Annotated in this window: 366 protein-coding genes and 1 other RNA gene (2 of these 367 only partly in view); 160 read left to right on the forward strand and 207 right to left on the reverse strand. The window is 47.3% G+C overall.

Translation table 11 applies throughout. The annotated features are described in order from the left end of the window. From urtA to BMZ54_RS14060, 3 genes are all read right to left on the reverse strand, one after another. On the reverse strand, positions 1–455 hold the 5' end (the start) of the coding sequence (gene urtA, locus BMZ54_RS14050; protein WP_238386578.1) for an urea ABC transporter substrate-binding protein. It extends 817 nt beyond the left edge of the window; only the first 455 of its 1,272 coding nucleotides appear in the window; it begins with the start codon at positions 453–455; the stop codon falls past the left edge of the window. Positions 456–503: 48 nt separating this feature from the next. Then, complete coding sequence (locus BMZ54_RS14055; RefSeq protein ID WP_089912507.1) at positions 504–1,841, reverse strand: porin family protein; 1,338 nt, start codon at positions 1,839–1,841, stop codon at positions 504–506. Positions 1,842–2,479: 638 nt separating this feature from the next. Beyond that, positions 2,480–3,412 carry an AraC family transcriptional regulator gene (locus BMZ54_RS14060; protein WP_089912510.1) on the reverse strand — a complete coding sequence of 311 codons (933 nt, stop codon included), beginning with the start codon at positions 3,410–3,412 and terminating at the stop codon, positions 2,480–2,482. Positions 3,413–3,582: 170 nt separating this feature from the next. Here BMZ54_RS14060 and BMZ54_RS14065 point away from each other — a divergent pair, with 170 nt between their 5' ends. From BMZ54_RS14065 to BMZ54_RS14080, 4 genes are all read left to right on the forward strand, one after another. Then, positions 3,583–5,109, forward strand: coding sequence for an aldehyde dehydrogenase family protein (locus BMZ54_RS14065; protein WP_089912514.1), 1,527 nt, complete (start codon positions 3,583–3,585; stop codon positions 5,107–5,109). 10 nt (positions 5,110–5,119) lie between these two features. Beyond that, a complete protein-coding gene (locus tag BMZ54_RS14070; protein ID WP_089912517.1) occupies positions 5,120–5,482 on the forward strand; it encodes a DUF779 domain-containing protein in 363 nt (120 codons plus the stop codon). A gap of 57 nt (positions 5,483–5,539) precedes the next feature. Then, on the forward strand, positions 5,540–6,427 hold the full coding sequence (locus BMZ54_RS14075; protein ID WP_089912520.1) for an NmrA family NAD(P)-binding protein: 888 nt from the start codon (positions 5,540–5,542) through the stop codon (positions 6,425–6,427). A gap of 80 nt (positions 6,428–6,507) precedes the next feature. Further along, positions 6,508–6,903, forward strand: a complete 396-nt coding sequence (locus tag BMZ54_RS14080; protein ID WP_089912523.1) for a VOC family protein — start codon at positions 6,508–6,510, stop codon at positions 6,901–6,903. 35 nt (positions 6,904–6,938) lie between these two features. On the opposite strand, the gene BMZ54_RS14085 is transcribed toward BMZ54_RS14080, so the two are convergent. Next, complete coding sequence (locus BMZ54_RS14085; RefSeq protein ID WP_238386579.1) at positions 6,939–7,943, reverse strand: PorP/SprF family type IX secretion system membrane protein; 1,005 nt, start codon at positions 7,941–7,943, stop codon at positions 6,939–6,941. 143 nt (positions 7,944–8,086) lie between these two features. Between BMZ54_RS14085 and BMZ54_RS14090 the strand changes: the two genes are divergently transcribed. Beyond that, a complete protein-coding gene (locus BMZ54_RS14090; RefSeq protein ID WP_089912528.1) occupies positions 8,087–9,178 on the forward strand; it encodes a hypothetical protein in 1,092 nt (363 codons plus the stop codon). Positions 9,179–9,280: 102 nt separating this feature from the next. On the opposite strand, the gene BMZ54_RS14095 is transcribed toward BMZ54_RS14090, so the two are convergent. Beyond that, on the reverse strand, positions 9,281–10,210 hold the full coding sequence (locus tag BMZ54_RS14095) for a nuclear transport factor 2 family protein (RefSeq protein ID WP_089912531.1): 930 nt from the start codon (positions 10,208–10,210) through the stop codon (positions 9,281–9,283). Positions 10,211–10,427: 217 nt separating this feature from the next. Beyond that, entirely contained in the window at positions 10,428–11,177 is a 750-nt protein-coding gene (locus tag BMZ54_RS14100) for an MBL fold metallo-hydrolase (RefSeq protein WP_089912534.1), read from the reverse strand. A gap of 404 nt (positions 11,178–11,581) precedes the next feature. Here BMZ54_RS14100 and BMZ54_RS14105 point away from each other — a divergent pair, with 404 nt between their 5' ends. Continuing rightward, a complete protein-coding gene (locus tag BMZ54_RS14105; protein WP_089912537.1) occupies positions 11,582–12,682 on the forward strand; it encodes a hypothetical protein in 1,101 nt (366 codons plus the stop codon). A gap of 64 nt (positions 12,683–12,746) precedes the next feature. Here BMZ54_RS14105 and BMZ54_RS14110 read toward each other — a convergent pair whose 3' ends face one another. Further along, the gene (locus tag BMZ54_RS14110) at positions 12,747–13,727 is read right to left on the reverse strand and encodes a GlxA family transcriptional regulator (protein ID WP_089912540.1); all 981 of its coding nucleotides are present in this window, start codon (positions 13,725–13,727) and stop codon (positions 12,747–12,749) included. Positions 13,728–13,970: 243 nt separating this feature from the next. Between BMZ54_RS14110 and BMZ54_RS14115 the strand changes: the two genes are divergently transcribed. Continuing rightward, positions 13,971–14,579, forward strand: a complete 609-nt coding sequence (locus BMZ54_RS14115) for a dihydrofolate reductase family protein (protein ID WP_089912543.1) — start codon at positions 13,971–13,973, stop codon at positions 14,577–14,579. A gap of 35 nt (positions 14,580–14,614) precedes the next feature. Here the strand turns inward: BMZ54_RS14115 and BMZ54_RS14120 are convergent, their stop codons facing one another. Then, on the reverse strand, positions 14,615–15,505 hold the full coding sequence (locus BMZ54_RS14120) for a MerR family transcriptional regulator (RefSeq protein WP_238386580.1): 891 nt from the start codon (positions 15,503–15,505) through the stop codon (positions 14,615–14,617). A gap of 134 nt (positions 15,506–15,639) precedes the next feature. On the opposite strand from BMZ54_RS14120, the gene BMZ54_RS14125 reads away from it, so the two are divergent. The 5 genes from BMZ54_RS14125 to BMZ54_RS14145 all read left to right on the forward strand — a co-directional run bounded on the left by BMZ54_RS14125 (position 15,640) and on the right by BMZ54_RS14145 (position 20,256). After that, positions 15,640–17,151 carry a phytoene desaturase family protein gene (locus tag BMZ54_RS14125; protein ID WP_089914150.1) on the forward strand — a complete coding sequence of 504 codons (1,512 nt, stop codon included), beginning with the start codon at positions 15,640–15,642 and terminating at the stop codon, positions 17,149–17,151. Continuing rightward, a complete protein-coding gene (locus BMZ54_RS14130; protein ID WP_089912546.1) occupies positions 17,135–17,965 on the forward strand; it encodes a phytoene/squalene synthase family protein in 831 nt (276 codons plus the stop codon). The genes BMZ54_RS14125 and BMZ54_RS14130 overlap by 17 nt, the downstream gene beginning before the upstream one ends. 10 nt (positions 17,966–17,975) lie before the next feature. After that, the gene (locus tag BMZ54_RS14135) at positions 17,976–18,446 is read left to right on the forward strand and encodes a sterol desaturase family protein (RefSeq protein ID WP_089914153.1); all 471 of its coding nucleotides are present in this window, start codon (positions 17,976–17,978) and stop codon (positions 18,444–18,446) included. Continuing rightward, positions 18,443–19,177 (forward strand): lycopene cyclase domain-containing protein, encoded by a 735-nt coding sequence (locus BMZ54_RS14140; RefSeq protein WP_162277540.1) that lies wholly within the window; start codon positions 18,443–18,445, stop codon positions 19,175–19,177. The genes BMZ54_RS14135 and BMZ54_RS14140 overlap by 4 nt, the downstream gene beginning before the upstream one ends. 113 nt (positions 19,178–19,290) lie before the next feature. Further along, positions 19,291–20,256, forward strand: coding sequence for an MBL fold metallo-hydrolase (locus BMZ54_RS14145; RefSeq protein ID WP_089912552.1), 966 nt, complete (start codon positions 19,291–19,293; stop codon positions 20,254–20,256). Positions 20,257–20,299: 43 nt separating this feature from the next. Here the strand turns inward: BMZ54_RS14145 and BMZ54_RS14150 are convergent, their stop codons facing one another. The 6 genes from BMZ54_RS14150 to BMZ54_RS14175 form a co-directional block, all read right to left on the reverse strand. Then, a complete protein-coding gene (locus BMZ54_RS14150) occupies positions 20,300–21,418 on the reverse strand; it encodes a glycoside hydrolase family 76 protein (RefSeq protein ID WP_089912555.1) in 1,119 nt (372 codons plus the stop codon). 195 nt (positions 21,419–21,613) lie between these two features. Beyond that, positions 21,614–23,410 carry a RagB/SusD family nutrient uptake outer membrane protein gene (locus BMZ54_RS14155; protein ID WP_089912558.1) on the reverse strand — a complete coding sequence of 599 codons (1,797 nt, stop codon included), beginning with the start codon at positions 23,408–23,410 and terminating at the stop codon, positions 21,614–21,616. 22 nt (positions 23,411–23,432) lie between these two features. After that, positions 23,433–26,825, reverse strand: a complete 3,393-nt coding sequence (locus BMZ54_RS14160; protein ID WP_089912561.1) for a SusC/RagA family TonB-linked outer membrane protein — start codon at positions 26,823–26,825, stop codon at positions 23,433–23,435. 107 nt (positions 26,826–26,932) lie between these two features. Further along, positions 26,933–27,859, reverse strand: a complete 927-nt coding sequence (locus BMZ54_RS14165; RefSeq protein WP_143081015.1) for a FecR family protein — start codon at positions 27,857–27,859, stop codon at positions 26,933–26,935. Positions 27,860–28,064: 205 nt separating this feature from the next. Then, positions 28,065–28,655, reverse strand: coding sequence for an RNA polymerase sigma factor (locus BMZ54_RS14170; protein WP_089912568.1), 591 nt, complete (start codon positions 28,653–28,655; stop codon positions 28,065–28,067). A 366-nt stretch (positions 28,656–29,021) separates the two neighbouring features. After that, positions 29,022–30,230, reverse strand: a complete 1,209-nt coding sequence (locus BMZ54_RS14175; RefSeq protein ID WP_089912571.1) for a serine hydrolase domain-containing protein — start codon at positions 30,228–30,230, stop codon at positions 29,022–29,024. 84 nt (positions 30,231–30,314) lie between these two features. Between BMZ54_RS14175 and BMZ54_RS14180 the strand changes: the two genes are divergently transcribed. Beyond that, a complete protein-coding gene (locus BMZ54_RS14180) occupies positions 30,315–31,037 on the forward strand; it encodes a DUF4197 domain-containing protein (RefSeq protein ID WP_089912574.1) in 723 nt (240 codons plus the stop codon). A gap of 90 nt (positions 31,038–31,127) precedes the next feature. On the opposite strand, the gene BMZ54_RS14185 is transcribed toward BMZ54_RS14180, so the two are convergent. From BMZ54_RS14185 to BMZ54_RS14195, 3 genes are all read right to left on the reverse strand, one after another. Further along, the gene (locus BMZ54_RS14185; protein WP_089912576.1) at positions 31,128–31,913 is read right to left on the reverse strand and encodes an SDR family NAD(P)-dependent oxidoreductase; all 786 of its coding nucleotides are present in this window, start codon (positions 31,911–31,913) and stop codon (positions 31,128–31,130) included. A 72-nt stretch (positions 31,914–31,985) separates the two neighbouring features. Beyond that, the gene (locus tag BMZ54_RS14190) at positions 31,986–32,888 is read right to left on the reverse strand and encodes a helix-turn-helix domain-containing protein (protein ID WP_089912579.1); all 903 of its coding nucleotides are present in this window, start codon (positions 32,886–32,888) and stop codon (positions 31,986–31,988) included. Between the two features lie 28 nt (positions 32,889–32,916). Beyond that, complete coding sequence (locus BMZ54_RS14195; protein WP_089914156.1) at positions 32,917–33,315, reverse strand: ACT domain-containing protein; 399 nt, start codon at positions 33,313–33,315, stop codon at positions 32,917–32,919. Between the two features lie 269 nt (positions 33,316–33,584). Here BMZ54_RS14195 and BMZ54_RS14200 point away from each other — a divergent pair, with 269 nt between their 5' ends. Continuing rightward, a complete protein-coding gene (locus tag BMZ54_RS14200) occupies positions 33,585–35,471 on the forward strand; it encodes a T9SS type A sorting domain-containing protein (protein ID WP_089912582.1) in 1,887 nt (628 codons plus the stop codon). A 174-nt stretch (positions 35,472–35,645) separates the two neighbouring features. Here the strand turns inward: BMZ54_RS14200 and BMZ54_RS14205 are convergent, their stop codons facing one another. Then, positions 35,646–37,055 carry a PQQ-dependent sugar dehydrogenase gene (locus tag BMZ54_RS14205; RefSeq protein ID WP_089912585.1) on the reverse strand — a complete coding sequence of 470 codons (1,410 nt, stop codon included), beginning with the start codon at positions 37,053–37,055 and terminating at the stop codon, positions 35,646–35,648. A 363-nt stretch (positions 37,056–37,418) separates the two neighbouring features. On the opposite strand from BMZ54_RS14205, the gene BMZ54_RS14210 reads away from it, so the two are divergent. After that, positions 37,419–37,802, forward strand: a complete 384-nt coding sequence (locus BMZ54_RS14210; RefSeq protein ID WP_089912588.1) for a VOC family protein — start codon at positions 37,419–37,421, stop codon at positions 37,800–37,802. A 165-nt stretch (positions 37,803–37,967) separates the two neighbouring features. Here BMZ54_RS14210 and BMZ54_RS14215 read toward each other — a convergent pair whose 3' ends face one another. Beyond that, positions 37,968–40,340: an ABC transporter permease gene (locus tag BMZ54_RS14215; RefSeq protein WP_089912591.1), complete on the reverse strand. Its 2,373-nt coding sequence runs from the start codon at positions 40,338–40,340 to the stop codon at positions 37,968–37,970. A gap of 234 nt (positions 40,341–40,574) precedes the next feature. On the opposite strand from BMZ54_RS14215, the gene BMZ54_RS14220 reads away from it, so the two are divergent. After that, on the forward strand, positions 40,575–41,498 hold the full coding sequence (locus tag BMZ54_RS14220; protein WP_089912594.1) for an extracellular catalytic domain type 1 short-chain-length polyhydroxyalkanoate depolymerase: 924 nt from the start codon (positions 40,575–40,577) through the stop codon (positions 41,496–41,498). A gap of 39 nt (positions 41,499–41,537) precedes the next feature. Here BMZ54_RS14220 and BMZ54_RS14225 read toward each other — a convergent pair whose 3' ends face one another. Together BMZ54_RS14225 and BMZ54_RS14230 are read right to left on the reverse strand one after the other, a co-directional pair. Beyond that, on the reverse strand, positions 41,538–43,115 hold the full coding sequence (locus BMZ54_RS14225; RefSeq protein WP_238386581.1) for a purple acid phosphatase family protein: 1,578 nt from the start codon (positions 43,113–43,115) through the stop codon (positions 41,538–41,540). 24 nt (positions 43,116–43,139) lie between these two features. Then, positions 43,140–44,981: a cytochrome c peroxidase gene (locus tag BMZ54_RS14230; protein WP_202909246.1), complete on the reverse strand. Its 1,842-nt coding sequence runs from the start codon at positions 44,979–44,981 to the stop codon at positions 43,140–43,142. A 148-nt stretch (positions 44,982–45,129) separates the two neighbouring features. Here BMZ54_RS14230 and BMZ54_RS14235 point away from each other — a divergent pair, with 148 nt between their 5' ends. Then, complete coding sequence (locus tag BMZ54_RS14235; RefSeq protein ID WP_089912601.1) at positions 45,130–46,254, forward strand: ankyrin repeat domain-containing protein; 1,125 nt, start codon at positions 45,130–45,132, stop codon at positions 46,252–46,254. A gap of 8 nt (positions 46,255–46,262) precedes the next feature. On the opposite strand, the gene BMZ54_RS14240 is transcribed toward BMZ54_RS14235, so the two are convergent. From BMZ54_RS14240 to BMZ54_RS14305, 15 genes are all read right to left on the reverse strand, one after another. Beyond that, positions 46,263–47,171 (reverse strand): glycoside hydrolase family 43 protein, encoded by a 909-nt coding sequence (locus BMZ54_RS14240; RefSeq protein WP_089912605.1) that lies wholly within the window; start codon positions 47,169–47,171, stop codon positions 46,263–46,265. A gap of 41 nt (positions 47,172–47,212) precedes the next feature. After that, positions 47,213–47,602: a ribosomal maturation YjgA family protein gene (locus BMZ54_RS14245; RefSeq protein WP_089912608.1), complete on the reverse strand. Its 390-nt coding sequence runs from the start codon at positions 47,600–47,602 to the stop codon at positions 47,213–47,215. 117 nt (positions 47,603–47,719) lie between these two features. Then, positions 47,720–49,003 (reverse strand): sensor histidine kinase, encoded by a 1,284-nt coding sequence (locus BMZ54_RS14250; RefSeq protein ID WP_089912612.1) that lies wholly within the window; start codon positions 49,001–49,003, stop codon positions 47,720–47,722. 16 nt (positions 49,004–49,019) lie between these two features. Next, positions 49,020–49,349, reverse strand: coding sequence for a circadian clock KaiB family protein (locus tag BMZ54_RS14255; protein WP_089912615.1), 330 nt, complete (start codon positions 49,347–49,349; stop codon positions 49,020–49,022). Positions 49,350–49,656: 307 nt separating this feature from the next. Beyond that, entirely contained in the window at positions 49,657–51,387 is a 1,731-nt protein-coding gene (locus tag BMZ54_RS14260) for a lectin (protein WP_089912618.1), read from the reverse strand. Positions 51,388–51,683: 296 nt separating this feature from the next. Then, complete coding sequence (locus BMZ54_RS14265; protein WP_202909247.1) at positions 51,684–52,847, reverse strand: glycoside hydrolase family 99 protein; 1,164 nt, start codon at positions 52,845–52,847, stop codon at positions 51,684–51,686. Positions 52,848–53,028: 181 nt separating this feature from the next. Continuing rightward, positions 53,029–54,570, reverse strand: a complete 1,542-nt coding sequence (locus BMZ54_RS14270; RefSeq protein WP_089912625.1) for a RagB/SusD family nutrient uptake outer membrane protein — start codon at positions 54,568–54,570, stop codon at positions 53,029–53,031. Positions 54,571–54,698: 128 nt separating this feature from the next. Further along, positions 54,699–57,692 carry a SusC/RagA family TonB-linked outer membrane protein gene (locus BMZ54_RS14275; protein ID WP_089912630.1) on the reverse strand — a complete coding sequence of 998 codons (2,994 nt, stop codon included), beginning with the start codon at positions 57,690–57,692 and terminating at the stop codon, positions 54,699–54,701. Between the two features lie 179 nt (positions 57,693–57,871). Next, complete coding sequence (locus BMZ54_RS14280; protein ID WP_089912633.1) at positions 57,872–59,782, reverse strand: carbamoyltransferase family protein; 1,911 nt, start codon at positions 59,780–59,782, stop codon at positions 57,872–57,874. Positions 59,783–59,788: 6 nt separating this feature from the next. Continuing rightward, the gene (locus BMZ54_RS33170) at positions 59,789–59,938 is read right to left on the reverse strand and encodes a DUF5989 family protein (protein WP_202909248.1); all 150 of its coding nucleotides are present in this window, start codon (positions 59,936–59,938) and stop codon (positions 59,789–59,791) included. A gap of 106 nt (positions 59,939–60,044) precedes the next feature. After that, positions 60,045–60,287, reverse strand: a complete 243-nt coding sequence (locus BMZ54_RS32760) for an SxtJ family membrane protein (RefSeq protein WP_143081016.1) — start codon at positions 60,285–60,287, stop codon at positions 60,045–60,047. A gap of 58 nt (positions 60,288–60,345) precedes the next feature. Further along, the gene (locus BMZ54_RS14290; protein ID WP_089912638.1) at positions 60,346–62,337 is read right to left on the reverse strand and encodes an SGNH/GDSL hydrolase family protein; all 1,992 of its coding nucleotides are present in this window, start codon (positions 62,335–62,337) and stop codon (positions 60,346–60,348) included. A gap of 116 nt (positions 62,338–62,453) precedes the next feature. Continuing rightward, positions 62,454–63,794 (reverse strand): S41 family peptidase, encoded by a 1,341-nt coding sequence (locus tag BMZ54_RS14295; protein ID WP_089912641.1) that lies wholly within the window; start codon positions 63,792–63,794, stop codon positions 62,454–62,456. A gap of 40 nt (positions 63,795–63,834) precedes the next feature. After that, positions 63,835–66,381 carry a Kelch repeat-containing protein gene (locus tag BMZ54_RS14300; protein ID WP_089912644.1) on the reverse strand — a complete coding sequence of 849 codons (2,547 nt, stop codon included), beginning with the start codon at positions 66,379–66,381 and terminating at the stop codon, positions 63,835–63,837. A gap of 109 nt (positions 66,382–66,490) precedes the next feature. Next, entirely contained in the window at positions 66,491–67,279 is a 789-nt protein-coding gene (locus BMZ54_RS14305) for a DUF4350 domain-containing protein (protein ID WP_089912646.1), read from the reverse strand. Positions 67,280–67,449: 170 nt separating this feature from the next. Between BMZ54_RS14305 and BMZ54_RS14310 the strand changes: the two genes are divergently transcribed. Then, positions 67,450–68,052: a TetR/AcrR family transcriptional regulator gene (locus BMZ54_RS14310; RefSeq protein ID WP_089912649.1), complete on the forward strand. Its 603-nt coding sequence runs from the start codon at positions 67,450–67,452 to the stop codon at positions 68,050–68,052. 61 nt (positions 68,053–68,113) lie between these two features. Then, the gene (locus BMZ54_RS14315) at positions 68,114–68,860 is read left to right on the forward strand and encodes an SDR family oxidoreductase (protein WP_089912652.1); all 747 of its coding nucleotides are present in this window, start codon (positions 68,114–68,116) and stop codon (positions 68,858–68,860) included. A 49-nt stretch (positions 68,861–68,909) separates the two neighbouring features. Here the strand turns inward: BMZ54_RS14315 and BMZ54_RS14320 are convergent, their stop codons facing one another. The 9 genes from BMZ54_RS14320 to BMZ54_RS14360 form a co-directional block, all read right to left on the reverse strand. After that, positions 68,910–70,799, reverse strand: coding sequence for a glycoside hydrolase family 19 protein (locus BMZ54_RS14320; RefSeq protein ID WP_089912655.1), 1,890 nt, complete (start codon positions 70,797–70,799; stop codon positions 68,910–68,912). 226 nt (positions 70,800–71,025) lie between these two features. Then, entirely contained in the window at positions 71,026–73,542 is a 2,517-nt protein-coding gene (locus BMZ54_RS14325; RefSeq protein ID WP_089912657.1) for a zinc-dependent metalloprotease, read from the reverse strand. 28 nt (positions 73,543–73,570) lie between these two features. Beyond that, positions 73,571–75,031, reverse strand: a complete 1,461-nt coding sequence (locus BMZ54_RS14330) for a RagB/SusD family nutrient uptake outer membrane protein (RefSeq protein WP_089912660.1) — start codon at positions 75,029–75,031, stop codon at positions 73,571–73,573. Positions 75,032–75,042: 11 nt separating this feature from the next. Beyond that, positions 75,043–78,306 (reverse strand): SusC/RagA family TonB-linked outer membrane protein, encoded by a 3,264-nt coding sequence (locus BMZ54_RS14335; protein WP_162277541.1) that lies wholly within the window; start codon positions 78,304–78,306, stop codon positions 75,043–75,045. Between the two features lie 301 nt (positions 78,307–78,607). Further along, positions 78,608–79,810 (reverse strand): FecR family protein, encoded by a 1,203-nt coding sequence (locus BMZ54_RS14340; RefSeq protein WP_089912667.1) that lies wholly within the window; start codon positions 79,808–79,810, stop codon positions 78,608–78,610. A 103-nt stretch (positions 79,811–79,913) separates the two neighbouring features. Beyond that, positions 79,914–80,522, reverse strand: coding sequence for an RNA polymerase sigma factor (locus BMZ54_RS14345; RefSeq protein WP_162277542.1), 609 nt, complete (start codon positions 80,520–80,522; stop codon positions 79,914–79,916). A 121-nt stretch (positions 80,523–80,643) separates the two neighbouring features. Further along, positions 80,644–82,344: a GMC oxidoreductase gene (locus BMZ54_RS14350; RefSeq protein ID WP_089912673.1), complete on the reverse strand. Its 1,701-nt coding sequence runs from the start codon at positions 82,342–82,344 to the stop codon at positions 80,644–80,646. Between the two features lie 7 nt (positions 82,345–82,351). Next, positions 82,352–82,900, reverse strand: coding sequence for a gluconate 2-dehydrogenase subunit 3 family protein (locus BMZ54_RS14355; RefSeq protein WP_162277543.1), 549 nt, complete (start codon positions 82,898–82,900; stop codon positions 82,352–82,354). A 22-nt stretch (positions 82,901–82,922) separates the two neighbouring features. Beyond that, positions 82,923–84,434, reverse strand: a complete 1,512-nt coding sequence (locus tag BMZ54_RS14360; RefSeq protein WP_089912679.1) for a TolB family protein — start codon at positions 84,432–84,434, stop codon at positions 82,923–82,925. Between the two features lie 150 nt (positions 84,435–84,584). Here BMZ54_RS14360 and BMZ54_RS14365 point away from each other — a divergent pair, with 150 nt between their 5' ends. The 3 genes from BMZ54_RS14365 (at position 84,585) to BMZ54_RS14375 (ending at position 89,977) form a co-directional block, all read left to right on the forward strand. Further along, on the forward strand, positions 84,585–84,902 hold the full coding sequence (locus tag BMZ54_RS14365; protein WP_089912682.1) for a DUF6660 family protein: 318 nt from the start codon (positions 84,585–84,587) through the stop codon (positions 84,900–84,902). A gap of 79 nt (positions 84,903–84,981) precedes the next feature. Continuing rightward, the gene (locus BMZ54_RS14370) at positions 84,982–86,952 is read left to right on the forward strand and encodes a TonB-dependent receptor plug domain-containing protein (protein WP_089912685.1); all 1,971 of its coding nucleotides are present in this window, start codon (positions 84,982–84,984) and stop codon (positions 86,950–86,952) included. A 139-nt stretch (positions 86,953–87,091) separates the two neighbouring features. Then, positions 87,092–89,977, forward strand: coding sequence for a triple tyrosine motif-containing protein (locus tag BMZ54_RS14375; RefSeq protein WP_162277544.1), 2,886 nt, complete (start codon positions 87,092–87,094; stop codon positions 89,975–89,977). 5 nt (positions 89,978–89,982) lie between these two features. Here the strand turns inward: BMZ54_RS14375 and BMZ54_RS14380 are convergent, their stop codons facing one another. The 3 genes from BMZ54_RS14380 to BMZ54_RS14385 all read right to left on the reverse strand — a co-directional run bounded on the left by BMZ54_RS14380 (position 89,983) and on the right by BMZ54_RS14385 (position 91,648). After that, positions 89,983–90,870 (reverse strand): sugar phosphate isomerase/epimerase family protein, encoded by an 888-nt coding sequence (locus tag BMZ54_RS14380; protein WP_089912691.1) that lies wholly within the window; start codon positions 90,868–90,870, stop codon positions 89,983–89,985. Positions 90,871–91,052: 182 nt separating this feature from the next. After that, positions 91,053–91,199, reverse strand: coding sequence for a hypothetical protein (locus tag BMZ54_RS32955; RefSeq protein WP_156093018.1), 147 nt, complete (start codon positions 91,197–91,199; stop codon positions 91,053–91,055). Positions 91,200–91,210: 11 nt separating this feature from the next. Next, positions 91,211–91,648, reverse strand: a complete 438-nt coding sequence (locus tag BMZ54_RS14385) for an SRPBCC family protein (RefSeq protein ID WP_089912694.1) — start codon at positions 91,646–91,648, stop codon at positions 91,211–91,213. 381 nt (positions 91,649–92,029) lie between these two features. On the opposite strand from BMZ54_RS14385, the gene BMZ54_RS14390 reads away from it, so the two are divergent. Then, positions 92,030–93,934 (forward strand): AAA domain-containing protein, encoded by a 1,905-nt coding sequence (locus BMZ54_RS14390; protein ID WP_089912699.1) that lies wholly within the window; start codon positions 92,030–92,032, stop codon positions 93,932–93,934. Between the two features lie 7 nt (positions 93,935–93,941). Here the strand turns inward: BMZ54_RS14390 and BMZ54_RS14395 are convergent, their stop codons facing one another. Both BMZ54_RS14395 and cysC read right to left on the reverse strand, forming a co-directional pair. Beyond that, positions 93,942–94,775 carry a sulfotransferase gene (locus BMZ54_RS14395; RefSeq protein WP_089912702.1) on the reverse strand — a complete coding sequence of 278 codons (834 nt, stop codon included), beginning with the start codon at positions 94,773–94,775 and terminating at the stop codon, positions 93,942–93,944. 16 nt (positions 94,776–94,791) lie between these two features. Beyond that, complete coding sequence (cysC, locus tag BMZ54_RS14400; protein ID WP_089912705.1) at positions 94,792–95,343, reverse strand: adenylyl-sulfate kinase; 552 nt, start codon at positions 95,341–95,343, stop codon at positions 94,792–94,794. A 377-nt stretch (positions 95,344–95,720) separates the two neighbouring features. Between cysC and BMZ54_RS14405 the strand changes: the two genes are divergently transcribed. Continuing rightward, positions 95,721–96,155 (forward strand): YybH family protein, encoded by a 435-nt coding sequence (locus tag BMZ54_RS14405; protein ID WP_089912708.1) that lies wholly within the window; start codon positions 95,721–95,723, stop codon positions 96,153–96,155. A 285-nt stretch (positions 96,156–96,440) separates the two neighbouring features. Here the strand turns inward: BMZ54_RS14405 and BMZ54_RS14410 are convergent, their stop codons facing one another. The 4 genes from BMZ54_RS14410 to BMZ54_RS14425 all read right to left on the reverse strand — a co-directional run bounded on the left by BMZ54_RS14410 (position 96,441) and on the right by BMZ54_RS14425 (position 100,022). Further along, on the reverse strand, positions 96,441–96,986 hold the full coding sequence (locus tag BMZ54_RS14410) for a DUF1415 domain-containing protein (protein WP_089912712.1): 546 nt from the start codon (positions 96,984–96,986) through the stop codon (positions 96,441–96,443). 96 nt (positions 96,987–97,082) lie between these two features. Further along, complete coding sequence (gene lepB, locus BMZ54_RS14415; protein WP_089912715.1) at positions 97,083–98,267, reverse strand: signal peptidase I; 1,185 nt, start codon at positions 98,265–98,267, stop codon at positions 97,083–97,085. Positions 98,268–98,372: 105 nt separating this feature from the next. After that, positions 98,373–99,179 (reverse strand): helix-turn-helix domain-containing protein, encoded by an 807-nt coding sequence (locus BMZ54_RS14420; protein WP_238386582.1) that lies wholly within the window; start codon positions 99,177–99,179, stop codon positions 98,373–98,375. Between the two features lie 12 nt (positions 99,180–99,191). Beyond that, positions 99,192–100,022 (reverse strand): oxidoreductase, encoded by an 831-nt coding sequence (locus BMZ54_RS14425; RefSeq protein ID WP_089912718.1) that lies wholly within the window; start codon positions 100,020–100,022, stop codon positions 99,192–99,194. Positions 100,023–100,170: 148 nt separating this feature from the next. On the opposite strand from BMZ54_RS14425, the gene BMZ54_RS14430 reads away from it, so the two are divergent. Then, positions 100,171–100,398 carry a CDGSH iron-sulfur domain-containing protein gene (locus tag BMZ54_RS14430; protein WP_089912721.1) on the forward strand — a complete coding sequence of 76 codons (228 nt, stop codon included), beginning with the start codon at positions 100,171–100,173 and terminating at the stop codon, positions 100,396–100,398. Positions 100,399–100,444: 46 nt separating this feature from the next. Here BMZ54_RS14430 and BMZ54_RS14435 read toward each other — a convergent pair whose 3' ends face one another. After that, entirely contained in the window at positions 100,445–101,059 is a 615-nt protein-coding gene (locus tag BMZ54_RS14435; RefSeq protein ID WP_089912722.1) for a trimeric intracellular cation channel family protein, read from the reverse strand. A gap of 152 nt (positions 101,060–101,211) precedes the next feature. On the opposite strand from BMZ54_RS14435, the gene BMZ54_RS14440 reads away from it, so the two are divergent. The 3 genes from BMZ54_RS14440 (at position 101,212) to BMZ54_RS14450 (ending at position 103,612) form a co-directional block, all read left to right on the forward strand. Next, positions 101,212–102,063, forward strand: coding sequence for a ThuA domain-containing protein (locus BMZ54_RS14440; protein ID WP_089912726.1), 852 nt, complete (start codon positions 101,212–101,214; stop codon positions 102,061–102,063). A gap of 3 nt (positions 102,064–102,066) precedes the next feature. Continuing rightward, positions 102,067–103,119 carry a sterol desaturase family protein gene (locus BMZ54_RS14445; RefSeq protein WP_089912728.1) on the forward strand — a complete coding sequence of 351 codons (1,053 nt, stop codon included), beginning with the start codon at positions 102,067–102,069 and terminating at the stop codon, positions 103,117–103,119. A 196-nt stretch (positions 103,120–103,315) separates the two neighbouring features. Further along, on the forward strand, positions 103,316–103,612 hold the full coding sequence (locus BMZ54_RS14450) for a hypothetical protein (protein ID WP_089912731.1): 297 nt from the start codon (positions 103,316–103,318) through the stop codon (positions 103,610–103,612). Here BMZ54_RS14450 and BMZ54_RS14455 read toward each other — a convergent pair. Further along, on the reverse strand, positions 103,609–104,301 hold the full coding sequence (locus BMZ54_RS14455; protein WP_089912734.1) for a sulfite oxidase-like oxidoreductase: 693 nt from the start codon (positions 104,299–104,301) through the stop codon (positions 103,609–103,611). The two genes, BMZ54_RS14450 and BMZ54_RS14455, sit on opposite strands and share 4 nt — an antisense overlap. A gap of 106 nt (positions 104,302–104,407) precedes the next feature. Between BMZ54_RS14455 and glgX the strand changes: the two genes are divergently transcribed. Then, positions 104,408–106,561 (forward strand): glycogen debranching protein GlgX, encoded by a 2,154-nt coding sequence (gene glgX / locus BMZ54_RS14460; protein WP_089912737.1) that lies wholly within the window; start codon positions 104,408–104,410, stop codon positions 106,559–106,561. A 74-nt stretch (positions 106,562–106,635) separates the two neighbouring features. Here glgX and treY read toward each other — a convergent pair whose 3' ends face one another. The 3 genes from treY to malQ are packed head-to-tail and all read right to left on the reverse strand — an operon-like array spanning position 106,636 to position 112,646. Next, positions 106,636–109,308, reverse strand: a complete 2,673-nt coding sequence (gene treY / locus BMZ54_RS14465; protein ID WP_089912741.1) for a malto-oligosyltrehalose synthase — start codon at positions 109,306–109,308, stop codon at positions 106,636–106,638. Between the two features lie 6 nt (positions 109,309–109,314). Beyond that, positions 109,315–111,150, reverse strand: coding sequence for a malto-oligosyltrehalose trehalohydrolase (treZ, locus tag BMZ54_RS14470; protein ID WP_089912744.1), 1,836 nt, complete (start codon positions 111,148–111,150; stop codon positions 109,315–109,317). Continuing rightward, positions 111,147–112,646 carry a 4-alpha-glucanotransferase gene (malQ, locus tag BMZ54_RS14475; RefSeq protein WP_238386583.1) on the reverse strand — a complete coding sequence of 500 codons (1,500 nt, stop codon included), beginning with the start codon at positions 112,644–112,646 and terminating at the stop codon, positions 111,147–111,149. Before malQ ends, treZ begins: the two co-directional genes overlap by 4 nt. 247 nt (positions 112,647–112,893) lie before the next feature. On the opposite strand from malQ, the gene BMZ54_RS14480 reads away from it, so the two are divergent. Next, positions 112,894–113,691 carry a glycoside hydrolase family 16 protein gene (locus BMZ54_RS14480; protein ID WP_089912751.1) on the forward strand — a complete coding sequence of 266 codons (798 nt, stop codon included), beginning with the start codon at positions 112,894–112,896 and terminating at the stop codon, positions 113,689–113,691. Between the two features lie 280 nt (positions 113,692–113,971). On the opposite strand, the gene BMZ54_RS14485 is transcribed toward BMZ54_RS14480, so the two are convergent. From BMZ54_RS14485 to pdxR, 3 genes are read right to left on the reverse strand one after another with little or no spacing between them, the layout of a single operon-like run. After that, the gene (locus BMZ54_RS14485; RefSeq protein WP_089914166.1) at positions 113,972–114,733 is read right to left on the reverse strand and encodes a ThuA domain-containing protein; all 762 of its coding nucleotides are present in this window, start codon (positions 114,731–114,733) and stop codon (positions 113,972–113,974) included. Between the two features lie 8 nt (positions 114,734–114,741). Beyond that, positions 114,742–115,362: an HAD family hydrolase gene (locus BMZ54_RS14490; RefSeq protein WP_089912755.1), complete on the reverse strand. Its 621-nt coding sequence runs from the start codon at positions 115,360–115,362 to the stop codon at positions 114,742–114,744. 39 nt (positions 115,363–115,401) lie between these two features. Further along, entirely contained in the window at positions 115,402–116,886 is a 1,485-nt protein-coding gene (gene pdxR, locus BMZ54_RS14495; protein ID WP_089912758.1) for a MocR-like pyridoxine biosynthesis transcription factor PdxR, read from the reverse strand. A gap of 85 nt (positions 116,887–116,971) precedes the next feature. On the opposite strand from pdxR, the gene BMZ54_RS14500 reads away from it, so the two are divergent. Both BMZ54_RS14500 and BMZ54_RS14505 read left to right on the forward strand, forming a co-directional pair. Continuing rightward, on the forward strand, positions 116,972–117,880 hold the full coding sequence (locus BMZ54_RS14500; RefSeq protein ID WP_089912761.1) for an ATP-grasp domain-containing protein: 909 nt from the start codon (positions 116,972–116,974) through the stop codon (positions 117,878–117,880). 3 nt (positions 117,881–117,883) lie between these two features. Next, on the forward strand, positions 117,884–118,519 hold the full coding sequence (locus BMZ54_RS14505) for a LysE family translocator (protein WP_089912764.1): 636 nt from the start codon (positions 117,884–117,886) through the stop codon (positions 118,517–118,519). 1 nt (position 118,520) lies between these two features. Here BMZ54_RS14505 and BMZ54_RS14510 read toward each other — a convergent pair whose 3' ends face one another. From BMZ54_RS14510 to BMZ54_RS14535, 6 genes are all read right to left on the reverse strand, one after another. Then, positions 118,521–120,221: a hypothetical protein gene (locus tag BMZ54_RS14510; protein WP_202909249.1), complete on the reverse strand. Its 1,701-nt coding sequence runs from the start codon at positions 120,219–120,221 to the stop codon at positions 118,521–118,523. A gap of 193 nt (positions 120,222–120,414) precedes the next feature. After that, on the reverse strand, positions 120,415–120,945 hold the full coding sequence (locus tag BMZ54_RS14515; RefSeq protein WP_089912767.1) for an NADPH-dependent FMN reductase: 531 nt from the start codon (positions 120,943–120,945) through the stop codon (positions 120,415–120,417). 63 nt (positions 120,946–121,008) lie between these two features. Next, on the reverse strand, positions 121,009–121,437 hold the full coding sequence (locus tag BMZ54_RS14520) for a MarR family winged helix-turn-helix transcriptional regulator (RefSeq protein ID WP_089912770.1): 429 nt from the start codon (positions 121,435–121,437) through the stop codon (positions 121,009–121,011). A gap of 189 nt (positions 121,438–121,626) precedes the next feature. Further along, a complete protein-coding gene (locus BMZ54_RS14525; protein ID WP_162277545.1) occupies positions 121,627–122,043 on the reverse strand; it encodes an OsmC family protein in 417 nt (138 codons plus the stop codon). Between the two features lie 26 nt (positions 122,044–122,069). Then, positions 122,070–122,375, reverse strand: coding sequence for a GNAT family N-acetyltransferase (locus tag BMZ54_RS14530; protein ID WP_089912777.1), 306 nt, complete (start codon positions 122,373–122,375; stop codon positions 122,070–122,072). Position 122,376: 1 nt separating this feature from the next. Continuing rightward, positions 122,377–122,907 (reverse strand): isoprenylcysteine carboxyl methyltransferase family protein, encoded by a 531-nt coding sequence (locus BMZ54_RS14535; protein ID WP_089912780.1) that lies wholly within the window; start codon positions 122,905–122,907, stop codon positions 122,377–122,379. 64 nt (positions 122,908–122,971) lie between these two features. On the opposite strand from BMZ54_RS14535, the gene BMZ54_RS14540 reads away from it, so the two are divergent. The 3 genes from BMZ54_RS14540 (at position 122,972) to BMZ54_RS14550 (ending at position 125,094) form a co-directional block, all read left to right on the forward strand. Next, positions 122,972–123,556 (forward strand): Crp/Fnr family transcriptional regulator, encoded by a 585-nt coding sequence (locus tag BMZ54_RS14540; protein WP_089912783.1) that lies wholly within the window; start codon positions 122,972–122,974, stop codon positions 123,554–123,556. A 94-nt stretch (positions 123,557–123,650) separates the two neighbouring features. Continuing rightward, a complete protein-coding gene (locus tag BMZ54_RS14545) occupies positions 123,651–124,517 on the forward strand; it encodes an SDR family oxidoreductase (RefSeq protein ID WP_089912785.1) in 867 nt (288 codons plus the stop codon). A 91-nt stretch (positions 124,518–124,608) separates the two neighbouring features. Further along, entirely contained in the window at positions 124,609–125,094 is a 486-nt protein-coding gene (locus tag BMZ54_RS14550; protein WP_089912788.1) for a DinB family protein, read from the forward strand. Position 125,095: 1 nt separating this feature from the next. On the opposite strand, the gene BMZ54_RS14555 is transcribed toward BMZ54_RS14550, so the two are convergent. The 5 genes from BMZ54_RS14555 to BMZ54_RS14575 form a co-directional block, all read right to left on the reverse strand. Further along, positions 125,096–125,827, reverse strand: coding sequence for a DNA-formamidopyrimidine glycosylase family protein (locus BMZ54_RS14555; protein WP_089912790.1), 732 nt, complete (start codon positions 125,825–125,827; stop codon positions 125,096–125,098). Between the two features lie 60 nt (positions 125,828–125,887). Further along, positions 125,888–126,187, reverse strand: coding sequence for a hypothetical protein (locus BMZ54_RS14560; RefSeq protein WP_317043248.1), 300 nt, complete (start codon positions 126,185–126,187; stop codon positions 125,888–125,890). Between the two features lie 146 nt (positions 126,188–126,333). Further along, on the reverse strand, positions 126,334–127,212 hold the full coding sequence (locus tag BMZ54_RS14565) for an AraC family transcriptional regulator (RefSeq protein ID WP_089912794.1): 879 nt from the start codon (positions 127,210–127,212) through the stop codon (positions 126,334–126,336). A gap of 81 nt (positions 127,213–127,293) precedes the next feature. Further along, the gene (locus BMZ54_RS14570) at positions 127,294–127,851 is read right to left on the reverse strand and encodes an NADPH-dependent FMN reductase (RefSeq protein ID WP_089912797.1); all 558 of its coding nucleotides are present in this window, start codon (positions 127,849–127,851) and stop codon (positions 127,294–127,296) included. A gap of 86 nt (positions 127,852–127,937) precedes the next feature. After that, entirely contained in the window at positions 127,938–128,336 is a 399-nt protein-coding gene (locus BMZ54_RS14575) for an Hsp20/alpha crystallin family protein (protein ID WP_089912801.1), read from the reverse strand. Positions 128,337–128,653: 317 nt separating this feature from the next. On the opposite strand from BMZ54_RS14575, the gene BMZ54_RS14580 reads away from it, so the two are divergent. Beyond that, the gene (locus BMZ54_RS14580; protein ID WP_162277546.1) at positions 128,654–130,063 is read left to right on the forward strand and encodes a capsule assembly Wzi family protein; all 1,410 of its coding nucleotides are present in this window, start codon (positions 128,654–128,656) and stop codon (positions 130,061–130,063) included. 489 nt (positions 130,064–130,552) lie between these two features. On the opposite strand, the gene BMZ54_RS14590 is transcribed toward BMZ54_RS14580, so the two are convergent. The 23 genes from BMZ54_RS14590 to BMZ54_RS14700 all read right to left on the reverse strand — a co-directional run bounded on the left by BMZ54_RS14590 (position 130,553) and on the right by BMZ54_RS14700 (position 156,995). Continuing rightward, positions 130,553–131,302 carry a hypothetical protein gene (locus BMZ54_RS14590; RefSeq protein WP_089912811.1) on the reverse strand — a complete coding sequence of 250 codons (750 nt, stop codon included), beginning with the start codon at positions 131,300–131,302 and terminating at the stop codon, positions 130,553–130,555. 227 nt (positions 131,303–131,529) lie between these two features. After that, positions 131,530–132,915, reverse strand: coding sequence for an undecaprenyl-phosphate glucose phosphotransferase (locus BMZ54_RS14595; RefSeq protein ID WP_089912814.1), 1,386 nt, complete (start codon positions 132,913–132,915; stop codon positions 131,530–131,532). A gap of 20 nt (positions 132,916–132,935) precedes the next feature. Continuing rightward, positions 132,936–134,201 (reverse strand): WcaI family glycosyltransferase, encoded by a 1,266-nt coding sequence (locus tag BMZ54_RS14600; protein WP_089912818.1) that lies wholly within the window; start codon positions 134,199–134,201, stop codon positions 132,936–132,938. A gap of 18 nt (positions 134,202–134,219) precedes the next feature. Beyond that, complete coding sequence (locus BMZ54_RS14605) at positions 134,220–134,771, reverse strand: WcaF family extracellular polysaccharide biosynthesis acetyltransferase (protein ID WP_089912822.1); 552 nt, start codon at positions 134,769–134,771, stop codon at positions 134,220–134,222. 1 nt (position 134,772) lies between these two features. Next, entirely contained in the window at positions 134,773–135,216 is a 444-nt protein-coding gene (locus tag BMZ54_RS14610) for a VanZ family protein (RefSeq protein WP_089912825.1), read from the reverse strand. Continuing rightward, complete coding sequence (locus tag BMZ54_RS14615) at positions 135,213–136,121, reverse strand: glycosyltransferase family 2 protein (RefSeq protein WP_202909250.1); 909 nt, start codon at positions 136,119–136,121, stop codon at positions 135,213–135,215. Before BMZ54_RS14615 ends, BMZ54_RS14610 begins: the two co-directional genes overlap by 4 nt. Before the next feature lies 1 nt (position 136,122). Next, a complete protein-coding gene (locus BMZ54_RS14620; protein ID WP_089912831.1) occupies positions 136,123–137,259 on the reverse strand; it encodes an XrtY-associated glycosyltransferase XYAG1 in 1,137 nt (378 codons plus the stop codon). A 16-nt stretch (positions 137,260–137,275) separates the two neighbouring features. Further along, entirely contained in the window at positions 137,276–138,352 is a 1,077-nt protein-coding gene (locus BMZ54_RS14625; RefSeq protein ID WP_089912835.1) for a glycosyltransferase, read from the reverse strand. A gap of 10 nt (positions 138,353–138,362) precedes the next feature. After that, entirely contained in the window at positions 138,363–139,367 is a 1,005-nt protein-coding gene (locus BMZ54_RS14630) for an acyltransferase (protein ID WP_089912838.1), read from the reverse strand. After that, complete coding sequence (locus BMZ54_RS14635) at positions 139,342–140,709, reverse strand: hypothetical protein (RefSeq protein ID WP_089912841.1); 1,368 nt, start codon at positions 140,707–140,709, stop codon at positions 139,342–139,344. Before BMZ54_RS14635 ends, BMZ54_RS14630 begins: the two co-directional genes overlap by 26 nt. A gap of 37 nt (positions 140,710–140,746) precedes the next feature. Next, entirely contained in the window at positions 140,747–141,658 is a 912-nt protein-coding gene (locus BMZ54_RS14640) for a polysaccharide pyruvyl transferase family protein (RefSeq protein ID WP_162277547.1), read from the reverse strand. 102 nt (positions 141,659–141,760) lie between these two features. Further along, positions 141,761–142,915, reverse strand: coding sequence for a glycosyltransferase (locus BMZ54_RS14645; protein WP_143081017.1), 1,155 nt, complete (start codon positions 142,913–142,915; stop codon positions 141,761–141,763). Positions 142,916–142,975: 60 nt separating this feature from the next. Beyond that, positions 142,976–144,253 (reverse strand): hypothetical protein, encoded by a 1,278-nt coding sequence (locus BMZ54_RS14650; protein WP_089912850.1) that lies wholly within the window; start codon positions 144,251–144,253, stop codon positions 142,976–142,978. A gap of 9 nt (positions 144,254–144,262) precedes the next feature. Beyond that, entirely contained in the window at positions 144,263–145,444 is a 1,182-nt protein-coding gene (locus tag BMZ54_RS14655) for a glycosyltransferase family 4 protein (RefSeq protein ID WP_089912853.1), read from the reverse strand. A gap of 11 nt (positions 145,445–145,455) precedes the next feature. Then, the gene (locus BMZ54_RS14660; RefSeq protein WP_202909251.1) at positions 145,456–147,009 is read right to left on the reverse strand and encodes a lipopolysaccharide biosynthesis protein; all 1,554 of its coding nucleotides are present in this window, start codon (positions 147,007–147,009) and stop codon (positions 145,456–145,458) included. A 51-nt stretch (positions 147,010–147,060) separates the two neighbouring features. Continuing rightward, on the reverse strand, positions 147,061–148,158 hold the full coding sequence (gene gmd / locus BMZ54_RS14665) for a GDP-mannose 4,6-dehydratase (protein ID WP_089912856.1): 1,098 nt from the start codon (positions 148,156–148,158) through the stop codon (positions 147,061–147,063). An 84-nt stretch (positions 148,159–148,242) separates the two neighbouring features. Beyond that, on the reverse strand, positions 148,243–149,586 hold the full coding sequence (locus BMZ54_RS14670) for a UDP-glucose dehydrogenase family protein (RefSeq protein WP_089912859.1): 1,344 nt from the start codon (positions 149,584–149,586) through the stop codon (positions 148,243–148,245). 154 nt (positions 149,587–149,740) lie between these two features. Further along, the gene (fcl, locus tag BMZ54_RS14675) at positions 149,741–150,682 is read right to left on the reverse strand and encodes a GDP-L-fucose synthase (protein ID WP_089912863.1); all 942 of its coding nucleotides are present in this window, start codon (positions 150,680–150,682) and stop codon (positions 149,741–149,743) included. Between the two features lie 177 nt (positions 150,683–150,859). Continuing rightward, on the reverse strand, positions 150,860–151,876 hold the full coding sequence (locus tag BMZ54_RS14680) for a mannose-1-phosphate guanylyltransferase (protein WP_089912866.1): 1,017 nt from the start codon (positions 151,874–151,876) through the stop codon (positions 150,860–150,862). Positions 151,877–151,909: 33 nt separating this feature from the next. Continuing rightward, on the reverse strand, positions 151,910–152,467 hold the full coding sequence (locus BMZ54_RS14685) for a UpxY family transcription antiterminator (RefSeq protein ID WP_089914176.1): 558 nt from the start codon (positions 152,465–152,467) through the stop codon (positions 151,910–151,912). 298 nt (positions 152,468–152,765) lie between these two features. After that, positions 152,766–155,162 (reverse strand): GumC family protein, encoded by a 2,397-nt coding sequence (locus BMZ54_RS14690; RefSeq protein WP_162277548.1) that lies wholly within the window; start codon positions 155,160–155,162, stop codon positions 152,766–152,768. Between the two features lie 113 nt (positions 155,163–155,275). After that, a complete protein-coding gene (locus BMZ54_RS14695) occupies positions 155,276–156,082 on the reverse strand; it encodes a polysaccharide biosynthesis/export family protein (protein ID WP_089912872.1) in 807 nt (268 codons plus the stop codon). Positions 156,083–156,308: 226 nt separating this feature from the next. Then, entirely contained in the window at positions 156,309–156,995 is a 687-nt protein-coding gene (locus BMZ54_RS14700) for a response regulator (protein WP_089912874.1), read from the reverse strand. 559 nt (positions 156,996–157,554) lie between these two features. Between BMZ54_RS14700 and BMZ54_RS14705 the strand changes: the two genes are divergently transcribed. The 3 genes from BMZ54_RS14705 to BMZ54_RS14715 are packed head-to-tail and all read left to right on the forward strand — an operon-like array spanning position 157,555 to position 160,114. Further along, positions 157,555–158,625, forward strand: a complete 1,071-nt coding sequence (locus tag BMZ54_RS14705; protein WP_162277549.1) for a PAS domain-containing sensor histidine kinase — start codon at positions 157,555–157,557, stop codon at positions 158,623–158,625. Further along, the gene (locus BMZ54_RS14710; protein WP_089912880.1) at positions 158,622–158,987 is read left to right on the forward strand and encodes a response regulator; all 366 of its coding nucleotides are present in this window, start codon (positions 158,622–158,624) and stop codon (positions 158,985–158,987) included. The genes BMZ54_RS14705 and BMZ54_RS14710 overlap by 4 nt, the downstream gene beginning before the upstream one ends. Positions 158,988–159,040: 53 nt before the next feature. Then, positions 159,041–160,114, forward strand: coding sequence for an alpha/beta fold hydrolase (locus BMZ54_RS14715; protein ID WP_089912883.1), 1,074 nt, complete (start codon positions 159,041–159,043; stop codon positions 160,112–160,114). Between the two features lie 47 nt (positions 160,115–160,161). Here the strand turns inward: BMZ54_RS14715 and BMZ54_RS14720 are convergent, their stop codons facing one another. The 3 genes from BMZ54_RS14720 to BMZ54_RS14730 form a co-directional block, all read right to left on the reverse strand. After that, positions 160,162–161,949, reverse strand: a complete 1,788-nt coding sequence (locus tag BMZ54_RS14720; protein WP_162277550.1) for a T9SS type B sorting domain-containing protein — start codon at positions 161,947–161,949, stop codon at positions 160,162–160,164. A 252-nt stretch (positions 161,950–162,201) separates the two neighbouring features. Beyond that, positions 162,202–163,104, reverse strand: coding sequence for a hypothetical protein (locus tag BMZ54_RS14725; protein WP_143081018.1), 903 nt, complete (start codon positions 163,102–163,104; stop codon positions 162,202–162,204). 110 nt (positions 163,105–163,214) lie between these two features. Beyond that, on the reverse strand, positions 163,215–164,198 hold the full coding sequence (locus BMZ54_RS14730) for an acyl transferase (RefSeq protein WP_238386585.1): 984 nt from the start codon (positions 164,196–164,198) through the stop codon (positions 163,215–163,217). Positions 164,199–164,297: 99 nt separating this feature from the next. On the opposite strand from BMZ54_RS14730, the gene BMZ54_RS14735 reads away from it, so the two are divergent. From BMZ54_RS14735 to bioB, 5 genes are all read left to right on the forward strand, one after another. Beyond that, positions 164,298–164,753: a hypothetical protein gene (locus BMZ54_RS14735; RefSeq protein ID WP_089912892.1), complete on the forward strand. Its 456-nt coding sequence runs from the start codon at positions 164,298–164,300 to the stop codon at positions 164,751–164,753. 144 nt (positions 164,754–164,897) lie between these two features. Next, positions 164,898–166,436, forward strand: coding sequence for an acyl-CoA carboxylase subunit beta (locus tag BMZ54_RS14740; RefSeq protein ID WP_089912895.1), 1,539 nt, complete (start codon positions 164,898–164,900; stop codon positions 166,434–166,436). Positions 166,437–166,529: 93 nt separating this feature from the next. Then, positions 166,530–167,366, forward strand: coding sequence for a UbiA family prenyltransferase (locus BMZ54_RS14745; protein WP_089912898.1), 837 nt, complete (start codon positions 166,530–166,532; stop codon positions 167,364–167,366). A 118-nt stretch (positions 167,367–167,484) separates the two neighbouring features. Beyond that, positions 167,485–168,585, forward strand: a complete 1,101-nt coding sequence (locus BMZ54_RS14750; RefSeq protein ID WP_089914182.1) for a M42 family metallopeptidase — start codon at positions 167,485–167,487, stop codon at positions 168,583–168,585. 153 nt (positions 168,586–168,738) lie between these two features. Beyond that, complete coding sequence (gene bioB, locus BMZ54_RS14755) at positions 168,739–169,731, forward strand: biotin synthase BioB (RefSeq protein WP_089912901.1); 993 nt, start codon at positions 168,739–168,741, stop codon at positions 169,729–169,731. A gap of 162 nt (positions 169,732–169,893) precedes the next feature. Here bioB and BMZ54_RS14760 read toward each other — a convergent pair whose 3' ends face one another. Then, the gene (locus tag BMZ54_RS14760; RefSeq protein WP_089912904.1) at positions 169,894–170,790 is read right to left on the reverse strand and encodes an SDR family oxidoreductase; all 897 of its coding nucleotides are present in this window, start codon (positions 170,788–170,790) and stop codon (positions 169,894–169,896) included. A gap of 198 nt (positions 170,791–170,988) precedes the next feature. On the opposite strand from BMZ54_RS14760, the gene BMZ54_RS14765 reads away from it, so the two are divergent. Continuing rightward, a complete protein-coding gene (locus BMZ54_RS14765) occupies positions 170,989–171,597 on the forward strand; it encodes a Crp/Fnr family transcriptional regulator (RefSeq protein ID WP_089912907.1) in 609 nt (202 codons plus the stop codon). 59 nt (positions 171,598–171,656) lie between these two features. On the opposite strand, the gene aroQ is transcribed toward BMZ54_RS14765, so the two are convergent. Both aroQ and BMZ54_RS14775 read right to left on the reverse strand, forming a co-directional pair. After that, positions 171,657–172,073, reverse strand: a complete 417-nt coding sequence (gene aroQ / locus BMZ54_RS14770; protein WP_089912910.1) for a type II 3-dehydroquinate dehydratase — start codon at positions 172,071–172,073, stop codon at positions 171,657–171,659. Positions 172,074–172,282: 209 nt separating this feature from the next. After that, positions 172,283–172,846, reverse strand: coding sequence for a UbiX family flavin prenyltransferase (locus BMZ54_RS14775; RefSeq protein WP_089912913.1), 564 nt, complete (start codon positions 172,844–172,846; stop codon positions 172,283–172,285). A gap of 105 nt (positions 172,847–172,951) precedes the next feature. Between BMZ54_RS14775 and BMZ54_RS14780 the strand changes: the two genes are divergently transcribed. Next, on the forward strand, positions 172,952–173,536 hold the full coding sequence (locus BMZ54_RS14780; RefSeq protein WP_089912915.1) for a glutathione peroxidase: 585 nt from the start codon (positions 172,952–172,954) through the stop codon (positions 173,534–173,536). A gap of 378 nt (positions 173,537–173,914) precedes the next feature. Here the strand turns inward: BMZ54_RS14780 and ytxJ are convergent, their stop codons facing one another. Continuing rightward, a complete protein-coding gene (ytxJ, locus tag BMZ54_RS14785; protein ID WP_089912918.1) occupies positions 173,915–174,247 on the reverse strand; it encodes a bacillithiol system redox-active protein YtxJ in 333 nt (110 codons plus the stop codon). Positions 174,248–174,591: 344 nt separating this feature from the next. Here ytxJ and BMZ54_RS14795 point away from each other — a divergent pair, with 344 nt between their 5' ends. The 9 genes from BMZ54_RS14795 to BMZ54_RS14835 all read left to right on the forward strand — a co-directional run bounded on the left by BMZ54_RS14795 (position 174,592) and on the right by BMZ54_RS14835 (position 184,828). Further along, a complete protein-coding gene (locus BMZ54_RS14795) occupies positions 174,592–175,944 on the forward strand; it encodes a UDP-N-acetylmuramate--L-alanine ligase (protein ID WP_089912924.1) in 1,353 nt (450 codons plus the stop codon). A 97-nt stretch (positions 175,945–176,041) separates the two neighbouring features. Further along, on the forward strand, positions 176,042–176,815 hold the full coding sequence (locus BMZ54_RS14800) for a 3'-5' exonuclease (protein WP_089912926.1): 774 nt from the start codon (positions 176,042–176,044) through the stop codon (positions 176,813–176,815). Positions 176,816–176,888: 73 nt separating this feature from the next. Further along, a complete protein-coding gene (locus BMZ54_RS14805; protein ID WP_089912929.1) occupies positions 176,889–177,632 on the forward strand; it encodes a polyprenol monophosphomannose synthase in 744 nt (247 codons plus the stop codon). A gap of 64 nt (positions 177,633–177,696) precedes the next feature. Continuing rightward, entirely contained in the window at positions 177,697–178,605 is a 909-nt protein-coding gene (locus BMZ54_RS14810) for a DMT family transporter (protein ID WP_089912932.1), read from the forward strand. A gap of 123 nt (positions 178,606–178,728) precedes the next feature. Beyond that, positions 178,729–181,515, forward strand: coding sequence for an alpha/beta hydrolase family protein (locus BMZ54_RS14815; RefSeq protein WP_089912935.1), 2,787 nt, complete (start codon positions 178,729–178,731; stop codon positions 181,513–181,515). A 242-nt stretch (positions 181,516–181,757) separates the two neighbouring features. Beyond that, positions 181,758–182,606, forward strand: a complete 849-nt coding sequence (locus tag BMZ54_RS14820; RefSeq protein ID WP_089912938.1) for a helix-turn-helix domain-containing protein — start codon at positions 181,758–181,760, stop codon at positions 182,604–182,606. 181 nt (positions 182,607–182,787) lie between these two features. Then, positions 182,788–183,225 (forward strand): GNAT family N-acetyltransferase, encoded by a 438-nt coding sequence (locus BMZ54_RS14825; RefSeq protein WP_089912941.1) that lies wholly within the window; start codon positions 182,788–182,790, stop codon positions 183,223–183,225. A gap of 157 nt (positions 183,226–183,382) precedes the next feature. Then, positions 183,383–183,901 (forward strand): cupin domain-containing protein, encoded by a 519-nt coding sequence (locus BMZ54_RS14830; protein WP_238386586.1) that lies wholly within the window; start codon positions 183,383–183,385, stop codon positions 183,899–183,901. Positions 183,902–184,210: 309 nt separating this feature from the next. Continuing rightward, the gene (locus tag BMZ54_RS14835) at positions 184,211–184,828 is read left to right on the forward strand and encodes a DUF4230 domain-containing protein (protein WP_089912946.1); all 618 of its coding nucleotides are present in this window, start codon (positions 184,211–184,213) and stop codon (positions 184,826–184,828) included. A gap of 49 nt (positions 184,829–184,877) precedes the next feature. On the opposite strand, the gene BMZ54_RS14840 is transcribed toward BMZ54_RS14835, so the two are convergent. After that, positions 184,878–185,597, reverse strand: coding sequence for a hypothetical protein (locus tag BMZ54_RS14840; RefSeq protein ID WP_089914185.1), 720 nt, complete (start codon positions 185,595–185,597; stop codon positions 184,878–184,880). A 249-nt stretch (positions 185,598–185,846) separates the two neighbouring features. Here BMZ54_RS14840 and BMZ54_RS14845 point away from each other — a divergent pair, with 249 nt between their 5' ends. Continuing rightward, positions 185,847–186,176, forward strand: a complete 330-nt coding sequence (locus BMZ54_RS14845) for an RNA recognition motif domain-containing protein (protein WP_089912948.1) — start codon at positions 185,847–185,849, stop codon at positions 186,174–186,176. A gap of 378 nt (positions 186,177–186,554) precedes the next feature. On the opposite strand, the gene BMZ54_RS14850 is transcribed toward BMZ54_RS14845, so the two are convergent. From BMZ54_RS14850 to BMZ54_RS14870, 5 genes are all read right to left on the reverse strand, one after another. After that, entirely contained in the window at positions 186,555–187,196 is a 642-nt protein-coding gene (locus BMZ54_RS14850) for a response regulator (protein ID WP_089912951.1), read from the reverse strand. 393 nt (positions 187,197–187,589) lie between these two features. Continuing rightward, positions 187,590–188,972, reverse strand: coding sequence for a dihydrolipoamide acetyltransferase family protein (locus BMZ54_RS14855; protein ID WP_089912954.1), 1,383 nt, complete (start codon positions 188,970–188,972; stop codon positions 187,590–187,592). Positions 188,973–189,080: 108 nt separating this feature from the next. Continuing rightward, positions 189,081–190,322: a CinA family nicotinamide mononucleotide deamidase-related protein gene (locus BMZ54_RS14860; RefSeq protein WP_238386587.1), complete on the reverse strand. Its 1,242-nt coding sequence runs from the start codon at positions 190,320–190,322 to the stop codon at positions 189,081–189,083. 969 nt (positions 190,323–191,291) lie between these two features. Beyond that, positions 191,292–191,705, reverse strand: a complete 414-nt coding sequence (locus BMZ54_RS14865; protein WP_089914188.1) for an acyl-CoA thioesterase — start codon at positions 191,703–191,705, stop codon at positions 191,292–191,294. 170 nt (positions 191,706–191,875) lie between these two features. Beyond that, on the reverse strand, positions 191,876–192,283 hold the full coding sequence (locus BMZ54_RS14870; RefSeq protein ID WP_089912960.1) for a DoxX family protein: 408 nt from the start codon (positions 192,281–192,283) through the stop codon (positions 191,876–191,878). Positions 192,284–192,571: 288 nt separating this feature from the next. On the opposite strand from BMZ54_RS14870, the gene BMZ54_RS14875 reads away from it, so the two are divergent. The 3 genes from BMZ54_RS14875 to BMZ54_RS14885 all read left to right on the forward strand — a co-directional run bounded on the left by BMZ54_RS14875 (position 192,572) and on the right by BMZ54_RS14885 (position 198,478). Then, a complete protein-coding gene (locus tag BMZ54_RS14875) occupies positions 192,572–195,649 on the forward strand; it encodes a tetratricopeptide repeat protein (protein ID WP_089912963.1) in 3,078 nt (1,025 codons plus the stop codon). 64 nt (positions 195,650–195,713) lie between these two features. Further along, positions 195,714–197,354: a TonB-dependent receptor gene (locus tag BMZ54_RS14880; RefSeq protein ID WP_143081019.1), complete on the forward strand. Its 1,641-nt coding sequence runs from the start codon at positions 195,714–195,716 to the stop codon at positions 197,352–197,354. 32 nt (positions 197,355–197,386) lie between these two features. Beyond that, the gene (locus BMZ54_RS14885; protein WP_089912969.1) at positions 197,387–198,478 is read left to right on the forward strand and encodes an HU domain-containing protein; all 1,092 of its coding nucleotides are present in this window, start codon (positions 197,387–197,389) and stop codon (positions 198,476–198,478) included. Positions 198,479–198,590: 112 nt separating this feature from the next. On the opposite strand, the gene BMZ54_RS14890 is transcribed toward BMZ54_RS14885, so the two are convergent. Further along, positions 198,591–199,487 carry an SDR family oxidoreductase gene (locus BMZ54_RS14890; RefSeq protein ID WP_089912975.1) on the reverse strand — a complete coding sequence of 299 codons (897 nt, stop codon included), beginning with the start codon at positions 199,485–199,487 and terminating at the stop codon, positions 198,591–198,593. Between the two features lie 204 nt (positions 199,488–199,691). Continuing rightward, positions 199,692–201,794, reverse strand: a complete 2,103-nt coding sequence (locus tag BMZ54_RS14895; protein WP_202909252.1) for a prolyl oligopeptidase family serine peptidase — start codon at positions 201,792–201,794, stop codon at positions 199,692–199,694. Positions 201,795–202,004: 210 nt separating this feature from the next. Here BMZ54_RS14895 and pfkA point away from each other — a divergent pair, with 210 nt between their 5' ends. The 5 genes from pfkA (at position 202,005) to coaA (ending at position 208,224) form a co-directional block, all read left to right on the forward strand. Then, the gene (gene pfkA, locus BMZ54_RS14900) at positions 202,005–202,982 is read left to right on the forward strand and encodes a 6-phosphofructokinase (RefSeq protein ID WP_089912981.1); all 978 of its coding nucleotides are present in this window, start codon (positions 202,005–202,007) and stop codon (positions 202,980–202,982) included. A 10-nt stretch (positions 202,983–202,992) separates the two neighbouring features. Beyond that, complete coding sequence (gene pyk, locus BMZ54_RS14905; RefSeq protein ID WP_089912984.1) at positions 202,993–204,483, forward strand: pyruvate kinase; 1,491 nt, start codon at positions 202,993–202,995, stop codon at positions 204,481–204,483. Between the two features lie 225 nt (positions 204,484–204,708). Continuing rightward, the gene (locus BMZ54_RS14910; RefSeq protein ID WP_089912989.1) at positions 204,709–205,713 is read left to right on the forward strand and encodes a helix-turn-helix domain-containing protein; all 1,005 of its coding nucleotides are present in this window, start codon (positions 204,709–204,711) and stop codon (positions 205,711–205,713) included. Positions 205,714–205,775: 62 nt separating this feature from the next. Then, positions 205,776–207,134 (forward strand): NAD-dependent succinate-semialdehyde dehydrogenase, encoded by a 1,359-nt coding sequence (locus BMZ54_RS14915; protein WP_089912992.1) that lies wholly within the window; start codon positions 205,776–205,778, stop codon positions 207,132–207,134. Between the two features lie 139 nt (positions 207,135–207,273). Beyond that, positions 207,274–208,224: a type I pantothenate kinase gene (coaA, locus tag BMZ54_RS14920; RefSeq protein WP_089912996.1), complete on the forward strand. Its 951-nt coding sequence runs from the start codon at positions 207,274–207,276 to the stop codon at positions 208,222–208,224. 462 nt (positions 208,225–208,686) lie between these two features. Here coaA and tssD (BMZ54_RS14925) read toward each other — a convergent pair whose 3' ends face one another. The 5 genes from tssD (BMZ54_RS14925) to BMZ54_RS14945 all read right to left on the reverse strand — a co-directional run bounded on the left by tssD (BMZ54_RS14925) (position 208,687) and on the right by BMZ54_RS14945 (position 213,028). Then, positions 208,687–209,076, reverse strand: coding sequence for a type VI secretion system tube protein TssD (gene tssD / locus BMZ54_RS14925; protein WP_089913000.1), 390 nt, complete (start codon positions 209,074–209,076; stop codon positions 208,687–208,689). A gap of 180 nt (positions 209,077–209,256) precedes the next feature. After that, positions 209,257–209,778: a type VI secretion system TssO gene (gene tssO / locus BMZ54_RS14930; RefSeq protein ID WP_089913003.1), complete on the reverse strand. Its 522-nt coding sequence runs from the start codon at positions 209,776–209,778 to the stop codon at positions 209,257–209,259. A gap of 79 nt (positions 209,779–209,857) precedes the next feature. Further along, a complete protein-coding gene (locus BMZ54_RS14935; RefSeq protein ID WP_089913006.1) occupies positions 209,858–211,033 on the reverse strand; it encodes a hypothetical protein in 1,176 nt (391 codons plus the stop codon). A 46-nt stretch (positions 211,034–211,079) separates the two neighbouring features. Next, positions 211,080–211,934, reverse strand: a complete 855-nt coding sequence (locus BMZ54_RS14940) for a TssN family type VI secretion system protein (protein ID WP_089913010.1) — start codon at positions 211,932–211,934, stop codon at positions 211,080–211,082. A 140-nt stretch (positions 211,935–212,074) separates the two neighbouring features. Beyond that, positions 212,075–213,028 (reverse strand): type VI secretion system baseplate subunit TssG, encoded by a 954-nt coding sequence (locus BMZ54_RS14945; RefSeq protein ID WP_089913013.1) that lies wholly within the window; start codon positions 213,026–213,028, stop codon positions 212,075–212,077. 194 nt (positions 213,029–213,222) lie between these two features. Between BMZ54_RS14945 and BMZ54_RS14950 the strand changes: the two genes are divergently transcribed. The 3 genes from BMZ54_RS14950 (at position 213,223) to BMZ54_RS14960 (ending at position 216,692) form a co-directional block, all read left to right on the forward strand. Further along, positions 213,223–214,317 carry a PKD domain-containing protein gene (locus BMZ54_RS14950; RefSeq protein ID WP_143081020.1) on the forward strand — a complete coding sequence of 365 codons (1,095 nt, stop codon included), beginning with the start codon at positions 213,223–213,225 and terminating at the stop codon, positions 214,315–214,317. 87 nt (positions 214,318–214,404) lie between these two features. After that, entirely contained in the window at positions 214,405–214,836 is a 432-nt protein-coding gene (locus BMZ54_RS14955; RefSeq protein WP_089913020.1) for a GPW/gp25 family protein, read from the forward strand. A 23-nt stretch (positions 214,837–214,859) separates the two neighbouring features. Continuing rightward, positions 214,860–216,692: a type VI secretion system baseplate subunit TssF gene (locus BMZ54_RS14960; RefSeq protein WP_089913025.1), complete on the forward strand. Its 1,833-nt coding sequence runs from the start codon at positions 214,860–214,862 to the stop codon at positions 216,690–216,692. 5 nt (positions 216,693–216,697) lie between these two features. Here BMZ54_RS14960 and BMZ54_RS14965 read toward each other — a convergent pair whose 3' ends face one another. From BMZ54_RS14965 to BMZ54_RS14985, 5 genes are all read right to left on the reverse strand, one after another. Continuing rightward, the gene (locus BMZ54_RS14965; protein ID WP_089913027.1) at positions 216,698–217,735 is read right to left on the reverse strand and encodes a transglycosylase SLT domain-containing protein; all 1,038 of its coding nucleotides are present in this window, start codon (positions 217,733–217,735) and stop codon (positions 216,698–216,700) included. A gap of 132 nt (positions 217,736–217,867) precedes the next feature. After that, entirely contained in the window at positions 217,868–218,764 is an 897-nt protein-coding gene (locus BMZ54_RS14970) for a hypothetical protein (protein ID WP_162277551.1), read from the reverse strand. Between the two features lie 114 nt (positions 218,765–218,878). Further along, on the reverse strand, positions 218,879–220,258 hold the full coding sequence (locus tag BMZ54_RS14975; RefSeq protein ID WP_089913033.1) for a DUF5458 family protein: 1,380 nt from the start codon (positions 220,256–220,258) through the stop codon (positions 218,879–218,881). Positions 220,259–220,391: 133 nt separating this feature from the next. Beyond that, on the reverse strand, positions 220,392–220,841 hold the full coding sequence (locus BMZ54_RS14980) for a hypothetical protein (protein ID WP_089913035.1): 450 nt from the start codon (positions 220,839–220,841) through the stop codon (positions 220,392–220,394). Positions 220,842–221,087: 246 nt separating this feature from the next. Next, entirely contained in the window at positions 221,088–223,553 is a 2,466-nt protein-coding gene (locus BMZ54_RS14985; RefSeq protein ID WP_089913039.1) for an AAA family ATPase, read from the reverse strand. A gap of 879 nt (positions 223,554–224,432) precedes the next feature. Between BMZ54_RS14985 and tssD (BMZ54_RS14990) the strand changes: the two genes are divergently transcribed. From tssD (BMZ54_RS14990) to BMZ54_RS15020, 7 genes are all read left to right on the forward strand, one after another. Next, on the forward strand, positions 224,433–224,822 hold the full coding sequence (gene tssD / locus BMZ54_RS14990) for a type VI secretion system tube protein TssD (protein WP_089913042.1): 390 nt from the start codon (positions 224,433–224,435) through the stop codon (positions 224,820–224,822). A 74-nt stretch (positions 224,823–224,896) separates the two neighbouring features. Beyond that, the gene (locus BMZ54_RS14995; protein ID WP_089913048.1) at positions 224,897–225,637 is read left to right on the forward strand and encodes a hypothetical protein; all 741 of its coding nucleotides are present in this window, start codon (positions 224,897–224,899) and stop codon (positions 225,635–225,637) included. A gap of 12 nt (positions 225,638–225,649) precedes the next feature. Next, on the forward strand, positions 225,650–226,237 hold the full coding sequence (locus BMZ54_RS15000; RefSeq protein ID WP_089913051.1) for a hypothetical protein: 588 nt from the start codon (positions 225,650–225,652) through the stop codon (positions 226,235–226,237). Between the two features lie 48 nt (positions 226,238–226,285). Continuing rightward, positions 226,286–228,139, forward strand: a complete 1,854-nt coding sequence (locus BMZ54_RS15005; RefSeq protein ID WP_089913054.1) for a type VI secretion system Vgr family protein — start codon at positions 226,286–226,288, stop codon at positions 228,137–228,139. Position 228,140: 1 nt separating this feature from the next. Further along, the gene (locus BMZ54_RS15010) at positions 228,141–229,520 is read left to right on the forward strand and encodes a hypothetical protein (protein WP_089913056.1); all 1,380 of its coding nucleotides are present in this window, start codon (positions 228,141–228,143) and stop codon (positions 229,518–229,520) included. Between the two features lie 126 nt (positions 229,521–229,646). Next, complete coding sequence (locus BMZ54_RS15015) at positions 229,647–230,255, forward strand: redoxin domain-containing protein (protein WP_089913059.1); 609 nt, start codon at positions 229,647–229,649, stop codon at positions 230,253–230,255. Between the two features lie 69 nt (positions 230,256–230,324). Continuing rightward, positions 230,325–230,594: a hypothetical protein gene (locus tag BMZ54_RS15020; RefSeq protein WP_089913062.1), complete on the forward strand. Its 270-nt coding sequence runs from the start codon at positions 230,325–230,327 to the stop codon at positions 230,592–230,594. Positions 230,595–230,603: 9 nt separating this feature from the next. Here BMZ54_RS15020 and BMZ54_RS15025 read toward each other — a convergent pair whose 3' ends face one another. After that, positions 230,604–231,863, reverse strand: coding sequence for a DUF6807 domain-containing protein (locus BMZ54_RS15025; RefSeq protein WP_089913065.1), 1,260 nt, complete (start codon positions 231,861–231,863; stop codon positions 230,604–230,606). Between the two features lie 130 nt (positions 231,864–231,993). On the opposite strand from BMZ54_RS15025, the gene BMZ54_RS15030 reads away from it, so the two are divergent. Then, entirely contained in the window at positions 231,994–232,263 is a 270-nt protein-coding gene (locus tag BMZ54_RS15030; protein ID WP_089913068.1) for a hypothetical protein, read from the forward strand. 83 nt (positions 232,264–232,346) lie between these two features. On the opposite strand, the gene BMZ54_RS15035 is transcribed toward BMZ54_RS15030, so the two are convergent. Next, positions 232,347–233,366, reverse strand: coding sequence for a dipeptide epimerase (locus BMZ54_RS15035; protein WP_089913071.1), 1,020 nt, complete (start codon positions 233,364–233,366; stop codon positions 232,347–232,349). Between the two features lie 217 nt (positions 233,367–233,583). Then, entirely contained in the window at positions 233,584–235,491 is a 1,908-nt protein-coding gene (gene dnaK / locus BMZ54_RS15040; RefSeq protein ID WP_089913074.1) for a molecular chaperone DnaK, read from the reverse strand. 198 nt (positions 235,492–235,689) lie between these two features. On the opposite strand from dnaK, the gene BMZ54_RS15045 reads away from it, so the two are divergent. The 3 genes from BMZ54_RS15045 (at position 235,690) to BMZ54_RS15055 (ending at position 239,983) form a co-directional block, all read left to right on the forward strand. Next, positions 235,690–237,054: an OmpA family protein gene (locus BMZ54_RS15045; protein WP_089913077.1), complete on the forward strand. Its 1,365-nt coding sequence runs from the start codon at positions 235,690–235,692 to the stop codon at positions 237,052–237,054. A gap of 223 nt (positions 237,055–237,277) precedes the next feature. Further along, entirely contained in the window at positions 237,278–237,838 is a 561-nt protein-coding gene (locus tag BMZ54_RS15050) for a porin family protein (RefSeq protein WP_089913080.1), read from the forward strand. A 213-nt stretch (positions 237,839–238,051) separates the two neighbouring features. Then, positions 238,052–239,983, forward strand: a complete 1,932-nt coding sequence (locus BMZ54_RS15055; RefSeq protein ID WP_089913083.1) for an arginine--tRNA ligase — start codon at positions 238,052–238,054, stop codon at positions 239,981–239,983. A gap of 175 nt (positions 239,984–240,158) precedes the next feature. Here BMZ54_RS15055 and BMZ54_RS15060 read toward each other — a convergent pair whose 3' ends face one another. From BMZ54_RS15060 to BMZ54_RS15080, 5 genes are all read right to left on the reverse strand, one after another. After that, positions 240,159–240,653: a tetratricopeptide repeat protein gene (locus BMZ54_RS15060; RefSeq protein ID WP_089913086.1), complete on the reverse strand. Its 495-nt coding sequence runs from the start codon at positions 240,651–240,653 to the stop codon at positions 240,159–240,161. 57 nt (positions 240,654–240,710) lie between these two features. Then, positions 240,711–241,193 carry a cytidine deaminase gene (locus BMZ54_RS15065; protein ID WP_089913089.1) on the reverse strand — a complete coding sequence of 161 codons (483 nt, stop codon included), beginning with the start codon at positions 241,191–241,193 and terminating at the stop codon, positions 240,711–240,713. A gap of 111 nt (positions 241,194–241,304) precedes the next feature. Next, the gene (gene lepB / locus BMZ54_RS15070; RefSeq protein WP_089913093.1) at positions 241,305–242,474 is read right to left on the reverse strand and encodes a signal peptidase I; all 1,170 of its coding nucleotides are present in this window, start codon (positions 242,472–242,474) and stop codon (positions 241,305–241,307) included. An 89-nt stretch (positions 242,475–242,563) separates the two neighbouring features. Further along, a complete protein-coding gene (locus tag BMZ54_RS15075; protein ID WP_089913096.1) occupies positions 242,564–243,211 on the reverse strand; it encodes an alpha/beta fold hydrolase in 648 nt (215 codons plus the stop codon). 67 nt (positions 243,212–243,278) lie between these two features. Further along, positions 243,279–244,463 carry a sigma-54-dependent transcriptional regulator gene (locus tag BMZ54_RS15080; protein ID WP_089913098.1) on the reverse strand — a complete coding sequence of 395 codons (1,185 nt, stop codon included), beginning with the start codon at positions 244,461–244,463 and terminating at the stop codon, positions 243,279–243,281. Between the two features lie 301 nt (positions 244,464–244,764). Between BMZ54_RS15080 and BMZ54_RS15085 the strand changes: the two genes are divergently transcribed. Together BMZ54_RS15085 and cysM are read left to right on the forward strand one after the other, a co-directional pair. Further along, complete coding sequence (locus BMZ54_RS15085) at positions 244,765–245,574, forward strand: serine O-acetyltransferase (protein ID WP_089913101.1); 810 nt, start codon at positions 244,765–244,767, stop codon at positions 245,572–245,574. Positions 245,575–245,647: 73 nt separating this feature from the next. Beyond that, positions 245,648–246,529, forward strand: a complete 882-nt coding sequence (cysM, locus tag BMZ54_RS15090) for a cysteine synthase CysM (RefSeq protein WP_089913104.1) — start codon at positions 245,648–245,650, stop codon at positions 246,527–246,529. Positions 246,530–246,622: 93 nt separating this feature from the next. Here the strand turns inward: cysM and BMZ54_RS15095 are convergent, their stop codons facing one another. Next, a complete protein-coding gene (locus BMZ54_RS15095; RefSeq protein WP_089913107.1) occupies positions 246,623–247,606 on the reverse strand; it encodes a pyruvate dehydrogenase complex E1 component subunit beta in 984 nt (327 codons plus the stop codon). A gap of 165 nt (positions 247,607–247,771) precedes the next feature. Here BMZ54_RS15095 and BMZ54_RS15100 point away from each other — a divergent pair, with 165 nt between their 5' ends. After that, positions 247,772–248,401, forward strand: a complete 630-nt coding sequence (locus BMZ54_RS15100) for a hypothetical protein (RefSeq protein ID WP_089913110.1) — start codon at positions 247,772–247,774, stop codon at positions 248,399–248,401. A gap of 242 nt (positions 248,402–248,643) precedes the next feature. Here the strand turns inward: BMZ54_RS15100 and BMZ54_RS15105 are convergent, their stop codons facing one another. From BMZ54_RS15105 to BMZ54_RS15115, 3 genes are all read right to left on the reverse strand, one after another. After that, the gene (locus BMZ54_RS15105) at positions 248,644–249,816 is read right to left on the reverse strand and encodes an acetyl-CoA C-acyltransferase (RefSeq protein ID WP_089914191.1); all 1,173 of its coding nucleotides are present in this window, start codon (positions 249,814–249,816) and stop codon (positions 248,644–248,646) included. A 125-nt stretch (positions 249,817–249,941) separates the two neighbouring features. Further along, a complete protein-coding gene (locus BMZ54_RS15110; RefSeq protein ID WP_089913113.1) occupies positions 249,942–255,101 on the reverse strand; it encodes a PKD domain-containing protein in 5,160 nt (1,719 codons plus the stop codon). 173 nt (positions 255,102–255,274) lie between these two features. Beyond that, positions 255,275–256,081, reverse strand: a complete 807-nt coding sequence (locus BMZ54_RS15115) for a PKD domain-containing protein (protein ID WP_089913116.1) — start codon at positions 256,079–256,081, stop codon at positions 255,275–255,277. A gap of 148 nt (positions 256,082–256,229) precedes the next feature. On the opposite strand from BMZ54_RS15115, the gene dnaG reads away from it, so the two are divergent. Then, positions 256,230–258,212: a DNA primase gene (gene dnaG / locus BMZ54_RS15120; protein ID WP_238386588.1), complete on the forward strand. Its 1,983-nt coding sequence runs from the start codon at positions 256,230–256,232 to the stop codon at positions 258,210–258,212. 81 nt (positions 258,213–258,293) lie between these two features. Here the strand turns inward: dnaG and BMZ54_RS15125 are convergent, their stop codons facing one another. The 3 genes from BMZ54_RS15125 to BMZ54_RS15135 form a co-directional block, all read right to left on the reverse strand. Continuing rightward, positions 258,294–258,815 carry a dihydrofolate reductase gene (locus BMZ54_RS15125; RefSeq protein ID WP_089913119.1) on the reverse strand — a complete coding sequence of 174 codons (522 nt, stop codon included), beginning with the start codon at positions 258,813–258,815 and terminating at the stop codon, positions 258,294–258,296. Between the two features lie 260 nt (positions 258,816–259,075). Then, positions 259,076–259,870 carry a thymidylate synthase gene (locus tag BMZ54_RS15130; RefSeq protein WP_089913122.1) on the reverse strand — a complete coding sequence of 265 codons (795 nt, stop codon included), beginning with the start codon at positions 259,868–259,870 and terminating at the stop codon, positions 259,076–259,078. A 23-nt stretch (positions 259,871–259,893) separates the two neighbouring features. Then, on the reverse strand, positions 259,894–260,307 hold the full coding sequence (locus BMZ54_RS15135) for a hypothetical protein (protein WP_089913125.1): 414 nt from the start codon (positions 260,305–260,307) through the stop codon (positions 259,894–259,896). A gap of 290 nt (positions 260,308–260,597) precedes the next feature. Here BMZ54_RS15135 and BMZ54_RS15140 point away from each other — a divergent pair, with 290 nt between their 5' ends. Further along, complete coding sequence (locus BMZ54_RS15140) at positions 260,598–263,618, forward strand: SusC/RagA family TonB-linked outer membrane protein (RefSeq protein ID WP_089913129.1); 3,021 nt, start codon at positions 260,598–260,600, stop codon at positions 263,616–263,618. Positions 263,619–263,638: 20 nt separating this feature from the next. After that, a complete protein-coding gene (locus tag BMZ54_RS15145) occupies positions 263,639–264,937 on the forward strand; it encodes a RagB/SusD family nutrient uptake outer membrane protein (RefSeq protein ID WP_089913132.1) in 1,299 nt (432 codons plus the stop codon). A 301-nt stretch (positions 264,938–265,238) separates the two neighbouring features. Here BMZ54_RS15145 and BMZ54_RS15150 read toward each other — a convergent pair whose 3' ends face one another. Next, positions 265,239–266,417 carry a proline dehydrogenase family protein gene (locus BMZ54_RS15150; RefSeq protein ID WP_089913134.1) on the reverse strand — a complete coding sequence of 393 codons (1,179 nt, stop codon included), beginning with the start codon at positions 266,415–266,417 and terminating at the stop codon, positions 265,239–265,241. Between the two features lie 74 nt (positions 266,418–266,491). On the opposite strand from BMZ54_RS15150, the gene BMZ54_RS15155 reads away from it, so the two are divergent. Then, positions 266,492–267,277 carry a FecR family protein gene (locus BMZ54_RS15155; RefSeq protein ID WP_162277552.1) on the forward strand — a complete coding sequence of 262 codons (786 nt, stop codon included), beginning with the start codon at positions 266,492–266,494 and terminating at the stop codon, positions 267,275–267,277. A 79-nt stretch (positions 267,278–267,356) separates the two neighbouring features. Here BMZ54_RS15155 and BMZ54_RS15160 read toward each other — a convergent pair whose 3' ends face one another. Continuing rightward, a complete protein-coding gene (locus tag BMZ54_RS15160; protein WP_089913139.1) occupies positions 267,357–268,394 on the reverse strand; it encodes a sugar phosphate isomerase/epimerase family protein in 1,038 nt (345 codons plus the stop codon). 131 nt (positions 268,395–268,525) lie between these two features. Between BMZ54_RS15160 and BMZ54_RS15165 the strand changes: the two genes are divergently transcribed. Next, positions 268,526–268,954, forward strand: coding sequence for a hypothetical protein (locus BMZ54_RS15165; protein ID WP_143081022.1), 429 nt, complete (start codon positions 268,526–268,528; stop codon positions 268,952–268,954). A gap of 156 nt (positions 268,955–269,110) precedes the next feature. Here BMZ54_RS15165 and BMZ54_RS15170 read toward each other — a convergent pair whose 3' ends face one another. The 3 genes from BMZ54_RS15170 to BMZ54_RS15180 all read right to left on the reverse strand — a co-directional run bounded on the left by BMZ54_RS15170 (position 269,111) and on the right by BMZ54_RS15180 (position 271,169). Continuing rightward, positions 269,111–269,980: an alpha/beta hydrolase gene (locus tag BMZ54_RS15170; protein WP_089913145.1), complete on the reverse strand. Its 870-nt coding sequence runs from the start codon at positions 269,978–269,980 to the stop codon at positions 269,111–269,113. A 28-nt stretch (positions 269,981–270,008) separates the two neighbouring features. Continuing rightward, positions 270,009–270,599 (reverse strand): TetR/AcrR family transcriptional regulator, encoded by a 591-nt coding sequence (locus BMZ54_RS15175; RefSeq protein WP_089913148.1) that lies wholly within the window; start codon positions 270,597–270,599, stop codon positions 270,009–270,011. A 129-nt stretch (positions 270,600–270,728) separates the two neighbouring features. After that, positions 270,729–271,169 carry a hypothetical protein gene (locus BMZ54_RS15180; RefSeq protein ID WP_238386589.1) on the reverse strand — a complete coding sequence of 147 codons (441 nt, stop codon included), beginning with the start codon at positions 271,167–271,169 and terminating at the stop codon, positions 270,729–270,731. A 210-nt stretch (positions 271,170–271,379) separates the two neighbouring features. Here BMZ54_RS15180 and BMZ54_RS15185 point away from each other — a divergent pair, with 210 nt between their 5' ends. After that, positions 271,380–271,772 carry a nuclear transport factor 2 family protein gene (locus BMZ54_RS15185; protein WP_089913152.1) on the forward strand — a complete coding sequence of 131 codons (393 nt, stop codon included), beginning with the start codon at positions 271,380–271,382 and terminating at the stop codon, positions 271,770–271,772. Positions 271,773–271,927: 155 nt separating this feature from the next. Here the strand turns inward: BMZ54_RS15185 and BMZ54_RS15190 are convergent, their stop codons facing one another. Both BMZ54_RS15190 and BMZ54_RS15195 read right to left on the reverse strand, forming a co-directional pair. Then, positions 271,928–274,450 carry a TonB-dependent receptor plug domain-containing protein gene (locus tag BMZ54_RS15190; protein WP_089913155.1) on the reverse strand — a complete coding sequence of 841 codons (2,523 nt, stop codon included), beginning with the start codon at positions 274,448–274,450 and terminating at the stop codon, positions 271,928–271,930. A gap of 189 nt (positions 274,451–274,639) precedes the next feature. Beyond that, positions 274,640–275,536, reverse strand: coding sequence for an SAM hydrolase/SAM-dependent halogenase family protein (locus tag BMZ54_RS15195; protein WP_089914216.1), 897 nt, complete (start codon positions 275,534–275,536; stop codon positions 274,640–274,642). 229 nt (positions 275,537–275,765) lie between these two features. On the opposite strand from BMZ54_RS15195, the gene BMZ54_RS15200 reads away from it, so the two are divergent. From BMZ54_RS15200 to BMZ54_RS15240, 9 genes are all read left to right on the forward strand, one after another. Beyond that, positions 275,766–276,707: a hypothetical protein gene (locus tag BMZ54_RS15200; RefSeq protein ID WP_143081023.1), complete on the forward strand. Its 942-nt coding sequence runs from the start codon at positions 275,766–275,768 to the stop codon at positions 276,705–276,707. A 12-nt stretch (positions 276,708–276,719) separates the two neighbouring features. Next, positions 276,720–277,616, forward strand: a complete 897-nt coding sequence (locus BMZ54_RS15205) for a hypothetical protein (RefSeq protein ID WP_089913162.1) — start codon at positions 276,720–276,722, stop codon at positions 277,614–277,616. Positions 277,617–277,883: 267 nt separating this feature from the next. Next, positions 277,884–279,716 carry a glycoside hydrolase family 9 protein gene (locus BMZ54_RS15210; RefSeq protein WP_089914220.1) on the forward strand — a complete coding sequence of 611 codons (1,833 nt, stop codon included), beginning with the start codon at positions 277,884–277,886 and terminating at the stop codon, positions 279,714–279,716. A gap of 34 nt (positions 279,717–279,750) precedes the next feature. Then, positions 279,751–280,212, forward strand: a complete 462-nt coding sequence (locus BMZ54_RS15215; RefSeq protein WP_089913164.1) for a heme-copper oxidase family protein — start codon at positions 279,751–279,753, stop codon at positions 280,210–280,212. 257 nt (positions 280,213–280,469) lie between these two features. Further along, positions 280,470–282,656, forward strand: coding sequence for a DUF4082 domain-containing protein (locus BMZ54_RS15220; protein ID WP_089913167.1), 2,187 nt, complete (start codon positions 280,470–280,472; stop codon positions 282,654–282,656). Positions 282,657–282,828: 172 nt separating this feature from the next. Next, the gene (locus tag BMZ54_RS15225; RefSeq protein WP_089913170.1) at positions 282,829–283,260 is read left to right on the forward strand and encodes an RrF2 family transcriptional regulator; all 432 of its coding nucleotides are present in this window, start codon (positions 282,829–282,831) and stop codon (positions 283,258–283,260) included. 61 nt (positions 283,261–283,321) lie between these two features. Beyond that, positions 283,322–283,684, forward strand: coding sequence for a group III truncated hemoglobin (locus tag BMZ54_RS15230; RefSeq protein WP_089913173.1), 363 nt, complete (start codon positions 283,322–283,324; stop codon positions 283,682–283,684). Positions 283,685–283,720: 36 nt separating this feature from the next. Then, on the forward strand, positions 283,721–285,961 hold the full coding sequence (locus tag BMZ54_RS15235) for a nitric-oxide reductase large subunit (protein WP_089913176.1): 2,241 nt from the start codon (positions 283,721–283,723) through the stop codon (positions 285,959–285,961). A 154-nt stretch (positions 285,962–286,115) separates the two neighbouring features. Beyond that, positions 286,116–286,994 (forward strand): alpha/beta hydrolase, encoded by an 879-nt coding sequence (locus BMZ54_RS15240; RefSeq protein WP_089913178.1) that lies wholly within the window; start codon positions 286,116–286,118, stop codon positions 286,992–286,994. Between the two features lie 177 nt (positions 286,995–287,171). On the opposite strand, the gene BMZ54_RS15245 is transcribed toward BMZ54_RS15240, so the two are convergent. After that, positions 287,172–287,903, reverse strand: coding sequence for a GntR family transcriptional regulator (locus BMZ54_RS15245; RefSeq protein ID WP_089913181.1), 732 nt, complete (start codon positions 287,901–287,903; stop codon positions 287,172–287,174). 360 nt (positions 287,904–288,263) lie between these two features. On the opposite strand from BMZ54_RS15245, the gene BMZ54_RS15250 reads away from it, so the two are divergent. From BMZ54_RS15250 to BMZ54_RS15290, 9 genes are all read left to right on the forward strand, one after another. Beyond that, entirely contained in the window at positions 288,264–289,463 is a 1,200-nt protein-coding gene (locus BMZ54_RS15250; RefSeq protein WP_238386590.1) for a GH36-type glycosyl hydrolase domain-containing protein, read from the forward strand. Positions 289,464–289,855: 392 nt separating this feature from the next. After that, positions 289,856–292,927, forward strand: a complete 3,072-nt coding sequence (locus BMZ54_RS15255) for a SusC/RagA family TonB-linked outer membrane protein (protein ID WP_089913184.1) — start codon at positions 289,856–289,858, stop codon at positions 292,925–292,927. A 64-nt stretch (positions 292,928–292,991) separates the two neighbouring features. Beyond that, entirely contained in the window at positions 292,992–294,497 is a 1,506-nt protein-coding gene (locus BMZ54_RS15260; RefSeq protein ID WP_089913187.1) for a RagB/SusD family nutrient uptake outer membrane protein, read from the forward strand. Between the two features lie 155 nt (positions 294,498–294,652). Next, the gene (locus tag BMZ54_RS15265; RefSeq protein WP_089913190.1) at positions 294,653–297,535 is read left to right on the forward strand and encodes a glycoside hydrolase family 38 N-terminal domain-containing protein; all 2,883 of its coding nucleotides are present in this window, start codon (positions 294,653–294,655) and stop codon (positions 297,533–297,535) included. Positions 297,536–297,560: 25 nt separating this feature from the next. Continuing rightward, positions 297,561–299,408 carry a class I mannose-6-phosphate isomerase gene (locus BMZ54_RS15270; protein ID WP_089913193.1) on the forward strand — a complete coding sequence of 616 codons (1,848 nt, stop codon included), beginning with the start codon at positions 297,561–297,563 and terminating at the stop codon, positions 299,406–299,408. Beyond that, positions 299,405–300,694, forward strand: a complete 1,290-nt coding sequence (locus BMZ54_RS15275; RefSeq protein ID WP_089913196.1) for an MFS transporter — start codon at positions 299,405–299,407, stop codon at positions 300,692–300,694. The genes BMZ54_RS15270 and BMZ54_RS15275 overlap by 4 nt, the downstream gene beginning before the upstream one ends. Beyond that, a complete protein-coding gene (locus tag BMZ54_RS15280; RefSeq protein WP_162277553.1) occupies positions 300,673–301,554 on the forward strand; it encodes an ROK family protein in 882 nt (293 codons plus the stop codon). Before BMZ54_RS15275 ends, BMZ54_RS15280 begins: the two co-directional genes overlap by 22 nt. A gap of 155 nt (positions 301,555–301,709) precedes the next feature. Beyond that, a complete protein-coding gene (locus tag BMZ54_RS15285; RefSeq protein WP_089913203.1) occupies positions 301,710–302,579 on the forward strand; it encodes an ankyrin repeat domain-containing protein in 870 nt (289 codons plus the stop codon). A 68-nt stretch (positions 302,580–302,647) separates the two neighbouring features. Beyond that, a complete protein-coding gene (locus BMZ54_RS15290; protein WP_089913206.1) occupies positions 302,648–303,718 on the forward strand; it encodes a winged helix DNA-binding domain-containing protein in 1,071 nt (356 codons plus the stop codon). Between the two features lie 62 nt (positions 303,719–303,780). Here the strand turns inward: BMZ54_RS15290 and BMZ54_RS15295 are convergent, their stop codons facing one another. Beyond that, positions 303,781–306,321, reverse strand: coding sequence for a phosphocholine-specific phospholipase C (locus BMZ54_RS15295; protein WP_089913209.1), 2,541 nt, complete (start codon positions 306,319–306,321; stop codon positions 303,781–303,783). Positions 306,322–306,495: 174 nt separating this feature from the next. Next, a complete protein-coding gene (locus BMZ54_RS15300; protein ID WP_089913212.1) occupies positions 306,496–307,272 on the reverse strand; it encodes an SDR family NAD(P)-dependent oxidoreductase in 777 nt (258 codons plus the stop codon). Between the two features lie 143 nt (positions 307,273–307,415). Here BMZ54_RS15300 and BMZ54_RS15305 point away from each other — a divergent pair, with 143 nt between their 5' ends. Beyond that, positions 307,416–308,639 carry a M57 family metalloprotease gene (locus tag BMZ54_RS15305; RefSeq protein ID WP_089913216.1) on the forward strand — a complete coding sequence of 408 codons (1,224 nt, stop codon included), beginning with the start codon at positions 307,416–307,418 and terminating at the stop codon, positions 308,637–308,639. Between the two features lie 194 nt (positions 308,640–308,833). Here BMZ54_RS15305 and BMZ54_RS15310 read toward each other — a convergent pair whose 3' ends face one another. From BMZ54_RS15310 to BMZ54_RS15325, 4 genes are all read right to left on the reverse strand, one after another. After that, a complete protein-coding gene (locus BMZ54_RS15310) occupies positions 308,834–309,433 on the reverse strand; it encodes a Crp/Fnr family transcriptional regulator (protein WP_202909253.1) in 600 nt (199 codons plus the stop codon). A 15-nt stretch (positions 309,434–309,448) separates the two neighbouring features. After that, a complete protein-coding gene (locus BMZ54_RS15315; RefSeq protein ID WP_089913219.1) occupies positions 309,449–309,952 on the reverse strand; it encodes a hypothetical protein in 504 nt (167 codons plus the stop codon). Positions 309,953–310,103: 151 nt separating this feature from the next. Next, positions 310,104–311,273 (reverse strand): M20 metallopeptidase family protein, encoded by a 1,170-nt coding sequence (locus BMZ54_RS15320; protein ID WP_089913222.1) that lies wholly within the window; start codon positions 311,271–311,273, stop codon positions 310,104–310,106. Between the two features lie 52 nt (positions 311,274–311,325). Then, positions 311,326–312,111 carry an alpha/beta hydrolase gene (locus BMZ54_RS15325; RefSeq protein ID WP_089913225.1) on the reverse strand — a complete coding sequence of 262 codons (786 nt, stop codon included), beginning with the start codon at positions 312,109–312,111 and terminating at the stop codon, positions 311,326–311,328. 236 nt (positions 312,112–312,347) lie between these two features. On the opposite strand from BMZ54_RS15325, the gene BMZ54_RS15330 reads away from it, so the two are divergent. Together BMZ54_RS15330 and BMZ54_RS15335 are read left to right on the forward strand one after the other, a co-directional pair. Then, positions 312,348–314,309 (forward strand): hypothetical protein, encoded by a 1,962-nt coding sequence (locus BMZ54_RS15330; RefSeq protein WP_089913228.1) that lies wholly within the window; start codon positions 312,348–312,350, stop codon positions 314,307–314,309. Between the two features lie 49 nt (positions 314,310–314,358). Further along, positions 314,359–316,116, forward strand: a complete 1,758-nt coding sequence (locus BMZ54_RS15335; protein ID WP_089913230.1) for an ABC transporter ATP-binding protein — start codon at positions 314,359–314,361, stop codon at positions 316,114–316,116. A gap of 3 nt (positions 316,117–316,119) precedes the next feature. Here the strand turns inward: BMZ54_RS15335 and BMZ54_RS15340 are convergent, their stop codons facing one another. Together BMZ54_RS15340 and BMZ54_RS15345 are read right to left on the reverse strand one after the other, a co-directional pair. Next, the gene (locus BMZ54_RS15340) at positions 316,120–316,860 is read right to left on the reverse strand and encodes a hypothetical protein (RefSeq protein WP_089913233.1); all 741 of its coding nucleotides are present in this window, start codon (positions 316,858–316,860) and stop codon (positions 316,120–316,122) included. A gap of 163 nt (positions 316,861–317,023) precedes the next feature. Next, entirely contained in the window at positions 317,024–318,274 is a 1,251-nt protein-coding gene (locus BMZ54_RS15345; RefSeq protein WP_089913235.1) for a hypothetical protein, read from the reverse strand. Positions 318,275–318,312: 38 nt separating this feature from the next. On the opposite strand from BMZ54_RS15345, the gene BMZ54_RS15350 reads away from it, so the two are divergent. Both BMZ54_RS15350 and BMZ54_RS15355 read left to right on the forward strand, forming a co-directional pair. Beyond that, positions 318,313–318,894, forward strand: coding sequence for a Crp/Fnr family transcriptional regulator (locus tag BMZ54_RS15350; protein WP_089913238.1), 582 nt, complete (start codon positions 318,313–318,315; stop codon positions 318,892–318,894). 64 nt (positions 318,895–318,958) lie between these two features. Then, the gene (locus BMZ54_RS15355) at positions 318,959–319,432 is read left to right on the forward strand and encodes a DoxX family protein (RefSeq protein ID WP_089913241.1); all 474 of its coding nucleotides are present in this window, start codon (positions 318,959–318,961) and stop codon (positions 319,430–319,432) included. Between the two features lie 60 nt (positions 319,433–319,492). Here BMZ54_RS15355 and BMZ54_RS15360 read toward each other — a convergent pair whose 3' ends face one another. After that, positions 319,493–320,734, reverse strand: coding sequence for an alpha/beta hydrolase-fold protein (locus tag BMZ54_RS15360; protein WP_089913244.1), 1,242 nt, complete (start codon positions 320,732–320,734; stop codon positions 319,493–319,495). A 205-nt stretch (positions 320,735–320,939) separates the two neighbouring features. Here BMZ54_RS15360 and BMZ54_RS15365 point away from each other — a divergent pair, with 205 nt between their 5' ends. The 5 genes from BMZ54_RS15365 to BMZ54_RS15385 all read left to right on the forward strand — a co-directional run bounded on the left by BMZ54_RS15365 (position 320,940) and on the right by BMZ54_RS15385 (position 325,004). Continuing rightward, entirely contained in the window at positions 320,940–322,337 is a 1,398-nt protein-coding gene (locus tag BMZ54_RS15365) for a family 43 glycosylhydrolase (protein ID WP_202909254.1), read from the forward strand. Positions 322,338–322,523: 186 nt separating this feature from the next. Beyond that, the gene (locus tag BMZ54_RS15370) at positions 322,524–322,730 is read left to right on the forward strand and encodes a hypothetical protein (protein ID WP_089913248.1); all 207 of its coding nucleotides are present in this window, start codon (positions 322,524–322,526) and stop codon (positions 322,728–322,730) included. A gap of 1 nt (position 322,731) precedes the next feature. Further along, positions 322,732–323,454, forward strand: a complete 723-nt coding sequence (locus BMZ54_RS15375; RefSeq protein ID WP_089913251.1) for a hypothetical protein — start codon at positions 322,732–322,734, stop codon at positions 323,452–323,454. 10 nt (positions 323,455–323,464) lie between these two features. Further along, positions 323,465–324,025, forward strand: a complete 561-nt coding sequence (locus BMZ54_RS15380; protein WP_089913254.1) for a DUF6620 family protein — start codon at positions 323,465–323,467, stop codon at positions 324,023–324,025. A 1-nt stretch (position 324,026) separates the two neighbouring features. Next, the gene (locus BMZ54_RS15385) at positions 324,027–325,004 is read left to right on the forward strand and encodes an SPFH domain-containing protein (RefSeq protein ID WP_089913256.1); all 978 of its coding nucleotides are present in this window, start codon (positions 324,027–324,029) and stop codon (positions 325,002–325,004) included. On the opposite strand, the gene BMZ54_RS15390 is transcribed toward BMZ54_RS15385, so the two are convergent. From BMZ54_RS15390 to BMZ54_RS15410, 5 genes are all read right to left on the reverse strand, one after another. After that, positions 324,999–326,015: an aldo/keto reductase gene (locus BMZ54_RS15390; RefSeq protein ID WP_089913260.1), complete on the reverse strand. Its 1,017-nt coding sequence runs from the start codon at positions 326,013–326,015 to the stop codon at positions 324,999–325,001. The two genes, BMZ54_RS15385 and BMZ54_RS15390, sit on opposite strands and share 6 nt — an antisense overlap. 87 nt (positions 326,016–326,102) lie before the next feature. After that, positions 326,103–326,972, reverse strand: coding sequence for a helix-turn-helix domain-containing protein (locus BMZ54_RS15395; protein ID WP_089913264.1), 870 nt, complete (start codon positions 326,970–326,972; stop codon positions 326,103–326,105). Positions 326,973–327,056: 84 nt separating this feature from the next. After that, on the reverse strand, positions 327,057–328,118 hold the full coding sequence (locus BMZ54_RS15400; RefSeq protein WP_089913267.1) for a glycoside hydrolase family 43 protein: 1,062 nt from the start codon (positions 328,116–328,118) through the stop codon (positions 327,057–327,059). Positions 328,119–328,133: 15 nt separating this feature from the next. Next, on the reverse strand, positions 328,134–329,693 hold the full coding sequence (locus BMZ54_RS15405; protein ID WP_089913270.1) for a RagB/SusD family nutrient uptake outer membrane protein: 1,560 nt from the start codon (positions 329,691–329,693) through the stop codon (positions 328,134–328,136). Between the two features lie 19 nt (positions 329,694–329,712). Next, the gene (locus tag BMZ54_RS15410; protein WP_089913273.1) at positions 329,713–332,883 is read right to left on the reverse strand and encodes a SusC/RagA family TonB-linked outer membrane protein; all 3,171 of its coding nucleotides are present in this window, start codon (positions 332,881–332,883) and stop codon (positions 329,713–329,715) included. 135 nt (positions 332,884–333,018) lie between these two features. Here BMZ54_RS15410 and BMZ54_RS15415 point away from each other — a divergent pair, with 135 nt between their 5' ends. Both BMZ54_RS15415 and BMZ54_RS15420 read left to right on the forward strand, forming a co-directional pair. Then, positions 333,019–336,189 carry a ligand-binding sensor domain-containing protein gene (locus tag BMZ54_RS15415; RefSeq protein WP_089913276.1) on the forward strand — a complete coding sequence of 1,057 codons (3,171 nt, stop codon included), beginning with the start codon at positions 333,019–333,021 and terminating at the stop codon, positions 336,187–336,189. Continuing rightward, positions 336,161–336,919 (forward strand): response regulator transcription factor, encoded by a 759-nt coding sequence (locus BMZ54_RS15420; protein WP_202909255.1) that lies wholly within the window; start codon positions 336,161–336,163, stop codon positions 336,917–336,919. Before BMZ54_RS15415 ends, BMZ54_RS15420 begins: the two co-directional genes overlap by 29 nt. On the opposite strand, the gene BMZ54_RS33365 is transcribed toward BMZ54_RS15420, so the two are convergent. From BMZ54_RS33365 to BMZ54_RS15460, 9 genes are all read right to left on the reverse strand, one after another. Then, on the reverse strand, positions 336,916–337,083 hold the full coding sequence (locus BMZ54_RS33365; RefSeq protein WP_238386591.1) for a hypothetical protein: 168 nt from the start codon (positions 337,081–337,083) through the stop codon (positions 336,916–336,918). The genes BMZ54_RS15420 and BMZ54_RS33365 overlap by 4 nt on opposite strands. Continuing rightward, positions 337,080–338,138: an MFS transporter gene (locus BMZ54_RS15425; RefSeq protein WP_238386592.1), complete on the reverse strand. Its 1,059-nt coding sequence runs from the start codon at positions 338,136–338,138 to the stop codon at positions 337,080–337,082. The genes BMZ54_RS33365 and BMZ54_RS15425 overlap by 4 nt, the downstream gene beginning before the upstream one ends. Before the next feature lie 37 nt (positions 338,139–338,175). Further along, a complete protein-coding gene (locus BMZ54_RS15430) occupies positions 338,176–339,258 on the reverse strand; it encodes a tRNA wybutosine-synthesizing protein 4 beta-propeller domain-containing protein (RefSeq protein WP_238386593.1) in 1,083 nt (360 codons plus the stop codon). Positions 339,259–339,317: 59 nt separating this feature from the next. After that, the gene (locus BMZ54_RS15435; RefSeq protein ID WP_089913286.1) at positions 339,318–340,241 is read right to left on the reverse strand and encodes a dihydrodipicolinate synthase family protein; all 924 of its coding nucleotides are present in this window, start codon (positions 340,239–340,241) and stop codon (positions 339,318–339,320) included. 11 nt (positions 340,242–340,252) lie between these two features. Further along, the gene (locus tag BMZ54_RS15440) at positions 340,253–341,407 is read right to left on the reverse strand and encodes a sialidase family protein (RefSeq protein ID WP_089913290.1); all 1,155 of its coding nucleotides are present in this window, start codon (positions 341,405–341,407) and stop codon (positions 340,253–340,255) included. A gap of 13 nt (positions 341,408–341,420) precedes the next feature. Then, complete coding sequence (locus BMZ54_RS15445; protein WP_089913292.1) at positions 341,421–342,893, reverse strand: RagB/SusD family nutrient uptake outer membrane protein; 1,473 nt, start codon at positions 342,891–342,893, stop codon at positions 341,421–341,423. Positions 342,894–342,921: 28 nt separating this feature from the next. After that, entirely contained in the window at positions 342,922–346,272 is a 3,351-nt protein-coding gene (locus BMZ54_RS15450) for a SusC/RagA family TonB-linked outer membrane protein (RefSeq protein ID WP_089913295.1), read from the reverse strand. A 63-nt stretch (positions 346,273–346,335) separates the two neighbouring features. Further along, complete coding sequence (locus BMZ54_RS15455; RefSeq protein ID WP_089913298.1) at positions 346,336–347,574, reverse strand: sialidase family protein; 1,239 nt, start codon at positions 347,572–347,574, stop codon at positions 346,336–346,338. Between the two features lie 616 nt (positions 347,575–348,190). Beyond that, positions 348,191–348,880, reverse strand: coding sequence for a FadR/GntR family transcriptional regulator (locus BMZ54_RS15460; protein ID WP_089913301.1), 690 nt, complete (start codon positions 348,878–348,880; stop codon positions 348,191–348,193). Between the two features lie 419 nt (positions 348,881–349,299). Between BMZ54_RS15460 and BMZ54_RS15465 the strand changes: the two genes are divergently transcribed. Further along, complete coding sequence (locus BMZ54_RS15465; RefSeq protein WP_089913304.1) at positions 349,300–350,100, forward strand: OmpA/MotB family protein; 801 nt, start codon at positions 349,300–349,302, stop codon at positions 350,098–350,100. A 123-nt stretch (positions 350,101–350,223) separates the two neighbouring features. Here the strand turns inward: BMZ54_RS15465 and BMZ54_RS15470 are convergent, their stop codons facing one another. Together BMZ54_RS15470 and BMZ54_RS15475 are read right to left on the reverse strand one after the other, a co-directional pair. Then, on the reverse strand, positions 350,224–350,997 hold the full coding sequence (locus tag BMZ54_RS15470) for a M57 family metalloprotease (RefSeq protein ID WP_089913307.1): 774 nt from the start codon (positions 350,995–350,997) through the stop codon (positions 350,224–350,226). Between the two features lie 124 nt (positions 350,998–351,121). Beyond that, on the reverse strand, positions 351,122–351,457 hold the full coding sequence (locus tag BMZ54_RS15475) for a hypothetical protein (protein WP_089913310.1): 336 nt from the start codon (positions 351,455–351,457) through the stop codon (positions 351,122–351,124). A 323-nt stretch (positions 351,458–351,780) separates the two neighbouring features. On the opposite strand from BMZ54_RS15475, the gene BMZ54_RS15480 reads away from it, so the two are divergent. The 3 genes from BMZ54_RS15480 to BMZ54_RS15490 all read left to right on the forward strand — a co-directional run bounded on the left by BMZ54_RS15480 (position 351,781) and on the right by BMZ54_RS15490 (position 355,326). Next, positions 351,781–352,914, forward strand: a complete 1,134-nt coding sequence (locus BMZ54_RS15480) for an adenylate/guanylate cyclase domain-containing protein (RefSeq protein ID WP_202909256.1) — start codon at positions 351,781–351,783, stop codon at positions 352,912–352,914. 69 nt (positions 352,915–352,983) lie between these two features. Continuing rightward, positions 352,984–353,919, forward strand: a complete 936-nt coding sequence (locus tag BMZ54_RS15485; RefSeq protein WP_143081024.1) for a helix-turn-helix domain-containing protein — start codon at positions 352,984–352,986, stop codon at positions 353,917–353,919. 147 nt (positions 353,920–354,066) lie between these two features. Next, the gene (locus BMZ54_RS15490; RefSeq protein ID WP_089913315.1) at positions 354,067–355,326 is read left to right on the forward strand and encodes an MFS transporter; all 1,260 of its coding nucleotides are present in this window, start codon (positions 354,067–354,069) and stop codon (positions 355,324–355,326) included. 217 nt (positions 355,327–355,543) lie between these two features. Here BMZ54_RS15490 and BMZ54_RS15495 read toward each other — a convergent pair whose 3' ends face one another. Continuing rightward, positions 355,544–356,146 (reverse strand): FMN-dependent NADH-azoreductase, encoded by a 603-nt coding sequence (locus BMZ54_RS15495; RefSeq protein WP_089913318.1) that lies wholly within the window; start codon positions 356,144–356,146, stop codon positions 355,544–355,546. Between the two features lie 192 nt (positions 356,147–356,338). On the opposite strand from BMZ54_RS15495, the gene BMZ54_RS15500 reads away from it, so the two are divergent. Further along, a complete protein-coding gene (locus BMZ54_RS15500) occupies positions 356,339–356,728 on the forward strand; it encodes a winged helix-turn-helix transcriptional regulator (protein WP_202909257.1) in 390 nt (129 codons plus the stop codon). 61 nt (positions 356,729–356,789) lie between these two features. Here the strand turns inward: BMZ54_RS15500 and BMZ54_RS15505 are convergent, their stop codons facing one another. After that, positions 356,790–357,665, reverse strand: coding sequence for an AraC family transcriptional regulator (locus BMZ54_RS15505; protein WP_089913321.1), 876 nt, complete (start codon positions 357,663–357,665; stop codon positions 356,790–356,792). A 131-nt stretch (positions 357,666–357,796) separates the two neighbouring features. Here BMZ54_RS15505 and BMZ54_RS15510 point away from each other — a divergent pair, with 131 nt between their 5' ends. Beyond that, on the forward strand, positions 357,797–358,624 hold the full coding sequence (locus BMZ54_RS15510; RefSeq protein WP_089913324.1) for a phytanoyl-CoA dioxygenase family protein: 828 nt from the start codon (positions 357,797–357,799) through the stop codon (positions 358,622–358,624). A gap of 33 nt (positions 358,625–358,657) precedes the next feature. Here BMZ54_RS15510 and BMZ54_RS15515 read toward each other — a convergent pair whose 3' ends face one another. The 6 genes from BMZ54_RS15515 to BMZ54_RS15540 form a co-directional block, all read right to left on the reverse strand. Further along, entirely contained in the window at positions 358,658–360,430 is a 1,773-nt protein-coding gene (locus tag BMZ54_RS15515; protein WP_089913326.1) for a redoxin domain-containing protein, read from the reverse strand. 9 nt (positions 360,431–360,439) lie between these two features. Then, on the reverse strand, positions 360,440–361,567 hold the full coding sequence (locus BMZ54_RS15520; protein WP_089913329.1) for a TlpA disulfide reductase family protein: 1,128 nt from the start codon (positions 361,565–361,567) through the stop codon (positions 360,440–360,442). Between the two features lie 18 nt (positions 361,568–361,585). Beyond that, positions 361,586–363,109 (reverse strand): RagB/SusD family nutrient uptake outer membrane protein, encoded by a 1,524-nt coding sequence (locus BMZ54_RS15525; RefSeq protein ID WP_089913332.1) that lies wholly within the window; start codon positions 363,107–363,109, stop codon positions 361,586–361,588. A gap of 18 nt (positions 363,110–363,127) precedes the next feature. Then, a complete protein-coding gene (locus BMZ54_RS15530; protein ID WP_162277554.1) occupies positions 363,128–366,613 on the reverse strand; it encodes a SusC/RagA family TonB-linked outer membrane protein in 3,486 nt (1,161 codons plus the stop codon). A gap of 213 nt (positions 366,614–366,826) precedes the next feature. After that, positions 366,827–368,032, reverse strand: coding sequence for a FecR family protein (locus tag BMZ54_RS15535; RefSeq protein ID WP_089913337.1), 1,206 nt, complete (start codon positions 368,030–368,032; stop codon positions 366,827–366,829). 56 nt (positions 368,033–368,088) lie between these two features. Beyond that, the gene (locus tag BMZ54_RS15540; protein WP_162277555.1) at positions 368,089–368,655 is read right to left on the reverse strand and encodes an RNA polymerase sigma factor; all 567 of its coding nucleotides are present in this window, start codon (positions 368,653–368,655) and stop codon (positions 368,089–368,091) included. Between the two features lie 340 nt (positions 368,656–368,995). Between BMZ54_RS15540 and BMZ54_RS15545 the strand changes: the two genes are divergently transcribed. The 8 genes from BMZ54_RS15545 to BMZ54_RS15590 all read left to right on the forward strand — a co-directional run bounded on the left by BMZ54_RS15545 (position 368,996) and on the right by BMZ54_RS15590 (position 389,714). Beyond that, entirely contained in the window at positions 368,996–369,517 is a 522-nt protein-coding gene (locus BMZ54_RS15545; RefSeq protein ID WP_089913343.1) for a sigma-70 family RNA polymerase sigma factor, read from the forward strand. A 49-nt stretch (positions 369,518–369,566) separates the two neighbouring features. After that, complete coding sequence (locus BMZ54_RS15550; RefSeq protein ID WP_089913346.1) at positions 369,567–370,487, forward strand: CE1 family esterase; 921 nt, start codon at positions 369,567–369,569, stop codon at positions 370,485–370,487. 763 nt (positions 370,488–371,250) lie between these two features. Beyond that, positions 371,251–372,633 (forward strand): hypothetical protein, encoded by a 1,383-nt coding sequence (locus BMZ54_RS15560; RefSeq protein ID WP_143081025.1) that lies wholly within the window; start codon positions 371,251–371,253, stop codon positions 372,631–372,633. Between the two features lie 6 nt (positions 372,634–372,639). Further along, positions 372,640–373,131 carry a hypothetical protein gene (locus tag BMZ54_RS15565; RefSeq protein WP_089913356.1) on the forward strand — a complete coding sequence of 164 codons (492 nt, stop codon included), beginning with the start codon at positions 372,640–372,642 and terminating at the stop codon, positions 373,129–373,131. A gap of 625 nt (positions 373,132–373,756) precedes the next feature. Continuing rightward, positions 373,757–379,873: a hypothetical protein gene (locus BMZ54_RS15570; protein WP_089913359.1), complete on the forward strand. Its 6,117-nt coding sequence runs from the start codon at positions 373,757–373,759 to the stop codon at positions 379,871–379,873. A 20-nt stretch (positions 379,874–379,893) separates the two neighbouring features. Beyond that, on the forward strand, positions 379,894–386,997 hold the full coding sequence (locus BMZ54_RS15575) for an RHS repeat domain-containing protein (RefSeq protein WP_143081026.1): 7,104 nt from the start codon (positions 379,894–379,896) through the stop codon (positions 386,995–386,997). Positions 386,998–387,185: 188 nt separating this feature from the next. Beyond that, positions 387,186–387,857: a hypothetical protein gene (locus tag BMZ54_RS15580; RefSeq protein ID WP_089913365.1), complete on the forward strand. Its 672-nt coding sequence runs from the start codon at positions 387,186–387,188 to the stop codon at positions 387,855–387,857. 303 nt (positions 387,858–388,160) lie between these two features. Further along, on the forward strand, positions 388,161–389,714 hold the full coding sequence (locus BMZ54_RS15590) for a PD-(D/E)XK nuclease domain-containing protein (protein ID WP_089913371.1): 1,554 nt from the start codon (positions 388,161–388,163) through the stop codon (positions 389,712–389,714). A 217-nt stretch (positions 389,715–389,931) separates the two neighbouring features. Here the strand turns inward: BMZ54_RS15590 and BMZ54_RS15595 are convergent, their stop codons facing one another. Next, a complete protein-coding gene (locus BMZ54_RS15595; protein WP_089913374.1) occupies positions 389,932–391,251 on the reverse strand; it encodes a Shedu immune nuclease family protein in 1,320 nt (439 codons plus the stop codon). A 325-nt stretch (positions 391,252–391,576) separates the two neighbouring features. Here BMZ54_RS15595 and BMZ54_RS15600 point away from each other — a divergent pair, with 325 nt between their 5' ends. Both BMZ54_RS15600 and BMZ54_RS15605 read left to right on the forward strand, forming a co-directional pair. Next, entirely contained in the window at positions 391,577–392,833 is a 1,257-nt protein-coding gene (locus BMZ54_RS15600) for an AAA family ATPase (protein WP_089913377.1), read from the forward strand. A 5-nt stretch (positions 392,834–392,838) separates the two neighbouring features. Beyond that, complete coding sequence (locus BMZ54_RS15605) at positions 392,839–393,585, forward strand: RloB family protein (RefSeq protein WP_089913381.1); 747 nt, start codon at positions 392,839–392,841, stop codon at positions 393,583–393,585. A 42-nt stretch (positions 393,586–393,627) separates the two neighbouring features. On the opposite strand, the gene BMZ54_RS15610 is transcribed toward BMZ54_RS15605, so the two are convergent. From BMZ54_RS15610 to BMZ54_RS15635, 6 genes are all read right to left on the reverse strand, one after another. Then, positions 393,628–394,641 (reverse strand): site-specific integrase, encoded by a 1,014-nt coding sequence (locus tag BMZ54_RS15610; RefSeq protein WP_143081027.1) that lies wholly within the window; start codon positions 394,639–394,641, stop codon positions 393,628–393,630. Positions 394,642–394,694: 53 nt separating this feature from the next. After that, a complete protein-coding gene (locus BMZ54_RS15615; RefSeq protein ID WP_089913387.1) occupies positions 394,695–394,910 on the reverse strand; it encodes an Arm DNA-binding domain-containing protein in 216 nt (71 codons plus the stop codon). Between the two features lie 208 nt (positions 394,911–395,118). After that, positions 395,119–395,490: a transfer-messenger RNA gene (gene ssrA, locus BMZ54_RS15620) on the reverse strand. A 347-nt stretch (positions 395,491–395,837) separates the two neighbouring features. Next, complete coding sequence (gene rseP, locus BMZ54_RS15625; RefSeq protein WP_089913390.1) at positions 395,838–397,187, reverse strand: RIP metalloprotease RseP; 1,350 nt, start codon at positions 397,185–397,187, stop codon at positions 395,838–395,840. 111 nt (positions 397,188–397,298) lie between these two features. Beyond that, entirely contained in the window at positions 397,299–398,465 is a 1,167-nt protein-coding gene (locus BMZ54_RS15630; RefSeq protein WP_089913393.1) for a 1-deoxy-D-xylulose-5-phosphate reductoisomerase, read from the reverse strand. A 67-nt stretch (positions 398,466–398,532) separates the two neighbouring features. After that, complete coding sequence (locus BMZ54_RS15635; protein WP_089913396.1) at positions 398,533–400,026, reverse strand: GH3 auxin-responsive promoter family protein; 1,494 nt, start codon at positions 400,024–400,026, stop codon at positions 398,533–398,535. Positions 400,027–400,499: 473 nt separating this feature from the next. Here BMZ54_RS15635 and rplU point away from each other — a divergent pair, with 473 nt between their 5' ends. The 5 genes from rplU (at position 400,500) to BMZ54_RS15660 (ending at position 404,215) form a co-directional block, all read left to right on the forward strand. After that, positions 400,500–400,802 (forward strand): 50S ribosomal protein L21, encoded by a 303-nt coding sequence (gene rplU / locus BMZ54_RS15640; RefSeq protein ID WP_089913399.1) that lies wholly within the window; start codon positions 400,500–400,502, stop codon positions 400,800–400,802. A gap of 29 nt (positions 400,803–400,831) precedes the next feature. Then, positions 400,832–401,098 carry a 50S ribosomal protein L27 gene (gene rpmA / locus BMZ54_RS15645; RefSeq protein WP_089913402.1) on the forward strand — a complete coding sequence of 89 codons (267 nt, stop codon included), beginning with the start codon at positions 400,832–400,834 and terminating at the stop codon, positions 401,096–401,098. A gap of 14 nt (positions 401,099–401,112) precedes the next feature. After that, on the forward strand, positions 401,113–401,520 hold the full coding sequence (locus BMZ54_RS15650; RefSeq protein ID WP_202909258.1) for a hypothetical protein: 408 nt from the start codon (positions 401,113–401,115) through the stop codon (positions 401,518–401,520). Between the two features lie 373 nt (positions 401,521–401,893). Beyond that, positions 401,894–403,579: a DNA polymerase/3'-5' exonuclease PolX gene (locus BMZ54_RS15655; RefSeq protein WP_089913407.1), complete on the forward strand. Its 1,686-nt coding sequence runs from the start codon at positions 401,894–401,896 to the stop codon at positions 403,577–403,579. 138 nt (positions 403,580–403,717) lie between these two features. Further along, complete coding sequence (locus BMZ54_RS15660) at positions 403,718–404,215, forward strand: GNAT family N-acetyltransferase (RefSeq protein WP_089913410.1); 498 nt, start codon at positions 403,718–403,720, stop codon at positions 404,213–404,215. Positions 404,216–404,614: 399 nt separating this feature from the next. Here BMZ54_RS15660 and BMZ54_RS15665 read toward each other — a convergent pair whose 3' ends face one another. Continuing rightward, positions 404,615–405,535, reverse strand: coding sequence for a PorP/SprF family type IX secretion system membrane protein (locus tag BMZ54_RS15665; RefSeq protein WP_162277556.1), 921 nt, complete (start codon positions 405,533–405,535; stop codon positions 404,615–404,617). Positions 405,536–405,558: 23 nt separating this feature from the next. Further along, on the reverse strand, positions 405,559–411,621 hold the full coding sequence (locus BMZ54_RS15670; protein ID WP_202909259.1) for a Calx-beta domain-containing protein: 6,063 nt from the start codon (positions 411,619–411,621) through the stop codon (positions 405,559–405,561). A 506-nt stretch (positions 411,622–412,127) separates the two neighbouring features. On the opposite strand from BMZ54_RS15670, the gene ahcY reads away from it, so the two are divergent. Next, on the forward strand, positions 412,128–413,456 hold the full coding sequence (gene ahcY / locus BMZ54_RS15675) for an adenosylhomocysteinase (protein WP_089913418.1): 1,329 nt from the start codon (positions 412,128–412,130) through the stop codon (positions 413,454–413,456). A 124-nt stretch (positions 413,457–413,580) separates the two neighbouring features. Next, positions 413,581–414,312 carry a pyridoxine 5'-phosphate synthase gene (locus tag BMZ54_RS15680; protein ID WP_089913422.1) on the forward strand — a complete coding sequence of 244 codons (732 nt, stop codon included), beginning with the start codon at positions 413,581–413,583 and terminating at the stop codon, positions 414,310–414,312. 162 nt (positions 414,313–414,474) lie between these two features. Here the strand turns inward: BMZ54_RS15680 and porQ are convergent, their stop codons facing one another. From porQ to BMZ54_RS15705, 5 genes are all read right to left on the reverse strand, one after another. After that, entirely contained in the window at positions 414,475–415,533 is a 1,059-nt protein-coding gene (gene porQ / locus BMZ54_RS15685; protein ID WP_089913425.1) for a type IX secretion system protein PorQ, read from the reverse strand. A gap of 248 nt (positions 415,534–415,781) precedes the next feature. Then, positions 415,782–418,184 (reverse strand): endopeptidase La, encoded by a 2,403-nt coding sequence (gene lon, locus BMZ54_RS15690; RefSeq protein ID WP_089913428.1) that lies wholly within the window; start codon positions 418,182–418,184, stop codon positions 415,782–415,784. A gap of 248 nt (positions 418,185–418,432) precedes the next feature. Next, positions 418,433–419,056: a porin family protein gene (locus BMZ54_RS15695; protein ID WP_089913430.1), complete on the reverse strand. Its 624-nt coding sequence runs from the start codon at positions 419,054–419,056 to the stop codon at positions 418,433–418,435. A gap of 177 nt (positions 419,057–419,233) precedes the next feature. Further along, the gene (locus BMZ54_RS15700; protein ID WP_089913433.1) at positions 419,234–420,157 is read right to left on the reverse strand and encodes a hypothetical protein; all 924 of its coding nucleotides are present in this window, start codon (positions 420,155–420,157) and stop codon (positions 419,234–419,236) included. 110 nt (positions 420,158–420,267) lie between these two features. Continuing rightward, a complete protein-coding gene (locus BMZ54_RS15705) occupies positions 420,268–421,533 on the reverse strand; it encodes a metallophosphoesterase (protein ID WP_089913437.1) in 1,266 nt (421 codons plus the stop codon). Between the two features lie 270 nt (positions 421,534–421,803). Between BMZ54_RS15705 and BMZ54_RS15710 the strand changes: the two genes are divergently transcribed. From BMZ54_RS15710 to BMZ54_RS15750, 9 genes are all read left to right on the forward strand, one after another. Beyond that, entirely contained in the window at positions 421,804–422,496 is a 693-nt protein-coding gene (locus BMZ54_RS15710; RefSeq protein WP_089913440.1) for a metal-dependent hydrolase, read from the forward strand. 105 nt (positions 422,497–422,601) lie between these two features. Further along, on the forward strand, positions 422,602–423,423 hold the full coding sequence (locus BMZ54_RS15715) for a ParA family protein (RefSeq protein ID WP_089913444.1): 822 nt from the start codon (positions 422,602–422,604) through the stop codon (positions 423,421–423,423). Beyond that, positions 423,407–424,327, forward strand: coding sequence for a ParB/RepB/Spo0J family partition protein (locus BMZ54_RS15720; RefSeq protein WP_089913447.1), 921 nt, complete (start codon positions 423,407–423,409; stop codon positions 424,325–424,327). The genes BMZ54_RS15715 and BMZ54_RS15720 overlap by 17 nt, the downstream gene beginning before the upstream one ends. Beyond that, a complete protein-coding gene (locus BMZ54_RS15725; RefSeq protein ID WP_089913451.1) occupies positions 424,314–425,000 on the forward strand; it encodes a DUF5683 domain-containing protein in 687 nt (228 codons plus the stop codon). Before BMZ54_RS15720 ends, BMZ54_RS15725 begins: the two co-directional genes overlap by 14 nt. Positions 425,001–425,020: 20 nt before the next feature. After that, on the forward strand, positions 425,021–425,737 hold the full coding sequence (gene dapB / locus BMZ54_RS15730; RefSeq protein ID WP_089913454.1) for a 4-hydroxy-tetrahydrodipicolinate reductase: 717 nt from the start codon (positions 425,021–425,023) through the stop codon (positions 425,735–425,737). Positions 425,738–425,805: 68 nt separating this feature from the next. Continuing rightward, a complete protein-coding gene (locus BMZ54_RS15735) occupies positions 425,806–426,222 on the forward strand; it encodes an RrF2 family transcriptional regulator (protein ID WP_089913457.1) in 417 nt (138 codons plus the stop codon). Positions 426,223–426,819: 597 nt separating this feature from the next. Further along, a complete protein-coding gene (locus BMZ54_RS15740) occupies positions 426,820–427,503 on the forward strand; it encodes a phosphoadenylyl-sulfate reductase (protein ID WP_089913460.1) in 684 nt (227 codons plus the stop codon). 261 nt (positions 427,504–427,764) lie between these two features. Next, positions 427,765–428,673 carry a sulfate adenylyltransferase subunit CysD gene (gene cysD, locus BMZ54_RS15745; RefSeq protein WP_089913463.1) on the forward strand — a complete coding sequence of 303 codons (909 nt, stop codon included), beginning with the start codon at positions 427,765–427,767 and terminating at the stop codon, positions 428,671–428,673. 116 nt (positions 428,674–428,789) lie between these two features. Then, positions 428,790–430,037, forward strand: a complete 1,248-nt coding sequence (locus BMZ54_RS15750) for a sulfate adenylyltransferase subunit 1 (RefSeq protein WP_089913466.1) — start codon at positions 428,790–428,792, stop codon at positions 430,035–430,037. A 126-nt stretch (positions 430,038–430,163) separates the two neighbouring features. Here BMZ54_RS15750 and BMZ54_RS15755 read toward each other — a convergent pair whose 3' ends face one another. Beyond that, positions 430,164–430,979, reverse strand: coding sequence for a glycerophosphodiester phosphodiesterase (locus tag BMZ54_RS15755; RefSeq protein ID WP_162277557.1), 816 nt, complete (start codon positions 430,977–430,979; stop codon positions 430,164–430,166). A gap of 55 nt (positions 430,980–431,034) precedes the next feature. Here BMZ54_RS15755 and BMZ54_RS15760 point away from each other — a divergent pair, with 55 nt between their 5' ends. Next, positions 431,035–431,553, forward strand: a complete 519-nt coding sequence (locus BMZ54_RS15760) for a serine hydrolase (RefSeq protein WP_089913473.1) — start codon at positions 431,035–431,037, stop codon at positions 431,551–431,553. Between the two features lie 8 nt (positions 431,554–431,561). On the opposite strand, the gene BMZ54_RS15765 is transcribed toward BMZ54_RS15760, so the two are convergent. After that, entirely contained in the window at positions 431,562–432,500 is a 939-nt protein-coding gene (locus BMZ54_RS15765) for an NAD-dependent epimerase/dehydratase family protein (RefSeq protein ID WP_089913476.1), read from the reverse strand. A 226-nt stretch (positions 432,501–432,726) separates the two neighbouring features. Between BMZ54_RS15765 and kdsA the strand changes: the two genes are divergently transcribed. Then, positions 432,727–433,566 carry a 3-deoxy-8-phosphooctulonate synthase gene (kdsA, locus tag BMZ54_RS15770; protein ID WP_089913479.1) on the forward strand — a complete coding sequence of 280 codons (840 nt, stop codon included), beginning with the start codon at positions 432,727–432,729 and terminating at the stop codon, positions 433,564–433,566. A gap of 48 nt (positions 433,567–433,614) precedes the next feature. After that, positions 433,615–434,022 (forward strand): hypothetical protein, encoded by a 408-nt coding sequence (locus BMZ54_RS15775; RefSeq protein ID WP_089913482.1) that lies wholly within the window; start codon positions 433,615–433,617, stop codon positions 434,020–434,022. Positions 434,023–434,125: 103 nt separating this feature from the next. Here the strand turns inward: BMZ54_RS15775 and BMZ54_RS15780 are convergent, their stop codons facing one another. The 3 genes from BMZ54_RS15780 to BMZ54_RS15790 form a co-directional block, all read right to left on the reverse strand. Beyond that, complete coding sequence (locus BMZ54_RS15780) at positions 434,126–434,923, reverse strand: DUF4382 domain-containing protein (RefSeq protein ID WP_089913484.1); 798 nt, start codon at positions 434,921–434,923, stop codon at positions 434,126–434,128. Between the two features lie 196 nt (positions 434,924–435,119). Beyond that, positions 435,120–435,689, reverse strand: coding sequence for a thioredoxin family protein (locus BMZ54_RS15785; protein ID WP_089913487.1), 570 nt, complete (start codon positions 435,687–435,689; stop codon positions 435,120–435,122). Positions 435,690–435,743: 54 nt separating this feature from the next. Next, the gene (locus BMZ54_RS15790; protein ID WP_089914236.1) at positions 435,744–435,965 is read right to left on the reverse strand and encodes a PspC domain-containing protein; all 222 of its coding nucleotides are present in this window, start codon (positions 435,963–435,965) and stop codon (positions 435,744–435,746) included. Positions 435,966–436,305: 340 nt separating this feature from the next. On the opposite strand from BMZ54_RS15790, the gene BMZ54_RS15795 reads away from it, so the two are divergent. Beyond that, a complete protein-coding gene (locus tag BMZ54_RS15795; protein WP_089913491.1) occupies positions 436,306–438,576 on the forward strand; it encodes an aconitate hydratase in 2,271 nt (756 codons plus the stop codon). A 129-nt stretch (positions 438,577–438,705) separates the two neighbouring features. Here BMZ54_RS15795 and BMZ54_RS15800 read toward each other — a convergent pair whose 3' ends face one another. Both BMZ54_RS15800 and BMZ54_RS15805 read right to left on the reverse strand, forming a co-directional pair. Then, positions 438,706–439,761, reverse strand: a complete 1,056-nt coding sequence (locus BMZ54_RS15800; RefSeq protein ID WP_143081029.1) for a DUF4421 domain-containing protein — start codon at positions 439,759–439,761, stop codon at positions 438,706–438,708. Positions 439,762–439,832: 71 nt separating this feature from the next. After that, complete coding sequence (locus BMZ54_RS15805; RefSeq protein ID WP_089913497.1) at positions 439,833–440,321, reverse strand: metallophosphoesterase family protein; 489 nt, start codon at positions 440,319–440,321, stop codon at positions 439,833–439,835. Positions 440,322–440,561: 240 nt separating this feature from the next. Here BMZ54_RS15805 and purU point away from each other — a divergent pair, with 240 nt between their 5' ends. After that, positions 440,562–441,431 (forward strand): formyltetrahydrofolate deformylase, encoded by an 870-nt coding sequence (gene purU, locus BMZ54_RS15810; protein ID WP_089913500.1) that lies wholly within the window; start codon positions 440,562–440,564, stop codon positions 441,429–441,431. A gap of 100 nt (positions 441,432–441,531) precedes the next feature. Here purU and BMZ54_RS15815 read toward each other — a convergent pair whose 3' ends face one another. Next, positions 441,532–442,134 (reverse strand): hypothetical protein, encoded by a 603-nt coding sequence (locus BMZ54_RS15815; RefSeq protein WP_089913503.1) that lies wholly within the window; start codon positions 442,132–442,134, stop codon positions 441,532–441,534. A 56-nt stretch (positions 442,135–442,190) separates the two neighbouring features. Between BMZ54_RS15815 and BMZ54_RS15820 the strand changes: the two genes are divergently transcribed. Beyond that, positions 442,191–443,012, forward strand: a complete 822-nt coding sequence (locus BMZ54_RS15820) for a CHAD domain-containing protein (protein WP_089913505.1) — start codon at positions 442,191–442,193, stop codon at positions 443,010–443,012. Positions 443,013–443,017: 5 nt separating this feature from the next. Here BMZ54_RS15820 and BMZ54_RS15825 read toward each other — a convergent pair whose 3' ends face one another. The 7 genes from BMZ54_RS15825 to BMZ54_RS15855 all read right to left on the reverse strand — a co-directional run bounded on the left by BMZ54_RS15825 (position 443,018) and on the right by BMZ54_RS15855 (position 452,300). Then, entirely contained in the window at positions 443,018–445,444 is a 2,427-nt protein-coding gene (locus BMZ54_RS15825; RefSeq protein WP_143081030.1) for an ABC transporter permease, read from the reverse strand. 228 nt (positions 445,445–445,672) lie between these two features. After that, a complete protein-coding gene (gene hutG / locus BMZ54_RS15830) occupies positions 445,673–446,668 on the reverse strand; it encodes a formimidoylglutamase (protein ID WP_089913512.1) in 996 nt (331 codons plus the stop codon). Positions 446,669–446,679: 11 nt separating this feature from the next. Beyond that, positions 446,680–447,906, reverse strand: a complete 1,227-nt coding sequence (gene hutI / locus BMZ54_RS15835; protein WP_089913515.1) for an imidazolonepropionase — start codon at positions 447,904–447,906, stop codon at positions 446,680–446,682. 29 nt (positions 447,907–447,935) lie between these two features. Further along, positions 447,936–449,609 (reverse strand): urocanate hydratase, encoded by a 1,674-nt coding sequence (hutU, locus tag BMZ54_RS15840; protein WP_089913518.1) that lies wholly within the window; start codon positions 449,607–449,609, stop codon positions 447,936–447,938. Continuing rightward, positions 449,587–451,155 carry a histidine ammonia-lyase gene (gene hutH / locus BMZ54_RS15845; protein ID WP_089913520.1) on the reverse strand — a complete coding sequence of 523 codons (1,569 nt, stop codon included), beginning with the start codon at positions 451,153–451,155 and terminating at the stop codon, positions 449,587–449,589. Before hutH ends, hutU begins: the two co-directional genes overlap by 23 nt. 14 nt (positions 451,156–451,169) lie before the next feature. After that, positions 451,170–451,673, reverse strand: a complete 504-nt coding sequence (locus BMZ54_RS15850; protein ID WP_089913523.1) for a MarR family winged helix-turn-helix transcriptional regulator — start codon at positions 451,671–451,673, stop codon at positions 451,170–451,172. 237 nt (positions 451,674–451,910) lie between these two features. Beyond that, a complete protein-coding gene (locus BMZ54_RS15855) occupies positions 451,911–452,300 on the reverse strand; it encodes an SET domain-containing protein (protein WP_089913526.1) in 390 nt (129 codons plus the stop codon). Positions 452,301–452,433: 133 nt separating this feature from the next. On the opposite strand from BMZ54_RS15855, the gene BMZ54_RS15860 reads away from it, so the two are divergent. Together BMZ54_RS15860 and mgtE are read left to right on the forward strand one after the other, a co-directional pair. Continuing rightward, positions 452,434–453,303, forward strand: coding sequence for a bestrophin family protein (locus BMZ54_RS15860; protein ID WP_089913529.1), 870 nt, complete (start codon positions 452,434–452,436; stop codon positions 453,301–453,303). 60 nt (positions 453,304–453,363) lie between these two features. Continuing rightward, complete coding sequence (mgtE, locus tag BMZ54_RS15865; RefSeq protein ID WP_089913532.1) at positions 453,364–454,740, forward strand: magnesium transporter; 1,377 nt, start codon at positions 453,364–453,366, stop codon at positions 454,738–454,740. Positions 454,741–454,828: 88 nt separating this feature from the next. On the opposite strand, the gene BMZ54_RS15870 is transcribed toward mgtE, so the two are convergent. Continuing rightward, on the reverse strand, positions 454,829–455,356 hold the full coding sequence (locus BMZ54_RS15870) for a histidine phosphatase family protein (protein ID WP_089913535.1): 528 nt from the start codon (positions 455,354–455,356) through the stop codon (positions 454,829–454,831). 106 nt (positions 455,357–455,462) lie between these two features. Between BMZ54_RS15870 and BMZ54_RS15875 the strand changes: the two genes are divergently transcribed. The 3 genes from BMZ54_RS15875 to BMZ54_RS15885 form a co-directional block, all read left to right on the forward strand. Next, a complete protein-coding gene (locus BMZ54_RS15875) occupies positions 455,463–457,835 on the forward strand; it encodes a S9 family peptidase (protein ID WP_089913538.1) in 2,373 nt (790 codons plus the stop codon). A 348-nt stretch (positions 457,836–458,183) separates the two neighbouring features. Then, positions 458,184–460,022 carry a glutamine--fructose-6-phosphate transaminase (isomerizing) gene (gene glmS, locus BMZ54_RS15880; protein ID WP_089913541.1) on the forward strand — a complete coding sequence of 613 codons (1,839 nt, stop codon included), beginning with the start codon at positions 458,184–458,186 and terminating at the stop codon, positions 460,020–460,022. 40 nt (positions 460,023–460,062) lie between these two features. Beyond that, a protein-coding gene (locus BMZ54_RS15885; protein WP_089914239.1) for a DUF4954 family protein crosses the window boundary here: on the forward strand, positions 460,063–461,373 show its 5' portion. The gene runs 885 nt beyond the window's last position; only the first 1,311 of its 2,196 coding nucleotides appear in the window; it begins with the start codon at positions 460,063–460,065; its stop codon lies beyond the right edge, outside the window.

Genomic DNA, 461,373 nt, shown 5'->3' on the forward strand with positions numbered 1-461,373 from the left:
GAGCTTTCTTCACCCTCATATTGCACCGGGTAAAACAGCAAGCCGTTATTTTCTTCAAACACAGGCAGCACGGATTTGCGGGATACGGAGGTCCAGCAGCCAAACACGGCGGCTACCTTTTTATCTGTAAGCAGCTCTTTGGATTTTTCAGCAAACAGATCCCAGTCAGAAGCCGGATCTACAATTACCGGCTCTATTTTTTTACCCAGCACACCGCCGGCAGCATTGATCTCATCCACCGCCATTTGCACCGCATCTTTCAGGGATACTTCAGAAATAGCCATGGTGCCGCTTAAAGAGTGCAGCACGCCTATTTTCACTGTATTGGCCGCCGTAGAATCTTTACCTGCATCCTCTGTTTTTGAAGTACCGGAATTACAGGCCGTGAGCAGCATAGTGCTGCTACCCAGCAACAGAATAGCCAATCTTGCAACAGAAATTATTTTTTTATACATGGTGTAATAAGTTTAAAGTTGAAATGGAATTACAAAGACAAACGGATCCTAGAAAATAAAGAACTGTAGCTGGGCCCATACCTGGCCATATGTTTTTTTATCAAAATCAGCAGTAGTGGCGCTAGCTACATTATAGCTGCGCGCAATGTAAGAGAGGCGCAGGTTAGTACCCAGCGCGTTAAAGAAGTAGTTAATGCCCCCGCCCCATACGGTGCTGGAATTATATTTATTAAAATCCTCCACGGGTACGCCAGGTGCCTGTGCATCCTTCGCGGAAATATGCTGCCGCTCAAACTTTACCCAGGGCTGCAGCTTGGCTGCTTTAAAATAATAACCCAGTTCTGCAAACTGCACGGTTTGCGCAGGGATCAGGCGTGCAAAAGTATACTTGGCAACGGTATCTGTACCACCGGTCATGTATTGAAAGGCGCCGCTGAAAGTAATGGAACCTTTATCGGTAATGGGTTGGTCTATAAACAGGTCGGTGCTGTAGTTGTGGTAAGTGCCCTGCACATCGGCCCCTATGCCCCAGGTAAGCGTTTTGCCTTTACCTAAGTTAGTGCCTGCATAATAATAATCTTTTTCAGCATCCATGAAGCTGTATGCCAGGCGGCTGGTGAGGCGTATGGGGCCTTTGCCATCTACATTACGGCCGGTAAAGGCGCCCACGCGGTATTCAAATTTATCATTGAACAAAAAGCCACGGGTATTCACACCCAGGTCGCGGCCAAAGTTGCCCTGCAGAGGGCTGTTCGCAAACAGGTTATACGGGTACTGAAAGTAAGAGAAGTCATTGGCCATTAAGCCTGCAGCGCCCTGTAAACCATTGCGGTTATTGGAGATGAGCTGCTGTCCTACAATTACCTGGAAGGCTTCGCAGAAATTGTATTGGAACTGCGCATCCAGTATAATGGGCGATACTTTTACGTTCTTGGTGCCATCCGGGTTAGGACCGCCAATAGCGCTGGGAATATCCGTTTCAAAAAAGAAGCTGCCTTTAGGGGTTAGCTGCCCGCCTACCAGTACACGGGCGCGGTACAGGGTAAAGCCTTTGCTCCAGTCGGATGGCGCGGTAGCTGTATGCGGCGCGCTAAAGCCATCCTGCTCGGCAGATGCAAACATGTGCACAATGGCGCCTACCTGTACGGATGGTTTGAAAGGCGCATCTTCCTGTAAGCCTTTTTTATTCATGTTCAGGCAAGCATACTTACGTAATTCTGCAAAATCAGGAATTTCCGGCAGCGGGTTGTAGTTCCTTTTACCGGTTTCAAGAATAGAGGAATCTGTAGTTGACTTTTTTTCTTTTCCGGGGGGAATCTCATCGGTAGCATAGGCAAAACTGGTGTAGGCCAATTGGGTAACCAATAATAAATAGCAAACTTTCATGGTCAGTAATTTGATTTTGGCGATTGCATCTGTAGTTATCGGTCTAAAAATACGTAAGTAATTTTCAAATTACCAAATATCATATATGTATATTTTTATTTAAAATGTGTAAGAAATTATGCTGATTCAAGATTATAATTTCATATTAATATATTTAGATATATTATACTAATTACTGATTAAACCCTACTTTACATTTTGATTTCTAATCTGTTATATAAAATTACGACTTCTCTGGCAGCCCCGTCAATTTACGGCCCTTCTCCAGATTTTCCTATTTTTTTCGGCTACCGGGATTATTCGCATGAAAGAAAAAATGCAATTGTTCAGGCCGGGAAAGGGGTGAGTTTGTCCCTGCGGATAGGTACATACATTGTAAAAAATAGTGCAGAATGGTATGCAGCATACATGCAATTGTAAACCTTAAAAGGCTTCCACCTGGTACGGAGTGGGTAGCATACACGCAATTGTGAACCTTAAAAAGCTTCTCCACCTGGTGCAGGATGGTAGTGTACATGCAACTGCTATCCTTAAAAAAGCACCTCCACCTGGTACCAATAGGGTATACAGCGTGTACATAAATGTACCTTGTAAAGCAGCCTACTGCTGCAGAAATGGCTACGTCAAAAGAAAAAAAATCAGGATGGATGCGCCATGCAGGATTGATAAGCGCCGGGAGTAATGCCTTCCAGCTTACGGAAAACACGGATAAAATAATTCACATCACTAAAACCACAAAGATTACTTACTGCGCGGAGGTCGTTATGCGCGTCGGCCAGTAATTGTTTGGCCATCTTTACGCGCTCCGCATTTATATATTCTAGGGGGCTGATGCCAAACTGCTCTTTAAACCATTTAAAGAACATATTACGGCTTAAATAAGCTTTGCGGCACAACAGGTCCACTGCTATTTTTTCAGACAGGTGCTCGTGTATATAATTCAGCACATAATGCAGGCGTGTTTGATTGCCGTTATCTGCACTTTCCCCTGCAAACTGCTGCAGGCGCTGGTTTTGCACCAGGCGTATCAGCAGCTCCTTCAGGGACAGGTCTGCAAAAATATTCTTGGACCGGTCTACACTGCTGCATACCCGGATGATCTTGTTAATGAGGTCAGAGATCTCAGTATCGTTGGAGAAATGATATTGGTTAAACTGCAGCTTCCAGGCATTATGCTCATCGGTGCTGCTGTTATAATAATCATTTAAATAATCAATGGTGTCATGAATATAACCGGCATCCACGGCAAGGGCCATGCATTGGGTGGGGTTCTGCGCCCCTGCTTCCGGGAAGTCAATGACCATGGTGGTATTGGCCGGTACAATCACCGTTTCACCGGGCAGGTAATCAAAAGCCGGTACATCCGGCAGGTGCATTACTTTTTTACCCCGGATCATGCTGGTGATCACAAAGTCATTAAAGGTAAGGGGTATATTATACGCTTCCTGGTAACTTTCAAAAATATTCAGCTCACAGTTCTTTAAATTAAAGATACGCCTGTTCTCTACCAGTGTTTGCAGGTATTTCGGATGGGTGAGCCCGGCCTTTTGCAGATAGTGTTTGATAGGCACGATGAATGATTTTAATCCCCGACAAAAACTTTTGTAATGCTGATCTCCCTGTGTTACTGAAGTTACAAAACTTCAGGTACAATCGTGCTATAAAAAAGTACAATTGTAGCAGGCCAATGGGTTTATTTGGGTGAAATTACCGCCATTATTCACCTAAAAATTCATACGTTATGAGTACAGCCGTTGCATCCGATCCGAATGTGGCTACCCGTCCTTCCTTTAAAGAAAAATACGATCATTATATTAACGGGAAATGGGTGGCCCCAGACAGCGGAGAATACTTTGATAATATTTCACCCATCGATGGCAAAGCGTTTACGCAGGCCGCACGCGGCAATGCGAAAGACATTGAAAAAGCCATTGATGCAGCCAGCCAGGCCTTTCCCAGCTGGAGCAAAACCAGCGCAGCCTACCGCAGCAACCTGCTGCTGAAAATAGCGCAGGTAGTAGAAGATAACCTGGAATACCTGGCCATTGTAGAAACCATTGATAATGGTAAGGCTATCCGGGAAACCCGCGCGGCCGACCTGCCATTAGTGGTAGACCATTTCCGCTATTTTGCCGGTGTGCTGCGCAGTGAGGAAGGCACCATCAGCGAACACGATGAAACCACCGTAAGCATTAACCTGCATGAGCCCATTGGCATTGTAGGGCAGATCATTCCCTGGAACTTTCCGCTGCTAATGGCCACCTGGAAAATGGCGCCGGCGCTGGCCGCAGGCTGCTGCACCATTGTAAAACCGGCAGAACAAACACCTACCAGCATTATGTGTTTGCTGGAGCTGATAGATGGTATACTGCCCCCTGGTGTGCTGAACGTAGTAACCGGTTTTGGGCCAGAAGCCGGTAAACCACTGGCACAATCCCCCCGCATACAAAAAGTAGCCTTTACCGGCGAAACCACCACCGGCCGCCTGATCATGCAATATGCTTCTGAAAACCTGATACCGGTTACCATGGAGCTGGGCGGTAAAAGCCCCAATGTATTCTTTGAATCTGTGGGCGATGCGGATGATGAATTTTTTGATAAGGCAGTAGAGGGCGCCGTAATGTTTGCGCTGAACCAGGGCGAAGTGTGTACCTGTCCCAGCCGCATCCTGGTGCATGAGAACATTTATGATAAATTTATGGACCGCGTGATACAGCGTACCAAAGCCATTAAAATGGGTAACCCGCTGGACAGCACGGTAATGATGGGTGCACAGGCATCTGAAGACCAGTACAACAAGATCCTGAGCTACCTGGAAATAGGCAAGCAGGAAGGCGCCAAAGCCTTAACCGGCGGGGAAGCCTTTCACCAGAACAGTGGCCTGGAACACGGCTTTTACATTAAACCTACTATCCTGAAAGGGAACAACAAAATGCGGGTATTCCAGGAAGAAATTTTTGGACCTGTAACCTGCGTAACCACTTTTAAAAATACAGAAGAAGCCATCCAGATAGCCAACGATACCTTATATGGCTTAGGCGCCGGTGTATGGACGCGCGATGCGCATGAAATGTACCAGGTGCCCCGCGCTATACAGGCCGGCCGTGTGTGGGTGAACTGTTATCATGCTTATCCTGCACATGCACCATTTGGCGGTTATAAGAAATCAGGTTTCGGCCGTGAAACACATAAGATGATGCTAAACCACTACCGCCAAACCAAGAACATGCTGATCTCTTACAGCAAAACCAAACTGGGATTTTTCTAAACAACACATTATGACTGCCCGTATTATAGCTACTGACAAGGCTTTGGAGCTGATAGCAAGATTAAAGCAGCTGCATGGCAACCTGATGTTCCACCAGAGCGGCGGCTGCTGCGATGGCTCACAGCCTATGTGTTTTGCAGAAGGTGAATTTAAAACCGGCAACAGTGATGTGCTATTAGGTGAAGTGGCCGGTTGTAAATTTTATATGAACAGGGATCAGTTTGCTTACTGGCAGCATACACAATTAATATTGGATGTAACACCAGGCAGGGGTAGCAGCTTTTCGCTGGAAATACCGCTGGGAGTAAGGTTTTTAACCCGCTCCCGTGTATTTTCGGATGAAGAGTTGGCTACCCTGCAGCCTACCGGTTAACCCTCACCTCATGGTATAGTATTTGTTGCCAATTCAGCCTCACCAAAACAGTTTTATATGCATATTGTACTAGGCGCAACCGGCAGCGTAGGTGGAACCGTAGCCACACAGCTGGTAACTAAGGGCGAAGCCGTAGTAGGTATTACCCACAGCAAAGAAAAAGCAGCCTCCCTGAAAGAAAAAGGGATAAATGCAGCTGTAGCAGATGCAAAAGACCTTACTGCTTTACGCACTGCTTTCAGGGGTGGTACCTCCCTGTTTGCCATTACGCCTGAAACCGGACAGGAGGAGGATGTGCTGGCAGAAACACAGCAGATACTGGACAACTATAAAGATGCGGTACAGCATGCCGGCATTGAAAAAATAGTAGGCATTTCATCCGTGGGCGCGCAGATTGAAAAAGGTACCGGTAATTTGCTGATGTCGAATATGCTGGAACATGCTTTTGAAGACCTTTCCATAACACAGATCTTTATAAGGCCTGCTTATTACTTCAGCAACTGGCTGCCTTACTTAGAGGTAGCAAAAGAAAAGGGCGTGCTGCCCAGCTTCTTCCCTGCCGACTTTTCTATTCCCATGATAGCGCCTACCGATGTTGGCGAGTTTGCCGCAAAAGTGTTAACCGGCGATGGGCATAAAAGTACCGTGTATGAGATTGAAGGCCCCCGGCCTTACACCCCGCAGGATGTAGCCAATGTTTTTGGTAAGCTGCTGAACAAACCCGTGAAAGTGCAGGTGATACCAAAAGCGGAATGGGGTAAAACCCTGGAAGGCTTACACTTTTCACCGGACGGTATTAAGAACTTTATAGAAATGACGGAAGCCGTAATAGATGGCCGCGTCAAAGCTGAAAGGAACGGTATTGAGCAGGTGAAAGGCAATACTACCCTGGAAGCCTATATTAAAAATGAAATAGCGGAAAAAGAGGCCCATGCTTTAGCGTGAAAAATGCTTTTTTATAGCTAAATCACTCAAAAGTATGAAGGCAGTATGCCGCTATGATCATAATTTGCGCATAAAAAACCATGCAAAAGATCACCACCTTCCTGATGTTTGAAGGGCAGGCAGAAGCAGCCCTTAATTTTTATATCAGCTTGTTCAACGATTCAAAGGTCATCAGCATCAGCCGTTACGGGCCTAATGAAATGGGTAAGGAAGGGAGTGTAATGCATGCCACCTTTTCCCTGAACGGGCAGCAATTTATGGCTATTGATAGTAATGTTAAACATGCGTTCACGTTTACACCGGCCATGTCGTTATATGTAACCTGTGAAACGGAGCAGGAAATTAATACGCTGTTTGCACAGCTGTCAACAGGAGGCAATGTGCTGATGCCGTTAAACAAGTATCCTTTCAGCAGCAGGTTTGGCTGGGTGAATGATCAATTCGGAGTATCCTGGCAATTGAGCTTAATATCATAAATAAAACGCCCTGGTAAGTTGCCAGGGCATTTTTTTTAGAAAAACCTTGGGCACGCTACACGCGGCACCTGTCCGTTCTTCTCTGTACCCCTATCTGCTTTTGTAAAGGAGTAACCTATAGATATCTCATGCGATCCGTTGTTATAACCCTGCAATGGCCCTACCGCAAAATCATATGCATAACCTACGCGTAAATTGGGCGTAGCATATACCTCTACCAGCGCTACCGCTGCATTCCTTTTTACCAGCACTTTTTGCAGGTAGTTCTTATCATACAGACTGATACCGCTGCGGTATGAGCCGCCTATCCAGATCCTTTCCTGCAGTAAAAGGAAAGCGTTCAGATCCAGGCTGGTAGGGCCTCCCCGGTCATCTTTCAGCAGGAAGGAAGGCTTGAACTGTATATTTTCATTCAGGGGCAGCAGCATGCCTGCAGTAAAGTAGTAATGTGGTTTAGGCTGTGGAATATATAAGTAGCGCGATTTATTCATGTGCGGGGCTATCAGGTTATCGACCGAAAACCCAACATAGGCGCGGTTGGTGGAATAATAAACGCCAGCCCGCGCATCCGGTACCAGCGTGGTTTGTGTGCCGGCAGGCATATCCACCTCCGGGTCATTGGTGGTAAGCAGTGAGCCGTTAATGCCCAGCTGTATCAGGCCGCCGCTTAACCCAAAGGCCAGGCGTGAGCTGCCATCTTCGTTTAAACGTATGCGGTAGGCATAGCTGGCGTACACCCCCTGCGTACTTTGTGCGCCCAGCTTATCGCTGAACAGCTGCAGGGCCAGGCCCACATTTCCTTCGTTGGCAATAGCATCCACCGCTACTGAAAAGCTGCGAGGGGCGCCTTCTACGCCCGTCCACTGTGCACGGTAAAAACTATGGAGGTTCAGCACTTCCTTATACCCGGCATAGGCTGGGTTAATGTAAATGCCATTAAACATATACTGGCTGTATTGTGCATCCTGCTGGGCAAAGGCCAGTCTGCAACAAAGCAATAGTGCGCTAAGCAAAGTCACACATTTCATAGAGGTGTTCATAGGGCAGGGTCGGGATATTGTCCACATGTACTCTTACAAATCCAGATCAAATATAAATATTATATTTCATATATAAATCAGGCGCAGGTAAAATTAAACTTTTTACCTTGTTACCGGTCTGACTACTTACCAAATCGATCTTTATGCGAATAAAGCATTACTTATCATTCCTGCTGGGCGGGTTATTGATGAACATAACGGCTCATGCGCAGGATGCAAATACGGCTGCTGCAGATACCTCCCAGTTACCGGGCGCCAACTTCAGCTTACAGGGTGCGCTGGAAATGTTTAAAAAAGCCGCCTCTCCCGAAGAGTTTGAAAAGCTGCTGAATACACAGGATAATAAGGTTAACAACCTGGACCTCAATGGCGACGGGAATATTGACTACATAAAAGTGGTGAATAAACGGGAAAATGACGTGCACGTTTTTGTGCTGCAGGCATTGATCTCCGAAACAGAAAGCCAGGATATTGCAGTAATAGAGCTCGAAAAAACTGCTGCTGATAATGCCGTGGTGCAGATCGTTGGCGATGAAGATATTTACGGCGAGCAAACTATTGTTGAACCTTCTTCCGGCAATGATAAAGCTACCGGCGATAATGATGAAAAAGCAGAGCAGCCTTACTTTGGCAGCGGTCCGCACGTGGCTGCCCGCTACGCTCCTGCCCGTGCTATAATTGTTAATGTGTGGTTCTGGCCCTGTGTGCGGTTTGTATATGCGCCGGCCTACACGGTATGGGTATCTCCCTTTAGCTGGCGTGTACGGCCCATCTGGTGGCGCCCCTGGCGGCCCATGCCCTGGGCAGTGTACCGCCCCTACCGCTACTATTATGCACCACATTATACAATAGTACGTACCAACCGGATCGTGTATGCACCCAGGATCTACCGCCCCATGCGCGTTACATCCGTAACCGTACGTACCCGCAACCAGGTGGTAGTGAACCGTTACCGCGCTACACCGCGCCCTGCACGCAGTTTCAGCGGGCCCCGTACAGGCGCCACCCGCAGCTTCAGCACACCGCGCAGCAATGGTACCACCCGTAGCTTTAGTACGCCACGCGTCAATGGCACCAACCGTACTTTTAACGGGCCTAACCGCAGCTTTAATTCCAACACCCGCACTTTCAGCTCACCTAACGGTAACCGGCAGATCACCCGCCAGCGGACCAGCGTTAGTGGCCCCCGTGGTTCTGCAACCCGTGCCACGACAAGGGTTTCAAGACATCATTAAGCAATAGAACAAGTAATAAAAAACGAGGGTGTATCCTGCCTGGATACACCCTCGTTCCGTTTGGGCCTTGTCTCCTCAGCCGCCAATCATCTTCATTTGCGGTTAATGCAAGCTTATAATACGGCTCATTTGCCAGTGCCCATTATTCCGTTTCCACAGGGTAATAAATTTGCTGGCATGGGAGGTGGAGCCCTCTACCAGGTTATGAAAGCGGTGATAACCTATTTCTACCGCGCCATACCCGTTAATGGAATATACCTCAATGCTGCCTTTCATTATTTCACGTTGCACTTTATTGCAGATGTATTTCTTGGTTGATTCCAGCATACCCGCTTTGGAAGCCAGCAACCCGTTGCGGTCATGGTAAAATTCCAGGTCATCAGCAATCATATCCTGCATCTTTTCCAGGTTGCAGGTATTGTAGGTTTCAAAGAAAATGCTGTCCAGACCGGCAATGGTATCATACAAGGCTTTGTTGTCCGGTACATAGGGCGCGGGGGTATACTGCTGCGCGGCGGCCGTTTCTGGTAAGGGCCGGGTTACCTGGTAATCCAGCTCACGGGCCATTTTCCAGGCATTACCTTCTTTTTTCCAGGTACGGGTGAATTTGGAGATCTCTACCAGCTGCTCCGGCTGATTATCCGGTAAAATATAGAAATGCTGCACACCGGTCTGTATGGCCTCCTGCCCGCTTACTGCAAATACCTGTAAGCTGCCGGGTACTATTGTACGGCGCAGGTGGCCCTGCATGCATATTTTTTTTATGCTGTTGGTAAAGTCGGCCAGCGGCTGTACCGTGGTAGGATTATCCAGTCCGTTATCATGGTAGAACACAAAATCCTTTGTAAGTATTTCCTCCACTTTCTGCGTATTACAGTCTTTTTGGGCATAGTGGAAAAGCAGGCTGTCCTGGCGGTACAATTGATCAAATAAAGGCCCTGAAGTGGCGGTTTCAGGTTGCTGGGCAAAGGCTTTTAGGGCGCCTGAAAAGATAAAGGCAACGCATAAAACGTTGGTAAGGATCTTTTTCATAAACGATTTGTATTGATTATCAGGTAAATAAGATTTTTTACTTCGATTGCAATACAAAGATATATGTTTTTAATAGTATTATGCAATACATACTACTATATATTTTTATAGCCAGCTCGGCAAAGAGGGTGAGCTTAGCTATAGCAGCAATAAAAAAGCCGGCCTCATGGACCGGCTTTGCTGTGTACAGCAGTGGGATAGTTACCTGAAAAAATCTTTATTTGCCCGGGTACCAGTTACGCAGGCGTACTTCAATATTCTTATCACCGGCATTTACCAGCTCTTTAAATTGGTTTACATCGCTCAAACCGTTCTGCCCGCGGTAGTGATACGGGTATACGATCTTAGGCTTAAAGGCCAGCACCGCTTCTGCCGCCTGTTTTACATCCATGGTGTAAGGCAGGTTCATACAAACAAAAGCTACATCAATATTCTTAAGCGCCTTCATTTCAGGAATGCCTTCCGTATCGCCGGAGAGGTAAAGGTTCTTACCGCCAATGTTCAGTACATACCCGTTGCCGCGGCCTTTGGTATGGCGTGGATTTGTGCCCATGTTGTACATGGGAATGGCGGTAATGGCAATGCCTGCCTGAGTAGTATGGCCCCCATTATTTAATACCACGGCCTTTGCCTTCAGGGCCGGCGGCAGCAGATCAGCCACTGCCTGTGGTACTACCAGTATGGTTTTAGGTGTTTTTACTTTTATAATGCTGGCGGTATCAAAATGGTCGCCATGTATATCGGTGATCAGTATAATATCCGGTGATTTTATGCCGCTAAAATCTGCGCCGCCTGCGGGATCTGCGTAAATAGTCGTATTGCCGATAGTAAAGGCCAGGCTGGCGTGTTGAACAGGTGTAATGGTTAAATTGCCCTTAGCGGTTGGCAAAACATCTGCCTTATTCTGTTGTGCCGTTACAGCAGCAACCACAAAAAGCGCGCATAAGGTAAGAAGGTTGAATTTCATATATGGTTCCGGTTATACAGTAAATTTAAAAAAGTTATGCATAGTATGGTAGTGCCCGGCAGTAAATTATTCTTGTGTTAATATTTACCGCTTACCCCCACCCCCGTCTTCCGGGGCCGGAAATGATCCATAACCGGTAATTTCATGCTACTAAAGCTAATTAGAAAAGCGGAAAGCGTGGGAACTAACACCTTTTGAACTGGAAAATTTCAAAACATTTACTACATTAGGTGCAGCTGCAGCGCAGCTGATCACAGACGATCCACGTTATGAAGAATTTTTAGTATTTACGGGAGCAGGACAGGAACGATCACTTTTATACCTAAAATGAACAATGAATCTACAAATGCCTACTATGGCTGATTACAGCGTTTTATTCAAACCATCACCGCACATTAACTAGTATGAAAAAATTTTTATCAACCATCCTCATCGCAGCAGGGACTTTATTTATTGCAAACAATTCACAGGCGCAGGGTTGCGTAGCTTTACGCGGCAACGGATCTACCTGCATGCTCCCCCACCAGGACGAAAACAGCTCCGGCAAATGGCTGTTCACCACGGGAGCCCGCTATTTCAAGTCTTACAAACACTTTAAAGGCCGGGAAGAACAAAAGGAACGGCAAACACAGGGTACGGAAGTGATCAATCACCAAACTGCCATTGACCTTTCCCTGACCCGCATCCTGGACGAGCGCTGGAGCATTATGCTGGATGTGCCCATCCTGGCCAATGCCCGCTCCTCCCTGTATGAGCATGGCCTTGTTAACGGCGTCAATAAATTTAACCAGCGCCACAGCATGCATTCTTTTGGTTTGGGCGATATGCGCATAGCAGTATACCGCTGGCTGCTGGATCCTCACAAAAATACCCGCGGCAATATACAGGCCGGCCTGGGTATTAAGTTTGCCACCGGCGATTATGATGTAAAGGATTACTGGTATAACGTAGGCCCCAACGGCACTAAGGAGCTAAGAGAAGTGGACCAGTCCATACAGCTGGGCGATGGTGGTACCGGCGTTACCATGGAGCTGAATGGCTATTATAATTTTACCCACCACATTGCCGTATATGGAAATGCGTATTACTTAATGAATCCGCGGGAGCAGAACGGCGTGCGCACCTGGCGGGAAACCTTATCCCCTGCCCTGGCCAACGAAGCCATTTGCAGTGTGCCTGACCAGTATATGTTCCGCAGTGGGGTAAGCTATGCTAACGCGCAATTCACCGGCTCTGTAGGCGCCCGTATAGAGGGGATTCCCGTGCATGACCTGGTAGGCGGCAGCGGCGATTTCAGAAGGCCCGGCTATGTATGGTCTGTTGAACCGGCCGTTTCCTACAACCTGGGAAAAACCCGGCTGTTTGCATCTGTACCCGTAGCTTTTGTACGTAACAGAACGCAAAGCGTTACTGATAAGGAAAGAAGCACCCCCACCAATAAAGTGAACGGCGATGCTGCGTTTGCTGATTATGTGGTGAATGTTGGATTCTCTGTGAGGTTCTGATGGAATGTAAAATGTAAAAGTGGAATGCAGTCCGTTGTGTTCCTGCATTCCACTTTTACATTCCTCACGCTACAACCGCCTCATTATTGTACTTGTTCCGGTAATCAATGGGCGAGAGCCCGGTGATCTTCTTAAACACGGTGCGGAAAGATTTTGTATCGTTATACCCTACTTCATACATTACTTCATTCACATTCTTTTTACTGATCTCCAGCATTTTTTTGGCTGCTTCAATGCGTACGCGCTGTATATATTCTGCGGGGGTATTGTTCGTGGCTTTTTTAAAACGGCGGTCAAAGTGGCGGCGGCCAATGGCAAACTTCACGGCCAGGTCGTCTACCGACAGGTGTTCCGTGAGGTTGGTCTCAATAAACTCCTGCGCACGTTTAATGGGCTCATCCTCATGTTTCTTTTGCCCGTTGAACATAATAAAGGGCGACTGGCTTTTGCGGTCTATTTCCAGGGCAAACAGCTTGGCCGCCATAATGGCTATTTCGCGGCTGGTATATTTCTCTACAATATATAACAGCAGGTTCCAGTAAGAGTTAGCGCCGCCGCTGGAGTACAGGCCTTTCTCTTCCGTGATCACACGCCCGTCAACCAGCGTTACATCAGGGAACATTTCACGGAACTCATTGGCTGTTTTCCAGTGGCTGGAACATTCCTTGCCATTCAATAAGCCTGTGGATGCCAGCAGGAAAGCGCCAATACAAAGGCTGGCTACTTCCGCGCCTTTTTTGTGCTGCTCAATGATCCAGGGTATAAAATCTTTGTTCAGCTCCAGGGATACCTTCAGATCGCTGCCCAGTGCAGGAATAATGATCAGGTCCGTTTTTTTCACTTCAGTGGTCAGCTGGTCCGCATGCACGGAAAAGATGCCGCCATTCAGCTTAACCTCTTTGGTGAGTCCTACCATTTGTATGTTGAATAAGGCAGGTTGCCCGGCAGCAGTTAAAAAGTCATTTACTGTGGTAAACAAATAACGTGGATCGGCAATGGTGCCTAAAACAGCCTCGTGTGGCACAAGGATGGATACGTGTTTCATTTGATGTTATTTTGTTGTTGCGGTTTAGACAGCCTTTCGCATAACATAGTCCGTGAAAAAACTTATCATGACCGGTTAGCTGGTTTTTGTAAAATAATGAAAAAAGTCGAAACCCACCCTGCCCTAAGTCCGGTTCACCCACCTTTCAACCCTTTGCACCGGCGTATCTTTGAGGATCAATTACTATAAAAGCTAACCGATGCAGCATGAGCCGATATTATTAAGCCTGGAAAAAGGTTGGATATGAGAAAGGTGATCGTATCCATGAACGTTACGCTGGATGGCTTTATGGCCGGCGCCAACGGAACGCTGGACTGGCATTTTCCGCTGTGGAATGATGAGATGACCAGCCACATAGCTGATCAGCTGCAAACCGTAGACACTATTTTACTGGGGCGCATGAGCTACCAGGTAATGGCGCAGTACTGGCCCTATGCCGACTGCTATACTATGCCCAGCCCTGCGCAAATGGACTTTGCCAGCCGCATGAATAACTATACCAAGATCGTTTTTTCCCGTACACTGCGCAAAGGCAGCTGGAAAAATACGCACATTATCCGCAGCCGTATTAAAGAGCAGATCCTGGAAATGAAACAGCAACCCGGCAGGGACATGATCATTTTCGGCAGCGGCAGCATTGTGCAAACCTTTACCCGTTTAGGACTGGTGGATGAATACCGGCTATGGGTGCACCCGGTGATCCTGCAAAACGGAATGCCCCTGTTCCGCGATAAACGGCCTAACGCCCAGCTGCAATTATTAAAAACAAAAGCCTTCAGCACCGGCGTGGTGGTATTGTATTACCAGGCCATGGCGCAGAAAACGGCAAATAACCTGTATATAGCGGGATAAATTTTGTTTAAACTTTATCCATACAACATTAAACATCATTTCAACCGTAAAAAGGCAATCAGGTCAGCCACCCGGTAAGCATGCTTAGGCAATTCAATACCGGCAGATGAAGGTACCAGGCCGGTGTAAAATATTTTCTTACCAGGAAAAGCTTTGGCTAACAACCGGGTAAAATGCTCATAATCCTTTCGCTGGGTGGCGTTGATCATTGCCGTTACAACCAGGTCCGGGCGGCAGATGCCGGTAATGCGCTGCAGACTTTCCAGGGGTACAGACTGGCCCAGGTAAATAGCTTTATACCCTCTTGCCCGGAACGCGTAATTATAGAACAATAAGCCCAGCTCATGCAGCTCGCCTTCCGGCAAGAATAGCAGTACGGTTTGGGCATTGGCAGCCGGGATCACATTAAGCGCATCCGTGGCTGCGATGATCTTTTGCCGGATAATATTTGAAATAAAATGTTCCTGGGCAGGATTAATGGTACCGGTTTGCCACATCAGGCCAATACGCTCAAAGAAAGGGAATATAATGCTTACCACCGTTTTCTCAAATCCCCTGTTCATTATGGCCGAATGAAAGGTTTTGTTGAACTGCGCTTCATTCAGCTCTATCATGCTTAACAGCAGGTTCTCCTGGTAGTTGTCCTTGTCCTGCTTTACCACCTGCAGATCGGATAAACGCCGCGCAATCTCGCCCTCCGACATTTCACTGATCGCAGAGATCTTATACCCGTGGTTATTCAGCACACTGATGTTCAGCAGATGACGAAGATCGTCATTGGAGTAGTAACGTATATTTGTATCCGTACGTTCCGGCTTAATAATACCATACCTTTTCTCCCAGATACGGATAGTATGCGCCTTTACGCCGGACAGGCGTTCCAGGTCCCTGATCGAATATTTGCCGGTGGATTGCATACGTAACATCAAAATTAATTTTTATTTGGATAAAGTCAGGCCCTCGTTGATCTTTCTCCCATAATGCCTTTCATATTTTGTTTAACTTTTTTGTTAAAACATTAAACATTATATTTGGAGTATACAAGGCTAATAAGATTGTTATGGGGAAATCGGCACATTCCAAATCGGCTATTGTTATTGGTTCCGGCTTTGCCGGGTTATCCGGCGCTATTTGCCTGGCAGCTGAAGGGTACGACGTAACTATTATTGAAAAGAACAGCCAGACCGGTGGCAGGGCGCGTATGCTGGAAGCATCGGGATTCCGGTTTGATATGGGCCCCAGCTGGTACTGGATGCCGGAGGTGATACAGCAGTTTTTTAAACGCTTCGGAAGATCGCTGGATGATTATTTTCACCTGCAGCGGCTGGATCCCTCCTACCAGGTTATCTTTAGCGGGGAAGATGCTCTGTCCGTGCCCGCTGACTATGAAGCGCTCAAAAAGCTGTTTGAATCCATTGAGCCGGGCAGCGGCACACAGCTGGACGCTTTTTTGCGGGAGGCCCGTTACAAATACGAGAGCGGGATGCAGCACTTTGCATACAAACCCGGGCAAAGCCTTACGGAATTTATAGACCCCAAAGTATTCCGTTCCCTGTTCCGCATGGATATGCTTACCTCTTTCAGTAAACATGTACGCAAATATTTCTCGCATCCCCGTTTATTGCAGATCCTGGAATTTCCCGTGTTATTCCTGGGGGCGGAACCGGCTAAGATACCTGCGCTTTACAGCATGATGAACTATGCAGATATGCGCCTGGGTACCTGGTACCCCCAGGGCGGCATGCACTGCCTGGTAACAGCCCTTACGTCGCTTGCGCAGGAAATGGGGGTGGATCTATTATTAGACACCGAAGTATTTAAATTAAATGTGCAAAATAAAAAGGTGAAGCACGTGCATACCACCAGGGGCTGCTTTTCCGCGGACATAATCATTGCGGCGGCAGATTACCATCATGTGGACCGGTGCCTGCTGTCACCGCAGCATTCCAGCTATTCAGATCATTACTGGGAAACACGTAAAATGGCTCCCTCCTGTTTGCTATATTATGTAGGGGTTAATAAAAAGCTGCCACGCCTGCAGCACCATAACCTTTTTTTTGAAAGCGACTTCAGCGAACACGCCGCCTGCATTTACAACACCCGGTCCTGGCCCGAGGATCCGCTGTTCTATCTATGCTGCCCGTCTAAAACCGACAGAACAGTAGCGCCGCCGGGTATGGAGAACCTGTTCTTCCTGATACCCACCGCGCCGGGCCTGCCGGATAACGCTACCATCCGCAATCATTATTTTGATATGCTCATAAAAAGGACCGCAGACTTTTGCGGAGAGGATCTCAGTTCAAACATTGTGTTCCGGCAAAGCTATGCCCACAACAATTTTGTCGAAGACTATCATGCATTTAAAGGAAATGCATATGGGCTGGCCAATACACTGAAACAAACAGCTGTATTAAAACCTTCTATCAGAAGCAAACGGGTTAATAACCTGTTCTTTGCCGGGCAGCTTACAGTACCGGGGCCCGGTGTGCCGCCAGCCATTATTTCCGGGCAGGTAACAGCCGGCTATATTATCAAACATTATAACAAGCGGGTGTATGAAAGCGTTATTTGACAAGGTAAGCGCGCGCTGCTCCAGGATAACTACGGAAGCTTACAGTACATCTTTCTCACTGGGCATACGCCTGTTGGATAAAAAATTCCATGCGCCTATCTACGCTATTTACGGCTTTGTACGTTTTGCAGATGAGATTGTAGATTCTTTTCACGATTACCCGAAATCTGATCTGCTAAAGGATTTCCGGCAGCAGACCTATGCAGCCATTGCCGATCGCATTAGCCTGAACCCTATTTTAAACAGCTTCCAGGCAACGGTACATGCCTGCAATATTGAAATGGAGCTGATAAATACCTTTCTGGATAGTATGGAAATGGACCTGCAGCAACACTGCTACTCCCGCAGCCTGTATGAGCAATATATCTTAGGTTCCGCAGAAGTAGTAGGGCTCATGTGCCTGCGGGTATTTACAGAAGGTGATCATGAGCAGTACACCGCCTTACAACACCCCGCCATGAAGCTGGGCGCAGCCTTTCAGAAAATAAATTTCCTGCGGGATGTAAAGGCCGACAGCCAGGAGCTGGGACGTTTATACTTTCCCGGCGTAAACCTGGATCATTTTACAGTAGCCGACAAACAGCAGATAGAAAGAGAAATAGGCGCAGATCTTAAACAGGCTATTGACGGCATACGCCGCCTGCCCGCCGGGGCGCGCAAAGGGGTATACCTCGCCTATGCCTATTACCTGGTGCTGTTCAATAAAATAAAGAACCTGCCGCCGCAAAAGATCATGACGGAAAGGATCCGGGTAGGTAACAGCCATAAGATAGGACTTATGCTGCAAACCATGGTGGTAGGATTACCTAAATAAAACATGTGGTATGTGGATGTATATTCTGATAACTACAGGCGCTTTTCTGTTAATGGAGATGGTGGCCTGGTGCACGCATAAATACCTGATGCATGGCCTGCTGTGGCATTTACACCGCGACCATCATAAAAAAACAGAAGGCCGCTTCTTTGAGAAGAACGATTACTTCTTCCTCATTTTTGCCATACCCGGCATTCTGCTTTTCCTGGCAGGAACCATGGGCCGCCAGCCGCTGCTGCTTTCCATTGCAGCAGGTATTACATTATACGGCTTTACCTACTTTGTGGTGCACGATATTTTTATTCACCAGCGGTTTAACCTGTTCCGCAATACGCACAATGTATATTTGCTGGCTTTACGGCGCGCCCATAAAATGCATCATAAACATATTGATAAAGAGGAAGGGGAATGTTTTGGCATGCTGTTCTTCCCGTTCCGTTATATAAGAGAAGCCCAAAAGGCCCGCAAACAACCGGCATGAAGTATACTTACTTTTATATAGATCTCTTCACCATACTGGTGCCGCTGCTGGCCTCCTTTCACCCCAGACTGCAGTTTTACCAGCAGTGGGGTGCTTTCTGGCCTGCCAACATTTTATGCAGTATGTTTTTCCTTATATGGGATGTTTGGTTTACCAAAGCAGGCGTATGGGGTTTTAATGCTGATTATGTAACCGGCTGGTATATGTATAACCTGCCGGTAGAAGAAGCATTATTTTTTGTATGCATACCCTACGCCTGCCTTTTTTCTTACCATTGTATAAAGGTGCTTTGGCTAAAACAGCGCAGCTACAGGCAGCTGAGCAGCATTATATCGGGTATTATCATTGTGTTGCTGGCGGCAGCCGTCTTTTTTTTCCATAACAAAGCCTATCCTGCAGTAACAGCTGTACTGCTACTGGCCTTTATTTTTTACAATGCATATGTAAAAAAGCAGGCGTGGATGGGGGCCTTATATATTTCCTATGGCGTAATGCTGCTGCCTTTCCTGATCGTGAATGGCTTGCTCACCGGCTCGTGGATACCTGCTCCGGTAGTATGGTACAATTCAAAGGAGATCATTGGCACACGCATACTAACCATTCCAATAGAAGATCTTTTTTATGGCCTATTAATGGTTGGTGCAAATACCCTGTTCTATGAACACCTTTCATTGAAGAAGCTACACCTATACAACAAAGCCGGAAAATTAAATCGCCATACTGTTACTTAATGTCCTCATTAATGGCTTTTGTGCCAGTGGAGCCCCCCCTGCTGCAGCATATGCATGCTTTTTGATCTAAGCCTGTTTAACAAAGGGCATTCACTTCCATAAAATTCCGCTTTATGAAAAATGAGCAATTTAAGCCGGTACAAAAAAAGCTGTACAACAAATGGTTTTCAGTAGCGCCTGGTGTTTGGGGCATTAAGGACATATTTGTGAACGTATACCTCATACACAGCGGCGATGCCAATCACTGGGTATTGGTGGATGCAGGGCTACCCACCTCCGCAGAAAAGATCCGCAAGGTATCCACTCACCTGTTCTGGCCGCAGACTGCGCCATCCGCTATTATTCTTACCCACGGGCATTTTGACCACACCGGTTCATTAAAAAAACTGGCAGAAGAATGGGATGTGCCTGTATATGCACATTACCTGGAAGCGCCTTATTTAACAGGCCGTTCGGCCTATCCGCCACCCGACCCAACAGCCGGAGGCGGCGTAATGACCCTGCTCTCCGACCTGTTCCCCAGGCAGCCAATAGATATGAACGGGCGGCTGTTGCTATTACCGGAAGATGGTACTATACCCGGTTTGCCTGGCTGGCGTTATATTCATACACCCGGCCATGCGCCCGGTCACATAAGCCTGTTCCGTGAACAGGATGGTGTGCTGCTGGCCGGTGATGCCGTGGTTACCACCCAACAGGAATCGCTATACGCCGTTATGACACAGGCAAAAAAAATATCGGGACCGCCACGGTATTTTACATTTGACTGGCAGGAGGCAGCAAGCTCCGTTAACAAGCTGGCGGCACTGAAGCCGGAGATCATTGCCAGCGGACATGGCAAGCCTATGAAAGGCAAAGCCATGCAGGATGAATTACAACGCTTAGCCACCAACTTTCAACAGGAAGCAGCACCTGCTTCAGGCAGGTATGTAGGTAACCCTGCGGTAGCGGGCGTAAATGGTGTGGAATACATACCGGCTCCCAAACGTTCGGAGGTATTGATAAAAGCCGCTATGGCCTTACTGGTGATAGGTATAGGCGCTGTAATGGTACGTTATGGACTGAAGAAGAGGATCTGATAATAAAAGTGTGCCACGCCTTGAAGGTGTGGCACACGTACACTCACTTTTCCGGCGGGCATACCTGCATAAGCATTACCGCGCTGCTGGCTTCATAGGATTGTATGGTACCTGTGGGGCAGGGCACTTTATAGTTCCGGTAGGTAAGCCCCCGGGTTGCATCCCGGTTGCCCCAGGCAGTATTAATATTTTTGCGGATCCAGGCCAGGTACTGCGGCTGATTGGCATTCTGTATCAGCATCATCATGTAGTGCCCGAAAATGGCTTTTAATACACCCTGCTCATTCCAGTCGCCTTCTGCCGGTAAAATACCATCCTTATCGCACATGGACTTTTGCGTGTAATCAGCGCCCAGCTTAGCCTGGTTCAGGTAAGCAGCGTCGTTGGTGATCTTGTATAACATGGTGGCAGCGCCAATAAAGGTGCCCTGGTTATAGGTATAGTCAGACCAGCCTTTATTACCGTTAATGTTATTATCAGCCACGCGGCCGGTATTAGGATCAGTTAAATTGGTAAGGGCCCAGCTGTACACATCTTTTGCTTTTTGCAGATAAGCGTTGTCACCGGTGATCTTATACAGCAGCAAAGCACCTATTACAGTGGGAAAGTTAATACAGGCGTTCTTGCCACTGTGGTTAAAATCCCACCACATACCGCCGTTGGCAGCATCATATGAATCGTTCCATACCCGCTGAAAACCGGCTATAGAAGTAGTAAGGTACGTACTGTCTTTAGTGATCTCGTAGGCGCGTGCCAGTGAAATGATCCACCACATCATATCATCATAAATGAACCATACGGTTTTGTTGTTCCAGTTATAGCGGTCGTATTTTTTATAACCGCCCTGGTACATGTCTTTGATCATTTGCAGCTGTGCAGGATCATTGGTGCGCTTGTAAGCGTTCATGACCAGGTCCCAGTAAACAGCCTGCGTCCAGATAGCGCCGGTGGAATTTTTTTCCGTAGTGGCGTAATACAGCTGCTCTGTTGGGTTATAGAAATACGTATTAAAATTATTAAAGGCCGCAGTAGCGTCTTTGTCTGTAAATGATACGGCGGGCAGGTGCACGGAATCTTCCGGCGTTACCGCCTTGCTGTTACTTTTGCTGCATGCGGTGTGTAACACCAGGCTAGCGCAGAGGACTAAGAAAAGTTTTCCCACTTGTTAATATTTTAGCAGAAAGCATAAAGCATAAAGCATAAAGCTTTTTGTGTTTTGCTCAAGGCCCTTATGTTTTAAGCAGAAAGCATAAAGCGTAAAGCATAAAGCCTTTTATATTTTGTTCCAGATCCTTATGCTTTACCCTTTTGCTTTTTGCTTACGCTTTATGCTTTCAGCTTTACGCTTTATGCTCCATTACCACCCCGGATTCTGCACCAGCTCCTTATCGTTATTAATATCATCGGAGGGCAGCGGGAAAAAGTAATGGCGTTTGTTAAATACACGGGTTTCGAAAGATACTACATTCAGGAACTCCGGCATATCGGCATTAATGTTTAAGCCGTACATAGGCCCGTTCTCCGTTTGCTCCGCTATTTTCCAGCGGCGCACGTCAAAGAAACGATTGTTCTCAAAGGCCAGCTCTACGCGGCGCTCCTTGCGGATGGCATCACGCATAGCGGCCTGACCTGCGGGGGCCGGCAATTCCGACGAACCGTAAAGCGGAATACCAGCCCTTTCGCGGATCAGGTTAAGGTATTTCAGAATGTCCGGGTCATTAGGCGTAGCCTCATTCAAACACTCTGCATAACTTAAATAAATTTCAGCCAGGCGTATCAGGATCAGGGTGCGGTCGTTCACATTCCACCTGCCCAGGCCCATGGCTTTACGTACAATATAACCGGTTGGTGAATAGTCACCGCCGCCGGTTTTACGGCCGGAGTTACCGGTATTATACAGGCGGGTAACTATCTCACCAAAATCAGTATTCAGCCAGGTGCTGCCATCGTACGTAATGTTCACATAAAAACGTGGCTCTCTGTTCACCCATTGATTATAGGTACTGGATGTATGGGTAGTGTTCGGGGCCTGAAAATCAGAATAGCCGGACGATACATATTGTGATAAAGGATCTGTAATGCTTCTGCCGTTCTTCATAAAAAAGGCATCTACCATATTTTGCGTAGCGCCCAAGCCGCCGCTGCCTTTTAGTTCGCCGGAGGGAGCGCCGCTATGGTATGGCGTTAGCTCATACTGACGCGAATCCAGGGAGCCACGGGTACGGGCAAAGATCACTTCCTCATTCCAATCCGTCAATATCACATCCCGGCAGGAAAGGTAGGGATCAAATGCCCCGCTGCTATTGTTCTTCTTAAATAAATTATACGTGCCGGGTACAAACTGCGTAATAAATTCCTTGTAGGCATCTGCAGCTGTTTTCCATTTATTCACATCAAAGCTCTGGCTAATGAGCTGCTTGCCATCTTTATTCTTCAGGCTAGCCAGTTCCGCATTACCATTATACAAAGGGCTGGCAGCGTACATCAATGCATTGGCGCGGAAAGCCAGCGCTATGCCTTTGGTAATGCGCCCATAATCCTGCGCAGTAGCCGGTTTTGCGGGCAGCACACTGGCTGCAGTGGTTAATTCCGCCGAAATATAGCTTACACATTCATCAATGGAATTACGCGGTATCTGCAGGTTGGTATCTACCGCAGTAGGCGTTTCGCCCAGTATTACCACGGGGCCGTATATACGCATCAGGTAAAAATAGTACATGGCCCGCAGCGCACGCGCTTCTGCCTTATACTGCTCTTTCTGTTGCTGGGAACGGTCTGTTATCTTATCTGCATTCTGAATAAACACACTGGCTGCGCGTATGCCTTTGTAAAAGTTGGTCCAGTAGTCGCGCACAAAACCGGAATTAGCGTCCCAGTTGCCTATATTCACATCATTTGACTGTACAAAGCCCCATACAAAATCCGCTTCATCACAACCACCGGTCCACAGGCCACGGTTCTCATTATCACCGGGGTTGCGCTGCCCAAATTCATCCGGGATACGTGCGTACACGTTAGCCAGGAATTTTGAAGCGGTATTCCAGGTGCGGAAAGTTTCGTCAATGGTCAGGCGATCATCCGGTACCTGGTCCAGGTATTTTTTACAGGAAGTAAATGCTCCCAGCACCAGTATATATATCAATAGCTTTTTCATATCCGTTTCTTCATTACGTGATTTAAAATCTTAAGTTCATGCCCAGTGAAATGGTGCGTATGTTCGGGTAGGTGGAGCCATTATCCGTATTCAGCTCAGGGTCCCACAGCTTAAATTTGCTGAAGGTAAGCAGGTTAATGCCCTGCAGGTATACGGAGGAGTTGCGGATGCCGATGCGCTTTAATAAATGATCGGGCAGGTTATACGCAATCTGCGCGGATTTCAGGCGCATAAAGCTTACATCCTTCACCCACCAGGAGCTGGCCTGGGTATTGTTCTTATTCTCTGCCTCTCCATATGCCAAACGCGGATAAAATGCATTCGGGTTAGGATTCTCCACGGTCCAGCGGTCTGTTGCAATAGCATAGGCATTGGTTTCACCGCCGCCATTGTTAAACGGTATAATGGCAGAACCGGCCAGCATACGGTCTACATCAGATAGGCCCTGGAACAATACGCCTACGCTAAATCCCTTATAGGCTACATTAAAGCCAAAACCATATACCACTGCCGGTACATCGCCCCGGCCTACTTTGGTTACATCGTAATTATTAATAAGGCCATCGCCATTCAGGTCCTTATACTTAATATCGCCGGGTTTTACTTTTGAGCGGTCGCCGGGTACAGCGCTCTTGCTGATCTCATCATCGCTGGTAAATAATCCCTCTGCTACATAACCATAACGGGCCAGTATGTTGTTGCCGCGGTGCTCCATCCAGGGATAGTTCTGCGGCGGGCGGTCATCTTCTATCACCTTATCTTTATTGTAGGTGAGGTTACCGCGTACGGATACATCTACCTGTCCTATCCTGGCGCTGTATTCCAGGCTGGCGTCAATACCTTTATTATCCACTACCCCCAGGTTGCCATACTGCTGGGTTTCCAATCCCATAAAAGCTACGTTGGAGGCCCTTTGCAGGAAAATGCCCTTGCGGTGCTCCTTGAATAGGTCTACGATCAGGATCAAACGGTCTTTTAAAGTATGCAGCTCCATGCCCAGGTCCTGTTTGTTGGATACAGACCATCTCACATCCGTAGCATAGCGGTTAATGTTGATACCATTGTCCCGGTTATCGCCCCGGGGGCCGGTTGGGTTTTGCCCGAACAGGTAACCGCTTACATCCGTATTCAGCTTGGTAATGTACAGGAAGCGCTCATTGGTGCTGCCCAAACCTGTGCTGCCATTGGAGTAGCGGAACTTCAGGAAAGTGACTGCATTCTTTAAGGGCTCAAAGAATTTCTCGTTAGATACTAACCAGCCTACACCTATAGCAGGGAAAAAGCCAAAGCGGTGGCCGGGTGCAAACAGCTCTGACCCGTTATAGCCAAAGTTGAACTCTGCAAAATAACGGTCGTCATAAGAGTAGGCGGCTTTACCGGCATACCCTAAGTATCTCTCAGGAATAGAATTTATGAAATCATTGGCCAGCGTGTTAGTGCGGTCGCTGGAGTAAAATAATCCCAGGCCGGTTACACGGTGCTTATCAAAGGCACGGTCATAATTAATGGCCGCTTCTGTATAGAACTGGCGGGTGGTCTGCCGGTCGCCATCATTGCGGTCAAATCCCAGGTACTCATCGCCGGTAAAGGTTTTCACCAGGTTCAGGGAACCGTCCGGGTTGTAAGGATTGGCCTGGTCGGGGAAGTAAGTATCCTCTCTTTTAGAGCGGGTAATATAGTTCTGGTTATAGGTGTCAAATGAGAACATAGCGGTAGCGCTCAGGCCCCGCGTTAAAAAATCCAGCTCCTGCGTGGCGCGCAGGTTAGAGTAGAGCTGATTCTTAAACTCATTGCGGTAACCGCGGCGGGTTAAGTCGGCATAAGGGTTACGGAACCCTCCGTTGGATGACTGGCCGGGTACCAGGTTGCCGGGATACATGATGGGATAAGCCACCGGTGAGGCATCCATGGCGCTCTGGAAAATATCGTGCGTGTTAATACCGGGATAATTACCATTTGAAAAATATCCCTGCAGGCCAACATCCAGCTTAGTGGTTTTGGTTAAGCGCAGGTTTAAATTGCTGGTAAAGTTGTAACGGTTATATTTTAAGGATGAATTATAGCGGGCCAGGTCGTCTGTTTTCAGAAAACCGCTTTCATTAAAATAACCCAGGGAAACGTAATACTGCGCATTTTCCACGCCGCCGCTGGCATTCAGGTTAGCGCTGCGGGTATGCCCTATTTTATTGAACACAGCATCCATCCAGTCCACATCCGGGTACAGTAAAGGATCTGCGCCGGATTTTGTTTTGTCAATGGTTTCCTGCTCATAGCGCGGGCTTTGGTTTCGGGTGGTCTTGGCTTCATTAGCCAGGTTCATGTAGGTAATACCATCCAGCATTTCCGGGCGTTTGGTAAACGTGTTCACGCCTTCGTTGTAGTCGAAATAGAGCTGCGGCTTACCTACTTTACCGGTTTTTGTTTTTAACAGTATTACGCCATTGGCGCCGCGTACCCCGTATACGGCTGTACCGGCAGCATCTTTCAGGATGGTAAAGGATTCAATGTCTTCGGGTGAGATGTTGTTAATAGAACGTTCCACCCCATCTACCAGCACCAGCGGGGTGGCTTTGTTACCATTCCCGAATGTGGCAATACCACGGATCCATATATCTGCGGCGCTTTTGCCCGGCTCACCGGAACGCTGCACGCCTACTACACCGGCTATACGGCCGGCCAGCATGGTAGAGATGTCTGCAGCAGGCTGCTTGAACTCTGCCGGTTTAATGGTGCTTTGCGCGCCTACCAGGCTCACTTTACGCTGGGTGCCAAAGCCTACTACCGCTACTTCGTTCAGCGCTTTGCTGGCTATTTTCAGCTGTACGCCAATATTCGTTTGGCTGCCTACTGTTACAACAGCGGTTTCATAACCAATGAAGCTGAAGGCCAGCACATCTTCCGGCGACTTTACAATGATCTTAAAACGGCCGTCGTTGTCCGTGGAGGTCATGGTGCTGGCGCCCCTAACGGCTACGCTTACACCGGGCATAGGCTGCCCTTTTTCATCCACCACCCTGCCGGATAACACAATGTCGGCACGGCCTGTAGTGTTTTGTGTTAGCTGCGGCGCGGCTTCCTTTGTGATCACCACAATATTGTTCACCTCTTTAAAACCCAGCGACTTATTTTTCAGCAATGCCTGCAACACACGATCCAGGCGCTCTTTGGAGAAATGATAACTATCTACAGGATAAGTGAGTAACAGTTGTTTATCATATGCAAAAGTTACTTTAGTGAGCTGTTGTAATTGTTTGATGGCAGCTTCCAGTGAACCGCCTTTGAAGGTTACAGTGACCTGTGTATCTGTAAGCACCTGCCCCTGTCCCGCGTAGGCAGGTAAAATAGTAAGGGCATAGGTAAGCAGCAGTACAAAGGCCAGGGAGCCTTTTCGCAGCTTTGTGTTCAATTTTTTCATACGTAGTTCTACATTAATAGATGGTGCATTAATGATGCAACGGATTTACAGTTTTTCGTTTTCGTTCCAAAGCACCTGCTGCCGGTACCGGGCAGCCGTGCAATTCTTTAGTATAAAATGATCTGGTTGTTTACGTGTTTGATCTTCAGCCCGTGAATGGCGGCCAGCACTTCTATTGCCTGTGCAGGCTCCATATCTGTATTCAGCTCCGTGGTATACCTGTTCTGTTTTACCTGCGGTGTAGCCGTGGAAATGTGGATGCCAAAATTCTTTTCTATCAGCACGGTCATTTCATCAAATGTTACATCGTTCAGCACCAGGCGGCCCTGCTGCCATTGCAGCTGCGTGGTATCCAGCGCCTGCAGGGTGCTGCTGCCTTTTGTTCTGTCGTATACCAGGGCCTGCCCTTTTTCCAGGATGTTATTGCCTTTACCGGCTACGCTTACTTTACCGCTTACCACGGCTATGCTTAGCTGGTGAATGGCTTTGTAAGCGGCTATATTAAAGGAGGTGCCTAATACGGTGGTTACCAGCGGCCCGCTTTCTACTATAAAGGGGCGGCTGGGATCTGTGCCTACGTTAAAGAAAACTTCACCGTCAACCAGCTGCAGCCTTCTTTCCTGAGAGAGGTCTTTGGCTATCAGCAGGGTGGAACCAGCATTCAGGGTAAGCTCCGTACCGTCGGCCAGGTGCAGGGTTCTTTTTTCCCGGTTCCCGGTGCGGATCTCAGTATATTCAATGGGATGCGATGGGTGTTGTAAGAGGTAACAGGCCAGCGCTGCACCCAGCAGCACTACGAGCATGGCAGCCACTTTTACCCAGGTTTGCTGATAAAACGTTTTAGTAACCACAATTTGCGGCTGCACCTTTTGCCAGATCTCCATGCGCAGCTGCTGTTCTTCCGGGGCGGAGAGCTCCGGCAGGGCTTCCTGGTCAAAGGCTGCGTACCATTCATCTACGGCTGTGATTTCAGGGGTAATAACCCGGCCCAGTAAATAACGTTGCAACAATTGCTTGATCTTTCCTGCTTCCAAAAGGGTGCGTTTTAAATTGCTTATATCAAAACCGGCTGTTTGGTACCAGACCAAACCCAACTTTTTTTAAACTTTTTTTAGGCGAGGGAAAAGAATAGCATTAACCGGGCAGGCAGGTAGCCTTCCGGGCCTGCTCACAGGATGGAATAAACGGATGTAATTGATTGAGGAACAACGGAGAACTGCGCCGCAATAGCAACGGCGCTTATTTGTTGTAATAACAGAACAGGTACAGCAGCAGCAGTGCCCAGCCACCGGGTACATGGGACTGCAAGGCAACACGCAGCCTTTTCAGTGCTTCTGTTAGCTGGTTTTTTACAGTTTGCTCAGATAAATTCAGCTGCCGGGCTATTTCTGCTATGGAGTAATCATCCTCCCGGCTCATCCGGAAAATTTGCTGCATGCGGGTGGGGAGCTGGCTTACGGCAGCATCTATCAGCTGTTTCAGCTCCTTGGTTTCCAGCCCGTCGGTATGCGCCTCGTCCAGTATATCAAAAAAAGCAGCTTGTTTAATTTCTGCTTCGCTAAAGGCATAATGACTTATAACGCGGTATTTGATGGCGGTGAAGAGGTAGGCCCCTATTTCGCCGCCCTTTACCACTACCTGCTTGCGGCGCTTCCACAGGGTGATCATTACTTCCTGCACCATATCCTTGGCCTCATCCTGGTTCACACGCTGGCAGGCTTTCTGGTAAAGGGCTTTCCAGTACCGGTCATACAAAATCTCAAATGCAGCGGTATCATCACCTTTTATGGCTTGCAACAATTCCCCATCACTGATCAGTTTTTCCTGCATATGACTGAAATAAACGTGAGACCCTTTTAGTAATGAATATTAATTGCCCTTATAAGCCGGGGCCTGTTTTGTTCTATCGGCGATCCACGTTGACAAAAATAATATTCTATCATAATTGTAGTATTAAAAGTTGGAAATGCCATCTTGCATTCGGTTGCAGAGAAGGGATAAGCCATATATAAGCCATAAGTAAGCTATATCTGAGCTATCTATAAGCTATCCCTTGTAAGAGATGGCTTATCTATGGATTACTAATAGTTAAATAATGGATTACTATCGTGTTAAGTATAACCGTCTGCTAAAAACACAAAGGCCCGGCAGGGGTCTGGAACCTGCCGGGCCTTAAAAGAATAATGTAAAAGAATATTACTGCTGCGCAACCACCCGCTTATTCTCCCAGGGAATGTAGTTCTCCCAATACCAGGGGGTAAAGGTATCGCCAATGGCGCCGGCCAGCAGGTCGCGGAAAATACTTTCCCCGTTGTCGGAATTAGTCATGATCAGGATGGCGATCTTTTTGTCCGGGAAGGCAATGGAGTAATGCGCCCAGCCATCGTCATGCCCTTCTTTAAAATAGCCCCTTCCATAGGGTGTTTTGAGCACGCCAAATCCCAGTCCGTAGCTAAGCTGTATGTTATCATTCAGGGTACTGTCTTTCCAGGAAAGGGGGCCAAATTGCTGAACAGAGCGTATGCGGATCTGCGGGCTGGTCATCTCCTTCCACTGTGCGGGCTTTAACCCTTTGCCCTGTATAAGGGCGGTATAGAATTGCGTATAGTCCTGCAGGGTGGTGGTCATGGAGCCGGCGGCATTGGCGCTACGGCGGGGAAAACCCAGGGATTTGCCGCCGGAATCATGGCCAACGGCCATACGCGTTTCAAAACGGGGCTGCCAGTTATAGCTGGTGTTGGTCATGCTGCAGGGTTTAAACACCCGTTCCTGCGCCATGCTTTCCAGGTCTTTGCCGGTAATTTCCTGCAATACAAGCTGTAACAGGTATATGCCTTCGCCGGAATAACTTACGCGGCTGCCGGGCTCAAATTTAATACGCAGCTTATTATCCGGCTCAAACCAGCGGAAATTGGGGAAACCGGTGGTATGGTCCAGGCACATGCGGGCAGTGATCTTTTTATAACGTTCATCCCCCTGCAGGTCTTTATAATCCTTTAGCCTGCCGGGGAAAGTATAATCCATCAAGGATCTTGGCAGGTATTGCACCAAAGGTTTATCCAGGTCAATTACCTTTTCCCCAACCAGCTGCATTACCAGGTAAGCGAATACTGCTTTGCTGAATGATGCGCCATATAGATTGGTACCAGGTGTTAACGGCTGTTTTTCCGGCTGTTTAGCATAACCGAAGGCCTGCGTATATACGGGCTGGTTATTATTAAATACGGTGATGCCTAAACCGGCTACCTGCGCGGTATCCATAAGCTGCTGAATACGTTGGGTTAAGGCAGCCGCCGTGATCGTTTTGCCATCCAGCTGCCGGATCGTCTGTGCCTGGCTTAAAAATGTGCATAACAGGGTTATGAACAAACTGCCTGCGCGCTTTATTTTATTTCCTGCTTTCATAATTAAGGGTTATTTGCTGAAATTAATCATTTTGATATAGCTATCCAGGTTTATATATTTGCTGCCATACCATATAAACTAACTATGAAAAAAAGCCTGCTTATCTGTTGCGCACTCTTAACTTTTTCCACTGGCTGTGAAACTGCCCAGCAGGTACTGAATAACCTGCCTGCATCTACTACCGGAGGGGTAAATACCACACAAATTGCGGCGGGGTTAAAAGAAGCCCTGACCATTGGTACCCAGAACAGCGCCAACCGCCTTTCTGCCGTGAACGGATTTTTTGCCAATGCGGCCCTGAAAATACTGATGCCGCCGCAGGCGCAGAAGGTAGAATCTACTTTACGGAATGTGGGATTGGGCAGCGTGGTGGATAAAGCCATCCTGTCTATGAACCGGGGCGCAGAAGAAGCAGCCAAATCTGCTACGCCTATTTTTGTAAATGCCATTAAACAAATGAGCATTACCGATGCTATTGGCATTTTACGCGGCGGCGATTTTGCGGCTACCAATTACTTTAAGGAAAAAACCACAGCTGCTTTAACCAGCGCTTTTCAGCCGGTTATTACCAGCTCGCTGAAAAAGGTGGATGCTACCAAATACTGGGGCGATGTATTCACCGTATACAACCGTTTTTCCAAAGAGCCGGTGAATACCGATCTTTCAGCCTATGTAACGCAGCGCGCTATTGACGGTATTTTCCACGAAGTATCCCTGGAAGAGCAGAAGATCCGGAAAGATCCTGCAGCGCGGGTTACCGACCTGTTAAAGACCGTGTTTGGCAGCCCGCTGGCGCAGAAAAATTAAAAAGTAAAAGTTAAAAAGTAAAAATGGAATGCAGTGATCCGTATCGCTGCATTCCATTTTTACTTTTAGCATTTATTATTTTACATTCCATTACATACGTTGGCCGCCAATGGCAATGCCACCATCTACCAGCATACTTTCTCCGGTAACAAAAGAAGCGGCCGGGCTGCTTAGCCACACTACTAATTCAGCTACTTCCTCCGGTTCTGCAAAGCGGCCAATGGGCGCATGTTTTTTAAAGGGCTCAATGGCTGCTTTCGCATTTTCACCCGGGAAAAAACGGTCAAACATAGGCGTGCGTATATAACCCGGCTGAATGTTATTCAGGCGTATGCCTGCCGGGCCGCCTTCAATGGCCAGCGCCCGCACCATACCATCCAGCGCAGCTTTGCTGGCAGAGTATACCGAGCTGCCAAAAGCAGCCCCTCTTGCCAGCCAGGATGAGGTATTTACAATAGCACCACCGGTAACCTGTTTCTTAAACTGTTCTATTTCATATTTACAGCTTAGCCATACGCCTTTGAGATTTATGCGCATCACGTTATCAAACTCCTCTTCAGAAGCATCCTCAATAGGCGCAAAACGGCCTTCTATACCTGCGTTGTTAAAGGCTATATCCAGCTGCCCAAATAATCTTACCGTTTCGGTTACCAGGTGCTGCACCGCTGTGCTGTCAGCTACATCTGCGGCAATAAAATGTACGTGTTCACTGATGGCCTGTAATTGCTGTAATGCTTTTTGCCCTTCTGTAACGCGGCGCCCGGCTATTACTACTTTAGCTCCACGCTGCAGGAATAATGCGGCGGTGGCTAATCCTATGCCGGTAGTACCACCGGTGATGAGCGCTACTTTGTTTGTTAAATCCACTTGTGACATGATCATCTTGTTTTTGATGATCCAAAGGTAGGCCGCCCGTGAAGGCAGAAATTATGCGTTTCAAACAGGTAATTATGAAATGGAAACAATGGTCTTGCGGAACTGGTTCGGCGTTTGCCCGCTATGCTTTTTAAAAAAGCTGTTGAAGTTGGAGGCGTGTTCAAAACCCAGGCAATACCCTATCTGCGCTACATCCCAGCCACTATGCAGCAGCAGGGCTTTGGCTTCCCGGGTTATTTTTTCGGCAATCCACTCTGTAGTGGTTTTGCCGGTAATATCCTTTAACGCGCGGTTCAGGTGATTGGTGTGTACGGAGAGCTGTGCGGCAAATTCATTTGCGTTTTTGAGGCGGATGGCCTGCTGCGGGGAATCAATGGGGAACTGCCGTTCCAGCAGCTCCAGGAACAATTCGCTGATGCGTTGCGCGGCATTGCCGGGCTGAAAGAACGTTGCTGCCGGCTGCATTTTCAGCGCTTCATGCATTATGATCTGCACGTAACTTTTTAGCAGCTCGTATTTATTGGCGTAGGCAGATTGCGCCTCGCGGAACATATTCTCAAAAATGCCGCCCAGGAACTGTACTTTATCTGCTTCGGGGAAAAAGAGGTGATGGCCGCCTGCCTTGAATAAAGACGACTGCGCCAGGCCGCCGTTCTTTAAACCTGCGTCCACAAAATCTTCCTTAAACAGGCAAAAATAACCTTCCTGTTGTGTGCTTAAAGGTTCCCAGGAATAAGGGATCAGCGGGTTCGTGAAGGAAAGGCTGGCATCCTTTGCGTGAATAGACCTGTCTGCATAGGATAAGATCCCCTCCCCTTTTATCATCAGGGATATTTTATAAAAATCACGGCGGTTCGACGGCAGGTAAGTACTGTCGCAGCCAAAATCCTGCAAGCGGTATACCGCGAACTGCTGCTGCTCATAAACCTGCCCGTACTGTTCAAAAAACTCCGTGATAGTTTCCTTTCCTTTCATGCCTTAAAGTTATGCCATTCAAATAACATTATGCTGTGGTGCTTAAAGCCTGCAAAGCTAACATAGCTTTTTCCGCATCCTGTACCGGCACAAAAATATGATCATGGCAAAAGGCAGCTACTACATTGCAGCTGATACGCTGATCAGCCAGGGCTGTTGCAACAGCGGCTGTTAACCCAACAGCGGCCAGGGAAGAATGCACTGTTAAGGTGATCCAGGAGGCTACAAAAGTGTACACCAGCCCCTTTGCATCGGCCAGGCTTTTACGCATTATGAGGGTGAGCCCTTCTGCTTCCCGGAAAAAACAAAGCACTTCTTTCAGATCCGGTTCGTGGCCGGCATCTACCGTACAAAAAACATATTCGCCTTCATGTAATACCGGCGACATAGAACTTAGCAATACCGTTAAGCTGGTTTCCCCTGACATAAAATGTTGATTGAAAATGCTGTAAATATAAAACAGGATACGGCGCAATTAAAGTGCCAGCCTTCCTGATAAAATCCTGTTAAAGGTGGTTAATAAAAAGGTACCGGGGTCTTCCCTATTAACCTAATTTCATGCCTGGAAGATACCTACCGGAAAAACCTATATGCATGTAGCCCTAACCCTTCTTTAAGTATTTTCTTTCTCAAAATACCATCTACCCAAAGTAGATCCATCAACCCTATTATTAACTAACAAGTCACGCTATCTTTATGAACAAGCTAAAATTTTCTGTACTGATACTATGTTTACTCTTCAACAACATTTTATTGCAGGCACAGGCAGTAGGAGATCCATACACATGGCCGGCCTACTCACCCAACATCAGCTACAATTTCAGGGATGAGTTTCCCACCCTGCCCACGCCTACGCAGGTATTAAATGACTGCCCGCAGGTGGTAGGCACACAATCGTCCCAATGGTGGACATTCCGCTGGGGCCCCAATAAGAACTCACTGGTAACCACAGCTGCTATTACGCCCATGCTGGCGCGGTTAAACAGCGAATTTGCCTACTTCCGCGATCAAATGGGATGGCCTCCGGACCTGCGCGCAAAAAGCGGTTACCGCAGCGCGGTATACCTGTATGGTTCCGGGCTTTGTACAGATAATGCTTCCAACACCGACCTGGGTGGCTGGCAAAGCGCTATTAACTATAATGGTACAAGCTGGCCTATGGTACTGGCCTCTTATTACCCGGTGTATTCCTTTGACCCGGCCTGCCCTTATTCAGACAGGGAATCCCAGCGCAGCGCCATGGTGCATGAAGGTATACATGCCGTACTGGCCGACCTGCCGGGCGTAAAACAATCGGCCTGGTTTCATGAAGGCGGTAATGTATGGCTGCAGCAAACTGCCGATGCGCAGCGTAACAACAACTACAGCTCCATGGGTTTCCTGAATGGTACGGATTTTATTGCGCCTTTTATGCCTATTGAATGTTACTCCGGCTGGTTGCAGGATGGCTCTTTCGGAGGGCCCTCTGCCGAAGGGGTGAATATGTTTAACGGCGGGCAGCAGATCTGCACCTGGAAAACCTATTTAGGCGGACATCAATACAGCAGCTCATTCCCCACCTTTTTGGGGAATGTGCTGGGCAACGGCTCCGTACCCTGGATATGGAGAAATTCGCCTACCCGTGTGCTGGCAGGTATTGCATCCGGTATTGGCGCGGCACAAATGCGGCGCTTAATAACAGAGTACCGGGCCAAGCAGGCGCTGGTGGATTTTGGCCCCTGGAAAAATGCGGTGCTGGCATTGCTGGATGCGCACATGGGGCAATCCATTGGCGCGGAGTGGCAGCCTTCCTGGTTAAATCCTGCACCGTGGATAGCCACGCCTTATGTAAAAACCACTAACAACGCAGGGCTGCTTACACCGGATACGCTTACCCTGCCGGGATGGTCTGGCGGTAACCAGATACCCTTGCTGGTAACCGGTAATATGGTAACGGTGAACTTTGAACCTATTGGCGCTAACATGACCTGCCAGCTGGTATACCGCACCACTACCGGCACACCGGTGTACAGCCAGTATGTATCCAGCGGCAGCTGCAGCCTGAAGCTTACTTCCCCGCCTGCAAACGGTGTAGTCATTGCCGTTATTACCAATACAGATTACATTTATAACGGGGAAAGCACCCGCCGCGCTAAATACAATTACCGTTTGCGTTTAGTGACCGGCGTTACCGGTACAGCCAATATTAACACCAAATGGTATAATTCAGCTACGCTGGCTACTTCGCGTACCGCTGCTACAGAAAGCAACAGCGCAGCAGGTATAGACTGGTCAAAGTACTGCAACCATGCCTACCCTACCACCTGCGAAGTAGCGGACATTAAAAAGATGATCAACCCTGCTGAATTTTTAATGTACCCCAACCCGGTAGCTCCCAGCCATATTGTAAAGCTGGAATTCACCAATGCAGCTACGGAAAAAACTTTTATTTCCGTTATTAAGCTGAATGGGGAAATAGCTTTTGAAACCGTAAGCAGCGGCAAAAATTACCTGCTGGATACCAAAGCCCTGAAAAGCGGCGTGTACCTGGTAAGGATCCGCAATTCGAAATCAGATACCACGCAAAAATTAGTGGTGCAGTAATGGAAAGAATGTAAAATCATAAACCGACGAAGGAGGTTCATAGAGACCATTGAAAAGACTTTATGAACGAAATAAATGTAAAAGTGGAATGCAGCGGAGTCTGACCAAGACCTAATCGCTGCATTCCACTTTTACATTTATGATTTAAAATTTTATTTTACATCCTTCTTACGGTTAATAATTCCCGTGGCCGCTATTACCTTTTTCCGGCACCAGCTTGTACACCTTACCGGTATTGCCGGAAGGACCTGCCATGGAGGATACGGTGATGTACACTTCTCCATCCCAATCCTGTCCAAAACCTTTCAGGTAATAACCAATATCATTGGGCCTGTCTTTTAAGGTAAGCTCTTCAAAAGACCATAAGCCGGTACCGCCGGGTTTAGAGGTATATAGCTCCGCATTCGGCGTAGTAAACGATTGTGAGTAGATACCGAAAATGTATTTACCCTGCAGGCCGGGAATGGCATGCCCGCGGTACACATTACCGCCAATGATGGTGGTGGCCTTACCACCTTTGGGGTTAGCGGCATTGTTCATTTCAATTACCGGGTCTACCAGCGGGTTGTTGAAAGTGTCCTGCACGGGGCAGCCGGGCAGCTCTACCTTATCATTAGCTGCATCAAAACAATGGGTACCTTCTTTAACATTCCAGCCGTAGTTGCCGCCTTTTTTTACTACATCAATTTCTTCGTATAACGACTGGCCGGCATCGCCTGCATATAACCAGTGGGAACCACCCATATCAAAAGAAAAGCGGTATGGGTTGCGAAAACCATAGGCATAAATTTCATCCCTGCCGGGTTTGCCTACAAAGGGATTATCCGCAGGTATACCATAAGGACTGCCACTGTTCACATCAATACGCAGTATGTTGCCAAACAGGTTGGCTTCTACATCCTGCCCGTTACCACCGGCATTGGTGGCATACCAGTCGTTCACATGGCCGGGGGCTACGTCATCGGCTGCGCCGCCATCGCCAATAGCAATGTACAGGTAACCATCCGGGCCAAATTCCAGGGTACCGCCGTTGTGGTTCAGCTGCGGATCATCTATATCAAACAGCACTTTTTCAGAGCTCATATCTGCCATGTTAGGATTGGAGGCTGATACTTTAAATTCTGCAATACGGCTCAGGTTATTCCAGGGTGTGCCGCTAACCGGACCGCCAGCGGGGGGCGGCAGGTTGTAATACACATAAAAGCGCCCGTTATGCTTATAATCGGGGTGAAACGCCAGGCCCAGCAGGCCGCGTTCATCATAAGCGGCTTGTAAAGGCACCAGCTTACTGCTCAGATCAATAAAAGGAGTAGCCAGCTTATTGCCGCTTGCATCCACAATCCATACTTTACCTACCTGGTCAATAATAAACAAGCGCTTGCTGTAATCCGGCGCTGTTACCACGCCTAAGGGAGATACCAGGTTGTCTGCGATCAGCTGCACATCTACGGCCTTCGGGGGCTTGTCGTCATCATGTTTTTTACAGCTCTGCAATAAGCATACGGTACTTAGCAGGGCTAACACGAAAGGGGCCGCCGTACTGCGTTGCAGCAGGCGAAAGAGGTACGTGCAATTGCTTTTCATAACAATCAATTGTTTAGATGGTGAAGAATCGACAGGGTAATGTTCGTTCGTTCTCTTTAAGATGTGGAATGCTGCATGGTTCTTTGATATGGTGATTACTGCTACTAACAAAGACGAAGATGCGGCGATAGCTTTATGTTTACGCGCGAGTGATGGGAAAGGTTGCGTTGTTATGAAAATATTCTTATGGTTGAGATTGGCTGATGGCTGTTGCCTTCCAGGCAGCAGCCCTATAGCAGTGGTAAGATCCACCCTGTTATTGACGCAATTGCCGCCCTTGAGGCTGGGGTAATGGCAGTAAATTTGTGAGGTAGTATAAGCACACTATCAACACACTATTATTCACCAATAAATACTTTTGTTATGGTTGGTCAAAAAAATTCCTTTAGCAGCTTTTCTGTAAATAACGTACAGGAAGCGCAAACGTTCTATGAAAAAACGCTGGGCATCAAAACTTCTATTAAACAACCGGAAGGGGTATTAACGCTGGACATGAACGGCAGTGGCAATGTAATGCTTTACCCTAAGCCAAATCATACACCGGCTACTTTTACGGTATTAAATTTCCAGGTAGATAACCTGGAGAAAACGGTAGATGAGCTGCATGATAAAGGTGTGGAATTTGAGCACTATACCGGCGATATTGAAACAAATGATAAAGGCATACGGGATAACGGCACGCACAAGATAGCCTGGTTCAAAGACCCGGCGGGGAATATTCTCTCTGTGATTGAAAATAATGAATAATTAATAATACCGGAGAATGTTGGTTCAGGTGAATGCAGCTTCCCTGAAGTTATAAGTAAATAAAAAGGAATGGCGCTACAAACAGCCATTCCTTTTTATTTTGCAATTATTCGTACTACGATATAACTGTCCCACAATTATTAATTCTTAATTATTCATTATTAATTACTCTGCGCGCAAGCTCTTCACCGGATTCGCCAGCGCTGCTTTTATAGCCTGGAAACTTACAGTGCCCAGGGCAATTAGCAATGCCCCTACCCCGGCTGTAACAAACACCCACCAGCGGATGGTTACGCGGTAGGCAAAATTTACCAGCCATTGATCCACGGCCCACCAGGCCACGGGCATCGCAATAATAATAGCAATGATAATAAGGGTTAAAAAATCCCTGGATAGCATGGCAGCAATGTTCAGCACACTGGCGCCTAACGCCTTGCGGATGCCTATTTCCTTCACCTTTACATGTGCTGCATAGGTAGCCAGGCCAAACAATCCCAAACAGGAAATTAAAATAGCAATAATGGTAAAATAGTCAAACAGTGCGCCGGTTTGCCGGTCGGACCGGTAGAGGTTATCAAAGGTTTCATCCATGAACCTGTATTCCAGCGGAAAATCAGTATTATACTGTGGCCATAATTTCTCCACCGCTTTAATGGCTGCTGCGGATTGCCCTGCGGTTGTTCTTACAAACAGCTGGTTGCTTACCGGCCGGTAATAAAAAATAAAGGGCTGGATCTTTTCTTTCAGGGATGCAAAATGAAAATCCTTTACCACTCCTATAATAGTGCCGGTGTTCCCGTAAAACGTAAGGCTTTTGCCCAGCGGGTCTTTAATGCCCGCCTCTTTTACCGCGGTTTCATTCAAAATAAAATGCGCGGAATCTGCTTTGCTGCCGGTAAAATTGGCGCCGCTTGCCAGCTGTAGCTTAAAGAAATCCAGGAAATCCTTATCTATACCCAATGGATGTACGAAGAAGCTCAGGTTAGGATCTTTGCCTTCCCACCTTATGTCTACAGTAGCATTAGGCACACTCACAATATTACCGCTGGCTGTAGTAACGCCCTGTATGGCAGGCTGGCTGCGTAAGGTAGCGGCTACCGCATCCAGGTGATCCTTCATGTTACGCATGTTAAAGGAAAACACGTATGACTTATCATAGCCTAACTTTTTCTCCCTTATAAAGCTCAGCTGCCGGTGAATGATCACCGTACCAATAATTAACCCGATAGAACATACGAACTGGCATACCACCAGCACCTTGCGGAAAGCTATGTTGCCAATGCCCCAGGACAGCTTGCCTTTTAATGCATTTAAGGGTTCAAAGGATGATAGCAGCAGCGCCGGGTAAATGCCGGATGCCAGCATAGCAGCCAGCACGGTAAAACCTATCACCTTCCACAAACCCGCATCCAATACGTTTATGTGCATTTGCTTACCTGCAATATTGTTGTACAAAGGCATCAGGGCCGTCATTAATACAAAAGCCAGGCAAAGGGTAATGATAAAGAACAAAAAGGTTTCTATTACAAACTGTGTAATCAGCTGCTGCCGGCCCGCGCCAATGATCTTGCGCAGGCTTACTTCTTTGGCGCGCAGCATAGCGCGTGCAGTGGAAAGGTTAATGTAGTTAATAACCGCTATGCCCAGGATAAGCATGGCTACAATGGTAAAAATGTTCACCAGCTGTTTACCCTCCCCGCTGCCATCCGGCGCATGCAGGTGTATATCTGTAAGGGGCTGTAAGCGGTATTCACCTATCTCAATGGGTTTGAAGCCGGGTTGATGTTTAACATTGATCTTTGTAAGTTGGTCTGCCACTGCTGTTATGGATACCCCGGGCTGCAGCTGCAAATAAGTGCCCCAGGCGTAATTACCCCAGTCTTCATCCAGCGAGGGCCAGTAGCTTCCCTGTACCTGGTAACGTTTTTGACACAGGCTGGTAGGGAACAGCAGATCCGCCTTAAAGGAAGAATTTTCAGGAAAATCGGCCATGATACCGCTTACAGTAAAACTCTCCTTATTATTAGCCACCAGTATTTTTCCCATAGGATCTGCTGCTCCGAAGAAACGTTGTGCAGCAGTCTGGGTAATGATCACCGACTGTGGGCCGGAAAAAGGTTGTTCGCGGCTGCCTTTTAACAGCTTATAATCAAACACCTTAAAAAATGATGAGTCCACGAACAAACCCTGGTTACCGCTAAGCACTTTACTGCCATAGCTGAAAGAGGCATAATCCCCATTGCCCATAATGCGTACGGCGTTTTTTACGCCGGGTACTTCTTTTAATGCATGAAAGGCAATGGTAGCCTGTGTTACATCATACACGCCCTTGCTTAAGCCGGTGCCCAGCGCCGTATTTACCCGGTAAATGTTGGCAGCATCCCTATTGAACCGGTCAAAGCTACGTTCATCATTTACCCATAACAATATCAGTAATCCCACGGCCAGGCCTACGGTAAGGCCAATAATATTCAGCGCGCTGTAGAACTTATTATTCATTAAGTTGCGCCAGGCAGTTTTGAAGTAGTTTTTGAACATAAGCGGTATTATAAGGGGATGGATAACTGTTTACTGCCACCAAGAGGGATGCCGCCTTTTTACCTGTTTCAGATTCAATGTGTTAGATAGCAAAATAGGTAGCAAAATGTCCGGTTTTGATACAGGCATGTGCGCTGGCGAACAATTTGGCCCCGGAAAATTACAGCTTCCCCCCTTTTGCCCTGGCAGCTTTTTGAAGGAATAACTTTCTTTGTGCTCAATAATCAATGAACCATGAAACGATTTCTGACAAATCTTTCTGTGCTGCTGTTACTGGTTACCTTCAGCTATTGCCAGAAGAACGGCAGCAATGGGCAACAGTACCGGTTTAATGGCACTATGAATGTGGATGAACGTACCCGTACCTATCTGCTAAACCTGCCGCCTCATTATTACGATAACGATAGCGCCTCCTTTGCGCTGGTACTGGGCCTGCATGGCGGCGGCGGCAGCGCTGCACAGTTTGAAAAGGATTACCATTTTACAGATAAAGCCAATGCAGCGGGCTTTATTGCCCTGTACCCGGACGGTATACAAAGTAACGGCCCCCTGGGCCTGCGCACCTGGAATGCAGGTACCTGCTGCGATGCCGCCATGGAGCAGAATGTGGACGATGTAAAATTCATCCGTGAGCTGATCGATTATACAATAAGCCATTACCACGTTAACCCTAAAAAGGTGTATGTAACCGGTATGTCTAACGGCGCTATGATGAGCTACCGGCTGGCCTGCGAGCTGTCTGATAAAATTGCGGCTATTGCACCTGTAAGCGGCACCCTGGTTACCACTAAACCCTGCACACCGGTACGAGCAGTGCCCATCCTGCACATTCATTCCATACTGGATCAGAAAGTACCTTATGCAGGTGGTATAGGACTGGCTGGTTATTACTATCCCCCGGTTGATTCCGGGCTGGATTTATGGGCGGGTAAGAACGCCTGCAGCACTAAACAGGTAATAACGGATGATAACCGCTACAAGCTCACCCAATGGACCTCCTGCACCAATAACGTAATGATGCAGCTGTACCTTACAAAAGACGGCGGCCATGCCTGGCCGGGCTCACAAAAGGTAAGGGCTAAAGCAGATACGCCTTCTACGGTGGTCAATGCGAATGATCTGATCTGGGATTTCTTTCAAAGATATACGTTGCCGTGATAGATGTGTGCCACACCTTTGAGATGTGGCACACATACCTTATTTTACATTCACCTCAAATACATCTTTCACGCAATTATATGCATCCTCTACCTCGTACACTGTTTTTCCGGCTTTGGGCGTTACCTGTAAGCTGCGGCTGGTAGCGTTCTTCTGGCCTTTCCATTTATACGTTCCTATAAAGGAAGCGGTGAGCGTTAGCTTCTCTCCTTTTTTTGCATGAATAACCTGGTGCTTGTTCACATCTTTCATCATCACAAAATGGTCCCTGATCTGCCCATCGGCACAGATCCATTTTAATTCCAAACGATTACTGTCTATCTCTAACATAGAGGCGCCGCCTATTTCGTAGTTGGAGTAATACATGGCATTGTGCGGATAGGTCGTTTGCTTATCGCCGGAGGCGCCTGCGGAACCTGTTACCACGTACACGGTGCCGGTATTGTTGCCGTCTTTAATGTAAGGACAGGCATCTTCAGAACCATCGTATAAAGCAGTGGAATGGTCCAGCACATGTTTGCTGGAATCAAAAGTAGCTTCCATACCATAGTGGCCTTTCATTAAGCGGGAACGCTCATACAGGTGGCTATGCCCGCAAAGGATCAGGTCTACGCCATAGCGTTCCAGTATGCGGATGAAGTTCTGGCGGATCTGCACCAGCTCCCCTTCTTTATCTGAGTTGTGGGAGCCCATGGTGTAGGGCGGGTGGTGCCAGTAAGCAATTACCCAACCGCGTTTAGTGTTCTTAAATGCTTCTAGGTCTTTCTTGATCCACTGTACCTGTGCGCCGGTAGTGTCGTATAGGCGGGTGGCGTTATCTTCTTTGCCATAAGAATCCAGTGACAGGAAATGGATGTTGCCAATATCGAATGAATAGAATGCCTGTGTGTGGGAAGGTACGCCGCCCGCTTCGCCTTCTGTGGGCATGGAAAAGTTGTGGTAATACGCAATATCGTGCGTGGTTTGCGCAGTGGCTTTAAACTGGTACAGATCGTTGTAATCATGGTTGCCTGGTGACGGGAACACGGCATATTTCTTCAGCAGGTCATCTTTATAAATGTTAAAGAACTTTTCCTGGAACTCCGGGTCCTGGCCGTAAGTGTAGGCGTTATCGCCCAGCAGTATCCAGGCATCCATGGGCTTATCAGCAATGTATTTTTCTACCTGGTCGCGTACATCGCGCTGGCGGGTTGAATTGTTGCCGCAATCGCCAAACACGCCTATACGGTAAGCACCTTCTGTGCCGGGTACGGGCAGGGTTACAAAATGATTGCTGCTATCGCCCTGTATCATAGCGCCCTGGCCGCCGCCAATGGCATAATAATACCTGGTGCGGGGACTAAGCCCTGTTAATTTCACCTGGTGCTCAAAGGTAAGCGTGGGTTCCTGCGCTGTGCTGTCCAGCTGATTGGCTGCCCTGCCGTATTTTACCACGCTGCGCGTCATGGTGGTAGTACGCCAGCGTATAATAATACTATTACTGGTAGCTACCTGTAAATAAGGGCCTCTTAATAATACCGGCACTACAGTTGGGTTGCGCTGCTCCTGTGCATTTGCGGGTGTAAAACCTGCCATAATAATACACATGCAGGCGAGTAAAAAAAGTGTTTGCTTCATTGGTTATATGCTAATGTTGATGGTTTAATTGGTTATAGGATCTTCCAGCGCATGCAGGAAGCTTACAATATCATTCACCTCTGTACTGCTTAGCTGTAAAGGCGCGGCAGCCAGTGTTTGCTGCGGCACCTGTAAGCCTAATCCCCGGCCGCCGCCTTTGTTGTAAAACTCCACTACACCTTGCAGGGTGCTGAAAGCGCCGTTGTGCATGTATGGCCCGGTGGCCGATACATTGCGCACAGTGGGTGTTTTAAATGCCTGCTGGTAATATTCAATGGGAAAAATATTAAAGCGCCCCTGGTCAGTATCTGCTTCCGGTTTATTAAGATTATCTGTGCGGGTAGTACCTAATACTTCCAGCTCCGTAAAGTTGTACAGCGGTGGCACCAGCCCGTTAAATACTGGTGCAAAGTGGCAGGTGCCGCATTGGGCCTTGCCCATGAATAAGTTAAACCCGCGTTGCTGGGCGCCGTTCATAGCAGCGGTATCACCCGCCAGGTACTGGTCAAAAGGCGCGTTAAACGGGCTTAGCGTGCGCACGTAAGCAGCTATAGCAGTAGCTATTCCTGGTGTGGTGATAGCGCTGTCGTTAAACGCCTGCTTAAAGAGCTGCCGGTATATTTTGCTTGCCTGCAGCTGCTGCAGGGTCTGAGCTGCATTGCCATTCATTTCCTGCGGGTTGCTTACTACTGCGCTTACCTGTTCCTCCAGGCTTTTAGCCCGCCCGTCCCAGAACTGCGCGTACTGGTAAGCGGCGTATAATAAAGAAGGGGCATTCCTGCCTACATGTGAATGACCGTCAAAGGCTACGCTGGCGGACAATGCATCTGTAAAATGCAGCTCCGGGCGGTGGCAGGTGGCACAGCTTATTTTATTGTTGCCGGAAAGCGCCCTTTCTGTGAACAGTGTTTTGCCCAGGGTAATTAAGGCTGTGTTCAGGGTGTTGCTATCTGCAGTAAATGCATTTTTGTTAATGGCATCTTTGCTGAACAAATGTTCGGCGTCATAATTAAGCACGCCACCTGTAGTATTATGCTGCAGATGCAGCTCATTGATCAGTAAGCCCAGGTTACGCTGTAACGGTAAGGCATATACTGTTAAGAACTGTAAACGGTTAAACGTGTCAAAGTTTTGATCGGCCTGCAACAGCTGCAGGCAGCCGGCCAGATAATATCCAACACTATCTGCATGCGGTGCATGCGTTTGTAAAAAGGGAGTGAGAATATGCTGAAGTCCCTGCATGGCAGCATATGATTCAGTAATGCCGGTTTTTAATAGCGGGGCATCATAACCGGTAATGCCAAGGGTGTACACGCGGATTAGCTGCAGGCGCACACTTTCCAGCAGCTGGTTATCAGTGGCGGCAAAACCATATAACAAAGCAGCCATGTCCTGTGCGGAGGAATTGCTGGCGGCTGCCTGTTGCAATAATTCTTTTTGATGTGCGGCGGCGTCTTTTTCAAACAGCAGGCTTTCTATTACCTGTAAGCCTATAGGTGTCATGTATTCCATATAGGGTTCCTCTATTTCATACTTAGGCGGGCCGTTATAGATCATGGCGGCGCTGCGGAAAAAGTATTCCAGGAAAAACTCTATCCGTTTATATTGCAGGCGGCATTGAGTTAATGCCTGGCGTGCCTGTAAAATGGTTTGCGGATGCTTTTCATCTATAGCCTGCAGGGCGGTTTGCAGCTGTGCGGTGGTGGCAGCAAAATCTTGCGCGCCTGCTTTAAACCAGGCAACAGCCGGTGTTACCCCTATATTGGTATGAGTGGGATAGCCTGTGCTGAACAGCGCCGGCAGGCAGCTACCCAGCGCCATGCATAATATAATGATCTGTTTTTTGAAGCCCCTTTTTTCCGGCATAGCTGTTAGATGATTGCCAACCCCGTTTATTTTCAATCCATTAACGAAGTAACAAAGAAAATACGTTTTATGTTATGCCAGTATTAAGTATGATGAGCGCGCAGCAGCAATAACATTCATTATAAAAATCTATTATATTGTGAGCATTATGTCGTTCCTCAGTAACCTGTTCCGAAAAACCAGTCCTGCGGCATCTGACCCTCAGGATCAAACCATTCCACTTATTCCGGCGGCAAACAATACCTGGCGCATTCCACTGCTTGACCTGCGCGGGGTTACGCTTCGTATGACCGCTACCTCTTCCAACCCGCAAATGGCCATGAATGCGGTTTCGTATAACCAGGAAGATGGGAGCTCATTTGCCGGTATTTCTCCTGCGGAAAGCACTACAATTGAAGGCGGCATTACGGTAGCCACAGATGGTAAGCTGGCACCCGGAGTATTATTTATTCCGCAAACCATGGAGCATAAGTGGGCCATTTATTTTATGGATGATACGCTGGTATTTGTACGCAGCTGGCTTAGACAGGTGCTGGTAACCGCTACTACTGTACAGCAGCACAACCAGCTAACTGTTAAAAGCATTACCGGTAAGTTCCTGGAAGATGAAACCCCTGCTTTTACCAGGGCCATTGTGCGCTTTTTGCTGATGAATTACGGCATTGGCGAAGTGGTGCCTGCGCCGCTGCCGGCCGCGTTAAAAGATAAACCGCGCGAGGCGGCCTTATGGGCTTTTTCCGTTTACGGCAAGCTGGCGCAGATAGGCACCTTTAATGAAAACTTTGTACCGGTTGTAAGCAAACCATTACGCTCTCACTCCCTGTTACATATTGCTGTGGCCAGAAGCAATATGCCGGATATTGAAAAATATGTACTGGAAGGCATTCCGGTAAACAGCCTGGCCAGGGATGGTTTGGCGCCCCTGCACTGGAGCCTGGCCTGTGAAACTACAGAGCCTATGGAAAAGCTGCTGGCGCTGGGCGCCGATCCCAATGTACGCTCTGCCGAAGGCGCTACACCTGTTATGAATGCCGTACAATCCAATGCTGCCAGGCATTTTAACCTGCTGGTGCTAGCCGGAGCCGATGTGAATGCGGCAGATGCACGCGGGTTCACCGCCCTGCACCGCGCGGCCGAAATGGGCCATGTACATATGGTAAGGCTGCTGCTGGAAAACAGGGCCAACCGGCATGCAGTAGCAATGGATCATACGGCGTTATCATTAGCGGAGGCTATGAAACGCACAGAGATCATTGAGCTGCTACGCGATTAATACAAGCTTTACTTTACCGGCACTACGCCCTCAGAGGTCATCTGCACCCGTTTCAACGTACCATCTGCATTATAGAACAGGTAATCGATACATACGGAGCGGCGGTAGCTATCGCCATGCGGGGGCAAACCGCCATTGTGATAAATAAAGTAAGTGAGGCCCTTGTATTCCAGCAGGGCCGGTGAGTTGGTCTGGCAGTTACCTGCTATTTCATTTACAATACCTTTAAACTCCCAGGGGCCATGAATGCTGCGGCTCATGGCATAGGCTACCTTTTCCGGGAACTGGTAACCATATAACAGGTAATACCAGCTGCCCTGTTTATGGATCCAGGCGCCTTCTGAAAAATCAGGCAGGTCTACTTTTTTTATCTCTCCATCCAGCTCTGTCATGTTCTCCTTCAGCTTTGCATAATAACACATTCCATTGCCCCAGAACAAGTACGCCTGCCCGTCATCATCAATGATCACAGTGGGGTCTATATCATCTTTATCACTATCAATAAAGGTCGTCATGTCATTACTTACCAGCGCTGATCCGCGGGCATCTTTATACGGCCCTTCCGGGCGGTCTGCCACGGCTACACCTATTGCGCGGCCGGGAATAGTATTATGTTCCACCGCTACATACCAGAAGAATTTGCCGTGGCGCTCAATGACCTGCGAGGCCCAGGCACCGCCCTTTACCCATTTGAAATCCGCGGCTTTTAAGGGAATAGGATGTTCTGTCCAGTTAACCATGTCTGTTGAAGAAAAACACAACCACTCATTCATGACATATTTGTATTCGCCGGGCGGCGCTTCATCATGACCGGTATACATATATACCTTATCGTTAAAAACAATGGCGGCTGGATCTGCGGTGAACTTATGCCTGATCACCGGGTTACCGGCAGGCGTTTGATGCTTGTTGTCCATTATTCAGCTATTTAAAGTACAGAATAACGGGAAGGCAACAATTATTGTACCGGCAAAACCCGCGCTGGTATTAACTTATCAAGCAACAGGATCAATAAAACGCCCAGCGTGTAGGCCACTATATCCGTCCATTCAAAATGGTTACCTATTACAATATTGGCCAGGCGTGAATGCTGCAGGCCCAAATGTTTCACCAGGTTAAAGTACTGCAGCGTTTCTATTAAATAAGCGAACAGCAAAACACCAATGGCTAAGGGTTTCACCGGCGCCTGTAAAAAGGTGCTTACAAAACAGTACAGCAGTATCACTACTAAAAAATCGCCAAAATAAGGGCGTATAAAACTATCGTGCACATACACGGCAATCAGCACTTCTGTAATAAATAACAATACGGTGAGCACAAAAAATTTCCAGCTGAAACGAAACTGCATAGGTAAAGGATTGCCGCAAAGATAGTATTTGCGCAAGAACAGTTTATAAAAACAAAATGCAGCGCCCGTTACGGTGCTGCATTTGCTTTTTTCCCTGTGACTTGCATTAAATTTCCGCTAAAATTGCTGTAGTGGCAACACTACAATAAATTCTGAACCTATTCCCTCAATACTATGTGCGGTAATTAAACCGCCGTGTTTATCTACAATCTTTTTTGCGATGGCCAACCCGATGCCGGTACCTTCATACATACCCCGCGGGTTTAAGCGGCCAAAGAGCGAAAAAATATTACTCATATATTTCTCATCAAAACCAATGCCGTTATCTTTTATAGAGATGCGGCAAAAAGGGCCATCGTGCTGTTCCGGCGCTTCAAAGCTGCGGGAGTGAATGCGGCGCCCGCTGATAAAAACGCTGGGCGATACATTTTGCCGGGAGAACTTGATGGCATTGCTGATCATGTTCTGGAACAGCTGCCGGATCTGCCCTCTGTTGGCTTCTATGGCAGGCAGCTCCTCTATTGTAATGTTGGCCCCTTTTTCCTGGATGATGAGCTCATAATCTTCCAGCAGGTCGTTCATCAGCTGCTGCAGCTCAATATGCTCATATTTGATCTGGTTAGAGGATAACATAGAGTAGTTCAATATATCATCCATCAGCTGCTTCATTCTTTCTGATGAGCTAATGATCTTATTCAGGTACATATGCGCATCTTCAGAAAGGCCGTTGATCTTTTTCTTCAGCAGGCTGGAAAACATCTGGATCTTACGCAGCGGCTCCTGCAGGTCGTGCGAGGCTACGGATGCAAACTGCTGCAGGTCGTGATTGCTGAGCTCCAGTGCATGATTGATCTGCTCCAGCTTATCGTTCTGCTGCTTTAGCTGCCGTTGTGTTTCTTTTTCCGCGGTAAGATCAGTGATGATGATACTGATGGCAAAACCACCGTCCAGCTCCAGCTTAGTGAGGGACAGCTGTACGGTTAAACCTTCCTGCGCATTTTTCAGCACCACTTCCCCAATGGTATCTTCCATCCATCCTTTTTCCTGCAGCTGTTCAAAGTGGCCCTGGTATTCCGGCTTCACAAACTGGCCGAAAGCAAGGCCTATTACGCCGGAGAGAGGAGTATCTATCATATTGGCAAAGCGGGAGTTACTATAAAGTATAGTACCTTCTTTGCTGATAGTAACAGCGCCTTGTGCCATTTTCTCTATAAAGCGGCGATAGGTAAGATCTGTACTGGTTAATGTGTACATCTCATTGCCCAGCTCCCCCTCTACTATCAAAGCATCTACTTCCCCGGAACGGATGGCGGCTATTGTATCTCTTGCTTCTTCCAACGCAACACGCAATTGCTGCACCTCTTGCTGCAGCGTTTCATATGACGGTTTGCCTTTTTCCATACTTATGTTGTAAATCTCAGGTTGTAAGTCGCAATTCCTGTAGTATTTTCTGGCAGTTGGACATATTACCAACCAGGGTTTTTGCGGATAAGGGTGTTTTTATAATGAGTGAAGGCACGGCTGTAATGTGTTCTTTCTGCGCCAGCTCATGATCCTGGAAAATATCAATCACCTCTAAAGCATACCTTCCTTTAATATAGGTATCGCACACACTGATCAGGTTTAACACAGCTTTGGCGGAGTTAGCGGATGCTCCGCTAATGAACAGGCGCAATGAATACTCTGCGCTCCCGCTATCATCATTTGTCACTCCTATCGTATTATCTTCTGCATGTACTCCTTTCATGTTCAGTTATTTTAGGGGCTTATCACTAACAGGAATTTACCCGGTGGACTTAATAAAAAGATATGGTTTTAAAACAGGAAAAGGCAAATGCCGTGCCAGTGCAAGCCATTTACATGCTTTATATATGGGGAAATTGCTACCCAAACTGAAGAAACCTGCTAAATATAAGGCGGCTATAATCGCCACCAGCGGCCCTTATGCCATCATCAGCCCCCTCAACTCCCTGAATATGAAATGCCGCCGGCAGTATAAGAACCGCCGGCGGCATTTCATGTTGCACAAATTGTGTATTTGTGTGTTCTATTTTTTACTGGTTCACCCGGAATTTTTCCGTGGCGCCGGCAGTGGTGCGGGTACAGGTCATAGGCTGGGTACCGTTTTCCCCGGAAATAAATGCCCCATTGTTGCCTTTCAGGGAAATGGTGCCATCGGCATTAGCTATCCAGTCAAACTGCTCCCAGCCGCCAATGGCAGTACGGTTGCAGGTTATGGCCTGAGTACCGTTCTCAGAAGATACGTATTTGCCCAGGTTCTGCAGGGCTACTTTGCCGTTGCCCGCATTCACCACAGTGAACTGTTCCCAGGGACCAACGGCCGTACGGTTACAGTTCATAGCCTGGGTGGCATTTTCGCTGCATACATACAGGTTATTGGCTGCCTTCAGGGTAATGGTTTGCCCAAAGGGTATATTGCCATTATTGTTGCCCACTATAGGCTGGGTGGGGCGTGTAGCCGTAAGGCCCAGCTGTCCTTTCAGCATACGGGCCCCATCGCCGGTAAGGCGCAAGTAATAGTCTGCGGAACAGGCTACCCCATCCTCATCCAATGCCCAGAAGCCGGAGCCGGCGGGCACAAAGGAGGCATTTTCCGCTGTTTTGGCGATCTGGTTCCCCTCATTGTACTCATCGAACATAGAGATGTAAATGCCCTGGGCGCCTACACGTACCATGTTATAAAATTGGCGCCACATAAAGTCGCCATGCGCACGCTGGCGTTCCTGCAGGTCGCCGGGCAGCACGCAGGGCTGGTAGTCGATACCGTTCTGGTTACAGTAAGCCTGGTCGCCGATGTTCACGTTGTTGTAGAAATTGTCGGATTCACCGGCGCTGCCAATACGGCCTACCATCCAGGGTGATAGCATGTTGAATGCCCTGTATACATCCAGGAAGCCGGTACGGGAATCGGAGTTGGCCGGTGCTGTACGCCACCAGGTGGGTACACCGCCAATTACATAACAGCCCTGGCCTTTAAACCAGTTAATTACATCCAGGCAGGCAGCGGCGGAAAAATTGTGGTTGTTGTCGTTAAAGCCAAAGCCCCAGATACATACTACCGGCTTGCCATTTTGCACGGCATACGCGCTGGATGAGGTGTAGGCTTTCATTTTGTTGGTCCAGTCGGTTTTTATTTCCGATTGCATGTTGGTCCAGCCGCTTACATCATACATAATGTAAAATTTGCGGCCATAGGTTTCCGCAGCTGTTTTCACCTTGGCGGTAATGGCATCGCGCACCGGCCCTTCGCCGCCCGTGGGGTTGAAGCGTTGCAATGCGGCGCAGTCAATACCGTATTGCTGCATCCATTGAAATTGTACGTTCACAGTCTGGTCTGTGAAGGATGAAAATAAACGCGCCTGCTGCCCGTTGCCCAGGTTAGGGAAGCTGGTGGCAAAGGTGGTGGTGTAATCCCTTACATCCGGCCATGATTTCATGCCTTTGTTGGTGGGTGAGGGTGACTGGCCCCAGTCCTGGGTCCAGTGCCACCAGGCGTTAATGGGCGATCCGTCGCCGATACAGGCAAACCAGCCCTGGTAACCAACGGTCACCTTTCCCACTACGTCGCCCACCGGGGAGGCTAAAGGGGTGGCAGCCATTTTGTTCAGCGTAGCGCCTTCTTTTAATTGTTTTTCGAGGTCCTGCTTGGAGCAGGCGGCCAGCAGGCCAATAGCAAAGAATAACAGTACATTCCTCCAGTTAATGGATAACGTGGAATACCGCCGTATGCTGCCGGCGAACGCATTTTTGGTGCTCGTTTTCATTTTACAGGGTTTTGAGTGAATTACGAATTGTCAATTACGAACCAGGTTCAATTACGAATTATTCAATTACGAATTGAGTACTGCGCGATTGAAGTATACCATGGTTCATCACGAATTGATAGCTCGTAACGGAGATAGGGTTTCTGAAAAGGTTTTTAATATGGTTTATGGATTTAAGGCTTGTTATGAATGGTTTTTAAAATATGGTTTGCGCTTTTGTTTTAGTTTTACTTGTTGTTATGCTTTGCGCTTTATGCTTTGCGCTTTCTGCTTTCTGCTTTCTACTTTGCGCGCGTTTAGCGCACCGGCATTACCGTAGTTAACGGTTTCTCCTTCCGTAGCATTTTTGCAGCTTCGCCGGTGAGCCATAAGTACAGATCTGATGGTTGCCCATCCATATTAATGAACGATACGTTCTTAGCTACCGGTGGATTATCCGATACTTTAAAAATGGCGGTGCCTTCATTCACTTCATCAAACATGGCTACGTAGATCATGCCTGCGCCGGCCAGTATGGCGGTTGACAGCTGCTGCCAGTAGAAGCGGCCGCCCTGGCGGGGTATGGAGCCTACGGGTTTTACATCGTCCGGGAACTCATACTTACTCAGGTTATGCCAGCTGAACCCAGGACAAACGCATGGCACATACTCAATATTGTTCCGGCGGCACCATTCCATATCATCCACTATCATGTCGCGGTAGCGGTCCATATCATTATGCAATAAGGGCGAAAAGCGCTGCACCATCCAGGGCAGAATTATGTCGGCCTTTTTAATGATGGTGTGTAAATAGGGATCATGAATACAATCTGCATTCAGCTCCCGCCATGCAGTGGGCACGCCTAACATTACCGTGCAGTTGCCATAAACAGGATCGTTCTTCAAAAAATCTATTAACCTTTCCAGGCCAATGTTGCGGATATCATAAGGCCGGTCCGGAAAACCAATACCCCAGATGCATACTACCGGTTTACCATTCTCATGCAGGTAAGTATTGGCACCGCTTTGGCGGGTTACTTTCAGGGTGTCTACTAAATATTTCCAGTCTTCAATAATAGCGGAACAATCTTCTCCCTTACCTTTTAAACCAGACAGGTCGTACATTACGGCAATAGCTCTTTTGTATTTGGAAGCTGCTTCCAGCGCATTGCCAAGAATAGTGGCGGCTTCTTTTTTGCCGCTGCCTTCGCGTGTTACGTTAAAGAAGCGCTGCATAAACACACCATCTACTCCATATTGCTGCATCCATTTAAAATGCAGGTCTACTGTACTTTTATCCAGTGAGCTAAAGAAGCGGGCTTTACTGCCGTCTTTTAAAACAAAGGGGGTTTCATAAGTTTTTTCGTATTCGCTTACATCCGGCCAGGCATCTATACCACTACGTTCTTCGCTTCCGTAAGCATAGCGCCGGGCAGCGGAGCCGTCTCCTGCCGCCCGGAACCAACCCTGGTACCCCGCCATAATCAAACCCTTGTAGCTGGGGTAGAGCGTTTTTTCACTATGCTTTTGAGCAATTGATGACGTGGAATAATAACATAAAAAAAGGCTGATAAAAAAAGATACTATTCTCTGCATGGTTTCACATAAAACGGTTAAAAGTAAGTGGTTAGCGGCGGAAGCTTTCCACCGCTAACCACGCTTATTAATACCCCGGGTTCTGCTGCCACTGCGGGTTGCGGAGCATTTCATTCGTGGGTATGGGTGTTAAATATTTTTGTGCCAGCGCTGCCGGGTTATTGGCAACTGCGGGGTTGATCGGATTTTCGAGGTTGCTGCGTTTGGCCAGGATCTGCGGCAGCAGCTGCAGGCGCACAATATCAAACCAGCGTATGCCAAATTCACCTGCAAACTCATAAGCCCTTTCCTGTACTACGGAATCGCGGAAGGCATTCAGCGCCAGACCGGGTGTAAGGTCTGCCAGGCCCGCGCGCCTTCTTACCTGGTTAATAGCTGCATAGCTTTCTGAAGTGGGTGCATTAGCCGCCATGGCAGATGCTTCTGCATAGTTCAGCAACACCATGGGATAGCGGATAATGTCCAGCGTTTTGTTGGTGCTGGGATTTGCAGAGATAATGGAGTTATCTGTTTCCACGATACCATCGCCAACGCCTGAACGGAATTTCTTGTAATACGGATGCCCGGCATGTGTTTCTGTGGAGCTCCAGGGTACCAGCTTAAAGGTTCTGTTAGGCTGCAGCAGTTTAATGGTGGTATAAAAAGTAGCATCGGTGCGGGCGCATTTGGGTGCGGCCTGGTAAAAGTTGATCTCCGGGTAAAAATCGTCCCAGCCACTGTTACCGTTCAGCGCTACTTCATCCAGCGGCATGCAGGAGGAGCCAAAGGTACGCTGCGGCAAACCGCCTGCTACATTGAATTGCAAGGAGAAGATGGACTCTGAATTATTATTGGTGGTGAATACTTTTGCATAGTCGGGTACCAGTGTGAACTGGCCTGATTTAATTACCGCATCTGACTGTTCTGCTGCCAGCGCATAGTTAGCAGTTTGTTTCAGCGGCCATCCTGCCATGGTTAAATACACCTCTGCCAGCAAGGCTTTGGCGGCCTGCTGATTGGCTTTGCCTGGTGCACCCGGAAAAGAAGTGGGTAAAAAACCGATAGCAGTTTTAAGATCGCTTACGATCAGATTGTATACATTGCTTACAGAATCCCTTGCAGGACGCGCATCTACATCCAGCGGTTTATCAATTACCGGTACAGGGCCAAAAGTGCGCACCAGCATGTAGTAGCTGAAGGCTCTTAAATAAAAGGCCTGTCCTGCGTAAGCATGCTTTACATCGTCTGCAGCATCTACCTTTTCATAATTGGCAATAACGTTGTTAGCCTGGTAAATGGCTGTCCAGGGGCCCTGCCATACGTTGTTCAAACGGCCGTCGGCATCGGAGTTACCATTTAACTGGTCAAATAAACGGAAGCCCAGCTTATTCAATCCCGGGTCTGTGGTAAGATCATCGGAACCAAAACAGGGCGTGCTGTTGCTGATGTTGGCATAAGCTGCATCTACTGCCAGCTGCAGGTAAATGGAGGCCACTGCGGCATCCAGGTCAGAGGCTGTTTTAAAATAAGTGCCTGGTGTAAGGCTACCCTTCGGATCTTCCGTTAGCTTCTGACAGCCAGCACCGGCAAGGGTGAGGCCTAACAGAAAAGTGATGTATCTCAATTTCATTATAATTAATAATTAAGAATCAATAAATAGCATGCTTTTAGCTTTTAGCCTTTAGCTGTTGGCTTTTAGCTTTATGCTTTTTGCTTTTTGCTTTATGCTTTATGCTTTATGCTTTCCGCTTTCTGCTCCTAAAATCCTGCACGCAATCCAAACGTATACGTACGCGGATTGGGGATCACACCCATTTCCAGGCCCTGTGTAATGGCGTTGGTGGCGTTGGTGATCTCCGGATCATAACCCGGGTAGCTGGTAACGGTGAAAAGGTTTTGCCCGCTCACATATACTTCCAGGTTGCGCAGCTTCACTTTGCTTAACAGGGATTCAGGTATGTGATAAGAGATAGACAAATTCTTCAGCTTCATGTAGCTGGCATTGTACACATAACGGCTGCTGTTAATAAAGTTGGTGCTGCTTTTACTGAAGGTGGGATTATCTGTTTCATGCGTAGGTGTCCAGATGTCCAGCGCATCCTGCGTGGTGGCATTACGTGCATCGCCTAAACCACCCCATACATAAGCCAGGGTCTGTGAATAGATCTGGTAACCTGTAGCGCCCTGCAGCATAAAGCTCAGCGTAAAGTTGTCGTACTTAATATCATTGATAAACCCGAACGTGAATTTGGGAGTGCCGTTACCGATTGTTTGCAGATCTGCTGCGGTGTATTTTTTATCGCCGTCAACATCCACATATTTTGCATCGCCGGGTTTCATACCAAACAGCGCAGCTTCTGCAGCTTCCTTGGCTTTCCAGGTGCCCAGGAACTTATAGCCGTAAAACTCGCCCAGGGGCTGCCCTATCTTCAGAATGGATACATTGCTTTGCGGGGAGCCGATGTTATTCACCACAATGTTATCCAGCCCGCCCAGGTCCACTACTTTATTGCGGTTAATGGAAGCGATCAGGTTACTGCTCCAGGTTAATTTTTTAGTGCTGATGGGTGTACCGCCCAGGGCAAACTCCAATCCTTTATTTTCTACGCTGCCTATGTTACGGGCATAGGTGGCGCCACTGTTATAGAACGGGGCCTGGAAATAATACAGCAGGTCCTTGATCTTTTTGTGATACGCATCTACCGTAAAGGTGAGGCGGCCTTTGAGGAAGGCAGCATCCAAACCTGCATCATACTGCTCCGTGCGTTCCCATTTCAGGGAGGTGGATACCGGGCTGCCCAGCGGAGTGGTTACCGTGGGTTTGCTGCCATCAAAATAATAGGGCGCACCGGTACTGATCTGCGGAATGGTGGCATAAGGGTTTACGGCCTGGTTGCCTGTTACACCAAAGCTGGCGCGCAGCTTCAGGTCGGAGAAAATGCGGTTATCCTGCATAAACCCTTCTTTGGCAATATTCCAGCCCAGGGCCAGTGAGGGGAAGGTGCTGTACTTATCCAGCAGGTGCGATGAACCATCCACACGCACGGCTGCTGTTAACAGGTATTTATTTTTATAGGCGTAGTTCACACGGCCCATATAAGACTGTAACGCATCTGCCCAGTAACCGGATGATACCAGCTGGGTGCTGCCCAGTCCTATATTATAATAGCCATTCACATAACTGATCAGGTTCACGCCCTGTGCATTGGAATTAATGTTGCGGCGGTTCTGCTGCTCATACAGCGCGGTTAAAGTAAGGGAGTGATCGCCAAAATCACCGCGGTAGGTAAGGAAGTTACTGTTCTGGTAAGAGCGGTAGCGGGTATTGCCCTGTGAGGCAAAGTCGCGGCCCGACATTCCAAGGCTGGTCTCTTTCCCGAACAGCTGCTGGTTCAATGACCACTGGATCTCGTATGTATTGTTGGAGGTGAAGCTAAGGCCGGGCAGTATGCGCCAGGTAAATACGCCCGTTCCCGTTAGGTTGGTGGCGCTGTTATCTACCTGCTGGTTGCTGGCCTGCGCTACAGGGTTGATCTGTATGGAGCCGTATTGCGCGGAGAGGATGTATTTGCCATCTGCATTACGCACAGGCGATGTAGGATCCCACTGGGTAGCCTGTGCAAACGGATCTATCAGGTCGCCGGGGTATTGCGTATTGCGGTTCTGCGGGAACAGCGCCGTTACATTCACCTTCAGATCCATTTTATCATTCAGCTTCACATCCACATTGCTTCTTAAGGTAGTGCGTTTATAATACTGGTTCAGGATAAGGCCCGGCTGATCCAGGTGGTTAAAGGAGAACATGTAGCGCACGCCGGTATTACCGCCGGATACGCTCAGCTGGTAGTTCTGGATCCAGGGGCTTTGCTGCAGCTCTTTTTGCCAGTTAGTACCGCCTTTGGATTGCAGCTCCTGCAGCTGCGCATCGGTAAATGCAGCGGGGTTGCCGGAAAGCTGGAACTGCGTATTTACCGTACGGGCAAAATCGTACGCGTTCATAAGATCCAGCTGTTTGGGTACGCTGGCTTTACTGAACCAGGTGCTGAAATCCACACGCGTTTTGCCTTCCTTACCGCTTTTGGTAGTTACCAGCACTACGCCGTTAGAGCCCCTGGAACCGTAAATAGCGGTGGCAGAAGCATCTTTCAGTATTTCCATGGATTCTATATCATTGGGGTTAAGGGATTCCACGCTGCCGCCAATGTAACCGTCAATTACATACAGCGGTTCGTTAGAGCCGGTAATGGAATTCACCCCGCGGATCCGCACGCTTAAACCTGCACCGGGCTGGCCGTTGTTGCTGGCTACCTGCACACCGGAAGTGGTGCCCTGCAATGCCTGCTCAACCCTTACCAGGGGGCGTTTTACAATTTCCTCCGACCTAACGGTGCTGGTAGCGCCGGTAACATCTCTTTTGCGCTGCACACCGTAACCTACTACCACCACATCATTCAGGGAATGTGCGTCTGTTTTCAGGCGCACAGTTACGCTGGCGCCATTCACAGTTACTTCCTGCTCAACGTAGCCGATGTAAGAAACAATCAGAACGGGGGATGCCTGTTCTCCTGTGTTGATCTGAAAATTTCCGGAAGCATCTGTAATAGCAGAAACCGTGGAGGCCTTTACCCTGACCGTAGCACCGGGTAATGGCTGGTTGCCTTCATCGGTCACAGTGCCCTTTACTGTGTGTTGCTGGGCATGCACATCCAGGAAAACAAATGCCATGACAAGCATTAGTACTAATCTTTGCATAACGGGACAGTTTCGATTTAAATTTTTGATTGAAATAATACTGCAAGTAAGGCGGGGCACACTAACACGGGCATTAATAACGGGCTAACGAAAAAATTAATTTTATGGAAATGCTTTAACGGGAGCCTTAACGGTTATATTATTTTTTTACAACCCATTGGTAGTGAAGTGGTTTTTAATTAATCGGGCATATATTCCTGTGCAGGAATATTTTGTACCGCGGTTTGCTTTGCCCGCTCCAACAGGTAATTACCCATTACCAGGTAATCGATTGCGGTGTGCATGAACGCCAGGAAAGCATCTTCCGGGCTGCATACAATAGGTGCTCCACGCACATTAAAAGAGGTATTAATGAGCATAGGGCAGCCGGTGAGTGCTTTAAAATCATGGATCAGCTGCCAGTATTTTGGATGGGCTGTTTTACTAACGGTTTGAATGCGGGCGGAATAATCCACATGGGTAACAGCGGGTACGGGTGAGCGGGGATCATTTAAACGTTCATAGATATTTTGCCGGTAGTTTTCCGGCACGGGAAAACGCAGCGCTGCTTTTAATGGCGTAACAAATAACATGTAGGGCGAAGGGCCCTGCATATCAAAATATGCTGCGGCATCTTCTTCCAGCACGCTGGGCGCAAATGGGCGGAAAGCTTCCCTTGCTTTTATTTGCAGGTTAATGTACTGCTGCATGCAGGGGTTGCGTGGATCGGCCAGTATGCTGCGGTTGCCCAGGGCGCGGGGGCCAAACTCCATACGGTCCTGGAACCAGCCAATAACCTTCCCTGCTGCCAGCAGCTCGCTAACGCGGGCGCTGAGCATGGAAAAATCCGCTACATATTCCGCGGTGGCATTGTAACGGTGAATGACAGTGGCGATTTGTTGCCGGGTATAAGCCGGACCTAAAAGAGCCGCCTGCATAGCGTCTGGACCGGGGGGCTGGCCCCGCATGATCCGGGGCATTTGCTCCGCAATGTGATATGCTGCCAGGGCAGCGCCTAATGCCCCACCGGCATCGCCAGCGGCGGGTTGGATCCATATATTATCAAAACAACCGGCCAGCAGCAGCTGGTAATTTGCAACACCATTCAGGGCTACCCCACCTGCCATTACCAGGTTCTTACTTCCGGTAATACGCTGCGCCGTACGGGCCAGCGCTACCACGATCATTTCCGTAACCTGCTGCATGGCCAGGGCCAGGTTCCTGTGCGATGGGGTGATGGCGGATTCCGGCTGCCGCCGTGGAATGCCTAAGAGCGTGGCCCACTTTTTATCATTGGTCATGCGCAGGCCGGTGACAAAGCGGAAGTAGGACATATTTAATAATATAGAGCCATCTTCCCGGATATCTACTAATGCAGAGAGGATCTTTTCTTTGAACAAGATAGTTTCCGGCGATTGCGGATCGCCGTAAGGCGCAAGCCCCATGAGCTTATACTCCCCACTGTTCACCTTAAAACCCAGGTAATAAGTAAAGGCGGAGTACAACAAGCCTATGGAATTTGGAAAGCGCAGCTCCTGCATTATTTTTACCTGGTTACCCTGCCCGTGGCAAATAGTAGCTGTAGCCCATTCCCCTACACCATCAATGGTAAGAATGGCCGCTTCTTCAAAGGGAGATGGATAAAATGCGCTGGCAGCATGGGATAGGTGATGTTCGGGGAAGTAGATCGGAACTTTGTTGGTTTTGTTGTTTTCCTTCTTTGTTTTGGCTCCCTTACCCAGATCATCTTCCTTTTCCAATTTCCTGAGCTGCCTGCGCAGCAGCTTTTTCATTTGCAACTTTTCGTGCAGCCATACCGGTATGGCAGTTAAAAAGCTGAGTAGCCCCGCTGGTGCAAAGGCATGATACGTTTCCAGCAGGCGCTCAAACTTCAGTAAAGGCTTATCATAAAAAGCGACGGCAGTCAGCTGGCCGTAGGTAATGCCCGCTTCCTGTAATACATAGCGAATGGCATTCTCCGGGAAAGATGCATCGTGCTTAATGCGGGTAAACCGTTCCTCCTGTGCAGCGGCTATTATTTTACCATCTATAATGATGGCAGCGGCGCTGTCGTGGTAAAATGCAGAGATGCCTAATATACAGATAGCCAAGGCGCATTAAAATAAGGTGTAAATAAAAGGCGCCAGGGCCGGTACGGTGGTGAGCACTACCAGTACGGTAAGCAACAGCAGCATAATGAGCAGCGGCAACAACCAGAATTTTTTCCGGGTGCGCAGGAAAAGAAAAAGCTCTTTAAAAAATTCCATAAACGTGGTTGATCAGTGGTTTAAAATACATGTATGCTCTAATAAAAGCCGCTTACGTGCCGGTTAAAATGGTGGTGTTCTCCGCTTTAAACATGCTTACCTGTTCCTAAAACGTGTGCAACAGATCCTCCTTTATATACACATGATCCCGGTTCACCATCACAGAACCGCGGCCTTTTTTAAACTGCCGGATGCGAAGGCTGTCCTTACCGGCGAGCCTTCTCAGCAGCCCAACCGGCGTAACGATGATAAAGAACAGGATGCTGAGAATAACACGGATATTAATGTACCCCAGCAGCATTCCAAACCTGACCCAGGCAGCGTATAGCGCGCGAAAGAATTTTTTCATGATCTGTTATTTGCCATTAAAGGCAGTGGTTTATGAACTGCTTTCTGCCTCTTACTTCTTATCTCCTGTTTCTTACTTCCCCCAGTAACAATAATGCCTGCTTATTCCCGGGATCGGTTTTTAATAGCTTCTCCAGGTAACTGGCGGCGCCTTCATTATTACCCATTTGCCGGTATTTATTCACTACCGGGTTCAGTGCCTCCGGGGTAGTGGTTTGCTGTAGCTGTATGATCTCCGCCGTAAGCTGTTTCACCGGTGCCAGGTTCAGGCCGCGGTCGTTATGCTGCATGGCATAATCCAGGTAAGGCATGGCTGCCAAAGGCTGATCCATTTTCAGGTACAGCACAAACAGCGTGCGGGCCATTTCAAAAGTGGGCGCCAGCGCAAAAGCTTTGCGGAAATAAAAGGCGGCGTTATTGAAATCATTCAGCTTACCGTATAAATTGGCTGCCCGCTCATATAAAGGCGCATCTGCAGGATGTTCCAGTACCAGCGTTCCTACCACGGCAGCTGCGCCGGCCCAATCTGCTTTACCCGCATAATAGTTATACAGGGTATCCATTACAGCCGGCCAGTAAGTATGCTGAAAAGCAAGGCCATAGGCCAGTCGCTCTTCTTCCGTGTTTACAGCCAAAGTATCCTTTACCGGTACCGTGGTAAAAGGCCAGCTCCTTTTCAGGTTGGCAATGCGGTAGGCACCTGCCAGGGAATCTACCCTGGTAATGGGCATGGCGCGCAGCAGCTGCGCGAGGTTCATGCTATCTTTTGGAAAAAAGCCTGCCTGCTGCATACTATTGTAAAACGCATCCGACAGCACGGCATATCCCTGCAGGTTGGGATGTACATGCTCCAATAGCAGCTCATTACCAATAATATGATCTGCGGAAAGCTGCTCAAAAGCTGCCTTTGCATTTACCAGGTGTGCATTCCTGTATTTGCTGCAAAGCTGCGGGATGATGTTATTGAGCGCTGCTGGCGCACGAAAGCGCAGGGCATCCAGGTCGCGCGCAGTGGAAAGCTCCTGGCGGGCTGTAACCGCATCTCCCTTAGCCAGCAACAGGCGGCCCAGGTAATAGTGCGTGGCGGCGTAGCCGTTATATAATTTCTCCGCCTGCTGAAAGCCGGTGAAAGCAGCGGCGCTATCCTTATTTTCCAATGCCTGCAAAGCAGCGGTGTATGTTTTTTGAAATGCCGGCGCCTGTGCACTATCCGGCCCCAGGCTAATAAAAGGCTTTAAGTCTTTTTCATTGGATACCAGGTTGCTGACAAAAACAGGAATGCCCTTTTTATCCAGGAGCTGTAAAGTAGCATCCATATTGGCCTGGAACTGCGCAATACCCCGCTTGTATAGCGTGGAGCCGTACGGGATTTGCTGCGCGGCTACCATCAACTCCATACGCGCTTTGCCGGCAGTGGCCTCCGGGCCGGCAGTACGGCTCAGGATCTTTTCATAGGTATTGGTAAGCAGCTGCATGATTTTATATTCCCGCAGGGCCAGCACCAGGTTCACCAGGCGGGGATTACCGGCAATGCGTTCAGTACTGCCTACGCCCAGGCTGCCGTAAAACTCATTGTGGCCGGTATAAATAAGCACGGCATCCGGCTGGTAACGTACTACTTCCCTGGCAAAACCTAGTACAGTAAAAGAGTTCACTGCTGTCAGCGACAGGTTAATGATCTCAAAATCCCGGTCAGGAAAGCTATGCATTAACCGGTATTGCAGCCAGCGGTGAAAAGCGCCGTTATGATAGTAGGGATAGCCAATAGTAGTGGATTCCCCCAGCACAAAAATGCGGCAGGTATTTTTATCCTTTTCTTTTTTGAATAATTCGCTGTTGCCCGTGGTGGCAATGCGCTGGTTCAGGAAATATTTTTTGGAGGCATCCGGGTTTAATACCAGGTAACGGTTATCAGCAGGGGCTTCTATAAAAAGGCGCAGGTCGTGGCCGTAATGGAAGGCGCGCAGCAACAGCTCCAGCATCACAATGGCCAGTAATGCCAGGCCAATGCTGATGGCTTTGAACAACCGGAGCCTGTTTTTAGTATTCATACCCCTGCAATATAGGCGGGGAGGCTTAACGGCGGCATTAATAATGCACTAATTGTAGTGATTCTCAGGGGGAAAGGGAGAAAAAATGGTACCATGATCAATTGGGCAATAATATTTTAACGTTCCGGTATAAGCTTCAGCGCAGTTGCCTTTGCTATATCCTTCCCTATCAAGATATCCGCAATAGCAGGAAGGACCGGATGTGTAGGGAAAACTCCGTGGCCGTCGCCGGCGCCAGGGATGATCCGGAACGTAGTGGTGGAAATAAAGCTTCTTATATGAGTTTTGGGCAGTGATATTTCTATTGGTTGTCCACTAATGATATACTTATTGCCACCGGTTTCTTCCCCTACGAAAACTGCTCTTTGATCTCTTTCAAGACAGGCACTAACAATTGCAGTGTTAGAAAAACTGCCTCCATTAATGAGTACAAATAACCTTCCGGTAAAATGATTGATTTTGGGCTGTATTGATCTCGCTTCTTTCCCAGACAATAAGTACCGGGCAGGATTAGTCAGCAAATAGGATAAAAGATAACGCCCCGGTTCAAAATCTCCTCCCTGGTTGTCACGTAGATCCAGGATGAGGTCTGTGGTCTGGTTGCGTTGCAAGATAGTAAAGACGCTGTCCATTACATATTTATAATCCTGCTTGTGAATGGATTCGAGCAAATCAGCATCGAAACTTTTAATAGTCAGGATAGCAGTTGTACCATCCTTATTTTTTTCTAAAGTAATTCCCTGCTCTTCAAAGACGGGATAGCGGATTTGACGGAAGAACCTTATACTGTCCTTTGTTAAGGCTGTTATCTGCTTTTTTTGGAGCCTGCCTTTATTGCTCTTCATTTCCAGGCAAAACTGTGAAGGATGGCCATATGCAAAACTATAGTAAGCAGCAAAATAATGATTCAGTATCCAAACCGGGTAAGTTTGGTTGTATCCATCCCTGATCTGCCTTGCCATCAGCTGCGCCATGACAGCAGCTATTCTTTCTCCATTAATGCTTACAATCTCTTCTCCCCTTTCAATGCTGGTGTCAGATGAGCAGTTTTCAACGACATAAAGCCTTTCACCTATGTAAGCCACTGAGAAGGGCAGAAACCTGCCTGTCTTGTTGTTATAATCAGTTGCCGTCTTACTGGGCAAAAACATCGTGTGCCCATCGCCAATCTTAGGGTTCAGCAAGGTAATTAAACTCAAGAATTCCTGCTCATCCATAGGGTTAACAATGGAATTGTATAGACTGTCAAAAAAAATATCAAACGCTGGTTTTGGAGTATGGCGGTAGAGCCCCGGATGTATCTTATCCAATTTATTTCTCAGGAAACGCAGATCAGCTTTCAGCTCGTTCTTATAATATATCCGGTTTGTGTCAGATGATTGAATTTGCCCCAAAACAGATAGGGCATCAAACAAGACTACCAAAAGTAGCAGATAAATAGGAGGGATCCGTAGCATAGCTTAAACAGCAATATTACCAAAATTTTCTTAGTACCCCCTACTTCACCTCATTAAACACTTCATGAAAAGTACCCTGGAAATCCTCGCCGTACATGTGATGATATTCTTTGGCGAATTTATTGAACAGCGCCTTGGCCATGGAGTGGCGGCCCAGCTGGCCCAGGCTTTTACATTTTACCCGTAGGGCTTCTTCATTCACGGGGTCAAAAATAAAGATGCCGTTGGCGATCTCTATTAAAAATTCAGGATCGTGGCTGAACTGCAGCGTGGCGGCAGATAGTACGGACAATGCCATGCCGGAGATCTCCGACTGCATATCTTCCAGCCAGGGATAAGCTGTATCGGCCAGTAAGGAGCCGCGTTGTATAATGGCCAGCAGCTGCTGGATCTCTTTTTTGGTATGCTTTCCGGCAGGGCGGCATAATTGCAGAAAGGTTTCCAGGTCAATGGAGATGTTTTCTTTGTCGTAATGCAGGCTCCAGCGGTCGGCATCTTTTACAAAGCTGCAGGCGCCCAGCTTATCCAGGATGGCCTTGAGCTTTACCATGTTCACAGAGCGGTTGTTCTGAGCTTCTTTGCTGGATTTATCGCGCCACAGGGTGCCGTATAATTTTTCTGAGGAGATGCCTTTGCCCGTCCACAGGGTGTGCGTGGCAATGATCAGGAACAGCTCTTTCAGCAGCGGCGTAAAGGAGCGGGTTACGTCCTGCCCATCCTTATCATACACTTCAAACTGCCCGAATAAAAATACTTTGGCATGCACGCTTTCTTCTTCTTCCGGCGTGTGCAGGGGCATGGTTAGCCCGGCTATGGCTGCGGGTTCTGCTACTGTTTCCGGTTCTTTTATTAGCGGGGGGGCAGGTGTTTGCACGGCCTTCAGCTTCCGTTTGCGGTAGGCAAAAATGCCGGCGCCGGCAAGCGCCAGTGCTATCCCGTAATACCACCAGTAAGACGTATTCTTTTCCGGTGTGGCGGGCAACAGCTGGTTAGGCGGGAATGCAATGGTGTATACCTTTACGCTGGCCTTTCCTTCCTTGGAAGTATAAATGGTTACGCCGGCCAGCTTCTTACTGTCGGCACAATAATACAGGTCTGCGAAAGACTGCACATCATGATAAGTGTATGGAATGGTAGTACCCAGCAGCTGATATTTGGGCGACTGTAAGGAACCGCGGATCAGCTGCAGCTCAGAGTTAAATTTATCGTTCGGGTATACCAGCGCGTAATATTCCTTTGCCGTGGCATCAATCACCATGCTGTTGGCAAAACAGAACTGGCGGTCCGGTTCCGGCAGGCGGTAAATAGTTTTAAAGGAATGATCTTTTACACTAAAGGAAAGCAGATCGTAATAATACTTCGGGTTCACCACCTGACTGCCGGTGCTGCTGCCATAACCGCCCATAATGTAAGCGGTATCGCCTTTTTCATTAGTGCCCAGTGCGGCCAGGTAACGCGGCATAAAGCGGTCGCCATGTGTAGCCAGCATGGTATCCCATTCCTTACCCGGCAGGTAATAACGTTGTACGCGGTTCTTATATTCCAGCTGCCCGTAACCACCTAAAATATACAGGGAGCTATCGTAGGCTGAAATAAATTTATTGGCATGCCAATACACGGTAAGCGGTGCAGGAGCAAAACCGGTGCTCCACTTTTGCGCGCTGGAATCAAAGGTACTTACAGTTTGCCCATCAATGTAAAAGTTATAGAGCTTTTGCAGGAAAGGATCGTAAATGGACTGATTGCCGGCCATCAGCGAATCATGTTTTTCCGCAAGCGCCACTGTACTGGAAGCGCCGCTCTTAAAAGCGATCCTGTACAAAGAATCTGCAGATACTACATACAATACCTCGTTCTTTTTATCAAATGCCACACTGGGCATACCGTTCATTTTCAATTCGCTCATTAAAGCCCATTGCTGGTGCTGGGGCCTTATCCAGTTGGCATTGCGTACTTCTGCTATTTTGCCGCGAATGGTATCCCGGCATTGATTGCCGCTGCTTTCCGATAAAGGCCAGTAGTATTTTGTTTTGCTGCCTTCGCGGATAGCCACGTCCTTTATGTTCATGGGCGGAATGTCCAGCATCTGGAAACCTTCAAAGTTATTGGCGCCGAACAGCAGGCGGCAGCAGGCCTTTTTCCCGAAATTGCCTTTGCCTTTTGCCACCTGTGTATTGTTCACAAACAAAGCGGCTTCCTGCGTTGCAGGATCGATCCTTAATTTGCAGGTGCTCCATTTATTATAGAGTGTAGCGGGATCGATGGTAAATACAGTGGAATATTTTTCTCCTATCAGGAAATCAAAACGCAGTGTTTTCTGGTTATATACCAGGTCAATATTTTCCCGGTTATCAAAAATTACGCGCAGTACGTAACCGAAATAAATATCATGATAAGGAACAAAGTTGAGATCGAAGGAAATTTCCGTAGTCCCATCCAGGCATAGAGGTGCTGTTGGCGTCAGGTTAAGGGCGGTCCTTTTTTCCGGCACTACTTCGTGGCTCTGGAATTGTAAACCGTATGATTGTGCAAAACCGGCCTCATTCAGCAGCAAAACTAAAAAAACTATAAAGGCACAAAATTTCATAACGCTATGCAGCTAAAGGAGATACAATTTAGTCAAGTTTTCCCTGGCCTGCAAATTTTCTATTGCCCCTCCCCGTTGTTTTAGCAGAGAGCTGTAATCCAATGCCTTACTATTTTTTGGCGGGTGCTTTCGTCATCAGCCAGGTTACCAGGTCCGTCATAGCCTTATCATTCTCATAACCAGCGGGCAGGCGCCCGTTCACATATTCATTATACAACCAGGGATCCCCTACAGCTACTACTGTGCCCTTACCATAAGTAGTAGTGGCAATAATGGTAGCGCCGCCTGAAGTAAGTAAAGGTTTGCCCGGTGGCTGTACGCGAATGGAGCAGGCATCTTTCATAAAGATCTTTTTGGTTGTGCGGAACACCGGATGATCTTTTACGGCAATGGCGCCGTTTTCAAAATGCGCATCGTCCTTCACATAGTTAATACGTTCATCATTAAAATGCAAACCAAAAACGGCGGCCAGCTCATTAAAATGCGTCAGCTCCGTATTGGCGCTGTCATTGGCCAGCAGCAGCAATACGCCCCCTGCTTTTACCCATTGGCTAATGGCGGTGATATCTTTTTTGCCGATATAATTAGGTGTGGGCGATTCCTTTGCATTATCAGGGTCTACAATGATATATATAGCGGAACTTTTCAGGTTAGCGGCAGCCGGCGCTTCGTGTAAGGTGTTCAGGGTGGCGCCCTGCGCTTTAAACGCGTCTCCCAGTTTGGAGTAGCCGTTATTGCCTGTTTCCTCCCATTTATAGTGGAAAGATTCCATTTCACCCGCAGCATTTTTGCGATGCTCATTATTGAAATAGGAATCCAGTGTAACCGTTTTTTCCTGTGCATGCAGCACAGCAGCGTGGAAGCAGGCTAAAGCCATGCAGGTGTAAACCATTTTCATTCTTCCAATTTAGAAATTATACCGGAATATTTCAGCTGTTTTTACCCGGCTGCTGACAGAAGCCCGGTAAAGCAGGCTGGCAAAGGATTTTACCCATCACCAACCTGTACGTGCTGCTTATCTTTAAAAAAATATTTGGTCAGATACCGATTGGTATCTATCTTTGTGTCATGAAATTTGAGCCTAAATCAGAAAAGACACGTTTGTGGATCATTGAAACAACGGCTCCCATTTTTAATAAAAAGGGATATGCCGGCACATCCATCTCTGACCTCACGGAAGCTACCGGCATGACGAAAGGCGCCATCTACGGCAACTTTGAAAACAAGGAAGATATTGCCCTGGCTGCGTTTGAGTACAACCTGAAAAACCGCAGCAGCATTTTCCGCAAAGCAATGGACAGTGCGCCCACCTATAAGGAAAAACTGCTGGTATACGCGGAGATCTTTCGCCCGGCAAAAAAAACACCATTCCCGGAAGGCGGCTGCCCTATGCAGAATACCGGTATAGAGGCGGATGACACCCATGAGCTGCTGCGCGAAAAAGCTGCGCAGGCCCTGGAAAGCACCCGCAAATTACTGGAGGATCTTGTTAGCAAAGGCATTGCCGCCGGTGAGTTCCTGCCCGGTATAAATGCCCGCCGGTTTGCTACCGGCCTGCTGGCCATGGTAGAAGGTGGTATTATGCTTTCCGGTATTACTAAAAAGAATAAAGATATAGAGCTGGTATCAGACGCTATTGCAGACCTGATAAACAGCATTTCATTGAGCTGACATTTTTTTTGCTTCATCAGATACCAATCGGTATCTATCCACATAAATAAAAATAAACAACATGAAAACGAGTAACAACACCATCCTGATAACCGGCGGCAGTGCCGGCATTGGCCTTGCAACCGCTAAAGCCTTTCTTGAAAAAGGTAATGAAGTAATTATTACCGGGCGCGATGCCAAACGCCTGGAACAGGCTGCCACCCAGCTTCCCGGCGTACATACACTGGTGAGTGATGTAAGCAGTGAAGCAGCAGTAGATGAGCTGGTAAACACCATCCGCACAAAATTCCCAAAGCTGAATGTGCTGATCAATAATGCCGGTTATGCCGCCTACCACACCTTAGCCGTAGGCGAAGAAAGCTGGAAGGAAGCGGAAAAGGAAATCTATACCAACTATATATCTGTGGTGCGCCTTACTGAAAAGCTGCTCCCCATTTTACACCAGCAGCCTGCAGCAGCAGTGGTGAACGTATCGTCCATTACCGCCTATGCGCCGGGTTTAAGGATCCCTACTTACAGCGCCAGCAAAGCAGCCCTGAACTCCTATTCCAAAATATTGCGTTTATCCCTGCAGGATACCAACATTAAAGTATTTGAGCTGATGCCGCCCCTGGTGAACACTGATTTTTCTGCCGTTATTGGCGGCGCTGCCAACGGTATTCCCCCCGGAGAAGTAGCTGCAGATCTGCTGAACAGCATGGAGCAGGATGTATATAGCATACACACCGGTAAAACAGCTGCTATCTATGACCTGCTGAAAGAATCGCCCACCGCTGCGTTGAACGCGCTTAACGGTGTTACCGCATAAAAAAGGCCCCCTCAATAAATGAGGAGGCCCCCGTAATACAAGTGCTCTCTTATTGTATTACAATCTTTTTAGTAGAAGTGTTATTGCCGTTTGTGATCACGAGAATATAAAACCCGGCGGGCAGGTTAGCCGTGGAAAAATTCAGCACCTTAGCATTGCCTTTATGGAAGGCCACTACTTTTTTGCTGACATCCAGGATGGTTACCTGTACCGGTTTGGCCGCATCATACTTTGCCAGCTTTACAGACAAAGTGCCGTCTTTTACTAACGGGTTAGGATACACGGTTGGTTCCGTTGCAGCATCTGCTGCTTTATCAACCAGTGTAGCGGTAATTTCAGCAACCGTTGCTGCCTGGCCTGCGATGCCTGCATTAAAGGCTTCCCAGTCCCGGGCAGCAGCGCCATTGCAGGCGCCTACTACCGCCCAGGTGGTATTGCTGCCCGGTACATCCGTAGCACCGGCCCACCACTGGTTACGGTAAATGGTATTGTTATAACGTACTATGTTGTTTGGCTTATCATACACCTTATTGGCATTCCACAAAGGCAGGCCGCTGCAGCCTTCAAATGTTTGGCTGTTCCAGATAGCGAAGGTAGTGGTGGTTACCACAGAATCTTTCCCGCTCCTGATGCCTACAGCGGTGGCGGTGTAAGCCTTATATGCAGATGGCGTCCACTGCACAGAGGTACCTGCCAGGCGCTGACCATCTATTTTAACAAACACCTGCGTGATCTCACTGCGCGGATCATTCTTAGCAACGGTTAATGTTACCGGCGATAAGCTGCTTACATTCAAAATGCCATTGGCAGGGGCAGTGAAGGAAAGAGAAGTTACTTTGCTGCACTCCGCAGCATCAATAGCAAAACGGCCCATATTGGCGCAGCCGCAGTTCACCGCATTGTTACCGCCATTTAATTCAAGGCTCACCTGCTTAAGGCCGGTGTAACGCTGGTAATGGCCAATACGGCTTAATACTTTTGCATTCTCTGTGCTGCCGCCGCACTCTACCCCACCGTTAATGATATTTACCGTAGCGCCAAAACCCGGTTTCAGGTTAAGGGCGGTTTGTTCGGCCGTGGGCGTCCATTTGCCGGGGATCATCACCTCATGGCAGGAGGGTTTGGGATATTGCTGCGTCATCCAGAACCAGATACCGGTTTCAAAAGCAATCACTCCATCCTGGATCACTTTCTCCGGGTTGGCCAGCAATACATTCTTATCGCCAAAAATAAACTCACTGGCCTGCCCGTAGTTATAATTATAGCTGAGCTGTATAGGGCCGCGGCCATGGTACGATTTACCCGGCGCAGGCGGATACTGCGCATTACTCTCATCGCGGTAGCCAATGTTATTGGTGCCTTCAAAACCTACTTCTTCACGGAAGTACAGGCCCCAGGCGTAAGGGCCGCCCGGCGCCGTAGGCCAGCCACCGGTGGTTTCCTGGGAAATATTTGCCAGGAAAGCCATGAGCTCACGTTTACGTGCTGCCAGATCGCCTTCCCCGGCAAAGGAAGCATAATCCACTGTTTCTGTGACGATCATGTTAGGACTGATATTAAAATCCGCATCTGTACGGAACACCAGGGATGCGCCGGTAGTTTTATCCACACGGGTAAGGCGGTAAGCGTTGGTGGCACAGCGGCGTTCTACTATAATTTTAATGTTGCCCATGCGGCGCACGGCTTCTGCAAAATTTGCGTAGGAATAAAAATCTTTTGCGGGCGTAGCAGGCGGTGTGCCAGCCCCGGTACGGTCATCGGGGTTAAAACGATGCGGAAAAAAAGTGCTCCAGTCTGCGCTGGTCATTACATCTGCCAGGTTTTGGGCAGCGCCTTTAAAGGCTGTGGTTATACAGCACAGGAATAAAACAACAATAAAACTTCGCTTGCACCTTTGCATAAGGTTCATGCGTCCTTTTGTACAGGACAGGCTTCTCATAGGTTCTTTCAATTTAGGTTTTCAATGATTAATGCTGACAGATCTAATGTGTGGCGATCATGGTTTTATGATGGTGATTTTGAGTTATTATATTTAAGTACAGGCTAAGACGGATCAGGAGGGAAATGGTACTACCCGGTACCCCACTTTTTTAAATAAAAAAGCCCGCGGTAAAAACCACGGGCATGCTCATATGAGAATAAAGGCAAAAAAGTGTGTCAATCCTCTAACTTACCTTTACCGCGTGTAACACCTTATCCAACCGCTCATACAGATCCTGCAGGTGCTCACGTGATGCATTATCAGGTGCGGTAACAGCCGCCGTTCTAATCTCTGCTGCCAGCTTTTTGGCGTGGGCTTTTACCACAGACATACCATCATTCAGGCTGCTTAACCCGGCCTTTTCTGCCAGGGGCGGCAACAGGGTGATCAGCTTTTCCACATACGCCTTCTGTAAATTGCGGCGGTAAAAAGTAATGGGCTTATGCGCCGGCAATTCGGAGAAAATACCCTGCTGCAGGTCCTGCAGCATTTCTGCCGGCGTATAGGCTTTGGCAGGTTGAAAAGCCTGCTGTTCCAGCAGCCGGTTGATCATCTTTGCGTCCAGCAGGGAAAACAATACCTGGTTCTGCACATTGGCTACCATACTGAAACCAGTTTCTGTTACGCTAAACAGCTTTTCATCGTTCAGCCATTCCGGTGTGGCAAACAGCTGCTGCTGTAAAAAGGCAATAGCCCTTTTTTGTTTTTCCCTGTTCTCAAATTCGTATACTGCGCCGGGCTGCTCTACTGTTTTAGGTGTGGTGTAAATGCCGCCTACATTGGCTGCTACATGGCCCATATAACGCTGGTACTGCAGCACCAGCTCTTTATACATATCGCCGGCCTTTTCATAATCTTCATTGGGCTCGCGGGTCCATTCCATTAAATGGCCTTCAATGCGCTGCAGGTTCTTAATCCCGTAGGCGCTGGCTTTCATGGCATCATCCCCCAGGTCTTCGTTCTGGTTGCGCGGGTCCAGCCAGGTTTTAGGATCCCAGGGTACTTTTTCAATACCAAAGGCGTAACGTTTGCTGGCTGCCAGCTTATTCACGACCCATTTATTGAGGATGGGCTTTTCTGCTGTGGCGCTGTTAGCTTCCAGTATGTACCGGTAACCCCATTCAATGGCCCATTTATCATAATCGCCTATGCGGGGAAAAATGCCTTTTTCACTGATGTTATCTTCCGGCTGGGCCACATAGTTAAAACGTGCATAATCCATAATAGAAGGCGTATGGCCATGCGCCTCTACCCATTGCTTGTTCCGCAGGCTATCTACCGGCACGGTGGAAGATGCGCCCCAGTTATGCCGCAGGCCCAGCGTATGCCCTACTTCGTGAGAGGATACAAAACGGATCAGCTGTCCCATGAGCTCATCATCCAACTGCAGCTTACGGGCGCGGGGATCAATAGCGCCGGCCTGTATAAGATACCAGCGGTGCACCAGGTCCATTACGTTGTGGTACCAGTTAATGTGCGTTTCCATGATCTCGCCGCTGCGCGGGTCTTTAATGCTGGGGCCCGATGCATTGGCAATGGCGGATGGTTTGTATACTATTACAGAGTGGCGTGCATCGTCAATGCTCCAGGTGCTGTCATCCATGGGTGCTTCTTTACCAATGATGGCATTTTTAAAACCGGCGGTTTCAAAGGCAGCCTGCCAGTCGTTAATACCTTTAATAAGATAAGGCACCCACTTTTTAGGTGTTTGCGGATCAATGTAAATTACAATGGGGTTGGCAGGTTCTACCAGCTCACCGCGGCGGTATTTTTCCAGGTCCTGCGGTTTGGGCTCCATACGCCAGCGCCATATCACGCTTTCTTTTTTTACGCCCTGCGGGTTAGCATCAAAGTCCACAAAATCATCTGCAAAAAAACCTACGCGCGGATCAAAGTAACGTGCCTGCATAGGTACTTTTGGCAGCAGCACTATAGAGCTGTTCAGCTCATAAGTATAGATCTTCGTACTGCCATCGGGGTAAGGTTTGCTGTTATAGGTCTTCACCGCCTTTACCTCTATGTTCATGGGGTAGGCTTTTACACTTTCAATATAAGAGCGGTCTACTGCCTGCATGCTTACCGACATAAAATTCTTGATGGCAGCATCAAAGAACAGTACGGAATTATCGCCAATAATATAATCCGTTACATCTATCACGCTGCTGCTGGCGCTGTCATTCAAAGCCTTAATGGGAAAGACGGCCTGCACGGGCTGTATATTGCTGTTCACTACAGAGCGGTACAAGCCATTCTCGGAACTATCAGCAGAACGTTCCTTATAAGACATTTTTTCCAGGAACAATTTGTTACCCGGTACTTTGGAAAAACGGATCACACATTCCCCGATCTGGTCGCCGGCAAAGCTGAAGGCGCCGCCAATAAAACGAAAATCTGCCGGGGCTTTGGACATACGGCCTACTACCAGTATATCACGCTCCAGCAGGCTGTCCGGTATCTCAAAGAAATACTTCTCATCTACCTTATGCACTTTAAAAAATCCTTTGCTGGTAACGGCAGCAGCGGTGATGATCTCTTTATACGGTTTCGGCGCATCGGCCTTAGGAGTAAGCAATGCCTTTACTACGGCAGCGGTATCCACCTTCTTAGCGGCGCCGGTATCTTTTTTCTGCGCTACGGCAGGTATGGCAAAAAGAAGGAGTAACAGGCGCAGCGCGCCGGTACTGTAATTCCTGATCTGCATGGAAAAATTACTTTTTAATGATTGGATGTTATCGCGGGTAACCCTGGTTCTGTGTAAGGTTAGTGTTTAGTAAGAGCTCGCTTTGCGGAATGGGTAACAGCTGCCAGTCTGCACTCCAGGTACCGCCTTTTTGTGGTGTTACCGCGCCCATTACATTATTCAGCGCGCCGGTACGTTTGAGGTCAAACCAGCGGTTGCCCATTTCCACAAACAGCTCTACCCGGCGCTCCTGCAGCACAGCACTCAGCAGGGTTTCTTTTGTAGTGGCTGTGGTGCCCGGCAAACCTGCGCGGGTACGGATGGCATCCAGGTCTGCGATTGCGCCGGAAACGTTGCCTTGCTGCGCACGCGCTTCTGCACGCAGCAGGTACATCTCTGCCAAACGCAGCACCAGGTAGCTTTCTGTATTAGGCGTTTTAGAGCGGTATTTACTGGAGAAGTAGTAGGTGCCTGCAGGTGATACAGCATTGGCAGGTACATCTGTACGTCCTACCCAGGCTGCAAAACGTTTATCATTTGCTTCAAAAGCATTTACTATGAAAGATGTAAGTGAAACCGTTTTGCTGTTATCCGGTCCAATGCCGGGTGTAAAAGTGTACAGGTTCACATCCTCTACCACATAATTTGAGCTAACGGATGGTACCAGGCCCCAGATGCTTTCCTTGCTGGCTGCTAAGAATACATTGGCAGGATCTGCTTCCAGCGCATAGCGGCTGTCTGCTATTACGGCGCTGGCCTGGGCTTCCGCATTGGCCCAGTCGTTCATGTACAGGTACACCTTTGCCAGTAAAGCGGTAGCCGCCTGTTTGTTCGGGCGGCCCCTGTCCTGCGCAGCAGTGCCGTTACCATTCAGGTAAGCATCGCCTAACAGAGCCTGCGCATCTTTAAGGTCAGCAATGATCTGCGTATAAACCGTTGCCTGCGGGGTACGGGCCATAGCAGTATTGGCGCGGTAATCGGTAGTAATGGCTAAAGGCACATCGCCAAACAGGTTCACTGCATAGAAATAAAGAAAGGCACGCAGGAACTTTGCTTCTCCCTCACCCTGCTTTTTAACGGCCGCACTTAACGCAGCGGATGTTGTAAAACCTTCTATAGCGGCATTACAGGCATAGATCTCCGTATAAACCGGGTTCCACAAAGGGCTTACGGTATTGGTGGCCTGCAGGTTGTTTACATAGAACTGCTGGCGGGTGGTACTATTCGGGCTCCAGTTCTTTAGCTCATCTGCATAAAGCCCCATCAGGTAACCAATGCCTCCGCTGCCATAGGTAATACCAAAATTAGGCGTTACCAGCCGGCCGTAGATGCCCGTCATTACAGACAATGCTGATTTATCATTATCATAGGCATTATCCTTATTAATGCCGGAGATAGGCGGATCTACCTGCACAAAATCTTTACAGCCGGCGGCTGTTACAAGCAGCAGGCCTGCAACGGGTATATAGCGGAAAACGAAAGTTATGATTGTTTTATAGGTACGTTTCATGATCAAATAGTTTATAAGGTAACCTGAAAACCGGCAGTATACTGGCGCAGCGGCGGAAGGCTGGTGGCATCCAGGTTCTCAGGATCTACATTTTTGAAATTTGAGATGGTGAACAGGTTTTGCCCCTGCAGGTATAACCGGATGTTGGTGATGCGCCATTTAACTAACAGCGATTGCGGCAGCTGGTAAGAGAAGGCCAGGTTCTGCAAACGTGCATAACGGGCCATGCTATACGCACGGGTGCTGGCAACGGCATTGCTCTGTGCAAAAAAGCCCAGGATGTTGCTGGTATAGCTGCGTGTATCCGTTACATCACCGGGCTTTTGCCAGCGTTCCTGCACATCGGTGGTCATGTTATAAAAGAAGCCGGGCGGGATGCCTTGCTGCTGGCCAAATGCATTCTTGGCCATGCGGCTGATGAAGCTGAAATTAAAGTCCAGCGAAAAACCTTTATACTGGAATGAGTTCAGAAAACCGCCAAAGTATTTGGGCGATGTATCTATATACTCCGTTCTATCCGTAGTTTCACTGGGCGTGGTAGTAATGCTTCCCTTACTGTCGTAAAAAGTATATACGCCTTTTGCAGGATCCACGCCGGCGTATTTAAATACTTTCACCAGGTAAATGGGCTGCCCTATTACAAAGATGTTGGTGTAGGTGGAGGAGGCCAGCCCCGGATAATCTACCAGCTTATTATGATTGGCGCTGATGTTGAAGCTAGTGGTCCAGGTAAAAGTCTTTGTGCGGATGTTGGTGGTCCTTAATGTTATTTCTATACCGCTGTTCTGTATAACAGCCGGCAGGTTCAGTAAAATGCTGTTAAAACCGGTGGTCCTTGCCAGGTTATAGGGGAACAGCTGGTTGGAGCTGCGGTTACGGTAATAGCTGCCTTCCACTGAAATACGGTCTTTCAGGAAACCCAGCTCCAGGCCCAATTCCATCTTCTTATTGGTTTCCCATTGCAGGTCAGGATTGAAAAGACTGGCTGGTAACAGCCCTTGCTGCCCCTGGTACTGGCTGCCGGGATTATAAAGGTCATAAAATCTGTAATCCCCAATACGGTCGTTACCGGTAGTGCCATAACTGCCCCTCAGCTTACCAAAGCTCAGGAAGCGCGCATTATTCTTTACCCATACTTCTTCAGTAAAGATCCAGGCTGCGCCCACTGCGCCAAAGAAATGGAACTGCCGGCCGGGCCCAAACCTGCTGGAACCATCATAACGGCCTGTAAGGTTCAGTATGTATTTATTATTCCAGCTGTAATTCAGGCGGCCAAATGCTGCGTTGTAATTATAAAGGCTGTAACTATAATCGTCTATTAAGGTGCTATCTGCTGCACCGGGATTTTCCAGCAGCGCATCATTACTGAAGCCTATTGCTTTTTGCGACAGCCGGGTATCTTTACTGCTCTGAAAAGTAGCGCCTGCCAGCGCATTCAGCACCCCTTTGCCTAATGCCATGCTGTAATTGGCCTGCGGTTCCACTGACCAGGTGCTGTTATTAAAGGTGCGGAACAGGCTTTGATTTACTGCGCCGCTCAGCTGCAGGTTCGCAGGGCTGTAATAGGACATGGGCGTGCCCAGGAACTCACTGATCTGCCCATTATTGTAACCCAGCACGGTTTTAATTTCCAGGCCTTTTACCGGGCGGTAGCTGATGCTGGCATTGCCTACCAGGTTATTTACACGGTTCTTGTATATTTTATTCAGCTCCCTGAAAGGATTGTCAAAAGTATTGTTCTCATAGTTCAGCGATCCGTCATCGTTATAGATCTTAGGTGCATCCGGCGCCAGCTGCAATACAGAACGGGAAAAATCATAGGCCTGAATATTATCATAGGTATAATTATAGCTGCCTGACAACATTACAGCTACCTTTTTATTATTGGTTTCCGCCGTGGTGCTGAAGTGTACATTCGCCTGCTGGTTAGCGCCATCACCGGGCATTACAGAGGTTTGCCGCGTATAACCTGCGCCTACCAGGTAGCTGCTGTTATTACCACCGCCGGACATACTTATCTGCCCGTTGCTGAGGTAAGCCTTTTTCTTTAGCAGCAGCTTTTGCCAGTCTGTATAACGGGTGGTATCCCAGGTACCGTTAATATCATAGTCTAAAGGTGTTGCAGCCGCATTATCATTCCTTTTAGCCTCATGCCGCATTTCAAGATACTGCTGTAAGTTCAGCAGCTTAGGTGCGGTAGCAGTAGTGGAAATACCGGTGTATGCATTCAGGTCTATCCTTGTTCTGCCGGGCTTACCTTTTTTTGTGGTAATGAGTATTACGCCGTTGGCGCCGCGGGAACCATAAATGGAAGTAGCATCTGCATCCTTGAGCACATCCACACTTTCAATATCAGCGGGGTTAAAATAATTGAGATAGTTACCGCCTTTCAGCGTTTGGTTCAACAGGGTTATGCCGCCACCGTTTATAGCGCCGGGCGGGTAAGGCACTCCATCAATAATATATAAGGGGTCTGTACCGGCGGCCAGGCTGTTGGTGCCGCGTATATTCACATTCACTGCACCGCCGGGTATACCGGTGGCCTGGGTAATGATCATGCCTGGCACGCGGCCCTGTAAAGCTGCAAGCACATTGGTCACCGGGTTCTTCTGAATATCCTCTCCCCTTACGGTAACCACGTTGCCGGTATTAAAACGTTTGCTGGTGCGGCCATAACCTATTACCTGCACCAGGTCCAGCTCATTTTTAGCGGGCCGCATCATAATGGCCATGGGCCGGCCCAAAATGGCTTTGGTGCTTAATACGCCATAGCCGGTATAGGTGATCACCAGGGTATTCTCCACCTGGTCTGAATGTATTTCAAAGTGGCCGTTGGCAGCGGTTTGGGTACCCCTGCGGGTACCCTGTATCATAAGGGTTGCCCCTGGCAATGGCTCCCCGTTAATATCCATCACGGTACCGCTGATAACTACATTAGGCCGCAGGGCTGCAATGGGTACAGTATCTGCAGGTTGTTTTGCCACCTCCCGCGTTACAATAATAATGTTGTTGAGAATAGTGTAATGCAGACCGCGTTCTTTTGTAAGCCTTTCCAGGAAGGCTTCTACCGGGAAGTCTTTTACATTGATGGTCACCGGCTGCACATGATCCGTTGTTACAGGGTTCAATAAGAACTCCTGCCCCGTTTGTGCGCTCAGCATTTTAAATACCTGTGTTAGCGGTGCATCTTTTACATTCATTGTCACCCGCTGTCCGAAGCTGTCTGCGCTCACGTGCAAAGTGGCCACCAGCATAAGGATCATGATTAACTTCATAATCATCAGCATTTTAATAAGCGAAAGATTTCGCATACCTTTACCAGGTACAATCCAAGTCATACTTTTGTACATTTTAGGGATTTACTAAAAAAATGTTTCAGGCATTTACAAAGTATTCCCGTTACAGCGGGTTCTGACGGCAATCAGGACCCGCTATTTTTTTACGGAAACACGGTTGGTTTTTGTTGCTTACATAAACTTGCAGTTGGCTGTTACGAACACTTTGGTTGATCTTTAATTAATGTTTGGTTGAATTTTTCCTGTTGCTATGTTATTCCTGTGATCCGGGCTTCTATCTTTATTCCCCCTTTCCCGGAAAAACGGTTACGTTATTGCCTTCTATTTTAAAATGTACGTCGCCGGTAGCAGCAATGGCTTCCAGCAGCTGTGCGGCAGCCGCCTTCCTGGACAGGATGCCTTCAAACTGCACATCATCCACATTACCGGCGTAGGTTACATTCATATCATACCAGCGGGCCATTTGCCGCATGATGTTCTTAATATTGGTTTTACCAAAACGGAACTTACCTTCTTTCCACGCTATTACTTCCTCCAGGTCAGGATGCGTTAGCTTAAATGCATTCTGCTGCGGGTACAGGCTGGCCTGCAAACCGGGCGTTACCACGGCCGCTGTTGCGGCCTGCACTTTTACGGCGCCGGTAAGCACCGTGGTGCGGATGGCTGCTTCATCGGCATAAGCCATAATATTAAAGGAAGTGCCTAACACCTGCACACTTACACCAGCTGCTTTTACTATGAAAGGGTGCACGGCATCTGCCGCTACTTCAAAATACCCTTCGCCAGTTAGCTCCACGCTGCGGGTAGCGCCTGTAAAAGCAGTGGGGTAACGTAAGGATGATGCAGCATTTAACCATGCTTTGGTACCATCCGGTAAAGTAACCCTGAATTGCCCTCCCCGGGGCACAGACAACAAATTGCTTTCTACAATGCTGCCGGTTCCCTGGTAGGCAATTAAGCCGCTATCCAGCTTCACTACCTGTACACCGCCTGTGGTGGCTACCTGGCCGGTAGCAGCATTATCCAATACTATCTGCTGCCCGTTAGCCAGTGTTAACAGGGCTTTGTTACTGCCCGGCTGCAATGGCTGTACTGCCAGTGCAGGCGTATTTTTTTGCGGACGCAAAAACCAGATGGTGCCTGCTCCCAATATTAAAAGCAGGATTGCTGCAGCTGCCCACCAATAATTTAACCGGGAACGTAGCGGCACCACTGGCGTGTTGTCCTGTTCTATGAGATCCTCCGCGGCTTCTTCGCGGAGGTATTGTAGTTTAGAAAAAATGTTACCGGCTATTTCCCGGTCGTATACCAGCGCTCCCTCCGCGTTCATAAGCATCCGCTCATGAGCAGTGGCCAGCGCTTTCAGCTCCTCATCGGTGGCCTGGGTCAGCATCCACTCCCGGAAGGCGCCGGATGCACTTTCATTCACCGGCCGGCCGGCGGTTAAAGCTTCAATATGTGCTATTGCCCTGGTAAGATCCATGATGTGTACGTACTAAAGACGGTGGTTAATGTTGAATTTTCACTGAAGTCAAAAAAAAATTTGATGTACCGGGGTGCTGATATGCTAATGTGCTGGTTTCTATTTATTTACTGCCCATTAAAAAAAGCAGCACCAGGAAGTGTACCCCATGTTTGCCTAAATAGTCTTTTAAAACAGCAATGGACTGCTGTAATGATTTATGTACCCCGCCCAGCGACATGCCCATTTCATTCGCTATTTCCTGGATGGTCTTCTCATCCCGGGTACGCAGCTCAAAGATCAACCGCTGTTTTTCCGGCAGCGCAGCCAGGGCCGCACGGGCAACGGCTTCGTATTGATCGGTTATTAATTTATCGTCGGGGCTGTAATGGTGCGGCTGTACAAAGTCCCGCTCATAACCGGCCTGTTTGGAGAGGCGGGCCTGGCGGGCGCGTAAAAAGTCGTTCAGCGCATTGCGGGTAATAATAAAAATGTAGTTCTTAAAGGAACGTATAGTGATGAGCGTTTCCCGGCGCTTCCATACTTTCAGGAACACCTCCTGCCCTATTTCTTCCACATCCTGTTTTTCCGGTAAATAAATTTGCAGGTAGTGCAGCACTAAAGGGGAGTAAAGCTCATACAAACGGGAAAAAGCATTCCAGCTGCCGGCTGCTACATCTGCCAGCAGGTGTCTTTCTTCTTCTCCCGTAATGCCTGTATGAATGATTTGCACTGTAAGGGGTAAATATAGGGAAAATAAGCCCTGCTGCAAATACCGGCTATTTTGCAGGCTGGCGATATCAATAAAAAGCCCCGGCAGGCTGCCAGGGCTTATATATAAGATCACATGACGTTTACAAATTCCCTTTCTTCATTTCAGACACCGCGTAGTCCACTGCCCTGGCGGTTAACGCCATATAGGTGAGCGAGGGGTTCTGTGTTGAGGTAGAGGTCATGCAGGCGCCATCTGTAACAAACACATTTTTGCAGGCATGCAGCTGGTTCCATTTATTTAACAGCGATGTTTTAGGATCGTGCCCCATACGTACGCCGCCCATTTCATGAATATCCAGTCCCGGCGCCTGTTTGCTGTCGTAGGTTTCTATATTGGTAAAACCTGCTTTGCCGAACATATCCTTGAACTGCTCAAAGAAATCTTTGATCATCTTCTCATCATTATCATCATAATCAATATTGATGCGTAACAATGGAATGCCCCATTCATCTTTCTGCTGCGCATGCAGGCTTACGGTATTGCTTTCCTTTGGAATGGTTTCGCCCATCATTTGCGAGGATACGTACCAGGGGCCTAATGTGGCATTACCCAGCTGCTGTTTTAACGCTTCTCCAAAACCGGAGGTATCCCGCTGCGGAAAGCGGCCGGAGTAAAAGGAAGCGGCGTAGCCACGCAGGAAATCTGTTTCCTGTTTAAATACATTCCGGAAGCGCGGCACATACGCGCTGGTAGGGCGGCGCCCGTCTGTTGTAAATTCCTTAAATCCATCGTGCGTGCCGGAAATGCGCGCGCGGTAGTTGTGAAAGGCTACATACTTGCCCAGCAAACCATTCTCATTTCCCAAACCATTGGGGAAGCGGGACGAGGTGGAATGCATGAGGATAAGATTGGTGTTTAAAGCACCTGCATTTAAAAAAATAACCGGGGCGTAGTACTCTGTTACTGCTTTGGTGTTTGCGTCAATCACACGTACGCCACCGGCTTTGCCCTTGTGCTCATCGTATATAATACTATGCACCACTGAAAATGGCTGCAAAGTAAGATTACCTGTTTTTTGTGCCCAGGGTATTGTAGTGGAGTTACTGTTAAAGTAACCGCCAAACGGGCAGCCACGCTGGCATAGGCTGCGGCCCTGGCATTGATTGCGGCCCTGCTCCTTATGAATATCCTGCGGTTTGGTAAGGTGTGCGCAGCGCGCATAAATCACGTGGCGGTTCTCATAATTCTTAGCTACCACGCCTTTAAAATAATCCTCCACACAGGTTAGCTCCCAGGGAGGTAAGAACTCCCCGTCCGGCAGGTTGGGTATGCCGTCCTTATTACCGCTGATGCCTACAAATTTCTCCACATAGCTGTACCAGGGCGCCAGGTCTTTATAACGGATAGGCCAGTCTACTGCAAAGCCATCCCGCTGCGGGCCTTCAAAATCATAATCGCTCCAGCGCTGCGTTTGCCGCGCCCACATAATGGATTTGCCGCCTACCTGGTAACCGCGGATCCAGTCAAACGGCTTATCCTGCACATACGGGTGCTCCGTATCCTTTACAAAAAAATGCATCGCATCTTCCCGGTACGCATAACAGCGGCTAATGGAAGGATTGGCTGCCTGGATCTCTGCCGGTACTTCGCCATGGTGGCGGAACTCCCAGGGATACATGTTGGTGGTGGGATAATCCTTTAAATGCTGCACATTACGTCCGCGTTCCAGCAATAATGTTTTATATCCTTTATCGCACAGCTCTTTTGCTGCCCATCCGCCGCTCATGCCTGCACCTATTACAATGGCGTCAAAAGTATTGGCCTGCTTACTATTACTCATACTACTATCAGTTATCTATGGAGGGCGATACTTTATTCACTGCTATACAGCCATGAAAGCGGCTGGGCACCAGCTCATACACCCTTACTTTGGTTAAAAAATATTGAGAGCCCGTAAAACCTTCGATGGTATACCTTTTCAGCATGTGGTAAAAGGCATCCACATTATGCGGTAAGCTTTTACCATCATTCAACATAGCTACCCATTGCTGCTGCTGTGCAGGAGTACATTTCCCAAAGGTGCTGCCGTCCTTTTCCTTTACCATTGCCTGAAATTTGTGCAGCCCGTCCTGGAATTGCTCCTGGTCTTTGGCGCTGCAGCAATCATCTATCATAGTAAGGGCAAAACGGTGCGCCCCGGTTTCCTTTGCACCGGGCGTAGTGGTGGTGGGGATGATGATAGCGGCCATGGTAGCCAGCAGATCTTCCTCCTCCCCATTCAGCTGTAAGTGTTTGTAGGCCACTGCCGCTTTACGCGGGCGCTGCACGCATGAAGGCAGCAGCGTAACGCCTGCGGTTACCACCATCAGGGTGCGGAGGGCCGAACGTCTGTTCATGTTCATTTGCTAAAAGGTCTGTTTATTTACTGCTCATATCCGAATTACTGATGAAGGCAATACGTTTGCTGTCCGGCGACCAGGAGGGCGTATTAATAGAGCCCTGCCCGCCATACACATACCCGATCACTTTGGGTGTGCCCCCGGCAACCGGCATCAGGCGCAGGTATACATGCTTGTAGGGCGGGTGTATACCCGGCTGCACTTCTTCTTTCAGGAAAGAGAGGAATACCATCCACTTCCCATCCGGCGAAATGTGTGCAAACCAGTTATTAAGATCATCATTTGTAACCTGCTCCTGCCCGCTGCCATCCGGATGCATACGCCAGATCTGCATGGTGCCGGAGCGTACGGAATTAAAGTAAATATACTGCCCATCCGGCGAATATTCAGGCCCATCGTCCAAACCTTTTGTGTTAGTAAGCTTTTCTTCCTTTCCCCCGGCGGCCGGCACGCGGTACACATCAAATTCTCCATCCCGCTGCCCGCAGAAAACCAGGTATTTCCCGTCCGGCGACCAGCCATGCAGGTACGAGGGCCCTTTGGGCGTTACCTGCTTTGGCGTGCCGCCGGTTACGGGTACGGTGTAAATAATTGATCCGCCCAGCTCCCGTACATTACTGCTTAGCCCCAGCATGGTGCCATCAAAGGAAAGCACATGATCGTTATTATTATTTTTTATATCCCCGGTATTTAGCTGCACCGGCTGCCGGGTGGCCAGGTCAAAGGTGTACATCAGCCCTTTGTTATCATTGAAAACAAGCGACTTCCCGTTGGTCATCCAGTTAGGGGCCTGTATGGAGTAGGGTACGGTATAAATGATCTCCCGGTTGCCGGTGGCCACTTCCAGCAGCTCCAGGTGGCTGCCCAGGGTCATGCGGGTGTTCTGGTCTGATTCCCCGTTAAAGGGCATGGTAATACGCACATCACGGAACACGCCTGTTTCCAGCACATCGGCATTGTGGGAGCCTACAAACAGGCCCACATAAACTTCCTCTCCCAGGTCCAGGTCCGTTACCTGCGCGGTTACAAACGGCTCTCCGAACCTGGCTACCCGCATGGTGTAGGTATTGCCTTTACGTTCCAGCTGCAGCACATCGGCATGGGTAAGGGCGGAGCGTACTTCTTCTGTGGTGGCGCCGGCTGTTTTGCGGTATTGCAGGGAAGTGAGGCCATCGCCATGCTCTACCACATTTACATGCGCGGCATTGCTGTCAAGGCTTTTACGCACCATCCAGCCTACTTTCCGGTGTTCCTCCACACCTTTTGCGCCAACAAAGGCGGCGCGGGTATAGAGGATAAAATCGCCTTTCAGGCGTTTGTATACATAATGAAATTCATCGTGATCAAACCATACATTATAGCCTGCGCCGGAGATAATATATTGCTGTGTTTGCGGAATATAGGTGGCCGCCCCGGGTTTTACATGGTTGCCTATATCGCCATGGCCTTCAAATATGCCTAAAGGGCTGTTTTGCGCACTTGCGTTAAAAGCTAAAATGGTAAAGATGACGTGGACGATCAGTTTTTTCATTTGTATATATTATGGTAATGGGTGCGGAACGAATTTAGCGGCTGCGGGCTTAGGGAGGTTATTTTTCACCACATCAACACCACATCATAATGCTAAAATCGCCTCTGATGGCCTTTCTGATCCTGTTTAAAATTGAATATCTTTGCAAGGATGAAATTCCTTGTTTACCTGTTCTCATTATACGTGCTGCTGTTATCCGGTGTTCCCTGCGATACGGATAGCGACTGCTGTGCAGATGAGATAGCACAAACAAGCTCCAACCGTACCGCAAAGGATCATGACCATCGGCCGGCCTGCCCCTGCTCTCCCTTTTTTGCCTGCGGCGCCTGCCATAGTATTGTAATACCCACGGTGCAGATAAAGCTGCCGGGGCAATTACCCACCGTTGAAAACCTGTATTTTTTTTATATCACACCTTCCCTGCCTGATTTTCCCGCTTCCATCTGGCAGCCGCCCCAGTTAGCATAAGCGCTTCATAACTGCTGCCGGCCGGCAGCAGGTCACACAACCTTATTTATTCTTATTTATTCATACAGCCTACACTATAATGAAAAGAATTATAGCCTTTATGCTATTGCTTTGCATGGGTAAGCTATGCATGGCGCAAAACCATCAAACAGACAGCTTAACAATACCATCGGATACCACGGTGGAGGAGCTGGACGAAGTGATCATCTCCACCACCCGCAGCAGCCGTACTATACAGAACATTCCTACCCGCGTTGAATTTATAGGTGGCGAAGAGCTGGAAGAAAAAGGGAATATGAAACCGGGGGATATACGCATGATGCTCAATGAAAGCACCGGCATACAAACGCAGCAGGTATCCGCCACCTCTGCCAATTCAAGCATCCGCATCCAGGGGCTGGACGGGCGTTATACGCAAATGCTCACTGATGGTTTTCCATTGTACGGAGGATTTGCCGGCGGCCTGGGCCTGCTGCAAACAGCTCCTTTAAACCTGAAGCAGGTAGAAGTAATTAAAGGCGCATCCTCCACCCTATACGGTGGGGGCGCCATTGCGGGTTTGGTAAACCTGATCTCCAAAGTACCAACAGAAGAAAGGGAATTGCGGTTCTTAATAAATGGCACCTCTGCCGGCGGCCTGGATCTAAGCGGCTTTTATGGTCAGAAGTTTAAAAAGGCAGGAGTAACCCTCTTTGCGTCCCGTAACAGCAGTAAGCCCTATGACCCTTCCAGCACAGGTTTTACCGCTATTCCAAAGACCATGCGTTATGTATTTAATCCCAGGCTGTTCCTTTATTTCAGTTCACGGACAAAAATGAACCTTGGAGTAAATACCACCTTTGAAGACCGCACGGGCGGAGACATTCAGTATATTAAGGGAAGGGGCGACAGCACCCACCGCTATTTTGAAAAGAATAAGAGCAGCCGGTTCTCCACTCAGTTCTTACTGGAACATCAGCTCAGCGAAAAAAGCAGCCTGGCGGTAAAAAATTCCATTAGTCATTTCAATAGGACCATCACCATCCCTGATTATACATTTGATGGTAAACAATGGTCTACCTATTCAGAGATCACCTTTAATAATAACCGGGAGCGGTCAGACTGGGTGGGCGGTATTAATTTATATACAGATCATTTTAAAGAGCTTTCCAAAGACAGCTTTCCTAAAAGGAACTATGATCAGCAAACGATCGGCGGGTTTGTACAAAACACTTTCAGCGCTGCTGAGTGGCTGCAAATGGAAACCGGCCTGCGCTGCGATTATGTAACAGATTATGGATTTGTGTGGCTGCCGCGCATCTCTGCCCTCTTTAAAATATCACCACGGCTTAGTTCCCGGCTGGGTGGTGGGCTTGGTTATAAAACGCCCAGCATTTTTACGGAAGAAACAGAGCGCATACAGTTCCGGTCTGTACTGCCTGTTAACCCGGATATGAATAAGCTGGAAAGATCTTACGGTGCTAACTTTGATATAAACTACCGTACATCTTTGTTCAATAAGCTGAGCATAAGCATAAACCAGCTTTTCTTTTACACCCGTATTAACAACCCCTTAATACTGGAAAATGCAGCCGGCGGTTTGCAGCAGCTTAAAAATGCAGCCGGTTATGTGGATACCAAAGGATGGGAAACCAATTTAAAAGCAGGTTACGGAAACTTTAAGCTGTTTATCGGATACACCTTTACAGATGCCCGGCTGGTTGAAGGCGGCACTAAAAAAGAGAACCCCTTAACGGCACGGCACCGCCTGAATAATGTGCTGATGTATGAAATTGAGGATAGCTGGAAGATAGGGCTGGAAGCATACTATTACAGCAAACAAACCCTAAACGATGGCGCTACCGGGAAGGCTTACTGGACCTGTGGATTTATGGCCGAAAAGCTATGGGAACGATTTTCCCTGTTCGTGAATTGTGAGAACTTCACCGATACACGGCAAACCCGGTTTGACAGCATTTATACCGGCACACGCACCCACCCTGTATTCAGGGATATTTATGCACCCCTGGACGGATTTGTGGTGAATGGCGGGCTAAAATTAAAACTGTAACTCCATTACCGGGAGCCTGGCAACGGCGCTTACTATCTTTTTTATGAGTAAGCCCTGCCGCCAGGCTCCTTCTGTTTTTTGTATATTTATAATAGCCGCCTTACAGCTACATACTCTAATTATCATTCCACGGTTCTCTATGAAAAGCATATTTCTTGCGGGATTGCTGTTACCAGTATCCTTAGCCTTTAGCCAGCATAAGATCGGGACCCCGGATGTGGTCAGCTACAGCAAAAACACCTACAACGCCGGTACCGCCAACTGGAGCATTGCGCAGGACAGCAACGGCCTGGTATACTTTGCCAATATAGAAGGGCTGCTGAGCTTTGACGGCAGCTACTGGAAAACCTATCCCCTGCCGGATGGCTCCATGGCGCGCTGCGTAGCCATTGGCCGCGATCATAAAATATACACCGGCACACAGAACGGGTTCGGTTACTTCAGCCCTGGTAAGAACGGGCGGCTTAGCTTTACCTCACTGGTGCCATTGGTGCCTGCATCCCTTCGCAGCTTTTCAGATATCTGGAACATTGCCGTGTATAAGAACGAGGTGCTGTTCCGCTCCCGCACCGCTATTTTCCGCCTCCATAATAATAGCATCACCGTATATCCCGCTGCTTCCGGATGGCTGTACATGGGGCAGGCCAATGGGCAGCTGATAGCGCAGGATGTAAAAAAAGGGCTGCTTACCCTGGCCGGAAATACCTGGATACCGCTGATTAAAGAGCACACCTTACCGCAGGGTTTTGCCGTCACTGCTGTTACCCAGCTGGGTAAAGACAGCAGTGTAGTGGCCACGCTTAAACACGGGTTATACATACTGGCCCATAACCAGCTTACCCCATTCCCTTCCGGGAATATGCGCACCTTTATTAATGACCGCATTCTCAGCTGCTCAGCGGTAAATAAAGACTGGCTGGCCATAGGCACACAGCTCAGCGGCTGTTATATTATTAACCGGCAGGGGGAGATCATTGAGCATTTTTCACGCCGCGACGGGCTGGAAAACAATTGCGTGCTGGCTGTGCTGCTGGATAAAGACCATAACCTGTGGTTAGGGCTGGATAACGGCATCAGCTTTATGGCCTATAACAATGCCATTAAACATATTTACCCCGAAAAGCTGAACGAAGGCGCGGGTTACTCCGCCATTATTTTTAAGCAGCATTTATATATAGGCACTTCTAACGGACTATACACCGCTCCCATAGCCAGCCCTATGCAGGACCTGAGCTTTGCCAATGGTGATTTTACTCCGGTTACCGGTACCAGGGCTCCTGCCTGGGGACTGTTCACCGTAGCAGATCACCTGCTGATGGCTAATCATGAAGGGGCTTTTGAGATACAGGGTGGTACGGCTGCACCCATTAATACCAGCGCAGGTTACTGGAACTTTTTACCGGTGGCAGATACCGGCACTGTGCTGGCAGGCAATTATAACGGGCTGGATGTAATGCGCTATCAGCGTCATTCATTTACCTCACAGGGTAACCTGCCCAACCTGAATGCCGGGGCCCGTTACATGGTTGCTGAAGATGCGCATACCGTATGGATGGCGCACCCTTACCGCGGTGTGTTCCGTATTGCTTTACAGCCAAATGGTAATGCAGTGGTGCAAAAATTTACGGAGCAGGATGGTTTGCCGCCTTTAACCATGAATTACCTGTTTAAAATAAAAGGACATATTGTTGTTACCAGCGGGCAGGGTATTTATGCGTACAATGCCGCTACTAAACGTTTTGCACCGGATCCTTATTTCCGGCAGCTGTTTGGAACAAAGCCCATCCGCTACCTGAAAGAAGATGCAGATGGCAACATCTGGTTTATAGCAGCCAAGAACCTGGGCGTGGCAGACTTTTCAGGCCCGCAGCCCAGGATCATCTACTTCCCGGAGCTGAACGGTAAAATGGTGAGCAACTTTGAGCATGTGTACCCCTACAACAAATACAATATACTGGCAGGGGCGGAAAAGGGCTTTTACCATATTAATTTTGAGCAGTATAAGAAAAGCAATCACCAGTTGAACATACAGCTGCGATCCGTGAACGCGGGCGGGCAAACAGACAGCCTGCTGTTTGGCGGTTACTACCCCGAAGGCCGGCAGCCCGCGCCCAGGATAGCCTATCACTTTAACTCCTTTCACTTTGAATACTCCTCTCCCTTTTATGTGAACCAGAATAGCGTGGAGTACAGCTATTACCTGCAGGGGTTTGATAAAGGCTGGTCGGCCTGGTCGCGGAAAACAGAGAAAGATTATACCAACCTGCCTGCGGGCACTTACACTTTTGCAGTAAAGGCCCAAAATAACCTGGGCAATGCATCTAACGTTAGCCATTACACGTTTACCATACTGCCGCCCTGGTACCGCACTACCTGGGCCTATGCGCTGTATGCGCTGCTTTTTGCAGGCAGCCTGTTCCTGGCCTGTGTGTGGCTGCGTAAACTGTTCATTCAGCAGCGCAAAAAACATGAGGCCGAACAACAGCGCCTGTTATACCTGCACCAGCTGGAGCTGGAAAAATCAGAGAAAGAGATCGTAAAGCTGCGGAATGAAAAACTGGAGCTGGAGCTTGAATACAAGAACTCTGAAATAGCATCCGCTGCCATGCACCTGGTGCAAAAAGGAGAGCTGCTGGCCACTATTAAAGATGAAATGCTGCGCCTGAAAAAGAATTTTCACGATGAAAAGGCGGTGAAAGATTTTAAGAAGATTTTCCAGACCCTGAGTGCAGAAACCCGGGTAGACCAGGACTGGGAAAATTTTGCTATCCACTTCGACAAGATCCATGCGGATTTTCTGGGAGTGCTGAAAGCGAAATATCCCCATCTGAGCCCTGCAGAGCTAAAGCTGTGCGCATACCTGCGCATGAACCTGAGCAGTAAGGAAATAGCGCAGCTTTCCAGCATATCCGTACGGGGCGTAGAGCTGGCCCGTTACCGGTTAAGAAGAAAGCTGCAGCTGCCTACGGAAACCACCCTGTTTGATTTCCTGTTACAGTTCTCCTCCGCTAAAATGGAGCAGTAGCTGTTTTATACCAGGTTCTTTTTAATGTAAGAGATGCTTTTGCTAATGCTGGCAAACGGATCGCCGGGGCATTTATCCTGCTCCACAAAAAAGTATTTTAAACCGGATGCCTGTGCGTGCTGGAATATATTCTTGAAGTTGATGGTGCCGTTGCCTACTTCGGTGAACATATGTTGCGGCGTATTATCCATATCCTTTACATGCCACAGCGGAAAACGGCCTTTGTGCTCATTGATGAGGTTCACCGGATCCAGGCCGGCTTTGGTAACCCAGTAAATATCCATTTCCATTTTTACCAGGTTAGCATCTGTGTTCTTTAACAACAGGTCGTACGGGTATTGGCCATCCTGCTGCTGAAATTCAAAGTCGTGGTTGTGGTAGCAGAACTGTATGCCTGCTTTTTTGCAGGTTTCGCCGGCCTTGTTAAAATGTTCCGCCAGCTGTTTGTAGTGGTCCAGGTTGCCGCGCTCCTCCGGCGCCAGGAAAGCGCATACCATGTATTTAATGCCTACGGCTGCCGCATCATCTACTGCTTTGCTCCATTCATGTAACATGGTGCCCTGCACATCGGCGCCTTTCATTTGCTGCTCGCCCAAACGGTAATGGCTGCTGGGCATAATAAGCCCCTGCTGTTTTAACAGGGCGGCAAAGGCTTTGGCATCCATACCATAAAATTGCTGGGTGCCGGTGTAAGTGGCGCCTTCCACTGAGTTGAAACCCAGCTTGGCTACCCGCTGTAAGGTACCTGCGGGATCTTTTTGCATGGCATCGCGCACAGTGTACAGCTGTAACCCTATATATTGGGATGGCACGGAAAATAACGCGGAAGGCCGTACGAGTAAGCCGGCCGAAGCTAATGTGGTAGCTTTGATAAATGATCTTCTTGAAGTCATTGGAAAGAATTTCTGCTTTTAAAACGGGTAAACGTGATTTGCTCTATAGATGGGCTGAAGATAGAAATAAAAGTTTTATAAGCAGATAGTTGGGGACTACATCATTACTACATCATGGTAAAAAAAGGGGGGAATGACAGCTTCACTCCCCCATCCGGTTTTAGTGGGCGGTTTTTTAAATATTACTCCGGCTCTTCCGGCGATGCTACAATGAATACATTGGCTTCGGATATCGCTAGTCTTTTCACAACACCCAATACTTCCGTGTAAAAGGTGAATGCTTCCGGCGGGATGTTTACCGGGATGTTTGTGAGCGATGATATTTTCACAACGGCGGTGTTTAATCCTGCTGAACAGGTTTTTCCACAAAGTCTTTAAGCTGGGTACCAATGATCTGTGTCCAGCCTTTGAGGAAGCTTTCTCTTGCAAAGTCTTTTCCGGCAGGTAAGGTTTCCAGGCCTGCATGGGTAAGCTTTAAACGCGTTTTATCTCCTTCGGGGAACAGCTCCATGGTCACAAAAGATTCGCCGGGGTAGCCCTCGTACCCCCAGCTGTAGGTGAGCTTTTTGCCTACTATCACCTCTGTTACTTTACAGTGGTGTATATACGTTTTTTCCTTACTGCCGCCTGAGAAGGTAAATTCAAAGCCCGGCTCCGCCTTAAAATCTTCCAGGTCAAAATACCAGTGTTTCATTTGCTTGTTGTCGGTAATGGCTTTCCATACCCGGTCTATGGGCGCGTTAAAGGTGCGCTCCAGCATAAGTGGTTCATGTTGCATGAGTATGAGTTTTTGTGGGTTCGCGTAACCAATTGGTTGCAATATATAAGAAACCGTTTGGTTACGCAAATTTATTTTAGTTGGCAGTCTGCAGTGGGCAGTGGGCAGTCTGCGGAGATGGCCGCGAAGGGCGCACGGTCCGTAGTGGGCAGTGGGCAGTCTGCGGAGATGACCGCGAAGGGGCGCACAGTCTACAGTGGGCAGGAAGGCCGCTGTTCATTGCCAGAACCATGCCTTCCCTGGCGCTCTGGAACCATGATCCCACACTGCTTACTGCAAGTGGCATATTACCGCAACGCCCTACCCATCCCCGGACTGCCAACTGCCCACTGCTAACTGCCAACTACTAACAGCTTGCTACTAACTGCTTATCTTTGCACGATGGATTATTTCAAAAAGCTGCAGGAACTGCTGAAAATTGAACAGGAAGAAGACCGCGCCTCTTATCAACAGCTTACTGCAACCGCCTCTTTAAACGTACGCCGGGCCAATGGCCTTACCTGGTACCCCATTGCTATTAAAGATACTGAGCTGGGCCGGGGCGATTATTTAACCGTAGAAGTAGAACGCACCACCCACCAGGACCTTAGCCACCAGTTCCGCCCGGGCGTGTCTGCCGTATTATTCTCCAACCACGATGCCAAAAAAGACCGCGTAGAAGGTACTATTTCCTGGCAGGGCGGTAACCGTATGAAGATAGCCTTACGTACGGATGAGCTGCCGGAATGGAGCCGCGACGGAAAGCTGGGCATTGACCTGCTTTTTGATGATAACAGCTATGATGAAATGCAGAACGCCCTAAAGCTGGCGGCCACGCTCAGCGAAAAGAACGAAGAAGGGCGTTTGATAAAAATACTCACGGGCCAGCAAAAGCCCACTTTTAATACAGAGCTGCCGGCTTTTACCAGCCCTAAACTCAATGCCTCCCAGCAGGTAGCCGTTAACAAAATACTGGCGGCCAACGACCTTGCCATTGTGCACGGACCTCCCGGTACCGGTAAAACCACTACACTTATACAAGCCATTAAAGCCCTTATTAAACAGGAGCATAAACAAATACTGGTAGTGGCGCCCAGCAATGCCGCGGTAGACCTGCTGAGCGAACGCCTGTTTGAAGAAGGCGTAAATGTATTACGCATTGGTAACCCCGCACGGGTTTCTGAAAGACTGCTGTCCCTGACGCTGGAAAACAAAATGGCGGAACACAGCAGCAACAAGGAGATCAAACGCCTGAAAAAACAGGCCAATGAGTTCCGGGATATGGCGCATAAATACAAGCGCAACTTTGGCAAATCAGAGCGCGAGCAGCGTAAAGCCCTGTTTGATGAAGCCCGCAATATTATGAAGCAGGTGGATAAAACAGAGGAATATATTATTGAAGATGTGCTTAACAAAGCACAGGTAATTACCGCTACGCTGGTAGGCGCCAACAACTACGCCATCCGCCATCTGAAATACCATACCGTAGTGATAGATGAAGCAGGGCAGGCACTGGAACCGGCCTGCTGGATCCCTATTTTAAAAGCACAGAAAGTAATACTGGCCGGCGACCATTGCCAGCTGCCGCCTACCATCAAATCCAACGAGGCCGCCCGCAAAGGATTAAACAACACCCTGCTGGAAAAATGCGTAACCCTGCACCCGGAAGCGGTAGTGCTGCTGGAAGAGCAGTACCGCATGCACGAGCTGATCATGGGTTACTCGTCTAACATCTTTTACCAGGACCAGCTAAAAGCGCATGCTTCTGTAGCGCAGCACTTACTGTTCACGGAAGATACGCCGCTTTCTTTTGTAGATACCGCCGGCTGCGGGTTTGATGAAAAACAGGATGGCACCAGCACCACCAACCCGGAGGAGGCCGCCTTTCTGTTCCGGCACTTAACACAGCTGGCCACCGCGCTGGGCGCGCATTACCAGGCAGCTAACTTTCCTACAATTGCAGTCATTTCACCCTACAAACAACAGGTACAGCTGCTGCAGGAATTGTTACAACACGCACCGGTATTACAAAACCACCGCAATAAAATATCTGTAAATACTATAGACAGCTTCCAGGGGCAGGAGCGCGATATTGTGTACATCAGCATGACGCGCAGCAATACGGATAATAAGATCGGTTTCCTTTCCGACATACGCCGTATGAACGTGGCTATGACCCGCGCCCGCAAAAAGCTGGTGGTGATCGGTGACAGCGGCACCCTTTCACAGCTGCCTTTTTATGCCGACTTTATTACTTATGCAACGGACCGCAATTCGTATCAAAGCGCATGGGAGTTTGCAGAATAAAGTCCTGCTAACCGGCGCTGATGCCTGCAGTGGCCAGCTGCTGCTGCACACGGGCGGCGTGTGCTAACAGATCTTTATCTGTAATGCAGGCATCAATATCCAGCACTTTACTGATCATTCTTTCTTTGTATACGGATTCAAAATGACGGTACTGTAATTTAAACTGCCATTCCGTAGCCAGGTGCTCAAACACCCACTGATCTTTTGTGGGTAGCGCAGCCTGCTCCACTACCAGGTAAGCGGTATGCGGCAGCTGCTGCAGGTGCTGCAGGATGGCTTCATTATAATTGATCCATATTTTCAAAAAGTGCTCCCCGTATTTTTCACAAAGCGTTGTTTTATGCTGCCTGCGTTTGGTAAGGTTCCACCACCAGCTAGAGATACTTTTTTGCTGCTTGTGCGCTGCCACATCTTCCTCATACAGGCGCGTGATCAGTGAGCTTACTACGCGCTGGTATCTTCTCCATATCACTAAATACCGGGCCTGTGGTAACAGCCGCCGGTAAAGGTCCAGGAATAAGCAGGTGCGCGGGTCTTTCCAGCCCCATTGCAGCTGCGCATTGTTCTTATGCTGTAATAATGTCCGCAGCTGCAGCACCTGGCGCACAGGCAGATCTTTAATGGTATGATGTATATAACCACTATCCGGCAGCTGCTGCGTGTGGAGGGAGCTGCGGTGAAAGTTAAAGAAGTCCAGATCTTCAAAATGCCCGTCCTCATTGCCAATGGCAGGACCCACCAAATGCGCGCCTACGTGCAATCCGCAGGCATGCAGCCATTGTGTGATAAGCGATGTCCCTGACCGGTGCATACCGGTAATTACCAAAACATTGTTCTCCATATTTTAACAACTTAATTTACATGCGCGCATAATGCCGGGCAGTAAGCTGCACCGCGCTTTTTATAAGTCCCCAAAGTTCATTTACGCAGGCATCTACATTTTTAAGATGGGTGTGTAAGTGCAGATCCGGTGCAACAGGCGTTTCAAACGGATCATTAATACCGGTTAAATTATGCAGCTTATCCGGGTGGCCGTCAGGCAACAGCGCCCGTTTATACAGCCCCTTGGTATCACGCTTCAGCAAAGCTTCTATAGCGCAATCCACAAATACGGTGCGTACCTGTTTGTACTTAGTGGCCAGCTCTTTGCGCAGCATTTCATAGGGATTAATGGCGCTGATAATGCATATTACCCCATGTGCCGATAATTTACTGGCTACAAAGCCCAGGCGGCGAATGTTCTCGCAACGGTCTTCTTTTGAAAAACCCAGATCTTTACATAATGCTTTCCGGTAATCATCACCATCAATAATTTCCACGGGTATACCGTGGGCCGCAGCTTTGCGCTGCACATGTGTTGCAATGGTAGTTTTTCCCGCTCCCGACAGTCCGCATAATTGTATTATCATAGCATGCTTGTTTACAGGCTGATAGTACGACAGTTGGCAGATATGATTAAATGGTCTTATTCTGAGTGAAAGTAAATTACAACCAGGGGTTGTAAAAAAAAGAAAAGATAGATGAATCTTGGAATTGTGTCTATGTATAACGCGCTCAGCCTTTATTAAGTCTATTAAGTCGTTAGTTGGCAGTTAGCAGTCCCCGACATGAAGGTAACGTTTGCCCCTGTTGCATTATTGCCCGCTGTTCCGGGGATTTCCTCCCCAATATTATTCCCCCTTTAGCGCTTATTTTCCTGGAAAATTTCCTTGTTCGCTTTTGTACAATTTATTGCCGCCTTATTGCCGGTACTTTGTAGTATCATCTAACAATAATTATACCTGCTATGAACAAACTATTATACGTGATTATGGTATTACTTTTTTCTGCACCCGCTCTGGGGCAGGATAAAACAGCGGCTGCCGCCATTGCCGCCAGTAATGCCATTTACTTTTCTGCCTTTGAAAAAGGGGATTCCAGTATTTTCATTGACCGTTATGCCCCGGATGCCTGCATACTGGCGCCGGATATGCAGCCCATGTGCGGGCCAGCCGGAGTACTGGCCTTTTTTCAAAAGGGGTATTATGAATACGGTTTACGCAACGGTAAATTCATTACCAAAGAGATCTACGGCAGCGGGGATTATGTAACGGAGTACGGCCTTTATGAATCCAGGGATGCAAAGGGCAACCTGATGGGCACCGGCAAATACCTGGTGTTGTGGAAGAAAACGGATAAGGGCTGGAAGATGTTCCGGGATTCGTTTAGCAGCGATCATTGATCACGCAAAAACGGGGCTGAAAAAAATGTAACATCATAAACCGGCGAAGGGAGGTTCATAGAGACCATTGAAAAGACTTTATGAACGAGATAAACCGGCGAAGGGAGGTTCATAGAGACCATTGAAAAGACTTTATGAACGAGATAAACCAACGAAGGAGGTTCATAGAGACCATTGAAAAGACTTTATGAACGAGATAAATGTAAAAGGGAATGCAGCGAAGTCTCGCCAGGACTTAATCGCTGTATTCCCCTTTTACATTTATAATTTGAAATTTTACATTCTTTACAAACAGCTATCGCGCAGCAGCTTCATATACGCTGTACCTTTTTCGCGGGCAAAGTGAATATTGTTTTCCGGTATGCCGGCTGGTGAATGCGGGTAAAATTCCAGCGCTTTGCGGATGCTCTCCTCCCGTAACAGGTGTAACATAGGATAAACAGAACGGTTGGTGTAATTTGCCGCATCATTAAACGTGCTGCCTGCAAAGCGGTACAGCGGGTGAAAGCTGGCTAGCTGGTAAATACCCTCATATCCATTTGATTGCAGCTGTTTTTCTGCATAGGTCACAAACCGCAGGTATTCATCGAATTTCGGGAATGCGGTGGGAAAAATAAGTAAGGTAGTACCGATATCAGCATCCTGATCCAGGCGCTCACATTCTTTTAGCAGCGCTACACGGCCGGCGCTCCAGCCTGTGGCCGTTTCTACCTGGTAATGAATGCTGTGCTGCTCCATGGCCCGGGCAGCAAACGGGCAAAAATTACAGCCAATTACGAGTACTTTGATCCATTGTTCTGTTTGTGCAATTACCTCCAGGTTTTCATCCATATACCGGTGAAGGTACCATTTAAAAAAGATGCGGAACAAAAAAGCCGCCTTGCTGCTTACAACAAGGCGGCTTTATAGATATTATAATTCGTAATTCTATTTAATCGCTTTAAAAAACCTGCTCCACCTCGGCCCTTCCTTACCATAGCTCAGCCAGGTGATCCAGGCCTTCCCTACGATATGATCTTCCGGTACAAAGCCCCAGTAGCGGCTGTCCAGGGAGTTGTGGCGGTTATCGCCCATCATCCAGTAATAATTCATTTTAAAGGTGTAGGTATCTGCAGGCTGGTTGTTAATGTAATATTTACCATCCCTTTCTTCCAGCCGGTTGCCTTCATACACGGTAATAATGCGCCGGTATAGCTCAATGGTGCTGCGGTTCACCGCCACCGTTTGCCCCTGCTGCGGAATTACCAGCGGGCCAAAATTGTCCTGGTTCCAGTGATAGTAAGCAGTATCATGAGGGAATACGGATGCATCTTCATTCCGGTTCTTATCAACATCCGCCTGAATACTTTTTACTGCCCGGAAAGTTTGCAGCGTAGCTACATCGCCCCGGGTAAGATTATACTGGTACTTGCCGGCAGTATCGCCCGGTACAGCAGGGTCTATCAGGCCCAGGTCGTCCATGCGGCTGGCATTCAGCTCTTCGCCATCGGTTTGCACCCAGTAAGGTCTTTCACTCTCCGGGGCTATGAGCGCCTGCTGATGGTTTACATATACAATACCGTTTATGATCTGCAAAGTATCGCCGGCAGTGGCCAGGCAGCGTTTAATAATATTCTCCCTTTTATCAACAGGCCTTGCCAGTATGTGGTAGCGTTTCCAAACCTCGTCATGCCCCAGCCTTCGCACCAGGTCATAATAATTACGGGACTCCTCTACTTCCAGGGCCACGGTATCTCCTTCCGGTAAGTTAAATACTACAATGTCGTTCTTCTTAATATGCGTAAAACCCGGCAGGCGGCGGTATTTCCATTCTACGGCCGTGCTGTAGGAAGGAGTATATTTTGTAAACGGCATTTTGTTATGCACCAGGGGTATGGCCAGCGGTGTCATAGGAATGCGGGGGCCGTAGCTTATTTTGCTCACGAACAGGTAATCATTTACCAGCAGCGTTCTCTCCATGGAGCCGGAGGGAATGCAATACGCTTCAAAAATAAACGTACGGATCACCGTAGCCGCTATAATGGCAAATATGCCTGCATCCAGCCACTCCCGTAATTTTGATTTCTTCGGTTTTTCCGGGGTCGGACGCTTTTTCCAGGCAGGGAATTTCATGATGCATTGTTTTAGTGAAATTAAAATAACAAATGCCACTGAAACCCTACCGCAGAATGTTACCAGCGGTAAAACACGGCAATTTTACCGCGCTAAGCCAGGCAGCTATAACAGCGACGGCGCTACCCCGTATGTTTTCTTAAATGCAAATGAAAAGTGTGAGAGGTTTTCAAAGCCTACATCCAGGTACACCTCAGATGGTTTACGGCCTTTTTCTTTAAGCAGATAATAGGCTTCCGATAAACGTTTTTGTGTGAGCCACTGCCCCGGCGGCGCTTTAAAGATCTTTTCAAAATCCCTTTTAAAACCGGCCACGCTCCTGCCGGTAAGGCGGGCAAAGCGGCTTACCGGTACATTGAACATATAGTTCTGCAGCATAAAAGCTTCCAGGTCTATTTTATGTGGCTCATTAAAGTCAAACAACAGCTCCTTCAGCTGGTAATTGTGCTGTAACAGCAGCTCAATGGCCTCTTTGGTTTTCAGGTCGGCAAGGGCTTTGCTAAAGTGCGCCGGCTGGCTGAAATAAGGCAGCAGGGAATTAAAATAACCTTCCAGGAAAGCATCTTTGGGTAATGACACTAAGGAATCGCCGGTATAGGGACCGCTGGCAGTAATATTATTTTCTGCGCTGTACCGCCGCAAAAGATCCTGCGGTAAAAATATGCTGATGGAGCGGAACATCCCTCCCGGCGGCGGTACCTTTACCGATTTTACCAGCTGGTTGCGCCGCGCCAGTCCCATAGCGCCTTCTGCAAGAATGCGGATATCCGGCGTGTACAGGTGGCTTTCACCTGCCATCATAAAACCAAGCGTATGCTCCGGTACAAACTGCTCATTGCCCCGCTTTTTTTCATACTCACAGGAGTATAATAGATTATTGAGAATAAGATCACTGGGCATGTTGGTGCTCATGGCTGTATGGTTTTACCGGGTAGCCGGTTTTAATTTGTACTGGCTTAGTAAGATACTATCCAGCATTTTGTCAGAAAACATTTTCCGCATAAAAAGTATAACACCTGCCATATAACCACCAGCATACCTGGTTTTAGGCTTTTTAGCTTCAATGGCCTGCCGGATCAGCTTTGCGATCACCATGGGATCAGCGGCTTTATTTTCCGCATCAGCAGCCAGTTTCATGAACCCATCCACCAAAGGCCGGTACACTGTGCCACCGGATACTTTTTTCAGGTGATCTACCGCAATGCCGCCCCATTCTGATTGTACGCCGCCCGGCTCTATTACCACCACATCAATCCCAAACTGTTTTACCTCATTACGCATGCTATCGCTCAGCGCTTCCAGCGCAAACTTGCTGGCATGATACCAGCCGCCTAAAGGCATGGCAAATTTACCACCAATGGAAGATATATTGATGATCCTGCCCTGGCGTTGCTGCCGCATATAGGGCAATACCAGCTGCGCCAGGCGGATGGCGCCAAAAACATTTACTTCCAGCTGGTAGCGGGCATCGCTCATGGCTACATCCTCTATTGCGCCATAGGAGCCAAAACCGGCGTTATTAACCAGTACATCAATTTTACCCTGTGCGTTAATAATATACTGCACCCCATTCACCATGCTGGTTTCGTCCGTTACATCCATTTGAATGGGGATCACGCCTGCTGCGCGCAGGTCGTCCATTTTTTCTGTTCTGCGGGCAGCGGCATATACGATATATCCTTCCTGTGCCAGCACCCGGGCCGTTACCTTACCCATTCCGGAGGAAGCGCCTGTAATAAATACTACTTTTTTCATGAGCTGTTATGTTTGATGATGTTACAAAGGTAGAGCGGCCGGCAGGATGCGGTTTTGCTGTATAGCTCAAATAACTTTGTTTAATGGCTCAGGGAAATGGGATATTACTTTTGTTTCCTTACTTTTGGCGGCTAATACAATACGACCAATGGCTACTACTAAGATCACTGTTAACAGTAACGGCTCTCTGAAAATTGAGGGCGATTTTGAAATTGTGGATAAGAATGGCAATGTTTATGATTTAGGCGGACGCGAAGCAGTGTCTATATGCCGCTGCGGGCTTTCCAAGAACAAGCCTTTCTGCGATGCTTCCCACAAAGGCCACTTTGAGCATGAAGCAATTGCTTTTGCATTGCCGCCTAAAAAAACCACCTGATATTATTAAACGTTAAAAGCATGCAGCGCTGGTGCTGCATGCTTTTTTATTCCCACTCTTCGTGGTACACAAACTTCGGCATCTGCCACTCATACCGGATGGCCAGCAGGCGTAGTATTAATCCTATTACAGCCGCTATTACCGTAGCCCATTGCGCACTGCTTCCCAGCGCTTCCATACCTAAATATACACCACCGGTAACAATGGCTACACTGGCATATACCTCCTTGCGGAATAATAAGGGAATATCATTACATAACACATCGCGCAATACGCCGCCTGCGCAACCGGTGATCATACCGCTTAATAAAATAATGATAACGGGCAAATGCATTTCCTCCGCCAGCTGGCAGCCAATAATAGTGAATACTACCAGGCCCAGCGCATCCAGGTACAGGAATAACATTTTTAACCGGCGCATGAAAGATGCGATCAGCGCAGCAAACAGCGCAGCGCCTGCAGTGATCAGCAGGTACTCAGGATGGCTTACCCAGGTCATAGGGTAATGACCTAATAAGATATTACGGATGGTTCCGCCACCCAGGGCTGTTACCCAGGCAATCATACACACACCTACCCAATCCATATTACGACGGCCTGCCGATAAAGCGGCAGTCATTGCCTCTGCAGTAATAGCAATAATGTAAAGTATGTGCAACATAGTATCTGGGTTTTATGGTAAAATAAATTTCATACAAACAAGCCATACAAAGTGTTTCGTATGTATGGCGCACTATGTACAATTTCGCTTAAACTGTGGAATATATGACCATTCCGGTAGGATAAGAGCTTTAAAAAATTTAAATTTATATCATGAAATTCCACAGCAAAATTACTCAGGTCCTTGTTACCTTAATAGTATGCTTGTTATGTCATACCGGAGCCACTGCCCGGATCACCCCTCCCAAATTTAAAGTGATCGCTTTTTATACCGGCAAAGAAGACCTTGCGCACATCAGCTTTGTACATGAAGCCAATCAATGGTTTCCGGCCATGGCTAAAAAATATCACTTCACTTACGATTCAACCAGCAACTGGGATAATTTAAATGACGCCTTTCTTTCAAACTACCAGGTAGTAGTATTCCTGGATACACGGCCGGATAAACCGGAGCAAAGAAACGCCTTTCAAAAATATATGGAGAACGGTGGCGGCTGGATGGGCTTTCACTTCTCCGCATTTGCATTAACACCTTCCGCCTATCCGCAGAACTGGGACTGGTATCACAACACCTTCTTAGGTTCCGGCGCATATGGCAGCAATACCTGGCGGCCTACTTCCGCTTTTCTGAAAGTGGAAGATAAGGAACATCCTGCAACAAGACACTTGGGTAAACTCATTAAAGCATCGCCCAATGAGTGGTACCGCTGGGAAAATGATCTGCGTAAGAACCCCGATATAAAAATATTGTTGTCCATTGATTCTACCAGCTTTCCGCTGGGCACCGGCCCCAAACAATATGAAATATGGCATAGCGGGTACTACCCCGTAGTATGGACCAATCAACGTTATAAAATGTTGTACCTGAATATGGGCCATAATGATATGGACTATGAAGGCAAAACCAACAGGACATTATCTTACACGTTCGGCAATAAACAACAGGATCAGCTGATCATTGATGCGTTGTTATGGCTGGGGAGCGGAAACCATAAAAAAAGTTAACTGATGGAAGTATTACAGACATTGTATCACGAGTTAATTTCCTTTCTGGGGATAGGACAGCTGCTGGAAATGTACAAAACCGGTGATTACAAGGCCCTGCTTACGTTTAATGGCGTGCTTACGGCCGTTTCACCCGTGATACCTTTTTTATTGTTGTTAGAAATAGGCCGTGCCCTGGTATATAAACGGTTTAAGGTAGAGGACTATAAAATGCCCTTCTTTATTTTTGTGCTGAACCGTTTTATAGGCCGCTTTATTTCCATTGCAGCCATTGCATTCTGTATTGGGCTGTTTGAAAAACTGGCGCTGTTCCATACCACGTTTACCTGGTACTGGTTAATATACGGATATATTGTATGGGAGTTCTCCCATTTTATTTATCATTACCTGGGGCATAAGGTCAGGATCTTCTGGTGCCTGCACTCCACACACCATGCGCCGCAGAACATGAACCTGTTTGTAAGCCATGCGCACTTTTTCCTGGAAGGTCCTTATGCAGATGTGATCCGTACCACCATTTGTATACTGGCCGGCGTGAACCCGCCGCTGCTGTTCTTTATTATGTTTATTGATGGTTTCTGGGGCGCATTCATACATGTGGGAGAAAACCTGCTGCCGGATGGCCGCCTGGGCTTTTTGAATAAGATCATTCTTACCCCTTCCGCCCACCGCGTACACCATGCACGCAACCCGCTGTATATGGATACCAATTTCTGCAACCTGCTCAACATATGGGATAAAGTGTTCGGTACTTTCCAGTATGAGAAAAAAGAAGTAGCAATTGAATACGGCATTACCCGGCAATTAAATCCTAACAATCTGCTGGATGTATATTTCGGGGAATTTTATTACCTGTGGAAAGACATCCGGAAAGCACCCGGCATTAAAAATAAGTTCCTCTACATTATTATGCCGCCGGGCTGGAGCCATACCGGCGATCATAAAACCGCCAACATTGTTAAAGCTGCTTACCAGCAGGAGGAACAGCAAAAGGCACAACAGCAGGCCGCTGAGCAAACAGCTGTGCTGCCGCTGGAAACCAGCCAGGCCGTTTAGTTTAATTAATAATTAAGAATGAATAATTAATAATAAAGAGGGCGATACTTCAATTGGAGTGTCGCCCTCTTTATTATGCTGGTTGCAGAAAATGCATTTCACCGAAATACGATCCCTGCGATTATTAATTATTAATTATTCTTTCTTAATTAAAAAGGCCTGATCATTGCTATGAAATTTATAAAGGAGCAGTACTATGAACAGGCCCATCACCATTACCTTAGAAGGGGTACAGTATATGATAGATATTGATATGGAACGGCAATCATCCAATATCATATACCATGTTAAACCACCCCAGCATCTTACTACAGATATACCGGCGAGCTTCGACATTGTGCAAAAAGAAGACGGGGACATGCCCTGTTACGACCAACAGCAGGCATTAACGGAAAAAGGAAAGCAGATCATGGATGTGATCTGTAAACAGCTGCAGCAGCTGCCACCGCAATTTAAAGGTGGCAAGAATCAAAAGATTGGAGAACAGGGCTAGCTGTAACGGTCATTACGCCAGGGATACGCAGTATTGGAATAGCCTCTTTCTTCCCAGAACCCTAAACGGTTACCGGCTAAAAATTCAATCCGGCTGATCCATTTGGAACCTTTCCAGGCATATAATTGCGGTGTTATCATCCGCACAGGGCCGCCGTGTTCTTTAGGCAAAGGCTGCCCCTCAAAAGTGTGCACCAGCAGCACATCCGGTTTCAGCGCTTCTTCCAGCGCCACATTGGTAGTATACTCATCGTACCCGTAACACATTAAATGGGTGGCAGTATCTTTAGGCTGCGCCAGGGCAGCAAGGTCCATCAGGCGCACGCCTTTCCATTGCATATCCAGTTTTGACCAGGTAGTTACACAGTGAAAGTCGGAAGTATCAACAGTTTGTGGCAGGGCCATAAAATCATCCCAGGTTAATACCAGCGGGTTTTCTACTTCTCCATCCACTATCAGCCGCCATTTATCTAATGGTATGGAAGGTTGAATGCCCAGGTCCAGCACCGGCCATTTTTTAGTAATGACCTGCCCCACAGGCACTACCGGCATGCCGTGCCGGTTAAGGTTTCCCTTACCCATTGGCCGGTCGTCGGCCACAGAAGGGGTGGCTTTCATTTTTTCCTCAAAGCGGGCTTTGAGCTTCATGCGGGCTTCTACTACCCTTTGTAATTTTTCCGGCTCTTCCATAAGTTGAAGTTAATATTTTCCTGGCATCTGCCTATACCCTTCTGTTTTAATAATTTACAGGCACCATAATTGATGAAAGGACAAATGCAAACCAGCATATTGTACTATGAGTAGACCAACTTACCCGGGCCACCCATACCCATTGGGCGCCACCTGGGATGGTGAAGGTGTGAACTTTGCCATATATTCAGAAAATGCCAGCAAAGTAGACTTATGCCTGTTTGATGAGCCCAAAGGCGCCGCCGAAAAGGAATGTGTAAGACTTACAGAACGCTCCAACCATGTATGGCATATTTACCTGCCCGGCGTTCAGCCAGGGCAGCTGTATGGCTATCGCATGGAAGGCCCTTATGAGCCGCAGCAGGGCCACCGCTTTAATCCGAACAAGCTCTTAATAGATCCATACGCAAAAGCTATTGCCGGTACCATTGAGTGGCATGATTCCCTTTTTGGTTATGAAATGGGACATCCTGAGGAAGACCTGAGCTTTAGCGCCACGGACAGCTCCCCCTTTGTACCCAAAAGCGTGGTGGTAGATGTGGCTTTTGACTGGGAGAGCGATAAACCTCCTAAAACGCCTTATCATCAAAGCGTGATCTATGAAACGCATGTAAAGGGCTTCACCAAGCTGCATCCTGACATACCGGAAAATGAGCGGGGCACCTATAAAGGCATGGCCCATCCCGCTGTCATTCAATATTTGAAGGAGCTGGGCATTACTGCCATTGAGCTGATGCCCGTGCATCACTTTGTTACAGACCGCCACCTGGCCGATAAAGGATTAACCAATTACTGGGGTTATAATACGATCGGTTTTTTTGCGCCGGATGTACGCTACTCCGCTTCCGGCATTTGCGGCGAGCAGGTACGCGAGTTTAAGGAAATGGTAAAGGCCCTGCACAAGGCAGGGATAGAAGTGATACTGGATGTGGTGTACAACCATACCGCAGAAGGTAATCACCTGGGTCCCACCCTCTCTTTCCGTGGTATTTCCAATGCAGACTACTACCGGTTAACAGAAGACAAACGTTATTACATGGATTATACGGGCACAGGCAATACCCTGAACGCCCGCCTCCCCAGCGTATTACGGCTTATTATGGACAGCCTGCGTTACTGGGTGCTGGATATGCATGTAGATGGTTTCCGCTTTGACCTGGCTGCCACCTTAGCGCGTGAGCTGCATGAAGTAGACCGGCTGAGCGCCTTCTTTGATATCATTCACCAGGATCCCGTGATATCCCAGGTAAAGCTGATAGCAGAGCCCTGGGATGTGGGCGAAGGCGGTTACCAGGTAGGCAAGTTCCCTGCAGGATGGGCTGAGTGGAATGGCAAGTACCGCGACAGCATACGTGACTACTGGCGTGGCGCAGACAGCACGCTGGCGGAATTTGCATCCCGCTTAACCGGCAGCGCAGACCTGTATAAAGAAGAATACCGCCGTCCAACAGCCAGCATCAATTTTATTACAGCACATGATGGCTTTACGCTGCACGACCTGGTATCCTATAACGATAAGCACAATGAGGCCAACGGAGAAAATAACCAGGATGGCGAAAGCCATAACCGCAGCTGGAACTGTGGCGCAGAAGGCTACACAGAAGATCCGCTGATCAATGGTTTACGGGAACGGCAAAAACGCAACCTGCTTACCACCCTGTTCCTTTCACAGGGTGTGCCTATGATAGTGGCGGGCGATGAAGCCGGCCGCACGCAGCAAGGTAACAACAACGCCTATTGCCAGGATAATGAGATCAGCTGGCTGCACTGGGATCAGCTGGATCAAAGCCTGCTGAACTATACCAAAAAGCTGATCCACCTGCGGCTTAAGCATCCGGCATTTTGCCGCCGGCGCTGGTTCCGTGGCCAGCCGGTAGAAGGTTCCGGCGTAGAAGATATTGGCTGGTTCTTACCGGAAGGCGCCGAAATGTCGGACGAGCACTGGGATACTGATTTTGCACGCTCCCTGGCGGTATACCTGAATGGGCGTGGCCTGCGCACCATTGGCCCCAAAGGAGAAAAGATAGTGGATGATAGCTTTTACATTATGCTGAATGCGCATCATGAACCCCTCTCATTTACGCTGCCAGCTGCATCCTACGGCGCTGAATGGCATATACTGCTGGATACCGGGCAGCCGGAAAAAGAGGAAGGTAAACAGGTATTTAAAGCCCAGAGCACTATGGAGATAGGCGGCCGTTCTATTGTAGTATTAATGCATGAAGAAAAACAGGCCAAAGAAAAAGCAAAACAACAGTAAATAGTGTGAATGTTTAATATAAAACAAGGGCCGGACAATTGTCCGGCCTTGTTTGCTTTATAATGGGTGCTGTGTTAAACTGATTCGCTTACCAGGAACGCTACGGGAAATTTTTCCAGCATGGCGGTGGGTAGCTGCCCGTTGGGCGTAGTTACTTCTTCCTGTGTAAATATATGTTTCCATTTCAGGGGTGCGCCTTCCGGTAAGGTCAGCGTTAAGGGTTCTTCTTCGCGGCCTGCATGGGTAGCGGCTATCAGCGGCGCTATTACCAGGCACCATTTATCCTGCTCTTTGCGGGCGTATGCAATTACGGAATGATCGTCGCGGTTATACACCGGCAGGTATTCCCCTTTTGAAAACAGGGAAGGGTGTGCACGCCTTGCCTGTAAAGCCTTCCAGGTAACATACAATTTTTCCATTCCTGCTGCACGGTGTGTATGCAAAAAGCTCAGTAAATTTTCCATACCGGCTTTTTCCTGCTGCTGCAGCTTAGCCAGCCATTGTTTACGCTGCGCATAATCTACCGGGCGGCGGTTATCCGGGTCAACAAAGCTCAGGTCCCACAGCTCGCAGCCCTGGTATATATCCGGTATGCCCGGTGCAGTGATCTTAATAAGTGTTTGCGTGAGCGAATAGATCTGCGCCTGCTGATTGATCTTCTCAAAGTAAGCGCCCATGCTATCTGTGAACGGATGGTCTGCTGCAAACAAATTTTCTATGAACCGTGTGCAGGCCTGTTCATATTCCTCATTTGGGGCCGACCAGTTGCTGTGCACCTTTGCTTCCCGTAATACTTTCGTGATGTAGGTAGTTAACCTTTCCTTAAATGCGGGCGTTACCACACCATCTGCCGGGAAGCCGGAAAGCACGGACTGGTAAATGAAGTATTCATCATTCATATCCGGCATAGCAGAAGCAGCGCCTTCCCCGCTGAAAGGTTTGTTCATGGTATGCCATTGCTGCACCTGTTGTATCCATTGGTTAGGATGTAAGGTGAGCGTGTTTAAACGGATACGTCCATCCTCTCCTCTTTTGGTATCGTGGGTAGCTGTAGCATTTAATGATAGCGGGTGGTAGCGCTGCCGGCTGCCTGCGTGTTCATGAAAACGGATCAGCGAGCATTTGCTGCCTTCCGGCGCATCGCCTACTTCGTTATGGGATATTAAGGCATTGTATACATAAAAGGTAGTGTCTTCCACGCCTTTGGCTGTGAGCGGGCCGGTAAACTGCATCATGCGTTGCAGGAACTTAATACCCTGCTCACTCTTTTTATCCAGCTGCCACCAGGAACGTATGAGCTCCAGTATTTTAGTAAGCTCCGGTTCACTGCGCAAAGCGCCGTCCATGGCATATTCCAGCAGGGAAAGGCTGCGGGTGCTCAGTGGCCATTGCTCCGGGTAAATGCGGTACACCGGCAGGTGTATCATCAGCAGGCCCAATGCTTTTTTCAATTGCTTTTCATTCACACGAATGTCGGCCAGGCCCAGGGTATAGCAATACCGCACCAGGTTATCCCACTCCCCTTCCATTTGCGTTTCCAGTATCAGCTGCTTTTTTTTGATCACCAGCTTATCATACTTAGCCAGGTCGGGGAACTGGCTGCGGTAGTTGCGTGCAATTTTTTCAAAGCCTTGCTGGTCGGTGAGCAGCTGGCTTACATCGCCCAGGAACTCATAGCCGGTGCTGCCCTGCAGCAGCCACTCCCGCGGCATGGTTTCATTACCGGCCAGTATTTTTTCTGCAATAATGTAACAGCGTGCGCCAAACAGCTCCCGCAGGCGGCGTATGTATTCACCTGGATTCCGCAGCCCGTCAATATGATCAATGCGCAGGCCCTGTATTAATCCCTGCTTATACATTTCATGCAAAAAGGTATGGTATTCATCAAAAACCTCCGGATCTTCCATGCGCAGGGCTATCAATCCATTCACCGTAAAAAAGCGGCGGTAGTTGATCCGCGTCTCTGCCTCCTGCCAAAAGGTGAACAGGTAGTATTGCTGATCCAGTAAAGCGGCCAGTAACGCTGCATCCTCATTCACCTGGTCTGTAAGCTGCTGCAGGCGTGTTTCATTTGCACGTGCAAACAACGATGCCTTTTGTTCCTCCCACTCTTTTACCGTGTGCGGTTTTTCAATACCTCTTTGTAAGGCCTGCAGCCATTCCTGCGTAGCAACATCTTCCTGCGGCAGCGCATTTAACAGCACTTCATATGCCGGCGCCGATAAAGGAAAAGCCAGCTCCCCGTACTGTACCTCCCAGCCTTGCGGTGAGAACAGGAGCTTTATTTCCCCCGCTTCCAGGCTGGCTGCTAACGGCTGTCCCAGGAAGGGCAGCATCAGTTTACCCGTTAACGTTGTATCCGGGTGCGCCCAGTCAATATCAAAATAATTATAGTAAGGTGAGTTAGGCCCCCTTTCCAGTACATCCATCAAACGGCTGTTGGCAGGGTGCAGGGCCATGTGGTTGGGTACAATGTCCTGGATCCAGTTCATACCCTTATCCTGCAGCTGCCGCTGTATGCTGTGCAGCTGATCAATAGTGCCAATGGCCGGGCTGATGGCATGCGGGTTGGTAACATCATAACCGTGCATGCTGCCGGGCGCCGCCTCAAAAATGGGCGATGCGTAAATGGTGGTAACACCCAGCTCATGTAAATAATCTATATGCTGCTCCAGGTCTTTAAACGTAAACTCACCGTTGAACTGTAAACGGTAAGTAGAGACTGGGGTAAATACATCATGCTTCATAACTCATCATTTCATTTCATAAACAATAGCAGACAAGGGCTGTAAGGTAATTACGCCACCCGCCGGTACGTCATCCTGCGCTATTGCGCCGGGGCCGTTCCATTGCAGGTGGGCGGAGTCAAACAATTTATGATAGGCTTTAAGTCCGGCAGGATGATAAGCCTCCTGCTCCTTACTGAAGTTCAGCACAATCAGCAACGCATCTTGCGCATCGTACTCCCGTTCCAGCACCAGCAGGCGCTCATTGATCACGGGGTGTACTTTGGAGCCGTTGCGCTCATGATATTTTAATGCGGGCCGTGTTTTCCTTAGCCCTATCAGGTAGCGGTAACAGGCCAGCAGGGTGGCATTCTCCGGTGTTTTAGTATCCCAGCTTAATTTGGCGGCATCAAATGTTCCCGGGGCCATGGGATCCGGCGCTTCACCGGCTGCATGAAAAGCAGCAAACTCTTTTTTACGGCCTTCGCGCACAGCGCTTACCAGCTCAGGATCTTCAAAAGAAGCAAAGAACGGGAAAGGATTTTTTTCGCCATACTCCTCACCCATAAACAGCAAAGGCACAAAGGGCGATAGCAACAAAGCAGCTGCTGCCAGCTTCAATGCTTCAAAAGGCACCAGCGTGCTTAAACGTTCGCCCAGCATACGGTTGCCCACCTGGTCGTGGTTTTGTATAAAGGCCACGAACTGGCTATAGGGCAGGTGCTCCGGCGCCAGGCCAAATTTACGTTTGCGGTGTGCGGAGTATTGCCCGGTATATACATACGCATCCGCATAAGACCTGGCCAGCAACTCCAGCTTACCAAAATCTTCATAGTAACCATTGGTTTCGCCGGTAAGGTGGCTATGCAGGGCATGGTGAAATTCATCTATCCACTGCCCCTGTAAGCCATAACCGCCGTTAGCTACCGGGGTAATGTAACGGGGGTTGTTCAGGTCCAGCTCTCCTATGAGTATTTTCTTTTTACCACAGCGTTGTTCCAGCTCATGTACGGCGGTAGTTAGTTCCTGTACAAAGTGCAGGGCGCTGCTGTCCCAATAGGCATGCACCGCATCCAGCCGCAGACCATCTATATGAAACTCATCCAGCCACATAAGCGCATTGGCAATGTAAAAGCTGCGCACACCATCGCTCCAGGCATCATCATAATTAATGGCCTGCCCCCAGGGTGTTTTATACTTATCTGTAAAGTAAGGGCCATAGTCATTAAAGTAGTTGCCTTCAGGTCCCTGGTGGTTGTATACCACATCCAGTATAACGGCTATGCCCATATTATGCGCAGCATCTACCAGCTTTTTCAGGTCGTTAATGCTGCCATAGGAATTTTGTAACGCAAAGGGGTATACGCCGTCATACCCCCAGTTACGGGAGCCGGGAAACTGTGCTACCGGCATAATTTCAATGGCGGTAATACCCAGCTCCTGCAAAGCGGGCAGGCGGCTGATGATGCCTTGCAGCGTGCCTTCCGGGCTAAAGGTACCGGTATGCAGCTCGTAAATGATCATCTGTTCCAGGTCCATACCTTTCCACTGATCATCTGTAAAAGTAAAGTCATTCGGGTCTGTAACTGCCGATGGGCCATGCACTCCTTCAGGTTGATGGCGCGATGCAGGATCGGGTCTTTTTCCTTCATCGTCCAGTATATAATAATACAGCGTGCCTGCTTTAATATTGGGCAGGGTTACCGACCAGTATCCGTCTGCATCCCGCTGCATTTCATGCGTAACATTTTGCTCCGGTAACAGTAAGCTCACTTTATTTCTTAAAGGCGCCCATACACGAAAACGGCATACGCCATTAGCGTTCAGCACTGCGCCGGGTTGTATATAAATTGTAGCCGTCATTTATTACTCCGCTTTCTGTTGTAAACAATTGTCCATTCTTCCAAACGTGCGGCCATAGCGTCGGTGAACTGGCCAGGCAGCATGCGCCAGCTCCAGTTATTACCTGCTACGGCAGGGGTGTTCATGCGGGCTTTTTCATCCAGCCCCAATACATCCTGCATTGGTAAAACGGCATGCTGCGCTACAGAGGCATATACCATTCTGCCCAGTACCTGCGCTACTTCTTCTTCTGTGATGGTTTGCCCGGTGTATAAGCATAGCCGTTCAATGTCCGCGGGGGCAGCATCCTGCCTGAACCATCCGCGGCTGGTATTATTATCATGCGTTCCGGTGTACACAAAAAAGTTGGGTGAATGATCGTGCGGGATATGCGGTGACTGTGGCATGTCTTCTCCAAAAGCAAACTGCAGCACTTTCATGCCGGGCAGTCTAAACTGGTCCCTTAGCTGCAGCACCGCATCATTAATATCGCCCAGGTCTTCTGCTACAAAAGGCATTTCCGGAAAAGCGGTTTGCAATGCATTAAAAAGGTCTGCACCCGGCCCGTTCTTCCACTCCCCTTCTACGGCGGTTGGCGCGCCGGCCGGCACTTCCCAGTAATTGGCAAATGCGCGGAAATGATCCAGCCGTAAAAGGTTGTACCATTCCAGGTTACGGCGTATGCGGCTTACCCACCATTTATAATTTTGTGTTTTTAAAACATCCCAGTTAAATACCGGCATATTCCATAGCTGCCCATCCTCATTGAAATAATCCGGTGGCACACCGGCTACGCCCTGCATGTTGCCTTCTTTATCTAACAGGAACAGGTTGCGGTTTGCCCACACGTCTGCAGCGTTGTAGCTGATGTAAAAAGGCAGATCGCCCAGCAATTGAATATGCCTTTCATTACAATAGCTTTTTAATGCATGCCATTGTTTATCGAACAGGAACTGCCAGAACCTTTCTTTTTCCTGCAGAATATGCAGCTCCGGTGCATCTGCTTTGGTACTGTCACGGTACTTCTTTTTCCACTCATACCAGGGCAGGCCTTTATGTAAAATTGTGAGGGATTGATAGCGTACAAAATCATCCAGCCAATAGGCATGCTGTTTACAAAAAGCCCGGTATGCTTTTTCAATAACTCTGAATTTTCCTTTACAATAATTTTCATAAGCCAGCTCCAGCAACCGGGATTTATTAGCGTATGCGCTTGAAAAATCAACTATACTATCAGCAGGCAGATGAAAAGACTTTAGTGATCTTTTATCCAGTAAACCATCATCAGCCAGGAGTTCCGGGCTTATCAGCATAATATTCCCTGCCATGGCGGAGGATGCGCTGTAAGGGGAATAACCTGCGCCGGCTGATGCGGGGCTCAACGGCAGCAGCTGCCATATTTGTTGTCCGCTACGGTACAGCTGGTCTGCAAAATCCCTGGCGGCGGGTCCGAGATCGCCAATACCAAAGGGGCCTGGTAAAGAAGTGATGTGCATTAAGATTCCTGCCTTTCTCACGGTAGTGTTACATGGGTCTATTAGTGCACTAAGGGTTCAAAACCAATGCCTAACTGAAAAACAGGAGATGCAGGTATCTGCTGCTGTTTATACCGATAAAGGTGTAGATAAAAATGCACTGATTGAGGAATATTTTTGGTGTGCTATAATTTGTTAGATAAATGAAATACTTTGCTGCCGACCTATGCCCGTCTGAGCTATTGAACAATTAACGTTAACCATTTTTTTATTCTTAAAACGCAATCCTATGCATAGAGCCTTTATTCTTGCCATTACCCTGGCAACCCTGGCAAGCTGTAGTAAGCACAATGATCTGACGACTGAAAAACCAGATACAGCAACGAACTCTCAAAAAGCAGCGCCGGTAAAAGCCCTCGCTGAAAGAACCATCAGCTTTAGCGGTATTAACTGGACGGTACGCGATGAAGCAGGCACCAGCGGCCCCGATGATAATTACTGGAGCAGCAGCACCAGTAACGTTTGGGTAGATGCCAGCGGCCACCTGCACATGAAGATCCGCAAAGATGCGGCCACCGGCCGCTGGTACTGCGCTGAAGTTACATCGCAGCAAAGTTTTGGTTACGGTACTTATGTTTGGAAAATTGAAGGCCGTGTAGACCAGCTGGACAAAAACATTGTGTTCGGCTTGTTTAACTACAAAGCGGGCGACGATGGCCATCATGAAGTGGATATTGAATTTGCACGCTGGGGTAACAATGCCTGGCCCAATTACAATTACACCGTATACCCTTCCAGCGGCGATCCAGACTCCAATGCACACCACGAATTTGAGCTGGCGTTGAACGGTACGTATACCACGCATACATTTTACCGCACCAGCAGCGCAGTTTCTTACCGGGGCTATCACGGCCATACGGAAGATATCAACAACTCTTTTTTCCCCTGGACCACGCCTGCGGGTTTCCCGGTTAGCACCCTTGCATTACCGGTACATATGAACCTGTGGCTGTTCAATCACCTGGCGCCTTCCAATGGCCAGGAAGTGGAGCTGATCATCCACCAGTTTATTTACAGACCGCTGTAATCGATTACGGCTAATAAGACGGGCATAGAAAACGGGGCTGGTTGCATTACCAGCCCCGTTTTTTAAGTAAAAAGGTAAAAGGTAAAAAGTAAAAATTGGTTGGTAGTACTGCATGTATATGACAGGAACCTATATGGCTTTTATAAGTAAAAATTAAATGTAAAAGTTAAAAAGGCGTCATTGCGGGGAGCAGGGCGGAAAGAGCGGCGAAGCAAACTCCTGCGTTGAATTGTATTCATTCAATAGCACTACCTGCATCCAGTTTTTAACTTTTACTTTTTTATTTTTTACTTTTTTCACTGCAATAGAAAATAGCATTGCGGAAAAGCGTAGTGTAGTTTACGTTATTAAACAGCTCCGGCGCGTGGCCCATAAAAATATATACGTTACGGGCCTTGTAATGAGGGTTAGTCCAGATCACGGGATGATCGCCCATTTTTTTAGCAGATGCAGGCGTATATGTTCCTTCATTTACACTGGCAATTACATGCACATTCGGCCGGGGGCTTTTATCGTAGGTATACCATTCCTCTTTCTCAATCAGAAAAGACGCCGGTATCCCCTTCATTACCGGGTGCTTGCTATCTTCTACCTGCACGGTACCATCTGCAAAATCAGGAATATAATCCTTAAAACGGATGCTGCCCATAAAACGGTAAAACCATTGCCATATAGGGTAGCCGTCAAACTCACCTAATAACGTAGCATGGTGAAACCCTATCCATCCCCCCTGTCCCGTGTTAATGTATTGCTCAAAAGCCTTTACTGCTTTTTCTTTCCAGGCATAGGGCGGATAATCCAGCTGAATAAAAAGCTGGTATTTTTTCAGGTAGGCTGCATCAATACTATCTGTGTTCTGTATGTAATCAATGGCAAAGCTGCTATCTGCCGCCAGCTGATCTAACCATACCCGCGCTGCTTTGGAATAAGCAATATGATGCCCGCCATTTTCTGCAATGGCCAGCACGCGGAGCCGTGGGCTTTGTGCGTGTGCCTGCAGCAGTAACAGCAGGGCACAACCCGTAAGCAGCAGTTGTTTCATTTTTTTATTTACAGCGGGAAGCCCCATTTAGCCAGCATTTCCCGGGTAGCAGCATAACTTTCGTGCAGCAGTCCGTTAATGCCTAAGTTCTCTGCCACGGATACAAACATGGCCCGGTCTTCTATATAGATCACTTCATCTGGTTTTACCAGCGCAATATCCAGCGCAATGCGGAAAATATCTGCATCAGGCTTGCGGAAGTGTACAAAACAGGAAGAAATAAAGAAATCTATAAACTTATTCAGCCCAAAGGTGCGGATGCGGTATTCATTCAGCTCCCGGCCCTCGTTGTTTACAATGGCCAGCTTTAGCTTATACTTCTCCTTGATCTGGCATATCATTTCAATCATTTCCGGGTACGCTTCCGTACGGCTGTACATAAAGTCTTTGAACTGCTGCCTGGAAAAAGAGCGGTGCTCATAAAATACAATACGGTCCAGGTATTCGTCCAGGGTCAGCTTTCCTTCCTCGTACGTATCAAAGGTAAGGTGATGACGTTCTTCAAATTCCAGCGGATCCAGCGAAAACTCACTGGCAGCCAGTTTGCGGGCAGCACGGTCCCAACCGTTGCTTAACAGTACGCCGCCAATATCCAGGAACAATGTGGTGATGGGAGATTTTTGTTGCATGATTTTAAAAGTAATAAAAATCTGAGAAATGCGGGGTAATTATAAGCTGCTTAACACCCGTTTTAATTTTAGTACGGCCTGCTCCATCTCTGCATGCTGAAAGCCGGTGAACCCTAACAGTAATCCCTGCGGTTGTTTAAAGCGGATAGTAAAGTCCTGCAACGGCTGCACAATAATATTGGCGGCTGCCGCTTTTTGCAGCAGCAGCTCCATATCGCAGGGTTGTTTTAACCAGCCAATAAGATGGATGCCTGTATCGGAAGGCGTAACGGTAATGTATTTGCCCACCTGTTTTTCCAGCAGCTGTAGCAGCTCCTCCTGCTGCTTTTTATACAGTGTGCGCATTTTGCGCAGGTGCCTTGCAAAGTGCCCTTCGTGCATAAACTGCGCTACAATGGCCTGGTCTATCACAGGACTTTGCCGGTCAATGGTGGATTTCAGCATCTTGAACTGTTTTGCCATATCTGCCGCAGGCAGCACCATGTAACCGATCCGCAATGCCGGGAACAATACTTTGCTGAAAGTGCCGATGTAGATCACATGCCCCTTATCATCCAGGCCCTTTAAAGCAGGCACCGGGCGGCCGTTATAACGGAACTCGCTGTCATAATCATCTTCCAGGATCCACATCTGGTGCTTGGCGGCCCATTGCAACAGCTTTAAACGTTCGCTTAAAGGCAGCGTGCCGCCCAGGGGGTATTGGTGAGAGGGGGTAACGTAGGTTAGCTTTGCATCCGGGTAGTGCTGCATGCCATAATCAATATCCAGCCCATACTCCGTTAACGGTACCGGGCATACGATACCGCCCCAGCGCGTAATAGCCGCCCTTCCGGAGCGGTAGCCGGGATCTTCCATCCAGCACTGGTCTCCCTTTTTTATCAGCAGCTGCGCTGCCAGGTTAATGGCCTGCCGCGATCCGTTCACGATCAGGATCTGGTCAGGCGAGCAAACAATAGAGCGGTTCACCCGCAGGTAATCGGCCAGGGCCTGCCGCAGTGGCAAATGTCCCTGTGTATCCAGGTACCCCAGGTATATCTTATGCAGATTACGGTAAATGTTAGCTGCTATGCGCGACCATACTTTAACGGGGAAATGCTGCATGTCCATTACGCAGCTTTGAAAAGGCAGCGGCGGTTCCAGGGAGCTGTCGCTCAGCAGGGTGCTTTCAGCCAGGGAAGCATCTTTATACTTCACCGTATTTGCCAGCGTTGTTTTCTTTTGTACCGGCGTTGGTACATATTTGCGTTGCACATTATCCAGCTGCATTACATAGGTGCCATCCCCCTTTTTACCTTCTAAAAAACCTTCCAGCATCAGCTGGTCATATGCCTGGAACACGCTGTTGCGCGATACGGAGAGCTCCACGGAAAGTGTGCGGGTGGCCGGCATGCGCTCCCCTGCTTTCAGATGCCCGTTAAAAATGGCCTGCTTGATCTGCTCATAGAGCTGGGAGTATAGCGGCATGCCATCCTGTTTGTTCAGGCGTATGAATGGCATAAAGATCTGCGGGGAGGTTTTGCTCATAATGGCCCTGTTAAAATTCTCAAAATGGCTCTTTTTCCGATGCCAATATACAATTACTTTTGTTCTGCATCACAAATGAAACGTCATGAAGATTGCATACGTGTGTTACGAAACACAGGAAAAATATGTTATTGAAACAATAGAAGATGAAGAAAGCCTGCTGCTGGCTTTTCTCTCCAATAAAGGCCTGAACATAGAACGCGTTATCTGGACAGATGCCGCTGTGCGCTGGGATGCTTATGACCTGCTGCTGGTAAAAGCGCCCTGGGATTATCATGAAAAAATTACGCAGTTCTACCAGTGGCTGGACCGGATTGCGGCCTTAAACATCCCTATGCTAAACCCGCAGCACATTATAAAATGGAACAGTGATAAACATTATTTAAAAGAAATGATTGATGCTGGTTTCAGCGTCATTCCTTCCGCCATCATAGAAAACGGAGCACCCGCAAGGCTTGCTCCGTTTTTCCAGCAATTCAACACAGAGCAGTTAATCATAAAACCCTGCGTTAGCGCCGGCGCCAAAGAAACCTTTACGGTTACGCCGGGTAATATGCAGGAAGTACAGCAACGCTTAACCGGCCTGCTGGAAAAAGAGGCTTTTATTGTGCAGCCTTTTATAAAGGAAATTGAAACCGAAGGGGAATGGTCGTTCATTTTCTTTAACGGCCAGTTTAGCCACTGCGTGGTAAAACGCCCGCGCTCAGGCGATTTCCGCGTGCAGCCCATGTATGGCGGCACCACGCATACCACTATCCCCCACCCTTTACATGTGCAGGAAGCGGCTGCTTTTGTGCAGCACTTTGCCAAAGGCTGCCTGTATGCCCGGGTAGATGGGGTAGTGATCAAGGGAGTGTTCACACTTATGGAGCTGGAGCTGATAGAACCTTACCTGTTCCTGGGCGATGTACCCAATGGATATGAAATTTATTACAATGCTTTAATGTTTAACTTAGCGCAGCGTACTGCTTCTTCCACCTTACAACCTTCCTGAGCCATGATACCCTTATCATCCCTCCTGTTGTTTATGCTGGCTGCCTTTGTAATGGTTATTACACCAGGACCTAACATGATATACCTGATATCCCGGTCTATTACCCAGGGTAAAAAGGCAGGGCTTATTTCCTTAGCCGGTGTGGCCTGCGGCTTTTTGTTCCATATTGTATTGGTATCATTCGGGCTAACGGCTATTTTATTTACCGTGCCCTATGCGTACATGGTATTAAAAACAACGGGTGTTATTTACCTGTTGTACCTGGCCTGGCAGGCGGTAAAACCCGGCAGCAAAAGTGTGTTTGAAACGCAAAAGAACCTGCAGGCCGATGGGCCGGCCAAACTATTCAGCATGGGGCTTTTCACCAATATGCTGAACCCCAAGGTGGCGGTATTTTACCTCTCCTTTTTTCCGCAGTTCATTAAACCGGAGTATGGCAATTTGCTGGCACAAAGCCTGCTGCTGGGTTTTACCCAGCTATGCATCAGCTTTACGGTAAATGGCAGTATTATTCTACTGGCATCGCGGGTAACCAAATGGTTTGCCGCTAATCCTAAATGGGTGCGGGTGCAGAAATGGTTTATGGCAAGCGTGCTTTCCGGCCTGGCGCTAAAAATGGCGCTGGATAAGGGAAAATAACCTATAAATGATGATCTACAATTACCCCGTTAACCAATAAGTTGTGCTGTTGCTTCGCCACTGTTCCATCAGCCGGGGTGCTTACCAGTACGGCTGCAGTAGCCGGCGGTAATACCAGCTCATAATTCCCCTGCACCGTTGCCGATATAAAATCATGGATAACGGTATTGTATAAACGCACCGGCTTATTCCCTACAGCTATTTGTACTGTTTTTGTTTGCGGGTAAGGGTTATAATACAGGAAGGTTGGATAGGCGTCTTCCCTGAAAAAGTCTGTTGCCAGTAAATTCAGCTGTAAAATACCCGGCACATTGGTGTTGCGGATAATGCTGCCAAAAATACCTACATGCCCGCTGCCATATACGCTGAACTGTGATACATCCGGGTTGCCCGGCGCCCATAACGGGCCATCGCCCTGCGCTACCGGCGCCTGTAAATGCGCATATTGCGGGTAAGAGGGTGAATGTATAATACCTTCATACCCTATTACTCCTTTGGTGATGGCAGCCTGCTGCGGAATGGTTTCATGATCGTCCGGCATGTATTGCGTGTAAAAGAAACGGGCGGCATTGGCTGCATGTAACATCCATTTTCCCATGGCATTGGCGTAGGATGCATCATAACGCACCAGCGGCATCAATGGCCAGGCAGCATCAAAAGTGTTCATTAAAAAACCATAGCCGCCGCGGTCCTGCGTATTACCTACAATACCGGAAATATCCAGCCCGTTCCAGCGGCCTACCAGCACGCCCCAGCCGCTGCGGCATTGGGCAGTGCCATCAAAGCTCCATTCCAGGAATTGCTGTACATTAAAATGTGCCCCCTGTTCTGCATTTAAACGCGCCGCCAGGTAAGCGGCGAAAGGCATAAATATTTCGTAAAAAGTATTGCTGCGCTGCTGTTCCAGTGTTCGTAATGCATGTACAGCGCCTTGCAGATAACGGGCATCCCCAAACTTTTTATAGGCTGCGTACAGCACGTATGCATGGCCTGCAGCAGCATCGGGCTGTTTGCAGATGGCATTTTCTTTAGGTTGCAGCTGGGCGTAATCGAAAAAGGAGTGATTATAGTTGCCCTGTAATACGGAATCTGCCTGGTAAAATTTTTCTGCAATGCGGTGCGCCAGCGTATCAAAGCCCGGTTGGCTGGGATAGTGGTCGTAAATAGCGTAGAATAACAGGTTGGGATATACGTCGTACCACCAGTCGCGCCCGTAACCGCCTCCCAGCAGCGCTACTTCCGGGCAGGTATTGTTCATCATAATATTCCAGCCGGTTTCCCGGTTAAAATAATTCTTAAGCATGCCCACGTAATTCAGGCCCTTGCTTTTATCAATGCCCACCAGTGTAGCGCCCAGGGTAGCCCCCATGGTGGCCAGCGCTTCATGGAACATGCCTTTGTTGTGCGTGCCCTGCCGCTGATCATCCAGCGCAGTAAATAAACCTACTACCGGCTGCGGAAAGTTATGGCCGCTGCTATCCCACCATACCAGGGGCCAGTGCGCACCGGTGGCATGAAAGTCGTACACGGTGCTATCAAAACGGCGGGCCATGGCGTACCAGTCAATGACCTGTAAGGGCTGGGGAATGGCCGGCATACTGTCTATACGCGCCAGGTGCTGCTGTATTACGGGAAAGCTTGCATTTTCCTTACAACCCGTTGCCAGGCCTACGCCCAGGAGCAGGCAAAGTAATTTTTGCATACGTGGAATTTGGTAATAAGATAATTAAAATTTACGAGGCGCTTACTACCATCTATAACACAAAAAGAAGATGCCTCAAAAATAAACGAAGGCTTGTTTAAACAACGGCCTGTCTCCATCAGCTACCCGAATAAAAAGGGCGTCTCTTCTTGTCGAGACACCCTCCAATGCTGATCATATTTACCAGCCTGTTTTACCCGGCTGTGCGCATAGCCTGTTTCTTTTCATCCACCGCTTCTGACAGCCACAGGAATCTATGCAGGAACTGGATGGTTTTATCTTCAAATGCCTTATCTAAGATTTCACCGGCTGCATTGATCTTTTCCTGCACAACCGGTACCAGCAGCATTGTTGGCAACGGAAAACCATACAGCGCCAGTATCAGCTGCTGCATTTGCAGGGCAGCGCGGATGCCACCCATTGGCCCGCCGCTTACGCTTACTGCGCCAATAGGCTTTTCTATAAATACGGAACGATCCACTTCTTCTGTAGCCCTTTTTAAAGCGGCAGCATAACCGCCGTGATATTCCGGCGACACAAACAGCATGGCATCTGCTGCCGCCAGCTTACTGCCAATGTTAGCCGGTACGCTGTTCGCATCTGCAAGGTCTATGATAAAAACTTCATGTGCAGAGAGCGTGCGGATCTTATTTTCTAATGCCAGCGCCACACCATGGGAACGCCTTCCCTGCCGTATGCTGCTGGATATAATTGCAATTTTCATATTCAGGAAGTTTAAGTAATAAAATAAATTATATAGCCGGCAATGTATTTATTCAAAAAAAAGCTATTCGAGGTTCTTCATTACTTTTTGCAGCAGCTCATCCAGGGTTTTTCTTTCCGTAACAGATAAACCCTTTACCGTTACATCATCCAGCTCCCCGCCTATTTTACCGGCCAGCTCAAGCGCGGCCTTGCCTTTAGCTGTGAGGTAAATGTGAGAGGAACGTTTATCTTCCTGGTCTGTTACTTTTTTAATGAGTCCGTTAGCCTCCATACGCCGTATCATGGTGGACATGGTGGCCTGCTGTATACAGATCTTTTCCGCCAGCTCCGACATGCTTTGCCCGTCCTTCTGCCACAGGCGGTACAGCAAAAAATCCTGCCCTTCGTAAATATTTACGGCTGACAGCATCTCGTTCTTCTTGTTGCGCCTGCGTTTGCAGATCTCAACAAACAGGAAGCCAATGCCGGTATAATGCTGATTTTCTTTCACAAAACAAAAGTAGGAAAAAATTACATAGCCGGCATAATAATTTTAAGTAGCCAGGGTTGCAGGGACTATTAAGTTATGATATTTTTGCTGGTAGCGTATATACGAAGTAAAAAGTAACGGCACAAATATTATCCCCGAACTGGCCAACTGTTATTCCAGACAGGCAACTATGCCCGTTCAGAAGAATTATTACATTCCATCCATAATGGTCACAATTTCGCTGGGTTTGCTCAGCAGCTTGTGAATGGGGCATGCTTTGGAAATTTCAAGCAGGCGGGCGCGCTGGCTGTCATCCAGTTCCCCCGTTATCGTTACCTCACAAAAAAAAGTATTGTTGCCCGAGGGCATCTGATCGCCCTTTACCAGGTCTACCTTTACTTTAATAGTATCTACCTTCCACTGTTTGCGCTGTACGTACATGCGCAGGGTGATAACTTTGCAGGAGGCCAGGGCCGTGCATACATAATCGCCCGGCGCAGGGCCGGTATCTGTACCGCCTGCTTCCGCCAGCTCATCGGCCAGCAGCTGGTGCTGGTGTACCTTAATTTCCGTTGAATAATTAGCGCCGGTGTTAACCGCTTCAGCAGTAGCTATAATCTTTGGCAAAGCAAATTGTTTTGTACAAGATACAATTATTCCGCAGCTGCTTCCGGGTTCCAGATATCTGCATAATTTTCCGGGTGGCGTTTGAACTGTGCATGCACATAAGGGCACAACGGCACCACCTGTAGCTGGTGTTCCCGCGCATAAGCCACCAGCGCATCCAGCAGCTGCCGGCCATATCCCTTGCCTTCTGCTTCCGGCAATACTTCTGTATGGTAAGCGGTGAGCGCCTTACCCGCTATGCCTATCACCATTTCTCCCATTTGCTGCTCACCTTCCAGCACATAAAAAGCGCCGTGTTGTTTTTGATTGAGCCTGATCTTAATTTCTGCCATATTAATAGTTTTGAAAATGCTCTTTCATTACCGCTTCTTCCTGCCGTATGCGGGTAATTAATGGTATCAGATATATTACCATTCCCACGCCTAATGTAACCCATGCATGCAGGAACACCGCAATGCCTATCAGCTCCGGTATCACGTTCAGGAAGTAGTTCGGATGTTTTATATATTTAAATAAGAATGAGCGGTTGAGTACATGGTGTGAGGCAGGCGCTATAATAAGCTTCACCGTCCATACGTGGCGTATGCTATAGATCACATAATACAGCATAAGAATGGAGAACACATAAATACCCAATCCCGCAAAGCTAATGGCATCAAAGAAAAAAGCGCCCCTACGGCCGCCTTCAATAGCCGCGGCAATGTAATAGGCAAAGTGGGCCAGCACTAAAAACGCAGAGTTCCTTTTGCCATATTCCACAGCGCCCATCTTTTTTAGTTTACGTTCATTACCGGTAGAAATAAAAATAGATAACAGACGGATAAATACAAAAGCATAAAAAATGAGGAGAGTTGTGGCTTCCATGGGTGCTGCTATAAGTCTTGCGCAAAGGTAGCCAAAAAATAGTTTAACTTAGCGCCCAGCCTTTATGTACGACATCCTGTTAACATACATTAGCCAGCGTTCAGTTACGCCCATTACAGCGGAACAGGCAGTCCTTATCCGCGATGCTTTCAAGCCTAAAAAGCTCCGTAAAAAACAATATCTGCTACAGGAAGGGGATGTATGTAAATACTTATCGTTTATGGTAAAGGGCGCTATGCGCCAATACTCCATAGATGAAAAAGGTAATGAACATATAGTACGTTTTGGTATTGAGCAATGGTGGATGGCAGACCGTGAAAGTTTTGAAATGCAAACCCCTAGCCGGTATAATATTGATGCCTGGGAAGAAACGGAGCTGTTACAGATCTCACGCTCCTCCTACCTTTCCTTACGCGATGCCGTACCGGCTGTTATGGAAATGACACAGGAGCTGGACAAACGCGGTTCCATTGCCGCACAAAAAAGGATCCAGGCTGTGATCAGCTACACGGCTGAAGAAAGGTACCTGGACCTTTTGAAAACACACCCCTATTTTCTGCAACGCTTTCCGCAGCATATGATCGCCTCTTACCTCGGCATTTCCGCTGAAACCCTGAGCCGGATCCGTAAACAGGCGCTTTCTAAATAATCTTCTTGATAAATGTCAAGCCCTTTTCTTGCTTTTTGTCATTCCGGGGCCCCTTGCTTCCGGCCTAATTTTGTGATGTAAAAAATCAATCACAATGTCAAAAACAGTTTTAATTACCGGCACCAGCACTGGTTTCGGTAAGCTCAGCGCCCTTACACTGGCCCAGGCCGGCCATACCGTTATAGCAGCCATGCGTGGCACCACCGGTAAAAATGCAGCCGTAGCACAGGAGCTGGCAGCGCTCCCCAACATTCATGTGGTGGAAATGGATATTACCAGCGATACATCCGTACAGAACGCCATCCAACAAACCCTGGCGCAGCACGGTAAAATAGATGTGCTGGTGAATAATGCAGCCGTTACTGGTTACGGCTTACTGGAAGCTTATTCGCTGAACCAGGTGCGTGAAATGCTGGATGTGAATTTATTCAGTGTGCTGCGCACCTACCAGGCGGTGCTGCCATCCATGCGTGAAAAAAAGAATGGGCTTATTATCAACATTACCAGCGGCGCCAGTGGCTTTACCATGCCTTTCATGATCCCTTATTTTATTTCAAAATTTGGTATAGAAACTATTACAGAAGGTATCCAGGAAGAGCTGAAAGCATTTGGTATTGAAAACGTATCCCTGCAGCCGGGCGTGTACCCTACGGAAATGAACAATGGGAGCAAAACAGGCGTAAATGCAGACCGGGAAGATATTATAGCCGCTTATGGCGAAAGCTCCGCACAGGCCTTCCAGGCATTAGGTACTGCTTTATTTGGAAAGATGGCCGCCTTTAAAATGGATCCCCAGGTGATCGCAGACGGTATACTGAAGCTGGTGAATATGGAAAAAGGCACACGCCCTTTACGTTTCCCGCTGGATGCTATTGCACAGGGCACCGACCAGGAATTTATTGATAGCCGCGCCGCTATTAAAAAACGCTGGTTAGCCGCTTATGGTTACCAGCCTTCGTGACCTAAACCAGGCTTATTGCAGCAAACGGGTAGCATCCCGTTTTGCTGCATATAAAACTTTCTTTTAACTTTCCTGCCTAAACCATATAAGGATGGAACAATCACAGTTATTTATAAAGATAGCCCTGCATGCATGGGAAATGAACATCAAACGTACCACCGCTATCTTCGATAGTTTAACAGATGAGCAGCTGTTAACAGAAATAGCACCGGGCCGTAACCGCGGTATCTATATTCTAGGCCACCTGGTAGCCGTGCATGACATGATGCTGCCCCTGCTTGACCTGGGCCAGCGGCAATACCTGCAGCTGGATGAAGCCTTTATTTCCAACCCGGACAAAGCTATTGCCGATCTGCCATCCGCGCAGGACCTGCGCGCTTACTGGACCAACATCAACCAAATATTAAGGGAACAGTTTAATAAGCTCACACCGGAAGAATGGCTGCAAAAACATACTATGATAACAGATGAAGATTTTGCAAAGGAGCCCCACCGCAACCGTTTAAGCGTATTGCTGAACCGCACTAATCATAACGCTTACCACCAGGGACAGCTGGCATGGGCTAAGAATAAATAGCTTATTGATACAGCTCCTGGCAGTTATTGCAGAAAAAACTACGGCGGTTGGTTTTACCCAGGTGTTGCTTTACCAGCGGAATATTGCAGCGCGGGCATGTCTTTTTCGTATGTGCCAGCCAGTGCTTTTTTAATACAAACGCTTTTTTCCATTCCAGGAAATCATAGCTGTACTGCACTGCTTCTTTGATCAGCAGGTTAAGCTGTTTGGCTGGCAGTTTACCAATAATGCTAAGCGGGTGCACCTGTATGCGGAACAGCACTTCATTTTTAATAATATTGCCGGAGCCTGCAAAAATATCCTGGTTCAGCAACGCATCGCAGGCCAGCATATCCGGCATGGCCAGCAGCTTTTTCTTTGCCGCTTTAGCATCCCAGCTTTCACTCAGCACATCGGCGCTCCAGTCATACACCTCATCTAACGGTTCGGTGATCAGCTTAATGGAGCAGGCATATAAATTCAGGGTACCGTTCTTAAACTGCAGGTACAGGCGGGGCGTTGTTTGCTTTTCCTGGCTGATCAGGTAAGAGCCGAATAACATAAAGTGTACCCGGATGGTGAACTTGGGAAAACAAATGAGGAAATGTTTACCCCAGCTTTTAAAATCCTTTACTACCTGGCCCTCGAGCTGGGGTAATTCCAGCCGGGTATTACCCCCGGCACTTATTACTTTTTTGCCTTTGAATAGTTGTACTGCTTCCTTTAATATTACAATGGACGGACCTTCCGGCATAATTTGCGTGTTTTGGCGTACCGGTATGTACACAAAAGGCGCGCCAGCCGCAAACCGTGCTTAACCGTGCACAATCTTATCCGTATACCAGTTCCGGTCATAATACACAAAAAAGGAAAGCCATATAATACGGGAAAGGCGCATCAGCAAAGGCTGCATAAGCAACAGCAGCACGGCATTCCCCCCTATCCACCAGAACAGGCGGTTATCATTTATGGATAAGCCTATCAGCACCCACCAGGCAATAAAGCTGGCCACACTAATGGCTACAGATAAAGCATAGCTCACGTACCCGGTGCCAAAGTAAAAACCGGTTTCCGGTTCTGAAGGCTGCCCGCATACATCACAATATGTTTTCATTTCCATAAAGTTCTTTAGGTTATAAGGATTGCTGTGCTTATATAATTTACCGGTACGGCAGCGCGGACATTTATTCTGTAATACGCTTAGCAGTAAATTCGGCTTGTTGGGATGATGTTCATGGGCACACATAGTATATAGTATTTTTAATGACTGAATTGTTTACGGAACGCTTCCGGTGTTAGCCCCGTGTTCTTTTTAAAGAACCGGTTGAAGTAGGAGTTATCCTGGAAGTTAAGATGCCAGGCAATTTCTGTAATGGTAAGCTCCTTATTCACCAGCAGGCGCTTGGCTTCCAGCAGCACACGGTCGCGGATCACTTCACCGGCGGTTTTACCCAGCAGGTCCTGGCACAGGGCATTCAGGTGGTTGGGCGTTATGTACAACAGCTCCGCATATTCTTTAGGCAAACGGATGGTGTTGTAATGCTGGTGAATGAGCTGCTGAAAGTTATTCAGCAGTAATTGTTTTTGCGGCGGTATATTATGCCGCATGCCTGTAGCGGTGCTGCGTTCCAGCTGAATAAAAAATTGCAGCAGGTAAGTGCGTATCATATCCAGCCCGCTCTCCCGCGGTTTTTCCAGCTCCTGCAGCATATGCTCAAACAGCTGCACCACGGTTTCCCGTAAAGTCGCCGGGATCTTTAACACGGCCGCTTCACTATCGCCTTTAAAAAAGTCAAAGCGCGCCAGGTATTGCTGATCATTTAAAAAGGATTGAAAAAAGGCCGGTGAAAAGTGCACCAGGTAACCTTCTACCCCACCCTCAAAATGCCAGCTGTGTACCTGTCCGGGTATCATAAAATATACCTGGTACGGCTGTACGGTAAAATGGGTAAAGTCGATGGTATGCGTACCGGCTCCTTTGGTGAACAGCACCAGGTGATAAAAGGAATGCCCGTGCTGGCTGTGCAGGTGCTGATGCTTTTGTACATAAGGGCCCAGGCGCTCCATCAGCAGGTCCTGCTGGGTATGACCCGGAATGATGCTGTAAATATCATATACCGGTATCTTTGTCTTTGCCATGGGTGATTGCTTTTGTACACAGCAAAGTTACAAAAGGCCCTGGCCTAACCGTGGGATCAAACAGGGTTCCTATGGTACTTTTTACTGATCCGGGGTATTTTCCCCGGCTATAAGGCTGGTAAAAGCAGTGACCAGTTCTGCTACTGCGGTTTTAGTTGCTGCATCCGTAATATGGCCATTGCCATCCACCTTTCCCTTTACCCCGCGGATCAGCAGCTGGGTAGCTGCGGTAAACCGGGATTCAATAGTTTTCATTACCAGCTGCAGGGCTTCATGCGCTTTATCGCCCATGGCCGATGCGGTAATAAGTGCCACCGGCTTGCCGGAAAAAATAGTGGTAGATACCATCCATTCCAGCGCGTTCTTTAAGCTGCCCGGTAAGGTGAACACGTATTCCGGTGTGCAGATCACCACACCATCGGCAGCCTGGATCTTATCACGGAATATTTGTACGGCAGGTGGTGCGGGGGTAACATCCAGGTCGGGGTTAAAATGCGGTAAGGTATCTATGGCCTGGTAGATCTCTACCTGCAGCCGGCCTTCGGCCAGGGAGGCAAAGGCTTTCAGCAGTTGCAGGTTGGCAGAATCTTTTCTTGTGCTGCCGGAAATAGCCAGCACTTTATATGGATGAGCGTTCATGCCGTAAATGTAAACATCCTTTCAAATAAAAACAGGCAGCAGCTTTTATGCCACCGCCTGTTTGCTTTTACAGGGTTGTTACCGGCTTAGCTAACCGGTATAATGTGCTGCGTAGCTTCCCTGCCGGCTATTAGAGGCAGGGTTACCTGCAATACGCCATCCACATACTTTGCAGCGATGTTTGCTGCATCAATGGACTCATTCAGCGTAAAGCTGCGCTCAAATCCTCCGCGGCTGTATTCCCGCCGTACCCAATCCGGGCGCGGAAAACCATCCGGTGGCGTGTAGGAAACAACCAGCTCGTTGCCCTTCACCTCCAGGTGAAAATGTTCCCGGATGCGGCCCGGGGCAAATACCAGCATTTCATAGCTGCTGTCTGTTTTGTAAATGTTCACGGCAGCTCTTTCCATTGAGCGGATAAGCAGGTGCCGGTTCCTGCCTCCGTAGTGTTGGCCTTTTGCGGCCCATGACTGATGGTAGTTCATGTTGTACTTTTTAAAAAGTGAAATAATAGTACTTCCCTTTGATGACGATTGAGCGGCAGAAATATTTTTTTTCCGTTATTTCCCTATAGGGTGGCGGATTTTAACGCATTGGCCCGCTTCTTGATTGTACTGGTTCGAGTAATTGAATTGCTGCAAATCCCTGCTAAATTGCCGCGTAGTATCAGATACTGTATTCGTTCATGCAGCGCAATAACACTAGCAGATTTCAACTAAAGCCCATACTAACGACACTGAAAAACCGGAATAATTTTATGAGACGGAACACCCTTCTGTTGACTGTTTTATTGTACCTGTTTATGGCACCTGTGCACGCACAGTTCCTGGATTCGCTACTTATTCAAGTAGGCACCACAGGTACTTTTGCCACTAAAGACTACCAGCCTTTGTGGATCACTGCACAACATTACGGCGCATTAACAGACCGTAAGTCAGACCTCTCTACCCAGGTAGGTTTCAGCAATATGCATGTGCTGGGTAACAATGATCAGTTTTACATCAAGTACGGCGCATACCTGAACAACAACGACCACTTTAAAAAAGTGTTCTTCCAGGAAGGCTACCTTAAGCTAGGCTATAAGAACCTGGAGCTGCGCGCCGGCCGTTATAACGAGATCATTGGCGAAGTAGATCCAGACCTTTCCAGCGGCTCACTGGGCGTAAGCGGCAATGCGCTGCCCATACCGCAGATCGGGCTTGCGTTAACCAATTATGTGGACGTTCCTTATACCAACGGCTGGTTACAGTTCAAAGGCCAGATCAGCCATGGCTGGATGGGCGACCATAACCAATTCGTACGCGATGCCTGGTATCACCAGAAAACCCTGTACCTGCGCGTAGGTAAGCAAAAGCTGAAAGTAGGCGCCGGCATAGAACACTTTGCCGTATGGGCCGGGCACCGGGATGGCTTGCCTAAGCTGGATAAATCATTCGGCGGCTTCTGGAATGTATTACTGGCTAAGGAAGCCAACGACGGCAGCGTTGGAGGCGATATACTGCCTAACCGCGCCGGCGACCACCGCGGGGTAATAGAAGGTACTATTGACTGGGAAAATGATGTTACCGGCATACATGCCTACATGCAAATGCCTTTTGAAACAGGCCAGGGTATTAACATCCGTAATATAGACCGGCTCTGGGGTGTAGCTTATACCAATAAACACGAAGATTCCTGGCTGAAGAAGGTAGTGGGTGAATTTATTTACACCAAGCAAATGAACGACTGGTACCTGATACGCCTGCGGGAAAGTTATTATAACAACGGTATTTACCTTACCGGCTGGGAATACCAGGACCGTATTGTAGGCACCCCGCTGTTCACCGACCGCAAAAAAGCCAGCGAATATTTCCCGGGACACATTGCGCCATTTGACTGGGGCGCGCCTGTTGATTCCTTCAAGGGCAAAGGCTGGAACATTGTAAATAACCGCGTGGTAGGCGGGCACCTGGGCGTTATGTACACCATTGCGAAAACAGTGAATGCCAAAACACGCCTCACCTTTACACAGAACTATGGCAATGCTTTACCCGGCGTATTCTCGCCTTCCAAATATGAGTTTTACGGTTTGCAGGAATTCAGCTACCAGCTGCCTTCCATTCCGCTGACCGTACGTGCCGGCCTGGGGCTGGACTGGGGAGAGCTGACAGATAATGTGGGAGGACTGCTGGGGGTTACCTGGTCGTTTGACCGGCGAACGCGGAATGAGTAGTGAATAATTAAGAATGAATAATTAATAGAATGCAGCGGTTCAGGAATGTGATCGCTGCATTTTGTTTTTAAGGGAATACAACGATTGGGATCCCTGGCATAGATTTGTACCTATTATTTAAAAATTTACATTTTATATTCTTGTAATAATACCTACTCCTACTGTAATTTACTTTTACATTGATCATTTTCATTTCCCAAACAACAATTCTCCTCCTTTTCACATTCATTTTAATCTCCAACAACACTGCATTCACTTTACCTTCCCTAAACCACGCCCCTCTTACCTGCTGTGTATACTTACGTTGCAAAAAGCACTCGCTCTCTCACTGCATTCACCCTCACATTTCCTAACAAACAATTCGTCTCTCTCTCACCGCCAGCACTTCCTCCTACTACTCTCCTCCTGCCAAAGCCAATACTTCTCCAAACAAAAAAGGATCCGGCGAAAACCGGATCCTTTTTCCTATTATCTGAAATAGTTAATCGTTTACAATGTATAAGCCGGGCGGTACGGGATCTTCACCAGTATCTCCACATTCTTCCCCGCCTCTACCGTTACATCAAAGCTGCCTTCATGCAGCTCTGCGATGTAAGAGATCAGGTAATAAATACGCTGGTTCAGCATTTCCGTATCAAAATGCATCTTGCCGCTGTCGTATGGTTTTTCGTACGACGAAAAGAAATAGCTGGCTGCATTGGCAGAAAAGCTGCCTTTGATCTCAAAATGATTTTCCTCGAAAATAAACCGCATTTCCGGCGACTCATTCGTAGGTGAGTTCTTCATCATCCAGAAAAAGATGTTCAGCACCATCTGCTTGATCAGAAACTCATCCACATAAGCATCTGCATGCTCCTTGTGCATCTCCATTTCCACGGTAGATCCAAAGAGCGTGTCATACGGCTCATCATGCATAAAGTTGCGCAGGAAAAAAACGATACTCGTTAAATTCTTTTTGGGTTCAAATGACTTATTTAAGATATGTTGAATGATCCTGACATTTTGCAGCTGGAACTCCAACTCTATCACCTGCGATTTAATGGCTCCTGCCTGCCGCGTTATTTTTCCGCTGGTTGCTTTCTCTCCCTGGCCCGGATTGCTGCTATTGCCACCGTACAGCTCAATAAGCTCTACGCTGGACAGGATGCTGGACAGGATCGATTTCAATTCATGAAAAATATCTTCGATCAAGCCTCTGCTTCCCAGCAGATCAAAACGATTTAAGGGTGAAGCTTTCATTGTCAAACCCGGATTTCTTGTGCCCAATGTTAAATGATCTTAGTGAATAAAGGGTTGCTATATGGTTCCCGCTTACATATCAGAATATAAACAATAATCTTCCCGTTTTTATTTTACTGCAAGTTTGCATCTTTTTAAAAAAATCACGCTACTGAAACAAGTACAATATACTGTTTTTTACGTTTATATGCCCGCTTTTTACTACTCATTACAAGGCGTTCGCCTTACTAGAATGCATTTTTATCGCCACGCACTGTATTCATTACAGTCATAAACATGATGCGCAGATCCAGGTACACAGACCAGTTTTCCATGTACCAGATATCGTGCTCAATACGTTTTTTCAGCTGGTGTTCTTCCGTGATCTCACCCCGGAAACCATTCACCTGTGCCCAGCCGGTAATACCGGGTTTCAAGAAGTGGCGCACCATGTACTGCTGAATAATACGGGAATATTCTTCCGTATGGCGCAGCATATGCGGGCGCGGCCCTACAATAGACATATCGCCCAGCAGCACGTTCAGGAACTGCGGCATTTCATCCAGGTTGGTTTTACGCAGGATGCGGCCAATGCGTGTAAAGCGGTTATCGTTCCGCGATGCCTGCTTTTCATTCGCATCCTTGTTCACCTTCATACTACGCAGCTTCAGGCAGCGGAAGGTTTGGTTATTACGGCCCGTACGGTGCTGAATGAAAAAGATAGGTCCTTTGGATTCCAGGCGTATCAACAGCGCCAGCAGCGGGATCAGCCAGCTTAGAATAAAAATGGTTACCAGCCCACTCACTGCAATATCAAAAATGCGTTTGCGGATACGATTGGCAATATCATCCAGCGGTTCGGAACGCAGGGAGATAATTGGAATATTATTGAAATAGTCAATGTATATCTGCCGGTTCACAAACATGCGGAAGTCCGGTACAAAACGGAAGCGGATAAAATGTTTCTCCGCCTCATGCGCCAGCGTGTACAGATACGGGAACTGCTCCGGCGACAGCGTAGAGTAGATCTCGCGGATGTTATTCGATTTAGCATACGGCACACAGTCTTCCAGGTTCCCGATCACCGGGTAGTAAGAAAGCTCATGCACTTTGCTGTACTCTTCAAAAAAACCTTCAAACTGCAGGTTGCTCTTTACATCCAGGAAACTATCCACCAGCCGCTTGGATACCTCATTGTAGCCCAGTATCACCACCTTCTTCTGAATAGCTTTACTGCGCAGAATGTAATTGGTGACCAGGTAAAACAGGAAACGGTTAATGAGCACCACCATCACAAACAGGGAGCAGTACAGGATCACGAAAATGCGCGAGTACAGCAACCGGTTCAGGAACAGGTAGGCCAGCAGGAATAACAGGAACAGGAAAATACTCTGTAATGTTTTACGCGCCACCCGCTCGTATGAGAGCTGCTGGCTGGCAAAATAAATACCGGTGGTATACAAGGCTACCATCCAGGCAATATTGGCGCCCAGCAAAAAAGTATCTACGTCAATATGAATAGCCAGGCCGTTCTGCCGCAGCCAGGATCTTACCAGGTAAAAAATTGCATTCAGTCCAATAAAGTCCAGCACCACGATCTGGATACTGCAAATTTTAAGATATCGGTCTAACATATAAAGATGTTGTCAAGGTTCTAATTTTCACTGTTCACTACCGCCTGTTCAAAGCGCGACATTATTTTGCCTATCGATAAGTAAGTTTCCGCGTATTCACGCGCATTCCGTGTAATAGTAGTTGTATCTGCATGGTCAACAGCCTGGTGCATGCCCTCATTCAGTGCCTGCTGGTCTTCTGCATTCACCAGCACCCCCATATTGTAACGGGCTACCAGCTCATACAGGCTGCTGCCGGGGTTAGCGGTGATCAGCGCCAGCCCGCCCACGGCCAGTATGGTAGTTAGTTTAGACGGCATTACCAGGTCGCTGGCATTGGCTTTTTGGATCACTAAATGTACATCCGCCATGTTCAGGAAGCGGTTGAACTTTTCAAACGGCTGCAGCGGGAAAAAGATCACCTGCTGCAAACCCATAGCAGCGGCCTGCTCTTCCAGCTTAGCTTTATACGGCCCCGATCCGCAGATCAGGAACTTCAGCTCCGGCCGGTTGGTAAAGGTTTTGGCCGCATGCAGTATAGCTTCCAGCCCCTGCTTTTCACCAATGGCGCCGGAGTATAAAATGATCTTGTCCGTTGGCGCAAAACCAAATTCCTGTTTCAGCGCCGCCCGGTTTTCCAGCGGGTGGAACAGGGAAACGTCCACCCAGTTGGGGAAGAAGAAAATATCCTTCCCTGCTTTTTCCTGTATTTTACGCATCATACCATCTGAAATACTACTTACAATATCCGCCTGCCTGAAAATGTACCGCTCCACGCCAAACAGCATTTTGATCAGCCCTTTGGATTTTATCATATTCAGGTCACGTGCGGCTTCTATCTGCATATCCTGTATGTGGTACATTACTTTGGCGCCGCGGAACTTTTTGTATAACACGGCCAGTAACCCCAAATGAAAAGGGGGCACCACCGCAATCACCACATCAAACTTCTTACCCGGCAGCAGCTGCATTACTTTAAAAAAGGCGCTCAGCGCAAAGGAAAAATCCAGCAGCATTCTTTTAGCGCCGGAAGGCGCTGCAGGCACGTACTGCGGGCAGCGGTGCACGCTTAGCTGCGCACTGCCATTAACAGTAGTGGGCACTGCCAGCATTTCCTTTTTATACCAGGATTTGCCTTTATCATACGGCGGTTGCACTTTCCACTGCGGGTAGTAGGGATAAGAGGTAACCACCGTACAGTCGTAACCGTTAGCTGCCAGCCAATGCATCATTTCGCCATTATACTTCCCGATACCAGTAGGTTCGGGTGCAAAATTTCCACCAATAAGCAGTACACGTTTTCCCATATATTTCTTAACTAACAACTATTCGATAATAACTCTTTCCCTTACTGCTACGGCAGGGTTGCCGGTATAAATGCTCCAGGCTTCCAGCTCCCTGGTAGCTACCGAGCTTACCGTTAAAATGGCATGGGTGCGGCATACCACACCCGGGCAAACCACGGATTGCGCGCCTATCCATACTCCGTCTTCTATTATGATCTTACCCAGCCGGTAAGGAAAATCACTTTTCTTGTAGTCATGGTTGCCGGTTAACAGCAGCGCACCCTGCGATACGCATACGTTATTACCCAGCACCACATCTTCCAGGTTATCTATCCATACCGATTCTCCTATCCAGCAATCGTCCCCAATGGTCAGGCGCCAGGGATTCTTGATCCGTACCTTTTGCTTGATCACCAGCCCCTTGCCTACTTTAGCGCCAAACATGCGCAGCAGCGCAGCTTTAAAGCTATAGGGCCAGGGAAAGGCGCTGTTCATAATACCATAGTTCAGAAAATGCCACGCCACTACCTTCAGCGTGCCTGCGCCTGCATTATAATGACCTGTTGTAAATTTTGCTAACTGCGTTTGCATTTTATGATTGCATGTTAAGTCTGCTCAAAAAAAAGCGGCACAAATATGCGCCAATAGCTGTTCCTGCGGTATTCAGCATCACATCGTCCACATCCGCTACTCCCAGGTGGGTTATATACTGCACAACCTCTATCAGCGCGCTGCTTAAAAAACCCAGCAGTATTACCCTTCGTATACTGGTAATGCGGAACACCATCATCAGGACAAAAGGAAAAGGCACAAACAGCAGTATGTTGCCTAAAAAGTTGCCCAGGAACAGCACCCAATGCACCAGGGCATTGTTGCCCTTGTAGTGTATCATATCATCCCAGGTACTTTTAAAAGGCGTTAGCTTGGTACGGTAAATGCCCTCTATGGGACGCTCCCGGCGGGCCGGCGCCCACAACACAATGTAAGAGAGTATAACGCCATACCCCAGTGCAGCCAATACCTTTAATCCTTTCATTCCACTACAATATTATAGTCGCGCTTTAACAGAGCCACCAGCTGTTCCCGGCTGCTGTCGCCGTTTAATTTTTCTTCAAATTCCTGCACATTCACATCCACCAGCAGGCGGTACCAGTACCCCTGCATAAAGTGAAAAATAAAACCCTGGTAGCCATCCAGGAAACCCAGGCGCATCACATACCGGAAAATGAAGTATAACAAAGCCCGCATGCTGGGCCTCATAGATGAATATACTTTTTCTTTCAAAAAGCGTTTGCGCTTGGCCTGCGGATCATTACTTTCCAGCAGGCGCCCATCCGTTCCCATAAAACCATACTTAATATTCAGCAGGTCTACCATTTCACGGATGGCGTAATTATTATGTTTGTTCACCCACCAATGAATGGAGTTCAGGTTATGATCCACAATATGCTCCTTGAACATGATGGTCTTACCTTCCGAAAGCACAATGTGCTCATCCATCCAGCGCTGTTCAATACTGCCCTTGCCTTTGCGCCATATACGCAGTAAGGTGTGCGGGTAAAAACCGCCATGCCGTATCCACTTATTTTTAAAGAACACTTTACGGCGTATATAAATGCCGCTTACCTCTTCCGGCACAGTGGCTAAACGGGTGTTGATCTCTGTGATCAGCGGCGGCTCCAGGTACTCATCTGCATCCATCCGCATTACCCAGGGCGTAGTAACCGGGCAGTTGTCTAATGCCCACTGAAACTGCACCGCGTAGTTGATCCATTTGTTCTGGTATACCTTAGCGCCATACTGCTTTGCAATCTCCACCGTATTATCTGTAGAGTATGCGTCAATAATGAAAATTTCATCAGTAATGCCGCGCAGGTTTTCCAGGCAGCGTCCTATATGTTTTGTTTCATTATAGGTGAGGATAATAACAGAGATATCCAACTTATTTACTGTTTTCGTACAATTCAACGTAATCCAAAGCCAGCTTGGTTTCGTTGAAGTCATTGTTTATTACATTCCTGGCTTCCCGTGATATCCTTGACCGTTCTTCCTGTGCATGGTAGGTAGCGGTAAGCTTTTCTGCCACTTCATCTATATTTTCAATACCGGTGATCCAGCCCAGGTTCTTTTCATTCACGTATTTGGATAAACCTACATTGTTGCTGATCAGCACCGGTGTGCCTACGTATAATGATTCTACTACTACGATCGCAAAATTCTCGTTCAGAGAGGTCAGCACAAACAGGTCAGATTCTGCAAAGAACTGGAACTTTTCTTCCGGCCCTTTCCAGCCCGCCCATTCTACCTTATCATCCATATCCAGCTCCTGCACCAGCAGCTGCAGCTTTTGCACATACTCATCCTCACCGGAACCCGCTATGCGCAGGCGGTAATTGAAACGCACGCGCGCCAGCGCATACAGCAATATTTCCAGCCCCTTCTTAGGATCTATACGCGATAAAAAGCTGATGGTAAAAACATGGTTGCTCTTACGTGTATAGTCTTTCACCGGCAGGTCCACCAGGTTAAACACCATGGCGCCATCATCCTTCCACTTAGGATTGTACTGTATGCTCTCCTGCCACTCCATGTGGGAGGATACATGCAGGAACGTATTTTTCAGCAACCCTTTTCCAATGGTATTATGGATCAGCTGTTTCTTTTTACTGTTATTAGCAGTAAGCACATAATCGCAGAACATACCGTGCGGCGACAGCACCGGTTTTACACCGCGCATGCGGCATACCATAGCGGCGCCTATTACCAGGAAGTTCCACCAGGAGTGAATGTGCACCACATCAAAGTCCCGCACCGTTTTCCAGGTAGCGCGGTACAGCGCAGGCGATACGTGCGTATGGTCTTTGGTAATGCGTTTAAAATATTTTACCGCCACGCCATTCACCATCACGGTTTCCCCCACAGGCACCTGCAGCTCTGTTTTGCCATTGGCCGTAGTGGTATACACGGTTACGGAATGCCCCAGCTGCACCAGGCGCTCTGCCAGCCTGGCTATCACCACTATGGGACCACCGTAAATGTAGGCGGGTTTGTAAGACGGTACTATGAATAATATTTTCATTTACTGCTTTGTTTCTTTAGTTGTTGGCAACGGTTTCTATGGCCTGCATGGCATTATTGATCATGGTGTTCATGGTAAGCTCCCTTTTCACATATTCCTTTGCATTGGCACTCATTAACTGGATCTCCGCATCCTGCAGGTTGTTCAGCTCCTTCAGGCAGGCGTCCACATCTTCAAATATCATTCCGTTATAGCCATCCTGTATATAACTGTACTCTACGCATTGCAGCAGCTCCGCGGTGCGCAGCAAAGTAAAAATGGGTTTGCCGTATGCCATGCCTTCCACAATGGAAAGTCCCACCCATCCCGGCTGAAAGTAAATATCTGCTGCGGCAAATAATTCATCCTTCTGCTGCCGGTCATATACGGCGCCAAAATCATATACATGTTTGTACGGAGAAAAATCCGGTTTCAGTTTACCATCGCCAATAATGATCACGCCGATCTTTTGCGGATCCAGGCGCTCAATGAGCTTCACCAGCAGGTCTACCCTTCTCCCCGGCTCATTAAACCGTGCGCAGTAAATAAGCACACGGGGTTGTGTAATGTTATACTTTGCTTTCACGGCCGCCTTATCCGGTAAGGCCAGCTGCAATATGCTTTCCACATCGGAGATAGTATTGCCCAGCGCATAACCTTTTACGCCCGGTACGGCACGCTGCCAGATCTCCTGCTCTTTTTTGGTGTAGAACCAGATACCGTCGGCCATACGTATCATGCACTTCAGTAAAAAATTAGGCTGCTGTTCTTCCCGCACATAGCGTTTTACCGATATACCGTGCCCCCATAAAATAACCTTACGGCGCAGGAAGGGCTTCATAAATAAAATGAACCAGGTGGAAAGGTGTGCGAAGTTTAACATCAGCACCAGCACCTTATAATCTTTCCTGAAAAATTTAAACGGGTTGTAAAGGATAAAAGGCCCTATGCTCACGGCGTTCACCGGTTTCACCGGCGTTTTTCCCTGCGCAAAATTGTTCTTTGACAGCTGCTCAGACTCATAGCAATACAGGTCAAATGCAGCTTTCTGCTGCAATTGGTTAAAGAATTGTTCCCGGTAATGGGGGATAAAAGGTTGTAGTATCGCTATCATGTTTAAGTACTCAGTTGCCCATAAAATATTTGCGTAAAGTGCTGTTCCGCGACATAATATCCGAAGTTGCAAAGCTCAGCAAATACGCTACCACTATCACTAATACGGTTGGTAAAAAGCCGCTCACCGGGTGTTTGGCAATGCCTAAGCCCGTTTTAATACCTTCCAGGAAAATGCCATGCACCAGGTAAATACCCATTGAATTATCTGACAGGCGTTTTATAAACCGGTTCTCCACTTTCACCTGGTATAATACCCAGGCAAACAGCACACCTATGAACAGGAAGGATACAAACAGGTGCGGTTTAAAATACTGCGCAATAAAAAGCAGCCCGGCCAGTATTGGCACCAGTATTTGCGCTGTTCTATCGTACCGGCTTTTAATAGTGTTGTAATTGAGATAATATAACATGCCTATGCTGGCCGATACCAGGGAAGGCACAAAATATAAGCGCAGGTGTTTGGTAAACCAGTCTGCCTGCTGCACACTTGCATTATTGGAAAAAATGATCACCAGCGCTATGATCACCACTGTCATTAAAGTAAGGTTGGCCTTGCGCACATTCTGCCCTGCCACTTTCAGAAATGGGAAAAAGATCAGGAACAGGTAGAACAGGTTTGGCAAATACCACAGCTGGTAAGAGCTGCCTTTGAACAGGAACATTTGCACCGGCGACAGCTCAAACGGCTCCTTCATATATACTGACTTGGCATAACGGATGCCCAGGTATATCAGTGTCCAGATAAAGAATGGGATCATGAGCCTTTTAAAGCGTGTCGATGCCATTTCATTAAAGCTTTGCAGCCTGCCGCCCGCCACCTGGCTTGCAAACAGGAAAAAGGAAATAGCTATAAATACCGGTACGGCATACTCATTCAGCCCGTTCAGCTTTTTGGTCCACAGATTGGTTTCACAACCATGTATCCATACTACGCTGAATGCAGCAATAGGCCGTATCAGGTCAAAACCCTTTACGTACAGCTTATCTTTAACTATGGGTTGCAGTAGTGCCATTATTTAAAACTATGTTACTTACATCATAACCATATATCAGGCGCTTGCCTTCGTGTATGGAATCAAAAGCTACCATGGTACCGTCTTTTTTCCAGCGGGGGTGCAGGTCGCAATGCAGGCCGCTGCGCGTAAAGGCCATCTGTTCCAGTGAAAAGGCTTTCATTACGCCCTTATCTACCCCGGTTAAATAAGCCGCCGATTCTTTCAGGTCCGGTTTGGTATCTATCATTTTATAGGTGCCCAGGTCCACACGTTTCTGTGTGCTGTACTGGAATAAGAACAGCACACGAATGCCGTTTTCATCCGGGTAGGTATCGCAGATCATCCAGTCGCGGTTAGCCGGGCAAAACATAGGATGCCCGTCTTCATTCACAATTCCTTTAGCCAGGAAAGCCGGTTCCGCATTATTCTCATCTTTGAACAGCAGCCAGTTAAAGGCAGCATTCGGCTTGGCCGCAGCGCCTTTGGGCTTTTTGTACATCAGCTTTTTTATCACCTTCTTAGCCTGTGAAATAAGGCCGGAAGGGATCATGCGGTACAGCAGGGAGCTTCTCAGCTTTTCCACGCCGCTGCCGGTGCGGCCCCAAATGGCAATATGCGTATCATCCTTCCAGTCAAAGTGGCTCAAAAAGCCGCTGGCCAGGCATTTCAGGTCTTTACCATCTACGCCGATGGTCATAAGGCGGGTGGTTTCGCCACCATCCTTTAACTTATAACGGTGCAGGAAAGCCAGGCGCGTTTGTGAAGGGTTCAGCAGCAAATGCGTCAAGTAGTGATTGTTACCCAGGTTAGGATTCAGCTGAAAATGAGCGATCTCCTTCAGGGATATCAGCAGGGAGGCTGCTTTGGTATGAATGTTATGCTTTACAATACCGGTGTTCTCTGAAACATGCTCATTGGCATAAGCATCCGGCAGGCCGGTATAGCCGTAGCCGCCTACACGGTACAGGCGGGCATAGTCCAGGCCAAAGGCCCAGCCATCGTCTGTGATCACGTGCGTGGAATGTTCCAGCTCCGTACATTCTTCGGTAGTAGTGTTATACACTTTGGAACGCCAGGCGCCGTTAATGCGATCATTTACCACAAACAGGTCGGTATTACCCACCCATTGCTGGCGGGCCCCCTGGGGGTAGTTGTAGGCGTAGGTTTCGCCCAGCTTTACAAAACTTTCATCGCCATTCACATAACCAATATCACAAGGCACATCCGGGTTGGGTGGTGTTAAAATATTATCAATGCGCAGGGCCAGTAGCTTGTCCCCCGCTGCGTTCCAGGCCACCAGGTCGTGGAAGCCAAAAAAGAAATTGCCCTTGCCTTTTGTTAAAACCTTTTCTTGCTGCATATAGAAATTCAAATAATTAAGTCATTTTGAGTGGCGCTTACTGGCCGGCCAGTACTACGCCTTTCTCCTGCTTCAGCTGGGCTGCCTTTTCAAAAAAGCGGCTGTCAATGCTGCTGATCACACTATCGGATGATAAATAATAATCGCTGATGTTGGATAACTTGGATAACAGCTCTTCTTTCACCACCTTCTTTACCAGGAACTCTGCACTGATCATATTACCGGTAAGGGATCTTATTTTTTTGTGCAGGGATGATCTGCGGTACAGCGGTATGTGCGTAGCTTCTGTATTATACAGCTGAATGGAGTGTAACCAGTCCATCCACTTAAACTCAGATACTTTGCCTCCTTCTGTAAAAGGAGTAGAGAGTACAAAACGGCTCCAGGGCACGCGCAATATGTCGGCCACAATAGCGCCGTGCATGGCTTCTGCAATTACAAATTTGGAAGCTGCTATTTCCCGCAGCGTGTGCTCCACGCCGTTCTCAGAACCCGGAGAAATGTAGTGGAAACCCAGCTTATCGCACAGGGCTTTCCAGTCAAAGAACTCCTGGGATTTGAAGTAAGGGATCACGCTTACCTCGTATTTCTTTTTGCTTTGCTGTATGTTATTGAACTCATTGGTAAGGCGCAGCGCGTACGCAGCATCTGCAATGTATTCATATGCATTATTGAAATTGCAGGCAGATAAAGGACCGCGCAGGAAACGGATGTCCCAGCTATCGTCCCAGGTAAAATTCTTATAGCCCGGGCGTATGCCGGTGCCAAACACGATCTTTCTTTTATTACCCAGCTCTTTGAATAAGGGCGAACCGTTATACAAAATGGAGCCAATGCCAATGAAGGCATCATTGTCAGGCTTTTCTTCCCCAAACAGCTTGGGCCACAACCAGCCATTCAGGTCATCCCCAAAATTTCCCTTCGGATCTTTGTAATAGATATAGTTCACTTGAAAAACTTTAAATTTTCTAATAACCGCGCGGCATGGGCCACCGGCTGTGGTGTATTCGGTATTCGGTAATTAATATCTTTTATAAACATGCTTTCCTTCTCACGAAAACACCTCACTGCTGCTGGCAGCAAATTGAACGGCGTATTGCGAGGCTATCCAGTTGGTAAAATCCACGGAACGGCGGTCCCAGCTATGTTCATCTATGCTCACATCCGTTTTCTGCAGCTTACCATCGGCCAGCGCAGCAATTAGTTTCGACAGGGTTTCAGGTTGGGTAGTATCAAAGTAATTGCCTTCATCACCGAATATTTCCTTAGGCTCCCCGATCTTACTGGTGAAGATGGGTTTCTTGAAAGGGATGTACATATAGATCTTGCTGGGGCAACGTGCCCAGTCCTGTACAGTATCATTTAGAGGGGAGATAAAAGCATCTGCTCTTTCAAAGTAAGAGCTTAGCTCATTTTCTTCAGTATAGCCTTTGAACTCAATATATTTTTCCAGCTGATGCTGTTGTACATAGGTCTTTGCTTCTTCCAGGTGGCGGCCCCTGCCCAGTAACAGCAGCTTTACATTCGGGCGTTCCTTCACTATTTGCTCCACTGCCTGCAGCATGGTGAACAGCCCGTAGTTACGGGTCATGGTGCCCATGTATAACAGCACGGTGTTATTTTTATAACGTTCGTTCAGATGATCCAGCAATATCTTTGGAGAATCTATAACCTCAGTATTAAATGCGTAGGGAGAATACAGGATGGGTAGCTTCTTTTTCATAAGCTGCTTAGCCATTTTATGATATTCCCGTTCCAGGTAGCGGCTGGCGCACAGCAACCCATCCGCATAAGAAACGGAATAATATTCCAGCGCACGCAGGGCTATTTTGCGCAGCCCTTTGTTATCGGGTATGGCAGAGGCCAGCTCAGAATGCTCTATCAGGATCCTGGTTTTTGATTGCAGCTTGCTTTTAATAATACGGTTGCGGAAGCTGAAAGAGCAGAAGTAAATAAAATCAGGACGGATCCTGTTCACCAGGTCGGTCTTCAGCTGCACTTCTTCTTTGGCGGAACACTCTTTGTAAAAATGTACCTCCACGTTTTCATTACATTCAATGGCAATACGGTTCCGGTTCTCCTCACTGTCCAGGGCAATAATAGATACTTCCCATCCCAGGGACTGCAAGGGGTTAGCCATTCCCAGCGCCCTTTTCATGGTAGCTATTGATTTAATATCGCCCAGCGTAATGAAACATATTTTCATCTGAAAAAATTTATACGGTTTAGTCAATTATTCACCTGTCGTTTTCACCATTCATTCGTCTTAGTTCAGCAGCAGTGGCTCCTTTTCTGCTTCATCCACCGGCTGCTCCTCATCCTCATCATCTTCCACATTAGGGCCATACAGCCAGTCATAATACCCGTTCATGAGTATACAGCCGGTAACCGGTATGGTAAACCGCAAATGCTGGAAGGGCGAGAACAGGAAGGTCCATAGCAGCCCAATGGTCAGCATTACATATAGCGGGTACAGGTTGGAATCCTGCGCGTGTAATACCAGCGTAAAGGCCATTTTCATGAGCCACCAGAAAATGAGGAATACGGCAATAAAACCGCCGATGCCGCAGCTGATCCAGCCGCCCATGAGCACAGAGTGGCTGGGTATGTAACGGTCCACGGAGTCGGCCTTCTTCAGGTCAAACTCACCGGTGCCCTCATCCTGGTATGATAATACGATCTTGTAATACTTCAGGTCTTTATCCAGCGCCCAGGAGCCATGGCCAAACAAAGGCTTATCGCCAATAGCGGTAATGGCCGCAAAGGTTTCACCACGGCCTGTTACCAGCAATTCAAAAGGATTATACGGGTTGTCCAGGCGCTTTATCTGGCTGCTGGAGTGCCCGCCTCCTATCTCATTACTAAGCACGGCATTCACGTAAAACACATAGGCCATTTCAAATACCGTAGCGCCTATGAATAGTATGGCAAAGATTTTTTGCCGGGTAATGCGTATACCGCGCGACATTACATAAATAATACCGGCGCCTACAAAGAACAGCATACCGGTGGAACGCGCATCATTGGCAAAACAGAGCAAACAGGCACAGGCCATAATGCCCATCATCAGCATTATTTTCCCCCGCTTGTACAGGTACACGGCTATTAATTGTAATGCAGATGCTATAATAGGAACGATCTTAAACTTAAAGAACGACATGTCCGAATCCACAATATCATCCGTGAAGAGGATATTCTTGATCATGGCAAAGAAGATATAGGTCATGACCGCAGATTCGGTATCCATCATTCTGAACAGCACTATAAAAGATATGATAGACATGATGGTGCCGGCCCAGCCACGCAAAAAGTTCTGCATGGAGTTATGCACTACAAATACATCCGTAATAAACTGGAACAGCAGCAGGGCCAGCAGCGCATAAACGATCTTCCGCAAATAGGGATAATCTTTAAAATCGCGGGCCTTAAAGGTAAAGGGCAGGGATAGCAACGCAACGATCTCGTTCCCTTTCAGCTGGCCTACCAGGGGAACATTCAGTGCGCTTCCCAGCGCATATGCCGCAATTTTGATCTTTTTAAACATCAGGTTCTTTTAACTGTTCACCATTTCACTTTTCACTTTCACCTTTGTTCCTCCCTGGCCATACAGTGTGTAGTTCAGCACCTGTTGCAGGCGCTGGGTGTTAACATCCGCACTGTATTCACGCATAAAATCCGCTCTTAATGCTTCTCCTATTGCTGCATCCCCATTGAAACTGAGGATCACTTTTTTAAATTCTTCCGGCGTATCGGCAATAATAAAATTCTTGCTGGCCACGCCTTCTACCCCCTTGGAAGTAGCGAGAATAGGCGTTCTCAGCGCCATGGCCTCCAGGCATTTTAGCCGGGTGCCGCTGCCATGCAGCAACGGAATAATTACACCGTTTGCTACTGATATATACCACTTCACATCATCCACCTTACCCAATGCTGTTATATTCTTAAAGCTCTCTGCCCCGGTGATCTGTTTCAGCGCTTCTTTGGAGCGCCTGCCTACTAACCAAATATCATACCTGTTGGCCAGCTCATCGTCCCAAACTTTTTCAATAAACCATTTCAGCCCCTGAAAGTTCATATACTGGCCAAAGTTGGCCGTCATTACCAATACTTTAGGTTGTTTTTGCCCGGTGAGCGCATATTCCTTTTCATCCAGGAAATTGGGAACAAAGAAAACGCGCTCCTTCGGAATAAATTTTTCATGGTACTTACGGTCATCCTCACTTACTACCAACAGGGCTGCAGCCTTTTTAAAGTACATGCGCTCATGCAGCTTTTCCAGCGTTAGCAGCTGAAAGCGGCGCAGCTTGGCAAACAGGTTGTTGGCGGGCACCTGCGCGGTGATCATGGGTTGCGCATTATGCGTGCCCAGCACCACCTCTATACCGCGGGAATTAAAATATTGTATATAATGGCCTATGTAACCATAGTCCAGCACTGCTACATCAATGGTATATTTTTCACATACCTCGTTAAACAGCTGCAGCACTTTGTTAGAGCGCTGGAAATAATTTTTACCGGCAATACGGTCCAGCAGGTCAAAATGCTTTTTCGGATGCGTGTAATATACTACATTGGGTATCTGGTAATTGGCCAGGTCCGTGTTCTCCTCATTCTGGATCAGCGCTATAATCTGGTGGCCCAGGCTGGCCAGGGCTTTGATCAGGTAATAGCTCCTGATCTTTTCTCCGCCATTGGCCGGAAAGGGTGATATGTCTGTGTAGAATAATATATTCATATTCCTTCTTATCAATTAGCCTTTGCAACCGGCAATCTGATGGGTAACTTGGAAAGTAACTTCATTATGATCCCTTCTATCTTCTCCTGTTCATAAGCCGTTAAGCCCAGGAACTTCACACATATAAAAATAGATAAGCTGCTTACAGCGCCGGTTACCAGCAACCGTACAAAACCCGGGTGCATTACCAGCTGCGGCAGCAGCGAGATGCCAAAGGCCAGCACCACGGGCATGAGCGAAGTAAGTACGCCTTTGCGTAAATAATCGCCTATTGCTAAGCCGGTGAGCTTATGTGCGGCCAGCACCCGGTAGCTGCAGGTAATGGCTTCTATACAAATGGCGCTTACCAGCACAACGTGCGGCGGCATGCCTGCTTTTAACAAAAAGTATGATACCGGTAAGTTCAGCATCAGTAACAAGCTTACCACCACCTGGTATACCTTGATCCTGCCTACGGATTGTATGGCTACCTGCAGCCCTACGGTAAGCTGTGTGATCAGCGATACTATAATGATCAGGCGGCAGAAAGCAATGGTATGATCCGGCACATTCTTCAGCCACAGCTTCAGAATAATGGGCATTTCAATGATCACCGGTATGGAAAAGAACGATAACAGAAAAAAGGAGAACTTACTGGCTATCATGGCCAGTCGTAACATCCTGGGCCGGTCGCCCATGCCCTCGCTTTTAATAATCTGCGGGTTCAGGGATTGCAGCATGGTTACTGAAAAGTAGCTTAGCTGCGAATTTACCTGGTTGGCTATGCCGTAAGCGGCGTTAATAATTGCGCCAAAGAATACGTTTAAGATCATAGCCAGCCCCTGGTTACGTGCTACCACACTGCCTGCGCCAAACATATTCCAGCCTGCGTAGGAAAACATTTCCCTTAACAGCCCTTTATTGAAATATTTGCGCACCTTCACCCGTGCCTCCTGGTATTTGGAAGAGCAGTACGTGCGTTTAATGATAAGGGAGATCACCGTCACAGCCGCTGTTAACGCGCCGTATATGATCAGCTTATCATATCCTGTGTACTGCAGGTAAATAGCGATGCCCAGCTTAGCCAGCGCTTCCCAGATGCCGATGGCTGCTATCAGGAACATATTTTCCCGTGCATTCAGCGTAGCATCATACGGTACGGAAACAATGGTAAAAAAGGTGCTGATCACCGTAAAATGAAATATTATTTTGGCGGTGCCCAACCTCGCTGCAGGTATATTCAATACCCGCTCAAAAAAGTACATCCCTGCCACCTCAAATATTATAACCAGCGTGATGCCCATCAGAAAATGGAGCAGCACGCTGGAGTTGAATACCTGTTTTAATTTTTCCTGGTCGCCGGCGCCTATATAAAAAGAAAGGTACCGTTGGGTGGAAATGGTCATGGCCACATTTAAAAAGGAAAGCATTACAATAACGCCGCTTACCAGGTTAAAAATGCCATAATCTTCTGCGCCCAGCGCATTTAATACAAGGCGGGTTGCATACAATGCAATAAACATTGTAATTAACATCCGCCCATACAGTGCGCCTGTGTTTAATACTACCCGGTTTGCTGCTTGCATTTACTAGCTATTGTTTTCCAGTTCCACTTTTAACCTTATACCCAAACTGAGTTATCCTACCAGGTGTTCCCACTGTGTTACATCTTTTTTACGGAACAATTGCACGTCGCTGGCTACCATTTCTTTTACCAGGGCAGGCAGGTCGTATTTAGGTTCCCAGCCTAATTTGGTTTTTGATTTGGTGGGATCGCCTATCAGCAGCTCTACTTCCGTAGGACGGAAATACCGCGGATCTACCGCTACCACTTCCTTACCTATTTCCAGCTGATATTCTTCATTATTGCAGGCAGCTATTACGCCTTTTTCTTCCACGCCTTCGCCGGTGAATTTTACTTCAATACCCAGTTCTGCAAACGACATGCGAACGAAATCACGTACAGGCGTAGTAATGCCGGTAGCAATTACATAATCTTCCGCAACATCCTGCTGCAGTATGCGCCACATAGCCTCTACATAATCTTTTGCATGGCCCCAGTCGCGGCGGGCATCCAGGTTACCTAAGTACAGTTTATCCTGCAGGCCCAGTGCAATAGCAGCTACGCCACGGGTAATTTTACGGGTTACAAAAGTTTCGCCACGCAGCGGGCTTTCATGGTTGAACAGAATACCGTTGCAGGCATACATACCATATGCTTCGCGGTAGTTCACCGTGATCCAGTATGCATACAGCTTAGCTACTGCATACGGGCTGCGGGGGTAAAAAGGAGTGGTTTCCTTCTGCGGTACTTCCTGTACTAAACCATACAGCTCTGAAGTGCTGGCCTGGTAAATACGGGTCTTTTTCTCCAGCTTCAGGATGCGCAGGGCTTCCAGTAAACGTAAAGTGCCAATACCGTCTGCATTTGCAGTGTATTCCGGAGTATCAAAGCTTACTTTCACATGGCTCATAGCAGCCAGGTTATAGATCTCATCGGGCTGTGTTTCCTGGATAATACGGATCAGGTTAGTACTGTCGGTCATATCACCATAGTGTAAGCGGAAACGCACGTTATCGCTGTGCGGGTCCTGGTACAGGTGATCAATACGTTCCGTGTTGATAAGGGATGCGCGGCGCTTTACACCATGCACCATGTATCCTTTTTCCAGCAACAGCTCTGCCAGATAGGCGCCATCTTGTCCTGTGATACCGGTAATTAAGGCAACTTTCATATTCGATTTTGTTTTATAAAAATATTTACTGAGGAGGGAGCAACCTCTTATTAACTATTAATTCTTAATTATTAATTCCATCAATTAAACCAGCACAGTTGTACTATTCGTGCGGGCCAAACCAATGCCGTAGTATATAAAGCCTTTCTTCTGCAGCGTTACATCATCATAAATATTACGGCCGTCAAACACTACCGCTGCTTTCACGGAGTCTTTAATACGGTTCCAGTCCGGCAGGCGGAACTCATTCCACTCTGTTACCAGCACTATACCATCTGCTCCGTTGGCAGCATCATACAGGTCGGTACCCCAGGTTACGCGCTCGCCCAGCTCTTTCTTGGCTTCATGCATAGCTACCGGATCAAACACCCGCACTTTTGCGCCGGCGTTTAACAAAGCCTCTATCAGCACAATGGATGGCGCTTCGCGCATATCATCCGTATTAGGCTTAAAGGATAAACCCCAGATGGCAAAGGTTTTGCCCTGCAGGTCGCTCTCAAAATGACGGTCTATTTTGTTGAACATTACTTTCTTCTGATCTTCATTCACCGCTTCTACGCTTTCCAGTATGCGCATAGCGTGGCCATACTCTTTACCGGTACGTACCAGCGCCTTCACATCCTTGGGAAAGCAGGAGCCGCCGTAACCAATACCGGGATATATAAAGCGGTCGCCTATACGCGGATCGCTGCCAATACCTTTGCGCACCTTGTTCACATCCGCACCGGTCAGCTCGCACAGGTTGGCAATATCATTCATGAAAGATATTTTGGTAGCCAGCATAGCGTTGGCGGCATACTTGGTCATTTCTGCAGAAGCAATGTCCATGAATACAATAGGACGGCCGTTCAGCACAAAGGGATGATACAGGTTCTCCAGCACCTGCTGCGCTTTTTCTGTGTTCACACCTACTACAATACGGTCGGGCTTCATAAAGTCGGCCACCGCAGCACCTTCTTTCAGGAACTCAGGGTTAGAGGCTACATCATAATCCAGCAGCTGGTCCCTTTCCTGTAAGGCCTGTTTAATGGCGCGGTTCACTTTCACTGCGGTACCAACTGGTACAGTGCTCTTGGTAACCACTACCAGGTAATTGGTCATAGAAGCGCCTATTTCCTTAGCTACCTGCAGTACATATTTCAGGTCAGCGCTGCCATCTTCACCGGGAGGGGTGCCTACGGCAATAAATGCCAGCTCAGCGCCCGGTATTACAGATGCCAGATCTGTGCTGAAGGACAGGCGGCCGTTCTGAAAGTTGCGGTGTACCACTTCTTCCAGGCCCGGCTCATATATGGGTAAAATTCCGTTCTGCAGATCTTTGATCTTGGCTTCATTCACATCCACACACACTACATTGGTGCCTACTTCTGCCAGGCAGGCGCCAGTCACTAATCCTACATATCCTGTTCCTACAACTATTACTTTCATGTTTCAGGTTGTTTTTGGGTAGTCAATTATTAATTACGAATTATTCAATTACGAATTACAAATGTTAATGCCTGCTGTTATACGAATAATCAATTACGTTTGTTCACTGTCCCACTCCATTCGTAATTCGTAATTGAATAATTCGTAATTCTATTTATGCCAGTTGTGTCTGTTTTTTCTTCAGGTAGTCCGCATAAGCCATTTCTATGCCATCTTTTAACCCGGTGCTGTGCTGCCAGCCCAGGCTATGCAGCTTGGCTACATCCATCAGCTTGCGGGGAGTACCGTCCGGCATAGTGGTATCAAATACCAGCTCACCTTCAAAACCTACCACTTCTTTTACGGTTTCTGCCAGCTCGCGGATGGTCAGGTCTTCACCGGTACCAATATTTACCAGCTCCTTACCATCATAATGCAGCATCAGGTACACACAGGCATCTGCCAGGTCATCGGCATACAGGAATTCGCGTTTAGGCGTGCCCGTACCCCATATAGTTACATTGGCTGCTTTGCTTTCCTTGGCTTCATGGAACTTGCGGATAAGCGCCGGCAGCACATGTGAATTTTCAGGATGGTAGTTATCACCTACGCCATACAGGTTGGTAGGCATAACGCTGATGAAGTTACAGCCGTATTGATCCCGGTAAGATTCGCACAGTTTAATACCGGCTATTTTGGCAATGGCGTAAGGTTCATTGGTATATTCCAGGGGACCGGTAAGCAGGCTGCTTTCCTGTAAAGGCTGGGGAGCCAGCTTGGGATAGATACAGGAGCTACCCAGGAACATGAGTTTAGTGGCCTGCTGCTGGTAAGCTGCATGTATAATGTTAGCTTCCATGATCAGGTTATCATACAAAAATTCTGCACGGTAAGTGTTATTGGCGTGTATACCGCCTACTTTGGCTGCAGCCAGGAATATAAAGTCCGGCTTTTCTGTTGCAAAAAATTCATTTACAGCAGCCTGGTTACGCAGGTCCAGCTCTGCAGACGTGCGGGTAATAATGTTCTGATAGCCTAAAGTTTCCAGTCTGCGCTTAATAGCACCACCCACCATTCCGCGATGGCCTGCGATGTAGATCTTATCCGTAAGGTTCATGTATAATAATAGTTAATAATTAATAATTAAGGAGCATGCTGTACAAAGGAATGAAAATTATCAATACTAACAGTTACAGCCAGGGCAAAGGGACTTCGGTTACTTTATTATACTGCTATACGATTATTAATTATTCATTCTTTATTCAGTAGCAGCGGTGTACATCGGTTTCTTGTACTACAATAATTCCGGTCTGTTCTCCTTCACCCATTGGTGCAGTTGTTTGATCTCCTGCCCTTTTCCTTTTTTCATGATCAGCAGCGCCTCCGGCGTGTTCACCACTACCAGGTTCTCTACCCCTACCAGCGCTACCAGCTTCTCTTTACCGATCACCATGTTATTACCGCTTTCAATAGATACGGCCTGATGGTTATGGTATTGATAATGCTGTACCAGCGCCTGTGCCAGGGCTTCGTAGCTGCCTACATCGCTCCACTCCATAGTGCTGGGCACTACTTTTACCTTATTGCTTTTTTCCATTACTGCGTAGTCAATGCTGGTAGAAGGTATTTCTTCCATAGCAGCCAGGCTTAGCTGGCCGGTACGCAGCCATTCATTGGCAGCAATGGCAGCTGTTTCATAAATTTCAGGTGCATACTTTTGCAGCTCCTGTAACAGGATGCCTGCCTTACAGCAAAAGATACCGCTGTTCCACAGGAAGTCGCCGCTCTGCAGCATGATGGTTGCATTTTCCACATCAGGCTTTTCAACAAAACGGATCACATCATGCCCGCTGTATTGTATATAGCCAAAACCGGTTTCCGGGTAGGTGGGCTGCAGGCCAATGGTTACCAGGCTATTGCCGGCAGCCAGCAGCTGGGCGGTTTCAATGGTTTGTGCGTAAATATCCGGTGTGCCTATCAGGTGGTCTGCAGGCGTGATCAGTAAAATAGTTTCCGGGGCAGATACAAACGCTGCCAGGGCTATAGCGGCAGCCGTGTTGCGGCCTACAGGTTCGGCCAGCATACGCAGGTTGGTAGCGCCGGCATGTAACAGCTGTTCTTCCACCGTAGCGGAATGTTGCTCATTCACAATAGCCAGCACACTGTCACAGGCCACCTGGTTGCGCAGGTAAGCCAGCTGCAGTAAGCTGTTGCCCTCAAACAGCGGTAACAGCTGTTTAGGCGTTTGTTTATTTGATAAGGGCCACAGGCGGGTTCCCGACCCACCACATAATATGATATGCTGCATCATAGTTCTTATAGTAGTATAATGGCTGTTGCCTGGTTATTGATGGTAAAGTCCTGCGTAAGGCGTTTCTGCTTCGCTGGGTACTGCATCGCTGCCGATCAGGATCACTTCTGTAGTTGGCAAAGTAGCCACCAGCGTGTAACCCAGGCTGGATAACTGTGCCTTAACCGTGTTCCTTCCAACCTCAATGATCCTTCCACGCTGGTGCATTAACGGACCTGATTTTACCTGGATCAGGTCATTTTCATGCAGGGGGAACTGTTCTACCGTTACATCCTTGTACTCGCGCAGGAAGCGTTTGATCAGTTCAATTTCATGATCAGGTATCATAGCCGGTTTACCCAGCCAGTACACGAAGTTCACAATGCCCTCTGTTTCGCGTACCACCCATTTCCTGCTTTCAGGTACTCTTACGAATACGTAGGATTTAAATAAGGGTTCACTGATCACTTTGCGGCGGTCACTCCATTGGCGCTCTACGGGGCTCATGGGGCAATAATTTTCCACGCGCTTGCGGGTGAGCAGATCAGCCACTTTCTTTTCCCATCTTGCTTTGGTATATACTGCATACCAAGTTGACATTTCCTGTTGCATGGGCATCTCATTTAAAAGTTTAATACTCTGGTTAACATTGCGCAGTTTCTATAACGAGGGATTTCTAAAGACAATGGTAATGCTATTGAATGCATTCTCATACTATTCGGTTTTTTTCAATAAAGACTCGTCATATCTTTTTCCTGGAATAGCTTCGCTCTCTCACTCACATGAGGAGCCGTTGGCAGCGCTATTCCGGGTGGTTTTAACTTTTGCAGCAGGTAGATCCCGCCGCTCTTACATTCCGGATGTAGGAACAGGATATAGATCCTGGATCCCGCTTTTACACCCGTTGTTATTATATGTTAAAAATCCCTTTCAAAAATTGTTTACGGCGGGTACCTTTTGCATCTTCAATATAGCCATAACCATAGCCATACCCGTTAGGTCCGTAACCCGTTACACCCCGCGGCTGAATACCGTTGAACACTAAGTTCAGGTTACCCAGCTCTTTACTCTGATACAGCTCGTTCACCATTTTCAGGTACAGCTTGGGCGTTACCTGGTGGCGGACTACATACAGCGTAGCATCGGCATAGGTAGCCAGCAGCCGCGCATCTGTAACCAGACCAACGGGGGCCGTATCAATGATCACATAGTCAAAACGTGCTTTCAGGTTAGTGATCAGCTTTTCCAGCTGACCATTTAATATGAGTTCTGTGGGATTAGGTGGTATTGCACCTGCCGGCAGTATAAAGAGATACTCGTTACCGGGAACAGGTTGCAGTATGCTTGCTATTTCCGCCTGTCCTACCAGGTAATTACTAATACCCGGTTCTCTGGACACGCCCAGCATTTTGCTGATCTGCGGTTTGCGCAGGTCAAACTCCAGCAGGGCTACCTTTTTCTTTACCAGTGATAAGCTGGTAGCCAGGTTAACGGATACGAAGCTTTTACCTTCGCCTGAAATGGATGATGTTACCAATAATGTTTTACGGTGGGAACTCCCGTTAGTGCCATTGCCGTTTAAGGAACCGTTCAGGTTATTCAGCCCTATGTAAGAGAGTGCCGTACGTAAGGTGCGGAACTGTTCTGCCACATAACTGCGTTTACCTTCAGCTATCACTATCGGTTGCTTGTTCACATCCTGCAATATCTCTGCCAGAATTGGCGCTTGCGTAGCTTTTTCTATTTCTGCGCGTGAGGTTACCTCCCGCTTCATCATATCCCGCAAGGTAATAAGGGCCGCAATAAAAGCCAGTCCTGCAAATACCGCTATGGCAAGTACCAGTGGTTTCTTGGGGCTTATTGGAATGGCCAGCGCTTCTGCCGCATCTACGATACGGCTGTCGGATACGGCAGCAGCAGATGCTACGGCTGTTTCCTCCCGCTTCTGTAACAGGAAAGTATAAATGTTATTCTTTATTTCCTGCTGACGGCTTACCTCAACAAAGGCTTTCTCTTTTTCCGGTACGCCTCTCAGCATGCCGTTATAGCGGCTGTTCTCCATTTGCAGCCTTGCCTGGCCCGCCAGTGTATTGGAGCGCAGGTTACGGACGTTCTGCAGTATGGCGGGTTTCAGCTGTGCTTCCTGGCGGCGCAGGCTTTCCAGTAAGGGACTATTCTCACCGGTGGTTTTGCGCAGTCTTTCCAGCTGCAATTCCGTTTCAGAAAGTTTGCTTACCAGCTCCAGCATCACAGGGTCCGATAAACCCAGTGTAGCCGGTACCGTGCTTTCACCCTCTTTGCGGCCTGCCACATAATGTTCTATAGAATCCAGCACGGAAAGCTGCATATTGCTTTCGGCCAGCTTGCGGTCATTTTCAGAAACGCTTTCCAGGAACAATTTGCTTTGCTCGGAAATATCTACTATCCCCTGCTGCTTTTTAAAAGTGGCTACCTGTGATTCTACCTGGCTTAATTCCTGGTTCACAATACGCAGGCGGTCATCTACAAAAGCCATGGTGTTGGAAGAGGTGCGGTTCTTATCTTCTATAGAGGCATTATTATATACCCGTACCAGCTCATTCAGAATATCTTCACCCCGCTCCGGCACTTCATCGCTGTAGCCCAGGGAAATAATAGTACCTGCCTTGGTGGTGGGATCTACTTTCAGGCTGCTTTGTAATAAACCTGCCAGTATCTTTTCACCGGCTATACGTACGGTGTAGATTTTACCGGTAATATCCACAGGCTTGCCGGGCTTGGGTGTGATCACCATTTTTCCCCACTGGGTAGAAACAGTATCATATAAAGGATAGGCCTTTTTACCCAATATTACGCGCTGGTGGGGGGCATCATAAACCATAGGAAGTATGGTATATGCCATGGGTTTTATAGAATCCGGCTCCAGGAATTTAAATCTTACGGGGCTGGCATCATAAGCTACGATGTCCCTTACCTTACCTTTTACAGATACTTCTGCAAACAGGTTCAGGTTACGGATCACAGCCCTGGCCAGTGTTCGGGATTTTATAATCTCAATTTCATTGTCAATTACTTTTTTGGAGCCTCCGATGTTCAGGGATTGCAGAATGTCTGCTTCATCAATTCCTGTTTTTTCATCTTTTACCAGCAAGGTAGCAGATACATAATATACAGGCGTTGTATAACGGAGGTAAACAAACGCTATGGTAAGCGCTATGATCACCGATAGTAAAAACAGCGGCCAGTAGGGCAGGTATCTTTGTCTGATCAATGCCATCAGATCAACCTGTTCCTCCTGTTGTTGCGCACGTCGGTTTGAATGTTGCATGTTTGTTCCAGGCCTCATCAAATTGGTTTATTCAATTTTAAAAAACAATCTCGATATGGTTTCGCATGAATATGGTCTGGTCTTCCGGGTTGCTGCCAATAAATGGCGGCGTTCTAGTTCAGTATAAGCCTGTCAAGTATGATCACCATCAGTGACAAGCCGCTGAAAACAATGGGTAATACTACGCGGCTTTTTTCACCGCTAAACTGTTTTGCCTTGTTAGGCTCAACATAAACTACATCATTTGATTGCAGGTAATAGTAGGGGGAGTTCAGGATATTTTTGTCATTCAGGTTCAACCTTTTGATGACCCGTTGACCTTCCTGGTCCCTGATCAGCAGCACATTCTCTTTCTTACCATATATGGTAATATCACCTGCCATCCCAATTGCCTCCAGTATAGAAATTTTCTCGTTTGTTACATTCACTACGGTGGGTCTTGTTACCTCTCCCAGCAACGTTACCCTATAGTTCAGAAAACGTACGCTTACTACCGGATCTACCAGCAGCTTACGCTGCACCAGCTGATCGCGTATATAATCGGTAAGCCCTTTCTTGGTCAAACCTTCTGCTTTAACAGGCCCCAGCACCGGGTACTGTATTAGCCCCTGCTGATCTACCAGGAAACCGCCTAAAGAAGCCGTATTCCCCGATGAAGCGCCGCCACCGCCGGACGGTGCTACTGTATTGGACGCATTATAAATAACAGCGTCCTCCGGATTCAGACTGCTTACAGTGATCTGCAGCACGTCATTTTTTTGTATCAGCGGTTCAAAATTCCCGTTTACTGTTATTGTAGTATCCCGTATGTCTTGTAAATAAAGTGTATGCTGCGGCGTACTGCACGATGCAAATAAAAAACTAACGATCATTAACCCTACAACAAGCAATTTTAAACTGGATTCCGTTCTCAGGTACATTTTAATGTTTATGTTGTTTAAAGCTTTACATGTTTAAGATTGCATGAGGGGCAGAGGCATCATTGTTCATCACTGTTGTTAACATCACATCACGATCATTATTTCACGCTACAATATTACTTCAACATGCCCCTGCTTACAACTACTTACTGAAGTATAAATACAACCTTCAGGTGATACCTCATTACTTATTAAAGTAGTGCGCCAAAACCGCACCCCGCTTGCATTAAATAAATATTAAATTTATCATTGAAGCGCCCGATATCATTGCCACAAACCAGCTAAAAAGATTGTTGGACCAGATCTTTGAAATTAACTCTGACTTGGAGGCCACATTTAATTTCTGGTAGATCTTTTTCAGGTGCTGGTTCACGGTGAATACCGTTACAAAAAGTTTATCGGCCATTTCCTTATAAGAGAATCCCTCCTTCAAAAGCGCCAGCAGCTCATATTCCCGCTTGGTAAGCTTATGCTTTATATTCTCCAGCGGATCTTTATTAATGTAGCTGATCAGCAGGTGCGCTGCCTTGGGCGATAAAGTGCCCCCCTGGTTTACGGTATCCAGTATAGAGTGATAGATCTCCATCAGGCGGCTGGTCTTTATTATATAACCACTGGCCCCTTTCTTAATAGATTCAATCACGTACTGTTTGCCATCATGGCCGGAAAGCACAATGATCTTGGCTTCCGGGTAGGTTTGCTTTAGCTCCTGCATACCTTGTATGCCGGATTCGCCAGGCAGGGAAATGTCCAGTAGTATAACCTTTACATCCGGATTCTTAAAAGGCAACGCCTTAAACTCCTCCATTGATTTGCAGGCAAACACTACCTTACATTCCTGAAAATCCTCCAGGAACTCCTTGTAATTGTTCAGCTGAAAATGGTTGTCCTCTATGATTCCAATATTGATCATCGTAATAAGGGTAACAATTGGTATGGACTTAATCGATATGGTTTTTCAATAATATAAGTCAAAGATAAAGCCTAATTCTCAAAGAAAAAACATCAAATTCACATAACCTTGAAACTGTATTAATTATACGTTAAGTTTTATACTATTGCAAGGTTATCCTCTTATTAAAAAAAATTACATTTGACTTACTGTTGTTAAAAACTGTTCACCTTATTACGAAATGATGTGCACTGCTCTTTTTTTGATATTACTGGCATAAGTAGTTCGTTCTTTCTCCTGTTTGATGCAATCTGTGTGCCTGATTTGTTGGTTATGACCTTAAATGCTACATACACATTAACATTTTATGTGCATGTTTGATTTACTTGAATAATAATAGCGTCTGTATCAATTCCCTTCCATCGTCTTCCATCTAAAAAATAAAAAAACAAATTCTTACTTATTTAAGTGATAACCGGAAACCATGCTTTCTTCTAACTGTATGGTTTCAAATGTTTACTTTATTTTCGGGCATGTAATTAGCCATGTCTGAAAAATGAAACCTCAACAGTCAATTATCATGCCATACGACCTGCTCATAGGTACACTCCCCTGCCCTGTTGTGGTGCAGCAGCACCCGCAAAGCCAGGTTATATACGCCAATGAAGCGGCGAAGGCGCTTTTTAAACAATTAATTAACACGAAAAGGGAAGTATTGTTATCAGATATTAAGATAATTTTACATGACATTTGCCAGACTGAAGGAAACGGTACCACTTTTGAAACCAGGCAACCTATCCCCGGTAAAAATACGCATCTATGGCTGGAGGTAACCACTACAACAGTAATGCAAGGCAAGGATCAATACAACGTATTTACTATTATTGACATTAGTGCCCGAAAAACCAAAGAATTATCCATGATCCAGTCCCTTGAAAAGGAAAAATCCCTCCATGAAATGAAATCCAACTTCATTTCCATGGCCTCCCACGAATTTAAAACACCGCTAACAGCCATCTCCTCTACCATAGACCTGCTGGAAACCAAGCTGCAGATGGATAACCTGCTGAACCCGTTCTACCAGCACAACATTTCCAAGATCTCCTCCGAAATATTTAAACTCAATACCATGCTCGATGAGATCCTGACCCTCAGCACCATTGTATCTAATAATATAGAGATCAAAAAACAGGCGGTGGATGTGGAGCAGGTGATCGCCGATATTAAATACCAATACTTTTCCGAACGCAAGGACGACCGGGTGCTGAACGTACAGGTATCCGGCGCCCCCCGTAAAATATATGCCGATAAGAACCAGCTGTCCAAGATCTTTACCAACCTGGTCGGCAATGCCTTTAAATACTCCACCGATAATCCGGTGCTGAAACTGCAGTTCCTGAAGAACAAGCTGGTGATCAGGGTAATGGATAAGGGCGTAGGCATTCCCCCGCAGGATATTCCCTACCTGTTCAACTCCTTTTACCGCGGCAGCAATGTGGATGGTATTGAAGGCACCGGCCTGGGGCTTTCCATTGTCAAAGACTTTGTTGAAAGGAACAACGGCACCATCCTTGTTGAAAGTGAAGAGAATAAAGGAACCTCATTTACCATTGTATTTAAATACCCGCCGGAAATTACGGCCCAGGCATGAATAGGACCATTCTGCTCATAGAAGATAAGCCCACCCTGTCGGATACGCTTAAAAGCCTGCTGGAACTATACCAGTACACTGTAATAGTGGCAGCTAATGGCGCAGAAGGCGTGCAGCAGGCCCGCCTGAACCACCCCGACCTGGTGATCAGCGACATATATATGCCTGTTTTGAACGGGTACGATATGCTGGAGCAGTTTAAGCAGGATGTAACCCTCTGTAACATTCCCGTAATTATGCTTACCGCCAAAACCGAAATAGAAGAAATAGACATGGCCCTGCAAAAAGGCGCAGACGGTTATGTGACCAAGCCCTTTGTTTTTAAGAACCTGCACGCTATTATCAAGAAATTCATTCACTGATCCTCCCCTGCGGATAAGAATATGTATTATTTTGGGAGCTTACCCAGGTTATTATGCAATACACATCCCTGCTGGCAGCCCTGCTATGCGTTACCCTCAGTGTAAACGCACAGCATAACTATCCCACACCTACACAAGGCACTTACCTTACCCGTAACTTTATATTTGAAAGCGGAGAGCAGCTGGATAGCCTGCGCCTGCATTATTATACCCTGGGCGCCCCGCAAAAGGACCCGAACGGGGTTGTAAAAAATGCAGTGCTCATACTGCACGGCACCAGCTCCGCGGCACACAACTTCCTGAGCCCCCAGTTTGCAGGCCAGCTGTTTGGCCCCGGCCAGCTGCTGGATGCCACCAAATACTTTATTATACTGGCAGATGGTATTGGCCACGGCAAGTCCAGCCGGCCCAGCGACGGCCTGCGCATGCAGTTCCCAAAATATACCTATAACGATATGGTGAAAGCCCAGCACCTGCTGCTTACCCAACACCTGGGCGTAAACCACTTACGGTTAATACTGGGCACTTCTATGGGTGCCATGCACGCCTGGGTATGGGGTTATACCTGGCCCGGTTTTGCAGATGCCCTGATGCCCCTGGCCAGCGCACCGGCTGAAATTGCCGGCCGTAACCGCATAATGCGGAAAATGGCTATAGACCTTATTGAAATGGACCCTGCCTGGAACCATGGCAACTATACTTCCCAGCCGGTAATGGGCCTTGCGGGCGCTACCTCCTCCTTCTTCTTCATGAACAGCAGCCCCCTGCACCTGCAGGAAAGCGCCCCTACCCGGGAGCAGGCAGATGCTATGGCCGCTAAAATAAGGGAAGGTAACCTGCACTCCCTGGATGCAAATGATGTGATCTATGCACTGGAAGCTTCCCGCAACTATAACCCTGCGCCTTACCTGTCAAAAATAAAAGCCACGGTATTTGCAGTTAATTCTGCAGACGACGAAATTAACCCGCCGGAACTGGGCATCATGGAGCGGGAAATAAAAAAGGTAGCAAAGGGGCGGTATATTTTATTACCGCTTACCGCCCGCACATCAGGGCATGGCACCAACTCAATGCCTGCCATATGGAATAATTACCTGCAGGAACTACTTCGGTTAACTCAACAGTAGCGGGTGGGGAGAATATTGCTGTGTCTGTACCAGAGTGTAGAAAAAAATCAACGTATAAGCGTAACCGTACCTTTAAGCTCCTGGTGGGCATTTCTACCGTCCGTATAGGTACATATATAAACATAGGTCTGCTGGTCCTGCGCAGCGCCTTTATAGGTACCATCCCACCCGGTTTGCCAGTTATTACCATCATAGATCACCATACCCCAGCGGTTAAAAATGCGGATGTGGTACTGGCTGATGTTGTCGTACACCTTTGGCCGGAACACATCATTACTCCCGTCGCCATTAGGGCTAAAGGCTGTGGGCATTATTAACGTACAGTTATTATAGGGCGAGGTTACGGCCACTGTACCGCTTACGGTGCATACACTCTGGTCTTTTACTTCATACGCATAATTACCCGGCGGCAGGTTGGCAAACACACTGTCTGTTTGCCAGGGGCCGCCATTTAGCCGGTAAGAGAATGGTGGTATACCTCCCTGCTGTACCTGCGGTATCAGCTGCCCGTTATTAGCGCCGCTGCAGCTGGCCGGCACCATGGCCACCTTTACCACGGGCAGCCGCTCTGCATCCACCGGTACGGCAGCGGTACCGCTAAAGCTGCATTGGTTGTTATCCATCACTTCATAATGATAGGTGTTGGCAGCCAGGTTGCTGAATACGCTGTCTGCCTGCCAGCTGCCGTTACCAAGCCGGTAGGTGAAAGGCGGCGTACCGCCCTGTACATGCGGCACAAGCTGCCCGCTGCTATCATTTTTACAAATGGCCGGTGTTACGGCTACCTGGGTGGATATAGGCGGCGGAGGCTGTACGTTTAATGCAAAGGTATCTGCACACAGCTGCTGGTCCTGCACTACCAGCTGGTATGGGCCGGGCGCTACCTGCCGGAAGGCCGGCGTATGGGAAGAGTCGCCGTTCAGGTAATAAACATAAGGCGGTACGCCCCCGGCTGCAGTAATATTGATCTGGCTTTGGTTATCACTGTAACAGGAGGAGGTGGCTACTTTCGCATCTGCAGTAAAGCCGGAGCCGGGTACTGTTACCTGCTTTTGCACCACCAGCCCGTTAGCGGCTTTGGCCGTTACCTGGTAGCTGCCTGGCGCAAGGCCGGTAACACGGGCTGTTTTGTAGTTACCGGGGCTCCAGGTATAATCATAAGGCGCCTGCCCGCCGGTGATCTTAATGGAAGCAGTGCCGGTATTGCTGTTATTACAGGAGGATGTGCTGTGCGTTTCCGTAACTACCGCTTGCTGAATTTCCTTTGACAGGCCATCGATCAGCACAGCCACACCTACCTTACTTTTATTGCAGGGCAGTGTAGGGTATGCCCACAGGGAAATGTATTTATAATCTTTATGCGGGGTAAAAACCGCGGTATAGGCTTTCCAGTTCTGGTGGGTAAATGGCCCGGACGACCATAACATTTCTGCTGTATCCTTTGGGCTGCTGCCCCCGAAAATAGCCAGGTTGCCATAACAGGTGTAAAAAGAATAAACGGTTACAAAGGCAAGGTTCAATGATAAAGTATAACGTAAACCTGCTTTCAGAGGGCTTTTCAGCACCTGTGCAATACCTTCTACCTTATCAGGGCCGCTATGCATACCTATATAATGCTGCCCGTCAACCGGAGGCAGCGTAACTGAAAACATGCCTGGCTGCACATCCGGCGTGCCGCTTATTTTATACCAGCCATGCGGTACCACATCTTTCCCGGAAGGTGTGCCTTCCATAGATGGATTTTGCAGCGGTATATTTTGTGCGCACAGTGGCAGCGTAATGCCAATAAGCAACAGGAACAGCAGTGCGATAATGCATAGGTTACGATTTTCCATAAAGATTGGTATGCGCCCTTTACAACAGGGTGCGGTAATCATTCACTGTACAACAGCAAATTGCTCAGGTAATATGGTTATGGCGGCTTAAACCGCTCTTCTCTAATGTTGTGCTCCCGTTGAATGGGAATAATGAATCCGATAAAAGTACAAATAAACGGATAGGGGAGTATTTACTACTTCCAGTAAAAACAGGGGCTAATATGTTAAGATTTTCTTAAAAAGCGCTACTGGCGGGCTTTGCAGGGAATGTTATTTATTAATGTCGGCAATATTTACTTTGCGTGGTTCGCCGGTTATAATCTCGGTAGTGGTGGTATACACGCGGTCGCCATTACCATAGTCCAGGTACATTTCCAGCGGTAATACCACGGGCGCATAAGATCCTTCAATGCGCATTTTCTCAATCTGGATCTTGTACTTATCCGGTATTAAGCCATAGGCATGGAACAGGGTATGCGGTTCCATAGGGATCCATACATGCGCGGTAATAAGGGAATGATTGGTGCCCTTTGCATTTACACGGGGATCATCTTTTGTGTTCTGCGCTACATATTCTTCACAGGCCACACCGGCCACTACCTTTTTGGCGCCGGTTTTTATAAGCTGGCTCAGGTAGCCGGTTTCACCGGGAAATACAGGTTCCATATTTTCCAGGTCCAGCTTTTCTTTATCACCGCTGGCTACTTTATTAATAGCGGTAATGCTTAGCTGTGATTCCCGCTGAAAATCTGCATAAAAGTGATAACGTGCAGAAGTGCTTTTGCTAAGCATTTGTATGCTGAACTGCGGGGCCTTGCTGCTGTAGTAGATCACAATATCCTGCCCGCCATCTGCTATTACCTGGTTACCCTGCAGGGCAGTGCTTTCCTGGTACACGGCTACATCAAATTCGTAAGTAGAGTCAATGGTTACTGCATCATCGCCGCCAATGACCAGGGATGGATCGGGTTTATGCGCAGCTGCCGCTTTCAGCGGATCGCCCTCCCCTTCTTCCTCTCCTTCAGCTTTTGCATGGGCGGTTTCATTATCGGCAGGTACTTCGGTGGTGCTTTTAGTGCCTTTTATTTTATCCGTCATTTTCTTTAACCACTGGGCCTGCACGGGAACGCAGCAGATGGTTAACCATATCAACAAGAGTAGCGGCTTTTTCATAGGAATATTTCAGGAGGCAAGATACAAATTATAAAAATATAAAATGTAATGCTGATTAAATCACCTCCAATGCCCATGGCGCCATTGCCATCCCCCGGGGTAACCTGCGGTCAGCTCACCATCAGGCTGCAGCCGCGCAGCGCGGAATTATCCAGGCGGCCCAGCACTTCAAAGCTGCCATCTGCATGCAGCCTGCCAATATCTTCTGTAGCAATGAACGCGCACGAATATACGTTGGCCAGGTCTATTACATTTATTACGCCGGCAGCCTGCGTGGTGAACAGCTGGAAAGGGTCGTTTTCATCGCGCAGCAATATCTTCATCCAGGGCGGGGTATTAAAAATGCCCTTGCCGTAAGAGTAGGCTTGCGACAGCAGCTCCGTCATACCATATTCCGCATGCACCGCGCTTACGCCTAGCCTTTCCTGTAAAAAGGCATGCACCTGCTCGCGGGTCCACTCCTCCCGCCGGCCTTTCATACCGCCGGTTTCCATTACAATGGTATGCTGCAGGGAAAGCCGGTATTTTTCTGCAAAGTCCAGCAGGCCAAAGGTTACACCTATCAGCAGCACCTTTTGCCCGCGGGCTTCCAGCTCCTGCAGCTGGGCATACAGCTTTTCATGCTCATACAGGTAAAACCCGCTGCCGGCATGGCCGCTGCGGCGTATCATTTCCTGCACCATTACTACCAGCGATGAGTGTTTACGTTCCAGGTAAGAAGGCAGCAAACCCACTACCACATAATCCGTTACCGGGCCGTAAAACTGCTCAAAGGCCGTTATAAAACTGCGTTCATACAAGCTGGCATCTTTTACCAGGTGACGGCTGTTAATGGTTTGCGTAGTACCGCTGCTTTCAAACACTAATTCCGGTTCAAACTGCCCGCATACCACGGCATGCGTTTTAAAGAACTGTATGGGTAAAAAAGGAATATCCGTAAGGGTTTGTACATGCTGCGGCTGTATATGCAGGGCATCTGTATAGGCCTGGTACAGGGCATTGTGCCGGTATTGGTAACGGAATAGCTCCAGCGCGGCGGGGATAAGGTCTGCCGCCTGCATATTAAAATCGGGTACCGGTATGTTACCGTTCATGTATCACTTTTAAAAACCGCACAAAGTTACGGCAGCTCAGGTAACAAAAGGCAGGCAAAACGCGTTATTAATATAAATAAATTAACGTACGTTTGTTATATGAAGAAAATACTTTTATTATCCACGGTAGTTTGCCTGATTTTCATGGCCTGTTCAAAGGATGGCGGATCAGGTACCAAACCAACGATAACCTTCAAGTCTTATTCTATCCCTTTTATTGTTGACAGCCTGGTAGATCAGTTTGACGCTACTTTCCAGGTTACAGACGGCGACGGGGACATTCAGAACAAATTCAATTTCCGCATAATTTTAGACAGTGATCCCTCCACATTGGAAGACTCTGTTTTTGAGCCCCGGCAAATGCCCAATATAGGCGCCCACAAAGGCAGTAAAGTAGATGCGGAAGTAATTTATACCCTGCTGGCATCCGATTTTAAGTTCTATGATCCCAATACCAAACCGGATAGCCTGCGCATGCAGGTGTTTATAGTGGATGATGAAGGACATAGCAGCGATACCATTACCACTCCCAAGCTGGCAATACTGAAAAATTAGTTCCAAAATATTTCACGTAGTTTGTGAAAGGATTCCTTTTTTACGGGAATCCTTTTATTTTTTAGCTTTACCCACTTTTTAAAGGCTGGCGGTTTTACAGGAGAACGTACCTGCAGCTGCACGCCATAGCAAACAAATACACGTATGGATAAAACGGTACAACTACAGAATAAGATAGCGGAAGCAGCCCTGGGCGGCGGCGAAGCCCGTATAGCATCCCAGCATAAAAAGGGTAAGCTAACTGCCCGCGAAAGACTGCAGCTGCTGCTGGATGAAGGCTCTTTTGAGGAGCTGGACATGCTGGTGGCTAACCGCAACCGCGGCCTTACCGCCGAACAGGAGCAATTCCTGGGCGATGGGGTGGTAACCGGTTACGGCACCATTCATGGCCGGCTGGTATACGTGTTTTCCCAGGACTTTACCGTGTATGGCGGCAGCTTATCAGAACCGCATGCCCGCAAGATCTGCAAGGTGATGGACCTGGCTATGCAGAACGGTGCGCCCATGATAGGTTTAAATGACAGCGGCGGCGCGCGCATACAGGAAGGCGTGGTAAGCCTGGGTGGCTATGCAGATATCTTTTACCGCAACACCCGCGCATCCGGCGTAATACCGCAAATATCCGCGGTAATGGGCCCCTGTGCCGGCGGCGCGGTATACTCCCCTGCCATTACAGATTTTATACTGATGGTGGAGCAAACCTCTTACATGTTTGTAACAGGGCCCAATGTAGTAAAAACCGTTACGCATGAAGAAGTAACGGCCGAAGAGCTGGGCGGCGCGCAAACACACGCCACCAAAAGCGGCGTTACACACTTTGCCTGTAATAATGAAGTAGAATGTATACAATATATAAAGCGCCTGTTAAGTTATGTGCCGCAGAACTGTGAGGAAGATGCGCCGGTATACCCCTACGAGCCGGCAGATGAGAACCGGGAAGCGCTGAACAGCATTATTCCCGAACATCCCAACCAGCCCTATGATATGAAGGAGGTGATTGCACAGATCACCGACACCGATAGCTTTTTTGAAGTACACCAGGGTTTTGCAGAGAACATTATTGTAGGCTTTGCGCTGATAGGTGGCCGCAGCATAGGCATTGTAGCCAACCAGCCCGCGCACCTGGCCGGTGTGCTTGACATACACGCCTCTGTAAAAGGCGCGCGCTTTACCCGCTTCTGCGATGCATTTAATATTCCGCTGTTAGTGCTGGTAGATGTGCCGGGCTTTTTACCGGGTACAGACCAGGAATGGAATGCCATTATCACCAACGGCGCTAAATTGTTGTATGCATTGAGTGAAGCAACAGTGCCCAAAATAACCGTTACCACCCGCAAAGCCTATGGCGGCGCGTATTGCGTAATGAACTCCAAACATATTGGCGCTGATCTGAACTTTGCTTTTCCGCAGGCAGAAATAGCAGTAATGGGCCCTAAAGGTGCGGTAGAGATCATTTTTAAACGGGAAATAGATGCCGCCGCAGATCCGGAAGCGCGTATGAATGAACTGGTGGCAGATTATACAGAACGGTTTGCCAATCCTTACCTGGCTGCAGAAAAGGGGTATATTGATGAAGTGATCATGCCGGACCAAACCCGTATTAAGCTAATGAAAGGCTTTAAAATGCTGGAGAATAAAGTGGTGAACATGCCAAGGAAAAAACACGGGAATATTCCTTTATAATGTGCAAATGTGCAGGTATGCAAATGTGCAAATGAAATATAACTTTGCGCTATAATCTGCACATCTGCATATTTACACACCGGCACATTAACTATGTTACGCTCAGTATTTAATTTTTTACTTTTCAGCTCTATCTATATTTCCCTGTGCGCAGTATTAATGGTATGGCAAACCAATGCGCTGCTGGGATTGCATTACGACTATTTCACGTACAACGCCTTTGTTTTCTTTTCCACCATTTGCAGCTATAACTTTCACTGGTACCTTACACCGGCGGAATACTCTACCTCGCAGCGCATTCTGTGGGGCGCGCGGCACAGGACCCTGATGGTGGTGTTTTACCTGGCAGGCGCGGTAGGTGCGCTCTGGTTTTTCTGGCAGCTAAAGGAACACTGGCTGCCGCTGGCCGGCGGTGCCGTGCTTACCTTTCTATACACAGCGCCCAAGCTGCCGCAACGCATTTTTGTATGGCTGCGTACCATAGCTATTGGCAAAACACTGTTCCTTACTTTTGTATGGACCTACGTAACTACCCTGCTGCCCGTGTTCATAGCCGGTACGCCAGTTACTGCGGCCGTTATTTATCTTACGCTGCATCGTTTTTTCCTGATCTATGCCATCTGCATTTTGTTTGATTACCGGGATGTGGAGTCTGATAAAAAAGAAGGTATCCGCAGCCTGATCACTATTCTTTCAGAGAAACAGCTGTTCTTAATATACTATATCTCCCTGCTGCTGGCAGCTGTAAGCGCCTTACTGCTATGGTCTTTTACAACGCCGGCCGTAATTGGTACCTTACTGGCGCCGGTGCTTATTACCGGTTTGCTTACCCGGAATGCAAAGTATAACCGCTCCGACTATATGTACTATTTTGTACTGGATGGATTGATGATGTTCTCAGCCCTGCTGCACCTGGCTATTAGCTTTTAGCGGTTGACCGTTGGTGATGATGTTCTGCTAAAGGCTAATAGCTAAAAGCTAACAGCTCAAAGTCAAAAGCTAACAGCTAAATGTATTTTCCTATTTTTGCCGGATAATCATGCAGAACATGGCTAAAAAACAAAAAACCGTACTGAGCAAAGAATCAATGACCTTTCTGAAGAATTACCTGAACAATCCCTCCCCTACAGGGTTTGAGAAGGAAGGTCAGAAAATGTGGCTGCAGTATATGCAACCCTATATTGACGAGCAGATCGTAGATGCCTATGGCTCTGCAGTAGGTATCATTAACCCGGATGCGCCTTTTAAAGTGGTGATTGAAGCCCATGCAGATGAGATCTCCTGGTTTGTGAACTATATTTCAGCAGAAGGTTTGATCTATGTGATCCGTAATGGTGGCTCTGATCAGCAGATAGCGCCCTCCAAACGGGTGAACATTCATACGGAAAAAGGTATTGTAAAAGCCGTTTTCGGCTGGCCTGCCATTCATACCCGTAACCGTAATCCGGATGGTAAAGAACCGCAACCCAAGGTGGATAACATTTTCCTGGATTGCGGCGCCCGCTCCAAGAAAGAGGTGGAAGACCTGGGTATTCATGTAGGCTGCGTGATCACCTTTGAAGATGGTTATGAAGAGCTGAACTACGACTATATTATTTGCCGCGCTATTGATAACCGTATTGGCGGCTTTATGATAGCAGAGGTAGCCCGCCTGCTGAAAGAAAATAAGCAGCAGCTGCCCTTTGGCCTGTACATTGTAAATGCCGTACAGGAAGAAGTAGGCCTGCGGGGTGCCGAAATGATAGCCAAACGTATTAAGGCCAATGTGGCCATTATTACGGATGTAACACACGACTCCACCACCCCCATGATCAATAAGAACGTGGAAGGCGAGATCCGTTGCGGCAATGGCCCGAGCATTACTTACGGCCCTGCGGTGCATAACATTCTCCGCGACCTGATCATTAAAACCGCGCAGAAGCACGATATTCCTTTCCAGCGCCATGCCGTGAGCCGCAGTACCGGTACCGATACAGATGCCTTTGCATATTCCAATGATGGTACTCCCTCTGCCCTTATTAGCCTGCCGCTGCGCTACATGCATACCACCGTGGAAATGGTAAAGAAAGAGGATATTGAGAATACCATTATGCTCATTTACCACACGCTGCTGAGCATTACGCCGAAGACGAATTTTAAATATTTGTGAGCAGAAAGCACAAAACATAAAGGATAAAGCATAAAGCTCCAATGCATTGAGCCTTATGCTTTATCCTTTCAGCTTTAAGCCCAGGCTTTCTGCTTTCTGCTTTGCGCTTTATGCTTTTTTCCGTACGTTTGCTTCCTATTAAATATTATACTTATGCAAGATGTGCAGATCCGTCATGACTGGACCATTGAAGAAATAAAAGCTATCTATAATACTCCGCTGCTGGAACTGATATTCCGCGCTGCCAGCGCACACCGCCAATACCAGGATACTGCAGAAGTACAGGTTTGTACCCTGCTGTCCATTAAAACCGGCGGCTGCTCCGAAGATTGTGCGTACTGCCCGCAGGCCGCCCGTTATAATACCGATATTAAAGTACATGGCCTGCTGCAGAAAGATACCGTGCTGGAATATGCCCGTAAAGCCCGGGAAGCCGGATCTACCCGCTTTTGCATGGGCGCTGCCTGGCGCGAGGTACGCGATAACCGCGACTTTGACCGTGTGTTGGATATGGTAAAAGGTGTAAATGAGCTGGGCATGGAAGTATGCTGCACCCTGGGTATGCTTACGGAAGAACAGGCGAAGAAGCTGGCAGATGCCGGTTTGTACGCCTATAACCACAACCTGGATACCTCAGATGAATATTATAGCGAGATCATTACCACCCGTACTTACGACGACCGCCTGCAAACGCTGGATAACGTGCGCAAAGCCGGTGTAAGCGTATGCTGCGGTGGTATTATAGGCCTGGGCGAAACCCATGAGGACCGCATTAAAATGCTGCACACCCTCAGCAATCTGCCCCAGCATCCCGAATCAGTGCCCATTAATGCGCTTACCCGCGTAAAAGGCACGCCGCTGGAGCATATGCCTAAAGTAGAGTTCTGGGATATGGTGCGCATGATAGCCACTACCCGCATCCTGATACCCAGCGCCATGGTACGCCTGAGCGCCGGCCGTGCAGAGATGAGCGTATCTGAACAGGCCCTGTGCTTTATGGCAGGCGCCAACTCCATCTTTACCGGTGAGAAGCTGCTGACCACAAAAAATCCTTCTTTTGAAGAAGACCATATGATGTTTGAGCTGTTGGGATTAAAAGCCAGAGAGGCTTTCAAAGAAGAGAAGGAAACCGCTGCTGCCTGTTAAAATTTAAAATGTAATGACTAAAAATAGAAAAGAGCGCCTGTAACAGGTGCTCTTTTCGTTTTGGATGGCTGCAAGCTTTTCAGGGTCTTGCCTGAATAGAAATGCCGTCTGCGCCGGCCCTTTCGCCGGATGCCTGGAAGCGGCGCTGCCGCTGACCTCTGTTTAAGACCGGAAATAACGCTCATGATCAACATCAGCGATCAGCCCGGGGCCTGTGGGCTCCCATCCCAGCTGTTCCCGGGTGCGCTGGCTGGAGGCCGGAACGTCCAGGCCTATGAAATGTGCAAACCAGCCAAAGTGGCCGGCAGCCTCCTCAGGGGTTTTAGCCACCACCGGCACATTCAGGCGCCGGCCAATTACAGTAGCAATGTCCCGGAAGGGCACACCCTCTTCAGCCACCGCGTGATACCGGGCGCCTGCAGCGCCCTTTTCCAGCACCAGCCGGTAAAGCCGGGCAGCATCTACCCGGTGCACGGCAGGCCAGCGGTTAAGGCCTCCGCCTACATAGGCTGAAACGCCTTTTTCGCGTGCAGCGCCAATAACCATCGGCACAAAACCATGATCACCATCGCCATGAACGGATGGCGGGAGGCGTACTATTGACACATGTACGCCGGTAGCCGCCACGGCAGCAGCTGTCTCCTCAGAAGCCACCCGTGGATTTGCGGTAGTGCTGGAGTTGGCCGGGGTTTCTTCAAGCCCCAGGCGGCCAGGGGCAAGGATCCCGATTGCGGAGGTAATAACCAGGGGACGGTCAGAGCCGGCAAGCGCAGCGCCCATCGCCTCAATAATGCGCCGGTCTGCTTCACAGCTTTCCTTGAATTTTGAGAAGTCGTGGTTAAAAGCGGTATGGATCACGCCATCCGACATAGCTGCGCCGCTGCGCAGGCTTTCCAGGTCGGTAAGGTCGCCCCGGTGCACGGCCGCACCAGCAGCGGCCAGTGATTTAGCCCCTTCCTCTGAGCGGGTCAGGCCCAGTACCTGGTGGCCCGCCCCTATTAATTCCTGTACAATAGCGGAGCCTACAAAACCCGTGGCCCCGGTGACAAAAACACGCATAGATTTGTTCTGTTTTAATAACAATTTGTAATCGATCCAATTATGTCACAAAATTGGGATGATGACGGCCCTTCAGCAAGGAGATTTGACACAACTTTTTGAGGTCATTTGACCTAATTTTGCCGTATCCAGCCGCCGGAATAATCAGTAAGAACAGCCTGGGAACGGCTATTTATCACTAAACGCTTACCTTTAAGTATGATAGATAATTTTGAAAGATTTATCACTTCTGAAACCGCTTGTACTAAAGATGAGGTGAAGCTCATATGTTCACTGGCAACGGAAAAAAAGTTACGCAGAAGGCAGCTGCTGATGCATGAGGGCGAAGTTTGCCGGTTTAAGGCCTTTGTGATAAAAGGCTTATTAAGAACCTACCGTACCGGCGATGACGGTGCGGAATATAATATGCGGTTTGCAGTTGAAAATGGCTGGATGCTGGACACGGAAAGCTACAATAGCCAGCTGCCATCCAAATATAATATTGAGGCGCTGGAAGATACGGCAGTACTATTATGGTCCCGGGAAACCATGGATAAAATATTTGAGGCTGTTCCTGCATTCAGGTCTTATTCAGAGAAGCTGAAAACCAGCAGCCACGATGCAAACCTGAACCGTATACTCATGAATATCAGCTATACGGCTGAAGAAAAATACCAGGAATTTGTTACTTCTTTCCCGGATGTTTTCAGGCGCATACCGCTGCATATGGTAGCGTCTTACCTGGGCGTGTCAAGAGAAACGTTAAGCCGTATCCGGCATGCACAGCTGAAGCGGCAAAAGGAGTTTAATGACAATGGGCAACAATAAAAAGAAAAGGCCGCTCCATTACCTCCGGAACGGCCTGTTTATTTAAATGTATTACCATCTCAATTCAAAAAATACTCCACTCCCAGCTTATACCCTTTCATGCCTAAGCCACAGATAGTGCCCACACATTTAGGCGCTATTAATGAAGTATGGCGGAACTCTTCCCGCGCATATACATTGCTGATGTGCACTTCTATCACCGGTGTTTTAATAGCTGCAATAGCATCCCGTATAGCTACAGAAGTATGCGTATAGCCGCCGGCGTTAAGCAGTATACCATCAGCGCTAAAACCCTGCTCATGCAGGTGATTAATGATCTCCCCTTCTACATTGCTTTGGAAATAGCTGAACTGCACTGTGGGATACAAGGTTTTCAAAGTAGCCAGGTAATCCTCAAAAGATTCGCTGCCATAAATACCCGGCTCCCGCTTTCCCAGCAGGTTTAGGTTAGGCCCGTTAATGATTGAAATATGCATGATATGAATTACGAATTATGAATTGTGTACTTCAAAACCTTCAGAGGTACAATTAAAAGCAAACGATGTATAAACCTAATTACGATTTATTCAATTACCAATATTAAACCCCAAAATATTCAGTAAAACACAAACAATAAATCAAAATAACCACCCACCACAATCAACCACTCCAATCCATTCGTAATTCGTAATTGAATAATTCGTAATTAACTGTTCCCCCACCTATACGTATCCAACTCTATCCCCGCCAGGTCCAGCACACGGTCGGTAACCGTAGCTGCCACTGCTTCCAGTGTAGCGGGCTGGCTGTAAAAAGAGGGGGTGGCCGGGCAAATAATACCACCGGCTTCTGTAACAGTTACCATATTACGCAGATGCACCAGGTTATAAGGCGTTTCCCGTACCACGCATATCAGCTTACGGCGCTCTTTCAGCACCACATCTGCAGCACGGGTAATAAGGTCATTGGAAACACCGGTAGCAATACGGCCCAGCGTACCCATGGAACATGGACAAATGATCATGGTCTTAAACTGCCCGGATCCGCTGGCAAAAGGCGCATGAAAATCCTGCTGGGTATAAAAACGGAATGGCTGCTGCGCATAGTCCTGGTTTCCCAGCTCTGTTTCCCATACGGTTTTGGCATTCTCCGTCATTACCACTGCCACGGTATCTATCTGCTCTGCCGCGGCCTGCAGTTTCTGCAAAAGCTGGCGGGCATATATGGAACCACTGGCGCCGGTAACAGCTACAACTATACGATGCTTCATTCTTTTGTATATATAGCGCAAAACTAGGAAATTTGCGCTATTGACAAGCATTACAAGCTATGATGCCTGTAACCGCTATCCTTTTCACCGCAGCAAATAACCGTCATGACAGGCAAACAGTCTTTTCTTAAAAAGTTATACCCGCTCATTATGCGCCTCTCCCGCTTGTTTGGCAGCAGGAATAAAACATTGTTTAATGAAGCGGGAAAACGGCCACCGGTACCGCTTTCATCCCTTACCATCATTGATAACCAGGGCAACCTGGTGCCTATGAGCAAGTTTAACGGCAAAAAATTATTGCTGGTGAATACAGCATCCGACTGCGGTTTTACCGGCCAGTATAAAGCGCTGCAACAGCTGCAGGAGCTAATGCCGGAGCTGGTGATCATTGGTTTTCCGGCCAATGATTTCAGTGAGCAGGAAAAAGGATCGGATAAGGAGATTGCACAGTTTTGCCAGGCCAATTACGGGGTTACGTTTATGCTGGCAGCTAAAAGCAGCGTAGTAAAGGGTGCGCAGCAAAACCAGGTGTTCCGCTGGCTGTCGGATATGAGTTACAATGGCTGGAACCAGCAGGCCCCGGAATGGAACTTTAGCAAGTACGTGGTAAATGCCTCCGGCGTGCTGTTGTATTATTTCGGACCCGCAGTATCGCCATTAAGTGAAGAGGTACTGGCGGCGCTGAGGTAAGAATTACGAATTAATCAATTACGAATTACGATCCCGCCAAAGCGGGACATAGCCTGCCCCGCCCAGCGGGGAATGCCTTTGAAAATAATTATGATTATGAATAAGTAGAACGCAGCGAAGAAGGTGCTAGATGAAGGATTGCGCCATTTACAATGCGAACGTTCACAGCCTGCCCTTCAAAGCGGGAATGCCATGAAAATAATAATGGCTATGAATAATTAGGAATATGATAAACCCTTATAACCCTATCAACCGCTAAAAATGCAAAAGCATTCATGAACATCATTCCAAAATGATCATGAATGCAATAACTTATGGGTATAAAATGCCTTCGATCACAGAGCTCTGCAATCAACCGCACCAATTAATTATTAACTATTAATTCTTAATTAGCTCCTTGAGGCTGTCCATCGAAATGCCGTTATGGCTTTCGTCATACACGCAAGCTCCATTGCGGATCAGTAATACCTGGGGCGATTCGTGCTCCACGGCATAATCCTGGGCAATTTTATTGGAAATATTGCGGTGCCTGATCAGGTCAAGGTAGTAAAAGTCCACATCTCCGGGCGCTTCGGCGCGCTCTAACCGGGATTTAACCATCGAACTAATGGAACAGCGGGTGCTGTGCTTAAAAATAACCACCGGCTGCTGGGCCGATGCTGCTTTAATTTGTTCTAGTTGTGATTCGCTGTCTAGCGTCTTCCAGTTCATTTCCTAACACTCCTTACTTTTTTCAGCCGGTACCGATTTCGATATCTTCATCGGGCAGCCCAGCTTCGAATGCGTTGCACACGAGGTAAATAATACTGCAAAGATACCAATAAGGCCGGCAACGCCCAACATTTTAACATGAGATCTCATGATTGGAAATTTAATCTTTAAACGAAAATTCATAGGGAAAGCGTATAAAATCTTTTTTAATCGTGCTTAGTAACGTTACTTTGCAAATATAAAAAATATATTAAAGAAAACAACAAGATGTGTGAGCAGTGGTTTATCCTGATTGTCATTAAAATTAGCACTGGATCCTGCTTCAAACTTCCTACTGTCCAATTATGAAAGTTCACTTTATTGCCATTGGCGGCAGCGTTATGCACCAGTTGGCCATTGCGCTGCATCATAAAGGCTACCAGGTAACAGGCAGCGATGATGAAATATTTGAGCCGGCCCTTAGCAACCTTGCAAAGGTAGGGATTTTACCGGTTTCTACGGGCTGGGATGCCAATCGTATTACAGCCGGCCTGGATGCCGTTATCCTGGGTATGCACGCCCGGGCCGATAATCCGGAACTAAAACGTGCACAGGAGCTGGGCCTTAAGATCTATTCCTTCCCGGAATATATTTACCAGGAAAGCCGGCAAAAGCAACGGGTAGTAATAGGCGGCAGCCACGGCAAAACCACCATTACCGCCATGATCATGCATGTGCTGCAGGCACAGCAAAAGGCGTTCGACTACCTGGTAGGCGCCCGCCTGGAGGGCTTTCCCCAGTCGGTGAACATTACCGATGCCCCGCTGATCGTATGTGAGGGCGATGAATACCCGGCTTCCGTAATAGAAAAACGGCCCAAATTCCATTTCCTGCACCCGCATATTGCTGTGCTCAGCGGTATTGCCTGGGACCATATTAACGTATTTCCCACTTTTGATAATTACCTCGAACAGTTTGCCATTTTTATCCGGCAAATGGAGCCCGGCCACATCCTCATATATAATAGTACCGATGAGGTGCTGAGCGCGCTGGTAGACAAAGAAGGCCGTCACCTGAAACTGGTGCCCTATACCCTGCCCATTCACATGATCACGAACGGGGTAACCCGCGTGTATTTTGAAGAAGGTTTCAGCGACCTGCAGGTATTTGGCGACCACAACCTGCTGAACCTGCATGCCGCCCGCCTGGTTTGCAATGAGCTGGGCATCACAGATGATGCTTTCCTGCAATCCATCGCCACCTTCAAAGGCGCCGCCAAAAGGCTGGAGCTGGTGGGTAAGAATAAGCAAACCGCCGTTTACCGCGATTTTGCCCACGCTCCCTCCAAGGTAAAAGCCACTATACAGGCCCTGCAGCAGCAGTACCCGCACCGTAAGCTGATCGCCGTACTGGAATTACATACTTACAGCAGCCTGAATGCCGGTTTTATGGATCAGTACCAGGGCGCTATGGACCCGGCCAATGAAGCCGTGGTATTTTACAGCAAACATGCGCTGGAAATAAAACGTATGCCGGAGCTGCTGCCCGAACAGATAGCAGCCGGTTTTGGCCGGAAAGACCTGCACGTATTTAACCAGCGCGCACAGCTGGAAGCCTTCCTGGATGCACAGCAGTATAAGGATACCAACCTGCTGCTCATGAGCTCCGGCGACTATGAAGGGATGGATGTACGTGCGCTGTGGGAAAAAATAAAATAGGAAGTCAGCAGCAGGAAACAAGCAGTAAGCAATAAGATATGGAAAATGCATGTATCTTACTTCTTACATCCAAATATCAAATCATCATTTTTCAACAATGCCCACTTTACAACTTAAAAGGCCCCTGGCGGTTATTGACCTGGAAACTACCGGCACCAATGTAGCCACCGATCGTATTATTGAAATTGCCATTGTTAAAGTATTCCCGGATAAAAGCACGCAATCCAAAGTAAAACGTGTGAACCCGGAATGCCCCATACCCGCTTCCACTACCGCTATTCATGGTATTACGGATGATCATGTGAAGGACTGCCAGACCTTTAAGCAAATGGCCAATGAGCTGCGCCAGTTCCTGGAAAATTGTGACATAGCCGGTTATAACTCTAACCGCTTTGATATTCCCATGCTGGTAGAAGAGTTTTTACGTTCCGGGCTTGAATTTGAGGTATCCGGCCGCAAGTTTGTGGATGTGCAGAAGATCTTTCACCTCATGGAAAAACGTACCCTGAGCGCCGCTTATAAGTTCTATTGCGATAAGAACCTGGAAAATGCCCATAGCGCGGAAGCCGATGCATTAGCCACTTTTGAGATCCTGGAAGCCCAGCTGAACCGGTATGAAACACTGCAGTCAGATGTTGATGGGCTGGCGGAATTCACTAAGGAAGATGAGTACATCGACTTTGCCCGCCGTATGGTTATGCAGAATGGTACAGAGGTATTTAACTTTGGCAAATACAAGGGCCGTCCGGTAAAGGATGTGCTGAAATCAGAACCCCAATACTATGACTGGATGATGAAAGCGGATTTCCCGCTAAACACCAAACAGAAATTGACAGAAATTTATCATAGTATGATGTTAAAAAAAATGTAATATTTTTCAGGAACGCTCTATCTTGCGGCCTGATTATACTATTTTCGCAGTCCACAAAAACGATGTTCGCTGATTGGAAAAGCTTGTCATAATACCTACGTACAATGAAAAGGATAATATCCGAAAGATCATTGACGCTGTATTTTCCTTGCAGCAGGATTTTCATGTACTTATCATAGATGATGGTTCGCCGGACGGCACCGGCAACATTGTAAAGCAGCTGCAACAGCAGTATGCAGGCACGCTGTTCCTGGAAGAAAGGAGCGGCAAGCAGGGCCTGGGCACCGCCTACATCCATGGCTTTAAATGGGCGATGGCTAACGGCTACGAATATATTTTCGAAATGGATGCCGATTTCTCCCACAATCCTAAAGACCTGATACGTTTGTATGATGCCTGTGCAAAGGAAGGGGCCGATCTGGCCGTAGGCTCCCGCTATGTAAAGGGCGGCCGTACGGAAAACTGGCCCTGGGACCGTGCCATACTTTCTTACGGCGCTTCCATTTATGTAGGCATTATAACGTGGCTGCCTGTACGGGATGCCACCGCCGGGTTTGTGTGTTACCGCCGCGCAGTGCTGGAAGCCATTAACCTGGATGCCATACAGTTTGTGGGATATGCGTTCCAGATAGAAATGAAATTCACCGCCTGGAAGCTGGGCTTTAAGCTGAAGGAAGTGCCCATCACTTTCCGCGACCGGAGGGAAGGTTATTCTAAAATGAGCAAAGGCATTGTGAAAGAAGGGATCCTGGGCGTACTGAAAATACAAACACAAAGCCTTTTCCGGCGCTATGAACGCCGGCATACTACCCGCTGATCAGTTGGCAGTCATTAGTTGGCAGTTGCCGGTTATAGCTGCAAAAGCTGCAAACTGCTAACGCATGAAAAAAGCATTTCTACAACTACATTTTTCCGTTTTCCTGGCCGGCTTTACCGGCATCCTGGGAAAGCTGATCACGCTGAATGAAGGATTGCTTACCTGGTACCGTTTACTCATCTCCGCTGTTACACTTTACCTTATTTTTTTGTGGCGTGGCCTGTTAAAGAAAATTCCTTTCAGGGATGTAATGATCATTGGCAGCAATGGCGCCATCATAGGCCTGCACTGGGTATTTTTTTACGGCAGCATTAAATATGCAAACATATCCATAGGCGTAGTGTGCTATTCACTTACCAGCCTGTTCACCGCTATATTTGATCCCCTTATTAACCGGCGCAGGTTCGAGGTGTCTGAGCTGTTATTAAGCCTGCTTACCCTGCTGGGCATCCTGCTTATATTCCATTTTAATACGGAATACCGCACCGGCATTATACTGGGCATTATCTCCTCCATGTTTGCCGCACTGTTCACGGTGTTTAACAAACGGCTCATTAAACGTTTTGATACCTATACGCTGGGCTTTTATGAGCTGATGATAGGTACGCTGTGCATTACGCTGCTGCTGCCATTCTATTTATACAACACCCATACGCCGCTTTCCGCCTTCCTTCCCTCCTGGCAGGATGCGTTGTATTTAATAGTGCTTTCCTGGGCCTGTACCCTCTGGCTGTATGCGCTTACTCTTACTTCTTTAAAAAAGATCTCTGCCTTTACTGTAAACCTCTGTTTTAACCTGGAACCGGTGTACAGCATCCTGCTGGCCTTTTTGCTGTTCCAGGAAAATAAATACCTGGGCTGGACTTTTTACGTTGGCCTGTTTTGCATTATGCTGTCTGTAGCCCTGCAAATGTGGCGGGTAGCGCAGCAGGCGCGCCGGTCCACGGACCACAGCCCACAGTCCATGGCTTAATTCCCAAAATAAGTTTTACGCGTTAATCCCTCCAATTCACCGGCAGTGGTCGTTGTCTGCCGTTCACGCACTATGCAATGGACCATGGACTATGGACCATGGACTTTTATTAATTTAGCCAACATGAAAAGCACCCTCATATGTGCAGCCCTTACCGGCCTATCGCTGGTTACCTATGCACAGCAAACCACATCTAAACCGCCACTGGATCACAGTGTGTACGACAGCTGGGAAAGTATTGGCAAAAAGGCCATCAGCAATAATGGCCAATGGATCGTTTATACCATTACCCCGCAGGAAGGCGATGCCCGCTTAGTGATCTACGACAACAAAACCCGCCGCAGCATGGAAGTGCCGCGCGGCAGCAAACCCGTGATCACGGAAGATTCCAGGTACGTGATATTTGCCATTGATCCGTATTTCAAAGACACCAGGCAGGCTAAGATCAAAAAGAAAAAGCCTGCTGAAATGCCTAAAGATTCCCTGGGCATTGTAACCCTGGAACAATGGCAGCTGTGGAAAGCCCCTATGGTAAAGTCTTTTAAAACACCGGCCAAAGGCAGCGGCTGGGTGGCCTACCTGCAGGAAAGACCGGAATGGGATAAAGACAGCACCAGCGGCACCCCGCTCATTATCCGTAACTTAAAAGATAATAAGGAAGATACCCTGCCGCATGTGCTGGAATACACTTTCAGCAAACCAGGTAACAAGCTGCTGGCAGAGATCACCACCGCTAAAAAAGATCCCCTCTCCAAAGCAGGCGTGCTGTTATGGGATATAGCCAGCCGTAAGCTGGATACCCTGAGCCGTGGCAGCGGCGAGCGTAAGCTGCTAACCTTTGATGATAAAGGACTGCAGGCCGCCTGGGTAAGCACCCGCGACACCGCCAAAGCGCCGCAGCGCATTTTCCAGCTCTACTACTACAAACCCGGGCAGGATACCGGCATTATTGCCGCCGGCCGTCAAACACCGGGCTTACCCAATAACTGGGGCGTGGCTGACAGTAGTAACATCGAATTCAGTGAGAACGGGCAACGCCTGTTCTTTGGCACCGCTCCCATACGACCGCCTAAAGACACTACCCTGGTAGATTTTGAAGTAGCCAAAGTAGACATCTGGAACTACCAGGATGATTTTCTGCAACCCATGCAGCTCAAAAACCTGAACCGGGAACTGAAAAGAAGCTACACCGCAGTATATGATCCCGCCACACAAAAAGTGTTACAGCTGGGTAATAAAGACCTGGAAACCGTGGTAACAACCGATGAAGGTAACAGCGCTTACGCCCTTGGCTATACGGATAAGGGCGAACGCATTGCCATGCAGTGGACCGGCCGTACGCTGAAAACCGCGTGGCTGCTGAATGTTGGCGATGGTACCCGCCGTATGGTAAAAGAAAAGCTGGATGGCGATTTTTACATCTCCCCCAAAGGCCAGTACCTGTATTGGTATGATCGGGTAGCCAGGCACTGGTTCAGCTACCAGGTAAGCAGTGGCGCCATCCGCAACATTACGGCCAGTATACCCACCAAGATGTATGATGAGGTAGATGACCATCCCGATGAACCGGATACCTATGGCGTAGCCGGCTGGCTGGAAGGTGATAAATACGCGTATATCTATGACCGTTATGATGTGTGGCAGGTGGATCCAAGCGGGCAGCAGGCGCCGGTGAATGTAACCCTTGGCACAGGGCGTAAAGATAAAACCCGCTTCCGCTATGAGAAGCTGGATGAGGAAGAACGCTTTTTCAAAAAAGACCAGGACCTGCTGCTCAGCACATTTAACGAAACTACCAAGTACAACGGCTTTTCCCTGTTAAGGCTGAAAACCGGTACCCTGCAGTCTTTGGCCATGGGACCTTATGCTTACCAGCAACCAGGCAAAGCTAAAAATGCAGACAGTTACATTTTCACCAAAAGCAGCTATGAGCTTTCGCCGGATGTATATGCCGCCACCCTTTCCGGCAAAGCGCCGTCCTTTAACAAAGCCGTACAGCTAAGCCATATAAACCCACAGCAGCAACAATATAACTGGGGTACCGCTTCCCTGTTTAAATGGACAGCCTACAACGGGCAGCCTGCAGAAGGCATCCTGTACAAGCCGGAAGATTTTGACAGCACCAAACACTACCCGGTGCTTATTTACTTTTATGAAAAGCTGTCGGATGGGTTGTACAATTATTCGCCGCCCGCACCTACCCCCTCCCGCCTCAACATCCCGTTCTTTGTAAGCCGGGGTTACCTGGTGTTTGCACCGGATATTACCTATGAGAACGGGTACCCCGGCAAAAGCGCCTATAATTATATTGTAAGCGGAGCCCGCGCGCTGGCGCAGCATAGTTGGGTAGACAGTACCAACATGGGCATACAGGGACAAAGCTGGGGCGGATACCAGGTGGCTTACCTGGTTACACAAACGCATTTATTCAAGGCTGCCTGGGCTGGTGCGCCGGTAGCCAATATGACCAGCGCTTATGGCGGCATACGCTGGGAAAGCGGTATGAACAGGCAGTTCCAGTATGAGCATACGCAGAGCCGCATTGGCGCTACCTTATGGGAAAAGCCGGAGCTGTACCTGGAAAACTCGCCCCTGTTCCATTTGCCTAACGTAACCACGCCCCTGGCTATTATGAGTAATGATGCAGATGGCGCCGTACCCTGGTACCAGGGTATTGAGCTGTTCACCGGCCTTCGCCGCCTGGGCAAACCCGTTTGGTTGTTAAACTATAATAATGAGGCCCATAACCTGGTGCTACGCCAAAACCGTAAGGATATTCAGCGCCGGGAGCAACAATTCTTTGATCACTTCCTGAAAGGCGCTCCGGCGCCACAGTGGCTGTTATACGGGGTACCGGCCACAGAAAAAGGGGTGAACTGGGGCTGGGAAGTCAACAATAATAATCCATAAGTGATCGTTCTAATGGTTAGTGGCCTGTTTTTGCCTTGAAAAACCTGAAAAACCTATTGCCAAACGGCCACTAACCATAGAACACCTGTCTAAATCCCTGATGTTGAATGTAAAAAAAGTATCATACTATTTATTATCACTATATAATATATTTTACCTATATTTACATAACAAGAGAATCTGTTAGAGTTTTCGGGGAGTGATTAGATAGATGTTCCTATAATCTTTGAAATTTTTTTCCTATGAATTTCCATATCTATCGTCCTGCAGCCAACTTACATCCTTATGTAAAGCATTACTACTACTGGTACGATGATACTTCAGGGGTAATTAATTTGCCGCAGAACCTGTTATCATTAGGTGATCAGTATATGGTATTCCTGCAACAAGGCGAAGTAAGCTGTCAGCCTTGCCAGCATACCACCTTTACCTTACCGCAAACTGCAGTGGTAGGGCATTTCACCTGTTCCAGCCAGTTAAAGGTAAAAGGTCCGGTAAAAGTAGTGATCGTGCACCTGAATGCTTACGGCAGCTATCGCATGCTGGGCATTAACATGCACGCCATCAGCAACTACTACCGTGATCTGGGCAAGCTGCCCGGCCAAAACTGGAATGCGCTGGCTACACAGCTGGCAGCTGCGGATGCCACGGGCATACCGGCCCTGCTGGATGCTGCCCTGGAAGGTGCTATGCAGCAGCAGGCTTACAACAAACAGGAAGTAGAAGAAGTAGCTAACTTCCTGCAGGAGAAAGATGGGCATGTGAACATCGCTGAACTGGTGGCCCGTTTCCGCCTGTCAAGGCCCACCCTGGAAAGATTGTTTATGGAAGTAGTAGGCTTACCGCCCAAGCTGTATGCCCGCATGCTGCGCTTTAAAAAGGCCATGCAGCTGTTACAGCAAACCAGCGTTCCGCAATGGCAGCCCATGACCGCTAATAACAGCCAGTATTATAACGAAGCAGTGTTCCGCCAGGATTACATTTATTTTAACGGGCAAGCACCTTCTTTCTTCAATACTTTTAATAACAATAACAATACTGCCGCAGTGGCGCAAATGCCGGTACCCGCTACAGGCGTTGCCGTGGCATAAAAACATATTAAAGTGAAAGGTTTAAAAATGGAAGCTGAAGCAATTCACCTTCCATTTTTCTTTTCAGCCTGCTTATTAAATTCCTTTCCACTCCTGCCGCTGCACTTTTCCGCTTTATCCTTTATGCTTTCCGCTTTAAGCTTTTTGCTTTTTTACTTATTTTGTTCCTAAATACTTGATAATGGAGGTCATACAGGTACAGCAAGGCGCCTACACCATTAGCACAGACCGTGAAAAACTGGATATAGATCTGATCTATGATTTCCTGAGTAATGATTCGTACTGGGCTAAAGGTATTCCGCTGCAAAAGGTGCAGCGCTCGGTACAACATTCCCTTTGCTTCGGCGTTTATCACCACCAGCAGCAGGTAGGCTTTGCACGGGTCACCACCGACTATACCACCTTTGCCTGGATAGGCGATGTGTTTATTGTGCCGGCTCACCGCAAACAGGGCTTATCCAAATGGCTGGTGCAAACCATCCTGGCCCATCCTGACCTGCAGGGCTTAAGAAGGTGGCTGCTGGCCACTGCCGATGCTCACCAGCTGTATGCGCAGTATGGCTTTACACCGCTGCCGCAGCCGGAAAGATTTATGCAGATCCATAACCCATATATTTAAAAGTCCATGGTCCATAGTCGATGGTCCATGGAATATAACGCAAGGAAGTTCTTACATAGTAGTATAGCCAACAGAGCAGCTACCTTGTTACGAAATATAACCATATGATGTACGCCACGGACCATCGACTATGGACCATGGACTAAAAAACCACCCAATGATCACAACCCTTAAAACAGCTGAGTACTGGCGCGAACAACTGCAATTACAGCCGCATGTGGAAGGTGGCGCCTTCCGGGAGACCTACCGCTCCTCCTGGGTATTACACAAATCCACCCTGCCGCCGGGCATGAAGGGTAACCGCAATGCCGCTACCTGTATCTACTTTTTACTGGAAGCTGGCCAGTTCTCCGCCTTTCACCGCATTATGGCCGATGAGATCTGGCATTTTTATGATGGAGAACCTTTAAGCATATACGAAATTGATTCAGACGGCCGGTTAACGGTCCATAAGCTGGGACGTAACCTGCACCTGGGCGAGCAGCTGCAGGTAGTAGTAACGGCCGGCAACTGGTTTGCCTCCCGCCTGGACACAGATGCCGGTTTTGCCCTGGTAGGCTGCAGCGTAGCTCCGGGTTTTGATTTTGAAGATTTTGAGCTGGCACAGCGCAAAAAGCTACAGGCGCTATACCCGCAACATAAGGAGCTGATCTTTTCGCTTACACGCGAAGATTAATTACGAATGGTCAATTACGTCGCGCCCAAAGCAGTGCATAGCCTGCCCCGCCCAGCGGGGAATGCCATTGAAAATAATTATGATAATGAATAATTAAGTAGAGCGCAGCGCCATTTTGCGCGGGAAAGTAATCTGCCAAATACCAAATGCCGGCTGCAAACGTTTATAAAATTGCCCTATATAATATGCAAAACATGTTAAGTGCATCTATACCTATTTGTGATATTGTCTGTAATAAAGAAAATTCGTAATTCGTAATTCGTAATTCGTAATTCGTAATTCGTAATTTATTTCTAGCTTGCCTCAACTATGAAACGATTCCTCTATTTAGTCGGCTTTGCACTCCTTGTCCTGCTGATATTCTGGCTGGGTAAGCAATTCGGCAGCCGGTCCGTAAGTCAGCAGATCCTTAGCAACAGTATGATTGTAAGGGAAATAGCCGAGCTGGCCAGCCTGGAAGTACAGGGCGTAGCCAGCCATAAGCGCAGTAACCTGGAGAATGATGGCGGCTGGGCCGACAACTTTAAAAAGATGTTCCTGGAAAATACCATCTGGGTATCCATCCCCTACCAGGCCAAATACGGGGTAGATGTGAATGAAAAGAATTTCCGTGTGTCCGTTACCGATAAAAAGATCACCGTACAGCTACCGGCACCCCACCTGCTTAGCTATGAGCTGAGACTGGATAAAATGGAAACTGCCAACCGCAAAGGCTGGCTGCTTTTCCAGGATGATGAAACCTATACCGACGTACAGAAAAAACTGTACGAGACCTCCCGCGCGCAGCTGGCCGGTAATACCATTTACCTGCAGCAATCCAAAGACAAGATCAAAAAGATCATTACACAGTATTATCAGCCCTTTTTACAGGACCATGAGCTGGAGGTGGTATTTGATGGGGAAGGAAGCGTATCGCCGCTAAAATGATGCGCAATCAGCATATCCCGGCACACTAGCATATTGGCATATCAGCACATTAAGCAGCATTCTTTGTTATATACTTCACCAAACATCTCTTGGCAATAGGCAGCAGGGTTTCATTCAGCGGAAACACCAGCTGCGTATCTACCCGGTATACTGCCGGGTTAGGTAGCTTTTTACGCTGCCGTATCAGGATGGTTTTAATATGCTCGCAGGAATGCACCAGGTCTTTCCGGTAAGTCTCTATCAGCTGTGTGTGAATGCCCCGGTACTTTTCATCATGCCGCTCAAAAATGGTGAGGCGGTATTCATACACCAGCGTATCCTGGTGCCGCCCATCAGAGAGGAACAGGTACCCCTCCTGCGTATCCAGGGGTATCAGGCCTACCGGCGCTATGTTCATGCTTTCTTCCACCATTTCATAGATCTCCGTTCCGTCTTTAATGGTCAGGTTCATCCGGTTCATGGCATAGTGGATAATGCTTTCCAGCTCCTGCATCAGCTCATCGTCGGCAATCATCTGCTCATACAGGATCTGCAGCTTCTCCATGTTCAGGGAGGTGAGTCTTTTAGGGAATTGCTGCTGAATGAATTGTTTGTTGTCCCGGAAAGCCACTAAGTTGTTGAAGTGGAAAATAACATCCGCCAGCTGCGGGTAAAGCTTGTTCTCGTTGAAGTAATGGTTGATCTCCTGCAGGTAAGCCAGTAAGGTATATTTTTTCTGCTCAAAGTCTATATAACCATCTGCAAACCAGGTTTCACTTAATACACCCATAACAATAAAATTTAATGGATTATATACTAAATTTACAAAAAAAAGTGCATTAAAATAGCGCGATAATGCATTTGATTTCATTTTAATGAATATTTAAAAAACCCCGTAAAACCTTGACTGTACCACGTTTGGGGTATACCGTTACTACCCACAGGCCCTCTTTTTAGAAAATGTTGCCAGGGTAGGATATTTTATCAATTTAATTTCTTTATCTTCAGTATTATTTTTCATTTTTTTAATCTTTTAGTCATGAACATTTACGTAGCCAACCTGCACTATAGGTTGAACGATGAGGACCTTCACCAGATATTTAGCGAATTTGGGGAAGTAACCTCCGCGAAAATCATTAAGGACCACGAAACCGGCCGTTCACGCGGTTTTGGATTTGTGGAAATGCCTAACCAGGAAGAGGGATCCAAGGCTATGAATAGTTTGAATGGCACTGAGATAGAAGGCAAACAATTAATGGTAAACGAAGCAAGACCTAAACAGCCGAATAATAACTTCAGGAGTGGTGGTGGTGGAGGAAACCGTGGTGGCGGTGGATATGGTGGCGGTGGCCGCGATCGTCGCTATTAATTTAGTTATTTATTCTATTGCGCCAGGTTTTCAAGGCCAAATGAAATTTGAAAGAGCCGTCCTGTTCTACAGGAGGGCTCTTTTGTTTTAGCCCTTTCAACAGCCTTTCATTAACCCGGTATAAAAAGAAAATGGCGCCGGTGGTGTACAGCGCCATATATCTTTTACTTTGCGATGGTGTTAACAGCAGCCAACTGGTTATATTGTGCTACTGTGTGTATCATCCATGGGGGATACCTGATGGAAGCACACTGTATTGTTCAGAGGATATGGAACACGAAGTAATAAAGCAACGCTACAATATTACAGCAAGTACCTTTTTTGTGTGCCACTTATTATAGTGGTAGTTGTTAACAGTACTGCTTAGCTCCCTACTTATTATAGTGGCACCTGTAAATTGTTCAAACAGATCCTGGATACCAGCTCTGATTTCGATGAAACATTTAGTTTCTGGTAGATCTTCTTCAGGTGATGATTGATGGTGAACACAGACAAATGCAAACGGTCCGCCATGGTTTTATAGGAATGCCCCTGCTTTAATAAATGCAGCACCTCATATTCCCTTTCTGTTAGCTTATTCCGCAGCTGCTGCAACGGATCTTCATTCATATGGCTGATCAGCTGATAGGCAACCCTGGGAGAGAGGGTGCTGCCGTAATTAAGCGCATCCATCATGCCCTGATAAATATCCGCCAGGCGGCCGGTTTTCAGCAGGTAACCATGCGCCCCTTCTTTAATAGAGGATACAATATGCTCCTTTTGATCGTGGGCAGATAACATAATGATCTTAGCTTCCGGGAAAAGACAGCGTAATGGGTAAATGCCCTGTATGCCGGATTCCCCGGGCAACATTACATCCAGCAGGATCACCGCAACATTCATATCATAAGAAGGCAGGGCCCTGAATTCCTCCATGGATCTGCACGTAAACACTACCCTGCAATCCTGGAAATCTTCTAAAAATTCCTTATAGCTGTTCAGCTGAAAATAGTTGTCTTCAATGATACCAATATTGATCATGGGAAAAAGGATATGTAGGGTGTATTGTCATTTAGCTAACCAAACATCAGGGATTACTTCATAGGCCATTCTCTTCCTTATACACTGGGGTCATTTACAGCCCCGTGATTCATGTACTTTGTGCTGCGTAAATTACGGTCCATTTAAGCAATTGATGGTTAACCAGATGTTAACAGGCTGATAACGTTCGTGTTAGAAAGTGTATATGAGTACCAATAAAAAGGCAGGGCAACCTTGAGGAAAAGTAAAAAAGCAAAAGTTAAAAAGTAAAAAGGAATGCAGCGTACTACTGTATTTACTTTTTAATTTTTACTTTTTTACTTTTTACTTTCTTTCAAGGTTGCCCTGCGCAAAAGATACCTGCACACTTTACGCCTGCAGGGATGGATCTGATTAATATACTTTTTCCGGATCAAAGTGCTCCAGCTCCTGCGCTACTGCGCTCAGGAAAGTAGAACCCAATGCACCGTCAACAATGCGGTGGTCGTATGAGAGCGACAGGTACATCATATGGCGGATAGCAATGGAATCGCCTTCCGGGGATTCAATCACCACCGGGCGCTTTTTAATTGCACCTACAGCCAGTATGGCTACCTGCGGCTGGTTAATAATGGGCGTACCTGCCAGGCTGCCAAAGGTACCTACGTTGGTAAGCGTAAAGGTGCCGTTCTGGGTATCTTCCGGTTTCAGGCGGTTGGTGCGGGCGGCATTGGCCAGCTGGTTCACCTGCCGGGTAAGTCCTACCAGGTTTAGCATGTCGGCATTGCGGATCACCGGAACAATGAGGTTACCGCTGGGCAGGGCCGTGGCCATACCTATATTAATATCTTTCTTCAACAATATCTTATCACCTTCCAGGGAGCAGTTCACCAGTGGGAAACGTTTAATACATTTCACCAGCGCTTCTATGAACAGCGGGGTAAAGGTGAGCTTCTCCCCTTCCCTTTGTTCAAAATCCTTTTTCACTTTATCGCGCCACTTTACCATGTGCGTTACATCTGCTTCTGCAAAGCTGGTTACATGCGGGCTGGTTTGTTTGCTGCGTACCATATGCTCTGCTATCAGCTTGCGCATACGGTCCATTTCAATGATCTCCACATTACCACCGCTGCTGCTGCCATTGTAAGTGGGTACCGGCGCAGCCACGGCTTTGGATGCTTCCACAGGCGCCGGCCTGCTTTCAGGCACCGCTGTGGTAGCCGCTGGCCTTGCAGCAGGCTGGTGGCCCTGCTGGCGGGCAGCTACATATTCCAGTATATCTTTTTTGGTAACACGGCCTTCACTGCCGCTGCCCGGTATATTTTCCAGCTCGGCAAAGCTTACGCCTTCCTGCTGGGCAATGGTTAATACCAGGGGTGAGTAAAAACGGGGACCGCTGGTACTGAATTTGGGCTCCGCATGCTGGGCCGCCACCGGCTCAGGCGCCGTATGGTGGTGGTGCGCCTCGTTATTGGTAATAATTTCGTGGTGGTGTTGCTGCGCTGCAGGCTTAATTTCTTCAAACGTGGTGGGGGCAACAGGTATTTCGGCGTTACCGGTTGTATTGATACGGGCAATTACGGCGCCTACCGGTACTACCTCATTCTCTGCAAACAGTAATTCAGTAATCTCCCCGTCGGCAATGGAGGGCACTTCACTATCCACCTTATCCGTGGCAATTTCCAGCACGGTTTCATCAGCTTTTACCTGATCTCCGGGCTTTTTATGCCAGCGTAATATGGTGGCTTCCATGATGCTTTCCCCCATTTTAGGCATTACCAGTTCTACAATGGCCATAAGATGTATTTTAGTGTTTAGCTGGCAACAAATGTAAGCCAATTAGTTTAATGTGTAAATGTGCTGATATGCTAATATGCATATACCCCGCATCAATACATTAGATGATCAGATCAGTTTCCTCAGCTCATTCATTGCATAAATAGCCGTCATTTGTATGTTACGTTCCCGGTCATACATCAGGCGGTATTTTACAGTTACAATATTATCTGCGCTGCCTGCGGCTATCCATACAGTGCCTACCGGTTTTTCCGGCGTGCCGCCATCAGGGCCCATAATGCCTGAAACCGCAATTGCATAATCCGTGTTTAATACCTTCAGCGCGCCTGCTGCCATTTCACGCACAGTTTCTTCGCTTACCGCGCCATAGGTGGCCAGGGTTGCTTCTTTTACGCCCAGCAGCTTTGTTTTCATAGCATTGCTGTAGGTAACCACGCTGCCGTTGTAGTAGGCAGAGCTGCCTGCTACTGCGGTAATACTATGCGCTATGTAACCACCGGTGCAGCTTTCTGCCGTGCCCACAGTTTTGCCTTTGGTTTTTAAATAGCGGCCCAGCACTTCGCCCATGGAAATATCCTCATCGTACACCGCAATATCTTTCAGCAATGCCTCCATTTCCTGGAAGCGCAGCTTCAGCTCTGCCGCGGTGGATACTTTGTCTTCCCCGTGCGCGGTTAACCGCAATTTTAACAAGCCGTAGCTGGGTAAATAAGCCAGCTTGATATGTTCCGGCAGCTGCGCTTCAAAGGCCAGCAGCTTTTCCGCCACAAATGATTCACCCATGCCGGAGGTCAGCAGGGTTTGGTGCAGCACGGCTTTAGTATCAAACTGCTCCTGCAGCCGTGGCAGCACATGATCGGTCATAATACCTTTCATTTCATGCGGCACACCGGGCATGGATACAAATACTTTACCGCCCTTCTCAAACCACATACCCGGCGCCAGGCCATGGTGGTTCATTAATACAGTGCAGCTATCCGGCACCAGGGCCTGGTCTATATTCCGCTGTAATATGGGCAGGCCCCGGCTCTCAAACAGCTGCATCAGGCGTTGTAAGGTGGGCTCATGCTGCACCATGGTACCGCCAAAATATTCCAGCAGTGTGGGTTTGGTGATATCGTCGGCCGTGGGCCCCAGGCCCCCGGTGATCAGTATAATGTCGGCAGAAGCGCTTTCTTCATCCAGCGCTTCCAGGATGGCTTCCTTAATATCGCCTACGGCTACACGGCGCTGTACCCATATACCCATACCATTCAGCTGCTGCGCCATCCAGGCAGAGTTGGTGTCGATGGTTTGTCCTATCAGTAGTTCATCACCAATGGTAATAATGCTGGCTGTTACTTTTTCCACGCGTAAAGGTTTTATGAATAAAGGAACAAAATTAGGGAGGAAATGCATGTAAATCGCAAATATTCAGCACATGAATGGGCAGGCGGTCGTGGTTCAAACCACCTCATTCCCGCATCAAGTCCACATCAAGTCCACGTCATGCCCACAATAGATTGGTAATGAACTTGTTACAGAGCCTCTAAAAAACCGTGTTACATTTGGGTTCAGTTCGTATGCAGACCATGTTCAGCCTATGTTCCGGCCTGCATAGGTGGTAGAGGCGTGCCTGTGCAGTACGTGCTGCAGGTAAGCGCCTGTATCCGCATTGCGCATCCATGGCTGTTTTAGCAGTAGTAATAAAGTAAAGGCATATACGCAGACATACAGTTCTGGGGTAAAATAGCAGGCGCTGTGCCGGCAACTATCTTGCAGTTGTTGAGTAAAAGTCATATACGCAGGTCTTGAGGTTAAGCGGCGGGCACTACCGGCACCGTCCTGTAGTTGCTTGAATAAAGCTATATGCAGGTCTTTGCGTTAAGCGGCAGGCACTGCTGGCACCATCCTGTAGTTACTTGAATAAAGCTATACGCAAATCTTGGGGTTAAGCGGCAGGCACTGCTGGCACTATCCTGTAGTTGCTTGAATAAAGCTATACGCAGGTCTTGGTTAAGCGGCAAACACTGACGGCGGCTATTCTGTAGCTATTGAGTAAAGGCATATACGCAGGTATTTTGGGTTAAACACAAGGTACTATCCTATAACTGTATTTGAGTAAAAAGCATATACGCAGGTATGCGTGTCTTTGGGTTAAGCAGCAGGCGCTGCGCCGGCAACTATCCTTGTAACCGCATCCGATCCTCTTACCCATAAAAAAGCCCCAAAAAGCGGCTGCTTCCTGGGGCGCTTCAGGTCCTGCAGAAGGCCCTGGTAGAATATATCATCGTTTAAGCGATCTTCAGATCATTTCTTCTTAATAAGAAAATACGCAGCTTATTTATTGAAGAACGGCTCCAGCTTTTCCCGTAACGGCAGCGGCAGCAGCGACTTCTGTTTAGTATCCGTATGCAGGAACACCAGCGTGGTAACACCTACATTCAGCAGCTCACCTTTTTCATTGAACAGTTCTGAGTGGAACTGGATCTTATGGTCTGTACGCAGCTCTCTCAGGGAGGTCTTTACAGTTATCAGGTCATCATAAAAAGCCGGGCGCAGGTATTTAACATTCAATTCTGCCACCGGCATAATAATGCCCTGCTCTTCCAGCTGGCGGTAGGTAAATCCCAGCTCCCGGATGGCCTCTGCACGGCCTACCTCATAATACAAAGCATAGTTACCGTAATACAAATATCCCATCTGGTCGGTTTCCCCGTAACGCACACGTATTTGAGTAATGGATGTGAACATGAATTTCTTTTTGAGCGGAAAGCTGAAAGCACAAAGCATAAAGCTTCCCACGTTATTTTGAGCGGAAAGCCGAAAGCATAAAGCACAAAGCCTCCCACATTGTTTAGCAGAAAGCGCAAAGCTACTCAAATTTGCTTTGCGCTTTCCGCTTTATGCTTTCAGCTTTCAGCTTATCTCCCGATCAAACTATCAAAACTTACTTTACCAGGCCCGCAGAACAGCAGCACCACAAATACGGTTAGGAATGCGATCGCTTTTTCCTGCACGTCAATAGCATCATGCGCATGGATCATGAACAGCGCTACACTCATACAAATGATCAGCGGAATAGCCGCCAGGCGGGTGAGCAATCCCAGTATCACAAACACAGAACAAAATACTTCTGCAAAAACAACCATCCCCAGGGAAACCGTGTGGCCTACATGCAAAGGATCGGCGAACTTGTGCGAAAGAGATGCAAAGTTCATCAATTTAGGCCAGCCATGCGTAAGCATTAGCCCCCCAAACACCAATCGCAGTAACAGCAGGGAAAAATGCACCGTACCATTGGTAAAAGTGGCAGAAAAGAGTCTTCTCATAGGTGTAAAAATGGTTTAATTCTTGCTAAGTTTAATTCCTTTGCAAGATAGCGCAATAGGCCTATGCCTGGGATTGAGAGTTATCCACATCACTGTTAGAAAAGCATTAAACGGCAAAAAGGTTTAAACTTTTATATTTGCTGACATTGATTCAGCGTTTATTGGGTTATCTGTTTTTGCCTGGTTCTCCTAACTGTTATTTTTGATTAATCAACTGGTTGTCAATACCAATACAGGGAGAAAGTGCGTTAACAGGTAAGCCATCTACTATTTTAATAAATACAGAGCATGTTTATAAGAAAGATCGTGGTTCCCGGACAGTTGTTAATATCCCTCCTGGCCTTTGCCGCCACTGGCATACTGGCCCCCTCAGCTGCCCGGGCACAACAAACACGCATTTATACCGAACCTGATAAAGTTTTCAAGGATGCGCAGCAACTATTCCAGCAAGAGAAATATGCCGTATCCATGCAGCTTTTCCGGCAGGTGATCCAAAATATTGATTACTTCAAAGAAACCAACCGCTCCCTGGTAAAAGCAGATGCACAGTACTATTACACGGTATGCGCATTAAAGCTGCAACAGGCCGACGCGGAAAAAATGACACTGCAATACCTGCAAAGGACCAATAACAATGCCCGCGAACAGCTGGTAAGCTACCAGTTGGCCAAATATTATTTTCACCGCAACCAGCTGCAGGAAGCCATCCCGTATTATGAGAAAGCTAATATCGACAACCTTTCCAACAGCGAAATTGCCGATGCGAAATTTGAGCTGGCCTACTGTTATTTCAACGTAAAAGACTTTCAGAAAGCACAACCCCTGTTTGCATCCATCAAGGAAATAGAAGGCAAATATTACATACCCGCCAATTACTACTACGGCTTTATTGCCTACAATAACCGCCAGTATAATGAAGCTCTGGCCAGCTTTAAACGCGTGGAGCAGGAGCCTAAATATGCCGGTATTGTACCCTATTACATAGCAGAGATCTACTACTTCCAGGGCAAAAAGGAAGAAGTGATCAAATACGGCGAATCCCTGTTAAAGAAAGGCAATATCTATTATGATACAGAGCTGAAGCAGCTTATGGGACAGGCTTACTTTGAAAAGAAAGATTACCAGAAAGCCCTGCCCTACTTGCAGCAATACCAGGATAATGCAGAAGAGGTGCGTAAGGAAGATGTGTATCAGCTCTCTTACTGCTACTATCAAACCGGCAACTACAACAAAGCCATTAACGGTTTTAAACAGCTAAGCAGCGAAAAAGATTCTTTAGGCCAGAACTCCATGTACCTGCTGGGCGATTGTTACCTGCGTACCAACCAGAAGGCCAATGCACGCAATGCCTTTGCCTTTGGTGCACGTAATAACTCAAACCCGCAGCAGCAGGAAATATCCCGCTTTAACTATGGCAAGCTGTCGTATGAGCTGGGTTATAATGATGCAGCCCTTACAGAGCTTTCCAACTTTGTAAAAACATATCCGCAATCATCTTACAACAAAGAAGCCCGGGAAATACTGGTGCAGCTGTTCACCAACACCAATAACTACAAGGATGCGCTCACCACTATAGAATCCATCCCTGACAAGAACCCCACCGTATTGCGGGCCTACCAGCGCGTATCCTACGGCAGGGCCACGCAGCTCATAAACGATCAGCAGCTGGCAGAAGCCGACCGCCTGCTGGATGTAGCCATTAAAAATCCCTACGATAATAATATTAAACAGCTGGCACATTTCTGGAAAGCGGAAATAGCCCTGCGCCAGCAGCGTACAGATAATGCCATCATTAACCTGAACAGCTATCTCACCGGCGCCGTACCTGCTTCCGGTGAGGCCAATGCGCAAACAGCCAGCTATAACATGGGTTACAGCCTGCTGAAGAAAGAAGATTATACCCATGCACTGCAGCATTTTGAAGCCGCCCAAAAAGCCAGCGGCCCCAATGCAGGCCGTATCGCCAACGATGCGCTGCTGCGTAGCGCCGACTGTTATTACATGCTGAAGGATTTTGGCAGGGCCACTGCGCTGTACGACCGTGTGATTGCCAATAAAGATCCCGGTGCAGATTACGCCACTTACCAGAAAAGTATCATCCTGGGCATACAAGGTAAGTATAACGAAAAGCTGGCCCTGTTAAAACAGCTGGGCAACCAATATCCCAGCTCCAGCTTTGGGAACGATGCTGATTTTGAGATCGCCAATACTTACCTCTCATCTGAAAAATATACAGAAGCCATTCCCTACCTGGAAAATGTGCTGAAAAAGCAGCCCAACGGCCCCAATGCACCACGGGCATTGCTGAAGCTGGGCCTGTGCTATTTCAATAAGGATAACGACAGCAAGGCCCTCTCCTACTACCGCCAGGTGGTGGAGAAATATCCTAACTCCGCAGAAGCTAATGAAGCCCTGCAAAGCATTAAGGATATTTATGTAGGCCAGGGTAAAACAGATGAATATGTGGCCCTGCTGAAAGCCAGCGGCAGAACGGTAACTGCCTCCGCAGCCGACTCGCTGGCCTATGCCGCCGCAGAAGCCCGCTTTAGCAGCGGCGATTGCGCCGGCGCCATACCCGCCTTTAACAGCTACATACAAAAATATCCGAACGGCCAGTTCCTGCTGCCCGCTTACTTTTACCGCTCAGAATGCGCGTATAACAGCAAAGACTATACGACCGCCTTACCCGGTTATGAGTTTGTACTTTCCGGCAACAACAGCCTGTATGCAGAGCGTGCAGCCCTGCAGGCCGCCAACATTAACTTTTACCAGGTAAAGAATTATGATAAGGCCCGCACCTACTACCTGCAGCTGCAGGACCTGAGCACCAGCAAGGAAAACACCATGACCGCCACCCGCGGCCTGCTGCGCAGCAATTACCAGCTAAAGCACTGGGATGAGGTAGGCAACTATGCGGAGCTGCTGCTGTCCAACACCAGCATTAGCACCGACGACCAGATTGCCGCACACTTTTACCTGGGCAGGGCGCAACAGGAGCAGCAGAAATATGATGAAGCCATCAATGAATTTAAAACAGTAGCCGGCCTTACCAAATCCGAAACCGGGGCCGAAGCCCGCTACAACACCGGTGTATGCTACCTGGCTAAAAATGAGCTGGATGCAGCGGAGAAAGCAGGTTTTGATGTGATCAAGAATACCCCCTCATACGGCACCTGGGTAGCCAAAGCCTACATACTGTTAGGCGATGTATACACCCAGCAGAAAGATTACTTTAATGCAAAAGCTACGTTCCAGAGCCTGGCAGAGAACTGCCCCATTCCGGAGCTGAAACAGGAAGCAAAAGATAAGCTGGAAAAAGTAGAAGCCGCAGAAAAAGCCGCCTCTAAGATCAGGACCAAACCATAACATAATACACGCAAAACGCCCTGCTAACAGGCGTTTTAAATGATAAAATATAAACAGCGCATAAATGAACGGTAAAACTAAATATATAAGCAGGTGTGGAGTAATAGGGATGATGGCCGGTTTCTTTTTACAGCAGCCTGCCTGGGCGCAGGACTCACTGAAGCAGGAAACCATTGACATTATTTCCACCTACCAGCCCAAGCTGCGCGATGCAGCAAAGCTGAACCTTACGGCAGCCCTGCCGGGCGTAGATACCGCCCGCCCGCGTATGGCCTACCAGGTACCTGCCCTGAACCTGTATTTTATGTACCAGCCCGTACCCTTAAAGCCCCTGGCATTAGGGAAAGATTCGCTGAACGCATTGCAGAACAACTTTGTAAAAGTAGGTTTTGGTAACTACCAAACCCCGCTGATACAAGCCGGTTTTGGCAGCGGCCGTAATGAGAAATATAACTTTGGCCTGTATGGCAGCTACACCGGCTCCAAAGGCAATATCAAGAACCAGGACTACAACGCACTGAATATACTGGCCTCCGGCACCTATTACTCTCCCCTGTATGAGATCAATGGCAGCGTGGGTTTTGACCGCAACGTAATACACTATTACGGGTACGACCATACGCTGTATGATTTTTCCAAGGGAGATGTAAAACAGGCCTTTAACCAGGGCACCATACAGGTAGGGCTGAAGAACCGTACCCAGAACGACTGGGCGCTGATGATAGCTCCCCGGGCCAAGTTCATGATCTTTACCGATGCCTTTGACCGTAAGGAGAATACAGTGGTAATAAATGCGCCGGTAAGCAAACAGCTGCTGGAAGATTTTTACCTGCGTGCAGAAGGCGTGTTTGACCTCTCTACCTTTAAAGAAGGCGATCAGAAGCAGATCAACAATAACGTAGTAGCCATTCACCCGGCTTTAGAGATCATAAAACCCGGCTTTACCCTGCATGCAGGCGTAAACCCCACCTGGACCAATAGCAAATTCTACCTGTTGCCCGACATCGTGAACGAATCGCACCTGATCCGTAAGAAAGTGATCTTAAGCAGCGGCTGGGTCTCTTACATTGAAAAGAACAGCTTCCGTAACCTGGCCAATAACAACCCTTTCATAGGCCAGTACCCACCGGGCATCCTGAATACCCGGGTAGAGGAAAAATACACCGGTATTAAAGGCACCCTGGGCAGCCACATTAACTATAACACCAAGTTTGCTGCCGTTACCTGGTATAACATGCCCCTGTTTGTGAACGATACCACCGTGGGTAACACGTTCTATATCAGGAATGAAGACCAGCTGCGCGCTTTCCAGCTGCATGCGGAGATCGGGTACATAGAGGAAGAAAAGTTCCAGCTGCGCTTAACCGGCGACTGGTATAACTATAACAAGCAGAATACAGAGGTAAAACCCTGGCACTTAATACCTTTCCAGGCCAATGCGTATGCGCAGTACACTGTTGGCAAAAACCTGCACCTGAATGCCAACCTGTATGCGTTAAGCGGCAGCTGGTATCAATTGGCGAACAAGGACTTCGCTAAAACCAAGGGCGCCTGGGACCTGAATGCCGGCGCCAACTACGACATTGGCAAGTATATTAATGTATGGGTAGCGGCCAATAACCTGTTTAATACCCATTACCAGCGTTGGAACGGGTATCCAACTTATGGTTTTAACATACTGGGGGGAGTAATGATTAAATTTTAAGTTGTAAACTTGCGCAATAATCATATAGTACCTTGATATTATTACAATACATCCAGGATGTACTTTTCCGGCAGCATACATGCACCGTGCCGGAGATCGGCACCTTTACACTGCAGTTCTTACCTGCCCGGTATAATACATCGGACAGAAGCCTGGACCCTCCCGGTCAGCAGGTGCTCTTTAATGAACAGTGGACAGATGATGGCTCCTGCCTGGAATGGATCTCATTAAAAGAGAACCTGGTGCCAGCTGTAGCCCAGCTAAAGCTGAACAGGTACATTGCGGAAATGAAGGCGGCCCTGGAAAACCGCCAGCCGCTGGCCTTACCCGGCCTGGGCACCCTGCAAACAGATGCGCTGGGGCATATTGACTTTTACCCGGAGAACCTGCCCGGCAAACCGGACACCCTGCACCTGCAGCCGGTGAACCGTCCGGATGCACCCTCCTGGCAAAGCCCGGCTTATGAGCCGCCCCCGCAGCCCGCATATACCCCGCCGGCCTATACGCCGCCACCAGCTTACACACCACCGCCGCCACCGCCCACACCAGCTCCGGAGCCGGTACAGCAGCATTACGAAGCGCCTGTACATACACCTGTGCCGGAACCCGTGGCAGCAGCACATACTCCGCAGGAACCGGTTGTTTATCCTCCTGCCCCCTGGGAGCTGGAGGAACAGCAAAGCCGCTTTAAATGGTGGTGGATAGCCATTCCCATTGCCGCAGCACTGCTGGCTACCGGCATCTGGTGGTTTATAGATAACCAGTCTTATGGCGGCGGTACCGCCACCCTGGATATGGATGCCATACCGCCTACCCCGCAGGATACCATGAGCATGGTGCCGGAAACCACGCCCACAGATACCAGCGCCACCATGCCGGCCGCCACTGATACGCTGCAGTACTTTGTAGTATTTGCATCCTATCCCAGCCGGACCGCTGCGGAAAAAAGGTTCCGTCAGTTAAAAGGTTTTGGGCTGAATGTAGCCATGTACAGTACCCGCGACTCCACCAACTTCAAGCTGGCTATGCCTTTCCGCTCCCTGGCCGCCGATACTGCTGCCAACATTAAGAAAGTGAGGGATAACTATGGGGGTAAGAACGGGAAGGTGTATTTGGAGTTCTGATGTGCAAATTATTGAAGCGTAGCTATAAAATGAAAAGTGCAAATGGATGTGTCCATTTGCACTTTTTTATTTACAATCAGATGTTTAGCGTTAGCCGTATTTCACCCGCACATTATTTGATCTCCTTCGCCACAATCTCCAGCCCTTCTGCAAAACTGTGCGGCTGGTAGCCCAGCTCCTGCACGGCTTTATCGATCACAAAACCTGTTTTGGCCGGACGTTTGGCAGGTTGTACAAAAGTTTTCGCATTTACCTTTTCAATCAGGCGCTGGTCCAGCTTAAAGAACTCCGCCGTTTGTACCGCCATTTCGTAAGGCGACAGCATTTCCTTACCGGAGATATGATACACGCCGGTGCTGCGTTTATCCGCCACCAGCTTACAACCTTCGGCCAGGTCCTGCACCAGCGTAGGCGTGCGCCACTGGTCATCCACCACCTTGATCTTTTTGCCTTGCTGCAGGTTGTTCTTTACCCAGGTAATAATGTTGCTTCGCTGCATATCCACTGCAGTACCATATACCAGTACTGTTCTTATAATAGCCCAGGGCACCTTGCTGTTCTTCACCAGGCGCTCTGCCGCTACTTTGCTCGATCCGTAATAGCTAAGCGGGTTGGCCGGTGCATCCTCTGCATAAGGGCCTTCCAGCCCATCAAATATAAAGTCGGTGGAAAGGAACAGGAAGTGGGCGTTGTATTTTTCAGCAGCCTGTATCAGGTAGCGTGTAGCCGTCACATTGGTATCCCAGCAGGCATCCTTATTACGTTCGCATTCATCTACCTGAGTCATAGCAGCTGCATGAATAATAATGTCCGGACGGTGTTTTTCCAGCAGCTGCTGGGCACTAACCGCATTGCGCAGGTTCACGGATTCGTACGTATAGCCGTTCTGTACGGGCAGGCGGTTCACGCCCCTGCACGCCGCAATTACTTCATACCGTTCATCCTGTATGAAAAGCGGTAGCAGATGTTGCCCTAATAAACCATTACTTCCTGTGATTAAAACCTTCATAGCAGCCCTTTTATTAAAATTACGAATTATCAACTATGAAATGCGAATGGAGTAGAGCGAATATTATAAAAACACGTGAATAACCAAATTAAATTATAAACCTGTCCGCCCGGGTTCTATTCACAATTATTCATAACCATAATAATTTTCATGGTATAACACCTATCTACCCGCTGCATTCAATTCGTAATTGATGATTCATAATTACTTCATGCTCATTCCCAGATTGTACATCGTAAACGCCCACACATCCGTTGCCTCATCTATCTGTTTTGAGGTAGGCTTGCCCGCGCCGTGCCCCGCCTGCGTTTCAATGCGTATCAGGGTAGGATTAGGTCCCTTTTGCGCAGCCTGCAAAGTAGCCGCAAACTTAAAGGAGTGCGCCGGTACCACACGGTCGTCATGGTCTGCGGTGGTAACTAACGTAGCCGGGTATGCGGTGCCGGGTTTCAGGTTATGCAGCGGTGAATACTTTATCAGGTAGTTGAACTGCTCCGGCTTATCGCTGCTGCCATATTCCACTACCCAGGCCCAGCCAATGGTGAACTTCTGGTAGCGCAGCATATCCATTACCCCCACTGCCGGCAGGGCTACTTTAAACAGGTCCGGCCGCTGGGTCATACAGGCGCCTATGAGCAGGCCTCCGTTAGATCCGCCACGGATGGCAATCCGCGAAGGCTGAGTGTATTTTTCTTTTACCAGGTATTCTGCAGCGCCAATAAAATCATCGAACACATTTTGCTTATGCTCCAGCATACCGGCCTTGTGCCAGGCTTCCCCATACTCGCTGCCACCGCGCAGGTTCACTACCGCATAAATGCCGCCGTGCTCCATAAAAAACAGGTTGGATACGTTGAAACCCGGCGTCATGGGAATATTAAAACCGCCATAACCATACAACAATACCGGGTTGTTGCCATCCAGCTGTATGCCTTTTTTATAGGAAAGGAAGATGGGTACTTTGGCGCCGTCCTTACTGTTAAAAAATACCTGTTTGGTCTCATACTCCTCCGGGTTGAACTGCACTACCGGCTTATTGTACAGGGTGGATTGGCCGCTGGCTATATCATACTTATAAATGGTGCCCGGTGTGGTAAAGGAGGTAAAGGAATAGAACAGGAACTTATCATTCATCTTACCGGAAAAGCCGCTGATAGTGCCAATGCCGGGCAAGGACACTGCCTGCTCCGTTACTTTGCCGGGCGCCTTTTTATAGTCGTACCGGTATATTTCTTCAGCAGCATCTTTCAGGTAGCTGGCAAACAGGTAACCGCCGCCGGTGCCGGCACTTACCAGCACCTCCGGCTTTTCAGCCACTACGGTTTGCCAGTGCTCTTTTTCAGGATGCTGCGGGTCTATCAGCACTATTTTATAGTTCGGCGCATCATGATTGGTACGCACCAGCAGCTTACCGCCAACATTATCAATTACATCCGGCTCATAGTCAAAGCCCTTTATCAGTATTTTGAAATCCTTCTGGCTGGCATCCTGCAGGTCGCGGTACTGTATTTCCCCGCCGGATGTACCTTCTGAGGTATGCAGTATCAGGAAACGTTCATCTTCCGTAACAGAAACGCCGGCATTGCGCAGCGGGTGCTCTTTATCCACATACACCAGCTCATCCTGCTCCTGCGGGGTGCCCAGCTTGTGGTAGTACACTTTATGGAACTCGTTCTTTTTAGACAGGCGGTTCTGTTCATCCGGCGCATCATAACGGCTGTAATAGAATCCGTTCCCTTTCCAGGAAATGCCGCTGAACTTGATCCAGTCCAGCTTGTCCGTAGTAGGCTCTTTGGTAGCTACGTTCATCACAAACGCCTGCTGCCAGTCGGAACCTGCGCTGGACAACAGGTAAGCGGCGTATTGGTGGTCTTTGGAAAACTCTATGCCGCCAAGGGCAGTGGTGCCGGTAGCCGATAGCTTATTCGGGTCCAGGAATACCTCCGGCGTGCCTTCCAGCCCCTTTCGGCGGTATAATACGGCCTGGTTCTGCAAGCCATCGTTCTTATAAAAATAAAAGTAATCGCCTTCCCGGAAAGGCGCCCCTGTTTTGGGATAGTTCCACAGGGTAGAAAGGCGCTGGCGGATGGCTTCCCGGAACGGGATCTTAGCCAGGTAGGCCTGCGTTACCTTGTTCTGTTCCTGCACCCAGGCTTTGGTGGCCTCGCTATGGTCATCCTCCAGCCAGCGGTAAGGGTCTGGTACTTTCGTGCCATGATAATCATCTACGGTATCTGTTTTTTGTGTAACCGGGTAAACCAGCCCCGGTGCCTCCTGTGCCACGGCACTGCCTGTTAAAATGCTCATATAAAATATCGGAATAGATCTATAAATCTTTTTTAGCATGTCTGACTTTTTTGTAAAAAATTCCGGCTTTGATTAACTAAAGTTGAAAATTTAGGTTATTTCATCTAATATCTGTTAGGAAACAAAATCCAAAATGTTATTTTTGTGCGCCCTTTTGGTGTTTTTTTAACAAACCCAATAACCACTGGGAAGATAAATATTATATCCTGAATGAAAAAAGTGAACAACATTGCAGTTCTTACTTCCGGCGGAGATGCCCCAGGCATGAATGCAGCAGTAAGAGCCGTGGTAAGAACAGGTATTTACCATCAGATGAATGTCTATGGCGTCATGTATGGGTACCGGGGAATGGTAAAGAACGAGATTCTTCCTATGGAGTCCAAATCAGTAGCTAACATCATTCAACGCGGGGGCACTATTCTTAAAACCGCCCGTTGCATGGAGTTCTACGAACCGGAAGGCCGCCAGAAAGCCTACGAGAACCTGAAAAAGCATAATATTGACGGGCTGATCGTGATCGGGGGCGACGGATCTTTTAAAGGAGCACAAAAATTCTCTCAGGAATACGATATTCCATGCATAGGCTTACCCGGCACCATTGATAAGGATATTGCCGGTACCGATTTCACCATCGGGTTTGATACAGCCGTAAATACCGCCATTGACGCAATTGATAAGATACGTGATACCGCCGACGCGCACGACCGCCTCTTTATAATTGAGGTAATGGGACGCGATGCCGGTTATATTGCCCTGCACAGTGGGATTGCCACCGGTGCGGAACATATCATGATGCCGGAGCATAAAGCTGAAGTAGAAGATATTATTGCGGACCTGCAGGCCAATGAGCGCCGCAAAAAGCTGGTGAATCTGATCGTAGTGGCAGAAGGTCATGAAACCGGGGCCAATGAAGTAGCCAAGATGATCAAGCACCGCTTACCCAATGCGGATACCCGGGTGTGTATCCTGGGCCATATCCAAAGGGGCGGTACCCCTACCTGCCAGGACCGTATCCTGGCCAGCCGTATGGGCTATGCAGCCGTAAATGCACTGATAGAAGGCACCTACAACGTAATGGTTGGCATTGTAAACAACAAGATCCACTATACCCCGCTGGACCATGCCGTTAAGGCCAAAGAAGAAATGGACACGGACTGGGTTAAAATGTGTAAAATACTAGCGAGTTAAAAATAAGTTTATGAGTACAAAGGATTTATCCAAATATTATCACAAGCAGATGGATCACGAGGCATCCAGAGAACATTCCACGCACAAAACTAAAATTGTTGCCACGGTTGGTCCCGCCTGCGATACCTATGAAAAATTGCTGGCGCTGGTACAGGCTGGTGTGAATGTGTTCCGTTTGAACTTTTCACATGGTGCGCATGAAGACAAAGCGCGCATCATTGATCACATCCGCCAGATCAACAAAACGGAACCTTACAATGTGGCCATCCTGGCCGACCTGCAAGGTCCCAAGCTGCGTGTAGGCGAAATTGAGAATAACGCGCTGCCCCTGAGAGCAGGTGATATCCTCACTTTTGTGAACGAGAAAGTAGTAGGCAACATGGAGCGCATCTATGTTTCTTATGAAAACCTGCACCGCGATATTAAACCGGGCCAGAAGATCCTGCTGGACGATGGTAAGATCGAAACCATTGTAAGGGAAATTACGCCTGCCGGTGAGATCAAGGCAGAAGTAAGCCTGCCCGGTGTACTGTCTTCCAAAAAAGGTTTTAACCTGCCGGATACCAAGGTAGCCCTGCCAGCTTTAACAGATAAAGACCTGGTAGACCTGGAATTTATCATTGACCATGAATGTGACTGGGTTGCCCTCTCCTTTGTGCGTGATGTAAAAGACCTTACCTACCTGCGCAGCAAGCTGAAAGCCCGCGATTCCAAGATCAAGATCATTTCTAAAATAGAAAAGCCGGAAGCTATCGAGAATCTCAAAGAGATCATCTGGGAAAGCGATGGCGTAATGATTGCCCGCGGCGACCTGGGCGTGGAGCTGCCTGTAGAGCAGATCCCTATGATCCAGAAAGATATTATCCGCAAATGTATCCACCGCGCTAAACCGGTGATCGTAGCTACCCAGATGATGGAGAGCATGATAGACCGTACACGCCCCAACCGTAGTGAAATTACGGATGTGGCCAACGCTGTGCTGGAAGGCGCCGATGCAGTAATGCTGAGCGGCGAAACCGCTACCGGCCAGTTCCCGGTACTGGTGATCCAGACCATGAAAAAGATCATTGCTGAGGTAGAGAAGGAAGATATCATTTACAACCGTAACCTGATCCCTCACCGCCATTCTGCCACCTTCCTGAGCGACGCCCTGTGCTACAACGCCTGTAAGATAGCAGAAGACCTGGATGCAGATGCCCTCATTGGTATGACGCAGAGCGGCTACACCGGCTTTATGCTGAGCAGCTACCGCCCGCGCTCCCCGCTGTACATCTTCACCAAAGAAAGGTCACTGGTAAACCAGCTGAGCCTGAGCTGGGGTGTACGCGCCTTCTACTACGCAGAAGAGAACAGCCTGGATGATATTATCCAGGACCAGATCAACATTCTGAAGGAAAGAGGTTTCCTGTCAAAAGAAGATATTGTGGTGAACACCGGCAGCACCCCTGTAAAGGAGCACCTGCCCACCAACGTATTAAAGATCACCCGGGTGCAGGATTAAGCGCCCTGTTAAATAGAACATTCAGAAGGAGGAACGGCGAAGGCTGTTCCTCTTTTTTTATGCATAAAAAATTTCCCCTATCATTAACCAAATATTAACCATATTTCTATCATAAAGCTTCAACTTTGATAGGCAAATTATAAACTCGAGAGCACACCTGAATAAGCTCTCGTTAACCTAAAAGGAACCACTAAGTTTTTTCACCAAAACAATCTTTGACAGACCATGCTGTTTCCGAAAAAAAAGGAAAACGGCCATATTACCTTGATAAAGGGTATGCCTGCCGGTTTTGAAAACTACAACATTAAAGGAGCCAAAAAATTCTATTACCTGGAAGAACATCACATCACCTGCTCCCAATATATGAAGGTGCAGGGTTTTGCGGTATGGCAGCATATTGTAGATGTTGCACAGGAAGAGGAAATAAGCCCTACTGCCCTGCATTCCGGGTTAAGGCTGAATTTCACTTTAGGCGAGATAGACGCGCAGGCCTTACTGAACGTACATGAAAGAGTAGGGTTGAAATCCGGCCGGGCCGATCTGTTCTACGTGACCAAGGGTAAACATGATGCAACACTGCCAGCTGGCAAACACATTTTCTTTCACCTGGATATTGCCGGTTCCCTGCTGTCATCTTTAAAGAACGATGCCCGGTTCAAGCCCTTAATGATGATATTTGATGCGGCCCTGCAAAGAGAAAAAGGCCATATCAATCCCGTGTCCATACCGGTAGATCTGTACTCCCACACTTTAATCCTGGATATCCGGCTGCACCATTATGAAGGTTGGGTAGCAAAGGTGTATATAAGGAACAAGGCATGGACATTATTGCAACATTTTGCTGCTCATCTGGCAAACCTGAATGAAATCGAGCAGCCGGAATTAACGCCAGCCAATATCAACCAGGCCGACGCTATCAAAGCCTATCTGAAGCTGCACCTGAAAGCTCCCTTTTCCCTGAAGGCCCTGGCAACGGCATTGGATATACGGGATATTAACCTGGCAGCACAACAATTTAAACAGCTGCATGATATTTCCATTCAGGAATTCCTGCACTATTACCGCATGGAGAAGGCCTTTGAACGCCTGGCCGGATCCGGTTTTGATCTGGCGTTCATTGCCGCCGAATACGGCTTCAAAAACGTTGCTGCCTTTTCCCGGGCTTTTGAACAATACTTTGCCTGTTCTCCGCTTGCCCTCATAAAAGCCCGTAAGGGTCCCCGCTCATAGCCTTGTCTGCCATTTCCAGGAACAGTACATAACCCTTACTTTTGAAGCCTAAACCTTTTCATATGGGTAACTTCAAAAGCGTGTACCCGTACACGCAGGAAACCATAGCTGAGTATGCAGCGCATACCAATGAGCAAATAGAAGGACTGTTAGCCAAAGGCCATACCACTTACCGCCAGCTGGGGCAAATACCGTTACAGCAACGCTGCGACTGGATGCTGAAAGCCGCAGCCCTGCTGAAAGAGCAGGTAACGGAGCACGCTACCATTATTACCCGGGAAATGGGTAAAACACTGAAAGAAGCCAAAGCAGAAGTATTAAAATGTGCCGCCAGCGCAGAATATTATGCGCAGAATATTGCAGCCATGCTGCAGCCCAAACCCCTTAATTCCGACGCCAGCAAAAGTTACGCGCTATACCAGCCCAAAGGCATTATACTGGCTATAATGCCCTGGAATTTCCCTTACTGGCAGGTGTTCCGCTTTGCCCTTCCCAACCTGCTGGCAGGTAATACCGGGCTGCTGAAACATGCCAGCAATGTAAGCGGCTGTGCGTTGGCCATTGAAAAGCTGTTCCTGCAGGCCGGTTTTCCGGAAGGGGCCTTCCAGGCCGTACTGGTAAATTCCAAAGACATTGAGCCTATTATAGCCGACGACCGTGTACAGGGCGTAACCCTTACCGGCAGCACACCGGCCGGTATGAGCGTAGCGCAGCTGGCCGGCAAATACATTAAAAAGAGTGTATTGGAATTAGGTGGCAGCGATCCCTTTGTGGTGCTGAAAGATGCCGACCTGGAAGCCGCTGCCGCCGTGGCGGTAAAGGCGCGCATGCAAAACGCCGGCCAGTCATGCATTGCAGCCAAACGCTGGATAGTGGAAAGCACTGTTGCAGAAGAATTTACGCATAAGGTAACCGGCATTTTGCAAAAAATGCAGCAGGGCGATCCCTTTGCGGAAAGCACGGAAATGGGGCCTATGGCCCGCCCCGACCTGGCAGAGGGCCTGGCCAAACAATTACAGCAAACCATACAGCAGGGCGGTAAGCTGCTCACCGGAGGGCAGTATGAGGGCTGTAACTTTGCCCCTACCCTGCTCACCAACGTGCAGGCTCATATGACGGCTTTTGAGGAAGAAACCTTTGGCCCGCTGGCGGCCATTATTATTGCCAAAGATGAGCAGCAGGCTATTACCCTGGCCAACCACCCCACTTTTGGCTTAGGGGCTGCCTTGTGGAGCAAAGACCTGGAAAAGGCTGCCCGCCTGGCCACACAAATAGAAAGCGGTAACGTGTACATAAACGATATGGTGCATTCCGATGCCCGCCTGCCTTTTGGCGGTATTAAACAATCCGGTTACGGGCGGGAGCTGGCTGCGGAAGGCACACACGAATTCCTGAATATTAAAACAGTGTACATCAAATAGCACAGCGCAGGTTAAATGATAGCCGGAACGGGTAGCAGCCTTTTCCGGCTATCATTTTTACAATAGGATATATGCCCCAAGTAGTCTAACTTCATCCCCTCATTTTAATTAAGCAACCCAGGCTGCTTCCCAATTAACTATGAAACAACAGACTAAACCAACGCGTTATTCGCCTTACATCACCATCAGCAGGGAAGAATGGGCCCGGCAAAGAGATGATGCCGCCTTAGTGTTTGAGAATGATATTTCTAAACTACAGGGCCTCAATGAGCCACTTACATCAGAAGAGGTGCTGGCCATATACTTACCGCTGGCCCGCTTGTTAAACCTGCATGTAACCGCCGCGCAACAGCTGCATGCCACTACCAGCAGGTTCCTGAATAATCATACACATAAAGTACCTTACATTATTGGCATTGCGGGCAGCGTAGCGGTAGGTAAAAGCACCACTGCGCGCGTGTTGCAGCGCTTACTGTCTGCCTTCCCTAACCATACCCGGGTAGACCTGGTGACTACCGATGGCTTCCTGTATCCCAACCGGGTGCTGGAACAAAAAGGACTCATGAACCGTAAAGGTTTCCCGGAGAGTTATGACATCCGCAAGCTGATACAGTTCCTGGCCAATGTAAAATCAGGCATGGAAAAAGTAAGCGCGCCTATTTACTCGCACCTGGAATATGATATCATTACAGAAGAACAACAGCAGATAGAATCACCGGATATTGTGATAGTAGAAGGCATTAACGTATTACAGGTAAGGAACCGTGAGCAGCGGGAGCCAGCTGTATTCGTATCTGACTTTTTCGACTTCTCCATTTATGTGCATGCAGCAGAAAAAGATCTGCGCGAGTGGTACATTGCCCGCTTTGAATCACTGCGCAGCACTGCTTTCCAGGACCCTCACTCCTACTTTCACCGCTATGCACATTTATCTGACAAAGAAACGGTGGAGATGGCTACGCATATCTGGAATGAGATCAACAAACCCAACCTGGAACAAAATATTGAACCTACCCGTTACCGCGCCAGCCTTATTTTAGAAAAAGGCAGCCACCATTTTGTACAGTCCATACAGCTGCGTAAAACATAAACGGAGAAATGACCTTTCTAAAAGAATGTAAAAGTGGAATGCAGTCTCTTATCCGATGCATTCCACTTTTACATTTATCTCGTTCATAAAGTCTTTTCAATGGTCTCTATGAACCTCCTTCGTCGGTTTATCCCGTTCATAAAGTCTTTTCAATGGTCTCTATGAACCTCCTTTGTCGGTTTATCTCGTTCATAAAGTCTTTTAAATGGTCTCTATGAACCTCCTTTGTCGGTTTATCCCGTTCATAAAGTCTTTTAAATGGTCTCTATGAACCTTCCCCGCCGGTTTAGCATTTACATTTATGATTTTACATCCTTTTTTGCTAGCCACTTATTTACGTATAACCATCGCAGTTATACTACTACTATTAGCTACGTACAAACACTTACACGGGTTTGCACAATAAAAAAAGGCCCCGGTTTGCACCGGAACCTTTTCCACTATTCATAATAGCTTAGGGGATTATCCAACCCACTGATTGATGTGAGAACCATTGCCGGAAGACAGTTCGCGGGCAGAAATGGTAAACGTGATCGTCATAGGGTTCGGATTGTCCGAATCAAAGTTTTCTTCAAACTTAACCAGGTAGCCTTCTTTAAAGGTTACAGTTTTCAGCTTGGAGTCGGAATCTCTTTTGTAAAAAGTGATGGAGCCATCTTTGCGTTCAAAGTTGTTCACCATCCACTCAAAGAGATCAGTTTCACCTGTTGATTCTACGGTCAAACGGATGCGGCCTCCGCGTGTAATGGCGGATGGGCGGCCGGTAGCATCAACTTCTTGATTGAGGTCGTAGCTGCAATGTTTTACAACATACTTTTTGCCAGCTACTTCAAATTCGGATTTGAAAGACATGGGTTAAATGTTTAAGGTTACCAAATAATTAAAAATACCTAAGAAGAAAAAAGTAATTATATAAGCCTCAAAAGTAAAAGATAATCATTAAGTAGCCAAGCATTGTTATAACGTAAATGGAGATTTAACACATGTGGGTTTTATTAATTCGTTTTTATTTCAATATGTTTTTAGGGTAGATTAACGCCCCGGAGTGCTTGCTGACAGGCGTTTGTAGTACTCCAGCTGATTATCGGAACGGTCTAATTGTGTGCTCAGATCCTGTACTTTTTCCTTTAATTCTGCAATGGTGCGCTGTGCATCCTGCAGGCCGCGCAGCTGCTGCTTACTTTCCTGTAATGCTAAGCCTATCTGCACAAAATTATCATACAGGCTGTAATGAGTTACTACATCTTTGGGAATGGCATTGTGCATGTTGGAAAGGTTCTTTACAATCTCCTGCTCCACGTAAATAGCATTCTGGTTGGGTGCATTTACAGAATCCAGGTTGGCTCTTATCTTCTCCTGGTTCTGCACAAAATCGGCCTGAAAAGCTTGTTCCTTGCGGTATGCGCTGATCTCTTTACGCAGCTCCGCATTCTCCCTTACCGGTACCTGGAAGTTGAAAAAAACTGCTACAACAAAAAGCCCTACTGTTACTACAAAAAATAGCAGGAACCATAAAAAGGCCGTTGTTCTTTCCTGTTTGTTTAATACTTGCATACGATATTTATTTTTTGGAGTTAGCGAATAGCTCTGCAGCTATGCCAACAGTAAGTTGAATGATCTGATAGTTATTTCATCAATCTGTAAAGAACCAGCGTTTGGTTTTATGCTTACGCAGGTATTCGCTGTCTTCCGGTGATTCTTCTTTTACAAAGATGCCGCTGTCCTGCTTGCGGCCAATATAATCCAGCCGGCTTAAGCTATCAAACAGCTTATTCACTGCACGTACAAAGGGTATCATAGGCTGCAGGCATTCCCTTACATCCATATGTTTATAGCGGATGTTGGCGCAGTTGATCATCAGTGTTTCCAGCTCGCCCTGCCGCAGCTCACACCACTCGCTTAAATAGTTCAGCAGCTCTTCCTTACCAGCGCTGGCCCGCTGGTCAATGGCATTCTTCATGGTGCGTGCTAAACCGGCTACCACTTCCAGCATTTCAGCAGGCGTTTGGTATAAGCCTAACCAGCGGAACTGGGTAATGCGTGTGCTTAAGTACTGCACCATTTTCTCAGTAATGTATAACACTACCTGCGCCAGGTCATTATCCTGTTTGCGGGAATATATTTTCTGTACAATGTGCACACCGTATAACTCCATTTGTCCCAGGAACTGATCCAGCTCCTGGTGCAGGTCTGCCAGGGCAGGGTGCGCAGCTACAATAGCGCAGGGTGGTATATAATCATCATCCAGCTGCGGACGTGTATCCTTTACCGTTATTTTTCCCAGGATCATCTGGTAGCTTCCCAGCTGGCCTTGCGGCAGCTGCGATGCCGGTATTACATACAGGTTATACTCCGGCGTGGCATAAGGCAGCCGCGGCGGATCTTCCTGCAGCAGCGGTTCTCCGCTGGGCTGCCGGTCAAACGGGTTTACCTGTATTAAAATATAAAAAGTGCTTTCAGCATGGGAAGGATCCCATTTATATTCTGCTTCCGGAAAAGTAGTGGAATATTTCAGGGAATGTACCGTGTGCTCCGGTATCTCAATACGGCCGCCACCCGGCGTTACTGCCCGGCACTCTGTTAGCTTCACGCGCCACAGCTGCTGGTTATCGATCACAAACCAGCAACGTAACGATTCCTTTTGTTCCGCTTTAGGCTGTAACAGGCCATAGTTCTGCGCATGCAGCCCTACGGTAATTGCATCCCGCAGCTGGTCCAGCATTGCATTCTCTGTATCAATGAAGTGCTGCTTCTTGATCTTCATCCCATCCACCCAGTTAACGGGGAAATATTTCAACGGCTCCGCCATAATTGTATGTTTAAATTGTAAGGAGTGATGGTGGTTGCACCAACCCTCACGATAATACTACTCTGTTGCAAATGATCACGCTGTTTTCCTGGATGCCGTTCATAAATACCGGCTTATCAGGATCTAATGTTCTGGTGCCAACAAAAAAACGGGGTTTGCGGTGAAACACCCAGCCGTAGGGCTGTCCGTTCGTATCCAGGAAATCGATCGGCGTATTGGGATAACGGTCGTTGTAATCATTCAGGAAATGATAGAACAGGTCGCCCAGGTCCATCTTAATAGGCGTTCGGGCGCGGAAATAAATACGGCTGTTGTCATTCACCTTTTTCTCCAGCTCAAATCCTATCACGATCAGGTCGCGCATTTCATCCTCATTCACCTGCGGTGCTTCCTTGTATAAAGGATATTGCCACCATTTATGTACCTTGGCCGGTATGGTCATCATCTTCTCAAAGGTTTTGTACACAAAGGTGGGCAATACAAAAGAGAACATAGCGGTAAGCATGGGGTAATACAGGAAAGTGCCTTTTGACATCCAGTAATGTACCAGCACGGATAAGGCGCCCCCGAACAACCAGATAGCTACGATAAAGGCCAGCTCTGATCCCAGTGTTTTTTCATTGGCCCAGAAACGGGTATACATAAAATGGCAATGTACCACGCCTAATCCCATGAACCATACGGAGGAGAAAATGTACTGGCTCATCAGGTTCTGGTTAGTGAACAGGTAAGGCAGGGAGGCCACCACTCCAAACACCAGCGTCATATAAAACAGGTACCATAACGCTTTCTTCTTATACAGGGCAAAATTCTTGATAAAACGGCTTAGCATGGCAACGGTTAGCCCGCCAATGGCTAATACTGCCGCTACTACCAGGTATATCTTAGCTTTTAATAACATACCAATGAATGTTTAAATACGCAGAATGCTAAATGCTTAACGCAGAATGCTGATTATGTTTTGCTCCAAGCATTCCGTTTTGGGTCTCAGCGTTAAGCATCCGGCGTTTCGCGTTTAGCTTTTAGTGTTTCGGTTCAAATCTACAGAAATAAGTTATAACCCATAATACCTTCCTTACGGTTCTCATCTGCTACAGCAGCGCCCTTTTCGGCACTGTTGGGTTCCAACAGGGTTTCAATCTCCACATCGGCAGGTAATAAAAAATTATAACATGTTTCCAGCAACTGCCCATAGGGTTGCCAGGGTAAATAATCATATATACGTTGACGTTGCAGGGGGCCTATAGTTACTTTCATCACCGGCATATCAGTATAAAAATCTTCGCCGGCCAGGGTATCCAGTCCAAGACGGGCATCGCCCAGCGGAACACCGCTGCTGCTTTGCACACGCCGGGGCGTATAGTCACAAACGATCTGCACCTCTTCTTCCAGTATTACCTGCAAACACAATTGCACCAGGGGTATGTTGCCTGCAATCCGGTGCATATATGGCAATAATCTTACCAAACGGTTCGTTGGCGCTTTGGGTAAATTGGGATTAATGCCCCAGAAAGATAAGAATAACTGGTCGGCATCTTTACCAAAAGCGTCAAATAATAAATGTTTTTCCCGCTGTTCCAGGAATACCCGTTGCAGAAAAAATTCATGCTCAAGCGGTTGAAAGAACTTACGGGCCTGCTGCTGTTCCTGCTGCTGTTTTTTATAATTAGCCACCATTTCCTGCACAGAGCCGCGGCGCTGTGAAGAGAACTCGTGGAACAGCCCTTCCGGTAAACGGTCGTACAAACCATCCCTCGAAAGCTGCAGCATAATAAAAGGATGATACGGTTGTGAATCATCCAGCTTTACGCCCGTAATATCCCGCGCAAAAGCCCGGCTGAACACATTCTGCATCTGTACGGTCACCTCTTCCTGCTGCAGCTGGTTATCCAGCAGCTCGCCCACTACTACCTCAGCCCGAACATCTTCATGCAGGCGACGAATATGATCTATCACTTCTTCCAGCACAGCCGCCTTTTGTGCATAATTCGTCATCTAAATATTTGTTTTACGGTTTTTCATTTGTTAACATCGGTCTCATGGAATCTCGCCTTCATATGCCTTATACTAAGGTCCATGCCCGGTTTTTGCAGTTGTATTGATATGAACAAAGTGTAATACGTAAGTTAGCTTTTGGGTTAATACGCACTATTATTTTAATGGCAATTTATCTAAAAAATTATTTAAAATTGCAAAAACGTGAAAAACCGATGGCCCCCCAAAGATCACATAACGATAGAAACGAAAGGAAAGTTAATTCGGTAAGACCCTTCAGCAGTATCACCAGCCACATTGACCCGATGGTGCTGTACACATTCCTGGCCTTGCTGACGATCAGTGTAGTTATCCTGGCTTTTAAAGCCGGTAACCGGCAGGACTGCAGTATGGTTAGCATGGCTTTCAGCAGCCGGCAGCATGGTGTAAATACTTCGTTTACAGTAGGAGAAGTCATTACTTTTAAAGCTAATAATACAGGCAGCGCACCTGCCGGCGGATATACATGGCATTTCAGCGACAGCAGCGTGCAGCAGCAGGGACAACAGGTATACCATGCCTTTAACAAGGCCGGTAGTTTTATAGTAACCCTGCAGGCAGGCAAATGCAGCTGGAACCGGGAGGTACAGGTAATTAATCCCATACCGCTCACTACCAGCACACCTGCTGCCGATGTATTCCCGGTAATTGACGGCCCTACAGAAGCTTTTGTAGGCCGCCCTGTAACCTTCAGCAACAGCACCCCCGGCGCTAAAAGCTGGGAATGGCGCCTGCAGCAGCCTAATGCAGAAACGCATAATGAGCGCTCACATACTTATATATTCAGCAGCCCCGGCGACCGTATTGTAACACTGGTGGTGAATGGCGATGCCAGCCGTATGGTAAAGAAACGGGTGAACGTATTCCCGGCGCCTGCAGAACACCGCAATGTTGATCCGTTTGTACCACCACCCTTCCCGGTACAGGAAACCAAACCGGAGGTTGCACCAGCGGCGCCTGAAAAGCCTAAAGCACCCGCTGTTTCTGATGAAGAGTTCCGGAGCATGCTAACCCAGCTAAGCAACAAACAAAAAGGCATACAGGATTTTGCGCCTTATTTATGTAATAACCTGAATGCCCGCGTGCTGCTGAATGATAAGGATGTGAAGACCTTCTCCCAGTTCTGCGATGCCATACGTGGTAAAAAACGTATCAAGATAGAAATGGTGAACCTGATCAAAGATCCGGATGGCTGTGTAAAAGAGATCCGTGTACGCTACGATAAGAAAGGCTTCCTCGGCATCTTCTGATTTACGATGTACGATCTACGATTTTAGATTTGATTGAAGCGACTTACTTCCATTAAATCTAAAATCGTAAATCTAAAATCTAAAATAATGAATGGACAATACTATAAGCTACCGCTAAAGCTCTCCACCATCCTGGAAAAGAAGGATATGGCGGTATGCAACCTGGAAGAATCCGTATCCCAGCATATACACCTGCTGATCACCACTGTGCTGGGTGAGAACAAGGATGATCCGGACTATGGCTGCCAGTTATGGGAATCTGACTTTGACATTAAAGCCTCCAATAATGAAGTAAAAGAACAGGTAGAGATTGCCGTGCGTACCTCTATTGTGAGATATGAAAAAAGGCTTTCGCAAATAAGGGTAACGGCTGTGGTTAGCCAGGAAGAGCTGAACATGGCAGCCGGCCGCAAAGTGAAGAAAAAAATAAAGGTGAGCGTAAACGGTACTTTGGCCAAGAATAATAACCCGTTCCACTACAGCAGCTACTTCTATGTAAGCCCCCTATCTTTTGATTAATATAAGACGCAAAAGCAGCAACCATGAAAGAGCAAAAAGAACGTATCAAAGACCGTATGTTAAAAACGGCTGCAAGATTATGGGGCTACCCGGATGCGGAAGTAGAAACTTCTTTTGACCCGGTTGTACAGCTGCTGCTGGAAGCCTGTGCCAGTGAGCTGGAAAAAATATCCAATGAGGTAGATGTGTCGCATGCACGGCTGGTAGAGCGCTTGGCGCAGATCATGATGCCGGAGCCCATTACCACCAGCCAGCCGGCCTATGGCATTTTACATGCTACCAGTAATGAGCCGGCCACCAATATTACACCCGATCACCAATTCTTTTATACGCATAAAACCGGCGGTAATAATAAAGACCTTTTCTTTAGCCCGCTCAGCCACCACCGCCTGTTCCGTGGTCACATCCGTTACATGGCTGTTGGCAGCAAGCTGTATGAAAGCAGGGAGTTCTGGTTTAAAGAGCAGGTATTACAAGGGACATTACCTAAAGATGCAGCGCCTAACCACTTATGGCTGGGACTAGCCATGGATACGCTGCCGGACAATTTTAACGGCCTCTCCTTTTTCTTTGACCTGCGCAATGTACACCAGCAGGAAATGTTTTACCACTACCTGCCCCTGGCCCGTTTTTTTGCAGGCGATGCAGAGCTGCCGGTGAACGGTGGTTACCACTACAGCCGTAATGAAAAAGAAGAAACCGTAAATGCCATGCTGGACCTGGCATTTGATACCAGCGCGCGTTACAGCCGCGAAGTGCTGCAACGGTACCGCCGCAATTTTCTCACGGTAAATACTAATTTCATCCCGGCAAAACAGCGTACCGTACCGCTTTTGCTGCAGCTGATATTTGGGAAGGAAGCTACATCCGTAATAGATCCCAACACTTTCTGGATAAGAATAGAGTTCCCGGAAACCGTGCACCACTCTTTGCTGGAGGACCTGTATTGCAGCATTAACTGCTTACCGGTTATTAACCGTAAGGTGAATGAGCAATCGCTGAAGCTGAACCGCTATCTGAATATTATTCCCCTGCATACACCGGATATTTTCTTTGATGTAAAAAAGGTGTACGACCTGGGCGGAGCTAATTATCATGTACGCAATTTTACCACTGCCGGCGAAATGCAGGAAGGCGACCTGGTAGTGCGCAGCAGCGGCATTGGGCGTTTTGATTCCCGCGAAGCCAAGGAAATTATAGCCTACCTGATTGAAGTGATCCGGGATGAAAGCTCCCTGTTTGAAGAGGTGAAGAATGATTATGTAGCCGGCCGCATGCGGGAGCTGCACCAGCTGATAGCCTCACTGGAAGAGCAGCTGCAGCCCAGCCGCAACAAAGGCAACATTCCTTACCTGATGGTAAAACCAAGGGAAAGCGCAGAATATCTGTTTGTAGAGTTTTATACCACCAATGGCACCCTGGCCAACAACATACGCATGGGTAGTCACTTACAGGAGTATGGCAGTATACAGATGCACCCTAACAGCATTACGCTGGTCACTAATACACAGGGTGGCAAAGACCGCTTAAATATTGATGAGAAGATCAACCAGTACCGCTACCACTTATTGACCCACGACCGTATTGTTACGCCGGAAGATATTAAAGCGCTGTGCAAACATATTATGGGTAAAGAGCTAAGCATGGTAACTGTAACTAAGGGCACTACCATGGCGCCCGGTACCACAGCGGGTTACAGCCGCAGCATTGACATTCGCATTACCCTGGTAAAACCGGTGAATACTTATTCTGACGGCAGCTTAACTTATCTGAAAGATGAGCTGATGATGCAGCTGCGGGAGCGCTCTCCGAATAATTATCCGTACAGGATATTTATGAATGAAACACTAGCGTGATTCAATTACGAACTTTTCCCCACCAGCATAACCGCACCGCCCTCTTTCAGCTGCTTGAGCGGTACGCCTTTTTTGCCTTCGTTATCGCATAATACCAGGGTATTGCCAAAGCCAAGATCCACGTAAATACGGTTACTTACTACCCATCCCCTGCCGGAAATGCTGGTGTTCTTACTGATGTACACTCCTTCTGCCTGCAGGTCATCCAGCAGCTCTATGCTTACCAGCTGCCCGTCGGTGAAGCTGGCGCTGTTCTGCAGCTTGGCGTTGTACACCATCACAGGGGTTTGCCGTACGTTCTTACCTACAGTAATGCGGATGCTTTTAAACTCCCTATCGTTCTCCAGCTGTGGACTGGCGGCAAATACAGAACCATTGCTGGAGCTTTTACTGAACACATTATAACCAAAACCACCCAGGTATAATTCCGGGCTTTCAAACAATTGTTTTACAGCAATGATCTTATAAATGTATTGGGCTGTTTCATTATTCAGCATTAGCTGGTAATAATCGCGGCTGCCCTGCTTTTTTACGTTACGCGATATGTTACCGCCACCGGCATTATAGGCGGCAGCTACCAGTGTCCAGGATTGCAGCTGGGCATACAGCTTACGGATCAGCACACAGGCAGCCTGTGTGGATTTTAAAAGATGGTTACGTTCATCATACCCGTTGCTTACCTGCAGCCCCAGCTCCGCGGCCGTACCGGGCATTAGCTGCCATACGCCCTGCGCGCCTACCGGCGAGGTGGCATTGGTAAAACCGCTTTCCACTACCGGCAGGTATTTAAAATCTTCAGGAATGTTGTATTGTTTCAGGAGGGGCACTATCAGGGGAAAGTACTGCTCTGACTTGGCTTTGAGCAGGGGTAGAAAGTTCTGGTGGCGTAAATGCCATTTTATCACGTCCATCAAACGGTTGGATACAAAGTCGCGTTCTAATGGTACCGCCTCTCCGCAAAAATCCACCATTTGCCCACGGCTGCTTAAAAAACAGCCGCAGAAAAAGCTAACGAACAATATGGATCTTAAATGCCTGATCATGAATAATTATTGTTGGTCGATGGTCCATTGCCTATTGCGTATTGGAGTTACTACATTCTATGGCCTATTACCCACTACAATTCCAACGTTCTATGCTGTGGACCATGGACCATCGGCCATGGACCTCCGCGGCTACTGCACCATATACCTTGGCAGCGCATCTACAGGGGTGTATAACACCAGCTGACGGGCATCAGCATTATTTTGCAGCACTATGATCACTTCATCGCTCTTCTTCAATACGCGGGCAGGTACTACAAATACCAGCTTCTGCTCATCTTTCCTGTTCACCGTAGATGGTGCTTTTTTGTATAATATGGGCATGGTATACAACCGGTTGGCAGCTTTGCTGTCCTTATACATCAGGGTGGCTTTCACCAGGTTATAAGGCTGCTGCGAGCGGTTGCGCAGGTGGTAGCATAAATAAATGAGGTTGTTCAGCGTCATAGCGTTGGAATAGCTAAGCGTAACACCGTCTATTTTAGTTTCATGCTGGTGACCTGCTTTCTGTTGTTTTCCAAAATCATCCGCCACTTTGCTTACGGTTACAGTATCAATATTCACGGCGGCGGCAGCGGTTCCTTCATCTTCTGTTACCACGGGTACGGGCTTTCCATCACTGCCTTTTACGATAGTTGCTTCCGGGGTGGCAGCAGGGTTGGTGGCGGCGCCTGCTTTACCGGATAAGGTGTACTTCAGCTGCGCCAGGTCTACCTTATCATGGTAGGCCAGTATCAGGTAATGTACGTTGCTGCCTTCCCTTACGATCAGGTTGGTGGTTCTGGGTGTAGCGGCCGTAGGCCTTATAAACACCAGGTTCCTGTCCACTATCCGGTAATCGTAATCTGCATTTTTTCCATCGCCGATCTGGAATGTGCTTACCGGTGCGCCACAGCTTATGAGGGTGGCGGCCCCTTTGGTAGTAAGTATTGTATCTATGGAGGACGCGGACTGCGCACTGGCCTCACTGCTAAAAAGCAGCAGTAAAGCGGTACACATACCCACTGTCACATTCCCTAATGTAGCCATTCTTTTTTTGATGATTATTAACACAGGTACGGATATATATACAAAGATGCGAATATGCAAACGGTATGCCGGTTTCAGCATTTCCATCCTTCTACATATTCGCATCTGAGTATTTTATTTTTTTTCCTGCTCGTATTCAGTATCCCAGTCATTCCCATCATCTCCTTTATGCCCTTCCATCTTGATCAGGAAGTTCTTGGCAGGGAAATAAGGTTTCAGGTGAATGTCAAGGTGGATGCGGTCCTTCTGGATCGGATCCTGCTCAAAACGGCGAATATTAAAATCTTCTATCAGCTTATCCGGCCCGGTTATGCTGTCCAGGAATCGGATGATCTGTTTCATCAGATCCTTACGGGTATTAGCATTGAAGTTTTCAAACGCACGGCGGTTGAGGAAATCCATCAACACTTTGGTCACGTAGTCGAATACACGTACTACGGAATAGGTTTGCAGGCCAATGTTATCGCCATTGAACAGGGTTTTAGCGCTAAAGGCCATTACCTTTCCATATTCCTTTACCATCGGCACCAGTCCCATTTTTTCCAGGCTGGCTATTTCACTTTTCTTCAGCTCAAACTTCACCCCATCCACCTCGTTCATACCACCGAATTTTTTACCGGCGGTTACCTGTGACATCAGGGTTTTATATATTTTACCCGCCAGTGATCCGGAGGGTGGTACATACAGGTTATCTTCCTCTCCTACTTCATCGAACTTACCGCGGCCTACCAGCCAGTTACAGGCCATGATCACGTTAGAGCGGTGAATTTCGCCACCGGTAAGATTCGCCTGCTCAAACATTTCCATCACATCATCCGGCGCATCCAGGTGAGAGAAGTCGGTGATCAGCATTACCTTATTCTCATAGGCTATCTTAGCCCATTTTTCCAGTACCTTGTTAGAACCCAGGTAACCGGGAATAACCAGCAGGCTGTAGTTGCCGCGAAGGTCTAAACGGTCGTAGTTCTGTACAAGCTCCTGGTGAATGGCATCAATAAAACGGGTATTGTCCAGGTCTTTCAGCTGGTCCAGCTCCACGTTAATAAAGGTTACATTCTTTATCTTATCGGATTCTGTATTCTTAAAGAACAGGGCTACGTTGCGGTACGATTGTTCCAGCTCTTTGGTGGATTCAATAGCTTCTGCCAGGTTTTTGCTCAGTACCTTGTCGGCTTCTTCTGCATGCTCTGTACAAAAGGTTACCATGTCCCCTACTTCGGAAGTAGCAGATAGTACTTTTTCCCATACCTGCAGGGATTTCTTAAGCTTATCCCGCTCGCCCTTTTTATTGGCTTCTGTAAGGAAAATATTGCGTCTTGCTTTACGATCGGGGTTCAGGTTCTGAGCGCCTTCAATAACGGCTTCCAGCAGGTCGAACGAACCGTATTTCGCTAACGCATCAATACTTTGTTCCAGCGTTAATTCCTGCTGCTGTGGTGCAGACTGACCAGCAGTTTCAATATCCTGCTGCTGACTTTTTTGTAACTCTGCCATATGGGTTCAATTACGAATTATTCAATTACGAATTACGAATGTGTTTCTCATAACTACAAATATTACTAATTACGGATTACAGTTTAGAGATCGTTTCGATCCAATTCGTAATTCGTAATTAATGCATTCGTAATTATTTATTCTTGTCCAGGTCTTTTAGCATTCCTCTCACCGCGCCCAGCAAAGCCTGCCGTGCAGCAGGGTCGGCCAGTGCAGCCTTCAGTATCTTGTTTGTTTTCAGGTGTTTCATGATCTTGAGGAACTGTTCTTTTTCAGAATACAGATCATTCAGGAAAGCGCTTTGGCCGGTGATACCTTTGATCCCAAAATCGCCCAGGTTATGAAACTGCAATGTTTCATTTACACCGGATCCGTCTGCGTCATGAAAAGTAATGGGCACCGTGGGTTTGTAGTGCTCAAACACTTCTTCTACTTTGGTTAACCCCTGTACAATTTCAGGTTTGATCGGGGTTTGCTGGGTTAACTTCTCAGCAAACAATGTACGGTTATGAGATATTTCTATAATGGCCTCATTGGCATCCAGCTTCACCTCATTACCACCAATTCCATAGTTATCGTTCATAATAAAAGATTTTAATATTTGCTATGGTTACTACTTAAATTTAACGATTTATCCGGAAGAACGAAGGGTTCTATTACGAATTACAATTATTCGATTACGAATTGGGTCGTTCGCGGTTAAACAAAATAATCGATAATTGTCAATTACGGATTGAACACTTCCAGTTTATAATTACAACTATTTAATCACGATTCACAGATCATTTTGGATTACTCAATTCGTAATTCGTAATTGAATAATTCGTAATTACTTAACGTCCCATTGTAATTCTCCTTTATCATCCACATCTAAATTCACCTGCATATTCTTTTGCAGGCTGCCTTCTATGATCATGCGGGAAAGGGGTTTGCGCAGGCGGCTGCGGATCACCTCTTTCAGCGGGCGGGCGCCGTATTGCGGAGAGTACCCCTGCGTGGCCAGCTGCTGCCTTGCAGCATCCGATACATTAAAACCGATCTGCTGCTGCTCCAGCATCTGCAATAAATGTTTCAGGTGAATATCAAAGATCTTCACCACATTCTCCTGCTGAATAGGCCCGAACGGCACTATTTCCGTTAACCGGCCCAGGAACTCCGGCCTGAAATGACGGGCCATAATTTCCATGAGCTGCTGTGATGGCGGAATAACGCCATCCCGGAAAGATTGTGCAATTACATCGCTTCCTATATTAGAAGTGAAGAGGATCAGCGCATTGGAAAAATCGCCGGTCTTACCCAGGCGGTCATGCAGCTTCCCTTCATCCATGATCTGTAAAAAAATATCGAAAACAGAGGGGTGCGCCTTTTCAATTTCATCAAACAACACTACGGCATAGGGTTGCTGCCGTATCTTATTCACTAACAATCCGCCTTCTTCATAACCTACATAACCCGGAGGAGCACCATATAATAAGGCTGCAGAATGTTCTTCCTTAAACTCAGACATATCAAACCGGATCATGCAGCGCTCGTCCTGGAACAAGAAGTCTGCCAAAGATTTTGCAAGTTCTGTTTTACCGGTACCTGTAGGGCCCAGGAAAAAGAACGAGCCAATGGGCTGGCCCGGGCGGCTTAAACCTGAGCGGGATTCCAGGATAGCTTCTGCCACGGTTTTGAGGGCATGGTCCTGTCCTACTACACGTTTGCGTAAATGGGCATCCATGTTCACCAGGCGTTCCCGCTCTTCGGACTGGATCTTACCCAGGGGAATGCCGGTGGCTTCTGCAATAATGGTTGCCAGGTCCACAACAGTTACTTCATCCTGGTGGTTGGCTGCCAGCGTTTGCAGCTGTTGCAGCATATCCTGTAAGGTAGCATGCAGTTCCTGTGTATCGTCTATTTTATAAAGGTCTTTTTGATTGTGCAAGCGGCTGGTGAGTAAAGTGCTGAGCCGCTGTGTAAGCTGCTGATACAGCCATAACAGGTCCTGTTTGGCGGTATCTTTAGTTACATCTATATCCGTTAATTGCTGCTGCAGCTGCTGTAAGGTTTGCGCGCCGGTATCCTGCAGGGTGCGGATGGCGGCCATGGTACGATCCAGGAGGTTAATGGCGCTATCCGGCAGGCTGCGCTCTTTCAGGTAACGGCGTGAAAGGCGTATAGCCTCCAGCGTTACATCCGGACTGGTTTTTAAGCGATAGTATTCTTCGTAAGAAGGTATTACGGCCTGTATCATGCGATCTGCCAGGGCCTCATCCGGCTCGGGCAGGGTAATGGTTTCAAAGCAGTGGCGTAACATACCATCCGGCTCTATAAGCTTGCGGAAACCTTCCGGTGTGCTGCTGCCAATAACAATGATCTCCCCTTTACCCAGGGAAGCTTTCAGAATGTTGGCAATGCCTCCGCTGCCGGAACCCGGCTGCTTATCCAGCAGGGTATGCAGGTTATCTATAAAAAGTATATGCTTTCCCGTTTGTTTCAGCTGTTGAATGATCTGCAGCAGGCGGTCTTCCAGCTCATTCTTATACGCTGCGCCGGCAATAAAGGCGCCATAGTCCAGCGCATAAATTTCTGTTTGCTGTAAGCTTAGCGGCACCTGCTTTTGTACAATGGCGCGTGCCAGTCCATCTGCAACGGAGGTTTTACCTACCCCGCCTTCTCCTATAATAAGTATGCTGGACTTTCCTTTACGGGTAAGGATCTCCGTCATTATACGGATCTCCGCATCACGGCCGATCAGCGCATGTTTTTCTTCCAGGCGTTGGGGGTCGGTGAGGCGGTATACATATTTTAATGCTGCGGAACTTAGGGGTGTGCCGGCCTGACCGTTCACCGTGACCAGCTGTTTCGTTTTGCCGTTATTGTTATACCGGGCAAGCAGCTGCTCTCTTGTAAAGGGGAATGTTTTCAGCTGCTCAAAAGAAAAACCTACACCGGGTGTGCTGAGCGCTATCAACAGGCTCCAGGCATCTGCGGCATCCAGGTTCTGCTCCAGGCGGATGGAATCTGCCTCCTGTAGTACGGCGGCTGCCTGGTCATCATCTTCCGGTTCATCCGGCAGGCGCGATGCTTTGGGATGGTTATCCAGCCGTACATCGGCCCACTCTTCCAGGTAATAGATATCTATATCCATGGCCTGCAGGGCGGCGGCGATGCCTACTTCCTTATGCAAACATGCTTTTAATAAATGTGCGGGCGTGTATTGTGCATGGCGGTATTCTTTCGCGATTGCCTGGGCAATGCGTATGGCTGCCTGCACCTCTGGAGTATATGTAGTGTATGTAGCCAGGGTCATTTGGGATGATTCTCGGTTTTTCTAAATGTTCCAGTTCGTATATCCATAGCCTGGGGGCCAATGGTTTGGGTCAAAAAATTATGATACTTGTATCCTATATCGAAGCAATAAAGATACACTTTAAATGTATATAATAAATTTCCTACGCGGTGTAAGGGGCTGTGGTGGCTTGCAAACAACCAATCTCAACCGCACATTACAACAAACGATTTACATCATAACCGGTAATAAACGATTCATAAATAACTACTAATCAGTTTGGTGAATTAACAATTAATAAAAATAATAAATTCAATATTCATTTAATTTTATAATAAATACACACGTATAACTTTTTATGGAAGCCTGCAGGGTCATGTTAATTTTATAAAAGAGGCTTATACAAGTCTGTTGCAAAGGTGCAATAATTTATTACATTCGTGGGCAACATATCTTTATTCAGAACAATTAAGATACTGTTTGTTAAAAATACCAAAAGCACGTAAACCATTACGCAGCCGGCAAACCGTGACACCGTTCATTAAAGGAACCTGTTATAAAAAATGATCTCATTTTAATAATTAACCGCATATGTTGCTGCCTGATAGAGATTGGCAATATTTTGGATAGGCAACAGCAACCGGGAGAATTAATAACAGGCAGGCATTGAAAATGTATAAGAATACCTATTTTCGTACCTGGAAGTTTGATGAACCTTGAAACTGTTTTAACCCAAATAAAATACGCCATGAGAAAAGCCTTACACCCAAAATAAATTGTGCTGTTGCAGCAGTGGTTATTGTTGTACGTTGACCAGGTTAACCGCATCACCAGCCCTGTATTAACAGCATCCACGGTTATTTAGCTTATTCATCTATTATCCAAAAAACAATTAACTATATGTCTTTTAAAGCAGTCATGCAATTAGACGGTGAAGAAATCAACGTACTGGATTGTCAGTTTTCCTTTGCACAAGGTATAGATCATAATGGTAAACCTGCCTCCCGGCCTACCGGCGGACAGATCACCGTAACCCTGGAATCCGATGGCAGCACCGATCTGTTTGAATGGATGATCTCCAACACAAAAACCAAAAGCGGCAGCATTGTATTTTACCGCCGTGATGCTTTATCCAAGCTCAAAGAATTAAAGTTCTCCGATGCTTATTGCGTAAACTATGAAGAACGCTTCCAGGCCAGCGGCGATCACCCCATGCAGGTACAGATCACTATTTCAGCGAAGGAAGTGAAGCTGAACAGCAGCTCTTTTCAGAATCCGTGGCCGGTGTAGGGACATGAGCAGTGTAAAAACTATTTGGCCGGTCTCCTAATGGGATTGGCCTTAATATATTAACAGATCAACGTATGGCAGGCGCTATTACACCTACTGATCAGGAATATGTTCAACTGTTTGACACCTGTAAGATCAAAACGGAAAAGCTGAGCGAAGTAAATACCGTTGTTAACAAGATGTCTAACAATCAACGGCGGTATGAGTATATTTCACTGGCCATTAAGTACGGGATCCGGTATGCAGACTATTATATGTATGAAAGATCAGGATCCTGTTATTTTTTTGATACCCGTTATGATACCTCCCTCCACCCGGCACTCCGGCATTATATGACGGCTGCACCAGTGCTCACGGAAGGTTCATCCGGCGCACAGATCCCCTGGTACTTTATTGCCTGTATCCATTATACAGAAACCGGTGGCAACTTTAATAAGCATTTACATAACGGAGATCCGTTAACAGGGTATACTACCCATGTGCCTAAAAAGCGGCCGCAAATAGGCCATGCTCCACCGTTTGAGTTTGAAGAAAGCGCAGTAGATGCTATTAAAATGATGAAGATCGACCAGGAAACCTCCTGGACCCTCCCCAAGATCTTGAGATGGCTGGAAAAGTATAACGGTATTGGTTATTACACGTATCACAATAAAATGCTGACACCTTATTTGTGGAGTTATTCTAACCACTATACAAAAGGTAAATACGGTTCTGACGGTAAGTTTGATGCGAACCTGGTATCCAAACAACCAGGTTGCGCGGTATTACTGAAACGGATGGAGGAAACCGGCGCCATTAAAATTACACGCACATAAACATTAGTTACTGTGAATACACAATTGCTCAGATATATATTGGTACTAGGTATTGCTTCGCTCAGCGTGGGCGCCTGTAATGCTTCTAATGGCTCTGCTGCAACAGCCGACAGTACCGCACTGGCAGCTACTGCTCCACCGGTTACCGACACCGTTGCTACTGCGGCAGACTACCCTACCCTGCAAACTTTCTGGCCTTCTTTTCAAAAGGCAGTGAAAGATCACGACAACAGCAAGTTAATTACACTTACACATTTTCCGCTGCAGGGCGTTTCGCCTTTCATCAGCAATAATGCTGATGCTGACACGGCAAAGTTCATTGCCGCCTTACCGGATATCTTAGGAAAAGCGCCCCGTACACAAGTGCTGGAAACGCCTGCTGACAGCCTGTTAGCCATTGACCCAAAAGAATTTGGTGAGCAGATCACCGGCGGCAACGCATTACTACCCATCATAGACAAGGATTCAAAAATATATATATCCTACGCACAGTGGGCAGAAAATGAAAACAAGGAAACAAACCAGGCCCTCATTTTCGCAAAAATTAAAGGCAGCTATAAGTTATGTGCAGTTGCCTGGAGAGGTACTATTGTCGATTAATATGAATTAACTATTCAAACAATTTCTTTGATCCAATAAATTTTGCATATGGCACTTCAAACCCGCACCCAGATCACCATCAGCGGACAAGCAGAAACGGCAATCAGAGATTTTCACCGCTTGCAGCTTACACAAAGCGTAAATGGCCATCATTACTTTGAACTGGTGGTTGATCCGGCCAGCTTGTTCGGTATGGAGAGCGATGCCATTTCCAAAACAAAAGCGCTCATTGGTCAACCCATTAACATCAGCATAGAACAGGATTTCTCTGGCAAAGGCGGCAACCCGCTGCTGTTTAAAGGCATTGTTACTAATATTGCTACCGGCAAACGTGGTGGTGTTGCACAAGCCGAATGTATAATACGCGGTTATAGTCCTACCATTCTGCTGGATGACGAGCCGCATATTGAAGCATACGAAGAAAAATCACTGTCTGATATAGTGAATAATTTGTTGGGGCAGTATGGCCGCGCTGGCATAAAAGCCAATGTGAAACCCGTACACACCACACCCATTCCCTACATTGTACAGTATAAGGAAAATACTTACCGTTTTCTGCAACGCCTGGCCAACCGCTTTGGCGAATGGTTCTATTATAACGGTACGGAGCTGGTATTTGGCCAGGCGGCTGCCGGTGCATCGCTGCTGCTGAGCTATGGTGTGGACCTTTCCTCTTATTCCATAGAGCTGAATACCCTGCCTACCAACAGCCGTTACGTAGGCCTGGATTATTATAAAGACAGCCTGGTAGAAAATAGTACCAATGCACATAGTATTAACGGTAACGATTATACGCAGCATCTAACCAAAGTAAGTGATTCCATCTTTACCAAACAGGCTACTTATAAGATCAATGAAGCCTTGGGACGGCAGTCTGATAAAGAGATTGAATACATTACCAAGCTATCCAAGAAAAACAAGGTAGCAGGCATGGTGCTGTTAAAAGGTTTTAGTGATAATACCGGCTTACAGGTAGGTAATACGGTAGAAGTAAAAGAAGCATTTATACAGGACCAGAACCGCGGTAAATATGTAGTAACTTCTGTTACCCATTTTTGCACCGGCAATGGTAATTACGAAAATGATTTTACTGCTATCCCTGAAGAAGTGGCTGCGCCGCTGGTACGGATGGATAACCATCCTTTCTGTGAAGCACAATCTGCTACGGTACTGGAAAACAACGACCCCGAAGGGCTGGGACGTATCAGGGCCCGTTTCCGCTGGCAGCAAACCGGTCAAACACCCTGGATCCGCGTAATATCGGCTTCCGGTGGTGGCGATAAAGGCCTTTTTATAATACCCGAAAAAGGTGAGGAAGTAATTATAGATTTTGAAGGCGGCAATCCTGAACTGCCCTTTGTAATAGGTACCACTTATAATGGTAAAGCCAAGAGCAGCTTTGGTAATTCCGGTAATGATGTGAAAGCGCTGAAAACCCGCAGCGGCAACATTATTAAGCTGGACGATGCTACCGGCAGTATCTCTGTTACCGATAAAAACGGCAGTACAATGGCCATGGATGGTTCCGGTAATATCACTGTACAGTCCCAAACATTGGTAACTGTTAAAACAGATGATAAGATCGTGGTGGATGCACCCAATAAAATAGAGTTCCTTTCAAAAGAAATACATATCAAAGGTTCCGAAAAAGTGATCATAGGGGAAGGTGCGGCTAAAATAACGGTGGATAATACCGCTAATAAAATTACATCCGCGGCTGATATGATCAAGGCTACAGCCGATACCCTTCATGAACTGATATGCAGCGCTAATATGAAGCTAACTGCAGATCATTGTGAAGCAAAAGGCAATACCAAAATGGACATTACCAGCACCGCTATAAAAATGGCCGGCAGTGCAACAGCTGATATTAATGGAGGAGCATTGAATCTTAACTGCTAACATGAACGAACACAATCCCATAGCATTTGAGCTGAACAAGATACAGCACGCATGGCTGAAAGAGGTGGCTAAAAACCCGCAGCTGCGCGTAGTGAGGTTGGTTATTAAACCAGAAGAAGCCCGCGTGTACGAAGGTTTCTGCAAACTGGAATCATCGCCGTACGGGCAAATGCCGGAAGTGTTTGTAACCCACCTCACCAATTTTGAAGATGAGGATACTTTTAGCGCAGCCATTATAAAAGACTGGCTGGAAACTTTTGATAACAGCGCCGCCCTGATGGAAGAGCTGCAAAAAAGAAATGCTGCTTTTACCTGGAACCCCAAAGCCTATCAACAGGCTTTGGAGCACGGCAATGGCCAACCGCTGGACGATACGCTGCTGCGCATGCTGAATGATTTTAGACAGGCCCTGCCCAGGGAGGAAGCGGATAAGCAGCTGGTGCTGGCTGTGCTGCCCAGGCAGGTAAGCCATATGCGCGGCCTGAAGAACTGGCTCACCAATATGCTGAAAAAAGGCATACCTGCAGGTGTAAAACTGCTAATGTTTGACCATGTGGGCAATGAACAATTAGCGATCCATGAACGGCTGTTTCCCGGACAAATGCACTCCATGCATGTGCCCCTTGAGCTGCAAAATGCCATACAAAAGCTGGCCAAAAGCGGTAATCCCAACGATCCTGAAATAGCGCTGCGCCGCTGCATGTTTGAAATGGGCGATGCACTGAAGGCAAAAGATATTAAACGTCTGCATGAGTGGGGGCAAAAAGCGCTGGATTATACGCAAAAAAGTGGCAACAAAGGGTTGTTTGCCACCGCACATATCATGTATGCCGGTATGCTGTTCTACTTTAAACGCGATCCCCAATTACCCATATTATTAGAGCGTGGTATGCGCATTTCCAAACAGGGCATGCAACAGGGCGATGTTGCCTGCCTGCCTTTAATGGTGCAGTTTTACGGCTACCATGGCGCCTATGCGCAAATACGCAAGAACTTTGATGAGGCCATTGAATGGTTCATTAAACAGGCTAAGCTGGCCCAGGAACACCAGTTTAACCAGCAGGCTATGAACGGCTGGTACCAGGCAGCAGAGCTATGCCGCCGCAAAAATACCGGCCGTTATTACATGGTGCTGGAAGAAGCTTACCTGGCAGGTTTAAGCCTGCAGGATGAGGAGATCAGCACCTCCGTATACATTTACCTGCTGCGGGATTACTATGACTATGTACACAATAAAAAGATCCAGGATACCATTCAGAAAATTGATGAAAAAATGGGCCGCCTGTTTGGCGATAACTGGAAGGAGGAAGTAGACCGCATCCGCAAAACCCGCGCACCTTTAATGATGCCCCCGCAAACAATGGATATGGAGGAGGCGTAAGCATTGAATTTCAACCCCTAAATCAGCTGCATCCCCATTGCAAAAAATAATTTCCTACTAATCCTGTAGACTAATAGGATTATTCCCTATATTTGCCTCACCAACCAACTTAAAAACATTTAGCTTATGTCCATCACTTACAGATACGCAGATCTTCCGCTGGAAACCCTTCCGGAAAGGTTTAACGCACCTACCCTGCGCCGTAACAAGCTGGCGCCGCTGCACACCGGTGATGTAACGCCTGACTTCAGCCTGCCTGCTGCACAGGTGATCAATGCTGCCGGCCTGCCGGAAGACATACACGGCCGCTCCCGCCCGCTGGTAGTAGCATTTATCTCCTTCCACTGGAACGGTTATGCTGAAAAACGACTGCAGGAGCTTCGTGATCTGCACGCTGATATCCAGGTAATGGGTGGCGATCTGCTGGTACTGAGTGATGAAGACAGCACTTTCTTTAATATACTGACTAATAAACAGCCGGTGCCTTTCCCTGTAGTATGGGACCGCCAGCATAAGATTGCCAGCCAGTTTGGTATTTACTCTACTACCGATCCTATCTGGGACCGCATTTCCGGTGTTAACGAAGATGTGCCTACGCCCGGTATATTTGTACTGAACCCGAATGGTAAGATCGTGTTTGACAGCATTGATCTGTACTTTGAAAAGAATATACCTGCGCGCGATCTGCTGTCTGCCGTATATGCAGCCGGTCATAAATCCGAAAAAGCAGCCTGATAATTTACCTGCACTCACTACTTTGCTATAGCGGATGAATAGTTATATTTATCCTTCAATCTATAGCGCATGAATAACCCATCCTCTACCCCGCCACCCTCCGGTGCTTCCTCCTGGGGCCAGGTTCTTGGATCTGCTGTTGTAGCGGCCATTGGATTTGGTTTTGCCGTTTACCGTTACATACAATTTTCCGGCGCTGCTTCCGGCATCCGTTTAAGCAGGCTGGAAAGGCCTATTTACCGGCTGGCCGGCAAATGGGGCCTTATTGTTATATTTCTGATCATGGGAATATGGGGCGCCTATGCCATGGTGAAGCATTTCAGGCAGCTGAAAAAATGATAGCGGCATTTATCGCTTCTCCACCTTTATTACCGGCGGGTGCGCCAGATCATTCCAAAGCGCATCTGCTTCTGCTACCGTAATATCATTGTTATACACCAGTATGCGGTACTTTAACGTGTATTCCTTCCCGTAAGTAAGCAGCCAGGGTTTCATTTTAGTAGGGCTAAAGTTCACGAACAGCTCCCCTCTTTCCATATTCTCTGCCCATACGCGAACAGGTTCCGGTGAATCGTAGTTGGCTGGATAAGAAAGCACCAGCATGCCGGCACGGCCCTTACTGGTTTCGCCGGTTACTTTGATCCAGCGGGCACGGGTGCTGTCTGCATCCTTGCGGGTGCGGCCTTCGGAGGTAAGCACCTGGCTGGTGGCATTGGTCCATTCGGGGGTAGCGCGGAAACCAAAGCCGCCACCATAGCGGTATTGCAGCAGCAATAAAGGGCTTTGTCCTGCACAGCTGTAAATAGATGTCATATCCCATACACGGCGGCTGCCACCTGCCAATGCAGGATAGGTACGTATATCCCATACCTCATTTAACGCTACTTTTTCTGCACCGCCTGTTTTCAATACCACATGTTCCTGCAGGGCTTTAAAACCGCCCCACACCGGGCCTTGTGTTTTGGAAAGAAAACCGGTGAAACGTACGGTGCCCTGTTTCTCTTTCAGGTTCCAGAAATCTACCTGTTTGCCTTCAAACTCTGTATGTGTCCAGGGATTCCAGATGCCTACGTGGTGCCAGTGATCTTTGGGATGAATGTTTGTAAGCACCGCACCGTTAGGTGCCCATAAAGGATGGATAAACCCGCTGCGTTTATAAGCGCTGTCAATACCTGCAGGCGGATACACCATGGCGTAGTTGTATTGTAAAATAGGCTGGCTGCCTTCCTGCAGGCGGATGGTGCCTTCCTGGTCAATGGCTTCTATGGTTGATTTAAAGTTCCAGTGCGCATCTCCCTGCTGCAATTCAAATATGCGCTGGGTATTGGGTGCGCTGGTACCGGAAAGGATCCACCACAGGCGGCGCTGATAACCTGCTTCTATTTGAAAAGGTACATTAATGCGCTGGGTACCTTTAATTTCTACGAGTGTAAAAAGGCTGTCGGCCACCGCCGTTATATCATCCAGCGTAATGGATACAGGCGTATGATCGCGTTTATACTTGCCGGCATCAACTACAATACGGGCAATGGTTTGAGCCTGGGTTGTCATCATAAGACCGGAAAATACAACAGTGAACAGTATCGTGTAAACAGATAGCTTTTTCATACGTGGGTGTTTGTTCTAGGTCAACGGTTAACGGTAGCGTTTAATCAACATCATTAAAAATAGGTAATCCCTGCCGCCCAGGCAAGTATAAAATTTGTAACTTAGCACGAAATCCATATCTGCATCATACATGAAAGTACCACCTTCACCTAAACATCCTACAGGCCCGTTACAATTAACAGGCAAACTGGAGCTCCGTACTTTCTATGCTAATACCAAACGCAGTTTCACAGGCATTTACCTGGTGTCAGACATCGGCACTTTCCTGATACGGCCTGCCAGGCAGCCGGTAACCGGCACTAATCCGCTGCAGCCTTTATTGGGCAAAATGATCACCGCTACAGGGCAGATAAAGCACGAAGTATTCCTGGCAGAACAGCTGAAAGTAGTGGAAGAATAGTACTTACTACATCACATTAATATCAACAAAAAGCCCTGACTGGATAACCAATCAGGGCTTTCTTATACGCAACAATCTATTCATTATTCATTATTAATTAAAAGCGCCCCTGTACCAGGACGGTCGGCGTAAATAATACGGCCGTCTATGATCTTCACACCGGTAGCGGTATCAGCAGCCAGTAACAAGGGGCCGTCCATATCCACATAATCCAGGTAGGGCAACAGGTGGGCAACGGCAGAAGTACCAACAGTACTCTCATTCATACTGCCTGTCATTACCTGCATGCCTACACGCTTGGCTTCCGCGATCATGCGGCGGGCCGGTGTAATACCCCCACACTTGGTAAGCTTAATATTGATACCGTGAAAGTGGCCATGGCATTTGGCTACGTCGGTTTCTACAATACAGCTTTCATCAGCAATAATAGGCAGGGCTGATTGGGCAAATACTTCTTTCATACCCTCCCAGTCTGCGGCGGGCATCGGTTGTTCAATAAATTCTACCCCCAGCTCTTTAAAGGCGGCGGCATTCCGTAAGGTTTCCGCTACGCCCCAGGCGCAGTTGGCATCTACTCGGAAAATAGCATCTGTATGTTTGCGGAGCTCTTTAATGATGGTAATATCATCCGGGGTGCCCAGCTTTATTTTATAGATAGGCCAGGGAAACTCCTGCAGCTTGCGCACCATGTTCTCTACCGTGTCTATACCAATGGTGTAGTCTGTAAGCGGGTTATGGGAAATATCCAGACCCCATACTTCATATAGCTTTTTGCCCAGCTTTTTGGCGTACAGGTCGTGCGCAGCAAGGTCCAGGGCGCAAAGGGCAAACATATTATCCTTAAACAGGGGATACAGCTGCTCCCAGAAGGCCTCCGGGGTATCCAGCTGGTGGGCTTCAATGAGACTGCGGTGCGCATTAATGGAATCCATGAGCATGGGCACCGTTATATGATAGTAGCTGTTGTCTGCCGTTTCACCCAGGCCACTGTAACCATCCTGTAACAGCTCCACTACCAGTAATGGCTGCACGTCTTTTGACTTACGGGAAATAGTAAAGGTGTGCCGGAATTTGAGTTCAAAAGGATATAACTTGAGTTGCATGGAGCCTAAAATTAAGCAAAAAGCGGAAAGCAAAAAGCAGAAAGCCGGAGGAATACTGAACGCCGGGTACTGCGACTATTGCGTAACTATATGGAGGTCAAACCAAACGTTATAATTAGCTTTATGCTTTTTGCTTTCGGCTTTAGCCAAAAAAAAAGCCGACTGTCACGGAATCGCAACAATCGGCTTTTTGCTTTATGCTTTGTGCTTTATGCTTCTATTTCACTTCCTCAAACTCTGCATCTGTTACACCACCCTGGCCACCGGCATTATCCTGGGCCTGCGGTTGGGGTTCTTCAGCGCCACCATTGGCCTGTGCACCCTGCGTAGCTTTATACATTTCTTCAGAAGCAGCGGTCCAGGCAGCATTCAACTCTGCCACACCGGCATCGATCTGTGCTATATCCTGACTTTTCTGCGCTTCTCTCAGCTTATTCAATGCAGTTTCAATAGTACCTTTCTTGTCAGCCGGCAGCTTATCGCCATATTCCTTCAGCTGTTTTTCTGTCTGGAATACTAAGCTATCGGCCTGGTTGATCTTCTCAACCTTTTCACGCTGCTCCTTATCGGATGCTTCGTTGGCTTTAGCTTCAGCCTTCATCTTTTCTATTTCCTCTTTGCTTAAGCCGCTACCAGCTTCGATACGGATGTTCTGGGTTTTGCCCGTTCCTTTATCTTTTGCTGTTACGTGCAGGATACCGTTGGCATCAATATCAAAGGTTACTTCGATCTGAGGTACACCACGCGGCGCCGGCGGAATATCGCCTAAGATAAAGCGGCCCAGTGTACGGTTCTGGTTAGCCATCGGCCTTTCACCCTGCAGTACGTGTATTTCTACACTCGGTTGGCTGTCTGCAGCAGTAGAGAAGGTTTCAGATTTCTTGCTCGGAATGGTAGTGTTGGATTCTATCAGCTTGGTGAACACACCGCCCATGGTTTCAATACCCAGTGACAGCGGGGTTACGTCCAGCAACAGTACATCTTTTACTTCACCGGTCAGTACACCACCCTGGATAGCAGCACCAATAGCTACCACCTCATCCGGGTTCACACCCCTGTTCGGTTTTTTACCAAAGAATTTTTCTACTACTTCCTGTATTTTCGGGATACGGGTAGAACCACCTACCAGTATTACCTCGTCAATTTGTTCTTTGCTTAAACCGGCGTCCTGCAGGGCTTTGCGGCAGGGTTCCAGTGTTCTTTCCACCAGTTTGTCGCTCAGCTGCTCAAACTTAGCACGGGTCAGCTTTTTCACCAAGTGTTTGGGTACGCCATCCACTGCAGTGATATAAGGCAGATTGATCTCTGTTTCTGAAGAAGAGGACAGCTCGATCTTTGCCTTTTCAGCAGCTTCTTTCAAACGCTGCCATGCCATTGGATCCTTGTGCAGGTCTACAGCTTCATCTTTCTTAAATTCTTCTGCCAGCCAGTCCATGATCACTTTATCGAAGTCGTCGCCACCTAAGTGTGTATCACCGTTGGTAGATTTTACTTCAAATACGCCGTCGCCCAGCTCCAGGATGGACACATCAAATGTACCACCACCTAAGTCAAACACAGCGATCTTGCTGTCATGGTGTTTTTTATCCAGGCCATATGCCAGTGCCGCTGCAGTAGGCTCGTTAATGATACGGCGTACATTCAAACCTGCAATTTCACCGGCTTCTTTGGTTGCCTGGCGTTGTGCATCGTTAAAGTAAGCCGGTACGGTAATTACCGCTTCGTTCACTTCCTGGCCCAAGTAATCTTCGGCCGTTTTCTTCATTTTCTGCAGGATCATGGCAGATATTTCCTGCGGTGTATATAACCTGCCGTCTATATCTATACGGGTGGTGTTATTATCGCCCTTGGCTACCTTATAGCTCCAGTGCGGTATTTCCTGGCTTACTTCGTCGTAATGACGGCCCATGAAACGCTTCACTGACATAATGGTGTTTACCGGGTTGGTAATAGCCTGGCGTTTAGCCGGATCACCCACTTTTCTTTCTCCATTCTTTAAAAAGGCCACTACGGAAGGGGTTGTCCGGCGCCCTTCGTCGTTGGCTATAACTACCGGCTCGTTACCTTCCATTACGGCAACGCATGAGTTGGTAGTTCCTAAGTCGATACCTATTATTTTTCCCATAATATTTAAGATTCTCCTTTAGTTGTAGATTGATTGTGTGTTTGCCTATGATTTGTCAATGATTATGCCAAGCGAAATTGTATGCAAATATGTCAGTTCATTGAACTCTAGGCGGTATTATTTGTTATGAAGAGCAGTAACCCATGCTAACTAACGGACTGGACCATATTATGTCACGTACTAACTAACCTTCCATTTATGAAAACAACCTTCACCTTTCGGGCCATGTGCATTATACTGGCCCTGGCTACGCCACTCATCACGCTGGCGCAAACAAATACCCCCGCGGGCAGTACTACATCTGCAGGCATCTTTAACGGTACAAAAGATTACAAGACCTTTTCTATTGGGGTGAATGGCGGCTTGCTGGCGCCTGTATCCCCCACCGGCGGCAGTAATGATTTTACAAAATGGAAAGCCTCTGCCGGCTATGGAGCTTATGTTAAATGGCAGATCTTACATGCACTGGGCATAAGGGCGGACTACATTGGCGGCAAGCTAAAGGCCGACAATAGCAAGGAGCTGGGCAATGGCAAGATGCCTGACCGGCCCTATGAATCTTTTGAAACTTCATTAAAATGGTCTGCCGCTTTAAGCGCAGTCGTGAATGTAGCCACCATTAACTGGCTGTATAAACAGAACTTTGTACAGATCTATGTTTCAGCCGGCGGCGGTTTAGCGGGATACAGTCCCAAGATAACGCCCACCAATGGTACTGAAAGGGAATACAAACCCAATGGCTCTATTAAGGAGTTGATCATTCCGGTAGGTGCGGGACTGAAATTCAAATTATCGGATATGGTGAACCTGGACCTGGGCTATACTATCCATTTCCTGGACGGGGATAACCTGGATGGCGTTAATTATGGCCCTGACCGCGATAAATATTCCTATGGATACGCAGGCCTGGAATTTAGCCTGGGCCCTACCCATAAGCCACAGCTCACCTGGAACAACCCTGCCAAGGTAATGTATGATGAGCTGGCAGCGCAAAAGGCAGCCCTGCAAACAGAGCTGGAAAGCAGCCGCAGCGCCAATGCGCGCCTGAGCGCAGATGTTGATAAATTGCTGAAAGACAGTGATGGGGATGGTGTATCCGACTTCTTTGATAAATGCCCCGGCACTGCACAAGGCAGCAAGGTGGATGGCGGCGGCTGCGACCTGCCTAAAGATACCACCCCCAGGGTTACCAAGGTGGTGCAGCAGATCACGGAAGACGACCGCAGGCTGGTGCGCGAAGCCATCCAGAACCTGGAGTTTGAAACCGGTAAAGCCAGTATTAAACCCAGATCCTACCCCTCTCTGGACCGCGTGGCAGAACTGCTGAAAACCAAAGGCTTTAGCCTGAAGCTGGCTGGCCATACGGATAATGTAGGTACGGATGCCAAGAACATGGTGCTTTCCAAGGACCGGGCAGAATCTGTAAAACAATACCTGGTAAGCAAAGGCGCTAATCCATCACGAATAGAGGCAACCGGCTATGGCGAAACCCAGCCCATTGCCAGCAATAAAACCGCTGCCGGCAGACAGAAGAACCGGCGCGTGGAATTTACGCTGTATTAAGCGTTATGCGCTTTTACCCTGAGTGCTATGCGCTTTTAATACCAGTTGCATACGCTTTTACCCGCAGTAGCACTGCCATTACTATACACAGCCAGGGCGTTCTGACAGAACGCCCCGGCTGTTTTTTAGTGGGCAACATTTTGTGGCAGTAAGTGTTTCCCTCCTGCCCTAACCGTAAACCGGCATATAATTTGCCCCTTACGCACAACTATCTTTATATATTATGAAAAAACTTATCCTATCGATGCTCCTGGCGGCTTCCGCCGTTTTAACTGTACAGGCACAAAAAATTCACATTGGTGCTAAAGGCGGTTTAAACATTGCAAATCTGACAGAAATTGACAATTCAAAGGCCCGGGTATCCGGTCATGTTGGCGGTTTTGTAAATATCCGCTTTCATCAATGGGCCCTGCAGCCGGAATTGTACTTTTCCGGACAGGGCACAAAACACAGCATCGCCAGTGCTGACCGTACACTGGCCCTTAATTACATTAACATGCCGGTAATGTTCCAGTATTACATTATTCCGCAGTTTTACATTGAAGCAGGTCCGCAACTGGGTTTGCTGGTAAGCGCCAAAGACAAAGGCGGCAATCTAACCATAGATGTAAAGGACGGATATAACAGCGCCGACATAAGCGCCGGCATTGGCCTGGGTGTGAAGCTGCCCTTTAATTTCGGCGTATATGGCCGCTATAATTTTGGTATTACAGATATTTATGACGGAGCTAACGACAGCCGTAACTCTGTTGGGCAGATAGGGGTGTCGTATACTTTCTTTTAGTCGATGGTTGATAGTCCATGGTCCATAGTCGATGGTCCATTGCCTGCTTCATAAGGCAATTAGTACATGAAAGACATAAAATTCTAACAGGCAGTAGTTACCTACTGCCTGTTTCTGTTTTATATCCTTAATAGTAAAGGCAATGGACCATCAACCATGGACCATGGACTTTTTTTATACCTTTGCTGCTACTTTGCATTAACAGTTTTCCACATGAGTGTTGTACAAACCATCAGATCAGCAGCAGCCACCGCTATTAAGGAGCTTTATAAACAGGATATACCCGTTGACGATATTGCCATTAATGTTACCAAACCCGAATTTGAGGGGGAATATACCATCGTGGTATTTACCTTCACTAAGTTCAGCCGCCAGAAACCGGAGGAAACCGGCAATACCATTGGTACTTACCTGGCTGCCCACTTCCCGGAGCTGATAGCTGGTTTTAACGTGGTAAAGGGATTCCTGAACCTGAGCATCAATAATGAGTACTGGGTACAATACCTGCAAACGAATTTCAACAACCACAACGTAGGCCGCAAGCCTGCCAATGGTAAAAAGGTGATGGTGGAGTACTCCTCTCCCAACACCAATAAACCCCTGCACCTGGGGCACTTGCGGAATAACTTTTTGGGCTACTCCATTGCAGAGATCTTAAAAGCCAATGGATATGAGGTGGTGAAAGCCAACCTGGTGAACGACCGGGGTATCCATATCTGTAAATCCATGCTGGCCTGGCAGCTGTTTGCCCATGGCGATACACCGGAATCTACCGGCATCAAGGGCGACCACCTGGTGGGCGATTATTACGTAAAGTTTGAAACCCTGCTGAAAGAACAGGCCGAACCCATTATTGCACGGGTATTGGAAAATGACTTCCGTGACTTTTCCGGCGCTGACCTGGAACGGGTAGAAAAGCTGGGCGCTTTGCTGCATAAGCCGGAAATACATGCCGATAAAGAAAAATCCGACAAGATCCATGACGAAATAAAAGAGCTGGCCCGGAATAAAACGGAGATCATGCAGCAGGCTAAAATTATGCTGCAGCAGTGGGAAGCCGGCAACCCGGAAGTGCGTACCCTGTGGAGCACCATGAACGGCTGGGTGTACCAGGGCTTTGATGTAACCTACAAACGCCTGGGTATTGACTTTGACAAGATCTATTACGAAAGCGAAACCTACCTGCTGGGTAAAGACCTGGTGGAAGACGGCCTACGTAAAGGCGTGCTGTTTAAAAAAGAAGATAACTCTGTCTGGATAGACCTGACCAATGATGGCCTGGACCAGAAGCTGCTGCTGCGTGGCGACGGTACCTCCGTGTACATGACACAGGACCTGGGCACGGCCCGCCTGAAGTATGATGACTACCAGATGGACCTGAGCATATACGTAGTAGCGGATGAGCAGAACTACCACTTTAAGGTATTAAAGCTGATCCTCGAAAAGCTGCAGGAACCGGCTGCCGATGGGGTTTTCCACCTCTCCTACGGCATGGTGGAGCTGCCGCATGGCCGTATGAAAAGCCGGGAAGGCACCGTAGTGGATGCGGATGATATGATCACTGAAATGGTGAACACCTCTGCCCAGCACACCAAAGAATCCGGCAAGCTGAAAGATTTCAGCGAGGATGAACTGCAACGCCTGTACGAAGTAATCGGACTGGGCGCTATGAAATTCTTTCTGCTGCGGGTAGATCCTAAAAAGCGGATGATCTTTAATCCCGAAGAGTCTATTGACTTCCATGGTTTTACCGGGCCGTTCATTCAATATTCACATGCACGTATCAAATCTATTCTGCGTGAAGCCGGAGTGACAGATACCAGTCATTTGGACACTTACAGGCATAATGACAGTTTACTGCCATTAGAGAAATCGTTGATCATGCTGAACGAACAGTTTGGCGAAGTGCTGGAAGATGCGCAAAAAGAAATGAGCCCTTCTGTGATCGCCAACTATGCATTTAAACTGGCGCAGGAGTTTAACTCTTTTTATGCAGAGAAGGTAGATGGTAAATACACTTACTCTATTGTAAATGCAGAATCCGAAGAAAAGAAGAACCTGCGTTTACAGATCATTACCCATACCGCGCATACCATCCGCCGCAGCATGGAGCTGCTGGGAATTGAAGTACCGGAGCGGATGTAATTAATAATGAATAATTAATAATCGTGAGGTAATAGATCGAAGAAATAGATCACTACGATAAAACAATAAAAAGAAATGTCCTGCATCTTAAGGGTGCAGGACATTTTTATTAGTACGTTATAGTTATAACAAGCGTAAACCTGCTATACGATTATTAATTATTCATTCTTCATTATTAATTGTTGACGGCCCTATCACAAAGCTCCTCCCCTTTCTGCAGCTCACCGGAACCGATATACGATTTTCCCAGCATGAACATAGCAAAGTAGTTCTGCGGCTGCAGGACCAGCATACGGTTCCATAATACTACAGCGGCTTTGTAATTGCCTTCATAGTAATATACATGGCCCAGGTCGTGCAGTACCTGCAGGTCTTCCGGGCTGGTTACATTGCCGGTACTATCCAGCTTTGAAATTTGCTGATAATAATAAGTGCTCTGGCGGTAATTCTCCATCAGGGCGTAGATCTGGCCCAGCTCCAGGTAAGCGGGTGTATAATTCTTATCCTGGATAATGGCGGCATGAAAGAACTTCAGGGCAGCATCCAGCTTACCTGATCTTTTTAATACCAATCCCTCTTTATACAAAGCCCTGGCTTTGTCCTTTGGGTATGCAATGGCTAATTGTACTGTGAAAACTGCTATTACCAGCAGACATAGGATACGCATCATAGAGAAAACATGGTCTATTGTCCCTAACGCAAATATACGTTATTTTCTTATATGAAATCACTCCATATCCTTTGCAGAAAAGGATAAAGGCAAAAGCTGACCGGCAGCTGCTATCACATATACCTGGCCGCTTTGGCCGCTCAGGATCAGGCGGATAGGTTGCTGCAAACGCTGCTCATACTCTGCCAGCGACTGCCGGCAAATACCGCAGGGGGAAATGGGATGCCCGCTGCTGCCGTTTAAGTTATGGTAGCTAATGGCAATGGTATCTATGGGTATATTGGGATACAATACCGTGGCGGCGGAAAGGGCTGTTCTTTCCGCGCAAATGCCGGCGGGGAAAGAGGCATTTTCCTGGTTGGTACCGCTTACCTGCTGTCCGTTGGCCAGGCGTATAACGGCGCCTACACGAAAATTAGAGTACGGCGCATAAGCCTCCGCAGTAACCGTACGGGCGGCCTGCAGCAGGGCGGCATCTTTTTCTTCCAGCTGCGAAATGTCGTCGTAAAGCTGGTATTCAAATGATTGCAGCTGTTTCATTGAATGAATAATTAATGATTAATAATTAATAGGGTGCTGCGAAGGTATCGATAATAATAAAAAAGTCCTGCACCCTTAAGGATGCAGGACCGTGCAAAAATTGCTTATTTATTATTTGATCGTTCTGAATAAACGGCTCCAGCGGATGCTGCCATGGCCATAGCTCATCCAGATAAGCCAGGCCTTACCTACCACATGATCTTCCGGCACAAAGCCCCAGTAGCGGGAATCCAGGGAGTTGTTACGGTTATCTCCCATCATCCAGTAATAGTTCATTTTAAAGGTGTAGGAGTCAGCAGGTTTGTTGTTAATGTAAAACTGCCCGTTCTTAGCTTCCAGCGTATTGCCTTCGTACACACGGATCACGCGGTCGTAAATGGCAATGTTAGTGCTGTCCAGCTTAACAGTGGCGCCCTTTTTAGGAATGTACAGGGGGCCAAAGTTCTCCTCTGTCCAATGATAATGGGCGGTATCATATGGAAATACGGATTGCTCTCCGCTGAAGTACGGCTTAATGCTTTTTACTACCGGGAAGTTCTTTAACGCGGTTACATTACCCGGGGTAAGGTTGTACAGAAAGATGCCGGCGGATAAAGTGGCATCCGGGTTGGGCGTAATGTCCAGCTCATCCAGGCGGTCCGGGTTCAGGGGATCGCCATTGGTTTGCACAGTATATCTTCTTTCACTTTCCTGCGGAATGGGCGCCTGGTGGCCGTTCACGAACACTACACCATCTTTTATGCTCAGTGTGTCGCCTGATTCGGCTACGCAGCGTTTAATATAGTTTTCCCGTTTATCAACCGGGCGGGAGGTAACATGGTAGGATTCCCATACTGCATCGCGGCCCAGGCTTCGTACCAGCCCGTAGTAGCTTTGGTCCTGCTGTTCCAGGGCCACGGTATCGCCTTCGGGGAAGTTGAACACCACTACATCATTCCGTTTTACACGGGTAAAACCGGGCAGGCGTTTGTAAGGCCAGTGCACGGCTTCTGAATAAGCTTTGCTGTATTTGGTGCCGGGTAAGGTGTGATGGGTAAAAGGAACTGCCAGCGGGGTATTGGGAATGCGCGGACCGTAACTGATCTTGCTAACGAACAGGAAATCGTTCACCAGCAATGTTTTTTCCATAGAGGGGGTAGGGATCGTATAGGCCTCGAAAATAAAAGTGCGGATCAGCGTGGCTGCTATGATAGCGAAGATGGCTGCATCCAGCCATTCACGCACTGCAGACTTTCTTTTCTTAGGCTGGCCGTCATTGCGCCTCCAAAATGCCAGGTTCATTCAGTTGAATTTGTGTGTATTTAAATATCTTAAAAGAACAAATATAATATTCTGTTGTCAGTCAGCTAATTTTCCTTGCAAAAGTTTTCTTAAAGTTCCCGGCTCAATATACGGTTAATCTCATCCGCCTGGTTCATGATCATGAAATGCCCCCCTCCGTTTATGGTATAATCCGGCTTCACATACTTTAGAGGGAAAGTATGGTCCTTACTGCCATGGATATGCACTACAGCGGAATGCAGCTCCTCATTTTCCCAGTGAATAACGGTGCGGATGGCCCAGTACATAAAGTCAAAATCGCTGTTACGCAGGTAATCTTTCAACAGGGCAGCTTCCTCCGGTGTTTTGGCCGTCATGTAAAATTGTACTACAAAAGTGCGCTGTCTGAACATCCACCGGCTGTTCAGGCGGTATAATCTGAACCTCCTTACCAGGTTAAAATAGGCGGGGCGCTCCCGGGTGTTTTTGATGGTACTGATCAGGATAACCTTTTCAACCGGGCGCTGACGGGCTATTTCCAGGCTTATCATGCCACCGAAGGAAAGCCCCAGCAAGCTTACCGGGCCTTCTGTGGTAATGCCGGCCGCCATGCGGGCTGCGTAATCCGTAAAGGGCTCATTGGGCTGTGGCTTTAACCAGGGCAGGTAGTGCACATCGTACTCCGGTGGAAACTGCAGGTAACGGAACATCCGCTCATCTGCCCCCATGCCGCTGATCAGGTATAACTGCTTCTTCATATGACAGTTGGCAGTTGGCAGTGGGCAGTTAGCAGTATGTGAGCGACTGCCAACTGAGGACTGCCAACTATATATTGGCTTTCTTTTTCTCGCGGGAAGGTACTACATAATCCTCCACATTATCTGCGGTGATGGTTTTGCCGGAGAGGATGACCAGCCTTTCTACCACGTTGCGCAGCTCGCGGATATTGCCTGACCAGTCGTGCTGCTGCAGGGCCTTGAGGGCCGGTGCATCAATCACCTTTTTTACAATGCCGTATTCCTGGCAAACGTTGTCCAGGAAATGATCTACCAGCAGGGGTACATCATCCCGGCGTTCATTCAGGGATGGTACATGGATCAGGATCACGCTCAGGCGGTGATACAGATCCAGGCGGAAGTTCTTGTCCTCCACCTCTTTCAGCAGATCTTTATTGGTGGCGGCTATTACGCGTACATCCACGCTAATTTCCTTGTCGCCCCCTACGCGGGTGATCTTCCCTTCCTGGAGGGCCCGCAGCACTTTGGCCTGGGCGCTCAGGCTCATATCGCCTATTTCGTCCAGGAACAGGGTGCCGCCGTTGGCCTGTTCAAACTTGCCGATGCGTTGTTTTACCGCAGAGGTGAAGGAACCTTTTTCATGGCCAAACAGCTCGCTCTCAATCAGTTCACTGGGAATGGCGGCGCAGTTCACTTCTATCATAGGCCCGGTGGCGCGGCTGCTGCGCTCATGGATCCAGCGGGCTACCAGCTCCTTGCCTACCCCGTTCTCGCCGGTTACCAGCACACGGGCATCGGTGGGAGCCACTTTTTCGATAGTCTCTTTTATTTTCAGGATAGGCGCAGAACCGCCGATCATTTCCTGGGTTTTGTTCACCTTACGGCGCAGACGCTTGGTTTCCGCCACCAGTGTGGTTTTATCCATGGCGTTGCGCAGCGTGATAAGCAGTCGGTTCAGATCCGGTGGTTTGGGAATATAGTCAAACGCGCCTTTTTTAACTGCTTCTACGGCCGTATCAATATTACCGTGGCCGGATACCATTATGATGGGAATATCAGGATTGGCTTCCTTGGCTTTTTCCAGGAATTCCAGGCCATCCATCTTGGGCATTTTGATGTCGCACAACACAGCATCATACTGCTTTTCCCTGAACATCTTAAAACCTTCTGCCCCATCTGCCGCTTCATCGAGCTTATATCCTTCGTAGGTCAGGATCTCAGACAATGTTTTACGGATGCTTTTTTCGTCATCAATAATCAGGATGTTCGCCATATTGGTGTTTTGTGAGGGAGCAAAGATAATGAAATCAATGGGCAGATGAGAAAATGTGCAAATATGCAGATGGGCAGATGTGTACTTTGGCGCATGCAGCGGTATGAGATGTAAGTGATTATAAACGTTAACTTATCAGATATACATTCCCTGCACTTATCTGTACATCCGGATATTTGCACGTCTGCACATTACATGCTTACCGGCAGCAGGAAAAAAAACAAACCTGCGACTAACTTTACAGCCATTATATGTATTTTTAAACTACCTAAACATTATATCCTGTAATTCTAAGCCGCATATGGAAAAATTATTGGAGGAGTTAAAGCGCAGGCACCAGTGGGCGGCGGCCAATCCTTACCCTTGTACTACAGCGGTCAGCGATTTTGCCAACGACCTGGTAAACTGGCTATTTCCCGAACATACGGGTAAAGTGATGGCAGCGGCGGACCTGGCCCCCTATGCACTAAAGCTGGAGCAGCAGCTGCAGCAGCTATTGCATACCATGCAGCCCCAGCTACCTGATACGGCAGCACAACTGAGCCAGCATTTCATGGCCCAGGTACCATCTATTTACGATGATCTTACCAAAGACGCCACCGCTATTTACCAGGGCGACCCGGCAGCTACCTGTTTATACGAAGTAATAAGGGCTTATCCCGGTTTTTATGCCATTGCCTTTTACCGTATTGCGCATGCGCTGCAGCAGCTGAACATACCCTTACTGCCACGCATGATCACGGAGCTGGCGCATGCCCGCACCGGTATCGATATTCACCCGGCAGCTATTATAGCGCCCTACTTTTGCATAGACCACGGCACCGGCATTGTGATCGGGGAAACCTCTGTAATAGGGGCGCATGTAAAGCTGTACCAGGGCGTTACCCTGGGTGCTTTGAGCATTGATAAAAGCATGGCTAAAAGCAAGCGCCATCCCACCATTGAGGAACATGTAGTGATCTATGCCGGCGCCACCATTTTAGGTGGAGATACCACTATTGGCCACCACAGCGTAATTGGCGGTAATGTGTGGCTGATCAAAAGTGTTGCGCCTTTTTCCCGTATTTATTACAAGGCAGATGGCAGCATGAATGTGGTGGAAGCGGTGTGATTTGTATGAATTAATTTATTAAAACCATGCGGGTCGTCATTCATCATCGACCCATTCGTAATTATAAGAGCTCATGCATTCAATTCTTGACCAGGTAGGTAATACACCTATTGTTGCACTGAAAAAACTAACGGCAAACCCTAATGTTACTATTTATGCCAAGCTGGAAGGTAATAACCCCGGCGGCAGCGTAAAAGACCGGGCGGCCTATGGCATGATCAAAGGCGCGCTGGACCGGGGCGAGCTAAAACCCGGCATGAAGCTGATAGAGGCTACCAGCGGTAATACCGGTATTGCACTGGCTATGATCGCCGCCCTGTTTGGCGTTGAAATGGAGGTGGTAATGCCGGAAGATGCCACCCGCGAGCGGGTGCTGATCATGGAAGCTTTTGGCGCAAAAGTGACCTTAACCCGCAAAGAGGATTCCATGGAAGGCTCCATTGACTATGCGCATGCGCAGGTGGCCAAAGGCGGTTATCATATGCTGAACCAGTTTGCCAACCCGGATAATTACGGTATGCACTACCGCACTACCGGCCCGGAAATATGGCGCGATACGCAGGGTGAGGTTACACATTTTGTGAGCGCTATGGGCACTACCGGCACTATTATGGGCGTATCCCGCTACCTGAAGGAGCAGAATCCGCAGGTGCAGATCATAGGCTGCCAGCCTACTGAAGGCTCCCGTATACCGGGCATCCGCAAGTGGCCGGAGGCTTATCTGCCGAAAATATTTGATAAAGAGCGGGTAGACCGCACCATGGATATATCCGAGGACGAAGCCCGGCAAATGACGCGGCGCCTGGCAAAGGAAGAAGCCATTTTCTGCGGCATGAGCAGCGGCGGCGCAGTATCTGCAGCCGTACGCTTATCTAAAGAATTAGAGCGGGGTGTGATCGTTTGTATTATTTGCGACCGGGGAGACCGGTATTTATCAAGTGATCTCTTTGGATGAGAAGCAGAAAGCTGAAAGCATAAAAACAAAAAGCCGATTGTGTTATACAACCGGCTTTTTGCTTTTAGTATGTTTTGGGCTTCAAGCTTTATGCTATTTCTTCATGTACATCACTTCCTTTACCAGCTTCACGGTACGCTCAATATCGGGCATATACAGCTTTACCAGGTTGGGTGCGTAGTGCATAGGCGCATCCGGAGCAGTGATACGGCGGATGGGAGCATCCAGGTAATCAAAGCCCTCTTTCTGAATACGGTAGGTAATTTCAGAAGAAATGCTGGAGAAAGGCCATTGCTCTTCCACGATCACCAGGCGGTTGGTTTTCTTTACAGATTCCAGGATGGTGAACCAGTCCAGCGGGCGGATGGTACGCAGGTCGATCACTTCGGCCTCAATACCTTCTTTAGCCAGCTCTTCTGCGGCGCCCAGGGCTACTTTCATCATTTTGTTGAAAGAAACGATGGTTACGTCCTTACCGGCACGTTTAACATCGGCCTTACCAATGGGAATAATGTATTCTTCTTCGGGTACGTCGCCCAGCTCGCCATACATTACCTCACTTTCCATGAAAACCACCGGATCATCATCGCGGATAGCCGCTTTCAGCAAACCTTTGGCATCATATGGGTTGGAAACGGATACTACTTTTAAACCGGGGATGTTGGCATAATAGCTTTCAAAAGCAGTGGAGTGCTGGGCGCCCAGCTGACCGGCAGAACCGTTAGGTCCGCGGAAAACAATGGGGCAGCCTACCTGTCCGCCACTCATGGCCAGCATTTTGGAAGCGGTGTTCAGGATCTGGTCCAGGGCCAGTACGGCAAAGTTCCAGGTCATAAATTCCACTACAGGACGAAGGCCGTTCTGTGCAGCGCCAACGCCAATGGCAGCAAAGCCTAATTCTGCAATCGGGGTATCAATTACCCTTTTGGCCCCAAATTCATCCAGCATTCCCTGGCTCACTTTATAGGCACCATTGTATTCGGCTACTTCCTCTCCCATCAGGAATACGCGCTCGTCCCGGCGCATTTCTTCCTGGAGGGCTTCTCTTAAGGCTTGTCTGAAAGCTATCTGACGCATGCTATTGGTATAATGATTTGAAAGATTTAAAGTCCTTTCCTAAAAAGGCAGGGGCAAAATTATCGTTTGTTGGCGAAAATGCAAAGGATTTCAGGAAGGCTTATTTATTTAAATATTAATAAAATATATAAAATTATTAATATATTGTAACGTATTACCTGTCCTATGATCACCGTTACCATCCTATCCCTGAGTTTTTTAACGGCCATTTCCTGCAGAATAAAGAAGGTAAAATCGCCGGATGCCGTGCGCCTTTTATGGTATGTGCACCTGGTTTTGCTGTTCTTTTCCGCGCTTTGCGTGTTAATGATGCTGAATGGCTATGGCTTTAAAGGCGCTTTTACTGAGCGTGTGTTCCTTTCGCTGTATGCCGGCTCCGGCGTGATCCTGTATGGGTTAACGCCCCAGGATGCCAGTGGCAAATGGCTGTACCTGGCCTGCTTCTTTGGCTTTCCCTTTGTGCTGCTGTTTGGACTGCTGCTGCCGCCTTTGCGCATTTTAACCATTATGGCGGGCGTGGCCCTGCTGTTTGATGGTAATGTGCGCCGCTACCCTATTGACGATGATTATACGCTGGAAACCCGCGATATGGGCATTTTATCCCGCTACCCTAACTACAACATGGTAGCAGATAAATACTGGTTCTTTGAAAAAACCACTCCGGATGTGGTATCCAAGAACTATTCCCTGCAGGCGCTGCAAACGGCGCAAAAGAACGGGGACAGTGTGAAGATCAGCATACTGGCATTTGACAGGAGTAAAATGCGGTTTGATACGACGATCGCACTGCAGTAAAGGAAGCAGGATGCGGAATTGGGATGCAGGGATGAGGTATGAGTTGGGATGCAGGAGATGGATTGATGGAAATGTGAGGTAAGAAGGACGAAGCAGGACAATGATGCATGTTGGGATGATTGGGAGTGGGATTGGAAATGAGCCTGATAGAATATTGATATGATCTTAATGATGATCGATATAAAAAATGCAGCGAAGAGGTTCGCTGCATTTTTATTTATGTACATTCCGTGTAGCCGTGCTTATACTTTCTCAATAATAATAGCACTGGCGCCGCCTCCGCCGTTACAGATCCCGGCTACGCCATAACGGCCGCCGTGCTGGTGCAGGATGGAATTGAGCGTTACCACAATCCGGGCGCCGCTGCAACCAATAGGATGGCCCAGGGATACGGCTCCGCCCCATACATTCAGCTTCTCGGGGTCTAACCCAAGGTCTTTCTGGTTGGCAATGGCCACGCAGGAAAACGCTTCGTTGATCTCTGCATAATCCATATCAGATATTTTAAGCTGCGCTTTGGCAAGTGCCCTGTTAATGGCCTTTACCGGCGTAGTGGTGAACCATTCGGGAGCCTGGGAAGCATCTGCAAAGCTGATGATCTTAGCCAGGGGCTTTAATCCCAGCGCTTTCAGCTTTTCGCCGCTTACCAGTACCACTGCAGCTGCACCGTCATTGATGTTGGAGGCATTGGCCGCTGTTACCGTTCCGTCTTTCTGGAAAGTGGGTTTCAGTGTGGGTATCTTTTCAAAATTCACCTTTTTGTAGTCTTCATCTTCCGTAACAGTTACTACCTGTTTGCCGGGCACTTCCACGGGGATGATCTCATTTTTGAAATATCCTTTTTCATATGCTGCGGCGGCGCGTTTGTAGCTGCTGGCAGCGTAGGCGTCCTGGTCTTCACGGGTGATCTTGTATGCTGATGCGCAGATCTCAGCGGCATTGCCCATATGAAAATCCTTGTAGGGATCCCAGAGGCCATCCCGGAGAATACCGTCTATTACAGCGCCATGGCCCAGGCGATAACCTGTGCGGGCTTTATCCAGGTAATAGGGAATGTTGCTCATACTTTCCATGCCGCCGGCTATCACTACATCGTTATCTCCCAGCATAATGCTTTGCGCGCCCAGCATAATGGCTTTCATGCCGGAGGCGCATACTTTATTTACAGTAGTGCAGGGCACGTTGGTAGGAATGCCAGCATAAATACTGGCCTGGTTGGCAGGGGCCTGGCCCACATTAGCGCTGATCACATTGCCCATATATACTTCATTCACCTCTGTGGCGGCAATACCGGCTCTTTCCAGGGCTGCTTTTATAACGGTGGCGCCCAGCTGGGTAGCCGGTACAGCGGCCAGTGTGCCGCTTAATGCCCCGATGGGTGTACGAACCGTGGATACTATAAATACTTCTTTCATAACATAAGATTGTTTGGCTTGAACATTCAAATATAAAGGAAAAGTAGGAAGCGGTAAGAAGGCTGCATAAAAAAGAAAGGTGAAAAGCTGGTTGCTTTTCACCTTTCAAAATTTTGTGTATGTGCTTATTGCAATATAATGCGCATAGCTTTTTGCTTGCCGTAACCGGCTACTTCCAGGTAGTAGATGCCCTTAGGCAAGGTACCCAGGTCTATTTCCGTAAGCTGGTCTTTTACCTGCTTGCGGTACAGGGTGTTACCTTTTGTATCATGTACAATAAGATCCACCGGTTTTAACAGTGGTTTTTCAAAACGTACATATACCAGGCCGGCTGTGGGGTTCGGGAAGGCGCGTACAACGTTCTCACCTACCGTTACATCCGGTACTGCGGTGATCACCATATTCACTGTAGTGGAGGTGCTGCGGCAGGTACCGCCATTGCTTACAATCACATAATACTGCCCGTTGGCTTTTGCGCGGATGACTGCCGTAGTGGCGCCGGTTAAGGCTGCGCCGTTAAAGTACCATTGGTAGGTGAGCGCTTTGCCTGCAAACAGGCTATCGCCCCGTTGCTGTAAAGTAGCTACCGGCATATTTACTACAGCAAATTTTGATGACCAGTCGGTAGTATCTGCCGGGAAACTGCTTACTATTCTTACCCTGTAATCCTGCCCACAGGGAATGGTATCCGGTATGCTAACCTTTACGGATATACGCGGATCAGTACCCGGTATAGTAGCAAGGTTTGTTACCGTTCCATCCAGCTCGCCGGCCTTTTTACCGCCGGTATTGTCGCCTTGCAGCAGCTGAATGGTGAATATGTTATTGCTGTTAAAGGAATGATCGAAGCTGGCAGTTACAGCAAGGCTGTCGTTAGCATTAACCGTAGTGGTATTGCCAACGCTGGCCGGGTTTTCGGGTTCAGCAGCCTGTGTTATGCGGATGGTATCTGACACCACCGTATTATTACAAGTGGTTACTTTTACCCAGTAAGTGCCTGCTTGCGTTACCGTAATAGTGGGAGTGTTAGCACCGGTAGACCATAGGTAAGTGTCGCCGGAGTTATTCGGCTTGCGTGCATCCAACAGCAGGCTGCTGCCGGCGGCAAGTGTGGTGTCTGCACCCAGGTTTACAAGCACTGGTGCAAAGTAAATGGTCGTGAATGCAGTATCACGCCCACCTGCGCTGTTCACTATCAGCAGGCTAACGGTATAAGTGCCACGCTGGCTGTAAGTATGCACCGGGCTCTGTGCCGTATCTGTTGTGTTATCGCCAAAGCTCCATTGGCGGCTGATGATAGAAGTCCCTGCATTTGTGGTACTTTGGTTGGTGAATTTCACCGTAGTGCACTGTAATTTATCAGCAAAAAATTTAGCTTCCAGCTTGGCCGGTATACTATCGGCATATACGTGAATAGTATCCGACACAGATCCGTTACAATAGTACACGGTTACACTGTAAGTGCCCGGAGTGGTAATAGCAATAACAGGGTTGGTTTCACCGGTAGACCATGTACGGGTGGTGTTTGGATAATCGGCGCCCAGCATCACAGTATTACCCGGGTAAAGGATTATGTCTGCGCCCAGCTCCAGGTTAGGTTTATTAATCAGCTCAACAAAGTGGGTGGCAGTATCCGTAGCGCCCTGGCTGTCGGTCACTACCAGCGTTACCAGGTATTGCCCATCTGCAGCATACAAATGCTGAGGGCTTTGCGTGGTATCAGTGGTGCCGTCGCCAAAAGACCATTCCCATTTTACAATGGGTTGTAGTGCCGTGCTTTCATCCAGGAAGTACACGCTGGTACAGTTGCGGCCCTGTATGCCAATGGCTGCATTTATACCGACCGGGTTAACGAAGCTGATATTGATGGTGTCTGCCGCGCTGGTACCGCACCAACGGTCTGTAACCCTTAGTGCATATGTACCTGGTTGTGTTATGGTAATAGCGGCAGTGGTATCGCCGGTAGACCAATGGAAGCTGTAGTGGCTTCCTGCCGGATAAGGCGCCGACAGGCGTATGGAACCGCCGGGGCGCAGGGTATCAATATCCTGCCCCAGGTTCACGGCTATTGCAGTATTGACAATAAGCTTGATGGCCGTATCCTGCTTACCGCTGTTATCCGTCACTACCAGGGTAACAATATAGTCTCCCGGCTGGCTATATGTATGAACAGGATTGGGCAGCGTATCGGTAGTGTTATCACCGAACTGCCATGCCCAATGGTTGATGCTGCCCGTTGTTATTTTGCTGGTATCTGTAAACCGGTAGGTGCGGCAGCCTGTTTGCAGGAATCCAAAACCTGCCTGCAGTCCGCTACTGGCCGGCGGCACAGCCGGTATGGTTACTGTAATAGTATCTGTAACTGTAGTGCCACAGGTGGTAACTTTTACCCAGTAGCTGCCGGATGTATACACTACAATAACAGGCTGGGTGCTGCCGGTAGACCACAGGTAAGCGTCGCCGGAGTTGTTGGGCTTGCGCGCATCCAGCAGCAGGCTGTCTCCGGCGGCTGCCAGGGTGGTATCTGCACCAAGATCTACAAGCAATGGTGCAAAGTAAAGCTTGGTGGTGGCGGTATCCCGTTTTCCAGTACTGTTCACTACCACCAGGCTAACTGTATATTCACCACGCTGGCTATAGGTATGCAGCGGGTTTTGTGCGGTGTCGGTAGTATTATCACCAAAGCTCCATTGACGGCTGGTGATGGTTGTACCGGCAGCTGTGGTGCTTTGATCCGTGAAGCGTACGGTGGTGCATTGTTCTTTATCGGCGGTGAATTGGGCAGTGGGGTTATTGGCTATTACCGTATCCTGCGCGGTTACTACAATGGTATCTTTGGAAACAAGTGCGTCACACTGATCCGGATTCATGATCTCCACCCAATAAGTACCTATCTGCGTCACATTGATAGTACGCGTTATTTCTCCGGTAGACCATGAGTACCGCATACCTGGCGCCATGGAATTTGCGGTGCCTAATACGATACTATCACCCGGATGCAATGTAGTATCCGCTCCTAACCTGGCTATGGGTATTCTGTCAATGAAAATGATCTGATGAGCAGTATCGCTTTCACCCAGGTTGTTAATAATTATTAGCTGTACATTAAAAGATCCGTTATTATTATAAGTATGTATGGGATGCTGTAGCGTGTCTGTTCCACCATCTCCAAAATCCCAGTACCATTTGGTGAGCGCGGCTCCGGGTGCGGTACTTTTATCTTCAAAAAATATCACGCCGCAATAATGATTTGTTATAAAATGAGCCTGCGGCTGAGTAGATGAAGATGCGGCCTGTACCCGGATGGTATCTGAAGCAGTTACAAAACAGGTATCATAGGTTAATCTTAACCAGTAGGTACCACCCGCTGATACTGTAATCGTTTTAGTAGTTTCACCAGTAGACCATAAGTATTTATTAGCAGTATCTCTTATGTCTATACCGTTCACCGGGCCCAGTGTAACGGGTCCATGTTTAACAGTGGTATCCGGCCCCAGCTCAACTAATGGTATGTTAGAAAAAACGGATGTATAGGCCGTATCACGCTGGTTTTTGCTATCGGTAACCACCAGTCTCACATCATAGTAGCCTCCCTGCGTATAGGCGTGTACCGGGTTTTGCTTAACATCTGAATAGCCATCTCCAAAAGTCCATAGCCGGTTAACAATAGATGCACCAGTAACTATGGAGCTATCTATAAACTGTACATTTGAACAATTAACTTGTTTAAGGTTGATGTGGGCTTTAAGGCTATAAACAGGTGTGGTATCTGCAAGTATATTAATGGTATCTGCTGCTGAACCTATACAATAACTCATCCGCAGCCAGTAGGTGCCGGGAGTGGCCACTTTTATAGTTTTGGTGGTATCGCCGGTAGACCACAGGTATTGCGGCTTACCGCTGGAATACTGTGTCAGGGTAATGGTATCGCCTCTGGCAAGCATAGCATCCGGCCCCAGATTTACAGGGGGTATTTCGATAGGCACTAAAGTGCGTATGGTTGAATCTGTATGGCCATTATTTGCGCTTACATACAATTTTACGGTATATGGCTCATTTGCCGGGTAAGTATGTACAGGATTTTGAACGGTATCTGTTGTACCATCTCCAAAAACCCAATACCATTGATTAGCTTGCCCATTGCTCACAAATGAGCTGTCAGCAAAATAAACCGTATTACAGCTTCTCGCCATAATACCCATCCTGGCTCTTACAGAAGGAGGTCCCTCTATTACGCTCACCCAAATACTGTCTTGTGCTAAATCTCCGTCTTTTATTACTGTTACACTGTACTTGCCCGACTTTGTTACCTTAATGGTTTGCGTAGTTCCTTCCCGCCAGATATATCGAGCGCCCGGGTTACCGGCATCCAATATCAGGGTATCTCCTCTAAAAATGGTGGTATCATTGCCTAGTTCCAATGTAACAGCGGATGCACGGACATATACTAACGTAGATTGAAGGGTATCACAATATCCACGGTCATCCTCCTTTAGCCGGGTAGTAAAAATAGCCTGGTAGCTACCCGGCTTTGTGTAATGATGAATAAATTTGGTTCCATTCAATATAGCATCGGGATTGGTAATGGTATCGATCTTCCCATCTTTCCAATCAATAAAAAAACGGTCTATTGCCTGTCTACTGTAAGGAATATTTACATTCAGCATTCTTTTATAAAACCCATAATCCCAATAAGTAGCAGCAGGATCAACCATTACCTGGGTTTTGGCGGTAGTTAGTGAAACATTCGCATTATCCTGCAGGGTTTGGCCGCATGCTTCATAGGTTACACTATAGGTGCCCGGTGTACTTACCCAAATGTTGGCAGTAGTATCACCTGTAGACCAGCGATAAGTACCAAAAGTATCACCATAAGGGCCTGCTCCTTTATTTGTGATCATGACACTGGGAGGCCCGGCATAAATATTACATAACAGGTATTCATTCCCTATGTTCAGGCTAGGCTGCACAGATACGATCTGGGGGAAATAATAATTGTCTTTAATGGCTTTATTACCCATGTTATCCCAAACGGCGAGGGACACCCGGAAGCTGCCTTTCTTTGTATAAATATGTACCGGGTTCTGAAGCGATGAAGTATCGCCATCTCCGAAATTCCACAGCCATACCGTGATCGGGTTAGGGCCGGTGCTCAGATCCTGGAAGGATACTGTAAGCGGGCCACAACCAATTGTTTTGTCATAGCTAAAATCCGCGTTAATGCCCTGTCCAAACAACAGTATACGGGCCCATAAAAAAACAAACAATAGTAAAAATCGCTTCATACTCAAGGGTATAGGGTGAGAAAATGGAAATTGTATTGTCCTAAGAAGCGGTAAAATTACTCAAATAACTAATAGGTCAGCCACTATTACCTTTTATATACAACAAAAAGGTGAAGAATGAAACGGCCATCGTTCCATCCTCCACCTTTCCGTGAATGTATATGATACCTAAATTACTGGCGCACCGTTACCTTACGGGTTACGATATCCGCGCAGCTGTTCTGGTATTCCATGTGCACTTCTATGGTATAATCGCCTGATACTGCATACTCATGGTCAAAAGTGAGCGCATGGCGGTTCTTTTCTACCAGGGTTTGGGAAGTATTATCCCCCCAGTTCAGCCACAGGCGATAGGGTACATTTTCGTAAGCCGGCATTACGGTCAGGTCTACCTGACGGCTGCATAACCAGGTATAGGAAATGTCGGCCAGGGTTTCGCTTACACGGGCAATTACCACAGTAGTATCGCTCAGCGTTTGACCGCATACGTTATAGGTTACGGAATAGGTACCGGGGGCGCAGGCACGCAGGGTGCTGGTAGTATCACCGGTAGACCATAAGTACCATCCTGGGTCATGGTGGCCCTGCGCCATGGCTGTATTGCTGATAATAGGACAATAGTTACGGCACAAAGGGTGCTGCACGCCAAGGTCCAATATGGGAAGAATATCAATTTCCTGGTAGCTGAACACTTTCATGGAGGTAGCTCCCGAAGGCAGTACCATGGTTAACCTTACCACATAGTGGCCGGGTGTGTTAAAGGTGTGTGTAGGCTGCGGGCCGGAGGCGGTACCGCCATCCCCAAATTCCCAAAGCCAGTCAATCACAGACAGGGAAGAAGATGAATTCACATCAAACGTAATCTTCTTAGGCGCGCAACCAATGGTGTCAGTTGCTTTGATCTTAAAGTCGAAATTCTGCGCCTTTAAACCGGAAATTGCAAAACATGAGCATGCAATCAGTAATAACAATCTTTTCATTAGGCTTAAGGAATAGGGTGAAAAATTATGTAAATATATAAAAATTAATATGTAAAATTAATAAAATTAGTACAAAACAATATACTAAAACCGTCCATATGCCCACCCTCCGGGATAATTAGCGCCAAAAGGTGTAAATTACCTATGTTTGCAGTTTGCATTCTTCCAGACCTTGATAGCACAACATACCATACAACAGATCCTGAGCCGCATAGATATTGTGGAGATCGTAGGCTCTTTCGTGAAGCTGAAAAAAAGGGGGACCAACTACCTGGGCCTCTGCCCTTTTCATAATGAAAAGTCGCCCTCCTTCACGGTTTCACCCAGCAAGGAGATCTATAAATGTTTCGGCTGCGGAGCCAGTGGCAATACCATCAGCTTCCTCATGGAGCATGAGAAGTACTCCTATGTGGAGGCCCTGCGCTGGCTGGCCCAGAAATACAATGTAGAAATTGAGGAGAAAGAGGTTAGCGCAGAAGTAAAGCAGCAGCAGCTCCTGGCCGACAGCCTGTATATCATCAACAACTTTGCCCGGGAATATTTTACCAAAACCCTGCTGGAAACAGAGGAAGGGCAGAATATAGGGCTCAGCTATTTTGAGGAACGGGGTTTTACAAAGGAAACCATCCAGAAATTCCAGCTGGGCTATTGCAGCAATGAGCGTGACGCGTTTGCACGCACCGCCCTGGAAAAAGGCTATAACCTGGACTACCTGCAAAAGACCGGCCTGGTTACCATCCGGAATGAGCAGCCGGCGGATAACTACCGAGGCCGCGTTATTTTTCCCATTCACAACCAATCCGGCAAAGTGCTGGGTTTTGGCGCGCGTATCCTGGTTAAGAACGACCGGGCGCCCAAATACATTAACTCTCCTGAAAACGAGATCTATGTAAAAAGCAAGGTGCTGTACGGCACCTATTTTGCCCGCCATGCCATTGACCGACTGAACGAATGCTTGCTGGTAGAGGGTTATACCGACGTAATTTCCCTGCACCAGGCCGGCATTGAGAACGTGGTGGCCTCCAGCGGTACCTCCCTGACAGTGGACCAGCTACGGCTGGTAAAGAAATATACCAATAACCTCACCATCCTGTATGACGGGGACAGTGCAGGTGTAAAAGCAGCGCTGCGCGGCCTGGATATGGCCGTGGAAGAAGGCCTGAACGTGAAGCTGGTGCTGATACCGGACAAGGAAGACCCGGACAGTTATGTGCAGAAGATAGGCGCACCCGCTTTCCGGCAGTTCGTGGAAACCAATAAGCAGGATTTTGTACTGTTTAAGCTGCAAACGTCCATGCAGGACATTGGCAACGACAGCAACCGTAAAAGTCAGCTGGTAAATGAAATTGCGGAAACCATTTCCAAAATTGATAAGGTAGAGGATTTCACGCGCCAGCAAGACTACATACGCCAGTGCAGCCAGCTCTTGAAGATTGATGAGCAGGGCATGATAACGCTGGTGAATAAATTCATCCGCGAGCGGCTGCATAAACGGGAGCAGCAGCTAGCCAAGAATGCCCCTCCGGAAGATGATCAGCTGAGCGATGAGGCCATTGCCGCCATGGAAGCGGCTGAAGGCAACTTTGATGTGATCTTTCCTACGGATGAAAAACAGGAAAGAGAGCTGGTGAAGATCTTACTGCGCTTTGGAGATATGCCTTTCAGCGAAGAAGAAAAGAACAGTGTTGCCGATTATGTATTTCATTTGCCGTATGATTTTGAATCGCTGGCAGATAGTGAGATCGTAAAGAAAATACTGCGGGAATATAAATCCAGGTACGATGAAGGCTCCACCCCGGATAAAAAATGGTTCCTGTACCATGAGGATGCCGACATCTCCAAACAAACGGCCCTGATACTGGAAGATAAGGAGGCGGACCTGAGCATAAACTGGAAAGAACGTTTTGAAATAGATACTGTTTGCGGGGATAATGCTTACCTGCGCGACACCATCAGCACCACCAACTACCTGATACTACGTAAGATCAAAAAGCTGATCCTGGAAAACCAGCAGGAGATGGAAAAGGCGGAGACCTTTGATATGCAGATGAAGTGTGTTGAAGTGCATCAGCATTTGAAACAGCTTGAAATGGAGCTAACACAAGGGATCGGGACGGTGATCTTCAGATAGATGGTGATCTGCAGTACCCGGATGATCGCTGAAGTAACAATTCAGATTAGACCAACAATCCAGGCTCAAACTTCTTCTTCCTTACCCCTGTATACCTTCTTTCTCCGTTTTTGTTTTCTTATCCCACACTTCAAACGTAAATGCATACGCATGTTTTTCATCTGCCGGGTGCAGCCTGCTGCTTACCAGGTTCCATTCTTTGGGATCAAATTCCGGGAAGTGCGCATCACCGGTAACAGTAGCATGAATGCGGGTAATGTACATGCGCTGCACCAGTAACGGAATGGCCTGTCTAAAGATCTCTTCTCCCCCGGTAATAAACATTTCTTCCCCATCAAAAGTGCCTGCGATCATCAGGGCTTCCTGTAAGGAGGTGGTAACAATGATGCCCTCACGCGGATAATCCGGCTGGCGGGTAATTACTATATTCGGGCGGTTGGGTAAAGGCTTGCCTAATGATTCAAAGGTTTTACGGCCCATGATAATGGGTTTACCGATAGTAGTTTCTTTGAAGTATTTCATATCGGCCGGCAGGCGCCAGGGTAACTGGTTGTGCTGCCCTATAACGTTATTCTCTGATGCTGCAACAATGATGGAAACCATGAGTTGAATTACGAATTATTTAATTACGAATTACGAATTGAGTACTACAACTTGTAAAGAGCTCAATGAATATTGGTAACCCGTAAGTTTATTTATAACTACAAATTATTATTACAAACTTCTATCATTCGCAATTAATAATTCATAAACCTGTTTCAATTGCAAATTATTAATTACAAATTAATCAATCATCAAGTTACAATCAGCCGCTCCCATCCATTCGTAATTCGTAATTCGTAATTGAATAATTCGTAATTGAATTACACCGCTACCGGCGCTTTTATCCCTGCATGGTGCTGGTAATTCAGCAGCTCAAAATCTTCAAAAGTAAAAGCAAAAATATCCTTCACGGCCGGGTTAATTTTCATTACCGGCAGCGGGTAGGGCGTGCGGCTTAATTGCAGCTTAGCCTGTTCAATATGATTGTTGTACAAATGCACATCGCCAAAGCTGTGAATAAATTCGCCCGGCTCCAGGTCACATACCTGCGCCATCATCAGGGTAAGCAATGCATAGGAAGCAATGTTAAAAGGCACGCCTAAGAACACATCTGCACTACGCTGGTATAACAGGCAGCTCAGCTTCCCATTAGCCACATAGAACTGGAACAGGCAGTGGCAGGGGCTCAACGCCATTTGCGGCAGGTCGCCCACGTTCCAGGCATTTACAATAATGCGGCGGGAATCCGGATTATTTTTGACCTGTTTTACGGCTTCGCTGATCTGGTCTATCACTTTACCATCGCGGGTTTCCCAGCTACGCCATTGCTTGCCGTAAATGGGTCCCAGGTCGCCATTGGCGTTTGCCCACTCGTCCCATATACTTACACCGTGTTCCTTCAGGTAGGCAATATTGGTATCGCCCCGGAGGAACCAGAGTAACTCATAAATAATAGATTTCAGGTGTAATTTCTTGGTAGTGACCAGCGGAAAACCATCCTGCAGGTTAAAACGCAGCTGGTAGCCAAAACAGCTGCGTGTACCGGTACCGGTGCGGTCTGTTTTTGTTGCCCCATGATCCAGTATATGCTGTAATAAATGAAGGTACTGATCCATAGGGCAAAATAACAAAATTGTTGCTAATGCTCCCTTAGATATTTATCCCCACAACCTTCAATACACATACGGCTGGCCAGTACAAGGGTATTTTCATTAATGCTGATGAAGAATACAGCAGTATCCGATTGTTGTCCTTTTTTATAGATCCGCAGGGTCGTATCCACATCCGTGGCGCGCAACTCAAAATGATCGTAGGTGCTGTTGCCGGTATTGGTATATCCGCCATCGGCATTGAAAGTTAAATAAGTAATATTTTCGGTAGGTTTCCATACCGGTTCCCCGCCAAAACTGTAATAAGAAGCATATGATTTCCAATGACCTGTCAGGTAATTAAGCTGTTTTGGTAAAGAGGCGCCATCTGTTATCGTATTATTATCCTTTTTACAAGCGGTAATACAAATGAGTAAGAATACAGGTAGTAGCAGGTATTTCATCGGTGAGATTTGATTGTAGAACGTGGCATCTCACCCGGAAGTTACAAGTATGCAAAGCGAAAAATATAACGCAAATAAACTAAACAAAAAATACACTTATCCCGGGGAATTTTCGTAATCTGCTATATAACAACCAAAGTCGTAGCGTCAGCAAGCAGGAAGCCAGCGAGCAAGATAAGTTCCATGTATTCGAAAGCTTGAATAACCTCTATCTTTTATCTAAATCTAACGCCTATATTAAAAATCTCATCATGTAAAATTTAGTATCAATCACCCAAAATCACACGCTTATGTTTCTATCTAAATCTGCACGGATGGTGTTGCTATGCCTATGCACCATCAGTACGCTGTATGCCCAGCAAACAACTATTACGGGGAGGGTCACTGATGCCGCTTTTGGCAAACCATTACCCGGGGTTACCGTACGGGTTTCCAACACCAACCGGGGCGCCATTACCGATGTGGATGGCCACTATTCACTGATGTTGCCCGCGGGCAGCAACCAGGTCACCTTCTCGTTTACCGGCTATAAAACCCAAAAAGCCACCGTTACCGGTAACACCCTTAACATGACACTGGAAGAAGATTTTGCGCGGCTGGATGAAGTGGTGGTAACCGGCCTGGCCACTTCTGTAAAACGCAGTAACCTGGCCAATGCGGTAGCCACGCTTTCCGCCAAAGACCTCTCCGGCACTGCACCGGCGCAAACTTTTGATGCAGCGTTAAGCGGTAAAATTCCCGGCGCCCTGATCTCTGCCAACTCCGGCGCACCGGGTGGCGGCATCTCGGTAAAAGTGCGCGGTATTACTTCTGTATTTGGAAATGCACAACCGCTTTATGTAGTAGATGGTATTTTTATGAATAATGCCAGTGTGCCCGCCGGCCTCAATGATGTTACCGGCGCAGCTACTGCGGGCAATCCCAATAACCAGGATAACCCCTCCAGCCGTATTGCGGACCTGAACCCGGCTGATATTGAAAACATTGAAATACTGAAGGGCGCTTCTGCAGCTGCCTTATATGGTTCCAAAGCAGCTGCCGGTGTAATACTGATCACTACCAAGCGCGGTAAGACAGGCAGAACCAATATCAGCATTAACCAGGAAACCGGTTTTGTAAAGGTGCGCCATTTATTAGGCCAGCGCGTATTTACCGCAGAAACCGCGGCCGACCTGGCAGGTGCAGCAGACAACCCTGACCCCGATGTGCAGGCAGCCCGCAACACTAACCGCCAACGGTTCCTGGATGCACAATCTGCCGGCAAGATCTATGACTATGAAAAAGAACTGTTCGGCCATACTGGCCTGCTGCTGAACACTAACCTGAGCTTAAGCGGCGGCTCTGAACGCACTACTTTTTACTTTGCTGCCAACCGCCGCAGCGAAGATGGTATTGTAAAAGGTACCGGTTACCTCAACAGCTCCCTGCGGTTAAATGTAGATCACCGTATCAGTGATCGTATATCCGTTGGGTTTACTACCAACTATATTAATTCCAGCGCAGACCGCGGCCTTACCAACAACGATAATAATGGGGTAAGCTTTGGCGTGGCATTATCTACCACCCCCGGTTTTGCAGAGCTGCATAAAGATAATTTAGGTAACTATCCGCGTAACCCTTACGCTGCATCCAACCCGCTGGAAACAAGGGATAAGATGATCAATAACGAAACCACCAACCGTTTTGTAACCGGCGTAAAGCTGGATGCACGGCTGCTGCAGAGTGATAAGTCCACCACACGTTTTGTAGCCAATGGCGGCGTAGATTACTACAACCTGAAAACAGTAGCAGTATTCCCACGTTCCTTACAATTCATGGAAAATACACTGGGTGGCGCATCCATACAGGGTAATACCAATAACATTAACACCAACCTGGCCGGTTACCTGGTGAATAATTTTACGCCATCGTCCAAGGCCAGCTTCACTACTACGGTAGGGGCTACACTGGAAACAGGTAATTTTGATAACATCCTGATCTCAGCCACACAGCTCATAGGTACGCAAACAAACGTAGACCAGGCAGGTGCTGCCAACCCGCGGCAATTCCGGCAGAAGTACCGCGATAACGGCATTTTTGCACAGGAAGAAATCACCCTGCTGGATGCGGTAACTGCTACCGGTGGTATCCGTTTTGACCGCTCCACCAACAACGGCGATTTTAAGAAATACTACCTGTATCCCAAAGGCTCCCTTTCCTGGAACCTGGCTAAAATGGATTTCTGGAAAGTAAAGAGCATCAACAGCTTTAAGCTGCGTGCTGCTTACGGACAATCCGGCAACGTATCACCTTACGGCAGTAAATTCACCGCAATGGTGATCTCCAATACCGGCGGCCTGCCCGGCTCTTTGGTGGATAACCAGCTGGGCAACACCTCCATTAAACCGGAAAAACAAACAGAGCTGGAAGCCGGTGTAGACATTAGCATACTGGATGGCCGCGTGAACCTGGAAGCTACCTACTACAACAAAAAAATATTTGATCTGCTGTTACGCCGCCTGCCTCCCGGCTCCACCGGTTTTGTGGCTGAATGGGTAAATGCAGGCGACCTGCGCAACCGCGGTATAGAGCTGGGTTTAAGCCTGCTGCCCGTTAATACCAAAAACGTACGCTGGACCTCCAACATTAACTGGTGGCGCAACCGCTCACAGGTTACCCGCCTTAGCATTCCTGCCTTTGCGCTGGGCGCCTTCGGTAACTCACTGGGTACTTTTTATATAGAACAGGGCCAGCCTGCCACACAAATAAAAGGTACCATTCCTGATCCGCAGGACGACACCAAAAACGTATTTGTAACATTAGGTAATTCAGAGCCGGATTTCCAGATGAGCTTTTTCAATGAAGTGCAGCTGTTCACCAATTTAAGCATGCGCGTATTAGTGCATTGGAAAAAGGGCGGTGATAATATTAACCTTACACGGCTGCTTACAGATGGCGGCGGCACCAGCCCTGACTGGGATGCAGATGCCAATGGAAATGGTGTAAAAGACGGCGCTGAACGTGGCGCTGCCGGCAGCGCTGCTCTTTTTGTGCAGGATGCCAGCTACGTAAGGATCCGTGAAATAGGCTTGTACTACAACTTCCCCGTTAAGAATAACCCGTTCTTAAGAAATGTGCGGGTAGGCGTTTCTGCCAACAACTGGTTCACGTGGACGCACTATGTGAGCTATGATCCGGAAGTATCCAACTTTGGAAGCAACACGATTAACACCAGCATAAGCCGCGGTAGTACCGGTGTTTCCAGCGGGGTGGATGTTATGCCCTTCCCTGCTTCCAAACGTATGAGCTTTCATGTGGGCATTGATTTCTGATAACATTTAAACGGATTATTATGAAAAAGCATTTCATTCAATATATAACAGCAGCCGTATTGCTGGCAGCCTGCCAGAAGGGAGAGATCCCCAATTTAAACACGCCGCAGGCAGATGCTATTACACGCAACCCTACCAAGGAAGAGCTGAATAACCTGGTAACCGGGGCTGAATCCGGTATGCGCTTTACCCTGGGCACTTATTACGATGCAATAGGCATTATAGGGCGTGATATCTACCGCTTTGCCGGTTCTGAACCACGTTTTTATACGGAGCTGTTGGGCGCCGGTTCCTCTACGCTGGATAATAATACCTTTTACATTACCAATCCATGGGCTTCGCGGTACCGTGTAGTAAGGCAGGGAAATATACTGTTGCAGGCGGCCACCAACTCCAGCTTTATTACTGCGCCGCAAAAGAATGGCTACCTGGGTTTTGCCAAAACCATTATGGCTTACCAGCTATTACTGAATCTGAACATGACTGATGCCAACGGCATCCGCATTAGTGTGCAGGATTTTGAAAATCCCGGTCCTATTGTACAGAAAAACGTTGCGTTGGATTCTATTGCACAAATGCTGGAAGACGGAAAGACCAGCCTTACCGGTGCGGAAATACTTTTTCCTTTATCCGGCGGGTTTGATGGTTTCAAGGATGCAGCGGGCCTGCTGAAATTTAACCGGGCGCTGGCCGCCAGGGTGGCGGTGTACCGGCAGCAGTGGGCACAGGCACTAACGGCGCTGAATGAATCTTTCTTTGATCTGAACGGCAGCTTTACCACTGGTATATATCATTTGTTTGGTAACGGCAGCGGCGAGCAGCTGAACCCCTGCTACTTTGCGCAAAACTCAAACGGTGAGGTAAGGGTGGCACATCCCTCTTACGCATTGGACATTACCCCGGGTGATGACCGCATACAAAAGGCTACACTCCGCACCAGCGCTGCCAGCCAGGGCGGGTTAACCAGCAACCGCGATGTATGGATCTATACCAGCAACACCGCGCCTATTCCCATTATCCGTAATGAGGAATTAATACTGATCTATGCAGAAGCCAAGATCCAAACCAATGCATTCCCGGATGCCATAGTAGCGCTGAACCGCATTCGCACAGGGCATAATGTAGCCCCGTATACAGGCGCCATTACACAGGCTGCCCTGATAGATGAAATGTTACGGCAGCGCCGGTATTCGCTTTTTTATGAAGGCCACCGCTGGATAGATGTACGCCGGTATAACCGCCTGAACACCTTACCATTAGACCGGGCCGGTGATGATGTGTGGAGCGCGTTTCCAATACCTCAGAATGAGAATCAGTAGAGGAGCTGAAAGCGCAAAGCATAAAGCAGAAAGCTGATTAGAGCGAATGATGTTTGCGAAAAGCTGAAAGCAAAAAACGCAAAGCAGAAAGCTGATTGAGGCGAATGATGTTTGCGAAAGCTGAAAGCAAAAAGCGCAAAGCAGAAAGCTGATTGAAGCGAATGATATTCGCGAATTTGGATGCATGAACATAAAACAAAAAGCAGAAAGCCGGGCACTCGCTCCGATGCTTTCTGCTTTTTGCTTTCAGCTTTTTGCCTTCCGCTCTAACGCTTTCTGCTTTTTGCTTTCAGCTTTATGCTTAGATAGACCTGCGTTTCAGCTCCTTCCTTATCAAACCCAGCTCCCGGCCCATTTGCCCGGAGATGGAAGTATTTTCCTGTGCGCGGCGCAGCAGGTAGGGCATTACATCCTTTACCGGGCCATAAGGCAAATATTTGGATACGTGGTAACCGGCATGCGCCAGGTTAAAGGTGATATTATCGCTCATGCCCAGCAGCTGTGAAAAGCTTACGTGCGGATGGTTGTGAGGTAATCCCTTTTCATCCAGCAGGCGGGCTGCCAGCATGCTGCTTTCTTCATTGTGTGTGCCTATGAATACGGCCAGCTTGTCCAGCCGGTCAATGCAAAACCTTACGGCCTCGTTATAATCTTTATCGGTTGATGTTTTATCCGGTTGTATGGGAGACGGATAATTCAGGGCTTCTGCACGTTTGCGCTCTTTTTCCATGTACGCGCCCCTTACCAGCTTGGCGCCTAACAGGTAGCCCTGCTGCTGCGCCTTATCAAAAGAAAGCTGCAGATATTCCAGGCGGTCGTGGCGGTAGAGCTGGAAGGTGTTATATACAATAACGGCTGTTTTATTGAACAGCCGCATCATTTCATCGGCCAGGTCATCTACCGGTTGCTGGATCCAGGATTCTTCCGCATCTATCAGCAGGCCTATCTTATTTTTGGCAGCTGCTTCCGCAATGGTCCTGATGCGGTTACGCACTCTTTCAAACTCCTGCTGCTCTTCCGCTGTTAGTGGCTGCCGGCTGTGTATTTTTTCCAGCAGCTCAAAACGGGCAAAGCCGGTTACCTTGATCGCAATAAAAGGAATGTTATGATTGGCGGCAGCATATTCAATGGCGCGGATAAATTCCGGTACGGCATGGTCATAGTTCTCCTCCCCTTCCATGGCTTCTACGCCGTAATCCAGCGCAGCCCCCACATGATATTTGCCCAATACCCGTGCAGTTTGTGCAGCTTCCTCCAGGCTCTCGCCTCCGCAAAACTGTTGAAAAATAGTGTATTTGATGAGGCCTTTAACAGGCAGCCTTAGTTTAAAGGCCAGGGGGGTTAACACGCCGCCCAGCTTTACCAGCCATGGTTTGCCGATATTACTGAACAGGAAATCGGCCTTTTTCAGTGCCTTATCTGTTTTGTGTTCAAATGCAATAGCGGTATTATCGAATGATAACGGAAGCTGCTTTTCCATGGGCCGCAAAGTTAAGGGGCTGCCATTGTTTTAACAAAAAACTGTTTACTTTTAACACTCCCAGCAAAAATGTCATGTTCAACACAAGCGTACAAAACACCTTACCTATCATGGGCCTGCTATTAATGGCAGGTATCCACCTACAATGCCAGCCATCTGAAAAGCAGGACCCGGTTAAACACCTGCTTAACGGGCAAACCACCTATACCACCTACCAGGGGGAGGTAGGACACCGTAAAAAGCTGCAGCTGGCAGACAGCAGCACTGTAATACTGAATGCCGGTTCCCGCCTGCTGGTACCAGCCACCTTTCCGCAGCAGGGCCGGGAGCTTATACTGGATGGAGAGGCTTATTTTGATGCGGCCCCCATCGCCAACGGCCGGCCCTTTACCGTAAAAACGGATAAGCTGACCATTACCGCCCTGGGTACCGCCTTTAAGATCCGGTCCTTTGCCGCGCAACCCGGCGCTACGGCCTATTTGCTGAATGGCAAGGTTAAAGTGGCCAAAACCTACCACTCCACTACCGATAACCAGCCGGAAATACTGGAACGCGGGCAAATGGTATTAGCCAACAAGGATATTGACCTGATGGAAAAAGAAACCTACCAGCCTGCTGAGCTGGAAGCCTGGTTACAGGAAGATCTGCGGTTTAAGGATATACCTTTTATGACCATGGTCAGGCAGCTGGAAGATTGGTTTGCTGTAACCATTACGGTAGAAGGGGATGTATCCTCCATCAAAAATATGACGGCCTCCTTCCGGCATAATACTTTACAGGAGGTGCTGGAAATACTGCGTAAGGCTGCGCATTGCAGCTATAAGATCAAGGGAGATGAGGTGGTGATAACAATTGATTGATGTACAGATATGCAAATGTGCAATTGCAGGAACTTCACTTCCATCACATTTGCACATCTGCACATTTATCATCTGCATATTAGCTCAGCGCGCCGCCTGCTTTTTGCAGCAGGGCCAGGGTTTTGCGGATGCCTTCTTCTTCAGAGAGCTTTTGTCCTTCGTATTCAATACCAATATGCCCGGTGTAATTGGCATCCTTCACGATCTTCAGCATACGGCTGTAATCTGTTTCCACGCAATTACCATTGGCGTCAAAGTCATATGTTTTGGCGCTTACACCTTTGGCATAAGGGATCAGCTCCTGCACGCCTTCATAACGGTCATATTCTTCCAGGCATTTGGTTTTAGCCCAGCCTTCAGGGGTGTTGCTTTCCGGTTTGGTGCGGTTCAGGCAAAAGTTGCCAAAGTCCGGTAAGGTGCCGCAATTGGGCATGTTCACCGTTTTCATTACGTTAGCCAGCCACTTACCATTGGAGGATGTGCCCCCATGGTTTTCCACGATCACGTTAATGTTATGATCTTTCCCAAAGGCCGATAATTTGCCCAGGGATTCTATCACCGCTTTGGATACTTCCTCCGGTTTGCCCTCTCCTGCTGCATTTACGCGGATGGCGTGGCAACCCAGGAACTGGGCGGCTTCGACCCACTTATAGTGATTTTCAACCGCCTGCATCCGTTTCTTTTTATCCAGGTCGCCCATCTCTCCTTCTCCGTCACACATAATCAGCACACTGCGTACGCCGTTATCATCACAACGTTTTTTAAGATCGGTGAGGTAGGCTTTGTCTTTTGCTTTATCCTTAAAGAACTGGTTCACATATTCTACTGCCTCAATGCCAAAATCATTTTTGGCTTTAGTGGGAAAGTCCAGGTGGTTCATTTTACCGGCAAACAGCGCCTGGTGGAACGACCATTCTGCCAGCGATATTTTAAAGAATAAGGGCTTGCTGGCGGTTTTACCGGCTGTGCTGTCTGTAGCAGCGGAAGAATCGGCGCCGGCGTCCTTAGTAGACTGGCCGTTATTACAGGCGGCAAGTACAGCGGGCAACAGGCCCATACCCATAGTGGTAATACTTAACTGGCGCAGGAATTCGCGGCGGTTTCTGGATGTAGTCATATACGTGGGATTTCTGGTTATCCAAACAAAATACAAAATCCGGGCTATAAATGCTTCGCGAATGGGACAACACTATGATACATAATAATATTTTATTATATTGCATCCTATAATAATCCTATCCTATGAAAATGAACCGAATATTTCTCCTGTTAGCAGGTGTATCCCTGATTATTTCCTGCAGTAAAAAAGATGATGATGCCGTTAACAAGCCCGCTGATCAGGCGCTTCCCGGAAAATGGACGATGGTTAACCAGTTCAGGACCTATAACCAGGGTGGCGTTACACAGAAGGACACCGTGAACTATGCTGCAGAAAGCAACTACTGGACCTTTGATGCCAACGCGGGTAAAATTTACCAGGTAAAAAATGCTTTCCTGGATACCGTGGCCTATAAGCTGATCGACGATAATAAGAAGATCGTTACTTCCCTGGATGATAAATTCATTTTTGGCCTGGATACTTTAACTATCCAGACCCTTTCTGACAGACAGTTAAAACTGACAGGCCATTACACCTCGCCTTATACGCTGGATGTAGTGTACTCTTTCGGTAAATAATTGCGGCCTGCGGCCGCAGGTCCATAGTCGATGGTCCATAGTCCATTGCATTTAGCGTATTGCTGATATTGCGGATTATGGACCATTGCATTTAGCGTATTACTAATACCGCGTTCTACGCCATGGACTATGAACCATCGACCATGGACTAATCAGCTATTCCATAAACTTCACTACCCGCTCAATCACCTCCTCATTCCGCATAATGCGGAAATGCCCTTCCCCTTTGATCTTCAGCGATTGTATGGCAGGGTATTGCTGCAGGAAATCATCGATCTGCTCACGTTTTACTAACCCATCATTCTCATCATAGATCACTAAGATCTTTTCTGCTTTTATACGGTCAATATATTTGAAGAGGTCCAGGTTTAATAGATCGTTTTGCAAACGCGTCATAATGAGCTCGTGCACTTTTGGCATAACACGGTCTGGTATACGAAACAGGTGAAAAGTTTCCTGGAAGAAAACCGGTGCGCTTACAGCGGCGCTCACCATTACCAACCGGGGTGCCTGTACCTGTTTATGTACCAGCGCCAGTGCAGCGCTGAGGCCACCCAGCGAATGCCCTACAATGGCATGCACCGGGCCTATACGGGTAAGCAGTTGCTCCATAACATGCATCCATTGCACCAGGTTGGTTTGCTTGCCTTCAGAAGCGCCATGAGCCGGTGCATCCCAGCCTATTACTTCATAACCGGCTGTTACCAGCGCGGTGATCATTTGCCTGAAATCAAACGGGCTGCCGCCCCAGCCATGCAGCAGCAATACCTTTTTATCTGATTGTCCCCAATGATACAGCTGCAGGTTAATAGGCCTTTCATCAAAAGCATAACGGCTAAAGCTCATTTGCTCCGCCACTGCATTTTTCTTTACTGCCAGGTGTGATTCCCGCAGCTTTCTTTTGGGTGGGCGGCTGTACATTGACAAGAACATGCGGGCTGTTAACCCCGGGAAAGGCTTACCCAGCCTTGACAACATAAAAGCAGATACCTTGAGTGCGAATGGCATTACCTGTTGCTGCTCCATAAAAGACTATAGGTTTGTGTTCAAAAAATCAAAGGGTATGTTGTGCTATCTCCTCTCTTAACATACTCACCACTGTCTTCATTTGTTTGTTGTTATTATTGACACGGCTCACCAGGGTGGCCCCTTCCAGCATGGTAAACATCTTTACGGCAAAACGTTCCGCATCCCAATCCGCGCTGAACTCACCACGTTTTATACCGGCATTAACCAGCTGCTCGATCCTTTCCTGGAAATAAGCGATCAGCTTAGCCACACGTTTGCGCAGCTCCGGATGGGTATCATCCGCATCCACCCCAAAGTTCAGTATGGGACAGCCTCCGGCCACAAAGGGGTTCAGCGGGTAGTGACTGTAAAATTTAAACAAGGCTTCAAACTTTCCGCCAATGGTGGGCTCCGGCGCGGTTACGCCTGCCAGTTTTTCCTTTAAGGTATCTGCAATGTGGTCAAAGGTGGCCATCAATATATCGTCCTTGGTGGAGAAATTGCCGTATACCCCGCCCTTGGCCAGCTGCGTGGCTTCCATAATATCGCTGATGGAGGTGCCGGCTACGCCTTTGCTGTTGAATATAGGCGCCGACCTTTCAATGATCATTTGCCGGGTACGGTCTGATTTCTTCATGTATATAAAATTAGACCTATCGGTCTAAAATAAAAAATAAAATTTGAGCAGGATGGGTTGGCTATTGCATAAAAAAGCCCGTTCCCGGCTAAACCGCTGTGGAACGGGCTTTATAGCTTATAAAAAACCTTACATCGTATCTATTTCATCCTTATGGCGTGGCTTGTAATACAGGTAGTAATAAGCCAGTATCAGCACACCTGTCATAAAAGGAATTACGGCCAGGTGCTTATAGGTAATATCACCCGTTATCGTATTTGCATCAAAGTGCAGGAACTCACTGATCATCCAGTAAGAGTTAGCGGTGATCCATACCGTAATGGCCAGGTTATGGCACAGCTCTGATACAAACTGGCGGGTACGCCAGGCAATTACAATGGAAATGATCAGCGTAGGAAAGATCATGGTAATGCCCAGCGGCTTCCAGATCATGCACCAGGCAATATCTTTCAGCAACCAGAAAACAATATGCAGATTTTCCATTCGCCGGTAACCTACCGGAATGCTGTACATATCACCGGTTCCTTTACCGGCAGGGGTAGTGATCTGTGTAAGGGTGTCTTGCGCCATAGATACAAAAATATAAAAAGCTGGTAATTGTACGTACAGGGGATTTTAGCGGGCTGACAGTGGTTGGGCGGCCGTTTAAACGGGTCTGTTTATCCCGGCGCTTCTCCTCTGTTTGTCGTAAAATGGTAAACCATTGGCGTCTATAGATAACCATTGCCCTGCTGCTCTAAACTAGCTTTGTACCATCAACAACAAAAAAACTATAACAATATGGAAAAGCAAACCTTACAGGTAGTAAATGAATTTGTAACCGCAGTACAACAGGTGGATCTTGAAAAATTAGGCGCCCTGCTACACCCGGATGTAAAATGGGAGCAACCCGGCAATAACCGTTTCTCCGGCCATAAACAAAACATTACAGAAGTGTTCCAGATGGTTGGCGGTATGTTTGAGGTATCGCAAAACACCATGTCGCTGGCTGGTGTAAAGGTACTGGCTGTAAACGGCAACAGCGCAGCCTGCGTGTTGCACTGGAAAGCCAATCGCCCCGGCGCTGTACTCGATACGGATAACATTGACGTATATACGGTGGAAGATGGTAAGATCGTAGCTGCTAAAATTTATGCCGAAGACATAGCGCAGGAAGACGCGTTTTGGGGGTAGTTGATGGTCCATGGTCGATGGTCCATGGTCCATGGTCCATTGCATTTAGCGTATTGTAGTTACTACGATCTATGTCATTAACTACGGATAACGTACAACTTGTATTGCGCTCTATGCTATGGACCATCGACTATGGACTATTCAGGACTTTGGACTCAAAGATTCACCGTTAGCCGCACAAAATAAAAAGCGCCCAAAACACCCATCTGCGCTGATGGGTACTTAAATACGCCGTAATAGCTGTTATCGTAGATCTGCTTATCCGGGAATACATCCAGCAGGTTATTGGCGCCTATGGTAAAAGTAACCGGCTTCAGGGTATAGCTTACAGAAAGATCGGTTACCACTTTCCCTTTCAGCTGCTGCACGCTGCCATAGGGAAAAGAGTTGCGGGCTACTTCGCCAAAATACACATTGCGTAAAGTAGTGCTGAACCTCTTGTAGCTGTACGTAAGTGCCAGGTTGGCTTTTACGCGGGGAGTACCTTTCACGATCAGGATACTGTCGTTCGGGGAAAAGAAAATACTTTCCTGTCCTTTTAGCAGCTCCGGTACATGTGTGCCGGTAATGCTGTTCTTATTGAAATTGCCTCCCAGGGAAATGTTCAGCGTATGCGGGCCGGCATGCCAGGTATAATCCGCTACCACATCTATTCCCAGTGTGCGCGTATCCACTGCATTGCTGAAAAACCTCGCAGAGCTGGCGCCCAGCGGATTCAGGATGTTCTGGATCTCCGGCACCGGGTCGCCAAAGGGATCGTATCCGAAGCTGCCGGTAAGCACGATCCTGTCTTTGATATTGATCAGGTAACCATCTACCGTTAAGCTCAGGTTACCGGCTTTAGCTGTAAAACCCAGGCTGTAGTTAATGGCGGTTTCCTCTTTCAGGGTAGGAATGTCCAGCGCTTTGGCTACTGCACTGCTGTTGGTAAAAAAGCCGGACTGTCCCAGCTTGCCATCCGGCAAAATGTCTGTACTGATGTAGCTGAAATACTGCTGATGCAAAGAGGGGGCACGGAATCCCGTGCTAACAGCACCGCGTATATTAAAATGATCAGTTATTTTGTAACGGGTATCCAGCTTACCATTGATAGTGGATCCAAAATCACTGTAATGTTCAAAACGGGCAGCTCCGCCTATCATCCACCGGTGGGTAACATCCAGCTCCGCATCTGCATACAGGCTGGTATTGTTGCGGCTCTTATGCGTTACATTGGCTGGTGAAAACCCGGTAAAAGATTGCGCTCCGCCACTCAATCCCAGTGTATCCGTTACCGTACCATCTGCATTTTGCCGTAAGCCATAGTTACGCCAGGAGGCTTCCTCCCCGGCACGGATGCGGTAATCATCTACCCGGAACTCTGCTCCCAGGGCCAGGTTCAGCCCATACCCTATCCCCGCGAACTGACGGTGAAAATCCAGGTTAGTGGTGTTCTGCAAAAATTCATGTCCGCCCGCTGTAAAGCTGGTCGGGCTTTTATCCTGCAGGGAGGCGTTTACCGTATTATTCACAAAATAATCAAAGCGGTTATCGCCGATGGTATTGCTCAGGTCTGCCTCCCATTGGCCCAAATAATATTTTACACCCAGGGCCAGGCTACGGTCATGGATATGGGAAGTAGTGTTGGGCTGAAAGCCATTCGGGAAAATGCTGTACACCATGTTTTCCGTTTCACTGGGCAAACGGCGGAAACCATAACCCTCCCCTTTCCGGAAGCTATACCCGCCAAAAGCGTAAAAAGTTCCCTTCCCGTTATTAAAGGGCAGGCCCAGGTTCAGGAAACCTGCGGCATTCTTAATACGGGCATCGCCTATCTGGAAGTTAAAGTCTTTGCGGGTTAGCCCCAGCTCCTTCAGCTTATCATCATCATATTTACGCGAAGCGGCCGGATCATTTGCAAAAGGATAGGCAAAGAAGTTGCCTAACGCAGACTGGTCGAAAATGATAAGGTCGTGATCCTGTGTACGGGTAGTTCGGCCACGGTAATACGTTTCACCGGTAAGGTTCAGGTATCCGCCCTGTTTGCCCAAAGGCAGGCCGTAGTTCAGGTTCAGCTGGCCCAGGCCTCCATCATTGCGGGAAGAAAGACCACCGGTAGCAGAGGCAAACAGCTGGTGTACATTCTTTTTCAAAACTATATTGATCACGCCTGCAATGGCATCAGAACCGTATTGCGCGGCAGCGCCGTCACGTAATATTTCTATACGTTCAATGGCCGATGCCGGAATGGCATTGAGATCGGTACCTACGGAACCATTCCCTACTGTGCCCTGGTTATTCACCAGTGAAGTCGTATGCCGCCGTTTACCATTGATCAGTACCAGCACCTGGTCGGGCCCCAGGCCGCGGATGCTGGCCGGATCTATATGTTCAGAACCGTCGGAAGAGGATTGCCGGTTGGAGTTAAATGAAGGCGAAACATATTGCAGCAGCTGGTTCAGATCATTTTGTGGGGATTGCTGCTGCAGCTTTTTAATATCAAATACATCTACCGGCACCGGCGTATTTAAGCGGCTACGCCCAATACCGCGGGAGCCTATCAGCACTACTTCCTGCAGGGTAGTTGTTTCTTTACCACCCATCAATGCTATGGAATCGGTGTTACGGGTTGTATCCTGTGCATTGACGCCCTGTTGCAATAATAACAATAATAACAAAAGGTATAAGTAACGATGCATACAGTTGGTTTAATGGAGTTAGGAAAAAAAGTTCCATGGTCGATGGTCCATAGTCCATTGCATAGAACGTAATATTAGTAATGCGTTAAAGGCTCATAGTATGTAGTCTCTGTAGTCTATTGTCCATGACATAGTTCGTAGTAAATGCTATACGCAAAATGCTATGGACCATCGACTATGGACTATGGACTATCGCACCTTCACCTGCACACTCCAGTCGCTCCCGCTTTCAATACGGTATTTAGCGGCAAAGCTGCCCTGGTTCAGCGCAAATGATAATTGCATCAGGCTATTCAGGTAAGCCAGCGGCTGGCCTAAGGGTACATCGCCAAATGTATGCGCATAGGGCATTACACCCTGGTACACCTGCTGGCCTTTATGATATATTATTACCTGCAGCTTGCCACCGGCAGGGATGTTCAGCTTCGCAAAAAGATCGGCAGAAATGTTAGTCCAAAGGTTGCCGTATTGCACATCCAGGATAGCAATGGTGCCTTTAAGCACGCCGCCCTGCAAAGTGGCCGGTTGATGCGGAATAGTAACCACGCTGTCTGGCAATGCAGGCCCTACCTGCTCAAAAGAAATAGTGCCGGCAGCCAGCCGCGCACCGGTATAGGCATACACATCGCGCCCATGAAAAGTGTAGGACTTGCGGGAATCCTGGCGGCGGTTCACCGCTTCATCAATTTCCCGGATAGCCGCAATGCCTTCTGATTGCGCAATTAATGTAAGCGTACCATTGTCCGGCGTTACAATAAAATGGCCGGCTTTTGTTTGCAGCACTACTGATTTGCGTTGCGTACCCACACCAGGATCCACTACAGATACAAACACGGTGCCCTTAGGCCAGTAAGGCACGGTTTGTTCCAGGCGGTAAGCGGCTTCCCATATGTTGTAAGCCGGTATCTCATGCGTTACATCATACAGCTTCAGCTCACTGGATACGCCGTTGGCTACGCCTTTCATGGCAGAAACGGCGCCGTCTTTCAAACCAAAATCCGACTGAAAAACAACAATTTTATTCTGGGCCTGCAGCTGGTGCATACAAAGGCCTAACATAAATACGTACACGAATTTCTGGACCATACCTGACATAAGTGAATAAATAAATGGGGTGATTGAAAGCACGAAATTAATGAAAAATTAAAGTCTACAAAACAACTAGACAAATCATGATAAAATAATCCCATTACCCGGAAGCCGGCTGGGTTTTATTTCGTAATAATATTCCGTATATTGGATGTACGAACAGCGGTTACCCCGCTCCCAAAAATCAGATAACCTTTTTTCTAACCCCAATAAATGCTGCTTATCTATGGAGAGCAAGATCCCTAATGATGCCGAACCAACGCAGGATTACGTATTACTTACCGTGCTGAGTGTATTTTTTGGTTTGCTGGGCATTTCGCTATTGTACGTGGTGCTGAAGGTATGGCCATCCGGTATTTCCAGCGTGCCTGAAAAGGTGTACCTGCTTGGAAAGGCTTACACAATTTCGCCTGAGCGCCGTTACCTGCTGCTTATGACGCTTGGCGGGGCACTGGGCGCCAGTGTGCACCTGCTTATTTCCTTTACCGCTTTTGTGGGCAACCGCTCTTTCGTAACATCATGGGTACCCTGGTACATGCTGCGTCCTGTTATTGGCGCGGCCATGGCGCTGTTCTTTTATATGCTGCTTCGTGGCGGCATTTTAACGTATGGGCCTTCCACCACCAGCACTGTTCCGGTTGAAAAACCCAGCAACAGCGCGATAAAGGTAACCCCTGCCAATGTAACCGCACCACCGGGCGATTCGGATTCTGTAAAGGTGCAGGGCCCTTCTCCTGTCCCTGCTGCGGATAGTACAGACACTACTGCAACCGCGGCTGCAGCGCCGGCAAAAGCAAGCGAGCCACCAGCGAACTCCGATGAAGAAGATTCACAGCCTGCACCGGTGCCGCCTCTGAACCCTTTTGGCATGATGGCTATTGCCTGTATGGTAGGCCTGTTCTCAAAAGAAGCATCCAAAAAACTGGAGGAGCTGTTTAAAACCCTGTTCAATGTAAGGGCAGATCAACAGGTGCCATTCAAAGACAAGCTGCCTACAGATAAACGCGGCATCAATCCGGCTGACACAATAGCTGTTACGCCCACCCCGGATGCCAATGCCGGAGATGCCAATACCGCAAAGGCAGACGATATTAATGATGTACTGCCGGATGCAGACGAGGATGATGATGCCACTGATCCGGATCATAAAGACGCTCCCCAGGGATAAAACTTATATAACATGACACAGTTCAAAGTAAAAACAGCACTGCGCCTGCGGAGTGTTGCCGCCATAGAACCCGGTAATATTATTACGGTATTGCCCCAGGAAACACTGGTAACAGAAATTGAACAACCACACCCCGCCGGCTGGCTGTTTGTAAGCACAACGGTGGGTGGTAAACAGCTGTCCGGCTTTGTCAGCTCTGCGTTCCTGGATAGCGTAGCGCCGGATATCCCGGAAGATGAAGCCACCACGGTACAGGAAGTACATATGAAAACAGCACAAAGCATTACCCGCTCTAAAACTTCGGGCCGCAGCTTTCCGCTGAATGAACCCGGCATGCCGGAACGTACCGGGGCCGACGTGCTGACCAAAGTAAACCAGATCTGGCAGATCATTGATTTCCTGAACGTGGAAAAAAGCCCGCGCTATCAGCCAGCTAACAAACAAACCTTCTGTAATATTTACGCCTACGATTATTGTTACCTGGCCAAAGCTTACCTGCCCCGCGTATGGTGGAGTGGGAAGGCGCTTACCCGCCTGGCAAAAGGAGAAACCGTGCCCGTTACCTATGGCGATACCATTAATGAAATAACCGCCAATGGACTGTATAACTGGTTCAATGATTTTGGCGATGACTTTGGCTGGAAGCGCATGTTTGACCTTACAGAGTTCCAGGAAGAAGTGAACAAAGGCAAAGCAGGCATTATTGTAGCGCAACGTACGGTGCTTTCCCTCTCCGGGCATATTGTAGCGGTATTACCGGAAGATGCCGCCAATAAAGCCGTGCGCGCCAATGGCAAAGTAACTATGTTGCTGCAAAGCCAGGCCGGCGCTGCCAATAAAAGGGCCTTTACCAGCCAGTGGTATTTATCCGAAAAGTTCAGGGGATTTAGCTTTTGGCTGCATGACTGATGGAATGTAAAATCATAAATGCAAAATGTAAAACCGGCGAAGGAGGCTCGTTCATAGAGAACATTAAAAGACTTTATGAACGAGATAAACCGACAAAGGAGGTTCATAGAGACCATTTAAAAAGACTTCATGAACGAGATAAATGTAAAAGGGAATGCAGCGAGTGACATAAAGCTCCGCTGCGTTCCTTTTTACATTTATGATTTAAAATTTTACATTCTACATTTTATGAGTATTTTTCTGGTAAGCAGCCAAAACTACACCACTATGTTATATCAAAACAAAAGAAGCAGCCTTCTTTTTCTACTGTTATGCATTCCCTTTTACCTGTGCGCTCAATCCATTAAGATCGTTACTAATCATGTAGGGTATGAAGGCAGCAAAGCCAAACAGGCTGTAATTGTTGCCGACAAACAGGTAGCCATCAACACCTTTCAGCTGCTGGATGCAGCAGGTAAAGCTGTGTTTACCGGCAAGCCTGTATTTACCGGCCCGGTACAAAAATGGAAGAACTGGGTTTTCTGGACCATGGATTTCAGCACATTCAATACGTCCGGCACTTACCAGCTGCAAATAACAGCTGCCGGTAAAAATATCAGCTCCTACCCTTTCCGTATTGGTAAAAATATATTGGAGCAGGCCACTATTTCTGATGTGATCTATTATTTTAAAGGACAACGCAGCTCCGGCCTGCTGGACCAGGCAGACCGTCATTTACTGCTGGCCGGTAAAACTACTGATACCGTAGATATGCATGGCGGCTGGTACGATGCTACCGGCGACTATGGCAAGCATCTGTCGCACCTTACTTTTTCCACCTACTTTAACCCGCAGCAAATATCGCTTACCGTATGGAGCTTATTAAAAACCTACGCCCTGCTGCATAAGAAAAGCGGTACGGATTACCGCCAGTATAACCGCCGCCTGCTGGATGAAGCCATGTACGGAGCCGATTACCTGGCGCGTGTGCATGCGGCTAATGGCTCTTTTTACCGGTCCGTATCAGCGCCCGGCCCGGGCAAGCTGGCAAAGGACCGCGTAGTGCATGGAGAAGAGAAAGGTTACAGCATTAAACAATCCAAAGACCAGGCAGCGGATAAAAAAACTGCCGGCGACGACTGGAAGGGTTACCAGTCCAGCTACCGCTCCGGCGCCGGTATTTCCATTGCTGCACTGGCCATTGCATCTACTTACGATACCTCCGGTGAATACAGCAACGCTGATTACCTGCACGCTGCGGAAGATGCTTTTGCTTTTCTTGAAAAGAACAATGCCGGCATGACGAATGACGGCAAAGAAAATATCGTGGATGATTACTGCGCGCTGGAAGCGGCAACAGAATTATACAAGGCCACTAAAAAGCCCGTCTATAAAGCAGCGGCTGATAAAAGAGCGGCGCAGCTGATGCAACGCCTCAGCTCCTGGAAAAAATACCATGACTACTGGCGTGCCGATGACCAGGACCGTCCTTTCTTTCATGCAGCGGATGCAGGCTACCCGCTGGTTAGCCTGGTGGATTATTATTCCATTGCAGATGGCGCTACACAAAGCCATATCAAAGAAGTGACCAAACGTTCCCTGGCTTTTGAGCTGTCTGTTACCCATGAAGTAAATAATCCTTTCGGCTATAGCCGCCAGCTGGTGCAGGATACAGCCGGCAAGCGCCGCACCGCGTTCTTTTACCCGCATGGTGCGGAAACAGCGCCCTGGTGGCAGGGGGAAAATGCGCGTTTAGGCTCTATGGCCAGCGCTGCCCGTATGGCAGCAGGTTTGTTTAAAGAAGATAAACCTTTGCACGACAGCCTGGAACGTTTTGCGCTGGACCAGCTGAACTGGATCCTGGGCCTGAACCCCTATGATGCCTGTATGCTGCAGGGCACCGGCCATAACAACCCTGCCTATGGTTTCTTTGGCACCTTTGAATATACCAATGCCCCGGGCGGTATTGTAAATGGTATTACCAGCGGTTTGGATAATGAGGAGGATATTGAGTTCAACCTTTCCTATGCCACTACCGGCAAGGATTATGACTGGCGCTGGGCGGAGCAATGGCTGCCGCATGCAGCCTGGTATTTGCTGGCAATAGCGCTGGCGGAGTAATTAATAACGAATAGTTAATAATTAAGATTACCCTATGTCCTTTAGAAATTTATTCCGCTTGCCTGAGCTGTTGTTGTTCCTTCCCCTGCCGTTCATGCTCTATTATGGCAATGCTGCCATAGATATTCATATGCTTGATACCTATTTTGTTATTGGGCAGGCAGGTTATGCAGCATTGTTGCTGGTATTTCCGCTGCTCTTTACTTCATGGATCATCCATGTATTGCTTCACAGAAAGGCGCTGCTATCAGCTAAATGGCGCTGGGCGCAAGTGATCGTGACCCTGCTTTGCCCGTTGGCAGCCGGCATTATTTTAAATAATTCATCACTGGAAGGTATGGCAGGTATGCCACGCCGGTATTATGATTACAACGCATATTATAACCTTCTCACCCAGTATAAGCTGATGATCGTATGCGCCCTGGTATTTTTACTTAGCCAGCTGCTATTCTGGATAGCGGGTGCTGTTTTATTAATAAGGCGGCCATCGCGGTAGCATTATATTATTATCATCAAACAGAAAAGCATGTCATTCACCTGGCATGCTTTTCTGTTAAAACAACTTTCATGTGATTGATTTTATATTTACACACTGAATAAGAAAATGCGCCATTGCCTGATATGATCTCTTTTAATAATTTTATTTAATTGATTATCAATAACTAATTAATATTTTCTTTTATTTATATTTTTTATTTGTATTTTTCCAGCGCCTAAAAACCGATATCTTTATTAAAAGCGCTTAATACTAACATGTTACGTAATTCCTTGTCCTATGATTACGGAAAGCTAGCGGGATTGTCGCTTTCTGTGCTGGTAATTTGCTCACTTTTTTCTGCCCGGCAGGCTGCAGCCGCCTATCGTTCTGCCGGTCATTCATCTGTTGACACATCTATTTTTCAACCGGCAGATGCACCTACAACTCCTGCAGTGGACGATGGTATGCCTATTGAAATAGGCGTTAAGTTCAGGTCTGTGCAGGCCGGCCATATTAATGGTATCCGCTTTTACAAAAGCAAAGCCGGCAGCGGAAAATACCAGGTGCATCTTTGGAGCAACAGCGGCCAAAAGCTGGCAGAGGCGCCCTTTACAGGCGACAGCTCCACCGGATGGAAAGAAGTGTTGTTCGAGAAACCGGTTGCCATTACCGCTAACACAACTTACATAGCTGCTTATTTCAGCGCCACAGGCGACTATGCCAGCACCAACCCGTTCTTTACACAAGGCGTGGTGAATGGCCCGCTGCATGCGCTGGCCAACGGAGAAGATGGCCCTAACGGCATTTATAAATATGCCGATGCCCCTACCTTCCCCGACGATAACTTTGGCACCAATAACTATTGGGTAGATGTTGTGTTTATACCAGATGCCAACAGCCCGGTAGTAAAAGAAGCTGCTGCAGCCGGCGCCCATAAAGCAGGCCCGGATACTATAGCACCGGTGATCACTGCCTTAAAAACAGCATCCAATGCAGATGGTACTACTACCATTAGCTGGACCACCAGTGAAAAGGCAGCTGCTGCTATTCATTATAACATTAATGCAGAGGACCTTTCCCTGCAAACAGAAGATAACACGCCATCTACTAACCACGCCATGCGTTTAAGCGGGCTGGTGCCAGGTGTTACCTATTATTTTCGTGTAGCCTCTAAGGATATAGCAGGTAATATTACCACCAAACCTTCACTGAGCGCACCTCCGTTAAAATTCACCCTGCCGGAAGCTCCCTGTGCTATTGACCGCACAGAGTTTAACCAGGGCAATCCTGATATAGGAGCAGCAGTAACTGCAGATGGCGGTGTAACCCTGCAGCCGGCATTAACAGAAGAATTTTTGAGCCTGGTGAAAACCATCCCGGAAGGCTGGACCGGCGCACGTTATAACAACGACGGCACTGCTGTTAATAACAATGGTGTAATCACCGCCAACGGCATACATATTTTCTCCAACAATCCTTTTGAACCGGGATCTACCATGGAGTTCTCCGCTATGTTCACCGCAGGCGCCTACCAGAACATAGGTTTTTCCATTGACCAGCCTTATGTGGATGGCCCCTGGGTAACTATTGGCCAGGGAGGCAGCGGTGATGGCAATATCTATGCGCGGGCTTCCAACAATGTAGAAGTGAAGCTGGGCAGTAATTTGCTGGATGCTATGCATCATTACAAGATCAAATGGAACGCCACTAATTTTGAGTTTTTCGTTGATGGCAGCGCCAAACCGGCCGCTGTTATTAATATAACCATGAACTCAAAAATGTACATCCAGATCAGCGACTATGCAAGCACAGATGGTGCTTTATCTATAGACTGGATGCATGTAGCGCCATATACACCCAGCGGCAGCTTTACCTCCCGCGTGTTTGATGCAGGTGATGCTACTGACTGGGGCGCCGTTACCTGGCATGCAGAAACACCCGCCGGTACCAGTGTAGCCATTTCCGTGAGCGCCGGTAATACAAATAATCCGAATGATGGTACCTGGCAAGCCTTTAAGCCCATTAATGCCCAGGGTGAAACCGCCGGTATCAACGGCCGTTATGTGCAATATAAGGCTACCCTGAAAACCACAGATACCAAGGTAACACCGGTGCTGAAAGAGGTAGCCATTAACTGTAAAGGCAATGGCCGCATGACGGAAAAGGCCAAAGAATCCGTAAAACCGGCTGTTGCCGCTGCGCCTGCCAATAGTGGCCTTAACATTAAGGTAATGCCTAACCCCAGCGCTGATTATTTTGAGCTGGTAAGTACTACCCCTGTTAATGACAAACCGCTGCTGGTAAATGTGCTGGATAGCTATGCCCGTATTGTGGAAAGCCACCGCACGGTAACGCCTAATACCAATTTCCAGTTCGGACAGGCATTATCGCCCGGCAGCTACTTCCTGGAAGTGATACAGGGCAACCAGCGTAAAACTTTAAAACTGATCAAGATCAAATAATTATAAGCGGCCTTCCGCTCTCTCTGCAAGTAAGATCATAAGCACAGGCGCACTTGTTGCGCTTGTGCTTTTTTAATGCCGTCCGGTTCCCGGGATTATTTTTCATAATAAAAGACTAAAAACTCTTTTATTATTCTTTAAATCCTATCTTTGCACCGTAAACTAAAAAGGAATGTTCTCAAAAACTTGTGAGTATGCTATCCGCGCCATGATCTTCATTGCCCAGCAAACGAAGAGTGATGTGCGGGTAGGTGTGAAGGAGATAGCCAAAGGCATTGGCTCCCCGGAACATTTTATTGCCAAAATACTGCAGGACCTGAGCCGCAAGGGGATGGTGCTTTCCCTTAAAGGCCCTACCGGCGGTTTTTACCTGGATAATAAAACCCTTAAATGCACCCTGGCCGATATTGTGAAAGCAATAGACGGCGACAAGCTTTTTTCCGGCTGCGGCCTGGGCCTGGAGTATTGCTCCGATGCCAAACCCTGCCCCCTGCATCATGAATTCAAAAAAATAAGGGAAGACATTTATAAAACCCTGCAATCCACCAAGCTGGACGAGTTTCACGACCAGCTGGCAAAAAGCATTGGGTTCCTGAAAAGGTGATGGATTTTTTTGCAATAATAAAAGACAAAAAGGTATTAATATATTTTCTTAAACCAGTATCATGAAAACAGATATCACTACGGAAGCCGATATAAAAAAGCTGGTGTATACTTTCTATGATAAGGTAAGGCAGGATGAGCTGCTGGCGCCTGTTTTTAACGGTATTATAAAAGACTGGGGGCCTCACCTTGAGATCATGTGCCAGTTCTGGGCCACTCTGCTGCTATACACGAAGCAATACAAGTCTGATCCTATGAGCAAACACTTACCCATACCGCTGGAAAGGGCCCATTTTGACCGCTGGCTGTTATTATTCCATGCTACACTAGATGAGCTGTTTGAGGGCGAAGTAGCGGAAAATGCCGGGAAAAGGGCTGCCAGTATTGCCCGCATTATGATCCATGTAAAAAATATCCCGAACTAACACAACTCCCTGATCTAACATCTTAATCTAACCAACATGACCGTACGAAAACTATGGATAGGGCTTGCCATGACCTTAATTTGCTCCTTTGCCGTCCTCATCTTCTTTGGAACCGACATTTACCGTAAGCTTCCGCCCATTCCCGGGAAAGTGGTGGATGAAGCAGGCAATACCCTGTTCACCGGGCAGGATATTAAAGACGGACAAAATGTATGGCAGTCCATTGGCGGACAAACCGTGGGCAGCATCTGGGGCCATGGCAGCTATATTGCGCCCGACTGGACCGCCGATTACCTGCACCGCGAAGCTGAAATAATGCTTAAGGAAATTGCTGCTGCAGATGGAAAGGTATATGTACAGCTGCCGGCCGATGAACAGGCCCTGTACAAAGAGCGTCTGAAAGAGAACATACGGCGCAATACATTTAACGAACCGCAGAACAGCATTGTATTCTCTGCCGCACGTACAAAGGCTTTTCAGCAGCTCTCTGCGTATTACACCGGTTTATTTATGACGGATCCGCAGTTTAACACGTTGCGGGAACAGTATGCCATTCCTGCAGCCACCATCAAGGACCCGGAACGCATGCGTAAAATGAACGCCTTTTTTGCCTGGACCACCTGGGTATGTATCACAGAAAGGCCGGGCAGCAATATTACCTACACCAATAACTGGCCGGGCGATGAAACGGTGGGCAATACGCCGGGCGCCGCTTTGCACCTTTGGTCAGGTTTCAGCATCCTGCTGCTGCTAAGCGGTGTGGCCCTCCTGATCTTATACCATGCAAAGAATAAAGATGAAGAAGCCGTGGTGCTGCCTGCTACAGATCCCCTGCGGGATTCACTGGTCACGCCTTCCATGAAAGCCACGCTGAAATATTTCTGGATCGTAAGCATCCTCATTCTGGTACAAATGGCAGCCGGGGTTATTACCGCGCACTATGGGGTGGAAGGCAGCGCCTTTTACGGGTTACCATTAGATAAATTTTTACCTGCCTCCGTATCCCGTAGCTGGCACGTGCAGCTGGCCATTTTCTGGATAGCTACTTCCTGGCTGGCCACCGGTTTATATATTGCACCGGCAGTATCCGGCTATGAGCCGCCATTACAGCGTTTAGGCGTGAACGTATTGTTTGGTGCGCTGGTGGTAGTAGTAGGAGGTTCTCTGGTTGGGCAATGGCTGGGCGTAATGCAAAAGTTAGGACTGGTAGAAAACTTCTACTGGGGCCACCAGGGTTATGAATACATTGAGCTGGGCCGCATATGGCAAATACTGCTGCTGGCAGGGCTGGTGATCTGGCTGGTGCTGATGTTAAGGGCGCTGCTGCCGGCACTGCGCAGGCGCGATGAAAGCCGGCATTTGCTCACGCTGTTTGTAATTGCATCCATTGCTATTGCCGTATTTTATGCAGCAGGCTTAATGTACGGGCGGCAAACACATATGGCCATAGCAGAATACTGGCGCTGGTGGGTAGTGCACCTGTGGGTAGAAGGATTTTTTGAAGTATTTGCCACCGTGGTAGCAGCGTTCCTCTTTTGCCGCCTGGGTTTGTTACACATTAAATATGCTACTACGGGGGTGCTGTTCTCCACCATTGTATTCCTGGCCGGCGGTATCATTGGTACGTTCCACCACATTTATTTCAGCGCTACTCCCACGGCGGTACTGGCCCTGGGCGCTACTTTCAGCGCACTGGAAATAGTACCGCTGGTGCTCATTGGGTTTGAGGCATATCATAATTACACGCTCAGCCGCTCCACCAACTGGATCAAGGCATATAAATGGCCTATTTACTGTTTTATTGCCATGTGCTTCTGGAACTTCCTGGGCGCAGGCATCTTCGGGTTTGCCATTAACCCGCCCATTGCCCTGTATTACATACAGGGGTTGAATACAACCGCGGTACACGGGCACACTGCTTTGTTCGGCGTATATGGTATACTGGGTATAGGGTTAATGTTGTTTGTGCTGCGTGGCCTGTACCCGGATAAACACTGGAATGATAAGCTGCTGGGATGGTCATTCTGGAGCATTAACATTGGCCTGCTGGTAATGGTCACCATCAGCATATTGCCCATGGGCATTTTACAGGTAATTGCTTCCATACAGCATGGTTACTGGTATGCCCGCTCAGCCGCATTCATGCACACGGATACCATGCAGCTCCTGCGCTGGCTGCGGGTTCCGGGCGATATAATACTGGCTTTAGGCGAAGTACTCTTGGTACTTTTTGTGATTGGTTTGAAAACAGGGTGGTCGCTGAAGGAAGAACGCTAAACGCTAATGCTAAACGCTGAACGCTGATCATGTTATGTTTGAATGGCACGTACTGCCGGCCACATTAAGCATTCAGCGTTCAGCATTTAGCATTCTAGCGTTTTTTTATTATTTTGTTTAGTCAATTCCCATCATCCTTTCAAACACTTTCAATATGTCCACGTATACCAGGTTTCTGCTGCAAACGTTTATCTGTTCCCTGTTCCTGGCTACTGCCCTGGCACAGGATACCCCGCAGGTGATCCATTTATGGCCCAATGGCGCACCGGGGTATGAGAACCGCCGTAATGAGCCGGAAGAGGCTAAAGACTATTACATAAAAAATGTGCACAACCCTTCCATTACCGTGTACCTGCCGCCTAAAGAAAAAGCTACCGGTGCAGCCGTGGTAATATGCCCGGGTGGCGGGTTCCGTTTGCTGGTGTATAACTCAGAAGGTGTAGAGCCGGCCAAATACCTGAACAGCATAGGCATAGCAGCTATTATTTTAAAGTACCGTTTGTTCCGGGAAGAAGGATCGCCCTACACCCTGGAAAAAGAAATTAAGCAGGATGCTTACCGCGCTATGCGCCTGGTACGCAGCCATGCGGCAGACTGGAACATTGATACCGCCCGTGTGGGCATCTGGGGCTTTTCTGCCGGTGGAGAGGTGGTAGCGCAGGTGGCTTATGCATCCGGCGCAGGCGATCCCCAGGCTAAGGATCCTGTGGACCGTTTGAACAGCAAGCCCAGTTTTCAGATACTCGTATACCCGGGGCCGTTAGGTGTGCCGGAGCAGGTACCGGCCAATGCACCGCCTGCATTTTTAATTGCGGCTAATGAGGATGAGTGCTGTTCTGTACCTATTGTGCAGCTGCTGCAAAGGTACCGTGCTGCCAAAGTACCGGTGGAGGCGCATATATTTGCTAATGGCAACCATGCCTTTAATATGGGTTACCGCTCTAATTTACAATCGCTGAAAGCATGGCCCCCGCTGCTAACCAACTGGCTGGCGGATAGTAATATTTCGCCGCGTGTAAATAAAACGAAATAGTTGGCAGTCTGGGAGAAGCGCTGCAACTATTAATATTCACTTATTACAGCAAATGTATTCATGATGTTTAGTTGGCAGTTGCCGGTAGTGAGTATATTTCGCCATAATGAGGCTGGTCTTTGGTAATTGTAGTCCCGGCCACAGACTGCCAACTGCCCACTGTTAACTGCCAACTATTTAATCCCTTCTGCTTTCCACCGTATATACAAAACTGTCTGCGCGGTAATAACCCAGGTTAAACTCAATGGGGCGCTCACCCTGGTCGTACACAAATCTTTTCCTGCAAAGAATCGGGCTGCCGGTTTCCACTTCCAGCTTACCGGCCAGGAATTTGTCGGCTGACTTGGCAGAGATCTCCTCTTTGGAAAGTGTGGCTATAACCATGTAATCTTTTTCCAGGATATCGTACAGCGGGCGTTTAAAATCTTCTTCTCCTGAAAGCCCTACCCGTGGATGAAAGTAGGAGATAAAATACACAAAAGGCCCTTCCGCCTTACCCCGCAGCCTTTCCAGCTTCAGGATCTTTTTGCTGGTGCTGATATCAAAAAAATTGGCCACTGTCTCATCCGGTGTTACCCAGGTTACATGCAGCTCAAAGTTCTTGATCATAATTCCCCGGGCATTCATTTCCTGTGTAAAACTAAGCCAGTTCTTTGACTTGGAGCTGATGGTAGGTTCCGCTACCTTAGTGCCCACCCCCTTTTTGCGGATCAGCAATCCTTCATATACTAATTTGTTGAGTGCCTGCCTTAACGTGGATCTGGAAATGGCAAGCTGTTTGGCTAACTGTACTTCATTAGGTAAAAATTTTCCATTTGCATACTGCGGATCCCTGATGATTGTACGCAGCAAATTTTCCGCCTGCACATGCAGCGGCAAGGGATTTTTGTGGTCAATACTAAAATTCATGTTCGCTATAGGTCGAGACACAAAGTAATGAAAATATAATAGTAGGCATATGAAAAGTATGATGGTATGTATGATCAAAGTTAAGGGAAACAGAAGGAATATGAATCAACTAATATGGCCAGCTAACACCTAAAATACTGACAATCAAATTTATAAATACTAAATAACATTATTTAACTTATTTTTAAGAATTCTTGCAAAAGTTAATTTATGTTTATATGTTTGTACATAATTAAAGGGGCCATGCACATGAGGCGCATCTTTACGATTCCCGTTATAACCATATTTTTTTTCTCTTTTTTGCTAAATGGTTTTACTGGGTTTACACAGAGCAGGAACAATACTTTAGCCACGTCCATTTTGGCCGATAGCCGCTTAGATACGATCCAGGCAAGAGCACTACATTTACTTACCGGGTTTGCTGCAGGCACTTCCTATGGGGAAGTATGGATCCGCGATTTCAATACCTTCATTAAAGGATCATTACAGGTACATCCAAAAGAAAAAGTAAAGGAAATGCTGCTGCTGTTCTTTAAAATGCAGGGCAGCGATGGTAATATAGTAGACGGCGTAATTGATGCCCGCAAAGCCAACGGCGGTTATCAATACAGGTATTCAAAACTGGCGCCCGGATGGGCAGCGCATAAGAACACAGTAGAAACGGACCAGGAATCATCCCTGGTGCAGGCTGTTAGAAAATATATTGACGCTACCGGCGACCATTCCATCCTGCAGGAAAAAATAGGCGACAGCACCGTATTGCAGCGTATGGAAGCAGCTTTCAGCTACCTGCTGAAAGAAAGGTACTCCGCTAAATATGGCCTTATCACCGGCGCCACCACCATTGACTGGGGAGATGTGCAGCCTGAAACCGGCTGGGGTGTAGCCATTAACAACAAAACAAAATGGAGCATTGATATTTACGACAATGCCATGTTCGTAATAGCTATACAGGATTTCCTGGCCATGCAGCCAAAAGAGTACCAGGCATCCAAAGACTGGAAAAAGATCGCCGCAGATATCCGCCAGCATGTACGCATGCACCTGTGGCAGGCCGGTAAACAAAAATATATTCCACACCTGTACCTGAACAGCAGTCCGTTCTCAAACGCATTTAACGAGCAGGAGATCTTATATACCGGCGGCACTACCTGTGCTATACTCGCCGGCTTTCATGATCATGCAGAAATTGCAGCCATCAACAAACAAATGGTAGCAGCTGCAGCCAAAGAAAAATATGCCACTATTGGTATTACAGTATACCCGCCCTACCCGGCCACGGAATTTCCGAACATGAAACCTTACGTGTATCAGAATGCCGGTGACTGGACCTGGTTTGGCGGCCGCATGATACAGGCGCTTATTGCCAATGGATTTATAGAGGAAGCCACCACTGAGCTGGATCCCATCCTGGAAAGAGCTTTAAAGTATAAAGGCTTTTATGAGTGGTATGATGTGCAAACCGGTGAACCAAAGGGGTCAAAAGATTTTAGAGGGGAGGCAGGTGTTTTGTTCGATGCTATTACATTATTGAAACAATGGGCAGTACAGCATAAATAAGCTTTCCTGCTTTATAGACTGTTAAAGGATTAAACTTGTTATTTAAGTGTCTCGTTAGGTATTGGAGCATCACGTTAGGTATTAAAGTCGGAAACTGTTGAACGTTATTCTTAGATCAATCGCGTCATCGCGTCATCTCGTAACTGAAATTAAATTTTTAGAAACCAAAGCTTAAACCAAAGTAACAGCTATTCATAAACCAGATCAGGTGATCTATTGGTAAAACCAATAGTTGTTACAGTCGTAAACTGTTGAACATTATTCTTTAACCAAATTCCGTCATCACATAATTCAATTTAGAAACCAGAGTTAGAAACCAGGCTAAAAATCAAAGTAACATCTATTCGTAAACCATTTACAAGCAATCTATTCGTAAAACCAAAATACCTGTTATGAAAAGAAAGTTTATCTATTATGCCATTGCATGCATGCTGCTCTCCATAAATGCAATGGCCCAGCTTAAGGTAAGCGGGCGGGTTACCAATGCCAGCGATAAAACGCCATTGCCGAATGTAACCATACAGATAAAAGGTACCAGCAACGGTACTATTACCAGTGAAAGCGGCACTTTTACCATACAGGTACCTGATGCCAGCTCCGTATTAATTTTCTCTTTTACGGGCTTTACCAGCAAAGAAGTAACCGTAGGTAATCAAACCAACATCAGCGTTGCGCTGGAAGAATCAGCCAGCCAGCTGAATGATATTGTGGTGATCGGTTACGGCTCCGCCAAAAAATCCGACCTTACCGGTTCCGTAGCTTCCGTAAAGGCAGAACAGCTGATGGACAGACCCGTGCCCAACGTATCACAGGCCCTGCAGGGTAAAGTAGCTGGTGTGGATGTAAATATCAACAGCAGCGCTCCCGGCCAGGTAGCGAAGGTGCGGATCCGCGGTATTGGCTCCATTAACTCTAACATTGATCCGCTGTATGTGGTGGATGGGGTAATTGGCGTGGATGCAAATGCCCTGAACCCCAGCGACATTGCTTCCATTGAAGTGCTGAAAGATGCATCTTCCACCGCTATCTTCGGCGCACGTGGTGCAAATGGCGTGATCATCGTGAGCACCAAACGTGGTGTACGCGGCCAAACCCGTGTAAGCTATGAAGGCAATGTGAACGTAAGTGAGCTCTATCGTCACCTGCCTACACTGAACTCAGATGAATTTGTGAAAACATATAACCTGGCTTTTGCCAATGCTACCAAATTCGATCCTGATCATGGTACCTGGGCGCCGGACAAAGCCCTGAATCACACTAACTTTCCCCTGCTGTTTGATGCAAATGACAAACCGTTGTACAACACCAACTGGGAAAAAGAAGTGTATAAACCGGCTATATCCCACAGCCATTACATTAATGTACAGGGCGGTAGTGAAAAGTCTTTATTCAGCTTATCAGCGGGTTACCTGGATCAGGATGGTCTGATGACAGAATCCTGGTTCAAACGTTATTCTACCCGTTTAACCTTTGATAACGATGTGAACAAATGGCTGAGCGTAGGTGGTAACGTTTCCGTTATTTCCAGCAAACAACGTGTGGTATCTGAGAGTAACGGCGCGTTGAACGTACCCCGCATGGTAAGTGAAGAAGTGCCCATTTTACCGGTAAAGTATCCTGATGGCAGCTGGGCAGGCAACAACGACATTGCCGGCCTGGAAGGCGGTCCTAACCCGGTACACATTGCACAGAACAGGTATACACTCAACAACAACCTGCAAGCTATCGGCGATGCTTACCTGAACTTTCATATCACCAAAGACCTGGATTTTAAAACAGACTTTGGTTATAACCTGAATTCTACCAAGGCTAACTACTTCTCTGCAGCCGATCTGCCTCACCTGTCAGCAGACCAGGGCGGTGTTGCCACCATTACCAACAATACCAACACTTACTGGCAGTCAGAAAACTATCTGACCTGGAATAAAAAGATCAACGAACGCCAACGCATGACCGCCCTGGTAGGTATCTCTTTCCAGCGGTATAACAACGAAAATTTCAATACAGAAGAACAGAACTTCATCAGTGACTTCTTCCAGTACCATAACTTGGGTGCAGGTTCTGTACGCCAGACCATTGGTTCCGGCGATTATCAGTGGTCCATGAACTCTTACTTTGCGCGTGTTACCTATAACATTAACGAAAAGTATCTGTTCACCGCAACCGGCAGGTATGATGGTTCTTCCCGTTTTGGTGAGAACAACAAGTACGCGTTCTTCCCGTCAGTAGGCGCCGGCTGGAACATCAGCCAGGAAGAGTTCATGAAAAAGGCAAGCTGGATAGATCTGCTGAAACTGCGCGCCAGCTACGGTATTTCCGGTAACCAGGAAATTGGCCAGTACCTTTCACAGCCTCAGATCGTAGCTGATAACACTCCGCTTGGAGGTGCCAACGCATCCATTCTGCTGCCCGGTTACATTGGTAACCCGGACCTGAAATGGGAACGCTCGCTGCAGTTTGATGCCGGTTTGGAATTTGCCATCTTTAACGGCCGCATTAACCTGAACCTGGACTACTACCGCCGTACTACCAAAGATCTGCTGCTGCAGGCGCCCATTCCCTGGTCTGCCGGTATGCGCACTGCCAACGTTTACCAGAACGTAGGTTCCGTACGTAACAGTGGTATAGAAGTGAACCTGCAAACGGTGAACGTTAAAAGCAAGAACTTAACCTGGACTACCAACTTCATCTTCACCTCCAACAAGAACGAGATCCTGAACCTGAACCGTGGTAATGCAGACATTTTCCCTGGTCCTAACTTCCTGGGCCAAACCAACGTGTTGCGCGTAGGCCAGCCTATCGGCTCCTTCTATGGTATGACCCGCCTGGGTACTTACAGCACCGACGAAGCAGCTGAAGCAGCACAACACAGCCTGCTGCCCGGCGACCGTAAGTATATTTATAATGCAGACGGTACACCGTACTACAGCATCATAGGCCGCGCCTATCCGAAATGGACCGGTATGTTCAGCAGTACCCTGAAATACAAGAACTGGGATTTCTCCTTTGACATTCGTATCGTAGAAGGCGTAAATGCTGCCGCTACTTTCAAACACTCTACAGAAGACCGTCAAACGCTGGCCAACAGCCTGAAGACTGTACTGGATGCCTGGACGCCTGAACACCAGAACACTATGATCGCACAGGTACGCAGCTATAAATTCACTCAGGATTCTCACTTTGATACCTGGTGGGTTGAGGATGCTTCTTTCATCCGCGGCCAGAACTTTACGCTGGGCTACAACTTCCCCGAATCTATGTTCGGCCGTACGAAGATCAACCGCTTACGCGTATACGCCAGTGTACAGAACCTGTTCGTGATCACAGACTACAGCGGTTATGATCCGGAAGTTGAAACCTTTAACACTACTTACGGCTCTAACAGTGCGTTTTCACAAAACCTGGATTTCTTCTCCTACCCCCGTCCCCGCGTGTGGAACCTGGGTGTATCACTGGGCTTTTAACAGCTAAGTGAAACGGATGTAATGATGTTCCTTAAAACCAAGTGAAAACAAAAACTTAAGAAAAATGAAAACAGTAAAAAATATATTATTAGCGGCGCTGGTGCTAACGAGCTTTTCCTGTAAAAAGTTCCTGGAAGAAAAGCCCACCGGTTTTATTAAACCCGGCACCCCGCTTTCCGGCACTAAAGTGGCCCATGCATTTGCCAATGGCTGCTACGAAGATCTGCAAGGCTTCCTGGCCGGACAAGACGGCTCTTACGGCGGCAATACTTATAACCTGATGGAGTTTATGACCGGTAAGGCCAACAGTGACCTGGGACAAACCGGCTTTGTGACCTTCCAGAACCTGAGCTATGGTACTACCTCCTTTTACGTGGACACCTGGTGGAGACGCCTGTACCAGGGTGTAGGCGCCTGCAACTCTGCGCTGGAAAACCTGCCCAATGTTACCAATGTACCGGATGCGGATAAAACCAATATGCTGGCAGAAGCCCATGCACTGCGCGCTTTATACTACTTCTGGCTGGTACGCATGTACGGCGCTGTGCCCATGGTAACCAGCGTAGCTAAAACTGCCGATGAAACCTATGTTCCCCGCACACCGGCAAAGGATATTTATGATAAGATCATTATTCCTGATCTGCTGGAAGCTGAAAAATCAACACTTCCCTGGTCTGACAATACCGGTCACATATCCATGGCTGCTGTTCAATCCATCATGGCTGATGTGTACCTGACTTACGCAGGCGCAGCTATTAACGGTGGCGCTACCAATTATGCAGAAGCTGCCAAACATGCCAAGCTGGCTATTGACAACGGCGGTGCTTCCCTGTTCACTGAATACAGGGACATGGTTAACCCGGCAAATAAGAACAAGGGAGAATTTATTTTCCAGGTACAGTATGATGCCAGCATACCATCTAACAACCCGCTGACACCGCTGCTTATTCCGAACTACTCAGGTATCTCCCAATACTCAGATGAATATGGTTCCGTGTATCCCACCAACCAGTTCATTGCATCTTTCCCTGCGGGCGATAAGCGCGTACAGGAGCGTCAGTTCTTCTTTACAAAGTATAAAAGCAAGAGCGGTACAGATACCATCACGTTCCGCCATCCTTACATTTACAAATACTTTGATTCATCTGCAGTAGTTAACACTGCCAAGTCAAACCTGAACTATACGCTGTACCGCCTGGCCGATGTGTATCTGATGTATGCAGAAGCATCTAACCGTGCAGAAGGCGGGCCTAATGCCGATGCCATTAAGTACGTAAATGCTATCCGTGCACGCGCAAAACTGGCGCCCATTGGTGCTTTAGGACAGGCTGCCTTTGAGCAGGAAGTATGGCTGCAGCGTTATTATGAGCTGTGCTTTGAGAACAAGATGTGGTTTGATATGATACGCACGCGCAAAGTACATAACGATGTTACCGGCGCATGGGATAATTTTGTTGGACACAAAACTGTATTCAACGCTACGTTTGGAGAAAAGCAATTACTGTTCCCGCTTCCCAAACAGGAAACGGATGTGAACCCTGCTATTTTGCCTAACAATCCTGGCTTCTAATATTGTTCATACAAAGTGTAAAAAGCCCACCGGAATCCGGTGGGCTTTTTTGTTTTCGTCACTTATCTATTTCTGCTGAAAATCCCTATAAATAAAGAATTTTAGTTGGAGAAGTGCAAATATGTATATATGTTTGTACATATTGAACTGCATGTATGAAACCAAGACTGTTTAACCTGGTTGCGCTCATCTTTTTATGCGGTACTACCGCTTATGCGCAGCAACAATCCTCCTTTACTTCTGTTGCCTTACAGCCCACTACTGCTTACCTGCAGCATAATGGCAAAGCATGCAGAATGGTGCGGCTGGTATTTCACGGCGGTCTTAGTTATACAGGCGGGCAGCTGTATATTTCATTTAACGGCTTGCAGGACAGCCTGCCCATAGCCGCTGCAGCAGCAGGTTTGAAAGATTATGAAATTCCTTTACCCGGCACGCCAGTTACAAAGGATGAGCAGGTGTATGTATGTTATACTTCCGGTGGACAGCAGTACACCGCCCGCTGCATAGTATCGCCTGCACGTACAGACTGGAAGGTATATGTAATGCCGCACTCCCATGTAGATGTTGGTTATACCAATGTGCAGTCAAAAGTGCTGGCCATTCACATGAATAACATTGATGAAGCTATTAAGATAGCAGAACGTTCTGCCGCTTATCCCGCAGAAGCGCGTTTTAAATGGAATACGGAAGCCATTTGGGTGGTGGAGCATTACCTGGCTTTATCTGACGAAGCAAAACAGCGCCGCTTCTGGGATGCTGTTAAAAAGGGATGGATCAACCTGGACGGCGGTTATGGCAACATTAACACCAGCGCCACCAGCGCCGCGCAGCTCATGCATATGTTCTACACCGGCGTTCGTTTGGGTAAGGAGCATGGCATAACCGTTAACTCCATGTTCCAGGGCGACGTACCCGGCGCTTCCTGGGGCCTGGCTGCACAATCGGATATTACCGGTGTACATTATTTCCTGAGCGCGCCCAATGCATCGGACCGTATTGGCAGCGCAGACCAGTGGCGCGATAAACCTTTTTACTGGCAGTCGCCTTCCGGCGGGCAAAAGCTGCTGTTCTGGCAATCCTCCCCCTACTCCATCGGTTACCAGATCAAAGGCGATAAAATTCCTAACTTTTTCACGATAGAAGACCCCAAACCTCATTACACCGGCCACCCGGAAGAAAATTTCCTGGATCCTTTTTTGTTTGATTACCTGGCTAAGCTGGAGCAAAAAGGATTTCCCTACAACATGACCTTACTCACCTGGGCTATGAGCGATAATGCGCCCATTGACCCGGAGCTGCCGGAAGCGGTAAAAGCCTGGAATGAAAGGTATGCATCTCCCAAACTGATCATCACCTCTGCCAAACAATTCTTACAGGATTTTGAAAGCGCCAATAAAGATAAGATACCCCTGGTGGCCGGTGACTACACAGAGTTCTGGACAGATGGTATTGCATCTGCCGCACGGGAAACAGGCATTAACCGCAATGCCTCCGACCGTTTGCAGCAGGCCGGCGCCATCTGGGCATTACGGGCCAAACCCAATTACCCAGCCGCTGATTTTGATACGGCCTGGACCAACATCATTATGTTCAACGAGCATACCTGGGGCGCCTACAACAGCGTTTCGCATCCGGAGGATCCCAAGGTTATATCCCAATGGGATTACAAAAAGGCATTTGCATTAAATGGAGCCGCTCAAACCAATGCGCTGCTTACTAAAAGTGAGGCAGGCGAAGCCACCGCTACCAGTGCGGTAGATGTGTTCAATACGCTTTCACAGCGCCGCACAGAACTGGTAGTGGTGCCTGCCTCACTTAGCAGCGCAGGCGACCTGGTAAAGGATCATAAAGGCAACAAAATACCTTCCCAGCGCCTCAGCAGCGGGGAGCTGGCTTTCCGGGTACAGGATATACCGCCTTTTTCCAAACAGCGTTTCACCATTCAAAAAGGAGACGCCTATATAACGGACAAGGCTACTGTAAAAGGCAACACCTTACAGAATGGTATTTATACCATTACCCTGGATGAAAAGACCGGCAACATTACCCGCCTGCAAAAGAAAGGCAGCACGATAAACCTGGCCGATTCTGCAGGACTGAACCAATACACCTACCTGCCCGGCGACTCTGCTGAGAAGATACAATACGCCGCCAATGCGCGCATACAGGTAAAAGAAAAAGGCCCGCTGGTGGTAAGCCTGCTGGTAAATGCCACAGCGCCCGGTACTAATGGGCTGCAGCAGGAAATTAAGCTGGTAGCAGGTATAGACCGTGTAGAGCTGATTAACACTATTGATAAACAAGCCATTGGCGACAAGGAAAGCGTACACTTTGTATTTCCTTTCCACGTGCCCGGTGCACAGGTACGCTACAGCATTCCCTGGGGCAGCATTACAGCAGAAGCAGACCAGCTGCCCTGGACTAACCGTAACTGGTATACGCAGCAGCGCTGGGTAGATGTATCCAATAAAGACATGGGCGTTACCTGGAGCAGCCCGGATGCGCCCCTGTTTGAAATAGGCCGCTACCCTACCGCCGGTTTAATAGGTGGGCTGCACTTCTCCCCGTTATGGCGCTCCTTTACGGAGCAGCAGCCGGTTATTGCATCATGGGTAATGAACAACTTATGGCATACCAACTTCCGCCGCGATCAGCAAGGTCCGGCCACTTTCCGCTATTACCTGCAGGTGCACAAAGCCTATGATGTAGTAGCCGCCAATCAATACGGCCTGGCCAACCACCAGCCGCTGGTAGCTACAGCAGCCACGGGCGCTATGGAAGAATCATTGTTCTTCAGCATAAATGCTCCCACTGTTTATGTTGAGAATATAAGCCCTGCCCGCGATGGTAAAGGCGTGCTGCTGCAGCTGGTAAATGCCGCTGCCACACCAGCACAGGTAAGCCTGCAGCCAAAGGACCATAGCGGATTAAACATTCACCAAAGCAATCTGCTGGAAGAAGACGGCAACGAATTAGGCAGCACATTTACCATGCCCGCCAAAGGAATTATGATGATACGCGTAACAACCCGATAAAAGAAAACTGACAGGTACTACACTCATGGATACAACAACACAGGGGCCGCTTATGAACAGCGGCCGGGAAAAGCAGCTGGAATGGAGAGAAAGCTCGCAACCCTTATTGCCACTACATAACCACAGGCAGCCCGCTAACGGTTATAATATTTACCCAACACATGCGCTGGGTACCGGAAAAATATTTACCGGCTATGCCACACTGGCTGCCTGGATAGCTACACAGCCTATAGTGCTGATAGATGGCTATACCGGCATTTGCTGGGATACCGTACAACAGTCATTAGACCAGGAGCTGCAACAGCAGGGCCTGCGCGTAAAATGGCATTATACCGTACCATTGCTGAAACCAGCGCAGGAGGTACAGCAGTTAGTAGCGCCTTTTATTGGCGAAGAAGGGGATGTTTGGGGCACAAGAACCACGCTTACATTAACAGACTTCTTTCAGCCCGGCGCGCTGAATACCCTGCAGTTTGATACCAGCGCTATTCACATTGTGATAGGTACCGGCGCTGCATTAACACATACACTTGCCCCGGTAATTTATTTAGACCTTCCCAAGAACGAGCTGCAGTACCGCATGCGTGCCGGCGCCGCTACCAACCTGGGTAACACGCAGGTGGAAGCATACAATGAAATGTACAAACGCGCCTATTTTGTGGACTGGGTGGTGCTGAATAATTATAAACAATCCCTGGGCAAACGCATTACCATTATGACAGATACCCAGTGGCGCAACACGCTCAGCTGGATATTTAACACGGATCTGCAGGCAGGCATTGACAGCTTAAGCCGCAATACCTTCCGCGTACGGCCCTGGTTTGAAGCCGGCGCCTGGGGCGGGCAATGGATGAAGGAACATATTCCCGGCCTGAACCGGGAGGAAACAAATTATGCCTGGTCTTTTGAAATGATTGTGCCGGAGAACGGAGTAATATTTGAAAGCGATAATAACCTGCTGGAAATTCCTTTTGAATGGCTGATGTTTTACCGGCATAACGCTATTTTAGGCAACCACGCCGACATTTTCCAATACGAGTTCCCCATCCGTTTTGATTTCCTGGATACATTTGACGGCGGTAACCTGTCCATACAATGTCACCCTTTCCTGCAATACATACGCGACAATTTTGGAGAGAACATTACGCAGGATGAAACCTATTACATACTGGATTGTAAGGACGATGCCGGTGTGTACCTGGGTTTTCAGCAGGGAATAAACCCCGCCGCTTTCCGTAACGCACTGGAAAACAGCCGGGATAATCAGCAGCCTATTAACATTACAGACTACGTGCAGCTGCACAAAGCTGCAAAGCACGACCTGTTCTTAATACCTAACGGCACCATACATAGTGCAGGTGCTAATAATCTGGTGTTGGAGATCAGCGCCACACCGTATATTTTTACGTTTAAAATGTATGACTGGTTAAGACCGGGCCTTGATGGCAAGCCCCGGTCCATCAGCATAGACCATGCATTCAACAACCTGGATTTCAGCAGACAGGGAGCTATTGTTACGCAGCAGTTACGGTCTGTACCCACCACTATTAAAGCGGGTACCGATTGGCAGATTGTGCACGTACCTACCCATGCTGTTCACTTTTATGACGTTCACCGTTTGGAGTTTGATACCACCATTACCGTACCTACCGGCAACTGCTGCCTGGTGCTGATGCTGGTAGAAGGTACTTCCATTAACGTAACCACTGCCGGCGGGCAAACAACGGTATACCATTATGCGGAAACTTTTGTAATACCTGCAGCAGCGGAGGTTTGCACCTTTACCAATAACGGCAGCCAACGCGCAAAAGTGGTACAGGCTTTTTTAAAACCGGAACACCCGATCTTTAACGATCTTATTTCAGGAAAATGACACGATCATCAACACATAACAACCTGGCGCTTACCACGCTCATAGCCTCCCTGGGCGGTTTCCTTTTTGGTTTTGATATGGCCGTGGTATCCGGCGTGCTGCCTTTTGTACAGCAGCAGTTTGACCTGTCGGCCGCACAGCAGGGCTGGTTTGTATCCTCTGCGCTGGCAGGCTGCATTATTGGGGTGATCTTTGCCAGTGACCTCAGCGACCGGCTGGGGCGTAAAAGGCTCATGCTGCTAGCAGCCTTATTATTCCTGTTTGCAGCTATTGGCTGCACCTTCATACCGGTATTTGCCTGGCTTATAATGGCGCGTATCTTTGGCGGCATGGCAGTGGGTATTGCTTCCAGCGTAGTGCCCTTATACCTGTCTGAAATAGCGCCGGACCACCAGCGCGGGCGGCTGGTTACTTTTTACCAGCTGGCTATTACCATCGGTATTTTTATTGCTTACCTGAGCAACGCCCTGTTATTACAATATGCATCAGAAGCAGGCGGGCTGGCCCTGTGGCGTAAAATGTTCGGCGTAGGTATTATACCTGCTATCCTGTTCCTGCTGGGCGTAACAATTATTCCTGAAAGCCCGCGCTGGTTGAAACAGCAGCAGGAAAGCGCTACAACAGCGGCACACACCAACAGCGGTTACGGGCAGCTTTTTGCGCCGGCTTACCGCCGTGCGCTGCTGATAGGCATCTTACTACCGCTATTCTCGCAGTTCAGCGGTATTAATGCTATTATTTATTACGGGCCCACCATCTTACACCAGGCCGGCATTACTATCAGCAACTCTTTATTAAGCCAGCTATTCTTTGGTGCAGCCAACGTTTTCTTTACGCTGTTTGCCATTTGGAAAGTAGATAGCTTAGGCAGAAGGCCCCTGTACCTGTGGGGTACTGCAGGTGCAGCCGTTAGCCTGGTATTAACGGGGATCTGTTTTTATACCGGCGCTACCACCGGCATTTACCTGCTGCTTTGCGTGCTGGCCTTCCTGGCTTTCTTTGCCTTTTCCATAGGCCCGCTGAAGTTTGTGATAGCCGCGGAAATATTCCCGGACCATATCCGCGCCAAAGCATTATCCTTCAGCATTATGGTTATGTGGGTAGCGGATACTATTGTGGGGCAGCTAACACCCATGCTTTTAAACGGCATCGGCACAGCGCCCACCTTCTGGTTCTTTGCGCTGTTTTGCGTACTGGCATTTATTACGGTTTATAAATTGGTTCCGGAAACCAAAGGACAATCCATAGAACAAATTCAGGCACATTGGAACAAAGTAATGCATTAAACAGCCGGCACCCGGTAGTGCTGGGAGCAGATATTGGCGGGTCGCACATTACCACCGCATTAATAGACCAGCAGTGCAGAACGCTGGTACCGGGCTCTTTTCACCGCGAGCAGGTAAATGCCCAGGGCACCGCACCGGAGATCATACAGGCATGGGGCAGGGTAATGCGCTTAAGCATGCAGGCCGCCGCGGGAGTGCAGCAGATAGGTATCGCCATGCCAGGCCCTTTTAAGTACGAAGAAGGTATTTCCCTTATTAAAGGTTTGCATAAATATGAGGCGTTATATGGGCTCAATGTAAAAGACCTGCTGGCGCAGGAGCTGCAGCTGCCTGCATCGCACATTAAAATGGCTAACGATGCACAGTGTTTTTTACAGGGCGAGTTATACAACGGGGCTGCCAAAGGCAGGCTGAATGCAATGGGTTTTACGCTGGGCACCGGCTTTGGATCGGCCATAGCGGAAAATGGCATTGTGCGGGATGCGGCTTTTTTTGATACGCCTTTCCTGGCATCCCGGGCAGAGGAATATTTCTGCGCCCGCTGGATCATGCAGCGGTACCGGGAGCTGAGCGGGCAAACCGCTAAAAATGTTAAGGCCATTGCGGATGTGGCACAAACAGAACCGGCCGTAGCGGCCCTGTTCCATGAATTTGGCGCTAACCTGGGTACCTTTATAGCTACTTTACAACCCGCACCGGAGCTGGTGGTGCTGGGCGGAAATATTGCGCAAACCTTTCCCTTATTTAAAACCGGCCTGCTGGAAAAAATGCAGGCATACAGTTTATCCACGTCATTTGTGCTCTCAGCGTTAGGCGAGCAAGCCTCCCTTTTTGGCGCTGCCGGAATGCTGCCTTCATAAGGCAGCATTCTACATTTTTTGTTGTGCACGAAAATTGTTACATTTCTACCGGATGGCTATAGTACCATCCGGTATTTTCATTTACAGCACATACGCCAACCAGATCTTTGCCAACGGACTGGATTAACGTTCACGTTCTTTATCAATCTTGTGTTATGGATAAGCCGGAAATTCCACATCCCCTATTCCGTGAGGCCATTGCGGCTATAGATGCAGGGGATACTACTGCGCTGGAACAATTACTGGCACAACATCCGGAAATAGTGAGCGAGCGGCTGGAAGTGCCTGCGGAGGGCTACTTTAAACAACCTTACCTGTTATGGTTCATTGCAGATAACCCCATACGCACCGGTACCCTGCCCAATAATATTACGGACATCGCTGCCGCTATTATACGCGCTATTCAGCGGCATGCGCCGGATACATTACAGCGGCAGCTCAATTATACCTTAAGCCTGGTAGCAACCGGCAACACGGTCCGCGAGTGCGGTGTACAGCTGCCATTGATGGATCTTTTACTAAATGCAGGCGCTGTTGCCAATGGTGCGCTAAGTGCATTAGCGCATGGCAATGTATCAGCAGCCAAACACCTGCTGGAACATGGGGAAGCCCTTACCCTGCCCGTGGCCGCCTGCCTGGGGATTGCCGGCAGCGTAGAACGGCTGGGGCCTGATGCCAGTAAGGAAATAAGGGAGGTGGCTTTAGCAGCTGCCGCCTATTACGGGCAAACAAACATTATTTCCCTTCTGCTGCAAATGGAGGTGGATGTAAACGCCTTTCCACATGCAAAATGCAGTTTCCACAGCCATGCTACTGCCCTGCACCAGGCAGTATCTTCCGGCTCGCTGGATACCGTAAAGATCTTAGTACGCGCCGGCGCCCGGCTGGATATTAAAGACAGGATATTCCAGGGTACGCCTTTAGACTGGGCAGAATATCTGCAAAACGAAGAGAACCACAATACCGGCATCACCAAACAACAATTTGCCCGCATTGCCAGTTACCTGCGTACTGCCGCCCAATAGTTTTGCTGCTGACATAGGGCTGTCAATCAGGAACCTTAGCTTTGCAATGAACAAACGTATACCGCTAAATGAAAACTACTGCCTTACTGGACCTGCGCCTGGCAAATCAACAGCTGTCAGCCCATAATTTTACAAAACCGGAGGAGGTAGTTGCATGGATGGGCGCCCTGCAGGCACAGGAATATGCACAGTCGCAATGGGCCATAGGCGTACGCCTGCCGGGTTTACAGGATGTGGATATAGAGCAGGCTATTGCGGAAAAACGGATCACCCGTACCTGGTGTGTAAGAGGCACATTGCATTTAGTGCATGCTGATGATGTGCACTGGATGTTATCCCTGCTGGCGCCGCGTATTATCAGCGGTGCCGCCACCCGTTATAAGAACCTGGAGCTGGATGAAAAAATCTTAAAAAAGACTCAAACTATTCTTTCCCGCACACTTAAAAATAAGAAGCCGCTTACGCGGGATGAGCTAACCGTTGTGTTCCACAAGGCAGGCATTGAAGCTAAGGGAGAACGTTTGACGCATATTCTTTACCGTGCGGCAATGGATCAGCTGATCTGTATAGGTCCGAAAAGGGGTAACAGCGGCACCTACACCCTGCTGCATGCACCAACCGTCAAACCTTTTAAAGACCGCCCTGCTGCAGTTGCAGAACTGGCAAAAAGATATTTTTTAAGCCATGGACCCGCTACTGTAAATGACTTTGTTTTATGGTCCGGCCTTCCCATTACAGAAGCCCGTGAAGGACTGGAAACTGTAAAACCGCTGCTTACTTCCTTTACGCTGCAACAAAAAGAATACTGGATGAACGCAAAACAACCGGCCACTCCAAAACCAGATCTGTACTGCTTACCGGGCTTTGATGAATATGTATTGGGCTATGAGGACCGAAGCCATTTTTTACCCACGCAGCACAAAAACCTGGTATATACAACCAACGGCATCTTTAATCCCGTGATCGTACATAAAGGAACCATCATTGCCACCTGGCAACGTACATTTAATAAAGACAATGTGATAGTAACATTAAAACCACTCCAACCTTTACCCGCCACCACCCTGAAAAAAATAACTACCGCATTACAACCCTACGCATCCTTCTGCAACAAAAAACTATCTATAAACGAACTATAAAAATCAAAAAGGGGCCTCCTTACGAAGCCCCCTCCTATTAATTATTCATTCTTAATTATTAATTAAACGGCGCGGCCCATAAACGGATCCGTAAAGCTCTCCTGCCCCGTCTCTACCCTGCCGGCATAACGTTTTTCAAACACATCAAAACCATTGACCTTAATACTGAAATCGTACCAGCCATGGCTGTTCTTCAGCGGCAGCACTATGCTGGCAGTGCCGCCTTTGGCTACTGCCTTTGCTACATCGTTTGTTTTGTAGGCATGATCTTTAATAGCTACCTGCAGGGCTTTAGCGGCATCCTGGTTAGTTACTTTCACCACTACGTTACCGGTAGGCTTTTTTGTTTTGGCATCCTGCTCATACTCCACAGCCACCTGTATGGCCGGGTCCTGCGCATTGCCTATCAGCTCCCGGTAAAAACCATTGGGGCCGTATAAACGCAAATGATATTTATTATTCTCAAATGCCTGCAAAGGCCATTCGTAGCTAATACTGTCTCCAGCTTTTACGGCAAAGGCCCAGTTGCGGGAAATATCAGTCACACCTTTTTCATCTTTGAATGGTCCCGGTGCATATACCGTAAAAGGCGAGCCTGCAGCATTTTTACCAAACACCTGGTTGCCGGCGCTCATTTTCAGTGTTACGCGTTTTTTATCTGCCGTGCAGGTACCTTCTGCATACAGCTCGTACGGCAGGGCGCTGGAAGCACGTACCCCTTTCTCCTGGGTAGAGAGTGCGTCCATTGCCAGCGGGTTTTCAATAATGTTACGGATCTCCTGCCCCGATATTTTTTTATACCCGCCTGGCTCCTGCTTGAACTTAGCGTTATAAATATCTTCTACAAACTTGTCGCGCTGCAGAAAGGGAATGGGTTCCAGCTTATTGCCGTTAAAAGGGCTGAAAGCCGCCGTAAGATCGCCGCAAATGGTTCTGCGCCATGCGCTGATATTCTTTTGCTGAATATTCTTTTTATACTTCTGGTTCAGGAATGTTTCCAGGAACTGTAAGGTAGAGGTATGATCAAACAGCTGGGAGCATACCTTACCACCGCGGCTCCAGGGCGATGCTATGATCATAGGCACGCGGAACCCCAGTCCTATAGGCGCTTCGCGGGCAGCCTTTTTAGGCACGCCTTGTTTCAGCTCATTTTCCAGGCGCACGTGCTCTATTTCCGTATCAATGCCGGCAGATACTTTGCCGGTTTCCGGTTTGTTTTCATCCGGAATATAAAAAGGCTGTACGTGATCAAAGTAACCATCATTTTCATCATAGGTAACAATGAAAATAGTTTTCTTCCATACATCCGGGTTCTTGGTAAGAATGTCCAGCACTTCAGATACATACCAGGCGCCATACCAGGGTGCGCTGGGATGGTCGGAGAAGTTCTGCGGCGCTGCCAGCCAGGATACAGTGGGCAGCTTACCGCCTTCCACATCTTTCCGGAACTGGTACAGCACATCGCCTTCCGGTACGGTTACATCCCGTTTCTGCCCACCATCGGTATAGCTTAAGGTGGTGATGTTACGGTAAGCAGGGTCGCCCTCATTTACCACAAATGCACGTTTGTATAAGCTCTTTTGTTCGGGACTTAGCTTTTCAAAATTAGCCTGGTTCCATTTTTCCAGCTCTGCTTTTGCATTGTCCAGCACTTCCTGTTTTTTGGCCAGTTCCACTCTTATTTTCTGTGCGGCTTCTTCAGAGGAAGGACTGGCTTCCTGCAGCTTGTTGATCTGGTCAGGTAATGTATCCACCTGTTTTTGCAGGTTCTGGATATAACGCGGTGCAAACTTTACATTGTAAGCGGCAAAAAATTCCAGCAGGTTACAGCCGAAGTTCGATAACCAGGAGCGCTCCTCGCCTTTAAACCCGCCGCCACAGCTGGTTTCATTCTGGTAAAATTTCCAGGGTATATTATTCTGCTCCAGCAGCTCGGGGAACGTGTTCCAGGGCAGCTTGGCATAGCTGTAATCATCATTACGGATGTGTGCCTTGGGAATGCCGTCTGTTTCATGCGTGATCTTACCTGTCCAGAAAAAAGAGCGGTTAGGCGTGGTGCTGGTCATGGCAGAACAAAAGTTCTGATCACAAATAGTAAAGGCATCTGCCATGGCATAGTTAAAAGGCAGATCTTCCCGGTTGTAATAACCCAGCGTAAGCGGCATAGCTGCATACTGTTTATTGCCGGACCTTTTGGCTATCAGCCACTGGTCATACTTACCATTATTATTGGCATCTACCTGGCTGGCGCGGGAGTGCGGCAAAGAGCCCATCCAGGTTACTTTGGTATCCTTAATATCCAAACGGAAAGGGGCATACGTTTCGCCCAGGTCATTGGTTTGCAGCCATACCGGCTTTTTATCGGGTAAGGCCAGCGCACGCGGGTCATTAAAACCGCGCACGCCCTGCAGCGTGCCAAAGCAATGGTCAAAAGAACGGTTCTCCTGCATCAGTATCACTACATGTTCTGCATCCAGGTAAGTACTGCCTAAGGTAGGGTCTATTGCCAGTGCGCGTTGAATAGATGCCGGCATAAAAGCTGACAAACCTGCGGCCCCGGATAACAATACTGATTTTTTGAGGAATTCCCTGCGTGTATCCATATTACGAAATCATTAATTTTTAAACGGTCAAGAACAGCTGAAAACCATACGTGGCAATGGTTCCAGCCTGTAAATTAATGCGGCGTTCATACAAATAAAAACCGTGCACGCCCTTTCATTGATGAAGTGGCGAATATGGAGGATAAATGGCAGCAGTTTTTTGTGAGCTGTGTTTTATTCATCGTAAGGCGATGGGCTCACGGAGGTCCAGCCGCCGTCTATGACCAGGCTTTGCCCGGTGATATGTTTGGCATGCGGCGATACCAGGAATAATGCGGCATGCGCAATATCCGCCGTGGTGGCCGGGCGGCCCATAGGTGTTAACCGCGACCAGATCTTTTCATAATCTGCTTCGGAAGTAGTTCTTTCCGTAAGCGTGGCACCGGGTGCAATGGCATTTATATTAATGCCGAAAGCAGATAGCTCTACCACCAGGCTTTTGGCCAGCATTTCCAATGCGGCTTTCGTCATACCGTAAACAGCTAAATGTTTATGCGCCTGGTGGCCGGTAACGGAGGAGGTGAACAGGATAGCGCCGCCCCCGCCCTGCTGCTTCATTTGTTTGGCAGCGGCCTGCGCTAAAAAGAAATTGCCACCCAGGTTCACCTGCAGCACTTTATAAAAATCTGTTTCAGGATAGGTAAAAAAGTCGCCGAATAAAGTAATGCCCGCGTTGCCAATAGCTATATCCAGCCGGCCAAAACGGTCCACTGCTGTTTGCACCAGCTGCTGAATGAACGCTATCTCTGCAACGTTACCGCCTATACCAATACAAACTTTTCCTGTGCTGTCAATATTATGGGCGGCCTGTTGTGCCAGGGCTGCATCTACATCATTTAACAATACCTGTGCGCCTTGCTGTACCAGCTGCCGGCAGATCTCATAGCCTATACCCTGCCCTGCGCCGGTAACAATAGCTACCTGTCCCTGGAAGATCGGATTAGCAGACATACTCTCTGTTTTTTAGTGAAGAACGTGGATCAATACTACAATTATAAGAAGTTATTTTCCGGCATCATAACAATTATGTGTATATTCAATAGAACTCTTTTTACTTGTAACCCATCAACCCTCAATTAAAACCTTTTATTACTATGAAAGCAATTCCTCAAATTGTAACCGCGTTACTGATCGCGGTTATTTTTATTGTAGCCTGCAGAAAAGAACAAAAGCCCGATTCCCGTAGTGAAACTGTTTCAGAAGAAATTAAAGCCAAAGTAAAAGCCCTGGGGTATTCCACTGTAAACATCCGCAAAACCGACGGCGGTTACATGGTGGAATCCGACATTTTCCTGTCTGAAAAAAGCCTGGATCATCCCAGCTCTTCCCCTACCCTGGTTATTGCCCGTACAGAGCAGTACCGCACCAATAACCTGGTAACCGGCCTGCCAAGGGTTATTACGGTGAATGCATCCGGCTTACCGGCCAGCTACATAGCTTCGGTAGATGCTGCTATTAGCCAGTATAATGCGCTGAACCTGCGGCTTACCTTTCAGCGGGTATCCACTACCGGCGACATTAACATTAACGGCACCATACTGGATCCGGGCGCATGGGGAGCAAGCGGCCCGCCGGATGCCAGCGGTAATCCCTATAGCAGTATTTTGATCAACACTTCTTCCGGGGGCTTAGGCGCCACGCCGAATGTAAATTTTGCAGCCAGTGTAATTGCACATGAAATGGGCCACTGCATTGGTTTCCGCCATACCGACTGGATGAACCGCTCCTACAGCTGCTCCACAGGTGGCAGTGAAGGTGAAAGTGTTTACGGCGCGGTGCAAATTCCCGGCACCCCTTCCACAGAAGATGCCGGCAGCTGGATGCTGGCCTGCATGGGCACCAATATTACGAATGGCCGGCAGTTTAACATCAATGACAGGGTGGCGCTGCAATACCTGTATGGTACGCCTTATGCAGCATACACCTTAATTACTAACAGCTGCACCGGCATAGCTGCCAGCTATGGCGCGGTGAACGGGCATGTGGGTGATGTAGTAGTGGCAAGAGCCACCTTCAGCGGATCTGTATCCTGGAATAATATGGCTAACGGCGCAGGTGCGCAGATCTCTCTTTCTGCCAACGGGCAATCCAACGGCGCTTCCTCACCACACATTACCTCTTCGGGCAGCTTTAATATTTCTGCGGATATTACCTTCACTGTTACGGCTCCTACTACTTACATCAACACCACCGGAGTTATACATAACAGCACCTTCAGCTCTGCGGCAGGTGCAACCTTAACGATCGTAAGTGTGAACGGCGTAGCCAATGGCCAGCAAACCAGCATTTGTTATGGCAGCAGCGGCGGCTCCTGGTAAGATGTTAAACGGCCGGAGGCAAAAGAATGTAAAATGTAAAATTTTAAATCATAAATGAAAAGTAAATGCCGCGACATAAGCCTACCAGGTTTCGCGGCATTTACTTTTACATTTATCTCGTTCATAAAGTCTTTTAATGGTCTCTATGAACCTCCTTCGCCGGTTTGAAATTTTACATTTATGATTTTACATTCTTACTTAGCGCCGGAAATCCGTTTCCGGATCCTGCTCAACGATGGGTTGGTAATACCCAGGTAAGAAGAAATATGGTACGCCGGTATACGGCTGATAATATTAGGATGCTCCTCTACCAGCTTCAAATAACGCTCTTCCGGGCTATAGAACAGGAATTCCTCTGTGCGGCTTTGAGAATAATTGAAGAACAGCTCTGCCAGCAGCCGCCCGAACCGCTCCCACTCCGGGAACTTTTCATACAGCTGGTACAGGTGCTGGTAAGAGATAGAAACGATCTCCGCATCTTCCATAGCCTGTATATAATAAGCACAGGGATAGCGGGTAATAAAGCTCCGGAAAGAAACAATGAACTGGTTCTCTGAAAAAAAGAAGATGTTCTTTTCCTCATCCGTTTGCGGATCATTGTAATAAATGCGGAACATACCTTTTACCACCAGGCCCAGGTCATTACAAACCACGTTCTGCATGTTAAAAAAATCGCCCTTACCTATTTTACGCGTGTACCAGAATGGCAAACTCTCTGTAATCAGTGATTCAGAGAGTGCGGAAAAGCTGGTAAGCATGTTGTATAAAATATCCGGTCTGTTTTCCAAAGCCATCAAAAATAAATTTTATCATTTGCCGGCTGCTACCTGCCGCCCTTTCCAGATCTGGCGGAACTGCAGCACCAGGCTTATTACATAGACCAAAAGTAATCCTTTCAGGGTGTTTTGAATAGCCGGGGAATTAATATCTGTAGCCAGCGGATGTGAAAGCGGCACCCGGGTAAATGTTTCATTAACAGCAGGGAGCAGCGACAACAGCAGGGTAGTGTTCATGCAAAAAACAATCAGATAGGCGCCCCAGCCGGCTGCAGCAGGCCGGCTGCCAACAAAGTAAGCTACTGCCAGCAGCACCAGGATCAGAATAGCCAGCGCATGGCCGGGATTAAAACCGCCTGCCCGGGAAAGGCCAAAGGCCGAAATACAGCTCAAAGCAGTGAAAATGCTGTAGTATTTACCATTGGCGCTGTAAGGCTCAATTTTACCGCTGCGGATCAACGCAATAGCGGCAAAAACAAGCGCTACAATAGAAATAGCCGTGTGTATAGTGCCAAGCAGAGATAAAGGATGCTGCATAATTCAATGATTTTGTAGTGAACAATTATTGTTGGCTACAAATGTCAGCAGAATACCGGTGAATAATTTTCACTTAAGTTAAAATCCGGGTAAAGCTACCCGTTCCCGCTTGCACAGAATAAATACCGCTTTGGTTGATGTTTTCCTATCGTTAGCTAAAGCTCCGGATCAGGTCCAGTGCGCCATTTGCTAAGAAAGGCGCGCCCAGCTTCATACAATCTTCATGAAACGTTACTTTGGGGTGATGCAGGAAAAAGGAAGTGTTATCTCCCTCTTGCGCACCTAAGAAATAGAATTGTGAAGGCATAAGCCTTGAATAAAATGAAAAATCTTCCGCTATCAGCTGGCCGGTGCCTTCCTTTACATTGCTTTTCCCAAATACCTGTTCCTGTGCAGGCGCCAGCATTTGATGCACCTGCGCATCATTCAGCAGGCTGGGATAATAAGCGGTAAATTCCAGCACAATGCTGCAGCCATAGGAAATTTCCATTCCTTTGATCAGCGCCTGCAGCTTTTCCACTATCCGGTTATAGGTATCAATATTCAATGCTCTTAAGGATCCCTGCAGCAGCACGCCTTCGGGTATTACGTTATGACTGGGCTCCCCGTTAATAGCAATGTTGGTAAATGCCAGCACGGCTGGCTCTATAGTAGCGGTATGGGAAATAATGGATTGTGCTGCCACAATCAGCTGGCTGCTGATCAGCACCGGGTCTGTTACATGTTCCAGGGAGCCTGCATGTCCGCCTTTACCATTTACATGAATGAAAAAGTTGCTTACATTGGCCAGCGCCTCCCCGTTCCTGTAACCCAGCGTACCCAGTGGCAGCAGCGGGTGTACGTGCAGGCCCAGGGCTGCTTTGGCATCATTGAGCTTTCCGCTTTCTATGATCATTTGCCCGCCGGACTTACCTTTTTCCGGGCTGCGGGCATTACCCTCTTCCGATGGCTGAAATACCAGCTTTACCGTGCCGTTAAATTCCTGCTCTTTCAGCAGGTAGGCAGCACCCAGTAACATGGTGGTATGTATATCATGCCCGCAGGCATGCATTACGCGTTCATGCACGGAGCTGAAAGGCAGGCCGGTATCTTCCACAATAGGCAGGGCATCCATATCCGCACGCAGCACCACCACGGGGCCTTCGCCTTTTTGCAGGGTAGCAATAACCCCCGTAACAGCTACCGTTTCAAACGGGATATCCAAAGCCAGCAGGTGATCCTGCACCAGCGCCGTTGTTTTAAACTCTTCAAAGCCCAGCTCCGGGTGTTGGTGCAGCTGCCGTCTTATAGTAACCAGTTTTTGAAACAAATGCTCATTCATGGGTAAAGCCTTATCGTGTGATTGCCGTTAGGAAGTAAAAAGATAATAAATATTATTGATTGGCCAGCCAGTCCAGTATATAATCCGCATCCTCTTTCCAGGTAGGCTGTCCCAGCACAAAGTGGTTGCGCCCGGGAAATACCTTATAATCCAGCACCGATCCGTTCTGCTGGTACCTGTTAAAATTGCGCAGGTTCAGGTGTGCCGGTATAATATTATCCTGGTTGCCGGCTGTAAGCAGCAGTGGTACATGGGCCTTTGCATAATCCACTTTGGCAGCGCCGGTTAAGCTGCCCCTTGCCACCAGCTTGGATTCCGGCACGGTAAACTGTTCGTAGGCCGCCTGCTGCTCCTCCAGCGGCATACCGTTTACAAAAGCGTACTGCCAGTCGGCAAAAGACATCAGGTAAGTTTTTTTTACCGAAGTAAATAAGCCCAATGCTTTCCAGCCTGCTTTCAGGAAGCTAAATTCGTACGGGAACACGCCCAGTGTAGGTGCGGAGTGTATGGCCACGCCGGCAGCGGCCAGGTCACGGTTCACAAGGATCTGCGTTATTAACCCGCCCAGCGAATGGCCGATCACTATAGGTTTCAGCGGGTAGTTATTCACGATCTTTGCATAATAATCAATCAGTGCGGTTAAGGTTAATGCAGCAAGGTCAGTATCATCCGGGCGGCGGCTTCTTAGCTCCTGTGCAGTACCGTTCTTAAAAGGCCATGGCGGCGCTGCCGTATCAAAGCCTTTGGCTTCAAAATAAGCGCGCCACTCATCCCAGCAGTGATGGGTTACGAAAGCTCCGGTGATAAATACAACAGAATTGGTTTGCAGTGTTGACATGGTTAATGTTTTTTATAGATATGGAAACAAGATGGTTCGCGGGGGATCATTCAAAGTGCGCAGTACTGGCTCAAAAGCTGCATTCAGCAGAGAAGGTAGCAAAAAAAATTGACTTACAGGGGCAGATAGAAATCCGGTAAAATGTCTTAACTTAATAAACGCTTTACCCCAAAGACAAACAGAAGGGACATACATATATAATTCATTCTACCAACAGCTTACAAAACAATTACCCCATGCACACGCCCGATACCGTACCCGTATTGTTCACTACCTCCTGGGAATTATGGGAGCACATACAGCAACATACTGCCGTAGAAAGTAATACCTACGACAGAGCACTGGAATACGAAATTATACAACACCTGCCCCTGCCCGGCAATATGGACAACCTGATGGAGGCGCTGCTGGTAGATCATATGCCCGCTGAAAATGATCTGCCCGAAACGCCGGCCATTCACTTAACAGAAGTGCTGCGCAGCCATAACATTTCAATAGAGGCTTTCACGGGCGCATTGTTCAGCACCATGGAGCCTTTTACTAAAATGCTGGTGGACATTTACAAGCTATTTGAACAGCAGGGCATTACCAGCACCAACAACGCCGTAAAGATTATTTTTGATTTTGAAGGGCATGGGCTGAACCTGGAGTTTGATGTGGAGCACTTTAAAGAAGTGCTTAGCCGCTACCGGCATTTAAAACAGCTGCTTACTTTTTATGAGTGGAAAGAACCTAAGCTAAGAGAGCTGTTAGACCTGTTCCCGCATAACTGGACTTACAAGCTAAAAGACGCAGGCGTAAAAAGATGGATAGACGCTTACATAGAAAAGGGAGATATTCTTGCACCGGACATTGTATTACCCACTACAGATGATGAAGCCCTGGACCGTAGCCTGGCGCAGGTAATGCGGCTATGGAGAGCCGTGGTAACGGAACAGCTAAGCTATTCCAACAAACGGGAAACCGTAAAAGACAAAACCAGGTACTGGTCAGACGACACTTTCCAGGAAGATCCGGAAAAACGCGACCTGAAAGATGTTTATTTCATTACCAGCGATGCATGGCCGGCATATATGCTGCAATCAGCCGCTGCATTCATTGAATCGCTGGATGTAATGCCCTTTTCTGCAAGGCATGAAGCCGTTGAAAAATTAAGCCAGCAGCTAGCTGCTTATTTTAATTCCCTGCCCGTTACGGAAAAAGAAGCCGATGCGCTGACGGAAGAGCTGATAGACATCCTTAACCTGCCGGAATGGAAAAAGCGTTATGACCTGTACAGCGTGTGGGTACTTACCTTATTATACAAGGCCATGGCACCTTTGCACCCAGCCATGCATCATACAGGCGGGCAGCTGCTGCTGAAATTTTCCGGTACGCATATCACTACACTTGAAACAGCAGACGGCCCGTTATCGTTATGGTCAGAGTTAAGAAGCCCGCTTAAAAACCCGGCAGGCAAAAGCCGGGAAAACAGTATGCAGCCGGATTACAGCTTTTGCATTAACCAGGGTACCGGTCATGAAACCTGTGTAGCGGTAATAGAATGCAAGCAATATCAAAAAGCATCCCGCTCCAATTTCGTAAATGCCGTTAATGATTATGGCAAAGGCAGAACGGATGCCGCTATTTTCCTGATAAATTATGGCCCTGTACATATTACAAGTAACTGGACGCTGGATTACCCGGACCGCTCTTTTATTTTTGGCAATGTAAAGCCGGATGTACCTTCCCCCCATCAGTCAGCCAACCAAACGGCCAGCTTTACCGCCAGGTTACAGGAAGTGCTGATGGCGCTGCATTACACACAAGCCGGCACACCTGCCATTACACATTTTATTGTAGATATTTCCGGCTCCATGCAGGAATATTTACGGCACGCTGCCTTTATAAAAGAAATAACTGCCCTTACCGCACAGGCGCCTGCGGCAAAGCTGCTGGCAGTAGATAATACTGTCTACCGGACCTGGGATCATGCAGGACCTGCCTCTCTAAAGGAATTGCTGGCCCTTCCCCTACGGGGCAGCACAGACCTGACTGCAGCGTTAAAAGGAATAGATGTATCGGGTGCTGTGATCATAACGGATGAAGACGGGCGCAAACAGCTGCGCAGCAACGGCATACGGCCGTACTTACTGATAATGCAGGAAGCCGATGGCAGCATCCGTAAAATAGAGGGAAATACGTACCTGCAAACCTGAAAGCCGGCGCGTCTGTTCCTTTACTGCCGTTTTTTGCTTATTATTAAGCATGCGAATCTTATGGAACTACCTGCAGGAACAAAAGTGGTGGGTGATACTGGCCCTGGTGCTGGCAGGTATTGCACAGCTGCTGAGCCTTACAGACCCTATTATTTTTGGAAAGATCATTGATAACTACGCCACCAACAATAAAGGACTTAATGAGCAGCAACGGGTGCAGGGCGTGCTATACTGGTTAAGCATAGCCATAGCCATTGCGGTAGTATCCAGGATAGCCAGGGCCTTCCAGGAATATTTTACCCGCAAGGCGGTGCAGCTGTTCGGTATGCAGATCTTTAACGATGGGTTAAAACAAACCCTGCGCCTCTCTTTCCAGGAATTTGAGGAACAACGCAGCGGCGAAACCCTCTCCATATTACAAAAAGTAAAAACAGATACAGAACGTTTCATTAACTCGTTCATCAATATCCTGTTCTCCTCCGTTGTAGGCATGGGTTTCCTGATCTGGTATTCCATTACCCGCAACTGGATGCTGGTGCCCATTTTTGTGATCGGCATCCTGGTATTGGGATCGCTCACCGGCCTGGTAAGTAAAAAGATCAAGACCGTACAGCGCTCCATTAACAGGGAAACCAACAAAATGTCGGGCGTAATTACGGAATCCCTGCGGAATATAGAGCTGGTAAAAAGCCTGGGGCTTACCTTCCCGGAAATACGCCGCTTAAGGATCCAGACGCAAAAGATCTACGACCTGGAAATGCTGAAAACAACGCGGGTACGCACGCTCTCCTTTTTGCAGGGCACCACGCTGAACCTGTTAAAACAATCCATTTTATTTATACTGCTATGGCTCATTTTCCGCCAGGTGCTAAGCACCGGTGAGCTGATTGCCATGCAGTTTATTTCCACCTCAATTTTTGGACCCCTGCAGGATATTGGCAACATTATCCTCAATTACCGGGAGGTAGAAGCCTCTATTCACAGCTTTGACCAGCTGATGCACAAACCCATTGAGCGCAGGCCGGAAACGCCCGTAGCTACCGGCCCTTTAAAACACATCCGTTTTGACCAGGTAACCTTCCGGCATAAAACCGCCGGTTTTAATGCAATAGACAATGTATCCTTCCAGGTGAACCTGGGCGAAACCATTGCATTCGTAGGTCCCTCCGGTTCCGGGAAGTCTACGCTGGTAAAGCTGTTGGTGGGTTTGTATCTGCCGGTGGACGGCGCTATTTTGTTTAATCAGATCCCTTCGGGAGATATCCGCTATAATGAGCTGCGCCGGCAAATAGGCTTTGTAACGCAGGATACGCAGCTGTTTGCAGGCACCATCAAAGAAAACCTGTTGTTTGTAAAGGCCGATGCCACCGATGCGGAAATACTGGATGCCCTGCATAAAGCAGCCTGCACACCCCTGCTTTCCCGCTCTGAGAAAGGTATTGATACGGTGCTGGGAGAAGGCGGTATGAAACTTTCCGGCGGCGAAAAACAACGCATTTCCATTGCCCGGGCGCTGTTGAGAAAACCGCGCCTGCTTATTTTTGACGAGGCCACCTCTGCCCTTGATTCATTAACAGAAGAAGATATTACCAATACTATCCGCGATGTATCCTTAAGCAGTGAGCAGATCACCATCCTCATTGCGCACCGCCTCTCTACCATTATGCATGCAGATACCATTTATGTGCTGGAAAAAGGAAAGATCTCTGAGACCGGCTCCCATACAGCGCTGCTGGAAAAGAAGGGATTGTATTACGCTATGTGGCGGCAGCAGGTAGGTGAAAGAAGAAGCAACCCCGTGGTATAGCCGTTAATTATAGGTTTTATTCCAGTGAACACCCTTATCAACAAACTTCAGTAATCCCCGCACCTCGTTCTGTGCAGCGCTGCCGGTAGTGTCTTTAGTTTCTTTGCGTTGCAGGTCAATAACAAATTGCTGCTGGTTGCAATTATCTACAAAGTAGCCGGAGTAGCCTTTATTATCGGTATCGCCAATAGGTGCTTTAGTTACTTTATCCACCAGGATATGCAGGGAATCCATTTTAGCCTGATCCAGGATGGCATAGGCTTTATAGGTGAACCGGGCATGCCGGTAATAGCTCCTGGTAAGCACATAACAGCAGCCTACTTTTTTTACTACAAATACATGGTAGGCCCACAGGTCCATTAAATTAGGGCCCAGCTGAAAGGCCATTTCAATATTCTGCTTACCGGTATAATATTTAACAAAATCCAGCTGGGAGGCGTGGTAGTTGTTCTTGTAATAGTCGTTCCAGAGCTGTGTGAACTTGGTGGTGTCAATACTCTCTACATCCCGGTACCACAGCATACGGTTGGTAGCGGAGTCCAGTTTGTAAAAATCCCATTCTGTAAAATTATCCGCATCGTACTGAGGCAAATAATCATACTGCGGGTTGCTGATAATGGCTTTTGTTTGCAAGGTATCACACTGGCAGGGCTTTGCTTTTTCAGTCGGATAGTCATAAGATACGGCGCCCAGTGCAAATAAACCCACTATTGCAACAGGCGCCAACAGGAAAAATCGATTCATAAGCTAAAATTCATCTATCGGAAAAATTTCACATCGGGCGGATCGGTAGCTAAAAATACAGTACCTGGCTTGAAAATCAAAATACTAGCCCTTCTTCTGCGTAAAATTTAACCTGAAATGATTAAACGTTTTCAGGGTGGCCTTTATTACATCAGGGAAGCCGTCACTCCACCATAATACGGATCTCGCTGTTCTTGTGCAGATCCGTATTTATACCCAGCCTTTTACTGTTGCGGCCAAAACGTATGCGCAGCACAGAGGTATTGGGGGGTATCCGGCCCAGGTTATCGGCCATAAAGAGCAATACATTCTCGCCCTTTTGCAATTTCACAGGTATCTTCTGTATGTTATTCCTTACCGGGAAACCGGTTGCGATCCATTTTCCGTTCAAGCTAAGGGAAATGCTGTCGCCGTCCTCCACTCTTTCATCCCACAGCTCCAGCACAATATTGGAAGTATCCACCTTAATGGTGGCTACCGGGGTGGTGGTTCTTTGCTCTGCAATGGTGGTCAGGCGGCTTTTAGCCGGCTGCACCGGGTGGTAAAGGTCTGCTACCAAAAAGGTGGCATAGGCATTGGGCCGGTCGCGGAAATCAAAGCTATATTCCTTACCGTCAATTTTCATATAGAGGTTACCGGTATTGGGGGGCAGCCCGCCATAGTTATCTGCAAAAAAGGCAAACAGGTTACGGCCGGTATCCAGGGCTATGGTTTGCCGGCGGTTCTTATCATTGATCTGCTCTTTGCTGAAGATTGGACGGGTATTCTGCACCAGGGTAACGGTATCCTCATCATACTTCTCCTGGTCTTCCACCTGCATCAGCACAGCGCTGTCATTCGCAACAATCTGGTCATACTTGCCAAAATAAAGATCGCTGTGCAGGATACGCCGTACACTGGAATCTGCTAAGGGCTTGTTATTCACCTTTTTCAGGGTAATGGAATCCCGGTACAGGAAATCGCGCAGCATAACTTTGGTTTGCACCCATATTTCATCATCCGCATATAAACCTTGCATCCAGATGCCAAACTGGTCGATCCACATGCGATTCACAGAGATCTTATCATTCTTAAAATCCAGTGTGCCGTTCAGGTACCATAACCAGATGCCCAGCTTAAAAGGGGTTTCCTGCAAAGGGTACTTGCCTTTGCCAATACCCAGCTGCTGCTCATTTTTGCGGGCTAACAGCAACTCATACACGCCGGTGAAGCGCCCGTATTGCAGCTTTATTTTTGCAGGGTATAATACCCCCTGCTCCGGCACACCGATCTGCAGCTGCATGGTAATGGGAGAAGCCGTGGCGTACTGCTTCACGGAGCATTGCCAGGTACCGGTCCACTTATCGGTTTGTGCAAATGCTGCAAGGGTAAGACTGGTGAGGAATATGGATAGTAGGCAAATTCTGCGGCGCATAGGGAAAGATAGAAAATATTAATTAAATTCAGTTCCCTATGAGCGATTTTGAGTTGATACAACAAGCCATCTATAAACTGCAACCGCTGGACGCTGCGGAGTGGGATGACTTTTCCCAGAAGCTGCTGCTGAAAAATTATAGTAAGGGCGATTTCCTTATCCGTGAAGGGCAGGTGGAGAATTATATTTACTTCCTGAATAAGGGCGCTACCCGTCATTACTTTATTAAAGACGGCAAAGAGTTCACTGTTGATTTTCAATTCCAGGGCGATTTTGTGACCGCCTATTACTCACTCATTACCCGCGAGCCCAGCGCTGTTTTTATTGAGCTGCTGGAGGAGGCCGAAGTGGTAGCCATTCCCCTAAAGGTTCTGAATGAATTTTATGGAAGGTACCATCATGGGGAAAGAATAGGCAGGCTGATGGCGGAATACCAGTACATAAAACGCCTGCGCAAAGAAATGGACCTGCTTTCCTATACGGCGGAGGAGCGTTATACAGCCCTTATGCAGCGCAACCCGGCCATGATACAGCAAATCTCTGTAAAACACCTGTCATCCTACCTGGGCATTCACCCGGAAAGCTTAAGCCGCATCCGCAAGCTGCACGCCCGAAACTAACATACATCATTTTTAAGCTACCCGGTATGGCTGAATTTTGTAGTGCACCTAAAGCAAAACAATCATGAAACCGTTAGTTGTATTATTAGGCGTTTTTACCCTTACCTCCCTCATTGCCTGGTTTAGTACCGGCAACTGGCACCTGGCGTTTGGCGGTAACCTGGCTATGTGCCTTATGTTATTCCTTACCGCAATAGGGCATTTTAAATTTACGCAGGGCATGGCGCTGATGTTACCACCCTTTATGCCTTACAGAACAGGGCTGGTATTAATAACCGGTGTGCTGGAAATAGTATTGGGACTAGCGCTCCTCTTCCCTGCTGTGCGGCCTTATGCAGGATATACACTGATCGTATTCTTTATGCTCATACTGCCTTCTAATATTTACGCAGCCATCAAACATCTTAACATGGAAAAGGCCACCTATGACGGTCCGGGGCTTAGCTACCTGTGGTTCAGGATCCCGCTGCAGGCCTTTTTTATTGGCTGGATCTTTTATTTCTCCATTTACTTACAATCAAAGGCCGCCGCTGTTTAACTACTTCCTTTAACTGCAATCCTGCCATCGGACTGCCAACTGCTAACCGCTAACTGCCAACTATTCTGCCTTATTCAATCGTTCCAGCTTCCTTCGGGTATCAGGGGTTTCCCTGATGGCAAGAGATTTCAGGTAATAAGCTTTTGCGTTCTTATGATCGCCCTTTGCTTCGTATAGATCGCCCATAGAATCATAGGCATTAAAACTTTTAGGATAGTTATCAATGTTCATTTTTAAAAAGTACCAGGCGCGGTCAAACTGTTTTGATTGTATCAGGTTATAGCCTATTACATTCACCAGCTCTTCCTCCGGGGATACTTTGTAACCCATTATGCTGCTCACCATTTCATAATGTTGCATGATCGCTGTATCTCCTTTATAATTGGGTTGCAGCAGCTCCTGGAAAGGGAGGTTATAATTATAAAAGCTAAAGATCGCCCTCAGTCCGTCATATTCAGCCACCAGTGGTATGGTGCCGTGATTATACTCAGGATAATATTTCCAGCTATAGCGTAATCCATTTTTGGGATTGGCTTCTAAAGCATGTTCCAGCTCCATAATGGAACGGGTATGCAATTTTATGAAGCCGAGTATTGTTGTATCCTTTGCAGGAGCCATTCCATCATCTATATTATTAGCCACTGCCAGGTATAAAGACCTGCCTGCAAAATTGTTTTTTCCAAGCGTTGATTGCGCCTGTTTTACCAGCTTCTGATCATCCCACATCACACTGGGATCAATGGCAATGTAAGCGTTGAACAAGCGGGTGTGATTGAGCAGGGTATAAATAGTCATCAACCCTCCCAGGGAATGGCCTATTAATACGCGATAGGGTGCTGTCGGGTATAATGAATCAATATGGGGTATTAGTTCTTTTTCCAGGAAGGAAATAAATTTATCGCCACCGCCGGAACGTGCAACAGACTCACTATCCATCATTGCAGCAGCCGTTACGTGAGTGGGTGTAAGATCGCGGTTACGGTCTGTATTAAGTATGCCCACTACTATCACCGGGGGCAGCATAGTGTTCGGACCACCCTGGCTGAGCCGCTCTACCATCGCCACCACTGCTTTAAAATGATCATCGCCATCCAGCACATAAATCACAGGACAATGCCGCTGTGCATAGATCCCATCCGGTGCGTTGTTTTCCGGCGCATGCACCCAGATCTGCCGGTTTTCATGTAAGGTATTGGCATAGACGGTATCTCTGGTACCCACTATAATATTCTTTTGTGCATGCGTAACAGCAGCAATAAAAAGAGTGGCAAAAACAATAAGAAATATTTTCCGGGTAAACATGTGCAATGCTTTTAAACAAGAATAAGTCAATTCTAAAAATACTTTTGTAAAATGTGATGAAACCCTGTAAAAGTGGGTTGTAACCGGATATTAATAGGAGTAACCGGTATTGACTATTAATCAATTGTAATGCGCTCGTTTTTTTGATGAACGCAATACTGCAAAATCACTAACTTGGTTATATTAATTAACCCAATAGAACCGTATGAAAAACCTATGTAACCACGTCATCGCAGCGCTGTTAATTTTATGCTGCAGCTGTACCAAGCAATTTACCAACAATGACAACAAGACCGTTTCCGGCGAATTAAAAAATTCAGCCAAAGCCGCTGTGGCGGATATGGCGGAGAATCCTTTTGTAAGGTCCATTTACACAGCTGATCCATCGGCACATGTGTGGGCCGATGGACGTTTGTACGTGTATCCCTCCCACGACATTGACCCGCCCCGCGGCTGTGACCTGATGGACCAGTACCATGTATTTTCAACAGACGATATGATCCATTGGACAGACCATGGGGAGATACTGCGCGCCAGCCAGGTACCCTGGGGCCGGCCGGAAGGTGGGTTTATGTGGGCGCCCGACTGCGCTTACAAGAATGGCACCTACTATTTTTATTTCCCTCACCCCAGCGCAACAGACTGGGGCAGCAGCTGGAAAATAGGCGTGGCCACCAGCACCAGCCCTGCCAGCAACTTTGTAGTACAGGGTTACATCCAGGGCCTGGAGCCGCTTATTGACCCCTGTGTGTTTGTGGATGATGACGGGCAGGCCTATTTCTATTATGGCGGCGGCAATGTTTGTAAAGGCGGCAAGCTGAAAGCGAATATGATGGAGATTGATGGCGCTATGCAAACCATGCAGGGCCTTAATGATTTTCATGAAGCTACGTGGGTGCATAAACGTAATGGCGTTTATTATTTGTCGTATGCAGATAACCATGATGTAAACGGTCAGCATAACCGCCTGCAATACGCCACCAGCAATAGTCCCCTGGGCCCCTGGACTTCCAGAGGTGTGTACATGGATCCTACGGATAGCTATACCGATCACGGTTCTATTGTAGAATACAAAGGCCAGTGGTATGCATTTTACCATAACAGCTCTATTTCACATAACGACTGGACAAGATCTATTTGTGTAGATAAGCTGTTCTATAATGCAGATGGCACTATCCAGAAAGTTATCCAGACACCGGGTAATAACAACAATCCCAATCCAGTACCCATTGGCGAAACCATTACGCTGAAAGGTTCCAATAACAATTATGTAAGCAGCGAGAACGGGCAGCAGCCCATGAACTGTAATCGTGCTACGGCACAGGGCTGGGAACAATTCACCATCATGGATGCCGGCGGCGGAAAAGTAGCTTTATTCACACAAGGCAAATATGTTTCTTCAGAGAACGGCCAGCAGCCTATAAACTGTAACCGTACGGCCATTGGCCCCTGGGAGCAGTTTGAATGGATCAATAATACAGATGGCACCATTTCGCTGAAAGGCAATAACGGCCTGTATATTTCCAGTGAGAACGGCACTCAGGCCATGACCTGCAACCACAGCACGGCCGGTGCTTCAGAAAAATTTAAAGTAAATCAATAACGGCGAACGATGATTATGAAACAGGCGGCTGCCCCAGTGGGCGGCCGTTTTGTTTTCCGTGGTATAATATTTTTTGGTTAACATCCAGCGTATTGTTAGTGATCCTGATCATGATTCGCATTTTTAGCACAACTTTTGTAACTTGAACCCGTTTTTAACCACCCCCCTAATAAAAGCAGAGGGCTTATGAGTAATCCATTTAAGAAGATCTCAAACACATCAAAGGAAACCGCCAAAAAATGGGATAATACAAAAGACGAGGCTGCGTTACAAACCGTTACCTGTCCGCAATGTGCCGCCCCCAGGCCGGTTAACACCAATATAGGTACCTGCGCTTACTGCGGGTTCAAATTCATGAATATAGAACTGACCATTAAACCAGGCAAACCCTGATATGAAAGAACAGCTGATCGCACGATGGGATACCTTTCTGCAGAATATAGATAAACGCTTTGAAGAATCGCTGGCACAGGGCGAACAGGCCGTTCTGGAAAGCCTGGAAGAGAATGATTATGACTATTATACCTCTTTTCGTACGCTCATGGCTATACGCATGCAGATAGATGAGTCAGTGATCCGTAAAATTGATACCACCTGGCAGCAGCAGGTATTGCCCCTGATGAAGGCAGATGGAGATGGCTATTATTGGATAGATGAATCATACAAGGCACACCGCGCCAATGACGATATGCACGAACGGATGGCGCTATGGCTATATATTACGGAAGGTAAGCTTTCACAGAAATATTATGACCACGCCATTGAGCTCATCAACCGCGATTTCTTTTGTACCCAGTGTAATGCACCCCTGCAGGTAAAGAAAGATCTTTTCAGGGCTCACTATATTACCTGTAATTATTGCAGCGCGGTAAACACTTTTGAGCCGGAAACAAAGTATGCCACCATTGGCTGGAACGTAGTGGATAACCTGGCCGCTTTATATGCCCTGCAGGAGTATAAAGCTATGCTGCAGGCAAGGAAGCATGGAGGCGCCGCATATGAAAAAGCCGTACGCGTTTATTGTGAAAAATATTTTGATGAACGCATTAAGCTCATGCCCCACACCGCAGAAACCCGTGAACAGGATATTGAAAAAAAGATAAACCTCACACTTTAAAATAAGAGCAATGGAAACAATCAACGGAGTATCATTTGAAGAGTATGCAGCCGCCTGCGGCAACCTGGCACAAGGCATGCCGGAAGAAAAACTGCTACAGGTCCTGCAGCTGGAAAAACCTGTTTGGGATGAAACGGTAGACAAATGGAATGTACGCCTGGGAGAGCTGATGACGGAAGACATGAACTATGCCACCAAGTATGGTGAGCTGTTTGCCAACCCCAAAGCAGGCCGCTTTGCAGGGGAAACCACCGCTTCCAATGCCGGTGACCTGCTGCACCTGGCGCCGGATTATGATGCTTACCAGAAAATATTTTGGCACCAGTCCGTAGCAGCCAGCCATGGCGTAGATCCTGTAACGGTGCTGGAAAGCTACGGCATTGACCTGGGTAAATGGGGTGCGCTGAATATGCATTACATGAATTACCAGAACAACCTGCTGGATCATACACAGCCGGATTATGCAGAAAAATTCCAGTACTTTCAGCAGATCCAGGACAAATGGAGCAATCATTTTGAAGCATATTACCAGGATCATAAAACCGATCTCGCAGGAGATATAAATTTCTGATATGGGCTTATTGGATGCTACTAAGAACCAGTTCCGCTCCGTTATAACCTGGGATGATCCGCAGGAATGGGAGATCTTCAGGAAATTCACGGGCCGGAATGATGAGATCAAGAATGCCTCTACGCTGGTCATACAACCCGGGCAGGGCTGCATTTTCACGTATGAAGGTAAAATAGAAGGCACGTTTTCTGAACCGGGTATGTACAACCTGGAAACAGATAACAAACCTTTTATTACCACGCTTAAAAAGTTCCTGAACTTTTTTGAGAGTGAGCATAAAACGGGTCTTTGGTTTTACCGGACCGCAGAGATCGTGAACATCCGCTGGGGCACACGCATTCCCATTACGTATAATGATCCTGTATATAGTTTCCCCGTGAACCTGCGCGCTTATGGGAACTTTTCTATTAGGATCGTTCAGGCGGCAGAATTCTTTACGCGTATTGTAGCAGCCAAGTCTGTGTATTATGCATACGACCTGCAGGAGCTGCTGCTTTCCAGGATCTCGCAACCCATTGGCCAATACCTGGCCAATGCAAAATTCTCCTACGCAGAAGTTGACCGCAATCTTGAGAAAATAGCAGCGGATGCGGCGGAGAAAACGGTCAAGGAGTTTGAGGAATTTGGCTTTACCCTGCTGGATTTTCGCATAGAAGGCGCTGCCTTTGATGAAGAAACCAATAAAAGGATTGGCGGCATTTCCGATGTGCAAGCCGATGTAAAGGCAGCACAGCTGGCCGGTGTACCTTTTGAAACCCTGCAGAAAATGATGGCTATGCGCGAAGCCGCTAAGAATGAAGGCGGGCAGGCAGCGCATGTGATCACCGCATTGAACATGAACCAGCCGGCGCCACAACCCGCCGCCAGCACGCCCTCTGTTAAAGACCGGCTTAAAGCGCTGAAGGAATTGTTTGATGAAGGGCTGCTGGATGAAGAAGAGTACAAGCTCAAAAAGCAGGAGCTCATGAAGGAGTTATGATATACGATCAGCTGCTACATTTTCCAGCACCCAGGCCGGATATTCTTTAGTAAGCTGGCTTACCTGATCCAATTGTTGCAGCTCTTCCGGCGTGAATTTTACATTCACAGCTGCCAGGTTATCTGTAAGCTGCGCAGGTTTATTAGCGCCAATGATCACGCTCGTAACTGCACGCTGGTGCAGCAGCCAGGCCAGTGAAAGCTGCGCCACGGTAGCGCCTTTGGCTTCCGCCATGGGGTGTAGCACATCCAGGATATCAAATGCCCGTTCCTTATTCACCTGGATAATATCAAAGCCCGCCAAACGGCCTTCCTCCGGCACCTGCCCGCGCTTATACTTGCCGCTCAGTAAACCACCGGCCAAAGGGCTCCACACCATCAGGCCTACCTGCTGATCATTTAACAGGGGTATCAGCTCCCGTTCCATTTCACGGCTGGCAATGGTATAATATGCCTGCAGGCTTACAAATTTAGCCAGGTGGTTATGCTGTGAGTAGCTTAATGATTTCATCAGTTGCCAGGCAAACAGGTTGCTGGCGCCTATGTACCGAACCTTGCCGCTGCGCACCAGGTCGTTCAGTACATCCAGCGTTTCTTCCAGCGGGGTAAGCGGATCGAAGGCGTGCACCTGGTAAAGATCAATGTAATCGGTTTGCAGCCGTTTAAGGCTGGCATCTGCCTGCTGCATAATATGCTTGCGGCTTAGCCCCTGGTTATTGGGGCCGGGCGCCATGGGGCGGAATACCTTGGTGGCAATCACCAGCTCGTCCCGGTTAATACCTAAATTACGTATGGCCTGACCCGTAAGCTCCTCTGATTGTCCGAATGAATATACATTGGCAGTATCAATAAAATTCACGCCCGCATCAATAGCTGTTTTCATCAGCCCATCCACACTCTCCTGCCCTAAGCTGCCAATAGCAGCAAAACGGCCGCTGCCGCCAAAGGTCATGGTTCCCAGGCAAAGTTCTGAAACTTTCATACCGGTATTGCCTAACAAATTGTATCGCATGTTTGTAAGATTTTATACTACAAAATTAGCGGTACCTGCCAGGCCGGCATAATGCCTTTCAAAGTAAAAACTATAAAAATCAAAGTATTATCTGCGGAGCGATAAAGGAGTAACGCCCGTATTCTTCTTGAAAAAATTGTTGAAATAGGTAGGGTATTCAAAGCCCAGGCTGAATGCAATATCTGATACGCTCCAGTCCGTATGTTTTAATAAAGCCTGGGCTTCATGGGTAATGCGTTCGGAGATCAGGATGCTGGTAGATTTGCCGGTTACTTCCTTTACCGCATGATTCAGATGGTTCACATGTACGGAAAGGCTTTTTGCAAAATCATTGGCCTTTTTCAGCTTCAGCTCCCGGTCCGGTGAGCTGATGGGGAACTGTCTTTCCAGCAGCTCCATGAACATTGCAGCAATACGGGCAGCAGCATTTGCATGTGGTGCGGAGCTAAGCGCCGGTTGCATTTTCAGGGATATATGGATCAGCAGGTTCACATAATTACGGATCACATCGTACTTATAAACATAGTCTGTTGCCAGCTCCGTCATCATATCCTCATAGATCCTGTTTACAGCAGCCAGCTGTGTTTTGTCCAGGAAAAACACCTTGTCGCTGCCCGTTTTAAAAAGCGTGGATTGCTGCAGGTGCTCTATGCGCCCGCCTGCTTTCAGGAACGCCTCCGTAAAAATGCAGGAGTATCCCTTACGCGCTGCCACCTTGCTTTCCAGGGAATAAGGCACCAATGGATTGGTGAAGATCAGTGCCGGCTGGTTGATCTCAATGCTCCTGTCTGCATAATGCAGGATACTTTTCCCGATCAGCACCCAGATTTTATAAAAATCCCTCCGGTTGTAAGGCGTAGCTTCCAGTGAGCCGGAAGATGCATATTGCTGCACGTTGAACTGGTTCTGCGCCTGCAGGTCAAAGAATTTTTTATCCGGAAGGGGATGTTTTTTCATAAGATAAAAGTAAGAAAATCAAAGGCATAAAAAAACGGCTGCCCATTGAGCAGCCGCTTTGTGTCCCTTGTGCTTTGCTTATTATTATTCCCCGGAGGGTACTTTAATAGCCATACCTATATTAACCGGTGTTTTAAAATCCGGCGTGCCATCTGCCTTCCAGGTAAACGGCTGCATACGCGGACTTCTTTTACCACCACAACCCTGCCCTGGCAGGGGGTTAGCATGGTAAATGATCCAGTCTTCCTTTTGATCAATAGATTTAAAGAACCCATTATGCCCCGGTGCAAAAGCGCCGGCGCTCTCGCTCTTTGTAAAAACGGGGGCAGCGCTCTTTTGCCAGTCTGCGGCATTCAGCGGGTTACCGCCTTCCTTTAAGGTCAGCAGCCCCAGTGCATAGTCATCTGTCCAGCAACCGCTGGCAGAGTACGTAAGGAATACGCGTCCTGCTGCATTTTTCAATATTTCCGGTCCTTCATTCACCTGCGGCAGCCCACCGCCGGCACCTTTTTTCTCCCAGTCATAAGTGGGCGAGGAGATCATTACCCGTGCACCGCTAATGGTCCAGGGATCGCTCATAGGGGCAATATAGATCAGCTGTTGGGTATTCACATCGCCTTCCCAGCCGGACCAGATCATGTACAGCTGGTTGTTGTATTCAAACACAGAGCCATCAATGGCCCATTTATCGGTAGCATCTGCTACTTTTCCCTTAAAGGTCCAGCTGCCCTGCGTAGGGTCTGCGCTGGCATTTTCAATTACGTACATACGATGATTGTCGTTATTACCATCATCGGCCGCAAAATAAACATACCATTTGCCTTGCAGGTAATGCAGCTCAGGCGCCCAGATCTCGCGGGAATAGGGGCCGCTGGCAGGCGCCGTCCATACGGTGTTCATGGACTGCTTACCCAGCTGCGACATTTTAGTAGTAGCGATCAACCCGATGCGGTTGCCCAGCGTATTGGTATAATAATATTTACCATCCTTAAATATTACCCAGGGATCGGGCCCGCTGTTTAATAAGGGATTGGTAAAAGTAGCGCCGGAAGTATCCGGCTTATTGGTATTGCCATCTGTTCCGTTGCTTCTTGAACAGGAGCTGGCAAACATCAATAACACTAAACATAAAAGACGGTTGATCATAATTCAATTTTTATTTTATTTCCAGCCGGGGTTTTGTTCAAGGTTTGGATTTACATCTAAATCCTGCTGCGGTATGGGCAGCAGCTCATGTTTGCCTACCTGGAAGTTGGCAAAGCCTGCATCGCGCTGTGCCAGCTGCGGGCCCAGATCGCCCCAGCGGACAAGGTCTTCCCAGCGGTGGCCTTCACCGGATAGTTCCGTAACACGCTCATGTTTCAGCTGCGCTAAAAAAGTAGCGCCGCTTAAGCCGGGTTTTACAACAGACAGTTTTTGCAGGCCGGCCCTTTCCCTTACCATATCCACATATTTATAGGCTTCGGCAGAGCGGCTTAACGCATTCAATGCTTCGGCATATAACAGCAGCACGTCTGCAAAACGAATGTAACGGTAATTATTACCGGAGTGAAATGATTCTCCATTATCGGTAAAATCATTCAGCAGTTTCCGGAAATATACATCATGCGTATTAGGCACTGCGGAAGGATCGCTGGAATAGCCCAGTGAAGAAAATGTTTTACCATATACCAGGGTATAATCCGGTCCTCTTTCATCTGTAGAATCATAAATGAAGGATGCAGCCAGCCGGGGATCACGTTGATTGGTTGTGGTGCGCTCCGTTAAAAATTCATGCACTACCCACCTGCGTGCCTGCCCGTCTGTAAAGCCTATGGGGCGTGGCGCAAAGAACGGGGGTATGGAAGAGCCGTAGTTCAGCCTATCCTGGTTATTAGGGTCCGTATCATCATCATGGTTATCTGTTGGGTTCACGGCAAACTGGTATTCAAAAACAGATTCTGAATTGTTCTCTTTTGTAATTACAAAGTTATCCCGGTAATTGGCCACCAGTGAATACACTCCATTGCCTTCTCCTGTAAAGAACCACTGGAAAGCATTGGCAGCATCCTGGTACTTACGCTCCTGCATAAACGCTTTTCCCAGCAGCGCATATGCCGCGCCACGGGTAGCCCTTCCTTTATTGCTGTCATTATAGGCAATGGGCAATGCCGGAGCTGCTTCTGTCAGGTCTTTCTCTATCTGTGCCCATACCTGCGCCTGGGTGGAGGTGGCTGGATGATCGTCCGGCAAAGAGGTTTTCAGCTGCAGGGGTACATTGCCCCACCATTGTGCAAGGTTATAGTAGAACAGCGCGCGCATAAATTTGGCCTCTCCCAGTAATTGCTGTTTGACTGCTTCATCCATTTCTATTGAGGGCACATTATCCAGCACCTGGTTGGCGCGGTTAATGCCTATATAACAATCCTGCCAAACAGTGCGTGTTTCCCACAGGTTATAATCTGTAATGATAAATTTATCGAAGTTGTTCACCAGCGTAGGATTGGGGCTGGTGCTATAGCCTTCGTCTGTGCGGACCATGCTGATGAAGAACTGGTTCCGGCACAACCCTACACGGTGGTAAGTGCTGTACAGGGAGTTTACCCCATCCTGTGCATCCTTTGCTGTTTTCCAGAAATTGGTAATGGCAGGCGTATTAGGATTGGCTATATCAAGTTTGCTTTTGCAACCTGCTGCCATTAACATAACAGCGGTAGCGGAAACCAAAAATATCTTTTTCATAACTTTCTTTTGCTGATGATTAGAATTCGCATTGCACACCAAATGAAATAATGCGGCTGGCCGGCCAGTTCCCATTGTCAAAACCGCGCAGCTGCAGACCGGATCCCTTTACGTCTGGATCCAGTCCCTTATAACCGGTAAAAGTTACCAGGTTTTGCCCACTAACATATACGCGCGCAGTGGCAATGTTAGCCTTTTTAAGCAGGCTTTCCGGCAGTGAATAACCCAGCTCTAAATTGCGGATCCTTGCATAGGAGCCGTTTTCCAGCCAGCGGGAGCTGTTTGCATAATTGTTGGAGCTAATGCCGGCATCCCCCACCTCTATGCCCAGCCGGGGATCACTGGTATTGGTGTTGTCAGGTGTCCAGGGATTTATGTCTGTGCGGAAGTTAGTGGTCTGGTAACCATCCAGCACACGGCGGATATCGTTGTATACCTTATAACCAAACACACCTACTACCTGCAGGTTCAGTGAGAATTGTTTGTAGCTGGCATTGAACTGTGCACCGCCCTGGAACTTAGGCCAGGGGGAACCTACAAATACACGGTCATCATTATTGATCTGTCCATCGCCGTTATTATCCAAGTATTTTACATCACCTGGTTTGGCCTGCGGCTGTATCACGGTACCGCTCTTATTTTTGTAGTTATTGATCTCGTCCTGGTTCTGGAAAAGCCCTTCTGCCTTTAACATATACCAGGAGCTCATGGCATTGCCGATCTTTGATCTTACAAAAGTAATGTTGGTAACATCTACATAATCCACACCCACACCCTGGTTACCTACTCCTATTACACGGTTCTGAATGGTAGTACCGTTAATGCCCAGGTCCCATTTGAAAGGGCCTTCATTATGCCGGTAAGTTATGCTGAACTCCACACCGCGGTTGCGGATAGAAGCGGCATTGTCTACGATCTTGGAATCAGCAGTACCAAGGTAATAACCTAAAGGCACATCCACCAACACATCTTCTGAGCGGTTGTTATATAATTCCAGGGTTACATCGATTCTGTTATTTAACAGGGATGCATCCAGGCCAATATTTGTTGCTTTACGTTTTTCCCAACGCAGATTAGGATTAGCAATAATTGCCTGGTAAGCGCCACCTACCGGGTTCTGATCTACCCCATATACGGCACGGGGACTCCTGTTAATATAACCCAGCGTAGGCCAGGAACCGCCAATACTACTCAAAGCGTCACTAATACCCAGCACTCCATAAGAGGCACGTAGTTTCAAATCGGATATCCAATTCACATTAAAGAATGATTCTTTGCTGATACGCCAGGCCGCTGACGCTGAATAAAATTTACCGGTCTGGTAATTCGCTCCAAACCTGGAATCCTGGTCTATTCTGCCAGAAAAGGTTACCAGGTATTTATCGGCATATGAATAGTTCAACCGTCCTAAAAAACCCTGTATGCGGTAAAATTCAGAGGTACCACTGCCTGCAGAAGAAATACCCAGGCCGGAGGTAATAGTGGTAAAGGTTTGCCCGCCAATATTCTGCAGACCTGTACGGCTGCCGTTGGTAAACTCTCTTTTCTGTTGCCGGTAAGAGTACCCCACCACACCATTAATATTATGTACGCCAATTGTTTTATTAAAGTTCAGCGTATGTTCCAGCAGCATATTTGTGAACTGTGATCTTTCTTCCGTTACAAAAGTAGCTGCCGGCTGGTTGGCGTAACGCCAGATGCCTGTATCCCGTACTTCTTTTGCAAAATCAAAGCTGGCTTCCAAACCGCCGTTGAGGCGATAGCTTAACCAGTCTGTAATCTTAAAATCAACATAGGCATTACCTACTATTTTGGAGTAGTTGAAATTACCTTTATCCAATGCTGCTACCGCCAGGTAGTTGTTAGCATAGGTAGGTATTTCCGTAGTACCTATACCCCAGCCACCGGGGTTATTGGGGATGGACTTATACATATCACTCTGTACCGCAATAATGGGTAGCATTTGCGGAGCTTCATAAAAAGCATTGATACCGCCCATGGGATTACGGCCGCTGGTATAGCTAAGCACCATATTCTCCCCTACGGTCAGTCTTCCCTTTTTGGCTTCTGTATTGATCCGTAAGCTGGTTCTGTCAAAATCATTGGCCTGTAATACGCCTTTGTTCTTAAAGTAGCTGCCGGATATTAAGTAGCTGCCGCTGCTGCCGCCACCGGATACGCCTATATTATAATCCTGCGTGTTGCCGGTACGGTAAATAGCATCCTGCCAGTCGGTATTAATAGTATTATTCGTCAGCTGCGCAGCTATGCCGGGAGGCAGTGCCTGACCGGAATTGGCGTACTGCGTTTGCGCCGTTTTCAGGTACTGGCCTGCATCCATTACATCCCAGCGTTTGGGTATTTCCTGCACGCCATATTTAGCGGAAAAGCTCACTTTAGCTGGCCCTGAACGGCCTTTGCGGGTGGTGATGATAATTACGCCGTTAGCGGCCTGGGAACCATAGATAGCGGCTGCAGAAGCGTCTTTCAATACCTGCATGGATTCAATGTCGTTGGTATTAATAGTGGAGTTAGCAGCAGCTATCATCCCATCAATTACATATAATGGAGCGCTGGTGACGAAGCTAGCCACTCCTCTTATTTCCACTACCGGATTTTGCCCAGGGGCGCCGCCATTACGCACCGTTACGCCGGGTACAAGCCCCTGCAGTGCTTCCGCTGCTGAATTAGCAGTAACGGCAGATGAGTTCTTAATGTTCACCGGGGCAGTAGCGCCGGTAAGATCTTTTTTGCGTACGCTTTGGTAACCGATCACCACTACTTCATTCATACCTATGTTGGTACTTTGTAGCGTAATGGTATAATCAGCAGCGCCGGTTACAGGTGTTTCCTTACTTGCATAACCAATATAGGATACTACCAGTATATCGCCCGCAGCTGCCTGAATGGTGAACTTACCCTCGTTGTTAGTGCTGGCCGATACCTGTTTGCCTTTCACTACCACCGTAGCACCGGGCAGCATTTCCCCTTCGGAAGACTTTACAGTACCGCTTACAGGTGATTGTGCAAACACTGCCGCCTGTAGGCACAACAGGCTTACCACCAATAAAGCTAAAGGCCGCAGCCGGGTACTAAAAAAGATGACATGGAATAACGAAAAAGATAAAGGATAACGTGGGCCGCCCTGACGTGATGGCAGCTGATCCCCTCCCGAGTAGAAGAATTTCATAACGTTCGTTTAAAAGTAAAATAACAGTAATTGAATGAGACGGGCTGTTCACCACGTCTCAAAAAGTGTTCAATTTTTCTCACTTATGCTCTTTAAAGCTTTTGTATCTTTAATTCAGGGTACAAACAATTCCAGATGCGCTTTTGGAGCCACGTCATGTTGTTATTAATTATTGCCGCTATTGCCGGTCATCGTGCAAAGGGGCAATCGTACTATTTCAAAACATACCAGGTTGAAAATGGCTTATCCAATAATGCAGTACTCAGCAGCCTGCTGGATAGCAAAGGTTTTTTATGGTTAGGTACCCGGGATGGCCTGAACCGTTTTGATGGTTATTCCTTTAAAGTGTTCCTGCCGGATGTTACTGTACCTAAGACCTTAGGCAACAACTATATTCATACCTTATATGAATATGGCGGCATGATATGGGCCGGTACAGAAAAAGGATTGTTCCGCATGAACCCTGCCACCGAGCAGTTCAGCCATTTTGAAGCCAGTGGCCAGGCAGCAGTACGTGATATTAAAGCAGACGGTAAAGGCAATATCTGGTTCATAGCAGATTTTACACTGGTAAAGTATAATACCACAACCGGCAAAGTGGAAAGATATGATCCGCAAAAATATTTTGACGCCAGTGCAGTGTGTATAGCCGTTGACGGTACCGTATGGGTGCCTACCCGTAACAGCAAAATTGAAAAGTACAATGCAGCAGATAACAGCTTTACAGCCTATGATGTTTTTAATAAGTCGCCGCAGCCCATTTCCAGGATCATTAATAAGATCTATGATACCGGCCAGGGCTTCCTGCTCATAGGCACTGCCAAACAGGGTTTTAAAAAGTTTGACCCGCTTACCGGTAACTATACTGATCTGGTGCGCGCTAACCCGGATGGCACGCCCCTGTTTGTAAGGGATATCATCAGCAAGGATAAAAACCACTACTGGATCGCTACTGAATCAGGTATCTATGTGTATGATGCGCTCACGAATGAAAGCCATCACCTGCAAAAACAATACAACAATCCCTGGTCTTTATCAGATAACGCAGTGTATACCTTATGCCGGGATAAAGAAGGCGGTATGTGGGCAGGTACTTATTTCGGAGGACTGAATTATTGCCCGGAGCCCTATACCTATTTTGAAAAATTCTTTCCCATCACCAACGAGAACTCACTAACGGGCAACGCCGTACGGGAAATTCATCCTGACCAATACGGCAACCTGTGGATAGGCACAGAAGACCGGGGCCTGAATAAGCTGGATGTAAAAAATAACCGGTTCAGCTGCTTTGAACCTTCCGGCATACCAACTGCCATTTCCAACACCAACCTGCATGGGCTGCTGCTAACCGGCGATACTTTATGGATCGGTACTTTTGAAAGCGGGCTGGATCTGTTCAACATCCGCACCAACAAAGTGATCAGACACTATGTGGATGATGGTACACCCCATTCCTTCAACAGTAATTTTATATATAGTATTTACCGCACGCCCGGTGGCGATGTGTTGCTAACCACCGCAGCGGGCATCTACAAAGCGCTGCCTGACAGAAGCGGCTTTGAGCCTTTTAATGGATTACCGCTAAACTTCTTTTATACTACTGTATTACAGGATAGCAGGGGGCTTATCTGGGCAGGCACCTCCCGCGATGGCCTGTATTGCCTGGATCCGCAAACAGGCCGGAACCAGCTTTTTTTAAAGAATAACCGTATTAACCAGGTAGTGGAAGACAGCCATGGGGACCTGTGGATCACTACAGAAGAAGGTTTGTATCAATACAAACATAAGGACGCGCAGTGGAAATGTTATACCATGCAGCAGGGCTTTCCCAGTAACCTCATGTACTGTGTGCTGGAAGATGAGAAAAAGCAGGAGCTGTGGATCAGCACCTCCAAAGGGCTGGCGCGTTTTAACCCACACTCGGGTAACCTGAAGGTATATACGAAAGCCAATGGCTTACTGAGCGATCAGTTTAATTACAGCTCGGCCTACAAGGATAGCAGCGGCAATATGTACTTTGGCTGCGTAAAGGGTATGATCCGTTTTAATCCGGCCTCCTTTGAGGAAAACCATCATGAGCCGCCGGTATATTTCACAGGCTTCCAGGTATCCAACCGGGAGCTGGAAATTGGCGGTAAAGATGGTATCCTGAAGCAGTCTATCATTTTTACAGATACCATCCGCCTGCCTTATAATAAATCATCATTCAGCATCAACTTTGCTGCGCTGAGCTTTACAGCGCCTGAAATGACCCAGTATGCCTACAAAATGGAAGGCCTGCGGGAAGCCTGGACCTACAGCGCTAACCGCACCGTGTATTTTACAGAGCTGCTGCCCGGTAAATATACCTTTCGTTTAAAAGCAGCCAATAACAGCGGGCAGTGGAACGGTAAAGAAACATTGCTTTTTATAGAAGTGCTGCCGCCCTTCTGGGCCAGCCCGCTTGCTTTTGCATTGTATGTGGTGCTGATTATAGTGATCGTATGGCTGCTGGTACGGAACTATCACCGGCGCAACAAGGAAAAAACACGCCGCCGTATGGAGCTGCTGGAATATGAAAAAGAGAAAGAGATCTACCGCTCCAAGATCGAATTTTTTACCAATGTAGCGCATGAGATCCGCAACCCGCTCACGCTTATTAAGGGGCCATTGGAAAAAGCGCTGAAAAAGGCGGCCGCCTTACCGGATATGCTCAAATACCTAAAAACAATGGAGCGTAATACCAACCGGCTGGTGGAATTAAGCCAGCAGCTGCTGGACTTCCGGCAAACCGAAAAGGAAGGCTATCGCTTAAATTTTGTACGCACCGATGTATCAGCGCTAACAAAGGAAATATTTGAAACCTTTATTCCCATGGCAGAAGAAAAACATTTCAGCTATGTGCTTCAGCTGCCGGAGAAACCATTGTTTGCCTACCTGGATGTGGAAGCATTCCGTAAAATAGCCGGCAACCTGGTAGATAATGCGTTAAAATATGGCGAAGCACAGGTAAGCATACACTTAACTATGGAAGCGCCTGAAAACAACTGGTTCCTGCTGATCATAGAGAATGATGGCCCGCTGGTGCCTGAAAGCTGGAAGGAAAAGATCTTTGAACCTTTTGTAAGATTAAAAAGCTCCTCCGGCAAACCGGGCAGCGGCATAGGACTGGCCCTGGCAAGATCCTTAGCCAGCCTGCATCATGGCACCCTGCTGCCGGAGCTAACGGAAAAAAATAAATTTGTGCTGCGGTTACCCGTGCACCAGGATGTTGAATTTGAATTTAAAAAGGTACGCTATGCACCCAACGCTGCTGCTGGTAGATGACAACGAAGAAATACTGGTTTTTCTGAAAGATGACCTGGAGGAACATTACGCCATTTTTACCGCTGGCAGCGGTACAGAGGCATTGGAAGTACTGAATACAGAAGTGATACAGCTGGTAGTATCTGATGTAATGATGCCGGACATGGATGGCTTTGAGCTATGCAGCCATATTAAGAATAACGTAGAGTACTGCCATATACCCGTGATATTGCTTACTGCCAAAAACACGTTACAAGCTAAAATAGAAGGGCTGGAAATAGGCGCCGATGCTTATGTGGAGAAACCTTTCTCACCTGAATTTTTGCAGGCGCAGATAGCCAGTCTGCTCAGCAACCGGAATAAGGTAAAAGCCCATTTTGCAAGCTCACCACTGGCGCATATAAAAAGCATGGCCTATAATAAGGCCGATGAGCAGTTCCTGGGCAATTTGCAGCAGATCATTGGCAAACACCTGGATGATAAAATGCTGGATGTGGAATTCCTGGCAAAACAGATGAATATGAGCCGCCCTACCTTATACAGGAAGATCAGCGTACTGTCTGACATGAGCCCTCATGAGCTGATCAATCTTACCCGTTTAAAAAAAGCGGCAGAGCTGCTGCTCACTGGCAACTATAAAGTGAATGAAGTAGCGGACATGCTGGGATTCAGCTCTCTGGCCAATTTCGGAAGAAGCTTCAGCAAACAGTTTGGCCTGTCGCCGGTGGAGTATATGAAACGGAACAGCTAAGCTGCATCTTTAACCTTAGGCCGCAGGAACACCAATAGCATACCCACAGCGGCCAGGATCACTACAGACATTAAAGCAAAATCCCGCCCCAGGTGGCCTGCATCTGTTGACTTACCCAGGAAGTTGGTAATAAATGCGCCGGAAAACACACCGCCCATATTCATAAGGCCATAGGCCGTAGCCCTGTGCCGCGGCGCAACAAACTGGCACAGGATGGGCATATTATTGCCGTCATGCCAAAGCCAATACCAAAACAAAAGGCAGATGCTACAAGAAAGAAAGTAGAATGGCCCACACCCAGCAGGAACAGGGCCGGTATGGTTAACCCCAGGCCAATGGCGCTGGTATATACGCGGCCTTTCACATTCCATTGCACCCAGCGGTCAGATAATAAACCGCCTGCAATTACACCTATGAAGGAAGATGCTGCGATGGTAATAGTGGCTACAGGGCCTGCCTGGCTCATTGGCACATGCAGGCTGTTGGAAAAAAGTGTAGGCAGCCAGTTCTTGATAGCCCAGCCAGGTATGCTGGGAATGGAAAAATACAACAGGATGATCCAGAATGGCAACAAAGTTAATAAGCCTTTCAGTCCCTGGAAAAAATGAGGATGTTCTTCATCCGTAAGCGGGCCTGTTGTTGCAGACGAACGCCTTTCCTTCAGGAAAAAGATCAGTACCACAGCATATACAACACCAATAAACCCAAACCCGTGAAAAGTATCCTGCCAGGAGTAAGCAGCTGCAATGGTAGCGCCAAAGCCGCCCAGGGCCTGCCCCATATACAGCCCGGTCATATGGATGCCTACTGCCAGCGAGCGGGTGGAAGAGCTGTGGTAATCCGCTATCAGGGACAATGCTGCAGGAATGTACAACGCCTCGCTGATACCCATCACAGCCCTTAACCAGTAAAGCTGGTTAAAACCGGTAGCATAACTCATCAATAGTGTAACACCCGACCATACGAACAGGCTGCCAATGATCAGCCATTTACGGCTAACCTTATCTGCAATAATTCCGGATACCGGCGACATAAACCCATAGATCCAAAGGAACACCGCCATTAAACGTCCAAAGTTAGTGGCGCTTTCCAGCTCGCGGATGTCCAGCTGAATGGAAGGCTTCATGGTTGAAAGCATTTGCCTGTCCAGGTAATTCAGCAAGGCTACAAACCAAAGCAGGGCTACCACTACCCATGGATAATATCGTGCTTGTTTCATCTTTCCCTCTTGCTTTAATTCAAATATGCTGTTCCATTTAATGCTGCTGTGCGCCGGCAGCTGTTGCGGTCAGCACATTCGGCGTTCTGGTGCCGGGACGTACTTCCCCTCCGGGAAATACCAGCAGCCCATTCCATTGTACAAAGGCCGTGGTTACCGGCGCCCAGATGCTTGCGTTGGGGTTTGTTACTGCATCCCCATTGCGATGAGTATCTATTTTTCCACTGCGTACCCAGGCATCCGTGTTAAGATCATACGTTAGTATCTCATCAGAAAATCCCGGATGCCGTTCCCGCAGGGCAGCAGCCTTCTCCGCATCCTTGCCTGTATCGCCGCCAAAAATGTGCAGCACATGATCATTACTGGCCAGGGCAGGTGTAGGCGCAGCCACTGTTGCATATGGCATGTCAGCACATTTACGCCAGCCGGTTTCCGGGTTATAGCGGTAAGCATCTTTTAAATATTCCCGCTTCCCGTTCTTTAAAGTAGCTCCGCTAAACAGGAAAAAATCGTGCCCCAGGGCGCCGGCAACACCCAGCATACGGGCAGGACCGGGCCAGGAAGGCAGTGTACGCCAGTGGCGCGCGGCTGCTGTATCTTTCAAATCCAGCATATAAAAATCACCTGCAGCTACCTGTGCATCCGGTGCTCTTAAGCCACCGGCAACATAAATGCAACTATCTGCCATAACGCCGCATGCATTGGCCAGTGGTTCCGGTAATGAAGGCATAACGGTAACGGCTATCTGCCCCTGCTGCCAGCTTATCAGAAAAACATCGCTGTAATGCCCCTCCGCGTTACTGCCACCTATACAGATCAGCCCATTTTCTGTTGATACGGATACGCCATAACCCAGTGGACGCGGGAGTTTGCCGGCTTCTTTCCAATGCCCCTGTGGATGCTCCAGCACAAAGATCCTGTCAGACCAAACCTTTTTTCCGCCATTCCAGGGCGTGCCTCCATTGGGAAAATTACTGCCGCCAGCAACAATCAATGCACCGTTTGCAACACCTGCAAAAGAGCCTGCAAATCCTGTTTTATCCGGTATGGCAGGCAAGGTATCCCAATGATACCCCGCCTGTGTAACTATGCTTCCGCCATGCATACAACTTTCAATCATACACCAGGTTGAGAAAATAAATATGAAATAATAAATACGTCTCATGACTATGATGTGGATCATTGTGCATTGGAAACAACTTCCTTCAGTACTTCTGCAAATTTTATCTCCTGCAGGTAATGGCTGATCTCCTGTTCCTGCTGTGCAGATAAGCTCACCAATGGCAGCCGGCAGGGTCCCAGATCCATGCCCATCAGCTTCATGATCGTTTTTTGCGTAGGGATAGGCGAATACCTGGAAAGGCACCGTATCATGTTAATGGCATGCAGCTGCAATTGCTGTGCTTCTGCTATCTTCCCTTCACGGAAATACGCCATTACTTTCAGGTACAGCGGCGCTGCAAAAGTGTAGGTGCTGCCAATGGCTGCCTGTGCGCCCACTGCCAGCGCAGGAAGCAGCAGCTCATCATACCCGTAAAGAATGTCAAACCTGCCGTTCTTATAATTCAGGCAGGCCTGGTATTCATGCAGGGTAGCCGCGGTATACTTGATACCGGCCAGGTTGGGGATCTTCCCTTCTGCAAGCCGCAAAAATTCCAGCATATCTATTCCCATCCCAGTGATCACCGGGATATGGTAGTAATAAAAAGGCATGTCCGGCGCAGCAGCTGCAATTTCAGCCATACAATCCACCAGGTTATTTACAGACGCCGGTTTAAAATAGAATGCCGCTACTGCGGATATTGCATCTGCACCGATCTTTTTTGCATGCACCGCCAGCTTCCTGGCTTCCGCTATGGATGGATGCCCTACATGCACCAGCACCAGGCAGCGTTTGTTCACTGCTTTTACATATGCCTCTGCAATGGTCATGCGCTCTTCTATAGTAAGGTTAGGCCCTTCCCCGTTGGTGCCGCAAATAAAAACGCCCTGTACCCCTTCACTGATCAGCTTATCTACCAGGCCGGGTACAAGGGACAGATCCAGTGAACCATCTTCATTAAATGTGCTGAATGTAGCCGCAATCAATCCTTGAATTCTCATCACTTGTATTGTTATTTTTTATTGTTTAGTAACCATGCCGCATTAAACTTTTTCAGCACCAGGCTATAATTGAATCCTTTAAAATCTTTTGTATTGGTTTCATACAGACAGTAAACCGTATTGTTCTTTCCCACCGCCATATCACTGTACCCCGAAGGGCCACTGTCCAGCACCCGCTGCACCGGCCAGGTTTCACCGTTATCATAGGAAAGCTTTACCGTGAGGTTACGGCGGGGCTGCTTGTCTATATTCCTGCTATCCGGGTTGGTAAATAACAGGGCATTCTTCCATTCAGGCAGGCTTACAATACTGGCCATACAGGCAGGATCAAACAGCTCTTCTTCAAACCGTATCGGGCTCCAGTTAGAAATACCATCATTACTGATGCTGAAGGCCCTTCTTTTAATTGCTGATCCGGAGCGTATGCTTAACAGCACACGGCTGTCAGCCAGCTGCACAGGCGTACTTTCATTGGGATTAGCAACAGCTGCAGTGCTATCTGCTACAATGGCTCCACGCTGCCAGGTTTTACCCAGATCATCACTATAGATAGTGGCCAAACAGGATGGCGAGTGGCTTCTGTGCGGGGTAAGCTTACGGGAATTGGCCAGCCAGGTGGCAGCCAGCAGCCTGCCGTTCTTCAGCTGAATACCGTGGCCGGGGCCAGGCGCCAATACCTTCCAGCTGTAATCCGGTTTAAACTGCTCATACACGGCAGTGATATTAACCGGCGGCGCCCAGGTAAGGCCATCATCTGCCGACCAGGTATAAAAAGCTTTATCATAATCCCGCTGGTACAGCAAATGGATAGTGCCATTTGCATCTACGATCGGTACCGGGTTGCCTGCAGGCCCCTGACTGTTGCTGTCAATAGGTGTTATTTGGCTCCAGGTCTTACCTTCATCCGTGCTTCTGCGCATGGCCAGGTGCATACCGGCCCAGTCGCTGGCGCTGCCTATCCTGGCCTCACAGAAAGCCAGCAGGGTATTTCGTTTGGTTAGTACCAGCGCAGGTATGCGCATGGAGGTATACAGGCCGCCCGGCTCAAATACCAGGTAGCTTTCGTTTACGGCCTTACCTGCTGTTCCTTTGGTAGTGCTGCAGGCCTGCACTATAACACCTGCGGCCAGCAGCAGGAATAGAACTCTTTTTTTGTTTGCCATCATTTTATCCTAGCTTTTAGTAACCATCCGTTTGTTTAATATTCGGGTTATTTGCCAGTACAGTACTGTTAACAGGCCAGAACAGCGGTGTGCTTTTACCAGCCAGGTTTGGCACATACGTATATACGTTAACGGTACCTCCCTTGTGAAATCTTAACAGATCAAACCATCTTTTGTTCTCGAAAAAAAGCTCACGGCCACGCTCGTCCAAAATTTCCTTTTCTACCGCCGTCTTCGTTACAGCTCCGGTATATGCGCCGGTACCAGCCCTTGCTCTTACATAATCCAGGTATTTTACGCTGTTGGCTACATCGTTTAATGCGGCATATGCTTCTGCTTTCATCAGGTATACATCAGCCAGCCGGTAAAGAATAATGTCATTATCCGGCACCCGGTCGTCTGAATACTTTGTACCGGGGTATTTGGTGATCCAGGATACTTTAGGACCAGAGGGCTGTCTTTCCACGATCCAGGTAAAGGGAATGCGCTTATCTGCTGTATTTGAGAACAACGATTTGGATAAGGGGCTTATCTGGTAAGCACCCTGCCCATTGCCTGATGAAACAGCATAAGGGATGGAATCAAGATTCAATGCGCCCTGTATGATGGAAAGGAAAGGCAGCGCATTCTTGGAATAATTGCCGCCTGAAGTTTCATCCCGCTGGAAATAAGCTGCCATCAGCACTTCTTTATTAGACGAAGCGCGGATGCCTGTAACATTTCCAAAATTATCATTCAGGCTTAATCCCGTGGTTTCAATATCGCTGATAAGGGTAACCGCTTCCTGCAGGTCGGCATTGCCGCCGCCCAGCACCTTGGCGCTCCATAAGAGGGCATCTGCCTTCAGCGCCAGCACAGATCCGTATGCAAAACGGTATTTGGAAGGATAGCTGGTAGCAGAAAAATTAGACATGCCTTTCAATTGCTGCAGGGCAGCATCCAGGTCGGTCTTTATTTGTTTCATTACTTCCGTAGCAGGTGAGCGGGGCAGCAGCGGAACATTGTCGTTTACTACCGCCTCCAGCATCAGCGGGGCATCGCCAATGACCCTTAACAGGTGAAAATAAAAGTATGCACGCAAGGCATAGGTTTCTGCAAGTATTTTCTTTTTCAGGTCAGGGTTGGAGTTAAAAGCAAAACCCTGAATCTTATCCAGGAGCAGGTTACAGTGGCCTATGCCCTTGTACCATTCTGCATAATTCACTGCGCCGGAAGAAGGTGACAGTGTATGTGACCATGCTACCGTGAACCTTGAGTTGGAAGCGGAGATCAGCTCCTCTCCCCTTTCTGTTCCATAGGTAACATTATTGGCAAGAGAGCGCATCACCGTGTAAATGCCTACCAGGTTAGGCTCAAAGTCGCCTTCATTCTTAAAGAACACCTGTTCGGTAATGCTGCTCTGCGGTGTTACATCCAGTATGCTCTTACATCCTGATAATACAGCTGCTGATAAAAACACCATTAATATTTTCAAGCATAATTTTTTCATAAAACCATGTTTATTCCATCTAAAAAAATCAGAACCTCAAATTTGCACCCAGTGAAAACTGCCGTGGCCTGGGATATCCGCCGGGGTCAAAACCACTGTATATTTCAGGATTTAGCCCGGTGTAACCCGTCAGATAGGCCACGTTATAAACACTTGCAAAAACGTTCAGCCCTGCTGCTTTGAATCTATTGGTGATATGAGCGGGAAAATCATAGGACAATGTTATCTCACGTAATGCCAGGAAATCACCTTTTTCAAACATTACAGATACATCAGACCCATAACCGTTATTATTGCCCAGCGTTGCGCTGCGCAGGTAATTGCGCTGCCCGAAATCATAATCCGCAAAAGAGAACCTTGCATATTTTTTACCTTCATCGCCCTGGGCTTTCCAAACATCCGGCCCTATAGCCTGCGAAGGCGCTCCTTCATTAAAAGCCCGGCCCTGCCCCATGGAACGAGCCAGTGCGCCGTTACTGATAATATGGCCCAATGCATAATCGGCAGTGATCCTTAAAGAAAATCCTTTGTAGTTAAATGTATTCTGAATACCGCCTATCTTATCCGGGTTGCGGTATCCTAAGAACACCTGGTCTTTGGTATCAATTACACCGTCGTTATTAACATCTTCAAAAATAAAATCGCCACCCCGCTTGCCTACAATAATACCCTGCGGTGAAGCCAGGTTATCTTTTATGCGTGCGTTCCATGCGGCTGCTTCCTCATTGGTTGCAAATACGCCCAGTACATTATAGCCCCAGATCCCATAAGGCCTTTCTCCTTCTGCAAAACCACCGGCTTCAATTTCTTTTCCGCTGGCTTTGTCAAAAATAAAATCGCCTCCCTGCCGGTTCTTGGCACGGTTATTCTGCGGCAGTTTTGTAATAACAGTTCTGTTAAATGCAAAAGAGAAGTTGGCGTTCCAGCTGAATTTTGGCGAACGTATGATGGCGGCGCCTATGGCTACCTCTACCCCGCGGTTACGGAGCGCCCCGTTATTATAGGTGATAGTAGTGAAGGGCGCTTCTGCGGGAAGTGGTTTGGAAGTAAGCCGGTCTTTAGTGAGCTTATTATAATAGTCTACAGAAAGCGTGATCCGGTCTTTCAGGAAACCGGCATCCACGGCCAGGTCTGTAGTAACGGTAGATTCCCAGCGCAGGCCGGGGTTGGATAAGCCGGCCCGTATAATACCTGCATACATAGCATAGCTGGCAGATGAGTACTGCCCGTAAGTATCTGACAGGCTTAACCCGCTGAGGCCTGCAATACCCCAGCTGCCCCTGATTTTCAGGGAGCTTACGATATTACTTTTCCAGAAGCTTTCCTTATCAATATTCCACCCGGCGGAAAGAGAGGGGAATAATGCATATTTATTATCGGGTGCAAAGTTGGAGAACCCATCGTAACGTAAGGTGCCACCCAGTATGTACTTCATTTTATAATCGTAGCTGAACTGGCCAAAGAAGCTGGCAGATCTTGTTTCACCCAGCGTAGTAGAAAAATCCACTACGTTGCTGAAAACAGAACCGTTAATAACGGTGGTGGTAGGTTCGTCTATGGTATAAATGTAATCATTGGTAGCGCGCTGGGAGCCCATGTCCTTTACATGGTTGGTATTGCGGGTATAGTTCATGCCGGCCAGCAGGGTAACATGATGGTCCTGCTGAAGATTAAAATCATACTGCAATACCTGGTCTATCATCAGTTGGCGGGAGCTGTTGGTGTAATCATCTTTCCAGCGCTGCATAGAGGGTTGCACCTCATCTGCCGGCGTACCTTTTCTCATGAACATCTCCGTATAGTCATCAATTAAATAGGAAAGAGATGGTTTGAAGTGCAGCCCTTTTATAATAGTCCAGTCTGCGGCCATACGGGTTACCATGCGCTCTGTAGATGTTCTCATATCATCATACTTGAGCGTATGAAAACGGTTCCTTACGGTGTAAAGCTCGCCGGGCGTGGGATTGCCGTCATCCTTAAAGATCCTGATAAGCGGTGTGATACGGATGGCCCTTACCAGGTCGTTCTGATAAGCGTCCACATATTTCGGGATCACATTCTGGTAGTTCACCATAAAGTCCAGCTTAAGATTATCGAAAGCCTGGTATCCGAAATTGCCCAACACATTGTAGCGTTTATAGGCTGTGCCTACCAGCACTCCTTTTTGATCCGTATATCCCATGGAGAAATTGTAATCCGCTTTATCCGTACCGCCGCTGATGGTTACATTATCGGTATTGCTCAGGCCTGTTTTCCAGAGCATATCCTGGTAATGATTATCTGCATACAGCAATTTGGTTCCGGGGTTTATAGGATCGTCCATTGTCTGCCAGCCGTTTGCCAGCAGGTTATCCACGTACTGCTGCCCTTCTACCGCTACTATGTTATCATACAACGCGGTCAGGTATATATTCTTGCCATACTGCCCGGGTTGGGTGTATACACGGGTACCGGCAGAAAAGCCGCCGTTATTCAGCAGGTTATCTTTATTAATGGCATCGTCCGTATTAGCTACGGTTGTACGTGCCAGGCGAAGGTATTCCGCTGCGGAAAGATATTTGTAATCCCTTGCCTGCGTTTCCCAGGTGGTTCTGTGGCTAAGCGTAATGCTGGACTTTGTGTTCAGCCTTCCTCTTTTTGTTTTGATAACAATCACCCCATTTGCACCACGGGCGCCGTAAATAGCGGTGGAGGCGGCATCTTTCATCACCTGCAGGGATTCAATATCATCCGGGTTCACATCATTCATAGAACGGAACACGCCGTCAATGATCACCAGCGGATCGCTCCCGTCTGATGCGCCGATGGATTCGCCATTATTATTACCCAGGCCGGAACCATATGCATTGGGCTTGGTGCCACCGCGGATAATGATGTTGGTAGCACCTATGCCGGGCTGCCCTTGTGTGATGGGGATAGACACACCGGCTACTTTACCCTGCAAGGCCTGCACCGGGTTAGGGTTTGGATTATTCTTCAGCTCTGCCGCATCCAGCTTGGAAATAGCGGCAGTATTCTTTTTAACGGATTGCTCCGTATAACCTACGATCAATACCTCGCCCAGCTGTGAGGAGATGGTTGATAGCAGGATGTTGTGTTCTCTCCTGTTGTTTACAGGAACTTCTTTTGTGGCATAGTTGATCATGCGAAGCAGCAATGTTTCATTGCCGGACGCCAGCTTTACAATAAAGTGGCCGCCTTCATCGGTAACGGTGCCGGAGGCAGGTTTGCTTTTTACGGAGATGCTCACCCCTATCAGTGGCTCGTGGGTGGCAGAGTCACGGACTGTCCCGGATACCGTGAACTCAGCGGACTGGCTGTAACTTTTCTGTATGCCGAACAGGAAAAGAAAGCAGCAGCAAATTCTTAAGCATTTCATTTGAGTCTGTTGAAAGGTTCAAAAAATGTTGGCAGATGCTCTGGTAAAGGGATCCCTGATCTATCAAGGTTCAGGATTTCCGTTCAGGATCCAGGGCAGATTAAACTTGTGAAATTCAATTGAACGGTGGCTGGTGGAATTATTATTTGTATCCTCATTGGTTTCAATTAACGCGGCAACATGATAATCTGCAGTTTTGATCATGCTGGTGTAGCCTCCCTTGCCCTGTTGCTGGGCTTCATCTTCTGTAAGCCAGTCGTAGATACGCCTGCTTATAGGCCAGGTTTGTCCGTTATCATAGCTGATGCGTACCCGCATTTTTCCGCGGGTAACGGTGCTGGCGGAGTTCAGGAATACGATGCGGTTGGGCGCATCAGTATTATAGCGCAGTATAGACGCTTCGCACTTGGGATCCAGCAGCGTATTATCTGATGTAAAAGCAGGAAAGCCGCTTTCAATGGTGCCCACTGATACTCTTCTTCTTTTGGAGAGCTCCCACTGGCTGGTAACCGGGCGGTCATTGCGCAGTAAGGTGCCATCCATTCTTTCTACAATAGTACCTTCATCAGAACCCTCAGGTGTAGGCGAATAGCTCCAGGTAGCGCCATGATCATCGCTGTAAATGTTACGGCCTTTGGCAGGAATAATTAACCTGCCGGGATGATTGAACTGTGTAACAATACCAATGCCCGGGCCCATAGCATCCCAGGTATATCCCGGTGGCAGCAGGGCAGCTGTTCTGTCAGCCGGTGTTGACCAGGTAGCGCCCTGGTCATCGCTGTAGCTGGAATACACTTTTCTTTCTCCCCAGGTATCGATCTGGCTGATGGAAGTTAAGGCCCCATCATTCCATGACATAAACACCCATATTCTTCCATTCGTGCCGTAAGCTGGATCATATACGGAGGTGGGGTTTCCCCAGGTATCGTCGCCGGAGGCAGCAATCTCGCCCATGGCTGTCCAGGTGGCGCCATTATCAAAAGAGCGTTTATACACCACGTTTATATCGCCCCAATCGGTATTGTTCCAGCGTCTGCATTCGCAGATGGCTACCAGGGTACCGTTCCTGGTTTTAACAATGGAAGGAATGCGGAAGGAGTGCTGCCCACTGGGGCCGCCATCAAAAAGGGTCAGATAACTATGGGATTGCGCTGCAGCAGTAGCGGCCATTACTGCCTCTTTACCTGTTTCAGGTACAGGTTGCAGCCGTTGTTCTGTATTGCTTTTTTTGCACGCGGCAATAAACAGGCAGGCGGCGGCAATCAGGGTGCAGCCCCCTAATAGTGGAATGGTGGATTTCATAACGTAGATTTTATTAGTAGTTATGTTCTACATAATAAATGTAGAATTTGTTTTTAGATTACAAAAATTTTAGGGCAGATTTTTTTTATGGGATGAGGGGAATAAGAGGCGTATGCCGTTACTGCAGGCAGTTACAGTGGGTATTACGGTAGTGGATGGCAGGTGTTGATGGCGGGTTGCTAGCGTGCGAGTGAGGGTGGATGGTGGGTAGATGGTGTGGTGATGGCGTGCGGGTAAGATGTATGCTCTATTTCCGGGGCGTTACGGCGGCAGAATGGTGGATAGCTGGCAGGTTAATGCTATATGGCGTTACACGGCAGAATAGTAAAGCGGATAAAGGATACGGATAAGGTGTATGCCCAATGGCAGGGCATTCAGCAGTATTACAATAGCAAGATGGTTAAGTGAATAAGGGTGGGTGCACATGAAGCGTATCCCCTACAGTTGGCATCCGGCCGTAGTATTAAGTAAATGATGGTACAAATTAAGATGAGTTGCATTCCTGTATGGCAGGTCTTCCAGCAATATTACAACGGTAAAATAGCGGTGTGGAGTGGATCAAGGACAAATGCCGGCCGCTCTAAGCCTGCGGTTTTGAGCTACCTACTGGTCCTACCTATTTTTTAAAACTTCTTACCCGGTCAAAATGAGGTTGCAGGTGAGATAACATCCCTTCCTTAAAATCTTCGACCGTTCCTTTTCTTAATATTTTAACGAGGTCCTGGTGGGTAACTTTTCCTGAAATCACTTTCTTTTTTTCCAGCTTTATCACGTATCCGAAAATGGGCAATAACAGGCTCTGAAAGCGTTTGAGCGTATTGTTGCCTGTCATTTCATATAACTTGCTGTGGAATGCGATCTCGTTGCTGATCCGGAAATTGTTGTCTTTCTCTTTCATTTCCCGGGCTGCAATTTCCTCCAGCTCATCCAGGTCTTTTTCCGTTTTATGGATATATAAAAGATCGGCAATTCCCATTTCCAGCGCCAGCCTTAGCTCAAACAGATCCTGCAGCGTGGCTTCATCCATAATTTCCGGGGTCATCACTTTTTCAAAAGTGCCTACAATGTCAGGATTGGAAATAACCATGCCTGATTTTTTCTTGGCTTCTACAATTCCAAGCATTTTAAAGCGGCTTAACGCCTCCCTTACTACATTGCGGCTTACGCCTAAAGCTGCCGCCAGCTCCAGCTCCGTGGGCAGGGGATCACCGGGCTTAAAGGACTTCTGCGCAAAATACTCCCTCAGGCTTATCTCTACCCGCTCAGCCATCGACCTGGATGAAATTGGTTTAATACCATTAACCATAAATGCTTCTTTTGTACTACAAGTAAACAAATATATAAAGAAATTATCGCTGCCTGTGTTTATATAATTATTACCTATTTACAAACCAGACCATTAAGATCTTCCAGCTATTCCAGGATCAATGAATATATGATGCGGAACTGCTGCGGAGCCAGTAGACCATCCGCGCAATGCAGTTGCATTTAGGCATAAAGTTTGCCAATCACCTGAGTTATTTATAATAACACTTAAGCCCTGTTCCTGTTAAAGGGCTGGTTAAAATACTCACGGGAACACAGGAGCGTTTCGCATTGGGAAATAACAACTTATGCCATCATGAAAAAAATTTAATGCCTGCTTTCATGCAGTTGCCGGAAAATTCCGGTACCATAATTACGATAGCTCACTGATTGTTTATACTTTAATCCAAAAGTTTTATTATGAAGTATGCCGGAAAAACCTTTGCAATATTAATTGTATCGCTGCTGCTGCTGGCAAGTTGTGTGTCCAAGAGAAAATACCTTGACTCACAGGTAGCATTACGCTTATCAAAAAGCGATAGTGTATCACTGGCCAGGAAGATCAATAGCCTGCAGGATAATATTGCACAGCTGCAGCAGCAGATCAAAGAATTAACCGATGCCAACACCAATGCACAGGCCAAACAAAGCCAGCTAAACTCACAGCTAAGCAGCAGTAAAGAAGCCTATCAGCAACAACAGCAAAAATTACAACAGCTACAGTCGCTGCTGGATCAGCAAAAACAAAAAGCCGCAGAGCTCCGTAAAAAAATGACAGATGCCCTGAGCGGTTTTAATTCCAATGAATTAACCGTAACACAAAAGAACGGTAAAGTATATGTAAGCCTCAGTGAAAATCTGCTCTTCCCCTCGGGGAGCGCTGAAGTGAATGCCAAGGGTAAAGATGCATTGAGCAAGCTGGCCGCTGTGCTCATCGTCAACCCCGATATATCTGTTAACATAGAAGGCCATACGGACTCTATTCCCATCCGCAGCAAGTACCCTGATAACTGGGCGCTGAGCACTGCCAGATCCACCGCTATTGTGAGGATCCTGGTTAACACTTATCATGTAGATCCTGCAAAGGTAGTGGCCTCCGGTCACAGCCAGTACGATCCTGTTGAAAGCAACAGCACGCCGGAAGGAAGGGCCAGGAACAGGAGAACAGAAATTATACTCACGCCTAAGCTGGATGAGCTGTATAAATTAATTGGCTCGTGACCTAACGTTACGGCCTGAAAATAAAGAAGACGTTATCTTAAAAAGGTAACGTCTTTTTTATGTAAGCAAGAAGGGAAGCTGTTTTTGTAATGGCAGCTTCCCTTCTTGATACGAGGTACTATGTTATTGCGGATACAAGATCTGTGTAGCCAGCACATCCCCTGCTGTAAAGCCATTCCAGGGCAGTACAAATGAATTCATAACAGAGTTAGCATCTGTTTGCGGAGTACCGGGTATGTATGTTCCACTGGTTTGGTTGGTATGATGGAAGCCAATGGTGTGGCCCAGCTCATGCGTTATGGCAAACAGCTTCTGATTAGCTGCCAGGCTATTATAATATGCATTGATCTCTACACTTACACCAGGCCTGCCATTGGAGGCGGGTAAATAAGCCCGGGCGATCCAGTTTGCAGTTTCATTACCCATAAAAACCCTGCAATGTGAGTCGGACTGGCTGGTTACAATAGACATGCCCAGCCTGGTGCCGTTAACAGCATTCCAGTTATTCACCGCGCCCTGGATAGCTGTTCTCCAGTTAGACGGTACAGCTGCATCAATGTACAGCTTGATATTCGTGTTGTAGGTGTTGCTTACAATGTAAGTGTTCCTACGTTGCTCTGTCTGGGGAACGCCGGAGTTGTCCTTCTTCCATACGGCTACACGTTGTTTAAGTTCCGGTAAGGTCATCAGGATATCCAGTTCAACAATTACGCGGTCTTTGTCAAAAACAATGTGCTGCTTATCAAATCCAAGGCTGGTAAGATAACTGGTCATTTCTTCGGTGTTATCAGCAGCAACAACATCTTTTTTCTCCTCTTTGGAGCATGCGGAGAACAGTACAATTAAAAAAGTAAGGCTAAGAACGGAATAAAGGTGTGTTTTCTCAGGGGATCTCATAGTAAAAATATTAAGCGTTAAACAATGTACTAAAGCTAACGCATATGGGGTGTAGTATACTTTCAGTCATTAAGAATTTAATAGCTGTAGTGATCAATTTATGATCACTACAGCTATTCCCGGATCAATACTGCAGCTGTAAGCCTCTTATTTTATTCAGGGCATCATCCAGCAAACTATAATCATCTGGAGCTATTTTTTGTTCAAGCACTTCATTTACCCAGCGGTCATAGCTGGTAGTAAATAATAACATTCCCTGCTCCGTTAGATGGGAGGCCTTGATCTGGGTTTGCGCATTAATCTCCTCCCCGGGATTTAAGATCGGGGTAACCGTCAGGTTCTTCTGTTCAAGATAATTAATAATGCTCCTGAAATAATTGTAAACAGTAGCATTCCGTAATACATGTCCCCTGCCCCTTTTTGTATTCCAGTTAACTTTGTCAATGGTGTAGTCTTTCATTGTTGCGCTCTTATGGTTAATTACTTTCCGGGGGATGTTGCAAAATTGATGCTAACCATATGGCCATTTGATAAAAAAGTGTTTACATGAAATACAAATACTTAATTACTAATTATTTGTAAATTATTAACACCAAACTAACACCGGGCCTTGTGAACAAGCAGTTTCAGGAAGAAATTATTGATCTTAATTGCCTATAAATTGATGGACTTTTAGCTTGCAGAACAATACACAGCGCAACTTTTTATAATAGATGCAATTGGCCCTGTTACTGCCCCAAAACAAAGTGTTGCTTTCTATAAACAAAATGCCCATCGTATAATTTGCAGGTATCCGATGGCATTGTAAGGAACGGCCCGGCGCGGTTTTACCTGAAAAAGGGATATATTGTAAACGGAAACTTACACCTGATCATGAACAAGAACACCTTGTACAAGCTGAAGCAGCTACTCATTATTACGGTGATATGGCTAATAATAGGCTTTCTTATTCCGTTCTACGACCGCCTCGCTCTTTTTACAACCAATGCTATACAGCCGGTACCCAAATACACCATGCTGGAGGCCATCATTATCAATATGGGAGCAGCGCTTATAGGCGCCCTGCTAGGTGGCAGCTTCCTGGTCTTTTTTGTTAATGTGCGGTTCAGGGATAAATCTTACGGGTATACGATCGTTGCAGTAGCGCTTTGCTTCATATTGGTGATTGCGATCGTTAATATTATCCTCCGTTTATTCAACATACCTTCTGACTGGGACCGGATCCTGAAGAACTGCATGGTGTGGGGGGTGATCGTTACTATTACGCAGCTGTTTGTTCAGATCAATAACAAATTCGGACAAGGAGTTTTCTGGAACATCATCCGCGGCAAGTACAACACCCCCAAGGAAGAACAGCGGATCTTCATGTTCCTGGACCTAAACTCCTCTACAACCATCGCCGAGCAGCTGGGTAATAAAAAATACCATGCCTTTCTGAAGGATATTTTTACCGATATCACGGATCCCATACTGGACAACAATGGAGAGATCTATCAATATGTTGGCGATGAGGTGATCGTGGCCTGGAAATATGACGATGGCATACGCAACAGTAAATGTGTGCAATGCTTCTTTGATATCAAGCTCCACCTGCAGCAGCTGCACAACAAGTATATGCAGCAGTATGGGCTGATGCCGTCCTTTAAAGCCGGCATTCATTGTGGTAAGGTAGTGGCCGGCGAAGTAGGCATCATTAAAAGGGATATTACCTATTCGGGCGACGTATTAAATACAACCTCCAGGATCCAGGGCATGTGCAAACAGTTCAATGAAGAAGTGATCGTGTCCGGCGTGCTGGCCGCCTCTCTGCGCCTGGCAGGCCATTTTGCAACGCTGCCCCTTGGTTCTATTAAGCTGAAGGGAAAGGAGAAGGAAATGCTGCTGATAGCGCTTAAATCTATGACAGCTGAGCGATAGCGCATTGAGCTTTGTTTGTTTACCGCATTCACTAAATTCCGTACCTTTGAATTATATAAGGGCAAAGCTATGGCAGACAAACTCATTCCCACTGAATCCCTGGTGCAATTCTATAAACGCACTGGCCAGGATATTCCACCGGAACTCCTCCATGAATCCGGCAAGGCACATTTTAATGTCCGCGAAACCCTTACCTGCACCCGCAAAACGCCTTTCAACCGCCGCGACTATTTCAAGATCTGCCTTAGCAGCACTACAGGAAAAGGCAGTGGCATACTGCTATATAACGACCAGGAAATACAGCTGAACCAAAGCTGTCTGATCTTTACCAATCCCGCCGTGCCCACTTCCATAGAAGTAACGGCGCCGTTTAACCGCTTTTACTGTTTATTCAACATGCCCTTTATAGAAGGCCATATACCCCGTGATGTACAATATGCCTGCCCTTTGTTCAATCCTGCCGTGCAGCCGGTAATACCCGTCACAAAGGAAGAAAGAGAACGGCTAGGCGTGTACTTCACGCAAATGCAGGTGCTGCAGGCCACCGATTATCCCTTTAAATGGGATATGATCCGCAACCTGCTGCAGCTGCTCATTCATGAAGGCATCCGTTTACAACAAAGCCGCCAGGCGCCGGCTTCCCTGGTGCGCGACCGGCTGGTGAATGATTTCTTTGCCTTGTTGAATCAGCAGTTCCCGGTAGATTCGCCTGAAACTCCTTTGAAGCTATTGACGCCGGCCCGCTTTGCCGACCTGCTGCATGTGCATGTGAACCATTTGAACAGTGTGGTGAAAAAGCATACGAATAAAACCACCCGTGAAATTATTCATGAACGCGTGATCACAGAAGCAAAAACATTGCTGCGCAATACAAACTGGAATATCGCAGAGGTCGCCTACGCGCTTGGCTTTGAATATCCTTCACACTTCAATAAATATTTCAAGCAGCTTACTACTCAAACACCATTGGAATTTCGCATGGGAAAGAAGATGGTGGCAGCCTGAACCCCTCTGGCAGGCATTCGTAAGTTATCTTGATCCCACAAAACGGTCCCAGGCAATATTTGATTTGTATAATCATCCCTTTGAATCGTGTAATTGACATGGGCGCCAGCTGTCCTACCTTTACTGGGCCAATTTAAAACGATTAATATGAGAAGGATCAAAGAATCAAGAACAGGTTTGAACACCATCATGGCGCTGGGCCTTATTCCATTGTCGGGTTTTGCCATGGACGTGTTTATTCCGTCATTACCCGATATGGCGGTGCAATTACATACTTCACCAGCCTCCATTCAGCTTACGCTTTCACTTTTCATCATTAGCTATGGTATTTCGCAGCTGATCGTAGGCGGGTTGATTGACAGCTATGGCCGCTATGTTCCCAACATGGCAGCACTGCTGGTATTCAGTGCGGCCAGCTTTATTATTGCCTGGTCCACCAATCTGCAAATGATCTATGCCATGCGTATAGTACAGGGATTTACTGTGGCGGTGATCGCAATAAGCAAGCGAGCCTTTTTCATGGACGTCTATACAGGAGAAGCATTAAAGAAATACACGAGCATGTTCTCGGTGATCTGGGCCATTGCGCCCATCGTGGCGCCTTTCCTGGGTGGATTTTTTGAAACAACCTGGGGCTGGTCTTCTAACTTCATGTTCCTGGGTTACTTCGGACTGGTGTTCTTTGTGATCGAAGCAGTGATTGGTGGCGAGTCGATGAAAGCGGCACAACCATTCAGTGTACGGTCAACATTGCAAACGTATGGTAAGATGCTCAAAACACAGGATTTTACCTCGGGCATTATAATACTCGGACTAAGCTATGGCATGGTGTTGCTGTATGGCATGTGCAGTCCGTTTTTGATTGAGCATAAGCTGCATTACCTGGCCACAACGACAGGCTATTGTTCATTATTTTCCGGTGTGGCAGTGATGATCGGCGGGTCGGTATCAAGAATGCTGGTGAGTAAACCGTTCACCAAAAAACTGGTGCTGGCCAGTATTGCACAGCTGCTTACGGTAGCCATTATGATACCGCTCACAATCTACTACCACAATTTATTTACGCTGTTAGTATATGTTTTCCTGCTGCACAGCACCGCAGGATTCATCTTCAATAACCTGATGTCGTATTGTTTGATCCGCTTTCCGCAATATGCAGGCAAAGCAAGCGGTTTAACAGGCGGCGGATTTGCAGTGGTGACTTCTATACTGAGCTCTTTTATGGTAAACACTATTTCCATTACCAGCCAGGCTGTACTGGGTGTAGCCTATGGCATTGTAGCTGTGCTTGTTTTCGTGTTGTTGATAAAAACGAAATGGAAGGGGGAAGAAGAAAGGAAAGCAGAGGTAGATGAAGTGGAGGAGGAACAGATACCTGGAATACAATCAATAGCGGTGGAAGGATAATAATTATGTAGTAGTTAGTCTTGTTTTTTTGATGCCGTGCCGTACAATAATGCTGCCCGAAAGATCTTTTTAAGTTGTCTTTGATATGATTCCTCACTTTTACCAGCACTGATCTTCCGGGCAGCTTTGCTCAAACGTACAATTCTACTGTACTTAAAATTCAGATCGCTCTTTTCATCTCATTAATGAACGATCATAATTTAGATGATTGCATATCTTAATCAATGCGGATGCTTTCAATACCTTTTTCCAGGGCATATTCCTTTACACCGGGAACTTTAACGCCTTCCGCACGGAATACGGTCATGTCTGTCATACCTAAAAATCCGAGAAATGCTTTCAGATAAGGCGCTACAAAATCGTTCCCTTTGGAAGGCCCTTCTGAATAGATGCCACCGGAAGACATGGCAACATACACTTTCTTACCGGTGACCATTCCGACCGGACCATTTTCGTTATAACCGAATGTTATCCCCGCCCTTGTAATATGGTCGATCCAGGCCTTCAGCGCGGTGTGGATCGTGAAGTTATAAAGCGGAGCGCCGATCACAATGATATCTGACGCCATTAATTGTTTTACCGCCTCATCCGAGTAGCGTAGCGACTCCTTCGCTTCTACGGTCAATTGTTCACCGGGGGTAAACATGGATTGAAGGATCGTAGGATTCAAATGCGGGATCTCCAGATCGTTCAAATTCACTTCTTCTACGGTGCTACCCGGATACTTTTCGATCACCTTTTCAACAATGGCTTTACTCAGCTTAAAGCTATAAGATTGATTTCCCTGAATGCTGGAAATTAAATGAAGGATACGTTTCATAAACGCCTGATTAAATGTTAGCTACTTCTGCATGGCAGGAACAATCCCCGTTATACTGCACCAAAGCGGTGTTCAGGATGTTGGAACTGCACTTGCAATTATCGCAGGCAAAAGTAGCTGCGCCGGCTGTTGAAAGGATCGTACTTTCCTGAAGGGAAGCGCTTCCCTTCAGGAAAGTGCATATCTTTGGGTATGACGATGATGATTCCCGATACGATGCCCGGTAAAGAAGAATGCGCCAATTCGCTCAGGAATGTATTGGATGCTTTGTACGTTCTTAATGGCAAATGGAAACTTGCTTTGATCCTCAGTTTGGTACAATCTTCCAAACGTTTTAACGAGATCCAGAACGAGATGAGCGGCATATCCCCAAAAGTTTTAGCAAAAGAGCTCAAAGATCTTGAGCTGAATGAGTTCATCAAACGTAAGGTATATCCGACCACGCCAGCGACCATTGTCTACGAAGCAACCGAATATAGCCTGACGCTAAAAAATGTACTGCGTGAGCTCACTGCCTGGGGCGGGCAGCATCGGGAAAAGATCAGGCAAAGTATGCGGCAGAAGCGTTACGAGTTGCGTTAATTTACACTTATCTTGATACAGGTAAAAGTGTGCACCCGATTGAATTATCCAATCTATATTTTCACGCTTGCTTTTCTTCCAGAAAAGCCTTCCTGTAATTTCTTGGATTCATTTTGTAGTAATTAATGAATTGCCGGTTGAAGTTAGAAATATTATTATAGCCGCAGTCATAACAAATGGAAGTAATGGAGCTGCTGGATTCAACTAAAAGCCTGGAAGCTTTTTGCAATCGCAGCTCCTGTAAAAAAAGGGAAAAGCTTTTGCGGGTTCTGAGCGAAAAAAAACGGGAGAAGGCATTTTCATGCATTTCCGCAATAGCGGCTGCTTCAGCAAGTTTTATATCGTTTTCAAAATTAGCCGTTATCCAATCCAGCACTTTGCATAAGCGGGTTGATTCTTTTTCGTTATGCCCGATCATCGGGGCTTTTGTGATAGGTGATACCTCTTCTGAATCTGCTATGATCCTTAAAATATCTAAAAGCGTGATCAACCGTTTTAAACCGGTATCGGTAACAATTTCTCTTAGTTTTTCATTTACGCTTTTCCCGGTTTCACCAAAAATATCCAATCCCGAAACAGCTTTTTGCAATAACAATTTTAAGGTAGCTGCTTCAGGCAGTGATAAAAGATCATTTCCCAGCGAAGATTCCGTAAAATGGATGACAATGGATCTGGCCTTCAGGGCAGAGTTGTTTTCATAATACTCCACATCATTCTTGTAAATGTGCGGAATATTAGGGCCAATAAGTGCAAGATTGCCTGGTTTAAAATCTGAAATATGATCCCCTATGATCCGCTTACCGGTACTTTCTACAATGGTTACCAGCTCATACTCCGGGTGATAATGCCAGGGCGTGGGGTAATAAGCATACTCAAAGTCTCTTACCACAAACGATTCTTTGTTTGCTTTAGGCAAATGTTCCAGCGCAGGTTTCATTACTGATTTTTTAATAGCTAAACCCTTAGTAAATTTAAAGAAATCTTGCTATAATAGTATTTATTGGCTGGTTTAAACTGGTAGTTTATCAAAACAGGCCGCTCTACTTTTATGCCTGTAAATCATCTGCTATGGCAAATTTTAAATTAACACCCAGCCAGGCTGCAGCATACGAAAAAGATGGTTACCTGATCGTAAGGAACTTCATCTCTTCAGAAGAGCTGCACAAACTACAGGAAGTTGCTTTTTCGGATGGCAATATGCACAAACATGCGTTTGACCTGAATGACCAAAGCGGTAAAAAAACAAAACTTACTTTATGGTATTCTCCCGGAAATGACGTGTATGGCTTATTAACCAAAAGTAAACGAATGGTTGATGCCGTTAACCTGCTGATGGAAGGCGATAGCAGTGTTTGTCATTTTCACAGTAAGCTCATGCAAAAAGAGCCTAAAGTGGGTGGCGCATGGGAATGGCACCAGGATTACGGATATTGGTATAAAAATGAATTCCTGTTTCCCAGCCAGATGATCTCTGTTATGATTGCCATTACTGATGCCAACAAGGAAAACGGCTGTCTGCAGGTAATAAAAGAAACACATAAAATGGGGCGTATTGAACATGGATTTTCTGGTGAGCAGGTAGGCGCTTCTCAACATTATGTGGACTTGGTGCTGAAAACAAAGGAGTTGGTATTTGTAGAGCTGAAAGCAGGCGATGCTTTGTTCTTTCACCCTAATTTGCTGCATCGCTCCGAGGCTAATTTGTCTGACAGCCCAAGATGGTCGCTGATATCGGTGTACAACCGCTCTGAAAATGTGCCTTATAACGAACCTTCACAATCCAGCACCATTCCTTTAACGGCGGTGCCGGATGAGGCGTTGCTGGAGTGGGAATCAGGTGATATTTCTGACGCAGCGAATTTTCTCAGGAAGGAGAAGGATGAGGCGTTGAAGTGATGGTTTCTTTCTTAACCAGATCACCGGCCCGGCCTAACCCCTCGCCAGCATGGAGGCTATCATTAATTCGAGCTTTCGTTCATTGTTCTCACTGATCTGGAAATCCGAGAACACGATGCGGCCATGTCCGTCTATCAGAAAATTGGTAGGCTGGCCGCTAACTTTATAGGTTTGTGCAGCCCATTCGGCAGTACCCCGCAAAGGAACGAAGGAATATCCGGTACCCTGCAGAAAAGGCAGTACGTAATCATCCTGGATGGGGTCTACGTTGACAGCGAGGTACGCGATGTTTTTGCCCTGGAATCTTTTCAGCACATTCTCAAAGTGCGGGAACTCAGCGCGGCAGGGGCCGCAACCGGGGAACCAGAAGGTCAGTAACACTACTTTACCCTTATAATCTGCTAAAGCCGCTTTCTTATCGGAAGTATACAGACCTAATTCAAATGCGGGCGCCTGTGTAATGAATTTTTCCCTTGCCTGCCAAATGTCTTTCTCTACCTCGTCGTTGCTCTTCTTTAAGGCGGCGCCTAATTCCGTAAGCGAGGATCGTACCAGGTCATCGGGCGACGTAGACTCTACTGCTATCAGCTTGTGGTAAGCCGCTTGTGTTTGACCGTTTTGATGCATAGTAGTGGCTTTCAGCACAACCAGCTCACTTGCAAAAGCCGAATTACGCGGCGCCTTTAACTGCGCCAGTTGTTTCAACGCTTCCGGGTATTTTTTGGCTTTCAACAATGCATTCACCCGTTCCATGCCCCTCGCCAGCGATTGCCGGAGATCCCATCCGCCATCGGTGCCCATAGCCTTTGCCAGTTCCATTGCTTTGCCGGTTTCACCAGCTTCCAGGTATGTATCGTATAACACACTCATGCCGTTACCGGACCACCAGAATTTACCAGGGTCGTACAACGCACGCAGCTGCTCCAGCGCCTTGATCTTCCCGGCCGTATCACTGGTGTGTATGGCCACCTCGTACAGTCCCTGGGCGCCACGTTCATCATTGGGAAAACGTTTTGCCAGCTCGTATAATTTTGTGCGCCACAAGGCAGGATCTGTATCTTCATAATACCTGATATAATAATATGCGTAATTGGGATCTTCCGGCGCGGCCGCTGAAGCTTTACCCATGTACACATGCGCCGCCTTCTGATCGCCCCAGCGTTCGGCATCAAGATGTAGCATCACCCAAACAGCCGCGTTCCGGGGTTGCAATTCCGCCGCTTTCAACAACCAGGGTTTTGCCTTCGGGCTTTCCACGTTATACAGGTTCAGCCCCATTCCCAGGGGTATAGCTGACGAGCGGGGAAACTGTTTCTCCCAGGCTTCAAGCTGTTGCACGGTAGCTTCTTCTTCATTTCCGGCCACGAAAACATACTGGCGAACCGGCAACAAACTATCAGGATTCGCGGCGATCACCCTTTTCAACGAATCGATCGTGTTCGGCGTAACAGCGATGTCAAGGTCCCAATCTGATTTCACGACAATGGGCCACAGCTTGTCTATCTTTTCGAATTTCCGGTTTATCTGCAACACTTTCAACCAATTGTCTATCACCTTCATGCGTTCGCGTTTTTTGTAGTATGCTTCGCCCAATACATAAGGAAAGCTGGGGGATTGCGGGAATTTTTTCATCCAGGTATGGAATTGCGCTACCGCATCATCGGTTGTACCACCCATAGCGGCAAGGTAAGCACGCAGGGCATTGACACTATCCTTTCGCGATTCTATCACTTTCACCAGTGAATCTACCTGCGCCTGCGCATTACAAACGCAGCAAACAAAAACAACAAACAATAATCTTTTCATAAGTTAATGTTATCGAAGTAATTCATTCAATTTTTTATCCAGTTCTTCGCCGTGCAGATTCTGGGCTATGATCTTTCCCGATGGATCAACCAGGTAGTTCTGCGGAATAGCATGCACCCCGTACAGTTTTGCAGCTGCATTTTTCCAGAATGCCAGGTCCGACACATTCGTCCAGGCCAACCCATCATCATGGATGGCCTTCAGCCATTTTTCCCTGTCGCCGGGGCGATCGAGCGATACGCCCAGCACAGTGAAATTTTTGTCTTTGTACTGGTTGAAGCTCTTTACAAGGTTGGGGTTATCGGCCCGGCAGGGATGGCACCAGCTTGCCCAGAAATCGACCAGCACATATTTGCCCCTGAACGAAGACAATCTTACCGGTACGCCGCTGGTATCATTTTGCACAAAGTCGGGCGCAGGCGAACCAACACCGGTTGTTTTCAGCCTGACTATCTGCTCAGCCATTTTTTTACCAGCCGCCGTGTTCCTTACAGCAGGCGCCAAAGCATTGAACGCAGGCTCCATCTCTTCTGGTTTATACGGCAATGAAAGCACCATAGGAAGCATCTCCAAACTCAGATACGACTCCGGGTTGTCAGCAATAAATTGCTTCACCACTGCTATCTTTTTGTTGGCCACCGCTGCCCACTGCTCTTTCATGCCGGGCATCATGGCTCTTGTGTCGCCCTTTTCTGCGGCGTAGCTGGCATTGGCTTCACTCAATGCCGCAAACTGATCATTAAACGGCTTTAAAGCTGCCCGCAGATTGGTATATTGCTCATTCAGTTTGGACCCCCTGACGATGGCGTTCTTTACAGAATCTTTACCGGTCACCTTAACAGGATTGCTGTCGAGATATACCGTTAGGATGTCCGGTTGCCCATTTGCAGAACGCCCGTCCTGGTGATACAGTTCCAGCGAAGCCCTGGTAGGATACGCTACACGGCCTGAGAATTCAAACCTGCCGTTCCTGAGAATGGCCGAATCAGTTATAATGTTCTCACTGCTGTCTGTATAGCTCAACACTATTTTAGCCGGCACCTTCAAAGCCCCGATCTTACCCGTGATTTGGAAGGGTACCTGTGCCTGCATACACAGCGGTACACAGCATAATAACACCGTTACAAGCTTTCTCATATATCTTTCGATTTGTTATCAATAAGTATTCTGCTGAATGGCCCCATTGCTGGAGATCATTTCCGTTCTTGGCAGCGGCGCTGCAAAACGGCGTGAGTGCTTAGGCAGCGAGTAGGTCTTTACAGGCTGGGTAGACAATACCGATGATAAGGTATAGGGATAAAAGGTTTTCGACATTTCCACGTCATCATTTGGATCATCGTTATTGTTATAGCGGCGTACATCATACCAGCGATGTACGAACGGCATTTCCCTTCTTCTTTCTTCCAGCACTTTTTTGATCGCATCATCTTTACCGGTAGCTGTCAGGTTCACCCAGGGGCCAGGCGTCATACGCTTTACACGCAGGCTGTTCAGCGTAGTCATTGCGCCGCTGAAGTCGTCCGTGCGCGCCTGCGCTTCGGCCTTTATCAACAACATTTCTGCGGTGGTGGGACCAGATGGTATCCTGTCTTTAAAGAAGAAGATGTAACCCGGATAATTATAAGCGGGATCGATCATACCGCGATCGTATGAGTAGCCCTCCACGTAATGATACTGGTAACGGAGGTCATGCGCCTGGTCATACAGGTTCATCAACGCGGTGCTGGGCATATACCACCACGTACCGTAGTCCAGCATTCTGAAATACAGGAACTCGGGCCAGCCGATCATATCAGTAAAGTCTTCCTGGTTATCGTGCGTGTAGGGATATTTTAGCGTAACAGTTTGCGCGTTCGGGCCGGGATTGATGGTCACCACCTCGTCGCGGCCATAACGCATTTGCGTGTTGTAATCAACCAGCATGCTGTACTCCTGCAAGGCCTGATTGGCATATTTCAACGCGTCGGTATATTTGTTCATCGCCAGATAGTAGCGGGCGGCAAAACCATTTACTGCAGCCGTATTGGCGCGCCAATGACGGGGCTTGCCATTTTGTATCAGCGGCATTTTGATCTTCATCGCTTCTGCCAGGTCTGCCTCTATCTGCTCATATACTTTCGACAAAGGCGCCCGTGCAACGGGCTCGTCGAAAGCAATGGTCAGTTTAAGCGGTAAGCCCGGCTCGTCCCCTTTGCTGCTTGAATAAGGCAGGGTGAAGGTATTGGCCAGCTGAAAATAACTGTAGGCCCTTATGAGGTGTGCATCGGCTTTCAGGTTGGCTTTGTCCTCATCGGGACCGGTCACCTTGTCGGCATACTGCAACACCATGTTGGCAGTAAAGATCTTGCGGTATTCGCTGCTCCAAAAGGATTGTCCGGGATCATCCATGAGGTACGCCGTATCCCACGTGTTATACTGAACGGTAATGGGCGAAAATATGCCCTGCCTGGCATCATATATGGGAGTGGTCAGGCCATAATCGTCTGTACTAAGTATGGCAGTATTATTGCTCTCGGCGTAAAACTGCTCGTAATCGTTGAGCAACGCATTCAGCTGGCTGGTGGTTGTCACCACCAGGGATGACGTTTTTGACGGCCGCTCGTCCAGGAATTTGTCGCAACCCGGCAGCAGGCCGGCGGTGAGCGCTAATGCAATACAATTTTTTATGATCGTTTTCATTCGACAGCAGTTAAAAGATTAGAAATCGAGCCGCAGACCCAGTGTTAGTTTAGGCATTGGTTTCAGCGTACCCAGAGGGTATTCGGGATCTTCTTTGGCATCGTTCTTATACCAGGTATACAGGTCGTTAGCCTGCGCATAGAACTGCAGGCTGTTGAGCTGCATTTTTCTCAGCAATGACTGCGGGATGGTATACGCCAGGCTCACTTCCTGCAGGCGTACATGCGAGGCGCTCTCCGTCAGGTAACTAACATATTGGTGAAAGCTGGACCAGAAATAATAAAGCGGCTCAACGGGAGTTAGCGGCAACGGTATTATTTTGCCGGGATCGCCGTTGACTACTTCACTGAGCTTGCTATTGGGTAGTACCCTGCGCGTCCTGTTTGACGGGTAGTTAAATCCTTTACGCTGAAATACATGGCCGAATTTCCCGGTAATGATAAAGGAGAAGTCGAAATCATACACTTTAAACGAGTTGATGAAACCCAGTGTATAAGGCGCAACGGTGGTACCCATGTTCAACAGATAGGTACGCGCGTCACCCGGCACACCGGAGGTGAAAGTTACCGGCGCCTTGCCGGGTCCTAACACGGTCGGTTGCCCGTTCTGCACACCTGAATATTCAAAACGCCATAAGGTATTGGCATCCATGCCCACCACATAGGCGCCGTAGCCGCCATTCAACAGATCAGGTGATGAATAGTTGGCCAGGAAAAGGTCGGTGATACGGTTCCTGTTGTAAGAGAAATTCAGATTGCCACGCCATACGATGTCATCGTTTCGTATAGGCAATACCGTTGCCAGCTCTAGCTCAATGCCTTTGTTGGTCATTTTGGCATTGTTCAGCTTTTGCGAGGTGGTACCATTCACAGCGGGGATCGACAGCTGCGCAATCAGGTCCCGTCCTGCTTTATGGTACACATCGACCTTACCGGACAGGCGGCCATTGAACAGGCTGTAGTCGACGCCCAGGTTCCAGGTGCCTGTTTTTTCCCAGCGCAATGTGGGGTTGCCGTAACTGCTGATGGTAGCGGTATAGTCATTGGTCCAAGTGTTGGGGGTAGCAACAGTTGCGATCAATGGCATGAAGGCGGTAAACTTATCCACGTTTCCATTGTAGCCATAGGTGGCGCGCAGCCTCAGGTGATCGAGCCAGGTAGTGCCGTTCAGGAATTTTTCGCTGGTAAGGTTCCACAGGCCGCCGATACTCCAGAAAGGTGCATAGCGGTATTTCGGATCGTCGGTGATAAGGTTGGACGCATCTGTACGATAGCTTCCTGAAATGGTGTAGCGCCCGCCGTAGGTATAGGCCAGGTTAGCATAAGAAGAGTAGTAGCGTTCGGTAGTATAATTGAATGAACCAGTGTATGAGAAGGTCTGGTTATTGCCCAGCCAATTTGTTATAGGCGAAAAAATACCGCCCGGCCCGTTCGGGAAAGTACCTATGGTAAGGGTTTCGTCGTTGTAACCATAGGTAGTGGGATACCCATACAGTTCTGCCACCGTGCTGTTTACTTCGAAACCCGCAGCCAGGTTTATTTCGTGTTTGCTTCCAAACGCGCGGTTGTAGTTCAGCTGGTTCCTGAAGTTCCAGGATTCTACTTTGTTCCTCGACTGGTTGAGTATACTTCCTTTGGGCAGGTTGGGTATAAGGGTGTTGGTGCCCTGGTTCCAGGTTGTTGCTTCATTCACTGTCTTTCTTACATAAAAACTATTTTCATCGCGCAGGTAGCGGTTGTTGCTGTTGAAGGTTTCGTATTGTATGCGGCTGTTGATGGTAAGCCCCTTGACCAATTTAAAAGTAAGCCCGGCCTGCAGCCTTGCATTGAGCTGCGAAACGCTACTATCCCGGCTGTGAATTTCCTGTATGGGATTGTAGCTCCAATCGCTATACGGGAATTTATCCATTGGCACAAACCGCTGCAGGATGGGCGTATAATACTGGCTGATGTTGGTGTAGGACCCGTTGGGGTTCACCAGCATTTCATAGGGGGAAAAACTGTTAATGTCCGCCAATGTAACACCATCATAGCGGCTGCGTGTGTGTTGTACCATCGCGCTCAGGTCCACATCCAGCCATTTGGTGATAACAGCCATGGTGCGGTAATTGAGCATATAGCGCTCATAGCCGGTTTCTTTGAAGTTAGATTGGTTCTTTTCAAACAGCAACGACAAGGCATTGCTCATCTTACTGGAAGAACCATATAATGTAAGATTGTATTGCTGGTTAATAGGGTTGGCCAGCAGGTTGTCTTTGATCTGCTGCCTGTTATCCTGTGTTCTTAACCGGTTCAGGATGGAGTCCCTTTGCGCCAGCGTGATGTAGCCCAGGAATTGTTCGCTCATGGCTACGGTAGCCGGCGACCAAACCTTATTTACATTGCTGTTCAATGCGCCGGAATTAGGCAGGGCGCTCCAGTTGTTGAAAGCCTTCATTTCATAGTCCACCGTTTCGGCCGATGAGGCCAGCGGACGCACATAATCCAGGTCCATCTTCTTCCCTACCCTGGTAAAGGCAGAGAACTCCACTTTCAGCGGCGTACTCTTTTCGGCGCTTTTGGTGGTAATGACAATAACGCCATTAGCTGCACGGGCGCCCCAGATAGAGGCGGCGGCGGCATCTTTCAGCACGGTGATGCTTTCCACATCGTTCGGGTTAATACTGCTGAAATCACCCTGTATGGCAAATCCGTCCACTACCACGAGCGGCCTGGCATTGCCATACAGGCTGGTTTGCCCGCGTATTTCGAATGAAGGTGTGCCATCCGCATCCATGGAGCGGGCCTGTACCCCGGCTACCGCGCCGATAAGGCGTTGCGATATATTGATGGAGGGTTTGTTCAGCTGTGCTCTACTGACGGTGCCGAAAGAGCCGGTAGCGCGTTCTTTCGGTATTTTTTGATATCCGGTAGTAACGATTGCAACTTCATCCAGTTTTTGAACATCAATATTCATTACTGCAAGGATACTTTTACCACGGAAAGGCACTTCCCTGGTTTGATAGCCTACAAAACTAATGAGTAGCATTTCATTGCCATCCTGCTTCGGAAGTATAAAATTCCCTTCCGCATCCGTAGTCACTCCAATATTAGAATTCTTCAGCTTAACGGTTGCGCCGGGTATAGGCGTGCCGTCTTCAGCGACTACCTTTCCAGTGATCGTAGTATCCTCTGCGGAAAGAGAAGGCGCCACCGGTTTAAATGCGGCAGCTGGTTTAGCAGATAAGGCAATAGACTTCCCTGTGATCTTGTAAGTTAGTGGCTGATCCTTCATCACCTTGTCCAAAAACTCCGTCAAAGCCATGTTCCGGGCTACGATCGTTACCGGCTTGCCGCTTTCCAGCAGCTCCTGCTTGCCAAAGACCAGGTAACCGGTCTGCTCTTTGATGACGGAAAAAATTTCTTTCAAGGTAAGGTCCTTGCCGGTAAGGGTAACTGTCTGCGCCGAAGTAGAAGCCTGGACTTGCAGCAATGCAACAGTCAGTAAAAGTGCAGTTAATCTCATGATCCTTCCGATTTTGGTCCGGGATGCCGTTATGGACATGACAATCCAGTCATCCCGCCTGGTGCGGGATAAACAGTTTTTTTGCATAAATTGCAGTCGTTTGCTTGTTAATAAATTGGTTGATATGCCTTTTTTGAAGACAACAAATACTTACCGGTAGTGGTCCCAACACTACCGTTTTTTTGCCTCCCTACTTATGATGATTATTCAATGTCATTTCATCAGCACCAATTTTCTACCCGCTTCCAGGCGGTAGTGGAACCCGGCATTGCCCAGGATCTCCAGCACACCTCCCAGGGCCAGATTCCGGTCGATCTCCCCAAATACTTTCACGTCCTGCACGCCTTCTTCATACGCCACGTCTATATCATACCAACGCTCCAATTCTGCCATCGCCTGCCTTACCTTCATTCCGTCAAAATTAAACACCCCGTTTTTCCATGCCATGACGGCAGCGAGATCGATATTACCGGTGACCTGTAATTGCCCGGCACCGCCGGCCAGCGCCTGCTGGCCGGGGCGGATGGCGATACCGCTATCAACCTGCCCTTGCCGGGCTACTTTTACGCGGCCTTCCAGCAGCGTGACTTTCGTTTGCTCCTCATAGGCATGCACATTAAAATGCGTGCCCAATACCATAGTATTCACACCGTTTGCCGTCACTATAAATTGCCGGGCCGCATCTTTGGCCACTTCAAAATATCCCTCTCCCTTCAACTCCACTTTTCGCTCATTGCCCACAAAGGCTACCGGGTAAGTAATGGAGGAACCAGCATTGAGCCAGATACGTGAGCCATCGGAGAGCTGCATGTCCACTACCTTACTGCCACGCGGGTTGGTGAGGGTGTTGTACTGCATTTCGTGGAAGGTTTCCCCTGTAGCCGACTGGTAGGCCACCTGGCCGCCGGCCAGTTTCACGAGCCTGATACTTCCCTGTTGGGCCAACAGGCCGCTGGAGAGGCTGTCCAGGGCTATCACCTGCCCACTGGACAATGTCACCCTGGCCTTTGATACCTGCGGCGCAGGTATATTGCTGGCGCCCTGGGCAATCGTGGCGGGATGATGAGCAGTACGGTTGCGCAGCACGGTGATAAGGGTCGTTGTCCCGATCAGCAGGACTACGGCAGCAGCCCAGACCCATCTCCGTAACAGGAATACTTTGCCCGCACCCGTTTCCAGGCCCGTATGCGCCAATACCTGCTCCCTGATCCGGGCATCGGCCTGTGCAGATAATTTCAGCCCCGAGGCTTGCGCCTGCCGGGCTGATAATTCCTGTATCGCCGGATCATCCAGCATTTCTTTATATATATCCGGATACTGCCCGATGAATGACAACAACGCTTCGGCCTCCTCAACGGTGAGCTCATCCCGGATAAAACCGGCCAGTAGATCTTTGTAATATGACGTTGGATGGTCCATATTCTATATACAGACTGTGAGAGGCAGGAAAAAAGACTAATGGAATCCGGACTTTTTTAATAAAAATCCGGGCCGAGCAACAGGAGCAGGACCGCCAGCTTGCCATATTGTTGCAAATAGCTGCGCAGCAGCGCGATCGCCTGGACCATGTGATTGCGGACAGTATTGGTGGAGAGGCCAAGCTCGCCGGCTACTTCCTCGTAGCTTTTGCCTTCCCGCTTGCACATTTCATAGATGCGGCGGCGTTGGGGCGATAGCGTGGCCAGGGCCTGTTCCATGAGCTGGATGTTAGGGGAGTCTTGCTCCGCAAATGGGTCCACCGGGCCGGCGGTCACCTGGTAATGACGCAGCAGCCGGTCTTTAAACTTCTGATCCCTGGCCATTTCCAGGTGCACATCGTAGGCCCGGTTATGACATACCCGGAACAGGTAAGGACGAAAATCTTTTTTGATCGCGATCTTATGCCGGGCGTCCCAAATGCGCACGAACACATCTTGCAGGAGGTCTTCTGCCACATCGGGCAATTTCACCAGGGACATCGCGTAGGCATATACTTCATGGCGGTACCGGCTGTACAACTCGGCAAAGGCCAGGGTGTCGTCCTGCTGCAGGCGTGCCAGCAACTGAATGTCCGTGTATGTTGCGTACCTATGAATAACGGATGGTTGATTTTTCCAAAAATACACTTTTCACCAAAATCCGTGTGAAGCTTCTGTAAAATGGAATAGTCCTTTTTTTATCCAGGTCAGTCTTTATCTAAATATTCCATCGCTTTTTGACATCATTAACCAACCATTTCCATTCAGTTTTCGCTAAACCGGCTCTTCGGAGCCGGTTTTTTCCACTTTGCATCATCCTGCTGTGTCTAGGGCTGGCCGTGACAGTGCAGCGTAAACACAAGATGAAATAGTTACATATCTTTGCAGCATTCAGATAATATGATCGCTAAATAGATTTCAATACATGAATGATAGCTGGCAATTAAAATTGTACAATGATATTGAGCTGTATTTACGGAAGATAAAGGTAGCTGCTGAAATTACACAGGATATCAGGCAGGACGTTTTTTTAAAAGCGCATCAATACATTGATACACTGAAGAGTGAGGAAAAGCTGCTATCCTGGCTAAGGGTAATTGTATATAACAGTGTCATCGATCATTACCGGAAGAAGGGTAAAAATTTTCAGTTACCAGATCAAAATGAAGAGGAATATAATGAAGGCAATGTTTATTTGCTAAAGTGCATCTCTTTACTGATAAAAACATTGCCGGATGAACAGAAGGAAGTGATGGAAGCCATTGAATTAAATGGGATAAGTCAAACGCAATTTGCAAAAATGCACAATTTGCCATTGAGTACCGTTAAATCAAGGGTACAAAGGGCAAAGAAGAAGATAAACGATACGGTGAAAAATAGCTGCTTCCTGAGGTTAGACAAATATGGGAACGTAACGGATTATGTGCCGCCGAAAGAAATAATGTAAAGGATGCGTCTTTTTCTTTGTATGTACGTCCATTGGATATACATAAAATATGAAAAAGATGCTTTTGATCATTTTTGTTGCTGTAGCAACGCTATCGGTGTGTTTGTTTTTTTATACCTATAGATGGAACCTGATCCATCCCAACCACTCCGGCACCATCCATATAGATGGCTATGAACGCTTCTTCATTTATCATGTTCCCAAAAATGTACAGCCTAATCCAAAACTGATCATTGCTTATCATGGTTCCCGCTTGAAGCCGTTTTTGATGCAGATATTCACTGGCCATGAGTTTGATCTGCTGGCAGATAATTTCGGGGAAGCGATCATCGTGTATCCTCAGGGGTATGGTGACAATTGGAACGATTGCAGAAAAATGGCCCCTGTCCCTGCAAAGAAATTAAACATAGATGACGTGAAATTTACAGAGCAGCTGATAGCCTATTTCAAAAGAGTATATCAGGTTGACAAAGTGTATGGTGTAGGTTATTCCAATGGAGGAACAATGGTATTCCGGCTTGCGGCAGAAAGACCGGATTTGTTTACGGCATTTGCTACCATCAGTGCTAACCTGCCCACCGATGATAACAATTTAAATCCGGCCGTAAAAACACCCGTTTCCATAATATCGATCTTTGGCAGGAAGGATCCAATTGTTCCATTTGAAGGAGGCAGGATTGTTTTAGATGGACGTGATTGGGGAACGGTAAAGAGCGCAGCGGAAACGGTTGCCTTCTGGAAGCAGGTAAATCAGGGAGAGCTGGCTGGCGAGGAAAAGACAGGACCGGTGACCAGAAAAACGTATTATTCGCAGACTACCCGAAAGAAACTGTTGTACATCGGTATTGATAACGGTGGGCATACGATTCCAAACAGGCGTTTTAGGATACCAATAAAAAAGCTGGGACCGATGAGTGGAGATGTGGATGCTCCTGCAGAGATTTGGGAATTTTTTAAGGGTCTTGATTAATGTTCTTTAGATATCAACTCACCCGGCGACCGGAACAGGACTTTTAAACTCCCCTGACACACTTTATGTAATGCTACCTACCGTAGATAGTAGCGTATTAAGAGTTTAATTATTTGCAAAAAAATAACGCCACCGTCTTCCAGTGGCGTTATTTGTCTTTAGTGGAGCTGGCGGGAACGCTGAAATTCAACGAAACCCTTGCCCATAATAGCTTTTATGTTATTACACCTTCAATGTAACCGATTTTGTACCCTAAAATGCAAATCCGCTAACAAAGAAGGCTAAAAACCTTCTAAGTAGAGCCCTCGAGCCGATTAAATTCAATGAGATCCGCTGCCACACTGAGATTTGCAATGTTACCTTCCTTTTCACCGAATTAGCCACCGTATTACAGACATAAAAAAGCGCGAAATAGCCAAATAGCAAAGAATAATATCGGCTCTAAATTACTAAAAAAGGTTATAAATTCAAGTAAAGTTTGCTGTGGTTTAAATTGCCATTAGTCTCCACCCTAAGCGTTATCACAAAGAGATGAGATAGGAAGTACCTTTAAAAAATTAATTTGCCTCGCAATGTATTAAAATAAATTACAATAAGTATATGCGCAACTAGCACTGCCCATAAGTGAAGTATGTATTTAATAACCAACACAATTATCCCTGTAATTTTGAAGGAGCCTGCATCTTTGAATTTCGGATAATGTAATTGTGTGCGTAACCAATTGACCAAAGCTATCAACTTGTAACTGTCAAAATCAGTCGACATGAGAAAGATTTTATTCTTGCTTATATCGGTTGCATGTAAATCCATGCTGTATGGCCAAAATAAAATTCCGACTATCTGTTCTGAAAATATCTTTCTAGATAGGGATAGCTTGGTTCTAATTTCAATTACCGATAATTGCGTCGCCTATAAAAACTATTGCACGAACGCAACAGCCTTTTTGTTAAATTATATAAACAGAAAGATTGCTTACAATTATTATCCTGTTAAAAGAAATAATATATTCCCAGGACCTCCAGTTGCCAATAGGGGCTTAGTTGACAATTATAGAATAGCCGATCCAAGTTCTGGTCATACTGTTTCAGAAATCGTATTCTATCCATTAACCTCAGGGCATGGTTTCAAAACGAAATATGCTTTGCCTCCACACTGGAGGTACAGTTTTCAAATACATAAAATACCAGCTGACAAGGAAAGACTTGTGCAATCAAATTTAGATACCTTAATAAAAATAGGATTATATGATAAGATCAAAAAGGAAATAGAGTTTTCCGTTCCATTTCTTGTCACTTCTGATCAGTTTGCAAGTTATATTCAATCATATGACCTAACTGATACTGCTATACTGAATGGAATAAACATGGATTTAGAATCGAACATAGGAAAGCCGGGAATGAGCGCTGAAGAATTAGCTGAATATCCAAAGAAAAAAATAGAAAATGCCCCACCCACCAAGTTATGGGTAGAATGTTATATACCTATTGACAGTAGCGACATACCAGTTGGAATACCTGAAAGAAATGTGACTCCTGTAGCGGTGCAAACAAAAAAAGGATTGTACGTATACAGTGAGACTATTGAACCGGCTCTTTTTGCCGGGCCCGGTTTATTTACTCAATTTGAAAATCCTGTGTTTGACTTAAGTGCATGTAAAAACTTGGATTTCGCATATCAGAAAGTTATCGAAATATTTAGGGAAGAAATCTCAGAGCAATTTAGGAATTATCCTCTGCACGCTGATTTAATTACAGGCTTAGCCCCTAACCAATTGAGATTTGAACGAAGATTCGAAGAAAGCAATGTACTGAAAGGGTTCAGTGGACCTTACTACGAACTATCAACCTATACAATTAATTTCTGGAGTGGCCCCAAAGGTATTCATATAAACTCTGGAGCTGGGTATCAAAATTCAGATGCTTACAGAAAAAATTATCGTAATGATCATATATTTTTAGTGGAGATGACAGCTCTACAAATTAATGTGGGTAAAAAAGGAGGTTATCCTGAACCTACAAATGATCAATACTCGGCTTATGCAAAAGAAGTAAGAAAGGCTTTATTAAATGCAGTTGAGAACACTACAAAACAGCTTAATGGTAAATTCAATCAAAATACTGGAATCGGTATAATTACATTAAATTGATAATCTATGAAAGCAAACAGCATTCGCAATTTTTTGGGACTTTTTTATTTGGGCACCACAACTTTACTAGGTGCTTTTATTTTAATATTTGGAGAGTCACGAAATATTCTTCCTATATCTAAAACTGATGCCAATAGTTCTTTTCAAATAATAATTCCCACTTTCATCGCTCAGCTCACTATAATATTTCGCTGGTATGCAAGTCCACCGAAGATAGAAAATGATGACATAAATATACCAAGATGGGTTGTTATTGCCCCTCCCATTTTAGCATTATTGATACTTATAGGAACAATTCTATTAATCGCCGCTGACAATGGAGCATCATTAGAAGGAGGACAAATTTTTAAAAACATTGTAACTTTTATCGTAAGTATTTTAGGTGCTACTACTGTATTCATAGTCGCAAGAGTATTTGGTGAAGCTAAAAAAGATGTTCTTGACAACATAGCTAAAAGCTCCGTACAGAATGGGGGGGGTGGCCATGTTGGAGGATAATCCTCAATATTAAAAAGCCGATTGGTCGAAAGTGGAATAACCTGTGGATTTAACCCCTCTACCAACGTCGCATGACCCCTTATGAAGATATTTTTAATAGAGAACTTCTCTATTCTATCGAGATATTTTTAACACAATGCAGTTATGAGGTATAGCATTTCAAATAAAATTGGTGCAAATGGTCAATTGCGGCTGGTGTGAATGATCAATGTAAAAGAGCAGGGATGTCTAAAAGTACTAAATTAATGCCGACAGTTAGAAAAGAAAAATGCGTAGAAAAACAAACCTACTCTTGACATTTCAAAATAAGCATTATAACTTTAAGAGAGATAGACAGAATCTACTTCCTATACTCGGTCGAACGTAATCAGTAGAACTTAAAATTTAAGCTTAACGCTATTTGGCCAGCCGATTACGCATGCCCGCTTTTGATTCTAGTAAATGATGTTCAAGATAGAAAGAAAGGGGTGATTTACTACTAAAATCATACCCATCTAAGATGCATTGTGCTTAAATTTAAGTAAACACAATCGCCCGATACCTGAAACGTTGTGATAAGTACGTAAGATCAGATTCCTGCTTTGATAAGTCTTAATCGTTATTGAAATAAATCAAACATTTTTGTATGTTCTCTCAAAACCCCAATTGGAAGCTTTCAACCTTTGTTTTTTTTTCAGTTATAATCTCAAATCAACCTTGTTTCTTGATGGCCCAAACAAGCGGTCCATCAACTCCCGAAATTCAAAGGTTCACACCCAATTCAGCTAAACAAATGGTGAATATGTTTTCGGGCGATCTCAATTATAATATCAGCTTGCTGGAGCTCGATGGCGGCTATCCTATCAATATCAGTTATTCATCCGCCATCGGTATGACTGAAGAAGCCAGCGCTCTAGGGTTTGGATGGCAACTCAACATCGGCAGGATCAACAGAACGGTGAGAGGATTGCCCGACGACTTCAATGGTGATGTTATTCTAAGAACACTTTCGCAACAAAAAGAATGGACAATTGGGTTGGGTGCAGGCGTAGATGCAGAAATATTCGGTTTGCCAATTGGTGTGGGTGTATCCGGCGGTCTCACGTTTTCGAATATGCGCGGAGTTGATATCGCCACCAACCTGGGTGTAAAGTTTGCAAAGGATATCGGAGGGACAAAATTGTCTGCCGGTCTTAATATTGGTATCAGCAACAACGAAGGAGCCAGTATTTCACCCAACATCGGATTGCAATACAGGGATTTTTCACTACAGGCTGGCGCAACCATCAGCTCGATGGAAGGAATCAAACAATCGGGCTTTTTGCTCAACTATAATAAACTTCAACAGTACGGCTCTGCTTCTTTTCCACTTACTATGGCGCGAACTCCCTTTACACCAAAGATTGAATTTCCTGTAAATAATAATTCAGGCAGTTTCAAATTCAGGTTTGGAGGTGAGATCTGGGGTTTCTCTGGAGGAGCCGAGGTATACGGCAATGTTGCGATACAGGATCACCCCGTGCAGCAACGCCCACTCAATTCATTCGGCTATTTATATCTCCAGAATCAATCGTATAGAAATAGCATTATGGACATTGGGACTGAAAAAGAATCCCCAGTTTTTGAAGAAGATAAAAATCTTTCGATTACCTATTTGGCAAATGATGTTTTTTCTGTTTCCGCACAGGGCCTTTCTGGAACTTTTCGCCCGTTCAGAACAGATGTAGGTATTATACACAATGAAAACATGGAATCAAATAGTGTGGGTGGAAGCCTGGGAGGTGAGGTCCATACGGGCGGCTATGCACAAGTGGGTATCGATGTTACTGCTAATCTTACCAATACAAGTTCTGGTGCATGGGATAATAATAACAACTTGACAAGCATTTGCCAATTTAGCACAGGTGTAAATGGCTTGCCTGTTTATTTCAAAAGTGTGGGTGAAACAACCGTATTCACAAATAGTAATGCCCTTGATGCATTGGGCGGAACAACTGCAGCGAGCTTTACTGTGCGCGAATCTATTTTGGAGAATTCACTAAATGGTAACCAGTTGCAGGCAAAAAATATAGGCAAAAGACCCGAAGCCACCAATATATCTTTCCAGTTTCTCACTGCACTTGAAGCATCACAGGCGAGAAAGCCGCTGGTGTATTATAAAGATCATGGCGCCAATAAAAAAATTGTGGAATTGCCCCGGTACGATAATGTTACCAGGAAACCCCATCATGTTTCATATATTACCATTACTAAAGACGATGGAACAGTATATGAATTTGGTATTGCTGCATACAACACAATACAAAAAGAAGTTTCATTCAATATCGATGTTACAGAAAATCCAGAAAGCAATTTATTTAATAAAACAATCGGCTTTAATGCAGGTACGGATAACACTTCAGGTAATAGCCATGGGCTCATTCATTATTTTACTTCTACCGAAACTCCACCTTACGCGTATGCATATCTTTTAACCGCAGTGTATTCCGCCGACTATGTCGACTTAACCGGCGATGGACCTACGAGAGATGACCTGGGTACTTACACGCGCTTTAATTATACATTGGAAGATCCTCATTTTAAATGGCGGACTCCTTACAAGGATGCAAATTATAGCGCCGCTAACCTGTGCGATACGAAAGATGATATGGCCAGCTATGTATATGGGGAAAAAGAAATTTGGATGATACATAGCATCGAAACAAAAAATTACATGGCCGAATTTTTCAATTCGTCAAGAGACGACGCTTATGAAGTAAAAGGTGAAGAGGGTGGTATTGATGAAGGTGACTCATCACTTAAAAGAATCGATTCGATTAAGCTGTATTCGATGGCGGATTATAATGGAACCGATCCTGTTCCAGTCAAAACTATTTTTTTTACTTATAAGTATTCGCTTTGCCCTGGTTTGCCTGCAAGTAAAACGGGCGAAGGTAAACTCACGTTGAAAAAAATTGCGTTCCAGTACGATAAATCACAAAAGGAAACGCAGAGCTATTACACCTTTCAATACAATAATGAAAACGATCATGCTTTTGGATACAATGAAACAGCGATCGACGTATGGGGGAACTACAAGAAAATAAAAGCAGGTACCAACAACGTAAGATTTCCTTACACAACACAAAATAAAGTGGATGCAGATGAAAACGCGCAGGCCTGGGATCTTATAAAGATCACACTTCCTTCAGGTGGTGCCATAGGAATAGAATATGAGGCCAAAGACTATGCATTTGTACAAAATAAGCAGGCCATGCAAATGTATGAGGTGAAAGGGTTTATGAATGGTGCAAATAAAACGTACAACTTATATGAGAACGATGGCACTCAAAACAAAACACTTGTTGTTGATGTTGGAAAAAACATTTCTGGCATTAAAGATTTTTCAAAGTATTTCAAGGAAGGAGAAAAGTTATATATCAATTGCATTATCACCGCAGGAAAAAATGCAAATATCGACAAGGAAATAGCGAGCGGTTTTTTCGACGTCGATTTTAATTCGATAAAGCCCTTTGGCCCCTCACAACCTTCATGGATAAAAATAGACCTGATCGATCCGAAAGCGAATCCTGTTTCTCATGCGCTTTGGCAAAAGATGAGAAAAACGCTTACACATATATTGTATCCACCGGTAATTAAGCCCGATGCAGGCGTTGTAAATAATGTGATGAGCGTAGTAAAAGATATTCCATCGACGCTTAGTGAACTTATCGGTTTCTTCAACAGCTATGAAACAAAAATGATGGATAAGGAGCGAGGCAAATGCCTTGATAATCAATATGCATCATTCGCAAGATTGTATAACCCTGATGGAAGAAAATTCGGTAGCGGTAGCAGAGTTAAAAAAATTACGCAGTACGATAATTGGGATTTGATGACCGGCGGATCATCGGATGCTGCTGTATATGGACAGGAATATTCGTACGACATGCAATTGAACGGCAGCAAAGAAACCATCAGTTCGGGTGTGGCCACGTATGAACCTATCGGCAATGAAGAAAATCCTTTTGTCCTTCCCACAGGAGGCTTTAATAATGCCAATGCGCTTGCACCTGAATTGTATTATTACAAAACAGAACCGTTTGGAGAATCATTTTTTCCTGCACCCAGTGTGGGTTACAGCCTTGTAACCGTACGCGACCTTCACGATAAAACTGTAACAAAAAATACAACTGGGCTTGAAACCTACGAGTATTATACAGCAAAAGATTATCCTGTAATCACCAGCAGAACCACCAAACAGGGAGTTCCTGTTCAATCTGTAAGTCCATTTTATTCTTTGAAAAAATATACTGCTTCACAGGGGTTTTATGTCGAGATCAATGACATGCATGGAAAAATGAAAGCGCACAAAGTATACTCCTCGCTCGATGCGCGTGCACCACTATCTGGAGTAGAATATATCTACAAAAATGCAAATGGTACATTGAATAATATTGTTTCTACCATCAACTCCACCACCGGAAAAATTTCGCACGCCAGCCAGGTAGGCATCGACTACGATTTCAATATTGCTACCGATGAAACAAGAAGTTTGGTAAAAAGTCCGGCACTGCAATTCAATATCGATGTCATTCCTGCAGTATTGGGTATTCCTTTTCCTGTTCCCAGTTTTCTTCCCTTTTATTCGGAAAATTTATTGCAGTACCGAGGTGTGACCACTACTAAATTATTATATCGAACAGGTCTTGTAGATAGCATCATTGCATACGACAACGGCATTTCCACCAGCACAAAAAATATTTTGTACGACGACAGCACTGGCCAGGTTATAGTTACCACAGCCAACAATGAATACAACCGGCCTTACTTCACCACCAACTTACCTGCGCACTGGTTTAATGAGGGCATGGGGCCGGCTTCGGTAAATGCAAATAAATCATTCACAAATTTTTCAACCGCCAACGTCGACAAAGAACCTGCATTTCATGAAGGAGATCAATTACTGTTGGTAGCCAACATACCATCAAAGGCATGGGTGTTTAAAAATTCAGCAGGCAAAAAATCCATTATCGATGAACAGGGCAATCTGGTGAATAATACATTCGACATTGTTCGCATTATTCATTCCGGCAGAAAAAATATGCAAGGTGCTTCAGCCGGACAGATCATTACCTCAGCCGACCCTTCAGCTGGAGACAAGCTGTTATTTTTAGATACAACTGTAATCGACGCAACAGCCATAGAATATAATGAATACTGGCAAAGCTATTATGCTATTCATCCTCTCATGACCCGCGATTCCTGTCTTTGCCGCGGAGAAGACTTTAACCTGAATGGCTATAAGATCATTCTGAATAATGATGGCTCCATCCGCACTCCTTCAAGCGCTTCCATTCATCTATCTGAGATCAATGATATTTTTCCTGGCAAATGCGGCAATATTAAAATAGTGCTCGATAATGGTTTTACAAACTGGAAACCTTGTTTTGATACCGCAACAATCAGCTTCAGCAATTTCAGACCGCTGGTACCGCCTGGATTTTGCACCTCCACGTCAACGGCGACCGGCAATTATACTATCACATCAAATTGCGATGGTGCATCGACAGTCATACAACGTGGAACTTTTACTTTTTCAGGAGGATGCTTATTAGTTTCCTGTCATGATGCATCCACGCATGTTACAAATCCTCTCATCTGCAACGTACCAGTGAACACTCCTGTAAATCCTTACATGTTGGGCATACTTGGCAACTGGCGCCCGCGAGCCACGTATCATTATATCACAGAAAGAACATACCCTTCTAAAAAATTTATGAAAGACTTGGGAGGATACAAGAACTTCGCTTTATGTCTCTCTCCGATCAACGGTTTTTTATTCGGCAGCTCTATCGATAAAACAAAATGGCAGACAAAAGATAAGGTTGTGGTTACCGACCCGCATAGTAAAACCCTGGAATCACTCGACGCTTTAAAAATACCGCAAAGCCAATTGATCGGTTACGGATATAATTTGCCAGTAGCCACTGCCGGCAACGCGAACTATTATGAAATAGCGTTCGACGGATTTGAAGACTACGATTACCTGAAAAGTATTCAATCTCCTTTATCGGGCTGTTCGATACCACCACATTTTAAATTCGAGAACATAACAGGCGGCAGTCGGATTACCGAAACAGCCAGTCATACAGGAACAAAAAGTTTGTGGATCGAAAAGGGTTCGCCAGTATCGATGGAGCGAACAATTGACAATGAATGTAAGTATCCTTTTGATCGCGACAAGTATGATGCCCCCCAGTATTTTTTGAACAAGTGTGATATAGTAAGTCAATTCTCACCTGTGCCGGGTAAGGAATATGTGATCAGTCTTTGGGTAAATGAACAGCGCACAAATAATGATCTCGACGCATCTCAACCATTGTTGAGTATCGAGTTTCGCGACTCAAAGAACAATCCTATCGGCATCGCTCTATCATTACGATCGAAGGGACCGATCATCGACAACTGGCAATTGCTGAATGAAAATTTTACCGTGCCTGCAAATGCCGCGAAAGTGAGCATACAACTTTTCAATTCCAACGCAGGCATGTTTGTAGATGATATCAGGATACAGCCATTCAGTTCAAGCATGAAAGCATACGTATATGACCCCGTGAAACTTCGAGTGATGGCGATACTGGATGAACAGAATTTCGCGACATTTTACGAATATGATAATGAAGGACAATTGACGAGAGAAAAGAAGGAAACTGAGCGAGGCATAATGACGATAAAGGAAGTGCGGAGTGCAAAACCGAAATCAGAAAAATTAGGATTTTGATTCATCAACGGCAAAAAATTATGAAAAGCTTTTTACTGTTGTCCTCCGTCCTGTTACTGCAGTTTATTTCCCACGCTCAACAGCAACTGGTCGACGGAGGTAAAAAAAACTTGGCAGAAATGTCTGCTTCGCAAGGGACGGGTATTTTTTCGAGCACGCACAAAACTGTTGCAGGTGCAAAGGATATACATCTTTTTCATGTGCTTACATTGGAGATCAATACTCCTGCTCTTACTCCCTTATTGAGAGCAAAGAATTTTTCTGTTATTGCGAAGTTTACTGTCTCTACAGGTAATAGCGCTGCTACAATGAGACCTCCAGAAGCAAAAGACCTGAAGTTGAATTATAATACCATCGGTACTTACCAGGCAAAAGATGCTTTTGAAAAAGCAGATGTGGAAATTGTAGATTATAAACTGGTTTCAATTTCTGTAAAAGAGGAGAACGGCACTCCCATTACCATCGATGCAAACAACCAGGACATTGTTGTTTTAAAACAGCATTTACAATTTGATAGATACCTGCCCCCTAATTCGCAAGAGGCGATCAAAACACAACAAATTACTGTTACTCCCGATAAAGGATATGCAAACCTTAGCTGGTCGCCTGTATCCTGGGCACTTGCTTATGATATTGAATACAGTTTTATAGATAATTATGTTGCCAGGGGAGCTCCGATCACAGAGGCCAACGCATTATATAATTTCAGGTTTAATAGCACAAGAGTGCAGTTAAGTAAAACAAACTATGAGATTCCGCTTGTATACGAAAGCGGTTTTCTTGTGTATCGCGTACGGCCTGTAGGATATTGGGGAATCAATTTCGACAAAATCGTTACAGGACTATGGTCTACCCCCGATGCAGGAAAATCTCTCATCAGCGAAACAGTGGGTGCTGAAGGAAATTTCTTTTGCAAGATTGAAAAAACAGGTATTCATGAAGATGACAAAAAGAACTGGCAGTACCTGGTTAATTTTTCAGAGGAAGGTAAGCGAAAAGATAACGTGGTGTATTTCGATGGAACTTTTAGAAACAGGCAGGAAGTAACGAACCTGAACACACAGCAAAATTTGCTTGTGCATGAAATTATTTATGATAATGCAGGAAGACCTGCCATCGATGTATTGCCTACACCCATTATACCTGAAGGTTTTCTCGATGCGCATATACCCAGGATCGCTTACCAAAATGCACTGAATGTAAACAGTGACGAGAAGAGTTACTCATGGAAAGATTTTGATATCGACAGGCTAATTTGTACAGTGTTCCCTGATAAGCTCAACACCAAATCGGGCGCGAGCAAATATTATTCGCCTGATAATAAAAATTTCGATGCAAGTGCTACAGGGATAAAAAGACAAATGGCCTATGTGGCTGATGCTGCAGGATATCCTTTCACACAAAAAGAATATACTCCAGACAATTCAGGACGTATCAGCAGGCAAAGTTCACCCGGCCCTGATTTCTCATTCAACTCTACTCTCAACAGTACGCATGAACAGAAATTTTTCTATGGCACTCCTTCACAGCAGGAACTTGACAGGGTGTTTGGCAACGATATCGGCTTTGCTTCTCATTATTCAAAAGAAATAAATATTGATGGAGATGGGCAGGCGCATGTAACGTATAAAAACTTAAAAGGTAATGTAATAGCAACGGCGCTGGCTGGAGACCCTGCTCCTAATCTTACCCAGATAATAGAACCTATCGTTAAACGCCGTGTTACTGTAAATCTTGCCGACCCCGATAGAAACCGGATTGATCTCAATACCAGGAGTGTTACTGCTACTTATCCCCTGGTAATCGGGGAAACAACAAAGATCGATCTCATTTATGATGTAACTGCTAATGGATTTCCATTCAGCATTTGCAAAGAGGGGGCTGATAATTTATGCTACGACTGCGTATATGATCTTACCATGAAATTGACGGATGCCTGTGGTGTTGATTACATCAATAAAAAAATAGCCATCGGCACATTGAACGATCTAAGGAAATGTGAAAGTGGTACTTCTGCAGTCAGCATTGCGCCTGCTTCTATTCAATTGAAATCAGGTTCTTATTTTATCAGCAAAACACTTACTGTAAGCGACAGTGCCATCAATGCCTACATTGCCGATTACCTGAACGACCCCTGCTGGAACCTGATACCACACCCGGAAAAACCTGTTGAATGCTCAGTGATCCCTTATAAAATTCAAACTATAAGTATTGGTGATGGTTGCGACACCAGCATTACTACAAAAATCAGAACACCCAAGATGAGATTTTTGCCGCAACCACAACACGTGACTGGCGACTGTGAACCGTTTGTAGGAAAAAGCCTGAATGACATTTCCATACAAAAAATGTTGAATGATCTGTCACCAAAAGGACAGGACGGTGAATATCCGTTGACTGGAGATATTGCTACTTCTATTTACCAGTATCCGCTTTCAGTTTTTAACGATCATAACCAATTACCCACAAAAGGCAACTGGCGGTACCCTGTATTTCATTACAGGAATAAAATGGGCGACGAAATATTTATTGATAAAGAAGTAAATGGCGTAATCCAAAAACTTAGACCCGAGGAGCTTTCTCTGGAAGAGTTTTTACAAAACTGGGAGCCTGCCATGGCTTACTCGCTTCTGCCTTATCACCCCGAGTATTGTTATTATGAATGGAACATGGCCCACAAAGATTTTTTTGAATATGAAGACAAGATGAGAGGTATTGCGGATTATGTTACAGCGAATAGAACTTACACTTCCCTGTTGAAAGATCCCTATGAGAAACCTGATCCAAGCGATGCTTTATTCACCGATCTTACCCGGGCAACAAAAATGACCGGTTACATGAAAGACATATCCGCCCTTTACCCGGGTGGCGGATTCAATTCTATGAAACTCGCCGATGTGGCTGCTATAGCTGCCGCAGGATTCAGCGCCGATATAACATTTTCAGATGCAAGCATCTACCCGATGCATCATAAGATATTCGATGAGTTGAAATTACAGGATGAGGAATGGGTACAATTCAGAAGTTTTTATTTACAGGCAAGAACAAAGATCATCGAGGAAATGAGGAACAATGAGATTGTCGTTAGCACCCGCCCGGCTTGTTGCATGTTAAATGATTATATTGGTAACGCAGAATGTACAGGAGGGCCGCGCGACAAAAACCTTTGTGCACTATTTGCAAATAAAAAACCAGTATTCCCCAGCCAGGCACGTTTGGCTGACCTCATTGCAGGCAATTCTTCTTTACCGATACCTGCCCCGGACAGCAATATCAATTGTCTTAGCTGCACACAGCCGCAGAACTATGTACAGTTTATTAATGAGATGTTTGCAAAAAAGCAATTGTTCACTGCAATGAGGATCACGGGCAGATTGCTGGGTATGATCGGGAACCATAATACAGACATTATTATTGCCAAGGGTGATCATATTAAATGGGTACCCCTGATTACGATCAACACGCTCAACGCAAAACTGGTAGATGAAGAAACCGGTGATGTAATTTGTACAATCGATCTTGCCACAAAAGAAGCATCTTTTGATTGGAAAAACATCGTTTATTTCTCCTGCCTGAAAGATGAAGCAACTCCCAATGCCTTTACCCTGACAGCCTGGAATGCAACCGCCACTGCATTTGTATTGCAAGGAAGTAGCAATTGTTTTGAAGTAAAAGAATGTGCGCCTGCTACCGATCTGATTACCACTTGCGATAAAAAAGAATATACCGGTTTGTTCATAGATATGTTGGAGAAGGTCTTAAAATCTGCCGCTGCAAATGTGATACCTTCTGCATTAGTGAGAGGCAGAAACCCCAATGCTGCTTATCCTGAAGGAAAAGATCCTGTAAGCTTATGGCATATTACCAGCAACACACCAGTTGCCAACAATTTTGATATACCGCTTAATTTTTCTTCATTAGATAACACGCCGCAATTCCACCTCTCCATTCGATCTGCAAATACTCTGTTCACCAATTTTGCCGAATGGAAAATTACCGGAAGCGAATTTTTATCTGCTCCCCCACCAGTTGATAATTGCAAGGAGGCAAATACTTTAAAACTTTTTGTACAAAAAAGATCGCAACCGCAAGTGACCGATGTTTTCGAAGTGAGCTTTGATTTTCCTCTTGGCACCTGCTGTACATTCAACAAGGCGAATGCATTTTGCTGCATGCCTGTTATGACTGGTCTTCCAACAGTAACTGAACCGGACTGTATACAAATTCAACAGATACAGGAAGACAATAACGAAGAGATTATCAACAACCAGTTAAAGCAACATTTTGCCGACAGCCTCCGCACGCAATACATTCTACACTGCCTACATGCCTTTGAAAAATTCACAGTAGCTTATGATGAACAATTATATCATTACACTTTGTTTTATTATGACCTGGCAGGTAATCTTGTAAAGACTGTACCACCAAAAGGAGTGCAACCACTCACTGATGATGAAACAAAGCAAACGGCCATCTTCCGCAACACTCATACAGGCGATTCCATATTTACAAGGCATACCATGATAACGCTAGCAGCCTTCAATACCACGAACAATGTAATTGCACAAAGTACACCTGATGCCGGCACATCTCGTTACTGTTATGATGAAGCAGATCGCGTGATATATAAACAGAATGCCAATCAATCTTTCAATGCTGCCATGAGAAGAGCTTCGTTTATACATTACGACAGTATCGGAAGAGTGATCCAGACCGGCGAAATACCCATATCATATTTTAAGCTGCCGGCATATTTGTCGAATAAAGATTTCAATGATGAACTCGATGCAAGTGATAAATATAAAACCGATATATTCACAACGTTTTACGATCGCATGCCTGCAGCGATCAATGGAGGATATGATTTTAACCTGAATACACTTAACCAGCAGAATCTCAGGAACCGTGTATCGGCAACGTTGTTCCATCGTTCATTCATGGATAATACTCCTTACACACATGCATTTTATTACAATTATGATATAGAAGGAAACATTCATACTGTTATTCAGGATTCAAGATTCCTTGAAAATTATGCAGTAAGATTAGGGCTGTGCGATTATCTTAGTTTTAATAGGTTCAAGACGATTAGTTATGATTATGATTTAATCAGCAAAAAAGTAAATCGCACCTGGTACCAACCAAATCAGTCCGACCAATTGATACATATATATGAATACGATGCAGACAACAGGCTGGTAAATGTAAAAACCACCACGCGCATTTGGGAAAATCCTGCTGATGTAGATGTTGACGCATCGTATCAATTTTACTTGCATGGCCCATTGGCAAGATTGGAATTAGGACAGGAAAAAATACAGGGCCTCGACTATATATATACATTGCAGGGTTGGATGAAAGGTGTGAACAGCAGTCTGCCGATTGCCGGCACTGACCCGGGTAAAGATGATGGTACCGTGTTTTTGAAAGATGCCTTTGCTTTTGGGTTGAATTATTTCCCGGGAGATTATACATCGATCAGCAAAAACATCACTCTGCCCGATGTTGAAAAAACGGATATGGGCACAGGTTTTTCAAAACCACTCTATAGCGGAAATATCAGGAGCATGATCACCTCCATTTATGTGCTCAATGGAAAAGACGGCATACAGGCCACATCATACAATTATGATGTATTGAACAGGTTGCTGAACATGAAGGTGTACCAGCCAAAAAATAATCAATTGGCTATTTGGCAGAATGGAGGTTTCACCGAACCTTACCGCACGCAATACAATTACGATGCAAACAGCAACTTGAGTGATCTGCTGAGAAAAGATGAAGTTGGAAATGCTATCGATCAGTTATCGTACACATATACCGCAGGAACAAACAGATCCGAAAAAATTGCAGATGCGGTAGCAAGTGCAGTAGCAAACAACCTGTTGCCCGATAACAAAAATATATATGATGCTGGCGGCAGGTTGTCACATCACAATGAAGGACCGACACCGGTTGGAAATACTGATTTTACCTGGTCGGCGTTCGACAGGCTGCGCAATGTCAACAAAGATGGAATGAATATAGAATTCACCAGTAATGCCGCGTCAGAAAAAGCATTTCGATATGATGAAGTAACAAAAACAGCTACCTATTATGTACGCGATGTGAGAGGGAATATAATAGCCATCTACAATTTTGCACCTGGCAAAGTCTCTCTTGAAGAATTTCCTCTATATGGCGTGAATCGCACTGGTACGTTGCGTATGCATACACCGCTGTCTGCGCTAACTCCTGTGAATGAATTGACATATGCGAGGGGCTCAAAAGAATATGAGTTGGTGAATCATTTGGGCAATGTAATGGTAACAGTGAGTGATAGAAGAATTCCTGATGGTGCAGGCTGGAAAGCGGATGTATTAACAGCACAGGATTATTATCCATTCGGTACTTCAATGGCAGCGCGTTCATTTAGAAAATCGGGCGTTGCTGATTATCGTTATGGATTCAATAATAAAGAAATGGAGAGGTATGTTGACGAAAGAAATATCCCGCTGGATTTTGGAGCAAGGATGTATGGTTCCGGTACGGGTCAATGGTTTTCTACAGATCCGCTGGAGAATAAGGCGCCTGGATTCAGTCCATATAATTATTGCATGGGTAACCCGGTAAGGATGAGAGATCCTGATGGAAGAATAGCGATAGTTGATGACATTGCACTTGCAACCTATTTCTTTGGCGCCATGATTCTAGCTTCGCCTCCAGTGCAAGAGGGGTTAAGAGATGCGCTTAATACTACAATTAATGCGACCAGAGATAAGTATAGTAATCTTATTCTGAATGAAAATGAAAATGAAAAAACAAAAAAAGGAGGGCAAAGCGAAGACGATCTTCCTACCTTAAAATATCCTACAGATGGAACAAGGCCAAGATTATCGGGAAGAATACCTGAACCGGAAAGAATAAAAGAAATGACGAAGGATGAAGTTGAGGATCAATTAGAGATTACTAAAGAAAGCATACAGAATAGAATAAAAGATCAAATTGATTTTAACAAAGGAAAAAATCCCATGCATAGAAGCCAAGATGAACGCGTTGATCAAAGTCGCAGACATGGAGTACGGCAAAACCTAGAACAGAATTATGAAAAGCAACTGGAAAAAAGATTAAAAGATTTTAAATAATATGTAATAATTACGTGTAGGCACTGCCGAATCAATCAAAGTACGGTTACCTGGTCTGACACCAGTGGAAAAATAGTTGTTGAATTGGCCAAAAGATTGTTCTTTCCGGCTTTTATTAAAATGATACAACTGCAAAAGATTGAATTCAATAAACATCCGCAGCAGGTGATTATTGCCTTTGTAATCTGATGAAATCGGATAGTGATCTAACCGGCATACAGCCATACCCGACATACCATCAGTCGAAATGCGGATTATGTGATGACGGATCTTACCCTGTCCCGGCGAGTGGAGATGTTTTTTTATTAGAAGCACCCAAAATCAACAAAATCCTTCTTGCAAAATCCGACAGAGAGAATAATCTAAACAGTTTTGTTAACGAGTTCAAGTCATTTGAGCACGGGCAAACTATTTTAAAGGCCCATTATAAGGAGCGTCGTGAAGAGAAGTATGAAGTATATATAGATTTTGTTCAAATCATATTTCACATAAGGGGAACACAACACTGTAAATCCTACAAAGCAAAATTAGACAGCTATATTCAACAATATATCCCAAGCAATACGAAGTATTTATTGCACCTGATGGACGATGGTTCTAAAGAACTTGCGAATTACGTTTGTGATAAAATCGCTGGTTCTTTTAAGGATGATCTGCTACCGAAGATTCTTGACCAGGATCAACTTGAAGAAATAGATCCGGAAACGTCGGGCGCCATAGTTGTAGTGGGCTCTTGTGTTTCAAATGGAAAAAATTTACATTATATTAGCCGGGCACTTCGGAAATATGAAAAACTGCGTATCATTTATTTTATTTGTTTGGTAAGCATATGGCCACAATTGCCGATTGTATTACAATGATGGAAACCATGATATTAATCAAGGAACGTACATTCAACTCAGTAAACATTCAGCCTTGCTTCATTTCGTGAGTAAAAGCGATTTGCCATTGAAAATTGATTTAGACAAGCGTTCCACGTTTACGAGTTTGTTCTATATCGCAAAACAGGTGTACTGGTTCTCACATTTGTCGCATAGAAGTTATATGCCTTCCAAAAGAACAGTTACTATTATGTACCCCTCCCTTATGGCGAGAATGACTGAAGAACTTAAAAATGTAGAGGGTTGGGATTACGAAAGATTAAAAGCAGTAAGTGAAAAACTATGGTTTATTTAAGAGAGATATTGAAAAATAATAAGGTAAAGCTATTTCAACATAAGAATATTGAGCTGGCCGCTTATCTGTATGTTCAATCTTTCGACGAATTTCCAAATCATTCATTTGAATTATCCCCTGAGGAGGAAGTAGCATTACTTGGTTATAAAAAAGAATACGTTGAAGTTTCCAAAGTAATTACAATCATTTCAAAAACTCCAATTAAGGGGATTAATGCAACTTCAAATGTTTTCAAGTTTGCGGGCTTGTATTTATCAGCCAAGAATGAGTGTAGTTATCGTCTTAAAGAAAAATATCAACAAAGTGACTTAAAACAAAAGTATTTTCTCAGCAAAATAGAACCTTCCCTTAAAGAAGAGCTTTTAACGGAGGTTCGGAATTCTCAAAAACTACCCATAACAACACTTATAAAAACCGTGTTAGACGTAGATGCCATAAACGAAAATGAATTGAACACTGCATTGCAAAGTATTACATCAGACGCTGAGATAGATGTACAGTTACAGATAATTTTGGAGGATATTGAAAGATCTTTACTGCAAATAAAGTTTGTCAATAAAACTGCTGACGAAGTGGTGCGGGATGTATTAAATAATTTCAGCAATGCTATTCAAAAGATAATTAAAGACCGTAGAAAGGATCATCCTGATTTTAAAATAGATGATGAATATGATGTGCAGGATATTTTATATGTAATTCTTAAATCCATTTTCCCAACCCTGCGGGATGAAGATGCAATTGGCAAAGTTGGAGCAAAAACAACCAAGATAGATTTGGTTATACGAGAGGAAAAAGTTTTAGTGGAAGTAAAAATGATAAAAGAGAAGGATACTAACGAAACTCATTTTATAGAACAGCTGAAAGTAGATTTTGAATCGTACCATGAATGCAAATGGCTTCGAAAGTTGTTTTGCTTTGTTTATGATCCTCACAAAAAGACCCGTGACATTTCAAATTTCAATGATTTGAATGGAGATAGGATAAAAGGATATAAGCTCTTAAAACTGAATATTCGGCGTAAGATCAAGCGCCGGCTACCCGAGCGAGTAAAACAGCCGCTGCTTGTTCCTGATGCGCTTAATCAGTCCTGGAGTATGGATTTTATGTCGGACAGCTTGGTGGATGGTAGACGGTTCCGGCTGTTGAATATTATTGACGACTATAACAGGGAATCGCTTTGGATTGAAGTAGATACATCCCTACCCAGTTTGCGGGTTATCAGGGTGCTGGAACGGCTTCTGGAGCTGCGTGGTAAACCTCAGAGAATCAGAGTTGACAATGGACCAGAGTTTATAAGCGACAAACTGCAGCTATGGTGCCAGGACAGAAACATTCAGTTATTGTACATCCAACCCGTCAAGCCGGTACAAAACGCTTTTATTGAACGAAACAATGGCTCTTTGAGAAGGGAGCTTTTGGATGCTTACCATTTCTTCACCTTACAGGAAGTCAGGCTGATGGCGGAAGAATGGCAGCAGGACTACAACTATTCGAGGCCACACCAGGCACTCGGCTTTGTCCCTCCTCTGGAATACATCTAAACTATGACCTTTTGAACCCTTAGAAAATTCGCAAATTCTAATCCCAATTGGATCAAATATTAGGGGAGCTTACAATACATCTTTATTTCTAAAACCAAAATTAGTAAGTCGCGTTTTGTCTATTATTAGTATGCTTCTAGTGTTGTTTATTCTAATAAGGAAATTTTTAACCCCGTTTTCTAATAACTACCTTCAACCTGTTAATCAGGCACTCTCTTTATTGAGCAACCTTTTTTGCCTTCCTTTTTTTTGGAACCTGCTTATATTTTCCTTCAATTAATTTTTGAATATTTTCAACCCTATTTTGTAATTCGTCAAACGTAACGATCTCCACATCTTTACTATTACTCCGTATTAATTCAAATGGTCTGAGTTGTTTAGATTCCAGTGATTTAATCTGGCCCATTAAAACAACACACTTGGAGTTAAAAGTTTCGAAGTCTTCGGATGAGTCCACTTTAAGATTCGCATAATGCTTTTGAAAATTATCCCTTTGGTTCAAAACCTGGGAGATTGCCCCCGACAAATCAGAACTCATAGCATAAACATCATTTCCCCGGTAGGCTTTACCCTTTTTTACCAATTCACTTTTGTGAGTTTTTATTTCAAGAAAAGCGACATTATTTGTCAAATTGTTTTTAATAAGAAAGTCAGTGACCTTGCCATTTGTATTAGAAACATTTTTGCCGCCAACATATGCCTCATTCTCAAATAAAATGATTGGAAATGAAAAAATATAAGAAAATATCCAACTATGAGTACCAAGAAACTCCTGCCACTTTTTTTCTGTTGCGTCGCTATCCGTTGTTATTCTCATTAACACTTTGAACTCGTCAATTACATCATCAATATACTTTTTGTCAATTTTAGATTTTGTATCAAGAAGAGTCTGTGGTGTAAAAAAATCATCTGTAAGTGAAAGTCTGTCGAACATTTCCTTTATGGCATTTTTATCCTTTTCGGAAAATTCATCTAAAGAATTCCCCCAAGTAGAAATAACTCCTGCAATAGAATTCTTAACGTATAGCAACTCTACTTCGTCAATTTCTGATTCATAAATCAACTTTAACTGTTGTTGGGCCAAAATAGCCCGTTCCTGTTTTTGTTGATCTAGCTTCACCTGAAAAACGTCGAACCATTTTCTCAGGTCCTTTTCAGTAATCACAACTTCTTTAGCTGTCTTACTCAGCCTGGCGGTGCCCGTTTTAGTAATTTTAACTGTTTCAATTTTTAGCACTTCCCCTAAATAATCACCTAAGGGTTGTAGCTTGTTGCTAAAACCGTAACCAAAAGTCGCGACCTTATAGACACCAACCGGCAGCTTGCCATCAAAACCTTCGTAAATGAATTGCTTAATATTTTTGTATTTTGGAGAACCATCAAAGTTCCATGGATAGTGAATTTCTTTGTCGGTGTTGTGAAATACTTCCTTACTTAGGATCTTGATTCCTTTTTCGGAGTCTTCAAACTCATAAGTAGTTTTAATAGCGGTTTTCTTAATTATTCTTTCTTCTCTTATAGCATCTTCTTGTGCCATTTTTTAGATTTTAGGGGCTTTAATTGTACCTTTCCTTGGACTTACCTTTCTTTGGAGTTGTTAGGATTTTGGGGTCCTTTATTAAGTAATAACACTGGTAAAGACTTAGGGACCAACCCTTCATCAATATAATAAAATATTACCAATAATCTGTAAGTGAATAAATTGAACAGTTAGATCCGGGTATTAATTACCACACCACAAGGCTTTTTTTGTTAATTTTTTTGCCCATCAGTGAAGAATACCTCCAAATATCAATGAAATAAGACTGAATTTGACAATACTTTTCCATAATTTGCAAATTAAATGCAAATATTCAAAAAAAATGATACTAGATTTCTCTATCGGAAATTACCGATCATTTAATAATATTCAAACATTAGATTTCAGGGCCACGCCACTTGTGTCTGAGTCCAGTGAAACGGATATTAATAATATTGTTAAGATAGGTGGTCAGGGGGTTTTAAAAACGATAGGCTTGTATGGGCCTAATGGGAGCGGTAAATCAAATTTGATAGAAGCTTTTAGACTTTTCGCTACACTTATTCGGACCTCGCTTGAATCTGAGGGCGCTATGGATTTTGCTGCAGAACCGTTTCTACTTTCAAAAGCAATTTCGGATAATGCCGGATTTTTCCAAGTCCAGCTCCTGTTTGATGAGAAAAAGTATCGATACGGCTTTACCTTAAATCCCAATACAGGTGTTCTACAAGAATGGCTTTTCGGTCCTGCCGAAAAAAATGAAACATGGTATTTCAAAAGAACGCACGACAAAGTAGAGACCAATAAAGAATGGTTTCCTGAAGCTCAAAGATTACCTCTTGAAAATCTTCGAAGTAATGCCCTGTTTCTCAGTTTCGTGTCTTCTTATAATGGAGAATTATGCCAAAAAATTAAAGATTACTTTTCAACAAGCGTCTTTATTGAGGATCAGCTACTTCTCAGAAATAGAAATCGAAGATCATTCCTAAGTAACTCACGTCGCAATTTTGCAGGAAGACCCAATTACCTTACAAACGATCTTTTAGCGACCGGCCAAAACAATCTTGTTTTAAATTGGCTTAAAGGGGCGGGCCTCAACTATGCTGGCATAACTCTAGAGCTTTTTCATAATGATTTAGAAAGAGTTTGGCTCAACAAGAATGTGTATGACCAGGATGGAATTAAAACAGGAGAGTTGCAGATGGACCTTGATGAAAGCGAATCTGCCGGTACAAAGAAATTTTATGCTTATATAGGTATATTAAATCTGCTTTTCAACAAAGGTGGTTTTTTGATAAGCGATGAAATTGATAATAATTTTCATCCGAGTCTTCTCAAACATTTTATAAAGTCCTTTAATGATCCACTTTTTAATAAGGCAGGTGCACAGCTATTGTTTACCAGTCATGATACTAATCTTTTAAACCCCAATATTCTAAGAAGAGATCAAATTTATTTTACCGAAAAAACAACAAAAGACGAAACAATGCTCTATTCCCTTGCTGATTTAAAAGGTATTCGTAATAATGCTGATTTTGCACGTCAATACCTTGCTGGATTTTACGGTGCTTTACCTATTTTAGAACAATTCAAACAGTAAAATATATGCCGGACGCTTGGGAACTGATACCGGATTCGGAAAGAAAGTCGGATAACCTCACCACATTTATATTGTTTTGCGAAGATGAAGTTAGTGAACCAAGTTATTTCAGGCAGTTTCAAAACCCTGAAAAGCTTAAAGTGAATATTGCCGAAGGGCAAAAAAATTCATTTCGCAATATTACCAACGCGATAAATTATTGCGACGAAAAGGGTCTCATTGAAAACGTAAACGGGAATTATAAATTAAAAACTGGTATTACAAGTCATATCTGGTGTGTATTTGACAGGGACCACGAAACTCATGTAAAAGCAGATGTCCAAAATGTAAATAATATTGCATTCACTGTAAGTATCCAGGCTGCCCTTAATGCTGGACTTAATGTTGCTTGGAGTAATGATGCTTTTGAGTTATGGATACTTCTGCATTTTGAAGATATAGATCCTTCTGTTTGGTGCCATAGGAATTACGTCTATGACAGGTTAACGTCTATATTCCAAAATATGGCTGGGCAGTCGCCTGAAATGGAAGCAATAACGAAAAATGAAAAATTCACCTACAAAGAAAGCTTCAAAAAGAAAGGAAACTTTTTACAATATGTTCTACCACACTTATCAGCAAGACAGAATGATGCGATAGCAAGGGCACAAGCGCTAGAAGCAAGCTTTAAACAAACGGATGCCCCACATGACTGTAATCCGTGTACTAAAGTGCATCATCTGGTCAACAGCTTATTGGTTTGTCTTAAGTGATAAATTTTAATAGTTAAATTTACATAGAATGTATTTAGCACATTAACTACTGGTCTTATCTTTTCTCTCAGTATTAGTAGGCATCCTGGTCAATGATTTGGGCATTTTTAACTCCAACCTTTCTTTGAGTGCCAACATATCTTTACCTACTTTCTCTGCCACAATATTGGCATAGATTTGCGTTGTCTTAATAGATTTGTGCCCCAGCAATGCACTTACTGTTTCGATAGGTACACCATTAGCCAAAGTAACTGTTGTAGCAAATGTATGGCGTGCGACATGTGATGTGAGTACTTTTTGAATGTTGCATATCCCAGCTATTTCTTTAAGATACAGGTTAAATTTCTGATTACTTTTAATCGGAAGTATCCGATTGTTGTTGACACAGAAAGGATTGTTTTGATACTTTGCAATAATTTCTTTAACTATAGGAAGCAGAGGAACATTCTCTCTGCACAATGTTTTATCCCGGTTTTTAATGATCCATTCTTCACCATCAAAATACTCCATTACATTTTGAGGGGTAAGTGCTTGAGCATCTCTAAAGGAGTAACCAGTAAAACACATGAATAGGAAAGCATCCTTTACTTCTTCTATTCTAGCAATTGAAAAGGTCTTGGAATATAAAAGCATTAATTCTTGAAAATTCAATATATCTCGTTCTGGAACAATATATTTTGAATGAAAGCCTTGAAAGGGATTAACCGCCAGCCAGCCTCTGTCCACAGCAACCTTAAGAAGTTGTTTTAAATGTTTGAAATATTTATAGGAAGTATTGGTATTAACAGCTTGTTTTGTAACCAGGTAATCAACAAAATCGCCTGCAAAGGCGTAATTAATTTTAGATAACTGAATATCGTCGATTTGATATGCAAATTTTAGGAACTGGGTTATCTTTGTTTTAATAGTCCTCCATTTGGATAGCGATTGTTCTGACCGTAATCCCTTTTGAACCTTGTCTTCAAATTTACCGATTGTAAATGCAATGACCTCAGACAACATTTTTTTTTCGACCTTCTGTTCAATGAAACATTCTTTGACCATTTGTGCTGTCACTACTGAATGCTGTAATTCCAGCAGGTCATAACATTGAATTAGCTTGAGCCGTACTATACCAAATACTGATTGGTTTGTAAGGTATCAATGGAGTCACTCCTTAGCTGCCCTGATTTTTGATCCCACAAATCAACTCGAACTTTTCTTCCTAAAGATAACTCAAGACGTTCACCTGCAATGGTCAATCGAACATACAAAGTCTTTTTCTTATCTAGGGATAGCTTGCCATTCAGCCAAAAAAGAATGGACATTCTAGCATTTTCTTTCATACCGCACCAATTTTAACGACTGTTAAAATGCCAGGTTTTTAATAAATCCAGAACCATTCAAACTGAAAAAGACAATTCGGTTAGTAAAAATGATCGCTTCCTCTTCTAACCGAATTACTAACCGAATTTAAGGTTTTTTATCCGCATTAAATAAAAAAAGCTACTGAAAATCAGTAGCTTATAAAATTTTTATCACTAAAAAGTGAACCCGTGGAGCTGGCGGGAATCGAACCCGCGTCCAAACATATCCTCCAAAAGCTTTCTACATGCTTATTTCTGCATTGGGTTGTCGAAACGTGGCAGGAGCAGAACTAACCAACCCCATTCGTATCCGTTTAGATTTTCATTACACACTCACAGAAACCATGTGTACCTATCCCTCTATGGTTTGATTCGGCGGCGGGAGTCGTAGTGGGCAGCAACTCCGGCGGCTATAATGGGTGCGCTAATTTAATTAGGCAGCCATGGCGTAGTTAGATTCGCCAATTAAAGTTTGGGTATTCAGATTAACGTGCTAATTATCCAACGCACGGCATGCTTACACTTTCAAAGACCTATGCTGTCAAAACCAGGCAGCCCCAGCTTTTTTACTAGCCTACAAAGATACGGAATAATTAATTACGAATTACGAATTGCCCTGTCTTACCTGCCAGGCAAAACAAGAAATGCCATTGAAAATAAATGATGGCTATGAAATTATGGATCCTGAAGTCCGTTAAAACCTCCAAACAATCATTACCGCAAAAATTCTACTATCTAACGTCATCATCAAAAATAACACCCCGTTTTATCACAATAATCCCCGCAAAAAATCCCGCATCCGGCGATAAATTTAATCGCTTCTATAAACCCGTACACAATAATCACCACAAAAAAAGCCCTGCATTCTCATGCAGGGCCTCTAAATATGCTATACTCAATTCGTAATTACGAAAACCATTTACTAAAGATATTCCTCCACAGATCCAGCCCGTTCGCATACAACAACAAGCCAAACAACAGCACCATACCTACGATCTGCGCATACTCCAGGAACTTCTCACTCGGTTTACGGCCGGTAACGATCTCGTACAGCAGGAACAGCACATGTCCCCCATCCAGCGCCGGAATAGGCAAAATGTTCATAAACGCCAGGATGATGGATAACAGCGCCGTCATTTCCCAGAACGACATCCAGTCCCACTCACCGGGAAACAGGTTACCAATGGTCAGGAAACCACCCAGTGATTCGCTGGCCTTTACTTCTTTGGATACAAAGATCAGCCTTAGCTGTTGCACATATTTTACCAGGGTATTAATACATTTATTAAAACCAGCAGGTATTGCCTCAAAGAAGGTGTATTTCCTGGTGTTCAGCGCAAAGAACTTAGACATGTCAGCATCAATGTATACACCCAGTATACCGGTGTCCGGCACCTTTACATTTACCTGCAGGGTATCGGTACCGCGTAGTACACCTATTTGCACGGTCTGGTTCTTGTATTTCTGCAGCCGGCTCTTAAAATCACTCAGGTAGGTGGCAGGTTCTCCGTTGAAGGAGATCATCTTATCCCCTTTCTTTAACCCGGCCTTTTCACCAGCAGATTCTTTACTGAAATACCCCACATAATAAGGCACCCGTGGCACCGCAAAAGGCGATTTCTGCTTGATCATCTGCCGGATGAAACCCGGAGGGATGGCCACATTCAACTCCTGCCCGTCACGTTCTACCTGTATGCTCTTGGCCTCATGCAAAATGATCTCTGCCGGTATAGCCTGGAAGTTCTCTACTTTCCGGTTATCAATGCTCAGGATCTTATCGCCATCGCGCAGGCCAATGCTTTGCGCCAGCGAATCCACTGATACCCCGTATTTTACATTCTGTGTAGGCAGGTAGGTTTCACCCCAGTACCACAACATCATGGCATAGATCAAAAAGCCCAGGATCAGGTTCACCGTTACCCCGCCTATCATAATGATCAGCCTTTGCCAGGCCGGCTTAGAGCGGAATTCCCAGGGCTGCGGCTCTTTCATCAGCTGGTCACGGTCCATGCTTTCATCGATCATGCCGGAAATTTTCACGTAACCGCCCAATGGCAGCCAGCCTATACCGTATTCTGTTTCGCCTTTCTTGAATTTGAATAGAGAAAACCAGGGATCAAAGAACAGGTAGAATTTTTCCACCTTTGTTTTGAATAGCTTGGCCGGGATAAAGTGCCCTAACTCATGCAATACTACCAGGATAGAGAGTGACAGGATCAGCTGCCCGGCTTTCACTAATATTTCTTGTGTTGTCATGTACTTAAAATCTCCGCTTAAAATAAGATTATTTATTGTTTGTGATCTCAGATCGGAATAATGCGGTTCACTCCATTCTAAATCCAAGACCGTAAATCACTATATCTGAAATCAGATCACGATGGCATTGATCAGCGAAGCGGCATGTTCGCGGGCGGCCGTATCGCTTTCATAATAATCGTGTAAGGTGGGTACTTCAATATGTGGCACCTTTACCAGCGTTTCCTCTATAACTTCTGTCATTTGCAGAAAACCGATCCGGTTACGTAAAAATGCATGTACTACCTCTTCGTTGGCTGCATTCATGATACAGGCTGCATTACCGCCTTTGCGCAATGCTTCAATGGCAATGGCAAGGTTACGGAAAGTTTTGGTATCCGGCTGCTCAAAAGTGAGCGAAGGGTAATTTTTAAAGGAAAAACGGGGAAAATCATTTGCCAGCCGCTCCGGATACCCCATGGCATACTGTATGGGCAGCTTCATATCCGGCAGGCCCATCTGCGCTTTCATGGAACCATCCACAAACTGCACCATCGAATGAATGATGGATTGCGGATGTACCACTACTTCTATCTGGTCCGGCTGCAGGCCAAATAACCAGCGGGCTTCTATCATTTCCAGCCCTTTATTCATGAGGGTGGCAGAATCAATGGTTATTTTGGCGCCCATGCTCCAGTTAGGATGCTGCAGCGCATGATCCTTTTTTACATTAATAAGGAAGTTAGGCTTCTTACCCAGGAAAGGCCCGCCGGATGCAGTGAGGATGACCTTTTCCACTTTGTTTGCCTGCTCGCCCTGCAGGCATTGGAAAATGGCGGCATGCTCAGAATCTACAGGTATTACCGGCACATTCTTTTTACGGGCAGCAGCCATCACAATATCACCTGCTACTACCAGGGTTTCCTTATTGGCCAGCGCTACAGGCGTGCCGCTTTCAATGGCAGATAAGGTAGGCGCCAGGCCGGCAAATCCCATAATGGCGGCCAGTACCATATCTATGCTATCCCATGCCGCTACCTCTACCATGGCGCGGGTACCGGCAAATACCTTTATCCCTTTATCAAACAATACACTTTTTACCTGCTCATACTGAGTTTCATCTGCGATCACCACAGCATTGGGCCTGAATTTCAGGGCCTGCTCTATCAGCAGGTCTGCATTCTGGCGGGCGGTCAGCACCTCTGCCCGGAACTTGTCGGGGTGCGCTGCTATTACCTCTAATGCCTGTATACCAATGGAGCCTGTGGAACCTAGAATGGCTATGTTCTTCTTACTCATTTTACAATAATATCAATTATCACTGATCCAAGATTGCGTTGGAAATGTTAAAAATTTGCAATCACTATCATTGAAGGTATTGCATCAGTTGTTCTGCTAATGTTCTGTCGTTGCTTAAACGGGGTACCTTGTTCTGACCGCCTAGCTTGCCGATGGACTTCATATAATCTATGAATCCCTGCCGGCGTACAGGCCTTATCTTCAGGGGTTGCAATATATTACCGGTTAAAAGGTCATCATAATAGATGTTCTTCTGTCGTAAATTCTCATCCACCCTGGCAGCAAAGGTAGCCAAATCAGCCGGCATGGTCTCAAATTCTACAAACCATTCGTGGTACGGCAGCTCCCCATTGGTTTGCACCATAGGCGCCACGGTAAATTCCGTGATGCGCACCTGCTCTTCTCCCGCAGCTTTCATCAGGCTGTGCTCCACTTCCTCCCCGATCACATGCTCTCCAAAGGCAGAAATAAAATGTTTTATACGCCCTGTTACCACAATACGGTAAGGGTTCAGGGATACAAATTTCACCGTATCACCTATATTATATGCCCATAAACCTGCATTGCTGTTAATAATTAAAGCATAGTTCACCCCCAGCTCCACTTCTTTTAAAGACAAACGGGTGGGATTTTCATTAAATATTTCCTGTGCCGGCACAAACTCAAAGAAGATCCCGGAGTTGGTGTTCAGCAGCAGTCCTTCCCCTCCCTGCACATCCTGGAAAGCTATAAAACCTTCAGAGGCGGGGAATGTTTCAATAGTATGAATAGGCCGGCCAATGGATTCCATTAGCTTGGCGCGGTAAGGTTCAAAGTTCACGCCGCCATACACCAGCAGGTCCAGGTTCTTGAACAGCTCCCCTACCGGCTTGCCGCTGCGGGCTATCAGGCGGTCAAAATACATTTGTACCCACGGGGGTATGCCGCTGATAAGCGTCATGTCCTGGTTGATGGTTTCTTCCACGATCTGATCCAGCTTGGTTTCCCAGTCTTCAATACAATTCGTTTCATAAGAGGGTAGCTGGTTGGTGCGCAGGTAGCGGGGCACATGGTGGTTTACGATGCCGCTGAGGCGCCCGGTAGGTACGCCGGCAATACGTTCCAGCTCAGGGGAGCCGGAGAGGAAGATCATTTTACCATCCGCAAAAGAGGAATTACCGGTTTCAGACATATAATACAGCAGGGCATTCCGCGCAGTGTCTATATGATTGGAAATGGATTCTTTGCTGATGGGTATATATTTAATACCGCTGGTGGTGCCGGAGGTTTTAGCCAGGTAAATCGGCTGCCCTTTCCAGAGCACATGATGCCGGCCCTCTTTTATTTTATTAATATATGGTTTGAACTGCTCATAGTCCCGGATGGGCACCGCAGCTTTAAACTCATTATAGGTATGGATGGCATCAAAATTATGCTCTTTCCCAAAATCCGTATTCCTGCCTGTTTTTACCAAATCCTCCAGGATGGCATCCTGGTCTTCTACTGCCCGTTGCATTTCCTTCCTGATCTTGCTGCTCACAATGGAAGCAAATGGTTTGGCCAGCAGTGACTTAAACTTCATGCCCTTTAGTTTAGAATGGTTGAAATGACAAAAGTATAAAAATTGTGATGCTTTGCACGGCAAGTTAACGGTTTTTGATTAGAGTAGTCCATGGTCGATGGTCCATGGTCCACTGCCTTCTTCGGGTGGTAAGAACCTATTAAAAATCCGGGGCATTGCCTGTTCCCGAATACTGTTCACTGTGAAGTGTGCCGTGGACCATGGACCGTGGATCGAGGACTGATATAGCACCACTTATAAAATGAACTACGCCATGGACCATCGACTATGGACCATGGACCACTGTGGACCCATTAAATAAATCTAAAATTGAATAAACTACGTATCTTTGAAAAGAATAAGCTCTTTCTCATTTGGGGTCATTAGCTTATATGTGGCAATTTGCTTTTAATTTAGAAATACTAAATAAAGCAGAAAAGTTTGTCAATTAAAAAACAAGTAGTACTTTTGCAGGAAATTATTTTTGGCTAATTATGTTTGCAGTTGTAAAAATCGCGGGTCAGCAATTCAAAGTACAAAAAGACCAGGAGATCTTTGTACAGCAGTTAACAGGTAATATCGGCGACAAAGTCGAGTTCTCTGATGTACTGCTGACAGATAACGCTGGCACGCTGACAATAGGTACTGATGTAAAATCAGTGGTTAAAGCAGAGATCCTGGGTCATGTTCAGGGTGATAAAGTAATCGCTTTCAAAATGAAGAGAAGAAAAGGCTTCAGAAAGAAAGTTGGTCACCGTACTCACTTTACTAAGATCAAGATCAGCGACATTGCTTAATTTTTTAAAAGTTAAAATTCTAAAATAGAATGGCACACAAAAAAGGTGAAGGCAGCGTAAAGAACGGCCGCGACTCCCAGAGCAAAAGACTGGGTGTAAAGATTTTCGGTGGACAAGCTGCTGTTGCCGGTAACATAATTATCCGCCAGAGAGGTACCGTATACCATCCTGGTACAAATGTAGGTGTTGGTAAAGATTTCACCATTTTTGCCACCAGCGACGGTGTAGTTGAGTTCCGTAAAGGACGTGAGAACAGAACCTACGTTTCCGTTAAAGCACTTGACGCCACCGCATAAGCGAAAGCTGTGCGGTGTTTGCCATAAAGTTTTTTTTAATACCCAATTATCATTTACTAACCCAAATTCAAAAAACAATGGCAACAATTAAAAAAGCTGCTAAAAAAGCAGCGCCTAAGAAAAAAGCTGCTGCTAAGAAAGCTGCTCCTAAAAAGAAAGCTGCTGCTAAGAAAGCCGCTCCTAAAAAGAAAGCTGCTGCTAAGAAAGCCGCTCCTAAAAAGAAAGCTGCTGCTAAGAAAGCCGCTCCTAAAAAGAAAGCTGCTGCTAAGAAAGCCGCTCCTAAAAAGAAAGCTGCTGCTAAGAAAGCTGCTCCTAAAAAGAAAGCCGCTGCTAAGAAAGCTGCTCCTAAAAAGAAAGCTGCTGCTAAGAAGAAACCTTCTGCACCATCAGCTCCTTCAGCACCTTCTAGTCCGGCAATGTAAGATCGGATTTACAACTTGTAGAATAAAAAATCCCGGCAAATGCCGGGATTTTTTTTATTTATGGATTTTAGAGCTGGTAAAATTCAAGGGTAGGTTGAATGACTGTTTTAATCAGCAGCTTACTGCCAGCTTTTATAGCTGGCAAAACTTCAGGACGGATTGGAATAACCGTTAGCCAGCGACTGCCCAGGCAGATCTTTATGCCGGATACACCCTAGAGGTGAACTTTAAAAGCTTAACCCATAGGCTTGATTAGTTTGATAACAGACCTGAAGATTTTAAAACGATGAGCCATAACCAGGCAGGCCCAATCCCACCCATCAAAATCTAAAATCGTAAATCCAAAATCGTAAATCTTCTTTAGCTTGCACTTATGGATAACTACACCATTGCCGATAACTTCTCCCTCCTCTCCAAACTGATGGACATCCATGGCGAGGATAGCTTTAAAGCAAAATCATTTGCCAGCGCTTCCTTTACAATAGAAAAGCTGCCGGCCCAGCTGAAAGAAACCGCGCCGGAAGACATTGCCCGCATTAAAGGCATTGGCAGCTCTACCAACAAAGCCATCCAGGAAATGCTGCAGACCGGGCATTTATCACTGCTGGAAAATTTTATTATCAAAACCCCGCCCGGCATACTGGAAATGCTGAAAATAAAAGGCCTGGGACCTAAAAAAATAGCCACCATCTGGAAAGAGCTGGAAGTAGAAACCTTAGGCGAGCTGTTATATGCCTGTGATGAAAACCGCCTGACCCTGCTGAAAGGTTTTGGACAAAAAACACAGGACAATGTGAAACAAAGCATTGAGTTCTACTTCTCCAACCGCGACCGCTTCCTGTATGCAGAAATAGCCACCATGGCACAGGAGCTGGAAAAAAGATTACAGCAAATGTTAGCTCCGGCCCTGGTATCGCTCACCGGGCAGGTACGGCGTACAGAAATAATTATTGACGAGGTTGAGCTGGTAGTAAGCGCGGCGCCCGCCATCATAGAACAGCAGCTAAGCGCCATTCCGGACTTTACACTGGTAGAAACCACAGACCACTCACAGCTATGGCAGCACCAACAGCATGTGAAAATGCGTATCTACTCCTGCCTGCCGGAAGACTTTGCAAAAACACTATTTATAACTACCGCAGATGCCGCTTTCCTGGAACATTTTGATGCAGACGGACAAGCAGCCGCCCTGCTGAATGGCGCCACTTCCGAAGCCGCTATTTTTGAAAAGGCAGGACTGGATATGATTGAGCCCTGTATGCGCAATGGCGGCCTGGCGTTGGACCTGGCCAAACGCAAACAGTTGCCCACGCTCATTTCCCCGGAAGATATTAAAGGCATTATCCACTCCCACAGCCAATGGAGCGATGGCGTAAATACCCTGGAAGAAATGGCCACTGCCGCCAAAGCACAGGGATTGGAATACCTGGTGATCAGCGACCACTCCCGCTCAGCTTTTTATGCCAACGGCTTAAGCATTGAACGCATACAGGCGCAACATCAGCAGATAGAGGAGCTGAATAAAACATTAGCGCCCTTTCGCATTTTTAAGAGCGTAGAAGCCGATATTTTATACGATGGCAGCCTGGACTATTCGGACGAAATACTGGCTACTTTTGACCTGGTAATAGCCTCTGTACACTCTATTCTGAAAATGACAGAGGAAAAAGCCATGGCCCGCTTATTAAAGGCTATTGAAAACCCTTACACCACCATATTAGGCCATATGACCGGCCGGCTGCTGCTTAGCCGCAACGGTTACCCCGTTGATCATCAGAAAATTATCGATGCCTGTGCCGCCAATAATGTAGTGATAGAGCTGAATGCACATCCCCGCCGCCTGGATATGGACTGGCAGTGGCTGCCCTATGCGCTGGAAAAAAATGTGCTCATCTCCATTGACCCGGATGCACACAGCATTGAAGGGTATAAAGATGTTTACTATGGTACCCTGGCCGCCCGCAAAGGTGGCCTCACCAAAGAAAAAAACCTGAGCAGCTTTAGCAGAACCGCGCTGGAAACCTTCTTGCAACAGCGCCGCGCCGCCCGGATTAATTAATAATGAATAATGAAGAATTAATAATTACGGACACAATTATCTGAAGTAAATGAACTTGCCAACGCCGCATACATGTTATTACGTGAAGATGCTGCATCCCCGATTATTAATCATTAATTTTTAATTCTTAATTACAAAATGAACTTACTGGTAAAAAGCGCTACCACAGCAGATATACCACTGATACAAGAACTGACTGAAAAAATATGGCGCCCAACTTACAAGGATATACTTACACCGGCGCAGATCGAATATATGCTGGATATGATGTACAGCACCCCGGCTTTAACCAAACAAATGACGGAGCTGCAGCATCATTTTCTTTTGCTGTATGATGATGCCACCCCTATTGGATTTGCCTCTTACAGTACCCTGGATACACCGGGTATTTATAAGCTGCATAAGATCTATGTGCATGGTAATTACCAGGGAAAAGGAGTAGGTAAATTCTTTATAAACACGGTTGCAGACCGCGTAAAAGCAGCCGGCGCACAGATCCTGGAGCTGGATGTGAACCGCGAGAACAAAGCCCGCTTCTTTTATGAGAAACAGGGATTCAGCATCCTTAAAAATAAAGATACCGATATCGGAAACGGATATTTGATGACAGATTATGTAATGCAGAAACCTTTATAAAACCCACGGGGCCATGGTCTGTAGAAGATGGTCAACAAAAAAGCATTTTACCAAAGAATACATTAACGAAGGCCGCGGACAGTGATCCATCGTCTGTGGTCCGTGGACTGTTTAAAAAGGCAGCCTGGTAAGAAATGCCAGGCTGATTCCCATGTTAACCATTAAAAAGACACAACTTCATTTTATGTTTTCGATGCTCTGTAAGTGTATCCGGTAATATTACTTCTATTACTATTTACGACAATTCTTCCCCGGCGGATTTAGCCGGAACCGCCTTTTTTCAAAAGGCCGCTTAAATTACTCTTTTAACAGCCGTTCATGCCCATAAAAAAGCCCGCACAGTTAGCTGTGCGGGACCTTTCAAAATAAACGGGTGTATTTGGTTAATAGAATTCCTTATTAGAAATAACGCGTTGATAATTCCTGCTCTTTAGACCAGTTAAAGCGGTAGTTGAGCATAATTTCATGCGAAACAGACTGTGCCCCTTTCAGGTTAGACGACATAGGCGTATCGTAGGAATAACCGAAAGAGAAATTAGGCGTAATCCGCACCTGTACCATACCAGTGATGGTTTTTTCAGAACGGTAAGATATACCTAACCATACCAGCTCCTTAATAAGCAGGCTGGTATTAAAATCAATTCCCAGGCCGCTGCCGCTTACTTTCCGCACCAGGATGTTGGGCTTTATTTTCACATTATCCCCCGCATCCATCAAATAACCCGCCTGAAGGTAGTAATGCGACTTATAAACGATCTTGTTAATCTTATTACCCATATCGAAACTCTGGAAGGTGGGCGATGAAAGGCCTACAAAAAATTTATCTGAATAGAACATCATTCCAAAACCCACTTCAGATTTCATGTAGCTGGCATTCTCGGCAAATATGGGATCGGTAGTAGTAAGCTGACTATTATTTTCCTTGAACTGCGACATACCCAGCTTGATACCAAGGGCTAAACGCAGGTTCTCATTCAGATTTATCTTCTGGGATACATGAAAGTTAAAGCCAGTGCGCGACTGCACCGTGATCTTTTCATTCATGGCAGAAAAACCCAGGCTGGTATTGGTTGTTTTAAACGGAGTATAAAAAGAAAGAGAGGCTGTTTTAGGCGCACCATCCACCCCTACCCACTGATTACGGCCTACCACCGTAAGGTTCACCGCATCGTCCATACTCATATAAGCCGGGTTTATTACCATCCCGTTCATCATATACTGGGAGTAAATAGGATCCTGCTGCGCCTGTGCCGGATGCCAGCAGCACCCCGCCAGCAGCAGCGCTGCCAGTAGTTTAAAAAGGTGCTTATGTAATTTCATGATCGCCATGTTCTCTGTTCTGACTATTTCCGCTTAATAACTATAAACCCTGCATACTGCTCCTTCTTACCCGTCTCATCATAGATATAAATGAGGTAGAAATAAGAGCCGTCCGTTACTTCCTTACCGCCGTTGTTTAAGCCTTTGAAGTTATTATCCTGGTTATTATAGTTGCTGGTTTTGTACACTGTACCACCCCAGCGGTTAAAGATCACCACTTCGTTCTTGGGGTATTTTTCAATGTTCTCTACATACATCGCATCATTACCCATACCATCAGCATTGGGTGATATTGCAGGATGCACGCGGATCTTACCCTTGTTATCATTTACCCAGCGGCCATCTGTGATCCAGCCTTCCACGCTGTCCGGTACCCCGTCGTTATCGGAATCCAGGTCCAGGTAGTTGGGAATACCATCATTGTCGGCATCATCATCTGTAGGATCATTATTACCGTTGCGGTCTTCCTTGCCATCCGGTACACCATCACCATCCGTATCGCAGGTGGGGCAGAACGGATCATCATTTATAATGATGCACACCGCGGAATCCGGCGTTCCTACAGTAGGCACATTCTGACCGGAGAATACGGAAGGCTGCAGCAGCTTAATGCTGAAAGAATCGTTCCGTTCAAATATATCGTCGCCTATAATGGAGATCGGGATATAGCCTATCAGCTGCCCGGGCTCTATTTCAATTGGTTTTACAATACTGTCATAATCCGTACCTGGTACTGCGGTACCAATAAAGGATACGCCGGCTGTTTTAGAGAACTGGTACGGCAGGGTCACCGGGCGGGATGCGGCGCGGCTCAGCTTCACTTCCACCATCAGGATGCTCTCACCTGGCTTGTTGCCTTCATTTACCATATACTGCGGCGCATTGAAAGAAAGGTCCAGCGGATCATTATCTTCCACGATCACATTTATCAGGCTGGCCAGTCCCGGTACATAATTCGGGATCAGGTTACCGGAAGGATCGGGCACGATCTGCAGATTTATAAATCCTTCATCATCATTCGTAGTATTATCAAAAGAGGTGATAGTAAATGTGTATTCCGTAGAACCGGCAGGTAGTATCACCGTAAGCGTATCACCGTTACCGTTCAGGGAGCCTACACTGGTGGTGATGGTTCTGGCGGCATCATGTATCACTTTCAGCGCTACCGGTATATCTTTGGTATTAATGCTGGGCGATTTAATGGTGATCTGCACCTGCTCCCCTTCTTTTACCGTAGCCGGTGTGGAGAACAGATCCAGCTTCATGGTATCATTATCAACAATAGGCACATCTATCTTAGAGCTGGCTGACAGCGGCCAGGTAATACCGGTCATAGTGCTGGTTACATTTGCCAGCTGAATATGTACAAACTCAGTATCCTCTACCAGCTTATCATCAATCGGTGTAATGTTCACGGCTACACCATTCTGGCCGGCAGGAATGGTTAAGGTTCCCGGCAGGGTCAGGTAGTCTGAACCGGCGGCGGCGGTGCCGCCTGCATTATAGCTCACCTGCACATCCCGCATTACCGTTAACTGTGGATCTGAGAAGCGGATGCGGAAGCTGCCCTTCGTGGAAGGTTCTGCAGCATTCCCTATCTTTTCTATCATCATGGCGCGGCCCGCTGCATTGTTCTCATCATCTTTCAGTGTCACTGTTTGCAGAGTAGCATCTACCGGGAAGGTAATAGTACCCATTTTGGCAGATACCAGCTGCAGTGTAACCGTTTCATCCCCTTCTACCAGCTTATCATCCGTTACATTCACAGGGATGGTTATACTATTGGTTCCGGCTTTTATAACAGCAGTGGCAGGCACTACTTTCCAGTCTGTTGAACTGGCCGTACCACCCAGGGTAAACGCTATATTCACATCTTTACCTGCCATTTGCGTGCTGGTAAGCTTAATTACAAACGCTCCATTGGTGGATGGTTCTGCGGCATCGGCCGTTTTAAGGGCCAGCACCTGCACCGGTGCTTCCGGTATAGTGATAACAGCCGGTGAGGTAACCGTGTAGGGAGCCGGTACTGTAGCTTTCAACTGCAGCTGTTCTGTACCCTCTACCAGGTTATCTGCCACCATATTCAGGGTAAGCTGCATTTGGTTGGTACCGGCAGGTAATACTACACTGGCAGGTACACCCGTATAGTCTGCAGCGCCTGCGCTGAAACTGGCATCCGGCGCAATGCCTATGGAAATATTAGTAGAGGCGGTAATAGCCGCTTTTACAAAACCTATTGTTACTTTGGCATTATTACCCTCATGCAGGGTAGTAGAATCTACCACTACTCTCAGCTGCAGGTTGGAAGGATCTTTACTGGTCACATCATCAATAAACACATCCAGGCTGTCAACGGTAAGACCCGTAAAGTCGGAGGCGGTACCTTTTAAACGGATCAGCTCCAGCGGTTCAATGATATTATCTGATATAGCCGATAACGTTATATCCTTAAAGTTCTGGCCCGGGCTGATGGTTACGGTTACGGGCAATCCGCTGTAATCCGTAACTGCAGCAGTAGAGGCGCTGCCGGCGGTCAGCGTTACCTTAAATGGTTTGTAAGGTGTAATACCAGGCGCCAGCGCTATCCGTACGGTGTAATTGCTGCCTTCTGCCACTTTATTACCGGCAGAATAAGGTTGCGGCTGCACGGTTATTTTCGGGTTGCTGCCATCTTTAATAGTAATGGTCAGATTGCTGCCTGTAAAACCAACAGCGCTTTGATTAATGATAATTGTTTCATCATCTTCCAGCAGGTTGTCGGTGCTGGCCAGTATCGCTGCAGGGAAGGTTACAGAACCCGTGCCCTGTTTAATGATCACGGTGGTGGGCAGGGTGGTATGTTCCCCGTCCAATGCGGTGGAAGCCGCATCCTTAGTGATCGTTACCGGAATATCGTAAGTGGTTTTCTTACCGGCCGGTAATGACAGGGTTACCAATGCACCTGTGGTGCTGCCTTCCGTAATGGTATTATTATCGGCCGTCATGGTAATAGGCATGCCGGCTACATAATCCAGGTCTTTAATAGTAACGCTGGCTGTGGTGAAGGTAATACCCGGCAGGTCGGCAGAAGCACCGTCCAGCACCAGGGTTTCATCCGGTTCCAGCAAGCCATCTGCGGTAATATTAATAGTACCGGTTACAGCAGGATTGCCTTTATCCAGCGGTGGTATAGTAGTAAAGGTATAATCCGCATCTACAGCAGTTGAACCGGTGCCGGTTTTAGGCGTAATATGAATAGGCACTTCCGTGGTAATGCCGGCGGGCAGGCTATACGTAACCGTATAACCGGTGCCTTCGTTCATTACGGCCTGTTGTGCGGCAATGGTTATTACCTTATTCACTGCATTATCGCCGGTGGCATCATCAATATCTGCACTGTCAGCAGCAACGGTTAAGCTGGGGATGTCGGAAGATGCGCCATCCAGCGTAAAGCTTTCGCTTTTTTCCAGTATCAGATCTGTTTGTGCAGTAATGAAACCAGGCACTGTTATTTCCCGCTGTCCGGCAGGAATGGTAATAGTGGTGGAGGCCAGCGTATAATCCGTAGCACTGGCTACAGAAGCAGTGTTATGCGTTAAGGTTACCACAATGGGCTTACCTGCAATTATATTATTTACAAAACCAACCTTCAGCGCGCTGTTATTGCCTTCCTTGATAGCGCTGCTGGCGATGCTGAGCTGCAGCTTGCGGTTGTTCGGATCAGCCCAGGTGGCGTCTTTAATGATGATAGTATAAGGTTTCACCGTAAAGTCGCTGGAGTTTCCATTCAGCGTCAGGCTTTCATCGCCTTCCAGCAGGTTATCTGTCAGTGCATTGATGGTGAAAGTAGCGCTGTTGGCGCCGGATGGTATTTTAAAGGTAGCATCCGGTAATGCGCTGATGTCGGCCGCGGTACCTTCGCCGGAAAGCGTAATGCTAAGCGGAATATCTGCACTGGCGGTAGTACCTGCGGGCAGGCTTACGGTAAAGGTAACCGCTGCGCCGCCTTCCGTCATCTCCGTTTGTCCGGCAGTAGGCTGTATCTGCAGCGCATTGGCGTCATCATCCAGTATTTGTATATCATACGGTGTAAAGTCGTATGGGCGCGACAGTACATCTGTAGCTGTAGCCGTTACATGTAATTTCTCAGTGCCTTCTGCCAGGTTATCATCTATTACAGTAAACGGTATGGTTACGGAATTGCCGCTGTTGATAGAGAATGCAGTGCTGGCAATGGTATAGTCAGATACGGATGCTGTAGACTGAGGATCAGCATGCATGGCCCCCAGCGTAATATTGATCGGTATATCGGTGGTTACCCCGGCTGGCAGGCTGAATTGCAGGCCGCCGTTGTAAGGCTCTGTTACGGTAATACCCGGCACCGGCCGCATGGTAATAACACGGTTGGCCGGATCATCGTAAGTACGGTCTTTAATATTTACGGAAGCGCTGGCCGTTTGCGGCAGGCCTAACACAGTAGCATCTGCCTGTACGTCCAGTGTTTCCAGGTATTCCAGTATCTTATCACTCTGCGCCTGGAAGGTAAAGGTAGCAGAGTTGGTGTTTTGCTTAATTACTACGCTGGCTGGCAATACCACATCAGAAGCCGAAGCGGTGGAAGTGGTTTTACGTGTAAGCGTAACAGTTATATCGGCAGCAGCCAGTACGCCGGAAGGCAGGCTTACTGTTGCACTGGCGTTTTGGCCTTCATCCACTTCTACCGGCATATTTAAGGTGATGCTCTTTGATTCATCATCCTTAATAGTATAGGTCAGCACATTCTTGGAAGTGTTCACCTTCACCAGGTTATTATTAACGCTGTTATCCAGCGTTAAGGTCATGGTGCGGTTATTCTGCAAATTAGTATTACCCAGTATCATCACACTGGTATCCACACTGATCAGCTGCCCGGTATTGTTATAGCTACCGGGAGGGATCATAATACCGCGCTTGCATTCATAGTCTACGCCCGCTATACCGGGGTTGGCGCCCGAGGGAGCCGCAATTACCGGTACATACAGCGGAGCTGTAACTACAATGGTTTGTGTATTACTACCGTTGTATACTTTTATTTTCAGGTTATCTGCACTATGCCGGATATCCCCTTCCATGCCGGAAGCGGTATCTTTTTCAAATGCAATAGTTAGCTGGCGGCTTACAGCAGGGGCTAAAGGGTCTAAACCGGTAACACCATCCAGATCCGTCATGGTGCTTCCATAACCGGACAGGATGCGGGCCGTATACACTTTTTCCGCGTTCACATTGCCGCCAAATACATCCCCCATATCTTTATGTACGAGGATACCATTCTCCGTTCCATCGTAGGTGTTATTATATATATTGGCCAGTATACAATTCTCCGGTATGTTGGCGGTCATGCCTGCAGCATCAGTTGCCATAAAAGACGTAAAACCGTCCTTCATGCGTAACACATGGGAACGGCCGGTAGGATAGCTGCCGCATGGATCATCGCGGTACACGCCTACTGTGCCGTAAGGGCCCGGGTAATCCGGACCCAGCCCTTTGGTACACACACTGTTGCCGCTCCAGTCGCCGGTGGTGGCATCCAGCACCGCGTGCTCTGCCAGGTATAAATTGGCGTGGGTGGTCAGCAGGTCAGTGATTGCGGCCACTGTATAATCCAGTATATAATAAGGAAGATCTTTTACATAGCTCAGGTTACAGATAATAGTGTGCTGCGCTACACCTCTGTAATCGCCCACATTACCTACCATTTGCACACGCCATGGAGAGGCGGCAGTACCTAAACCGGACAAAGGAGAAATAAACCCCCAGGTGACCTGCTTTATCTGGCGGGGATCACTGGTAAACGTTTGGTTCATACCTATGAACGTAGCAATGCCCCGGGGATCATCGGTGCCTTCATAGGTTTGGCTCATACCCAGGCGGTATACCCGGAATGAGCCATCTGCAAGCACTTCGATCTTTAAACCCGGATCGGCAATAGTACCCCCCGTTTCATTAATAGTTTCAATTACCTGGGCGCTTACTGGGCTGCCGGCTAATAGCAAAAGGGCACCTACCAGCAGTTTTCGCAGCAGCCATTGTACGGCTTTAGCGCAAACCACCCGGGTATTGCTTTTCATTGTATAGGACAGCACTAACATAAGGCATGTAAATTTCTAATCATCCATCTTATTTTAAATCCAACAGATATAGCGGCGCAATGAAACCAATCTTTCATATAACCCCTGTTAGCGTACATGTCATATTTGCTGTATGGGTTGGCCCTTGTCCCGCCATTATTGGCGTACAAGCCTTATATATCAACATCTTAGCTTACAGTCGTAGGTTGGATGTGCCGATAGATAGGGCTTCTGTCATATTAAATTCATATCAAATTTATATAAAATAAATATATCAAAACAATTAAATTTAATTTTTCCACACTGTGTTAACAACCATGGGGATAACCGTACAGCCCGGAATGCAGCCCCAGACTTTATTTGTGCTAGAATTTTTTACGGGTAAAATGTGGAAAACCTGGGGTAAATGGAACAAATTACTATTGACAGACAGTATTATGGATTTTTCTACTGAGCATTACGCTATAAAATAAATTAACGGTAGATTTGCCCAAAATCGTAAAAGCATGTCAACAATCGCTAAATCCAACATTGACTTTAGCCTTCAGTATAAGGTAAAAGATATGTCTTTGGCCGAATGGGGTCGGAAGGAAATTGAGCTGGCAGAAGCCGAAATGCCCGGCCTTATGTCTTTGAGAGAAGAATATGGCGCTTCCAAGCCCCTGAAAGGCGCCCGCATAGCAGGCTGCCTGCACATGACCATACAAACGGCCGTGCTCATTGAAACCCTGGTACACCTGGGTGCAGAAGTTCGCTGGAGCTCCTGCAACATCTTTTCCACACAGGACCATGCCGCTGCTGCTATTGCCGCTGCCGGTATCCCGGTTTTTGCCTGGAAAGGTATGAACGCTGAAGAATTTGACTGGTGTATAGAACAAACCCTGTTCTTTGGCAGCGCCGACCGTCCTTTGAACATGATCCTGGACGACGGTGGTGACCTGACCAACATGGTGCTGGACACTTACACTGAACTGATACAGCATATTAAAGGATTAAGCGAAGAAACCACTACCGGTGTTCACCGCTTATACGACCGTATGAAGAACGGTACCCTGCCCTTACCTGCTATCAACATCAACGATTCTGTTACCAAATCCAAATTTGATAACAAATACGGTTGCCGCGAATCCTGTGTGGATGCTATCCGCCGTGCTACCGATGTTATGATTGCCGGTAAAGTAGCGGTAGTTGCTGGTTTTGGCGATGTAGGCAAAGGTTCTGCCGAATCCCTGAGAGGCGCCGGCGCCCGTGTGATCGTTACTGAAATTGACCCCATCTGCGCCCTGCAGGCTGCTATGGAAGGTTATGAAGTAAAGAAAATGGCTGATGCCGTTAAAGAAGCTGATATTATTGTAACCACTACCGGTTGCCGCGATATTATCACCGGTGAGCACTTTAAAGCCATGAAAGACAAATGCATCGTTTCCAATATCGGCCACTTTGATATTGAGATAGATGTTGCCTGGCTGAACAAGAACTACGGTAAAACCAAAGTTGAGATCAAACCGCAGGTAGATAAATATACCATTGATGGTAAAGACATCATCCTGCTGGCAGAAGGCCGCCTGGTGAACCTGGGTTGCGCTACTGGCCACCCTTCTTTTGTAATGAGCAACTCCTTTACCAACCAGGTACTGGCCCAGCTGGAATTGTGGCTGAACAATGATCAGTACGAAAATAAAGTATACGTGCTGCCCAAACACCTGGATGAGAAAGTTGCCCGCCTGCACCTGAAAAAAGTGGGTGTGGAGCTGGATGTACTGACCAGTGCCCAGTCTGAATACCTGGGTATTCCTGCAGCAGGTCCTTACAAACCTGATTACTACAGGTACTAAGTTTTTTATAAGGAAAAGGGAATAATTTAACAGCAATAGTGAAGGTCATGTTCCGTTTGGAACGCAGCCTTCACTATTCTGCTTTATAGCTGTTTAATTATCCATTGTTATTTACCTTTGCGCCATGACCAAATTAAGCGTTAACATTAACAAGTTTGCCACCCTGCGTAATGCGCGCGGCGGCAATATGCCCGATCTATTAAAAGTAGCCCAGGACTGTGAGCGTTTTGGTGCAGAAGGTATAACCGTACACCCCCGCCCCGACCAGCGGCACATCCGCTACCAGGATGTATGGGACCTGAAACCACTGGTTACCACCGAGTTTAATATAGAAGGCTACCCATCCCGGGAATTTATGGAGCTGGTGCTGGCTGTAAAACCACACCAATGCACGCTGGTACCCGACCCGCCGGATGCCATTACCTCCAACACCGGCTGGGATACGGATAAACACCAGGCTTTCCTGAAAGACGTAATAGGCCAGTTAAAAAAAGCCGGCATCCGCGTATCTATTTTCCTGAATGCACAGGTTGATAAAGTAGCAGGCGCCAAAAGCGCCGGCGCCGACCGTATTGAGCTGTACACCGGCCCTTATGCGGAAGAATATGCAAATGCTTATACCCAGCCGCAAAATCTGCAGCTGTTCAACGATTATAAGCATACCGCCCGGGAAGCAGTAGCCCTTGGCCTGGAGCTAAATGCCGGCCATGACCTGAACCTGGATAACCTGCGCTTTTTTAAGCTGCATATTCCCCAGTTAAAAGAAGTGTCTATCGGGCATGCCCTGGTGTGTGATGCGCTGTACCTGGGGCTGGAAAATACCATACAGCTGTATAAGAGGCAGCTGATGGATTAGGATTAATTACGAATTGTCAATTACGAATTACGAATTGAGTACATCATAAACTAAAAGGCCTGCATTTAAACGCAGGCCTTTTGACTTATGTTCACATTTCTTAATTCACATCCTCACCAATTATCCGCTGCATTCCAATTCGTAATTCGTAATTGACAATTCCTAATTCTTACCCAATATTCCCCACTGCGGTAAAGGGAAGTTAATACCTAACTGGTTAAAGGCGGCTGCGCGCTGGTACCAGGAGCGGGCATACCGCAGCTGGATCTTTTTGGTAACAATACCGATGCCTGCGCCAAACCCGCCCAGGCCCTGCTGCCCGGATACAGCCAGCTCCTGCCGGCGTAAATGGTTGTAAGATACGGTCAGCTCTACATACCGCCCGATCTCCCATTGGGCGGCCAGCACTACATGGCGGAACAGCTTATCAAATGTTTTGCTGCCGGTACCGGTCGTATCCCCGTTTGAAACCAGCCCTTCATCTTCCAGCGCAGGATCCGCATAACGGATATCAAACTGGTATAAGTGATGCAGGGTAGCGGAGAGCTGTAACGGTAAATGCTGCAGGCGTTTGGAAATACCTATCTGCAGATCAAAGGGTAAGGGTTCTTTATTATCATTCACATAGCTGCTTAGCTGAGCGCCCATATTGCGGGCTACCAGCCCTATTTGCAGCTGCCGGGCGGTGTCCTGGTAAGTAATACCCACATCTGCCGCCAAACCGCTGGAACCATATTGCTGATAACGGGAATGGATATACTTTAAATTGATGCCATAATGCCAGCGCTCCAGATACTGGCGGCTGGCTGATAGCTGCCATGCAATATCCCGCGGTTTAAAAGTGCCCTGCACATTGCCCGCGGCATCTGTTTGCGTAAGCGTACCATAATGTACATATTGCACGCTGCCGGCAAAAGTGGTTTGCAGCTTTTCCGCATAATACCCCAGCATGGCATGGCCATAATTCACATCTGCAAAATAGCTGGTATAGTTCACCTGTAAATGACTGTGCATGGAAGGCCGCAGCAATGCGGGATTTACCAGCGTAAGGGAAAGATCATTATTCTGCTGGCTTACATTCATGCTACCCAGGGCGGTAAGCTGTGGAGCAGCTGGCAGATCCAGGAAAGGGAAAACGCTTTTACCCCCCAGCACCTGCGCAAAACCCAGGGAAGAGATACATAGGATACTGAGAATGAGGAAAGAAGCGCGGCGTAACATTAAGACACAAATTAGGAATAATTACGAATTGTCAATTACGAATTACGAATTAAAATGCAGCGGATGATTGGTGGGGGTGAAACAAAATACTCTATAAACCAAAAGACCTGCGTTTAAATACAGGCCTTTTAGTTTATGATGTACTCAATTCGTAATTCGTAATTGGCAATTCGTAATTAAAAAAGCCTGCGTTTAAATGCAGGCTTTTTAGTTATGAAGTACTTAATTCATAATTGAACAATTCGTAATTACTTCTTCAGCAGCGCTATATCCAGCACCTGCGTCATTTCTTTTACAAAATGGAACTTCAGGCCTTTGATATAGTCCGGGTTAATGTCTTTAATATCTTTTTCATTCTGCCAGCAAAGCAATATTTCCTTAATACCGGCGCGTTTGGCAGCCAGTATTTTTTCCTTGATGCCACCTACCGGTAATACCTGTCCGCGCAGGGTTATTTCACCCGTCATAGCCAGGTAAGGTTTTACCTTACGGCCGGTGTAGGCAGAAGATAATGCGGTTAGCATGGTTACGCCTGCACTGGGCCCGTCTTTAGGCACAGCGCCTTCCGGTACGTGCACATGCACATTTTTATGAGCAAATACTTTTGGGTCTATCTTATAATCTGAAGCATTGGCCTGCAGATAGCTCAGCGCAGTGGATGCAGATTCCTTCATCACATTCCCTAAATTACCCGTCAGCTTTAATTCGCCCTTACCTTCACTAAGGCTGGTTTCTATAAACAGTATATCGCCGCCTACATAGGTCCAGGCCAGGCCTACAGCCACACCGGGCGGGTTCCCTACCTTATACAGCTCGTTGGAGTAGCGGGATTTGCCCAGGATCTTAGCCAGCATTTCTTCGGTAAGCGTATCGGGCAGCTTTTCATCCAGCGCTACATTCTTAGCCAGGGAGCGCATTACAGATGCCAGTAAACGATCCAGCTCACGTACCCCGCTTTCCCGGGTATATTCCTGTACCATTTTGGTAAGCACCTGGCCGGGGAATTTGATCTTCACATCCTTTAGGCCATGCATTTCCCGCTGTTTGGGTACCAGATGGCGTTTGGCTATTTCCACCTTTTCCTCTATTGAATACCCGCTCAGGTCAATGATCTCCAAACGGTCACGTAGGGCGGGATTTATAGCCGCAATATTATTGGCGGTAGCAATGAACAATACTTTGCTCAGGTCATATTCCAGCTCCAGGTAATTGTCGTAAAAAGTGCTGTTCTGCTCAGGGTCCAGCACTTCCAGTAAAGCGGAGCTGGGATCGCCACGGAAATCGTTGCCTATCTTATCTATCTCATCCAGGATCATTACTGGGTTGGAGGATCTTGTTTTGCGGATGGATTGCAGAATGCGGCCGGGCATAGCGCCAATATAGGTTTTGCGGTGGCCACGGATCTCGCTTTCATCATGTAAACCACCTAAGCTTAAACGTACATATTTACGGCCAATGGCATTGGCAATGGAACGGCCTAAAGATGTTTTACCAATACCCGGAGGACCTACAAAACACAGGATGGGCGATTTCATATCCCCCTTTAGCTTCAGTACGGCCAGGTATTCAAGGATGCGCTCCTTGATCTTATCCATACCGTAATGGTCGTTATCCAGTACTTTCTGCGCTTTCTTCAGGTCGTAGCTATCCAGGGTGTACTCCTGCCAGGGAAGGTCCAGCATAAGGTCCAGGTGGTTGTACACCACGCTGTAATCCGGGGTGCTGGGATGCATGCGCTCCAGCTTTTCCACTCCTTTACGGAACAGGTCTGCGGCGGCTTCTGTCCACTTTTTCTGTTCTGCTTTACGCTGCATTTCCCGGATCTCACGGTCATTAGTATCTCCGCCCAATTCCTCTTTAATGGATTTCAGCTGCTGTTGCAGGAAGTATTCCCGCTGCTGCTTATCCAGGTCGGCCTTGGTTTTGTTGGTGATCTTATTTTTCAGCTCTGCCAGCTGCAGCTCTACCTGCAACAGTTTCAGCAGGGTTTCTGCCCGGGTGCGCAGGTTGTTGATCTCCAGCAGCTCCTGTTTATCTTTTAATTCACTGTTCAGGTTAGAGGAAACAAAATGCACCAGGAAGGCGGCATTTTCAATATTCTTCAGGATTACGCTGGCTTCAGACGGTAAGTTGGGCGATAGCTGAATGATCTGCCCGGCCAGGTCCTTAATGGATGAAATGTAGGCGTCAAACTCTGCATCATCCTCCCCTACTTCATCATTTAATATGGTAATGTTGGCTTTGAAATACGGATCTTCCGTTGTAATGGCATCTATCTTAAAACGCTTGCGCCCCTGTATAATGATGGTGGTGCCACCGTCCGGCATTTTAATGAGCTTTACAATGCGGGCTACAGTACCTACGCTGGCCAGATCGGCAATAATAGGATCTTCTACCGTACTGTCTTTTTGCGCTACCACACCAATCAATTTGTCAGTCCGGTACGCATCATTCACTGCCTTTATGGATTTGTCCCTACCCACGGTAATGGGCAATACCACACCGGGAAACAGCACTGTATTTCTTAATGGTAATATGGAAAGTTCATCGGGTATTTTATCATCTTCCTGACCATCAACATCCTCGTTCAAAGGGATAATAGGCATAAACTCCATCTCCTCTTCCGGATTCGCTAAATAAAATCTATTCATCGCAATAGTTTAATTCCATGTGAAGGTAGACAATTTGTCAGCCCAAAGGCGCTGTTACCCTCTATTTTTAGTATTATACTATATGGGTCAAGGATAATGCCACATAAATTAAGTACGAATTGGTCAATTACAAATTACGAATTGGAATGCAGCGGATGGAGTGTTAATTACTGAGTAAATGATATATAAAACCAAAAGGCCTGCATTTTAAATGCAGACCTTTTAAATATGAAGTACGTAATTCGTAATTACAACGTTACGCCTACACCCAGCTGAATAGACTGATTTTTCCAGTTGCTGGTGTTGGCTACATCGCCTGCATTTTTCACGTCGGTAAAACCAATGATGTAACGGGCGCTGATGTTCACAATAGGCAGCTGTATCCATAAGCCGGCTACACCTGCTACGTCGCTGCCTTTAAAGGCATCTTTGGTTCCTTCCAGGGCATTCTTGCCACCCAGCAATGCGCTGAACTGGGGACCTACCTGCAGCTTCAAACGGGGAGTACCTAAATTGAAGTTAGCCAGGATGGGAATGCTTAAATAATTTAAGCTGATCTTTTTGTTGTCGTTGGACGGATCGTTCAGGTTATCTGTATTGTAGATCTCACTGAAATTATCCGTTGTTTTTGTTTTGGTGGAAGAGAAGATCAATTCACCCTGTACACCAAAACCTTTTACTAGGTTTACCTGCGCAAAACCGCCCAGGTGATAACCCAGCTTAAATCCGTCATTGTAACCAGTACCATCCAGCTTACCAAGGTTTGCACCTCCTTTAAACCCAAAGCGTAATAGTCTGTCCTGAGCATGGGCGGTAGAAAATGTAAAAGCAGTTACGACAAGTACTGCCACCGCAAGAATCAGTTTTTTCATGTGCAGTTGTTTTGATTTGATGGTGTTTTTCTATTGATATGACTTCTGCTTAATAGACGGAATCTGTTTCCTTTTCCCCTACATAGCATTGTTATTTTTTTGTAGTAGCAAAATCTATGCTATGTTTCTTAAACATTCATAAACTGTGCTCAACACAATAAAAAAACCGGTAATCTGTTAAAATTCAAAACTAACTTTAGCGGTGAAGTAACTCATTATGCTGGTATCTTCTCCCTGCAGAGGTTTAAACACGGTATAAGCCGGCGCCAGGGTAAAGCGGCCAATGATGTAAGAGCAATTCAGGGTCAGATCCAGCGCGCGGGGCTCAAAGCCGGTATGGTCAGTGGATTCCATGGGCTGGCCATTCACGTTCTTTTTACTTCTTTTAATATCCTGTTTGATCTTTGCGGAGCGGGATATGTACTGGAAGGCCTTCATATTGCTATAATAATGCGCAGTGCCCAAGGTTAACCCAAGGGATGGCGTAACCAGCAATACATCATCATACTTTAATACATCCATAAAAATAAACGGATGGCGTACGGCCAGGATCATATTAAAATCCCTGCCGGATTCTGTAGTGGTCACCTCATTCCGTATACGGATGGGCAAACGGCCTATTTGCCGGTAAGAGGTAGTGGTGCCTGTTTCCTTTCCCCAGCCAAAATCCAGGCTAATACCGGGTTGCAGCCACCAGCCACGGTAATAGAAATAGGCAAACAATTCATTTTTTATGGGTGTAAGCGGTACATCGCTGGAGTCTGAAAAAAAGTAACGGGTATAGGAAATACCGGTCAGGAACTTCCGGCTTTTCGTGTAGTCGTAACCGGCAGACAAGTCCCATTCAAACCAGGGATTCTTTTCTGAATTTGTAAGATAGTAACCGCTCAGCGATCCAAAAAAACCGGATTTATGATAGTAGGCAACAGAGGGCGAGAAAAAGGTCTTCATTACAATAGGCCGCTCAAAGTTGGTGGTTTTGCTGCCATAAGCCGGGTTATTACCGTAGCCGATACTTAACAGCACATCGTTCGTCGCCTGTTTTTGCAACAGGGAATCCAGCTGCCGTTCCAGCTCCGCCAGTGATTGTCCCACAACCATCCGGCTGCAGCATAATAGGGATAAGAGTAAAATGCACCGGTGTTTCCACATGGCTGCAAGATAGGAGATTTCGGGAAAAAAAGGCCATGGACTATGGCCCATCGACCAACCTACACCAGCTCTATCACCGTAATTTCCGGCAATATGCCTACGCGGCCGGGATAACCTAAAAAGCCGTAACCACGGTTCACATACAGGCGCTGGGCGCCTTCCTTATACAAGCCGGCCCATTCCTTATAAAAGTACTGGGCAGGGCTCCAGCGCACACCGGGTATTTCCACGCCAAACTGCATACCATGGGTATGGCCGGCCAGCATCAGATCTATATCCGGGTATTCCGGGCGCACCTGGGCATCCCAATGGGTGGGGTCGTGTGACAATAATATTTTAAAGGGAATGTGGGAGCTGCCTTCATATGCCTTTTTCAGATCGCCGTACTTGGGAAAACGGCTCATGGCGCTCCAGTTCTCAATGCCTATCAATGCTATCTGCTCCCCGTCGCGTTCCAGCACTACGTGCTCGTTCATCAGCAGGCGCCAGCCTAATTCGCCATGGATCTGTTTCAGGCGGTCCAGGTTCTGGGCGCGCTGGTGGCTGTAACCGGTTTCGTCGCGGTCAGGCCAGGGGTAATAGTCGCCATAGTCATGGTTACCCAGGGTAGAAAATACGCCCATAGGGGCTTTTAGCTGGTTAAACACATCCATGTAACCATCCATTTCCGTGGCACGGTCATTTACCAGGTCGCCGGTAAACAGGATCAGGTCGGCCTGCTGGGCCTTGATCAGTTCTATTCCTTTCAGCACCGCCTCCTTATTATTAAGGCTGCCGGAGTGCACGTCAGAGATCTGCACAATGCGCAGCCCCTTAAATGCCTGCGGCAGGTTCTTAAAGGCCAGCTTCATCTTGTGTACGCGATAGTTGTACTTATTGGAGAAGCCGTAAGTAAGGGTGGCAAACAAGCTGCCGCCCATTAACAGGCCCATTTTGGTAAGGAACTGCGATCGGGAAATGCCGGCAGGCACCTCGCCCGCTGTGGGCGCTGGCCGGTTACCAAACCGTTGTATGAGCCACATAATGCCCCGGCGTATATCATCTACCAGCAGGAACAGGGTTACCAGCAGCTTGGCCATTACCAGCCCTATGAGCACTGCCATCACATAAGAGCGTACAATAGGCTTCCAGTCGTGCCAATGCAGGTAAGGCAGCAATACAATGGTAAGGATACAGGCAATGGATATCAGCCAGTAAATGCCGTACACAATGCCACGGGTGCGGGGAGCGGCCCCGTTCATAATGGCCCGTATACCCATAAAAACGTAAATATCCAGGCAAATGATCAATAATATAAGAACAAGCGAATTAACTCCTGAGCGCATGATATTAGCAAAGTTAGATGTGTCAAATTGATGAAGACGATTGACGATCCGTCATATTGTATGACCCCATCAAAAATGTTGCTACAATTATGGAGAAAACACATCCCTACCCGCAAAAGCTTCATTTCCATCCTATTAACATCAAACTCCACTAATTTTTGTGAATAAATAAATAAGTGGGCACCGCATATATTAGCCTAATCGTTGTATTTTTGTCACATTCGGGATGTTGTATCAATAATGAACCATTCATTATAAAGCAGTTAGCCAATGCAATTTACTTATTACGGCCATTCTTGTTTTTCGGTAGAGATCCAGGGCAAAAAGATCCTTTTTGACCCCTTCATTACCTATAACGAGCTGGCTAAAGCGGTGGATGTGAACCAGATAGGTGCAGATTACATCTTTGTTTCCCATGGGCATGACGACCATGTGGCCGACCTGGTGAACCTGGCCCGCCGTACAAATGCTACCGTAGTAGGCAGCTATGAGCTGGCTACCTGGGCCGGCAAGCAGGGTATTGAAAAAACTCATCCCATGAACACGGGGGGCAAGTGGCAGTTTGACTTTGGCACGGTAAAATGCGTAGTGGCCCACCACTCCAGCGGTTTGCCGGACGGGTCCTATGGCGGTAATCCCTTAGGGTTCATTTTCACGACCCCGGCAGGTAATTTTTACTATAGTGGCGATACGGCCCTCACCTTTGATATGGAGCTGGTGCCCCGCTTTGCTAAATTAGATTTTGCAGTGCTGCCTATTGGCGATAATTTTACCATGGGTGTAGAGGACGCCATTATTGCCGCTGAGTTTATAGAATGTAAGCGTATTATAGGAGTTCATTACGATACTTTTGGGTTTATTAAGATAGACACGGACAAAGCCAAACAGGCTTTTGCGGATGCCGGACTGGAGCTGTTATTGCCTGCTATTAATTCTAGTATAGAGTTAGCAGTTGGCAGTTAGCAGTCGGCAGTACGGTCTCATGACTGCAAACTGCCAACTAAAGACTGCACACTATTTTATTATCCTATTATCCTATAAATAACCTAAGAATATTCAATTTAACAAATGGCAAGAACAATCGCAATCGCCAATCAAAAAGGGGGCGTAGGTAAAACCACCAGCGCAATAAACCTGGCCAGCAGCCTGGCCGTGCTGGAATTCAAAACCTTGCTGGTAGACGCAGACCCGCAGGCGAACAGCACCACCGGCTTGGGTTTTGACCTGCGTAACATACAGCAAAGCCTGTATGATTGCATGGTGAATGATGTGCAGGCCAAAGACGTGATACTGGAATCAGATACCCCGAACCTGAAAGTGCTGCCCGCCCATATTGACCTGGTAGGTGCGGAGCTGGAGCTGATCAACCACCCCAACCGTGAGCAGGTGATGAAACAGGTGATAGATTCCGTGAAGCAGGATTATGATTTTGTGATTGTAGACTGCTCTCCTTCCCTGGGCCTGATCACTGTGAATGCCCTAGTGGCTTCCGATTCCGTGATCATACCCGTACAGTGCGAGTTCTTTGCGCTGGAAGGTTTGGGTAAGCTGCTGAATACCATTAAGATCGTTCAAAGCAGGCTGAATACATCCCTGGAAATAGAAGGCATTCTGATGACCATGTACGATGGCCGTTTGCGTCTGAGCAACCAGGTGGTGGATGAGGTAAAACAACACTTTGAAGAAAGCGTGTTCAACACGATCATTCACCGTAATACCAAACTGGGTGAAGCGCCCAGCTTCGGTAAATCCGTGATCATGTATGATGCGGCCAGCACCGGCGCCATTAACTACCTGAACCTGGCCAAAGAAATATTACAGAAGAATAACTTTACAAAAATTAACTTAGAAGATAAAATACTAGCTATAAACGATGACCAATCCGAGTAAGAAAGAGGCGTTGGGAAAAGGCATCCGCTCGCTGCTGCAAAACATTGATACTGATCTGAAACAAACTTCCAGTGCCCTGGGAGATAAAGTGGTGGCTGCCGCTACCGGTATTGAACGTATTCCGCTGGATCAGATCGAGGTGAATCCAAAGCAGCCGCGGCGTGACTTTGATGAGCAGGCGTTACAGGAGTTGAGCCATTCCATTAAGCTGCATGATATTATACAGCCCATTACCGTAGCCAAAGTTGGTAAAAAGTACCAGCTGATAGCCGGTGAAAGGCGTTTACGCGCCAGCAAAATGGCCGGCATAAAGGATATTCCCGCGTATGTACGGCAGGCCAATGACCAGGAATTGCTGGAGCTGGCCCTGCTGGAAAACCTGCAAAGGGAAAACCTGAATGCGATAGAAATTGGCCTGAGCTACAAACGCCTGATGGAGGAATGCACCTTTACACAGGAGCAGGTGGCCGACCGGATGGGCAAAGAAAGAAGCACCGTTACCAACTATATCCGTTTACTGAAGCTGCCCCCTGATATACAGGTAGCAGTGCGCAATGGGCAGATCAGCATGGGCCATGCCCGCGCGCTGATCGGTGTGGAGAATGTAGAAAAACAGCTGTTCATTTTTAACGAGGTGGTTAAGAACGGTCTTTCCGTACGCCAGGCAGAAGAACTGGTAAGAAAGGTGAACCATGTTGAAAAAGGAACTGTTAAAAAACCAATAAAAAATTCCCTTCCTCCGGCATATCAGAAAATAGAAGATAACTTAGCCTCTCATTTTGCAACTAAAGTATCGCTGGATAGATCAAAGTCGGGTAAAGGCAGTGTTACAATTGAATTTTACTCAGACGAAGAGCTGGATAGCATACTGGAAAAAATAGATTTATACGGTGGCAAAAAATAAGGCCGGGCATACATTTCACTACCTACTATGCCGTTTCCTCCTCCTCCTGCTTATAGCTGGCTGCACCTGCAGGCCGTTATACGCGCAGGATACCATTACTCCCAACACACTAAAGCCTGGCACGGATACTACACACAAACCTGCTGCTAAAAAGGATTCCGTTATTGTATCCGGCTTGTTTAAGAATCCCCACAGTCCGCGTAAGGCTGCCTTCTACTCTGCCGTGGTGCCGGGTTTGGGTCAGGCCTATAACCGCGAGTACTGGAAAATACCTTTGGTATATGCCGCTATGGGCATTTCCGCCGGTTTTTTTATCGGCAACTTTAACTACTATAAAGACTACCGCGATGCTTACCGCATTCGTATGGATGGTAATGCCAATACGGTTGACAAGTATGCGGCTATCTACAGGGATGCAAATTCGCTGAAGTTCCTGCGCGATGCCTACCGGCAGTATGTGGATTATTCCGTACTGGTATTTATACTGGCCTATGGCCTGAATATTATTGATGCTACGGTGTTTGCACACCTGCGCGACTGGAATATGAATGACGACCTGAGTATGCGGGTTGTTCCCAAAATGCTGGATAACCGCTCCCTGGGTTTAAGCCTGCAAATAAACCTGGGTAAGGTAAAGGGAAAGAATAAAGGCGGATGGGCTTTCGGAAAATAGTTAAGTAATCAGATCAATTTATGAAAATAGCACTTATCGGATACGGTAAAATGGGAAAGGCTATAGAAGCCATTGCAACAGCGAAAGGACATACAGTGATCCATCGTATAGACCTGAACAATAAACACCTGCTGGATAAGGAACACCTGCAGCAGGCCGATGTAGCTATTGAATTTACCACCCCGGAAACCGCCTATTCCAATATACTCAAATGCTTTGAAGCCAATGTACCGGTGGTATGCGGCACTACAGGCTGGCTGGAAAAGCTGCCGGATGTAAAGGCCCGCTGCCTGGAAAAACACCAGGGCTTCCTGTATGCCAGTAACTTCAGCATTGGGGTGAATATTTTTTTCGAGATCAACAAACGCCTGGCAGAGCTGATGTCTACCCAGCCCCAGTATGATGTGAAGATGGAGGAGATTCACCATACCCAGAAGAAGGATGCGCCCAGCGGCACAGCTATTACGCTGGCAGAGCATATCCTGGATAAGCTGGACCGCAAGGCCGGCTGGGTGAACCAGGAAAGCAGCCAGCCGCAGGAGCTGTCCATCATCAGTAAACGGGAAGACCCCGCCCCAGGTACCCATAGTATTACCTACACCTCTGCTATTGACGATATCACCATTACCCATACGGCCCACTCCCGCGAAGGGTTTGCCGCCGGCGCTGTAATAGCGGCTGAATGGCTGAATGGCAAAAAGGGCATCTTTACCATGAAGGACGTGCTTAGCCTGTAAACTTCAAACTTTTAAATATATTTGCCAGCAATTCGCACATCTGGGTGAGGAGATGCAAATCGTTTTATATGCTTTCAAAAAAAACACAATATGCCTTTCATGCCTTGATACACCTGGCAGAAAATGCAGATAAGGGCCCCATTCTGATTTCGGAGATTGCCCAGGAAAAGAACATTTCCATTAAGTTCCTGGAAAATATACTGCTGGAGTTAAAGAACGCCGGAATTTTGGGGAGTAAGAAGGGAAAAGGTGGCGGATATTACCTGATGCGCGCGCCCAAGGAAATACCGCTGGCCCGCATTATACGCTTGCTGGACGGGCCTATAGCCCTGCTGCCCTGCGTAAGCCTGAATTATTATGAGCGCTGTGAAACCTGTAAGAACGAAGCCGTTTGCGGGTTGAACGAGGTAATGTCGAAGGTGAGGGATGCAACGCTTAAATTGCTGGAAAACAAAACATTGAAAGACATTCTTACACGTAATTAGCCGCAGCTACCAAAGTTTGGTAGCTGCTTTTTATTGGCCTTTACAGCAACCCCTACTCTCCCTAAAATTTCCTATTTGTTATAACCTGCTATTCCCCTGGCTGTTGCTTTGCAAGACTTTGCCTGGTGAATGATCGCATTTGTTAACAGCGGCTCAGGCTGGCGCATAAAGTACTGTGCCTGCAACAGATTGCTGCTGGCCTTATAGCACCGCCTGGTCTTACCGGACGCTGCGCTCCAATGTGTCATCGGTTGGGGTTATCGCCATTGGACCGGAATGATTAGTTGGTTATTCGGGATTGTTCACCAGACCAATGCGCACGCCAGGGATTGCCTTAATGGGCCATCACAACCATCTTCATAAAAACTTATACTCTTTCCCCACCTCCCGGCCTAATGACTGTGAACAGCCATCTTCTTAAAGCCTAATAGATCAGATAAAGTTAACCTGTTGCTTTCTTAGCACACCTGATTTTACTGCCTGTTTCCTTTCCCCTCTCCCGTTTTGTCAGCCGTGCATAAATTCTTAAGTATTTTTACCCCTATATCCTATAGTTTTTATAGGATTTATGTATTTTTGTTCTAGCTAAGGAAGTACATGACAGACATTAAAACCGCATTGGCAGGACTGTCTGAAACAGCTGCCATTCAATATCTTACTGAACAGTTCCCGGGTGCTGTGGCTTTTTCCACCTCTTTTGGACAGGAAGACCAGGTGCTGGCGGATATGATCTGGCGCAATAAATTACCCGTACGGGTGTTTACGCTGGACACCGGCCGCCTGTTCCAGGAAACCTATGAGCTGATGGACCTTACCCGTGCCCGCTACAAACAGCCCTTTGAAACTTATTTTCCTGAAACCGCCGCCGTGGAAAAACTGGTAGCGGAAAAAGGCTTTAACAGCTTTTATGATTCAGTGGAGAACCGCAAGGAATGTTGTTTCATTCGCAAGGTAGTACCCCTGAACCGCGCATTACAGGGCGTAAAAGTATGGATCACCGGCCTGCGGGCAGAGCAATCCGAGAACCGGCAGGCGCTGGAAGCCCTGGAATGGGACGAAGCCCGCGGGTTATACAAATTTAACCCCCTGGTGAACTGGACCTATGAGGAAATGCTGGCCTACCTGGATAAGAACAATGTACCTTTTAATAAGCTGCATAACCAGGGCTTTATAAGCATTGGCTGCGCCCCCTGTACCCGCGCCATTGAGCCGGGAGAGCATCCCCGCGCGGGCCGCTGGTGGTGGGAGCAATCCAAGAAAGAGTGCGGCCTCCACGGGTAATTAATAATTAAGAATGAATAATTAATAATCAGAGGGTAGGATAACGTGAGACGGAAGTACTTAGTTGTTCATTGTTAATTTGTAGGTAAATAGTCAATAAAAATGAATGAATAATTGTGCCGCCGTAGTAACTTGAAGCGTAATATTCATTTAATTGTTAAAGTAAATAATTGATGATAATTAAGAAGGCTGCATTACACCGAAGTAAGACATCCACGATTATTAATTCTTAATTATTCATTATTAATTATAAACGTAGTTATGAGTAATCAAATAAATTGGGAGTTTCCGCAGGCATTGGAAGATGAAGCGATCTATATTCTCCGTGAAACCGCCGCCCAGTTTGAAAGGCCGGCGATCCTGTTTTCAGGCGGTAAAGATTCCATTACCATTGTGCGCCTGGCGCAAAAGGCATTTTACCCCGGTAAAATACCTTTTCCCCTGCTGCATATTGATACCGGCCATAACTTCCCGGAAACTATTGAGTTCCGCGATCAGCTGGTAGCTTCCCTGGGGGTAGACCTGGTGGTGCGTAACGTGCAGGATAGCATTAACCAGGGTAAGGTGCAGGAAGAAACCGGTAAATATGCCAGCCGTAATGCCTTACAAACCGTTACCCTGCTGGATGCGATCGAGGAAATGAAGTACGATGCCTGTATTGGCGGCGCCCGCCGTGATGAGGAGAAAGCCCGCGCCAAGGAAAGGATCTTTTCTGTACGCGACGAGTTTGGGCAGTGGAACGCCAAAATGCAGCGCCCCGAGCTGTTTGATATGCTGAATGGTAAAATTCATATAGGCGAAGGCGTGAGAGTGTTCCCCATCTCCAACTGGACAGAGCTGGACGTATGGAACTACATCCGCCGCGAAAAGCTGGACATTCCCTCCATCTACTTCTCTCATGAAAGAGAGATCATAGAACGGGATGGCATGTACTGGCCGTACTCCCCTTTCCTGAACACCACGGAAGAAGAAGTACCCTTTAAACAGAAAGTACGTTTCCGTACCGTAGGCGATATGACCTGTACCGCAGCTGTGATCTCTGAAGCCGATAAGCTGGAAGATATTATCTCTGAAATACTGGAAGCCAAAATATCTGAAAGAGGCGCACGTATGGACGATAAGCGCTCTGAAGCCGCCATGGAAAAGCGGAAACAGGCAGGGTATTTTTAGGAGCTGTTAGCTATTAGCTGTTGGCTTTTAGCTACCCTTCGTATGATATAACTTATTTTACAATAATAAACCTAAGGCTAACAGCTGAATGCTAAAAGCCAAAAGCTAAATAAATTATGGAAGTATTACGTATAACCACTTCCGGTAGTGTGGATGATGGTAAAAGTACCCTGATAGGCCGTTTATTATACGATACCAACTCTATTCCCCAGGATAAGCTGGAAGCCCTGCATGCAGCCAGCAAACGCAAGGGGCTTGACTTTACCGACCTTTCCCTGTTAACAGACGGGTTGGTGGCTGAGCGGGAACAGGGTATTACCATTGATGTGGCGCATATCTATTTCTCTACCCCTACCCGTAAATACATTATTGCCGATACGCCTGGCCACGTGGAATATACGCGTAACATGGTTACCGGCGCATCCAACGCGCAGGTATCCCTGATACTGATAGATGCCCGTAAAGGCATTGTGGAGCAAACTTACCGTCACTTTTTTATAGCCAACCTGCTGCGCATTCCGCACCTGGTAGTATGCATCAATAAAATGGACCTGGTAGATTATGACCAGAACCGTTTTAACGAAATTGTTACGGATTTTCAGCTGCTGCTGGACAATGCCGCCTTTAAAGACCAGGTAGTACGGTTCATTCCCATCTCCTCCATTTACGGGGAAAACCTGGCTACCCGCTCTGAAAAAATAAGCTGGTATAAGGGAGAAGCGTTACTGGAATACCTGGAACAGATCACCTTTGACCATGGCGATAGCAATCACCCGGCCCGTTTCCCGGTACAGTATGTAATACGGCCTAAAACCGATGCCTACCATGACTTCCGTGGCTTTGCCGGTAAAGTGGCCAGCGGCCATTTTAATGTGGGCGATGAGATAATATCCCTGCCCTCCATGCAAACCAGCCGTATTAAAACTATACAGCAGTTTGAAACGCAGTTAGATACAGCCAATGCCCGCGAAAGTGTAGTGATAACCCTGGAAAACGAGATAGATACCAGCCGTGGTAACATGCTGGCAAAACCCGGCCAGGAGCCGGCTGCGCTGAAAGAGATCAGCGCGCATATTTGCTGGATGGACCAAACCAAGCTGGTGCCCGGCAAAACCTACCTGCTGCAGCATGGCATTAACCGCGTAAAAGCCAAAGTACAGGGTATACAACACGTAATAGAAGTTACCACCAACCGTACTATTGAAGATAAAAAAGAGCTGGGCCTGAACGATATTGGAAAGATCTCCCTTAAAACCGCCCATCCTATTTTTGCAGACCCTTACCATATAAACCCCGCCAATGGCGCCTTTATACTGGTAGATGAGTATAGCAATGCAACCGTAGCAGTGGGATTCGTTGAGTAATTAATAATCGCAGGAATAGTACTTCATAAAAACACATTTCCTGCACCAGCATAATAAAGAGGGCGATACTCAAATTGAAGTATCGCCCTCTTTATTATTAATTATCCATTCTTAATTATTAATTACCTACCTGAAGTACTTATCAAACTCCGAATCCAGCTGAAAGTAAAGCACACCCCAGTTCTTCAGCCGGGCTATATCGCGGGCGGCCGCTGCATAGGCAGCCCTTGTTCTGCCCTTATATTTAGCCCAGTTAATTACGCCTACCACCATAATATTCTGGGCCTGCGCCCACTTCACATCATCTTCCGACATGGTGTTCACATCCCCGAAAAGGTAGTAGTAATCCGGGTTATAGCCGGGTTTCTGAATATTTATTTCCAGCTGCTGGCGGGTGCAGCTAAGCTTTACCTTACCGGTAAAGTAGTCGGTTGATTCATCGGCCCCGATCATCAGGGCCTGCTTATCCAGCCCATACTGCTGTAACAGGTTCACTATCTGACCTAATAACAGGGTATCACTACTGGTGATCTTATTATCCAGCATTACCTGTATATGGCCGCTGGCCGCTGCCAGCGCATCTTCCAGGCGCAGTACCTGGCTGCCCCTGGGCGTACGCAGCTCACTGATCTCTTCCCATGACATAGCGCTTACAGGCTTATCCACCCCGTAATAACGTTTAAAGTTATTATCGTGGTTAATGATCATTACACTGTCTTTGGTAAGGCGCAGGTCCATCTCCACCATCCAGTAACCGCGTTCAATAGCATCCTGCAGGGCGGCCATGCTGTTCTCTGCATTGGAGGTATCCACTACCCCGCCCCGGTGCGCGATCAGGAAATAGCGGCCAAATCCCTTGCTGGGGCCTTGCTGGCCAAAGGCGGTATGGGCTAGCAAACAAAAGCTTAGCAGCAGAAAAAGGTCCCCCGTTTTTTTTCTCATAAAAGGTTTAGCAGATTTCAAATGATAAATTAGCAAGAATGGCATATTCATCAAAATGAAAGTTTTATTAATATTATACAATGGGAAGGGTAATTACAAGTTTATTTTTGTTGATTTTGGTTGTAGTGCTCAGGCTCAGCAATCTGCCCTGGATACTGCCGCATCACTGACCAGGAATCCAGCTATTTATGCACTGCTTGTTGCCCAGCATAATAACGTTAAATATGAAAAATATTGTAATGGTAAAAATGCAAATGACCTTTTCAACAGTCAATCACTCACCAAAGATGTAATGTCTTTATTGGTTGGTATTGCTATCAACAAGGATTACATTCAATCGGTAGACGAACCCCTGTCCTGTTTTTTCCCATCGCTTTTACAGGATAAAGATAAAAGAAAACAACGGGTTACTATCCGGGAAGTCATGAACCAGGCTTCCGGCCTTTGGCATGAAGACCTGGAAAGCCCGGGAGGGGTAAAGGCATCCAAACCTATAACTGGCCTAAATGAAGGATGGGCACTGCAATGGCAGCGGTTTACCGGGCCTGGAAATGCACACCAGGGATATTTATAAGATCGGGCTTACAGGTTCTTCAACATATCCGTTACCATTTTAGGCAGGTCATAATCCGGCTTCCAGCCCCAGTCTTTGCGGGCCAGTTCATCATTAATGCTCTTAGGCCAGCCGTCTGCGATCTGCTGCCGGTAATCAGATTGGTAGCTAATAGTGAAGTCAGGGATATGCTTTTTGATCTCTGCGGCTATCTCTTTGGGCGAAAAGCTCATAGCGCCCAGGTTATAGGAGGAGCGTACTGATATTTTAGGCTGCTCTGCTTCCATCAGCTCAATGGTAGCACGGATGGCATCCGGCATATACATCATGGGCAGGTAAGTATCTTCAGAAAGGAAGCAGGTATATTTTTTCTCTTCCTGCGCTTCATGGAAGATCTCAATGGCATAATCCGTAGTACCGCCGCCAGGTGCAGATTTATAGCTGATCAGCCCCGGGTAGCGCAGGCTTCTTACATCCACGCCATAACGGTGGTTGTAGTATTCGCACCAGCGCTCACCGGCAAATTTGCTGATGCCGTAAATGGTAGTAGGTTCTATAACCGTATGCTGTGGGGTGGTTTCTTTAGGGGAGTTAGGACCAAATACCGCAATAGAGCTGGGCCAGTACACTTTATCCAGGCCTTCTTCCTTGGCAATATCCAGCACGTTTAACAGGCTTTGCATGTTGATATGCCAGGCCAGCAAAGGATTTTTTTCACCGGTGGCAGAAAGGATGGCTGCCAGCAGGTAGATCTGGGTAATGTTATGGCGGATAACCAGCACGTGCAGCATTTCCTTGTTCATAACATCCAGCGATACGTAAGGGCCGGAGCCTTTCAGCAGCTCATGCTCCTCGCGCAGGTCAGATGCTACAACGTTGGTATCCCCGTATATTTTACGTAATGTCAGGGTAAGCTCCACGCCTATTTGCCCGCAGGCGCCTATTACCAGTATTTTATCCTTTTTCATTTCAAGTGTTTAAGTACCGCGCCTTTGAGGTGCACACATTTGATCCGTAATATTAATGGCTTCATTGAATATTAAGAACATTGCACATGGGTACATGACAATGATTCAACAATCTTCTCTTTACATCATTAGCATAACCGGTGGTGATGATTAGCCGGTTACAATATTATGACAATTTAAACATTTAGCGGATTCCGTACCTTTACGTCCTCAAATTAAAATGCAGATGAATCATTTGAAATCTTTGTTCAAAGAGCAATATAATCCCGACAATTTTTTCCTGATAGCCGGCCCCTGTGTAGTGGAAAGCGAGGAGCTGTTAACAACCGTGGCAGAGAAAGTTTCCGGCATCTGCAAGCGGCTGAACATCCCTTATATTTTCAAGGCATCGTACCGCAAGGCTAACCGCACCAGCATTCATTCCTTTACCGGTATGGGCGATGTGGAAGGGCTGGACCTGCTGCAAAAAACCGGGCACACCTTTAACCTGCCGGTAACCTCCGACATTCACTCTGCCGCAGAAGCAGCGATGGCAGCCGCTTATGTGGATGTGCTGCAGATACCGGCCTTCTTATGCCGGCAAACAGACATTCTGCTGGCAGCCGCAGAAACCGGAAAGGTAGTGAACGTAAAAAAGGGGCAGTTCGTGAGTGGCGACGCCATGAAGTTTGCCGTGGAGAAAATTAAACAGGCAGGCAATAACCAGGTGATACTTACGGAACGCGGTACCACTTTTGGCTACCAGGACCTGGTAGTAGACTACCGTAACATTCCCATTATGCGCGGGCATGGCGTGCCGGTGGTAATGGATTGTACCCACTCCCTGCAGCAGCCCAATCAAACCAGCGGCGTTACCGGCGGTAACCCGCAAATGATCAGCACTATTGCCAAAGCAGCGATTGCTACCGGGGCCGACGGGTTGTTCATAGAAACGCATCCTGATCCTTCCAAAGCCTTATCAGACGGGGCTAATATGCTGCGCCTGGATCTGCTGGAGGACCTGCTGGAACAGCTGGTTCGTATACGGGAAGCCGTGAGTAAAAATGTAACTGCCCACCACCATTAGTGTGCACAATTTTTGTTATATTCATACTACACTAAAAACAATTTCACCATGATCCGTTTACATGACGTTAAAACAGGTGATACCGTGTTAGTATCGTATGAAGGAGAGCTGCTGGAAGGCAAGGTACTGGAAGTGAACCCTGAGGACAGACAGGCTTGTGTACTGACCCACGAACAGCAGGAATTCTGGTACTCGCTGGATGACCTTTATGAAATTCCGCTGGATGAATCACAGCTGCTGAAGCTGAAGTTCCAGAAAGATGAATCTGCCGCTACCGGTAATGGCCATACAGCGGTGTATGTACGGGGGCCTTTCAGCGTACAGCTGGCCCAGGAAGGCGGCCACGATATAACCCGCCTGGCTTACCGTGATGAGCACCGGGAAATCAAGGGCGCGCTTACCGTGAACCAGCTCCAGAACCATTATCATATCATGACTAATTTCCACTTAGATTAGCGGAAAGCTTAAAGGATAAAGCAAAAAGCTGATTGCCTCGCAGATATCCGCGGCAATCAGCTTTTTGCTTTATGCTTTCTCCTTTATGCTTTCTCCTTTATACTTACTTCAACTTTACGGTATCTACTGTTGTAACCTGACCTAATGTAACGGTTACGCCAGATCTTACAATGGTGCTCAGCAGCGTATCAGAAGGTATAAAGTGCAGCGTATAAGTACCGGCGCTAATACCTTTGATCAGATAATGACCATGATCAGTATAAGTGCTGGCCACTGTATCATTACCATTAAGCGCTAATACAGCCGCGGCAATGGAATCCGGTGTTGTTACCCCCCTGATAGCACCACCCTGCGCCTGCATAAAACCCCTGATAACTGGCTTCAGCATAAATTTGCCGGCAGCACCTGCTTCATGGATAGATTTTGCTACATCAAAATCCAGTACCAGTTTGTAAAGCACATCGCCGGTTACATCTGAATTCAATTTCAGTTTAACACCGGATGATTGCCCGCTGGGTGTTTGCAGATGAACGGAATCGCCGTCGTGGGTTACTACCCAGTTGTCATCGCCCAATACCAGGCGGATCTCTTTGATAGTACCTGATTTAATGTAAGCGTCAGCCAGTACAGTGTCTTTATCATTCACCAGTGTAAGCAGGTTGTAGCGGCCCTTTCTGAAACCACTCAATGACTGCCAGCCATTATCATCACTATCGGTGTAATTAATATTCACATCCTGTACATCGATATAAACGGCTTTAAAATCGCCTGGTCCGTCAGTAAGCGCTACCTGTAAATGTGCCTGCCCGCTATTGTTCTCATTTTTGGAACAGGACGAAAAGTAACACAGACCAGCCAAAGCAAGTGTGCCTGTAAGTAGGTTTCTCAGTGAATTGCTCATAAAAAGTGTATTGGTTTTAGTATCGCCTTTTTTGCGGCTTTCTCGGATTTAGATATGGTTTGTTAAAGAAAGTTTAAATACGCATTAAAAAAAAATCTTCCGTGACAACATATATCCGGCCCGGCATAAAATAAAAATGCCGATTGTGTTAGCAATCAGCATTTTGTATATTTTTTAATAATTACAGTGTTCTGCCTTACTTCACCGTTTCCATCTTCCACTTAATATTACAGCCCACACTGGGCTTTTGCAACGGGCTTACGGGCTGCCCATCCAGCAGGGCGTTAAGCGCCGCGCGCACATCCTTGCCATTCAGGGGCTGATCATTTCCGGGACGGGCATCATCCAGCTGCCCGCGGTATACCAGCTGCAATGACTGATCATAAATAAAAAAGTCGGGGGTACAGGCGGCCTGGTAAGCATGCGCCGTTTCCTGGCTTTCATCGTATAAATAAGGAAAAGTATAATCCAGCTCAATAGCTACTTCCCGCATATGCGCAGGCCCATCTTCAGGGTATTGCTGCGCATCATTGGCGCTGATGGCCAGGAAGCGGATGCCTTTGGCAATATATTCTTTGGAAAGCCGCACCAGCTCAGGTTGTATATAACGCACAAACGGGCAATGATTGCAAATGAACATCACTACGGTACCAATGGCAGCCGGTAATTCTTTTAACTGCAGCCATTTACCTGATACAACATCCAGCAATTTAAAGTCGGGGGCAGGCGTTCCTAACGGAACCATATGAGAGGGTGTGCGGGCCATGGTTAAATTTTTTAGTAGTTCAAAGGGGATGCAACACCTGCGTTTGCAATTGTTCTACAAATATCTCAACGGATTGCGACGGGCGTTAAGAATATAATTTTTCATGTTTACCCAAAAAGCCAGGATCATGTAAATAATTACCGGTGATCCCATGGTAAGGAAAGATGTGTAGATAAAAAACAAGCGGATACGGGAGGTAGCAACCCCCAGCTTATCTCCAATAGCGGCACAGACTCCGAATGCCTGCCATTCCACAAAATCCTTAAAGCGCTTCATGACTTCAAATTTATTAAAATCCGGTGTGAAAAACAAGAGAACGCTGTGGGTGCAGCCCGCTGTTGGCCGCCTGAAAGCCGTAATGCACGGACTATCAACCGGGATCTTCTGATCTTTTTATCGCCTTTTATGTTAAATTCCCCACCGGCAAAAACCCGCGAACAGCAAACCCTGCATCCTAACTACATATTATAGAATGATTTATAATAGCTTATGAAAAACATATGCATTAAATACAGCTATAAACTGTGCAGGATCGGGCGCCTACTATTTTAAAAACTTCGTGATTTTAGTTAATTTCGCGGTGCAATTTTTAACCGCACTTAAATATTTATTTCTCATGGTGTTTGATATTGAAATGATTAAAGGAGTGTACGCGGCACTACCGGGTAAAGTGGAAGCTACCCGCAAAATGTTAGGCCGTCCGCTTACATTGGCAGAAAAGATCTTATATGCTCACCTGTATGCACCTGCTACTTCGCCGTTTGCAAGAGGCAAATCTTACGTAGAGTTTGCCCCGGACCGTGTAGCCATGCAGGATGCCACCGCCCAGATGGCCTTATTACAGTTCATGACCTGCGGGCGCGATAAAGTAGCGGTTCCCTCCACTGTACACTGTGATCACCTCATTCAAGCCAAAACAGGCGCTGTAGCTGACCTGGCCACGGCAAAAGACACCAATAAGGAAGTTTACGAATTTCTCTCCTCTATATCTAATAAATACGGTATCGGTTTCTGGAAACCCGGTGCAGGCATCATTCACCAGGTAGTGCTGGAAAACTATGCATTTCCCGGTGGTATGATGATCGGTACGGATTCCCACACCCCCAATGCGGGCGGTTTGGGTATGTTAGCCATTGGCGTAGGCGGTGCAGACGCTGTAGACGTAATGGCCGGCCTGCCCTGGGAACTGAAAATGCCTAAGCTGATCGGTGTAAAGCTGACCGGTAAAATGAGCGGCTGGACCTCTGCCAAAGACGTGATCCTGAAAGTAGCCGGCATCCTGACCGTAAAAGGCGGTACCGGTGCTATTGTTGAATATTTTGGCGAAGGCGCAGATAGCCTGAGCGCTACCGGTAAAGGCACCATTTGTAACATGGGTGCGGAAATAGGCGCTACCTGCTCCGTTTTTGCATATGACAGCAAAATGTCGGCTTACCTGAAAGGCACCAGCCGTGCGGAAATTGCTAACCTGGCCGATGCAGTGAAAGAGCATCTGCGTCCTGACCCGGAAGTATATGACAGCCCTGATAAATACTACGACCAGGTAATTGAAATAGACCTGAATGAGCTGGAACCTTATGTGAACGGTCCTTTTACGCCGGACCTGGCATGGCCTATCTCTAAATTTGCACAGGCAGTTAAAGAAAACAACTGGCCGGAAAAGCTGGAAGTAGCCCTGATAGGCTCCTGCACCAACTCTTCCTACGAAGATATTTCCCGTTCTGCCTCCCTGGCCAAACAAGCCATTGACAAGAACCTGGATGTGAAATCCGAATTTACTATTACCCCCGGTTCTGAACTGGTACGTTTCACCATTGAAAGAGATGGTTTGCTGGATACCTTTGACAAAATAGGCGGTGTGGTGCTGGCCAATGCCTGCGGTCCCTGTATCGGGCAATGGGCACGTCATATAGACGATCCTAACCGTAAGAACTCTATCATTACCTCCTTTAACCGCAACTTTGCAAAACGTAATGACGGCCTGGCCTCTACACACGCATTTGTGGCTTCTCCGGAAATAGTAACGGCGCTGGCCATTGCCGGTGACCTGACCTTTAACCCGCTGACCGATAAGCTGAAAACCAAAGACGGTAAAGAAGTAATGCTGGATGAACCAACCGGTTACGAAATGCCTTCCAAAGGTTTTGCCGTGGAAGACGCCGGCTACCAGGCTCCTGCTGCCGATGGCAGAGGCGTACAGGTAGTGGTATCACCCAGCAGCGACCGTTTGCAGTTACTGGCTCCGTTCAGCGCCTGGGAAGGTGTTGATCTGAAAGGTTTGAAGCTGCTTATCAAAGCAAAAGGTAAATGTACTACGGACCATATTTCCATGGCCGGCCCCTGGTTAAAATACCGTGGTCACCTGGATAATATCTCCAACAACATGCTGATTGGCGCAGTAAATGCCTTTAACGATAAAACTGATACCGTTAAGAATGAGCTGACAGGCGAATACGGCCCGGTACCGGCTACCCAGCGCGCTTACAAAGCTGCAGGCATTGGTTCTGTAGTAGTGGGCGATGAAAACTATGGGGAAGGTTCCAGCCGCGAGCACGCAGCTATGGAGCCCCGTCACCTGGGCGTAAGGGCCATCCTGGTAAAATCATTTGCACGCATACACGAAACCAACCTGAAAAAACAGGGTATGCTGGCACTGACCTTTGCCGATAAGGATGATTACGAAAAGATCCAGGAAGATGATACGTTTGATATTATTGGCCTGACTGATTTTACGCCCGGCAAAACCCTGACCGTAGTAGCTAATCACAAAAACGGCACCAGCGACAGCATTACCGTAAACCACACTTATAACGAACAACAGATCGAGTGGTTTAAAGCCGGTGGCGCACTGAATGTGATACGCTCCGAATTCGCTAAGGCGAAATAATTAAGAATTAAGAATTAAGAAAGAATAATTAATAATAAAGAGCACTGGTGCTGCAAGCATCGGTGCTCTTTGCATTTAGGGCCCTTCCGTGCAGTAACTGCCTTGCGATTATTAATCATTCATTATTAATTAGAAAAGTTTTTTGCGCAGCTTAAACCGGCGTACCAAACTAATGCGGAAGTTGCCAGTGCCAAAGGTTTGGTAGGTTTCTTTTACGGGTGTTTCACTGCGGGTTAATACGTTCATGTATTGAAACCCTGCAAAATAAAGATTGGAGTTATACCCTATGGATGCACGGATCGTATTGTTCAGCTGCCACCCTGCTTTTTTGGGAATGCTGTCGTTCATGTACAAACGCGTTACATTCACCCCTAATGCGCCGGAAAGTGATAAGGTCATGAAGAGGTGTTTTTTATACACCAGCGTATAGGCATAACCGGCATTACCCGCCACACTTACAATGCCGGAGCCGTAAAAACGTTGCCCTTCAAAGAAATCAGGACTTTGCAGATTACTGGGTATAATAGAAGAATCGGCATGAATGCGGATGCTGAAGATCTCTGCCCCTATGATCAGCGAGCCGGCACTTTTTTTCTGATGTTCATTTTGCAGGTATGCACCGCGGTAAGAAAAGCGCCGGTCGTTGAAAATGTACATTACACTGGCCCCGTAATTACGGGTACGCAGATCGGGGCGTAAAAGCCGGGGCCTGTCCTCCAGCACATTTCCCAGCGGGCCACCCTGGTCTGCCAGAAAGTACCCTTTATAGCGCTGCCAGTACAGGTCTATCACCAGCTTACGCAGGTATATATGTGTTTGCAGGTCCAGGTATTTGGTAGTGCCATACCGGTCTTTATTGTGCTCAACATCCGGAAGGCTAAAACCCAGGTTAATGTCCAGGAACTTATAGTTGGCGCCTACCCCCACGATAAAATTGTTGTTGGGGCGGTACAGCACCTCTTTATTCAGCTTGCGGTCCACTACATCATAATAGGTGTATTTACGACCGCCATAGAGGCGCAGGTTAAGATCGCGGGTGTGATCAGTAATGTAGGCTGAATCATTTTGGGTGCGCAGCCAGCCGAACACTTTTTCTCCAAAAGTATTTTTTTGTCCCTGTGCAACCATCGTACTGCCCAGGCCAGCCAACAATAGAACAAGCTGCAGGCGCATATGCTGTAACAAAATACAATTTATAACTTTCAACAGTGAGTAACGGGTTATTAGCTAATAGTTAATAATCAGGCCCAGGCCTGTTATTTAATTTCTATTACTTCCAGCTGCTGGATGTTGCCTGCATGCAGCTCAAACCGTACCAGCGTTTTTACTTTATGCCAGCCCTGCAAACCGCAGGCTCCGGGATTAATGTGCAGCAGCTGCAGGGCAGGATCGGGAATTACTTTCAGAATGTGGGAATGCCCGCAAATAAATAGTTTGGGCTGCTGCTGCAACAGCTGCGCTTTTACGCCGGGCGCATATTTGCCCGGGTAACCGCCTATATGGGTCATGAACACTTTTACACCCTCTACTTCAAAATGCAGATTTTCGGGGTAACGGATACGGATATCCGCGCCATCGATGTTCCCATACACAGCCCTAAAAGGTTTAAAGGCCTCCAGTTCATCGGCCAGGCCGGTATTGCCGATATCACCGGCATGCCAGATCTCATCTACATTTTCAAAATGTTTGAACACCTGCGGATGCAGGTAGCTGTGGGTATCTGAAAGAAGGCCTATTTTTTTCATGACTAGCTGCTCCCGGACAACAGATCACCGTCTGCGATCCGGGAAGGCAAATCTAATAAAAGTCAATGGCCTGTTGAACAAATGATCCATGATCCGCTGTTTATGATCCGCGGATAGCGGACTATGGTCTGTGGACTGAGGACTGTTCTCCATGATCTATGATCCGCGCACAGTGGACCGGGGACTGTTGACTGTGGACTTTTCTTACTATTTTACATATCCATAAAAGCTACTATTTACATGCATCCATATACCGATATCACCGGCCGCTTATTGATCTGCTGCCCTGACCGTCCCGGCATTGTGGCGGGGGTATCCCAGTTCCTGTACTCCCATGGCGCCAATATCCTGGATGCCAGCCAGCACAGTACCGATCCACGGGAAGGCCTGTTCTTTATGCGCATGGTATTTCACCTGGAAAATACCAGCATCAGCCGGGAGCAGCTGGAAGCCGATTTCCTGGAAAAAGTGGCTTTACCCCGGCATATGGAATGGCGTATTGACTATACAGACCATCGCAAACGTATGGCCATCATGGTATCCAGATATGACCACTGCATTATGGAGCTGCTGTGGCGCTGGCGCAGCGGGGAGCTGGAAGTAGATATTCCCGTAGTGATCTCTAACCATAATGATCTGCAAAAGCTGGCAGCCGACTTTGATATTCCCTTTCATTACCTGCCGGTAACCGCGCAAAACAAAGCGCAGCAGGAGCAGCAGGCCATTACGCTGTTACAGCAGCAACAGGTGGATTTCATTGTGTTGGCGCGTTACATGCAGATCTTATCGCCTGATTTTGTGAAAGAATTTCCCGGCCGCATCATTAATATCCATCATTCTTTTTTACCTGCCTTTGCCGGCGCACGCCCTTACCTGAATGCCTATACGCGGGGTGTAAAACTAATTGGCGCTACCGCGCATTATGTTACCAACGACCTGGATGAAGGGCCCATTATTGAGCAGGATGTAGCCCGCGTAAGCCATAAACATGCGGTAGATGACCTGGTGCTGCTGGGACGCGATATTGAAAGGCAGGTGCTTACCCGTGCGGTAAAAGCACATATTGAAGACCGGGTAATTGTGCACGGCAATAAAACCATCGTGTTTTAAAGTAAAAAGAAAAAAAGCAAAAATTAAAAAGAAAAAACCGGGATGATCATTCCGCAGCATTCTTTTAATTTTTGCTTTTTACTTTTTTACTTTTTACTTATTACTCTGCTTTACTCTTAATAAACTTGCCTAATGCTTTACCGGCATCTGCATAAGCTTCGGCAATCCGTACGCCGGTATCAAAGTCATACCCACCAAACACACGGCCCTGGGCCTTTTCAACGGATATTTTAGCAACCGCCTTATCCGGGCTGGCCGTTTCCACAATCCATACTTCGCCATCCATAGAAGCATTCTTACGCCACACGCCTACGTTAAAACCCGGTTCAATAAAAGTGGTTTTAAAGATCAGCGTGTACTTTGCGCTTTTGTTATGCACAGACTTTATGCTGCCATGCTCATTAAACAGCTCAGCAAACTTGGGCTCGTAACGGGCTTCGCGGTCGTCTTTCCAGGCTTTGGCCCAGGCATCACCACGGCCGGCCTCTTTGGAGTTATACTCCGTTGTTTTTTTCTGAATGTAGTCGGCTTCATTATCAAATTTGCCCACTTTCAAACCATCGTACGTAAACTCCGTGTTAATTTCTGTTTGTCCCTTGAGTGCAGACAGGCTGCCTTCTGTTACTTTTAATTTCTGGGCACTTACGGGTGCGGCTAACGCAGCTACCAGTAATGTAGCTGCCAATACGGGGATTAATTTCATGACAATTTGGGATTTTAATTAGGTAGCAAATATATGTTAACTTTAGAAAGCTGACTATGATGTGGGAAACTTTATATAATTACCTGGATACGCAATGTGCTACCATAGCGGATCTGCTGCCGGCCATCGGCAAAAAGGCCGCCCCGGACCATGTGCACAAGCTACGCACCTCCATAAAAAGGGCGCGGGCCTGCCTTACACTGATCAAACAATTCAGCGGTAAGCAGTTCAAAGGGAAACGCTATGCTAAGCTCCTGAAAATATTACAACAGGAGGCAGGTGCGCTGCGCGATCTGCAGCTGCAACAGGAGAGCCTACGGCAATACACCAAAAAGAGCCCGCAACAGTACCGGTTCTTTAAAGCGCTGTTAAAAGATCATACCCGCCAGGCCAAAGAGCAGGCCCAGGCTACTACACAGGCCTTTCCTCAAACTTTTATTAAAAAGCTGCGCAAACAGCCGTCACAATTACCACACCTTTCCCATAAACAGCTCAGCAAACATTTACAGGAGCAATATGCCGCCATTACCATACCTGCAGGCCATATAGCGGCGGAGAAATGGCACAGCCTGCGCAAAGAGATCAAACGCCTGCATTACCAGCTGGAAATATCGCAGCCCTTGTTTGAAGGATCTGCAGCGCTGCCCGTTATGTTACAGTTCACAGACGAAGCAGGCAGCCGCTTAGGTAGCTGGCACGATCTGCTGGCGCTGCAACAATTCATACGCAACAGCATGCAGCTCATGCACAGCGAGCAAATTGTCTTACCGCGCGGTATAGATGGTTTATTGAAACAGCTGGCCGCAGACACGCAGCAACAGCTGCAACGAAGCAGGGAATGGATAAAGCAAAAACCAGGAGTACAATGGCCTGAATAAATTAATTACTCCGTTCTCAGGCTCTTCACCGGGTTGGCCAGCGCTGCTTTTAATGCAGAATGCCCTACGGTAAGCCATGCAATCAATACAGAAGACAACAGCGTAATAATAAAGAATCCTACTCCAAGATCGATCCTGAAAGTATACTGCTGCAACCACTGCTGCATACAGTACCAGGCTACCGGCGCAGCTACCAGGAACGCAATGGTAATAAGTATGGTAAACTCGCGGGATAACAACAGCACAATATTACCCGCAGATGCGCCCAGCACCTTGCGGATGCCAATTTCTTTTTTGCGCCGCGCCGCCATAAAAGATACCAGCCCATACAAACCCAAGCAGGATATGAAAATGGCCAGGCCTGCAAATATTTTGAAAAGCTGTGAAAGCTGATCCTCCTGCTTATAATAAGCCGCTACTGTGTCATCAACAAAATTATATTCAAACGCATAATCCGGGAACACCTTATTCCAGATCTTTTCTATTGCAGCTATGGCTACCCTGGTTTTACCGGGCGCTATTTTAATGTTGGTCATGCGGTAAGAGCCTTTTAGAGTGGTCATTGCCACCTCACCAACAGGATCGCGGAGAGAGCTGATATGATAGTCTTTTACTACACCTACAATAGGCCAGGGGTGGCGGCTTGCCGGTGCTGCAATGAGCTTGCCGATGGCATCCTGCGGATTGCTGAAACCCAGCTTTTTTGCCAGGCTCTCATTCACAATAAATTCACGTGCGGTATCTGAAGCAAAATAAGTACGCCCTGCCACCAGCTGCAGTTTGTAAATATTAAAATAGCCGGTATCTGCGGGCTTCATATTTACGATCAGATCTGCCTTACCGGTATTATTGGTACCCAGGCGCAGGTCTGTAGCCCAGCTGGCACTACCCACCGGTGCAAAGGCGCTGAAGCTTACGGCCTGTATGCCCGGCTCCTGCATTAAGAGGTTGCGCACCAGTGCTAATTTAGCCTGGCTTGCACTGTCCTGTGGAAAGCCTGCGTTTATAACAGCTTCTTTATTAAAACCCATATCTGCATTGCTGAAATAATTCAGCTGGGAAACCACTACCAGCGTGGCAATGATCAATACCTGCGCAATTACGAATTGCAGGATCACCAGCCCCCTGCGGAGTGTGATGCCTTTTGCTTTTTCCGCACTGACCCTGTTCTTAAGCACACTAATGGGGTTAAAACCAGAGAGCACCAGCGCCGGGTAAAAGCCGGCCAACAGGGTTACCACCAGCCAGGTGCATAGTATAAACCCAATAATAGCAGGACTAATTAATAAATTCAGCGGCATTTTAATTTCCAGCAGCCGGTTTATAAAAGGTATGCAAATAACCGCCACTATTACAGCGACTACAATGGCAATAAAACAGGTAATACCGGTTTCACCAAAGAACTGTGCTATCAATTGCTGCCGGTTGCTGCCCAATGCCTTGCGCACCCCTACTTCCCGGGAACGGTTAACAGCATTGGCAGTTGAAAGATTAATAAAATTAACGCAGGCAATAATAAGCAGGAAGATGCCAATAAGGCTCAATGCAGTGATGAGCGCTGTGCTGAAAACGCGGTGGTTGAAATTATCAAAACGTTTATCAAAATGGATCTCTTTCAGCGGTTGCAGCGTTAGTTCATAACCGGCATCTGCCGGTGCAACGTATTTGCTTAAGAAAGCTGGCAACAGCGCATTCATACGCGCTTCAGTAACATTGGAACGCAGCTGCACAAAACAATAATGATCATCCCACAGCTCCACCCAGCTTTCTATATTTTTCCCCACTAGCGCTTTGATGGTGGTATGGGATATAACTACACCCAAAGGAAAATCAGTGTTAGATGGCGGATCATTAATAATACCGGTAACCCTTATAGGCTGGTTGTACACTTTAAGAACCTTTCCCATGGCCTGTTGCCAGCTACCAAAATATTTCGTGGCGATCGCTTTTGTAAGCACCGCCGTATTTGTTTCGCTAAGGACGTTAGCGGGATTACCTGCAATAATGCTGAAATCAAACATGCTGAAGAACTGCGGCTCTGCAAAGAAAACACCGATAGGCTCTTTAAACTTTTTCACGGTTTCACCAGCAGCACCGGTAACGATCACCTGCACATCCCGGTCGCCATAAATAGCCGCCGACCTTTCTACCTGCGGAAGCTCCGCTCTTAATGCTGCTGCCAATGGAAAAGAGGCCGTCGCGGAATAGCCGCCCTGGTTATTCACTCTTACCACCCGGTAAATATGCTCTTTGTTGGCATGAAAAGTATCAAAGCTTTTTTCATATGCCAATACCAGGAAGATCAGCAGAAAGGCGCTAAACCCTACCACCAGTCCTGTAATATTTACAAAGAAGTGGGTCCTGTTACGCAACAGATTGCGGAAGCCGGTTTTGAAATAATTGTTGAGCATAACAGCCTGCACAACGAACACAGTGCCACTTTTATATTTAGATGAAAATCAATGGAGTATAACTGTTAAACAATGCGCACATTGTCCGGTTTCAATACAAAATGTCCGGAAACGAACAAAGGTGAATTACGAATTAGAATGCCGCGATTCATTAAAGCGATTAGATTTTATCTATGACACACATCTAATTACGCTTATAATCTAAACTGAGGTTCTGGTAACCTGCCTTCCGCAGTACTTAATTCGTAATTAAATAATTCGTAATTGACAATTCGTAATTGCCTCAAACACCAGCCCAGCACCCAGCTTCGCGGTGCGGTTATCAATATCCAGCGCGGGATTTAGTTCTGCAATATCCAGCCCGGCCAGCTTACCGCTTTGTAATATCAGCCGGTAACATTCCATAAAAACGCCGCCGGGTAAAATGCCGTTATAAGCAGTAGCGCTTACACCAGGCGCAAAAGGCGCGGCAAATACATCCAGGTCAATGGTGAGGTAGATCTTATCTACCTGTTGTAAAAACTGTGCAATGGTAGTTTGGAGGCTTGTTAGATCCTGCATATGAAATACCGCTGCCGGAATAATTTGTACACCCAGCTCGCGGGCTATGCGAAATAGCTGCTGCGTATTGCTATGCGTTTGAATGCCTAAAGCCAGGTAATGAAATGGCTTTTCCTGCAACCTGCAATCCTGCGCCAGCTGCCAGAAACCGGTGCCGGAGCTGGGGCCTTCCTCACCTGGGATGCGCAGGTCAAAATGGGCGTCAAAATTAATTAACCCGGTCTTTTGTTCCGGAAAGGATTGATAGATACCACGGGCATGACCATACGTAATCTCATGTCCGCCGCCCAGTAAAATGGGAGTATAGCCTGCAGCATGCAGCTGTTGTACTGCATCGCTTAGTGCGCCCTGGGCTGCTTCCAGGTTTTGATCAGCGCAAACAATATCTCCTGCATCCAGTAATAAAAGCTGCTCATTAAAATGTACCGGCAGGTTGGCGCAGGCCTTACGTAAGGCCACGGCCCCCTGTGCAGCCCCTGCCCTGCCTTTGTTACGGCGCACGCCTTCGTCACAGGCAAATCCTAACAGCGCTATGCCTTGCTGGCCGGGCTTTAAGGACGGCAGCTGTAAAAGATGCACGGGTTGTATACGCTGATGCCATCTTAATACCTCCGGGTCCGTGCCGTCAATGCGGCCGGTCCATACATTTGCAGCGGTGGGTTGGTAATAGTTGCCTGCTGTCATTTATGTGTTGTTTATTGGATCAGGATACCGGCCTTCCATACCAGCTCCGGTTTTAGCTTACCCTGGTAATAGAGTATATCACGGTAATCCGCAGTGGCATAAGCCTGCATATCTGCCGCATATTGCGCTTCCAGCTGCCCAACCTGCGTAAGCTGTAAAGCAGGTGCAGCCCGCACCGTTAATGCGGCCAGTGTTTCTGCCATGGATAAATGCTGGGCGGCGCTTAGTACAGCTGCCTGTATCAGCAGGTCACCCATAGGGGCCGAGCCGGGGTTCCAGTCGCTGGCAATGGCCAGGCTGGCGCCTGCATCCAGCAGCTTACGCGCCGGTGCGTAGTGCATGCCTAAACCCAGGGAAGCGCCGGGTAATACTACGGCAGTGGTGTTGGATGCAGCCAGCAGTGCAATTTCTTTTTCTGTACTGGCTTCCAGGTGGTCGGCAGATAAGGCGCCCGCTTCCACAGCTACGGCGCTGCCGCCGGCGCTGAACTGGTCTGCATGCACCGTAGCAGCAAATCCCAGCTGTTTGGCGGCCAGTAAAAAAGTACGTGCATCCGTTGGCGTAAAGGCCGTTTCTTCAATGAAAATATCCACCCGCTTAGCCAATTGTTCTGCCTGTAATACGGGTAATAGCTCTGCCAGTATCCAGCTTAAATATTCAGCCGGAGCGCCTTTATAATCTTTGGGCAGCATATGTGCTGCCAGGCAGGTAGGTATCAGCGTAGCAGCGGTATGCAGGGAGGCGCTTTGTATGGCCTGCAGCATTTTTACTTCGTTCACCAGATCCAGCCCGTAACCGCTTTTCACTTCAATGGTGGTAACGCCCTCCTGTAAATGCCGGTTAGCGCGGGCTACGGTGTTCTCTGCCAAAGTAACATCATCGGCTATACGGGTTTTCATTACTGAATCCCATATACCGCCGCCGGCACGGGCTATTTCCAGGTAGCTTTTCCCGGCAATACGCATAGCATAGTCGCGGTTGCGGTTACCATCAAAACAAATATGTGTATGGCAATCAATAAACCCCGGCAGCAAAACCATAGGCTTATCAATAAAATGTACTTCGCATTGCGGGTATTCCTGCTGCAGGGTGGCAAAGCGGCCAATAGCAGTAATAGTATCACCGGTTATGAGTATACCGCCTTTTTCTATCAATGGCAATTGCTCATCCTGCAAAGGGCCTTTTAACGGCAGCCCGCTCATGGGCAATATCTGGGAAAAAGGGCCTATCAGTAACATGTAAAAAAGTTTAGGTAAAGACTCCTGTACTAATAAATACGGATCCCGAATTTATCGCCCCACTCCTGCGCTTTCTCATAACCGGCATCTGCATGGCGGAAAATGCCCATAGCAGGGTCATTAAACAGTACGCGCTGCAGGCAGGCCGCTGCACGGTCTGTGCCATCTGCTAATACCACCATCCCTGCATGCTGGGAGTATCCCATGCCTACGCCGCCACCGTGGTGGAATGATACCCAGGTAGCGCCACCCGCTGTATTAGACATCAGGTTCAGCAAAGGCCAGTCGGATACCGCATCAGAGCCGTCTTTCATAGCTTCTGTTTCCCGGTTGGGAGAGGCTACAGAACCACAATCCAAATGATCGCGGCCTATTACAATGGGCGCTTTTACTTTGCCGCTACGTACCAGCTCATTAAAGATGAGCCCTGCTTTTTCACGCTCACCCAAACCCAGCCAGCATATGCGGGAGGGTAAGCCCTGGAAGGCAATTTTTTGCTGCGCCTGTTGTAACCAGTTAATAAGCGCGGTATTCTCCGGAAAAGCTTCCATCAGCGCACGGTCGGTAGTATAAATATCTTCCGGATCGCCTGACAGTGCTACCCAGCGGAAAGGGCCTTTACCTTCGCAGAACAAAGGACGTATATACGCCGGCGTGAACCCGGGGAAATTAAAAGCCCTGGCCTCTCCCCCGGCTTTAGCAAACTCACGCAGGTTATTGCCGTAGTCAAATGTTACCGCCCCCTTATCCTGCAAGGCCAGCATATAGCCTACATGGCGGGCCATGCTTTTTAAGGAGCGCTGCTCATAAGCTGCGGCATCTTTTTTACGCAACTCCGCCGCTTCCGTTAAAGAAAGGCCGTTGGGTATATAACCATTCAGCGGGTCGTGCGCAGAAGTTTGATCCGTAAGTATATCGGGAATAATATTATCGCGCAGCAGCTTTTCCAGCAGATCGCCTGCATCGCTTACCAGCCCTATGGAAAGCGCCTGCCCTTTTGCTTTAGCTTCCTGCGCCCATTGTATGGCTTCCTCGTAGGAGTGGGTCATGCGGTCAATGTAGCGGGTATCCAGGCGTTTCTGAATACGTGCAGGGTCCACATCTGCACCCAGCAATACCGCCCCTGCCATGGTAGCAGCCAGTGGCTGAGCGCCGCCCATACCACCTAAACCAGCCGTTACTAACAGCTTACCTTTCAGGCTGCCGTTAAAATGCCGGCGCCCGCATTCCACAAAGGTTTCATAGGTGCCCTGTAAAATACCCTGCGTACCTATATAGATCCAGCTACCGGCCGTCATTTGCCCAAACATCATTAAACCTTTTGCACGCAGCTCATTAAAATGTTCCCAGGTAGCCCATTTAGGCACCAGGTTACTATTGGCCAGCAATACCCTTGGGGCCTGTGCATGCGTGCGTACAATACCTACCGGCTTACCGGATTGTATAAGCAGCGAGTGTTCCTCATCCAGCTCCAGCAGCAGCTGTATGATCTTTTGCAGGGCTTCGCGGTTACGGGCTGCCTGGCCTATGCCGCCGTACACCACCAGCTCATCGGGGTTCTCTGCTACTTCGTGATCCAGGTTGTTGAGCAGCATGCGCAGGGGCGCTTCTGTTTGCCAGCTTTTAGCATGCAGCTGTGTGCCACGGGGCGCTTTATAATGCGGGTGTGCCGCGTAGGTATTAATAAAGTCCGAACTGGTCATGATGAATGCCGTTTAAAGTTAATTGATGCTGTAAAGCCACTTCATTGGCTACACGCACCAGTGATTGATCGGTGATGATGGTATGTAAGGCTTGTATATCATAAGCAAATACACGGTCCTTTTTGGCAAAGCTTACCTGCTCCCGTGTAAAACGGTGGCAGGCTTCCAGTATGGGACCGGACTGTAAGGGGCGGCGGAAATCCACGGCCTGCGCGGCATACAGCAGCTCTATAGCCAGTATGTATTCCAGGTTGCCTATTACCTGGTGCAGCTTACGCCCGCTAATGGAGCCCATGGATACATGATCTTCCTGCCCCAGGGAGGTAGGCACGCTATCCGCGCTGGCAGGGAAGCACAGCGTTTTATTTTCTGTGACCAATGCAGCCGTAGTGTATTGCGGTATCATAAAACCCGAGTTCAGACCGGCATTTTCAATCAATAATTTAGGCAGGCCATACCGCCCTTCTATCATCATATAGCTGCGCCGGTCTGAAATATTGCCCAGCTCCGCAGCCGCTATGGTAGCATAATCCAGCGGTAAGGCCATAGGCTGCCCGTGAAAGTTGCCGCCACTGATGGTATCATCGGCACTAAAAATAATAGGGTTGTCTGTTACTGCATTCAGCTCAATAGTGGTAAGCTCCAGCAGGTGCTTCCAGGCAGTGCGCGATGCGCCGTGCACCTGCGGCATACAACGCAGGGAGTAAGGGTCCTGCACCCGGCCGCAATCCACATGCGATGCCATGATCTCTGAATTTTCCAGCATTACCTTTAAACGGTGCGCCACCAGCTGGTTGCCGGGAAATGGGCGGATGGCATGCAGGCGCGGATCAAAGGGTTTGGCGGTGCCCATTAGCCCTTCCAGCGACATAGCGCCAATAATATCCGCTGCTTCCAGCGCATAATACAATCGCTCCAAAGCCTTTACTGCAAAGGCTAAAATAAACTGCGTGCCGTTGATCAGGGCCAGGCCTTCTTTAGGGCCTAATACAACCGGTTCCAGCCCTTCCCGTTGCAAAGCTTCAGCACCGGTAATGGTTTGGCCTTTATATTTTACATGTCCCAATCCTATTAATGGAAGGAACAGGTGTGAAAGCGGCGCCAGGTCGCCGGAAGCGCCTACAGAGCCTTTTTCCGGCACCAGGGGCGTAATGCCCTGTTCAATAAACCATATAATACGTTCCAGTGTGGCCGGTGCAATACCGGAGTAACCCTGTGCCAGCGCATGTACTTTGGTGATCAGCATCAGGCGGGCTATTTCATCCGGGATACTATCCCCCACGCCTACACTATGGCTTTGCAGAATGTTGTATTGCAAAGCGCGGGTATCCTCTTCGGAGATCTTGGTATCGCACAAAGGACCAAAGCCGGTGTTAATGCCGTATACAATGGAATGCTGCGCTACAATGGTTTGTACATGATCATAGCTGGCTTTTACTTTGGCCATTACCTGCGGGGTAAGTATAGCGGGTATGCGGCCGGCAGCTATGTCCAGTGCACGGCCTGCCGTTAGCTGGTCTATACCGTATCTGAAAGCTTCGCTCATAGTTTTGGTGTATGTTATTGTTGTATGGGATGGGTTTGCGCCAATTCAGTTGTAATACGGGCCGACAAAGGTACCTGCTGCACCGCCTGTTCTACCTGCGCAATGGCGTCCAGGATCTGCCGGCTTTGTTTATGCGAAGCCGTTAGCTGGGTCATGGCGCCGGTAATGGCGGTCCATATGGGCTGTACCTGTTGCAGCAGCTCCTCTCCTTTTTTAGTAAGCATTACCAGCTGCCGCCGCCCATCATCCGGACAGGGAGCGGTTTTTACCAGTCCTTTTTTTCGCAGGCTGGTGATCATCTGGCTTACGGCGGAGTGGGATATTTCCAGTGTATCTGCAATGTCTATCAGGGGAACGGGTTGCTGCTTGGAGAGTACATAGAACACGGGGAACCAGCTGGCGTCAAAGGGTATACCGGCTTGCTCGTATACCTTGTTCACCTCCATCAGGAAGTACTCGCTAAGCCGCCGTAAACGGCTGCCAAATACCAGGAAACCAAGCGCAGGATAGAAAGACATACGTTAATTAATAATTAATGATTAATAATTAATCGGTAACATTCCGCTGCATTAAGCGTTCGGCGTTAAGCATTCAGCGTTTAACATTAAGCTTTTTGCTTTCTGCTTTGCGCTTTCAGCTCCAAATTATATAAGCACTTATATATTTACTCACAAATTTAGGGAAATTATCTTTCCGGCAAATTTTAATTCCGGCAGGCAGATAACTCCCCTTATAATTTTACAAAGCCCCTGGTATTACTGGCGCTTCACATCAAACCATACCGGTGAAGTATTGTCTACATCACCATTATAGTTAATGCTTAGCTCCTCGCCTTTCTTGATATCCCGGCGGGTAATGATGCTCATGGTTTCCGCATCAAAATCCATCTCGTACTCACAATTGGGATCATAAGAGTGATTGTAGATAGAGCAAAAGCCTAAAGCCACACAGGAGCGGGTTTCCCGAACGCCCCATAAAAAAAGATAGTTGTGTAGTTTGGTCTTGTCTGCCTTTGCCGTATCATCAAAAGATAGTACGATCACGGGCGATGTTTCAATCCTGGTGCCGGCGGGTATCCTTTCTTTCGTAAAAACACCCCGGCCCTTTTTCTTTGTTTTTTCAATGTATAAATACGGCTTGATCATAGCGCTCGCTCTGTATTCTTGTATATGTTAAGAAGCGTAAAGTAAAGGTAAAGGAACAAGTTATCAAAATCAGGCGTAAAATTTTTAGGTTTGCGGCCGGAAAAGGATATTTTACCGTGCAAATAGTAGTATAATGATCAATTATAATCCAAAGGAGTGGTTCACTTTTATCTTCCGCATACACCGGGCTGATACCGTGCGTAAGCTGGCGCCCATGTTCCTGGGCCTTAGCGTTTATGCCGGTATAATAGGCGTGCTGGAGCTGGAGGTATTTAACCTGCGCAGGTACACTGAGCTGCAGCAGCTCTCCATTGTACACAGCCTGCTGGGTTTTGTGATCTCCCTGTTGCTGGTGTTCCGCACCAATACGGCGTATGACCGTTGGTGGGAGGGCCGTAAGCAATGGGGCGCTTTGGTGAATAACAGCCGTAACCTGGCTTTAAAGCTGCAGGCCATTTTACCGGTGGGCGATGATGCTGCCCGGGCCTATTTCCGTAACATGATCCCTAACTACGCCTTTTGCGTTAAAAATCATTTAAGGAATAGTTTTGAACCTCAGGAGCTGGAAGCAGTGCCCGGCTTTACGCCGCAGCCCGGGCAGCATGTGCCCAACCAGGTAGCCGCTCATATCTTGATCCGCATACATGAGCTGTACCGGCAGCAGCAGATCAGCGGTGATCAGCTGATCACCATTAACCGGGAGCTGCAATCTTTCACAGACATTTGTGGCGCCTGCGAACGCATAAAGAATACGCCTATCCCGTTTTCTTACAGCGTGTTCCTGAAAAAGTTCATCTTCTTTTATGTAATGACGCTGCCCATTGGCTATGTGTTCAGCGTAGGGTATCTGATCATACCCATGGTGGTGTTCATCTTTTACGTGCTGGCCAGTATGGAGCTGATAGCGGAAGAGATCGAAGACCCCTTTGGTAAAGATGCCAATGACCTGCCTACGGATACCATCTGTGAAAACATCCGTAAGCACGTGGCCGAACTTATATAAAGGCCCGCTAACAACTAACCACTTTTTTTTATTTATTTTCGTTCAGATAGTTGAAGGTCTATGGAAAATGAAGCCTTACTGGAAAAATTCAGCATGCTGGCAGATGAGCATAATCACCAGGAACTTCGTGTGTACCTGGATGATCAGCTTATTACAGATATAGCAGAGCTCATTTATGAGCGTCCTGAACAGGCAGACCTTATCTTCAATAACCTGTCTTTAACCCGTGCAGCCGCATCTTTCAGGATCCTGGACTTTCCTCTGCAGGAAGAAGTGATCCGCAACCAGCCCGCCGCTAAAGTAGCCGAGCTGCTGAACGAGCTGCCGGCCGATGACCGCGCCGCATTCTTAGGTGAGCTGCCCAGCGAGGCCGTAAAAGAGCTGATCAAGCTGCTCACACCCGAAGAGCGTAAGATCACCTTATCCTTATTAGGCTATCCCGAAACCAGTGTAGGCCGTATCATGACGCCGGACTACATTGCCGTGCTGGAAGAGTGGAGCGTAAAGCAGGTGCTGGACTACATCCGCGAACATGGCAAGGATAGCGAAACCATTGACGTGATCTATGTGGTGGATGATAAAGGCAAGCTGATGGACGACTTCCGGATCCGGGAGTTCCTGCTGGTATCGCCGGACACACAGGTGCATACGCTGATGGATGACCGCTTTGTAGCCCTGCATGCTAACGATGATCAGGAAGAGGCCATCCAGACCTTCCGGGTGGAAAACCGTGTGGCCCTGCCGGTTATTGACGACCAGGGCATACTATTAGGCATTGTGACCATTGACGATATGCTGTGGATAGCCAATGAAGAACATACTGAAGATATTCAAAAGATAGGTGGTACCGAAGCCCTGGACGAGCCCTACCTGGATATGCCGCTGCTAAAGCTGGTAAAAAAACGGGTAGGCTGGCTGGTAGTGCTGTTCATTGGTGAAATGCTTACGGCTACGGCTATGGGATTTTTTGAGGATGAAATTGCCAAAGCCGTAGTACTGGCCCTGTTTGTACCGCTTATTATTTCCAGTGGAGGTAACAGCGGCTCGCAGGCCTCTACCCTTATTATACAGGCCATGGCCCTGGGCGAGATCTCTATTGCCGACTGGTGGCGTGTAATGCGCCGCGAGATCGTCTCCGGCCTGATGCTGGGCGGCATCCTGGGTCTGATCGGTTTTATGCGCATCCTGCTATGGAACTCCCTGTTCCATACCTATGGGGAACATACTTTTCTCATTGGCACTACAGTAGGTTTTTCCCTGGTAGGCGTAGTATTATGGGGTACCCTCTCCGGCTCCATGTTACCTTTATTATTGAAAAGGCTGGGCGCTGACCCGGCTACTTCCTCCGCACCCTTTGTGGCTACCCTGGTTGATGTAACGGGACTACTCATTTACTTCAGCGTAGCTTACGCGCTGATGCAAGGCATCCTGCTTTAATTAATAATGAAGAATGAATAATTAATAATCAGGAGCACAGTTATAACGCGTGAAACCAGCCCTGCGATTATTAATCATTAATTATTAATTAGTACTGCTGCCGCAGCAGGCGTACCGAATCACGGCGCTTATAAACAATAAAGAGATTACCGAACTGATTGTCCCCAATAGAATCCGGCAGCGGCTTAGCTTTCAGCGTATGCAGCATTGGTATGAGGGTATTGCTGTGGCCTACGATCAGTACACGCTTGCCCCAGTCCTGGTGGCGGGTGATCTCGTAAATAAGCGATTCCCCGGAGCTATCCGGTTTGTAGAACACCGTATCCAGGTGCAGCTGCGTTACCAGCGGGTCGGCGGTTTGTACCGTTCTTTTATAGGGCGTAAAGTAGATCTTCTGTAAACCGGAATCTTTTAAAAGTTCCAGGAGTTTCCGGGCCCGCTCCTCCCCTTCCGGTGTAAGGGTGGAATCCACCCCCGGATTTTTTTCAGCATGCCGTACCAGGAAAAAAGTACCGGTTAAAAAGGTGCTATCCTCTGTAACGGGCTCAGGCTGCTTTACAGGAGCGGTTTGGCAGGCTACTGCCAGCAGGAACAGTAAACATAGATGGTATCTCATCCGGCAATTAGTTTATAAATTACCCGGCACATAACCGCAGGTCAGGTACCGGTCTCATAGGATTATGTTTCCCCTTTTTATACTTTTAGCAAAATAAAACTCTGCTATGAGAAAATGGATGATCCCGGCCATTATTTTATTGAGCTTTGAAAATACCTATGCACAACAGGCGCCCGCCCTAACCGTGAATATGATCATGTGCGACCCGAAATGGATAGGTACCTCCCCTGATAATGTGTTCTGGGGCGCTGATAATAAAACCATCTTTTTTACCTGGAACCCGGAAAAAGCGCTGTCAGATTCCCTGTACATGGCTACGGTAGATAATACTACCCCTCTGAAAGCTCCTGCCCGTAACAGGGCCTTGCTGCTGGCACAATCCGCCGGCACCTATAACCGGGACAGGTCTTTAATGGTGTACAGCTATAACGGCGACATTTACCTGCTGGAAGTAAGAACCGGCAACATACGCCGTATTACCAGCACCAATGTATATGAAAGCAACCCGCTGTTCAGCTTTGCAGAAAAGAAGATCGTGTACCAGCAGGAGCAAAATCTGTTTGCCTGGGATCTCAGCAGCGGCGTAACAGAACAGCTCACCAGCTTCCAGAAAGGCAGCGCTCCTTCTGAAAGCCCCGCTGACCTCAACGACCAGGAAAAATACCTGCATAACCAGCAGCTGGAGCTGATGCAGGTGCTGAAAGATGCCAAAGTAAAAAAAGACAGCGCCAAACTATTCCGCAAAGCACAGGAGCCGGAAAAGCTGCGCACTATTTATACGGCCGATAAGAACCATGAAAATACCATCATTAGCCCCGACGGACGTTTTATTACTTACCGCCTGTACCGCGGGCCCACCGGAGTGCATACCACCATTGTGCCCAGTTATGTAACAGAAAGCGGGTTTACAGAAGATATCTCCGGCCGCACCAAAGTAGGTGCCGCACAGGGCGCCTTTGAAAGTTTTGTATACGACCGGCAGCGGGATACCGTTATTGCCATCCGCACCAATCATATACCCGGCATTACCGACCAGCCGGATTACCTGAAAGATTATACGAAAAAGAAGGATACCATTAAAACGCCCAAACCCAGGCCGGTAGTGATCCATGGCCCTTACTGGTCTGAGAATGGCACCCATGCCATAGTTGACATCCGTTCAGAAGACAATAAAGACCGCTGGATCATGCTGCTGGATGCCCTTACCGGGCAGCTAAAACTGCTGAACCGCCAGCGTGATGAAGCCTGGATAGCTGGCCCCGGCATAGGCTGGGCAGGCCGCTCCAACCTGGGTTGGATAGATGAGAACACCTGCTGGTACCAGTCAGAGGCCAGCGGCTATTCTCATTTATACACCACCAATGTAAGCACCCTGCAAACCAAAGCCATTACCAGCGGTAAGTATGAAGTGCAGGATGTGCAGTTGTCGCAGGATAAGCAGCACTTTTACATTGTAACCAATGAAGTGCATCCCGGTGAAAAACAGCTGTACCGCATTAACATCAATGGCAGCAATAAAGAGCAGCTTACCCATAATAAAGGGGCACATGAAATGTTCCTGTCGCCGGATGAACAGTGGATTGCTTACCGTTATTCCTATACTACCAAACCCTGGGAACTGTACGTAGTGGCTAACAAAAGCGGTGCGCAGCCTGTGCAGGTAACCAACCAGGCACAATCTGCTGAATTCCGTGCTTACCCCTGGCGCGATGCGGAAGTAGTGACCTTCACTGCCCGCGATGGGGCTACCGTGTATGCCCGCCTCTATACACCTGCTGCCGGTAAAAAGAATGGCGCTGCCGTAATATTTGTACATGGCGCAGGCTACCTGCAAAATGCGCATAAATGGTGGAGCCAGTATTTTAGGGAATACATGTTCCATAACCTGCTGGCCGATAAAGGTTATACCGTGCTGGATATTGACTACCGCGGCAGCGCCGGTTACGGGCGCAACTGGCGCACCGGCATTTACCGTTATATGGGCGGCAAAGACCTGGACGACCAGGTAGATGGCGCTCAATACCTGGTTAGCCAACAGGGCATTGATAAAAAACGTATAGGCATGTACGGTGGCAGCTACGGTGGTTTCATGACATTGATGGCCCTGTTCACCACGCCGGATGTATTTGCCGCCGGCGCTGCCCTGCGCTCTGTTACAGACTGGGCGCATTATAACCACGGTTATACCAGCAACATTTTAAATGAGCCTTTTACAGATAGTATTGCTTACCGCCGCTCCTCTCCCATTTATTTTGCAAACGGGTTAAAAGGCCGCCTGCTGATGTGTCATGGTATGGTAGATGAGAATGTGCATTTCCAGGATATTGTACGGCTGTCGCAACGCCTTATTGAGCTGGGTAAAGACAACTGGGAGCTGGCCGTATTCCCGGTAGAAGATCATGGTTTCACCACCCCCAGCAGCTGGACGGATGAGTATAAGCGGATCTTGAAGTTGTTTGATGAAACTTTGTTACGCTGAAAGCGCAAAGCAGAAAGCATAAAGCTCAATGCGTAGTACGCCCTCATTTGTAGTACGTGTTAAGCAGGTTATGGTTTGCATTTCCTCTACGGCATTTTGCGTACTACATCCCAGGTGTAGTACTAGCTTTCTGCTTTATCCTTTATGCTTTATGCTCATTTGCGTACTACCCCTCATATGTAGTACTAAGCTTTCTGCTTTATCCTTTATGCTCCACACGCATATATCGCATTTTGCGTACCACACCTCATGTGCAGTACTAAGCTTTCTGCTTTATCCTTTCTGCTTTCTGCTTTTTGCTCCTAATTCACAATTATTACGGATATTGTGTGCTAAAATTTAGCAAAAATGTGTGGAATTGTAGCTTATATAGGCAACCGGGAGGCCTACCCCGTTGTATTAAAGGGCCTCAAAAGACTGGAGTACCGCGGGTACGACAGCGCCGGTGTAGCCATTATCAACCACGGATTACACGTTTATAAGAAAATGGGTAAAGTAGCCGGCCTGGAAGATTTCCTGACCGGTAAGAACATGCAAAGCACCATTGCCATTGGCCATACCCGCTGGGCCACACACGGGGAGCCCTGCGACCGCAACTCCCACCCCCATACCTCCGGCGATGGTAAGCTGGCAATGATCCACAACGGTATTATTGAAAACTATGCACAGCTGAAACAGGAGCTGATCAAAAAAGGGCACGTTTTCCAGAGCGATACCGATACCGAAGTGCTCATTCATTTTATAGAAGAGATCCGCAACAGCAACCAGTGCTCAGTAGAAGAGGCCCTGCGCATTGCATTAAAAAGAGTGGTAGGCGCCTACGTGATCGTAATTGTGGATGAAGATAACCCGGATACCCTGATAGCCGCCCGCAAAGGCAGCCCACTGGTAATAGGCGTAGGCAAGGGAGAACACTTTTTAGCCTCCGACGCCTCCCCTATTGTGGAATATACCAAAGAAGTAGTGTATGTAAATGACTATGAGATCGCCATTGTAAAAGCCGATGAGCTGATCCTGAAAAACATCACCAACGAACGGCAAACACCTTACATACAAAAGTTGGATATTGAGCTCACCGCTATTGAAAAAGGCGGTTACGATCATTTTATGCTCAAAGAGATCTTTGAGCAGCCGCAAACTATTTTCGACAGCCTGCGAGGCCGTCTGGACGCCAAGAACGGACAGCTGACCTTAGGCGGCATCCGCGATGAATATGCCGATCTGCTGAAAAATGCCAACCGCATCATCATCGTGGCCTGCGGAACTTCCTGGCATGCCGGCCTCATAGCAGAATACATGATAGAAGAGCTGTGCCGCACTCCGGTAGAAGTAGAATATGCATCGGAGTTCCGCTACCGCAATCCGGTAGTAGGTAAAGGGGATGTGATCATTGCAGTATCACAGTCCGGGGAAACGGCCGATACCCTGGTAGCCATTGAAAGCGCTAAACAGCAGGGCGCCATTATCCTGGGTGTATGTAATGTGGTAGGTTCTTCCATTGCACGCCTTTCTCACGCCGGCGCCTATACGCATGCCGGTCCGGAAATAGGGGTAGCCAGCACCAAAGCCTTTACCGCACAGCTGGTGGTATTGTGTTTAATAGGTTTGAAAGTAGCCAAAGAAAAAGGTACCATTACCCAGCAACGTTTTCAGCATTTGCTGGATGAGCTGCAGGATATTCCCGAAAAAGTAGCCACTGCTTTAAAGCTCAATGAAGCCGTAAAAGCAGTAGCCGCCAAATACAAAGATGCGCGCGATTTCCTGTACCTGGGCCGTGGATACAATTTCCCCGTAGCGCTGGAAGGTGCGCTGAAGCTGAAGGAGATCTCTTACATACATGCGGAAGGTTACCCTGCTGCAGAAATGAAACACGGTCCTATCGCGCTGGTAGATGAAAACCTGCCTGTGGTATTTGTAGCTACCCGCGATAGCTATTATGAAAAAATAGTTTCCAACATACAGGAGATCAAAGCCCGCAAAGGCAAGGTGATAGCCATTGTTACAGAAGGCGATACTACGATTAGCGAGCTGGCCGATGATGTGATAGAAGTGCCGGCAGCAGATGAGCTGGTGGCGCCGGTAATTTCCACGATCCCCTTACAATTGCTGGCCTACCATATAGGCGTACTGAAAGGATATGATGTAGATAAGCCACGGAACTTAGCCAAGTCTGTAACCGTTGAGTAAATGGATGTTACTTCCTGCTTATTCATTCCAAAAAAATTCCATGAACCACATTCAGAAAAAACCACTAAGCCAGCTGGGGTACCAATTTGTAGATGAAACCTCCCTACCCAAAGGCAAAGATGAATACTACCTGCGTAATGAGCAATGGGGCAAACGTAACGGATACCGCAAGCTGAACGCACTTGAAATAGAAACCCTTGTACAGAACGATAATACCTCTGACGACTGGAACCAGATCTTTGTAGCCAACGAATTTGATGCCCGGCTGGTAAAGCATTGCCACTTTTTTGGCATGGTACGCATTGGCAAGCTGGAGCCTTATTTCCTGGAATTTCATAACCTGCGTTTGCCGGTAGGCTTATATAACAGTACCATTTGCGCCTGCGATTTTGGCGATAACGTGGTAGTGCATAATGTGAATTTCCTCTCGCATTACATCATCGGTAATGAAGTGATCATTGCCAATGTAAATGAAATGGCCACTACCGATCATTCCAAGTTCGGGAACGGCATTATAAAGGAAGGCGAGCCGGAAAATGTGCGCATATGGCTGGAGCTGTGTAATGAGAACGGCGGCCGCAGCGTAATGCCCTTTGATGGCATGCTGCCCGGCGATGCCTACCTGTGGACCCGCAACCGCGATGACGAAGCCCTGCAAGCAAAGTTCAAAGCATTCACTGAAAAACAGTTTGATAAAAAACGGGGCTACTACGGTTTGGTAGGCGACCGCAGCGTGATCAAAAATTGTAAGATCATTAAAGATGTAACTATTGGCAGCGATGCTTACCTCAAAGGCGCTAACAAATTAAAGAACCTCACCATTAACAGCCGGGCCGGTGCAGCTTCGCAAATAGGCGAAGGCTGCGAGCTGGTGAACGGTATCATTGGTTACGGCTGCCGTGTGTTTTACGGCGTAAAGGCCGTACGTTTTGTAATGGCCTCCCACTCACAGCTGAAGTATGGCGCCCGTTTGATCAACTCTTACCTGGGCAATAACGCTACTATTTCCTGCTGCGAAGTATTGAACTCGCTTATTTTTCCGGCGCATGAGCAGCACCATAACAACTCCTTTTTGTGTGCAGCCCTTATCATGGGGCAAAGTAATATGGCTGCCGGCGCCACCATTGGCTCTAACCACAATTCACGCGGCGCAGATGGTGAGATCATTGCCGGGCGCGGGTTCTGGCCAGGCCTGTGCGTAAGCCTGAAACATAATTCCAAGTTTGCCAGCTTTGCATTAATTGCCAAAGGCACTTACATGCAGGAGCTGCACATTCCCATTCCCTTTAGCCTGATCCTGAACAGCGAGCATGATAATACGCTGAAAATAATGCCCGGTTACTGGTTCCTG

It is taken from the genome of Chitinophaga rupis (assembly GCF_900109685.1).
GTDB lineage: Bacteria > Bacteroidota > Bacteroidia > Chitinophagales > Chitinophagaceae > Chitinophaga > Chitinophaga rupis.

Excerpts from the sequence above, each read along its gene's own strand:
- BMZ54_RS15260 (WP_089913187.1), top strand. The coding sequence starts at position 292,992 with ATGAAAACAGTAAAAAATATATTATTAGCGGCGCTGGTGCTAACGAGC.
- BMZ54_RS14255 (WP_089912615.1), bottom strand. The coding sequence starts at position 49,349 with ATGAAAGGAGTACATGCAGAAGATAATACGATAGGAGTGACAAATGAT.
- BMZ54_RS14140 (WP_162277540.1), top strand. The coding sequence starts at position 18,443 with ATGAAGTATACTTACTTTTATATAGATCTCTTCACCATACTGGTGCCG.
- BMZ54_RS14955 (WP_089913020.1), top strand. The coding sequence starts at position 214,405 with ATGAATGGACAATACTATAAGCTACCGCTAAAGCTCTCCACCATCCTG.
- BMZ54_RS14670 (WP_089912859.1), bottom strand. The coding sequence starts at position 149,586 with ATGAAAGTAATAGTTGTAGGAACAGGATATGTAGGATTAGTGACTGGC.
- BMZ54_RS14975 (WP_089913033.1), bottom strand. The coding sequence starts at position 220,258 with ATGGCAGAGTTACAAAAAAGTCAGCAGCAGGATATTGAAACTGCTGGT.
- BMZ54_RS14250 (WP_089912612.1), bottom strand. The coding sequence starts at position 49,003 with ATGGAAAAAGGCAAACCGTCATATGAAACGCTGCAGCAAGAGGTGCAG.
- BMZ54_RS15595 (WP_089913374.1), bottom strand. The coding sequence starts at position 391,251 with ATGGCACAAGAAGATGCTATAAGAGAAGAAAGAATAATTAAGAAAACC.
- BMZ54_RS14880 (WP_143081019.1), top strand. The coding sequence starts at position 195,714 with ATGAACGGTAAAACTAAATATATAAGCAGGTGTGGAGTAATAGGGATG.
- BMZ54_RS14155 (WP_089912558.1), bottom strand. The coding sequence starts at position 23,410 with ATGAAAAAGCTATTGATATATATACTGGTGCTGGGAGCATTTACTTCC.
- BMZ54_RS15545 (WP_089913343.1), top strand. The coding sequence starts at position 368,996 with ATGAATGATAGCTGGCAATTAAAATTGTACAATGATATTGAGCTGTAT.
- coaA (WP_089912996.1), top strand. The coding sequence starts at position 207,274 with ATGAAACAACAGACTAAACCAACGCGTTATTCGCCTTACATCACCATC.
- BMZ54_RS15505 (WP_089913321.1), bottom strand. The coding sequence starts at position 357,665 with ATGAAACCTGCGCTGGAACATTTGCCTAAAGCAAACAAAGAATCGTTT.
- BMZ54_RS15145 (WP_089913132.1), top strand. The coding sequence starts at position 263,639 with ATGAAAAAGCATTTCATTCAATATATAACAGCAGCCGTATTGCTGGCA.
- BMZ54_RS14350 (WP_089912673.1), bottom strand. The coding sequence starts at position 82,344 with ATGAGTAATAGTAAGCAGGCCAATACTTTTGACGCCATTGTAATAGGT.
- fcl (WP_089912863.1), bottom strand. The coding sequence starts at position 150,682 with ATGAACCTTACGGATAAGATCTACATCGCAGGCCATCGCGGAATGGTG.
- BMZ54_RS15390 (WP_089913260.1), bottom strand. The coding sequence starts at position 326,015 with ATGCGATACAATTTGTTAGGCAATACCGGTATGAAAGTTTCAGAACTT.
- BMZ54_RS15160 (WP_089913139.1), bottom strand. The coding sequence starts at position 268,394 with ATGACTACATCCAGAAACCGCCGCGAATTCCTGCGCCAGTTAAGTATT.
- BMZ54_RS15220 (WP_089913167.1), top strand. The coding sequence starts at position 280,470 with ATGTTACGTAATTCCTTGTCCTATGATTACGGAAAGCTAGCGGGATTG.
- BMZ54_RS14510 (WP_202909249.1), bottom strand. The coding sequence starts at position 120,221 with ATGCAAAAATTACTTTGCCTGCTCCTGGGCGTAGGCCTGGCAACGGGT.
- BMZ54_RS14320 (WP_089912655.1), bottom strand. The coding sequence starts at position 70,799 with ATGAGAAGCCTGTCCTGTACAAAAGGACGCATGAACCTTATGCAAAGG.
- BMZ54_RS14810 (WP_089912932.1), top strand. The coding sequence starts at position 177,697 with ATGAAAAAAGCATTTCTACAACTACATTTTTCCGTTTTCCTGGCCGGC.
- BMZ54_RS15205 (WP_089913162.1), top strand. The coding sequence starts at position 276,720 with ATGACACAGTTCAAAGTAAAAACAGCACTGCGCCTGCGGAGTGTTGCC.
- BMZ54_RS14945 (WP_089913013.1), bottom strand. The coding sequence starts at position 213,028 with ATGACGAATTATGCACAAAAGGCGGCTGTGCTGGAAGAAGTGATAGAT.
- BMZ54_RS15760 (WP_089913473.1), top strand. The coding sequence starts at position 431,035 with ATGAAAGTTTTATTAATATTATACAATGGGAAGGGTAATTACAAGTTT.
- BMZ54_RS15375 (WP_089913251.1), top strand. The coding sequence starts at position 322,732 with ATGAAAGAACAGCTGATCGCACGATGGGATACCTTTCTGCAGAATATA.
- BMZ54_RS14450 (WP_089912731.1), top strand. The coding sequence starts at position 103,316 with ATGAACAGGCCCATCACCATTACCTTAGAAGGGGTACAGTATATGATA.
- BMZ54_RS15055 (WP_089913083.1), top strand. The coding sequence starts at position 238,052 with ATGAGTGTTGTACAAACCATCAGATCAGCAGCAGCCACCGCTATTAAG.
- BMZ54_RS15490 (WP_089913315.1), top strand. The coding sequence starts at position 354,067 with ATGAGAAGGATCAAAGAATCAAGAACAGGTTTGAACACCATCATGGCG.
- BMZ54_RS15110 (WP_089913113.1), bottom strand. The coding sequence starts at position 255,101 with ATGAAGCGATTTTTACTATTGTTTGTTTTTTTATGGGCCCGTATACTG.
- BMZ54_RS14225 (WP_238386581.1), bottom strand. The coding sequence starts at position 43,115 with ATGAAGCAAACACTTTTTTTACTCGCCTGCATGTGTATTATTATGGCA.
- BMZ54_RS14380 (WP_089912691.1), bottom strand. The coding sequence starts at position 90,870 with ATGACTTCAAGAAGATCATTTATCAAAGCTACCACATTAGCTTCGGCC.
- BMZ54_RS14795 (WP_089912924.1), top strand. The coding sequence starts at position 174,592 with ATGAAAGTTCACTTTATTGCCATTGGCGGCAGCGTTATGCACCAGTTG.
- hutH (WP_089913520.1), bottom strand. The coding sequence starts at position 451,155 with ATGAGCGAAGCTTTCAGATACGGTATAGACCAGCTAACGGCAGGCCGT.
- BMZ54_RS14740 (WP_089912895.1), top strand. The coding sequence starts at position 164,898 with ATGGATAAAACGGTACAACTACAGAATAAGATAGCGGAAGCAGCCCTG.
- BMZ54_RS14820 (WP_089912938.1), top strand. The coding sequence starts at position 181,758 with ATGAATTTCCATATCTATCGTCCTGCAGCCAACTTACATCCTTATGTA.
- BMZ54_RS15385 (WP_089913256.1), top strand. The coding sequence starts at position 324,027 with ATGGGCTTATTGGATGCTACTAAGAACCAGTTCCGCTCCGTTATAACC.
- BMZ54_RS15195 (WP_089914216.1), bottom strand. The coding sequence starts at position 275,536 with ATGGTCCAGAAATTCGTGTACGTATTTATGTTAGGCCTTTGTATGCAC.
- hutI (WP_089913515.1), bottom strand. The coding sequence starts at position 447,906 with ATGTTACTGATAGGCCCTTTTTCCCAGATATTGCCCATGAGCGGGCTG.
- BMZ54_RS15125 (WP_089913119.1), bottom strand. The coding sequence starts at position 258,815 with ATGGTTTCCATCATTGTTGCAGCATCAGAGAATAACGTTATAGGGCAG.
- lepB (WP_089912715.1), bottom strand. The coding sequence starts at position 98,267 with ATGAAATTCCCTGCCTGGAAAAAGCGTCCGACCCCGGAAAAACCGAAG.
- BMZ54_RS15165 (WP_143081022.1), top strand. The coding sequence starts at position 268,526 with ATGAACCGAATATTTCTCCTGTTAGCAGGTGTATCCCTGATTATTTCC.
- BMZ54_RS14995 (WP_089913048.1), top strand. The coding sequence starts at position 224,897 with ATGGCAGGCGCTATTACACCTACTGATCAGGAATATGTTCAACTGTTT.
- BMZ54_RS14210 (WP_089912588.1), top strand. The coding sequence starts at position 37,419 with ATGGTTGGTCAAAAAAATTCCTTTAGCAGCTTTTCTGTAAATAACGTA.
- pdxR (WP_089912758.1), bottom strand. The coding sequence starts at position 116,886 with ATGAGCAAAACCTCCCCGCAGATCTTTATGCCATTCATACGCCTGAAC.
- BMZ54_RS15795 (WP_089913491.1), top strand. The coding sequence starts at position 436,306 with ATGGTGTTTGATATTGAAATGATTAAAGGAGTGTACGCGGCACTACCG.
- BMZ54_RS14205 (WP_089912585.1), bottom strand. The coding sequence starts at position 37,055 with ATGAAAAGCAATTGCACGTACCTCTTTCGCCTGCTGCAACGCAGTACG.
- BMZ54_RS14275 (WP_089912630.1), bottom strand. The coding sequence starts at position 57,692 with ATGCAAAGATTAGTACTAATGCTTGTCATGGCATTTGTTTTCCTGGAT.
- BMZ54_RS14240 (WP_089912605.1), bottom strand. The coding sequence starts at position 47,171 with ATGGACAACAAGCATCAAACGCCTGCCGGTAACCCGGTGATCAGGCAT.
- BMZ54_RS15535 (WP_089913337.1), bottom strand. The coding sequence starts at position 368,032 with ATGGACCATCCAACGTCATATTACAAAGATCTACTGGCCGGTTTTATC.
- BMZ54_RS14655 (WP_089912853.1), bottom strand. The coding sequence starts at position 145,444 with ATGAATATATTATTCTACACAGACATATCACCCTTTCCGGCCAATGGC.
- BMZ54_RS14775 (WP_089912913.1), bottom strand. The coding sequence starts at position 172,846 with ATGAAGCATCGTATAGTTGTAGCTGTTACCGGCGCCAGTGGTTCCATA.
- gmd (WP_089912856.1), bottom strand. The coding sequence starts at position 148,158 with ATGAAAGTTGCCTTAATTACCGGTATCACAGGACAAGATGGCGCCTAT.
- BMZ54_RS15420 (WP_202909255.1), top strand. The coding sequence starts at position 336,161 with ATGCACCCAACGCTGCTGCTGGTAGATGACAACGAAGAAATACTGGTT.
- BMZ54_RS15300 (WP_089913212.1), bottom strand. The coding sequence starts at position 307,272 with ATGTCTGCTAATCCGATCTTCCAGGGACAGGTAGCTATTGTTACCGGC.
- BMZ54_RS15790 (WP_089914236.1), bottom strand. The coding sequence starts at position 435,965 with ATGAAGCGCTTTAAGGATTTTGTGGAATGGCAGGCATTCGGAGTCTGT.
- BMZ54_RS15765 (WP_089913476.1), bottom strand. The coding sequence starts at position 432,500 with ATGAAAAAGGATAAAATACTGGTAATAGGCGCCTGCGGGCAAATAGGC.
- BMZ54_RS14485 (WP_089914166.1), bottom strand. The coding sequence starts at position 114,733 with ATGAAACAACTGCTGCTTACGGGTTGTGCCCTGCTGTTACTGCTGCAG.
- BMZ54_RS14100 (WP_089912534.1), bottom strand. The coding sequence starts at position 11,177 with ATGAAATTCAACCTTCTTACCTTATGCGCGCTTTTTGTGGTTGCTGCT.
- BMZ54_RS14195 (WP_089914156.1), bottom strand. The coding sequence starts at position 33,315 with ATGTCAGGGGAAACCAGCTTAACGGTATTGCTAAGTTCTATGTCGCCG.
- BMZ54_RS15680 (WP_089913422.1), top strand. The coding sequence starts at position 413,581 with ATGACCAAATTAAGCGTTAACATTAACAAGTTTGCCACCCTGCGTAAT.
- BMZ54_RS14080 (WP_089912523.1), top strand. The coding sequence starts at position 6,508 with ATGCAAAAGATCACCACCTTCCTGATGTTTGAAGGGCAGGCAGAAGCA.
- BMZ54_RS15600 (WP_089913377.1), top strand. The coding sequence starts at position 391,577 with ATGATACTAGATTTCTCTATCGGAAATTACCGATCATTTAATAATATT.
- pyk (WP_089912984.1), top strand. The coding sequence starts at position 202,993 with ATGAGTACAAAGGATTTATCCAAATATTATCACAAGCAGATGGATCAC.
- BMZ54_RS15740 (WP_089913460.1), top strand. The coding sequence starts at position 426,820 with ATGACAGACATTAAAACCGCATTGGCAGGACTGTCTGAAACAGCTGCC.
- BMZ54_RS14340 (WP_089912667.1), bottom strand. The coding sequence starts at position 79,810 with ATGGATCTTACCAGGGCAATAGCACATATTGAAGCTTTAACCGCCGGC.
- BMZ54_RS15655 (WP_089913407.1), top strand. The coding sequence starts at position 401,894 with ATGGATAACTACACCATTGCCGATAACTTCTCCCTCCTCTCCAAACTG.
- BMZ54_RS14425 (WP_089912718.1), bottom strand. The coding sequence starts at position 100,022 with ATGAAAAAAGTAGTATTTATTACAGGCGCTTCCTCCGGAATGGGTAAG.
- BMZ54_RS14865 (WP_089914188.1), bottom strand. The coding sequence starts at position 191,705 with ATGTTCACATCCATTACTCAAATACGTGTGCGTTACGGGGAAACCGAC.
- BMZ54_RS14235 (WP_089912601.1), top strand. The coding sequence starts at position 45,130 with ATGTCGTTCCTCAGTAACCTGTTCCGAAAAACCAGTCCTGCGGCATCT.
- BMZ54_RS15030 (WP_089913068.1), top strand. The coding sequence starts at position 231,994 with ATGAAAGTACCACCTTCACCTAAACATCCTACAGGCCCGTTACAATTA.
- BMZ54_RS14620 (WP_089912831.1), bottom strand. The coding sequence starts at position 137,259 with ATGAAAATATTATTCATAGTACCGTCTTACAAACCCGCCTACATTTAC.
- BMZ54_RS15215 (WP_089913164.1), top strand. The coding sequence starts at position 279,751 with ATGTCCTTTAGAAATTTATTCCGCTTGCCTGAGCTGTTGTTGTTCCTT.
- BMZ54_RS14730 (WP_238386585.1), bottom strand. The coding sequence starts at position 164,198 with ATGAACGGTAACATACCGGTACCCGATTTTAATATGCAGGCGGCAGAC.
- BMZ54_RS14315 (WP_089912652.1), top strand. The coding sequence starts at position 68,114 with ATGAAAACGAGTAACAACACCATCCTGATAACCGGCGGCAGTGCCGGC.
- BMZ54_RS14515 (WP_089912767.1), bottom strand. The coding sequence starts at position 120,945 with ATGAAAATTGCAATTATATCCAGCAGCATACGGCAGGGAAGGCGTTCC.
- BMZ54_RS14420 (WP_238386582.1), bottom strand. The coding sequence starts at position 99,179 with ATGAGCACCAACATGCCCAGTGATCTTATTCTCAATAATCTATTATAC.
- BMZ54_RS15265 (WP_089913190.1), top strand. The coding sequence starts at position 294,653 with ATGAAACCAAGACTGTTTAACCTGGTTGCGCTCATCTTTTTATGCGGT.
- BMZ54_RS15485 (WP_143081024.1), top strand. The coding sequence starts at position 352,984 with ATGGCAGACAAACTCATTCCCACTGAATCCCTGGTGCAATTCTATAAA.
- BMZ54_RS15050 (WP_089913080.1), top strand. The coding sequence starts at position 237,278 with ATGAAAAAACTTATCCTATCGATGCTCCTGGCGGCTTCCGCCGTTTTA.
- BMZ54_RS15820 (WP_089913505.1), top strand. The coding sequence starts at position 442,191 with ATGATGTGGGAAACTTTATATAATTACCTGGATACGCAATGTGCTACC.
- BMZ54_RS14075 (WP_089912520.1), top strand. The coding sequence starts at position 5,540 with ATGCATATTGTACTAGGCGCAACCGGCAGCGTAGGTGGAACCGTAGCC.
- rpmA (WP_089913402.1), top strand. The coding sequence starts at position 400,832 with ATGGCACACAAAAAAGGTGAAGGCAGCGTAAAGAACGGCCGCGACTCC.
- BMZ54_RS14190 (WP_089912579.1), bottom strand. The coding sequence starts at position 32,888 with ATGAAAGGAAAGGAAACTATCACGGAGTTTTTTGAACAGTACGGGCAG.
- cysD (WP_089913463.1), top strand. The coding sequence starts at position 427,765 with ATGAGTAATCAAATAAATTGGGAGTTTCCGCAGGCATTGGAAGATGAA.
- BMZ54_RS14445 (WP_089912728.1), top strand. The coding sequence starts at position 102,067 with ATGGAAGTATTACAGACATTGTATCACGAGTTAATTTCCTTTCTGGGG.
- BMZ54_RS14115 (WP_089912543.1), top strand. The coding sequence starts at position 13,971 with ATGAGAAAGGTGATCGTATCCATGAACGTTACGCTGGATGGCTTTATG.
- BMZ54_RS14595 (WP_089912814.1), bottom strand. The coding sequence starts at position 132,915 with ATGTTAGACCGATATCTTAAAATTTGCAGTATCCAGATCGTGGTGCTG.
- BMZ54_RS15460 (WP_089913301.1), bottom strand. The coding sequence starts at position 348,880 with ATGGTTAATGGTATTAAACCAATTTCATCCAGGTCGATGGCTGAGCGG.
- BMZ54_RS14125 (WP_089914150.1), top strand. The coding sequence starts at position 15,640 with ATGGGGAAATCGGCACATTCCAAATCGGCTATTGTTATTGGTTCCGGC.
- BMZ54_RS15565 (WP_089913356.1), top strand. The coding sequence starts at position 372,640 with ATGAAAGCAAACAGCATTCGCAATTTTTTGGGACTTTTTTATTTGGGC.
- BMZ54_RS15035 (WP_089913071.1), bottom strand. The coding sequence starts at position 233,366 with ATGCAACTCAAGTTATATCCTTTTGAACTCAAATTCCGGCACACCTTT.
- BMZ54_RS14145 (WP_089912552.1), top strand. The coding sequence starts at position 19,291 with ATGAAAAATGAGCAATTTAAGCCGGTACAAAAAAAGCTGTACAACAAA.
- BMZ54_RS14160 (WP_089912561.1), bottom strand. The coding sequence starts at position 26,825 with ATGAAAAAATTGAACACAAAGCTGCGAAAAGGCTCCCTGGCCTTTGTA.
- BMZ54_RS15605 (WP_089913381.1), top strand. The coding sequence starts at position 392,839 with ATGCCGGACGCTTGGGAACTGATACCGGATTCGGAAAGAAAGTCGGAT.
- BMZ54_RS14200 (WP_089912582.1), top strand. The coding sequence starts at position 33,585 with ATGAACAAGCTAAAATTTTCTGTACTGATACTATGTTTACTCTTCAAC.
- BMZ54_RS15370 (WP_089913248.1), top strand. The coding sequence starts at position 322,524 with ATGAGTAATCCATTTAAGAAGATCTCAAACACATCAAAGGAAACCGCC.
- BMZ54_RS15775 (WP_089913482.1), top strand. The coding sequence starts at position 433,615 with ATGATCCGTTTACATGACGTTAAAACAGGTGATACCGTGTTAGTATCG.
- BMZ54_RS15325 (WP_089913225.1), bottom strand. The coding sequence starts at position 312,111 with ATGTCAACACTGCAAACCAATTCTGTTGTATTTATCACCGGAGCTTTC.
- kdsA (WP_089913479.1), top strand. The coding sequence starts at position 432,727 with ATGAATCATTTGAAATCTTTGTTCAAAGAGCAATATAATCCCGACAAT.
- BMZ54_RS15735 (WP_089913457.1), top strand. The coding sequence starts at position 425,806 with ATGCTTTCAAAAAAAACACAATATGCCTTTCATGCCTTGATACACCTG.
- BMZ54_RS15135 (WP_089913125.1), bottom strand. The coding sequence starts at position 260,307 with ATGAAATACCTGCTACTACCTGTATTCTTACTCATTTGTATTACCGCT.
- BMZ54_RS15015 (WP_089913059.1), top strand. The coding sequence starts at position 229,647 with ATGTCCATCACTTACAGATACGCAGATCTTCCGCTGGAAACCCTTCCG.
- BMZ54_RS15510 (WP_089913324.1), top strand. The coding sequence starts at position 357,797 with ATGGCAAATTTTAAATTAACACCCAGCCAGGCTGCAGCATACGAAAAA.
- glmS (WP_089913541.1), top strand. The coding sequence starts at position 458,184 with ATGTGTGGAATTGTAGCTTATATAGGCAACCGGGAGGCCTACCCCGTT.
- BMZ54_RS14330 (WP_089912660.1), bottom strand. The coding sequence starts at position 75,031 with ATGAAACGTACCTATAAAACAATCATAACTTTCGTTTTCCGCTATATA.
- BMZ54_RS15710 (WP_089913440.1), top strand. The coding sequence starts at position 421,804 with ATGCAATTTACTTATTACGGCCATTCTTGTTTTTCGGTAGAGATCCAG.
- BMZ54_RS15395 (WP_089913264.1), bottom strand. The coding sequence starts at position 326,972 with ATGAAAAAACATCCCCTTCCGGATAAAAAATTCTTTGACCTGCAGGCG.
- BMZ54_RS14590 (WP_089912811.1), bottom strand. The coding sequence starts at position 131,302 with ATGAAAGCTTCACCCTTAAATCGTTTTGATCTGCTGGGAAGCAGAGGC.
- BMZ54_RS14750 (WP_089914182.1), top strand. The coding sequence starts at position 167,485 with ATGGCTAAAAAACAAAAAACCGTACTGAGCAAAGAATCAATGACCTTT.
- BMZ54_RS14650 (WP_089912850.1), bottom strand. The coding sequence starts at position 144,253 with ATGTTTAAAAAGATCAAAATTGCGGCATATGCGCTGGGAAGCGCACTG.
- BMZ54_RS15095 (WP_089913107.1), bottom strand. The coding sequence starts at position 247,606 with ATGCGTCAGATAGCTTTCAGACAAGCCTTAAGAGAAGCCCTCCAGGAA.
- BMZ54_RS15360 (WP_089913244.1), bottom strand. The coding sequence starts at position 320,734 with ATGTTTACCCGGAAAATATTTCTTATTGTTTTTGCCACTCTTTTTATT.
- BMZ54_RS14410 (WP_089912712.1), bottom strand. The coding sequence starts at position 96,986 with ATGGATGAAAACCTGGAGGTAATTGCACAAACAGAACAATGGATCAAA.
- BMZ54_RS14970 (WP_162277551.1), bottom strand. The coding sequence starts at position 218,764 with ATGGCTACATTAGGGAATGTGACAGTGGGTATGTGTACCGCTTTACTG.
- BMZ54_RS15815 (WP_089913503.1), bottom strand. The coding sequence starts at position 442,134 with ATGAAATTAATCCCCGTATTGGCAGCTACATTACTGGTAGCTGCGTTA.
- BMZ54_RS14385 (WP_089912694.1), bottom strand. The coding sequence starts at position 91,648 with ATGCAACATGAACCACTTATGCTGGAGCGCACCTTTAACGCGCCCATA.
- dnaK (WP_089913074.1), bottom strand. The coding sequence starts at position 235,491 with ATGGGAAAAATAATAGGTATCGACTTAGGAACTACCAACTCATGCGTT.
- BMZ54_RS15855 (WP_089913526.1), bottom strand. The coding sequence starts at position 452,300 with ATGATCAAGCCGTATTTATACATTGAAAAAACAAAGAAAAAGGGCCGG.
- BMZ54_RS14550 (WP_089912788.1), top strand. The coding sequence starts at position 124,609 with ATGGAACAATCACAGTTATTTATAAAGATAGCCCTGCATGCATGGGAA.
- BMZ54_RS15285 (WP_089913203.1), top strand. The coding sequence starts at position 301,710 with ATGGATAAGCCGGAAATTCCACATCCCCTATTCCGTGAGGCCATTGCG.
- BMZ54_RS14220 (WP_089912594.1), top strand. The coding sequence starts at position 40,575 with ATGAAACGATTTCTGACAAATCTTTCTGTGCTGCTGTTACTGGTTACC.
- BMZ54_RS15715 (WP_089913444.1), top strand. The coding sequence starts at position 422,602 with ATGGCAAGAACAATCGCAATCGCCAATCAAAAAGGGGGCGTAGGTAAA.
- BMZ54_RS15350 (WP_089913238.1), top strand. The coding sequence starts at position 318,313 with ATGAGCGATTTTGAGTTGATACAACAAGCCATCTATAAACTGCAACCG.
- BMZ54_RS14830 (WP_238386586.1), top strand. The coding sequence starts at position 183,383 with ATGATCACAACCCTTAAAACAGCTGAGTACTGGCGCGAACAACTGCAA.
- BMZ54_RS15780 (WP_089913484.1), bottom strand. The coding sequence starts at position 434,923 with ATGAGCAATTCACTGAGAAACCTACTTACAGGCACACTTGCTTTGGCT.
- BMZ54_RS15630 (WP_089913393.1), bottom strand. The coding sequence starts at position 398,465 with ATGAGTAAGAAGAACATAGCCATTCTAGGTTCCACAGGCTCCATTGGT.
- tssD (WP_089913000.1), bottom strand. The coding sequence starts at position 209,076 with ATGTCTTTCAAATCCGAATTTGAAGTAGCTGGCAAAAAGTATGTTGTA.
- BMZ54_RS14180 (WP_089912574.1), top strand. The coding sequence starts at position 30,315 with ATGAAAAAAAGCCTGCTTATCTGTTGCGCACTCTTAACTTTTTCCACT.
- BMZ54_RS15695 (WP_089913430.1), bottom strand. The coding sequence starts at position 419,056 with ATGAAAAAACTGATTCTTGCGGTGGCAGTACTTGTCGTAACTGCTTTT.
- BMZ54_RS33365 (WP_238386591.1), bottom strand. The coding sequence starts at position 337,083 with ATGAATATGGGCGGTGTGTTTTCCGGCGCATTTATTACCAACTTCCTG.
- BMZ54_RS14130 (WP_089912546.1), top strand. The coding sequence starts at position 17,135 with ATGAAAGCGTTATTTGACAAGGTAAGCGCGCGCTGCTCCAGGATAACT.
- BMZ54_RS15335 (WP_089913230.1), top strand. The coding sequence starts at position 314,359 with ATGCGAATCTTATGGAACTACCTGCAGGAACAAAAGTGGTGGGTGATA.
- BMZ54_RS15440 (WP_089913290.1), bottom strand. The coding sequence starts at position 341,407 with ATGATGGCAAACAAAAAAAGAGTTCTATTCCTGCTGCTGGCCGCAGGT.
- mgtE (WP_089913532.1), top strand. The coding sequence starts at position 453,364 with ATGGAAAATGAAGCCTTACTGGAAAAATTCAGCATGCTGGCAGATGAG.
- BMZ54_RS14715 (WP_089912883.1), top strand. The coding sequence starts at position 159,041 with ATGCAATACACATCCCTGCTGGCAGCCCTGCTATGCGTTACCCTCAGT.
- BMZ54_RS15180 (WP_238386589.1), bottom strand. The coding sequence starts at position 271,169 with ATGGCGCAAGACACCCTTACACAGATCACTACCCCTGCCGGTAAAGGA.
- BMZ54_RS14055 (WP_089912507.1), bottom strand. The coding sequence starts at position 1,841 with ATGAAAGTTTGCTATTTATTATTGGTTACCCAATTGGCCTACACCAGT.
- cysC (WP_089912705.1), bottom strand. The coding sequence starts at position 95,343 with ATGATAATACAATTATGCGGACTGTCGGGAGCGGGAAAAACTACCATT.
- BMZ54_RS14390 (WP_089912699.1), top strand. The coding sequence starts at position 92,030 with ATGGATTATTTCAAAAAGCTGCAGGAACTGCTGAAAATTGAACAGGAA.
- BMZ54_RS15010 (WP_089913056.1), top strand. The coding sequence starts at position 228,141 with ATGAACGAACACAATCCCATAGCATTTGAGCTGAACAAGATACAGCAC.
- tssD (WP_089913042.1), top strand. The coding sequence starts at position 224,433 with ATGTCTTTTAAAGCAGTCATGCAATTAGACGGTGAAGAAATCAACGTA.
- BMZ54_RS15635 (WP_089913396.1), bottom strand. The coding sequence starts at position 400,026 with ATGAAGTTTAAGTCACTGCTGGCCAAACCATTTGCTTCCATTGTGAGC.
- BMZ54_RS14700 (WP_089912874.1), bottom strand. The coding sequence starts at position 156,995 with ATGATCAATATTGGAATCATAGAGGACAACCATTTTCAGCTGAACAAT.
- hutU (WP_089913518.1), bottom strand. The coding sequence starts at position 449,609 with ATGACCAGTTCGGACTTTATTAATACCTACGCGGCACACCCGCATTAT.
- BMZ54_RS15340 (WP_089913233.1), bottom strand. The coding sequence starts at position 316,860 with ATGAATCGATTTTTCCTGTTGGCGCCTGTTGCAATAGTGGGTTTATTT.
- BMZ54_RS14610 (WP_089912825.1), bottom strand. The coding sequence starts at position 135,216 with ATGAAAGGATTAAAGGTATTGGCTGCACTGGGGTATGGCGTTATACTC.
- BMZ54_RS14625 (WP_089912835.1), bottom strand. The coding sequence starts at position 138,352 with ATGATAGCGATACTACAACCTTTTATCCCCCATTACCGGGAACAATTC.
- BMZ54_RS14835 (WP_089912946.1), top strand. The coding sequence starts at position 184,211 with ATGAAACGATTCCTCTATTTAGTCGGCTTTGCACTCCTTGTCCTGCTG.
- BMZ54_RS14290 (WP_089912638.1), bottom strand. The coding sequence starts at position 62,337 with ATGAATACTAAAAACAGGCTCCGGTTGTTCAAAGCCATCAGCATTGGC.
- BMZ54_RS14890 (WP_089912975.1), bottom strand. The coding sequence starts at position 199,487 with ATGAAGGTTTTAATCACAGGAAGTAATGGTTTATTAGGGCAACATCTG.
- BMZ54_RS14575 (WP_089912801.1), bottom strand. The coding sequence starts at position 128,336 with ATGAACTACCATCAGTCATGGGCCGCAAAAGGCCAACACTACGGAGGC.
- ytxJ (WP_089912918.1), bottom strand. The coding sequence starts at position 174,247 with ATGAACTGGAAGACGCTAGACAGCGAATCACAACTAGAACAAATTAAA.
- treZ (WP_089912744.1), bottom strand. The coding sequence starts at position 111,150 with ATGACGGCTACAATTTATATACAACCCGGCGCAGTGCTGAACGCTAAT.
- BMZ54_RS14245 (WP_089912608.1), bottom strand. The coding sequence starts at position 47,602 with ATGCAGTTTCGTTTCAGCTGGAAATTTTTTGTGCTCACCGTATTGTTA.
- lon (WP_089913428.1), bottom strand. The coding sequence starts at position 418,184 with ATGAATAGATTTTATTTAGCGAATCCGGAAGAGGAGATGGAGTTTATG.
- BMZ54_RS14645 (WP_143081017.1), bottom strand. The coding sequence starts at position 142,915 with ATGAAAATATGTTTCATTACGCTGGGCGATATTAAATCAATAGCTACC.
- BMZ54_RS14365 (WP_089912682.1), top strand. The coding sequence starts at position 84,585 with ATGAAATTCCTTGTTTACCTGTTCTCATTATACGTGCTGCTGTTATCC.
- BMZ54_RS15320 (WP_089913222.1), bottom strand. The coding sequence starts at position 311,273 with ATGAATGAGCATTTGTTTCAAAAACTGGTTACTATAAGACGGCAGCTG.
- BMZ54_RS14110 (WP_089912540.1), bottom strand. The coding sequence starts at position 13,727 with ATGAAACACGTATCCATCCTTGTGCCACACGAGGCTGTTTTAGGCACC.
- BMZ54_RS14505 (WP_089912764.1), top strand. The coding sequence starts at position 117,884 with ATGATACCCTTATCATCCCTCCTGTTGTTTATGCTGGCTGCCTTTGTA.
- BMZ54_RS14965 (WP_089913027.1), bottom strand. The coding sequence starts at position 217,735 with ATGATCAGGCATTTAAGATCCATATTGTTCGTTAGCTTTTTCTGCGGC.
- BMZ54_RS15400 (WP_089913267.1), bottom strand. The coding sequence starts at position 328,118 with ATGATCAACCGTCTTTTATGTTTAGTGTTATTGATGTTTGCCAGCTCC.
- BMZ54_RS14120 (WP_238386580.1), bottom strand. The coding sequence starts at position 15,505 with ATGTTACGTATGCAATCCACCGGCAAATATTCGATCAGGGACCTGGAA.
- BMZ54_RS15405 (WP_089913270.1), bottom strand. The coding sequence starts at position 329,693 with ATGAAAAAGATATTTTTGGTTTCCGCTACCGCTGTTATGTTAATGGCA.
- BMZ54_RS14850 (WP_089912951.1), bottom strand. The coding sequence starts at position 187,196 with ATGATCAATATTGGTATCATTGAAGACAACTATTTTCAGCTGAACAGC.
- BMZ54_RS15670 (WP_202909259.1), bottom strand. The coding sequence starts at position 411,621 with ATGAAAAGCAATACCCGGGTGGTTTGCGCTAAAGCCGTACAATGGCTG.
- BMZ54_RS14845 (WP_089912948.1), top strand. The coding sequence starts at position 185,847 with ATGAACATTTACGTAGCCAACCTGCACTATAGGTTGAACGATGAGGAC.
- BMZ54_RS14765 (WP_089912907.1), top strand. The coding sequence starts at position 170,989 with ATGATAGATAATTTTGAAAGATTTATCACTTCTGAAACCGCTTGTACT.
- BMZ54_RS14855 (WP_089912954.1), bottom strand. The coding sequence starts at position 188,972 with ATGGCCATTGTAGAACTGGTAATGCCTAAAATGGGGGAAAGCATCATG.
- BMZ54_RS14735 (WP_089912892.1), top strand. The coding sequence starts at position 164,298 with ATGAAGAAAATACTTTTATTATCCACGGTAGTTTGCCTGATTTTCATG.
- BMZ54_RS15665 (WP_162277556.1), bottom strand. The coding sequence starts at position 405,535 with ATGAAATTACATAAGCACCTTTTTAAACTACTGGCAGCGCTGCTGCTG.
- BMZ54_RS15500 (WP_202909257.1), top strand. The coding sequence starts at position 356,339 with ATGACGATGATGATTCCCGATACGATGCCCGGTAAAGAAGAATGCGCC.
- BMZ54_RS14815 (WP_089912935.1), top strand. The coding sequence starts at position 178,729 with ATGAAAAGCACCCTCATATGTGCAGCCCTTACCGGCCTATCGCTGGTT.
- BMZ54_RS14185 (WP_089912576.1), bottom strand. The coding sequence starts at position 31,913 with ATGTCACAAGTGGATTTAACAAACAAAGTAGCGCTCATCACCGGTGGT.
- BMZ54_RS15660 (WP_089913410.1), top strand. The coding sequence starts at position 403,718 with ATGAACTTACTGGTAAAAAGCGCTACCACAGCAGATATACCACTGATA.
- BMZ54_RS15850 (WP_089913523.1), bottom strand. The coding sequence starts at position 451,673 with ATGTCTTTCTATCCTGCGCTTGGTTTCCTGGTATTTGGCAGCCGTTTA.
- BMZ54_RS14325 (WP_089912657.1), bottom strand. The coding sequence starts at position 73,542 with ATGCAGATCAGGAATTACAGTACCGGCGCGCTGCGCCTGTTACTCCTT.
- BMZ54_RS14695 (WP_089912872.1), bottom strand. The coding sequence starts at position 156,082 with ATGTACCTGAGAACGGAATCCAGTTTAAAATTGCTTGTTGTAGGGTTA.
- BMZ54_RS15210 (WP_089914220.1), top strand. The coding sequence starts at position 277,884 with ATGTTATATCAAAACAAAAGAAGCAGCCTTCTTTTTCTACTGTTATGC.
- pfkA (WP_089912981.1), top strand. The coding sequence starts at position 202,005 with ATGAAAAAAGTGAACAACATTGCAGTTCTTACTTCCGGCGGAGATGCC.
- BMZ54_RS15255 (WP_089913184.1), top strand. The coding sequence starts at position 289,856 with ATGAAAAGAAAGTTTATCTATTATGCCATTGCATGCATGCTGCTCTCC.
- BMZ54_RS15155 (WP_162277552.1), top strand. The coding sequence starts at position 266,492 with ATGTTCAACACAAGCGTACAAAACACCTTACCTATCATGGGCCTGCTA.
- BMZ54_RS14440 (WP_089912726.1), top strand. The coding sequence starts at position 101,212 with ATGAAATTCCACAGCAAAATTACTCAGGTCCTTGTTACCTTAATAGTA.
- BMZ54_RS15235 (WP_089913176.1), top strand. The coding sequence starts at position 283,721 with ATGACCGTACGAAAACTATGGATAGGGCTTGCCATGACCTTAATTTGC.
- BMZ54_RS15275 (WP_089913196.1), top strand. The coding sequence starts at position 299,405 with ATGACACGATCATCAACACATAACAACCTGGCGCTTACCACGCTCATA.
- BMZ54_RS15750 (WP_089913466.1), top strand. The coding sequence starts at position 428,790 with ATGGAAGTATTACGTATAACCACTTCCGGTAGTGTGGATGATGGTAAA.
- BMZ54_RS15115 (WP_089913116.1), bottom strand. The coding sequence starts at position 256,081 with ATGAAAAGATTGTTATTACTGATTGCATGCTCATGTTTTGCAATTTCC.
- BMZ54_RS15075 (WP_089913096.1), bottom strand. The coding sequence starts at position 243,211 with ATGAAGAAGCAGTTATACCTGATCAGCGGCATGGGGGCAGATGAGCGG.
- BMZ54_RS14760 (WP_089912904.1), bottom strand. The coding sequence starts at position 170,790 with ATGCGTGTTTTTGTCACCGGGGCCACGGGTTTTGTAGGCTCCGCTATT.
- BMZ54_RS15355 (WP_089913241.1), top strand. The coding sequence starts at position 318,959 with ATGAAACCGTTAGTTGTATTATTAGGCGTTTTTACCCTTACCTCCCTC.
- BMZ54_RS15875 (WP_089913538.1), top strand. The coding sequence starts at position 455,463 with ATGAGAAAATGGATGATCCCGGCCATTATTTTATTGAGCTTTGAAAAT.
- BMZ54_RS14825 (WP_089912941.1), top strand. The coding sequence starts at position 182,788 with ATGGAGGTCATACAGGTACAGCAAGGCGCCTACACCATTAGCACAGAC.
- BMZ54_RS15575 (WP_143081026.1), top strand. The coding sequence starts at position 379,894 with ATGAAAAGCTTTTTACTGTTGTCCTCCGTCCTGTTACTGCAGTTTATT.
- BMZ54_RS15345 (WP_089913235.1), bottom strand. The coding sequence starts at position 318,274 with ATGCGCCGCAGAATTTGCCTACTATCCATATTCCTCACCAGTCTTACC.
- rseP (WP_089913390.1), bottom strand. The coding sequence starts at position 397,187 with ATGACAACACAAGAAATATTAGTGAAAGCCGGGCAGCTGATCCTGTCA.
- BMZ54_RS14085 (WP_238386579.1), bottom strand. The coding sequence starts at position 7,943 with ATGAACACCTCTATGAAATGTGTGACTTTGCTTAGCGCACTATTGCTT.
- aroQ (WP_089912910.1), bottom strand. The coding sequence starts at position 172,073 with ATGCATATTTCAATCATTAACGGGCCTAACCTAAACCTGCTGGGAAAG.
- BMZ54_RS15720 (WP_089913447.1), top strand. The coding sequence starts at position 423,407 with ATGACCAATCCGAGTAAGAAAGAGGCGTTGGGAAAAGGCATCCGCTCG.
- BMZ54_RS15020 (WP_089913062.1), top strand. The coding sequence starts at position 230,325 with ATGAATAACCCATCCTCTACCCCGCCACCCTCCGGTGCTTCCTCCTGG.
- BMZ54_RS14135 (WP_089914153.1), top strand. The coding sequence starts at position 17,976 with ATGTGGATGTATATTCTGATAACTACAGGCGCTTTTCTGTTAATGGAG.
- BMZ54_RS14560 (WP_317043248.1), bottom strand. The coding sequence starts at position 126,187 with ATGAAAACATATTGTGATGTATGCGGGCAGCCTTCAGAACCGGAAACC.
- BMZ54_RS15240 (WP_089913178.1), top strand. The coding sequence starts at position 286,116 with ATGTCCACGTATACCAGGTTTCTGCTGCAAACGTTTATCTGTTCCCTG.
- BMZ54_RS15200 (WP_143081023.1), top strand. The coding sequence starts at position 275,766 with ATGGAGAGCAAGATCCCTAATGATGCCGAACCAACGCAGGATTACGTA.
- BMZ54_RS14310 (WP_089912649.1), top strand. The coding sequence starts at position 67,450 with ATGAAATTTGAGCCTAAATCAGAAAAGACACGTTTGTGGATCATTGAA.
- lepB (WP_089913093.1), bottom strand. The coding sequence starts at position 242,474 with ATGAACCTGGCATTTTGGAGGCGCAATGACGGCCAGCCTAAGAAAAGA.
- BMZ54_RS15190 (WP_089913155.1), bottom strand. The coding sequence starts at position 274,450 with ATGCATCGTTACTTATACCTTTTGTTATTATTGTTATTATTGCAACAG.
- BMZ54_RS15060 (WP_089913086.1), bottom strand. The coding sequence starts at position 240,653 with ATGATGCGTATCCTATGTCTGCTGGTAATAGCAGTTTTCACAGTACAA.
- BMZ54_RS14980 (WP_089913035.1), bottom strand. The coding sequence starts at position 220,841 with ATGAACGATAACTATGGAATTGGTGGTAATGAGGTGAAGCTGGATGCC.
- BMZ54_RS15170 (WP_089913145.1), bottom strand. The coding sequence starts at position 269,980 with ATGGAGCAGCAACAGGTAATGCCATTCGCACTCAAGGTATCTGCTTTT.
- BMZ54_RS14685 (WP_089914176.1), bottom strand. The coding sequence starts at position 152,467 with ATGCAACAGGAAATGTCAACTTGGTATGCAGTATATACCAAAGCAAGA.
- BMZ54_RS14555 (WP_089912790.1), bottom strand. The coding sequence starts at position 125,827 with ATGCCGGAAGGTCCGTCCATTGTAATATTAAAGGAAGCAGTACAACTA.
- BMZ54_RS15330 (WP_089913228.1), top strand. The coding sequence starts at position 312,348 with ATGCACACGCCCGATACCGTACCCGTATTGTTCACTACCTCCTGGGAA.
- BMZ54_RS14175 (WP_089912571.1), bottom strand. The coding sequence starts at position 30,230 with ATGAAAGCAGGAAATAAAATAAAGCGCGCAGGCAGTTTGTTCATAACC.
- BMZ54_RS14370 (WP_089912685.1), top strand. The coding sequence starts at position 84,982 with ATGAAAAGAATTATAGCCTTTATGCTATTGCTTTGCATGGGTAAGCTA.
- BMZ54_RS15445 (WP_089913292.1), bottom strand. The coding sequence starts at position 342,893 with ATGAAAAAATTATGCTTGAAAATATTAATGGTGTTTTTATCAGCAGCT.
- BMZ54_RS15615 (WP_089913387.1), bottom strand. The coding sequence starts at position 394,910 with ATGAAAGAAAATGCTAGAATGTCCATTCTTTTTTGGCTGAATGGCAAG.
- BMZ54_RS14545 (WP_089912785.1), top strand. The coding sequence starts at position 123,651 with ATGTCAAAAACAGTTTTAATTACCGGCACCAGCACTGGTTTCGGTAAG.
- BMZ54_RS15465 (WP_089913304.1), top strand. The coding sequence starts at position 349,300 with ATGAAGTATGCCGGAAAAACCTTTGCAATATTAATTGTATCGCTGCTG.
- BMZ54_RS15025 (WP_089913065.1), bottom strand. The coding sequence starts at position 231,863 with ATGAAAAAGCTATCTGTTTACACGATACTGTTCACTGTTGTATTTTCC.
- hutG (WP_089913512.1), bottom strand. The coding sequence starts at position 446,668 with ATGACAGCAGGCAACTATTACCAACCCACCGCTGCAAATGTATGGACC.
- purU (WP_089913500.1), top strand. The coding sequence starts at position 440,562 with ATGCATCCATATACCGATATCACCGGCCGCTTATTGATCTGCTGCCCT.
- BMZ54_RS15080 (WP_089913098.1), bottom strand. The coding sequence starts at position 244,463 with ATGGCGAACATCCTGATTATTGATGACGAAAAAAGCATCCGTAAAACA.
- BMZ54_RS15410 (WP_089913273.1), bottom strand. The coding sequence starts at position 332,883 with ATGAAATTCTTCTACTCGGGAGGGGATCAGCTGCCATCACGTCAGGGC.
- rplU (WP_089913399.1), top strand. The coding sequence starts at position 400,500 with ATGTTTGCAGTTGTAAAAATCGCGGGTCAGCAATTCAAAGTACAAAAA.
- BMZ54_RS15470 (WP_089913307.1), bottom strand. The coding sequence starts at position 350,997 with ATGAGATCCCCTGAGAAAACACACCTTTATTCCGTTCTTAGCCTTACT.
- BMZ54_RS14635 (WP_089912841.1), bottom strand. The coding sequence starts at position 140,709 with ATGCAGCAAGAAAAGGTTTTAACAAAAGGCAAGGGCAATTTCTTTTTT.
- BMZ54_RS14455 (WP_089912734.1), bottom strand. The coding sequence starts at position 104,301 with ATGGAAGAGCCGGAAAAATTACAAAGGGTAGTAGAAGCCCGCATGAAG.
- BMZ54_RS14230 (WP_202909246.1), bottom strand. The coding sequence starts at position 44,981 with ATGCCGGAAAAAAGGGGCTTCAAAAAACAGATCATTATATTATGCATG.
- BMZ54_RS14725 (WP_143081018.1), bottom strand. The coding sequence starts at position 163,104 with ATGAAAAAGCCGCTACTCTTGTTGATATGGTTAACCATCTGCTGCGTT.
- BMZ54_RS15305 (WP_089913216.1), top strand. The coding sequence starts at position 307,416 with ATGAAAGCAATTCCTCAAATTGTAACCGCGTTACTGATCGCGGTTATT.
- BMZ54_RS14260 (WP_089912618.1), bottom strand. The coding sequence starts at position 51,387 with ATGAAAACGAGCACCAAAAATGCGTTCGCCGGCAGCATACGGCGGTAT.
- BMZ54_RS14270 (WP_089912625.1), bottom strand. The coding sequence starts at position 54,570 with ATGAAATTGAGATACATCACTTTTCTGTTAGGCCTCACCCTTGCCGGT.
- BMZ54_RS14935 (WP_089913006.1), bottom strand. The coding sequence starts at position 211,033 with ATGGCGGAGCCGTTGAAATATTTCCCCGTTAACTGGGTGGATGGGATG.
- BMZ54_RS14875 (WP_089912963.1), top strand. The coding sequence starts at position 192,572 with ATGTTTATAAGAAAGATCGTGGTTCCCGGACAGTTGTTAATATCCCTC.
- BMZ54_RS14690 (WP_162277548.1), bottom strand. The coding sequence starts at position 155,162 with ATGCAACATTCAAACCGACGTGCGCAACAACAGGAGGAACAGGTTGAT.
- BMZ54_RS14530 (WP_089912777.1), bottom strand. The coding sequence starts at position 122,375 with ATGGCAGAAATTAAGATCAGGCTCAATCAAAAACAACACGGCGCTTTT.
- BMZ54_RS15185 (WP_089913152.1), top strand. The coding sequence starts at position 271,380 with ATGGAAAAGCAAACCTTACAGGTAGTAAATGAATTTGTAACCGCAGTA.
- glgX (WP_089912737.1), top strand. The coding sequence starts at position 104,408 with ATGAGTAGACCAACTTACCCGGGCCACCCATACCCATTGGGCGCCACC.
- BMZ54_RS15225 (WP_089913170.1), top strand. The coding sequence starts at position 282,829 with ATGTTCTCAAAAACTTGTGAGTATGCTATCCGCGCCATGATCTTCATT.
- cysM (WP_089913104.1), top strand. The coding sequence starts at position 245,648 with ATGCATTCAATTCTTGACCAGGTAGGTAATACACCTATTGTTGCACTG.
- BMZ54_RS15380 (WP_089913254.1), top strand. The coding sequence starts at position 323,465 with ATGGAAACAATCAACGGAGTATCATTTGAAGAGTATGCAGCCGCCTGC.
- BMZ54_RS14500 (WP_089912761.1), top strand. The coding sequence starts at position 116,972 with ATGAAGATTGCATACGTGTGTTACGAAACACAGGAAAAATATGTTATT.
- BMZ54_RS14720 (WP_162277550.1), bottom strand. The coding sequence starts at position 161,949 with ATGGAAAATCGTAACCTATGCATTATCGCACTGCTGTTCCTGTTGCTT.
- BMZ54_RS14960 (WP_089913025.1), top strand. The coding sequence starts at position 214,860 with ATGAAAGAGCAAAAAGAACGTATCAAAGACCGTATGTTAAAAACGGCT.
- BMZ54_RS32760 (WP_143081016.1), bottom strand. The coding sequence starts at position 60,287 with ATGAAAAAATTCTTTCGCGCGCTATACGCTGCCTGGGTCAGGTTTGGA.
- BMZ54_RS15150 (WP_089913134.1), bottom strand. The coding sequence starts at position 266,417 with ATGGAAAAGCAGCTTCCGTTATCATTCGATAATACCGCTATTGCATTT.
- BMZ54_RS15425 (WP_238386592.1), bottom strand. The coding sequence starts at position 338,138 with ATGAAACAAGCACGATATTATCCATGGGTAGTGGTAGCCCTGCTTTGG.
- BMZ54_RS14630 (WP_089912838.1), bottom strand. The coding sequence starts at position 139,367 with ATGGCACTACTGCAACCCATAGTTAAAGATAAGCTGTACGTAAAGGGT.
- BMZ54_RS15270 (WP_089913193.1), top strand. The coding sequence starts at position 297,561 with ATGGATACAACAACACAGGGGCCGCTTATGAACAGCGGCCGGGAAAAG.
- BMZ54_RS14430 (WP_089912721.1), top strand. The coding sequence starts at position 100,171 with ATGGCTACTACTAAGATCACTGTTAACAGTAACGGCTCTCTGAAAATT.
- BMZ54_RS14490 (WP_089912755.1), bottom strand. The coding sequence starts at position 115,362 with ATGCAACAAAAATCTCCCATCACCACATTGTTCCTGGATATTGGCGGC.
- BMZ54_RS14265 (WP_202909247.1), bottom strand. The coding sequence starts at position 52,847 with ATGGCGGGGTACCAGGGTTGGTTCCGGGCGGCAGGAGACGGCTCCGCT.
- BMZ54_RS14605 (WP_089912822.1), bottom strand. The coding sequence starts at position 134,771 with ATGCAAACGCAGTTAGCAAAATTTACAACAGGTCATTATAATGCAGGC.
- BMZ54_RS14800 (WP_089912926.1), top strand. The coding sequence starts at position 176,042 with ATGCCCACTTTACAACTTAAAAGGCCCCTGGCGGTTATTGACCTGGAA.
- BMZ54_RS15570 (WP_089913359.1), top strand. The coding sequence starts at position 373,757 with ATGTTCTCTCAAAACCCCAATTGGAAGCTTTCAACCTTTGTTTTTTTT.
- BMZ54_RS15525 (WP_089913332.1), bottom strand. The coding sequence starts at position 363,109 with ATGAAAACGATCATAAAAAATTGTATTGCATTAGCGCTCACCGCCGGC.
- BMZ54_RS14915 (WP_089912992.1), top strand. The coding sequence starts at position 205,776 with ATGGGTAACTTCAAAAGCGTGTACCCGTACACGCAGGAAACCATAGCT.
- BMZ54_RS14305 (WP_089912646.1), bottom strand. The coding sequence starts at position 67,279 with ATGAAAATGGTTTACACCTGCATGGCTTTAGCCTGCTTCCACGCTGCT.
- BMZ54_RS15295 (WP_089913209.1), bottom strand. The coding sequence starts at position 306,321 with ATGGATACACGCAGGGAATTCCTCAAAAAATCAGTATTGTTATCCGGG.
- treY (WP_089912741.1), bottom strand. The coding sequence starts at position 109,308 with ATGAAGCATGATGTATTTACCCCAGTCTCTACTTACCGTTTACAGTTC.
- BMZ54_RS15520 (WP_089913329.1), bottom strand. The coding sequence starts at position 361,567 with ATGAGAAAGCTTGTAACGGTGTTATTATGCTGTGTACCGCTGTGTATG.
- tssO (WP_089913003.1), bottom strand. The coding sequence starts at position 209,778 with ATGCAAGTATTAAACAAACAGGAAAGAACAACGGCCTTTTTATGGTTC.
- BMZ54_RS15860 (WP_089913529.1), top strand. The coding sequence starts at position 452,434 with ATGATCAATTATAATCCAAAGGAGTGGTTCACTTTTATCTTCCGCATA.
- BMZ54_RS15230 (WP_089913173.1), top strand. The coding sequence starts at position 283,322 with ATGAAAACAGATATCACTACGGAAGCCGATATAAAAAAGCTGGTGTAT.
- BMZ54_RS14300 (WP_089912644.1), bottom strand. The coding sequence starts at position 66,381 with ATGAAATTTTGTGCCTTTATAGTTTTTTTAGTTTTGCTGCTGAATGAG.
- BMZ54_RS14985 (WP_089913039.1), bottom strand. The coding sequence starts at position 223,553 with ATGACCCTGGCTACATACACTACATATACTCCAGAGGTGCAGGCAGCC.
- BMZ54_RS14910 (WP_089912989.1), top strand. The coding sequence starts at position 204,709 with ATGCTGTTTCCGAAAAAAAAGGAAAACGGCCATATTACCTTGATAAAG.
- BMZ54_RS14780 (WP_089912915.1), top strand. The coding sequence starts at position 172,952 with ATGACAGGCAAACAGTCTTTTCTTAAAAAGTTATACCCGCTCATTATG.
- BMZ54_RS14570 (WP_089912797.1), bottom strand. The coding sequence starts at position 127,851 with ATGAACGCTCATCCATATAAAGTGCTGGCTATTTCCGGCAGCACAAGA.
- BMZ54_RS14660 (WP_202909251.1), bottom strand. The coding sequence starts at position 147,009 with ATGCAAGCAGCAAACCGGGTAGTATTAAACACAGGCGCACTGTATGGG.
- BMZ54_RS15435 (WP_089913286.1), bottom strand. The coding sequence starts at position 340,241 with ATGAGAATTCAAGGATTGATTGCGGCTACATTCAGCACATTTAATGAA.
- ahcY (WP_089913418.1), top strand. The coding sequence starts at position 412,128 with ATGTCAACAATCGCTAAATCCAACATTGACTTTAGCCTTCAGTATAAG.
- dapB (WP_089913454.1), top strand. The coding sequence starts at position 425,021 with ATGAAAATAGCACTTATCGGATACGGTAAAATGGGAAAGGCTATAGAA.
- BMZ54_RS14745 (WP_089912898.1), top strand. The coding sequence starts at position 166,530 with ATGTTACGCTCAGTATTTAATTTTTTACTTTTCAGCTCTATCTATATT.
- BMZ54_RS14480 (WP_089912751.1), top strand. The coding sequence starts at position 112,894 with ATGCATAGAGCCTTTATTCTTGCCATTACCCTGGCAACCCTGGCAAGC.
- BMZ54_RS15100 (WP_089913110.1), top strand. The coding sequence starts at position 247,772 with ATGATCACCGTTACCATCCTATCCCTGAGTTTTTTAACGGCCATTTCC.
- BMZ54_RS14335 (WP_162277541.1), bottom strand. The coding sequence starts at position 78,306 with ATGAAGTTAATCATGATCCTTATGCTGGTGGCCACTTTGCACGTGAGC.
- BMZ54_RS15755 (WP_162277557.1), bottom strand. The coding sequence starts at position 430,979 with ATGAGAAAAAAAACGGGGGACCTTTTTCTGCTGCTAAGCTTTTGTTTG.
- BMZ54_RS15365 (WP_202909254.1), top strand. The coding sequence starts at position 320,940 with ATGAAAAACCTATGTAACCACGTCATCGCAGCGCTGTTAATTTTATGC.
- BMZ54_RS15315 (WP_089913219.1), bottom strand. The coding sequence starts at position 309,952 with ATGCAGCATCCTTTATCTCTGCTTGGCACTATACACACGGCTATTTCT.
- BMZ54_RS15130 (WP_089913122.1), bottom strand. The coding sequence starts at position 259,870 with ATGGATCAGTACCTTCATTTATTACAGCATATACTGGATCATGGGGCA.
- BMZ54_RS14705 (WP_162277549.1), top strand. The coding sequence starts at position 157,555 with ATGCCATACGACCTGCTCATAGGTACACTCCCCTGCCCTGTTGTGGTG.
- BMZ54_RS15140 (WP_089913129.1), top strand. The coding sequence starts at position 260,598 with ATGTTTCTATCTAAATCTGCACGGATGGTGTTGCTATGCCTATGCACC.
- BMZ54_RS14540 (WP_089912783.1), top strand. The coding sequence starts at position 122,972 with ATGTACGACATCCTGTTAACATACATTAGCCAGCGTTCAGTTACGCCC.
- BMZ54_RS15700 (WP_089913433.1), bottom strand. The coding sequence starts at position 420,157 with ATGGTTGTGGGACAATCACTGGCGGAGCTGGAACGGCAGCTGGATTCC.
- bioB (WP_089912901.1), top strand. The coding sequence starts at position 168,739 with ATGCAAGATGTGCAGATCCGTCATGACTGGACCATTGAAGAAATAAAA.
- BMZ54_RS15005 (WP_089913054.1), top strand. The coding sequence starts at position 226,286 with ATGGCACTTCAAACCCGCACCCAGATCACCATCAGCGGACAAGCAGAA.
- BMZ54_RS14565 (WP_089912794.1), bottom strand. The coding sequence starts at position 127,212 with ATGGCAAAGACAAAGATACCGGTATATGATATTTACAGCATCATTCCG.
- BMZ54_RS15705 (WP_089913437.1), bottom strand. The coding sequence starts at position 421,533 with ATGCGCTCAGGAGTTAATTCGCTTGTTCTTATATTATTGATCATTTGC.
- BMZ54_RS14895 (WP_202909252.1), bottom strand. The coding sequence starts at position 201,794 with ATGAGCATTTTAACAGGCAGTGCCGTGGCACAGGAGGCACCGGGGCTG.
- BMZ54_RS15310 (WP_202909253.1), bottom strand. The coding sequence starts at position 309,433 with ATGGCTTTGGAAAACAGACCGGATATTTTATACAACATGCTTACCAGC.
- BMZ54_RS15805 (WP_089913497.1), bottom strand. The coding sequence starts at position 440,321 with ATGAAAAAAATAGGCCTTCTTTCAGATACCCACAGCTACCTGCATCCG.
- BMZ54_RS14065 (WP_089912514.1), top strand. The coding sequence starts at position 3,583 with ATGAGTACAGCCGTTGCATCCGATCCGAATGTGGCTACCCGTCCTTCC.
- BMZ54_RS14580 (WP_162277546.1), top strand. The coding sequence starts at position 128,654 with ATGGCACCTGTGCACGCACAGTTCCTGGATTCGCTACTTATTCAAGTA.
- BMZ54_RS15450 (WP_089913295.1), bottom strand. The coding sequence starts at position 346,272 with ATGAAATGCTTAAGAATTTGCTGCTGCTTTCTTTTCCTGTTCGGCATA.
- BMZ54_RS14070 (WP_089912517.1), top strand. The coding sequence starts at position 5,120 with ATGACTGCCCGTATTATAGCTACTGACAAGGCTTTGGAGCTGATAGCA.
- BMZ54_RS14435 (WP_089912722.1), bottom strand. The coding sequence starts at position 101,059 with ATGTTGCACATACTTTACATTATTGCTATTACTGCAGAGGCAATGACT.
- BMZ54_RS15245 (WP_089913181.1), bottom strand. The coding sequence starts at position 287,903 with ATGAATTTTAGTATTGACCACAAAAATCCCTTGCCGCTGCATGTGCAG.
- BMZ54_RS15560 (WP_143081025.1), top strand. The coding sequence starts at position 371,251 with ATGAGAAAGATTTTATTCTTGCTTATATCGGTTGCATGTAAATCCATG.
- BMZ54_RS14405 (WP_089912708.1), top strand. The coding sequence starts at position 95,721 with ATGAACAAACTATTATACGTGATTATGGTATTACTTTTTTCTGCACCC.
- BMZ54_RS15515 (WP_089913326.1), bottom strand. The coding sequence starts at position 360,430 with ATGAAAAGATTATTGTTTGTTGTTTTTGTTTGCTGCGTTTGTAATGCG.
- BMZ54_RS15475 (WP_089913310.1), bottom strand. The coding sequence starts at position 351,457 with ATGAAAGACTACACCATTGACAAAGTTAACTGGAATACAAAAAGGGGC.
- BMZ54_RS15785 (WP_089913487.1), bottom strand. The coding sequence starts at position 435,689 with ATGGCCCGCACACCCTCTCATATGGTTCCGTTAGGAACGCCTGCCCCC.
- BMZ54_RS14360 (WP_089912679.1), bottom strand. The coding sequence starts at position 84,434 with ATGAAAAAACTGATCGTCCACGTCATCTTTACCATTTTAGCTTTTAAC.
- BMZ54_RS14170 (WP_089912568.1), bottom strand. The coding sequence starts at position 28,655 with ATGCAGGAAAAACTGATCAGTGATGGGGAATTGTTGCAAGCCATAAAA.
- BMZ54_RS14395 (WP_089912702.1), bottom strand. The coding sequence starts at position 94,775 with ATGGAGAACAATGTTTTGGTAATTACCGGTATGCACCGGTCAGGGACA.
- BMZ54_RS14940 (WP_089913010.1), bottom strand. The coding sequence starts at position 211,934 with ATGTTATTAAAAGCTAAGATATACCTGGTAGTAGCGGCAGTATTAGCC.
- BMZ54_RS15105 (WP_089914191.1), bottom strand. The coding sequence starts at position 249,816 with ATGAAAGAAGTATTTATAGTATCCACGGTTCGTACACCCATCGGGGCA.
- BMZ54_RS14215 (WP_089912591.1), bottom strand. The coding sequence starts at position 40,340 with ATGTTCAAAAACTACTTCAAAACTGCCTGGCGCAACTTAATGAATAAT.
- BMZ54_RS14600 (WP_089912818.1), bottom strand. The coding sequence starts at position 134,201 with ATGGGAAAACGTGTACTGCTTATTGGTGGAAATTTTGCACCCGAACCT.
- BMZ54_RS14355 (WP_162277543.1), bottom strand. The coding sequence starts at position 82,900 with ATGAACAGACGTTCGGCCCTCCGCACCCTGATGGTGGTAACCGCAGGC.
- BMZ54_RS15590 (WP_089913371.1), top strand. The coding sequence starts at position 388,161 with ATGGTTTATTTAAGAGAGATATTGAAAAATAATAAGGTAAAGCTATTT.
- BMZ54_RS14105 (WP_089912537.1), top strand. The coding sequence starts at position 11,582 with ATGAAAAAATTTTTATCAACCATCCTCATCGCAGCAGGGACTTTATTT.
- BMZ54_RS14870 (WP_089912960.1), bottom strand. The coding sequence starts at position 192,283 with ATGAGAAGACTCTTTTCTGCCACTTTTACCAATGGTACGGTGCATTTT.
- BMZ54_RS15415 (WP_089913276.1), top strand. The coding sequence starts at position 333,019 with ATGCGCTTTTGGAGCCACGTCATGTTGTTATTAATTATTGCCGCTATT.
- BMZ54_RS15085 (WP_089913101.1), top strand. The coding sequence starts at position 244,765 with ATGGAAAAATTATTGGAGGAGTTAAAGCGCAGGCACCAGTGGGCGGCG.
- BMZ54_RS15495 (WP_089913318.1), bottom strand. The coding sequence starts at position 356,146 with ATGAAACGTATCCTTCATTTAATTTCCAGCATTCAGGGAAATCAATCT.
- BMZ54_RS14090 (WP_089912528.1), top strand. The coding sequence starts at position 8,087 with ATGCGAATAAAGCATTACTTATCATTCCTGCTGGGCGGGTTATTGATG.
- BMZ54_RS15870 (WP_089913535.1), bottom strand. The coding sequence starts at position 455,356 with ATGAGATACCATCTATGTTTACTGTTCCTGCTGGCAGTAGCCTGCCAA.
- BMZ54_RS15290 (WP_089913206.1), top strand. The coding sequence starts at position 302,648 with ATGAAAACTACTGCCTTACTGGACCTGCGCCTGGCAAATCAACAGCTG.
- BMZ54_RS15550 (WP_089913346.1), top strand. The coding sequence starts at position 369,567 with ATGAAAAAGATGCTTTTGATCATTTTTGTTGCTGTAGCAACGCTATCG.
- BMZ54_RS15045 (WP_089913077.1), top strand. The coding sequence starts at position 235,690 with ATGAAAACAACCTTCACCTTTCGGGCCATGTGCATTATACTGGCCCTG.
- BMZ54_RS14840 (WP_089914185.1), bottom strand. The coding sequence starts at position 185,597 with ATGGGTGTATTAAGTGAAACCTGGTTTGCAGATGGTTATATAGACTTT.
- BMZ54_RS14295 (WP_089912641.1), bottom strand. The coding sequence starts at position 63,794 with ATGCTACGGATCCCTCCTATTTATCTGCTACTTTTGGTAGTCTTGTTT.
- BMZ54_RS14375 (WP_162277544.1), top strand. The coding sequence starts at position 87,092 with ATGAAAAGCATATTTCTTGCGGGATTGCTGTTACCAGTATCCTTAGCC.
- porQ (WP_089913425.1), bottom strand. The coding sequence starts at position 415,533 with ATGTTACGCCGCGCTTCTTTCCTCATTCTCAGTATCCTATGTATCTCT.
- BMZ54_RS15530 (WP_162277554.1), bottom strand. The coding sequence starts at position 366,613 with ATGAGATTAACTGCACTTTTACTGACTGTTGCATTGCTGCAAGTCCAG.
- BMZ54_RS15065 (WP_089913089.1), bottom strand. The coding sequence starts at position 241,193 with ATGAAACAGCTGCAATCATTTGAATACCAGCTTTACGACGACATTTCG.
- BMZ54_RS15580 (WP_089913365.1), top strand. The coding sequence starts at position 387,186 with ATGAAATCGGATAGTGATCTAACCGGCATACAGCCATACCCGACATAC.
- BMZ54_RS14680 (WP_089912866.1), bottom strand. The coding sequence starts at position 151,876 with ATGATGCAGCATATCATATTATGTGGTGGGTCGGGAACCCGCCTGTGG.
- BMZ54_RS15455 (WP_089913298.1), bottom strand. The coding sequence starts at position 347,574 with ATGAAATCCACCATTCCACTATTAGGGGGCTGCACCCTGATTGCCGCC.
- BMZ54_RS33170 (WP_202909248.1), bottom strand. The coding sequence starts at position 59,938 with ATGGAATTTTTTAAAGAGCTTTTTCTTTTCCTGCGCACCCGGAAAAAA.
- BMZ54_RS15430 (WP_238386593.1), bottom strand. The coding sequence starts at position 339,258 with ATGATTGAAAGTTGTATGCATGGCGGAAGCATAGTTACACAGGCGGGG.
- BMZ54_RS14535 (WP_089912780.1), bottom strand. The coding sequence starts at position 122,907 with ATGGAAGCCACAACTCTCCTCATTTTTTATGCTTTTGTATTTATCCGT.
- BMZ54_RS15175 (WP_089913148.1), bottom strand. The coding sequence starts at position 270,599 with ATGAAGAAATCAGACCGTACCCGGCAAATGATCATTGAAAGGTCGGCG.
- BMZ54_RS14710 (WP_089912880.1), top strand. The coding sequence starts at position 158,622 with ATGAATAGGACCATTCTGCTCATAGAAGATAAGCCCACCCTGTCGGAT.
- BMZ54_RS14095 (WP_089912531.1), bottom strand. The coding sequence starts at position 10,210 with ATGAAAAAGATCCTTACCAACGTTTTATGCGTTGCCTTTATCTTTTCA.